The sequence below is a fragment of the Galbitalea soli genome, from assembly GCF_010686725.1.
GTDB lineage: Bacteria > Actinomycetota > Actinomycetes > Actinomycetales > Microbacteriaceae > Galbitalea > Galbitalea soli.
The window spans coordinates 345,844-807,216 of sequence record NZ_JAAGWZ010000001.1; the positions used below are offsets into that span (position 1 = coordinate 345,844).

Here is a 461,373-nt window from a genome sequence, read left to right on the forward strand (position 1 = left end):
GCCGGTGAGGGAACCGGCGGCGAGGGGGTTGTTCACGAGAGACGACACTACCAAGACGACTGCCGTCGGTCGCCTGCAGGTGATAGCTTCATGGCGAGCGGAAACACGAGAGGTGCTTAGTACGCGATGGATTTCGTCCAGCAATACGCATGGATTCTCTGGCTTGCCCTCATTCTCATCTTCGTGATCGTCGAGGTGGTCACCGTCGACTTCACCTTCCTCATGCTCGCCATCGGCAGCGTCGGCGGCCTGGTCGCGAGCCTGATCGGCGCCGCCTGGTGGGTGCAGGTGATCATCGCCGCGATCCTCGCCCTCGCCCTCATCTTCACGGTGCGGCCCCCGCTGCTGCGGGCGCTGAAACGCGGCGGTGACCACGCGAAGAGCAACGTCGAGGCGCTCCTCGGGATGCACGGCACCGTCGTCATCGCCTTCGAGGGCGCCGCGGGCACGGTCAAACTCGACAACGGCGAGACCTGGACCGCGACGCTCGGTTCCACTCCCCCGCCACCACTGAACCTCGGCGACCGTGTGACGGTCACCGCCATTCAGGGGGCGACCGCCGTGGTCGTCCCGTTCGAAAGGACCACTCCATGAGCAACATCAGCTTCGGCCAGGTGATCGGGTTCATCGTCATCGCCTTCCTGGTCATCCTGGTGCTCGTCACGCTCTTCCGCGCCATCCGGATCGTGCCGCAGGCCACCGCGGGTGTCGTGGAGCGGCTGGGCAAGTATCACAAGACCCTCAACCCGGGGTTGAATGTCCTCGCCCCGTTCGTCGACCGCATGCGCCCGCTGATCGACATGCGCGAGCAGGTCGTCTCGTTCCCGCCCCAGCCTGTCATCACCGAGGACAATCTGGTCGTTTCGATCGACACGGTCGTCTACTTCCAGGTGACGGATGCGCGCGCCGCGACCTACGAGATCCGCAACTACCTCGGGGCGGTCGAGCAGCTGACCACGACGACGCTCCGTAACGTCGTGGGCGGTCTGAACCTCGAGGAAGCGCTCACGAGCCGCGACAAGATCAACAGCCAGCTCCGCATCGTGCTCGACGAGGCCACCGGCAAGTGGGGCATCCGCGTCGGTCGCGTCGAGCTCAAGGCGATCGAGCCGCCCGTCTCGATTCAGGACTCGATGGAGAAGCAGATGCGCGCCGAGCGCGACAAGCGCGCCGCCATCCTCACCGCGGAGGGCACCAAGCAGGCGGCCATTCTGCAGGCGGAGGGTGCCCGTCAGGCGGCGATCCTCAACGCGGAAGGCGACGCCAAGGCCCAGATCCTGCGGGCCGAGGGCGAGGCGCAGGCCATCACGACCGTCTTCGGGGCCATCCACGCCGGCAACCCCGACGCCCCCCTGCTCGCGTATCAATACCTGCAGACGCTGCCGAAGATCGCCGAGGGCGAGGCCAGCAAGCTCTGGATCATCCCGTCCGAGCTGACCGAGGCGCTCTCGCACATCGGTGCCGGTTTCCTCGGCCCCAAGAACTAGTGCGTCGGCTCGTCGGTCCCCATCCGACAACCTGGTTCGAACCGACACGCCCACGCGTGCTCGCCCATCGTGGACTGACGGTCAACGCCCCGGAGAACACCCTCCTGTCGTTCCTCAATGCGCTGGCGGGCGGTGCGGAGTACCTCGAGACCGACGTTCAGGTCTCGAAGGACGGCATAGCGATCATCTGCCACGACTCGGATCTGCGTCGCGTCGCGGGTCGTCGGGAGCAGGTCAGTGCCTTGACACTCGCCGAGTTGAAGACCGTCGATTTGGGCTCCGGTCAGACCTTCTGCACGCTCGCGGAGGCGCTCGCCGCCTTCCCCGAAGCTCGATTCAACATCGATATCAAGTCGCTCGCGGCGGCGGCGCCCGCGGCGGCGGCCATTCGTGAGGCGGGCGCGACCGGCCGCGTGCTCATCACCTCGTTCAACGAGCGTCGGCGTGGCGCGGCGGTGCGGGCGCTGCCCGGGGTCGCGACCTCGGCATCCTCTCCCCGGTTCGCACTCGCCCTCACCGCCGCGAAGCTCGGCCTCTCCCCGCTCGTGCGGTTCGCACTGCGCGGGGTCGACGCGGTGCAGGTTCCGGTGGGGATCAGCCTCCTGCGCATCGCGACCCGGGGGGTCATCCGCAGAATTCAGGCGGCGGGCGTCGAGGTGCACTTCTGGACGATCAACGACGTCACCGAGATGAAGCGGCTCCTCGAACTCGGGGCGGACGGCATCGTCACCGACCGCTCCGACCTACTGCTGGAACTCATCGGCCGCTCGGCCTGAGCCGCCCTCACCCTGCCAATGCGCTGGGAGTGGTCTGTTAACCCACAGTGGCGGAACATTTCGCATTGCTAACGGGTTTATAACTTTGAATGCATTGCGAGATTAAGGAGGCCACACAATGGCAGACCGGAGTTTGCGCGGCATGAGACTCGGAACCCAGAGCTTACAGAGCGAAGAGGGTGTCGAATTTTCGCCGCGACGAAAGAGTGTTTACCGTACGCCGGACGGCAGTACCTTCGAGGTGGTGTTCTCCGCAGACGCCGAGATTCCCGAGGTCTGGGAGTCCCCGAAGAACGGCATGGAGGGCGTCCTTCTCGACAGCGACGGTGCTCCCGTCGAGAGTGAGCACGCCGAAGCCAAGGTGCCTCGTAGCCACTGGGACATGCTTCTTGAGCGCCGCACCCGTGCGGAACTGGAGGAGTTGCTTCAGGAGCGGCTCGACTACCTGCGGGCTCGCAAAGGCCAGCAGAAGATCGGCGCCTAGCGCGACGTGCGCCCCCGACGACGCCCCGTCCCCTCCCCTGCCGGAGCGGGCGGGGCGTTTCGTTTGCCCGCGACGATGGCCGCGAGCAGCCCGCCGAGTCCGAGGATGCCCACGAAGAGTTCGATCCCCGATCCCGCCACGGCGGCCGGCGTCACCGTCGTGCTGAGCGGAACCCTCGCCACCATGGTGGCCGCCGTGAATGGCGTGAGCTGCCGGATCGTGGACCCGTCGGGCGCGATGATCGCGCTCGTGCCGACCGTCGAGTCGTTAACGAGGGATCGACCCAGTTCCATCGCCCGAATGCGAGCGATCGCGAGTTGCTGCACGCTCTCGTCGGTGTGACCGAAGTCGGCGTTGTTGGTCTGCGCGATGAGGAATTGGGCCCCCGACAGCACCGACTCTCGCATGACGTTGTCGTCGCTGATATCGAAGCAGATGTCGATGCCTGCGATGACCCCGTTCACGTCGAACACGGTGTCGGTGGTACCCGGCGTGTAGTCACGGCCGATCAGGTCGATGAGTGACGGCGCGAACGGGCGCCAGAATGCGCGATCGGGAACGTACTCCCCGAACGGCACCGGGTGCTTCTTGTCGTAGAAGTCGACGGCGCCCTTGCCGGCCTCCCACAGCAGCGAGGTGTTGTAGAACTTGGAGCCGCGATGGGTGATGGTTCCGGCGATGAGGGGTGCGTTCATCCGCCTGCTCACCTCGTCGAAGACCGCCGCACCCGCGCGGGACTCCAGCGGGTCGAGATCGGAGGCGCCCTCGGGCCAGATCACCATGTCGACGCGCCGGCCGTACAACGGGATCGTTGCGGCGTACTGCGCGGCGAGCAGATCGCCCTCGTTGTGCGGCTGGAAGTAACCGGCCGGACCGTCGCCCTGGACCGCGGCGACCGTCGTGGAGCCCGACAGCACGAGCGGGAACGCGGGCACCACGACCAGCAGGGTGAGCGCGAGGAGGGGCACGGCCACGCGCGTCAGTCGCGCTGCACCGCGCGTCGGAGCACCCCCCTCCCCCGGGAGCATCGGCGCCGCGATGCCGGGGGTGCGCGCTGACGATTGCCCCGAGACGGCGAGTTCCAGGGTCAGGGCGACGACGAGCACCATGAGGAAGCTCACCCCGGAGACCCCGACCCACGCGAAGAGATGCGCCAAGGGGCTCTGCGACTGGGAGAGCGCGACCCTTCCCCACGCGAAACCCCCATACGGCCAGACGCTCGCGATGCCCTCGCGCGCGGTCCAGATGCCCGCGACGACGATGGGGAGCAGCACGAGGCGGCCCGCCCTGCCGGGCCAGGCCCGCGGCACCCACTGGTAGGCGAGGGCGATGCACATTGTGCCGAGGGCGACGAAGAGGGATTCCAGTACCGCGAGGGCCGTCATCGGTAGCGGGCCCAGGAAGAGCGAGGCCCACTCGATGTGGATGAGGTAGAAGCACACACCCGCGACGAACCCCACGAGGAGCGCGGATCGCGGCCGTCGACCGCGCATCGCAACGAGCACCATCCCGATGCCCACGAAGGTCATCGGCCACCAGCCCAGATCGGGAAAGCCGTCGTCGAGGGCGACTCCGGAGACCGCGGCGAGCAGGAGCGACGCCCACAGCGGCAGGAGCGCCCGCTCGCCGCCGAGGCGCGCGCGGGAGACCCTACGCGACACTGCTGTAGGCGACGATGCCGCGCATGATCGAGTCGAGCGAGCGCCGGGCCACGCGCCCGACCTCCGACTCCGCGACCACCGAGAGCTGGTCGAGGAGGTCCATCGTCTGCTTCGTCCAGCGCACGAAGTCGCCCGCGGCGAGATCGGCGAGACTCAGCACCGAGTCGAGGGAGGCGCCCTGCGCCCAGCGGTACATGGCGAGGGTCAGGCCGGTCGCGAGGGGCTGGGTTCCGGGCAGACGATTGTCGCGCTCGATGTCGTCGAGGCGGGCCCAGAGATCGCCCGTCGCATCGAAGGCCTCGCGGAACGGTCCGCGCGGGAGATTGCGCTCATTCGGGGCACCCTCGTCGCGCCGAGGCTCGAACACGAGCGAGGCGGCCATGGCGGCGAGTGACGGCGCGTCCAACGAGTCCCAGAGCCCCGTGCGAAGCGACTCCGCGACCAGGAGGTCTCGTTCGCCGTAGATGCGCTTGAGCAGCCGCCCGTCGGCCGCGACCGCGACCTCGCCGCCGTCGGCGACGAGGTAGCCCAGCTGGAGCAGGACATCCGTCACCCGGTCGAACACCTTCGCGACCGCGCCGGTGCGACTGCGGATCTGCGTGGTCAGCCGATCGGTGTCTTTCTTGAGCTTCCACCAGCGCTCGGCCCAGCGCGCGTGCGCCTCGCGGTCGTTGCAGCTGTGGCAGGGATGCTGCTTCATCCGCCGTCGCAGCTCGGTGAGCTGGCGCTGCCGGCGGTCCCGCTCCGCGCGCGACTGCTGCTCGGACCGCACCCCCGCCTTGCGCTCGAGGTCGGTGAGCTCCCGCCGGATACCCGAATACTCGGCGTAGTCACCCAGGTGGCAGGTCATCGCCTTCGCGTAGCCGTCGAGCGACTCCTGCTGGCTGCGGACCTTCCGCGCCAGATCGACGACCGCCCGGTCGGCCTGGAACTGGGCGAACGAGGACTCCAGGATCTCGCGGGTGCGCTCGCGACCGAACTGGTCGATGAGGTTGACCGCCATGTTGTAGGTGGGCCGGAAGCTCGAATTGAGTGGGTAGGTGCGTCGCGAGGCGAGCGAGGCGACCGCCTGCGGGTCGAGGCCGTCGGCCCACTGGATGACCGAGTGCCCTTCCACGTCGATGCCGCGTCGACCCGCGCGCCCGGTCAGCTGCGTGTACTCCCCCGGCGTGATCGGCACTCGCGCCTCACCATTGAACTTCTCGAGCTTCTCGAGCACGACGGTGCGCGCGGGCATGTTGATGCCGAGGGCGAGCGTCTCGGTGGCGAACACGAGTCGCACGAGTTTGAGCCGGAACAGCTCTTCGACGACCTCCTTGAAGGCGGGCAGCATGCCGGCGTGGTGGGCGGCGACGCCCCGCTCCAGCCCTTCGAGCCACTCCCAGTAGCCGAGCACGGCGAGATCCTCATCGCGCAGGGTGCGGCAGCGCTCCTCGACGATGGCGCGGATCTCGTCGCGCTCCTGCGCGCTCGTGAGACGAACGCCCGCGCGCAGCACCTGCCGGACGGCGGCGTCGCATCCGACGCGGCTGAAGATGAAGAAGATCGCGGGCAGCAGGTTCTTGGTCTCGAGGAGTGCCACCAGCTCGGCGCGGTCCATGCGCACCGTGTCGGGGCGACCGCCGTGCGAGTGACGCCGGCCCACGTCTTTCGCCTGTCGGGAGCTGATGCCCCGGCCGCCGTAGTGCGCCATCTGCGCGAGCTCCGGGTTGACCCGGTTGGTGGCGGCGAGCCCCGAGGAGTCGAAGAGGTCGATGAGCCGGGTTCGCATGAGCACGTGCTGCTCGAGCGGCACCGGGCGCTCCTCGGAGACGATCACGTCGGTGTCGCCGCGAACGGCCTGCAACCAGTCGCCGAACTCCTCGGCGTTGGAGACGGTGGCGCTGAGCGAGACGAGGCGCACCGACGGAGGAAGGTGGATGATCACCTCCTCCCAGACCGCGCCGCGGAACCGATCGGCGAGGTAGTGCACCTCGTCCATGATCACGTAGGCGAGGTCGGTGAGCAGCGAGGAGTCCGCGTAGAGCATGTTGCGGAGCACCTCGGTCGTCATCACGACGATGCGGGCGGTCGAGTTGATGTTGGTGTCGCCGGTGAGCAGACCGACGCTCTCCGCGCCGTACTCCGCCACGAGTTCCTGGAACTTCTGGTTGCTCAGCGCCTTCATCGGTGCCGTATAGAACACCTTGTCGCGCGTGTCCTGCATGGCGAGATAGATCGCGAACTCGGCGACGATCGTCTTGCCCGCGCCGGTGGGCGCGGCGACGAGCACGCTCCGCCCTTCCTCGATCGATCCGCACGCGGCGATCTGGAAGGAGTCGAGATCGAAGCGCTGCCGGGCGCGGAACGCCTCGAGCATGGGTTGGCGGGTGCGGGATCGGGACTGCGCGTACCGTTCGGCGGGTGAAAGCTGGGTCATCGGCGGCTCAGACCGCGATCTCGGAGCTGAACGCGGCCTGGCGGCGAGCGACCGATCTGTCGTGGAGCCACGCGACGAACGCCGCCGCGAAGTACAGGCCCACCATGGGGATGGCGAGCACGAACATCGACACGACGTCGGCGGAGGGCGTGACGAGGGCCGTGAAGAGCGTGATGACGATGACCGCGATCCGCCAGCCCTTGAGGATGGCCTTCGCGTCGAGGATGCCGATGAAATTCAGCAGGACGAGGAAGACGGGGAGCACGAACCCGACGCCGACCGCGATGACGAGCTTGGTGATGAAGTCGACGTAGTCCTTCGCATTCACGATCGAGGTGTCGGGCGCGGGAGCGAAGCTGGTGAGCAGTTGGACCATGTGCGGCATGATGAACCAGCCCGCTGCGCAGCCCAGCAGGAACAGCGGAATGGCGGAGCCGAGAAAGCCGATCGCGTAGCGCTTCTCGCGCCGCTTGAGACCCGGCACGATGAACGCCCAGACCTGGTAGAGCCAGACGGGACTGGAGAGCACGAGTCCGAGGGTGACCGCGAGTTGGATCTTGACGTCGAAGGCCTGGGTGAGCCCGTCGTAGTTGAGCGAGCTCGTGCGGTGCGCGAGTTCGCCGGCCTGAAGCAGAGGGGCGCGAAGCGCGTCCAAGACGAAGGGCACGAGGAACCAGCTGCCGATCGACAGCACGGTGATCGCGATAGCGGCGATGAAGAGTCGCTTACGGAGCTCGACGAGGTGCTCGCCGAGCGACATCCGCCCCTCCGTGTCGGCGCGTTTTCTGGTGCGGCCGGCCACGAAACCTAGGGCTTCGGTGTGGTGTCGGCCGAGGTCGTCGTCGACGCCTCACCGGTCGACTCGGCCTTGGGGGCCTCGCCGTCCTTCGGCTTCATCTCGGCCTTGAAGGCGTTCATCGACTGCCCGAGGCTCCGTGCGAGGGCGGGCAGCCGGGTGGCACCGAAGAGCAATAGGACGATGACGAGAATGATCAGAAAATGCCAACCGGTGATTCCGCCCAACATAGCGTCACATCCTTTGCCTCGGGTTCGTGCTGAGATTCGCTCGAACGGTGCCCATTTTAGCCCCATACCCGTGACGGGACACGGACCCGGGCCAGTTTCCCAGCGTGCGGTCATCCGCCTGTCGGTGCGGAGTCGTTGTATCGTGCGGCGCCGGCCGCTGCCCACTCGGCGACGGCTCGCCTCGCCTCCGGCGGCTCGATCACGACGGCGACCCCCGGCATCGCCGCGATCAGGCGCTTGAGGCCGTGATAGTGCGAGACCCGAACCGTCGTGCGGAGCCGCCCGTCGCGCTCGGAGGTCTCCGCGCCCTCGGGCACGTAGTCGGCGAGCAGCGGTGCTGCGGCCGTCGCGACCTCGATGACGACGGTGAGGTCGTCGTCGGAACCCTCGAACAGGGTATCGGGAAGCCCCACGTCGCCCGCCCGGTGCGTGATGGGCTCGGCGGTGACCACCGGTGCGGAGATGCGGTCGAGACGGAAGGTGCGCACGGCCTCGCGCAAGTGGCACCAGGCCCGCAGGTACCAGTCGGCGTCGAGCGACTCGACGCGGAGCGGATCCACCCGTCGCCTCTCGCGCTCGCCGCGGGAGTTGAGGTAGTCGAACTCGATCTGCACCCCCGCCGTGACCGAGTCGCGGATGAGCGAGAGGGTCTCATCGGTGTCGCTCGCCTCGACCGCAAGCTGGCTCGGCGCGGCCGAGGCCCCGCGCGACAGCTTGGCCATGAGAGACGCGATCGCCGCGCGGTCGGCGTGCTCGGGAAGCGCGGACAGGTACTGCAGCCCGGCGATGAGCGCGGCCGCCTCCCGGGCGGAGAACCGCGGGGAGTCGTCGATCGCGACCCGGTGGGTGAGCGAGATCTGATCGTTCTCCTCGAAGTCGTCCCAGGAGATGTCGAAGAGATCCTCGTGCTGGTACTGCGCCGTCTCCCCCGGGATTCCCGATACCCCGATGAGGCGCACCGCGTCCCTGATCTGCTCGGGTTTCATACCGAAGTGCGCGGCGACCTCGCCGACGCTGATGCGGTCGTGATCCATGAGGAACGGCACGAGAGACAAGAGGAACGTCAGTTTGTCGCCCGCCTGCAAGGGCGCCTGCCGCTCAGCCATGGTCGACCGCCACGCGGGTGAGACGGCTGCGCACGGCGTCGCGCAGCTCCGGGGGCGACACCACGAGCACCTCCGGCCCGTACCCCGCCAACTCGTCGGCGAACAGGTCGAGGTCGGAGAAGTGCAGGGTGAGCGCGCCGTCCGGCGCGGTCTCGGTGCCCCGCCGCTTGTCGAGCCGGGTGGCCGCATCCGAACCCGGTACGACCTCGACGAGAGCGGTGCGATCGCGCCAGATCTGCTCGAGTTCGGCGATGGCGGCGGTCATCGCCTCCGGGGGGAACGGCTCGTATCGCGTGTTGGTCGTCGTCACGGGGGTCACGATCCGCCGCAGCAGGAAGTTGCGGGTTCCCTTCGCGTCCTGATCGGCGGCGTGCAGCATCCATCGCCCGCGGTGCTGGATGAGAGCGATGGGGGCGACCGTTCGGGTGCGGGCGTCGTGCTCCCCCGGCTTCAGGTAGCCGAAGCGCACGATGACGTGCTTCTCGAGTGCTGCCGACAGCGGTTCGAAGGCGGCGTCCCGCACGCGCAGTCGTGGCGCATACCCGACGATCGGATCGTCGGAGGTGACGCCGAGCGAGCGCAGTTTGAGGAGGGCACGCCGCGACTCCGCCGAGAGCGAGCCCTCGCGCCACACCATCGCCGCGAGGTTGAGGAGCGTCGTCTCCTCGGGCGAGAAGGCGATGTCGGCAGGGAGTTCGTAATCTCCCCGTGGGATCCGGTAGCGCAGGTTCTGGTTGTTGCCCGACTCGCCCGGCGACTCGATCGTCTCGAGCGGCACCCCGAGCTCGCGGATGTCGTCCTTGTCGCGCTCGAACTGGCGCTCGAGGTTGGAATTGTCGCCCGACCGCGAGTAGCGCTGCCGATAGCCCTGGACGGTGGAGAGGATCTCGGCCTTGGTCAGGCCGGCGTCGGTCGCGAGGAGAGCGAGGACCAGACTGAACAGGCGCTCCTCAACGGGAACGCGCGATGCGGTGCTGGCTGGTGACACGAAAGTAGTCCTTCATGATCGAAGACACCCGGCCAGTGTCGTTGTGCGTCGGTTTATTCGATGCCCAGGATGTCGTAGACGTACACCACGGTGGCGTTCGTGGGGTAGCCGCTCGGGGCCTTACCTGAAGGATAGCCAAACTTGGGCGGGACGACCACGACCACCTGACTGCCGACCGTCTGCCCGATCAGGGCTTTCGCCGAACCGGGGTCGAGCTGGCCGCTCGCGCTGTCGGTCACGCTCTCGGCGCGCAGCGCCTGCGGAACCTTCGACGTCCAGGTCGAGGTGAAGGAGGACTTGGTCGACCAGTCGATCGCGGTCACGTGCACGAGGATCTCGTCGCCCTTCTTGACCGTCGCTCCGTCGCCCTTGCGGAGCGCCTCGTAGCGCAGCTGGGTCGGCGCGCTGCCCGAGATCGTCACGCCGGGCGTGCCATCGGGCGCGGTCACGACCGCGGGAAAACCGGACTGACCGAGTTGGAGGGCGCCGGTGGCGCGACCCGGGAACGTCTTCTGGATATCGGTCACGAGGATGAGCGTGTCGGTCGAGGTGAGCCCGGTCGACGGATCGGGCGCGGCGCCGAAGAACTGCTTCGCGGTCATGACCGTGACCGAGCGCGATCCGTCGCGCTGGCACTGCAGGTACTTGCCGACATTGCTCGTGGAGGTGACGCCGACCGTGACCTGCAGCGGGGCCTTCGCGTCGAAGTTCGTGGCGGTGAGCAGCTGCCCGGTCTTGCCGTAGTACAGGCTCGCCTGCACGTTCGCGATGGTGCCCGTGGTGAGCGGAGCGCCGTGGCCGCGGACGAGAGTCGTCGTCTCCGCCTTCGTGCTGAGCAGCGGCGTGGGAATGGTCGCAGTGGGCTTCTCGCCCAGGGCGCCGGTCACCGACACGGCGTTCGACGCGTCGCCAGCGGGAGACAGCGGGGTGCAGCTGGTCGCGGTCGGTATGGCCGTGCATCCCGCGAGGCTGACCGCGAAGGCGGCGGCGAGGATGACCGCGAGAGACTTGCGCACGTACCCAACTTTCAATCGACCCGGATTCACGGAATCACTCTAACGGGTCGGAGTTTGTCGATTCGCCGGGAGCGTAGGTCGCCGCACGAGCCGCGGCCTGGGCCTCGCGCACCGACTTCCGCAGGCTCTTCTCGCTCGAAACCCGGTCGCCGAGGGCACCCGGCGTCCACACCTCGACGTCCTCGTCGCTGTAGTCGGACTTGGACGCCCTCCGCGCCACATGCGGCAGCACGGCTCCCGGCGCGAGGCGACGCGCGGTGAGCAGGAATCCGGTGTGCGCGACCATCCGGTGGTCGGGTCGAACCGCGAGCCCCTCCACGTGCCAGGTGCGCACGATCGTCTCCGACGACTCCGGGTCGGTGAACCGACCGCTCGACCGGATGGCCTCCGCGACGCGCGACAGCTGGGTGACGGTGGCGATGTAGCAGATGATGACGCCACCGGGAGTCAGGGCATCCGCCGCCATCGGGATGCACTCCCAGGGCGCCAGCATGTCGAGCACGACGCGGTCGACCGTGCCGGCCTCCTCGCCGGCCGGCAGCGCCTCGGCGAGGTCGCCGACGGTCACCGTCCAGTTGCTGGGCCGCCCGGCGAGGAACGCCTCGACATTGGCCTGGGCGACGTCGGCGAACTCCTGCCGACGCTCGAAGGAGTGCAGGCGGCCCTCCGGTCCGATGGCACGCAGCAACCAGAGGGAGAGCGCCCCCGACCCCACGCCCGCCTCGACGACCCGCGCCCCGGGGAAGATATCGGCCATGCCGACGATCTGCGCGGCATCCTTCGGGTACACGATCGCGGCGCCGCGCGGCATCGACATGACGAAGTCGGTCAGCAGGGGCCGCAGGGCGAGGTACTCGATGCCGTTCGAGCTCGTGACCACGGAGGCATCGGGCTGCCCGATGATGAGGTCGTGGTCGAGGATGCCGCGGTGGGTGTGGAACGCGCCCCCGGCCTCGAGCGTCACGGTGTTGAGCCGCCCCTTGGGGCCGGTGAGCTGCACGCGGTCGCCCACGCGGAATGGGCCGGACTGGCGTCGGTTGGCGTCGGACATCAGTGCCTCCCGGCGGATCTGCGGTCACCGTGCAACTCGGCGAGATGCGTGACCGTGCGGCCGGCGAGGGTCGGCCAGATGGTGAGCGCGGGGTGGTCGGGAAGAACCGCGTTCAGCGGCACGCCGATCGTGGTCGCGCCGGACGCCATCGCCGCGGCGACGCCGGGGGCGGAATCCTCGATCGCGACGCAGTCGACCGCGGCGACCCCGAGAAGATCGGCGGCCCGCAGGTAGGCGGCGGGGTGCGGTTTGCTCAGAGTGACGTCGTCGCCTGCGACGATCGTGTCGAAGGCGGTGAAGTCGATGGCCTCCGCGACCGTCGTCGCGAGCGATCGGTACGACATGGTGACGAGGGCGGTGGGGACTCCCGATTCCCGCAGCTCGAGCAGGAGTTCGCGGGCGCCCGGGCGCCACGGCAGCCCCTCGGCGACGATCCGCTCCAGCACCCGAGCCGTCATCACCTCGATGATCTCGTGCGGGTGCAGCGCGACGCCCGCCTGCTGGAGGGTGCGGGCGGAGTGCTCGAGTCCGGCGCCGACGAGCCCGACCGCCTGCTCGTGGGTCCAGGTGCCGCCGTACTCCGCGACGAGTCGCGTCTCGGCATCCATCCAGTACGGCTCGGTGTCGATGATGGTGCCGTCCATGTCCCACAGGACGGCGGCGGGATGCTCAGTCACAACGGCCGATTCTATCCGGGTGTCCCCGGCGCGGGAGTGCCGCGGCGACGGTCGCGGCCTATCCTTGAAGGAACGAGCGCGGCCGGTGGAGGTCGCGCGGTACAGGAATTTTCGTGTCAGACACCCCCAGTTTCACGAGCGGTCACGTGCTCATCGTGGCCTTCGAAGGCTGGAACGACGCGGGCGAGGCCGCCAGCGGCGCCATCCGAACCCTCAAGGACGAGCTGGGCGTCTCCCCCATCGCCCAGGTCGATCCCGAGGACTACTTCGACTACCAGTTCAACCGGCCCACGGTGACGACCGACGACGACGGCGCGCGCACGATCGTCTGGCCGCACGTGACCGCCTACGGTCCGGAGCACGCCTCGGCGGGCCCGGGCGCGTCGATCTACCTGCTGACGGGCAGCGAGCCCTCCCGCGGCTGGAAGACCTTCACGCACGAGATCCTCGAGGTCATGGACGACGCCGAGATCACGAGCGTGATGTTCCTCGGCGCGATGCTCGCCGACGTGCCGCACACGCGACCGATCTCCGTCTTCGTCACGAGTGAGAACGCGGCCGTGCGCGAGAGCCTCGGCATCGAAAAGAGCAGCTACGAGGGGCCGGTCGGCATCCTGTCGGTGCTCGGCGACGCGGCGGAGAAGGCGGGGATCCCAACCCTCTCGATCTGGGCCTCCGTGCCGCACTACGTGCACAACGCCCCCTCGCCCAAGGCGACTCTCGCCATCATCGAGAAGCTCGAGGAGCTCCTCGACATCACGGTTCCGCGCGGCGACCTGCCCGCGGAGTCCGCCGCGTGGGAGAGCGGAATCGACGCGCTCGCCGGCGACGACGACGAGATGGCCGCGTACATCGAGCAACTGGAGCAGGCGCGCGACACGGTCGACTCGCCGGAGGCGAGCGGCGACGCGATCGCCGAGGAGTTCGAGCGCTATCTGCAGCGTCGCGACGGCAAGGACGGGCGCGGGCCGGCTGGCCCCGCGGGCGACGAGCCGTGGAGGCCGCCGACCGTCTGAGCGGGTGCGCCGACCGGCATGCTTCCGGGCTGAGGGCGGCGGGTGCCGCCCGTGGTCAGAGGCGGATGCCCAGCAGGGCGTCAATGGCGTCGAGGTCCCCGCGCTCGGGTGCACGGCCCGAGGCGACGGCCGAGTCGACGATCTCGAGCGCGGTGTCGGTGTGCAGGTCATCCGCCATCGCCGCGCGCATCGCCGAGGTCAGCACCGTGGGGGCGTCGGGATGCTCGGCGCCCGTCACCCGCGTCGCCCAGTGCGCCCACACCTCCAGCCGGTGCCGCGCGTGCGCCAGCAGCTCTTCGGTGTACTCCCAATCGCTGCGGTAGTGCTGCGCGAGCACGACGAGCCGGATGGCGCGGGCATCCCCGTTGTCTGCCCGCAGCTCCGACACCCGCACGAGATTGCCGAGGGACTTGCTCATCTTCTCGCCGTGGTACGCGACCATTCCGGTGTGCACGAAGGCGGAGGCGAGCGGCACGCCGGTGAGCGCCGCCGCGTGGCCCGCGCTGAACTCGTGGTGCGGGAAGATCAGATCCCCTCCCCCGCCGTTCACCGTGAGCGGCGGCGAGAGGAACTCCTCGGCGATGACGGCGCACTCGATGTGCCATCCGGGGCGACCCGGGCCGAGCGGGCTGGGCCAGCTCGGCTCTCCCGGGCGTTCGGCGCGCCAGAGCAGGGGATCGAGCGGATCGCGCTTGCCCGGTCGCTGCGGGTCACCGCCCCGCTCGGCGCTGTACCGCAGCATCGTCTCGCGGTCGTAGCGGCTCTCGGCGCCGAGCTGCCACAGTGTGCTGCTCGCCGCGGCGATGTCGAAGTAGACGTCGTTCTCGACCACGTAGGCGGCTCCCGATTCGAGCAGTCGCTCGACGGCGTCGGCGACCTGGGCGATGCGCTCGGTGACCGCGACGTAGTGGTCGGGCGGGATCACCCGCAGCGCCTCCATGTCGCGCCGGAACAGCTCGGTCTGCTCGGCGGCGAGCTCGCGCCAGTCGACCCCCGTCTCGCGGGCGCGCTGCAGGAGCGGGTCATCCACGTCGGTGCTGTTCTGCACGTACTCGACCGTGAATCCGGCGTCGCGCCAGAGCCGGACGAGCGTGTCGAAGGCGAGGTAGGTGGCCGCGTGGCCGAGGTGGGTGGTGTCGTAGGGCGTGATACCGCAGACGTAGAGGCGGGCGGTGCCGTCGGGTGTGGCGTCGACCAGACTGCCGGATGCGGTGTTCCAGACCCGGGGAACCTCACCGGCGCCGGGGAGCCGAGGAACCTCGGGCTGGTTCCATGACTTCACGCCTCCAGCCTAACCGCGTCCACGGTCGCCGGACGCCGGGCGCCGGGCGCCGGGAGCAGTGGCGCGGGAGCATCGGTGCGCAGGGCGGAGGCGTGCCGGTGCCGGGCCGAGACGGCGAGCCTGAGACTCAGGCCGCGAGGGCGCCCGTCGAGAGCGCGATGATCAGCACCACGCCGAGCAGGATTCGGTACACGACGAACGGCAGGAACGAGCGTCGAGAGATGTAGCGCATGAAGAACGCGATCACGAGGAATCCGACGACGAAGGCGACGACCGTCGCGGCCCCGATCTCGAGCGGAGTGAAGATCTCGGGCGGGCACGTCGTCGCGCCTCCCGCGCAGACGCCCTTCGCGAGCTTGTAGAGCTCATAGAAACCGCTGCCGAAGACGGCGGGCAGCGCGAGCAGGAACGAGTAGCGCGCGGCGGCGGGGCGCTCGTAGCCCATGAACAGCCCGGCGCTGATGGTGCCGCCGGAGCGGGAGACCCCCGGGATGAGCGCGAGCGCCTGGGCGAAGCCGTAGCCGACCGCCTGGGGCCAGCTGAGGTCGGCGAGGGTCTTCGTCTTCGCGCCCACCGCGTCCGCGATGCCGAGGATGATGCCGAACACGATCATCGTCACCGCCACGATCCAGAGCGAGCGGAAGGTCGTCTCGATGGCGTTTTGGAACAGCACGCCGAGGATCACGATGGGGAGGCTGCCCAGGATGATGAACCAGCCGAGCCGGACATCCGGGTCGCTCTGCGGTACCCGGCGGAACAGCGCCCGGACCCACTTGCCGATGATGGTGGTGATGTCGCGCCAGAAGTAGATGAGCACCGCGAGCTCGGTGCCGAGCTGGATGACCGCGGTGAAGGCCGCGCCCGGGTCGGACGGCAGGCGCAGCAGCTCTCCCACGATGCGGAGGTGCGCGCTCGACGAGATGGGCAGGAACTCGGTGAGGCCCTGGACGATTCCGAGAATGATGGCGTCGAGGAAGTGCACGCTGGCTCCTGTCGGGGGTCAGTAGGTGGAGAGCAGGTCGCCGAGGACCCGTCTGCCAAAGACTAATGCGTCGAGGGGCACGCGCTCGTCGACGCCGTGGAAGAGCGCCGGGAAGTCGAGATCGGCGGGCAGTCGCAGCGGAGCGAAGCCGTAGCCGGTGATGCCGAGCTCGAAGAGCGCCTTGTTGTCGGTGCCGCCGGACATGAGGTACGGCAATACGGGTGCGCCCGGATCGTGAGCCTTCAACGTTGCCACCATGGCGTCGACGAGCGCGCCCTCGAACGGCGTCTCGAGGCCGATGTCGGTGTGGACGATCTCGATCTCGATCTCCGGGCCCACGAGCGCGCGGATCTCGGCGAGCACCGCCTCCTCCTCCCCCGGCAGGGTGCGCACATCGACGAGAGCCTCGGCGCGGTCGGGGATGACGTTGTGCTTGTAGCCGGCCGTGAGCACCGTCGGGTTGCTCGTCGTGCGCAGCGTCGCCTGGATGAACCCCGCCGCGGTCCCCGTGCTCATCACGATCTCCTCCGGACCGACCACCGTCGGGTCGACGCCCAGGATGCGCGCCAGCTCGCCGACGAGCTGGGTCGTCGTGTCGGTCAGCCGCACCGGCCAGTCGCGCCGGCCGAGGAGGGCGATCGCCTCCGCGAGCTTCGTGACCGCGTTGTCGTGGATCACCCGGCTGCCGTGGGCCGCGCGCCCCCGAGCGACGAGCTTGATCCAGATGAGTGCCTTCTCCCCCGTCTGGAGCAGGTAGGCGCGCTCGCCGCCGAGGGTCACCGAGTATCCGCCGACCTCGCTGATCGCCTCGGTCGCCCCCGCGAAGAGCTGGGGATGATGGTCAACGAGGTAGTGCGAACCGAACACGCCCCCGTTCTCCTCGTCGGCGAAGTAGGCGACGATGATGTCGCGCCGCGGTTGACCGCCGTTTGCGAGCACATCGCTGAGGGCGCCGATCATCATGGCGTCCATGTCCTTCATGTCGACCGCGCCGCGCCCCCAGAGCATGCCGTCTTTGATCTCGCCGCCGAACGGATCGACGCTCCAGTTCTCGGCATCCGCGGGCACGACGTCGGTGTGCCCGTGCAGCACGAGGGCGGGCAGCGAGGAGTCGGCTCCGGGCACGCGCGCGACCACCGAGGTGCGGCCGGGCGCGGCATCGACGTAGTGGGGCGACAGCCCCAGCCGCTCGAGGTGGGCGCCCAGATACTCGGCCGCCTCGGTCTCGCCGTTCGACCGGCCCTGGCCGTAGTTGGAGGTATCGAATCGAATCAGGTCGCGTGCAATCGCGGCGGTTTCTTCGAGCATGTGACCACGCTACCCGCAACCCGCAGGGTGCCCGGCGTGGTGTCGGCGAGCAGCCGGGGCCGTGCTATTCTCGTACGTCGGCAGGTTCGAAAGAACCGGTCGGATGCGCGCGGATGGCGGAAATGGCAGACGCGCTAGCTTGAGGTGCTAGTGCCCGTATAGGGCGTGGGGGTTCAAGTCCCCCTTCGCGCACAACACGCTCCCTGGCTCGGCGAGACCGTCGGCCCGGAGCCGGAAGAAGTCCCGCACCGAACGGTGCGGGACTTCTCTCGTTTGGTCACGCCCAGCGCCGAGAGACGCCCCGCACACAATCGTGCGGGACGTCTCTCGTTCGGCGCGTAACCTTTCGCGGCCGCGTGCGATTACCGCAGTGAGGGTCCGGGGGTACGGGGCCGCCTGGCAATTCGATTTCTTGGGGGAAATATGCCGCTCATCTCTGCTTTCGTGACCGGGAAGATCGCCGTCGCCGCGTTCGCGATCGTGGCTGCTGCCACGGGCGGCACGGTCGCCGCCTACGCGGGGGTGCTTCCCGCGCCGCTGCAGCAGGTCGCGCACAGCGCGATCGGTGCGCCGTCCGTCGGCACGAGTGACGAGACGCCCCAGCCCGGTGACACGAGCTCGCCCGAGCCGAGCGACACGCCGGACCCCACCGACACGCCCGAGCCGACGGACACCGCCACCCCGGAGCCCACCGACACCGCGGTTCCCACGCCCTCGCCGACCACCGACGCCAAGGGCCCCGACGCCACCGGACCCGCCGCCTTCGGTCTGTGCACCGCCTACACGCATGGCGGGCTGCACCACCCGTCCACCGCACACGCCGCACTCGCGCTCGCCTCGGGTGGCGAGACCGGGATCGACGCCTACTGCGCTCTCGTGCTCGGCACCGTTCCCACCAGCACGCCCACCGCGGTGCCGACCGACACCCCGACCTCGACCGCGACGGTGACGGCGCCTCGCACGCACCACGTTCACCCCGCGCACCCGTCGCACCACGGCAAGGGCGGCCACAAGCACTGACTCCGGCGCGCTGGCGGCCGGCTCAGGCGGTCGCCAGCGCGGCGTGCTGTTCCGCGGTCACTGGGCCGCGGTGCGACGCGACGCGACGCGCCGCGCCGCTAGCGGGAGTGCCGGTCCAGCTGCAGCGCGACCGCCTGCGTTCGGCGCTGCAGACCGAGCTTGCTGAGCAGGCTCGACACGTAGTTCTTGACCGTCTTCTCGGCGAGCGACATCTTCTCGCCGATCTGGCGATTGGTAAGGCCCTGCGCGATGAGCGCGAGCACCTGCCGCTCGCGGAGGCTGAGGGCCGCGAGCCGCGGGTCCTCCCCCGTCTCGTCGCGCATGTTCTCGACCGCGCGCCTGCGCAGCGCCGGATCCAGGAGCGAGTGTCCCTGCGATACCCGCCGGATGGCCTCCACCAGGCCGCTGCCGCGCACGTCCTTGAGCACGTAGCCCTTCGCCCCCGCGATGACCGCCGCGTAGAGCGCCTGATCGTCGTCGTAGGCGGTCAGGATGAGAGAGTGCGTGTCGGGTGCCGCGACCTGCAGGGCACGACAGACGTCGATTCCGCTGCCGTCCGGGAGCCGCACGTCGAGCACCGCGACGTCGGGTCGGACCGCGGCGATGCGCGCGCGGGCCTGAGCGGCGGTACCGGCCTCGCCGACGATCTCGATGTCGTCCTCCGCGCCGAGCAGCTCGGCGATGCCGCGGCGGACCACCTCGTGGTCATCCACCAGAAACACCCGGATCGCACTCATACCCGCACCTCGCTGCTCTCGCTCCGATAATGCGCGACCCAACTGGCCGTCGCCACGCCGCCGTCGATCTCGAAATCGAAGCTGCCGCCGCGCTGCTCCGCGCGGGCGGCGAGATTCGCGATCCCGCTCCGCCTGCCGGATACCTCCTCGGGCGCGCCGTCGTTCGTCACGCGCACCATGACCATTCCGGCGTCGACCGACACCGACACGGAGACGACCGTCGGGTGCGAGTGGCGCGCCGCGTTGGTGAGGCTCTCGCGGATGACCGCGAGCAGGTCATCCGCCACCGCGTCGTCGATCGCGCTGTCGATGGCCCCCGAGAAGTCCAGGTGCGGCGGGCGCGGGAAGGCGTCCGCGATCTCGTTGACGACGTCGATGATTCGGTGGCGAACGGTGTCGCCGCGCTGGTTCTGTTCGCTGGAGAGCGCGAAGATCGCCGTGCGGATCTGCGAGATCGCCGCGTCGATGTTGGTGATCGAGCGGTCGACGCGCTCCATCGCCGGTCCGATGGGAAGGGTGCCGAGGGTGCTCTGCAACTCCATCCCCGTGGCGAACAGCTGCTGGATCACGTGGTCGTGGAGGTCGCGCGCGATGCGCCCGCGATCCTCGAGGAGCATCATCCGCTGGCGGTCGGCGCGCGCCTGAGCGAGTTCCATGGCGACGCTGGCCTGCTCGGCGAAATCGGCGGCGAGTTCGAGGTCGGCCCGGGAGAAGCGCGGACCGCCCGCCGACCGCACGACGAGAAGCGCCCCGAGGGCTCCCCCGCGCGCCATGAGGGGCAGCGCCATCATCGGTCCGTACTCGGCCGCGTGCTCCCCGAGCGTGGGCGGGCTGTCGGTCTCGTGCAGGAGCCGCGGCTGCCGAGCGACCATGACGCTCTCCGAGACGGAGTCGGCGGCCGCGAACGTCGTGCCCTCGAAGTGCTTCTCCCCCGCGCCCCGGGCGATGGTGACGCGCAGGCGCCCCGGCTCCGCCGCGGTCTCGACGACGAGCACCAGGTCGGCGCCGGCCAGAGCGAGGGTGCGCGTGGCGACGATCTCGAGGGCGTTGCTCTCGTCGGCGGCGAGCAGCGCCTCCGTGACCTCGGCCGAGGCGGCGGACCACGCCTGACGGCGCTTCGTCTCGGCGAACAGTCGCGCGTTGTCGATGGCGAAGCCGGCCGTCGCGGCGAGCGCGGTCACGAGCTCCTCGTCGGCGTCGCTGAACTCGCCTCGCGCGCTGTCGGTGAGGTAGAGGTTGCCGTAGACCTCCTCGCGCACGGTGATGGGAACGCCGAGGAAGCTCTGCATGGCGGGATGCTCGGCCGGAAATCCGACGGAGCGCGGGTCGCGCGTGAGGTGGGCGAGGCGGATGGGGCGCGGGTCGTCGATGACCGCACCGAGAATCCCGTGACCCTGCGGCAGATGGCCGATCGGGGCCGCCTCCTCGGCGCTGAGGCCGACGTGGATGAACTGCTCAAGCCCGCCCTGGGAGTCGATGACCCCCAGCGCGCCGAACTTCGCGTCGACGAGCTCGACCGCGGCCTCCACGATCGTGCGCAGGACGACGGGCAGGTCGAGCTGCTGAACCACGGCCTCGTTGGCGCGAAGGAGCGCGCGAAGGCGACCCTGCGTCGTGAGCACCTGCTCGGCGATGGTGACGAGATCGCCGAGAGCGCGATCCAACTCGGCCCGGGGCGGGTCCGGGAAGCTGAGCGAGGAAGCGTCGGAGGGCGTCACTGTCCGTCATTCTGTCGTTGGTCCGACCCCCAGCCTAGGGACCTATGGCCCTATGGGGCAGGGGGCCGGGGAGGGAAAGTGGGATCCGAACACGCGAGTACCCGTCCGATACTGCTGGAGGAATGAGTGACTGGTCGAATCCTCGTCGGTGCGGACGGTTCCGGTCCCTCCCGTCAGGCGGTGACGTGGGCCGGGCGGCGGGCGAGGGAGACCGGTGAGACGATCATCCTCGTGGGGGTTCAGGACGGCCGCCACCCCGACCTCCTGGCTGAACTCGAGACCGAGTCGGAGGCGCTCCGGCGCAACGCACCGACGGCTCAGGTGGAGACCCTGGTGCTCTCTGGCGACCCGATGACCCGTCTCGCGTCCGAGGCCGGGGCAGACGACATGGTCGTGATCGGCACGCACAAGACGGGCTTCATCCGCGGTCGAGTCTTCGGCTCCAGCGGGCTCCGGCTCGCGGCCCTCACGCACGCGACCGTCGTCGTGATGCCGAGCTCGAGCGGCGGGGCCAGATCCGGCATCGTCGTCGGCGTGCGCGACTCGCTCGCCAGCGTCGCGGCCCTCGACTTTGCGGGCCGCGAGGCACGCCGCACCAGCGAGATGCTCACCGTCATCGCGGTGGATGACGAAACCGCGGTCGATATCGCGCGCGACTACCTGCGGGCCGAGTTCCCCGATCTCGCGAGCTTCATCCGTCTGCTTCGCCACCACCCCGCCGAGCGTCTCGTCGAGGCGGCCGAACGGGCGTCCCTGACCGTTCTGGGCTCCACCCCGGCCGACGAGGGCCCGCGCGTGCTCGGACCGGTGGTCCACGATGTGCTCCTCAATATCACCGGCCCCACCGCGCTCGTGCGCCCGGCGCCTACACTGGGCACCCACGCGCGAGCGGGCTCCGATCGCGTGGTCGCCCACCACCTCGGTGAGGGAGGTCAGCCGTGAAGGCACTCGTCGTCTACGAATCGATGTTCGGAAACACGCGGATGATCGCCGACGACATCGCCGCGGGCCTCCGCAGCGGCTTCGAGACCGAGGTCGTGCGCGTCGGCGAGGCACCGAGCGAGGTTCCGGAGGGCACGGACCTGCTCGTGGTCGGGGCGCCCACCCACGCGATGACGATGAGCCTGCCGCGCACCCGGCGGGAGGCGGCCCGCGAGGTCGAGGACCCGGAACGGGGTCTGCAGCTGGAGCCCCTCGCGCTCGGGATCGGCGTGCGGGAGTGGATCGGCGCCCTGCCGCCGGCGACCGGCATCTACGCCGCCTTCGACACGCGGGCGACCGCACCCCGCCTGCTCACCGGACGAGCGGCGACCCGGATCGCCGCGCGCCTCGAGCAGCTCGGTCTCATCGGCTGCGTGCGGCCGGAGAGCTTTCGCGTGACCATGGAGAACGAACTCCTGGCCGGGGAGGCCGAGCGCGCCCGGGAGTGGGGCGTCGAGGTGGCGGGACTCGCCGGCGCTCGCCTGCGGTCCGGTTCGCGCGCTCGATGAGGCGGACCGGCCCCGCCGCAGCCGTCGACGCGAGTTCCGGTGGCGCGCCGTTCTGGTCGGGCCCCGAGGATGCCCTCCTCGCGACCCTCGCCACCACCCGGTCCGGCCTTGCCGAGGCCGATGTCGCCGCGGTGGCCGACCGGTTCCGTGCCGACGCCCTCGCGTCGCGGGCGCAGCTGCCCTGGTGGCGACTCCTCGTGCGCCAGTTCCTCAGCCCGATCGTTCTGATCCTGGTCGCGGCCACGATCATCTCGGGAGCGCTGGGCGACCTCGCGGATGCGGCGATCATCATCGTGATCATCCTGCTCTCGGGTCTGCTCGGCTTCACTCAGGAGCACGGGGCGGGGCGCGCGGTGCGAGCGCTCGTGCAGTCGGTCGCCGTGACGGTGACCGTGCGGCGCGCGGGGGTCGCCCGGGAGATCCCGCTCGGCGAGGTCGTGCCGGGCGACGTCATCGAGCTCTCGGCGGGCGACCTCGTTCCCGGCGACTGCCGCATCCTCGCGGCGAACGGGCTCACCGTCGACGAGGCCGCCCTCACCGGTGAGACCTTTCCGGTCGAGAAGCGGCCGGGCGAGTGCGCACCGGAAACCGCGCTCGAGGACCGCGGCAACACCGTCTTTCTGGGAACGCACGTCGTCACCGGCTCGGGACTCGCCGTCGTGGCGCGAGTGGGGCGCGCCACCGAGTACGGGCGGATCTCCGACCGGGTCGCGGCCCGGCGTCCTCCCACGGGCTTCGAACGCGGGCTCACCGCGCTCGGCCTGCTCCTGGGCCGCATCATGATCGTCCTCGTGGTGGCGATCTTCGTGGTCAATCTGCTGCTGCAGCGCCCCCTCATCGACTCCGCGCTGTTCTCCCTGGCCCTCGCCGTCGGCCTCACGCCCCAGTTGCTGCCCGCGATCGTGAGCATCAGCCTCGCCCAGGGTGCCCGGCAGATGGCGAAGCAGCGCGTGATCGTGCGGCGGCTGGACGCGATCGAGGACTTCGGCTCGATGGGCGTGCTGTGCTCCGACAAGACCGGCACGATGACCGTGGGCGCCGTCCAGCTCGCGGGCGCCCTCTCCCCCAGCGGGCGCGCGCGGGCCGACGTGCTCGAGCTGGCCAGCCTCAATGCCGGACTGCAGCTCGGAATGCGCAACCCGATCGATGCCGCGATCGTCGCCGCCCACGCACTTCCCACGGGGGTCCGCGCGCTCGCCGAGGTGCCCTACGACTTCAGTCGCCGCAGGCTCAGCATCCTGGTCGAGTCCGCCACCGCTGCCGCCGACTCGGGGACGGGCCCGGTGCTCATCACGAAGGGCGCCTTCGATTCCGTGCTCGGCTGCTGCAGCCGGGTGCGGTCGGACGGCAACGACGTCGACATCGCCCCGCACCGGGACGCACTGCACGCGAGATTCGCGGCATTCAGCGAGCAGGGCCTGCGGGTGCTCGCGATGGCGACCGGGCGATCGGCGGATGCGGCCGCCGCGACCGTCGCCGACGAGGACGACCTCGTGTTCCGGGGCTTCCTGACCTTCGCCGACCCGATCAAGCCGGGCGCCGACCGCACGATCCGGGCGCTCCAGGACGCGGGGGTGTCGGTCCGGATGCTCACGGGCGACAACCACCTCGTCGCCGCGCATGTTGCGCGCCAGGTGGGGCTCGCGACCGACGGGGCACTGACGGGAGCGGAGGTGGAGCGCCTCGATGACGCCGGGTTGAGGGGGGTCATCCCCTCGGTCGAAGTGTTCAGCGAGCTCACGCCGTCGCAGAAGGAGCGCGTGGTCGCGGCCTTCCGGGCGGCCGGCACCGTCGTGGGCTATCTGGGCGACGGGATCAACGACGCCCCGTCGATCAGCGCGGCCGACGTGGGGATCTCGGTGAGCTCGGCGGTCTCGGTCGCGAAGGAGAGCGCGGCAATCGTGCTGCTCGAGAAGGACCTCGGCGTGCTGCTCGACGGGGTTCGGCAGGGGCGCCGCACCTTCGCCAACACGATGAAGTACATCTTCATGGCGACGAGCTCGAACTTCGGCAACATGCTGAGCATGGCGATCGGCGCCGCCGTTCTGCCCTTCCTGCCGCTGCTCGCGAGCCAGATCCTGTTGCTCAACCTGCTGGGCGACCTGCCCGCGACCACGATCGCGACCGACAGCGTCGACGCGGGGCAGCTGCAGCGTCCGCAGCGCTGGAACGTTCACCTCATTCGTCGCTACATGCTCGCGTTCGGTGCGCTCAGCTCGGTGTTCGACCTCGTCACCTTCGCCGTCCTGCGTCTCGGGCTGCACGCGCACGCGGCCGAGTTCCGCAGCGCCTGGTTCCTGGGATCGGTGCTCACCGAGGTCTCGGTGATCGTCGTGCTCCGCACCCGCCGCCCGTTCTGGCGCAGCAGTCCGGCGCGCCCCCTGCTGGCGGCGGGTGCGGCCGTCATCGTCGCGGCCGTGACCCTGATCTACTCGCCGCTCGCGGACCCGTTCCAGCTGATCCCGCTTCCGGTGACGCTCGTCGCGACCATCGTGGGAATCGTGGCGGCGTATCTGGCATCCACCGAGGTGCTCAAGCACTTCTTCTGGCGCACTCCGCGTCGCCGCACCGCTCCCGGCGTGGTCTGAGGCGAGGCGTGCGCTGCGCGCTCAGCGCCGGACGGCCGGCACGATGGGGTGCGCCGCGGGAATGTGGTGCGTGCTGATCCGGCGGCGGAACACCCAGTAGGTCCAGCCCTGGTAGAGCAGCACGAGCGGGAGGCCGAACGCGGTCACGACGCTCATCACCCCGAGGGTGTACGAGCCACTCGACGCGGTGTGCACCGTGAGATCGTTCGCGTGCGACACCGTCGACGGCAAGACCACCGGGTAGACCGACGCGAAGAGGGTGAGCGCACCGAGCGCGAGGAAGATCGCGAAGCCGGCGAATGCCCGCCCCTCCCGCCCGCGACGCGAGTTCAGCCAGGCCCACACGACGGACACGACGGCGGCCGCGATGAGCAGCCAGGTCCAGCCCTTGCCGCCCTGCCACTGCACGATGAGCACCCAGGCGACGATCGGGAGCAGGGCGACCGGGGCCCAGCGCGTGGCGAAGCGCCCGGTGCGCTGCCGCACCTCCCCGTCCGTCTTGAGCGCCAGGAAGGCGCCCGCGTGCACGAGGCAGAATCCGACCACCGCGAGACCGCCGAGGATCGCGTAGCCATTCACCCAGACGAAGGGGCCGCCGACGCGGTCGCCGTTCGAGTCGATCGGCAGTCCCGTCGTCGTCAGCGCGAGCAGGGCACCGACGCAGAAGGCGACGATCACCGATCCCCAGCCGATCGCGCGATCCCAGAAGCGCGTCCACTGCTCGCTCACCCCCTTGCCGCGATACTCGATCGCGACCGCCCGGAAGATCAGTCCGATCAGGGCGAGCGTCAGCGGTACGTAGAGGGTGGAGAACAGCGAGGCGTACCAGTAGGGGAAGGCGGCGAAGGTCGCGGCACCGGCGGTGAGGAGCCAGACCTCGTTGCCGTCCCACACCGGGCCGATCGTGTTGAGCATGACGCGTCGTTCGGTGTCGCCGCGAGCGGTGAAGAGCAGGTGCATCCCGACTCCCAGATCGAATCCCTCGAGGATGAGATAGCCGATCCACAGCACGCCGATCGCGAAGAACCAAATGGTGGGCAGAACATCCATGGCGGCGGCCTCCTAGTAGGCGAACGACAGGACGTCGTCGCTGTCGCGGTCGGTGGGGGTGGTGGGAGTGTCGTCGTGCGCGGCGAGCTCCGGCATCGCCGAGACGACACCCCCGCGGATGTACCGGACCATGAGTCGCACCTCGACCACCATGAGCGCTCCGTAGACGAGGGTGAGGGCGATCAGGGAGAACAGCAGCTCGCCCGCGGTCACCCCGGGCGACACGGCGGCGGCGGTGTACATGAACACCCCGTCGATGCCGCCCGGTGTCGGGTTGGGCGCCACGACGAAGGGCTGGCGTCCCATCTCCGTGAAGATCCACCCGGCCGCGCTCGCGGCGAACGGCGCCTGGATTCCGAGGATCGCCAGTCGCATGATCCACACTGACCCCGGCACCGTTCCCTTGCGGGTCAACCAGAGGGCGACCGCGGCGGCGAAGGCGGCGAGGGCACCGAACAGGATCATGAGCCGGAAGCCCCAGTAGGTGACGGCCATGATCGGCACGTAGCGAATCGCCTCGCCGGCGCGCGAGCCGTAGATCGGGTTGTCGGGCAGCGTGGCGCCGTATTTCGCCTGGTATTCCGGTACGAGCGCGTCCACGCCCTTCACGGTGGTCGTCATGTTGCCGTTGGCGAGGAACGACAGCAGCCCCGGGATCTCGATGACGCCCACCACGTTCGAGCAGTCGGCGGAGCCCACGTCGCCGAGCGACAGCACGGAGAACGAGGTTCCGGTCTGGCAGGCGGCCTCGGCGGCGGCCATCTTCATCGGCTGCTGCTGGAACATGAGCTTGGCCTGCGCGTCGCCGGTGATCGCGACCCCGGCGAACGCCACGATGGCGACGACGGCGCCCATGCGCAGCGAGCTGAGCCAGACCCGGTGGTCGGTGCGGTCGCGACCGGGGATCTCCGGCGCCTCCCCCACGACGACGCGACCCGTCGCATCCACCGTGTCGATGCCGTCGCGGCGCCGACGCCACAGGTGGTACCACGCGATGCCGAGGAGGAACGCGCCACCCACGCAGAACGCGCCGCACAGGGTGTGCGACCAGGCATTGAGTGCGGTGTTGTTGGTCAGCACCGCCCAGATGTCGGTCATGACCGGATGCCCGTTCACGAGCTTCACACCGACCGGGTGCTGCATCCACGAGTTGGCGACGATGATGAAGAACGCGGAGACGAGCGAGCCCGCGACGGCGATCCACAGGGCGGCGAGGTGCATGCGCTTGGGGAGTCGGCTCCAGCCGAAGATCCAGAGGCCGAGGAAGGTCGACTCGAAGAAGAACGCGAGCAGTCCCTCCATCGCGAGCGGCGCTCCGAAGACGTCCCCGACGAACCGGGAGTACTCGCTCCACGCCATGCCGAACTGGAACTCCTGCACGATTCCGGTGGCGACGCCGAGGATGAAGTTGATCAGGTAGAGCTTGCCCCAGAACTTGGTCATCCGCAGGTACTGCTCGTTGCCGGTGCGCACCCAGAGGGTCTGCATGATGGCGACGACGGGACCGAGCCCGAGGGTCAGGGGAACGAGCCAGAAATGGTAGACGGTCGTGATTCCGAATTGCCAGCGGGCAATCTCCAGGGGGTCCACGCGGGGCCTTTCGTCGGTCGCTCAGGGCGAGGGGCGATCGCGGGGCTCAGCCACCCCGCTCCCCCACGCTCCCGTACCCGGCCCCACCGGGACTAGGGACCAAAGGCCCGGATCCGGCCCGAGCGCGGCGCGGGTGGGCGCAGGCGCGCTCGTGCTCCCCGGGCCATGCTCGCGTGCCCGTCACGGCGGCCCTGCGGGCCGTCAGACGAGGTCGCGCACGGGCTCCGGACCGCGACTGAACCGTCGCCCGGTCACCTCCGTGGGGTGGATGCGCACGTAGCGGTATTTCAGTGTGGGGATCCAGGGGGTGAGCGGTGCGCGGTCGGCCTCGTCGATCTCGGTCTGCGACTCCAACTCGCTCGCCGGACCCTTCGCGACCACGCTCCAGGCGACGGTGTCGGTGTATTCGTCGATCTCCAGCACCGCGCGCCCCGTGATCGCGAGCTCCAAGAGCTTCGTCCCCGGCGCCGTCCGCAGCAGGATCGAGTGACCGTCGCAGAAGTAGTTGATCGGGAACACGTCGACCTCGCCCGCGGCCGCGAGGGCCAGCCGCCCGAAACTGTGCGCGGCGAGCAGCCTCCACGCCTCATCACTGCCGAGCAACTCGACCGGGTTGGCACTGTCAGACATCGTCGTCTGCCCTTTCACTCGGGTCCCGCGTCAGGCGAGCGGGACGTGTTCGCTGGGGATGCTGTGCGGAGCCGCAGAGTGCCGCGCCGCCTCGAGCGCTCGCCTGCCCACGGGCCCGATGCCGTCCTCGCGGACGATCATGACGGGGTGATCGGCGTGCAGGGCGGCCTCGTACGCGACCGAGCCCAACAGCACCTCGGCCGCGACACTGCGGGCGCGGGAGCCGACGACGATGAGCTCGGGGTGGTCATCCGCGTGCACCAGGACGCTCTGCGCGGAGCCGCGCAGAAGCTTCGGCGTGACGGTCAGCTCCGGGAAGGCGGCCTGCACCTCAGTGACGATGGCGTGCAGCGTGCGGCGATGGACGTCTTCGATGCTCGCGATCATCTCGTCGCCGAGCGGGAAGGCCGTCTGCCAGGCGCTCGGCTCGAGCCAGCTGTGGGCGATGGTGAGCGGCTCGCCGATCGCGGTGGCCTCCTGTGCCGCGACCATCGCGGCGAGCACCGACGCCTGGGTGCCGTCGATTCCGACGACGATGCCCCGGGGGGCGGCGTCGGTGGCGAACGGCACGGCGACGACCGGGCAGGCCGACCGGGTCGCCAAGGTCCCGACGACGGTGTGGAACCCGCGCTCCGGATGGGCGCGGCGACCGAGGACGACGAGGTCGGCGCGCAGCGAGAAGTGCCGCAGCGCGACCTCCAGGGATCCGCGCTCGACGATCGCCCGGACGCGCAGATTGGGCTCGACGCGGGCGAGGCGCGCGGCCTCCTCCTCGGTGAGCTCGCAGCAGGCATCGAACTCCTCGGGCGGAACCACGCCGTCATCGTTGTTGTCGACCGCGCGCAGCAGCACGAGGGTGCGTCCCGATCGGGCCGCGTGCCGCGCCGCCCACTCGGCGGCCCGCGACGACAGCCCCGACCCGCTCCAGCCGACGACGATCTCTCCGAACATCCCCGTCATCTCAGTCCCCCATCCGGGCCCCGGGGCCCACCACCTCGGTCAGCCATTCCCAGCCTGACACCTCCGCCGCATCCTCGCCCGTGCGATAGGCGGTGGCGCGGTGTCGCGCGCGTTCGTCCTCGAAGCGCTGGCTCACCGCGCCGTATCGGCCGGCGAACCCGGCGACGTGGCGGATGGCGTCCATCGCGAGCCGATAGCGATCCAGATCGTTGAGCATGAGCATGTCGAACGGGGTCGTCGTCGTGCCGTGCTCGGTGAAGCCCCGAACGTGCAGATTGTGATGGTTGTGACGCCGGTAGGCCAGTTGGTGGATGAGCGTCGGGTAGCCGTGGAACGCGAACACGATCGGCGTATCGGTCGTGAAGATCGCGTCGAACTCGGTGTCGGGCATCCCGTGCTGGTGCTGGCTCGGGTCCTGCAGTCGCATGAGGTCGATCACGTTCACGAAGCGCACCCGCATCTCGGGCACGTTCGCCCGCAGCAGCCGCACGGCCTCCATCGCCTCCAGGGTCGGCACGTCGCCGGCGGCAGCGATGACGACGTCGGGTTCGAGACCATCGATCTCGCTGCCCGCCCAGGGCCAGATGCTGATTCCGCGGGCACCGTGCACCCGGGCCTCCTCGAGGCTCAGGAAGCTCGGCGCGGGCTGCTTGCCCGCCACGACGACGTTGATGTGGTCGCGGGTGGTGAAGCAGTGCTCCATGGTCACGAGGAGCGTGTTCGCGTCCGGCGGCAGGTACACCCGCGTCACGTCGGGGCTCTTCGTGACGACGTGACCGAGGAAGCCGGGATCCTGATGCGAGAAGCCGTTGTGATCCTGCCGCCAGACGTGGGAGCTGAGCAGATAGGTGAGCGAGGCGACCGGACGCCGCCACGGTACGCGCGCGCTCGCCTCGAGCCACTTCGCGTGCTGGTTGAACATCGAGTCCACGACCTGGATGAACGCCTCGTACGAGCTCGTGAGCCCGTGTCGGCCGGTCAGGAGGTATCCCTCGAGGAGCCCCTCGACGAGGTTCTCGCTCAGGATCTCGATGACCTTGCCCTCGCCGGCGAGGTTCTCGTCGGTGGCGAGGATCTCGCCCTCCCACTGCTTCGCCGTCACCGCGTAGACGCCGTCGAGGCGATTCGACGCGGTCTCGTCGGGCCCGAAGAGCCTGAAGTTGTCGGGGTTCGCCCGCATGACGTCGGCGAGCCAGTGCCCGAGCACCCGGGTCGCCTCCGCGGTCGCGCCGCGCCGGGTCGAGACGTCCACGGCGCGCGAGGCGGGGTCGGGCAGCAGGAGCGGGCGGATGACCGCACCCCCGTTCGCGACCGGCGAGGCGCTCATCCGCCGCTCCCCCCGCGGCCGCATCGAGGCGAGTGCCGGGCTCAGACGCCCGTCCCGGTCGAACAGTTCCTCCGGCCGGTAGCTGTGCATCCACTCCTCGAGCTGGGCTCGGTGGTCGTCGCGTTCGCGCACCTGTGCGAGCGGGACCTGGTGTGCTCGCCAGGTGTTCTCGACGGGGAGCCCGTCCACCTCGCGCGGGCCCGTCCAGCCCTTCGGCGTGCGCAGGATGATCATCGGCCAGGAGGCTCGCTCGCGCGGCCCGCCCGTGCGGGCGACGCGCTGGATGTGCTCGATGTCGTCGAGTGCGCGGTCGAGTTCGGCGGCCAGCGCGGTGTGCACGACCATGGGGTCTTCGCCGTCGAAGCCGCCGGAGACGATGCGGGGCGAGTACCCGTAGCCCTCGAAGAGCGCGAGGAGCTCGCGCTCGGGGATGCGCGCGAGCACCGCGGGGTTCGCGATCTTGTAGCCGTTGAGGTTGAGGATCGGCAGCACCGCGCCGTCGGTCTCGGGGTTGATGAACTTGCCGAGGTGCCAGCTCGCGGCGAGCGTGCCGGTCTCGGCCTCGCCGTCGCCCACGACGCAGGCGACGGTGAGCCCGGGGTTGTCGAGGGCGGCGCCGTAGGCGTGCACGAGCGAGTAGCCGAGCTCGCCTCCCTCGTGGATGGAGCCCGGCGTGTCCGGTGAGGCGTGCGAGGGGATCCCCCCTGGGAACGAGAACTGGCGGAACAGCTCGCGCAGCCCCGCCTCATCCGTGCCCACGTGGGGGAACAGCTCGGAGTAGGTGCCGTCGAGCCAGGCGTTCGCGACCACGGCGGGCCCGCCATGCCCCGGCCCGGCGATGTAGAGGAGCGCCAGCTCCGGGCGTCGCACGAGCTCGCGGTTGAGGTGCGCCCACAGCAGGTTGAGCGCGGGCGAGGTGCCCCAGTGGCCGAGCAGTCGCGGCTTGATGTCGCTCGCCGCCAGGGGGCGGGTGAGCAGCGGGTTGTCCATCAGGTAGATCTGCCCGACGGTCAGGTAGTTCGCGGCGCGCCACCAGGCGTCGACGACCTGCAGGGGGTAGCTCTCGCACCCCACGGCCTGCGCCGGTGATCCGGTCTCCAGCTCGGTCATGCCATCGCTCCGGGGCGGCTTCCGGTCGGGATGACCAGCACCGGGCAGTGCGCGTGCTCGGCGCAGGCGGAGCTCACCGACCCCAGCAGCAGTCCGGCGAATCCGCCGTGACCGCGGCTGCCGACGACGAGCAGGTCGGCCCCGGCGCTCTCGTGGATCAGCACTCCCGCCGCGGAGCCCTCGTAGGTGCGCGAGGTGAGCGTGGCGGGCACCTCTTTGCCGAACTCGTGCGCGGCCGCCTCGCGGAGCATGGTTCGCGCGTCCTCCTCCGGCGACCACTCGAGCGGTGCCCACATCGGTCCGAACTTGACCGGGTAGGTCCAGGCGGTCACGAGTTCGAGGCGGGCACCGGTCAGATCGGCGAGCCGGCGGGCGTGGCGCAGCGCGCTGAACGAGCCGGTGCTGCCGTCGATGCCGACGACGATGCGACCCGCGAGCCAGTTGGAGGTCGGGGCGACGAGTGGTGAATCGGATGCGGAGAGGGTGGACATGGTGTCAGCGTCCCGCCTGCGCGCCCGCGACGACAGGGTCCAAGGTCCCACGATGCGTGGGGTCTCCGGGCACGACCATGATCGGGCACGGCATCGCCACGAGGAGGTCGTGGCTGACCGAGCCGAGGACCAGGCTGCCGACGAGTCCGCGATGGTGGGTTCCCACCACGAGGAGACGGGCGTGGGCTGCGATGTGCCCGACGAGCGCGGCCGGGTCGCCGACCTGCAGGGTCTGGCTGACATGGAGCGTCGGATGCTCGGCTCGCGCTCGCTGCACCGCGTCCATCAGCACCTCGTGGTGGGCCGCTCGGAGTGAGTCGTAGGACTCGGGCGAGATGAACTCGCCGATGGTGACGGTCGTCGGGATCGACCAGCTGTGCACGATGTGGAGGCGGCAGCCCAGGATCTCCGCCTCCTCGGCCGCGCGGTCCACGGCGTCGGCGCTCGATTCGTCGGTGTCGAGGGCCACCACGATCTCACCGTCGACGCCGCCGTCGGCGCGCCACTCGACGGGCACGACGACCATCGCACAGCGGGTGCGCGAGGCGAGCTGCAGCGAGAGGGTCGAGTGGAAGGCGTTCGCCAGCGCGCTCGCGTGCTTCGACCCGATGACGAGGAGGTCGGCGCTCTCGGAGGCCTTGGCGAGGGCATCCTCGGGTGAGCCCTGCAGCAGCACCCGCTCGACACCCGTGCCGGGCGACGCGGTCTCGATGATGATCCGCGCGGTATCGAGGGCGCCGAGGTACGCGCGACGGTAGGGCGTCGCGTCGGCACCGACCGGGAGCCAGTCGGTCTCCTCGACGGAGACCGCGGTGATCAGCACGGGCCGGGTGACGGCGCGTTCCGCGGCCCAGCGCAGCGCAGTGTGGCTGGCGGCACCGCCGTCGGTCGCGACGATGATTCGTTCGGGCATGGCGCACTCCTCGAGTCGGACGGAGATCTCTCCTCCTCACTGTGCTCCGCCGGCGCGGCGCAGGCGAGGGTCGAAGGTCCCGGGGTCGCGGGACCTTCGGCACTGCCCCGGCGGCGGGAGACGGCGCACGGTTGGCTCATGAACACCACATCAGCGGTCGACAGCGACCGAACAGTGCAGAAACTGGTCAGCGACGAACTGCGCTGGACGGCCGAGTTGAACTCGGCGGGCGTCGGCGTGTCCGTCAATCGGGGTGCCGTCACGCTCTCGGGCGAAGTGGCGACCCTGCGCGAGCGAATCGCGGCGCGTGAAGCCGCGCTCCGCGTCAAGGGGGTGTCGACCGTCGCCGACGAGATGACGGTGGCCGCTCCTGACGAGCACCGCACCGACACCGACGTCGCGGCGGCCGTGCGCACGATCCTCCTGTGGAACACTCTCGTTCCGAAGGATGCGATCAAGGCCACCGTGCGGGCGGGCACCGTCGTGCTCACCGGTGTCGTGGACTGGGATTACCAGCGGCACGCGGCCGAGCTCGCCGTGAGCAGTCTCAACGGCGTGCGGTTCGTCGACAATCAGATCAATCTCACGCGCCACCCCTCCGCCCCCGATACCAAGGAGGCGATCCACAACGCGCTCGTGCGCAACGCGATCCTCGACTCCCGTGGGATCGACGTGAGCGTCGCCGGTAACGAGGTCACGCTCACGGGAGAGGTCTCCTCCTGGGCGGAGAAGAAGCAGGCCGGCCACGCCGCGTGGGCCGCGCCGCACGTGACCGACGTCCACAACAACCTCGTGGTGCGCCCGATCTAGGAGTCGCGTGCCCCGTCGTCGTCGACGACAGCGGCGACGGCGGCCGCGATGCGCTTGCGCAGTACGTGGTCGCCGCCGTCCACCCGGTGCACCGTCACCTGGCGCATGCTGCCGATCACCTTGATGCCGGCGGGCAGCAGGAGCGGGTCGAGCGAGCCGTAGACCACGTCGACGGGCACCGTCACCGAGGCCACGTCGACGATCGTGCTCTGCCGCTGGATGGAGTTCTCCAGCGACAGCGCGAAGGCGTGCCAGTTCGCCTCCGTCACCTCGAGGATGCCCTGCATCGGCAGCAGGCGCGCGAGCACCGTCGCGTTCCGGATCGTGAACTGCTTGTTGCTGCGCAGAAAGTCGAAGGCCCGGGTGTAGGCGCGCATCGCCGCCTGATCGATGGAGGAGGTGAGATCGCCCGCGGCGGGGTAGATCGGCGGGCTGATCATGACGAGGTGCCGCACGAGTCGCGGTGTCGTCGCGGCGAGGCGCGCTGCGACGAGTGCGCCGAGCGAGTGCCCGACGAGGATCACCGGCCCACCCAGTCGCAGGCGGCGGAGGGAGGTCGCCACCGCATCCACGTGCTCGTCGATCGTGAAGCCGGTGCTCGGCGGCGCGACCGAGAGACCGAATCCCAGCAGATCGAGGGCGATCACGCGGTGTCGCGGCTCGAGCAATGGGACGAGGTCGGAGAAGGTGTGCCACGACGAGGCGAGGCCGTGGAGCAGCACGACGACCGGGCCCTCGCCCACGTCGACGGAGCGGTGCAGCACGGGGCGCGCGGTGGTGAGCCGGAGAGCATCGGTGATCCTCGTCAGCAGTCCCGCGGTCATCCCTCTCCCCTCGTGCTCCACCATTCTCCCGCCTCGGCCGGTCGGCGCGCGGGCGCCTCGGGGCTCGGCGGGTCTTTCGCCCCTACCGCGTCCACGGGGGCGCGGGCAGCATCGGCACCATGACAGAGTACGAGGACCTCGACGAGTGGTCGCCGCAGGGCCCGGTGACGGAACTGACGGATGCGCATGCCCGCGCGCTTCTCGAGCGACACGGCTTCGGCCGGCTCGCGGTCTCGGTGAACGGCCAGCCGCAGATCTTCCCCGTCGACTATCACTTCGATGGCACGGCCATCGTCTTCCGCAGCGCCCCCGGTGAGAAGCTGCGCGACCTGGCGCTCAATCCCGTCGTCGCCTTCGAGGTGGACGACCGAACGGCGGACGGCGCGTGGAGCGTGGTCGTGGACGGCCGTGCCGACATCCTGACCGAGGCCGCCGAGGTGCAGCACGCGGAGGGGCTGCCCCTGCCGACCTGGATTCCGGTCGCGGAATACACCTTCGTGCGGATCGTCCCGACCTCGATCCGGGGCCGGCGGTTCCAGCGCTGGATGGTGCACGGCTCCCCCCAGCGCTGAGCGCGTCGGAGGGCTGTGCCCCGCGATCCCCGACGCCACGCCGATTCGGTTCGACGAGACGCTCGGCTGGCACGTCACCCTCCCGTGCAGAATGATCGAGTGACCGAAACGCGAACCGACGCCGCCCCGCCCGACTCCCCCGCGCCGGGGCGCGTACAGGAGACGCTCTATCGGCTGAGCCTCGCGCTGAAGGGCATCGACGGGCTCGTCGAGCTCGTGGTGGGCGTCATCCTCTGGTTCGATGCGGGCTTGGTGGCCCGCCTGCTCGCCCCGCTCGCGGGAACCGACGCCGACGATGGCGCCGTGCGGCAGCTCATCGCGAACTGGGCCGGTAAGGCGATCGCCTCGCTCTACCCGCACCCCTCGGTGCTCGTCATCGTGTTCCTCTTCGGGCACGGCGTGCTCAAGCTCGTGCTCGTCTACTGCCTGTTGCGCGAGTTTCACTGGGTCTACCCCTGGGCCCTCGGGGTGCTCGCGCTGTTCCTGGTCGGTCAGATCGTGTCGCTCGTCGCGGCCCCCTCGGTGGGCAGTGCGGCGCTCGCGGTGCTCGATGTCGTGATCATCGTGCTCGTCTGGCGGGAATGGCGGATCCTCCGGCGTCGCCGCGCGTAGGGTTGAGGCACCAGCAATTCGACTTTCCGGAGGATCCGTGTCCACTCCCAGCGCCGCGCCCGCACTCGTCTCGTCGACGGCGATCCGAGCGTTCGCCGCCCTCACCGGCCTCACCTCGCTCGGAATCTTCGCGCAGGCCGTGACCGCCGGCGAGTTCGTCTCGCAGGAGCACCGGGGCGGCTGGATCGCCGCCCACAACGTGATCGCCATGATCACCGTGCTGCTCGCGCTGGTCACGGCGATCTTCGCGCTCGTGGCGGTCCGGCGGGCGCGCGCCGGTCTCGCCTGGTCGGCGGTCGCCCTGCTCGTGCTCCTTGTCGCGCAGACGGGAATCGGCAGCGCGATCACCGAGGCTCACGCCGACGGGCTGATCGGCGTGCACGTTCCGCTCGCGTTCATCGTCTTCGGGCTCACCGCGTGGCTGTCGATGAAGGCGGCTCAGCTGCGACGCAGCCAGGAGCGCGCCGCCGCCTGATCCGCGCGTCAGCGCAGCAGTACGGTCAGCGGTGCAGCGGCCGAATCACCCGCCCGCATCGGCGCCAGAGACCAGTTCGCCTCGATGGTGCGCAGGAGTGAGTAGTGGCTCGCGGGAGTCGCGGATCGCGCCCCCGGCCGGGCCGCCGGGCCCGCCAACACCGTGAGCACGCGGTTGTCGCCCCCGCGGTTCTCGTCCTCGTCGAAGGTCACGACGAGCAGAGAGTGCTGCTGCGTGAAGGCGGGTGACGCGAGGATGCCCGGCACCACTCGCGCGAGCCAGCGGTCGCCCGTCCCCACCGGGCAGCTGTGCATGTCGTGGCAGAGGTCCGGGATGACATAGCTCAGCTCGGGCAGCGTGCTGGTCGAGCGGAGGGCCCCCGTGAGCGCGGAGAGCGGCAGGTCGCTCGACGCGCACTGCGATTCGATCGCGGGGTAGTAGGCGAAGGGATTGTGCTTCACCGCGTACTCCCCCGCGTTCGAGCGATCGCACGCCGAGGGCATGCCGTCTGCGAAGAGGCCCCAGCGATACCCCGCCGCGGCCAGCTCCCCCGCGATACTCGGGCCGCTGCCGTGGCACCCCGGCCCGGGCAGGCAGTCGCTCGTGATGCCGGCGGTGCTCCCGCCCGTGAGCGCGAGGTAATTGGGAAGGCTGGGATGCGCGACGGCGCGGTACCGGGTCGCGACGGCACCGGCGCGCGCGAGCGCGTTCAGGTAGGGCGCGTCAGGGTTGCCGAGCACGGTCGTCGCGGCCTTGTTCTCCTCGACGATCACGACGATGTGGTCGATATGGCTGCGGGAGGGCGCCGGTGCCGTGCGGGGCGTGGGTGTTGCGGGCGCGGATGGCGCGTGAGTGGCCGCCGCGGGCGCGGATGGTGCGGGTGCCGACGTCGGCCCCGGCGCGGCGGCACAGCCGGCGAGCAGGAGCACAGCGCTCAGGGCGAGGAGCGGCGATCGTGTGCGCATGAGCGCCTATCGTGCCGCCGGTGGCTGTGAGGAGGTGGTTGCGGCGCGTTCCATGGCCGCGCGCATGCCCGGCGTCATGCGGATCTCGCCCGACGGCGACACCGTCGCCACATCGACCGGCCAGCGCTCCGTCACCCTATCGAGCGCCGCGGGTCCGCCCGCCACGATCGTGGTGGCGAGCACGTCGGCGGTGACGATGTCGGCGGCGCGCACCGAGACCTGCCGGAAGCCCTCATCCGCCGCGCGGCGCGCGCGCCAGATGTGGTCGCCGCGCTCCGCGGAGCCGGAGGTCGCGAGCGCGGGCCGGGCGGCGTCGAGCTCGATCGCGGTGAGAAGCGCTGAGCGGTCATCCGGGTCGACGATGCCGACCACCCACGGCTGCCCGGGGGTCGCGTCGCCGTGCACGAGGATGTCGCCACCGACGTCGAGCGACCAGTCCGTGAACCCGTCCGCGAGCAGCGCCGCCGCCGCCTCGGCCATCGCGAGCGCCTTGACCACGCCCGAGAGGTCGAGCACGCCGTCCGGACGATGCGGGCTGAAGTCGCCGTCGGTGCGATCGCGCCAGTCGAGCGCGATCCGATAGCTGTCGCGGAGGTGGTCGCTCGCGTCGAGAAGGCTCAGCTCGCCCGAGGCGATGCGAGACAGCTCGCTCGCGGGGCGATACAGGCTGTAGCGGTCATCCCACGCGGTGAACAGCGCCGTGAGGCGCGCGAGCCCCGCCCCCGGCACCGGCCCGCCCGCGACCGCGAGGGACACCATCGTGCCCATCGTGGGGAAGACGTGCGTGGGCATGGGTCAGAGGCCGGCCTTGTCGATCGCCGACTGCACCGATTGCAGGTAGCCGTCGGTCGTGTAGGTGGCGCCGCCCACCGCAGCGACGTTCGCGGACTGCGCCGCGAGCACCTCCTGGCGCAGGATCGGCGCGGCGTAATTGCTGATCTCGACCGATCGGCCGCCCACATCGGTGAGCTTGAGCGCGACCACATCGGTGATCTTGCCGGCTTTGACCTTGATCTCCACCTGCACCGTGCCCCACTGGGTGTCGATGACATTGCCTGTGTAGGTCTTCGTCGTCGAGGCGGTCGAGCCTCCGGTCGAGGCGCTTCCGGTGGAGCTCGGCGAGGAGGAGGTCGTGCTGCTGGGGGTGGAGGCGGTGCCCGACCCTGTCGCGGTCGACGCGGTCGTCGACCCGGTCGAGCCCGTGCTCGTGAGGGCCTCCGCGCTGTGGGCGGCGGACGCTCCGGCCTGCCAGCCGATGACGAGGACGCTTGCGGATGCGAAGATGCTGCCGAGAACGGCGCGAGTTTTCACCAGTCGAACCTTTCCGTGTGGATTTGGTGGTCGGGAAGACCCACGGCCCGGGCTTCTGCCACGACCTGGTCGGTCCAGGCCTGCGGGCCGCAGATGTAGAGATCGGATTTGCGGATATCGGGGAAGGCGGAGCGCAGGCTGACGTCGCGCTGCGCGTCGTGAGCCGACAGCCAGGTTCGTCCCCGGCTGGGGCGCTTGCCGATGGAGGTGTAGAGGCGCGCCTGGCGCTGGGCGGCGAGGTCGTACATCTCGTCCCAGAGGTAGGTCTCGTCCTCCGAGGAGGCGCGCAGGAGGATGGTCGCTTCGCCCGGCACGAGCCGCGAGTGCTCGAGCAGCGCCCGCACCGGGGTCACCCCGATGCCGGCGGCGATGATCGCGAGTTTGGGCGAGGTGCGGGCGGCCTCGGTGAAGAGGCCGTAGGGGCCCTCGATCGTGACGCGCGTGCCGCGGGGAAGTCGACCGAGGCGCGTCGAGCCGTTGCCGAGCGCGCGCACCGTGATGCGCGCCGTGGTGTCGGTGGGCACCGAGGAGAGCGAGATCGGGTGCGAGTGCCACCAGGTCTTCGCCGTCCAGAACCGCCACACGAAGAACTGCCCGCCGTCGGAGTCCAGGTCTTTCAGCTTGCGCCCGGAGAGGTGGATGTTGGCCACGCCCGGGGCGACCGCCTCGACGCTCGTCACCCGGATACCGTGCTGGAAGCTCTTCACGATGGGCTCGATGACGCGGAAGGTGAGGATGGAGCCGAGCGCGAGCACGTAGAGCGCGATCCAGTACACCCGCTGCAGTGTGCCGTTCGCGAGCAGACCGCCGATGCTGAACTGGTGCGGCAGCGCCGTGATGACGGCCGCGTAGCTGAGCAGGTGCACGACGTACCAGAACTCGTAGCGGAACTTGCGGCGCACGACCACGAGCGAGGTCACGACGACGGCGATCAGCAGCCCGAATCCGAGGAACGCGAGGGGCATGTCCGGCATCTGCCAGAGGGCCACCGTCTCGGCGATGGGGTTGAAGCCCTGCTGGATGCCGTAGCCCACGATCAGGAGCACCACGTGGGCGAGGATGAGGTACAGCGCCGGCTTGCCGAGTGCCCGGTGGGCCGCCATCGCGCGGTCGTGCCCGACGGCCCGGTCGATGATCGGGATCCGCGCGGCGAGGATGAGCATGACGAGGATGAGATCGGTGCCGACGAGGCCGGCGAGGATGCCGAGGCTCGTGACGGCGGCGCCCAGGGTGCCGAACTGCCCCGCACCGCCGTAGCCCAGATAGAGCGCGATCGATGCGGCACCGGAGGTCCAGCCCGCGATGACCAGGAGGTCGGCGAGGCGCATCCTCCGTTTGAACTGCAGGGCGCGCTGTGATGGCGTCGGCGCCGATACCCGAAGCGGCCGGGTCGGTGTCTGAGACGTCATGCGTGCTTCCCCTCTGTCTGACCGATTGGTGAATCCAACAGGTACAGACTCTCGGGGTTGTCTATGGACGGGCCGAAAACCGCGCAGTTCTTGCGTGTGTGTCTTTACATTTTGCGCGACGGCCCGATGCGGGGAATCCGCACGGTGGCGATGGCCCCCACATCGCCGTTGTGCAGCTGCGCCGTGCCGCCCGCGGACTCGGCGATCGCGCGGACCAGGGCGAGGCCGAGCCCGCTTCCGCCGGTGCTGGCGGTGCGCGAGTCATCCGGCCGGGAGAAGCGGTCGAAGGCGACGGGCAGGAACGACGGGGGGATGCCCGGGCCGTCGTCGCTCACCTGCACCTCGATGCCCTCCGCGGTCTCCCTGATGGTCAGTTCCACCGAGCCGTCGGGCCCTACCGCGGCGATCGCGTTGCTGAGCAGGTTGTCGAGCACGCGCGCGAAGGCCTCGGGCGCGATGCTGAAGCGGTCCGCGGGGTCGAGGTCGTCGGTGTCGAAGCCGACCTCGACGGAGCGGGCGAGCCCCAGCAGTCGCGCGCGGTCGACCGAGCCCATCGCCTCGTCGACGAGGGCCGCGCTCGTGGCGGGCCGCCGCTCGGCCGGGGATCCCTCCAGCCGGGAGAGTTCGAGGAGGCCGTTCGCGAGGGCGGAAAGGCGGGCCACGGAGTCCTCCGCGCCCCGCACCTCGGCGGCGAGGGCCGCGGGGTCGTCGAAGCTGTCGTGCGCGAGTTCGAGCTGTGTGCGCAGCGCGGCGAGCGGGGTGCGCAACTCGTGTGCGGCATCCGACACCATCTGCTTCTCGCGCTCGGTCGAGGCGCGCACGCGCTCCAGGAAGGCGTTGAGAGTGGTGGCGAGGGCTGAGATCTCGTCCTCCGCCGGGCCGACCGGGAGCAACTCCTCCCCCGCGTCGCCGCTCAGCGACTCGGCCTCTTTGCGCAAGCGGCTCACCGGCCGCAGCGCGGCCGTGGCGAGCAGCCAGGAGGCGACGCCGAAGACGAGCAGCAGCACGAGCTCGCCGATCAGCAGGGAGCGATCGAGCCCGTCGACGGCGAGATCGCTCGCGGCGGCGCTGCGGGCCGCCCACAGCGTCCACTCGCCCCGGTCGTTCGTGACGGTTCGACTCACGATCACGTAGCTCGTGCCCTCGTCGGTCGTGCGGATCTTGTCGGAGTCGGCGAGACCGTGCCGGATGAGCTCGCTCAGGTCGTGCGGCATCGTGTCCACCTTGACGACGCCGCTCGGATCCTTGACGAGCAGGAGGACGCCCGCGGCCGGGGAGTCGACGCCCTCCCCCGGATTCGAGAGGATGTCCTTCGCGAAGGAGAGCAGGTCGCCGTTCGCGAGGGAGTAGTCGGCGCCCTGCAGGATCCACTGCACGTTCGCGCGCACGGCGAGCAGACCGCCCCCCGAGACGATGATCGCGACGATGAGGCTCCCGATCGTGATGCGGGCCCGGATCGACAGGCGGCGGAAGAACACCTCACTCCGCCGTGTCGTCGCTGAGGGTGTACCCGGTGCCGCGCACCGTGCCGATCGTGATCCCGCTCTCGAAGGGCTGCAGCTTCTTGCGCAGGTAGCGCACGTACTGGTCGACGATCGTGGGGTCGATGTGTCTCGTCGTGCCCCACACCTCCTCGAGGATCTCGGTGCGGGTCACCGTCTCCCCCGCGCGCGCCGCGAGCACGCGCAGCAGCGAGAACTCCTTCGTGCTGAGCGGAAGCGACTTGCCGTCGATGCTCGCGCGCACGGCGGGGACATCGAGCGAGAGGTGACCGATGCGCATGAGCTGCTTCGGAGTCGCACTGTCGCGGCGCACCAGAGCCCGGATGCGCGCGCTCAGTTCGACGAAGGCGAAGGGCTTCGTGAGGTAGTCGTCGGCCCCGGAATCGAGACCGAAGACCCGGTCATCCACCGAATCGCGGGCGGTGAGCAGCAGCACGGGGAGAAGATTGCCCTGATTGCGCAGGTGACGGCAGATCTCGAAGCCGTTCATCTCGGGCAGCATCACGTCGATCGCCGCGGCGGAGAACTCGCCCGTCGTCGCCTGGATGAGCGCCTCGACGCCGTTGTCGACGCGGGTGACCTCATAGCCCTCGTCGGTCAGACCGCGCTCCAGCAGCGCGGCCATGGCCGGGTCATCCTCGACGATCAGGACTTTGGGCATCTAGCCGACCAGGCCGCTCGTCCCGAGAAGTCGACCGATGATGAAGGTGGCCGCGAGAGCTGCCGCGCCGCCGACCACGACGCGGATGGTCGGGCGGAGCACCCCGGTACCGCCGATGCGAGCACTGAGCGCACCCGTCAGGGCGAGCGCGATGAGCACGCTCGCGAAGGTCACCGCGATCCGCACCGGGGCGGGCGGGAGGAGGATCGCGAGGAGCGGGAGGATTCCGCCGATCGTGAAGGCGAGAGCGGAGGCGCCCGCCGCGTGCCAGGGGCTCACGACGTCGTGCTCGTCGATCTTGAGCTCGACCTCGAGGTGGGCGGCGAGTGCATCCCGTTCGGTGAGCTCCTCGGCCACCTTCTGGGCGGTCTCGGCGCTGAGGCCCTTCGCCTCGTAGAGGCCGGCGAGCTCGGCGAGCTCCCCCTCGGGATCCTCGGCCAGTTCGCGGCGCTCCTTCTCGATGAGGGCGCGCTGGCTGTCGCTCTGGCTGCTGACGGAGACGTATTCCCCGAGCGCCATGGAGATCGCGCCACCGACCAGGCCCGCGAGTCCCGCGGTGAGGATGGGAGCGCCCGCGCTCGTCGCGCCCGCCACACCGACCACGATGGCCGCGACCGACACGATGCCGTCGTTCGCGCCGAGCACCCCTGCCCGGAGCCAGTTCAGGCGGCTCGCGATTCCCTCGCGGTGGGGTTCGTGTTCCTGCTGACCGGGAATGCTGACGGGACTCGACATGAGGACTAGCCAATCATCATCCGATCGCGCGTGCCAGCAAGGACAGCCGAACCTTCCTCGCGCCGCCCCGCGAGAGGCCGTCGCACACGAGTCCGCGCCGCATGCGAGACTGGCGCCATGTCGATGCTCGCCCGCCGTCTCGGAGTGGGCGATGCGGTGATGATCGGGCTCGGTTCGATGATCGGCGCCGGGCTGTTCTCCGCCTGGGCACCCGCTTCCGCTGCCGCGGGCAGCAGCCTCCTGCTCGCGCTCGCGGCGGCCGCGCTCGTCGCGTTCTGCAACGCTTCCTCCTCGGCGCAGCTCGCCGCGCAATACCCCACCTCGGGCGGCAGCTACGTCTACGGTCGGGAGCGGCTCGGGGAGTGGCCGGGATTCTTCGCGGGGTGGAGCTTCGTCATCGGCAAGACGGCGAGCTGCGCCGCGATGGCGCTGACCTTCGCCGCCTACGTCGCGCCGGCCGGGTGGGAGCGTCCTCTTGGCGTCGTCGTCGTCCTCGCCCTCGCGGCGGTCAACTACGTCGGGGTCACCCGCACCGCGCTTCTCGCCCGCGTGCTCGTCGCGATCATCCTCGTGCTGCTCGTGATCATCGTCGCGGCCGCCCTGACGGCGGGGATGCCCCGCTCCGGTGAGCTCGCCGGGGAGATCCTGGGCGGCTCGCCCCTCGGCGTGCTGCGCGCGGCGGGCCTGCTGTTCTTCGCCTTCGCCGGCTACGCCCGGGTCGCGACGATGGGCGAGGAGGTCCGCGATCCCGCCCGCTCCATCCCCCGGGCGATCTCCCTCTCGCTGGGCCTCGTGTTCGTGATCTACCTCGGCGTCGGCGTCGCGCTCCTCGGCACGCTCGGTGCCCACACGCTCGCCGCCTCGAGCGCGCCGCTGCTGGAGGCGGTGCGCGCCGGGCAGTGGGCGTGGGCCGCCCCCCTCGTGCGGATCGCGGCCGCCGTCGCAACCCTCGGAGCGCTCCTCGCGCTCATCGCGGGGGTCGGTCGAACCTCCCTCGCGATGGCTCGCGAGGGCGATCTGCCCCGCCCGCTCGCGGCCGTGCACCCGCGATACCGCGTGCCGCACCGCGCCGAGGTCACGCTCGCCCTCGTCGTGAGCGTGCTCGTGCTCACCGTCGACCTGCGCGCGGCGATCGGGTTCTCCAGCTTAGGTGTGCTTCTCTATTACCTCGTCGCCAATCTCTCGGCGCTCAGCCAGGACCGCGCGCACCGCCGGTACCCGCGAGGGATCGCCGTCACGGGCGCGATCGGCTGCCTGGTGCTCGTCGCGGCGCTGCCGCCGGCCGCGGTCTTCACCGGGCTCGGGGTGCTCGTGGTGGGGGTGCTGTACCGGCTCGTCGCGCAGCGGGTGACGCGCCGGTCATCCGCCCGGCTGTAAGGAGTTTCAGCCGTCGAGCGCCCGCCCGCTGACCTGCCACCCGGCGGGCCCCGGCAGACTGAGCGGATGACCGCTCCCCGCCAGACCGCGCCGACTCACGGGCTCCGCTCGAAGGTGCCGGCCATCACCCTGCTGTTCTGGGTGATCAAGATCGTCACCACGGGTATGGGTGAGACCAGCTCCGACTACTTCGTGAAGACCTTCGATCCGGTTCCCGTCGTGCTCCTCGCCGCCGTCGTGTTCGTCGCCTGCCTCCTCGTGCAGCTGCGCGCCGATCGCTACATCGCCTGGCGGTACTGGCTCCTCGTCACGATGGTGAGTGTGTTCGGCACGATGGTCGCCGACGTCGCGCACATCGTCGTCGGCGTGCCGTACGCCTACTCCACGGCCGCCTTCGCGGCGGTGCTCCTCGTCGTATTCGTGCTGTGGAAGCGCAGCGAGGGCACCCTCTCGATCCACAGCATCACGAGCACGCGGCGCGAGCTGTTCTACTGGGCGGTGGTCATGATCGCGTTCGCGCTCGGCACGGCGGCCGGCGACCTGACGGCGATGACCCTCGGCATGGGCTACTGGGCCTCGGCGGTGCTGTTCGGGGTGGTCATCCTCGTGCCCGGGCTGGTCTTCTGGCGGCGGCCGCGGACCGCGGTACCCGCCTTCTGGGTCGCATACATCGCGACGCGACCCTTCGGCGCCTCGATCGCCGACGGGCTCGCCGTCAGCCACACGCGGGGCGGGCTCGACCTCGGCACAGGGCCGGTGAGCCTCGTCGCGCTCGGGGTGCTGGTGGTGCTCGTGGCGATCGCGGCCCGTCGACCGGCCGAGACTCCCCTGCCGACGCTGGCCGGGCAGCAGCTCAGCTGACCGGCGTGAGGGCGGCCGCGCGGGCCTCATCGAGCACGGCGCGATAGCGGGCACCGATCGACTCGGTGGAGTAGCCCTGGGCGACCGCGGCGGCCGCCGCTGCGAAGGATGCCCGAGCCACCGGGTCGCGCAGTAACCGGTCGATCGCCGCCCCCAGGGCCGCGGCATCGCCCGACGGCACGAGTGATCCGGTGACGCCGTCGATCACCACCTCGTTGATGCCCGGCAGGTCGGCGGCGACGATCGCGGTGCCGAGCGCCGCCGCTTCGAGGAGCACGACCGGCAGGCCCTCCTGGTCGCCCGAGGCGGCGGTGATGGACGGAAGCAGGAACAGCTCGCACGACGCGATCTCGGCGAGCACCCGATGACGGCCCTGCTGGCCGGTGAAGGTGACCGGCAGCCCGGTCGCCAGTCGTTCGAGGCGCTCACGCTCCGGGCCGTCGCCCACGATCGTGAGTCGCCAATCCCGGTCGGTGACGTGCTCGCGCAGCGCCTCGAGGAGCACCGCGAAGCCCTTCTTCTCGACGAGTCGGCCCACGACGACGAGGTGGGCGGGTCCCGCCGCCTGCGGGGGCGCGCTGCGCCGTGCGGCGATCACCTCGTCGAGCGGCACCCCCATCGGGATGGTGCTCGTGCGGCGGGTGTCGACGCCCCAGGCCGCGATCATCGTGGCCATCTGGTCGTTGACCGTCGTCACGCGGGCGGCTCCGTCGAGCACCCAGCGCTTCATCCGGCGGAAGGGTGCCGAGCGGAGCGCGTAGACGTCGGCGCCGTGGAGGGTGACGAGCAGCGGGATGCGGCGACTGGCGAGCCGCGCCGAGAAGCCCTGCGGCAGGATCCAGTGCGCGTGGATCACGTCCGGGCGCAGCCGGCGGATCGCCCGCCGCACCGCGATGGCCTGTGCGAGAACCAGGAAGGGCAACTGCAGCCAGAGACTCCTCGTCTTGCGGAGGTTGTCGAGGATGGCCCCGTCGGCGAGGCGTTCCCAGCGACGCGGGAAGTAGGCGAAGCGCTCCACGTCGACCCCGGCCATCCTCTCCCGTCGCGGCGCCCCCGGCACGCGGGGCGTGAGGACGGTGACCTCGTAGTCGATCGCCTCCTGCCGCGCCAGATCCAGCACGAAGGCGGGGATTCCGTCGTCGAGTCGCGCGGGGAACGTCGAGGCGAGCACGAGCAGGCGGGGCCGCTGCGGCACGGTGGCCTCCTCTGCGCTGGTGGTCGGGCGGGACGGGCTGCGCGCCGACCTCCAGCCTGTACGGCTGTTCAGACGATCGGGCCCATCCCGGCAACCCCTCACCAGCTTCATGGCGCATCGTTATGCCGTGCACCATGACGGCGACGAGGGGGAACATCCCAAGGCTAGAGGGATGACCGCGATCCCGTCGAGGCGGAGCGGCCCGACGACCCTCCGCACACGCCTCTGGGTCGCCGCCCAGACCCTGTTCGGACTCGCGGCGCTGACCCTGCTCATCATCGCCGTCGTGCGCAACTGGAACGAGACGGCACGCGTCATCGCGGGGCTGAACGGCGCGCTGGTGGCCCTCTCAGCGGCGCTCGTTCTGCTCGGGCTCTACACGAACATGCTCTCCTGGCGCCAGGTCGTGCGCGCCCTCGGTACCCGGCTCACTCTCGCGCAGGCCGGTGGCATCTACTTCACCTCGCAGCTCGGCAAGTACCTCCCGGGCGCGGTGTGGCCGATCGTCGCCAGCACCCGGCTCGGTCTGATCGCCGGGATGGACGCGTTCCAGAGCATCGTGGCCATGTCGGTCGCGCTCCTCATGACGCTCACGGTCGCGTCGATCCTGTCGGTCAGCGGCCTCTTCCTTCTCCCGGTCGTCGCCGAGCGGTACGCGATCGTGCCCGTGATCATCATCGTCGCCGGGATCATCGCGCTCGTGCCGCCCGTCCTGGATCGGCTGATCCGTGTCGCCCTGCGCCTGCTGCGGCGCGCCTCGACGGTTCCCCGGCTCGCCCCGGTGCCCCTCGCCGCCGCGGTCGGCTGGTGCGTGCTCAGCTGGCTGCTCCTCGGCGTCTCGCTGAGCGTGCTGATCGCCGCGCACCACCCGGCGCGGGCTTCCGATGTGTTCAGCGGTCTCCCCGCCTACGCGGTCTCCTGGGTCGCCGGTTTCGTCGCCATCTTCGATCCTGCCGGCGTGGGCGTTCGCGAGGGAGTCCTCGTGCTCGTGTTGGGCGCGCACCTGGGCTCACCGGCCGTCCTCGGACTCGCGGTCGTGCAGCGCACCTTCCTGGTGCTCGGCGACGCGATCATGTTTCTGATCGGACTCCCGGGTCGGCGTCCGCGCGCGGCAGCCTGAACCAGACCTCGAGCCCGGGAGCGCGATTCTCGATTCCGATCGACCCGCCGGCGCCCGTGACGATCGCGTGCACGATGGCGAGCCCCAGGCCGCTGCCGCCCGTGTCACTGGGGCGCGAGTCATCCGGTCGGGAGAATCGATTGAAGGCGACGGGGATGAACGACTCGGGCATCCCCGGGCCGTCATCGATCACGCGCACGACGAGCTCTCCCGCCGACTGGCCGACGGTCACCTGCACGCTGCCGCGGTCGTGGGCGGCGGCGATGGCGTTGGTCACCAGATTGTCGACCGCGCTCGCGAACGCGGCCGGCGCGACGCGATACCGCGCGTTATCGTCGGCGACCGTGACGTCGAAGTCGACGGCGACGCCCCGTGGCCCGGCGAGCAGGCGCGCCCGGTCCACCCCGGCCGCGAGCTGCAGCTGCAGCTCCTCCCACGGGGCGGAGGAGTCGTCGTGCGTGGCCTCGAGCTTCGCCAGTTCGAGCAGATTCGTCGTGAGCGTTGCGAGTCGGGCGGTCGTGCGCCGGGCGGCGGCGATCTCGTCGCGCAGCTCCGCGATTCCGCGGTCGGGCGCCGAGGCGAGTTCGAGCTGGCCGCGCAGCACCGCGAGCGGGGTGCGCAATTCGTGGCTCGCATCGGAGACCATCTGCTTCTCGCGCTCCACCGTCTGACGATTGCGCTCGATGAAGGTGTTGAGCGTGGTCGCGAGCTGATCCAGTTCGTCGCCCGTCTCGCCGACCGGCAGCGCGGCGAGGGAGCCCCGGCGGCTGAGCAGCTCGGCCTCCCGTCGGAGCGCGGAGACCGGCCGGAGGGCCGCACCGGTCAGAAGCCATGCCGCCCCTGCGAAGCCGGCGACCAGCACGAGATCGCCGATCACGAGCGCGATCGTCAGTTTGCCCATCACGACCTCGCCCTCCTCCACATTGCGGGCGGTGATGACGAGCCAGGTGCCGGAGTCCGAGTGGTCGTGCTCCAATCGCGCCAGATAGCTGCGCGTGGGGGTGGAGAGGGCCTGCGGGGTGGTGGAGAGGGCGAGCAGCTCCGGCATCCTGCTGGCGAGTCCGGCGGGAAGCGTCGAGGCGACGATGCGACCCGACGGCGAGACCACCGCGATGAGCTGATCCTCGCCGATGCTGATCGCCGGGTCGGCGCCGCCGCGGTGGATCTGCGCCTCGATCGGCGCGGCGTCCGCGGCGAGAAGCTCGGCCAGAGCGGAATTGACGATCTCCTGAACCCCCACGCGGAACGCGACGACCGCTCCCGTGCAGAGCAGCAGCGCCACCAGGAGCGTCTGCAGGGTGATGCGCGCGCGGATGCTGAGGCCGCGCATCCGTCTCACGCGGTCTCGTTCAGCTGATAGCCGACGCCCCGCACGGTCACGATCTGGAACCCGACGACCGCGGGGTCGAGTTTGCGGCGGAGGAAGCTGATGTACTGCTCGACGATGTTCGGGTCGATGTGCTCGGTCGACCCCCAGACCTCCTCGAGCATGGTCGTGCGCGACACGGTCGACCCCGCCGAGCTCGCGAGGAGCCGCAACAGCGCGAACTCGCGCAGGCTCATGGTGATGACCGTCTGGCCCACCGAGGCTCGCATCTTCAGCGAGTCGAGTTGCAGTCGGCCGATCGTGTGCACGATGCGCGGCCCCGAGTTCTCGCGCCGGAAGATCGCCCGCAGTCGCGCCCCCAGCTCGGTGAAGTCGAAGGGCTTGACGAGGTAGTCGTCGGCGCCCGCGTCGAGACCGTAGACGCGATCCTCCACCGCGTCGCGCGCGGTCAACAGGATGATCGGCATCGCACTCCCCGAGTCGCGGATCCGCCTGCTCAGCTCGAAGCCCGACATGCCCGGCAGCATGACATCGACCGCCGCGGCCGCGTAGTTGTCCCGGCCCAGGGCGATGAGGGCATCGATTCCGTTGTCGGTGAGCGTGGTCTCGTAGCCCTGCTCGGTGAGCCACTGCTGCGTCAGGCGACCCATTTCGCTGTCGTCCTCGACGACGAGTATCTTCACTGTCGCTTCCCGTCCCTTTCCGTCGCCGCGCCGAACTCCTGTCAGGCGCTCGGCACGAGCGAACACTGCCGACACTAGCTGGGCGAGGGGTGAGTGACATCTATACAAATCTTCAGGCCCGATGGGCCAACCCGTTGCCTCGCCGTTACCTGGCTCACCTACGGTGGGGATAGATGAGTATCCTCCAGAACAGCCTCGTTGTCGCACCCGACCGCACCCAGCGGCTGCTCGGCAGGCGTGAGGTCGCGCTCCTCGCCTCCCTCGCCGGCGTCATCACCACGCTGCTCTGCGCTGCGGGATCGTGGATCCCCTCGCTGTGGGGTGACGAGGCGACGAGCGTCATCTCGGCCCAGCGTCCGCTCCCCTCGCTGTTCGCCATGCTCGGCCACGTCGACGCCGTACACGGCACCTATTACCTTCTGCTCCACTTCTGGGTCGACCTCTTCGGCGCCTCGCCCTTCTCCGTGCGGTTTCCGAGTGCCGTCGCTGCCGGTCTCGCCATCGCGGGCGTGGTCGTGCTGGCCAATCGCATCTCCGGGCCGCGCGTCGCCGTCTTCGCGGGCATGGTGGGCCTCGTGCTGCCCCGGGTGAACTACATGGGCGAGGAGGCGCGCGGATACGCGCTCAGCGCCGCGGTCGCGACCTGGCTGGGCTACCTGCTCGTGGTGCAGCTGCAGGAGAAGGGGCGTCACCGATGGCTGTGGCTGCTGTACGCGATCGGGGTCGCGTTCGCCGCCTACGTCTTCCTGTTCTCCTTGCTGCTGCTTGTCGCGCACGCCATCGTGGTCCTGCGCTCGCGCACCGCCGGCCTCCGGCGGGACTGGCTCCGGGCCACCATCCTCGGCCTCGTCCTGGCGCTTCCCGTGATCGTCTACGGCGTGACCGAGAGCGGACAGGTCGACTTCCTCGCCCACCGCAACGACGCCTCCTTTGTCAGCGACACCGTCTCGCCGTGGTTCGGCACCACCCAGTTCGCGATCGCCGCCTGGCTGCTCGTGCTTCTGGGGACGGTCGCGCTCATCGTGACCTACGCCTCCCGGCGGCTGTCGTTGCTCGGCGTTCCCCGATCGGTGTGGATGCGCGCCCGCAGGATCCTCGGCCGCCTCGTGACCGTCGACCGCGGTCGCGAGACCCCCTCGCTGTTGCTCTTCGCCGGATTGTGGCTGCTGGCCCCCCTCGTGATCCTGCTCGCGGTCAACGTCTTCCATGCGATCTACTCGGCGCGCTATCTGAGCTTCTCGGCCCCGGCCGCCGCGCTGCTCATCGGCTGGGTGCTCGCGCGGGTCACCCGACAGTGGGTCGCGGTCGTGCTCACCGGGATCCTCGCGCTCACGGGTCTCCTGAGCTACGTGCAGAACCGCACCCCCTACGCGAAGAACAACAGCGACTGGGCCGAGGTGTCGGCCGTGATGCAGGAGCACGCGCATCCCGGCGACACGGTGCTCTTCGACGAGGGCAGTCGTCCCTCGAGACGTCTGCGGCTCGCGATGTACACCTATCCCCAGGGCTTCGCGGGGCTCGACGACATCACGCTCGCCGCGCCCGCCGCGCAGACGACGAACTGGTACGACGCCACCTTCCCGCTCGAGCAGGTCGCGAGCGAGTTGACGACCGCGCACACGGTCTGGCTGCTCGAGTACAAGGCACAGGGCGCCGCGCCCGACACCTGGGATCGGCCGGTACTCGCCGCACACGGCTTCGTCGTGCGGGCGAGCTACGAGCAGCACTCCAGCGTCATCTACGAGTACGTGCGCGGGTAGCTCAGGCTCCGGCCGCGGTGATGATGAAGTCGGTGGCGAAGCCGGCGGTCATCCCGATCAGCAGTCCCGCGAAGAGCCGGTACTTGCGGCCCATCTTGAGCGCGACGCCGACGAGCTGCACGACGACGTACAGGATCGATCCCGCCGCCAGAGCGAGGAAGACGATCGAGGTGAGGTCGCTCACGAAGACGCTGCCGAGCAGTGTCCCGATGAGCGTCGGCGCTCCCCCGATGAGCCCGAGCACGCCGAGCTGCGCCCAGGAGGGCCGGTGCGTACCGCCCGCGAGCGGCGCGGTGATGCCGAAGCCCTCCGTCGCGTTGTGCAGCGCGAAGCCGATGACGAGGATGACCGCCAGGCTGAGCCGGCCACTCGCCGCGGACTGACCGATCGCCAGACCCTCCGAGAAGTTGTGCAGGCCGATGCCGACCGCGATCAGGAAGGCGAGCCGGTTGGCGGGGTCGTGCAGGTGCAGGAGCGAGCCGTCGTTCTGGGCGGCGGGGTTGGCCTCCTGCTTGCGCAGGGAGCGGCTCTCGATCCAGCGGTCGTAGGCGACGAGGCCGAACATCCCGACTCCGAGCGCCGCGATGAAGCCCGCCGCCTCGCCGGCGAAGGTGCCCCACGACCCGCCTCCGCCCGCGGCAGAGGTGAGCGCCGCCTCGACGGGTTCGACGGCATGGCTGATCACGTCCCACAGAAGGAAGACGAGTACGCCGATCGTGATCGCGTTGAGCGTCGCAACGAGGACGGCACTGCGTCGCATGACGCGCCCGATGGGCAGGCCGATGAAGATCGTGAAGCCCGCGATGACACCGAGCACGACGAGTTGGGCGAACGGCATAGCAGGATCTCCGTAGGGTGTAAGGCGAGCCTAACCTTATCCCACTCCCCCGCTGCTGGCTGACAGCGGGCTGAACCATCCTTCAGGGTGGACGCAGCGGCTCTGACGCAACCCCCACTTCCCGATGGTGCCCGAGGCGGCGGGCACTGTTAGCGTCGAAGGGAACCCCGATCACAAGGACTCCATGCACAGCCATCTCGCCATCCTCGGGGGCATCTTCGACCCCACCGCCCTTCTCACGGGAGCCGGACCGTACGCGCTCGTCGCGATCGCCCTCATCGTCTTCATCGAGACCGGGCTGCTCTTTCCCTTCCTCCCGGGCGACAGCCTCGTCTTCACGGCCGCGCTGCTCTCCGCATCGCTCGGGATTCCCCTCTGGCTCCTCATGGTGGTCGTGGCCGGATCCGCGATCCTCGGCGATCAGGTCGGCTACCTGATCGGGCGGCGCCTGGGTCGTCGGCTCTTCCGGCCGGAGGCGCGGGTCTTCAAGACGGCGTACCTCGAGCGCGCGAACGCCTTCTTCGACCGCTATGGCCCGAGCGCCCTCGTCCTCGCCCGGTTCGCGCCGCTCCTCCGCACCTTCGTGCCTCCCGTCGTCGGCTCCTCGACCCTTCGCTACCGGCGCTTCGTCGTGTGGAACATCGCGGGGGGAATCCTGTGGACGGTCGTGCTGAGCCTCGCCGGGTACTGGCTCGGGCGGATCCCGCTCGTCGCCAACAATGTGGAGCTGTTCGCGATCGGGATCGTGATCCTCTCGCTCATCCCCATCGTCGTCGGCTTCCTGCGACGTCGTGGTTCGGCCACCGCGCGCTGATCCCTCCCGCGTAGGGTTGCACCATGTCGTGGATCGGGATCGCCATCGCGCTCCCGTCCCTGGCACTGCTGTCCGTCGTGGCGCTCGGACTGTTCGGCACGCCGGGTCGTCTGCAACCCCTCTTCGCGATCCTGCGGGGAGCGCTTCAGCTCGCGCTGCTCTCGATCGTCCTCGGCGGTCTGATCACCGATCTGCGCTGGATCATCCTCGGACTCGTCGTCATGTTCGCCGCCGCGGTCATCGTCGCCGGCCGCCGCGTCCGGGGTGGGCGCCGCGGCCTGCTGAAGGTCGCGGCGGCGATGGCGGGCGGCTGCCTTCTCGCCGGGGGGATCGTCTTCGGCAGCGGGGCGCTCCCGGTGACCGGCCGCTATCTGCTGGCCTTCGCGGGCATCCTGATCGGCAACGCGATGACGACCGCGACCCTGACCGGCCGCGGCTTCCGGATGACCGTCCTCGACCACTGGGACGAGGTGGAGGGGTGGCTCGCCCTCGGCGCAACGCCTCGCCAGGCGACCCTGGACCTCGCGCGCCGCGCCGCGCACTCTGCGCTCGTGCCGCTCGTCGATCAGACCAAGACGACCGGTCTCGTGGTGCTGCCGGGGGCCTTCGTCGGAGCGATCTTCGGTGGCCTCTCGCCCCTTCAGGCGGGCGTCTTCCAGATTCTGGTGCTGACCGCCCTCATCGGGTCGGGGTCGGTCATCAGCACGCTGCTCCTCGTGCTCGTCGGCCCCGTGCGCCAGAAGCCCTACGACGAATACGGTGCCGCGACCGGAGCCTCGTAGTCGGCGGTGATCAGGATCGGCATGTGATCCGAGGCCCCGCGCGGAAGCGTCGACACGCCCTCGATGTGCAGCCCCATCGAGGTGGCGAAGTCGAAGTGGCCCTTGAAGAACTTGTAGTTCGTGTAGGTCATCGTGTCGCTGAGGGTGAGGTCGTAGCCCGCCTCCTGCACGTGCTCGCTCAGGTTCTCCTTGAAGAGGGGGTAGTTGTAGTCGCCCACCATGAGGGCGGGCACTCCCTCGCCGAGAGTGCGCAGCTCCTCGTGCGCGGCACGGATCTGGTTGCGGCGCAGCGAATTGAGGGCCGTGAGCGGCGCGGCATGGAAGGAGGCGACGACGAGGCCGCGGTCGGTCTCGGTGTCGATCAGGCGCGTGCCGAGCAGGCGCTCGTGCGCGGGTGAGAGCACCCGGTCGTGCAACGACTTCTTCAGTGCGAACGCCGTGGTCGAGACGGCGGTGAACCGGCTCTTGCGGTAGTACAGCGCGAGCCCGAGTCGGTTGCGCTTCGTCGAGTCGGCGAGGTGAAGATCGCCCACCTCGGCGGGCAGCTCCGAGGTGTCAGCCTCCTGGAGGCACAGCACGTCCAGGTCGTAGTCGTCGACCAGGCCCGCGATCTCCCCACTGGCGTGATTCTTGCGGAGGTTGTAGCTGATGACGCGTATCACTGCCCTGCTTAACTTGTCTCGTGTCGCTCGGTGGGGCGGCGGCCCTTCCCACGAGCATACGTTCTCGTGGCATGCCTCCCCCGCCGATCCGGCGATTGTTAATGCGACCGTAAACGGCACGCGCCTCAGGATTCCTCGGGGAGCGGGGCGCCATCGTCGTACACTGCCTTGATCGAATCGCAATCGGGAGGGGGTGCAGTCGTGGCGGAGAACACTGGAGGGCCGGTCATCCCCGCGGGGTGGTATCCCGATCCCGAGTCCGCCGATCGTCTGCGGCGCTGGGACGGCGAGCGCTGGACGAGCGACACGGCGCAGCGGGCTGCGACCCCGGCCGCGCCCTCGGCCCCGGCGGAGCCCCCGGGCCAGACACAGCCAGCGGGCCAGACAGCACCATCCGCCCCGGCGGTGCCCCCGCCGCCGGCGCCTGACGCTCCCTCCGGTGGCCACGAACCCCCCGCATCCCGCGCCGGCGGCGCACACGCAGGCTTCGTGCTCGACGATGACCTGGCCGACTGGGCCAAACTGCCCGGCATCACCCTTCCGCCCGATCTCGGTGACCTGGCGAGCGGGGGCCCGACCCGATCCGCCCGGGGGCCGGCGTTCACGCCTCCGCCGTTCACGGACCCGGAGCCCGACGACGCTCCAAGGGGACCGTCGACGCCGTTCGGGCAACAGTTCCCTCCCCCCATACGGGAAGAGCCCGCGAGGCCGGCTCCGACCCCCTCCTCGGCGCCGTTCAGCGCGACCGCTCCGCCCCCCTTCGGCTCCGCCGCGCCGCGCTCCTCCCTCTTCGGCACGCCCGCACCCCCGCCCCCGCCGGGCGCTCGGGTCCCTCCTGGCGGCGGCGATCCCCCGGTGATCGTGCAACCGGTCGAGCACTCCATCTACACCGATACCCCGCCGAGCCGACGCGCGCGCCGGCAACAGGAGTCGGCCGAGGCGACGGAGCCGCAGGCGACCGCGCGCACAGCGGAGCCGGCTGCGCCGCGCTCGGTCCCCTCTGCGCCGCGTTCGGTCCCCTCTGTGCCGGCGCCGGTTGCCCCGCCTCCCGCCGGTCCGTCCTACGCCAAACCTCCGGTCGGCATCCAGTACGCCGTCCCGCCACCCCCGGGGGTCGATTACACCGCGCCGCCGGAGGGGGTCAAACTCGCCCCGCCGAGTGCATTCATCCAGCCCGTGCGCGGTGCGCGTTACAGCGGAAGCTCGGCCTCCATGCGCCAGCAGACCGACTACACCACGGCGGCCTCCTCCGTCTCGCTCGGGGTCGAGATCGAGGCGGGCAACACCGTCGGGGTCTGGCTGATGGCCCTTCTTCCGCTCGTCGCGTTCATCGCCTTCTACGCGCCGTTCGGCGCCCTCGCGTTGCCGGTCACGCGGACGGCCGAACTCCTCGTCGCCCTCGCGATGCTCCTGCTCGGACTCGTCTGCGCGGCCGTCGATCGGCGCGGACTCTCGCGTCAGGGGCAGTCGGCGCTGCCGAGCGTCGTGTGGGCGATCCTCCCGCTGGTCTACCTGATCGTGCGGTGCGTGCGCGTCGGTCCGCGGTCGCTCGCTCCCCTCGCCGTCTGGGTGGTGCTGCAGTCCGCCTGTGTCGGGGCGCTCTTCGTGCTCCTGCGGTCGCTCTTCCCGGCGGTGCTCCGCTAGCTTCCGGCTCCGGCTAGCATCGGACCAACCATGCTGACCATCTCCGTCGTCATCCCCTCATACAACGACTCCGAGATGCTTCGGAACTGCCTCGCCGCCATCGCGCGCCAGACCCGGCCCGCCGACGAGGTCGTGGTCGTCGACAACGGCAGCACCGACGACACGACCCAGGCCGCGACGGCGTGGGGCGCGCGTGTCGTGCAGGAATCCGAGCGCGGCATCCCCGCGGCCACGGCTGCCGGATTCGACGCCGCGACGGGGCAGATCTTCGCCCGACTGGACGCCGACTCCGTCCCCCGCGCCGATTGGCTGGCCCGTATCGAGGAACACTTCATGGCCGCGGATGACCTCGCCGCCGTCACCGGACCGGGCGACTTCTACGGCGCCTCCCGACCGGTGAAATGGTTCGCCGAGCGGCTGTACATCGGCGGCTACTTCTGGTTCTTCACCTGGCGACTCGGGCACCCACCGCTGTTCGGGTCGAACTTTGCGATCAGGGCCTCCGCGTGGCTCCAGCTGCGCGAGGGCTCCCACCGCGAGGTGCGCACCCTTCACGACGACCTGGATCTCAGCTACCAGTTCGCGCCGGGCCAGCGGATCGTCTACGACCCCGCGCTGGTCGTCGGAGTGTCGGCACGCCCCTTCGCCTCTCCGGCGGGGCTCATCCGTCGGGTCTGGTGGGGGTACACCACCGCCGCGGCGAATCGCGAGGTGCGGCGTCAGCGATCCCGCGCGGCGGCGCGCGAGTAGAGCGCGAGCAGATCGCGCACGAGCTGGTGCGGTGCCGTCTCGCAGGGGCTGTGTCCCGTCGAGTAGATCGCCAGTTCTGCGCCGATCGCCTCCGCCAGCTCACGGTGAAGCTCAACCGGCCACAGGTCGTGCTGCCCCACCGCGATCAGCTTGGGCACCGGGACCCTCGCCACCTCGGCCCGCACATCGGGGACGTGCATCATGAGCCCGATCACATCCCGCACACTCGCCCTCCGGGTGTAATCGAACCGCATCCGGACGAACCGCAGTCTCATCGGAGGGACGCCGGTCGCATTCGCCCGCACGCCCGCGATCATGACCGCGGCACCGACACCCGGTCGAGCCACGCTCGTGAGCCTGCCCACCCGTTTGATCCCGCGAAACGACTGCCCCGGCTGCGGCGGCGCGGTGAGGAGTGCCAGGCTCGCGAACAACTCCGGTCGCTGCGCGATCGTGAGCCCTGCGACCGTGCCCGCGAACGAGTATCCCAGTACGTGCGCCGGGGCAATCCGTGATTCGAGGATGGCGACGAGGTCGTCGATGAAGAGTTGGTTGTCGTAGCGGCGCCGGGGCGGGCGCAGGTTCTCGGGTCCGGCGCCGGCCGACTGGTACTGGCCGGCCAGGTCGAAGGCGATGACGCGATAGCCGGCCTCGGCGAGCAGCGGCATCATGAGGAGGAAATCCTCCTTGGAGCCGGTCACGCCCGGCGCGAGAACGACGGGGTCCCCGTCCTCCGGCCCGCACTCGATCGTCGCGAGCGTGCCGCTCGGCGCCGCGAACCAGCCCCGAGTCACCCCGGGCGGCAGCACGGTCCAGTCGATGTCGGGCAGTGCGGCATCCCGCTCCTCTGGCGTCGGTGCGTCCGCGGTCACGGGACGAATCTACGCGAGTGCGTGCACGAACGACTGCAGTCGCCGGTAGACCTCCTGCGATTCCGGATAGCGGTAGTCCTGCTGCCAGGTGTGTCTGGTGTTGCGCACCGAGCGCGGGTAGCTCAGCCACTCGACCTCGACGCCGTGCTCGCGCAGGGCATCCGCGAAATTGTGGTTCGCCTCGTAGAAGAAGTCCTGCTCCGAGGTGGTGACGAGCACCGGCGGGAAATCGGGAGACACCCACTCGATCGGCGAGAGGAATCGGGCCGCCGCCGACAGCGACTGACCCTTGCCGCGATTCGGCAGCAGCATTCGCACGAAGCCGAGCCCCATAATGAACCGCGGGGCGAAGATGACCGAGAAGTCGACGGCGCTGCAGTGCTGCACCAGGCCGATCACCGTGCCGCGGTCGGTGCCGCCCAGGTGATAGTGCCGGGCGAGTTCGGGCTGGGATGCGCTCGCGGCGAGCAGCGCGGAGATCTGTCCGCCCGCGGAATCCCCGCCCAGGATGATCCGCCGCGGGTCGCCGCCGAATCGACCGATCTCGCGCGCCACCCACTCGAGGCACGCGGCGGCGTCGTGCATCATGTGCTGCATGTGGAACCGCCCGGCCAGCCGGTAGTTGACGTTGACCACCACCATTCCCGCCTGCGCCTGACTCGCGCAGTACTTCGTCAACGCGGCCTTGTCACCCGAGGTCCAGCCGCCGCCATGGAAATACACGTAGACCGGCAGCGCACCCGTTCGCTCGTGCGGCGTGATGACGTCGAGGCGGTGCGAGGGGATTCCGTCGCCGACGTAGTCGAGGTCATGGTGATAGTCGACGGACTCGATCGGTTCGGAGTTGAACCGTCGGCGCTCCCCCGGTGCGAGCTGCGCCATCAGCAGCCGCCACGCCCACACCGGCACGCGGGTCAGCGCCGACCGATCCCGGCGCGACTCCGTGCTGACCTCCCGCATCCCGCCACGGTAAGCCGCGGTCCCGAGGATTTGCTGGGCGCTGCGCTCGGCCGCCACGCCGCCCGTGCGCGCCTCCGTGTCGGAGCGAGGAGAGACACTGGTGGGCATGACGACGGCACGGTATCGGGCGAATCAGACGCAGGTGAGGGAGTTCGGAGAGGTGGTGCTGAGCGGGCTGCGAAGCACGACGTTCGGCTCGGTGCCGAAGGCCGAACTCGAGCTGCTGCTGTTCCGGGCGATGATCGATGCCGGCATTCTGAGCATGACCTCGCCGGTGTTCGACCTGGCGCGCCAGCTGGAGATCACCCCATCGCGGGTGCGGAGCCTCATCTACCGCTATCGGCTGCAGACCCAGCCCGACGACGATGCCGTGCTCGCCGAGATCGCGGGGGCACTCGGGCGAAGCCGGTTCGAGCTCACGGAGCAGCGGATCGTCTTCGGAATCGAGGATCCCTACCTCCGCGACTCACTCGGTGCCCTGCTCAAGCAGCAGGGTATCTTCGCCGACACCAGCTTCAATCCCGAGACGGTCAGCCTCGGCATCGGCGCATTCGTCGACTTCGTCTCCGCCCGCTTCGACACCGACGACCGCGTGCGGATCCTGCGCGCCCTGCACCACGACACGGGTGTCGAACCGAGTGCGTTCAAGCGCGTCCTGAAGAGCACTCTCGCGCAGCTGGGCAAGCGGGTGGTCGGCGCCGCGGCGGATGATCTCGCCAGCGCGGCCATCGACGCCGTCTGGTCCTTCACCACGAGCCTGTTCCGTGGCGACGTCGAGCAGGCCACGACGGCCGCCCGCGAGTTCGCCTGATCGTCCCCCGGATGGGTGCGCGCGCGGATGCCCGCCCCGCGCTACCGTGGGAGGACGACCATTCTGGGGGGACACAGTGTCGATGGATGTGAGCGCGCGCCCGACGCCGACGGGTTGGTACCCGGATCCGGCGGGATCCGATCGCCAGCGGTGGTGGAGCGGCGTAGCGTGGACCGATCACGTGCGGGACGTTCCGCTCGCGACGCCGGTGACCCCGCCCGCGGCGACGGGCCACAGTGTGCCGTCCGCGCCCGCGCAGTGGAGCGCCTCTGACGCGGCCGCCTCACGGGCGAGCGTCGGCTACGGCTCAGTGTCGCGCGGGCCCCTGCCCGGCGCGTCCGACTTCCCGACCCGCGGTGGCGGGAGCTTCTCCGCCACCCCGACATTCTTCGAGTTGCCGACCCGCTGGCACACGGTATCCGTGTGGCTCCTCGCGGTCTCGCCGATCGTGTTCGCGGTACTGCTCATCGGTATCGGACCGTTCGTGCTCGCGGGCCTCTTCGATATCAATGCCAGCGCGTTCGGCTATCTCGTGCCTGCCGTGCTCGGACTCGTGCTCCCCCTGCTTCTCTGCACCGCGTGGGTCATGCGCGACCGACGCCAGCTGCAGGAGTTCGGGTTCCGCCGTCTGCCGAGCCCGTTCTGGATCCTCCTCGGCCCGCTCGCCTACCTGATCGCGCGCACGGTGCACGTGATGGGGACCGTGCGACGCGGTGGCGGCCCGCTCTGGACCTATCTCGCGATCGTCGTGGGATCGACCGTCCTGACCTTCGCGCTGCGGGTTCTGGTGCTCGCGCTTCTCACCTCGGGCCACTCGGCGCTGATCTCCCGCTGACCCCCGGACGTGGGGTCATGCATTCCGCGTGTCTTACGTAGTGTGGGAGGCGAGGGGTGTAATACGCGCTGCGGGGAATTCGGCGCGACCCTCATCGGTTCGGGGGGATCGTTCATGCAGCTTTCACACGGTCGAACGCGCGCTCTTCGGGTGATGATGTCGACGGTCGCGGCTCTCGCGGTCGTGGCGGGAGCACTTGTGGTGGCGCCCGCCGCCTACGCCGGTGTCGACGACTACCCGGCGAAGTGGCGCAGCATTCCGCGCGACTCGACCTTCGACAGTTGGGGTGAGTACAACCGCGAGTGCACCTCCTGGGTGGCCTGGCGTCTGCACGGCCGCAACGGGTTCGAGATGCCGTTCCACGCCGACGCGGACCAGTGGGGCGTCAAGGCCAAGAAGCTCGGGTACATCGTCGATCGCACCCCGGCCGTGGGCGCCGTCGCGTGGTGGTCGTGGCGTCACGTCGCCTGGGTCGAGGCCGTCAACCCGGACGGCAGCATCACGATCGAGGAGTACAACCACGGCTCGACCGGCAAATACGACGAGCGCACCATCCCCGCCTCCTGGCCGACGGGGGGCTACATCCACTTCAAAGACATCGCGACCGACTTCAGCGACGGCAAATACATCAGCTACGCGGGCCGTGTCTATCGCATGGCCGGTGGTGCTCCGATCTTCGTCTCGAACTGGGCAGACTTCGGCGGCAAGAAGGTCTCCGCGGCGGCGACCCCGGCGCAGTGGCATTCCCTCCGGCTCGTGCCTGCGGACGGGACGTTCCTCACCGCGAAGCCGAGCGGCACGATCTATCGGGTCGTCGGCGGCGCGCCGGTGATGGTGAGTTCCTGGGCGGCGGTCGGAGGCTCCCAACCCTCGGTGACGGTGAGCGATCAGGACATTGCACAGGCGGGACCGGCAAGCTCCAGCAGCCCGTATAAGCACCTCCGGTACTTCCCGGCGGACGGCTCGCTCGTCACGACGGGATCGGGCGCGGACGCCCAGCTGTACCGCATCACGGGTGGTGCGGCGGATCTGGTCCCCGCTCCGCCCGCCTCCGGCGCGCAGCAGCCCGGTGTCGCGATCGACCCGGCGGCACTCCTCGCGGCGGGGACGGCGCTCTCCGGTCCCGCCAGCCACCTCAAGGGTGTGCTCGCCGGTGCCAAGCCCACGACCGCGGGCCAGCGCCTGGTGCGCTATGTGCTCACCGCGCACGCCGGCCGATGGCCCACCGGCTCGAAGGTCACCTTCCAGTGGACCCGCAACGGCGTCCCGATCACGCAGGCCCACGCCAGTCGGTACCGACTGCGGCCCGCTGATCTCAGAGCCCATGTTTCGGTGATCGTGACGGTGGCCAAGCCGGGCTTCCGGTCGACCACGCTGACGAGCTCTCAGACGGTGGCGATCCGAAAGCTGTAGCGTCGGGCGCAGCTCGCTGGCAGAGAACCGCTAGGCCGCGCGGCGCAGGGCCTCGAGCAGCGCTTCGCCGTCCGGGGTTCCGAGCCCGGTGCAGGCATCCCATCCGGGCGTGGCGTGATAGTTGCCGTTGTCGCCGGTGGTGACATCGGTGAACCCCGTCCCCAGCGCATACAGCCGGGGGTGCGCCAGGCCGAGCGGACTGCCGAGGGACTGCACCAATCGCGCGATGAGCGCGGCCCACAGCGGGGCGACGGCGCTCGTTCCGCCGTACACGGCGCGCCGTCCGTCCACCAGAACCTCATAGCCGGTCTCCGGATCGGCAACCGCCGCCACGTCGGGCACGCCGCGCCCGGTTCCGCCCGGCACCGCAACCGCTGACTGCCAGCTCGGGCGCGGGAACACATCGCTCACTCCCCCGCCCGTCGCTCCGCGTCCCGCGCCGTTGTTCCACACGGTCTCCTGCCCGCCGACGAGACGGGTCCCGCCGCAGGCGAGCACGTGCGGACTCGATGCCGGGAAGTCGGCATGATCGCGGCCGTCGCTCGCCCCATCGGAACTGCCGTTGTCACCCGCCGCCGCGGTGACCGATGCCCCGAGCGCCGCCGCGTCGGCGAAGGCGTCGTCCATGGCGGTGCGCGCCTGCGCGGTCCACTGGTCCTCGCTCTGACCCCAGCTGATACTGATCGCCGCGGGGGTGGGGGTGGCGTGGGCCGCTTCGGCGACCGCGTCGAGGAAGCCGGCGTCGGTGTTCGGGGCGAAGTACACGAGATAGTTCGCACCGGGGGCGAGCGCGCCCGCCACCTCGATGTCGAGCAGCACCTCGCCGTCGGCGCCGCTCGGGTCGGTGCCCCCGCCGTTCTGGGCCCCGTCGACCCCGACGGCGCTCACGCCCGGCCGTGCCACCCCGAGGCCCGCGAAGTAGCTGTCGAGGTCGACCTCGGCATAGCCGCCGCCGAGTTCGATGATCGCGATGGTCTGCCCCGTTCCGTCGGTCCCGGCGGGGAAGCGATAGCTCGTGCCCAGTTGCACGGGGGTGTAGCTCGTTGCGGCGGCGTGCGGGGCGGCGACCCGGAACTGTGCGCGCGACTGCGGGCGGTCATCCAGCCCCAGGACGGCGGTGATGATGCCGTCGAGATCGGCGGGGATGCTCAGCGACCCCGTGCGGTGGCGATGTTCGACCTCGGTGCCATCGGGCGCGGTGGAGGTTGCCGCCAGCAACTCGGTTCCGAATACCCGATTCACGGTGGTGACGTCGCCGCTGATCCGCACGCGGCGAGACGCGGCATCGGTGGAGAGGATCGTGAGTCCCAGCTGGTGGAGTCGGGCGACGACGGTCGCGACGTCGTCTTCGGCGGCGCCGAACCTGCTCGCGAACTCGTCCCTACTGCGCACACCGCCCTCGCTCGGCAGCGCATTCGCCCGGCGGAGCACAAGGGTCGCCTCGACGGGATGATCGGGCTCGAGCGACCGCGCAGCCGGCACGAACCCCGGCGCGGCGTCGCGCTCGCTTCCGGGGAGGGGGACGAGGACGAGGGGGGAGGTTTCTTCAGTCATACCCTCCGGTCTACTCCTCGCCGCCCACACTGGAGCGAATTCGAAGGGAATGTGGATAACGCGCGTGTAGCGTGCGACCATGAGCCTCTTCGACATCCCCCTGACCACTATCGACGGAGCGCCCGCGACGCTCGCCGACTACTCGGGGAAGGTTCTGCTGATCGTCAACGTCGCCTCCCGCTGCGGCCTCGCGCCTCAGTACGAGAAGTTGGAGGCCCTCCAGAAGCGCTATGGCGACGCCGGATTCACCGTGCTCGGTTTCCCCAGCAACCAGTTCCTGCAGGAACTCGGGTCGAGCGACGCCATCAAGGAGTACTGCTCCACCACCTGGGGAGTGACCTTCCCGATGTTCGAGAAGGTACGGGTCAACGGCAAGCACCAGCACCCGCTCTACGCCGAGCTCACGAGCCATCCCGACGCGTCGGGCAAGGCCGGACGGGTCACCTGGAACTTCGAGAAGTTCCTCGTCTCGCCCGACGGCGCGGTGCGCCGCTTCCGGCCGCAGGTGGAGCCCGACGCTCCCGAGATCATCGCCGCCATCGAGGGGTCCCTGCCCACGGTCGACGCGGTCGCGGCCGACGAGGACCGCGCCTGACACCTAGGGTGGAAGGGTGAGCAGGGAATTCAGCCACGATCGGGATGCGCAGCGCTACGTTCTCCGAATCGACGGAGAGTTGACGGCGGTCGCCGACTATCGCATCAACGGGCGCTCCATCTCGTTCACCCACACCTTCACGAATCCCGCCCGTCGCGGCAAGGGGTTCGCGGCCGAGGTGGTCGGGTTCGCCATGAACGACGTGGAAGCCACCACCACACTCCGCGTCGTGCCGATGTGCTGGTATGTGGCGAAGTGGTTCGACGCGCATCCGGAGCGCAGCGCGCTGCTCACCCGCGGGTAGTCGCTCGATGGCGTCACAGGGATTTCTGTCGAGGGGGCGGGTCAGCCTCGAGCTGCTGCGCGCCGAGGCGCACCAGGAGCGCGACACGGTCATCCATGAGCGCGTGCTCGCCGGGGAGGATCCCTGGGACTTCATGGATGAACTGCCGACGATCGACGAGCTGGTGGTCTATCTCCTCCGCGCGGACGCGATCAACGCCAACGACGGCGTGCTCCCCTCCCGCACACGCGAGTACCGGGTTCTCCGACAGATCGCGCTCGAGCATCCGCCGCTGACCCGCACCGTCTGGCGCCTGCTCGGCGAGCTCGGAATCCCCGCGCGCCCCTAGCCCGCGCTCCCGAGGCCGCGTGCCGCGCATCCCGGTGGCACACTGGGACCATGACCCCCGACGACGCCGCGCGAATCCTCGGCGTGGCACCGGGAGCGAGTCTGGAGGAGATCGAGCGCGCGTTCCGGGCCCGGGCGCGGGAGTCGCATCCCGACCTCCTGCCGGACGCGCCGCGCGAGCGGGTCGCCGCCGCCTCCGAGGCGTTCGTGCGGCTCACCGATGCGCGCGCCCTGCTGACGGGTCTGCGCGATCGCGAACCCGGGGTGCCCGTGGTGATCGTGCGCCGGCGCCCGCTCAACCGATGGGCCCTCGCCCTCTGGTGCGCGGCACTGGGGGTCGGCCTCATCGTCTCGATCCTCGGCGGGCCCGCCGAGTACTCGCTCGCGGACATCGCCCTCCGACTGGTGCCGCTCGCGATCGCCGCCGTCGGGTTCGCCGTGACGGGTCGGAGCGTGTTCCTCATCGTGCTCATCGCGACGACGGTCGTGAGCCTCGCCCTCACCCTCGTGTTCGCGACCTTCGGCTCACTGCTCGCACTGGAGGTGCTGCTCGTCCCCGTGCTCGGCCTGGCCTGGATGGGGTGGCAGACACGCCGCCGTGTCACCCGCGAAGTGGGGCGAGACGGCGCGGTTCGCCCCCACTAGCGTGTGACGTGGGGATAGGGGGTATTCCCGAATCGACGTGGCGGGAGGGGTCATGGTGGAGACGAACACACTGGTCGAACGCCTCGCCGCGGGCTGGTATCCCGACCCCGATGGTGAACTCCTCAAGCGCTGGTGGAACGGCACCGAGTGGACCTCCTACGTGCACGAGTACGACCCCCTCACCGAGCTCTTCGGCGAGATCGCCGAGCCCGGTACCCCGTGGATCGAACCGCGTCGCCTGTACACGACCGGAGAACTGCCCGCACGGCACATCGACCTGGTGGCCGCGCTTCCCGTCGCCATCGTGAGCGCGCTGACGATCGCCAACCTCGTCGCACTCGGTCTTCTGGTCACGTCGCACTGACGACGGGTCTGGCAGACTCGATCCATGATCGCTGCCGCCCGTGTCGTCTCGGTGAGCCGGGATGACCACCACGGCTTCAGCAAGCCCGCCGTGCCGCGCATCCGACTCATCGAGGGTTTCGGTGTCGAGGGCGACGTCCACGGAGGCGCCACGACTCAGCACCGATATCTGCTCGCCAAGGATCCGCAGCGGCGCAATCTCACCCAGGTCCACCTGATCGCGAGCGAGCTCTTCCCCGAGCTCCTCGACGCGGGATTCACCGTGGGTCCCGGCGACCTCGGCGAGAACGTGACGACGGCCGGTGTCGATCTCATCGCCCTGCCGCTCGGCACGCGGATCCACCTCGGTGACGACGCGATCGTCGAGGTGACGGGGATCCGCAGCCCCTGCCACCTCATCAACGAGTTTCAGCGCGGCCTCATGAAGGCCTGCCTGAGCAAAGACGAGCGCGGCCACGTCATCCGGAAGGCGGGCATCATGGCGGTCGTCGAGCGCGGCGGAGTGGTCGAGCCCGGCAGCGGGATTCGCGTCGTGCTGCCCGCCGGTGCCCCGGTGCCCCTGCCGGTGGTCTGAGCCCGTGACACGCGGCCCCGAACGGGGAGGTGCGGGAGAGCGGCCGCGCGGCTACGGTCGAGCCCGGAGGTGCCATGTCGATCGAGAAGGGTGAGCCGGGGCCCGGTCCTGCGCCCGGGTCGATTCCCGCCGGCTGGTATCCCGACCCGGCGGGCTCCCCCGCGCTCCGCTGGTGGAGCGGGGTCGCCTGGACGCGCCAGCTCTCCGACGGGGCCGAGGAGGCTGCCGCCGCGCAGTCGCAGGCCGTGACGCCGCCCGCTGCCGCGTCGGTCGCCCTGCCCGCCGCCGCGCTGCCGCCGCCCGACGCACTGCCGCCCGACGCACTGCCCGCCGAAACGCTGCCCGTTCGCGGCGGACCGGCCGCGAACGAGTGGCGCAACACCCTGCCCGAGCCGAGGCGGCGCGGATCCTACGGAATCGTCTTCACGCGCGCGGTGTGGGTGCTGGCCACCTCCCCGATCTGGGCCGTCGTGCCGCAGGCCGTCGCGCTCGTGCTGCTGGGGCCGGCGCCGCTCGTGCTGCTCGCCGTGCTCGTGCTGGACATCCTGCTCGCTCTGGCGCTGTGGCGCGTCGCGACCACCGACCGACGACGCCTCATCGCGGGTGGCCACGAGTCGACGGCCGCCCCCGCGCTCGTGCTGCTCACCCCGCTCGTCTATCTCATCGCCCGCGCGCGGCACGTCGCGCTCTGGGACGAGGGGGCCTGGTCGCCGGTCGTCTGGTTCGCGCTCGCCGTGCTGCTCTCGCCCGTGCTGACCGTCGTGGGGGTGTTCGCGGTGCTGGGGGTCCTCCCCTTCTGATCGCGGGCGCCCGCGCCGGGGCGACTAGACGAAGCGGATGCTCGACTGGAGCCGCGTGCGGATCTCGAAGAGCTCGCTGCCGCCGACCGGCGGGGTTCCCGGGAGCCCGTCGCGCATCAGCTCGGGCAGACGCGACCGCTGGACGAGGGCGATAGGGGTGCCGCGCACTCGACCGATGAGGGTGAGGCCGGCATCGGTCGCCTCGTCGGGCACCACGATGATGCCCGCATCGAAGCGCACCCGCGCCTTTCGCGCGATCGACCGCAGCCGCGCGGCGAGGGCGGCGACCGGTCGCTCCGACGCCGCGAGTCCCTCGCTCAGCAGTTCGCCCTTCCGCACGCTCACCGCAGCGCCCCAGTCCTCGGAGAGCAGCGCGAAGAGCCCCGTGGGACCGAGCACCACGTGATCCACCTTCTCCTCGGGGCCGCCGTCGGTCGCCACATCGTGCCAGACCGTGTACGCGATCCCGAGCGTCGACAGCGCGAGGGCGGTCGCCTCCTCGGCGAGGGCATCGGCGAGGATGTGCCGCAATTCGCGCGGCATCGACCGCACCGTCATCGGATCGTAGGGGTTGTCGAGGCTCACACCGCGACCCGCCCACTCCCGCGCCAACTGGAGGAAGCGCTCGCGTCGCCACCCGCCGGGATGACCGTACGCCCGCGCACTCGGCCGGGTATCCGTCCTGGCGCGCGGCGCCCGCGCCTCGAACGTCTCGTGCGCCGCCGGGACGGAGCGCCCGCCGTCATAGCTGCGTCGCGCAGCGGGCGTGCCGATCCGCTCCCAGGCGAGTTGCACGCGCGTGAACTCCCGCGCGTCCCCTCCCGTGTCGGGGTGGGTCTCCCGGGCACGTCGGCGGTACGCGCTGCGCACCTCCGCGTCGCTCGCGGTGGGCGCGATGCCGAGCACCTCGTACGGCGTCGCGGAGAGGGGGCTGTCGGTCATCCGTTCGCTTTCAGGCTGGAGGGGTGCGGCCGCTCGTGCCGAGCTCCGAGAATATCGCGGAGCACTGTGCGGGCGCCGACCGCGACCGGCTCAGGGCCTCAGAACACCGAACCGCCCTGCTGCGCCGCGACGATCACGACGCAGAGCAGTGCGACCCCGGCGATCCCGATCATGAGGGCGGCGAGGGCGGCGAGCATGCCGCGCCCCGGCCGCGCGTTGATGCGGGTGATCACCATCGCGGTGTACAGCGCGACGACGACGCAGCACCCGGCAACGGCGACCCCGGGTGGATCGAGGGCGATCATCGGCACCATGACGCCGATCGCGATCAGCGCCATGAGACCGCCCAGAATCAGCCAGCTGCGCCCGGTCGAGGTGGTCAGCGCGGGCTGGTCGCGCACGCGCGGCGAGGTGCCGATCGGTTCGTCCTTCGGCCTCTTCGCCATGACTGCCCGGCTCCCGTCACTCGGCGGCGCGCTGCGCTGCCTTCTGCTTGATCCGCACCTGCTCCTCGCGCACGGCGGCCTGGGTGGCGCGCTCGCGCACCAGCCACTCGGGCGGTGCCGCGAGCAGCGTCTTGATCTGCGTCGTGGTGAGCGGTTCGCTGACGCCCGCGCGGGCGAGCCCCGAGGTGGAGACCCCGAGCTTGCCGGCGACGACCTGGCGCGGATGCGGACCCTCGGCGCGCAACTGCACGAGCCACTCCGGCGGCGACTCGAGAAGCTCGTTCAGCTGCTCCCGCGTGATCGGCGTCGACTGGAAGGCCTCCGGGGTCTCTGCGAGCAGGACACCCAGCTTCTGTGCCGCGGTGGCGGGCTTGAGGAATTGGGGTGACTTCGCGGTGCTCATCCCGACAGCGTAGCCTGAGGCGGTGACAGATCAGTCGGCCGAGACCGCCCTCCGCGTCGGTTTCGTCCCCGGTGTGACGGTGCGCAAGTGGACGCGCGCGTGGGTCGAGCGGCACCCGCTGCTCCCCCTCGACGTCCGGCCCGTCGATCAGGCGGAGGCGCTCGCCGGGCTGCGCGAGGGGCGTCTCAGCCTCGCCTTCGTGCGGCTGCCGGTGGAACGCGACGGGCTCAGCGTGATCCGCCTCTACGGCGAGGTGCCCGTGCTCGTGTTGCCGCGGGATCACGAGTGGGGTGGGCGGTCATCCCTCACCGCGGACGAGGTGGCCGGCCTGCCCGCGGTCGCCGAGGTGGCGGCCGACGGGCGGGTGAAGGATGCGGTGGAGCTCGTCGCCGCGGGGGTCGGCTCGCTGCGGCTCCCCCACTCGCTCGCGCGACTCCACGCCCGCAAGGACGTCGTGGCCGTGCCGATCTCCGACGGGATCGAGACCGACATCGCGATCGCGTGGTCGGCCGAGGCGACGACGCCGGAGATCGAGGAGTTCGTGGGGATCGTTCGCGGGCGTACCGCGGGGAGCTCGCGCTCGACGCTCGCGGCCCCGGCCGAGGCGTCGACCGCGACACGCGGTTCGGGGGCGGGTGCCGTGCCGAAGCGGGCGCGCCCCTCGACGACTCCGCGTCCCCGCGCCCATCAGCAGCGATCGCGTCGACGCGGCAAGCACTGACCCTCCGCGGGCTCCCGGCCTGCCCCGCGCTCGTCGGCTAGCGATCCCCGTCGCGCCGGGTGGTCTCTACCGTCTGGGCGGTCTGGGCGGTCTGGGCCGTGTGGGCGGTGTGGGCGGTCTGGGCGGCGTGCGCGGCGAAGAGCAGTTCGGGCACGAGCGCGTCGATGGCGGCGCTCCACTCCTGCGGGGTGCGGCGGGATGACCGGCTCGGCGCCGCCTCCGAGAGGAAGTCGATCAGCCTCCGCAGCTCCCCCTCGTCGAGGGTCGGCTCCTCCCGCGGGTCGAGCGCGTCGAGCCAGCGGTCGCGTGCCGTCCGCCACTCGGTCGCGGTGCCCTGCGCGGACTGCGGATGCTCGGCGGCGCGCAGCATGGAGCGCACCCGGGTGGCGAGCGGGGCGGTGATTCTGGCCATGCGTCGAGGGTAGCGGGCGACACGCCGGACGATGTCGGTGGCGATTGACACTATCGAAACTATGTTCGATTATGGCTCTATGGCCCCCGCAGCAGCGACTCTCGTCGAGTCCTCGCCCGCGCGCGCTTCCGTGCGCGAGCTGCAGGCGCGCATCCGGTCGATGCAGGCCGCCACGCTCGACAGCCGTCTCGTTCCGACGCATCCGGCGATCGCCTCCTTGCTGCCCGGGGGTGGGCTCAAGCAGGGCGCCACCTACTCGGTTGCGCCCTCCGCGACCCTGCTCATGACCCTGCTCGCGGCTCCCTCTCAGGCGGGCTCCTGGTGCGCGGTGGTCGGCATGCCCGAGTTCGGGGCCGAGGCGGCGGCCGGTTTCGGCGTCGACCTGGAGCGACTCGTGCTCGTACCCGACCCGGGTGAGCAGTGGTTGGCGGTGACCGCGGCGATGGCCGATGCGATGTCGATCGTCGTCACGCGGCCCCCCAAGCGCACCTCGGACGGCAATCTCGCCCGCCTCTCCGCTCGCCTGCGGCAGCGTGGCTCCACTCTCATCGTGATGGGCTCCTGGCCGCAGAGCGAGGCGATGCTGAGCCTGAGCGACAGCGCGTGGAGCGGCATCGGTGCCGGCCACGGCCACCTGGCCGCCCGGCAGGCGACCGTGACGGTCTCGACCCGGCTGGGCGGCGCACCGCGCAGTGCGCGCGTCTGGCTGCCCGATCCCGAGCTGCGCGTCACGCGGGTGCTCCCCCCGGCGGAGTCGGCCTCTGCGACCCCTGCCGGCTCTGCGGCGTCCGCCGTCGCGACCGACTACCTGAGGGCGGTATGAGCGCCCCGGTGCTGCGCAGCATGGTGCTGTGGGTGCCCGACTGGCCCGTCATCGCGGCGGTGCGCGTCGGCAAAGCGGCGGCGGATGCCCCGCTCGCCCTCATCGACCGGGGCATCGTCTTCGCCTGCTCGGCGGCGGCACGTGCGGAGGGCGTCAAACGCGGGCTCCGCGTGCGGGAGGCGCAGGCCCGCTGCCCCGCCCTCGTCGTCCTGCCCTACGAGCAGCAGCTCGATCACCGCAGCTTCGACGCGGTGATCGAGGCGATCGAGGCGGTCATGCCCGGGGTGCAACACCTCCGCCCCGGGGTGTGCGCCGTGCGCGTGCGCGGCCCGGCCCGCTATTTCGGCGGGGAGAAGGCGGCGGGACTCGCGCTTCTCGCCGTGCTCGACGAGCTCGGCGTCGCGGGCTCGCGGGTCGGCATCGCCGACGGACCCTTCACCGCCGAGCAGGCGGCCCGGAGCGCCACGGCGGCCCGGCGGGTCAGGGTGGTGCCCGAGGGCGCATCGGCGGAGTTCCTCGGTCCCCTGCCGATCTCCCTGATCGAGTCCCCCGCCCTCGTGACCCTTCTGCGTCGACTCGGGATCACCACGCTCGCGGAGTTCGCCGCACTCCCCGCCGATGACGTGCTGGGGCGGTTCGGGGAGGGCGGCGCGCAGCTGCACGCTCTGTCGGGCGGGCTCGACAGCCGGCCGATCATCCCCCGGGTCCCCCCGGATGAGCTCGACGCGCGGGTCGGTTTCGAGCCGCCCCTCGATCGCGTCGATCAGGTGACCTTCGGGGTGCGGTCCATCGCCGACGAGTTCATCCAGGCGCTCGTCGGCCACCGGCTCGTGTGCACGGCGCTCCGGGTGGAGATCGACACCGAGCTGGGCGACTACTCCGAGCGCAGCTGGTTGCACCCGCGGTCGTTCACCGCCTCCGACGTCGTCGACCGGGTGCGCTGGCAGCTGCAGGGCAGTGCCGAGGTGGATGCGGGGCTGCGCTCCGGCGTCACCGCGGTGCGCATCGTGCCGGAGGCCGTCGACGCGATCGGCAACCACGAGGCGGGGCTCTTCGGCCGTGGGCCGGATGAGCGGGTGCATCACGCCCTCTCCCGCGTTCAGAGCATGCTGGGGCACGCCGGCGTGGTCACCGCGGTCGTCAGCGGGGGGCGCACCCTCGCCGACCGTCAGGTCACCGTGCCGTGGGGCGATCGTCCCCTCCTCACCCGGAACCCGCAGCAGCCGTGGCCCGGGCAGCTCCCCCGGCCCGCTCCCGGAACGGTCTTCCCGACCCCGCATCCCGTGCACGTGCTGGCGAGCGACGGCAGTGCGGTCGAGGTGGATTCCCGGGGCACGCTCTCTGCGGCCCCGGCCCGTTTCTCCCCCGCCGCCTCCGGCCGCGGGCTGCGCGAGATCACCGCCTGGGCGGGGCCATGGCCCGTCGCGGAGCGCTGGTGGGACGCAGACACCGCGCGCCGCTCGGACCGCTTCCAGGTGGTGGACGCCTCGGGCGTCGCCTGGCTGCTCGTGCTCGAGGCCGGCCACTGGTCGGCCGAGGCGAGGTACGACTGATGGGGCGGGACTGATGGGGTACAGCAACCCGCCGATCCCCTGGTCGGAGTTCGAGCGCGCCCTCTCCGGTGATCGTCGGCCGGGGCGGGCGCCGGTCGGTGCGGACGGGGGCGACAGCCCGGCGTGGTCGAACAAGCGGATGCCGTACGTGCCGGCGCCGATCATCCCGTCGTCGCCGTCGACGCTCGTGCCCTACGCCGAGCTTCACGCGCACTCGACCTTCAGCTTCCTCGACGGGGCGAGTTCGCCGGAGGCACTGCTGGAGGAGGCGACTCGCCTCGGGCTGACCGGGCTCGCGCTCACCGATCACGACGGCTTGTACGGCATCGTGCGCATGGCGGAGGCCGCCGAGAGCTATGACATCCACACGGTGTTCGGGGCGGAGCTGTCGCTCGGCCTGCGCGCCCCGCAGAACGGGGTGGCCGATCCGGAGGGCAGCCACCTGCTCGTTCTCGCCCGTGGTGAAGAGGGGTATCACCGACTCGCCGCGGCCCTCACCGCGGGGCAGCTCGCGGGCGAGGAGAAGGGTCGCCCGCTCTACGATCAGGGCGCGCTGGCCGACCGCGCGGGCGGCCAGTGGACGATCCTCACCGGATGCCGCAAGGGCCGGGTGCGGCAGGCGCTCGTCGCCGGGGGCACCGCGACGGGGGCGAGGGATGCCGGGCGCGAGCTCGACGCCCTCATCGAGTCCTTCGGCCGCGAGCACGTGCTCGTCGAGCTCTACGACCAGGGCACGCCCCTGGCCAGCAGTCACAACGATGTGTTGGCCGAGCTCGCCACCCGGCGCGGCCTGTCCGTGGTCGCCACCGGCAATGTCCACTACGCCACCCCCGACCAGCACCGGCTGGCGGGTGCCATCGCCGCGGTGCGGGCACGCCGCAGTCTCGATGAGCTGGACGGCTGGCTTCCCCCCTCGGCCGGCGCCCATCTGCGCAGCGGCGAGGAGATGGCGGCGCGGTTCGCCCGCTACCCCGGGGCGGTGGAGCGCACGGTAGAGATCGCCCGCGACCACGCCTTCGAACTGCGCCGGGCACGACCCGGCCTCCCCAAGCAGCGGGTTCCCGAGGGGCACACCCCGATGAGTTGGCTGCGGCACCTCGTCTGGGAGGGCGCCGCCGAACGCTACCCCTCCCTGCGCGACAGGGATCGGGCTCGCATCGAGCGTGAGCTGCAGGTGATCGAGGAGAAGGACTTTCCCGGCTACTTCCTCATCGTGTACGACATCGTGCGTTTCGCCCGCGAGCGGGGAATCCTCTGCCAGGGGCGGGGGTCCGCGGCCAACTCGGCCGTCTGCTACCTGCTCAAGATCACCGCGGTCGACGCGATCTACTACGAGTTGCCCTTCGAGCGGTTCCTCTCCAGCATGCGCGACGAGGAGCCCGACATCGATGTCGACTTCGACTCCGATCGACGGGAGGAGGTGATCCAGTACGTCTACGAGAAGTACGGCCGCCACAACGCGGCCCAGGTCGCCAACGTGATCAGCTATCGGCCCAAGAACGCCGTGCGCGACATGGCGAAGGCGCTCGGTGCGAGCCCGGGTCAGCAGGATGCGTGGTCGAAGCAGGTCGAGCGCTGGGGGGCGCTCATCTCGAGCCAGGATCACGACATCCCGGATGCGGTCGTCGACCTCGCCCACGAGGTGCTGACGTTTCCGCGTCACATGGGAATCCACTCCGGCGGCATGGTGCTCACGGACCGGCCCGTCGGCGAGGTGTGCCCGATCGAGCACGGACGGATGGACGGCCGGACCGTTCTGCAGTGGGACAAAGACGACTGCGCCTGGATGGGGCTCGTCAAGTTCGATCTGCTCGGTCTCGGCATGCTCGCCGCGCTGCAGTACTGCTTCGACCTGGTGCGCGACCACCTCGGCGAGGAGTGGACCCTCGACCGTATCCCGAAGGAGGAGGCGGGGGTCTACGACATGCTCTGCCGGGCCGACTCGGTGGGGGTCTTCCAGGTCGAGTCGCGCGCTCAGATGGGGCTGCTCCCCCGCCTGCAGCCCCGCCGCTTCTACGACCTCGTGGTCGAGATCGCGATGGTGCGCCCCGGGCCGATCCAGGGGGGTGCCGTGCATCCGTTCGTGCGTCGCAAGCTCGGCCAGGAGCCGGTCACCTACCTGCATCCCAAGCTCGAGGAGCCGCTGCGGCGAACGCTCGGCGTGCCCGTCTTCCAGGAGCAGCTCATGCAGGTCGCCATGGCGGTGGGCGGGTGCACGGGCGAGGACGCCGACCTGCTGCGCCGGGCGATGGGATCGAAGCGCGGCATCGAGCGCATCGAATCGCTCAAAACCAAGCTCTACGCGGGCATGAAGGAGAACGGGATCGAGGGCGAGGTGGCCGACGAGATCTACGCGAAGATCCAGGCCTTCGCCAATTTCGGCTTCGCCGAGAGTCACAGCCTCAGCTTCGCGCTCCTCGTCTACGCGAGCGCCTGGATGCGGCTGCACTACCCCGGCGCCTTCCTCGCGGCGCTGCTGAGGGCGCAACCCATGGGGTTCTACTCGCCGCAGACGCTGGTGGCGGATGCCCGGCGGCACGGAGTGCGCGTCCTGCGCCCGGATATCCAGCTCTCCGGCGCCACCGCGGGACTCGAGCCGATCGACCCGGCGGATCCCGTTCGGCCGAGCGGCCGCGACGCCTGCCTCGACCGCACTCAACCGGCCGTACCGCCCTTCGACCGCAGCATCCCCTTCGATTCGGATGACCACCGGCGCGATGCCGGCCTCGCCGTGCGTCTCGGCTTCGACGAAGTGGTCGGGATCGGGTCGGCGCAGGCGGCGGCGATCGTCGCCGAGCGCGAGCGGGGCGGCCTCTATCGCGACATGAACGACCTAGTGCGCCGCACCGGGCTCACGACCGCGCAGCTCGAGCTGCTCGCGGCGTCGGGTGCCTTCGATGCTTTCGGCCTCGGACGGCGGGAGGCCATGTGGAACGCGGGCAACGCGGCACAGGACCGTGCCGAGTTCCTTCCGGGGACGGTCGTGGCGGTGCAGCCGCCGCTCTTCGCGATGCCCTCGGAGCTCGACGAACTCATGAGCGACCTGTGGGCCACCGGCCTGTCGACCGACAACCACCCGGTGCGGCACCTGCGCGAGCAGCTGCGCCTGCGCGGGGTGCTCTCGGCGGAGGAGCTGCGCACCGCCGAACCCGGCCGCCGGGTGGAGGTGGGCGGCATCGTGACCCACCGTCAGCGGCCGGCGACGGCGAGCGGGATCACCTTCGTCAACCTCGAGGACGAGACCGGCTTGGTGAACGTGATCTGCGGGGTTGGGGTGTGGACCCGCTACCGCCGCATCACCCGGGATGCGAGCGCGATGATCATCCGCGGCATCCTCGAACGATCGCCGGAGGGCGTGACCAACCTGGTGGCGGATCGTTTCGAGGTGCTGTCGATGGCGCCGCAGACCCGATCCCGGGACTTCCGCTAGCGAGGCGTGATCACTCGGCGGCGGCAGCCCGCTCCTGCTGAGCGAGCAGCACGCAGGTGCACAGGCCGTCGATGCCCGCCCGCAGCTCGTCGAGCGAGGGGAAGCTCGGCGCGAGGCGGATCGTCGAATCGCGCGGGTCGTCACCGTAGGGGAACGGCGCACCCGCGGCGGTCACGAGGATCCCGGCCTCCTTCGCCAGCGCGATGGCGCGCGTCGCGACACCGTCGCCCGCATCGAGGCTGATGAAGTAGCCGCCGCGCGGCCGCGTCCACGACGCGACACCGCGCAGACGCTCCTCGAGGATCTGCAGTACTGCCTCGAACTGCGGCTCGAGCAGTGCGCGATGCTTGGCCATATGGGCGACCACCCCCGCCGCGTCGCCGAAGAAGCGCACGTGCCGCAGCTGGTTGAGCTTGTCGGGGCCGATCGTGCGAGCCGACCAGTGCTTCCGGATCCAGGCGATGTTCGCGGGGCTGCCGCCGACGAACCCCACCCCGCCGCCGGCGAAGGTGACCTTCGAGGTGGAGGCGAAGACGATGGGACGGTCGGGATGACCCGCGGCGGCCGCGAGGCCGAGCACGTCGATGACCGGGTCCGGGTCGTCGGTCAGGTGGTGCACGGCGTAGGCGTTGTCCCACATGATCCGGAAGTCGTCGGCCGCGGTGGGCATCGCGACGAGGGCCTCGACCTCCTCCACGGTGAGCGAGTAGCCGGTCGGGTTGGAGTACATCGGAACGGTCCACATGCCGCGGATGCTCGGGTCGTTCGCGACGAGCGAGCGGATGGTGTCGAGATCGAGCCCGGTGTCGGTGAACGGCACCGCGATCATCCGGATTCCCAGCGCCTCGCAGATCGCGAAGTGGCGGTCGTAGCCCGGGACAGGGCACAGGAAGCTCACCCCCTCGACATTGCGCCAGGGGCCGTCACCGTGCGGCACGCCCGTGAGCAGCGCGGCGACGAGCACCTCGTGCATGAGCGGGAGGCTCGTGGTGTCGAGGGCGAGCAGTTGATCGGTGGGAATGCCGAGGAGTTCACCCATGATCGCGCGGAGTTCGGGAAGGCCGTCGGGGCCACCATAGTTGCGCAGGTCGGTGCCCGCCGCGTCGCGGTAGTCGCCGTCACCCGGCAGGCCGAGCATGGCGTTCGAGAGGTCGAGCTGCGACGGCGATGGCTTGCCGCGGGTCAGGTCGAGGGAGAGCCCACGAGCGACGAGTTCGGCGTAGGCGGTGGTGAGGTCGGTGGAGATGTGGGTCACGTCTCAACGGTAGCGCGACTCGGCCCCGCGGGGTTCACTCCCCCTGGCGCAGGAGCTTTCGCAGGTAGTCGATCCGCGATTGCAACTGGGTGACCGTGGCCTGCGCGACGGCGGGGCCGCCGCAGATCCGGCGGAGCTCGGAATGCACGAGGCCGTGCGGTTCGCCCGAGAGCTTCGCGCGCATCCCGACCAGGCTGTTCAGCAGGGAGCGCTGCTCCTTGAGCGTGCGATACATCGGGGCGTTCTCGGGATGCTCGGCGCCGGTCGGGCGGGCGGCGCCCCGCCGCGACTGCCGAGCCTGCCGCTGCGCGAGGAGTTCGCGCACCTGATCGGGTTCGAGGATTCCCGGGAGCCCCAGGAAGTCGAGTTCCTCATCGCTGCCGACGGCGGCGGCGAATCCGAACTCCGCGCCCTCGTAGAGCACGCGATCGAAGTTCGCGTCGGATTCCAGCGCCTGCCAGGTGAACTCGTCCTGCAGGGCCTCGGACGCCTTCTCGGCGCGGTTCGCCTCGTCGAGAAGGTCGTCGTCGAGGCTCGCGTCCGCCTCCTCCGAGGTCTCACGATCGAGGGCGTGATCGCGTTCGAGCTCCATGGCGGAGGCGAGTGCTGTGAGGGCGGGCACGCTGGGAACGAAGATGGATGCGGTCTCACCGCGCCGGCGCGCCCGCACGAAGCGGCCGATCGCCTGCGCGAAGAACAGGGGCGTCGACGCGGAGGTCGCGTACACGCCCACCGCGAGCCGGGGAACATCCACGCCCTCGGAGACCATCCGCACCGCGACCATCCAGCGCGATTCGCCGCGGGAGAAGGTCTCGATGCGGTCGCTCGCCTCCTTCTCGTCGGAGAGCACGATGGTCGGCAGCTCGCCCGTGACCTCGTGCAGGATCTTCGCGTAGGCGCGCGCCGCGTAGTGGTCGGTCGCGATGACGAGCCCACCCGCATCCGGAATGGAGTGACGCACCTCGCTGAGCCGTCGGTCGGCCGCGCGCAGTACCGCGGGGATCCACTCCCCCTCTGGTGACAGTGCGGTTCGCCAGGCCTGAGCGGTCACATCCTTGGTGTCGTCTTCGCCCAGTCGGGCCTCGAACTCCTCGCCCATCTTGGTGCGCCAACGCATCTTGCCCGCGTAGGCCAGGAACAGCACGGGCCGCACGACGCCATCGGCGAGGGCGCGGCCGTAGCCGTAGTTGTAGTCGGTCTGCGAGAGACGGATGCCGCGCTCGTCGCGCACGTAGCTCACGAAGGGGATCGGCGCGGTGTCGGAGCGGAACGGCGTGCCGGTCAGCGAGAGCCGGCGGGTGGCCGGCTCGAAGGCCTCGCGGATCGCGTCGCCCCAGCTGAGGGCATCGCCACCGTGGTGCACCTCGTCGAGGATGACGAGGGTGCGTGCCGACTCGGTGAGTTGCCGGTGCAACTCCGCGCGCACCGCGACCTGCGCGTAGGTGACGACGACTCCGTGGAACCGCCGCCCGCCGAAGCCGTGGCTGTTCTTGAACTCGGGGTTGAGCCGGATGCCCGCCCGGTGCGCCGCGTCGGCCCACTGGCGCTTGAGGTGCTCGGTCGGCGCGACCACCGTGATGCGATCGACGGTGCGGCGCGCGAGGAGCTCGGCGGCGAGGCGAAGGGCGAAGGTCGTCTTGCCCGCGCCCGGGGTGGCGGCGGCGAGGAAGTCCCGCGGTTCGCGCTCGAAGTACAGATCGAGGGCTTCGGCCTGCCAGGCACGCAGCTTGCTCGCGGTGCCGCGCGCCGCGCGCTCGGGGTACGAGGGTGAGAGGTGCTCCGCCGCGAAGGTGCCCACTGTCGGGCCGGGAAGGAACGGGGTGCTCACTTGATGGAACTTTACCCGGTGGTGCCGACACTCGTCCCGGATGCCGCGCCCCCGGCGGTCACCGCCCGGCCCCCGACTCGGCGACGCCCGACTCGGCGACGCCAGGCCGCGGGTCTCGCACCGGCGGGCGCACGAGTGCGGCGGGGCGCACGAGGCCGCGGCCGAACCGGCGGGCGACCGCGTCGACCGCCTGCTCCGCGTCGCGCCAGTCCTCGTCGTCATCCCACAGTCCCGGTCCGCCCGAGCCTCCCGGCGACAACTGCTCCATGCGCACCCCCACGAGCCGGATGCGCTCGCTCCCGGTGGCGACGGCGGTGAAGAGCGCGGACACCTCGTCGTAGATCCTCCGAGCGACGTCGGTCGGCTCGGCGAGGGTCTTCGATCGGGTGATCGTGGTGAAGTCGCCGTAGCGGAGCTTGAGTACGACCGTGCGCCCCTGAAGCCCGGCCCGTCGCAACCGCACAGCGACCTGGTCGCTCATGCCCAGCAGTTCGCGTCGGATGACCACCGCATCCGTCACATCGTGCGGGAACGTCGTCTCGTGCCCGACGCTCTTCTCCTCGCTCCGGGTGGTGACGCGGCGCGGATCCCGCGCCCATGACAGCTCGTGCAGCTTGCGGCCGAGCCCGTCGCCGAGCGCTCGCGAGAGCGTGGACTCCGGAGTGTGGGCGACGTCGCCGACCGTGCGCATGCCGAGTCGGATGAGCCGTTCCTCCGTCTTCGCGCCGACGCCCCAGAGGGCGGAGATCGGGAGGGGATGCAGGAAGGCCAGCGTGTCGGCCAAGGGAATGAGGAGCAGGCCATCGGGCTTGGCCCGACCGGAGGCGAGCTTGGCGATGAACTTGGTGGCCGCGATCCCCACCGAGCACCGCAGACCCGTCTCCGCGTGCACCCGGCGCCGCAGTTCGGTGCCGATCTCCCACGGGGTGCCGAGCAGTTTGCGGGCGCCTCCCACCTCGAGGAATGCCTCGTCGATGCTGAGGGGCTCCACGAGCGGGGTGAGCTCGTGGAAGATCGTCATGACGCGCTGCGAGAAGTGCCGATAGCGGTCGAAGTGCGGTGGCAGGACGATCGCGTTCGGGCAGCGCCGCAGGGCCACCGACATGGGCATCGCAGAGTTGACGCCGAATTTGCGCGCCTCGTAGGTGGCCGCGGTGACGACCCCGCGGCCGGCTGTTCCGCCGACGATGACCGGGAGGCCGCGAAGATCCGGTCGCTCCAGAAGCTCGACCGAGGCGAAGAAGGCGTCCATGTCGACGTGCAGGATGGTCGCCGACGGGTCGTCGAGCGCCGAGTTCGTGACTTGTCGACCCGACCCGTCCTGCTTGCTCACCGCTCCAGTCTGACAGCAGCCACCGACTCCGGCGGGGCGACGACGGCCGCAGCACGCAGAGGGGCGCCGCACCGTGTGGTGCGACGCCCCTCTGGCAGCGGTCGTGCGTCTATGCGCGACGGCTGCCCCGGGTGACGAGACCGAAGATCAGCAGCACGATGATCGCGCCACCGATCGCCAGCAGCCAGGTGCGCAGGTCGAAGAATCCGCCGAGACCCACGTGGAAGAGGGCCCCTCCGATGAATCCACCGAGAAGCGCGCCGACGACGCCGAGGATGAGGGTGAGGATCCACCCGCCGCCCTGGCGGCCCGGAAGGATCGCCTTTGCGATTGCTCCCGCGATGAGTCCGAGAATGATCCAGCCGATGATGCCCATGTGTGACCTCCCAGTCGGTCAGGGTGTGCGCACCGAATTTCGGCGCCACGTCTCACACAGTGACACACGGCGGCCGGGGCCGGGGGAAACGGCCGGGGGGTTGACGCGGGCGCCCTGTCGGCGCTATCCCGCGCCCGACGGGCACCGCCCGGGCCCCTGCCCGTCGCCGCTCCACCCGCCGATCGGTGCGGCCGTTCGCGCCTGCAGTCGCCTCGCCCACGGTGGCAGACTGGAGGTTATGCCCCAGCATCCATGGTCTCGTTACGTCGCCGTGGGCGACTCCTTCACGGAGGGGATCGGCGACCCCGAGCCCCGCAGCCCGGGCGGATTCCGCGGCTGGGCCGACCGTGTCGCCGAGGTGTTGAGCACGAGCGTTCCCGACTTCGCCTACGCCAACCTCGCCATCCGCGGTCGACTGATCCAGCAGATCATCGACGAGCAGCTACAGCCCGCTCTCGCCCTGAAACCAGACTTGATCAGCATTTCTGCGGGGGGCAACAACATCATTCGACCGGGCTCGGACCCTGACCACGTCGCATCGCTCCTCGACGGCGCCGTGGGGCGCCTTCGCGCGGACGGCGCGACGGTCGTCGTGTTCACCGGGCCGGACATCGGCGCCACCCCCGTCATCGGGCGCACCCGCGGAAAGGTCGCGATCTTCAACGAGAACGTGCGCGCGCTCGCGCACCGCCACGACGCGATCGTCGCCGACATGTGGGGGCTCACCGAGTTGCGCGATCCCCGGATGTGGGCGCCGGACCGCCTGCATTTCTCACCGATCGGCCACACCACGGTCGCGCGGATGGTGCTCGAGGCGCTGGCCGTGGAGAACGAGCTCAAGCCCTTCCGGCCCGAACCGCTGCCCCGGTCATCCTGGCGTCAGGCACGGGCGGATGACCTCGGCTGGGCGCGGGAACACCTCGTGCCCTGGGTGATCCGGCGCATTCGTCACCAGTCGTCGGGAGACGCGATCACGGCGAAACGCCCCGACTATTTCATCTAGTCGGGGCGTTCTCGGTCGAGCGTCGGCGCGGTGTCAGCGTCCGAACGCGGCCGCCGCCGGGCAGTCGAAGGGATCGCGCGCGGCGAGCCCCACCCGGTTGAGGTACCGCACGACGATGCCGTACGACTCGAACAGGTTGGCCTGCGTGTAGACGATGTTGCGGCTCTCGCAGTACTCGCGCACGATCTCGCCGGCGCGCTTGAGGTGCGGGCGGGGCATGGACGGGAACAGGTGGTGCTCGATCTGGTAGTTGAGGCCGCCCATGTAGACGTTCATGCCGAATCCGCCGCGGATGTTACGGCTGGTGAGCACCTGCCGGCGGAGGAAGTCGACCTTCATGCCACCGGGGATCTGCGGCATTCCCTTGTGGTTCGGCGCGAAGGATGACCCCATGTAGACGCCGAACACCGCGAGCTGAAAACCGAGGAAGGCGAAGGCCATGCCCAGCGGGAGAACGCTGAAGACCACCGCGACATAGCCGACGTTGCGGACGGCGAGCAGCACGATCTCGAGCGCCCGCTTGTCGACCTTGCCGCGGCTGAAGACGGTCTTGAAGGCATGCAGGTGCAGATTGAGGCCTTCGAAGATGAGAACGGGGAAGAACAGCCAGCCCTGGCGGCGCGCGAGCACGCGGCCGAGGCCGCGCAGGCCACGGGCGCTCTCCTCCTGGAAGACGATGAAGTCGGGTTCGATGTCGGGGTCCTTGCCGACGGTGTTGGGGCTGGCGTGGTGCTTGGAGTGCTTCGACATCCACCACGAGTAGCTGATGCCGACGAAGAGGTCGGCGAGGATGCGCCCGGTGCTGTCGTTCGCACGGCCCGACTCCCAGATCTGTCGGTGGGAGGCCTCGTGCGCGAGGAAGGCGTACTGCGTGAACAGGAGGCCGAGCACGGCGGCGATGATCAACTCGTACCAGGTGCCCTTGAGCAGTGCGAAACCGACCCAGGCTCCCGCCATCGTGGCCGTGATGGCGGCGAAGGTGAGGGCATAGAAGAGTCGACGTCGACGCAGGAGTCCGGCATCCTTGATCGTGCTCAGGAGCGCCGCGAACTCGGACGTCGGGTTGGCCAGTCCGCGTGGTCCCGTACGGACGATGCGAATGGCGGGTGCGGCTGAAGCCGGACTGGTCACGTTACCCCTGGTGCTCGGGTTGACTTCCCAGTCCGAAGGTCTGAGCGGATGCTCGTGGATAGGCCAAGCTTAGGTCGCCAGCCTGTGATTACCCCGCTAGAACAGCTCTCCAGGATGTGAGAGTCGCCATCCGGGCCCCGGATCCTCGATCGCGCGATCCAGCACGAGCGTGACGAGGATCCGCTTCCCCTTCACCACGTAGCTCGCCGCACCCACCTTGGAGCCCTTGGCCGCGACCGACACGGGATTGAGATGGACGCTGCTGCTGACCGGTGTGTCCGACCAGACAACGACCGAGGTGGTGCGGGGGGCGACCGCATAGGCCGTTGCGCCCCAGACCGTACGGAAGCTGCCGAACCGCTGACCCGCGGCGGCGAGCACGACGGTGTGGAACCCGGCACGAACGGAGCTGATCAGCTTCTTCACCTGGGCGTCGATCGTGGGATGGTCGGGCCCGTCGAGGATGACCCCGACGAGCGTCACGACCTCGGAGCCCACCTGCAGCCGCGCGGAGAACAGCAGACTGGCTCCCGCGCTCAGGAGCGTGCCGGTCTTGATCCCATTGATGCCGCTCACACCGAGCAGTCCGTTGGTGTTGTGCATCGTGCCGATTCCCGCGACGGTGGCGCGTTTGCTGGCGACGATCGGGGTGAGGGCGGGGTTCGCGACGACCAGTTTGCCGATCGCGACCAGATCGTCGGGCGTGCTCGCGTTACCGGGGTCGAGGCCGCACGGATCGAGCATCGTGGTGTGGGTCATCCCGTGCGCCTTCAGCCACTTGTTCGCCGCCGTGAGAAACGCCTGCTCCGAGCCGAATGCCCAGTTCGCCAGCGACCAGGCGTAGTTGTTGGCCGAATCGATGAGCATGACCTGGATGACCTGCTTCTCGGTCATCGTCTCCCCCACGCTCACCGGGTCGACCTTGCCGTTCATCGCGAGATACTGCGCGGCGATCGCGACATCGGCGGCGCCGAAGGTGATGCGCGGTCCGTTGCTCGTGGCGGTGAGCGGCTTCTTGGAGAGCACGACGAGCGTCGTGATGACCTTCGAGATGGAGGCCATCGGCTGGGCGACCTTGGATCCGCTCCGCGCGAAGAGACCGGGATAGCCCACGGCGCCGATCCCGCTCGCCCCGTAGCCGGGCAGATCGAGAACGGCCGGTGCCGACGTCAGCTGCTGCTCCGAGACCGGTACCGCGTCGACCGAGGTGAGCGGCGCGAGAAGGGTCAGCGGCAGATAGAAGGCGAGCGCGAGGACGACGGCCATTCCCCCGAAGACCGTGATCCGGCGTCGGCGATAGATCTGCTTCCGGGTCAGTGGCACCCGGCAAGGATAGCCACACTCGCGTGCCTAGGCCATTTCAGGCCGCACATCCGTCAGAAACTCAGTACTGGCGGGCCACCGTGGCAATGTCTCCCGTGAGCTGAGCATCGTGATGGAACATGGGCCACTGCCCCGCGCCGAGATCGATGCCCGGGGCCGGGTCACGCAGGGCGGGGTCCTTGAGAACGAAGTGCTCGACCCATCCCTGCATCAGTCCATTAGGGCCCGTCGACTTCGATCCGGCGATCGTGACGCCGATGACCTTGTGGCCGTTGGTGGTCCGATCGAGGGTCACCGTTGCAGCGTTGCGCATCCTCAGATCGCCGATCCGCTGCACGACCTCTCCCGTGCTGCCCTTGAGGATGTAGGCGCCATGGAGGGTGGGCGCGATGATGTAGGTTTCGCTCCCCGCGCGGAACGTCGTCACAGACGACTCATTCTCCTCGCCCAGCGCGGTCGACCAGATGCGGTGACCAGTCGCGCCGTCCAGGGCGTACACGGTTCCGCGGGCGCTCATCATGACCACGTTGAGGTGGTCGCCATTCGTGCCCGGTCCGATGCCCATCGCGAGTGCGGGGCTTCCGCCCGTGTTTCCGTCCAGGCTCGCCGCCCACTGCTTGCGGCAGGAGGTGTCGATCGCGATGACCTTGTAGCGGTCGGATGCCGTCTTGTAGAAGTGGCCCGTGCCGACCACGATTCCGGTGCGCCCGGAGGCGAGGAAGCCGCCGACCGCCGGAGAGGACTGCACGACCTCGGTCGTGTTGTACTGGCAGACCAGGCCCTGGTTCTTGTAGCGCTTGCCGGCGTTACCCGTCGAACTCAGGATGCGGATGTGTCCGCCGTTCGTGTAGTGGTAGATGCCCGCGATGCCCTGGGTGGAGTCGCCGCCCTCGATGATCTCGTCACGCGAATCACCCGCGACATTCGACACCGCGGGAGTGGAGAAGTTGGTGTCGGCCTGCAGCCAGGGGAAGCCGAGCAGCGGGCGTCCGTTGGTGCCCCGGAGCGCATACTGCATCTGGCCCATCGCGCCACCGACGACGTCGACACTGTGCTGAATCGAGCCGACCGCGAGCGACGACATCACGCCGCGGTGACCGCCGCGGTTCCCCGGGAGGAGGTAGGGGCTGAGCGCCCACGCCTTCGTGCCGTTCGCGTGCAGGGCCGCGTAGGCCCCGAGGGTCGGATGCGGCGACTCCCCGGTGCCGACGAAGACCATCGCGGTCGCGCCGTGGCCGATCGAGGACGGCGTCGACATGACAGCCGCCCCGAATCGGTACGGCCACCCCGCAACTGCCGAGCCGTCGTCCGCGTGGAGCGCCCAGATGTAGCCCTTCTCGTCGCCGACCACGATGGAGGGCCGCGATCCGTTGCCGTCGAGATACGCCACGCCGGGCGAGCCGTACCAGAACGGCAGCCCGTTGTCTGCGTAATGACGCGTCCACGAGAGGGCCAGGATGTCCGTGCTCTTCACCGGATCCATCACCATCGCCGACGCCGAGGTCGCGGTGACCGCTGGAACGAGTGCGATCGCGGCGATCACGCCGGCCGCAAGAATGGTGCGCGTGCGTCGAAGCATCGACATGATATTTCCCCCGAAATAGCCCGCGCTCCCCCGCGCAGGATGCCCCAATCTTACAAGACGGTGTCAAGGGGTCGGCGGTGTCGCGTTCCACACCCGCTTGTTGCCTAGGGTGGGGGTGTGCAATGGGTGCCCTTCGAGTCGAGCGTGGCCGAGGCGGCGGGGACGGTCGACCACTGGGCGAGCGCGGCCCCCGAGATCGTGGTCACGATGGTGCACCGCTGGCGCCTCACCGCCGGAGCGGCCTACATCGGCGGTGCCTCCGCCGCCGCGCTCGCGGTCACGCGCGAGGACGGCAGTCCCGCCGTGCTCAAAGTCGGCTACCCGCACCGCGAGGCGCGCTTCGAGGCGGTCGGGCTCGAGGCGATGGCGCCGATCGCACCGCGCGTGCTCGATCAGGACCCGTGGACGTGGTCGCTCCTGCTGGAGCGGGTCGTTCCCGGCACACCGCTCAGCCGCAGCTCCGACATCGACGGCGGGCTCGAACGAGCGGGTGCGCTGCATGCCCGCGTGGTCGCGTGCGCACCGCCGCCGGGCATCCCCACGCTCGCCGGGGCGATGGACGAGTACGTGCGCGCCGCTCGTGGCCGGTGGGCCGGGCAGGTCGCGGCGCTGCGAGCCCTGGGCGTGGAGAATTCCGTCGAGGCGGCCATCGACGAGCTGACTCTGCTCGAGCGGGAGCCGGCCCCCGCGGCTCTGTTGCACGGCGACTTCAACCCCGGCAACCTGCTGGAGCACGCCGAGAGCGGCGGCCTCCTCGCCATCGACCCCAAGCCCCTGCTCGGCGACCCCGCGTACGATCTCTGGCCGCTGATCGCGCAGCTCGGGCATCCCTTCGAGTCGCACGACCCGGTTGCGACGATCCGCGCCCATCTGGAGCGCGCCTGTCGCGCGGCGGGGTGCGCGCCCGAGCGTGTGGCCCGCTGGAGCCGGGCCCGCACCGGGCTCAATGTCTCCTGGTACCTGGCCCAGGGCGACCCCGCGCAAGCGCGTCAGGCCGCGTTCGAGCTCAGCGTCTGGAACCGGCTGCTGGGCGCGTGAGCGCGTAGAGGGCGACGGCGCTCGCCGAGGCGACGTTCAGGGAGTCCACCCCGTGCAGCATCGGGATGGTCACGATCGAGTCGGCGATCCCGAGCGCGGAGCGACTGAGCCCATCGCCCTCGGTACCGAGGATGAGGGCGACACGCTCGGGCGCCGCCGCGGCGAAGTCGTCGAGGGCGACCGCTGCGTCGTCGAGGGCGAGCGCGGCGAGGTGGAACCCGAGCTCGTGCAGCTCGCGGGCCGCGTCCGGCCACTCGGGGAGCCGTGTCCACGGCACCTGCAGCACGGTGCCCATGCTGACCCGCACGCTGCGCCGATATAAGGGGTCCGCACAGCGCGGCGAGATGAGGACCGCGTCGGCGCCCAGCCCCGCGACCGAGCGGAAGATGGCGCCCACGTTCGTGTGGTCGACGATGTCTTCGAGGATGATCACGCGCCGGGCATCCCGCACCGTGTCGGCCACACTCGCCAGAGGTGGCCGGTGCATCGAGGCGAGTGCTCCACGGTGCATGTGGAATCCGGTCAGGTGCTCGAGGAGCGCCGCCTCGCCCACGTAGACGGGCAGATCGACGCCGTCGAGCACCGGCGCGAGCTCGGGAAGCCACTTCTCGAGAGTGAGGACCGAGCGCGGGCGATGCCCCGCGGCGATCGCCCGCGAGATCACTTTCGTGGATTCGGCGATGTAGAGACCGCCCGCGGGCTCTGAGACCCGGCGCAGCACGACGTCGGTGAGGCTCAGATAGTCGCGGAGGGCGGCATCTTCGGGATCGTCGACTCTCACGATGTGCACGTGGTACCCCTTACGGGAATCCTGCTCGCGCCCGATGCTGCCAGCATCCGGAAACATATCCGAAAACTCGACGCTTTATCCTTGGAGGGAAGCAGTCGGTCGAAAGGGGCAGCATGCCGGTACGCCCCGCGATCCTGCGCCCTGGCACCGCCGAGGGCTCCGACGGCAGCGACGCCGCGTACACGACGCAGGAGCTACTGGACTCCGCGCTTGAGATCCTCCGTGGCCGGCGCATCGCCGTGCTGACCGGCGCCGGCATCAGCACCGACTCCGGCATCCCTGACTACCGGGGTGAGGGTGCCCCCGTGCGGAACCCGATGACCTTCGCCCAGTTCCTCGACGACCTCGACTACCGCAAGCGATACTGGGCGGGAAGCCAACTCGGGTGGCAGCGGTTCACCGCGGCGCAGCCCAACGACGGGCACCGCGCGCTCGCCGACCTGGAGCTCGCCGGCGTGGTGAACGGCATCGTGACGCAGAACGTCGACGGTCTGCACCTGCGCGCCGGCTCGCAACGGGTCGTCGACCTCCACGGCTCGATGGACCGCGTGCGCTGTCTGCACTGCGGTCAGCTGTACTCGCGCACCGATATCGCCGCACGCATCGTGGAATTGAATGCGTGGCTGGCCGATCCGGGTACCGTGCCCCTCGGGCCGGACGGCGATGTCGAGATCGCCGACCCCTCCAGCTTCCAGCTCCCCGGCTGTTCCGTGTGTGACGGGACGCTTAAGCCGGACATCGTGTTCTTCGGGGAGTTCATTCCGAAAGAGAAGTTCATCGAGGCGAGCGCGCTGGTCCAGCAGGCGGAGGTGCTCGTGATCGCGGGCTCCTCCCTCGTCGTCAATTCCGGCATCCGCCTCCTCGATCACGCGACCCGCCGCCGCCTCCCCGTCATCATCATCAATCGCGGCATCACCAAGGGCGACGCCCGGGCGACGCTCAAGATCGACGCCGGTGCGACCGAGACGCTCGTCGCCCTGCGCGACCGACTTCTGGAGTGACGCGCCCGCCTAGGATGGGCGGATGACGTCGCTCTACCTGGTCCGCCACGGCGAGACCGATTGGAACGCGGCGCGCCGCATCCAGGGCCGCACCGACATCCCGCTCAACGACACGGGTCGCGCACAGGCGCTCGCGACGGGCAGGCTCCTCGCGACGCGCGAGTGGGACGGCATCTACGCGAGCCCGCTGTCTCGCGCCCGCGAGACCGCCGAGATCATCGCCGCACAGATCGCCCTCCCTGCGCCGGGAATCATCGACGCGATCGCGGAGCGCAACTACGGCGAGGCGGAGGGGCTCGGCTTCCACGAGGTCGACGCGATCTACGCGGGCGATGTTCCCGGCCGCGAGAGCCACGAGGAGGTCGTCGAGCGCGCCCTCCCCGCCCTCACCGAGTTGGCGGCGGCACACCCCGGTGAGGCGATCGTCGTCGTCACGCACGGCGGCGTGATCCGGGCGGTTCTCAACCACCTGACGCCCGACGTGAACCACGGTCCCATCGCCAACGGCTCCATCCACAGCGTGCGGATGACCGAGGGCGAGTTCCGGCTCGTCGAGTTCAACGACCCGCTCGACGCCCTCGCCGCGGAGACCGCCACGGGTGCGCTCGACCTCCAGAACGCGATCGAGCGGCGCGAGGACACCACCGCGCACTGAGCGTCGCGCGCCCGACCCGGCGCCCGGGCCCGTCCGCCGGGATGACCGCTCAGTCGGGTGAACCGCCCCGCCCCAGATGCACCTCGCGGAGCACGTCGAGGAGTGCCGCCGCGGAGCGGTCCCAGCTGAAGTCCGCCGCCCGCTCCACCGATAGGCGGGATCTGCGTCTCCACTCCTCCGGGTCATCCAGGCGGTGCACCGCCTCGGCGAACGATTCGGCGGAGTGCGGATCGAACAGCACGGCGGCATCGCCGCCGATTTCGCGGAAGATGTCGATGTCGCTCACGACGACCGGCGTCCCCGTCGCCATCGCTTCCACGAGCGGCAGCCCGAAGCCCTCGTTGAGGGAGGCGGAGACCAGGGCCATCGACCGCGCGAGCAACGACTCGTACTCGGCGTCGGTGACTCCGCCGTGAAAGACGAGCGAGCCTGCCGGCGCGAGGGCGGTGAGCCGCGTGCGAGCATCGTCGCTGGCTCTGCTCAGGAGGTGGAGGGTGTAGCCGGGCAGCTGATGCATCGCGCGGGCGAGCAGCTCGACGTTCTTGTACGGCATGAACGAGCCCATGTACAGGAGGTCGCGGCCGCCCGCCGCCGCGCGCGGCTCCCCCACCGCATCCACTGCGTTGCTCACGACCGTGATCGGGTGGGTGGTGAGGCGGTGCTGCTCCATGAGCGACCGCGTGGTGCGCGAGACGGTGGCATGAGCATCCGACCGCTTCAGCAGACCGCGTTGCGGCGCCCACGACAGGTGGTAGATGCGCCACGCGAGACGCACCCACCAGGGGAACTCGCGAGGAGGGGTTCGATTGCTGTAATAGATCAGGTCGTGCACCGTGGTCACCAGACCGAACCGGCGACCCCACGGTCCCATCGTCTGCATGGGCGTGTAGACCACGTCCGGGCGGAATCGGTTCACGTAGCGGGCGGCGAACGGCTCCGTGAGGGCGGCCGGATCGGGGCCCATCACCCAGGGCAGGTCCGGCAGCAGGGCGAGCTGCCGCTCGTCGGAGATGAGCATGGTGACGGGGTGCTGCTTCGCGAGGGCGGTGACGAGACCCGCGGTGAAGCGCGAGACACCGTCGTGGCGCTCGAAGCGCGTGTAGCGGCAGTCGAAGAGGATTCTCACGCCGGCGCTTCGCCCAGTCGACCGACGCCGAGGAAGTCGACGATGAACGCCGCCGCCTCGCGTGGCTTCTCATAGTGGATCAGGTGCCCGACGCCGGGAATGATGTGCAACTCCGAGGTGGGGATCGCCGTGTGGAGGGCACGCAGGGCGGGCACCGAGGTGATCGGGTCTTTGTCGGCGGCGATGAGGAGCGTGGGCATCGTGAGCGACGCGGCCACCTGTCCGACGTCCGCTGACACGGAGGCGTCGAACGCGGCGAGCACGGTGTGCAGGTCGCTGAACGCGCTGAAGTAGCGGTGGTGCTGACCGTGGATCCAACGCCGCAGCTGCCGGTCCCCCGTCTCCGCCATGATCTCGCTCATGACGCGCACGATCGCTCGTGACCCCATGAACGCTCGACCGATCCGCTCGGGCAGTTTGGTGGAGAGCCAGTAGTAGAAGACCGTGAGCCGGGTCAGCACGGCCTTGGGTCCGGTGAGGGCATTCGCCGCGATCGGATTCACCAGGATGACGCGCGGAGGGGTCATCCCCGCGGCGACGGCGTGCGCGACGACGATCGAGCCGAAGGAGTGACCGAGGATGACCGCCCCCTCGTTCGCGGTCGCCGCGACGAACGCCCGCAACCAGGCCGCGTACGCCTCGATGTCGTGGCGGCGGCCCGGCATCGGCGTCGAGTGCCCGAACCCGGGGAGGTCCGGCGCGATCACGCGGATGCCGCGCAGTTGTGCCACCACCGGCTCCAGTCCGTGGTGTTCGCCGCGGAAGCCGTGGACCACGACGATCGTGGTCGCGGCGTCGTCGGGACCGTACACCCAGTAATGCGTGTCGCTGCCGAGGACAGCCGCCGTCCGCTCCTGCACCGGGAGCTCGGCGAGTTGGTGGGCGTACGGCGAGGGGGGAACCATTTCTGAAATTCTATGCGGCTCGTGGGGCTGTAACCGCTTGCACTCCGGGCCATAGACTCGATCGGTGACCTTCACCGCGCCCATCCAGCTGCCAGGACTCGCCCTCGACCCGGAGTGGTACCGTCGCGCCGTCTTCTACGAGGTGATGGTGCGCAGCTATGTCGACAGCAACGGCGACGGCTCGGGCGATCTCAGCGGACTCATCTCGCGCCTCGACTACCTGCAGTGGCTCGGCGTCGACGCGCTCTGGCTCCCGCCGATCTACCAGTCCCCGCTGCGCGACGGCGGGTACGACGTCTCCGACTTCCGCACGATCCTGCCCGAGTTCGGAACCGTGGAGGAGTTCCGCGAGCTCGTCACGAAGGCGCACGAGCGCAATATGCGCATCGTCATCGACTATCCGCTCAACCACACCTCCGATGCTCACGAGTGGTTCCAGCAGTCGCGGTCGGATCCCGACGGCCCGTACGGCGATTACTACGTGTGGAGCGAGACCGACGAGAAGTACGAGAACATCCGCATCATCTTCGTCGACACCGAGGAGTCCAACTGGACCTTCGACCCGGTGCGCCGCCAGTTCTTCTTCCACCGATTCTTCTCCCACCAGCCCGATCTCAATTTCGAGAACGCGGCGGTGCGCGAAGAGGTCATGAACATCGTGCGGTTCTGGCTCGACATGGGGGTGGACGGCATCCGGCTCGATGCGATTCCCTATCTGTTCGAGAGCGAGGACGGCAACGGCGAGGGCGAGCCCGAGACCCACGCCTTCATCCGCGAGCTGCGGGCGCTCGTCGACCGCGACTACCCGGGGCGGGTGCTCATCGCGGAGGCCAACCAGTGGCCTCAGGAGGTCGTTTCCTTCTTCGGCACCGAGGAGGAGCCGGAGTGCCACATGGCCTTCGACTTCCCCGTGATGCCGCGTATCTACTACTCCCTGCGCGCCCAGCAGGCGGGCGAACTCATTCGCATCCTTTCGGAGTCCACCGACGTTCCACCCGGAGCCGGCTGGGGCGTCTTCCTGCGCAATCATGATGAGCTCACGCTGGAGATGGTGAGCGAGGAGTACCGGCAGGCGATGTACGGCTGGTACGCCTACGATCCCCGAATGCGGTCGAACGTGGGAATCCGCCGTCGCCTCGCTCCCCTGCTCGACAACTCGCGGGCGGAGCTCGAACTGGCCCACGCCCTCCTCTTCGCGCTGAAGGGCAGCCCGTTCCTGTATTACGGCGACGAGATCGGCATGGGCGACAATATCTGGTTGCCCGACCGCGACAGTTCTCGAACCCCCATGCAGTGGAATCCTGACCGCAATGCCGGGTTCTCGAGCGCCGATCCCGGCAAGCTGTACCTGCCCGTGGTGCAGTCGCTCGTCTACAACTACAACCTGGTCAACGTCGAGTCGCAGCTCGCTCAGTCACGGTCGCTGCTGCACTGGGTGCGCAACGTCATCCACGTGCGCAAGGCCCACCCCACCTTCGGGCTCGGCTCCCTCACGGTGCTCTCGACGAACCACGAGTCCGTGCTCGCCTTCGTGCGCGAGTACGCGGGATCCGGCACCCAGTTCGGCGACGCGGGTGAGCGCATCCTGTGCGTCTTCAGCTTCGCCCACAATCCGATCTCGGTCACGATCGAGGCCGCCGACTTCGCGGGCTCGCCCCTGTACGACCTGTTCGGCGGCGGGCAGTTCCCGAGTGTCGGCGACGACGGCCGCCTCACGCTGACCCTCGGCACCCAGAGTTTCTACTGGCTGCACATCGGCGAGACGGGCTTCTCGGCGCTGCGCTCCTGAGCGAGGGATGACCGGCCCCGGCCACGGCGCGCGACGACTGTCGCACGTGCCGGTTAGGGTGGTGCCATGACAAGCTCGTGGTTCGATCTGCTCGGCGTTTTCGACCTCGAGACGACCGGCATCGACGTGTCCACCAGTCGTATCGTGTCAGCGCACGTCGGGCTCATCGACGCGTCGGGTGCGGTCGTGGAGCGGCAGGACTGGCTGGCCGATCCGGGGGTCGAGATCCCCGAGCAGGCGTCGTCGGTGCACGGGATCACCACCGAGCGGGCGCGTGCGGAGGGCCGTTCCGCCCCCGAGGTGGTGGCCGAGATCGTGAGCGCTCTGCGAACGCTCCTGGAGCGCGGAATCGCGATCACGATCTACAACGCCCCCTACGACCTCAGCCTGCTCCGGCATGAGGCCCTGCGATATGGGATTCCTCCGCTCGATGCGCCCGCTCCCGTCATCGATCCACTCGTGCTCGACCGGGTCGTCGACAAATATCGCCGCGGCAAGCGCACCCTGGAGGTGGCGGCGGAGGTGTACGGCGTCGAGCTGACGGACGCCCACGACGCGGGCGCCGATGCGATTGCGGCGGGCCGCGTCGCGCAGGCGATGGCGCGCCGGTACCCGGCGCAACTCGCCATCGAGCCCGGGGTGCTGCACAGCCGTCAGGTGGACTGGTGCGCCGAGCAGGCGGCCGATTTCGAGGCGTACATGAGACGCACGCACAATCCGGACTTCAGCACCTCCGGGCTCTGGCCGGTGCGCTGACCGACGAGCCCGCACGCGTGCCGTTCTGGCATCAGCCGTCGAGGTCGACTCGCGTGCCGGTTCCGGCGGGTGCGTCCTCGGTCGTGAGGATGCCGTAGGCGCCGGCCGGAACGCTGGGCAGCGCCGCGACCCGCGCCGCGACGGCGACCAGATGGGCCTCCGTCGCTCCCCCGATGTAGAACACGTACTCGTCATCGAGCTCGTCACCGTCACCGACGACCTCGAGGTCGCCCTCCTCCTCGAGGTCGGTGAGATACCCCTCGACCTCGAAGATCCAGGGGAACTGATACTCGTCGACGGGCACCCCGACTCCGGGCACGAGAGGAATGTGGATCTCGATCACGGGTTCATCGGCGGCCATGGGAACTCACTCTCTCGGGGATGAAACGGCGAAGGGGCCACCGACATCGCGTCGATCGCCCCTTCGGCCGAACCTGGTGCTCTGGTGAGCCGCTGCTCTACTTGCCGAAGCCCTTGTAGCGCGAGTTGAACTTCTCCACGCGACCCGCGGAGTCGAGGATGCGCTGCTTGCCGGTGTAGAAGGGGTGCGAGGCCGAGGAAATCTCGACGTCGATCACGGGGTAGGTCTCGCCGTCGAGTTCGATGGTCTTCGAGCTGGTCGCCGTTGAGCGAGTCAGGAAGGTCTCACCGGAGGCGAGGTCGCGGAACACGATGGGCGCGTACTCGGGGTGGATGTCAGACTTCATGGCGGATCCTTGTGAATGAGTGAGGTGAGTGGATGAGACTGTGGGTGGCGCAAAAAGAGCGGCTCGAAACGATCTGAAGCGCTGGCCGACTAGTCAGCTTACCAGACGGGATGCGCGCTCTCCAATCAGGAAGCGCGAGCGGTGAAGCGACCATCCTCGTGGCGCACCTCGAGAGCGAGCCCGAAGGTGCGACCCAGGTGATCCGCCGTCAGCACCTCGGCGATGGGACCGGCCGCCTGAACGGTGCCCCCCGCGAGCAGCAGTGCGTGGGTGAATCCCGGCGGGATCTCCTCCACGTGGTGCGTCACCATCACGATGGCGGGAGCCTCGGGAGCGCTCGCGTAGCCGCCCAGCAACTGCAGCAGCTCTTCGCGAGATCCCAGATCCAGGCTCGCGGCCGGCTCGTCGAGCAGCAGGAGCTCCGGGTCGGTCATGACCGACCGGGCGATCTGCACGCGCTTCTGCTCGCCGTCGCTGAGTCCGCCGAAGCGTCGCTGGGCGAGATGCGAGAGCTTCCACTCCGCGAGCACGCGCTCGGCGCGACGGATGTCGACGTCCTCGTACTCCTCGTTCCATCGTCCCGTCACCGAGTAGGCGGCGGTGAGCACCACATTGAGCACCGTCTCGTCGGCGGGGATCCGACGCCCCATCGCTGAGGAGGCGAAACCGATTCGCGGCCGCAACTCGAACACGTCGACCGAACCGAGTGTCGCGTCGAGCAGACGCGCGGTCCCCGCGCTCGGGTGGATCATCGCGGCCGCGATCTGCAGCAGGGTGGTCTTGCCCGCGCCGTTCGGCCCCAGGATCACCCACCGTTCGGCACTGTCCACGGTCCACGACAGCGAGTCGAGGATCGTGGTGTGGTCACGAATGATGGAGACGTCGGTGAACTCGAGGACACTGGCCATGATCATCCCAGCTTAGGTCAGTCGGGGTGTCAGACCAGTGAGGCGTAGATCGACTGCGTGCGCAGCGCGATGGTGTCCCAACTGAAGTGAGTTTCGGCCCGCCGCCGCCCCGCCTCGCCCATTCGCTTCGCGGCCGCGGGATCCGCGACGACCTCGGTGAGTGCGGCGGCCAGATCGGCGACGAAGCGGTCGGGATCGACGGGTGTTCCCGTGCCGTCCGACAGCTGGTCGATCGGCACGAGCCGACCGGTCACGCCGTCCTCGACGACCTCGGGGATACCTCCCGTCGCGGTTCCGACGACGGCCGCCCCACAGGCCATCGCCTCGAGGTTCACGATGCCGAGCGGTTCGTAGATCGACGGGCAGACGAAGGTGGTGGCGGCGGTCAGGATGGCCGACAACTCCGTCTGGCTGAGCATCCGGTCGATCCACACGACCCCGGTGCGCTCAGATTGGAGCGCGGTGACGCCCGCACGAACCTCGTCGAGGATCTCCGGGGTGTCGGGGGCCCCCGCGGCGAGGACGAGCTGAACCTCCGGCGGCAGCAGGGCGGCCGCCCGCAGCAGATACGGCAGACCCTTCTGGCGGGTGATCCGGCCGACGAACACGACGGAGGGACGGTCGGGATCGATCCCGAGGGACCGCACGAGTGCGTCGTCAGCGAGCGGCTTCCAGTGCTCGAGGTCGATTCCGTTGTAGACCACCTCGACCTTCGCCTCGTCGAGGAAGGGGTACGACCGCAGGATGTCACGGCGCATGCCGTCGCTCACGGCGATGACCTTCGCTGCGCCCGCGAACGCCGTCGACTCGATCCAGCTCGAGAGGCGGTAGCCGCCGCCCAGTTGCTCCGCCTTCCAGGGGCGAAGCGGTTCGAGGCTGTGCGCCGTCACGACGTGCGGGATACCGTGCAGCAGACCCGCGACATGGCCCGCCGCGTTCGCGTACCAGGTGTGGGAGTGGACGACGTCGGCACCCTCCACGTCGCGCGCCATCTGCAGGTCGACGCCGAGGGTCGCGAGCGCGGGGTTGGCCCCCGTGAGCTCGGGCGGAACGAGGTAGGAATCGACTCCCTCCTCATCGCGTTGCTTGCCGAAGGCGCGGACGCGCACCTCCGTGTCATGGCTGCGGAGAGCTTTGACGAGTTCGGTGACGTGCACACCGGCCCCGCCGTAGATCTCCGGCGGATACTCACGGGTAATCAGATCGACTCGCATGCGATAGACGCTAGTACAGCGACTCCCCGTGTCCTACTCTGAACCCATGGCGTCAAAGAAGATATTCGGCATCGTGCTGGCTGGTGGAGAAGGAAAGCGGCTGATGCCTCTGACCGCCGACCGGGCGAAGCCCGCAGTCCCATTCGGGGGCGGTTACCGCCTCATCGACTTCGCGTTGAGCAACCTCATCAACTCGGGTCTGCGGCAGATCGTCGTCCTGACGCAGTACAAGTCCCACAGCCTCGACCGCCACGTCTCGCAGACCTGGCGGCTCGACGGGATCACGAGCTCCTACGTCGCCTCCGTTCCCGCGCAGCAGCGGCTGGGAAAGCGCTGGTTCAGCGGCTCGGCCGACGCGATCCTCCAGAGCCTCAACCTCCTGCGCGACGAGAAGCCCGACATCGTCGTCGTGGTCGGTGCCGATCACGTCTACCGCATGGACTTCGCGCAGATGATCGACGCGCACATCGCGGCGGGTGCCGGTGTCACGGTCGCGGCGATCCGCCAGCCGATCGCGCTCGCCGACCAGTTCGGGGTCATCGAACTGGATAAGAAAGACCCGACGCGCATTGCGGCGTTCCACGAGAAGCCGAAGAACGCGACCGGCCTGGCCGACTCACCCGGTGAGGTGCTCGCCTCGATGGGCAACTACATCTTCGACGCGAACATCCTGATGGATGCGGTCATCCGCGATGGCGACAACCCCGAGTCCAACCACGACATGGGCGGCGACATCGTTCCCGACTTCGTGTCGCGGGGCGAGGCGGCCGTGTACGACCTCAATCGCAACGAGGTCCCCGGCTCCACGGAGCGCGACCGCTTCTACTGGCGGGACGTGGGCACGATCGACTCCTTCTTCGATGCCCATCAGGACCTGATCTCGGCGCTGCCGATCTTCAATCTGTACAACCGCGAGTGGCCGATCTTCAGCCAGCAGCTCAACTCGCCGCCGGCGAAGTTCGTCCGTGACGCCAAGGGCAACCTCGGCACGACGATCGACTCGATCGTGTCCCTCGGCACCCTGATCTCGGGTGGGCACTTGGAGCGGAGCGTGCTCGGTTCCTGGTGCGTCGTCGAATCCGGTGCGACGGTCGTCGACTCCGTGGTGTTTGAGAGGGTTCACATCTCGCCGAACGCGACCGTGCGCAGGGCTATTCTTGACAAGGAAGTCGTGATCGCCGAAGGCGCATCCGTCGGTGTCGATCCCGAAGCCGACCGTGCGCGCGGGTTCACGGTGACCGACTCCGGCATCACGGTCGTGGGCAAGGGAGTACACGTCTCGTAGCTCGTCGTCACGGAAGGCCCACCCGCATGCCCCGATTCCTGGTGGTGCTCGACGTCGACTCGACGCTCATCGAGAACGAGGTGATCGAGCTTCTCGCCGCGGAGGCGGGGTCACTCGACCGGGTTGCTGAGATCACATTCCGTGCTATGAACGGCGAACTCGACTTCGAGCAGAGCCTTCGGGAGCGCGTCGCGACACTCGCTGGATTGCCCGAGTCGGTGTTCGAGACCGTTCGCTCCCGCGTGGTGGTCACCACCGGGGTCGCGGAGATGGTCGACGCCGTCCACGCGGCCGGCGGGCGCGTGGGTGTCGTCTCCGGCGGCTTCCACGAGATCGTCGATCCCGTGGCCGCTGGTCTCGGCCTCGACTACGTGCGGGCCAACCGCCTGGAGGTGCGCGATGGGCGGCTCACGGGCGGGCTCGTGGGGCCGATCATCCACGCGGCGGCGAAGGCGGAGACGCTCACCGAGTGGGCGCACGACTTCGGGGTGCCGCTTCGGCAGACGGTCGCGGTCGGCGACGGAGCGAACGATCTGCAGATGATGGCGATCACCGGCCTCGCCGTGGGATTCGACGCGAAGGCTCCCGTGCGCGACGAGGCGCACGTGATCCTCGACCGGCGGGACCTCAGCCAGCTGCTGCCACTGCTGGGCCTCCGCGGCTGACGCACCCATAAGGGTCTCGCGCGATCAGTGCCCCATCCCGAGGCCGCCGTCGACCGGGATGATCGCTCCAGAGATGTACCCGGCGTCGTCACCCGCGAGCCAGGTGATCACCTTGGCGACCTCGTCCGCCGTGGCGAAACGCCCGGCCGGGATCGACTTCTTGTAGTCGGCCTGCTGCTGCTCGGGGAGGGCCGCGGTCATGTCGGTCTCGATGAAACCGGGGGCGACGACGTTCGCCGTGATCCCTCGTCCGCCGAGTTCGCGCGTCACCGATCGGGCGAGGCCCACAAGGCCGCTCTTGGAGGCGGCGTAGTTGACCTGTCCGGCCGAACCATAGAGGCCGACGACGCTGGAGACGAGGATGATCCGACCGAAGCGCGCCTTGAGCATGTTCTTGGAGGCGCGCTTCACCACGCGGAAGGCCCCACTGAGATTCGTGTCGATGACGGAGGTGAAGTCCTCCTCGGTCATGCGCAGCAAGAGGGTGTCGCGGGTCATACCCGCGTTCGCCACCACGACCTCGACGGGACCGAGGGCGGCCTCCACCTCGGTGAACGCGGCGTCGAGCGAGGCCGCGTCGGTGACGTCCGCGCGCACCGTGAGGCTGCCCTCCGGTCCCTCGCCAGAGCGCGCGGTGACGGCGACCCGGTGCCCCGCCGCGAGGAATTCCCGCGCGATCGCGTAGCCGATGCCTCTGTTACCGCCGGTCACGAGAACGGTGCGCTGTGTAGTCATGGCTCACAAGCCTAATGCGCAGATTGGCGACGTAGGCTTAGCCCACCAATGAAGAAATCAGCCTCCCAATCGGTCACCTCGCTTCCGCCCTCGCCCAATGACGAGCGACGCACGCGGATGATCAAATACAGCGTCGCCATGGCAGTCCGGGTGGTGTGCGTCGTGCTCTGTTTCTTCGTGAAGGGGTGGTGGCTGCTGCTGCCGATCGCGGGGGCGGTCATCCTGCCCTACATCGCAGTGGTGCTGGCCAACACCGTGTCGTCGGCGGGGCGCGCGGTCGTCGTGCGACCGGGTGCCATCGTTCCGGTGCGCCCAACTCCCCCGACCGGTCCGACGGGCCCCATCGAGTGATCGGGTCGTTCGGCGACGGCTCGCCGCGCTGTTCCCGCGCGGGCTGCGACGAGGATGCCGTGTGGGCGGTGTGCTGGCGCAACCCGCGCATCCACGGTCCCGAGCGGGTCAAGGTGTGGCTGGCCTGCGACGACCACCGGCAGTATCTCGCCGGCTTCCTCGAATCCCGCGGGTTTCCCGTGGCGGTCACTCCGGCGGGGGCCCCCGTCGAGCGCCTGCCCGACGCCGAGGGCATGAGCCCCGGAGGACCGCAGTGAACAAGTGGAGATTCGCGCTGGAGCGCCGATGGATCGGGTATCTGGTGATGGCCGTCGTCTTCGCCATCGCCTGTGTCTTCCTGTCGCGCTGGCAGATCGGTCGCAACAACGAGACCGTCGCCCAGAATCGCCTGGTGACGAGCAACTACGCCGCTCCCCCGCGGGCGCTCACCGCACTGCTCCCCGATCCCCGGTCGTTCGATCCGGCCGACGCCTGGCGGCGTGTCAGCGTCACCGGCGAGTACCTCGACTCGCGTCAGCTGCTCGTGCGGAACCGCTCACTCGGCAGCAATCCCGGATTCGACGTCCTGGTTCCGTTGCGCACGACGGCGGGTACCGTCTTCTTCGTCGACCGGGGGTGGGTGCCGATCGGCACCAAGCAGGATGCTCCCGACGTCGTTCCCGCTCCGCCGGGCGGCCGCGTGACCGTGGTCGTTCGCCTGCAGGCCAACGAGAGCGTGCTGCCGGGCCGCACCGCGCCCGCGGGTCAGATCCCGGAGATCAACCTGCCCACCGCAGCAAGAGGCATCAGTGGCACGGTGTACACGGGCGCCTACGGCCTCTTGGTGAGCGAGTCGCCGGCGCCGGCGACACGTCCCCTCGCGGCTCCGAAGCCGGTCATCGACTCGGGGCCGTTCCTGTCCTACGCGTTCCAATGGTTGCTGTTCGCGGCGTTCGGGTTCTTCGGGTTGTGGTGGGCGCTGCGACAGGAATACCGAGTTCGCAACGCGACCGACCCCGAGGAGCGCGAGCGGGCCGCGCGACGGGAGCGCAAGGCGCGGCAGAAGGCGCCCAGCGACGCGGAGATCGAGGACTCCATCGTCGATGCCCGCTGACCGACGCTGTCGATCCGGCGTCGGGGCTATCAGTCGAGGCTGACGAGCTCCGCGTAGTCCTTGTTCCAGTGGTCCTCGACGCCATCCGGCAGAATGAGCACTCGCTCCGGGTTGAGTGCCTCGACGGCTCCCTCATCGTGGCTGACGAGTACCACCGCACCGGAGTAGCCGGCCAGTGCGCCCAGGATCTCCTCCCGGCTGGCGGGGTCCAGGTTGTTCGTGGGTTCGTCCAGCAGCAGCACGTTGGCGCCCGAGACCACGATCATCGCGAGGGCAAGCCGTGTCTTCTCGCCTCCCGACAGAACACCCGCGAGTTTGTGCGAGTCATCGCCCGTGAAGAGGAATGAGCCGAGAACCCGGCGTGCCTCCATCTCGGTGATGTGCGGTGACGAGGAGACCATGTTCTCGAGCACGGATCGTCGAACGTCGATCGTCTCGTGCTCCTGCGCGTAGTAGCCGATACGGAGCCCGTGACCGGGTTCGACAGCGCCCGTATCGGGTGCGTCCACGCCGGCGAGGATACGGAGAAGCGTCGTCTTCCCCGCGCCGTTGAAGCCCAGCACCACCACCTTCGACCCCCGGTCGATCGCGAGGTCGACGGCGGTGAAGATCTCGAGCGAACCGTAGCTCTTGCTGAGGTTGGAGGCCATCAGGGGCGTGCGGCCACAGGCGACGGGTTCCGGAAAGCGCAGCTTGGCGACGCGATCGCTCGCGCGCACGTCATCCAGGCCGGCCAACAGCTTCTCCGCTCGAGCGACCATCTGGTGGGCGGCGGCGGCCTTCGACGCCTTTGCACCGAACTTGGCCGCCTGCATCTGCAAGACGCCGGCCTTCTTCTCCGCGTTCGCGCGCTCCTTCTTGCGTCGCTCCTCGTCGGCGGCGCGCTGGCGGTGGTAGTTCTTCCAGCCCATGTTGTACTGGTCGATCGTCTGTCGATTCGCGTCAAGGTAGAAGACCTTATTGACGGTCTCCGCGACGAGCTCCTCGTCGTGGGTGATCACGATCAGGCCGCCCGAGAAGTTCTTGAGGAAGTCGCGGAGCCACACGACGGAATCGGCGTCGAGGTGGTTCGTGGGCTCGTCGAGGAGCATCGTGTCGGCGCCGCTGAAGAGGATCCGCGCGAGCTCGATCCGGCGACGCTGTCCGCCCGACAGCGTGGAGAGAGGCTGGTCCAGGATGCGATCGGGCAGGCTGAGATTGCTCGCGATGGACGCGGCTTCGGCTTCCGCCGCGTATCCGCCGAGGGCGGTGAAGCGCTCCTCGAGCGTTCCGTACCTCTTCATGGCGGCCGCGCTGACCGCGGCATCGGGACTCGCCATCTCCATGGTCGCCTGCTCCATTCCGAGCAGGAGCTGTCCGAGTCCGCGCGCGTCGAGGATGCGGGTGCGGGCGAGATCCGTCGGGTTGCCCGAGCGCGGGTCCTGCGGGAGGTACCCGATCTCACCGCTGCGATCGATCGTTCCTCCGGCGGGCAGCAATTCCCCCGCCAGGGTCTTCGTCAGCGTGGTCTTCCCCGCCCCGTTCCGACCGACGAGCCCGATCTTGTCACCACGATCGACCCGAAAGGTGACGTCGTCCATGAGGAGGCGCGCACCGACACGCAGTTCGAGGCCTTGGACAGAGAGCACAGGGAATTCCAGTTCTTGGGGCGCGGGCGAAGGAGGAAGAAGGAAGTGGGGTCAGCCGAGAAGTCTACTTTCTTTGAGCGGGGTCTCGCCCGGGCCGACTCGGAATGGCGTGCGCGCGGGCGAGCGTGCCGGGTTCGATGCCCCGGCGCCGGTAGCATGGGGCTCATGCCGAGCGATCCGGAATCCCGCGTAGCCGTCGTCGTCGAGGATGACGCCGACATCAGAAATCTCCTCCAGACCGTGCTGACTCAGGGGGGCTTCGAGGTCTACACGGCGTCGAACGGACTGGACGGGCTCGAGGCGGTGCGGCGTCATTCTCCCCTCGTCACGACGCTCGACGTGAACATGCCGGGAATGAACGGTTTCGAGGCGGCTCGGCAGATCCGTGCGATCTCCACCACCTACATCGTCATGCTGACTGCCCTGAGCGAAGAGGTCGACACCATCCAGGGCCTCGAGGCTGGCGCGGACGACTTCGTGACCAAGCCCTTCCGCCCGCGCGAGCTCCGTGCACGGATCGAGGCGATCCTGCGGCGCCCCCGTCACGTCCTTGGCACGGAGGCGGTGCCCGGCGGCGGTGTGCCGCACGCCACTCCCGTCTACCCCTCGGGCGTTCGCGCTCCCGAACTGCCGTGGAGCCACCTCCCCCCGCCGCGGCTCCCGGAGCACTGGGTCGCTCCCGGATCGGAGGCGGAGACGCACCAGGAGGCGAGCGCCCCGACGGAACCCGCGGAAGACGTCGTCGAGCCTGCCGCGATCACGGAAAGCCCCGCGACCGTCTACCCTCTCGTGGCCCCGCCGCCCTCGGGGCAGCGGCACGACGGACCGCCACCGGTTCTGCCCGACTGATCGTAGGGTTCCTGAGGAGTCAGGGACTGGATGCGCGGCCGTAACCGTCATGCTCCGCGTGGCCGCGAGCGAACGACGCCGCGACCGAGCCGGCGGTCAGATCGAGAAGCCGATGGCGCGCATCATGTCGCGCCCGTCATCCGTGATCTTCTCGGGACCCCACGGCGGCATCCAGACCCAGTTGATACGGAATGCGTCGACGATTCCGTCGAGCGCCTGCGCGGTCTGCTCCTCGATCACATCGGTGAGCGGGCAGCCCGCCGAGGTGAGCGTCATGCTGATGATCAGGGCGTTGTTCTCGTCGTCCCAGGAGAGGTCGTAGATGAGGCCGAGATCGACGACGTTGACGCCCAGCTCGGGATCCATGACGTCTTTGAGCCCCTCCTCGACCTTGTCGAAGAGAGCCGGTTCCAATGCCACTGCCACGGTGTCAGCCTACGCTCGCGTCGGCCAGGAAGCGGTCGTAGCCCTCGTTCTCGAGGCGTTCGGCGAGTTCGGGGCCACCCTCCTCCGCGACGCGTCCATCGACGAAGACGTGCACGAAGTCCGGCTTGATGTAGCGCAGGATTCGCGTGTAGTGGGTGATGAGCAGCACGCCGAGACCGGTGTTCGCCTTCGCCCGGTTGACACCCTCGGAGACGATCTTCAGCGCGTCCACATCGAGGCCGGAGTCGGTCTCATCGAGAATCGCGAACGTCGGCTTGAGGAGTTCGAGCTGGAGGATCTCGTGGCGCTTCTTCTCGCCACCAGAGAACCCCTCGTTGACGTTGCGCTCGGCGAATGTCTTGTCCATTCGCAGCGCGGCCATCGACTCGCGGATCTCCTTGACCCAGCCGCGCAGAGCGGGGGCCTCTCCGTCGAGGGCGGTTTTCGCGGTGCGCAGGAAGTTCGATACGGTGACGCCGGGGATCTCGACCGGGTACTGCATCGCGAGGAAGAGTCCGGCGCGGGCGCGTTCGTCGACCGTCATGTCGAGCACCTGAGCGCCGTCGAGTGTGATCGATCCACTCTCGACGTGGTACTTGGGATGACCGGCGATCGTGTAGGCGAGCGTCGACTTGCCCGAGCCGTTCGGCCCCATGATGGCGTGGATCGAACCCTGCTCGATCGTGAGGTCGACGCCCTTCAGTATCTGCTTGGTGCCCTGATCGGTCTCCACGCTGACGTGGAGGTCGGAGATGACGAGTGTTGACATGAGTGTGTGGACGTTCCTTGTCTCAGACCGGAATGATGTCGGTCGGGTCGATGTACACGTCGCCGTCGACGATCGTGACGCGGTAGACGGGCACCGGCTCGTAGGCCGGCAGCGAGAGTGGCTTGCCCGAGGCGAGCGAGAACTTGGAGCCGTGGGCCCAGCACTCCAGGGTGTCTCCCTCGACGAAGCCCTCCGACAATGAGATGTCGCCGTGGGTGCAGGTGTCGCCGATGGCGTGAACCGCGCCGGACGAGTCTTTCACCACGGCAATGGAGACGTCGCCGATGTCGACGCGCAACGCCTCGTCCTGACCGAGTTCGTCTTGTGCACAGATCCGCACCGCGTTGCTCATGAGTCGACTCCCTGCAGCTCGTTCTCGATCGCCAGTTTCAGGCGGTCCTGCAGGGCGCCGGCATCCACCTTCTGCACGATCTCGCTCAGGAACCCCAGAACCACGAGGCGCCGTGCCTCGCGCTCGGTGATCCCCCGCGCCTGCAGGTAGAACAGCTGCTCGTCGTCGAATCGTCCCGTCGCGCTCGCGTGGCCCGCGCCCAGGATGTCACCCGTCTCGATCTCGAGGTTCGGCACGGAGTCCGCACGGGTGCCCTCGCTCAACACGAGGTTGCGGTTCTGCTCGTAGCTGTCCGTTCCGGCGGCCTTCGGTCCGATCAGCACATCGCCGACCCAGACGGTGTGGGCGCCCTTGCCGTTCAACGCACCCTTGTAGTTGACGCGACTGCGGGTGTTGGCCGCGACGTGCTCGACGTACACCCGGTGCTCGAGATGCTGACCCGCATCGGCGAAGTAGAGGCCGAACAATTCGACGTCCGCACCGGGTGCGATCAGGTGAGCGGAGGGATTCACGCGCACGACCGACCCACCCAGCGATACCACGATGTGGCGGAGTCGGGCATCGCGACCGACGGTCGCGAAGTGACTCGCCAGATGGACCGCATCGTCGTCCCACTCCTGCACGGTGACGACGGTGAGCTGGGCACCGTCGCCGACGAGGATCTCGACGTTCTCGCTGAGCAGCGCGGCGCCGGTGTTCTGAAGCACGATGGTCGCGACGCTGTTAGGTCGCGCCTCGATGATGGTGTGGGCTGCACGTGCGGCATCACCGAAAGCGGAGCGGGTAACGGTCGCCTCGACGTGCGTCTCCGTCGACACGGTGATCGCGAGCACCGCTTCGGAACTCGACCACGCGCGCGCCGACGCCTTCTCCTCGGGGGTTCCTGCCGCGCCGACCCGGGCGTCATCGCGCCCGACCCAGGAGACCTCGACGCCCGACGCGTCGGAGGCGAGGTACTCGTAGCGCGAGCCGTCGAGAGGGCCGTCGATCAGCGGGCGCACCGACACGAGCGGAGTGAGCTTCCACTCCGACTCGAAGCCGGTCACCTCGGGGAATTCCGCCGGGTCGACGGAGGAGAAGCGCTCCGACCGGGTCTGGACGGGAACGAGAGCCCATCCTCCGTCGCTGTGTGCTTTCGCGCCGTGCTGGAGTGTGGTGTCTTCGGTCACTGGGGCCGACATCTATCCGACGCTGCCTTCCATGCTCATCTCGATGAGCTTGTTGAGTTCGAGCGCGTACTCCATGGGGAGTTCGCGGGCGATGGGCTCGATGAAGCCGCGCACGATCATGGCCATGGCCTCGTCCTCCGGCATCCCGCGCGACATCAGGTAGAAGAGCTGCTCCTCGCTCACGCGGGAGACCGTCGCCTCGTGTCCCAGCTGCACGTCATCCACTCGGATGTCGATGGCCGGGTACGTGTCGGAACGGGAGATGGTGTCGACGAGGAGGGCGTCGCAGCGCACCGTGTTCGCGGCGTGATGCGCCTTCTCATCGACGCGCACCTCCCCGCGGTAGCCGGCGCGCCCGCCGCCGCGAGCGATCGACTTCGACACGATCGATGATGTCGTGTACGGCGCCATGTGGATCATCTTGGCGCCCGCATCCTGGTGCTGGCCGGGGCCGGCGAAGGCGACGGAGAGCGTCTCACCCTTGGCGTGTTCGCCGACGAGGTAGATCGAGGGGTACTTCATCGTCACCTTGGAGCCGATGTTGCCATCGATCCACTCCATCGTGGCGCCCTCGTGCGCGATCGCTCGCTTCGTGACGAGGTTGTACACGTTGTTCGACCAGTTCTGAATCGTCGTGTACCGCACGCGGGCGTTCTTCTTCACGATGATCTCGACGACCGCCGAGTGCAGGGAGTCGCTCTTGTAGATCGGAGCCGTGCATCCCTCGATGTAGTGAACGTACGAGCCCTCGTCGGCGATGATGAGCGTGCGCTCGAACTGCCCCATGTTCTCCGTGTTGATGCGGAAGTAGGCCTGCAGCGGAATCTCGACGTGGACGCCTGGCGGCACGTAGACGAACGAGCCTCCCGACCACACCGCGGTGTTGAGGGCCGCGAACTTGTTGTCGCCTGCGGGGATGACCGTACCGAAGTACTCGTCGAAGAACTCGGGGTGCTCGCGCAGCGCCGTGTCCGTGTCCATGAAGATCACGCCCTTGGCCTCGAGCTCGGCGTTGATCGAATGGAACACGACCTCCGACTCGTACTGAGCCGCGACGCCCGCGACGAGACGCTGCCGCTCCGCCTCCGGGATCCCCAGCTTCTCGTAGGTGGTGCGGATGTCGTCCGGGAGGTCTTCCCACGACTGCGCCTGGCGTTCGGTCGAGCGAACGAAGTACTTGATGTTGTCGAAATCGATGCCGGAGAGGTCGGCGCCCCACGTGGGCATCGGCTTCTTGCGGAACAGCGCCAGGCCCTTGAGCCTGTTCTTGAGCATCGATTCGGGTTCGTTCTTGAGGTGCGAGATGTCGGTGACGACGTCCTCGTTGATGCCACGACGAGCGGAGGCGCCTGCCACGTCGGAGTCCGCCCAGCCGAACTCGTACTGGCCGAGGTTGCTGAGCTCGGGACGGTCGATCAGAACGTCAGACATGGATTACCTCTTTCTCTGCCCGTTGCAACCGGTGTGGCGGCCACGGCATTCCCACACGGCCCGGACGCGGAGGGTCGGGCGGGGGTCGTAGAACCCCCTCAGTCTACAGGTCGGGCACGGGGGCAAGCCGTGCCCGCGGGGCAAACGGTCAGGCTCGGGCGCGCGTGGATCACCCAGTCGCGCTGCCTAGGATAAGGCTCGGTGTCGCGGCCGATCGAGCCGCGCCCAGAGAGAGCGCCCCGGTGAAACCACTCCTCAGCCGCCTCGGCGAGCTGCTCCCCCACGACGTCTCGCGTTCCGTCCGCGTGCTGGCCTGGGCGTCGTTCGTCCTGCAGGTGGTGCTGATCGGCACGGGCGGGGCGGTGCGGCTCACTGCATCCGGGCTCGGCTGCCCGACGTGGCCCGAGTGCACCGATCGCTCCTTCGTCAATACCCCTGAGATGGGCATCCACGGAGTCATCGAATTCAGCAACCGCATGCTGACCTTCGTCCTCGCTGTCGTCGTCATCGCGATGTTCCTCGCGGTCGTTCGAAACCGGCGGGAACGCCGTGACCTCTTCACGCTCGCTCTCGTGCAGGGCCTCTCGATCCCGTTTCAGGCCGTCTTGGGCGGTATCACCGTGCTGACCGGGCTCAACCCCTACGTCGTCGGCGCTCACTTCGTCGTCTCGATCGCGCTCGTCGTCGTGACGGTCGTGCTCGTGTACCGGGTTCGCACAGGCCCGCGCGGCACCGACGGGTCCGTGGGCGGAGTGGTCGTCCCCCTGGCCCACCTCACGTCGTTCTTCGTCGCGGTCACGGTGATGGTTGGAATCCTCACCACCGGTGCGGGCCCGCACGCCGGCGACAACTCCAACCCCGACAAGCTCGCGCCGCGGAACGGACTCGACCCCGTGGTCCTGCAGCACGTGCACAGCTGGCCCGCCTACGTCACCTTCGGGTTGACGATCCTGCTCGTTGCGCTGCTCTGGCGGCGACACTCCGAGGACGCGGTGCGTCGCACTCGTCGTTTCGCGGGCATCCTCGTCTCGATCGAGCTGGTCCAGATCGCGGTGGGAGTGACGCAGGCGCGCACGGGACTCCCGGTCGGCCTCGTCGGCATCCACATGGTGCTCGCTGCGCTCCTCGTCGCGGCGATGACCGCGCTGATCCTGTCGCTGCGCGTGTCCCGTCCGAAGGAGTCAGGGCTGCGTGCCGCAGAGTCTGCGGCGGGAGCGGTGCCGCGCGGCTAGAACAGCGTGAGGTGGATGATCGGATCCAACCCGACGGCGATGAACAGCAGCGTCAGGTAGGTGATCGAGCTGTGGAAGACGCGCATCGGCTTCGCGTCGTCGTGGTGGCGGATCGCACGACCGTAGAGGCGGTGCGACTCGTAGACGAACCACGCTCCGGAGACCAGCGCGACCGCCACGTACAGCACCCCCATGTGCGCGATGGGCACGAGGAGCAGGGAACAGGCGATCGTCGCCCAGGCGTAGAGGATCACCTGCAGGCCGACCACCGTGCGACCTCGCACCACCGCGAGCATCGGCACGCCGACTGATTGGTAGTCGGTGCGGTACTTCATCGAGAGCGGCCAGTAGTGGGGCGGCGTCCAGAGGAAGACGATCCCGAACAGGATGACCGGCGCCCAGCTGAGGTCACCGGTGACCGCCGCCCATCCGATCAGTACCGGCATACAGCCCGCGGCGCCACCCCAGACGATGTTCTGCGGGGTGCGTCGCTTGAGCACCAGGGTGTAGACGAGAACGTAGTAAAGGATCGCGAGGAGGGAGAGCGCGGCGGCGACCCAGTTCACGAGGAGGCCGAGCCAAAGGATCGATGCTGCTCCCGTGACCCAGGCGAAGGCGAGGGCCTCCCGATCGGAGAGCTCGCCCGTCACGAGGGGCCGACCCTGGGTGCGATCCATTACACGATCGATGTCGCGGTCGATGTAGCAGTTGAACGCATTGGCGGATCCCGCGCTCAGCGATCCGCCGATCAAGGTGCCCAGAACGAGCCACAGATTCGGAATCGGGCCGTGATGACCCGGCAGGGTGCTCTGCGCGAGGATCATCACGGGTGCCGTCGTAACAAGAAGTAATTCGATCACTCGCGGCTTCGTGAGTCCGATGAACGCCTTCGTCTTGCGGACGAGTCCCGGCCTCGCCTGCGCGGGCGCGGTCGTCGTGGCGGTGTCCATGGCTCCTCGAATCGTCTGGTGCGTCTTCGATCCTATGCGATGGCGTCGGGCGGACTCGCGCACGGCCCCGCCCGGAACGAGCCCGCGCGTTCAGGGTTCTCTATACTTGACCGTGCTTGCCAACCGCGGCCATCCCATCATCCTGACTCCCCGTCCGATGCGGCTGCCGTAGGTAGTGCCGACGATGTCCTGGCGAGTACCACCACACAGTGGCATCGACGACAGGGTCGATCCCGCTCAGCACTAGAAGGGTCATCACTTCATATGTCATCTCTCCAGTGGGATCCGATCGACGCACAGGCGGTCGACACGGTTCGCGTTCTCGCGGCAGACGCAGTGGAGAAGGTGGGGAACGGGCACCCGGGCACGGCGATGAGCCTCGCGCCCGCGGCCTACCTCTTGTTCCAGAAGGTCATGCGTCGTGACCCCAGCGACAGCAGCTGGATCGGGCGCGACCGCTTCATCCTCTCGGTCGGCCACAGCTCGCTCACTCAGTACGTTCAGTTCTACCTCGGCGGTTACGGACTCGAACTCGATGACCTCAAGGCCCTCCGCACCTGGGGATCAAAGACCCCGGGTCACCCCGAGTACGGTCACACCGACGGGGTCGAGATCACCACCGGACCGCTCGGCCAGGGCCTCGCCTCGGCCGTCGGCTTCGCCTACGCCGCCCGCTTCGAGCGGGGCCTGTTCGACCCCGACGCGGCTCCGGGCACGAGCCCCTTCGACCACCACGTGTACGTCATCGCCGGCGACGGAGACCTTCAGGAGGGCGTGACCAGCGAGGCCTCGTCGCTCGCGGGGCACCAGGAGCTCGGCAACCTCGTCGTCATCTACGACTCCAACCAGATCTCGATCGAAGACGACACCAACATCGCCTTCACCGAGGATGTCCACGCGCGCTACCTCGCCTACGGCTGGGACGTGCAGGTCGTCGACTGGAAGAAGACGGGCCAGTACATCGAAGACGTCGCGGAGCTCAACACCGCGATCGAGGCAGCCAAGGGCGTCACCGACAAGCCCTCGCTGATCATCCTCAAGACCATCATCGGCTGGCCGTCGCCCAAGAAGCAGAACAGCGGCAAGATCCACGGATCGGCGCTCGGCGCCGAGGAGCTCGCGGGTCTCAAGAAGGTGCTCGGATTCGACCCGGAGAAGACCTTCGAGGTGGCTCCCGAGGTGCTCGAGCACACGCGCAAGGCCGTCGAGCGTGGACAGGCGCAGCACGCCGAGTGGCAGCTCGCGTTCGACGCCTGGGCAGAGGCCAACCCGGAGCGCAAGGCGCTGCTCGACCGCGTTCTCAGCGGCGAGCTGCCCGACGGCGTCGAGGATGCTCTGCCCGTGTTCGAGGCCGGCAAGGATGTCTCCACCCGCGCCGCCTCGGGCAAGGTGATCAACGCGATCGCGCCCCTCGTGCCCGAGCTGTGGGGCGGATCAGCCGATCTCGCCGAGTCCAACCTCACGACCATCGAGGGCGGCGGCTCCTTCGTGCCGCAGAAGTGGTCGACGCACGAGTGGACGGGCAACCCCTATGGGCGCATCCTGCACTTCGGGATCCGGGAGCACGCCATGGGCGCGATCCTGAACGGAATCGTGCTGCACGGCAACACCCGCCCCTTCGGCGGAACCTTCCTGATCTTCAGCGACTACATGCGACCCGCGGTGCGTCTCGCCGCGCTCATGAAGGCACCCGCGATCTACGTGTGGACCCACGACTCGGTCGCCCTCGGTGAGGACGGCCCGACTCATCAGCCGGTCGAGCAGCTCACCGCGCTGCGCGCCATTCCGGGCCTCGACATCGTGCGACCGGCCGACGCCAATGAGACCGCCTACGCGTGGAAGACCATCCTAGAGCGCCGTGAAGGGCCCGCGGGCATCGCGCTCAGCCGTCAGAACCTGCCCGTCTTCGAGCGGGGCGACGGCGATGCGGAAGGTGACACCTTCGCTGCGGCCTCGAACGTCAGCAAGGGCGCGTACGTGCTCGCCGAGGCACCCGGTGGTACGCCCGACGTGATCCTGATCGCGACCGGTTCGGAGGTCCAGATCGCAGTCGACGCGCGGGAGGCGCTCAAGGCCGAGGGTGTGAACGCCCGTGTCGTGTCGGCTCCGTGCCTCGAGTGGTTCGAGGAGCAGCCCGCCGAGTACCGCGAGCAGGTTCTGCCTTCGGCGGTCCGTGCGCGCGTCTCCATCGAGGCCGGCATCTCGCTCGGCTGGCGTCCCTATGTCGGCGATGCCGGCCGCAGCGTGTCCATCGAGCACTTCGGTGCCTCGGCCGACTACAAGACCCTCTACCGCGAATTCGGCATCACGACCGAGCACGCGGTGTCGGCCGCCCACGAGTCGCTCGCTGCGGCCCGGTCCTAAGCACCAAAGGAAGAGAATCTGACATGACCAACACCACCTCCCCCACTGCAGAGCTCTCCGCCGTCGGCGTCAGCATCTGGCTCGACGACCTCTCGCGCGAGCGAATCAACTCGGGCGGGCTGCAGAAGCTGATCGCCGAGCGCAACGTCGTCGGCGTCACCACGAACCCCACGATCTTCGCCGCCGCCCTCGCAAAGGGCGAGGCCTACGACGCACAGGTCTCCGAGCTCGCGAAGGCGGGCACGAACGTCTCCGACGCGGTGTTCGAGATCACGACCGACGATGTCGCGGCGGCCTCCGACATCTTCCGGCCCGTCTTCGATGCGACCGGTGGATTCGACGGGCGCGTCTCGATCGAGGTCGAGCCTGGACTCGCCCATGATGCAGCGGGCACCTTCGCCGAGGCGAAGCGGCTCTGGGCCAAGGTCGACCGTCCCAACGCGATGATCAAGATCCCGGCCACCATCGAGGGCCTCGAGGCGATCGCGGACACCATCGCGGCGGGCATCTCCGTCAACGTCACGCTCATCTTCAGCCTCGAGCGTCACCGCCAGGTCATCAACGCCTACCTCACGGGACTCGAGCGGGCGAAGGCCGCGGGCATCGACCTGTCGACCATCCACTCGGTCGCTTCCTTCTTCGTCTCGCGTGTCGACACCGAGATCGACAAGCGTCTGGACGCGATCGGCACCGATGCGGCGAAGGCGCTCAAGAGCAAGGCGGGCGTCGCGAACGCCCAGCTGGCGTATCAGCTCTTCGACGAGGAGTTCTCGAGCGAGCGCGCCAAGACGCTCCTCGATGCGGGTGCGAACAAGCAGCGACCGCTGTGGGCCTCGACCGGTGTCAAGGACCCGAGCCTCCCGGACACGCTGTACGTCACCCAGCTCGCCGTCGCGGACGTCGTGAACACGATGCCCGAGAAGACGCTCGAGGCGACCTTCGACCACGGCATCATCGAGGGCGACCAGGTCACCGGTAGCTACGCTGCGGCCGGTGCTGTCCTCGACGCCGTGGCGGAGCAGGGAATCTCCTACGCCGAGGTCACGGCCCTGCTCGAGAAGGAGGGCGTCGAGAAGTTCATCGTCTCCTGGAACGAACTGCTCGACACCGTCAGCGCCGCGCTGGAGGCGGCGAAGTGAGCGTGAAGATCGCCGTCACCGGTGCCGCGAAAGAGGCCGTCGACCGCGTCGTGCCGCAGCTCGTCGCCGATCTGGTCGCCAGCCGCATCACCGACCTCGACGAGACCCTTTGGGGGCCCGACGCGGAGTCGGAGGCGGCGAAGCGACTCGGCTGGACGCAGTCCGTGGCCATTTCGCGCCCCCTCATCCCTGAGATCACGGCGCTGCGCGACGCGCTGCACGCCGACGGTGTCAACCACATCGTGCTGGGCGGCATGGGCGGATCATCCCTCGCACCGGAGGTCATCACCCGCACCTACGGGGTCGAGCTGACCGTGCTCGATTCGACGGATCCCGGGCAGGTCCTGTCTGCCCTGCACGACCGACTCGAGACCACCGCCGTCGTCATCTCCTCGAAGTCGGGCGGAACGGTCGAGACCGACAGCCAGAAGCGCGTGTACGAGAAGGCCTTCCGGGAGGCGGGCATCGATCCCACCACGCGGATCGTCGTCGTGACCGACCCGGGCTCCCCGCTCGACGTGTCGGCCCGAGCGGACGGCTACCGCGTGTTCAACGCGGACCCCAATGTCGGCGGTCGGTTCTCTGCGCTCACGGCCTTCGGGCTCGTGCCCTCGGGGCTGGCGGGCGTCGACATCGACGCTCTCCTCCGTGAGGCGGAGGTCGAAGAACTCGCCCTCGCTCAGGACTCGCTCGACAACCCGGGCCTCGTGCTCGGTGCCGCGATCTCCGCGACCGTTCCGCTGAAGGACAAGCTCGGCATCGTGGCCGACGGCACGCACATCGTGGGATTCGCGGACTGGGCTGAGCAGCTCATCGCCGAGTCCACGGGCAAGCTCGGCAAGGGCATCCTGCCGGTCGTTCTCGGCCTGTCGGCGCCCGAGCTCACGGAGGGCCTCGCCGATGTGCAGATCATCCGACTCGTCGGTGACTGGAACGCGACACGCGACGTCGCCGAGGGCGAGATCGAGATCACCGGCACGCTCGGTGGGCAGATGATCACCTGGGAGTACGCGATTGCGGTCGCGGGACGAATCCTCGGGATCAACCCCTTCGACCAGCCGGACGTCGAGTCGGCCAAGGTTGCCACTCGGGCCCTGCTCGACGAGCGCCCCGCGCCCACCGCTCCCGCTCTCACCGCGGACGGCATCGAGGTTCGAGGGACTGCCGGCCTTCTGGACGGCGTGAGCGACCTTGCGGGCGCAGTGGATGCTCTGCTGGCGCAGCTCGGACCAGACGGCTACCTCGCCGTGCAGGCCTACGTCGACCGACTCGCGCACCCGCAGCTCGCGGAGCTTCGCGACGTGCTCGCCGCGAAGTCCGGGCGCCCGGTGACCTTCGGGTGGGGACCTCGGTTCCTTCACTCCACCGGTCAGTATCACAAGGGCGGCCCCAAGACCGGCGTCTTCCTTCAGATCACCGAGGCGGCGTCGACCGACCTCGAGATTCCCGAGCGCCCCTTCACCTTCGGAGAGCTCATCCAGTCCCAGGCTGCCGGCGACGCGAGCGTGCTCGCAGCGCTCGGACGGCCGGTGCTCACCTTCACGATGACCGACCCCGCCACCGGCGTGAACGTCATCGCGGGCGCCGTCCGCTAGCCGCACCCTCAAGCGAAGGAACTGCATGTCCCCCGTGGAGATCACTCCCACGTTCAATCCTCTGCGTCTGCCGACGGATCGTCGCCTCAACCGCATTGCCGGCCCGAGCGCGCTCATCATCTTCGGCGTCACCGGGGACCTCGCCCGTAAGAAGCTCATGCCGGCGGTCTACGACCTCGCGAACCGCGGGCTCCTCCCCCCGGGATTCGCGCTCGTGGGCTTCGCGCGCCGTGATTGGGTCGACCAGGACTTCGCCAAGGTCGTGCACGACGCGGTCGCGCAATACGCCCGCACTCCGTTCGACGAGGACGTGTGGAAGCAGCTCGCGGAGGGCATCCGCTTCGTCCAGGGCGAGTTCGACGACGACAAGGCGTTCGAGGAGCTGAAGCACACGCTCGCAGAGCTCGACAAGACGCGCGGAACGATGGGCAACCACGCGTTCTACCTGTCGATCCCGCCGAAGTCGTTCCCGCAGGTCACCGAGCAACTGCGTCGATCCGGTCTCGCCGACCAGAAGGGCGACGAGTGGCGTCGCGTGGTCATCGAGAAACCATTCGGGAGTGACCTGAAGACCGCCCGCGAACTCAATGCGGTCGTCGAGTCGGTCTTCCCGCCGGACAGCGTGTTCCGGATCGACCACTATCTCGGCAAAGAGACGGTGCAGAACATTCTGGCGCTGCGGTTCGCGAATGAGATGTACGAGCCGATCTGGAACGCCAACTATGTCGACCACGTGCAGATCACCATGGCCGAAGACATCGGAGTGGGGGGTCGCGCCGGGTATTACGACGGCATCGGCGCCGCACGCGATGTGATCCAGAACCACCTTCTGCAGCTCCTCGCTCTCACGGCGATGGAGGAGCCGGTGTCCTTCGATGCGGCCGATCTGCGCGCAGAGAAGGAAAAGGTGCTGTCGGCGGTCCGCCTCCCGAAGGATCTCGCGACCGCGACCGCCCGAGGCCAGTACTCGAGCGGCTGGCAGGGCGGCGAGAAGGTGATCGGCTTCCTCGACGAAGACGGGATGAACCCGCAGTCGTTGACCGAGACCTACGCCGCGATCAAGCTCGAGATCGGCACGCGTCGCTGGGCGGGAGTGCCCTTCTACCTTCGCGCGGGCAAACGACTGGGCCGTCGAGTCACCGAGATCGCCGTCGTGTTCAAGCGCGCACCGCAGTACCTGTTCGCCGAGAGCCAGACGGGCACCTTGGGGCAGAACGCCCTGGTCATCCGGGTCCAGCCCGACGAGGGGGTGACCCTGCGTTTCGGCTCGAAGGTTCCGGGTGCGGGCATGCAGGTGCGCGACGTGACGATGGATTTCGGCTATGGTCACGCCTTCACGGAGGCGAGCCCCGAGGCGTACGAGCGACTCATCCTCGACGTGCTGCTCGGCGATCCGCCCCTCTTCCCGCGACACGAGGAGGTCGAGCTCAGCTGGAAGATCCTCGACCCGATCGAGGAGTTCTGGGAGACCCAGGGCCAGCCCGAGCAGTACCGCCCCGGCACCTGGGGCCCCACGTCCGCCGATGATCTACTGGCCCGCGATGGCCGAACCTGGAGGCGACCATGATCGTCGATCTGCCTAACACCACGACGAGCACCATTTCGAAGACGCTCGTCAAGATTCGCGAAGAGGGCGGCGCCGTCGCGCTCGGTCGAGTCCTCACCCTGATCATCTCGACTCGCCTGGGCGAGGAAGAGGAGGCCATCGAGGCGGCGAACGACGCGTCACGTGAGCACCCGATGCGCGTCATCGTCGTCTCGACGAGCGGTGACGAGAACAACCACAACGACTCTCGTCTGGACGCTCAGATCCGCGTCGGAGGCGACGCGGGTGCGAGCGAGGTCATTGTCGTGCGTGCCTACGGCGACACCGCGAGCGACAAGGAAGGCCTGGTCACGGGGCTGTTGTTGCCCGACGCCCCCGTTGTCGCGTGGTGGCCGGGCGATGGGCCGAAGATCGCGTCCCAGTCCGCGATCGGTCGGATCGCGCAGCGGCGGATCACGGATGCCGCCGCGGCGTCGAATCCCCTCTCCGCTCTGTCCCACCTCACCGATACCTATGCACCGGGTGACACCGATTTCGCCTGGACTCGCCTCACCCTGTGGCGTGCGCAGCTCGCGGCGGTGCTCGATCAACCACCGTTCGAGTCGATCACCGGCGTCGAGGTCCACGGCGCGGCCGACTCCCCGTCGACCGTGCTCCTGGCCGCCTGGCTCCAGCTGCAGCTCGAGGTGCCCGTGGTGCTCCAGGTCACGAGTCCCTCGACGGGGTCCAGCGGAATTCAGGGCGTGCGCCTGCACCGTGCCTCGGGGGTGATCGAGTTGGAGCGATCGATTCCCAACATCGCGACCCTGACGCAACCGGGTCAGCCGACGCATGACATCTCTCTCCCGCGGCGTAATCTGCGCGACTGTCTTGCCGAGGAGTTGCGCCGCCTCGACCCCGACGACCTGTTCGGCGATGTGATCCGTCGCGGCCTCGGTCAACTCGCAAAACCTGAGGCGAAGCGGGGTGCGGGCGCCGGCGCGACTAAAGTAGCGTCATGACCGCTGATCGCCGGGTGCTCGTTCATCCTGACAAGGCTTCGTTGGCGGCCTCCATCGCCGCGCGATTTCTCACCAAGATCGTCGACATCATCGACGAGAAAGGTGAGGCGAGCGTTGTTCTGACCGGTGGCACGATGGGACAGGCGACGCTCGAGGCGATTCGCGAGTCACCTGCTCGCGACAGCGTCGACTGGAGCAAGGTGAGCTTCTGGTGGGGCGACGAGCGCTGGGTCGAGTCGTCGAGCGATGACCGCAATGACAAGCAGGCTCGCGAGGCTCTGCTCGACCACATTGCCATCGATCCGTCTCGGGTCCATCCCTTTCCCTCGACCGATTCGGGACTCGAGTTGGACGAGGCGTCCGCCGCCTACGCGGCGGAGCTCGCCGAACACGCGCCCGAGGGCGCGGCCTGGCCCGAGTTCGACATCACCTTCCTGGGCGTGGGACCGGACGGCCACATCGCGTCCCTGTTCCCCGAGCGTGGCGGCATCCGCGAGGCCGAGAAGCCGGTCATCTCGGTGCGCAACTCGCCCAAACCCCCGCCGGAGAGACTCAGTCTCACGCTTCCGGTCATCAACTCGTCGCTGCGCATCTGGCTCGTTCTCGCCGGTGCCGATAAGGCGTCCGCCCTGGGGCTCACGCTCGCCGACGCGAGCGTCAATGAGGTTCCCGCTGCGGGTGTTCGCGGGCGCCGTCGAACCCTGTTCTTCGTCGACAAGGAAGCGGCGGCGGAGGTTCCCGAGAATCTCACGACCCCGGGTCTGTTCTGGACCGGGGACGACGCGTAGCCCCATCCGCCGTCACTCCCCCGTCACGGCCCCGAGCGAAAGCCCGGTCACGAGGTGTCGGCGCACGGTGAGTCCGAGCACCATCATCGGGATCACCGTGACGAGCCCGATGGCGCACAGTTGACCCCAGTCGACTCCTGTCTGGGTGATGAGGGATCCGGCAGACATCGGCAGCGTCTGCGACGCGGGCCCGGAGAACGCGACAGCGAAGGCGTAGTCGTTCCACGAGAAGACGGTGCAGAGCACCGCGGTCGCGACGACGCCGGGCACGGCGCACGGGAGCACGACTCTGCGAAACGCCTGCAGCGGTGTGCAGCCATCCATCTGCGCGGCCTCGCGCAGCGACGCGGGCACCTCCGCGAAGAAGGCGTTCATCAGCCAGATCGCAAAGGGCAAGTTGAAGGTCAGGTAGGCGAGCATGAGGCCCGCGATGCTGTCGATGAGTCCGACGCTGCGGAAGAGCACGAAGAGCGGCACGATGACCGCCGCTATCGGGGCCATCCTCGTCGAGATGATCCAGAAGGAGAGCTGCGCTTTGGCCCGACTTCGCCAGATGGAGAGAGCGTACCCAGCCATGCAGCCCAGGACGACCGCGATCGCGGTCGAGCCGAGGGAGGCGACGACGCTGTTCCGGATGTACGGCAGGATCGAGCTATCGCCAGTGAACAGCGCCTGGAAGTTGACGAGTGTCGGCGTGAAGTCGAGAGTGGGCAGCGCGGTCAGGATCGCGCTACGGGGCTTCATCGAGGTGATGAGCATCCACACCAAGGGCACTGTCACCGCGAGCAGCGTCGCGGCGGTCAGCGCCATGAGCACAGCTCGCCCGGGCGCGGTGCGGGGGGCGAGCGGAGAATGCGCGCGACTCATCGATCCCGCTCCCTTTTGCTGAGAAGACGCACGAACAGGTTGGCGATGATCGTGGAGAACGCGATCATCGTGATGCCGATCACCGACGCTTGTCCGATGAGAGTGGTCACACCGTCGAGCGAGGTCGCCTGCACCTTCTGCTGAAGCTGCTGCGAGATCATCCACGTCGAACTCGCCGGCCCGCCGCCGGTCGTGATCTGCACGATGTCGAAGTAGCGAATGGCGTCCATCGACCGCACCAGAAGTGCGACCAACAGAATCGGTGCGATCGAGGGCAGGACCACCGAGGTGATCGTTCGGGTGAAGCCAGCGCCGTCGAGGCTTGCCGCCTCGAGAACGGAGGGGTTGATCGAGGTCAGCCCCGCGAGGATGATGAGCGCGATGAGCGGCGTCCACTCCCACGCGTCCAACGCGGCGATGGCGACCATCGAGGTCTCCCGCTGGCCCAGGAGACCGTGGTTGGGAGCGAGCAGGCCGACACTTCGGAGGAGCCAGCTGTAGAGCCCGATCGTGGGATCCAGGAGGAAGTTGCCGAGGAGCCCGACCGTGATCGGGGCGAGGAACATGGGAAGCAGCGTGATCGAGAACACGATCGTGCGGCTCCGACGAAGGGCGTTCAGGATGAGAGCGACTCCGAATCCGAGCGCCATCTCCGAGCCCACGGCGAGCACGAAGAACTCCAGGGTGCGCAGCCAGGAGGCCCAGGTGGCCGGGTCGCCGAAGACCGTCGTCCAGTTCTCCAGACCCGCCGGAGTGAGCGTCACGCCGCCCAGAAGCCTCACGTGGGAGAAGCTCATGACGATGAGGCTCACGAACGGGATGACCGAGACCGCGGCGAGTACGAGGATGGCGGGTGCGAGCATCCGCAGTTCGAAAGCTGGACGACGCCGACGCACCGTCGGGCGCACCGCTGGAGCGGGTGGGCCTTGCTGCGCGTCGGCGACGGGGATGACCGCCGTCACTTCGCGTTGATCGTGTCGAACTGCTGAGCGATCGACGCCATGGTGGCCGCGGGCGTCGCGCTTCCCGTGATCATCTTCGACAACTCGGTGAACACGGCCGTGTTGAGCTGATTCCACGTCGCGACCTTGGGGCGGAGCCCGATGAAGTCGGGCTCCCAGGCCTTGAGAACGACGTCGGTCGTCACCATGTTCGGCATCGTCGACGGCCATTTCTCCTGAGCCTTCACCTCCGGAAGCGCGTAGACCGAACGACGGGTGGGTGTCCCGCCGCCGACGGTCGACCGAAGGGTCATGAGCTGGGTCGCCGGTGCCGTCGCCCAGTTGACGAAGAGCCAGGCCGCACCGAACTCCTTCTCCTTCGCGTTGGCGTTGATGCCGATTCCGGTGCCGCCCCAGAGGTTTGCCGACCGCGCTGGACCGGTCGGCAGGAGGGAATAGCCGACCTTGCCCGGGAACTTCTCCTCTGCCGATGCGGCGTATTCATGCCAATTGGGCGCCATCGCCACCTGTCCGGCGGCGAATGCCTGGCCCAGGCCATCCCAATCCCACCCTACAGAGCCAGGGTGGGCGATGCCGAGAAGCTTCTGGTAGAAGGTGGCCGCTTTCACCGCGGCATCGTCGGTCAGAGTGCTCTTCCCGGGATCCTTCGACCCGAGCGGGCCGAGGTCGGTGCCGCCGAAGTAGTCCCCGCCATACGCCCACAGCACATTGGAGAAGTCGCACTGCAGCGAATCGTATTGCTTGGCTTGGTGTCCGGTGCCATAGGCCACATCCGATTTCGCGTTGCGATTGAACCAGTCGGCGATCTGGTAGTACTGCTCCCACGTGATCTTCTCGGAGGGCGTGGGGTCGAAGCCGAGAGCGGCGGTCATCCGCGTGTGATATTTCTCGAACAGGTCTTTCCGGTAGAACCAGATCATGGTGGGGCAGTCGTACGGCAGGGCGTACAGCTTGTCTTTGGAGAGGAACCGTCCCGCCGCATCGAGGGCGAGGAAGTCGTCGAGGCCTCCCTCCACCTTCGGATACCCGGAGGAGGAGATGAGCGGAGTGAGATCGGCCAGGCCCGCGCTGAGCGGCGACATGACCTGATAGGGATCCGCGTAGATCACGTGGTACTGAGACGAGCCGCTGGAGAGGTCGAGCTTGACCTTCTGAACGAGATCTCCGAGTTGCATCTGGCTGATGTTGACCTTGATGCCCGTCAGGTCGGTGAATGGCTTGCTGTTGGCCGCAATGGCCGCCGAGGGCGCCGTGTTCTCCGAGATGAAGTTGATCTCGGTGCCGGCGAATTGCTTCCAGCTGCCATTACCCTTCGGGATGTTGCCCGTACCAGCAGCGCTGCAACTGGCGAGGGCGAGGGAGGCGGCACCGAGACCCGCGAACTGCAGCAGCTGGCGCCGATTGAGCTGGAATTGAACGTCATTGGTCATCGCAGGTGTGTGCCTTCCATGGGGAGGTGACGACACCGCTACGACGACTCTGCCGCGGCGGTGTCGGCCCGGGAGGGGGAGCCCGGTCCGCCCACGACGTTATTCACAGAGACGTGCTCGAGAAAGGCAATAGTCAGTCGCGTTCTGATACTTTCGTGACCGACGTGCCGATCCCCCGCGACTGGAAGGATTCTGACGCTCAATGACGATCGACTTCGCCGGTTCCACCGTTGGCCCGCCCGAGAGCGCTGCCGTGCACGAAATCATCCCCTTCGACCCGGGCTGCACGGGGCGATGGCATCAGCATGACGCTCCCAGCATTTATGCGCGGTGGAATGTGCATCCCGAGTACGAGGTGCATCTCGTCCGGGGCACGGCGGGCAGCTTCGTCGTCGGCGATCACGTCGGTGAGTTCGAGACGGGACAGCTCGTGCTGGTGGGCCCCGGCGTGCCGCACGTGTGGATCGACCACTCCCCGCGCCCGACGCGGCATCGCGACACGGTCCTGCAGCTCCGACCCGAGTGGGTCGACGCCTGCGGGGAGCTCATCCCCGGTATGACCCCGCTCGCTGCGCTACGCCCCAGGGCGCAGGCGGGAATCGAATATCTCGGGGCCACAGCGCAGCGCGGGCGTCGAGCGCTTCTGCGCATCGGCACCGCGACGGGCACCGAGCGTGCTGCGCATATCTTCGCGCTGCTGGGGATCCTCGTGGAGGCACCGCCCGCCGACCAGCGTCAGTTCACGATCGACGGGGCCGATGCTGCGCGAACGGGGGACTCCCGCACGGAACTCATGACGACGATTCTCGACGACGCCCTCATGGGAGAACTCAGGCTGTCGGCAGCCGCACGTCTCGCGGAGACGTCCCCCGCGCAGCTGTCACGCTCCTTCGCGCGCGCAGCGGGCCGAACCTTCACCGACGCGGTGCGCAGCGCGAAGCTCGCGCGGGCATGCGTGCTCCTCGAGCAGACGGACCTCCCGATCGCGCGGATCGCCCTCGAAGCCGGCTACACGAACCTGTCGAACTTCAACCGGCAGTTTCGTGCGCGCATCGGGTGCACGCCCCGCGCGTACCGTGCTCAGCTGAACGAACAGGGCCCGGCGACCGCGCGGACCATCGGCGAGACCAGCGCCGCTGAGGAGTCTACTGGCTGACGCGCCCTCGACGGGTCCGCAGCTGTTCCAGCGCTTCTTCGAGAAGCTGTGCGGCCTCCTCCTCGGTGCGACGCTCCTTCACGTAGGCGAGGTGCGTCTTGTAGGGCTCGAGCTTTGCGACGGACGGCGGGTTGTTCTTGTCCCGACCGGCCGGAAGGCCCGTCGACGGCGAGTCGATGATGTCGGGGATCTCCTCTTCGGGGAGATTCGCCGCGAAGTTTCGCACCGTCTCGTTGCCGTGCTCGTCCCAGTACGACACCTGGATCCGCTCGGCGTGGTAGCCGCGGTCCTGCTCGCCCATGGGGCCGGCGCCGACCCGCGAACCACGAATTGCACTACCGCCTGAGGCCACGTCCTGCTCCTTCTGAGTTGGGGTGCTAGTTCGCCGAGAACTTGGTGATGAGACCGAGGATGATGATGCTGGCGATCCAGACAACACCCAGAATAACCGTGATCCGGTTCAGGTTGCGCTCAGCGACGCCCGAGGCACCGAGGTTGGACGTCACTCCCCCGCCGAACATGTCGGAGAGCCCACCACCGCGACCGCGATGAAGCAGAATGAGGAGCGTGAGCAGGAGGCTCGTGAGCCCGAGGATCACCTGCAGGACGACCTGGAGAATTTGCACGGAATACCTTTCGAGCGGTTCGTAACCGCTATGAAGTATAGCCGTGGTCGCAGCCGCCCCGCCTCGTTACGAGGCGAGACGGGGCGGCGACCACGAGCCGATGGCGGTCAGACGCCGACGTGCTTGCTGAATTGCGCGATACTTGCGAACTCCGCGATGTCCAGGCTGGCGCCGCCGACGAGCGCGCCGTCGACATTCGGCTCGCGCAGGAAGCCGGCGATATTGCCCGACTTCACCGATCCGCCGTAGAGGATGCGCGTCGCCTGGGCGACGTCCTCACCGAGCAACTCGGTCAGCACGGCACGCAGTTCTGCGGCGACCTGTTCGGCCTGTTGCGGCGTTGCCGCCTGTCCGGACCCGATCGCCCAGACCGGTTCATAGGCGACGACGATTTCGGTGATCGCCTCGTTGCCCGCCAGCGCGTCGCGCAACTGCTGGACGGGGACGGCACTCGGGCCGTGCTTCTCGAGGTCGTCCGCGGTCTCCCCGACGCAGAGCACGGGGACAATTCCGTGACGCATCGCCGCGGCCACCTTGGCGGCGAGGACCGCATCGGTCTCACCGTGGTACTGGCGTCGTTCCGAGTGCCCGATGATGACGTACGGCACGTCGAGCGCTTTGAGGAACGCACCCGAGATCTCGCCCGTGTAGGCGCCGCTGTCGTACTGCGAGAGATCCTGTGCGCCGAAGCCCAGTTCGAGCTTGTCGGCCGAGATGAGAGTCTGCACCGACCGCAGGTCGGTGAAGGGCGGGAAGACCGCGACCTCGGTCGTCGCGAAGTCGTGCTTCGCATCCTTCAGGCTCCAGGCGAGCTTCTGCACGAACGCGATCGCCTGGAGATGATCGAGGTTCATCTTCCAGTTCCCCGCGATGAAAGGAATGCGCCCGGTTTTCTTCACGCTTGCCATCCGAGAACCTCCAGTCCAGGGAGACGCTTGCCCTCGAGGAATTCGAGGCTCGCGCCGCCACCCGTCGAAATGTGACCGAACTGGTCATCGCGGAATCCGAGTGCGCGAACCGCCGCAGCCGAGTCTCCGCCACCGACCACGCCGAGCCCGCTCACCGTGGTGAGTGCAGCCGCGACCGCCTTGGTGCCCGCCGCGAAGGGCGCGAGTTCGAACACGCCCATCGGGCCGTTCCAGAAGACGGTCTTCGACGCGGAGATCACGGAGGCGAAGGCCGCCCCCGTTTCCGGTCCGACGTCGAGCCCGAGACCGGAGGCGCCGAAGGGCGAATCCTCGATCGCGTCCGCGGGCACGATCGCGGTCTCGGCATCAGCGCCGAACTTCGACGCCACGACGATGTCGGTGGGGAGGACGATCTTCACGCCGAGCTGCTCCGCCTGAGCGAGATAGCCCTTCACGTTCTCGACCTGGTCCTGCTCCAGCAGGCTCGCGCCCACTCGGTGACCGAGCGCCACGAGGAAGGTGAACAGCATTCCCCCGCCGACGAGCAGCGTGTCCACCTTCGGCAGCAGAGCGCCGATGACGTCGAGCTTGTCGGAGACCTTCGAGCCACCGAGAACGACGGTGTATGGATGCTCCGGGGTCCTGGTGAGGCGCTCGAGCACCCCGAGCTCCTGCTCGATGAGAAGTCCGCCCGCGCTCGGGAGGGCCGTCGCGAGTTCGAACACGCTCGCCTGCTCGCGGTGGACCACGCCGAAGCCGTCGGACACGAAGGCGTCACCGAAGCGGGCGAGTTTGGCCGCGAACGCAGCCCGGGTGGGGGCATCCTTCGCGGTCTCCGCTGAATTGAACCGGAGGTTCTCGAGCAGCGCCACTTCGCCGTCGGCGAGGCCGCTGACGGCCTCCTCGGCCGCCGTGCCGACCGTGTCGCTCGCGAAGGTCACGGGCTTGGCGAGCAACTCGCAGAGCCGCTTCGCCACGGGCGCGAGACTGTATTTCGCATCCGGTTCGCCGTCGGGACGACCGAGGTGCGAGATGACGACGACACGGGCGCCCGCCTGGATGAGCAGGTTGAGCGTGGGCAGGGACGCGCGAATCCGACCGTCGTCTGTGATCTGACCGTCCTTCAACGGAACGTTCAGATCACAGCGGACGATCACGCGCTTGCCGGCGAGGTCTCCCAGCGAGGAGATCGTGCGAAGCGACACGGTCGGGCCGTCTACAGGCGGTCGGCGACGTACTCGGTGATGTCAACGAGGCGGTTGGAGTAGCCCCACTCGTTGTCGTACCACGACGCGACCTTGACCTGGTCGCCGATCACTTTGGTGAGGCCGGCGTCGAAGATCGACGAGTGCGGGTCGCCCTGGATGTCGCTCGAGACGATCTCGTCCTCGGTGTACTTGAGGATTCCCTTCAGGGGGCCATCGGCGGCGGCCTTGTACGCCGCATTGATCTGCTCGACGGTGACCGACGCCGACGTGGTGAGCGTCAGGTCGGTGATCGAACCGGTGATCACCGGCACGCGCAAGGCGTAGCCGTCCAGCTTGCCCACGAGCTCGGGGATGACCAGTCCGAGCGCCTTCGCGGCGCCCGTGGACGTGGGGATGATGTTGGCTGCGGCCGCGCGGGCACGACGCAGGTCGCTGTGTGGACCGTCCTGCAGGTTCTGGTCGGCGGTGTAGGCGTGGACCGTGGTCATGAGGCCACGCTCGATGCCGAAGTTGTCCATGAACACCTTGGCGAGCGGGGCGAGGCAGTTCGTGGTGCAGGACGCATTGGAGATGATGTCGTGCGTCGACGGGTCGTAGGTTCCCTCGTTCACGCCGAGCACCAGGGTGGCGACGTCGTCGCCGGTCGCGGGCGCGGAGACGATGACCTTCTTCGCTCCGGCGGTGATGTGCTTGCGGGCATCCGCCGACTTCGTGAAGCGACCGGTCGACTCGATGACGACCTCGACGCCGAGCTCGCCCCAGGGCAGGAGAGACGGGTCGCGCTCGGCGAGAACCTTGATCGCCTTGCCGTTCACCACGATCGAGTCACCATCGACCTCGACGGTCGCGTCGAGACGACCGCCGACGGTGTCGTACTTGAGGAGGTGGGCGAGGGCCGCGGGGCTGTCGAGGTCGTTGACCGCGACGATCTCGAGCTCGCTGCCCTTGGCGAGGGCTGCACGGAAGTAGTTGCGACCAATCCGGCCGAAGCCGTTGATCCCGATCTTGACGCTCAAAAGTACTCCAGGTGATCTGGCGCCGGACCGGCGCACGAGTGGTGGGTTTGGAGGGGTGGCCGGGGCGACACGCCCCGGCCACGACACCGCTATGACAGTAGCAGCAGGCCGCTCGCGTTCGCGCTCGCGGCGGCGAACCGGGCCGACACGTCAGCCCAGTTGACGATGTTCCAGAACGCCTTCACGTAGTCGGCCTTCACGTTCACGTAGTCGAGGTAGAAGGCGTGCTCCCACATGTCCAGCTGCAGGATCGGCACGGTGCCCAGGGCGGTGTTGCCCTGCTGGTCGAACAACTGCTGGATGATGAGCTGCTTGCCCACCGGGTCCCAGGACAGGACAGCCCAGCCGGAGCCCTGCAGGCTCGTCGCCGCCGCCGAGAAGTGGCCGACGAAGGCGTCGAAGGAGCCGAAGAACTCGTCGATGGCCGAGGCCAGCTCGCCGGTGGGCTTGTCGCCGCCATCCGGAGACAGGTTCTTCCAGAAGATCGAGTGGTTGATGTGACCGCCGAGGTGGAACGCGAGGTCCTTCTCGAGCTTGGGAACATTCGCGAAGTCACCCGATCCGCGGGCTTCCGCCAGTTTGGCGAGCGCGGTGTTCGCCCCGGCGACGTAGACCGCGTGATGCTTGTCGTGGTGGAGCTCCATGATGCGACCGCTGATGTGCGGCTCAAGGGCCGCGTAGTCGTAAGGGAGTTCGGGAAGGGTGTACTCAGCCATCGATTTTCTCCTAGCAATCAGGCCCCGCGCAGCGCGAATTCGTCGAGACGGGGAGACGTTTCCAGTCTACTGACTCGAACCCGGCCACTCCTCGGATGCTTCCCCTGCTGGGCGACCAATCACGAGGCTGATCGCGGTGCCTACGGCACGAATCGAAGGCTGGACTCAGTCCTCGTCGATGTCCGGCGGGACGTTGGCTTCCGTTCCCGGGATGCCGAGGTCGCTGGCCCGCTTGTCGGCCATCGCCAGGAGCCGGCGGATGCGGCCGGCGACCGCGTCCTTCGTCATGGGTGGGTCGGCGTGGTGCCCCAGCTCGTCCAGGCTCGCGTCGCGGAAGTTCAAACGGAGGGCCCCGGCGTAGCGCAGGTGCTCGGGCACGTCGGCACCCAGGATCTCGAGCGCGCGCTCGACGCGGAGGCACGCCGCCACGGCGGCCTGGGCCGAGCGGCGCAGATTCGCGTCGTCGAAGTTGACCAGTCGATTCGCCGTCGCGCGCACCTCGCGACGCTGACGCATGTCCTCCCACGCCGACACGCTCGTCGTCGCGCCCATCAGGGTGAGCATCGCGCTGATCGCCTCGCCGTCGCGGATGACCACGCGATGCACACCGCGCACCTCACGCGCCTTCGTCGGAATGCGCAGGCGTCCTGCCGCGCCGACCAGCGCCATCGCCGCCTCATTGCCCGGGCACGTGATCTCGAGCGCGGCAGAGCGCCCGGGATCGGTGAGCGTGCCCCGGGCGAGGAACGCCCCGCGCCAGACGGCGGCGAGCTCCTCGCGCGAGCCCGTCGTGAGGCGGTTGGGGAGCCCGCGGATGGGCCTGCGCCGGGCATCCAACAGCCCCGTCTGGCGGGCGAGGGTCTCTCCCCCGTCGAGCACGCGAACGAGGTAGTGAGTCGCCTGACGCGATCCCGACGCGGAGACCATGGTGCCCTCGCTGCGCACGCCGTACAGCTCTGCCAGGTCTTTTCGCACACGGCGCGCCAGGGCCGCCGTGTCGAGCTCGGCCTCGACGGCGATGCGGTTCGAGATGAGGTGCAGGCCACCGGCGAACCGCAGGATGGTCGCGAGCTCCGCCGCGCGCACCGTGGTCTTCGAGACCTCGATCGCTGCGAGTTCATCCTTGACGTCGGCGGTGAGGGGCACAGGCGAATCCTTTACTGTCGAAACCTCCCCGGGGAGGCGGGTGCTACTCGCGACCGAGGTCGCGGTGCTTGATGTTGATCGCTACACCGGGCAATTGCCGCAGCAGCGTCGCGAGGGACTCGACGACGGCGACGGAACGATGTTTACCACCGGTGCAGCCAATGGCGATCGTAGCGTGTCTCTTGTTCTCGCGCTGATACCCCGCGATCGCCGGGGCGAGCGCTAGAGCGTAGTTGTCGATGAATTCGCGCGCTCCCTCGGCCGTCAAGACGTACTCCGCGACCGCGGGATCGAGGCCCGTCTTCGACTTGAGCGCCGGGATCCAGAAGGGATTGGGGAGGAAGCGCATGTCGGCGACCATATCGGCGTCGGCGGGGAGACCGTACTTGAACCCGAAGCTCATCAGGGTGACCTGGACACCGGGCGCGTCGACCTCGGCGAAACGCTGCGCGATGACCGTGGCCAGCTGGTGGATGTTCAGCTCGGAGGTATCGATGACGATGTCGCTGCTCTCGCGCAGCTCCGCGGTGAGACGGCGCTCTGCCGCGATACCGTCGAGGATCGTGCCGTCCTCCTGCAGCGGGTGGGGTCGTCGCACCTGCTCGAACCGCCGCACCAGGGTCGCGTCCGTCGCATCGAGGAAGACGACACGGATGGTCGCGTCGTCGCGGAGCGTCTTGATCGCCTCCTGCACGTCGGCGTACACCTTGCCGCCGCGCACATCGACGACCGCGGCGATGCGCGGAAAGGCATCGCCGGCGTGTTCGCCGAGGTCGACGAGGGGTCGCAGCATCTGCGGTGGGAGGTTGTCGACCACGTACCAGCCCAGGTCTTCGAGGGCGTTGCCGACGGTCGATCGACCCGCGCCCGACATGCCCGTGATGATGAGCAGTGCCGGGCGTTCGTTCTCCGCGGTCATTGTGCCTCAGGCCTTCGATCGTCGCGTGACTTCGTGAGCACAGTTTACCGAGGCGGGGGCGTGACCGGTGGCCGGTCATCCCGCAACGGGGGCGTGGTCACTCGCGGAGTCGACGGTGGATCTGGGCCGCGAGCGTGGGACCGATGCCCCTGACCTCCGCAATGGCCTCCACCTCGGCCGCGCGCAGCCGCGTGACCGATCCGAAGTGTCGCAGCAGCTCGCGCACTCTCGTCGGGCCGAGTCCGGGGATCTCGGCGAGCGACGAGGTGATGTCTTTCGACCGCCGCTGCCGCTGGTAGGTGATGGCGAATCGGTGCGCTTCGTCGCGGATGCGCTGGATCATGAACAGCGCGTCGCTGTTGCGAGGCAGGATGACGGGGTAGTCGCTGTCCGGCAGCCACAGCTCCTCGAGCCGCTTGGCGATGCCGCAGAGCGCGATGCCCGTCACGCCCGAGTCGTCGAGGGCGCGCTTCGCGGCGGCCACCTGGGGTTGGCCCCCATCGACGATGAGGAGGTTGGGGCGGTAGGCGAAACGACGCCGGGGCGGGGCGACGGCCGAATCGTCCGCCGCGTCCGCGCCGAGATCGGCGGTCTCGAGCTGGCTCGCCGCCGCGTCCGCGTCTCGCGCGTCGTCGGCATCGAGATGGGCGAGCCGGCGCATCAGCGTCTGGTAGATCGACTCGGTGTCGTCGGTGGAGTCGGGGATGCTGAAGCGGCGGTACTGGTCTTTGCGCGGCAGGCCGTCCTCGAAGACCACCATGGAGGCCACGATGTTCGTGCCGCCGAGGTGGGAGGCGTCGTAACACTCCATCCGCAGGGGTGCATCGGGCATTCCGAGGGCCTCCTGCAGGTCGGCGAGTGCCTGCGAGCGGGCGACGAAGTCCCCGCTCCGCCGGGTCTTGTACAGCACGAGCGCGTTCTTGGCGTTCGTCGCGACAGTGAGGGCGAGCGTGGCCTTCTCCCCGCGCTGTGCGGTCTTCAGAGAGACCTTCTTGCCACGCACCCCGGCGAGCCATCTCTCCAGCTCGGCGGAGTCCTCGGGGAGGACGGGCACCACGATCTCGCGCGGCGGCACCAGGTCATCCTCGTACGCGTTGTGGACGACGGTCTCGACCAGTTCGCCGAGTTCGAGGTCGAGTTCCATGTCGACGACCCAGCTGCGCACACCGCGGATCCGCCCGCCGCGCACGATGAACTGCTGCACCGCGGCGGCGAGTTCGTCGTGCGCGATGCCGAAGAAGTCGGTGTCGACGTCGTCGGCCAGCATCACCGCGTTCTTCGACAGGGCGGTCTCCATCGCCGCGAGCTGATCCCGATAGCGGGCGGCGGACTCGAAGTCGAGTTCCGCGGATGCGGCCCGCATCTTCTTCGTGAGCTCGCCCACGAACCGCGAGTCGTTGCCGGCCATGAAGGAGGCGAAGTCGAGCGCGATCGCCTTGTGATCCTCCTTGCTGATGCGCCCCACGCACGGCGCGGCGCACTTGCCGATGTCTCCCAACAGACACGGCCTGCCCGTCTGCTCGGCGCGCGCGTAGGTGGCGTCGGTGCAACTGCGCATGGGGAAGGGCTTGAGCAACTGGTCTACGGTCTCGCGGATCGCCCACACCTTCGTGTACGGCCCGAAATAGCGGGCGCCGGCGAGCTTGCGGTTGCGCGTGACGAGCACGCGTGGGACGGCGTCCTGGAGGGTGATCGCGAGGTACGGATAGGACTTGTCGTCTTTGAACTGCACGTTGAAGGGCGGGTCGAACTCCTTGATCCAGGTGAACTCCAGCTGCAGCGCCTCGAACTCGTTGGAGACGACCGTCCACTCGACCGAGGCGGCGCTCAGCACCATCCGCCGCGTGCGCTCGTGCAGGCTCCTCAGCGGCTGGAAGTAGTTGCTCAGGCGGGCACGGAGATTCTTCGCCTTGCCGACGTAGAGCACCCGCTGCGAGGAATCGCGAAAGCGGTACACCCCCGGTGAGGTGGGGATCTCCCCCGCCTTCGGACGCCAGCTGACGGTCTCGGCCACGGTGCGCTACTTCGTCGACGCGAGGATCTCGCGAAGGAACAACCCGGTGTGGCTCTTCTTGACGCGGGCGATGTCTTCTGGCGTGCCCGTTCCGAGCACCTGTCCACCGCCCGCACCGCCCTCGGGGCCGAGGTCGATGATCCAGTCGGCGCTCTTGATGACGTCGAGGTTGTGCTCGATGACGATGACGGTGTTGCCCTTGTCGACGAGACCGTTCAGAACGAGGAGCAGCTTGCGAACATCCTCGAAGTGGAGTCCCGTGGTGGGTTCGTCGAGAACGTAGACGCTGCGCCCCGTGGATCGTCGCTGCAACTCGGTCGCCAGCTTCACGCGCTGGGCCTCGCCGCCGGAGAGCGTGGTCGCGCTCTGCCCCAGGCGCACATAGCCCAGACCGACTTCGACCAGGGTCTTCAGGTAGCGATGGATGGCCGTGATCGCCTCGAAGAATTCGGCGGCCTCGGCGATCGGCATGTCGAGCACCTCGGCGATGTTCTTGCCCTTGTAGTGCACCCCGAGGGTGTCGCGGTTGTAGCGCGCTCCCCCGCACACCTCGCAGGCGACGTACACGTCGGGCAGGAAGTTCATCTCGATCTTGATCGTGCCATCGCCGGAGCAGTTCTCGCAGCGGCCGCCCTTGACGTTGAAGCTGAACCGGCCGGGCAGGTAGCCGCGCGCCTTTGCCTCGGCGGTCTCGGAGAAGAGCGTGCGGATGCGGTCGAACACGCCCGTGTAGGTGGCCGGGTTCGATCGCGGTGTGCGACCGATGGGCGCCTGATCGACGTGAACGACCTTGTCGAGCTGGTCGAGGCCCGTGACGCGAGTGTGGCGCCCCGGGATCTGGCGCGCCCCATTCAGCTCGTTGGCGAGCACCTTGTACAGGATGTCGTTGATGAGGGACGACTTTCCCGACCCGCTGACACCGGTGACCGCGGTGAATACGCCCAGCGGGAAGCTCACGTCGACGTTACGAAGATTGTTCGCGCGGGCGCCCTCGACCGTGATCTCGCGAGCGGGGTCGATCGCGCGGCGCGCCTTGGGTGCCTCGATGACCATACGGCCCGACAGGTAGTCGCCCGTGAGCGAGTCGGTGTTGGCCAGCAGGTCGGCGTACGAACCGGAGTGAACGACCTCGCCGCCGAGGACGCCGGCACCGGGGCCGATGTCGACGACCCAGTCGGCCGTGCGGATCGTGTCTTCGTCGTGCTCGACGACGATGAGCGTGTTGCCGAGGTTCTTGAGCTTGACGAGGGTCTCGATGAGCCGACGGTTGTCGCGCTGATGGAGGCCGATGCTGGGCTCGTCGAGAACGTACAGAACGCCGGTGAGGCCCGAGCCGATCTGGGTCGCGAGTCGGATGCGTTGTGCCTCGCCGCCGCTCAGAGTCGCCGCAGCACGAGCGAGATCGAGGTAGGAGAGGCCGACCTCGATGAGGAACTCGAGGCGCAGCCGGATCTCGCGCAGTACCTGCGCGGCGATTCGCGCCTCGCGCGGCGTGAGCTCGAGGGCATCCATGAATTCGTGTGAGCGCTGCAGGCTCATTTCGCAGACGTCGGAGATGCTCAGCTCGTTGACGGTCACCGCGAGCACTTCGGGCTTGAGGCGCTTGCCCGCGCAGACCGGGCAGGGGGTCTCGCGCAGGTAACTCGCGAATCGCTGCCGGGTCCAGTCGGAGTCAGCCTCGAGGTTCTTGCGTTCGATATAGGGAATGACGCCCTCGAACCCGGTGGAATACTTCATCTCGCGGCCGTAGCGGTTGCGCCACTTCACCGTGACCTCGAAGTTGTTGCCGTTCAAGATGGCGCCCTGGACCTGCTCGGGCAGCTCGCCCCAGGGGGTGTCGAGGTCGAAATCGAGATCGCGGGCCAGACCCTCGAGAAGGCGTTCGAAGTAGTTGAAGACGCCCTTGCCGGAGTTGGCCCACGGCAGGATCGCGCCCTCGCGGATGGTCACGCTCGCGTCGGCGATCAGGAGATCGGCATCCACGGTCATCCGCGTGCCGAGTCCAGAGCACTCCGGGCATGCTCCGAACGGAGCGTTGAAGGAGAAAGTGCGGGGCTCGATCTCGGTGAGTTGGAGAGGATGCCCGTTGGGACAGGACAGCTTCTCGGAGAAGTTGCGCCACGCCCGGTCACCCGTCTCATCGACGAAATTCACCGAGACGAGACCGTCGGTCAAGCGGAGCGCCGTCTCGAGTGAATCGGTGAGTCGGGTGAGGATGTCGTCGGCGGCGACGAGCCGGTCGACGACGACGGAGATGTCGTGCTTGTACTGCTTCTTGAGGGTGGGGGGCTCGTTGAGCTGAATCTGTTCGCCGTCCACGATGGCGCGGGAGTAGCCGCTCGCGGCAAGCTCGCGGAAGAGGTCGACGAACTCCCCCTTCTTCTGGGAGATCACAGGGCTGACGATCTGATAGCGGGTTCCCGCCTCCAGCGTCATGAGCTGGTCGGCGATCTGCTGGACGGTCTGGCGCTCGATCTTCTCGCCGCACACGGGGCAGTGCGGCACGCCGATTCGGGCCCACAGCAGCCGCATGTAGTCGTAGATCTCGGTGATGGTACCGACGGTGGAGCGAGGGTTGCGGTTGGTCGACTTCTGGTCGATCGAGACGGCGGGGCTCAGACCCTCGATGAAATCGACGTCGGGTCGGTCGACCTGGCCGAGGAACTGGCGCGCATAGGCCGAGAGCGACTCCACGTACCGCCTCTGCCCCTCGGCGAAGATGGTGTCGAACGCGAGGGATGACTTTCCCGAACCGGAGAGCCCCGTGAACACGACGAGCGAGTCGCGCGGAATTTCGAGGTCGATGTCTTTCAGATTATGGACGCGCGCGCCCCGGACACTGAGCTTCGAAGAGCCCTCTACTCGTGAAATAGCCACTCTCTACATTCTATGGAAGCCACCGACATCGACTTGACCGGGGGACGTCCCTGCTCAGCGCAGGTGCCCGGCAGACTCCATCTGGCGCAGCTCCTTCTTGAGCTCCGACACCTCGTCGCGGAGCCTGGCCGCCAACTCGAACTTGAGCTCGGCCGCAGCAGCGAGCATCTGCGCGTTGAGGTCGGCGATGATCTCTTCCAGCGAATTGCCACCGGCGGCGGCGAGACCTTCGCGACGGAGGTTGGGTGTCGGCGCCCGCTTCTTGCCCTGCTTCCCGGCGAGGAGCTCCGCCGTGTCGGCTCCCTCGCGCATGAGGATGTCGGTGATGTCGGCGATCCTCTTGCGCAGCGGCTGCGGATCCACTCCGCGTTCGAGGTTGTACGCCACCTGCTTCTCGCGGCGGCGGTTCGTCTCCTCGATGGCCTGCTTCATGGAGTCGGTGAGCACATCGGCGTACATGTGAACCTCGCCCGACACGTTGCGCGCGGCGCGACCGATGGTCTGGATGAGCGAGGTCGACGACCGCAGGAACCCCTCCTTGTCGGCGTCGAGGATTGCGACGAGCGACACCTCGGGGAGGTCGAGCCCCTCACGAAGCAGGTTGATTCCGACGAGCACGTCGTAGACCCCGGCGCGCAGTTCGGTGAGCAACTCGACCCGCCGGAGGGTGTCGACATCGGAGTGCAGGTAGCGCACGCGCACCCCCGCCTCGCTGAGGAAGCCGGTCAGTTCCTCCGCCATCTTCTTCGTGAGCGTGGTCACCAGGATCCGCTCGTCGCGCGCGACGCGCAGCCGGATCTGCTCGAGGAGGTCATCGATCTGCCCCTTGGAGGGCTTGACGACGATCTCGGGATCGATGAGGCCCGTGGGGCGGATGATCTGCTCGACCACGGAGTCGGTGATCCCCATCTCGTATCGCCCGGGCGTCGCCGAAAGGTAGACCTTCTGCCCCACCCGCTGCAGGAACTCCTCCCACTTGAGTGGTCGGTTGTCGAGCGCGCTCGGGAGTCGGAATCCGTGTTCTACAAGGGTGCGCTTGCGTGACGCATCGCCCTCGTACATCGCCCCGATCTGCGGGACCGTGACGTGGGACTCGTCGATGACGACGAGGAAGTCGTCGGGGAAGTAGTCGAGGAGGCAGTTCGGCGCCTCCCCCGGTGCGCGGCCGTCGATGTGCCGCGAATAGTTCTCGATCCCGCTGCAGAAGCCGATCTGCTCCATCATCTCGATGTCGAAGGTCGTGCGCATCCGGAGCCGCTGCGCCTCGAGCAGTTTTCCCTGGCGCTCGAGCTCGGCCAGGCGTTCCGCGAGCTCCTGCTTGATGGTCACGATCGCGCGCTTCATCGTGTCGGGGCTGGCGGCGTAGTGCGTCGCCGGGAAGACGGACACCGCCTCCATTCTCTGCAGAACCTCGCCGGTGAGCGGGTGCAGCGCGTAGATCGCCTCGATCTCGTCGCCGAAGAGCTCGATGCGGATGGCGTGCTCCTCGTAGACCGGGATGATCTCGATCGTGTCGCCGCGCACGCGGAACTTGCCCCGGGAGAAGTCGACGTCATTGCGCTGGTACTGCATGGCCACGAACTTGCGGATGAGCGTGTCGCGACCCACACGTTCGCCGACCTGAAGCGCGACCATCGCATCCAGGTACTCCTCCGCAGCCCCGAGACCGTAGATGCAGGAGACCGTGGAGACGACGACCACATCGCGGCGCGAGAGGAGCGAATTAGTCGTCGAGTGACGCAAGCGCTCCACCTCGGCGTTGATCGAGGAGTCCTTCTCGATGAAGGTGTCGGTCTGCGGAACGTAGGCCTCGGGCTGGTAGTAGTCGTAGTAGCTGACGAAATACTCGACCGCGTTGTTGGGCATCAGCTCCCGGAACTCGTTGGCGAGCTGCGCGGCCAGTGTCTTGTTGTGGGCGAGGACCAGGGTGGGCCGCTGCACCTGCTCGATGAGCCAGGCGGTCGTCGCCGACTTGCCGGTGCCCGTCGCACCCAGCAGCACGACGTCGGTCTCCCCGGCATTGATGCGGCCCGCGAGCTCGGCGATCGCCTGCGGCTGGTCGCCGCTCGGCACATACTCGCTCACGACCTCGAAGGGGTGGACGGCACGGGTGGGCTGCATGACTCCAGCCTACGCAGCGCCCCCGACATCGGCGGGGCCGTTCGCTCTGAGAGAGATCGGCGGCCTACGCGGCGGGCGCGATCTCCTGCCACAGCGCGTCGACCTGGCGGAGCGTCTCGTCGAGCGAGCCTCCGGCGTCGATCACGTCGTCGGCCAGGGCCAGGCGGGCCGCATCATCCGCCTGGGCCGATACCCGTCGTCGGGCCTCGTCCTCGCTCATTCCCCGCAGCTCCACCATGCGCTGAATGCGGGTCTCCACGGGTGCGTCGACGACGACCACGTGGTCGAAGCGCAGCGGCCGGTCCGCCGACGCCTCGGCGAGGAGCGGAACGTCGTAGACGACGACGGCGTGCGGATCGGCTGCCTCGGCCCGATCGAACAGCTCGCGCGCACGCCGCCAGATCGCCGGATGGGTGATCGCGCCGAGATCGGCGAGTGCCCGCGGGTCGGCGAAGACGATCGCTCCGAGCGCAGCCCGGTCGAGCCGCCCGTCGGCGCCGATCACGGGGTCACCGAATCGGTGCGCGATCTCTCTGAGTGCGGGCTGGCCCGGCTCGACGACCTCGCGGGCGAGCACATCCGCATCGACGACCACTGCGCCGAGCTGGCGGAACCGCTCGCTCACCGTGGACTTGCCCGAGGCGATCCCTCCCGTGAGGGCGATGAGCTTCATGCGCCCATGCTAACGGCGAGAGTGCGCCCCGGATGCACGGCTGACGGCGCACGCGCAGGACCGCATGCGCAGGTGCCCGGACGCACGGATGGCCGGCCACCCGAGGGTGACCGGCCATCCGGTGAGCTGAACGAGATCAGCTGTTGGACGACAGCTTCTCGCGCAGTGCGGCGAGCGACTCGTCGTCGGCAAGCGTTCCGGTGCTGCCCGAGTCGCTCGAGAAGGAGGACGCTCCCGCCGGGACGCCGGAGGAGATGGTGTCTTCCTCGGCAGCGGCCGCCGCGACCTGCTTCTTGTGAGCCTCCCAGCGAGCCTGGGCGGCAGCGTAGTCCTGCTCCCACTTCTCGCGCTGGGTCTCGAAGCCCTCGCGCCACTCGTTGGTCTCCGGGTCGAAGCCCTCCGGGTACTTGTAGTTGCCCTGCTCGTCGTACTCGGTGAGCATGCCGTACAGCGCCGGGTCGAACTCGGTGCCCTCGGGGTCGACACCCTCGTTGGCCTGCTTGAGGCTCAGCGAGATGCGGCGACGCTCGAGGTCGATGTCGATGACCTTGACGAACACCTCGTCGCCGACCGAAACGACCTGCTCCGCGAGTTCCACGTGCTTGCCCGACAGCTCCGAGATGTGAACCAGGCCCTCGATGCCCTCGGCGACGCGAACGAACGCACCGAAGGGAACGAGCTTCGTGACCTTGCCCGGTGCGACCTGCCCGATCGCGTGAGTGCGAGCGAACACCTGCCACGGGTCCTCCTGCGTCGCCTTGAGCGACAGCGACACGCGCTCGCGCTCGAGGTCGACCTCGAGGATCTCGACGGTGACCTCCTGGCCCACCTCGACGACCTCGCTGGCGTGCTCGATGTGCTTCCAGCTGAGTTCGGAGACGTGCACGAGACCGTCGACGCCGCCCAGGTCGACGAACGCACCGAAGTTGACGATCGACGACACGACGCCCTTGCGGACCTGGCCCTTGGAGAGGTTGTTGAGGAAGGTCGTGCGGGATTCGCTCTGCGTCTGCTCGAGCAGCGCGCGGCGGGACAGCACGACGTTGTTGCGGTTCTTGTCGAGTTCGAGGATCTTGGCCTCGATCTCCTGGCCGAGGTACGGCGTCAGGTCGCGGACCCGGCGGAGCTCGATGAGCGAGGCCGGGAGGAATCCGCGAAGTCCGATGTCGACGATGAGACCGCCCTTGACGACCTCGATGACCGAACCGGTCACCACGCCGTCGGCGTCCTTGATCTTCTCGACATCGCCCCACGCGCGCTCGTACTGCGCGCGCTTCTTGGAGAGGATGAGGCGGCCTTCTTTGTCTTCCTTCTGGAGGACCAGCGCCTCGACGCTGTCGCCGACCTGAACGACCTCGCTCGGGTCGACATCGTGCTTGATGGAGAGTTCGCGGGAGGGGATCACGCCCTCGGTCTTGTAACCGACGTCGAGGAGAACCTCGTCACGATCGATTTTGACAACGGTGCCTTCGATGAGGTCACCGTCGTTGAAGAACTTCAGAGTCTTTTCGACCGCGGCGAGAAAGTCTTCAGCAGATCCGATGTCGTTGATGGCGACCTGCTTGGGTGCCTTGGCGGTCGTTACGAGTGTCATGTAGTTAGTGCTCCAGTAGGGACATAGTTCAGGCCTGAGACGAGGATGCTTCTGTGGATTCGCCAAAGGCAGGCGGATAGGAATCGCGATTGCGACATTCCAGTCTATCGAGATCGATGAGGTAATGCCAGTTCAGAGGGACCGGATGCCCGCCGCGCACGAGCGCCGAGCATCCGGTCCCCCACCCCACCGCTCAGCGGAGCAGTGCGGTCTTCAGAGTGTCGAGTCCGACTCCCCCGAGGTCGAGCGCCCTCTTGTGGAACGCCTTCGGGTCAAACGCGGCTCCCTCGCGGGCGCGGTACTCGTCGCGAATCTGCTCCCAGATGCGCTGCCCGACCTTGTACGACGGGGCCTGGCCCGGCCAGCCGAGGTAGCGGTGCACCTCGAACCGGACGAACTCCGCGTTCATGTTCACGTTGCGCCCCATGAAGTCGAAGGCGTACTCGCCCGTCCAGGGTCCCTGGCCGTCCGGGCGCTGCTTCTCGAGGTGCACCCCGATGTCGAGGACGACGCGCGCGGCGCGCATGCGCTGCCCGTCGAGCATGCCGAGTCGATCGGCCGGATCGTCGAGGTAGCCCAGCTCTTCCATCAGGCGTTCGGCGTACAGCGCCCAGCCCTCAGCGTGGCCGGAGGTGCCGGCGAGCAGGCGGCGATAGCTGTTCAGGGTGTCGCGGTTGTACACTGCCTGCCCGATCTGGAGGTGATGGCCGGGAACGCCCTCGTGGTAGACGGTCGTGAGCTCACGCCAGGTGTCGAACTCGGTGACGCCCTCGGGCACCGACCACCACATCCGACCCGGGCGGGAGAAATCGTCGGTGGGGCCCGTGTAGTAGATGATCCCGGTCTGGTTGGGCGCGATCATGCACTCCAATCGCTTCACCGGATCGGGAATATCGAAGTGCGAGGCCGAGAGCTCGGCGATCGCGCGGTCGCTCGTCTCCTGCATCCACTCGCGCAGCGCGTCCGTGCCGTGGAGCTTGCGGCTGGCATCCGTCGCCAGGAACTCGATGGCCTCCTCGACCGACGCACCCGGCTTGATCTCGTGAGCGATGGACGTCTGCTCGTCGACCATGCGCTGCAACTCCTCGAGACCCCACTCATAGGTCTCGTCGAGGTCGATGGTGGCGCCCAGGAACGAGCGGGACGCGAGCTCGTAGATCTCGCGCCCCACCGCATCCTTCTCGCCGGCGACAGGGAGCAGTTCGCGCTCGAAGAAGTCGGCGAGAGAGCCGTAGGCTGCTGCCGCGACCTCGGCGCCGGTCTCGAGGTCTTTGCTGAGCCCGACGCTCACGCCCTCGGCACCGCCGACGAGTGTGCCGAACAGGCCCGCGGGATTGGCGGTGGTCTGCGACTGGGCGATGACCTCGCGCACCTGGCGGGCCGCCGGGACGATCCCCCGCGCGATTCCCTCGCGAAGCGTGGCGATGTAGCCGTCGATCGCCCCGGGAATGCCGTTCAGTCGCGACGAGACGTCGGACCAGTCCTTCTCGGTGCTGGTCGGCATGATGTCGAAGATCTCACGGATGCTCTGCACGGGTGAGGCGATGACGTTGACGTCGCGCAGCTGAAGCCCCAGTTCCGACTTCTGCAGCTCGAGAGTGAGTGTGTCGAGGAGGTCGGTCTTGGTGACCCGATCCACCTCGTCGATCGGTGTCGCGGACTCCAGCTCGGCGATGACCGACCTCGTGGCGGCCACCAGGGCCTCGTGGCCCTCCGGCGAGAAGTCCTCCCAGTCCCCCGTGCGCCCGTTGTCGAGGCCGATGTAGGTCGCGAGGGTGGGGGCGAGGTCAGCGAGGGTCGTCACCCACTTCTCGGCGATCGCATCGATCGGCGTAGTGGCCCGGGTGGAAGTCGACTGGTTCTCTACTGTCATGATTTTCAGCCTATGTCAGCCGTCGGGCGCGGGGCACCCCTTGCGCTCTGATCACCCCGCGAGGAGTGACCGCACCTCGCTCGGCGTTGCTGCCGACAGCAGGGCCTCGGCCCTCCCGCCGTCGAGAAGTGCGGCGGCGAGCTGGCTGAGGAGCGCGATGTAGCGCCGGCCGCGCGCCGCGATCCCGATCACGACGGAGACGGACTCGCCGCCCCAGTCGACGGGGTGCGCGAGCCGCACGAAGGCGAGTCCCTCGGCGAGGACCTCATCCTTCGCGCCGAGGGTGCCGTGCGGCATTGCGATGCCGTGGCCGACATAGGTGGAGACGGCGCGTTCGCGGTCGAGCATCTCGGCGATGTAGCTCGCCTCCACGGAACCGCGTGCGACGAGCATCCCCCCGACGTGACGGATCACGCCATTACGATCATCGAAGTCGAGGTCGAATGCGATGCCGGCGTCGGGAAGAAGGCGTCCCAGTTCGTCGAGTGTCGGAGCCATGCCAGAAAGATACCTCGCGTCGATGGGGTGGACCGTTCGGTCGCGGGGATCAGTGCGCAGCCTGGTCCCAGTTCTCCCCCGTGCCCACCTGCACGTCGAGCGGAACGCGCAGATCGGCCGCGTGCCCCATTCGGTCGCGCACGATCGCGGTCAGCGTCTCCAACTCGCCCGGGGCGACCTCGAACACGAGCTCGTCGTGCACCTGCAGCAGCATGCGCGACTCGAGGCCGTTCGCGGCGAGATCGTCGGCCACTCCCAGCATCGCGATCTTGAGGATGTCGGCGGCCGAGCCCTGAATCGGAGCGTTGAGCGCGGCCCGCTCCGCATTCTCCCGGAGGACGCGGTTGTTCGAGGTCAGGTCGCCGAAGGGCCGACGGCGACCGAAAATCGTCTCGGTGTATCCGTCGGTGCGCGCCTGTTCGACGACGTTGCGCAGGTACTCCCGCACGGCACCGAAGCGAGTGAAGTAGTCGGTCATCAGCTGCTTGGCTTCGCCCGTTTCGATGCGCAAATGCTTGCTGAGCCCGAAGGCGCTCAGCCCGTAGGCGAGGCCGTAGGACATCGCCTTGACCTTGGTGCGCATGAGCGGAGTGACCTCGGCCGGGGGCACCCCGAAGATACGGGAGCCGACGAAACGGTGCAGATCTTCGCCCTCGTTGAAGGCGAGGATGAGCCCCTCGTCGCCCGAGAGGTGGGCCATGATCCGCATCTCGATCTGCGAGTAGTCGGCGGTCAGCAGCGTCTCGAACTGCTGGCCACGGCGAAACGCCGAGCGGATCTCCCGACCGATCGCGGTCTTCACGGGAATGTTCTGCAGGTTCGGGTCGTTCGACGAGATGCGGCCCGTGCTGGTGCCCGTCTGGTCGTAGGTGGTGTGGATTCGACCGTCACCGCCGATACCGCGCTCGAGCGTCTCGATGATCTGCTTCAGCTTGCTCGCGTCACGGTGCTGCAGGAGAAGGTCGAGGAAGGGATGAGGAGCCTGCTCCTGAAGGTCGGCGAGGGAGGCCGCATCCGTGGAGAAGCCGGTCTTGTTCGCCCTCGTCTTGGGCATGCCGAGTTCCTCGAACAGGACCTGTTGCAGTTGCTTGGGCGAGCCGAGGTTCACCTCGTGGCCGATCTCGGCGTAGGACCGCGCGGCAAGGTCGGCCGCGGAGGCGGTCAGGCTGGCGTTCAGCCCCGCAAGGATCTCTGCGCTGACGGTGACGCCCGCCGTCTCCATGCCCGCGAGCACGGGGACGAGCGGCAGCTCGATGTCGGTGAGCACGCGCAGCGAACCTGCATCGAGCTTCTCCGCGAGATAGTGCGCCACCCGCACCGTGTACCAGGCCTCTGTCGCCGGGCTCACCGCCTCGGTGTCGGGCACGAGCTGGTTCGCGTCGGGTTGCGGAAGGGTCTCGCCGAGGTAGGAGTACACCTGTCCGGCCAGATCCTCGGGCTTGCCGCCGGGCTTCAGCAGCCACGCCGCGAGCCGGGTGTCGAAGGCGATCCCCCGAAGCGCGAGACCCGCGGCAGCGAGCAGCTTGAGGTCACGTTTGGAGTCGTGGAAGTACTTAGGGGAATCCCCCGCCAGCCAGGCCTCCAAGGCGGTGTAGTCCGGGCGGCCGGCAGCCCACGGCACGAATGCGCTCTCGGTCGCGGAGGCGATGCCGATTCCCGTCAATTCGCCCGAGATCAGCTCGAGACGCACCCCGAGCGGCGCCGTGCCCCGGGCACTGGCAGTGTCGAGCCACTTGGCGAGCTCCTCATCCACCATCGTGCGAACCACGGGGATCACCGACCCCGAGCCGAGCGCCTCAGCCGGCAGCGCGCCGTCGTCGCCGCTCTCCGCGGCCGCGATCTTGAGCACCCGTTCCTGCAGCGTGCGGAACTGCAGCTTGTCGAACACCTCGCGCACGCGGGCGCTGTTGATCGGCTTGCGTTCGAGGTCTGCGGGACCGACCGGCAGCGGGACATCGGTGAGCAGGTGATTGAGCTTGCGATTTCGAACCGCGCGATCGCTCTGCTCGCGCAGCTTCTCGCCGACGACGCCGGTGATCTCATCCGCGTGCTCGAGCACCCCCGCGAGACTGCCGTACTGGGTGATCCACTTCACGGCGGTCTTCTCGCCCACCTTGTCGATCCCGATCAGGTTGTCGCTGGTCTCGCCCACCAATGCGGCGATGTCGGGATACTGGTGCGGCTCGATTCCGTATCGTTCGAAGACGGTATCGCGGTCGTAGCGCTTGAGTTCTGACACACCCCGCGCGTTCGGATACAGCAGTGTCACGTTGTCGTCGATCATCTGGATCGCGTCGCGGTCTCCCGAGACCACGAAGACCTTGAAGCCCTCCTGCGACCCGCGATGAGCGAGGGTCGCGAGGATGTCGTCGGCCTCGTAGTCCTCTTTCGAGAGGGTCGGGATGCTCATCGCCGCGAGCGCCTCCTCGAGCAGCGGGATCTGGCCGATGAACTCTGGCGGGGTCTCCCCTCGCGTGCCCTTGTACTCCGGGTACTCGCGCGTGCGGAACGAATACCGCGAGATGTCGAAGGCGACCGCGAGATGGGTCGGCTTCTCCTTCGAGAGCAGGTTGATCAGCATCGAGATGAAGCCGTGGATCGCGTTCGTGTGCTGGCCTTCGCGGTTCACGAAGCTGTCCACGGGAAGCGCGTAGAACGCCCGGAACGCGAGGGAATGGCCGTCGATGACCATGAGGGTAGGCTTTTCGTCGTCCGTCACGAGTGCCAGCCTAGTAGGGGCCACTGACGCTCCCACCCTGTCGAAAGAAGCCGATGACGACCTTCCCCGCCGATCTGGATCCCGAGCTTCACGAGCGCCTGATCACCACCGGCGGTGGTGCGCTCGCCCGCAAGATGGGCATCGAATTCCTTGAGCTCTCGGCCGAGCACTCGGTGGCGCGGATGCCCGTCGAGGGCAACACGCAGGTCATCGGGCTGCTCCACGGGGGTGCGCACGTCGTGCTCGCGGAGTCCCTCGGCTCGGTCTCCTCGGCGATCCACGCGGGACCGGGGCGCTACGCGGTGGGGATCGAGATCAACGCGACCCACAGCCGCTCGATCACCGAGGGATGGGTGATCGCGGAGTGCACGGCGCTGGTGCTCGGCCGAACGCTGGCGACCCATGAGATCGTGATGCGCGACGAGGAGGGGCGCCGGCTTTCCACCGTGCGCATGACCAACATGCTGAGGGACGCGCGCTGAACCGTCGCGGCGCTGAACCGTCGAAGCGCTGAGCTATCAGCGACCGACGTGCGGCTCTCGGCTGCCGGACGCTACTTCTTGGCGCTGAGCTGCTCGATGATCGCCTGAGCGACGTCGTGCATCGTGAGCCGGCGATCCATCGACGCCTTCTGAATCCAGCGGAACGCCTCCGGCTCGGTCAGGCCCATCTTCTCGTTGAGGAGGCCCTTCGCCCGGTCGACGAGCTTGCGCGTCTCGAAGCGCTCCACGAGGTCGGCCACCTCGGCCTCGAGCGTGATGATCTGCGAGTAACGGCTCAGAGCGATCTCGATCGCCGGGAGCAGGTCGTTGGGCGTGAAAGGCTTCACAACGTAGGCGAGTGCGCCCGCCTCGCTGGCCCGCTCGACGAGCTCCTTCTGGCTGAAGGCGGTCAGTAGCACGACCGGGGCGATGTGGTTCTTGGTGAGTCGCTCCGCCGCCGAGATGCCGTCCAGCTGGGGCATCTTGACGTCCATGATGACGAGGTCGGGTCGCAGCTCGGTGGCGAGGGCGACCGCTGTCTCGCCGTCCCCCGCCTCGCCCACGACCTCGAAGCCGTTGTCGCGGAGGGTCTCGACGATGTCGAGACGAATCAGCGACTCATCCTCGGCGACGACGACGCGTCGCGGTGCTGCGGGGGACGTTCCTTGCTCACTCACGATCCAACCCTACGGTATGAGGCCAGACGGTGGTGCGCAGTCCGTCTCGAAGTGCCCATCCCGGGACTTGAACCCGGACGCCCGAAGGCGCCGCATTTTGAGTGCGGTGCGTCTGCCGATTCCGCCAGATGGGCTGGCCGGGGCGTCGCGGCCCCACAGGAATGCTAGCCGAGTCGACGGTGCTGTCGTCACACGGTCTCGAGCGATCTCCCTCGACGCGGCTCTCTACGGCGCGGCCCGGTGACCCGCGGGATGCCCGCTCCTATGCTCGGATCGTGTCCGCTCTGCCTCGCCGTCGCGCCTCCGCCGCGATCGCTCCGGCCGCCCTGCTCCTGGTGGTCCTCCTCAGTGGGTGCAGCACGTCCGAGATCGACTGGCCGGGTCCGAGCGGCGCCACCGGCGGGGATCAGGGCGGATCGGCCGCGCCGTCGCCGACCGTCACCGGAGCACCGGGCTCCGCGCTCGCGCTGCTTGCAACCCTCCCGGTGAAGGGGCGCGCGCCGAAGACGGGCTACGACCGGGTGGGCGACTTCGGCCAGGCGTGGCTCGATGTCGACCATAACGGCTGCGACACGCGCAACGACATCCTGGGACGCGACCTGACTCGCATCGTGCGCCAGGGCACGTGCCGCGTGCTGCGCGGCGACCGGCTCGACCCGTACACGGGGAAGGTCATCCACTTCGTTCGCGGCAACGCGACGTCGACCCTCGTGCAGATCGACCACGTCGTGCCGCTCTCGAATGCGTGGCAGACGGGAGCCCAGGCGATCGGGATGTCCGCACGCGAGCATCTCGCCAACGACCCGCTCAACCTGCTCGCCGTCGACGGCGCCACCAATGAGCAGAAGAGCGACAGCGACGCCGCGAGCTGGCTGCCACCCCGCCGCAGCTTCTGGTGCAGCTACGTCGCACGACAGATCTCGGTGAAGGCGAAGTACCGACTCTGGGTGACGACCGCGGAACGTGACGCGATGCGACGCGTGCTCGCCACCTGTCCCACTCAGCCCGGTTATCGCTGATGGCCCCGCCGATCCGGATTTCTCCGGGGGCGGGGCCATCGCGACGACGGGATCAGTCGTGGTGGGCGAGGGCCGTTTCGCTCGTCGCCGTTCCCACGACGTGCACGCGCAGGTCGTTGGTCGTGCCCGAGATCCCGGGAGGGGATCCGGAGATCACGACGACCTTGTCGCCCTTCTCGGCGAGACCCTCGGAGAGCAGGATGTCGTCGACCTGGTGGTACATGGCGTCGGTGTGCGTGACACGGGGAACGACGAAGCTCTCGATGCCCCAGAAGAGCGCCATGCGGCGCCGAATGGCGGGGTCGGGAGTGAAGGCCTTCATCGGGATCCGGTAGCGCAGTCGCGACATGCGGCGTGCGGCGTCGCCCGACTCGGTGAAGACGCAGACGTACTTCGCCTCGACGAAGTCGGCGACCTCGACCGCCGCCAGCGTGATCGCGCCCCCCTGCGTGCGCGGCTTGGTTCCGAGCGGGGGGATCCGCTCCAGTCCGTGGTCTTCGGTCGACGAGACGATGCGCGCCATCGTCTGCACCGTGATGACGGGGTAGTCGCCCACGCTCGTCTCGCCGCTCAGCATGACCGCGTCGGCGCCGTCGAGTACCGCGTTGGCGACGTCCGACGTCTCCGCCCGCGTGGGCACAGGGCTCGAGATCATCGATTCGAGCATCTGTGTCGCGACGATGACCGGCTTGGCCATGCGGCGAGCGAGTTCGATGGCGCGCTTCTGCACGATCGGCACCGCCTCGAGCGGAAGTTCGACGCCGAGGTCTCCGCGCGCGACCATGATCGAGTCGAAGGCGTCGATGATCGCCTCGAGGTTGTCGACCGCCTGCGGCTTCTCGATCTTGGCGATCACGGGAACCTTGCGACCCTCCTCCGCCATGATCTCGTGCACGCGCGTGATGTCGTCGGCGTTGCGAACGAAGGACAGCGCGATCAGGTCCGCACCGAGCCGGAGGCCCCAGCGGAGGTCGGCCTCGTCCTTCTCCGACAGCGCGGGAACGTTGACGGCCACCCCGGGCAGGTTGATGCCCTTGTTGTTCGACACGGGTCCGGCGACGACGACCTCCGTCGTGACGACCGTGCCGTCGGTTCCGAGCACCTTGACCTTGACCTTGCCGTCATCGATGAGGAGGAAGTCACCGGGCGAGACGTCCTGCGGCAGCCCCTTGAAGGTCGTCCCGGAGAGCTCCTTGGTGCCGAGAACCTCCTCGGTCGTGATCTTGAAGATGTCGCCCACGGCGAGCTCGTACGGTCCGCCCTCGAACTTGCCGAGTCGGATCTTCGGGCCCTGGAGGTCGACCAGGACGGCGACAGCGCGGCCGGAATCGTCCGCTGCCTTACGCACGTTGCGGTAGACGGCCTCGTGCACGTCGTAGGAGCCGTGGCTCAGGTTCATGCGGGCGACATCGACTCCTGCATCGATGATGGCCCTGATGTTTTCATAGCTCGACGTGGCGGGGCCAAGTGTCGCGACGATCTTCGCTCGTCTCATTGCGTCCTTCTGTGTGGTGGTGGTGGATCGGGACAAATCAGATGGAGATGGCGCGGTCGGTGGGCTTCACCGGGAACGGAAGTTCCGTCTCCCCCTCGAGGAAGCGGTCGACCGCCGACGCTGCCGCGCGGCCCTCGGCGATCGCCCAGACGATGAGCGACTGCCCGCGGCCGGCGTCGCCGGCGACGAACACACCGGATTCGCTGGTCTCGTAGTTGTCGGCGCGCGCCACGTTACCCCGTGAATCGAAGGGGATGGCGAGCTGCGTGTCGAGGGTGTCCGTCTCGGGCCCGGTGAATCCGAGCGCGAGGAGGACGAGGTCGGCGGGGATGTCACGCTCGGTACCGGCCTTCGGCACCCGGCGCCCGTCGAGATACTCCGTCTCGGCGACGCGGATTCCGCGGACCTCTCCCACCTCGTTGGAGAGGAACTCGACGGTGGAGGCGAGGTAGACGCGCTCCCCGCCCTCCTCGTGGGCGCTGGAGACCTCGAACAGAGTCGGCGCCATCGGCCACGGCTGGTGTTCGGGACGCTCGGTGGGCGGCTGGATGCCGATCGCCAGATTGGTGACCGACAGGGCTCCCTGCCGGTGAGCGGTGCCGATGCAGTCGGCGCCGGTGTCGCCGCCGCCGAGCACGACGACGTGCTTGCCCTCGGCGGTGATCTGCTCGGCGACGCTGTCGCCCGCACCCGCCTTGTTCTGCTGCACGAGGTATTCCATCGCGAAATGGACTCCGAGCAGGTCGCGTCCGGGAACGGCGAGGTCGCGCGGCTTCATCGCGCCGGTGGCGATGATCACGGCGTCGTAGCGCGACTTGAGGTCGGCCCAGGAGATGTCGACGCCGATCTCGACACCCGCACGGAATCGCGTGCCCTCGGCCTGCATCTGGGCGAGACGCGTCTCGAGGTGCTTCTTCTCCATCTTGAAGTCCGGGATGCCGTAGCGCAGCAGGCCGCCGATGCGGTCATCGCGTTCGTACACCGCGACCGTGTGACCCGCGCGCGTCAACTGCTGCGCTGCGGCGAGACCCGCGGGCCCCGATCCGACGACCGCGACCGTCTTGCCCGTCAGCCGCTCGGGCGGGTGCGGAGTGACCCAGCCGTTCGCGAAGGCCTGATCGATGATCGAGACCTCCACCTGCTTGATCGTCACCGGGTCCTGGTTGATTCCCAGAACGCAGGAGGACTCGCAGGGCGCGGGGCACAGCCGACCCGTGAACTCCGGGAAGTTGTTGGTCGCGTGCAGACGCTCGATCGCGGCACGACCCTCGTCGCGCCAGGTGAGGTCGTTCCACTCCGGAATGAGATTTCCCAACGGACAGCCCTGGTGACAGAACGGGATGCCGCAGTCCATGCACCGACCCGCCTGACGTCGAAGCGTCGCGGAATCGCCCTGCTCGTAGACCTCTTTCCAGTCCATGAGCCTGAGGGCGACCGGGCGCCGCTTCGGGGTCTCGCGAACCGGGACCTTGAGGAATCCCTTCGGGTCAGCCACCGGTCACCTCCAGGATTCGTCCCCAGACGACGTCGCTGTCGGGGTCGAGCCCCTCGTCGATCGCGGCCTGGCGGGTTTCGAGAACCGCGGCGTAGTCGCGCGGCACAACTTTGACGAAACGGGCCACCGTCTCGTCGAGGGAGTCGAGCATGCGAGCGGCGAGCGCGGAATCCGTCTCGTCGAGGTGCCGACGCAGCAGGTCACTGAGGATCTCGACGTCGCCGCTCCCGAGGGCCTCGAGGCGAAGCTCGCCTCCCTCGAGGGATTCCCGGTTGACGCGCTCGGGTTTGAGGTCGTACACATAGGCGGTCCCGCCTGACATGCCCGCTCCGAGGTTGTGGCCCGTCGCACCCAGGATGACCGCGAGTCCGCCCGTCATGTACTCGAGAGCGTGATCGCCCACACCCTCCACGACCGCCGTCGCTCCCGAGTTGCGGACGAGGAAGCGCTGTCCCACGGTGCCGCGGATGAACATGCTGCCGCTCGTCGCGCCGTAGCCAATCACGTTGCCCGCGATCACGTTCTCCTCGGCCGCGAAGGCCGACGCCGGATTGGGGCGAACGATGATCTCGCCGCCACACAAGCCCTTGCCGACGTAGTCGTTGCTGTCGCCGATGAGACGGAGCGTGATACCACCCGGCATGAAGGCGCCGAGGGATTGGCCGGCGGAGCCGTGCAGGGTCACGTCGATCGAACCGCTCGGCAGGCCGTGCTCGCCGTGGCGGATCGTGACCTCGTGGCCGAGCATCGTGCCGACGGCGCGCTCGGTGTTCCGGATGGGAAGGTCGATCGTCACCCGCGTGCCCGGGTTGTCGAGAGCGTCCTGGGACTGACGGATCAGTTCGACGTCGAAATGCTTCTCGAGCTCGTGGTTCTGCTCGCGTCGGTTGCTGCGCGGCTCGTGCTCGCCGAAGCTCGGCCCGACGAGAATCGGGGCCAGGTCGAGGCCCGACGCCTTCCAGTGCTCGACGGCGCGGTCGACGTCGAGCAGCTCGTGGTGCCCGATCGCCTCTTCGAGGGTTCGGAAGCCGAGCGCGGCGAGGTACTCGCGCACCTCCTGCGCCAGGAACTCCATGAAGTTGACGACGAACTCCGGCTTGCCGGTGAAGCGCTCTCGCAGCACGGGGTTCTGCGTCGCGACACCGACGGGGCAGGTGTCGAGGTGGCACACGCGCATGAGGATGCAACCGGACACGACGAGCGGCGCCGTGGCGAAGCCGAACTCCTCGCCGCCGAGGAGGGCGGCGATGATGACATCGCGGCCCGTCTTCATCTGACCGTCGACCTGCACGACGACGCGATCGCGCATCCCGTTGAGCATGAGGGTCTGCTGGGTCTCGGCGAGGCCGATCTCCCACGGCGTGCCCGCGTGCTTGAGGGAGTTGAGGGGGCTGGCGCCCGTGCCGCCGTCGTGCCCCGAGACGAGCACGACGTCGGCAAGCGCCTTCGTGACGCCCGCCGCGACCGCCCCGATGCCGGACTGGCTCACCAGCTTGACGTGCACCCGTGCGGAGGGGTTGGCGCGCTTCACATCGAAGATGAGTTGCTTGAGGTCTTCGATCGAGTAGATGTCGTGGTGCGGCGGCGGCGAGATGAGGCCGACACCGGGGGTGCCGTTGCGGGTGCGGGCGATCCACGGATAGACCTTGCCCGACGGCAACTGACCACCCTCGCCGGGCTTCGCGCCCTGTGCCATCTTCAACTGGATGTCGGTCGCGTTGGTGAGGTAGAGGCTCGTGACCCCGAACCGCCCGGAGGCGACCTGCTTGATCGCGCTGCGCCGGCTCGGGTCGAGCAGGCGGTCGACATCTTCGCCGCCCTCACCGGTGTTCGACTTGCCGCCGATGCTGTTCATGGCGATCGCCAGCGTCTCGTGGGCCTCCTTGGAGATGGAGCCGTAGCTCATCGCCCCCGTCGAGAACCGTCGCACGATCGCGGAGACCGGCTCGACCTCGTCGATCGGAACCGGCTTGCGGTGCGTCGTGCGGAACTTGAACAGCCCACGCAGAGTCATGAGGTTCTCGGCCTGCTCGTCGACGAGCTTCGTGTACTCACGGAAGATGTCGTAGCGGCGGGCACGCGTCGAGTGCTGCAGCTTGAACACGGTCTCGGGGTTGAACAGGTGCGGCGGACCCTCGCGGCGCCACTGGTACTCGCCGCCGATGCCGAGGCGCTCGTGCGCGCTGACCGCGCCGTCCTCGGGATACGCGGCGGAGTGGCGCGCCGCGCTCTCCTCGGCGATCACCTCCATGCCCACGCCGCCCAGAAGGCTGGTCGTGCCCGTGAAGTACTGATCGACGAACTCCTGCGAAAGGCCGACCGCCTCGAAGGCCTGGGCCCCCGCGTACGAGCCCACGACAGAGATGCCCATCTTGGACATGATCTTGAGAACGCCCTTGCCGAGCGCCTTGATGAGGTTCTTGACCGCCTTCTCGGAGGTGATGCCCTCGATCATGCCGCTGCGGACGAGCTCTTCCGCAGTCTCCATCGCGAGGTACGGGTTGATCGCCGAGGCGCCGTAGCCGATGAGGAGTGCCACATGGTGGACCTCGCGCACATCGCCCGCCTCGACGACGATGCCGACCTTCATCCGGGTCTCGTTGCGGATGAGGTGGTGGTGCACCGTCGCCAGCATGAGCAGCGACGGGATGGGCGCGTAGTCCTTGTTCGAGTCGCGGTCGGAGAGCACGATGAACTGCGCACCGTTCTCGATCGCCTCGTCGACCTCCTGGCACATCTTCGCCAGGCGCTTCTCCATCGCCTTCGGTCCCTTGTCGACCCGGTAGAGCCCGCGAATCGTCGTCGTGAGATGGCTGCCGGGGGTCGGATCGATGTGCTGGATCTTCGCCAACTCGTCGTTGTCGATCACCGGGAAGTCGAGGATGACCTGCCGCGCGTGCTCGGGGGTCGCGGTGAGGAGGTTGCGCTCCGGTCCCAGCCCGAGGCTCATCGACGTCACGACCTCTTCGCGGATCGAGTCGAGCGGCGGGTTGGTGACCTGGGCGAACTGCTGCGAGAAGTAGTCGAACAGCAGCCGGGGTCGGTCGGAGAGCACCGCGATGGGGGTGTCGGAGCCCATCGCACCGAGCGGCTCCACACCGTTCTTCGCCATCGGGGTGAGCAGGATGCGCACCTCCTCTTCGGTGTAGCCGAAGGTGCGCTGGCGTCGGGTGACCGAGGCGGGCGTGTGCACGATGTGCTCCCGCTCGGGCAGGTTCTTGAGGTTGATACGGCCCGCCTCGAGCCACTCGCCCCACGGCTTCTCGGCGGCGAGCGTCGCCTTGATCTCGTCGTCGTCGATCAGGCGGCCCTCGGCCGTGTCGACGAGGAACATCTTGCCGGGCTGCAGGCGACCCTTGCGGACGACCCGCTCCGGCGCGATGTCGAGGACGCCGATCTCCGACGCGAGCACGACGAGGTCGTCGTCGGTCACGAGGTAGCGTCCCGGGCGCAGCCCGTTGCGGTCGAGAGTGGCGCCCACGAGCGAGCCGTCGGTGAAGACGAGCGCCGCCGGACCGTCCCACGGCTCCATAAGCATCGAGTGGTACTCGTAGAAGGCGCGACGCTCGGGGTCGATGTCGGGCTGGTTCTCCCAGGCCTCCGGCACCATCATCATGATCGCGTGCGGCAGCGAGCGTCCGGTGAGCGACAGCAGCTCCACGACCTCGTCGAAGGAGGCGGAGTCGCTCGCGCCCGGCGTGACGATGGGCAGAACAGGACGGATGTCGCCGAGCAGCTCGGATTCGAGCTGGGACTGGCGGGCGCGCATCCAGTTGCGGTTGCCCTGCACGGTGTTGATCTCGCCATTGTGGGCGATCATGCGGAAGGGCTGGGCCAAGGGCCAGGACGGGAAGGTGTTCGTGGAGTACCGCGAGTGCACGAGCGCGAGCTTCGAGGTGAATCGCGCGTCGCTCAGATCGGGATAGAACGGCTCCAGCTGAAGGGTCGTGACCATTCCCTTGTAGACCAGAGTTCGGCTCGAGAGCGAGGGGAAATAGGCACCCAGCTCCCGCTCGGCGCGCTTGCGCAGGCGGAACGTCTGCCGGTCGAGGGAGATTCCCGCGTGGTGCACGCCGGCGCCGTCGGTGAGTGTCGACGCGACGAACAGCTGCTCGAACTCGGGCATGGCCGCCCGCGCGAGGGTGCCGATCTGCTCGGGGTCGACGGGCACATCCCGCCAACCGATGACGCGCAGGTTCTCCTGGCGCGCGATCTCCTCGATCGCCGCCTTCAGGCTCGCGCGCTCCTCAGCGGCTGTCGGCAGGAAGGCCATCCCGACCGCGTACTCCCCCGCGGCGGGAAGCTCGAATGGCGCAACCGCGCGGAGGAAGTCGTCGGGGATCTGGGTGATGATGCCGGCGCCGTCACCGGTTCCCGCATCGGAGCCGATCGCTCCGCGGTGCTCGAGGTGACGAAGCGCCTCGAGAGCCAGCTCGATGATGTCGTGCCCGGCGACTCCGCGAAGGGTCGCCACCATCGCGAGGCCGCAGGCATCGCGTTCGTTCCGCGGGTTGTAGAGACCCTGCGCGGTGGGGATCGAGCTGAAGCTCGAGAAGGGTGGCGTGAGAGCCATGTAGTACCGTCCTCACGATGACGCTAGTACGTAATAGGGACGTCAGCGGCCCAACTGAAAGTGGATGCCCCTGGCTTCTAGGCTAGGACGGTTTCGCCTAACCGCTTGTGGCGGCTGTTTCGGGAGAGTGCGCGGCCCCATCGCCGCCGTCTTCGGATTCCGAATAGGTCTCGTCAGAGTCTAGCGCAGAAGGGTTCGACGACCACTCACGGCCCGGACGGTAGACGCTCGGCTCGAGCCCCGGGTGGCGACGGGGCTGCGCGAGCGAGAGCAGGATGCCCACCACGACCAGCGCGATCGCGGCCCAGACATTCACCCGCAGCCCGAGCACGGTCATGGTCGGATCGATGCGGATGGACTCGAACCAGATCCGGCCAGCACCGTAGGCGACGAGGTACAGCGCGAACAGGCGCCCCCACCGCAGGCGGAACTGGCGCTCGATGAGCAGGAGCACGACGACCGCGATGAGGTTCCAGATCATCTCGTAGAGGAAGACCGGCTGGAAGAGGGTGCTGTCGGCGAGCCCGATCGGCACGGCGTCATTGGGCCGGTTGATCGCGAGGCCCCACGGCAGCTCGGTGGGGAGCCCGAAGTAGTCCTGCCTGAACCAGTCGCCGAGACGACCGATCACCTGTCCGATGAGCAGGCCGGGAACGACCGCGTCGGCGAAGCTCCAGAACCGCAGTCCCGAGAGCCGCGACACGATGAGCGCGCCGATCGCCCCGCCCAGGAGCGCGCCGAAGATCGACAGGCCGCCCTCCCAGATGTAGAGCACCGAGGCGAGGTTCTTGCCGGCCGCGAAGTAGTCGTCGGGATGCGTCGCCACGTGCCAGACGCGCGCGCCGATGAGTCCGGCGACGCCCGTACCGAGCAGGAAGTCCATGGTCAGCCACGGCTCGGCGCCGCGCCTGGTCAGGCGGCCGTTCGTGACGAGGACCGCCACCAGAATTGCAACGAGGATGCAGAGCACGTCGCTGCGCAGGTTCAGCACGAGGGAGGGCGCCGCGCCCGCCCACTGGAACCACTTGCCCAGCGGAACGACGATGACCGACCAATCAGCCGACGGGCTGGGAATGCTGAGCGCAGCGAACACCTGATCGAGCACCTTTCAGTGGGGGAACCAGCTAAGACTACTTGCCCGTCGCGAGCCGCGCGGCCGCCGCAGCGACCGCCGGGACACCGCCATCCGCGAGGGCTTTCACGAGCTGCGAGCCGACGATGGCGCCGTCTGCGTACCCGATGACCTCGCGCACCTGCTCGGGCGTGGAGATCCCGATCCCGACGCAGGTGCTCACGGCACCCGCCGTCCGCAGGCGAGCGACGAGTCCGCGCGCCGCGGCATCCACGTCAGCGCGCGCGCCCGTGATCCCCATCGTCGACACGGCGTAGACGAAGCCGCGACTCTTCTCGACGGCGGATTCCAGCCGCGCTGCGGTCGACGACGGCGCCGCGAGAAAGACGCGGTCGAGACCGGTGCGGTCGGAGGCGGCGAGCCACAGCCCCGCCTCGTCCGGGATGAGATCGGGAGTGATGAGTCCCGCTCCCCCGGCCGCGACCAGTTCGTCGGCGAAGCGGTCGACACCGAACTGCAGCACCGGGTTCCAGTAGGTCATCATGAGCACCGGCGCATCCACCCGGGAGGTGATCGCCGCGAGCGCCTCGAAGGCCTGACGCAGCTTGAAGCCACGGGCCAGCGCCTCCTGGGTGGCCGCCTGGATGACCGGCCCGTCCATGACAGGGTCGGAGTACGGGATCCCCAGCTCGATGACGTCGACGCCGTTCTCCACGAGGGCGACGGCGGCCTCGACGCTCGTGGCGAGATCGGGGAATCCGACCGGCAGATAGCCGACCAGGGCACCGGAGCCGGCCGCCTTGCGCGCCGCGATGACGTCGGCGACCCGGCTCATCGCTCCACTCCGAGCTCGGTGCTGCCGAGCGGGTCGGCGGGCGCGCGATCCTCGGCGGCGAGGGCGTCCGCGTCGAGGATGTCGAAGTACTTGCCCGCGGTCTCCATGTCTTTGTCGCCGCGCCCCGACAGATTGACGAGGATGACCGCCTCCGGCCCGAGCTCCCGCCCCAGCTTCAGCGTTCCGGCCAGGGCGTGCGCCGACTCGATCGCCGGAATGATCCCCTCGGTCCGGCTGAGCAGCCGCAGTGCCTGCATGGCCTCGTCGTCGGTGATGGGCAGGTAGCTGGCGCGCCCGATGTCGGATAACCAGGCGTGTTCCGGGCCCACCCCGGGGTAGTCGAGGCCCGCCGAGATGGAGTGCGACTCCACCGTCTGGCCGTCCTCGTCCTGCAGCAGGTAGCTTCGCGCCCCGTGCAGCACTCCGGGTCGGCCACGCGTGATGGTGGCCGCGTGTCGCTCGGTGAGGTGGCCCTCCCCCGCCGCTTCGTAGCCGTACAGGGCGACCGAGGGATCGTCGAGGAACGCGTGGAAGATGCCCATGGCGTTGCTGCCGCCGCCCACGCAGGCGGTCACCGCGTCCGGCAGGCGGCCGGTCAGCGCGAGCACCTGCTCGCGGGCCTCCTCGCCGATGATCTTGTGGAAGTCGCGCACCATGACCGGGAAGGGGTGCGGGCCCGCGACGGTGCCGAGGAGGTAGTGCGTCGTCTCGACGTTGGCCACCCAGTCCCGGAGGGCCTCGTTGATCGCGTCCTTCAGGGTGCGGGAGCCGGTGGTGACCGGGATGACCGTCGCCCCGAGCAGGCGCATCCGGGCGACGTTGAGCGCCTGGCGCTCCGTATCGACCTGCCCCATGTAGACCACGCAGTCCATGCCGAACAGGGCCGCCGCCGTTGCGGTCGCGACGCCGTGCTGACCGGCGCCGGTCTCCGCGATGAGCCGCTTCTTGCCGAGCCGGCGGGCCACGAGCGCCTGACCGAGCACGTTGTTGATCTTGTGCGATCCGGTGTGGTTGAGGTCTTCGCGCTTGAGGATCACGCGGGCGCCGCCGGCGTGCTCGGCGAATCGTGGCACCTCGGTGATGATCGAGGGGCGACCCGTGTACGTGGCGTGCAGCTGAGCGAGCTCCGCGGTGAAGGAGGGGTCGACTCGCGCGGCCTGATACGCCGCATCCAGCTCGTCGAGCGCCTCGATGAGCGACTCGGGCACGAACCTGCCTCCGTACTCGCCGAAGTAGGGGCCGATCTCATCTCTCAGTGCCATCAGACGCTCCGGAATTCTGTGATCGCGGCGACGGGGTCGCCATGGGTGACGAGCGCCTCGCCGACGAGCACCACGTCCGCGCCGGCGCGGCGGTAGTGTGCGACGTCGGCCGGAGACAGCACGGCTGATTCCGCGATGCGGACGATGCCCTCGGGGATGCCCGGCGCAAGACGCCCGAACAGCTCGGGGTCGAGCTCGAAGGTGGTCAGATTCCGCGCGTTGACGCCGACGAGGGCGGGGCCGAGGTCGAGCGCCCGCTGCACCTCGTCGGCGGAGTGGGTCTCGACCAGAGCGGTCATCCCCAGCTCGCCGATGAGGGCGTGGAGTTCGCGAAGGAGGGGCTGGTCGAGAGCGGCCACGATGAGGAGCACGAGGTCGGCGCCTGCCGCGCGGGCCTCGAACACCTGATACGGCTCGGCGATGAAGTCCTTGCGCAGGACGGGGATCGCAACGCGCGCGCGAACGGCCTCGAGGTCGTCGAGCGAGCCCCCAAATCGACGACCCTCGGTGAGGACGCTGATCGCGCTCGCCCCACCCTCCTCATACCGCGCGGCGAGGCCGGCGGGGTCGGGGATCGCGGCGAGCGTGCCGCGCGAGGGACTCGACCGCTTCACCTCGGCGATGATCTTGACGCGATCGTCGGGCGCGAGGGCCGCGACGGCGTCGAGCGCGGCGGGACGGGCGAGCGCGGCCGCCTCCACCTCGGCGAGGCTTCGAACATGGCGACGAGCCGCGGCGTCTTCGAGCGCCCCGGCTACCAGATCCGAGAGCACGTCAGGAGTGAGCGCGAGGCTTGTACTTGTCGCCGCCGACGCCGTAGCCCATGCTGGCCATGACCTTGCCGACGATCGCGCCCACGACGAGGAGAGCGGCGGAGGCCCAGACGACGATGGGCAGGTCGAACCAGAAGGCGAGCGTGCCGATCGCGAACGCGACGAGCATGATGATGACCGCCGTCCACGCGGCGGGCGAGTGTCCGTGACCGGGGTCGGAACCTTCTGACACGATTCTCCTAAGTGGTTCGAGGGGCTTTCAGTCTATCGGCTCGCGCTCGGCCGTCGGATCGTCGCCCTCGCTCAGCGCGTCCCAGTCGATGACGGCATCGCGGGGGCCCGCCTCCGGCGCGAGACGCACCGCCTGGTAGCGTCGCGAGGCGCTGGGCCAGCGACGGAAGGTGGCGAGAAGCACGAGGCCGACGGCCACGGAGAGACCGCCGAGGATGATCGCCGTGACGCCCCACGGCGCCTGCGACACCGACTGCACGAGGTGCCGGATCGAGGCCACTCCGGCGACGCCCGTCGCGTGGGAGATCACGCTCTCCGAACCCGCCACGGGATCGCCGACGGAGATCGACGAGGTCAGTACCACCAGCCCGCCCAGGGCGATCTGCAGCACCCCGAGGATCACGCGGAAGACGGGGCCGGCGATGGCGAGGGCCCCGGCGAGCGCGAGGCCGGAGAGCGAGAGCGCAGCGAGAGCCGGCGCCGCGACCGAGCCCTGCACCGTGAGCGACGCGGCCTGGAGGTGGATGGTCCACCAGCTCTGCGTCGTGGTCAGGAGCGTGAGCGCCGCGAGTGCGGCGATCGCGACGATGGTCGTGAGACGCAGTCGCTTCGCGGTCATCAGCGCACCCGGCGCATCGCGTTGGCGATGGCCACCGCGCGCAGGGGGGCAGCCGCCTTGTTCTTCGACTCGACGTGCTCGGTCTCGGGATCCGAGTCCGCGACGAGCCCCGCCCCGGCCTGCACGCGGGCGAGGCCGCCGACGATCGTCGCCGTACGGATCGCGATCGCGAGGTCGGCGTCGCCGGCGAAATCGAAGTACCCGACGACACCGCCGTACACGCCGCGCTGGGCGGGCTCCAGTTCGTCGATGATCTCGAGCGCCCGCGGCTTGGGCGCACCGCTCAGGGTGCCCGCGGGGAAGGTGGCGCGGAACACCTCGATCGAGTTGGCCTGCGGGCGCAGATCCCCCTCCACCGTGGAGACGAGGTGCATGATGTGGCTGAATCGCTCGACCTGCATGAACTCAGTGACTTCGACGGTTCCCGGGGTGCAGACCTTGAGCAGGTCGTTCCGCGCGAGGTCGACGAGCATCAGATGCTCGGATCGCTCCTTCTCATCGGCGAGAAGTTCGACGCCGAGGGCGACATCCGCTTCGGGCGTCGCTCCGCGCGGCCGCGATCCCGCGATCGGATGCATCGTGACGCGTCCGCGCTCCACTTTGACGAGCGCCTCCGGCGATGAGCCGACGATCGAGTACGACTCCCCCTCGGCGTCCACGAGCGTGAGCAGGTACATGTAGGGAGAGGGGTTGAGCGTGCGCAGCACCCGGTAGACGTCGATCGGGTCGGCCGTGATCGCGTGGTCGAAGCGCTGCGAGATGACGACCTGGAACACGTCCCCGTCGCGGATGAACTCCTTCGAGCGCTCCACCGCGGCGCGAAAGTCGTCCGGCGAGACACGCGGAATGGGCTCGGCGTCCACGGTGAGGTCGACCTCCGCGAGCCACGCCTCGGCGGGGCGTGCCACCGTCGCCTGCATCGAATCCAGCCTGGCCTGGGCATCCCGCCAGAGCTCCTCGGCGCTGTCGGCGCCGTCGTTGAGCGCGGCCGCGATGAGAAGCACCGTGCCGGAGCGGTGATCGAGCACGACGAGCTCCGCGACGAACCCGAGCGCCTGGCCCGGCACGTGGAAGTCCGCGGGCGGCGCATCGGGGAGCCGCTCGATCTGACGGATCGCCTCCCAGCCGATGAAGCCGACCAGGCCTCCCGTGAGTGGTGGATGGCCGCCCACCCGCGGGGTCGCCCAGCGCTGGTAGAGGTGCGTGATGGCGTCGAGAGGGCCGGCGGGATGATCATCCCCCAGTGCGCGCGCCTCGCTCAGGCCGTAGTCCAGCCACGCCGCACCGTCGCCCACCTGGGTCAGCACCCCGAACGATCGCACGCCCACGAAGGAGTAGCGCGACCAGATGCCGCCCTGCTCGGCGGACTCGAGCAGGAAGGTGCCGGGTCGGCCGCCGCCGAACTTGCGGTAGACGCCGACGGGCGTCTCACCGTCGGCGAAGATCTCGCGGATGACGGGCACGACGCGGTGCCCCGCCGCCAGGCGCGAGAGGAAGTCGTCACGAGTGGTACTAGTCATCGCTGTGTCCGATCACGGGGTCGAGCGGGTCGACGTCGAAGCAGGCGTGCGCACCCGTGTGGCAGGCGGGCCCGTGCTGCTCGACGGTCACGAGGAGGGCGTCGGCGTCGCAGTCGAGGGCGGCGGCGCGGACGTACTGCCGGTTGCCACTCGTGTCCCCCTTGCGCCAGTACTCCTGACGGCTGCGCGACCAGAAGGTCACGCGTCCCTCGGTGAGCGTGCGGCGCAGCGCCTCGGCGTTCATGTAGCCGAGCATGAGCACGTCCTTCGTGCCCTCCTGCTGAATGATCGCCGGCAGGAGGCCGTCGCCCGCGAACGTCACGCGGTCGATGACGGCCTGGGCCTCATCCGTGGTCATCCCGTTCATCGGACCGTCACTCCCGCCTCGGCCAGCGCGCGCTTCACGTCGCCGACCGTCAATTCTCCGTTGTGGAACACCGAGGCCGCGAGCACCGCGTCGGCGCCCGCCGCGATCGCCGGGGCGAAGTCCTGCACCCGACCCGCTCCCCCGCTCGCGATCACCGGCACGCGGCTGATCTCCCGCATCGCCCCGATGAGCTCGAGGTCGAACCCCGATTTGGTGCCGTCCGCATCGATCGAGTTGACCAGGAGCTCACCCGCGCCGCGCTCGATCGCCTCGCGGGCCCAGGCGAGAGCGTCGAGACTGGTCTCGGTTCGCCCGCCGTGGGTGGTGACGACGAAGCCGGAGGGCGCGGCGTCGCTGCGCTTCACGTCGAGACTCAGAACGAGAGCCTGCGCGCCGAACCGGTCGGCGATCTCGCCGAGGAGGGCGGGGCGGGCGATCGCCGCGCTGTTGACGCCGACCTTGTCGGCGCCGTGCGCCTGCAGTCGGGCCACGTCGTCGGCGGAGCGCACACCCCCGCCGACCGTGAGCGGGATGAAGACCTGCTCCGCCGTCGCGGCCACCACCTCGTACATCGTGGCGCGCTCGTCGACGGTCGCGGTCACGTCGAGGAAGGTGATCTCGTCGGCACCCTGCTCGAAGTATCGGCGAGCGAGCTCCACGGGGTCGCCCGCGTCGCGCAGGTTGAGGAAGTTGACACCCTTCACCACGCGGCCGGCGGCCACGTCGAGACAGGGGATCACGCGGGTCGCGACGCTCACGTGATCAGATCCGTGCGGCGTGGATCGCGCTGACGAGGATCGCCCGCGCACCGATCTCGTAGAGCTGGTCCATCACGTGATTGGTCTCGGTGCGCGGCACCATCGCCCGCACGGCGACCCACTCTGGGTCGTGCAGCGGAGAGATCGTCGGGGACTCGATACCCGGGGTCACCGCGGTCGCCGCGTCGAGCAGGCGGATCGGCACGTCGTAGTCGACGAGAACGTACTGCCGCGCGACGAGCACGCCCTGCAGGCGCCGCTGCAGCGTGTGGATGCCCGGCAGATCGTCGCGCGCGCTGATCAGCACGGCGGACGACTCCAGGATGACGGGCCCGAAGATCTCCAGACCCTGCGCGCGCAGGGTCGACCCGGTGCTGACCACGTCGGCCACCGCATCCGCCACCCCGAGCTTGACGGCCGACTCGACGGCACCGTCGAGCGCCACGAGGCGGGCGGTGACGCCGTTGCCGGCGAGGAATCCGCCCACGAGACCGGGGTAGCTCGTCGCCACCCGCACGCCCTCGAGGGCCTCGAGCGAGTCGAAGGCACCCGCGGGGCCGGCGAAGCGGAAGGTCGACTCGCCGAAGTCGAGGCTCGCGATCTCGCGCGCCTCGGAACCGGAGTCGAGGAGCAGGTCGCGGCCGGTGATGCCGACATCGAGGGCACCCGAGCCGACGTAGGTCGCGATGTCGCGCGGGCGCAGATAGAAGAACTCGACGTCGTTGCGGGGATCGGCGACATTGAGCGCCCGGGGATCACGACGACCGGAGTACCCGGCCTCGAACAGCATCTCCGCGGCGGTCTCGCTGAGGGAGCCCTTGTTGGGCACCGCGACTTTCAACATGGGTGGGACGTCTTTTCGGTCGAAGGGGTGAGGGGACGAGCGCGCTACAGATGTCGCCAGACATCCGAGGGGGTCAGACCCTTGGCCACCATCAGCACCTGCAGGTGATAGATCAGCTGCGAGATCTCCTCCGCCGTCTCGGCGTCGGACTGGTACTCGGCCGCCATCCACACCTCGGCGGCCTCTTCGACGATCTTCTTGCCGATCGCGTGTACACCGGCATCCAGTTCGGCGACCGTGCCGGAGCCCGCGGGGCGCGTCACGGCCTTCTCGCTGAGTTCAGCGAAGAGGTCGTCGAAGGTTTTCACGGAAAGCAACGCTACCGGATGCGCCGGGGCGGTGGCGCCCGGGAGCATCCGGCAGCGAGCGGGTCGTGACGCCTACTTCACGCCGAGGAGGTCGATGACGAAGACGAGGGTGCGGCCCGAGAGCCGGTGGCCGCCGCCGGTCGGGCCGTAGGCGAGGTGCGGGGGCGTGATGAGCTGACGACGACCGCCGACCTTCATGCCGGGGATGCCCTCCTGCCAGCCCTTGATGAGGCCCTGCAGCGGGAAGGCGATCGACTGCCCGCGGCTCCAGCTGGAGTCGAACTCCTCGCCGGACTCGAAGTCGACGCCGAGGTAGTGCACGTCAACGGTCGCGCCGGGAGTCGCCTCGGCACCGGTGCCCTCCTCGATGTCGATGATGACGAGTTCGGTGGGCTCGGGGCCCTCGTAGAAGTCGATCTCTGGCTTGGTCTTGGGTGAATCAGTCATGCGACCATCCAAGCAGATCGCGCCGGGACCGCGCGCCCGCGGGCATTTGTGGTGGCCCGTGCTGGGCGGCGTCAGTGGCGGTGCGCGCCGGCGAGCTCTCGCAGGGTGGAGATCGCGAGACTCGGCGACTGGGCACCGAAGACGCTCGACCCCGCCACGAAAGTGTCGGCCCCCGCCTCCGCCGCGATCTGGATCGTCGTGGCGTTGATGCCGCCGTCGACCTGCAGCCAGACGTCGAGACCGAGCCGGGAGACGGAGTCCCGCAGCGCGTGAAGCTTGGGCATCGTCTCGGGCATGAACGACTGCCCGCCGAACCCGGGCTCTACCGTCATGACGAGCACCTGGTCGAACTCCGGGAGCAGCTCGAGGAAGGGCTCGACCGCGGTGCCGGGCTTGAGGGCGATCCCCGCACGCGAACCGATCTCCCGCAGCCGTCGCGCGAGGGCGACCGCGTCCCGGGCGGCTTCCGCGTGGAAGGTCACAGAGAACGCCCCGGTCTCGGCGTAGCCGGGCGCCCAACGGTCCGGGTCGTCGATCATGAGGTGCACGTCGAGCGGCTTCGGCGTGACCTCCTGCAGTCTCGCCACCATCGGCAGGCCGAAGGTGAGGTTGGGCACGAAGTGGTTGTCCATCACGTCGACGTGGATGAGGTCGGCATCGCTCACTCGCGCGAGCTCCGACTGGAAGTTGGCGAAGTCGGCCGAGAGGATGCTGGGGTTGATACGCGCGGTCATGCGGGCTCTCTTCTGGAGTCAGTCGCTTGTCGTGAACAACTGGATGAACATGGCGTCGGTGCCGTGCCGATGCGGCCACAACTGCACGTGGTTCGTCGCCGGCAGGTCGAGGTCGCGGACCGCCACCGACTGCACGACGGAGGCGGACTCGATGGGGACAAGTCGCCCACCGGTGCGGCGCGTCGCGGTCTGCACGGCGACACGGGTCTCGCCGAGGTGGGGCGAGCAGGTCACATAGGCGAGAAGGCCGCCCGGAGCGAGGGCTTCGGCCGCCGCCACGAGGAGCCGCAACTGCAGTTCCGCGAGGTCGGCCACGTCGCGGGGTCGCTTGCGCCAGCGTGCCTCGGGCCGGCGACGCAGCGCGCCGAGGCCGGTGCACGGTGCGTCGAGCAGGATCCGGTCGAACTCCCGCGGATGGGTGTCGCCCACGGTCGTACCGTCGAGGACCCAGACCTCGGGCGCGGGATCGAACACCGAGAGGGCCGAGCGCACGAGACCCGCGCGAGCGGGGACCACCTCGGCAGCGGTCAGCGTGGCTCCCCCGACCGCGGCCTCGGCCGCCAGAAGCGCCGCCTTGCCGCCGGGACCGGCGCAGAGGTCCAGCCACTTCTCCCCCGGAGTCACCGTCCTGGCCCGGCTGAGCGCGAGGGCGGCGAGCTGCGAGCCCTCGTCTTGCACGCGGGCCGCTCCACGGCGTACGGCGGGGACCGCGAGCGGGTCTCCCCCCTCGAGGATCCCGCCCACCGGGGACACCGCGGCGGGATGGACATCGAGCTCCTCGACGGTCGCCAGTCCGGGAAGCGCGACGAGGCTCACCTGCGGAGCGACGTTGTCGGCCGCGAGCAGCTCCTCCAGCTCGTCGGCGCGGTCGTCGGCGGCGAGCGCCTGCCGGAAGGCGCGGATGACCCAGGCGGGGTGCGAATAGAGTGCCGCGAGCCGGTCATCCTCGTCGGTCGCCGTGGCGAGCACGCGGTCGAGCCACTCGGACGCGGGGGTGCGCGTGATGGTGCGGAGAACCCCGTTCACGAAGCCCGTGGCCGAGTTCGAGCCCACGGTCTTGGCGAGCGACACCGCTTCGTCCACCGCGGCGTGGTCGGCCACGCGGAGCGACAGGAGCTGGTGGCAGGCCAGACGGAGCACATCGAGGATGGGCGGGTCGATCTTGTCGGTGGAGCGCCCCGCGGCCAGCGCGATCACCCGGTCGTAGTACCCGCGCAGGCGCAGGGTGCCGTAGCAGAGCTCGGTCGCGAAGGCCGCGTCCGCATCCGACAGTCGCGCGCGCTGCAGCGCCGTCGGGAGCAGGAGGTTGGCATAGGCGTCGTCGGCGCGCACGGCCATGATGACGTCGAGCGCGATCCGTCGGGCGGGCTGGATGCTCGCCGCCCGCCGCGCTCCGGGTCCGGCGCTCACGCCCGGACCCCCGCGTCCGCGGTCGCCACTGCGCTTGTCGCCGGTCGACCCCGCCACCAGTCAGCCGCGGCCATCGCGGTGCGACCCGCGGGGTGCACCCGCACGAGCTCGACGGGAGTCGTCGCGGTTCCGACGAGCAGCGCTCGACCGACCAGCTGGAACCGACCGGGTGGGAGGGCCGCCGCGTCGCGCGCGATCGTCGCCTCGAGCACCTTGACACGGGTGCCGTCGAGGAAAGTCGACGCGCCCGGCTCCGGGGTGACGCCGCGGATGAGGGCGTAGACGGTTTCGGCGGGCGCGGTCCAGTCGATGACACCGTCGGCCACGGTCAGCTTCGGCGCGAGCGTCACGTCGCCTCGCTGAGGCTCGGCCCGCGCGGTGCCCTCCGCGAGCGCGTCGACCACGCGGGCGAGGAGTTCGGCGCCGGCGCCGGCGAGGGAGTCGAGCAGGTGCCCGGCCGTCTCGTGCGCGCCGATCGGCTGCGTCAATTGCCCGAACACGTCCCCCGCGTCGAGCTCGTCGACCAGCTGGAACACGCTCGCACCGCTGAGCTCATCCCCCGCGATGATCGCGCGCTGCACGGGCGCCGCCCCGCGCCAGCGCGGCAGCACGGAGAAGTGCAGATTGATCCAGCCGAGACGCAGCGCGGAGAGCAGCGGCTCGCGGACGAGTCCGCCGTAGGCGACGATCACGCCCAGATCGGCGTTCAGCGCGGTGATCGCCTCGGTCGCCTCCGCATCGAGGCGATCGGCGTGGATGATCGGCAGCCCGAGCTCCGCCGCGGCGGCGCCCACGGCCGTCGGGGTGAGCACGCCGCGGCGCCCGACCGGCGAGTCCTCACGAGTGACCACGGCCGCGATGCGGTGCGGTCCGCTCGCCAGTCGTCGGAGGCTGGGCACGGCGGCGGCGGGACTGCCGGCGAACACCAGCGTGAGGGGGGTCATCCGTCAATTCTCTCAGGCGGTCGGGCGGCGTCACGCATCGAGGAAGGGCTCGATGTCGTCGAACCGCACGCGCAGGGTGGGGCCGAGGGGCGGCCTCGGGCCTTTGACGGCGGCCGCCTTGCGCCGGGAGGTCGCACTCCGGACGACCTCCGCCCGCAGCGCCGAGGCGTAGGCGGCACCGTTGTTGTAGTCGAAGCGGATGATCGTTCGCACCGACCCCGGCCCGAGGTCGACCGGCCCCAGCACATCGACCGGGTCGGGGGCGACCGCGGCGACCGCCCGGGTGACCGACTCGAGGGTGCCGGTGAGCGTGGCGACCCGCACCGCAGGGGGGAACCGCAGGGCCCGCCGATCGTTCAGCTCCGCGCGGACGAAGTCCGATTGCCGCCAGGTCGCGAGGGCGGAGGCGATCGGTCCGCCCACCCCCACGAGAATGGTCGGTGCGCCCCGGGCGGCCAGGGCGATCGCGTTCGACCACCAGCGCAGGCAGTCTTCGGCCACCCGGAGGCTCTCGCGCGCGATCATCCGCTCGCCGTCGAGGAGCAGCACGGCGCGATAGCCGCCGGCGGCGATGGGCTCCGCGCCGCGGGTCGCGATGACGAGGGCGGGCGCGTCGTCCACGGCGAGGAGGGGTCGCTCCCCGTCGGCCACGAGAACGCGAACGCCGGGGAAGGCCCGACCGAGATCCTCGGCCGTGCGCGTGGCGCCCGCGCCGACGAGCCGCTGCCGGGTTCCCTCGCAGTTCTGGCAGCGCCAGCCCACCGCGAGTGCCCCGCACCAGGTGCACGCGGGCGGTGCACTCGACGACTTCTGCGCGAGGGGACCCTCGCAGTTGCGACAGCGCGCCGACTGGCCGCAGTCGGCGCAGGCGAGGCGGGGTGCGTAGCCCGGCCGGGCCACTTGCACGAGCACGGGACCGCTCTCGAGCGCGCTGCGCGCGGCCTGCCAGGCGCTCGACGGGATGCGGGCCTGCGCGGCGAGACGGTCCGTCGCCGGCTGCTGCGCGGTGGGGATCACCTTCGGGAGGACGGCCGGTGCGGGGGTGACGGCGGTCATCCAGCCGATCTCGACGAGTCGTTCGACCTCGGTGCTGCGCGAGTGACCTATCACGATGAGCGCGCAGGACTGCAACTCCTGTCGGAGCAGTGCGGCATCGCGGGAGTGAACGTAGGGCGCGAGCGGTTCGGTGTGCAGCGGATCCCCGTCGTCCCAGATGAGGATCAGTCCCAGGCGCGCCGCGGGCGCGTAGACGACCGAGCGATTGCCGATGATGACGACCGGCTCCGACTCGAGGCAGCGCAGGAACGCTCGATAGCGGTCGGGGTTGGACTGCCGGGCGTCGAGCCGCACGACGGCCTCCGGCGGGAGGACATCGGCGAGGGCGGCGGCGAGTTGCTCCTGGTCGCGGTAGTCGGGCACCGCCAGGATGGCGGACTGACCCGATGCGAGCGCGGCGACCGCGCACGCCGCCGCCGTGGTCGCCCAGCGACCCACCCAGTCGCCCGATCGCGTGCGGGTGACGAGCGGCACCGCGTCGAGCGCGAGGCGTGCGCCGCCGGCGATCGCGCTCTCGACGCGGCCGACCGGGTAATCGGCGATCGGAGCGACGAGGGCGGGCCGCGCAACGGCGTCGGCGGGAGGCCGCGGCCCCGCCGCCAGCAGTGCCTTCTCGACGCGCGCTTGGCGCCCGGGCACGGCCAGTCGCACGATGTCGCTCGCGGCACCGGCGGCCCGATCGGCCGCCCGTCGTGCCAGCTGGTAGACCTCGGGAGCGAGCACGGGCACCGGCGAGGTGACGGCATCGATGTCGCTCAGGGCTCCGGCGAATTCACCGTGCTCGACGAGCTCGACGACGAAGCCGTCCGCGATGCGACCGGCCGACCGCAGCGGCACCCGCACGCGCACCCCGACCCGCACCTCGGCCGCGAGGGCATCGGGCACCCGGTAGTCGAACAGCCGATCGAGTTGCGGCAGGGGCGAGTCCACGAGCACCCGGGCGATGGATGCCGTGGTCATCGTCAGAGGCGGGCCGCGTCGCGCAGCGCGTCGACCCGGTCGAGCTTCTCCCAGGTGAAGTCGGGCAGTTCGCGCCCGAAGTGACCGTAGGTCGCGGTGGCGGCGTAGATCGGTCGCAGCAGGTCGAGTTCGCGGATGATCGACGCGGGTCGCAGGTCGAACACCCGTCTGATCGCCTCGATGATCGTCTCGTCGTCCACGTGGCCGGTGCCGAAGCTCTCGACGTAGAGCCCCACCGGCGAGGCCTTGCCGATCGCGTACGCGACCTGCACCTCGAGGCGGTCGGCCAGCCCCGCGGCGACCGCGTTCTTCGCGACCCAGCGCATGGCGTAGGCGGCCGAACGGTCGACCTTCGACGGGTCCTTGCCGCTGAAGGCGCCACCGCCGTGGCGAGCCGCGCCGCCGTAGGTGTCAACGATGATCTTGCGGCCGGTGAGACCCGCGTCGCCCTGTGGTCCGCCGATGTGGAAGACGCCCGTGGGATTGATGAGCACGCGGGTCGTCGAGGAGTCGAGATCGACGGTCTCGAGCACGGGAGCGATGACGAGTCGTTCGATCTCGGCGCGCAGGGCATCCGTCGAGATCGCGGGCGAGTGCTGGGTGGAGACAACGACGGTCTCGATGCTGCGGGGTACCGCGCCCTCGTACCCGATCGTCACCTGCGTCTTGCCGTCGGGACGCAGGAAGTCGACCTCGCCCGACTTGCGCACGTGCGCGAGCCGCTCCGACATGCGGTGCGCGAGCCAGATTGGGATGGGCATGTACTCCGGGGTCTCGGTCGTCGCATAGCCGAACATGATGCCCTGGTCGCCCGCCCCCTGGAGATCGTCGACATCGTGGCTCGACTCCTCCCGCGTCTCGAAAGCGGCGTCCACACCCTGTGCGATGTCGGGCGACTGACCGCCGATCGAGACGGAGACGCCGCAGGATCGGCCGTCGAACCAGACGTCGGAGGAGTTGTAGCCGATGTCGGAGATTCGCTTGCGGACGATCGCCGGAATGTCGACGTAGCCGCTCGTCGTCACCTCGCCCGCGACGTGCACGAGCCCCGTGGTGACGAGGGTCTCGACGGCGACGCGCGCCGTGCGATCCTCCGCAATGAGGGCGTCGAGGATGCTGTCGCTGATCTGGTCGCAGATCTTATCGGGGTGGCCCTCGGTCACCGACTCGGAGGTGAAGAGGCGCAGGTGTGTGCTCACTCGAGAACTCCCAGGGGTGAAGGGCCGACCGCGGTTTCAGACCAGCACGTCGAGAATACGATCCGCCACCGTCAACTTCGTTCCGGAGGCCTCGCCCACTATATCGCCGCCCCTGCCGAGCAGGATGACCGCGTTGCCCTCCGTGGCGAAACCTGTGGACCACCCGACGCTGTTGACGACCAGGAAGTCGCAGCCCTTGCGCTCGAGCTTCGCTCGGCCCTGGGCGAGAAGCGCGTCGCGGTCGGTTTCGGTCTCCGCGGCGAAGCCCACGACCACCTGCCCCGCGGGCCGCGCCGACGCGAGGGTCGCGAGGATATCGGGGTTGCGCACGAGGGTGAGCTCGAGCCGGTCGCCCTGGGTCTCCTTCTTGATCTTCGAGTCGGCGACCCGCTCCGGGCGGTAGTCGGCGACGGCGGCGGCCATGATGACGATGTCGGCGTCGCGCGCCGCGGTCTCGGTGGCGGCGGCCAGTTCGAGCGTCGTCCCGACCGGGATGACCGTGACGTGCGCCGGAGCGTCCACCTCGAGGTTCGCGCCGATCAGCGTGACCTCCGCCCCGCGGGTCGCCGCAGCGAGCGCGAGCGCGATCCCCTGCTTGCCGCTCGAGCGATTGCCGATGAACCGGACCGGGTCGAGCGGCTCACGCGTGCCGCCCGCCGTCACGACGATGCGCCGCCCCGCGAGGTCGCGGACCGGTTCGACGAGCGCGAGCGCCGCGGCGACGATCTCATCCGGTTCGGACATGCGCCCCGCGCCCGAGTCGGCGCCCGTGAGCGGGCCGACCGCCGGGCCGACGAGGTGGATGCCGCGGGCCCGCAGCGTGGCCACGTTGTGGACTGTCGCGGGATTGCGCCACATCTCGGTGTGCATGGCCGGCGCGACCACCAGGGGCGCCGTGCTCGCGAGAATCGTGTTGCCCAGCAGGTCGGGTGCGAATCCACCCGCGAGCTGCGCGATGAAGTTCGCCGTCGCGGGGGCGACGACGATCAGGTCGGCGGCCTGACCGATCGCGACGTGGCGAACCTCGGCGACCCCGTCGTACAGGTCGGTGTGCACCGGGTTTCGGCTGATCGCCTCGAGCGTCGGCTTTCCGACGAAGCGGAGCGCGGCATCCGTCGCCACCACCTGCACCGAGTGCCCGGCCAGGACGAAGCCCCGGACGACACCGACCGCCTTGTACGCGGCGATGCCCCCGGTGATCCCGACGACGATGTTCACGTGGGGCGCGGCGCGACTCGAGCGGCCCGGAGGGCGGTGCTCAGTCCTCGGAGAGCGAGGTCAGTACGAGGCGGTCGTCGTTGATCTCGCGGAGCGCGACCGAGAGCGGCTTGTCGTCGATCGTGGAGTCGACGAGCGGTCCGACGTTGTCGAAGAGGCTGCCCTCGTGCAGATCGGCGTAGTAGTCGTTGATCTGGCGGGCGCGCTTGGACGCGAAGATGACGAGCGCGTACTTCGAGTCGACCTTCGACAACAGCTCGTCGATGGGCGGGTCGATGATTCCGGTCTGTTTGTCGGCCATGGGGTGACTCCTTGTGTCGTGTGTCGAAAACCGTGGGATGGGCGCGCGAGCGACCCGTGATGTGCGCACGCGAATGGGCGCACGGAAGGCTATGACGTCAATTCTACGACTTCCCTGGCCGCGACAGCGACGTCGGTGTTCACGACACGGTGATCGAACTCGTCCTGAGCGGCCAGTTCGACCTTCGCGGTCTCGAGCCGTCGGGCCTGTTCCTCGGGCGATTCGGTGCCCCTCCCGATGAGACGACGCACCAGTTCCTCCCACGTCGGGGGCAGCAGGAACACGAGTTTCGCCTCGGGCATCGCCTCGCGAACCTGGCGGGCGCCCTGCAGATCGATCTCCAGGAGCACCCTCTTGCCCGCGGTGAGGGCGGCGTCGATCGGCGGTCTCGGAGTGCCGTAGCGATAGGAGTTGTGGACCGTGGCCCACTCGAGCAACTCGCCCTCCGCGATCATGCGGTCGAACTCGTCGTCGCTGACGAAGAAGTAGTGCACGCCGTCGATCTCACCGGGGCGGGGCGCGCGCGTCGTCGCGGACACGCTCAGATGGATCTCGGGGTAGTGCTCGCGGATATACGCCGAGACCGTGCCCTTGCCGACCGCGGTCGGTCCGGCGAGCACCACGAGCGTCGACGTCGTCTCCCCACCCTCGCGCGCGGTCAGCCAGTCGCGGAGCGCCGTGCGCTGCCGCACCCCCAGGCCTCCGGTGCGCTTCGAGTCCGCGATGCCGAGTGCTCCCATGATGCGCGCAACCCGCGTGGGGCCGAGTCCCGGGATGCTGCCGAGCAGCTCCCGCACGCGCAGACCGGCCTCGGGCGAGTCCGGCTCGGCCCACGCCGTCTCCGCGACCTCGCGGGCCGAGCGGTTGCGCGTCGCGATGGACTGCTTGACCGCGGCGCGCGCACGGCGTGCGGCGACGGCGGCGCGGGAGGCCGCGGCTCGGTCGACCTGCGGCGGGGCGGGGCGGGGACTCACGCGGCGTACGCCTCGCGCACGGCGGACGCCTGGGCGGTGACCTCGGCGGCGATTCCATCCGGACCCGCGTCGAGGATCGCGCGCGAGGAACTGACGATGACGCGCTCCGACGCCGCTCCGAATAGGCGGTGCAGGTCATCCAACCGGGCGCCCTGATGGCCGAAGCCCGGTGCCAGGATGGGGGTCGCCGAGAGGTCGGACGGCAGGATTCCGTGCTCGGCCAGATCGACGGTGGCGCCGATCACGACACCGAAAGAGCCGATGGGGGCGCTGTTCAGTCGATTCACCTCAGTCACGATACCGGCTGCAACCGTGCGACCCGCATTCGGACCCCGCGCGATGACGGCGGTCTGCACCTCGCGGGACTCCGGATTCGAGGTGGCGCCGAGCACGAAGAGACCCTTGCCGTGGTGCGTCGCGATGCGGACCGGCGCCTCCAGCGAGCCGACGCCCTGATAGGCGCTGATCGTCATCGCGTCGGACTCGAGGCTCGACCCGGGGGTCAACCACGCCTCCGCGTAGCCCTCCACACTCGTTCCGAGATCGCCGCGCTTGACGTCGGCGATCACGAGGAGGCCCGCCGCGCGAGCCGCGCCCAGCACCCGCTCGAGAGCGCCGAAACCCGCCGCTCCGTGCCGCTCGAAGAACGCGACCTGAGGCTTGACGATCCCCGCGCGGCCGGCGGTCGCATCCACCACCCGCAGGCCGAACTCACGGAGCCCCTCCGCGGAGTCGGCGAGGCCCCAGCTGTGCAGCAGATAGGGATGGGGATCGATGCCGACGCACAGGTGGCCCGAGGCTGCGAAGGTCGAGCCGAGGCGGTCACCGAAGCTCGGGCCTCCGGCTGGAGCGGGGTCAGCGGGCATGGGCGAGCCTCTCCGCGCGGTCGATCGCGTAGTCCTGCAGGCTTCGCACCTCGAAGCCCTCCCGAATCGCCTCGAAGGAGGCGACGGCGGCCGCGAGCTGGGCGATGGTCGTGAACAGCGGCTTGTCGGCCGCGACCGTCGCGGTGCGGATCTCGAAGCCGTCCGCCCGGGCGCTGCGACCGCTCGGGGTGTTGATCACCACATCGACGAAGCCGGCGTTGATGAGCTCGACGATGTTCATGTTCTCGGGCGCGGGGACCCGGTCGGGGTCGCCCTCCGCCTGACCCTGGAAGTACTTGCGCACGACCCGGGCGTCGATGCCGTTCCGGCTGAGGATCTCGGCCGTGCCCTCGGTCGCGAGGATCTCGAAGCCGAGCTGCTGCAGCCGCAGCACCGGCAGGATCACCGCGCGCTTGTCGCGGTCGGCGACCGAGACGAACACCGCGCCGCTCGAGGGCAGCCCCCCATAGGCCGCCTCCTGGCTCTTAGCGAAGGCGCGCGGGAAGTTGCGGTCGATTCCCATCACCTCGCCGGTCGAGCGCATCTCCGGGCCGAGCACCGAGTCGACGACCGCGCCCTCCCGGGTGCGGAAGCGCTTGAACGGCAGCACGGCCTCCTTGACGGCGACGGGGGCGTCGAGCGGCACGACCGAGCCATCCTGCTCCGGCAGCAGACCGCTCCCCCGCAACTCGGCGATCGTGCGCCCGATCATCAGGAGCGACGCGGCCTTGGCGAGCGGAATGCCGAGCGCTTTCGACACGAACGGCACGGTGCGGGAGGCGCGCGGGTTGGCTTCGAGCACATAGAGCACGCCCTGGCCGATCGCGAACTGCACGTTGAGGAGTCCGCGGACTCCGATGCCCTCGGCGATCGCGAGCGTGGCCTCGCGCACGCGGTTGATCACGTCGCGGCCCAGGGTCACCGGCGGGAGCGTGCACGCGGAGTCGCCGGAGTGCACACCGGCCTCCTCGATGTGCTCCATGATGCCGCCGATGTAGAGCTCGTGACCGTCGAAGAGGGCGTCGACGTCGATCTCGATCGCGTCATCGAGGAAGCGGTCGACGAGGAGCGGAGACGCGGGACCGATGATCGCCTGGTCCTTCACCCGATCGAAGTAGTCCACGAGCGACTCGGTGTCGTAGACGATCTCCATGCCGCGACCTCCGAGCACGTGCGACGGTCGCACGAGCACGGGGTACCCGATGCTCTCGGCGATCGTGACGGCGTCGTCTACGCCCGTCGCGGTGCCGTTGCGCGGGGCCAGCAGGTGGGCGGCATCGAGGATGCGCGAGAACCGCCCGCGCTCCTCGGCGAGGTCGATCGCCTCCGGTGACGTGCCCAGAATCGGAACCCCCGCATCCTTGAGACCCTGCGCGAGACCGAGCGCGGTCTGGCCGCCGAGTTGCACGACGACGCCGACGAGTTCGCCGCTGAGGCTCTCCGCGTGGATGATCTCCAGCACGTCCTCAAGCGTGAGGGGTTCGAAGTACAGGCGATCGCTCGTGTCGTAGTCGGTCGAGACCGTCTCGGGGTTGCAGTTGATCATGATCGTCTCGTAGCCCGCGGCGGACAGGGCGAAGGAGGCGTGCACACAGCTGTAGTCGAACTCGATGCCCTGGCCGATCCGGTTCGGTCCCGACCCCAGGATCACGACCTTGCGCCGGTCGCTCGGCACCACCTCGGTCTCCAGGTCGTAGCTCGAGTAGTGGTAGGGGGTGAGGGCCGGGAACTCGCCGGCGCAGGTGTCGACGGTCTTGTAGACGGGACGCACGCCCAGCGCCCAGCGCGCCGCGCGCACCTGCGCCTCGTCGAGCTGACGCAACTGGCCGATCTGGGCGTCGCTGAACCCGTGCTCCTTCGCGAGCCGGAAGAGCGCCTCATCGAGCGGCCGGAGCGTCGCGATCTCGGCGGCGACCTCGTTGATGAGGACGATCTGGTCGATGAACCAGGGGTCGATGCCGGTGGCGTCGAAGACCTCCGCGATCGTCGCGCCCGCCCGGAGTGCCTGCTGGACGGTGACGATGCGGCCGTCGGTGGGCACGCTCGCGAGCTGGAGCAGGGCATCCTTGTCGCCGGGCTCGCCCGCCCAGTGGAAGCTGCTGCCCCGCTTCTCGAGCGAGCGGAGGGCCTTCTGCAGCGCCGTCGAGTAGTTGCGGCCGATGGCCATGGCCTCCCCCACCGACTTCATGGTGGTGGTGAGGCGGGTGTCGGCGGCCGGGAACTTCTCGAAGGCGAACCGCGGCACCTTCACGACGACGTAGTCGAGGGTCGGCTCGAAGGAGGCGGGCGTCACCTTCGTGATGTCGTTCGGGATCTCATCGAGGCGGTACCCGATGGCGAGCTTCGCGGCAATCTTCGCGATCGGGAATCCGGTCGCCTTCGACGCGAGGGCGCTCGACCGCGACACGCGCGGGTTCATCTCGATCACGATGACGCGGCCGGTGCGGGGATCGACGGCGAACTGGATGTTGCAGCCTCCCGTGTCGACGCCGACCGCGCGGATGATCTCGATCCCGATGTCGCGCAGGTTCTGGTACTCGCGGTCGGTGAGCGTGAGCGCGGGGGCGACGGTGATCGAGTCTCCCGTGTGCACGCCGACCGGGTCGACGTTCTCGATCGAGCAGACGACGACCGTGTTGTCGGAGGTGTCGCGCATGAGCTCGAGCTCGTACTCCTTCCAGCCGAGGATGGACTCCTCGAGGAGCACCTCGGTGGTGGGGCTCTGGTGCAGGCCGTCGCCGACCATGCGGATGAGCTCCTCGCGGTCGTACGCGAAGCCGGAGCCGAGGCCGCCCATCGTGAAGGAGGGCCGGATGACCAGCGGGTAGCCCAGATCGTCGGCGAAGCCGAGCGCCTCCTCGACCGTGTGGGCGATGTGGCTGCGTGCGACGTCGGCGCCCGCGTCGAGAACTAGCTGCTTGAAGATCTGGCGGTCCTCGCCCTTGTTGATGGCCTCGAAGTTGGCGCCGATCAGCTCGACGTCGTACTTCTCCAGGATGCCGTGCTGGTGGAGCTGGATCGCGGCGTTGAGCGCGGTCTGACCACCCAGCGTCGGCAGGATCGCGTCCGGCTTCTCCTTCGCGATGATCGACTCGATGACCTGCCAGGTGATCGGCTCGATGTAGGTCGCATCGGCGAAGTCGGGGTCGGTCATGATCGTCGCGGGGTTCGAGTTGACGAGGATGACCCGCACCCCCTCCTCGCGGAGCACCCGGCAGGCCTGCGTTCCCGAGTAATCGAACTCGGCCGCTTGGCCGATGACGATGGGCCCCGATCCGATGACGAGGACTGAATTGATGTCGGCGCGCTTCGGCACTAGTTGTTCTCCTTTGCGGCGCGGGTGCTCTCGAGCACGAGGTCGCGGAATCGGTCGAAGAGGTAATTGCTGTCGTGAGGTCCGGCGGCGGCCTCGGGGTGGTACTGCACGGAGAAGGCGGGAATGTCGAGCGCCCGCAGGCCCTCCACCACGTTGTCGTTCAGGTTGACGTGGCTCACCTCGACCCGGCCGAATCCGGCAGGCGACTCGACGACCTCTCCGATGGGGGCGTCGACCGCGAAGCCGTGGTTGTGGCTCGTGATCTCGGTGCGGCCCGTCGCGACATCGATCACCGGTTGGTTGATGCCCCGGTGGCCGAAGGGCAGCTTGTAGGTGCCGAAGCCGAGGGCGCGACCCAGCAGCTGGTTGCCGAAGCAGATTCCGAAGAACGGCAGGCCCTCGCGCAGGACCGCCTGCAGCAGAGCCACATGGCGATCGGACGCGCCCGGATCGCCGGGTCCGTTCGAGAAGAAGACCGCGTCCGGCGACATCGCGAGCAGTTCCTCCGCGGTGATCGTCTGCGGCACGACGTGCACGTCGAGACCGCGGGCGGCGAGGTAGCGCAGCGTCGAGGTCTTGACTCCGAGGTCGAGAACGGCGACCGAACCGATTCGCTCCCCCTCGGCCGCGAGCGTGTAGCCGGTGGCCGTCGAGACCGTGCCGGAGAGGTTCTGCCCCAGCATCGACGCGGAACCCTGCACCAGACCCAGCTGCTCCTCCGGGGAGAGCGCGGCCTCCGCTCCGGAGAAGATGCCGGCGCGCATGACGCCCGCGTCGCGCAGTCGGCGGGTCACGGCGCGGGTGTCGATGCCGCTGATGCCCACGATTCCGTCGCGCGTGAGCTGGGCATCCAGCGAATCGGTCGCCCGGTAGTTCGACACGACGCGGGAGGGATCGCGCACCACGTAGCCCGACACCCAGATCTGCGAGGACTCAGGGTCCTCCTCGTTCACCCCGGTGTTGCCGATGTGCGGGGCCGTCATCACGACGATCTGCCCCGCGTAGCTGGGGTCGGTGAGGGTCTCCTGGTAGCCGGTCATGCCGGTGGCGAAGACGGCTTCGCCGAAGGTCCGCCCGCGCGCCCCGTAGGCGGCGCCGGTGTACCGGGTTCCATCTTCGAGCACGAGAACTGCTGGGTCGAGCGCCACTAGGCCTTCTTTCCTGAACTGGTGGGGATGATCGACTCGAGGGCCGCGAGCAGGGGCTCGGGCTCATCGAGCCGGAAGTAGCTGTCGACGGCGGTGCCCCCGACCGACCAGCCCAGGAGCACGAGACCGCCGGTCTCGACGACGCGGTCGATGGTGTACTGCGCCCGGGTGACGTCGCGGATATCCGAGACCGGGATGAACGCGGGGGCGGTGCCGCGGAGCGCGAGCACCACGCCGGCGTCCGTCACGTCGATCGTCGCGCGCGAGCGGAACCCCAGACCGGGCACCGCGACGCGGTCGAGCGGTCGCCCGTCGAAGGTCGTCGACACGTAGAGGCCGGTGAAGCGCCCGACCAGCGTCCCGACGGCGGCGGGCACGGCGAGCGGCCGACCGAGGTACGCCTGGCGGCGCCGACGCCGCATCCAGCCCACGACCATCGCGACGACGAGGAGCACGAACAGCGCCATCACGAGCGCGAGGAGCACGCCCCTATCCACGGTGCACCCGCGCGTTCTGCGCGACGGTGGCGGCGTCGACGAGCTCGCCGTCCAGCACGGTCGCGTAGCCGTCGTGGACCGTCGCGACGACGCGCCCCGGCAGCGTGCGCCCGAGGTAGGGCGAATTGACGCCCTTGCCGTGCAGCTGCCCCACCGCGAACTCCCGGCGTGCAGACGGGTCGACCAGGGTGAACTGCGCGGGCGCCCCGACCGCGAAGGGGTCGCTATAGCCGGCGAGGCGACCGATCCGCGCGGGGGTCGTCGACAGCACCCGGGCGACGTCGGCCCAGCCGATCAGCCCGGAGTCGACCATCGCGAGCTGTACGACGCTCAGCGCGGACTCGAGGCCCACCATGCCGAAGGACGCCTCGTCCCAGGCGCACTCCTTCGACTCCATCGGGTGCGGCGCGTGATCCGTCGCGACGATGTCGATCGTGCCGTCCGCGAGCGCGGTGCGGAGCGCCTGCACGTCCTCGTCCCGTCGCAGCGGCGGATTCACCTTGAACCGCGGGTCATAGCTGCGGGCGAGCTCCTCGGTGAGCAGCAGGTGGTGCGGGGTGACCTCGGCGGTGACCGCGATCCCTCGCGCCTTCGCCCATCGGATGACCTCGACCGAACCGGCCGTCGACAGGTGGCAGATGTGCAGACGGGCCCCGACGTGGTGGGCGAGCAGCACATCCCGGGCGATGATCGCCTCCTCCGCGACCGCGGGCCAGCCGCGCAGACCGAGCTCACCCGAGAGGGCGCCCTCGTTCATCTGCGCGCCCTCCGTGAGCCGGGGCTCCTGCGCGTGCTGCGCGATCACACCGTCGAAGGTCTTCACGTATTCGAGGGCGCGACGCATGAGCAGGGCATCCGCGACGCACTTTCCGTCGTCGGAGAAGACCGTGACGCCCGCCCGGGAGCCGGCCATCGCCCCGATCTCGCTCAACTGGGTTCCGGCGAGCCCCATCGTGACGGCGCCGATCGGCCTCACCGTGACGTAGCCATGCTGCTCGCCGAGCGAGTGCACCTGCTCGACGACCCCGGCGGTGTCGGCCACGGGCGAGGTGTTCGCCATCGCATGCACCGCGGTGAACCCGCCGATCGCGGCGGCGCGCGACCCGGTCAGGACCGTCTCACTCTGCTCGAATCCGGGCTCGCGGAGGTGCGTGTGCAGATCGACGAGGCCGGGAAGGGCCTGGAGTCCATCGCCGTCGACCGTGGTGGCCCCGGCGCGGCTCAGCCGGGCTCCGAGTTCGGTGATGGTGCCGTGCTCGACGAGGATGTCGGTGTGCGACCCGTCGGGCAGCGTGGCTGCGGTGATGAGGAGCGTCGTCGGGCTCACTGGTCGGCCTCCCGTTCGCCGGAGAGTAAGAGGTAGAGCACGGCCATCCTTATCGAGACACCATTGGCGACCTGTTCGAGCACGGTGGACCGCGGTGAATCGGCGGCGCGGGCGGAGATCTCCAGGCCGCGGTTCATGGGCCCGGGGTGCATCACCATGGTATCGGCGCGAAGCCGGTCGAGCCGCTCGTCGTCGAGGCCCCACTCGCGCGCGTACTCCCGGGCATTGGGGAAGAACGCCGCCGACATCCGTTCGGCCTGGATGCGCAGCATCATGACCACGTCGGGGCTCTGGTCGAGGGCCGCATCGAAGCTGTACCCGTACGTCACCGGCCAGGTGCTGAGGTCGCTCGGCAGCAGGGTCGCTGGGGCCACCAGGGTGACGGACGCCCCCAGGGCCTCCAGGAGCCAGACGTTCGAGCGGGCCACGCGACTGTGCAGGATGTCGCCGACGATGGTCACCCGCAGGCCGTCGAGGTCGCGCCCACGCGAGGCGACGCCGTGCAGACGCTTGCGCATCGTGTACGCGTCGAGAAGGGCCTGGGTGGGGTGCTCATGGGTTCCGTCACCGGCGTTGAGGATCGCGGCGTCGATCCACCCGCTCTGCGCGAGCACGTGAGCGGCGCCCGAGGCAGAGTGCCGGATGACCACCGCATCCGCCCCCATGGCGGCGAGTGTCTGCGCCGTGTCCTTGAGGCTCTCCCCCTTCGATACGCTCGACCCCTTGGCGCTGAAGGTCACCAGATCGGCACTGAGCCGCTTGGCCGCGAGCTCGAAGGAGGTCCGGGTGCGCGTGGAGTCCTCGAAGAAGAGGTTGATGACGGTCTTGCCCCGCAACGTCGGGAGCTTCTTGACCTCGCGGGTCGCGACGTCGGCCATGTCCTCGGCCACGTCGAGGATCCCGACGGCCGTCGCCCGATCGATGCCCTTGGTGCTCAGCAGATGCCTCATGACTCGATGCTCACCTCTTCGATTCCGTCGATCTCGCGCAGGCGAACGTTGATGCGCTCCTCGGCGGAGGTCGGCAGGTTCTTACCGACGAAGTCCGCTCGGATCGGGAGCTCGCGGTGGCCGCGGTCGACGAGAACCGCGAGCCTGACCGCCCGGGGCCGCCCGTGGTCGCCGAGGGCGTCCAGCGCGGCGCGAATCGTCCGGCCGGAGTAGAGCACGTCGTCGACGAGAACCACCGTCTTGCCGTCGATTCCGGAGGCGGGCAGTTGCGTCGGCGATGGCGCACGGGTGGGCTGGGCGCCGAGGTCGTCGCGGTACATCGTCACATCGAGGGATCCCACGCTCGCGAGGGATTCGCCCACGGCCGGGTCGATGCTCTCGAGGATGCGGCCGAGGCGCTGAGCGAGAATGACGCCGCGAGTGGGAATACCCAGCAGCACGAGATCGGAACCGCCGCGGTTGGACTCGAGGATCTCGTGCGAGATCCGGGTCAACGCCCGCGTGATGTCAGCCGACTGCAGAACTGTGCGCACAGTCATTCTGACCTCCTTCCCCGCCTCTCGGGACGGAACTTAAAGGATGTCTGGTGACTCGACTGTAGCATCCCGCGGCCCGGCCCACTGAAGCTCCGGCCGCGGCCGCGTCGAGTGTCTCGGCGTGCGTCGGGTGTCTACGCGCGGGTCTGGGCGACCCGCGCGAGCAGTCCGTTGACGAAGCTCGCCGAGTCCTCGGTGCTCAGAACGGTCGCGGACTCGACCGCCTCCGAGATGGCGACGGCGTCCGGCACCTCGTCGTTGAAGAGCAGCTCCCAGATGCCGATGCGGATGATCGCGCGGTCGACGGCGGGCATGCGGTCGATGGTCCAGCCCTGAGCGTAGGTCTCGATCAGTTCGTCGATCTCATCGCCGTGCGTGGCGACGCCCTCGACGATCTGCTTCGCGTAGGCCCAAGAACCCGACCGCTTCGGATCGGCGAAGTGTCGGTTCTCCTCCGCCAGCAGCGAGGCGTTGATCGACTCCCCACGGACATCGGCCCCGTACAGCACGTCGAGGGCGCGCTTTCGCGCCTTGGTTCTCGCGCTCACTAGTCGTTGACGCGGCCGAGGTAGCTGCCGTCGCGCGTGTCGACCTTGACGCGGGTGCCCTGCTCGAGGAAGAGCGGCACCTGGATCTGATACCCGGTCTCGACGGTCGCCGGCTTCGTTCCGCCGGTGGAGCGGTCGCCCTGGAGCCCCGGCTCGGTGTAGGTGATCTCGAGCACGACGGAGGCGGGAAGTTCGACGTAGAGCGGATCGCCGTTGTGCAGAGCGAGCGTCACCATCTGGTTCTCCAGCATGAAGTTCGCGGCATCGCCGACCTGCGCCTCGGAGAGCGTGATCTGGTCGTAGTCGGCGGTGTTCATGAAGACGAAGCCGTCGCCGTCCTTGTAGAGGTACTGGTAGTCGCTGCGATCCACGGTCTCGGTCTCGATCTTCGCGCCCGCGTTGAAGGTGCGGTCGACGACCTTGCCGCTCATCACGTTCTTCATCTTGGTGCGCACGAACGCGCCGCCCTTGCCGGGCTTGACGTGTTGGAAATCGATGACGGTCCACAGCTGGCCGTCCATGTTGAGAACGACGCCGTTCCGGATATCGCTGGTCGAAGCCATGCTGAATTCACTTCCGATTGGGGATGGGGAGGTCGTGGGTGCGCGCACGCGACGGGCGCGACCCTCAAGTGTACCGGAGCTATGCGGTGCGCAGCCCGATCGCGTGGAGGGCGAGGAGGTACGAGTCGAAGCCGAAACCCGCGATGACACCGGTGGCGACGGCCGAGATGACACTCGTGTGCCGGAACTCCTCCCGCGCATGCGGGTTCGAGATGTGCACCTCGATCACGGTGCCGCCGGCCTTCGTGACGAGGGCCACGGCGTCGCGCAGAGCGTAGGAGTAGTGCGTGAACGCGGCGGGGTTGAGGATGACCGGCGCCCCCGAGTCCGCCGCACCGTGCAACCAGCTCATGAGCGTCGCCTCGTCGTCGGTCTGCCGTAGCTCGACCGTCCATCCCGCGGGGGCGGCCGCGCTCAGCACGCGGTCGAGCTCCGCGAGGTCCCCGCTTCCGTAGACGTCGGGTTCGCGGCTGCCGAGTCGGCCCAGATTGGGCCCGTTGAGCACGAGGACGGTGGTCATGACTCCCGATCCTATCGGTGGCGACGGGACGGGCCCGGTCAGACCCCGATCTCCTGGTAGGCGGCGAAGAGGAGGGATTCGTCCGGAGCGGTGAGGACCGCGGGCTTCGCGATGTCGTCGAGCACGATGAAGCGCAGGTGGCCGGCACGGGCCTTCTTGTCGCGCTGCATGGTGGCGAGCAGGGTCTGCCAGCGACCCACCGGATACGTCGTCGGAAGCGTGAGCGATTCGAGGATCCGACGGTGCCGGTCGACGGCCTCGTCGCTCAGCGATCCGGTGAGGCGCGAGAGTTCCGCCGCGAAGACCATGCCGACCGCCACGGCGGCCCCGTGCCGCCAGTTGTATCGCTCGGCGTGTTCGATCGCGTGGCCGAGGGTGTGCCCGTAATTCAGGAACTCGCGGCCGCCCGCCTCGCGGAAGTCATCGCTGACGACGCGAGCCTTCATCGCGATGGCGAGCTCGACGAGCCGCCGGAACTCGGGGGTCGTCGGATCGGTCGCGCGCGCGACGTCGGCCTCGTAGATGTCGAGGATCTCAGGGACCGCGATGAACCCGGCCTTCACGATCTCCGCGGATCCCGCGAGGATCTCGTTGGCACCCAGGGTGGACAGCAGGTCGAGGTCGACGAGCACCGCGGAGGGGGCCCAGAACGCACCGACGAGGTTCTTGCCCTCGGCGGTGTTGATGCCCGTCTTGCCGCCGACCGCGGCATCGACCATTCCCAGCACCGTCGTCGGGATCTGAACGACGGGAACGCCCCGCAACCAGGTCGCGGCGACGAAGCCCGCCAGGTCGGTCGTCGCGCCGCCGCCCAGCCCCACCACGACATCGGTGCGCGTGAAGTCGGTCTGGCCCATGATCTGCCAGCAGAACGCCGCAACCTCGACCCGCTTGGCGGCCTCCGCGTCGGGAACCTCGGCCAACAGCACCTCGTATCGCCCGAGCAGCGCCTCCCGCACCTCGTTCGCCTTCGCGCCGAGCGTCGGAGCGTGGATGATCAGCACCTTCGTCGCCTTCGGGCCGATCCGGTCGGCGAGCTCGCCGATCACCCCGTTGCCGACGAGGATGTCGTAGGGCGAGTCGCCCGTGACGCTGATCACGGTCGTGTCAGTCATGCGTGATGTCTCCCTCGGCCCACGTCGCGATGTCGCGGGCGATGTCGTCGAGTGGTCGGTCGGAGGTGTCCCAGCTGGCATCGGCGAGGCGCTCATAGATGGGTCGGCGCGCGTCGACGAGAGCGCGCCAGGCGTCGAGCCCGCCCGCGAGCAGCGGCCGCTTGGTACCGCCGATCCGGGGCGCCACGGCCTCGGGACTCACCGTGATGAGCGCGACACGATGGGCGGCGAGGTCGCGTTGGGTGTCCTTATCGAGGATCGCTCCCCCGCCGAGGGCGACCACCGCGCGCTCGGCGAGCGCGGCACGCACGGCCGAGCGTTCCAGCGCCCGGAAGTGCGGTTCGCCGTGCTCGGCGAAGAGCGCGGCGATGGGGCCGTGCTCCGCGACGACGAGCTTGTCGGTGTCGAGGAACGGGAGTTCGAGGAGGCGGGCCACACGCTTGCCCAGGCGGGTCTTGCCCGAGCCGGGCGGACCGATGAGGACGAGGTTCACGGCGCAGGGACTACTGCGCGTCAGCGACGACGTCGCTGCCGGTGGCGAGACGGGCCGGGATGGCGTCGAGGTAGGCCCGCAGGTTGCGACGCGTCTCCCCGACCGAATCCCCGCCGAACTTCTCGAGCATCGAGTTCGCGAGCACCAGCGCGACCATCGCCTCCGCGACCACTCCCGCGGCGGGAACCGCGCAGACGTCGGATCGCTGGTGGTGGGCCTCCGCGGCGGCACCGGTCGCGATGTCGACGGTGCGAAGCGCGTGCGGCACGGTCGCGATGGGTTTCATCCCCGCGCGGACGCGCAGAACCGTGCCCGTGCTCATGCCGCCCTCGGTTCCCCCTGCCTTGTCGCTGAGGCGGGAGATGACACTTCCGTCGGTGACGAGTTCGTCGTGAGCCTGCGAACCGCGGCGCGTCGTGGTGAGGAAGCCGTCGCCGACCTCGACGCCCTTGATCGCCTGGATGCCCATGAGGGCGCCCGCGAGTTGAGAGTCGAGGCGACGGTCCCAGTGCACGTAGGATCCGAGCCCCGGCGGCACTCCGTAGGCGAGCACCTCGACGACTCCGCCGAGCGTGTCGCCGTCCTCGTGCGCGGCATCGACCTCGGCGACCATGGCGGCGCTCGTCACCGCGTCGAAGCAGCGCAGCGGATCCGCGTCGAGCGCGTCGACGTCGTCCGGGTGCGGTACCGCGCTGCCCTCCCGCACGCGCACGGCGCCGATGGACAGCGTGTGACTCACGAGCCTGACGCCGAGCTCGGCGAGGAAGGCCCGTGCGACGGCACCGAGCGCGACACGCGCCGCGGTCTCGCGGGCGCTCGCTCGCTCGAGCACGTTGCGCGCCTCCTCGAAGTCGTACTTCTGCATGCCCACGAGATCGGCGTGACCGGGGCGAGGCCGCGTGAGGGCGGCTCCCCTGCCCTTCGGCAGGCTCTCGAGGTCGACCGGTTCGGCGCTCATCACGTCCACCCAGCGCGGCCACTCGGTGTTGCCGATGCGGATCGCCACGGGGCTCCCCATGCTCGCGCCGAAGCGCACGCCTCCCGACAGAGTGAGGGCATCCTCCTCGAATTTCATGCGCGCGCCCCGGCCGTAGCCGAGCTTGCGCCGCGCGAGGTCGGCACGGATTCCGTCGAGACTGATCGGCACGCCGGCCGGGAGCCCCTCGAGAATGGCCACCAGTTCGGGGCCGTGCGACTCACCTGCGGTCAACCATCGAAGCATAGGAACAATCCTCCCACAGGGGTCACGGCGCGACGGCCGCGCGCATCGCGGCGAGCACCGTCGACTCACCCTCGAGCTCCCGATCGGGATCGCCGTTCACGAAGATGCGCAACTGCGCGAGGGCCTGATGAACGAGCATGTCGAGCCCGCGGATGACCGTGCCCCCCGCGTCGCGCCACGAGACCGCGAGCGCGCTCGGCCACGGCTCGTAGGCCACATCGAACAGCACGGCCGAGGCGCGGACCGCCCGCGAGAACGCGACCGGGAGGGGTACCCCGCCGGGGAGAGTGCTGATCACGGCGTCGGGCACCGCGAGGACGCGGCTCTGCTCGGTCCAGTCCCGCACCGTGACCGCGACGCCGAGCTGCTCGCCGACCTGGATGAGGTCTTCGGCGCGTGCGGGGGTGCGCACCGAGACGACCGCGCGGGATGCACCGAGCCCCGCGACCGCGGCGAGAGCCGAGGCGGCCGTCGCGCCCCCACCGATGAGGTGAACGGTGCCGAGCGAGGTGACCCCCGCATCCCGGAAGGCCTGGTCGATGCCGCGCACGTCGGTGTTGTAGCCACGCCGGGTGCGTTCCGCGCCGGTGCCCGCCAACAGCACCGTGTTCGCCCCGCCGGTGAGCCGTGCGATCGGATCCGCCCAGTCGAGGAGCGGGAGCACGTCTCGCTTCAAGGGCATGGTGAGAGACAACCCCCGCCACTCCTCGCCGAGCGCGTCGAGAAAGGCCGGGAGCGCCGGTCCGACGAGATCGATCGCGTCGTAGCTCCAGTCGAGTCCGAGCACGCCGTAGGCGGCGCGGTGCAGGGCCGGTGACTTGGAGTGACCGATCGGTGAGCCGAGCACCGCGCAGCGCACGCGACCGGGGCGGGGTGTCGTCGTCACTTGTCGTAGTTAGGGTGGGCGCGCAGCCACGCCTGCCACTGGAGCACGGCGGCGTTGTGCTGCGCGAGGGTGGTGGAGAAGACCGTCTGCCCGGTGTAGCCGTTGACCAGGACGAAGTACAACCAGGGACCGGCCGCCGGGTGCAGTGCGGCCGCGATGGCCGCGTCTCCGGGCGCCGCGATCGGTCCGATCGGCAGGCCGACGTGAACGTAGGTGTTGTACTTGTTGGCCGCGTCCGCCCGCTGAGCGTCGGTCGTGCTGATCCTGCTGCTGCCGGCCCCGTAGCTCACCGTGGCATCGGACTGCAGCAGCATGCCCTTGTCGAGGCGGTTCTGGAAGACGCGCGCGACCTTGTAGAAGTCCTTGGTGCTGCCGCCCTCCTTCTGGATGATCGAGGCCAGCGTCAGCACGTGCAGTCGGTTCGAGGCCGCGACTCCCGCGGCGTCGAGCGACTGGTTCATCCGGTCGACGAGCCGCTGCAGGATCTGCCGGGCCGAGAGGCCGGGATCGAACTCGTAGGTCGCGGGGAACAGGAATCCCTCGAGGCTCGGCGCCGACTTCGGCACTCCCAGCGCGGTGTAGTTCTTCGCCGCCGCCTGGAAGTCGCTGAGCGGCACGCCCGTTCCGCTCGAGAGCCGAGCGAGCATCTGCTTCAGGGTGTAGCCCTCGGGGAGGACGACCTTCGAGATCACCCTGTTCTTCGGATCGGTGAGCACGGCGAGAGCCGCCTTCGCGCTCATCTGCTTCTGCAGCTTGTAGGTCCCCGGCTCGAAGGTCGCCGGGGTCTTCAACAACAGCTGGTAGAAGGCGTCGTAGCTCTTGGTGACGCCCGCCTTGTAGAGGCTCGTCGCGATGTCGCTGCCCACCTGACCGCTCACGATCGTGATCGAGGCGGGCTGGCCGTCGCCCGTGCCCGTGTAGTCGTTCGGACCACCCCAGCCCATCACCTTGATGATCTGCGTGGAGTACTGCGACCAGACGTAGCCGCCGCCCCCGGCGAGGAGGGCGAGCACGACGAGGACGGCGACGAGCGCGCCCCAGCGGCGCCGGCGGCGCGGCGGCGGGGGCGGGGAGCCGTTCATCCGCTCCCGTTCGGCCTCCTCGAAGCGCCGGCGATCGCGACGGGACAGGTGCTGCAGATCGGGTGCCGGTTCGAGTCGTCGGGCGGCGGCGGGTGCCTCGTGGCCGGGAGGAGTGGGCGACGTCGCTCCGGTGGGCGTGGTGCCCTGATCCGGGCCGAAGAGGTCTTCCCAGCTGGGCTCGTCAGGCAGCACGTCGGCCCTTCGTAGTCGGGGAGAGTCGGGCCGCACTGCGTCGTGCCGTCACGCTTCAGGACCCTCCGGATGATCGGTCTCGACGGCGACGCCCGGCGGGGTTCCCGCGGAGCGCTCGAGGTCGAGCGCGTGCTGCACGATTATAACGGCGGCGACCTGGTCGATCACCGAGCGCGACTGCTTGGACGAGCGGCCGGACGACCGCAGCGCCGCCTGAGCCGACACCGTCGTGAGGCGTTCATCGACGAGGCGCACGGGAACGGCGGCGCGGGCGGCGACCCGCGCCGCGAAGCCGGTCGCGTCGTCGGTCGACGCGGTGCGCGCCCCGGAGAGCGCGAGCGGCAGCCCGACGATGATCTCGATCGCCTCGAGTTCCGCCGCGATCGCCAGCACCCGGTCGACGTCGCCATCGCCGCGCCGAACCGTCTCGACCGGAGTCGCGAGCAGACCGTGAGCATCACTGCGTGCAACGCCGATGCGGACGGTACCGACATCGACGCCGATGCGGACTCCGGTTCGCACGCCGGCTACGCCTGAACGCTCTGGCGGATCGCCTCGAGCGCGGCCGGAATGGCGGAGACGTCGGCGCCGCCGCCCTGGGCGAGGTCGTCCTTGCCGCCGCCGCCCCCGCCGAGAACTCCGGCGGCCAGGCGCGCGAGGGCGCCCGCCTTCTGACCTGCGGCACGTGCGGCGTCGTTCGTCGCGACGATGACGGCGGGCTTGCCGGCGACGGACGCGGCGAGGGCGACCACGGCGGCGGCACTCCCGAGGCGCTCACGCACGCTCGTCGCGAGCGAGCGCAGGTCATCCGTCGAGGCCAGTTCGCCAAGGTGTTCGGCGACGAGCTGCACCGCGCCGAGCTGCACGGCGGAGGCTGCGATGGCAGGCACGCGCGCCGAACGCTCGCTCGCCTCGAAGGCGGCGATCCGCTTCTCGGCGGCCTTGAGGCTCGCGACGAGCTCGGAGACGCGTTCGGGCAGCTGTTCCCGCGGGGTCTTCAGCGAGGAGGTCAGGGTGGAGACGATCGCGCGCTCGGCCGCGAGATCCTTGAAGGCGTCGATGCCGACGAGCGACTCGATCCGCCGGTTGCTCGACCCGACCGACGACTCGCTGATGAGGTTGATGAGTCCGACCTCGGATGACCGACGCACGTGCGTGCCCGCGCAGAGTTCGCGCGACCACGGTCCGCCGATGTCGACGACGCGCACCTCGTTGCCGTACTTCTCGCCGAACAGGGCCATCGCGCCGAGCGCCTTCGCCTCCTCGAGCGGCAGGATTCGGGTCGTCACCTCGAGGTTGTCACGCACCGCGTTGTTGGCGATGTCCTCGATCTCACTCCGGGTCGCGGGCGACAGCGGCTGGTTCCAGTTGAAGTCGAGCCGCATGTAGCCCGCCTTGTTGTAGGAGCCGGACTGGTGTGCCTCGGAGCCGAGGGTCTGGCGCAGTGCCGCGTGGATGAGGTGCGTCGCCGAGTGCGCCTGAGCGGCCGCGTGGCGCCAGACCGGGTCGACGATCGACGTCGCCGCATCGCCGACCCCGACCTCGCCGGATCGCACCTGAACACGGTGGGAGATGAGGCCCTTGACCGGCTTCTGCACGTCGAGCACCTCGAGATCGAACCCGGCGCCCACGATCGCGCCCGCGTCGGCCTCCTGCCCGCCCGACTCCGCGTAGAGAGCCGTCTCGGCCAGGATCACCTCCGCGATGTCGCCGACGACGGCGCGGTCGACCGACTCGCCCCCGACGATGATGCCCAGGATGGTGCTCTCGGTCGTGAGCAGCTCGTAGCCGGTGAACACCGTCTCACCGAGCGCGCGGAAGTCGCTGTAGACCGAGAGATCGGCGAGGGCGGTCTTCTTCGCCTTCGCATCGGCCTTCGCCTTGGAGCGCTGCTCGGCCATGAGCGCATCGAACGCCGCGCGGTCGACCGACAGGCCGGCCTCCTCAGCGACCTCGAGCGTGAGGTCGATCGGGAACCCGAAAGTGTCGTGCAACAGGAACGCCGTGTCGCCGGGCAGCTGAGTGGCGCCCTGCTTCGCGGTCTTGTCGACGGCGAGGTCGAGGATGCTCGTCCCCGCCGCGAGCGTGCGCAGGAAGGTCTCCTCCTCCCCCAGTGCGAGCCGTGAGATGCGGTCCCAGTTCTGCTCCACCTCCGGGTAGGCGGACTTCATCGCGTCTCGCGAGGCGGGGAACAGCTCCGCGAACGTCGGCTCCTCAACTCCGAGCAGTCGCATCGCCCGAACCGAGCGCCGCAGCAGCCGGCGCAGGATGTAACCGCGACCCTCGTTGCTCGGGCTCACGCCGTCCGACATGAGCATGAGCGAGGAGCGCACGTGGTCGGCGATGACGCGCATGCGCACGTCGTCGTCGTGCACGGCACCGTAGCGGCGCCCGGAGAGCTCGGCCGCGCGGTCGAGGACGGGCCGCACCTGGTCGATCTCGTACATGTTCTCGACCCCCTGGGTGAGGAACGCGACGCGCTCCATGCCCATGCCGGTGTCGATGTTCTTCTTCGGCAGCTCGCCGAGGATCTCGAAGTCCTTGCCGGAGCCCTCGCCGCGGAGGTACTGCATGAACACGAGGTTCCAGATCTCCACGTAGCGGTCGTCGTCGGTGGCCGGTCCCCCGTCACGACCGTAGGCGGGTCCGCGGTCGAAGAAGATCTCGCTGCAGGGACCGGCGGGGCCGGGCTGACCGGTCGACCAGTAGTTCGTGTCCTTGTCGAGACGCTGGATGCGCTCGTCGGGCAGACCGGCCGTCTTCTTCCAGAAGCCGATCGCCTCGTCGTCGTCCTTGTAGACGGTCACCCAGAGGTCGTGCGGCTCGAAGCCGAGTCCACCATCGGACTGCGACGTGGTGAGCAGCTCCCAGGCGTACTCGATCGCCTGCTCTTTGAAGTAGTCCCCGAAGGAGAAGTTGCCATTCATCTGGAAGAAGGTGCCGTGCCGCGGCGTCTTGCCCACCTCCTCGATGTCGAGGGTGCGGATGCACTTCTGCACGCTCGTCGCGCGCGGGAACGGCGGCGGCACGAGGCCGGTCAGGTACGGCACGAAGGGGACCATGCCGGCGACGGTGAACAGCAGCGTCGGGTCGTCGCTCACGAGCGAGGCGGAGGGCACCACGGTGTGGCCCCGCTCGCCGAAGAAGGTGAGCCAGCGGTTCTGAATGTCTGCGGTCTGCATGGGGTCCTGTGGTCTGAGGGCAGGGTGCTGCCCCGCGGTGATGAAGGGAGAGGTCTACTTCGCGCGCTTGGCGAGGTCGGCGATGGCGCTCTCGGCCTCGGCGACCGCACCGCGCAGCTCCGCCTCCCGAGACTTGTAGCCGTCGAGAAGGGCCGCACCGAACTGACGCGCCTTGCTGTCCACACCCTCGAAGAATCGTGAGCCCTCGGGCGTCTTCGCGACCTGATGGGCGATGGCGAATCCGGCTCCGATGCCGATGACGAACCACAGGAACTTCTTCATGAGGCGTCTCCTCTTCGATCGTGGGTGGATGCCCTCAAGCTTAGTTGGGCACGCCTGCGGCTCGCGCGGCGGGGCGTGGGCCGTCGGCGGCGTGCAGCCGGCCCGCGAGCGCCTCGCGCCCGGTCATCCGGCCCTTAACGCAGGGAATGCGGGCCGACCGAAGTCGACCCGCATTCCCTTGAGGTGCGACTAGCGCGCCGCGTAGTACTCGACGACGAGCTGCACTTCACAGGTCACGGGGACCTCGGCACGCTTCGGACGGCGCACGAGGCGGGCCTGGAGCTTGTCGAGCTCGACCTCGAGGTAGGCCGGCGTCTTGGGGAGCACGTCGACGTGACCGCCGGCGGCGGCGACCTGGAACGGCTCGGTGCCCTCGCTGCGCGCCTTGACGTGGATGAGCTGGCCCGGCTTCACGCGGAAGGAGGGGCGGTCGACGGTCTGGCCGTCGACGAGGATGTGACGGTGCACGACCATCTGACGCGCCTGCGCCGTGGTGCGGGCGAAGCCGGCACGGAGCACGAGGGCATCGAGACGCATCTCGAGCAGCTCGACCAGGTTCTCACCGGTCAGGCCCGCGGCGCGACGCGCCTCCTGGAACGCGATCTTCAGCTGCGCCTCGCGGATGCCGTACTGGGCGCGGAGACGCTGCTTCTCGCGCAGACGGACGGCGTAGTCGCTGTCGGCCTTGCGCTTGGTGCGCCCGTGCTCGCCGGGAGCGTAGGGGCGCTTCTCGAGGTACTTGACCGCCTTCGGCGTGAGGGCGATGCCCAGCGCACGGGAGAGGCGGGTCTTGCTGCGGGTGCGTGACTTGGTAGACACTTCAGGCCCTGTCTTTCTGGATTCGTGTCTTTCGACGTGTGGAGTGTGAACCCGGGCGACACGCTGCGCCGCGCGGGCACGAGGTCAACGGCCACGCGGAGGTCGTCCGGTGAAAGTGGAGGGATTCGCCGCGGAACCCGGTCGGCTAAAGACCCGTGGTTCCTTCTTCTCGTCCGGGGCAGCAGCCATGCGCGATGGACGAGCGTTAGGCAGCGACAAGACTAGCACGCGCCCGGACCGGCCCGCTATTTGCCGCGGATGATCTTCCGCAGCTTCTCCCAGCGGGCGCGCACATCCCGCTCGTTGCCGTGCTCGGTGGGCTGGTAGTACGACACGCCGCGGAGCTCGTCCGGCAGGTACTGCTGTTCGACCACGCCCAGCTCGGAGTCGTGCGAGTACCGGTAGCCCTTGCCGTGGCCGAGTCGCTTCGCCCCCGGGTAGTGCGCGTCACGCAGGTGGGTGGGGACGCGCCCGATCCGCCCGGCGCGCACATCGGCGATCGCCGCGTCCAGTGCCAGGTACGACGCGTTCGACTTCGGGGCGGTCGCGAGGTACACCACGGCCTCCGCGAGCGGGATCCGGCCCTCGGGCATGCCCACGTACTGCACGGCGTCCGCCGCGGCGACCGCGATCAGGAGCGCTTGCGGGTCGGCCATTCCGATGTCTTCGGCGGCGCTGATCATGACGCGCCGCGAGATGAAACGCGGGTCTTCGCCCGCTTCGATCATCCGTGCGAGGTAGTGCAGGGCCGCGTCGACGTCCGATCCACGCACCGACTTGATGAACGCGCTGATGACGTCGTAGTGCTCATCGCCCTGCCGGTCGTAGCGGAGGAGTGCCCGATCGACGGCGGTCGCCACGATGTCGTCGGTGATGAGCGGGCGCCGATCCTCTTCATCCTGCTCGTCGTCCGCGGGCTGTGAGGCGTCGCCGGAGGTCACGGGCGCGGCGGTGGCCGACGCGGAGAGCGCCGCCGCTTCGAGCGCGGTGAGGGCGCGCCGCGCATCCCCCGACGACAGGCGGATGAGCGCGGACCGCGCCTCGTCACTGAGGCGCACTCGACCCCCGAGTCCCCGCGGATCGCTCACCGCCCGATCGATGACGACACCGAGGTCGTCGTCGCTCAGCTGCTCGAGCGTCAGGAGCAGCGACCGGGAGAGAAGCGGTGAGATGACCGAGAACGACGGATTCTCGGTGGTGGCCGCGATGAGGATCACCCAGCCGTTCTCGACCCCCGGCAACAGCGCATCCTGCTGGGCCTTCGAGAAGCGATGGATCTCGTCGAGGAACAGCACGGTCGTCGTTCCGTACAGGTCGCGGTTGGAGAGCGCCTGCTCCATGACCTGCCGCACGTCGCGCACGCCCGCGTTGACGGCGGAGAGCTCGACGAAGTTGCGGCCGGAACTGTGGGCGATCGCCTGAGCCAGAGTCGTCTTGCCGGTACCGGGCGGACCCCACAGGATGACCGATACCGAGGCCTGCTCCCCCGAGGCATCGCTCGCGAGACTGACCAGTGGCGAACCGGGGCCGAGGAGATGCCGCTGCCCCGCGACCTCGTCGAGGCTCGTCGGCCTCATCCGCACCGCGAGCGGCGCCTGTCCGCCGCGCAGTCCTTGGCGGGTGTCCATAGCCGCAATGCTAACCGGGGGCGCCGACAGCGTGCTGCGGGCGGCGTGGTGGGACGGTTTGGATCGCCCTCCGCGCGCCCCGTAAAGTTCAGGGGGGCATCCCCGCGACACACACCGGAGGACACGTGGCACCGAGCAAGAACCAGGAGCGCGAAGCGCGCGAGGCACGCGAGCGCCTGCGCAAGTACAACGCGCGCCAGGGCGTTCACGCGCACCAGGTGGCTCGTCGGCGACGGGACAACATTCTGGGCCTTGCTGGCCTGCTCGTGGTCGCCGCCCTCGCTACCGGTACCCAGCTGTACTACTTCACGGCCGGCCCTGGCATGCCGAAGCCGGCGCCATCCTCCTCCCCCTCGCCCACCGCGACGCCGACCCCGTAGAACTCTCGACCTCCACGGCGCGTGCAATAGGCTGGATGCCGGTCGGAGAGTGTCGGCCATCTCGCGGGCCGGTACCGGCCTCCCGCACATCACAGGCAAGGTGAAGCAACGTGGCAACAGACGATCAGGCTCCCTGGGGGCGTGTCGACGAGACGGGCACCGTCTTCGTTCGCGACGCAACCGGCGAACGGGCCGTCGGCCAGTATCCCGACGGCACCCCCGAGGAGGCGCTCGCCTACTTCGAACGCAAATTCACGGAGCTTGCCGGCCAAGTGACGCTGCTCGAGCAGCGCGCCAAGCGCGGTGCACCCGCAGCCGACATCGCGAAGACCGTGCAGTCGCTCATGACGACCGTCGCCACGGCGAACGCGGTGGGCAACCTCGCCGCCTTGACGACCCGCCTCGAGGCCCTCGGCGGCACGGTGACCGAACTGACCGAGAAGCAGAGCGAAGAGGCCAAGGCCGCGGTCGCGTCGGCGCTCGCCGAGCGGGAGGCGCTCGTCGTCGAGGCCGAGAAGCTCGCGGCGGCCGATCCGGCGAAGGCCCAGTGGAAGCAGGTGGGCGCGGCCATCGACGACATCTTCGCCCGCTGGCAGAAGCACCAGCAGGACGGACCGCGGCTGCCGAAGACCGAGAGCAACGAGCTCTGGAAGCGGTTCCGTGCCGCGCGAGCGACGATCGACCAGCACCGCAAGGCCTTCTTCGCCGAGCTCGACAACTCGCACAAAGACGCCCGGGCCCGCAAGCAGGAGCTCGTCGGCAAGGCCGAGGCCCTCGTCGCGAAGGGCGCGGACGCGATTCCCGCCTATCGCGCGCTCCTCGATGACTGGAAGCTCTCCGGGCGCGCCGGCAAGAAGCTCGACGACGCGCTCTGGGCGAAGTTCAAGGCGGCGGGCGACGCGATCTACGCCGCGAAGTCCGAGGTCGATGCCCGCGAGAACGTGGAGTTCGAGGGAAACCTCGAGGCCAAGCTCGCGCTGCTCGCCGAGGCCGAGCCACTGCTCACCGAGACCGACCGTACCCGGGCGAAGGAGACCCTGCTGGGGATCCAGCGGCGCTGGGACGCCATCGGCAAGGTTCCGCGCGACAAGGTCAAGACCGTCGAGGATCGCCTGCGTCGCGTCGAGGCGGCCGTCAAGAAGCTCGACGAGGAGCACTGGCAGCGCAACAACCCCGAGAAGCAGGCGCGCTCCCAGGGGCTCGCGAGCCAGTTGCACGACGCGATCGAGCGTCTGGAACGGGAGCTCGCCGAGGCGCAGGCCACGGGCGACGCGAAGAAGGTCAAGGATGCCCAGGAGGCGCTCGACGCCCGGAAGATCTGGCTCGACGCTCTTCGCTGACGCTCACGGCAGGCTCTCCTCCGCTGCGACGAGCTCGTGGAACTTCTCCACAGTCCGCGGTCTCGCACGCCCGCGCTAACGGCACGGCGACGAGACTCGTCGTCATGGCCCGTCTATCGCCCCTGCTGAGCACCCGGGAATTTCCCGTGGCCGAACTCGCCGCCCTCCGGCTGGACGGAGAGGGTTACCCGGTCGACGAGTGCGTCGCCCCCCTCGACGAGGTGCCGAGCGCGCACCAGCGCGCACTCGCTCTCACCGGGCATCTGCCCGCTCGATCGATCGCGGAGCTCGACACCGCGGCGTGGGTCTGGGGCGCCCTCCCGGATCCCCCGCCCGTGCACACCGTCTGCCTGGACATCGAGGCTCGGGCCCGCATCGCGCCGTCGCATCGCCTCCGCGTTCGCGAGGTGGTGCTCGATACGGCGGACGTGTGCCGAGTGGGCCTCCTCGCCCTCACCAGTCCGCTCCGCACCGCGGTCGACCTCGCGCGCATTCGAACCTGCTGGGATCGATCCGACCACGAAATGCTGCGAGCCCTCATGAGCATCGGGCGATTCGACGCCGAAGAGTTCGCGGCGATGCTCACTCGCCGACGCAACCTCCCGCGAAAGCGCGAGGCTCTCCAGCGGCTCGCTCTGGTCGGTTCCGCCGACGGTACCGCGGGCCGCTCAGCCCTGACTGACCCGGTAGACGTCGTACACGGCATCGATGCGGCGCACCGCGTTGAGAACCCGGTCGAGGTGCGTCGTGTCGCCCATCTCGAACACGAAGCGGCTGAGCGCCAGTCGATCGCGTGACGTCGACACGGTCGCCGACAGGATGTTGACGTGATTCTCGCTGAGGACCCGCGTGACGTCCGACAACAGACCGGAGCGGTCGAGCGCCTCCACCTGAATCTGCACGAGGAACACGCTCTTCGAGGAGGGAGCCCACTCCACATCGATCATGCGCTCCGGCTCGCTCAGCAACGACTGCACGTTGTGGCAATCGGCGCGATGCACCGACACACCCGCCCCCCTGGTGACGAACCCGACGATCGCATCACCGGGAACCGGAGTGCAGCACTTGGCGAGCTTCACCAGGATGTCCGGGGCACCCCGCACGAGCACTCCCGAATCGCTGTGCCGGATCTCGCGCGACCGCTGGCTGGGAGCGAAGACGAATTCGGTGTCCTCCGCCTCGGCCTCCGACTGGAGTGAGGCGACGACTTTCTCGATCACCGACTGTGTCGAGACGTGGCCCTCGCCGACGGCGGCGTAGAGCGCGGAGACGTCCTCGTAGCGCATCTGGGCCGCCACCTCGGCGAAGGAGTCCTGGCTCATCAGCTTCTGCAGGGGAAGGTTCTGCTTGCGCATGGCGCGCGCGATCGCATCCTTGCCCTGCTCGATCGCCTCTTCGCGTCGCTCGGTCTTGAACCACTGACGGATCTTGTTCCGCGCCCGGGGGCTTTTGACGAAACTGAGCCAGTCCTGGCTCGGGGCCGCGTCGGGGTTCTTCGACGTGAACACCTCGACCGAGTCACCGCTGACCAGCTCGCTCTCGAGGGGCACGAGCCGGCCGTTGACCTTGGCGCCCATCGTTCGGTGCCCGACCTCGGTGTGCACCGCGTAGGCGAAGTCGACGGGCGTCGCGCCCGCGGGCAGCCCGATGACCTTGCCCTGCGGAGTGAAGACGTAGACCTCCTTCGCGCCGATCTCGAAGCGCAGCGAGTCGAGGAACTCGCTCGGGTCGCTCGTCTCCGCCTGCCAGTCGGAGATGTGCGCGAGCCACGCCATCTCCGCGTCCTTCTGGGGCGCCGCGGTGTCGTTCTTTCCGCCGTTGACGCGCTCTTTGTACTTCCAGTGCGCGGCGACGCCGAACTCCGCACGGCGGTGCATCTCGGGGGTGCGGATCTGGATCTCGACGGCGCGACCCTGAGGACCGATCACCGTCGTGTGCAGCGACTGGTAGAGGTTGAACTTGGGGGTCGCGATGTAGTCCTTGAATCGCCCCGGGATCGGTGTCCAGCGGGCGTGGATCGAGCCGAGCACGGCGTAGCAGTCGCGCACCGAGTTGACCAGAACGCGAATGCCGACGAGGTCGTAGATCTCGTCGAAGTCGCGACCGCGCACGATCATCTTCTGATAGATCGAGTAGTACTGCTTCGGCCGACCGACCACGGTCCCCTTGATCTTTGCCGATTTGAGGTCGTCGGTGACCGCCTCGATCACCTGCTGCACGAACTCCTCGCGCTGCGGTGTGCGTTGCTTCACGAGGCTTTCGATCTCGACGTACAGCTTCGGATACAGCACCGAGAAGCTGAGGTCTTCCAACTCCCACTTGATGGTCTGGATGCCCAGCCGGTGTGCGAGCGGTGCGTAGATCTCGAGCGTCTCCTGCGCCTTGCGCGTCGCGGATGCTTCCTCGACGAAACCCCAGGTGCGCGCGTTGTGCAGCCGGTCCGCGAGTTTGATCACGAGGACGCGGATGTCCTTGGACATCGCGACCACCATCTTGCGCACGGTCTCGGCCTGAGCGCTGTCGCCGTACTTCAGCTTGTCGAGCTTGGTGACCCCGTCGACGAGCATCGCGACTTCGTCGCCGAAGTCGCGGCGCAGCATGTCGAGGGTGTAGTCGGTGTCCTCGACCGTGTCATGCAGGAGGGCGGCCGCGAGGGTCTTCGTTCCGATTCCGAGGTCGGCGAGGATCTGGGCGACAGCGACCGGGTGCGTGATGTAAGGCTCGCCGCTCTTGCGCTTCTGACCCGCGTGCGCCTTCTCCGCCACGGCATACGCACGCTCGATGAGCGCAATGTCTGCCTTGGGATGGTGCAGGCGCACGGTCTTGATCAGTGTGTCGACGGCGCCGGACGGCTGCGCACGAGAAAAGATGCGCGGAATCAGCGCCCGCCGCGAGGGCGTCGATGTGTCCGCGCTCATCTCGCCTCCTCTATCAGCCAATTGTAGGCGCGCACACGCCAGCTCGCCGTGGCGTGGTCAGAGGCACAGGAGGGCAAGACCGCCTACCGCACCGCGCCGGAGGTCGTGCGGGCGACAGTGGTCTTCGTCGTGTGCGTCTTGATGTCTTTCTCGCCCTCTCGCAGCTTGGAGTAGAGCGGGGCCGCGATGAAGATCGTCGAGTACGTGCCGGCCAGAATTCCGACGAAGAGGGCGAGCGAGATGTCGCGGAGGGTGCCCGCTCCCAGCAGCAGTGCGCCGATGAAGAGGATCGCTCCGACCGGCAGCAGCGCGACGACCGAGGTGTTGATCGAGCGCACGAGCGTCTGATTGACCGCCAGATTGACGGTTTCGGCGAAGGTGCGGACCGAGCCGACGTCTTCGCTCGTGTTCTCGCGGATCTTGTCGAAGACGACGACGGTGTCGTACAGCGAGTAACCGAGGATCGTCAGGAAGCCGATGACCGCGGCCGGTGTGACCTCGAACCCGAGGATGGCGTATACCCCCGCGGTGATCACGAGGTCGTGGATGAGCGCAACGAGCGCCGCCACCGACATCTTCCAGGTGCGGAAGTAGAGGGCCATCACGAGCGCCGCGAGGACGAGGAACACCACGAGAGCGCGAACCGCCTGGCCGGTGATGTCCGCGCCCCAGCTCGCGCCGATGAAGGACGAGGTGATGCTCTTCTCCGGGTTGGCGACGTGATAGGCCTTCGCGAGGGCAGCCGTGACCTGGTCCGTCTGGGCTGTCGTGAGTTGTGGCGTCTGCACCCGGACCGAGTTGCCGCCGACGATCGCGACGGTGGGCGTCGAGTTCGGCACGACACTGTTGTAGGCCTGAGTGCCCGGCACGGTGCTCGGATTGGATCCGACGTTCGAGACGGTGAACTCCGACCCGCCGCGGAACTCGATGCCGAAGTTGAAGCCCTTGACCAGCGGAACGATGATCGCGATCGCCACGAACACGAAGGCGATCGTGAACCAGATCTTCCGACGACCGACGATGTTGAACGACCGTGCGCCGGTGTACAGGTCGTTACCGAACTTGGAGAAGCTCGCCATCAGGAGTCCTTTCCTGCTGCGCGTTTCGCCTCGGCGTCTGCCGCCTTGCGCTCCGCGATGGTCTGTCGACGCTGGGCTTCACGCGAAGCGCCCGCCGTCTTGCCGGTTGCGACGGCGGGGCTACGGAACTGGGCACGGCCGCGATAGACCGCACCGAGTGCGTTCGGGTCGAGCCCCGAGAAGCGGTGACCCTCTGAGAAGAAGCGCGTGCGTGCGATGAGTTGCATCACGGGGTGGGTGAAGAGCGAGACGACGATGACGTCGATGATCGTGGTGAGTCCGAGCGTGAGCGCGAATCCGCGAACGTTTCCGACCGCGAGGAGGAACAGCACCAGAGCAGCGAGGAAGTTGACCGTGTCCGACGCCAGCACGGTTCGAATGGCGCGCTTCCACCCCGCCTCGACCGCCGACTCGAGGGCGCGCCCGTCGCGCAATTCGTCACGGATCCGCTCGAAGTAGACGATGAACGAGTCCGCGGTGATGCCGATCGCGACGATCAGGCCGGCGACACCCGCGAGGGAGAGTCGGTAGCCCTGCTGCCACGACAGGTAGGTCACGAAGAGGTAGGTGATGATCGCGGCGATGACGAGGGACCCCACGGTCACGATCGCGAGCACTCGATACTGCAGCAGTGAGTACAGCACGACCAGGATGAGCCCGATGAGACCGGCCAGCAGCCCGCTCAGAAGTGACGAGGTGCCGAGGGTGGCCGAGATCTGATCGACGCTCTGCGTGGTGAAGTTGATCGGGAGTGCGCCGAACTTGAGCTGGTCGGCGAGAGTCTTCGACGACTGCTGGGTGAAGGATCCCGTGATCTGCGGCGCCTTGGTCACGCCCTGGACGACCGGGGCCGTGATGACCCGCCCATCGAGGACGACAGCGAACTGATTGCGCGGACTCTCGAGGCCGATGAGCCGGGTCGACACCGCCTCGAACTTGGTACCGCCGTTGCCGCTGAAGGTGATGTTGACGGCCCACTGCCCGGTGGTCGCGCCCTGGCTGGTGACGACCTGCGAGCTCGAGGCGTTGGTGATGTCGGTGCCCGACACCTCCACCGGGCCGAGGATGTACTTGTAGACACCGTCGGCGTCACAGGCGATCAGCGGCTGGTTGTCTGGGGCCAGGTTCGCGTTGGCCGCCGCCGTGCTCTTGCAGTCGTAGGTGGCGAACTGCTGCTGGAGCGCGGGCGTGACGTAGGCGAGGTCGCTGGCGTTCGTCGGCTTCGTCGACGGCGTGGACTGCGGCGCGGGAGTCGCGCTGGGGCTCGCACTCGGGCTCGCGGAGTTCGACGTGCTCGAGCTCGCCGCATCCGTCACGAGAACGGCGCGGAAGGTGAGCTTGGCCGCCTTCGTGATGCGGGATTTCGTCTGCTCGTCGAGAGTTCCCGGGATCGACACGACGACCTGCTCGTTGCCGTTGCTGCCCTGCGTGTTGATCTCGGACTCGCTCACACCTGCCGCGTCGATGCGCTCACGGATGATCGCCACAGCCTGCGTCAACTGATCCGAGGTGACCTGCTGACCGCTGGCGAGCTCCGGCTGGAGGATGATCTGGGTGCCGCCCTCGAGGTCGAGCGCGAGCTTCGGGACGAGTTCGTCCTTCTGGAAGATCGCACCGTAGGCATTGAGGCCGACGAGAGCGACGATGATGACAGCGAGCCACGCCAGGGAGCGCCATGCCTTCTTGGCCGGAGTGGTTCTTGCCACCAGGGAAACTCAGCTTTCTGTCGGCGCACCGTCGCCATCGGGCGGACGGACGAGGAAGTCGGCGGGCTTACGCCGGCCGCAGACCAGATTAGTGGTTAGTCGGTCGACTTCTTGGTGGCGCGACGCGCCGGCTTCTCGGTGTCGGTCGTCGTGCGCTCACCGAACTGGGGCTCGTCCTGCGCCTCCAGCTGCTTCGCCGAATCGGCCTCGCGCTCCGCGGCCTCGCGGTTGGCGCGCTCCATGGCCTCCTCGACCGAACGCGGAGCGTCCGAGTCGATCTCGTCCGGCGTCACGACCTTGGAGAGGGTCTGACGGTGCACCTTGACGATCGTGCCGGGCGTCACCTCGACCTCGGCGACATTGGTGACCTCGTCCACGGAGACGAGGGTGCCGAAGAGACCGAAGTTGGTCATGATCTCGGCGCCGGGCACCATTTGCTTCTTCTGCTCCTCGAGCATGGCCTTGCGCTTGCGGCTGTTACGGAACATCACGAACACCAGCCCCACTGCGACGACGATGAGGATGATGTTGAAAACGGTGTTCTGGTCCATGGAAACCTTCCGGGGAGTCTTGGGGGCCGGGTCAGTCTAGAGGGACTGCCACAGGGGCCACCTGTGAATTATAGGTCACCCCTGCGCGGCCACCCGGACCGGGCTCAGCCGAGCTCGCTGTCGAAGAGGGTCTCGGCGCCCGCGCGGGCGATGCCGAAGTGCTCCCAGGCGCGCTTCGTCGCGACGCGACCGCGCGGCGTGCGGATGAGGAGACCGATCCGCACGAGGAACGGCTCGACGACCGACTCGATCGTCTCCGCCTCCTCGCCCACCGAGACCGCGAGGGTGCTGAGCCCGACCGGCCCGCCGTCGAATCGGTTCAGGATGATCTCCATCACCGCACGGTCGAGCCGGTCCAGGCCCAGCGCGTCCACGTCATAGAGCTCGAGTGCCGCGTGCACCGCGTCGAGGCCGGAGACCCGGTCGTGCACGAGCGAGTAGTCCCGAACTCGCCGCAGCAGGCGGTTCGCGATGCGCGGCGTGCCCCGGCAGCGCCCCGCGATCTCGGCGAGCGCTCGGCCGTCGATGTCGAGACCCAGCAGGAGCGAAGCACGATGCAGCACCTGCTCCAATTCCGACTCGTCATAGAACTCGAGGTGCGCCGTGAAACCGAAACGGTCTCGCAGGGGGTTCGGCAGCAGCCCGGATCGGGTCGTCGCTCCCACGAGGGTGAACGGAGCGAGGTCGAGCGGGATCGACGTCGCTCCCGCCCCCTTCCCGACCATGATGTCGATGCGGAAGTCCTCCATCGCGAGGTACAGCATCTCTTCGGCCGAACGCGCCATGCGATGGATCTCGTCGATGAAGAGCACCTCGCCCGGCGTCAACGACGACAGCAGTGCGGCGAGATCTCCGGCGTGCTGGATGGCCGGTCCGCTGGACATGCGCAACGGTCGATCGCTCTCGTGGGCGACGATCATCGCGAGGGTCGTCTTGCCGAGACCGGGCGGCCCCGCGAGCAGGATGTGGTCGGGCGTGCGGTTCTGGATCGCAGCCGCGCGCAGGAGCAACTGCAACTGTCCCCGCACCTTGCTCTGGCCCACGAACTCGCCGAGCGATCTCGGGCGCAGCGCACCCTCGAAGGCGAGTTCCGCCTCCGATTCGGGCAAGGGCCGGAGCACCGGTTCACCGGCGAACGACACGTCCTCGCTCATTCGCGACCAGCTCCCCCCGCGGCCGGCTGCGGCTGCGCGGGTCCGAGCCGGGTGAGCGCGAGGCGCAGGAGTGCGGGGACGGCACCGCGCTCGGCCTCGGTCGCACCGGCGACGGCCTCCTCGACGGCTGCAACCGCGGCGCGTTCGTTCCAGCCCAGGCCGACAAGGGCGGCGAGGACGCTGTCGCTCACCGAGCCCGTCGCCGCGGCGGTTCGGCCCACCGCGGGAGCGATGGCGAGCTTCCCGGCCAGCGACAGGATGATCAGCTTCGCCGTCTTCGGCCCGATGCCGCTGACCTTCCGGAACGCTCCGTCGTCGTCCGTCGCGATCGCCTGCGCGATCTGGCCGGGGTTCATCGCGGCGAGCACACCCATCGCGGACTTCGGGCCGACCCCCGTCACGCCCCGCAGCGCGTCGAACACCGTGAGCTCGTCGGCGTCGGTGAAGCCGAAGAGACTCAGGTCGTCTTCGCGCACGATGAGGGCCGTCCGCAGGCGCGCTTCCGCTCCGACCCGCAGTGCGAGCGCATGCTGCGGGGTGATCTGCACGGAGAGCCCCACTCCCCCGACCTCGATGACCGCGGTCGTTCCCGCGACGGCCAACACGGTGCCGCGCAGAGAAGAGATCATGGAGCCAGCCTACGAGGGGCCACCGACTTCTCGGCCTCGCGCCACGCCCGCTGCGCGGGGGTGAGCACCGTCTCCGGTGAGGCATCGGGCCGCGATGTCGAGGAGGCGGGAGGGCCGGTGCGCCACGCGTGGCAGAGGGCGAGCGCCAGGGCGTCGGAGGCGTCCGCGGGCGTGGGCGGAGCATCCAATCCCAGAACCCGCTGCACCATCGCGGCGACCTGTCGCTTGTCGGCGGCGCCGTATCCGGTCACCGCCGCCTTCACCTCGCTCGGGGTGTGCAGCCCGACGGGGAGTCCGCGCGCCGCGGCCGCGTGCATGGCGACGCCGCTGGCCTGCGCGGTGCCCATCACGGTGCGCACATTGTGCTGTGCGAAGACCCGCTCGAGGGCGACCGCCCGCGGTTCGAACTCGTCGAGAAGAGCCGCGATCCCCGTGCCGATGGCGAGCAAGCGCTCCTCGAGAGCGAGCTCGGGCGGGGTGCGGATGACGCTCACGTGCACGAGACGCGCCGACCGGTTCGGCTGCACGTCGACGATGCCGACACCGCACCGGGTCAGTCCGGGGTCGATCCCGAGCACCCGGAGCGCCACCGACTACTCCTCGTCGTCGAGCGCGGCCTGGACCTCAGCGGGGACGTCGAAATTGCCGTACACATTCTGCACGTCGTCGTTGTCTTCGAGGGCGTCGATGAGCTTGAACACCTTGCGCGCCGTCTCGAGATCCACTTCCACGCTCACGCCGGGCACGAACTCGACGTCGGCGGACTCGTAGTCGATCCCCGCCTCCTGCAACGCGCTGCGCGCGGCGACCAGGTCGTGCGGCTCGGTGATGATCTCGAAACCGGGGCCGCGGTCGTTGACCTCCTCGGCACCGGCCTCGAGCACGGCCGCGAGGACCGCGTCCTCGTCGACGCCGTCGGACTTCTCGACGCTGATGACGCCCTTGCGGCTGAAGTTGTAGGCGACGCTGCCCGGGTCGCCCATCGTCCCGCCGTTGCGGGTCATGATCGTGCGCACATCGGCGGCGGCGCGGTTGCGGTTGTCGGTGAGGCACTCGATCAGCAGGGCGACGCCGCCCGCGGCATACCCCTCGTACATGATCGTCTGGTAGTCGACGGCCTCGCCGAGCTGACCGGAGCCGCGCTTGATCGCGCGGTCGATGTTCTCATTGGGAACGGAGGTCTTCTTCGCCTTCTGCACCGCGTCGACGAGGGTCGGGTTGCCCGACAGGTCGGCACCGCCGATCTTCGCGGCGACCTCGATGTTCTTGATGAGCTTGGCGAACGACTTGGCACGGCGCTGGTCTTTGACCGCCTTCTGGTGCTTGGTGGTCGCCCATTTGGAGTGGCCTGACATGAATCTCCTCTAACACGCGCACCGTCACGGCGCTCATTCATTGTAGCCAGCTACTGCGCGGCGACCCGGTCGAGGAAGTACTCGTGGAAGCGGTAGTCCCCGGTGATCTCGGGGTGGAAGGAGGTTCCGAGCAGTGAGCCCTGTTCGACCGCGACGATGCGCGCGTCGTCCAACTGGGCGAGAACACGGACCCCGGCACCGACCGCCTCCACCACGGGGGCGCGGATGAACACCGCGTGCAGGGGCGGATCACCCAGCACCGGCATCTCGAGGTCGACCTCGAAGGACGCGCTCTGGGAGCCGAAGGCGTTGCGTCGCACCTCGATGTCGAGACCGCCGAGAGTCTGCTGGCCCTCGATGCCGTCGCTGATGCGGTCGGCGAGCATGATGAGCCCCGCGCAGGTTCCCCAGACCGGCAGCCCGCGCGCGATAGCGGCCTTCAAGGGCTCGGCCAGCCCGAACGTCCTGCTCAGTTTGTCGATCACGGTCGACTCGCCGCCCGGGATGATCAGCCCGCCGACCTCGGCGAGCTCCTCCGGCCGGCGCACGCCGACGGCTTCAGCGCCGAGTGCCCGAAGGACCTCGATGTGCTCGCGGAAGTCGCCCTGCAGGGCGAGAACCCCGACGGGTCGCGTGGTCACCGGTCGCGGGTCACCAACCGCGCTCGGCGAGACGGTGCGGCGCGGCCAGGTCGGCCACGTTGATGCCGACCATCGCCTCGCCCAGACCGCGCGAGGCATCCGCGATCACCTTCGCGTCATCGAAGAAGGTCGTAGCCTTCACGATCGCCGCGGCGCGCTGGGCCGGGTTGCCGGACTTGAAGATTCCGGAGCCGACGAACACGCCGTCCGCACCGAGCTGCATCATGAGAGCGGCGTCGGCGGGGGTCGCGACTCCGCCCGCGGTGAACAGCACGACGGGAAGCTTGCCGGTCGCCGCGATCTCGGCGACGAGCTCGTACGGCGCCTGCAGCTCCTTGGCGGCGACGTAGAGCTCGTCGCTGGACTTGGCGGTCAGGGCCGCGATCTCGCTCTTGATCGTGCGGATGTGCTTGGTCGCCTCCGAGACGTCGCCGGTGCCGGCCTCGCCCTTGGAGCGGATCATCGCCGCGCCCTCGTTGATGCGGCGGAGCGCCTCACCGAGGTTGGTGGCCCCGCACACGAAGGGGATCGTGAACTTCCACTTGTCGATGTGGTTGACGTAGTCGGCCGGGCTCAGCACCTCGGACTCGTCGATGTAGTCGACACCGAGCGCCTCCAGCACCTGCGCCTCGACGAAGTGACCGATACGCGCCTTCGCCATCACCGGGATGGACACGGCGGCACGGATGCCGTCGATCAGGTCGGGATCGCTCATGCGAGCCACGCCGCCCTGAGCGCGGATGTCGGCGGGAACGCGTTCGAGCGCCATGACGGCGACCGCACCCGCGTCCTCGGCGATCTTCGCCTGGTCGGCGGTGACGACGTCCATGATGACGCCGCCCTTCAGCATCTCGGCAAGCCCGCGCTTGACGCGGCTCGAACCGGTCGTGCCGGCGGTGGTCTCGGTGGTTGTGTCGCTCATGATTCCCAATTCTAGCTGCGTTACGACGCGGGCCAGGCGGCCGCGATCTCGTCCCTGACCTCGCCGAGGAGACGCGGGAGCGCCTTCGTTCCGGCGATGATCGGGAAGAAGTTGGAGTCCTGCGCCCAGCGCGGGACGATGTGCTGGTGGAGGTGCTCGGCGATCCCCGCGCCGGCGATCCGGCCCTGGTTCATTCCGATGTTGACGCCGTCATTGCGAGAGGTCTCGGCGAGCACCCTCATGGCGGTCTGCGTCAGACTAGCGATCTCGTGCACCTCGTCGTCGCTCGCCTCGTCATACGTCGCAACGTGGCGGTAGGGGCAGACGAGCAGATGGCCGCTGTTGTACGGGAAGAGATTGAGCAGCACGTAGGCGTGCGTGCCGCGCGCGACGATCAGGGCCTCGTCATCCGACAGCGCCGGTGCGACGCAGAACGGGCAGGCGTCCGAGCCGGAGTCGCCGTTCTGCCGGATGTAGACCATCCGGTGCGGGGTCCACAGTCGCTGGAAGGCATCCGGCACCGCGGCGAAGCCATCCGACGGCTCCGCGTCGTACTCGCGGCCGTCGATGTCGCGGATCATCAGACCTGCGCCTTGGTGGCGATCGCGGTGGTGATGCGTTCGATCGCCTCCGTGATGGGGATCCCGTTCTCCTGGCTGCCGTCGCGGAAGCGGAAGCTGACGGAGCCGTTCGCACGGTCCTCCTCGCCGGCGATGAGCTGGAAGGGCACCCTGTCTTTCGTGTGCGTGCGGATCTTCTTCGCCATGCGGTCGCTCGACGCATCGAGTTCTGCGCGAACGCCGCGACGACGCAGCTCGGCGATCACGTCGGCGAGGTAGTCCTCGTAGGCCTCGGCGACCGGGATGCCCACCACCTGCACGGGCGAGAGCCAGACCGGGAAGGCGCCGGCGTAGTGTTCGAGCAGGATCGCGAAGAAGCGCTCGATCGACCCGAGCAGAGCGCGGTGGATCATGACCGGTTGCTGCCGGGAGCCGTCGGCTGCCGTGTACTCGAGCTCGAAGAGCTCCGGCTGATTGAAGTCGAGCTGAACCGTCGACAGCTGCCAGGTGCGACCGATCGCGTCGCGTGCCTGCACCGAGATCTTCGGACCGTAGAACGCCGCGCCCCCGGGGTCGGCGACCAGCTCGAGACCGGACTCGGTCGCCACCTGCCGCAGCGTCTCGGTCGCGGCCTCCCACTGGGCGTCGGTTCCCACCGACTTCTCGGGATCGCGCGTCGACAGCTCCAGATAGAAGTCGGAGAGCCCGTACCCGCGCAGGGTCTCGAAGACGAACTCGAGCTGGCTCGCGATCTCGGCCTTCACCTGGTCTTCGGTCACATAGATGTGCGCGTCGTCCTGAGTGAGCCCGCGCACGCGGGTCAGGCCCGACAGCGTGCCGCTCTTCTCGTAGCGGTAGACCGTGCCGAACTCGGCGAGCCGCAGGGGCAGCTCGCGGTAGCTGCGGCCCCGCGCACGGAAGATCAGGTTGTGCATGGGGCAGTTCATGGGCTTGAGGTAGTAGTCCTGCCCCTGGCGCGTGACGTGGCCGTCGGCGTCGACCTCGGCGTCGAGATGCATCGGCGGGAACATGCCCTCCCGGTACCAGTTCAGGTGCTGGCTGATCTCGTAGAGGTGTCCCTTGGTGATGTGGGGCGTGTTGACGAGGTCGTAGCCGTGCGCAAGCAGTCGCTCGCGCATGTAGTTCTCGATCTCCGCCCGGATGATCCCGCCCTTCGGGTGGAACACGGCGAGACCGGAGCCGATCTCGTCGGGGAAGGAGAAGAGATCGAGTTCGGAGCCGAGGCGGCGGTGGTCGCGGCGGAGCGCCTCGGCCTGGCGTTCCTGATACGCGCGCAGGTCATCCTTGCTCGCCCAGGCGGTGCCGTAGATGCGCTGCAGTTGCTTGTTCTTCTCCGAGCCGCGCCAGTAGGCGGCGGCGTTGCGCAGAAGCGCGGAGCCGTTGCCGATCATCCGCGTGTTCGGCAGGTGCGGGCCGCGGCAGAGGTCCTTCCAGATCACTTCGCCCGTGCGGGGGTCGGTGTTGTCGTAGATCGTGAGCTCGGCACCGCCGACCTCGACGGACTCGTTGTCATCGGTGCTGCCCGCGCCCTCACCGACGTGTCCCTTCAACCCGATCAGTTCGAGTTTGTAGGGTTCGGAGGCGAGTTCGCTGCGTGCCTCATCCTCGGTCACGACGCGTCGCACGAAGCGCTGCCCCTGCCGGATGATGCGATCCATCGCCTTCTCGATCGCCTTCAGGTCATCCGGGGTGAAGGGCTCGGCGACGTCGAAGTCGTAGTAGAAGCCGTCGGTGATCGGTGGGCCGATGCCGAGCTTCGCCTCGGGGTTGATGGATTGCACGGCCTGCGCCATCACGTGCGCGGTGGAGTGCCGGAGGATGCTGAGCCCGTCCGGCGAGTCGATCGTGACCGGTTCGACCGAATCACCGTCGGTGACCGTCGCCGCGAGGTCCCTCAGCTCACCGTTGACGCGCATCGCGACAACAGATCGGTCGGTGAACAACTCAAAGCCGGTCGACGGGGCACTCATTCTCACGAGTTTAGTCGCGAGCCACGCGTCGCCGTTTCACGCCGAACACCGCCGATCGTGGCAGTGCGGCCGGGGCCACGGCGCTACCTCCGCGCCGGATCGTGGGAGCCACGGCAGCGCTCAGGCGCATCGCGGAGACGGAGTCCACGACCATCGGCGACCCCGAGGTCGTGGGGTTCGCGAGGCTGTTGCAGCCGCACTCGCCGTCGGGGAACGCCCCGCCGATGGCGACATCGAGGATGATGAACCAGCCGTGATCGACGGCGGCGCTCCACACCGCGGTGCCCACCTGCGACTCGTTGATCGTCTTCACGACCACGCCGTCCCTCAGGAACCGCAGCTGCTCCGCCGAGGTGTCGCGCCGATCGATGACCACGCCGTAGCTGTGGAAACCGGTACGACATCCCGAACAGGGAATCAGTCCGCTGCCGAGACCGGTGGGCTCATTGCACGGCGGTCGCTGCCAGGCGCCGCAGTGCAGGGTCGCGGCGGTCGCGTCGCGTCCGTTGACGCTCTCCATCATGTCGAGTTCGCCACCGGCGGGCCAGTTGGTGCCGCCGATCGGGCGGGAGTCGGCTCCGAGCGCCCAGAAGGCGGGCCAATAGCCGCTCGCGTCCGCCGGGTCGGGCAGCATGATGGACGCGCTCAGATACAGCTCTCCGCCCGCGGGAGCGCTCAGGTCCGTGCGCGCGGTCTCGATCCTTCCCGAGGTCCACTCCCCCGATGAGTCGCGAACGGGAGTGATGAGGAGATGGCCCTGGCCGTCGTGGCGCACGTTCGCCGTCGAATCGCTCGCGTACTCGACCTCCCCGTTGCCCCAGAGAGCGGGACCATTGCTGTAGCCGTGGCCGATGTCGTAGATCCAGTCCGCGCTCAGGCGGCTGCCTGCCGCGAGGCTGAAGTCGTCGCGGAACAGCGTCGACCACTGCGCTCCCGGGGAGGCGACCGTCGCTCCCGCGGGCGGAGCCGGCGAACAGGAGGCGGCTGTGACGACGAGCGCCGCCGTGATCGCCGCGAGAAGCGCGGCCCTGCGGCCGCGCGTGCTGATGTGTGTGGCCGCCCCCGCGGCATGACGAATCACCGTGAATCACTCCCCCGAGCGCGCGACCCGACACCCCCCGGAGTCGAAAGTGGTCGACGCACCCCGACGGTAATCCGCGCCGAGCCGACGTCACAAGAGGGGACGCCGCCGGATGGCCAACTGGGGCGTCATCAGCACAAACTGGGGCGCGGTGCCGCACAACAAAAAACCCCTCGCGAGGAGGGGAATCTTGTGGTGGGCGGTACTGGGATCGAACCAGCGACCTCTTCCGTGTCAGGGAAGCGCGCTACCGCTGCGCCAACCGCCCGGGGTGAGTGACTCTGTACTGCGTGTCGAGCTACCGACAATCGTGCCCAACTGGGGACGCGATGTCGAGGTGGCGACGGGATTCGAACCCGTGTGGACGGCTTTGCAGGCCGCTGCCTCGCCTCTCGGCCACGCCACCATGGTGGGCTCTCACCCGCCTACGCCCTTCACAGAAGGGAGTCTCGGCGTGAGACTTCACTCGAGCGGATGACGAGATTCGAACTCGCGACCCTCACCTTGGCAAGGTGATGCGCTACCACTGCGCCACATCCGCATGCCCACATTTCTGTGTGCCTTGAAACCATAGCTGATGTTTCCAGAGAGAGCCAATTCGTGACGGCGGGTCGTAAAGCTGTGGCAGGATATTCGAGTCAGGGCGATTGGCGCAGTTGGTAGCGCGCTTCCTTCACACGGAAGAGGTCATCGGTTCGAGTCCGGTATCGCCCACGTATTATTTGGTTCGCCGCCGCCCCTGCGGCGAACGACTGCGCTCCTTGCCCGCTGGAGAGCGGGCAGTAGCGGTTTGGTTCGCCGCCGCTCCTGCGGCGAACGATTGCGCTCCTTGCCCGCTGGAAAGCGGGCAGTCGCGGGTTTGGTTCGCCGCCGCCCCTGCGGCGAACGACTGCGCTTCTCGCCCGTCGGATGACGGGCGCTCGCGGGTTCGGTTCGCCGCCGCCCCTGCGGCGAACGACTGCGCTTCTCGCCCGTCGGATGACGGGCGCTCGCGGGTTCGGTTCGCCGCGGCCCCTGCGGCGAACGGGCGCGCTTGCCGCCGTCTGGTGCGGCCGCAATCCCCCGTTGGGTGTCGGCGCGGCGAGTCTCCAGTGAACTCTCGATGAACTCTGCGCGGGCGACGCGACAGACCGTTCCACGGGGCACGGTCGCGGCGTAGCGTCACGCTGTGCAGCTCGTCCCCCACACGAAAGAGAGCAGTTCATGACGCACCACTCCGGTCGCCGCGCCCTCGCGCGCCGTCCCCTGCGGATGATCGCCGCGGGCTTCACGGCCCTCGCCGCCGTCGCCCTCAGCGTCGGCACCGCATCCGCCACCGCCGTCGCCTCCCCCGGCCTCCCCGCCGCGTCAGCCGCGCACAGCAGGACGGCCACTCCGATCAAGCACCTCGTCGTGATCTTCGGCGAGAACGTCTCCTTCGACCACTACTTCGGCACCTACCCGGTGGCGGCGAACACCGACGGCACCGCGTTCACGGCGGCCCGGACGACTCCGATCCCGAACAACTACCTCAGCCACCCCAGCCTGCTGACCGCCAATCCGAATCTCGCGAACCCGGCCCGGCTGGGCGCGAGCCAGGCGGTGACGTGCGACCAGGATCACAACTACGTCGACGAGCAGAAGGCGTTCGACGGCGGCCTGATGGACCAGTTCGTGCAGCACACGAACGTCGAGAACTGCGCCGGGTCGAGCGCCGCCGGCCCGATCGTCACCACGCCGGGACTCGTCATGGACTACTACGACGGCAACACGGTGACGGGCCTGTGGAACTATGCCCAGCACTACGCGATGAGTGACAACAGCTACGGCACGACGTTCGGTCCGTCCACCCCGGGCGCGCTCAACCTCGTCTCCGGCCAGACCCACGGCGGCATCGCGCTGAACCCCTCGACCGGCGCGTACCAGGCGAGCAGCTACGCCATCCAGTCGCCCGACCCGGTGACGCACATCGGCACGGTGACGGCCGACCCCGACCCGTTCTACGACGACTGCTCGAACAGCGACCACAACCCCGCCAAGAACGCCAATTCCACCGTCGCGATGACGGGAACCAACATCGGCGACCTGCTGAACGCGAAGCACGTGACCTGGGGTTGGTTCCAGGGCGGGTTCACCCCGAGCACGCCCGCGACGGCGACCACCCTCGCGAAGTGCGGCGGCACGACGCACAGCAACATCGCCGGAGTGACCTCGGTCGACTATTCGCCGCACCACTCCCCGTTCCAGTACTACGCGTCGACCTCGAACCCGCACCACCTGCCGCCGAGCTCGATGGGGATGATCGGCCGCACCGATCAGGCCAACCACCAGTACGACCTCTCGAGCTTCAGCGCCGCCCTGTCGGCAGACAATCTGCCCTCGGTATCGTTCCTCAAGGCCGCCGAGTACCAGGACGGCCACGCCGGCTACTCCGACCCGATCGATGAGCAGCACTTCCTCGTCTCGACCATCAACGCGATCGAATCGTCACCGGAGTGGTCCAGCACCGCGATCGTGCTCGCCTACGACGACTCGGATGGGTGGTACGACCACGTTGCGTCGGTCATCCGCCACGGTTCGGCAGACACGAACGTCAACCAGGCCACCGACCCCGCCCTCGCCACGAGCGACCAGCCGCTGTGCCTCGACGGGCCGCGGGCCAGTGCCGGATACGAGGACCGCTGCGGTCCCGGCCCGCGACTGCCCTTCCTCGTGATCTCGCCCTACACGCGGCCGAACACGATCAGCCACACCCCCATCGAACAGGCCTCCATCACCCGGTTCATCGAGAACAACTGGGGCACGGGCCGCATCGGCGATCAGTCGTTCGACGCCCGGGCGGGCTCACTCTCGTCGCTGTTCGACTTCGGTCACCCGCAGCGACGCACCCTCCTGCTCAATCCGGACGGCTCGGTTCAGCAGTCGGGTTCCTCGCGCTGAGGATCGATCCGAACCGCGTGGTGACGCCCGCGGAGTAGAGCACGGAATCGGGTGCCCGGCCGACCCGGCCGGGCACCCCTGCTTTCTCCAGGAGGGTGTCATCAATGGAGACGAGCTCGGCGGACTGCAGCCGCCAGCTCTCGTGGGTATTGCGAAGCAGGATCGTGCGGCCGAAGCGCGTCTCGAACAGCGCCCAGCGCGCCGTGAGGAAGCGCGAGAGCTCGGTGTCGACGATCTCGTGGCCTGGCCGCACCACGAAGTCGGTGCGCGCGGAGCGGTCGCCGTGCCGGCGCGAGCGGTAGCGCAGGCCGGCGGGCTCGGCGTCGAGAGCCGTCGCCGACCACTCGTAGGGAAGCGAGAACAGGGCGCGTGCGCCCAGGACGGCCAGCAGCCGCGACGCCTCGAGCGATGCGAAGACGACACCTCGTCGTCCCCATCGATCTACTCCGTACAGCCTCACGTTGATCTCCGCGAAGCTGCCGAAGAACGGCACGGGTGGACTGCCCAGAACGGTTGCGCGATCGAGCCAGAAACCGATGAGCCCGACCCAGCTCGACCCGTCGAACTCGTCCGGCGTGATCCCCGCCGGCAGGAGCGGCGCGACCGCCGCCGGATCGACCCGCCAGTGGACGAAGCTCACCCGCGACCAGCGCTGGCTCGCACTCGTGCGCCCCGGCACGGGCGGTGCCGTCGGGAGGATCGGCTCGATCACGACGCCGCCCGCTCGCGCACCCGGGCCGCCTCGCGACGCGCCGCCCCACGAACGGCGAGCCAGAGGACGATCGACACTCCGCCCGACCAGACGACCGTGGTTAGGAGTCCCAGGAACTGCACCCTGATCAGGTCGGTCTGCCCGTTGTAGATGAACCCGAAATCGGTGCCGAAGAGGCCCACCATGAGCAGCCCGATCACCGCGGCCATCAGGTGCGCCGCCACGATGAACCAGGCGTGGCGACCCGTGCGCTCGTAGCGACGGAAGAAGAAGAGCGCCGAGGCGAAGCCGGCCGCCGCACCCGTGACTCCGGCCCAGAGCGCCGTGAACGATGCGGCCCCCGCCGAAATCGCGACGAGACCGCTGACCAGTCCGGCGACCGCCGTCGTCGCTGTCGTCGTTGCGCTGCGGATCCGCTGCACGACGAGCCACGCGATCGAGCCGAAGACGGGCGCGACGATCGCATTGAGCACGATACGCGGCGTCACGACCGAGTCCACGCCGAGTTCGAGGCCAGCGAGGCAGAGGATTCCGCACACCCAGATGACAAGACCGGAGAGGAGCAGCAGCCAGGAGTGGGGGCGGGCGTGGGATCGGTCATCCACCGACCACCCCCGGGCCACGGTCAGCACCACGATGGCGCCCGCGCCGACGGCCGCGTGCACCGGGAGCGCGCCGCCCAGGTCGAGCGGACCGTCTGCCGGGCCGAGCCCGACGGCGGCGGGGAACAGCACCACGACGGCGATGGGCACGAACACCACGAGCGTCCAGGCGAGTGAGAACAGCAGAGCCGGCAGGACGCGCGCGGTCGTGTCGCGCACGGTCAGACTCGCCAGAAACCCGCTCAGAGCGGCGAGGGAGGCGGTGGGGAGCTGAAGCGGGGCTCCGGCGACCTCCGGGATGAACGCGCTCACGACGAGCCAGAGCGCGAAGGCCGAGAGGGCGATGGATGCCGTGAGCAAAGCGGATGACCGCGCTCCGGTGTGATCGAGGAACTCGCGGTAAAGGCTCGACAGGGCGGGGATGAGTGCGAGGATCGCGAGCGTGCAGGCGATCGTCAGCGTCGGATGCGGCACCCGGGTTCCCCTCCCACTTCCCTCACGATCCCAGCCTACGTCGGCACGCAGAAACGGGGTGCCGCCGCAGCGACACCCCGTTCCAGGATTCTCGATCAGTCGACGAGCGCGTAGCCCTCTTCGCCGTGAACGACGGTGTCGACACCGGCGACCTCGTCCTCGTTCGTGATGCGGAAGCCCATGGTCTTCTGGATGACCCAGCCGATCGCGTAGGCAAGCACGAAGGAGTAGATGAGGACTCCGAAGGCACCGAGCGCCTGAGCGCCCAGCTGGTAGAAGCTGCCGCTGTCGATGAGGCCGATGCCCGAACCGAAGATGCCGATGTACAGCGTGCCCACGAGGCCGCCGACGAGGTGGATGCCCACCACGTCGAGCGAGTCGTCGAAGCCGAGCTTGAACTTCAGGTCGATCGCGAAGGCGCAGACGACGCCGACGAGGATACCGAGGACGATGGCCCAACCCGGCGTGAGGATGTTACAGGCCGGGGTGATGGCGACGAGGCCGGCCACCGCACCGGAAGCCGCACCGATCGAGGTGGGCTTGCCGTCCTTGAACTTCTCGACGACGAGCCAGCCGAGGATACCGGCGGCGGGAGCGACCATCGTGTTGATCCAGGCGAGAGCGGAGATGCCATCGGCAGCGCCCTCCGAGCCGGCGTTGAAGCCGAACCAGCCGAACCACAGCAGCGCGGCACCGAGGAGGGTGAGCGGCACGTTGTGAGGCTTGGTCATGCCCTTCGCGAAGCCGACGCGCTTGCCGAGGACGAGCGCGAGGGCGAGACCCGCAGCACCGGCGTTGATGTGAACGGCGGTTCCACCGGCGAAGTCGTTGACGCCGAGGCCGAACACCGACCAGCCACCGTCGGAGTAGCCGTGCGGGCCCTTGCCGATGGTGAAGTTGAACACCCAGCTGGCGACCGGGAAGTAGACGAGGGTCGCCCACACACCGGCGAACACCATCCACGGGCCGAACTTGGCGCGGTCAGCGATCGCACCAGAGATCAGCGCGACCGTGATGATCGCGAACGTCGCCTGGAAGCCGGCGAAGGCGAGGCCGTGGATGTCGGTCGTCATGTTGCCGACCGCGGTGCCGCCGCTGAAGGAGATCTCCTTGTGGAGGAGGAAGTCTGCGAACGGGTTCGCGAGAACGTGAGGGATCAGCCAGTCCGAACCCGAGCTGAAGGACATCGAGTAGCCGTAGATGACCCACAGCACTCCGACGAGTCCCATCGCTCCGAAGCTCATCATCATCATGCTGATAACGCTCTTCGCCTTGACCATGCCGCCGTAGAAGAACGCGACGCCCGGGGTCATCAGCAAGACGAGTGCGGCTGCCACCATCAACCAGAGCGAATTCAGGTTGTTGGTGATGGCATCCGTGGTAGCCGAAAGCTCGACCATAGTGATTGGTTACCTCTCTCTAGGGGAAGCACCGTCGGCTGAGCAGATGAGATCGTGGATCAAAGCCTCGGGTACGCCCCCTATCTTGGGGCCCGCAGATTTCGCCGGGCATGTTGCCGTGTTTCGGGTGCGTTACGCGGGCCCCGGTCATGTAAACATCGTGTTTCAGGAGGCCGCGCATCCTCTTCCAGTCCTCGCCCCCCGCTTGACGCGCCCACCGCCCCGATCCGGCCGCGAGTAAGGATGACCGGCGCTCGCTCGTAGAGTGGAGTCACCATGCACATCCTCCGCTCCGAACGCGTGGCCGCGCTCCTCCTGATCACGGCGGCGGCCCTGGGGATCCTGCTGGCCAACACCCCGCTCGGTCCCGGCCTCGTCGCACTCAAAAGCGCGCACCCCGGATGGCCGGTCTTCGATCTGTCGCTCGGCCACTGGGTCACCGACGGACTGCTCGCGATCTTCTTCTTCCTCGCCGCGATCGAGTTGAAGCACGAGCTCACCCACGGCGAACTCGACTCGCCGCGCAAGGCGTTGGTTCCGGCGGTGGCCGCCGTCGGCGGAGTTGTCACCCCGGCTGTCGTCTACCTTGCAGTCGTACAGGGAGGTTCGCTCGCGAGCGGCTGGCCCATCCCGACCGCCACCGACATCGCGTTCGCGCTCGGCGTGCTCGCCCTCGTGGGGCGACGGATGCCGAGTCGCGTCCGCGCCCTCCTCCTCGCCCTCGCGGTGATCGACGACCTGATCGCTATCGTCATCATCGCCGTCTTCTTCACGGCCGGGCTCGCCCTCGTGCCGCTCCTCGCGGCGATCCCGGTCGTGGCACTGTTCGGCTGGCTGTCGACGCGGGCGGGGCGCGGCAGGCCGCTCGTGACGGTCGCGCTGATCATCCTCGGCGTCGCGGCGTGGGCGCTCGTCGCGCTGTCGGGCATCCATCCCACGATCGCGGGTGTCGCACTGGGCCTGGCGATGGCGGGCCGCCCGGCCCACGCCACGCGTCACGCTCTCGAACCGGTGTCGAACGGCGTGATCCTGCCGATCTTCGCGTTCGTCGCGGCTCTCGTCATCATTCCGAGCGGCGGCACGAGCGTGTTCGGCCGCCTGTTCTGGGCCATCGCGATCGCGCTTCCGCTCGGAAAACTGGTCGGGATCGTCGGCGGCGCCGTTCTGGCGCAGCGCCTGGGTCGCGTCAGGAACGGTGTGGCGCTCGGCGATCTGGTCGCCGTCGCCGGGCTCGGCGGAATCGGCTTCACGGTGTCGCTCCTCATGAACGAGCTCGCCTGGAAGGGCGACGGGGCCGAGGTCACCGAGGGCACGGTCGCGGTACTCGTCGCCTCGGTGGTCGCTGCGGTGATCGGCGGCGCGCTCACGATCTGGCGCGGACGCCGGAGCTCGCGGTCCTGACCTCGCCCCGCGGGCGGAATTCGTCTACTCGGGTGCGCCGGAGGTCAGCGCGATCAGCCTCGACACCGCGCGCAGGTACTTCTTGCGGTACCCGCCGGCGAGCATCTCGTGCGGGAAGACGGAATCCAGAGCGGTGCCCGTGGCGAAGATGCGGATCTGCGCGTCGTAAAGGCGGTCGACGAAGGCGACGAAGCGCAGGGCATCCGTCTGGTTCGAGAAGGAATGCACGTCGCGGAAGCCCACCGCATCGAGGTCTTCGACCAGACGCACGTACCGGGACGGATGCACGGAGGCGAGCAGACCCAGGATCGCGTCGAAGGTGTCGACCGTGACCGTGCCGGCCTGCCGCGCGATCGCGGCCTCGAACGCCGGGTCATCCAGCACCACGGCGTGCCCCTCGATGTCGCGCCGACGATAGTCGAGGCCATCGATCCGGACCGTGGTGAACTTCGCCGCCAGCGCGTCGATCTCGCGCAGGAAGTCCTGCGCGGCGAACCTCCCCTCCCCCAGTGCGTTGGGCGGCGTGTTCGAGGTGGCGGCGAGCCGGGTGCCCGAGGCGACCAGATCGGAGAGAAGGCGCGACATGAGTCGGGTGTCGCCCGGATCATCGAGCTCGAACTCGTCGATGCACAGCAGTGACGCGCCCTTCAGCAGCTCGACGGTCTGCGCGTAGCCCAGCAGCCCGACGAGCGCGGTGTACTCGATGAAGGTGCCGAAGTACTTGCGACCGGGGGCCGCGTGCCAGAGCGCCGCGAGCAGGTGGGTCTTGCCGACGCCGAAGCCGCCGTCGAGGTAGACCCCGGGAAGCGCCGCCGGCGCCTTCCGGCGCGAGAACAGGCTGCCTCTGGTGGCGGTGAATCCGGTCTCGAAATTGCGGATCGCCGCGACCGCGGCGCCCTGGGACGGGTAGTCGCGATCGGGCCGGTAGGAATCGAGGGTGGCGGTTTCGAACTGCCGCGGCGGCACGAGGTGCCGCACGATCTCCTCCCCGCTCAGCGTCGGGGTGCGGTCGGCGAGCGCGCCCGGCGCGGCGGCGGAAGCGGTGGTCACGGTACGGCCTCGCTTTGTGTCGTTCTCTTACGGGCGCCCCCTGCGCGTGCGGGCGCAAGCTCGTAGATTCGAGGGAGCAGGTCAGGCTCACAGCCTAGACCGAAGGAAATCATCCCGATGTCCGACCAGCACCCGCGTCACGACCTGGAGGCAGCACCATGACCGTTGAGACCGACTCCGACCCCCGCTTCGCGGCGTTCGCCCACCCCGAGCGTCTGGTCTCGACGGAGTGGCTCGCTTCCCACCTCGGCACGCCCGGACTCGTCGTCGTCGAATCCGACGAGGATGTCCTGCTCTACGAGACCGGCCACATCCCCGGTGCCGTCAAGATCGACTGGCACACCGACCTCAACGACCCGGTTCAGCGCGACTACATCGACGGCGCCCAGTTCGCCGCGCTGCTCGGCCGCAAGGGGATCGGCCGCGACACCACGGTCGTGATCTACGGCGACAAGAACAACTGGTGGGCCGCCTACGCGCTCTGGGTATTCAGCCTGTTCGGGCACGAGGATGTGCGGCTGCTCGATGGGGGCCGCGCCAAGTGGGAGGCGGAGGGCCGCGCGTACACGACCGATCGCGAGGAGGCGACGCCCGTCGACTACCCCGTCGTGGAGCGCAACGATGCTCCCATCCGCGCGTTCAAGGACGACGTGCTCGCCCACCTGGGCAACCCGCTGATCGATGTCCGCTCCCCCGAGGAGTACACCGGTGAGCGCACGAGCGCTCCCGCCTACCCCGAGGAGGGCGCCCTCCGGGCCGGCCACATCCCCAGCGCGCAGAACGTGCCGTGGGCGAAGGCTGTGGCGGAGGACGGCGGCTTCAAGCCTCTCGACGAACTCAACGCGATCTACCGCGACGGCGCCGGCCTGAGCGACGGTGATAGCGTCGTTGCCTACTGCCGGATCGGTGAGCGCTCGAGCCACACCTGGTTCGTGCTCACCCATCTTCTCGGCTTCGAAGGGGTTCGCAACTATGACGGATCATGGACGGAATGGGGCAGCGCCGTGCGCGTCCCCATCGTCAAGGGTGCAGAGCCCGGTGTGGTCCCCGCGCGCTGACGTGGGACGGTGCCGCGCGTGACCGCGCTTCCCGACGCCCTCGCCGAGATCCGGGCGGACTTCCACGAGCTGGAACTGCCTGACCGGCTGCAGCTTCTGCTGGAGTTCGCGAACGAGCTGCCCGAGATGCCGGAGCGGTACCGCGATCACCCCGACCTTCTGGAGCGGGTGGAGGAGTGCCAGTCTCCCGTCTTCATCTTTGTCGAGGTCGACGACGAGTCGATCGTTCACCTCTACGCGACGGCACCCCGAGAAGCGCCGACGACCCGCGGCTTCGCCTCCATCCTCGTGCAGGGTCTCGCCGGGCTCTCGGTCGACGAGGTGCTCGCCCTCCCCGACGACTTCCCCAGCGACCTCGGGCTGACCGAAGCGGTGAGTCCCCTGCGGATCCGGGGAATGACGGGGATGCTCGCCCGCACCAAGCACCAGGTGCGAAGCAAGACGGCCGCGTGATCCTCACCCGGGTGTTCCCCGGCCCGCCCGACCCGATCGAGCTCTCCTGGGATGACTCGCGAAGCCGGCTCGCCGAGCTCTACCGCCCACCCCGCGCCGACTGGCTCCGACTCAACCTCGTCGCGAGCGTGAGCGGAAGCGCCACCGGCAGCGATGGCACGAGCGAGTCGATCACCGTCGGTGCCGACCGGGTGCTCCTGGGGGTGATCCGCGGTCTCGCGGACGCCGTCGTCGTCGGGGCCTCGAGCGTACGCGCAGAGGGGTACTTCGTGCCGCGCGCCGCCGCGCTCGCCGTCGTCACGCGCACGGGTGAGCTGAGCGGGCATCGAATCACGAGCGGGGGCCCGCGTGGCCCGCTCCTGATCCTGTGCCCGGCGGCCGCGGCCGAGCGCGCGCGCACCACGGTGGGCGTGGCGGAGGCGCAGATCATCCCCGTGCCCGACGCCGACGGATGGCTCGCCGCCGCGGACATCGTCGGGGCGCTACGGGCGAACGGCTACGCCTCCCTCGTCAGCGAGGGCGGCCCGCAGCTCGCGCGACACCTGCTGCTGGGAGGAGTCGTGGACGAACTGTGCCTGTCGACCAGCCCCACGCTGAACGGCGCCGGCGTGCCCATTTTCGGCGGCACCGAGTTCGACGCGCTCCCGCTGGCGCTCGCCCAGCTCATGGTGGACGACGCGAGCGGGGTCTACGCGCGCTGGCGGCTCACAGCCGGCTGAGCCAACTGCCGATCGCGGCGTTCCAGCGCTCGGAGTCGTAGTTCCAGAGTTTCGTGTGGCGTGCCACGGTCCACTCCTCGTAGCTCACGATGTCGGGGCGGGCAGCGGCGAGGGCGCGCGACGCGTCCGCGGGCACGAAACCGTCGTCGATGCTGTGCAGGAGCAGCACCGGGATCTCGAGCTCCGAGGCCCGCGTGACGAAGTCCAGGCGGGCGAGATCGATCGGCTCGGCCTGGCCGGTGAGAGGGGCGCTCCACGACTGCGTGATCAGCTCCTCGGCAACCCTGCCGACCGGCCGTGGGATCCGCAGGAAGGAGGCCTGGTAGGCGAGCGTCGCGCCCCAGTCGACGACGGGCGACTCGAGGATGAGGCCGCGGATGACCGACCGCCGCTCCGACCGCGTGGCGGCCTGCAACACCGTCGCCCCGCCCATCGACCAGCCCATGAGCACGACCTCCGTCGCCCCGTGCTCCACCGCGTAGCCGATCGCCGCGTCGACGTCCCGCCACTCGGTGTCTCCGAGTCCGTAGCGACCGTCGAGGCTCCGCGGGGCGTCGCCGTCGTTGCGGTAGGAGATGAGCAGCGAGTGATACCCGCAGCGCCTCGCCACCTCGACCGCGCGCAGTCCTTCAGCGCGCTTGACCCCTCGGCCATGAACCGCGATGAGCCAACGGCCGCTGTCGCTCGCCGCCGGCACCGACCACGCCGGTGCGTCGCCGAGCTCCGTCGGAATGGCGACCTCCTCGAAGGGAACCCCGAGCTCCGCCGGCGACAGATAGACCCATCCCGCGAGGTAGCCGCGCTCGGATCCGGCCAGGTCGCCGAAGTCGACACCGATCAACTCCCGGGTCACCGTCGCGGGGGTCTGGTCGATGATCGGGCCGAGCTTCGCATGGCCGGAGCCGCGCGCGAACCAGAAGCTGTAGGTGCCGGGCAGTCGGGAGTCCGGGGTCGAGGCGAGGGTGATGGTCGTCTCGGTGACACCGATGATCCGGATATCCTCGACCCGGCGCTTGCTCGGGGTCACGACCCGGCGCGCGACGGCGACGGAGAACGCGGCGGCGGCGACGGTGCCGACGAGCGCGACCGCGCCGAGGGTGAGTGCCGAGGCGACGAGCAGCCGCGCCGTCGAGATCGTCGAGCGCGCCATTCATCCCCCCTCGTGTCGGTGATGCACGGGTGCCGTGAACGGCGAGCCTCGGGCGCATCGGTACCAAACCAGCCTAACCTTCACTCGTGCCCGAGACACCGAAGAGAGCGGCAGCGCCGCAGGCGTTCGAGGCGGCCACGGCTTCGATGACGGCTGCACAGACGCGCCCCGAGCTCACGATCACCGAGATCCCCGCGCCCGGCAACCTGGCGCCCTATTCGCTCGCTCTCGCCGCCGATGTCACGCCTGCCGTGCACGGCGTCGACTCTCCCCTCGGCACCGGGCGCTTCGTGCTCCTGCACGACCCCGCCGCCCCGGAGGCCTGGGGCGGGGTGTTCCGGGTGGTGTGCTTCGCGCAGGCCCCCCTCGAGACCGACATCGGGGTCGATCCATTCGTGGCGGACGTCGCCTGGTCGTGGCTCGTCGATGCGCTGGATGACCGAGGAGCGAAGTACATCGCCGCGTCCGGCACGGCGACGAAGATCCTCTCCACCGGCTTCGGCGAGCTGGCCGAACAGGGGGATGGCGCGCTGTTGGAATTGCGCGCATCCTGGACACCAACCGACGACGAGCTGGGCCCACATGTGGAAGGCTGGAGTGAGTTGTTGTGCATGCTGGCCGGGCTGCCCCCGGTGATCGAAGGAGTCAGTCTGTTGTCGTCGCACCGAGCAGGGCGTGAGTAGCGCAGAATCGGCGCCCACCCCACCGGCCGTCCAGGCGCCACACGAGACCGTTGGCGTGATCGACACCCGTGAGGAATACCTCGCTGCCGTCGCCGCCATCGCGGGGGGCCACGGGCCGATCGCGATCGATGCGGAGCGGGCATCCGGCTTCCGCTACTCGCAGCGCGCCTATCTCATTCAGATCTATCGGCGCGGCGCGGGCACCTTCCTCTTCGACCCGCCGGCGATCGGCGATTTCTCGGAGCTCGACGACGCGATCAAGGCGGAGGAGTGGATCCTGCACGCGGCGAGCCAGGATCTCACGTGCCTGCGTGAGGTGGGGCTCAATCCCACCCGTCTCTTCGACACAGAACTGGGTGCCCGTCTCGCCGGACTCCCCCGCGTCGGACTCGGCACCGTCGTCGAGGAATTGCTGGGCGTGCACCTCGCGAAGGAGTTCTCGGCGGCCGACTGGTCGACGAGACCGCTGCCTCAGGCCTGGCTCGTCTACGCCGCGCTCGACGTGGAACTGCTCGTCGACCTGCGCGAGGCGATGGGCCGGCTTCTGGAGGAGGCGGGCAAGACGGAGATCGCCGCGCAGGAGTTCGAATCCGTGCTCGCTCGCGACTTCAAGCCCGTTCGCGATCAGCCGTGGCGACGCCTGAGCGGTGTGCACTCGATCAAGGGCACCCGCAACCTCGCCGTCGCGCGGGAGCTGTGGCAGGCCCGCGACGATTACGCCCGCGAGTCCGACACCGCGCCCGGGCGACTGGTCCCCGACTCCGCGCTCGTCGCGGCGGCGCGGGTGCTCCCCGCGAGCAAGCGCGAGCTGGTCGCCATGAAGGAGTTCACCGGCCGTGCCAGCCGGTCGCAGATCGACCGATGGTGGGATGCGATCCAGGCCGGCCTCGCCACCACCGACATCCCCGTGCTCAGGCCCGGCGGCGAGACCATTCCCCCGCCCCGCGCCTGGCCCGACAAGAACCCCGCGGCCGACCGTCGTCTCAAGGCGTCGCGATCGGCGGTGACCGCGGTGGCGGACGCACTGAGCGTGCCGGTCGAGAACCTGTTGACCCCGGAGCTGCTGCGGCGGCTCTGCTGGACGCCGCCCGAAACGATCGACCTCGCAAGCATCGAAAGCGCCCTCGTCGAGATGGGTGCCCGGCCCTGGCAGGTTGACGCTACTGCACAGGTGATCACGACGGCCTTTGTCGAAGCCAGCCAAATCGCGCAGGAGCCTTCCGAGCCCGATTCGTAGGAACAGTCAAAGGATTTTGAGCCCCGGATGCGGTGCTTAGGATCGACAACGAACGAGAGACTGTGGGAGGCAAAGTGGCCGAGAGAGCTGAGATCGTCTTCGTCGACGGGGTTCGTACCCCGTTCGGACGAGCCGGTGAGAAGGGGATGTACTGGAACACCCGGGCCGACGATCTGGTGGTGAAGGCCATGATCGGACTCCTGGAGCGCAACCCCAGCATCCCGCGTGATCGCATCGACGACGTCGCCATCGCCGCCACGACGCAGAGCGGCGATCAGGGTCTCACGCTCGGCCGTACCGCCGCGATCCTCGCGGGTCTCCCGCTGTCGGTACCCGGATACGCCATCGACCGGATGTGCGCGGGTGCGATGACCTCGGTCACCACCATCGCGGGCGCGATCGCCTTCGGGGCGTACGACATCGGGATCGCCGGCGGCGTGGAGCACATGGGCCGCCACCCGATGGGATTCGGTGCCGACCCCAATCCCCGGTTCCTGTCGGAGAAGCTCGTGAGCGCGGACGCCCTCAACATGGGCAACACCGCCGAGCGTATCCACGACCGGTTCCCCCAGCTCACCAAGGAACGCGCCGACCGCTTCGCGATGGGCAGCCAGCAGAAGGCGTGGGCGGCCTACGAGAACGGCAAGATCCAGCCGGATCTGGTGCCCGTCGCGATCCGCAGCGAATCCGGTTGGGGCCTCGCGACCCGTGACGAGGCGCTGCGCCCCGAGACCACTCTCGAGGGTCTGGCAGGGTTGAAGACACCGTTCCGCCCGCACGGCCGGGTCACCGCCGGCAACGCATCCGGCCTCAATGACGGTGCCACCGCGAGCATCATCGCGAGCGCCGACGCCGCCAAGGAGTTCGGCCTCTCGCCCAAGATGCGGATGGTGAGCTTCGCCTTCGCGGGCGTCGAGCCCGAGATCATGGGGATCGGCCCGGTGCCCTCCACCGAGAAGGCCCTGCGCAAGGCAGGACTCACGATCGACGACATCGGACTGTTCGAGTTGAACGAGGCGTTCGCCGTCCAGGTGCTGTCCCTCCTCGACCATTTCGGGATCGACGACGACGACCCCCGCGTCAATCTCTGGGGCGGTGCCATCGCGTTCGGTCATCCCCTCGCCTCATCGGGCGTGCGATTGATGATCCAACTCGCCCGGCAGTTCGAAGAGCATCCTGAGGTGCGCTACGGGCTCACCGCCATGTGCATCGGGCTCGGACAGGGCGGATCCGTCATCTGGGAGAACCCGCACTACACGGGCAAGCGCAGCAAGGGGAAGAAGTGATGACCGATCGCTACGACGGCCTCCGGGCACTCGCCGACGACGAGGTCATCACCCACTCGTTCGTCAGGGATGTTCCGCTCTCCGCGGGGCGCACCCTCGCGCTCATCACCCTCGACAACGGGCGCGACCACACGCGGCCCTCGACGCTCGGTCCGCTGACCCTGCTCGAGCTCGGCGACGTACTCGACGCACAGAAGGAGCGGGCATCGCGCGGTGAGATCGCCGCGGTCGCGATCACCGGCAAGCCGTTCATCCTCGCTGCGGGTGCCGACCTGTCGAAGGTCAGCGATATCCCCAGCAGGACGGTCGCGAAGCAGATGGCGCAGCTCGGTCACGAGGTGCTCGGCAAGCAGGCCGAGCTCGGCGTTCCGTCCTTCGTCTTCATCAACGGTCTCGCCCTCGGCGGTGGCGTGGAGATCGGTCTCAACGCCGACTACCGCACGATCGACCGCTCCATCGCCGCGCTCGCCCTCCCCGAGGTCTTCCTCGGGATCATCCCGGGATGGGGTGGCGCCTGGCTCCTGCCCAACCTCATCGGCATCGAGAACGCCCTCAAGGTGATCGTCGAGAATCCCCTCAAGAACAACCGCACGCTCAAAGGTCAGGAGGCGTTCGATCTGGGTATCGCCGACGCGATCTTCGATCCCGCGAACTTCCTGGAGGACTCCATCCGCTGGGCCGACGGGGTGGTCTCGGGCACGATCACCGTGAAGCGCCCGAACGCGCCGGGGCGGCTCGAACGCGCGGTCAAGTGGGATGTGGCGATCGGCATCGCGACGAAGATGCTCCAGAACCGCATCGGCACGGTCGCGAAATCTCCCTATGTGGCACTCGATCTGCTCAAGGCGGCGAAGAACACGGATCGGAAGACCGGGTTCGCCGCCGAGGACGAGGCGCTCGCGGATCTCATCTCCGGTGACCAGTTCAAGGCGAGCATCTACGCCTTCAACCTGGTCCAGAAGCGGGCGAAGCGCCCCGCGGGCGCACCCGATCGAGCGATCGCGAAGCCCGTCACGAAGGTGGGCGTCATCGGAGCCGGGCTCATGGCGAGCCAGTTCGCGCTCCTGTTCGTGAGGCGCCTGCGGGTGCCCGTCGTGATCACCGACCTCGATCAGTCCCGTGTCGACAAGGGTGTCGCCTCCATCCACCGCGAGATCGAGCAGTTGCGCGCCAAGGGGCGCATCTCCGGCGATGAGGCGAACCGGCTGACCGCCCTCGTCACGGGAACCACCGACAGGGCGCACTTCGCCGACTGCGACTGGGTCATCGAGGCGGTGTTCGAAGAGTTGGAGGTCAAGCAGGAGGTCTTCGCGCAGATCGAGAAGTACCTGTCGCCCACCGCGGTTCTCGCCACGAACACCTCATCGCTCTCCGTCGAGCAGATCGGCGCGAAACTCGAGCACCCGGAGCGGCTCGTCGGCTTCCACTTCTTCAACCCCGTGGCGGTCATGCCGCTCATCGAGGTCGTTCGCACGCCGCTGACCGACGATGCGACGCTCTCGACCGCGATGGTCACCGCGGCCGCACTCCGCAAGAACGCGGTGATCACGAAGGACACCCCGGGGTTCGTGGTGAACCGCATCCTCGCCAAAGTGCTCGGCGAGGCGATGCACGCCGTCGACACCGGAACGCCGTTCGCGGTGGTCGACGGCTCGGTGCAGCCCTTCGGGCTCCCCATGACGCCGTTCGAACTGCTCGAGCTCGTCGGGCTCAAGGTGGGCGCCCACGTGCTGGACACCCACCACGCCGCCTTCCCCGATCGGTTCTTCGACAGCCCCAATCTCCACGCACTCGCCGAGCTCGGTCACATCTTCGAGCGCGACAGCAAAGGCGCGATCAAGGGCTACGACAAGAAGGCGGTGGCGATCGTGTCCGGGGGCACCACGCCCATGACGGGCGAGCAGTTGCGACTCCGCATCGAGGACGGGCTTGCCGACGAGGTGAAGCGGATGCTCGACGACGGCGTCGTGGAGGCCGCCGAAGACATCGACCTCTGCCTCATTCTCGGCGCGGGGTATCCGTTCCAGATGGGCGGGCTGACTCCCTACCTCGACCGGGTCGGGGCGTCGGAGCGTGCCTTCGGCGGCACCTTCCACACGCCGCTGATCCGGGGTGTCGAGTAACTCAGCGGCCGATACCGCTCATATCGGGGTACCGGTCACCGACCGGTGCCTCCAGCGCGTCGAGAGCGCCGAGCTGCTCAGGGGTGAGCGTCACGGAATCCGCCGCGACGTTCTCCTCGAGTCGCTCGACGCGCTTGGTGCCCGGGATGGGCGCGATGTCGTCGCCCTGGGCCAGGAGCCAGGCGAGCGCGACCTGTGCGGCCGTCACTCCCGCGTCGGCCGCCACCCGGTCGACCACCTCGACGATTCGGATGTTCGTCGCGAGGTTCTCGCCGGCGAACCGGGGATTCGCCCGCCGGAAGTCGCTCTCGTCGAGCGCGTCGAGCGTGCGGATCGTGCCGGTGAGGAACCCGCGGCCGAGGGGCGAGTAGGGCACGAAGCCGATGCCGAGCTCGCGCAGGAGCGGCAGGATCTCCCCCTCCGGATCGCGCGTCCACAGCGAGTACTCCGACTGGAGCGCCGTCACCGGATGAACGGCGTGCGCCCGACGGATCGTCTCCGCCCCGGCCTCCGACAGGCCGTAGCGCCTGATCTTGCCCTCCTGGATGAGGTCGGAGAGGGCGCCCACCGTGTCCTCGATCGGAACCGAGGGATCCATGCGGTGCTGGTAGTAGAGATCGATGTGGTCGGTCTCGAGGCGCTGCAGCGACCCCTCGACGGAGAACCGCACGTTGGCCGGGCTGCCGTCGAGCATCCGCTCACCCGTGTCGTGATTGATCGTGCCGAACTTCGTCGCGATCACCACGGCGTCGCGTCGCCCCCGCAAGGCCCGCGCGAGGAGCTTCTCGTTCTCATAGGGGCCGTACATCTCGGCCGTGTCGAAGAAGGTGACGCCGAGGTCGATGGCGCGGTGGATCGTCGCGATCGAGGCGGTGTCGTCGCGCCCCGCGCCGGTGTAGAAGGCCGACATTCCCATGCAGCCGAGGCCGAGGCGGGAGACCCGGAGGTCCGGTCCCAGTGTGATTGTCTTCATCATGAAACGGGGTTTCCTTTACTGTAAGCGGCGATCTTGTAGTCGATTGCGGCGAGGCTGGTGCGAACCTCGTCGAGGGTGGCCAGCACCGTCTGGCGATGCGCTGTCAGCAGTGCCAGACGCTCCTGGGTGGTGTCGTCTCCTCGCCGGACGAGAGCGACGTACTCACGGATCCGGGCGATCGGCATGGCCGTCGAGCGGAGTCTGCTGAGAAAGACGACCCAGGTGATGTCTGCCTCGGAGTAGCGACGATGGGTCGATGACGACCGATCCACCGGCCCGAGCATGAGACCTTCCCGTTCGTAGTAGCGCAGAGTGTGGACCGTGAGGGAGGTTCTCTCGGCCGCCTCGGAGATGGAGAGGCCGGCGGCCTCGAGGAGTGACATGACCTCAGGCTAAAACCTAGAGTGCGCTCGAAGTCAAATGCGGGGCCTTGTACATTTATTGAACATGTTCAATAATCATGGAATGACCCGGTTCAGTGAGGGAGTCGTCGAATGGGCAAGAGCGAACTGACTCGACAGAAGATCACGGAGACCGCGCTCGCGTCGTTCCGAGAACGGGGATACGAGCAGACCACACTCCGGCTCATCGCCGGCGAGGCGGGAATCTCCGTCGGGAACGCGTACTACTACTTTCCGACCAAGAACCACCTCGTACAAGAACTGTACCTCCGTGTGCAGACCGAGCACCGACAGAATGTGGCGGCCGCGCTCCGCTCGACCACCGATTTCGCCTCGCGGCTCGAGATCGCGCTTCTCGCGGGGCTGGACGCCCTGGCCCCCTACCACGACTCGGCGCCGGGCTTCCTGCAGGCCGCGATCTCACCGACCTCCGCGGTCAACCCCTTCGGCCCCGATTCCGCGGCGCCCCGCGAGATGGCGATCGCGCTGTTCCGCGACGTCGTGGACGGATCGAGCAACACGATCCCGGCCGCGCTGCGCGAACAGCTGCCGGAACTGCTCTGGATGGCGTTCATGGGGCTCGCGCTGTACTGGGTGTACGACGCCTCCCCCGATCAACGTCGAAGCAGGCGCCTCGCGAGCCGGGCATCCCGGCTGCTCGGCTCCCTGATCCCGCTCACGCGCCTGCCGTTCGTGAAGGGGCCGCTCGCCGAGCTGCTCGATATGGTGCGCGAGGCGCGGCTCTAGCGCTCCTCGGAGTCGAGCGGCGCCTCGATCGTGCGCCCCGAGTCCTCCGGCAGCGGACGCGCCACCGGGATTCGGCTGCCCAGCACTTGAGCGATCAAGTCACGGGCGATCTTCTGCGGGGTGAGATCGACCAGGTCGAGGATCTCCGCCCGCGAACCATGCGGCAGGAACTCGTCGGGGAGCCCGAGCTCGGTGACCGCCGTGTCGACGCCCGCGGAGCGCAGGTCCTGGCGGATCCGTGTTCCGATTCCGCCGACGCGAACGCCGTCCTCGATGGAGACGAGGATCCGGTGCTCACGCGCGAACTCGATGATACTGGCGGGAACCGGCACGACCCATCGCGGATCGACGACGGTCGCGCCGATCCCCTGCGCGGCGAGTCGCTCGGCGACCTGGAGACCCAGCCCCGCCATCGGACCCACCGTCACGATCAGAACGTCCTTGTGGGCCGCTTCCCGAAGGACATCGACTCCGTCGCCGGTTCGTCTGACGGCATCGAACTCGGTGCCCGCCTCGCCCTTCGAGAAGCGGATGACCGTCGGCGCATCCTCGATCCCCACCGCCTCTCGCAGTTCCTCGCGCAGTCGGGTCGCGTCCCGGGGCGCCGCGAGTCGGATATTCGGCACCACCTGGAGAATCGCGAGGTCCCACATGCCGTGGTGGCTGGGGCCGTCCGGTCCGGTGACGCCGGCGCGGTCGAGCACGAAGGTGACGCCGGCGCGGTGCAACGCCACGTCCATGAGCACCTGATCGAAGGCCCGGTTGATGAAGGTCGCGTAGAGGGCGACGACCGGGTGCAGCCCACCGAACGCGAGCCCGGCGGCGGAGGTGACCGCGTGCTGCTCCGCGATGCCCACGTCGAACACCCGTGCGGGGTACTTCTCGGCGAAGCGGTGCAGTCCAGTGGGCCTCAGCATCGCGGCCGTGATCCCCACGATCCGGGGGTCTTCGTCGGCGATGTGGACGATCTCGTCGGCGAACACCGAGGTCCACGACGGCCGACTCGCCACCTCAACGGGCTCCCCCGTCTCGGGATCGATCTGTCCGACAGCATGGAACTGGTCGGCGACGTCGTGGAGGGCGGGCTCGTAGCCGCGGCCCTTCTGGGTGATCGCGTGCACGATGACGGGGGCGCCGTAGTGCTTCGCCTGCTCCAGCGCCTCTTTCATCGCGGGGATGTCGTGCCCGTCGACCGGACCGATGTACTTGATGTCGAGGTTGGAGTAGAGCGCCTCGTTGTTGGTGAAGCGAGAGAGGAATCCGTGCAGGCCGCCGCGCACGCCGCGGTAGAACGCCCGCGCCGGGGCACCCAGGTGGCTGAAGAGGTTTCGGCTCGACAGATGCAGATTGCGGTAGGTCCGTCGGGTGCGGACCGTGTTCAGGAAGCGCGCCATGCCCCCGATCGTGGGCGCGTACGAGCGACCGTTGTCGTTGACGACGATGACGAGACGGCGGGAGTTGTCATCGGAGATGTTATTCAACGCCTCCCAGGTCATGCCACCTGTGAGGGCGCCGTCGCCGACGACCGCGACCACGTGGCGGTCATCCTGTCCCGTCATCGTGAAGGCGCGGGAGATCCCGTCGGCCCAACTCAGCGAGCTCGAGGCGTGCGAGCTCTCGACGATGTCGTGCTCGGACTCCGAGCGCTGCGGATACCCGGCGAGACCTCCGCGCTGACGAAGCCGACTGAAGTCCTGGCGCCCCGTGAGCAGCTTGTGGACGTAACTCTGATGCCCGGTGTCGAACACGATCGCGTCGCGGGGCGAATCGAACACCGCGTGGATGGCGACCGTCAATTCGACGACGCCCAGGTTGGGCCCCAGATGGCCGCCCGTCTTCGATACCTCGCGCACGAGGAATTCGCGAATCTCGGCCGACAGCTCAGCCAGCTGGGAATCGGTCAGCGCGTCCAGGTCGCGTGGACCCCTGATGGTCTCGAGCAGGCTCACACTCAGACTCTATCCGAGCAATCCGAGTGTGAGCCGCAGGAGATTTCGCGACCGGTCAGACCAGGCTGCGCAGCACGTACTGGAGGATGCCGCCGTTCCGGTAGTAGTCGGCCTCACCGGGGGTGTCGATCCGGAGCACGGCGTCGAATTCGACGGTCGCCTTGCCCGCGGGCGACGCGTCGCTCGGCTCGGCCACCACGTGCAGCGTCTTGGGGGTGCGTCCCTCGTTGAGCTCTTCCACTCCGGAGATGGAGATGATCTCCGTCCCGTCCAGTCCCAGGGATGCCCAGCTCTCGCCTGCGGGGAACTGCAGCGGCAGCACGCCCATGCCGATGAGGTTCGATCGGTGGATGCGCTCGAAGCTCTCCGAGATGACCGCCTTGACGCCGAGCAGGCTCGTGCCCTTCGCCGCCCAGTCGCGCGACGACCCGGAGCCGTACTCCTTGCCCCCCAGGATCACGAGCGGGATGCCCGCGGCCTGGTAGTGCTGGCTCGCGTCGTAGATGAACGACTGGGGTCCGCCCTCCTGCGTGAAGTCGCGGGTGTAGCCGCCCTCGACCCCGTCCAGGAGCTGATTCTTCAGGCGGATGTTCGCGAAGGTTCCGCGAATCATCACCTCGTGGTTTCCCCGCCGCGAGCCGTAGGAGTTGTAGTCCTTGCGGTCGACCCCGTGCTCGTCGAGGTACTTGCCCGCCGGGCTGTCCGCCTTGATGGAGCCCGCCGGGCTGATGTGGTCGGTGGTCACCGAATCGCCGAGCTTCGCGAGCACACGCGCCCCGGAGAAACTCGTCACCGGCGTGGTCTGGAGCGTCATGCCGTCGAAGTACGGCGGCTTGCGCACGTACGTCGATTCCGCGCTCCACTCGAAGGTCGCACCCGTCGGTGTCGGGAGCGAACGCCACCGCTCGTCACCGTCGAACACGCCGGCATACTCGTGCGTGAACATCCCGGTATCGATGGAGGAGTCGATCGTCGCCTGCACCTCGGCCGCGTCGGGCCAGATGTCCTTGAGGTAGACCGGGTTGCCGTCGGAGCCCGTGCCGAGGGGGTCGTGGTCGAAGTCGAAGTTCATCGACCCCGCGAGGGCGTAGGCGATCACCAGGGGCGGCGAGGCGAGGTAGTTCATCTTCACGTCCGGGTTGATCCGGCCTTCGAAGTTGCGGTTGCCGGAGAGGACCGCGGTCACCGCGAGGTCGTTCTGGTTGACCGCGGCCGAGATCTCGTCGATGAGGGGACCGGAGTTGCCGATGCACGTCGTGCACCCGTAGCCGACGGTGTAGAAGCCGAGGTCTTCGAGGTATCCGGTGAGCCCGGCCTTCTCGTAGTAGTCGGTCACGACCTTCGACCCCGGTGCCAGCGTCGTCTTCACCCAGGGCTTGGACTTGAGGCCCTTCTGGCTGGCATTGCGGGCCAGAAGTCCGGCCGCGAGCATGACGGAGGGGTTCGAGGTGTTGGTGCAGGAGGTGATCGCCGCGATGGCGACGGCCCCGTGGTCGAGGACGAACTCCTCGCCACTGCCCAGCACGACCTCGGTCGGGTGCGATGCGGTGCGCGGCGCGTGAGCGGCGTGACGGAGCGAGCGCTGATGGGCGGACTGTTCATCCTGCGCGGTGAATCCGACCGGATCAGAGGCCGGGAAGGTGCCCTCCACCGCGTCGTCGACCGCGGAGGAGTCCGAGTCGGAGGCGTACGATTCGAGATCCTTCTCGAACTGGGACTTCGCGTTCGAGAGCTCGACGCGGTCCTGCGGCCGCTTCGGCCCGGCGATCGACGGCACCACGGTCGCGAGGTCGAGCTCGAGGTACTCGCTGTAGACCGGCTCGGTCTCGGGGTCGTGCCAGAGGGTCTGCAGTTTGGAGTACTGCTCGACGAGGGCGACCTGCTCCTCGCTGCGGCCGGTGAGGCGCAGGTAGTCGAGGGTGACGTCGTCGATGGGGAACATCGCGGCCGTCGACCCGAATTCCGGGCTCATGTTGCCGATCGTGGCGCGGTTCGCGAGCGGCACCGAAGCGACGCCCGGCCCATAGAACTCGACGAACTTGCCGACCACGCCGTGCTTGCGCAGCATCTGGGTGATGGTCAGCACGACGTCCGTCGCGGTGACTCCGGTCGGGATGGCTCCCGAGAGCTTGAAGCCGACGACCTTCGGGATCAGCATCGAGACCGGCTGCCCGAGCATGGCCGCCTCCGCCTCGATTCCGCCGACGCCCCAGCCGAGTACGCCAAGGCCGTTGACCATGGTCGTGTGCGAGTCGGTGCCCACGCAGGTGTCGGGGTAGGCCTGAAGCACGCCGCCGACGGTGCGCGTGTAGGTGACACGGGCCAGATACTCGATGTTGACCTGGTGCACGATGCCGGTGCCCGGCGGGACGACCTTGAAGTCCTCGAACGCCGTCTGGCCCCATCGGAGGAACTGGTACCGCTCGCCATTGCGCTCGTACTCGATCTCCACGTTTCGCTCGAGCGCGTTCTCGGTGCCGAAGAGATCGGCGATGACGGAGTGGTCGATGACGAGCTCGGCGGGCGCGAGCGGGTTGATCTTGGTCGGGTCTCCCCCTAGTTCGGCGACCGCCTCGCGCATCGTGGCGAGGTCGACGATGCAGGGCACACCGGTGAAGTCCTGCATCACGACGCGGGCCGGAGTGAACTGGATCTCCGTGTCGGGCTCCGCGGTCGGCACCCATGAGCCCAGCGCCTCGATCTGGCTCTTGGTGACGTTGGCACCGTCCTCGGTGCGCAGCAGGTTCTCGAGCAGCACCTTCAGGCTGAAGGGAAGCTTCTCGTACCCGGGTACCTTGTCGACGCGGAACACCTCGTAGTCGGTCGAACCGACTGTCAGGCTGTCTTTCGCGCCGAAACTGTCCACTGCCGCCATTGCCGTCTCCCTTGCTGACCTGACTCAATACTCCCGACCACGCGGGCGGTCGGCTAGCAAGGCAAGCCTAAGCCTCAGCCAGGTTTTCGGCGCCTCGTCCCCGTCGACTGTCAACGGAGAAAGTATCTTGATATCAAGATAAAGCTAGCATCATTCCGACGGTGCGGCCGCATCCGGCGACGCCGCCTCGTCGGGTACGCCGCTCTGCTCGCGCGGGGCGTACACCGCGCGCACGAGCAGCCAGGTCACCCACAGCGAACCCACGTAGAGCGGGATGCCGGTGAGCAGCTTCGTCGCCGCCAGCGCCTCGACGTTGCGCGCCAGATACAGCGGCACCTCGAGGCCCACCCGGATGACGCTGGGCACGACCCACACCCAGGTCGCGAGGGTCAGGGCGCGCCGCTTCGCCGGGTCGCTGCGCCAGGCGAAACCCTCCCCGGTCAGGATCCCGACGAAGACTCCCACCAGGGGCCAGCGAGCGACGATGCTGCCCACGAAGATCACGAGCACGACCGAATTGATCAGGATGCCCGGCAGGAAGTTGTTCTCCGCCTTGCCCGTCACGAGCGCGAGCACCGCGGTGAGCGCGATGCCCACCGCCCCGGCGATCGCCTGCGTCATCGGAGAGCGAGTCCCCGCACGGGCGACCACGAAGAGGAGGGCGAGCCCGACCGGGATGAGCACCGAGATCAGAAGGTCATGCGTCAGCGTGTAGAGCACGAGGAATCCGAAGCCGGGGAGGACCGACTCCACCAGTCCCCGAATGCCGCCCAGGGCGCCGAGAAGAGCTCCCGCGGTCGGGGTCTCGCCCGGTGTCAGGCGCGCGATCCCGCTCGTGCGGGCAGCGGCGGCCAGGGCATCCGAGAGCGATGGAATCGAAGACTCGTCGGAGTTGCGCTCGTCGTTGGGCTGCTCAGCCATGGTTCACCCGTCGGACGCGACCGGCATGTGGAGCGGGATGAGGTCGCGCGGGGGCATCGGCGTACCCCCGCGCACGACGACGACACTGCGGAACAGGTCCTCGATCTGCGCAGCGGCGGCCGGGTCGACCGTGCCGTCGCCCGAGATGACCCCGCGAAGGAACCAGCGCGGTCCATCGACGCCCACGAATCGCACGAGCCGCGAGGGCTGACCGGCTCCCGCGGGGATCTCGGCGAGAACCTCCGGTCCGAACGGGCCCTCCGCGGTGCGGGTGGTTCCCCCCTGCTTGTGGATCTGGTCGACGATCTGCCGCCGGATCTCGGTCCACAGACCGCTCGACCGTGGCGCCGCGAACGGCTGCACCTGCAGCGTGGAGCCGGCGTAGTCCATTCCGACCGCGACGACGCGGTTCGTGCCCTCCTCCACTTCCAAGCGCAGCTGGAGCTCCGGCCTCGGCACGATCTTCACGCCGCCGAGATCGACGTAGGGTCGGACGGCGTTCGCCTCGCTCTCGTCGAGGGGTCCCGCCGTCGCGCGATCAGCCGGAGCCGACTTCGGCTCCTCGGCCGGCTCGGTCTGCCCCGCGTCGCTGCGGGCGATGTCGCTGTCGGTCACGTCGTGATCTCCTCATGAGTGCTCGCTGATGCAGTGGATGATGTCGCCCGCTCGGCCTCGGCGGCGTAGCCGGTCGAACCGAAGCCCGCGGCTCCGCGATGGCTGCCCGGGAGGCGCTCGACCGGGATGAATCGCACCCTCGTCACCGCTTGGACGATGAGCTGCGCGATCCGGTCACCGACCGCGATCGCGTACGGCTCGGTCGCGTCGGTGTTCAAGAGGGTGACCCGGATCTCGCCGCGATAGCCCGCGTCGACCGTTCCGGGGCTGTTCACGATCGTGATGCCGTGCTTGGCGGCGAGCCCGCTGCGGGGAACCACGAACCCGGCGTAGCCGTCCGGGAGGGCGATGGCGACCCCGGTTCCCACGGTCGCGCGCTCCCCCGGACCGATCACGAGGGATTCCGCGGAGTGCAGATCGGCGCCGGCATCCCCGGGGTGCGAGTAGGTGGGAATCTGCCCGGAGGAGATGAGAACCTCGATCGCTTCAGCCACGTGTCGAGGGTAGTGCAGAAGTCTGATCGAATAGAGACATGTCGATTTACCGCGAGCGGCTGTTGCCGGGGCCCTGGGTGTTCATCATGATTCTCCTGCTGATCCCGGCGAGCCTGCTCGTGTTCCTGCCCATCAACCAGACCGCCGGCGTCGTCGTCGCCGCGGTGCTCTACCTCGGTGCGGCGGGATTCCTCGTGCTCGCCTCCCCCAGCATCGCGATCACCGCGGACGAGTTCGTGGCGGGTCGCGCGCGACTGCCGCTCACGAACGTCGGCGAGGTGACCGCGTACCGCGGCGCGGCGGCAACGAAAGAGCGCGGGCCCCAATTGGATGCCCGCGCCTGGCTCGTGATCCGCGGCTGGATCAAACCCGTGGTGAAAGTCGTCGTGAAGGACGAGTCGGATCCGACGCCCTACTGGCTGATCTCGACCCGCGACCCCGAGGCGATCGTGCGCGCGGTCGAGGCCGCCAGAACTCGCGCCTGACCGCGACCGCTTCCGCCGTTCGACCCTACGCGGCGCACTCCGCGCAGATCGGCCCGAGCTTCTCCTCGTGATCGAGCTGCGAGCGATGCTTCACGAGGAAGCAGCTCACGCAGGTGAACTCGTCGGCCTGCGGGGGCAGCACGACCACGTCGAGATCGAGATCGGACAGATCCTGCCCCGCGAGCTCGAAACTGCCCGGGTTGTCGGCGTCGTCGACGTCGACCTGACCCGACATCTTGTCCGGGACGCGCTCCTTCAGGGCCTCGATGCTCTCGGAGTCATCGTCGGTCTTGCGGGGTGCGTCGTAATCGGTTGCCATGCCCATCCACTTCTTTTGCGAATTGTTTATATCGAAATCGGCGCGCACAGTTTGCATGAATACGAGGTCAATAGCAAACCCCGGTCACGACCCCCTGAGCGCGCCGACGATGTAACTCGCGGCACGCCCGCGCTATTCCCGTGGATAGGCCTATTCGCGTGGCACGCTTAGGCAGGAACAGCGACAGCCGGAGGGCTTTTCATGCAGGACCTACGTGTCATCGGAGTAGAGAACGGCGGACTTCTCGTCGCCGCGGAAGACGGCACCCGATTCAGGATCGCCATCGACGAAGTGCTGCAGTCACGGCTGCGGCAGGTCGCTCCCGACCCCGGCGTCGGTCGGAAGGTCGCGCCGAAGGAGATCCAGGCGCAGATCCGCGGCGGAATGTCGGCCGAAGAGGTCGCATCCGCGACCGGTGTCTCGCTCGACTACGTGCAGAAGTTCGAGGGCCCCGTGCTGGCCGAGCGCCAGTACGTCATCGATTCGGCGCTCGCGGTCCCCGTGCACACGGCCCTCGAGGTGGATCCACTCGTCGGTGGGTCGACGTTCGGGGCGGTCATCCGCGACCGTCTCGCCGACCTCGGCGCGACCGGCGAGCGGTGGGCGAGCTGGAAGGACGACTCGGGCTGGACGGTGAAGCTGGCCTTCACCGCGTCGCAGATCGATCACGATGCGCGTTGGCGGTTCGACCCGCGCAAGCAGGCGCTCGATCCCGCCAACGGCGAGGCCATCACGCTGTCTCAGCAAGGCGAGGCGACGGGTGCGCTCATCCCGCGTCTGCGCGCGGTCGGGCCGGATGAACGGACCCCTGATCAGAGCAGGTTCGACAGCGGCGCCTTCGACCTCATCGATGCCGACGCGCCGGATCCCCGGACCCGCCTCGACGCCGTTCCGCGCGCCGCTCAGGCACCTCGCGACGACGCGTCCGAACCCAACAACCAGACCGCCGACCTGCTGGAGGCGCTGCGACGTCGACGGGGCGAGCGGGAGTCGGCCAACTTCGACTCTGACGTGACCGGCGTCCCGTCGCCGCAGCACCCCTCGACGGGCGGGATCCGCCTCGTCGACATTCCGCTCGATCTCGACGCCGACCGCACCGACAGCGCGGCGCAGACCGCACCACAACCCAGCCTCCCCGGCGCGCAGCAGAAGTCCGGCCGCAAGGGCCGTCAGGCGATGCCGAGTTGGGACGAGATCGTGTTCGGGGCCCGCTCCGACGACGACCTGGCCTGACACTCAGCTCGCGAAGGCCCCGAACCGCAGCAGGGGCACGCGCGCCTCCTCGGTCGACCACGAGCCGTGTTGGCCGACCATCGATCGACCCCTCTGCGCCAGTGGGCTCTCGTCGTAATACGCGACCGCCTTGCGGGCGGCAACGATCACGTCACCGATGCGCGGCAGCACCGCGGGGTCGACGGAGCCGAACCACCCCGCGTCGATCGCCTCCGCGCGCGTGGCCACCCAGGCGCGGGAGCTCTCGGAGTCTCGCCAGCGCTGCACCAGCGCGTCGCGGTCCGCCGCGGAGAGGGTCTGCTCGACGTGGAGCTGAAGGCAGCGCGGCTCGCCCGCGATGAACCTCACGCCGTCGAGCAGATCGGACCCCGCCTCGATGATCAGGTGGCCCGACGCCGGAACGTCGACCACGCCGTGGTCGGCGGTGACCAGCACTCCTGCGTCGCGCGGAACTCCGGCCACGAGGGTTCGGAGCGCCCCGTCGAATTCCTCGAGCCGCGTCGTCCACTGCGGCGATTGCCACCCGCTCGCGTGGGCGGCGACATCGAGTTCAGGAACGTACAGATACAGGATGCCGTCGCCGGGTGAGGCGAGCCAGTCCAGTGCGGCGCTCACTCGATCGGCGATCCGCGCGCCCGCGACGTAGTCCGCACCCCGCAGGACGGCGGTAGTGAACCCCGAGTCCCGATAGCGCTCGGGACCGATCGCCGTCGCTCGCAGACCCGCCGCGCGCGCCCGCTCGAACACGGTCGCCTCACGCTGCCAGGTGAGGGGGTCGAGCCGGTCATCCCACCCCGTCAGCTGATTGACGACGCGATCGTTGTCGGCGTCGAGCACGGAGTAGCCGACCAGTCCGTGCTGCCCGGGTGGCGTGCCCGTCGTCAGCGTCGCGAGTGCGGCGGCCGTCGTCGTGGGGAACCCGGACTGAATCGAGGCTCCCCCCGCGGCCAGTGCGGCACCCAGCGTGCGGGCGTGGCCGAGACGGGCCTTGAGCGCGGCGGTGCCCAGCCCGTCGACCAGCACGACGACGCCTTTCGAGGCGGTCGGGAGCGCGAGCCGATTGGGCTCCCCCGTGACCGCGGAGAGCAAACCCGGCAACACGTCGGCAAGGCTCGGCCGGTCTGCGAGGGGCGCCGGTAGCATGGGGGCAATCTTATGGCTACTCCCGAAAATCCTCCCGCCGAGTTCCAGGGCGAGCGCATCGAGGACGTCGATGTCTCCGCCGAAATGCAGGGCTCATTCCTCGAATACGCGTACTCGGTCATCTACTCGCGTGCCCTGCCTGACGCGCGCGACGGCCTGAAGCCCGTCCAGCGGCGAATCCTGTTCCAGATGACCGAGATGGGCTTGCGCCCCGACCGCGGGCACGTCAAGTCGGCCCGCGTGGTCGGCGACGTCATGGGCAAGCTGCACCCCCACGGCGACGCCTCGATCTACGACGCGATGGTGCGACTCACGCAGGACTTCGTCATGCGGGTTCCCCTCATCGACGGGCACGGCAACTTCGGTTCGCTGGACGACGGCCCCGCTGCGCCGCGCTACACCGAGGCACGGCTGCAGGCCGCCGCACTCGCGATGACCGACGGTCTCGATGAGGATGTCGTGGACTTCGTGCCCAACTACGACAATCAGCTGACACAGCCCGAGGTGCTCCCGGCCGCCTTCCCCAACCTGCTCGTCAACGGCGCCAGCGGAATCGCTGTCGGCATGGCGACGAACATGGCGCCGCACAACCTGATCGAGGTCATCGGTGCGGCACGCCACCTCCTGGAGCACCCGGACGCGACGCTCGACGAACTCATGGAGTTCGTGCCCGGGCCGGATCTGCCGACCGGAGGTACGATCATCGGCCTCGCCGGCATCCGGGATGCCTACGCCACGGGCCGAGGCGCGTTCAAGACGCGAGCCAAGGTGACCGTCGAGAACATCTCGGCGCGGAAGTCCGGGTTGGTCGTCACCGAGCTGCCTTACCTCGTCGGCCCCGAGAAGGTCATCGAGAAGATCAAAGACGGAGTCGGCTCCAAGAAGCTGAGCGGCATCTCCGACGTGACCGACCTGACCGACCGGAAGCACGGCTTGCGTCTCGTGATCGGGATCAAGACCGGATTCAGCCCCGAGGCCGTACTCGAACAGCTCTATCGACTGACGCCGCTCGAGGACAGCTTCAACATCAACAACGTCGCCCTCGTAGACGGCGGACCGCGCACCCTCGGGCTCAAGGAGCTCCTTCAGGTCTACGTCGACCACCGCCTCCAGGTGGTGTCCCGTCGGAGCGCGTTCCGGCTCGCCCGCAAGCGCGAACGGTTGCATCTCGTCGAGGGGCTGCTCATCGCGATCCTCGACATCGATGAGGTCATTCAGGTCATCCGCACGAGCGATGACAGCGAACAGGCGCGAACCCGACTGATCGAGGTCTTCGACCTCAGTCAGGTGCAGGCGGAGTACATCCTCGAACTGCGGCTGCGACGCCTCACCCGATTCAGCCGTATCGAGCTCGAAGCGGAGCGTGATCAGCTGCATCGCGAGATCGAGGAACTCGAGGAGATCCTCGCCAGCCCGGCCCGCCTGCGCGCTCTGGTCTCGGACGAACTCGAGGATGCTGCGGAACGCTTTGGCACGCCGCGCCGCACCCTGCTCACGGAGGCCCGTCCGTCGGTCGCAACGGCCTCGCGGTCCTCCCGCACGGCACCCGTTCTCGAGATCGCGGACACGCCGTGCCGGGTGTATCTGTCGACGACGGGGCGCGCCGTTCGCGTCGACCTGGGCGAGGGCGACGCCGAGTCCTCCGTCGCCCGTCGCCGAAGCAAGCACGACGCGATACGTGCGTCGCTCGTGACCACGAGCCGCACCGAGATCGGAGCGGTCACCAACCGTGGGCGGCTCATCCGCTTCACGGCCGTCGACCTCCCATCGGTGCCCAGCAGTTCGCTGCAGCTCGCCGCGGGGACGCGCATCAGCGACTACCTCGCGCTGGCAGACAAGAAGGAACGCGTGCTGGGACTCGTCTCGCTCGACTCCGACGCCGCGGTCGCGCTCGGCACCGCGCAGGGCGTCGTCAAGCGCGTCGCACCCGGTGGCTACCCCGCGAAGCCCGAGGTGGAGATCATTTCGCTTAAGCCAGGCGATGAGGTCGTGGGCGTCGCGCAGACGAGCGACGAGGCCGAACTCGTGTTCATCTCCTCCGACACCCAGCTGCTGCACTTCTCGGCCGCGGCGGTGCGCCCCCAGGGTCTCAGCGCGAGCGGAATGGCGGGCATCAACCTCTCCGCTTCCGCTCGCGTGCTGTTCTTCGGTGCCGTGGCGGCGGGCGACGACGCGGTCGTGGTCACCGTATCGGGCCGATCAGATGCGCTCCCGGGAACGGACCCCGGGCGGGCCAAGGTGTCCTCCTTCGACGAGTTCCCTGGCAAGGGCCGCGCCACCGGCGGCGTGCGATCGCACAGCCTGCTCAAGGGCGAGGATGCCCTGCTCCTGGCCTGGGCCGGAACGGATCCCGCGGCCGCGGTCGCCGCGGACGGCGCGCCCCGCACCCTGCCGTCACGGGGCGCCAAACGCGACGCCTCCGGCACCCCGCTCGATGCGGTGATCGGATCGATCGGCGAGACGCTGCGCTGACGGCGTCAGACGTCGATGCGGGAGCGATTCAGCCCGTCGCCCGCGATGATGAATTCCTTGCGCGGGGCGACGTCGTTGCCCATGAGCAGTTCGAACACGCGCGCCGCGTCTTCCGCGTCTGAGACCCGCACTCGTCGAAGCGTGCGGTAGCGGCGATCCATCGTCGTCGACGCCAGCTGGTCGGCATCCATCTCGCCCAGCCCCTTGTAGCGCTGGATCGGATCCTGATACCGCTTGCCCTGCTTCTTCAAGCCGGCAAGCACACCGGTAAGCTCCGCCTCGGAATAGGTGTAGATGGTCTCGTTCGGCTTCGATCCCGGATTCATGACGACGACGCGGTGCAGCGGAGGCACCGCCGCGAACACCCGCCCCGCCTCGATCATCGGTCGCATGTACCGGAAGAACAGCGTGAGCAGCAGGGTACGGATGTGCGCACCGTCGACATCGGCATCACTCATCATGATGACCTTGCCGTAGCGCGCCTGATCGAGGTCGAAGCTTCGCCCGGAGCCGGCGCCGATCACCTGGATGATCGACGCGCACTCCGCGTTCGACAGCATGTCGGACACGGACGCCTTCTGAACATTGAGGATCTTGCCGCGGATGGGAAGGAGCGCCTGGTACTCGCTGTCCCGAGCCAGCTTCGCGGTGCCGAGAGCGGAGTCTCCCTCCACGATCATCAATTCGCTGTTCAGCACGTCGTTCGAGCGGCAGTCCACCAGCTTCGCCGGGAGCGAGGAGCTCTCGAGCGCGTTCTTCCGCCGCTGCGTCTCCTTGTGCGCCCTCGCGGAGATGCGTGATTTCATCTCCGCCACGATCTTGTCGAGCAGCAGGGCCGACTGCGCCTTGTCGTCGCGCTTGCTGGACGAGAAGCGCTCGCTCATCGCTGTCGAGACGACATTCGCGACGATCGTCCGCACCGCCGGCGTACCGAGGATCTCCTTGGTCTGCCCCTCGAATTGCGGTTCGGGGAGTCGCACGGTGAGAACCGCCGTGAGACCCGCCAGGATGTCGTCCTTCTCGAGCTTGTCGGTGCCCACCTTGAGGCGGCGCGCGTTCTGCTCCACCTGGGAACGCAGGAACTTCATCATCCCCTGCTCGAAGCCCGTCTGGTGGGTACCGCCCTTGGGCGTCGCGATGATATTCACGAAACTCTTGAACACGGTGTCGTAGCCGGTACCCCAGCGCAGTGCGATGTCGACCTCGCAACTGCGGGTGAGCTCGGTCGGAACCATCGCTCCCGTCTCCTGCAGCACCGGCACCGTCTCGGTGAACGTGCCCGACCCCTTGATGCGCCACGTATCGGTGAGCGCTTGATCGGGAGACAGGAAGTCGACGAACTCGCCGATCCCGCCCTCGTACTTGAAGAGCTGTGTCACCGGCTCGGGACCCCGCCGATCGGAGATCTCGATGCCGAGTCCCGACACCAGGAAGGCCGTCTGGCGGGCGCGCGCCATGAGTTCCTCCGTCTGGAAGTCGGCGCCCTTCGTGAAGATCTGGCGATCCGCCCAGTAGCGGATGCGCGTGCCGGTCACCCCTCGGGCGACCTTGCCCACGACGCGCAGCTCGCTCCCCGACACGAACGGAGAGAACGGCGCGTCGGGCGTCGGATGCGCGGGATCCACGTCGGCGAAGGTTCCGGGCTCGCCGCGATGGAAGGACATCGCGTACGTCTTTCCGTCGCGGTCGACCTGCACGTCCAGCCGCTCGGAGAGCGCGTTCACCACCGAGGCGCCCACGCCGTGCAAGCCACCGGACGCGGCATAGGAACCAGAGCCGAATTTTCCGCCCGCGTGAAGTTTGGTGAAGACGACCTCGACGCCAGTCAAGCCGGTCTTCGGCTCGATGTCGACCGGAATCCCGCGGGCGCGGTCGTGGACCTCCACCGACTCGTCCGGGTGGAGAATGACGTCGATCAGGTCACCGTGGCCGCCGAGGGCCTCGTCGACGGAATTGTCGATGATCTCCCAGAGACAGTGCATGAGTCCACGCGCGTCCGTCGAGCCGATGTACATGCCCGGCCGCTTGCGAACGGCCTCGAGACCCTCCAGCACGGAGAGGTGGCGGGCGGAGTAGTCGGAACTCGGCACGAGAACTCCCAGGGGTCGAATGCGGTCACCCGCGCGGACACAGCGTTCTCAGACTAATGACTGCCACCGGCCCTCCCCGTCACCGACACCCGCCCGGATTGGGGGGTACGCGTACAGCGAAATGAAGGGCAAAAGACCCACGCGTGTAACACGGTCATGGTTGTATTGCGGGAAGGGAAATTGTTGATCTAGCCCGAAGGAGCAGCCCAATGTCTCAGACCGCAACCGAGAACGTCACCGAGCTCGACTCCGTCTACGAACTGACCGCGCTCGACCGCTGCGACAGCTGCGGCGCTCAGGCCTACGTGCGCGTCACCATGGCAACCGGCGAACTGTACTTCTGCGCGCACCACGGTGCGGAGTTCAAGGAGAAGCTGTCGGCCACCGCGCTGGAGTGGCACGACGAGTCGGCCCGCCTCCTCACCGAGAAGGCCTGACCCCCTCCGTCACCACAAGGATTGTCAGGCGACGTCCGTCGCCGAGAGCCCGAGCCGCGTCGCAATCACACTGCGCGCGGCTCGCGCTGTTTCATCCACGAGTTCCGCGGGAGCAGTGCGTGCGGTGTATCCGGCACCGAGAACCTGGCTCAACAGATCGTCGGCAAGGGCGGGATTCTTGGCGAGCACCGGGCCGTGGAGGTGGGTGGCGATGACGGTGTCGTCGACGAGGCCCTCGGCGCGGTCATCCGAGCCGTTGCCGCGGCCGTAGACCACCCGGCCCAGGGGCACCGAGCCCGCGGGGAGCACGACGTCGCGAAGGTGGTTCTCGAAGCCGACCAATCGCCCGAACGGGGAGTCGACGACGAGGTCGTCGGTGACCCGCCCGCTCCCGGCGACCGCGCGCCCCGGGAGCAGCGCGAGTCCCTCGAGAGTCTGACCGTCGAGGTGGATGGTCTGGCCGAGCAACTCCCAGCCCGTGCCGATCGCGAGGATTCGCGTTCCCGCGTCCCGCCATCGGCGAAGCGTGGTGGCCGCGGGCCGAAGAGCGTCCAGGAGGGCCGGGAGTACCGGGTCGGTCGCCGACCCCACGACGACGACGTCCGGCCGACCCTTGGGAACGGGGTCACCCAGTCTCCAGTCGACACGCTGCGCGGAGAATCCGGCCCAGCGTGCGCGCGCTGTCAGGACGAGCGCGTTCTCGGCGTCTCCGTTGACATTGGTCTGCTCTGCGAAAACGGTGAGAACGGTGAGATCGGCGGTCATACGAGTCCCAGATGTGCGCGAGTCCGGCGCATCGAGTCTGCCGTGAAGATCACGGTCTTGATCCCGGTGCGGGGGGCAGGGAGAGCGAGGAAGGTGTCGATGGCGTGCGCGAGGTCGTGGTCGACGGCTCCCACCTCCACGCCCCGATAGCGCAGCTGAAGGGCGAGCTCGTCGGCCTTCGACCCGCTCACCACGGCGACCCGACCGAGCGAGGAGCTGTCGACGGGCCAGAAGTAGGAGGGATCCCGCACGTCTGACCCCATTGCGAAGAAGAGCTGGTCGAGACCCTTCTCGAGGCTGTCCACGTTGAGCTGATAGCTCGCGGGATTCTGGACCAGCACGAATTCGACCTGCTGATCGCGCACGGTCACGATCTCGCCGCGGCCGAAGACCGGGGCGACGGCACTGATTGACGTGGTGGCCCGCTCGGCATCGAAGTCAGCACCGAGTACGGCGCGGGCGCCCGCCAGGGCCGCGGCGGCATCGACCGCGTAGTGCGTGCCACGGGCGGGCAAGGTGATCGGATGCTCGCCCCCGGCGATACTGAGTCGCGCCGACCGGCCATCGACCTCGGTCACGACCGTGCCGTCCCGCTGGGCGAGGCGCGTCGCCGCGGTCTGCGCGTATCCGAGGCCGCGGGGATTCGCCGCGAGCACGCCCTGGCTCACTCCGTACGGGGCGATGACGGTACCCGGCGCGCGGTGCGCGGCCAGCTCGAGCAGCATCGCGTCATCGGCGTTGATGACGAGCGAGCCCGTGGCGCGAGAGGCGATCGTGCCGAGCATGCCCGCCACCTTCTCGGAGTCGTGAAAGCGATCGATCTGGTCGGTCATGACGTTGGTGAGGACGACGACGCGCGGAGCCAATTGCGGCGCGATGAGCGCGCCGTGGCCCTCGTCCATCTCCAGCACGGCGATGTCTGCGAGGATCCGGCCCCGCAGATCGACGCGTTCGAGCAGAGCGCTCGTCAATCCCTGACTGATATTCGCGGTCGAGGGATTGGTGAACACGCGAAGCCCGTGCGCCTCGAGCACGGCGACCAGCATCTTCGTCGTCGTGGACTTGCCGCTCGACCCCGACACGATTACGAGGCCCTGCGGAAAGCCGGCGAGCGTCGCGCTCAGGAACCGGGGCGCGAGTCGATTGACGACCAGCCCGGGCACCGCGGATCCGCCGCCGCGCTTACGCAGACGGGCCGCGACTCGGACCAGCCGTCCGATGAGGATGGCGGGGGCGAACGCCACGTCCTACTCGAGGTAGTCGCGGAGCGACTGCGACCGGGACGGGTGACGGAGCTTCGCCATCGTCTTCGACTCGATCTGACGGATGCGCTCGCGCGTCACCCCGAAGGTGTCACCGATCTGGTCGAGTGTCTTCGGCATACCGTCACCCAGCCCGAAGCGCATGCGGATAACGCCCGCTTCGCGCTCGGACAGTGAATCGAGCAGAGACTCGAGCTGCTTCTGCAGCATCGTGAACCCCACCGCATCGGCCGGGACAACAGCCTCGGTGTCCTCGATGAGGTCACCGAACTCGCTGTCGCCGTCTTCGCCGAGCGGCGTGTGCAGCGAGATCGGCTCACGACCGTACTTCTGAACCTCGATGACCTTCTCAGGCGTCATGTCGAGCTCACGGCTCAACTCCTCCGGGGTGGGCTCGCGGCCCAGGTCCTGAAGCATCTGGCGCTGGACGCGGGCGAGCTTGTTGATGACCTCGACCATGTGGACCGGAATGCGGATGGTGCGCGCCTGGTCGGCCATCGCACGCGTGATCGCCTGCCGGATCCACCAGGTCGCGTAGGTGGAGAACTTGAATCCCTTGGTGTAGTCGAACTTCTCGACGGCACGAATGAGGCCGAGGTTGCCCTCCTGGATTAGGTCGAGGAACTGCATGCCGCGGCCGGTGTAACGCTTCGCGAGCGAGACCACGAGGCGGAGGTTCGCGCCGAGCAGATGACTCTTGGCGCGCTGGCCATCCTTCGCGACCCAGAGCAGCTCGCGACCGAGGGACGACTTGCGTTCGGCCTCCGACATCTGCGAGAGCTTGTCCTCGGCGAAGAGTCCCGCCTCGATGCGCATGGCGAGCTCGACCTCTTCGGCGGCGTTGAGGAGAGCGACCTTGCCGATCTGCTTGAGGTAGTCCTTGACCGGGTCGGCGGTGGCGCCGGTGATGGCGCTCGAGTAGACCGGCACCTCGTCGTCGTCGTCCACGAGGGAGAGAACGAGCGCGCCGGAGGGGAGCTCCTCCTCGAGCTTCGGCTTCGCATCCTCGTCGTCGTCATCGACGACCGTGTCGTCGACGACCACGTCTTTGACGGCGTCGTCATCGACCACGTCGACCTCAACGTCAACGTCGACGACGACCGCCTCGACGTCGTCGTCCAGTTCCTCGTCGACCTCGTCGACCTCGTCATCGGTGGCCGCGCCACGCTTGGCGCGCGTCGGTGCCTTGGCAGCGGGCGCCTTGGCGGCAGGTGCCTTGGCGGCGGGCGCCTTGGCGGCGGGCTTCGCAGCGCGCGCCTTCGGGGCAGCGGGGGCGGTGGGGTCGACGCTGACCTCATCCGATTCGAGGGTTGCAGTCTTGGTCCGGGTAGCCATGAGTGACACCTTTCCGGTTTGTTTCGTGCGGGTTACCTGCACGCGGGCACAACTAAGACCCTTGTCAAGTCGGGGGGCCCGACACGATGAACGCGTCAGAGGCCGGAACGACGGGACCGGGTCTCAGACTTAATTATTGCACGCTTCCTCGACAAGTCTTGCCAAAGTGCGTCGTGGTGGGCTATTAGGCCGCCACGTCACTCGCGGCGCCTGCGCCAGGCTCTGGAGAGTGCAACCCACAGGGGGGCGACGTCTATTCCCTCCTGCTCGTGCAGACGGCGTCTGGTCTGGCGGCGGGAAATGATCACGAAGACCACGCCCACGCCCACGACGAGGTATTGCACGAGGAAGGCGACCCGAAACCCGGTGAGCGTGTAGAGCTGACCGGAGCCGGCACCGCCACTCGCCCGACTGACCAGGTCGAGCACGATCCCGATGAGGAACATCATGATGAACGACGCGAGAAAGCCGCCGACGTTCACGATGCCGTTCGCCGAGCCGAGGCTGCGCAAGGGGTTGAAGGTTCGCGCGAAGTCGAAGCCGATGAGCGATCCCGGACCACCGATGGCGATGACGACGATCAGGAGAATCACCGCCCACAATGGTGGATGCCCGGGCCAGGCGAGCACGACCGCCCAGGCCAGCCCCATCGCGACGACGATGCCGAGCACGAGACTGCTCCGGCGCATCGGATGACGCGCCGTCAGGACACCGAGGATCGGGCCCGCGATCACCGCCGTGACGACCATGAGAGTGAGCAGCAGGGACGCGTTCTGCGGTCCGTATCCCAGGGCGACCGACAGGAACGGAAATCCCCACAGCAGGGCGAAGACGTTGCCCGACGACTGGGTCACGAAGTGCGACCAGAAGCCGAGTCGCGTGCCCGGCCTGGCCAGGGCATCCAGGAGACCGCGGAGCGGCGAGGCCGACCCATGCACGACGGGCACGGAAGAAGTGATGGGCGAGGTGCCATTGCGGACGAAGGCGGCCACACCGAGAAACGCGAGGGCCGAGAGCGAGGCCGCGCTGAGGAACGTCGGGGTCCACCCCGCCGCGTGGAGCAGCAGCGAGAGCGGCACCGCCGACAGGATCTGGCCGGTCTGGCCCAGCGTGCCGAGCCACTGCGAGACGATCGGCAGCGTTCTGCCCGAGAACCAGTTGGCGATGAGCCGGAGGATGGAGATGAACGTCATCGCGTCGCCCGCGCCGACGAGCATCCTGCCCGCGATCGCGACGCCGATCGTGGGCGAGAGCGCCAGGGTGGTCTGCCCCACCATCATGAGGGCGGCACCCACGAGGATGAGCAGGCGGGGCCCGGTGCGGTCCAGCAGGATGCCCACCGGCACTTGAAGACCGGCGTACACGATCAACTGCACGACCGCGAGCGTGGACAGCACCGCGGCGGAGATCTCGAACCGGTCCGTCGCCGCGACGCCCGCGACCCCGAGAGAGGACCGCTGCAGGACCGCCACGATGTAGGCGAAGACCGCGAACCCGAAGACGAGCCAGGATCGTCGAGAGTTCACGCTGCCAGTCTACCGACGGGCCGTCGCTTCTCGGCGGCTCGTGCGGCGGGGCGCGCGCGCCTCGCCGCCGATCAGATCGACGGTGTGTCGTCGTCGCGCCGCATCGCCAGGAAGTTCTGCAGCTCGGCGGCGATCGCGTCGGCGGTCGGCAATTCGCCGTCCTCGTCGGTCAGCGGCGAGCGCAGAGGATTGTCGAGCATGTAGCTGTCGTGGCGCTCCTCGAGCGTGCTGACGAGTTTCGCGAGCTCCGGGTTGTTCTGCACCTGGTCATCGATCTTGACGAGGAACTCGCGTCCCGACTCGCGCAGCGCGTCGGTCGGGAAGATCAGGCCCGTCGCTGCACTCACGCTCTCCAGCGCGGCGACCGCGGCGAGCGGGAACTCGGTGTCTCCCAGGTAGTGCGGGATCAACAGCACGAATCCCGCCGTGGGGTGATCGAGCTGCTGCAGCCGGTATTCGACGAGGTGGAGCGCGTTGGCCGGCGCCTGGGTCTGCGGCTTCCACACCGACAGCGTCTCGGTGAGCTCCGAGCGATTGCCGCTCACCGTCACGCCGATCGGCCGCGTGTGCGGGACCGGCATCGGGATGGCATGCACCCAGGTCGTCGACTTCACGTCGAAACGGGCGACGAGATCGAGGATCGCCGCGGTGAATCGCTCCCATTTGAAGTCCGGTTCGTAGCCGGTGAGGAGCAGGAACGGCTGACCCACTTCATCCTGCGCGAGCGACAGCGCGAGCTGAGACGGGGTGAAGTCGGCCAGGTGGTCGCGATCGAAGTAGATGATCGGGCGTCGCGCCCGGTAGTCGAGCAGTTCGTCGTTGTCGAAGCGCGCGACGATGTGGTGATCGAGCGAATCGATGAGGTAGTCGTTGAACTGCGACACGGCCGACCCCGCGTCGGCGAAACCGGTCAGGCCGGCGACGAGGGGCAACCCGCGGGGCACCTCATCAGGGTCGACAAGCAGGTCGTAGAGACCATCGGGATCGCGCATGCCACAACTCTAATCGGCGGTGCCGCGGCACTTCCGGCCGGGGCGCGCTGTGGCGTCATGCCCTCAGCGAACACGGCGGCGAGGGCCGCTCCGGGGGCTCGGTAGCATGGCGGGATGACCGTCCCCGCCCTCCACGTCCTGTCCGACTCCCCCGCCGCAGCCATCGGCGACGTGCTCGTGGTCGGAGTTGTGAAGACCGACTCCGGACCACGCCTCCTCGGCGAGACCGCCGCGCTTCCGGGCATCCCGGACGATCTCACAGCAATCGGATTCGGCGGCGGCGTCGACGAGCTGCGGCGGATCCCCTCGGCCGACGGGGTCGCCTCGTCGAGCATCGCACTCATCGGGGTGGGGACCGACGTGACGCCGACGAGCCTGCGCTACGCGGCCGGATCAGCGCTGCGGCAGCTCCGCGGCGTCGACCGCGTCACCGTCGCCCTCCCCGCCGACGACGACGACGCCCTGCTCGCCGTGCTCGAGGGCGCCGCCATGGGCGCCTACCTCTACACGGCCTACCGATCCGCGCCCGACGAGGGCGCGCGTGCTCCCCGCGACGTCGCCGTGCTGTCCGCGGTGACGGAGTACCACTCCATCGTCGCCCGTGCCGCTCTCGTCGCCGGAGCCGTGGCGACGGTCAAGAACCTCGTCAACACTCCACCCTCCGACCTGTTCCCCGAGACCCTCACGACCGAGGCGCTGCGGCTCGCCGAGGATGCCCCGGTGGAGGTCGAGGTGCTGCGCGAGGAGGAGTTGGCCGCCAGTGGATTCGGCGGGATCCTCGGGGTCGGGCTGGGCTCAAGTCGCGGACCCAGGCTGGTCAAAGTGACCTACTCCCCCGTCGAGGCGAGCAAGCACCTCGCGCTCGTCGGCAAGGGAATCACCTTCGACTCCGGCGGACTCTCGTTGAAGCCTCCCGTGTCGATGGTCGGCATGAAGTACGACATGACGGGAGCCGCGACCGTTCTCGCCGTCACTCTCGCGGCCGCGCGGCTGGGCCTCAACGTCAAGATCACCGCCTGGTTGTGCCTCGCCGAGAACCTGCCCTCGGGCACCGCGATGCGGCCCAACGACGTATTGCGGATTCGCGGCGGCAAGACCGTCGAGGTGCTGAACACGGATGCCGAGGGCCGCCTGGTCCTGGCCGACGGCCTCGTCGCCGCGAGCGAGGAACTCCCCGACGCGATCGTCGACGTCGCGACGCTGACCGGCGCGCAGCGCGTGGCGCTCGGTGACCGCGTGTCCGCCGTCATCGGGGACGCCGCACTCTCACAGACGCTCGTCGAACTCGCGGATGCCGCGGGCGAGAGCTTCTGGGCAATGCCCATGCCCGCCGAACTGCGCGCGATGCTCAACTCGGACGTCGCCGACATCGCGAACGTGAAGCCCGGAAACACCGCCGCAGGGATGCTCGTCGCGGGTGTCTTCCTGCGAGAGTTCGTGGGGAATGCTGCCGACGGTAACCGTATTCCCTGGGCACACCTCGACATCGCCGGCCCCTCCGACAACGGCGGCGGCGGGTACGGCTTCACCGCTAAGGGGCCGACCGGCGTCACGGTCCGGGCGCTCCTGTCACTGGCCGAGTATTTTTCTGTCGCGTAGTAGGGTTTTGGAGGCGGGCGAGACCCGCCCACACGGCCGCTGACATATCGTGCCAGCCGGCCTTCGCACGAATCCTGAAGCACGAGGGAGTTGCTGGGTGTCGGAACAGAACTTTGACATTGTGGTTCTCGGTGCAGGCAGTGGTGGCTACGCCGCTGCGCTGCGCGCGAGTGAGCTCGGCCTGTCGGTCGGATTGATCGAGAAGGGCAAGCTGGGCGGCACCTGCCTCCACGTCGGCTGCATTCCCACCAAGGCACTGCTCCACTCCGCCGAGGTCGCAGACGTCGCGCGTGAGTCCGCCAAGTACGGTGTGACCACCACCTTCGGCGGAATCGACATCTCCGCCGTGACGGCCTACCGCGAGGGAATCGTCGCGAGCAAGTGGAAGGGCCTCCAGGGCCTCATCAAGGCGCGCGGCATCACCGTCATCGAGGGCGAGGGTCGACTCGTCTCGCCCACCACCGTGCAGGTCGGCGACGACACGATCGTCGGCAAGAACGTCGTCCTCGCGACCGGTTCCTACTCTCGGTCACTCCCAGGACTCGAGATCGGTGGTCGCGTGATCACCTCGGAGCAGGCGCTCCAGCTCGACTTCGTTCCGCAGAAGGTCGCGGTTCTCGGCGGCGGCGTCATCGGCGTCGAATTCTCGAGCGTGTGGAAGTCCTGGGGCGCGGACGTCACCATCATCGAGGCGCTGCCGCACCTGGTACCCAACGAGGACGAGTCCGTCTCGAAGCAGTTCGAGCGCGCGTTCCGCAAGCGCGGCATCAACTTCACCACGGGGGTCCGCTTCCAGTCGGTCGTGCAGAACGAGAACGGCGTTGTCGTGACCCTCGAGAACGGTGCCACGGTCGAAGCGGAGCTGCTCCTCGTCGCCGTGGGCCGCGGCCCGTCGACGGCGGGTCTCGGCTTCGAGGAGGTCGGCGTGACGATGGATCGCGGATACGTCCTCACCGACGAGCGCCTGCGGACCAACATCCCCGGAGTCTTCGCTGTCGGCGACATCGTGCCCGGTCTGCAGCTCGCGCACCGCGGGTTCCAGCAGGGCATCTTCGTCGCGGAGGAGATCGCCGGCCTGAACCCGGTCGTCATCGAAGACGTCAACATCCCCAAGGTCACCTACAGCGACCCGGAGGTCGCGTCGGTCGGACTCTCCGAGGCGAAGGCCGCCGAGAAGTACGGTGCCGACAAGATCACGGCCTACGACTACAACCTCGCGGGCAACGGCAAGAGCCACATCATCGGCACCTCGGGCTCGATCAAGGTCGTCCGCGTGAACGACGGTCCGGTCGTCGGCGTGCACATGATCGGCGCCCGCGTCGGCGAGCTGATCGGCGAGGCACAGCTCGCGGTGAACTGGGAGGCGTACCCCGAGGACATCGCGCCGCTGGTCCACGCGCACCCGACGCAGAACGAGGCGCTCGGCGAGGCGTTCCTCGCGCTCGCGGGCAAGCCCCTGCACGCGATCTAGACCGTCGCGCATCCACCGGAACTAAGCTACACACTGCAGCATTTGTAAATAAGGAGCATCACTGATGAGCGAATCCGTCAACCTCCCGGCACTCGGCGAGAGTGTCACCGAGGGCACGGTAACCCGCTGGTTGAAGAGCGTCGGCGACCGTGTGGAGGTAGACGAGCCGCTGCTCGAGGTATCGACGGACAAGGTCGACACCGAGATCCCTTCGCCTGTCGCCGGAATCATCGAGGCGATTCTCGTCGCCGAGGACGAGACCGTCGAAGTGGGCACTCCTCTCGTAACCATCGGTGATGGATCGGGCGGTGCGGAATCCGCTCCGGCAGAACCCGCGGCGACGCCCGCCAATGAGACCGCCGCCCAGCCGGTGGAGGTCGTCCCCTCCACGGAGGCGCCCGCACCGGAGGTCGCGGCTCCTGCGGCACCCGCTGCGCCCGCGCCCGACTTCGCTGCTGCCCCCGCCCCCACGACGCCGCCCGTGACCGGTGCCCCGCCCGCACCCGTCGAGGCCGCTCCCGTCGAAGCCGTTCCTGCCGCCGCAGCGCTGGTCGACGCGGCACCTGCTGAGGCGGCGTACCAGCCTGAGGTGGCGCCCGCTCCCGCCGTAGCGGAGGCCGCTCCGACGCCCGCTCCGGCGCCGGTCGTGGCAGCTGCTCCCGCTGCTCCCGTCACGGCTGAGGCTGCCGCTTCCGAGAGCGCCTCGACCGCGAACGCGGGCTACGTGACTCCCATCGTGCGCAAGCTCGCCAATGACAAGGGAATCGACCTCGGTTCGGTCACCGGCACCGGCGTTGGCGGACGCATCCGCAAGCAGGACGTGCTGGATGTCGCCGAGCAGGCGGCCGCTCCCGCAGCAGTGGCTCCGGCGGCCGCGCCCGCGCCCGCCGCTCCCGCCGCCGTCGAGGTCTCGCCCCTGCGAGGCACCACCGTGCCCATGACCCGCCTGCGCAAGGTCGTCGCCGAGCGCGCCGTCGTCTCCATGCAGTCCTCGGCTCAGCTGACCTCGGTTGTGGAGGTCGACGTGACAAAGGTCGCGGCCCTGCGCGACGCCGTGAAGGCCGCCTTTGTCGAGAAGACGGGTGTGAAGCTCTCCTTCCTGCCCTTCTTCGCCCTCGCCGCCGCCGAAGCGTTGAAGGCGTACCCGATCATCAACGCCACGATCGAGGGCGACTCGATCGTCTACCCCGACCACGAGAACATGAGCATCGCGGTCGACACCGAGCGCGGGCTGCTCACCCCGGTGGTGCGGAACGCGAGCGACCTCGACATCGCGGGCCTCGCCACTCAGATCGCAGATCTGGCCACCCGCACGCGCGACAACAAGCTCAAGCCGGACGAGCTGGCGGGCGGCACCTTCACGCTGACCAACACCGGGTCGCGCGGCGCTCTCTTCGACACGCCGGTGGTGTTCCTCCCCCAGGTCGCCATCCTGGGAACGGGCATCGTCACCAAGAAGCCCGTCGTGGTCACCGCGGACGGCGTGGATGCGATCGCGATCCGCCAGACGGTCTACCTCGCACTCTCCTACGACCACCGGATCGTCGACGGCGCGGATGCCGCTCGATTCCTGGTCGCCGTGAAGAACCGCCTCGAGGCGGGAGCCTTCGAGGGAGACCTCGGCATCTGACCGCCCCCGTGCGGAGTGCCGCGCGGGGCGGCCTCGCGTGGGCTCAGCGCTTCCCCGTGGTGGAGTCCACTCGCGGCAGGAAGAGATCGCGAATACGCCAACCGGCCTCGCTCCTCACGATGAGGACCGACGCGGGTCCCGTATTCGAGGCACCAACCAGCGAGATCAGGGCTGCCCCGCCCAACGACTGCACGCGTCCTACCGCGGACTCAGCGAGGCTATCCCGTTTCTCGGCGCCGCTCCCCGGGGCGTTCGTTCGCGACTCTCCGAGTAGCGCGAGGTCATGATCGAGGCCGGACGAGCCCGGTTCGTCGACCACACGCAGGCAACGGGCATCCGAGCGTTCGAGGCAGGCCCGCCGCGCGCGAAGGAGCGCGGTGGCCGCTGCGCCCGGGGCGACGGTTCCGCGGATGGGACGAGGCAGCGCCGCCGTCGGTCGTGCCGCGGGCGTGACCGACGATTCCGGATGCGGCGAGACCGCATGGGGCGGAGCACCCAGGGCACGTGCGTCGAGCCCCGGCACGAGGGCGACCGCGAGAGCCAGTGCGGCGATCACGAGACCGAGGGTCACCCAGAGCGACCTCCGCACACCGCGTAGCGCGGGCAGCGCGCGGTCGCGCACGGTTCGAGCTGGCCCATCGCCGGCGAGTTGCCGGAGGAGCCGACCGCCGGACGCGCCGACCCCGGCTGCTCTCGACGCGCCGCCACGGTGCGCCCGCCCCGTGCGCTCCGAATCCCGGAGGTCGCGTCGCCGCGGTAGCGGAGACCCGAACCCCGCGGGGCCCGGCCCCGGCGGCGCCGTCACCGCGGAACCACGTAACGCGGCGGGCGACGCCAGCTCGGCTCCGGCCGATCGACCGGCCTGGGACGGCGCGCGTGCCGAGCGATCCGCAGGGGGCTCCACTGCGGCACGCGGGGGCTCGAGCGGCAGCGGAGCCGCCCAGCCGAACAGTCGCTCTTCGAGTTCCGCCGCGAATCCGTCGAGCCGCGGTGCTGTGCTGATCCAGCGGCGGAGTGGCACGGTTCCGGCCGCTTCCCCGGGCGGAAGATGGTCGAGGACGGTGCGACAGAGGGCAGCCAGACGTTCTCGATCGAGGATCACTCCCGGCTGGGCATCCCGGATCGCCACGGGAGCCTGGGCGGCGAAGGTGGAGGCATGCCCGAAGCCCAGGACAACGGGCTCTCCGGAGGACCCGAGGTGCACCGTGGAGACCGAGAGCGCGGTGTGAGCGACCCCCGCGGCGTGCATCCGGTCGATGAGGGTCGCGAGGGGGGCGAGGAGCGTCACCGCCTCGCCGGGGCGAAGCTGCCCGCGGCGTTCGAGGAACGACCCGACGCTGCCCTGTGGTGCTCGCTCGAGGATGGCGAGGGGGCGCCCCGAGTGCTCGGTCACGTCGAGGAGACGGCAGGCATAGGGTCCGTCCGCACGGGCGAGCGCCTCGAGCTCGACGGCGATGCTCAGCTGCGGAGTCGACGGGTGGAAGAGCTTGATGACGACGGCCTGGCGCGCCTGATCCGGGTCAGCTGCGGGAACACCGAGGATGATGTCGGCCCGGCTGCCGACCGCGAGACGCCGGACGAGACGGAACCCCGCGAGCTGGCTCGGGAGCGGTGATGATGACTCCCCCGGGTCGAGTCGGTCGTCGTCGAGCAGAGTGGGGAGCGCGCGCACGGTCATGCGTGGCAGTCTCGACCGTCGCCCTCCGCTCGCCCGGCCTTCACGATCGAGCTGTGGAGGGGCGTCCCGACGCCGACGCTGGGGAGGAGAACGACCTAGACTGATCAGGTGGTCGACATCGTCGTCACGGGGCTAAGCGCCAACTCCGTGCCGTATCTCGACGCCCTGGCACTTCAGCGTGCAACTCACGCTGACGTCGTCGCGGGGCGGGCGCCTGACACTGTCCTTCTCCTCGAGCACCCCTCGGTCTACACCGCGGGCAAACGCACCGAGGCCCACGAGCGACCGCGCGACGGTACGCCCGTCATCGACGTCGATCGCGGCGGCAAGATCACCTGGCATGGCCCGGGCCAGCTCGTCGGGTATCCGATCCTGCGATTGCCCGATCCGATCGACGTCGTCGCCTATGTTCGACGGCTGGAAGGCATTCTCATCGCCGTGCTCGCCGAGCTGGGCATCGAGGCCGACCGAGTCGCGGGCCGCTCCGGTGTGTGGATGCGCGGCACCGACAAGATCGCCGCGATCGGCATTCGCGTCGCAGAGGGCGTGACCATGCACGGCTTCTCGCTCAACTGCTCCAACTCCTTCGAGGCGTACGAGACCATCGTCGCGTGCGGTCTCGCCGATGCGGGCGTCACCAGCATCTCGCGAGAGCTCGGACGCACCGTGACACCGGAGGACATCATCCCTCTCATCTCTGAACAACTCGCCTACGCACTGGGAGTACCCGCATGACCCACCCCATCGACGGGCGCAAGCTCCTCCGTCTCGAAGTCCGCAACGCGTCGACTCCGATCGAACGCAAGCCGGACTGGATCAAGACCAAGGCGAAGATGGGTCCGGAGTACCGGCAGCTGCAGGAGCTCGTGAAGGGCGAGGGACTCCACACCGTGTGCCAGGAGGCCGGGTGCCCGAACATCTTCGAGTGCTGGGAAGACCGCGAGGCGACCTTCCTCATCGGTGGTTCGCAGTGCACGCGCCGGTGCGACTTCTGTCAGATCGACACCGGGAAGCCCGCAGACTACGACACCGACGAGCCGCGACGGGTCGCGGAGTCCGTCACCGCGATGAACCTTCGCTACGCCACCGTCACCGGTGTGGCGCGGGACGACCTCCCCGACGAGGGGGCGTGGCTGCACGCGGAGACCGTGCGGCAGATCCACCAGCAGAACCCGGGCACCGGAGTCGAGATCCTCGCCACCGACTTCTCGGGCAATCCCGAGCTGCTCGCGGAGGTCTTCTCCTCGCGGCCGGAAGTCTTCGCGCACAATGTGGAGACGGTGCCGCGTATCTTCAAGCGAATCCGCCCCGCCTTCCGCTACGAGCGCTCGCTCGACGTGCTCACGCAGGCGCGCGCGGCGGGACTGATCACCAAGTCGAACCTGATCCTGGGGATGGGCGAGACGCGCGAGGAGGTGTCACAGGCGCTTCGCGACCTGCACGATGCCGGTACCGACATCATCACGGTGACCCAGTACCTGCGTCCCACGCCGCGCCACCTGCCCGTCGATCGGTGGGTCAAGCCGGAGGAGTTCGTCGAGATCAAGGATGAGGCCGAAGAGATCGGGTTCCTCGGCGTCCTGGCCGGGCCGCTCGTGCGGTCGAGCTACCGCGCCGGACGCCTGTGGGCGAAGTCGATGATGTCGAAGGGGCGCGAGATCCCCGTCGAGCTGCAGCACCTGGCGAACGCGGAACTGGGGTTCGCACAGGCCGTATCCTAGACACCATGGCACGCGAGACCTCCACCACCAAGGCGCCCAAGAAGCCGAACCGCTTCCGACAGATGTGGGACGTCTTCCAGATGACCCGCAAGTACGACAAGCGGGCGATCTGGTACCTGCTCGTCGCGTTCGTGGTGCCGGTCATCCTCGGAATCGTTCTCGCGTTCGTGCTCGCGGCGACCAACGTCCTGGGATTCGTGCTCTACGTGATCCTCGGTGTCGTCTCCGGTCTGCTCGCCTCACTCGTGGTGCTCGGTCGTCGGGCGGAACGGGCGGCGTACTCGCAGATCGAGGGGCAGCCGGGTGCCGTGGGCGCGGTGTTGAAGAACAGCATCCGAGGAAGCTGGCAGACGAGCGAGATGCCGGTCAATGTGAGTCCGCGCACGCAGGATGCGGTGTATCGCGCGGTGGGTCGCGGAGGCGTCGTGCTGATCGGCGAGGGTCCGCGCTCGCGCACGCAGAAGATGCTCGATGAGGAGCGGCGCACGGTCGCGCGCATCCTGCCCAACGTCCCGGTGACGTTCCTCTACGTCGGCCCCGATTCGGATGCCGTGCCGCTCTACAAGCTGGCGGGTCGCATGCGCCGCATCAAGGGGTCGCTCAACAAGTCCGAGGTCTTCGCGGTGAGCAATCGCCTCGCCTCGCTCGCGAAGTCGCCCGTCGGTATCCCCAAGGGCATGGACCCGAACCGTGCACGAGCGCCTCGGCCGCGCTAGCGCACACGCCCGCTGAGCATTCGCGAGAGCGCGCGGGTCACCGCGTCAACGCCCGACGAGCACCGCGTCAACGCCGGACGAGCACCGTGCCGGCCCAGAGGTCGTGGACGCCGCGCTGGTCACGGTTCCAGATCACCGCGGGGATGACCACCGCGAGCAGGAGCGTGCGCACGATCGGTCGCCACACGCCGAGGTATCCGCCCGCGACCGGAACAAGCCGGAGCCCGACGAGCAGGTGGCCGACGCTGCCGCCGAGGGTCACGAGGAAGATGATCTGCTCCACGACGAAGACGCCGAGGGTCGCGAGACCGTGCGGGTCGGGCCGGAAGAACGCGAATCCGATCAGGGAGCAGAGCGCCCAGTCGATTGCGAGCGCTGCCACGCGTCGACCGAGCCTGGCGACCGAGCGGGGTCCGCTCGCCGGGAGCCCCAGCCGCCGCCCGGGCCACTCGACGGCGATCGGAGCGGGAGAGGACACCCCTCGATTCTAGGCGTGGCCTGGACCGCGACCCCGCTGTAACATGTCGGAAACAATACGGTCACCCTTGCGAAACCCCCTCACCGTACCCTCAGCATCAGACTGCATCTGCAGTCGCTCGGTACCAAGCTCATTGGAGTCCTCCACATGTTCAGCGATTCTTCCGAGGTGCTCAAGTACATCAAGGACAACGACGTCAAGTTCCTTGATATCCGCTTCACCGACCTTCCCGGTGTGCAGCAGCACTTCAACATCCCCGCCTCCACCGTCGACGAGGAGTTCTTCTCGGTCGGCCAGCTCTTCGACGGCTCGTCGATTCGCGGTTTCGCGAACATCCACGAGTCCGACATGCAGCTCATCCCGGACGTGACGACGGCCTACCTCGATCCGTTCCGCACGGAGAAGACGCTGATCATGGTCTTCGACATCTACAACCCGCGCAACGGGGAGATCTACCACCGCGACCCCCGCCAGGTCGCCAAGAAGGCGGAGAAGTACCTCGCGTCGACCGGAATCGCCGACACCGCGTACTTCGCCCCCGAGGCCGAGTTCTACATCTTCGATGACGTGCGCTACGAGGTGAAGCAGAACGGCAGCTTCTACTCCGTGGACTCCGACGAGGGCGCCTGGAACACCGGTCGGGTCGAGGAGGGCGGCAACCTCGCCAACAAGACCCCCTACAAGGGCGGTTACTTCCCGGTCAGCCCGGTCGACAAGCAGGCCGACCTTCGCGACGACATCAGCCTCAAGCTGATCGACGCGGGCCTCATCCTCGAGCGCGCGCACCACGAGGTGGGCACCGGTGGCCAGGCCGAGATCAACTACCGCTTCGACACGATGGTTCACGCGGCCGACGACATCCTCAAGTTCAAGTACATCGTCAAGAACACCGCGCTCGAGTGGGGCAAGGCGGCGACGTTCATGCCGAAGCCGCTGTTCGGCGACAACGGCTCGGGCATGCACACCCACCAGTCGCTGTGGAACGACGGCAAGCCGCTGTTCTACGACGAGAGCGGCTACGGCGGCCTCTCCGACATTGCGCGCTGGTACATCGGCGGCCTCCTCAAGCACGCGCCCGCCGTGCTCGCGTTCACCAACCCGACGCTCAACTCCTACCGCCGGCTCATCCCCGGCTTCGAGGCACCCGTCAACCTGGTGTACTCGGCCGGCAACCGTTCGGCCTCGATCCGTATCCCGATCACGGGCACGAACCCGAAGGCGAAGCGCATCGAGTTCCGCGCGCCCGACGCCTCCGGCAACCCGTACCTCGCCTTCGCCGCGCAGCTGATGGCGGGCCTCGATGGCATCAAGAACAAGATCGAGCCGCACGAGCCCGTCGACAAGGACCTCTACGAGCTTCCGCCCGAGGAGGCGAAGAACATCCCGCAGGTTCCCGGCTCGCTCGCCGAGGCGCTTGACGCGCTCGAGGCCGACCACGAGTTCCTGACCGCCGGTGGAGTGTTCACGACCGACCTGATCGAGACCTGGATCGCGTACAAGCGCGAGAAGGAGATCATCCCGGCCGCGCAGCGCCCGCACCCGTTCGAGTACGAGCTGTACTTCTCGGTCTGATCCGCGTCGCACCACGACGAGAGGGCCCGCATCCGATTCGGATGCGGGCCCTCTCCCGTTGCGGCGCTCGCGGTGCCGGCTCTCCCGCGGTGCCGGCCCACCCCCGGCGCCGGCCCACCCGTGCTCCTGGTTCCTCCGAATCAGGCGGGCACGAACACGGGCCGGCCGGCCGTCGGCTGAGCCGATCGGCCGAGCGAGCGCACCGTCCATCCCGCCTGCTCCCACGCCGCCCGGTCGATGCAGTTTCGGGCGTCGATGACCGACGCCCCCTGCGCCAGGCCGAGCAGGCGCACCGGGTCGGCCGACACGAACTCCGGCCACTCGGTGAGCACGAGGACGACGTCGGCATTCGTGACGGCCTCATCCGTCGAATCCGCGTAGCCCAGCGTCGGGAAGATCTTCTTGGCGGTCGTGCCGGCCTCGGGGTCGAACACGATCACCTGCGCCCCGCGCAGGTGGAGGGCCGCCGCGACGTTCAGTGCGGGCGAGTCGCGCACATCGTCGGTGTCGGGCTTGAACGCGGCGCCCAGGATGCCGATGCGCCGGTTCAGAACGGATCCCCCGAGCGCCTCGAGCGTGAGGTCAATCACCCGCTGGCGCTGCGCCATGTTGATCTCGTCGACCTGCTGCATGAGCGAGACGGCGGAGTGCGCTCCCAGCTCTCCCGAGCGATGCATGAGGGCGCGGATGTCCTTCGGCAGGCAGCCGCCCCCGAAGCCGAGCCCGGCGTTCAGGAACTGACGGCCGATGCGGATGTCGTGACCGAGCGCATCCGCCAGGACGGTGACGTTCGCTCCCGCGGCCTCGCAGACCTCGGCGATCGCATTGATGAACGAGATCTTCGTGGCGAGGAACGCGTTCGCGCTCACCTTCACGAGTTCAGCGGTGGGCAGATCGCACACGATCACCGGGGTCCCGGTGGCGATCGGCACCGCGTAGACCTCCCGCATGATGGCCTCCGACGCGGCGGAGGTGCCGCCGATAACGATTCGGTCCGGCGTCAGGGTGTCGGCAACCGCTTTGCCCTCGCGCAGGAACTCCGGGTTCCAGATCAGTTCGGCGTGGATGCCCGACGGCAGATTGCTCTGAACCGCGACCCTGAGGCGCCCCGCCGTTCCCACCGGCACGGTCGACTTGCCGACGATGAGCCCGTCATGGGTGAGATTGCGCACGACCTCGACGGTCGCCGCCTCGACGTAGGAGGTGTTGGCCGCATTGCTGCCGCGCTGCTGCGGCGTACCGACGCAGATGAAGTGCACATCGCTGAGCGCGGTCGCCTCCGCCAGGTCGGTCGTGAAGCGGAGTCGGCCCGTCGACACGTGCTTGCGCAGCAGCTCGGGCAGTCCCGGTTCGAAGAACGGTACCTCGCCGATGGCCAGCGCCGCGACCTTGGCCGGGTCCGTGTCGACCCCGATCACCTCGAAGCCCATCTCCGCCATGGCGGCGGCGTGGGTCGCCCCCAGGTACCCGGTGCCGATCACGCTGATGCGCGGTGCCGGCGTGTCAGTGTTCTTTGCCATGCTCATCTCCTTTGCCTTCACGAAAAATGCCGGTCATGATGTGGGTTTCAGGGCGAAGCCGTTCCCTGCGAGGTGGATGCCCGCGACGAAGGAGGCGAGCGTGTCGCTCCGGGAGTCGATGCGCCAGTCGTTCGTGGTGCGCTGCCCCTCGACGTAGGTGGTGACGGCCATGTTGAACCAGGCGAAGCCGATGATGTCGGAGTTCGCGGGATCGGCGAGACCGTTGAACAGGCTCGTGATCCAGGTCGCCTTGTGGCCGCCTGTCTCCGACGCGCCGATCTCTGAGAGGAAGATCGGCTTCGAGGTGAGGGCGCGAAGCTCGTCGAGGCTCTTCTGGAAGGTGTATCGGAACGAGAAGTCGTTGTCGGGCTTGTAGGCGGGGCGCAGGTACCCGGAGAGCCCGACCCAGTCCACGTAGGCGTCGCCGGGGTACAGCGACTTCAGGTAGTCGAGGCTCTGGTGCGCGCTCGGCAGATTGTTCACGATGTTGGGTGACCAGATCCAGAACACGTACTTGTTGGCGCCCTCGGCCTGGAAGATGTCGTGCACGTGCTTCCACACCTGCACGTACTGACCCGCGCTGTTGCCGTTGATCGAGTTGCCGTGTCCGTCGTCCTCGACCCAGGGGTACCAGACCCCGTTCATCTCGTGGTCGAAGCGAATCCCCATCGGGAGTCCGTTCGCCACGATCGCTTTCGCGTAGCTCCGCAGGTAGCTGTCGTAGTTTCCAGCGAGGATGTCCGAGAGCTGGTAATCCGGTGCGGTCACCTCGTCGTTCCCCGCCTTGATCGGCCGGGACTCCCAGGTGAGGATCGGCAGGGTGCCGCGCTTCCACGCCCGCTGCACGGCATCCGCGCGGAACGTCTGGTCCCACCCGCCGAAGTATCCGACGACGTTGGGCTGTTCCCCGATCGCCGATGCCGTGGCGTCGTAGGTGGCCCAGTTGAAGGGCGCCTGCTCCGTGTACATGCCGAAGTAGCGACTGCTCGGGCGGGTGAGCGCCGCGAGGGTCGGCGCGGTGATCGGCGCGGGCGGGGGTGTCGTGTGCGTCGGCTTCGGGGTGGTGCGCGTCGGAGTCAATGACCCTCGCGCCGCAGCCGCAGCCGCTGCACTCGCCCGCGCGGCCGCCGCGGCGGTCGTCTGAGCCTCGAGCGCGCTCAATTTACTGGTGGCGGCCATGGCCTTGGCGGTCATCGCCGCGAGCTGCTCCTTGTTGGACGCGGCGCCGGCCTCGGTGACCGTCAGTTTCGCCTCGAGGGCGGCGATCTGGTTCTTCAGCCGGATCGTCTCCGCGTCGCTGTGACGAGCGGCGAGGGAGCTCCGCAGCTGAGCGATGGCGGAGGCGGCCGTGCCGGGGATGCTCGGCGAGGTCCACACGAGAATTCCGACGGTGACGAGGGCAATCACGAGTGCCGATGCCGCAGCGGCGGTCAGGCGGGAGTGGCGGCGCGTGCGCGTCCACCAGTGAGCGGATGACTTAGACAATGAACATCGCCTCCAGAGCGAAGATCGCGATTCCGATCAGGTAGGGGAAGGCGGCCTTGGGGTTGAGGCGGCGCCGGGGAGCACGACTTGGAGCGACGGCGACCGCCGCCCTCGCCTGCACGGGAGCGGCCACCAGGAGCGCGCCCTCGGAGCGGTCACCGGGCGCCTCGAAGCGCAGAGAGTGCTCCCCCACGGATGAGCCGCCCGCGGCCTGCGCGAGCTCGAGTTCGTTCTGCGCACCACCCGCGTAGGCCCCGGCCCGGGTACCCCAGCCGCTCGCGTGTCCCATGCGGAAGAACCCGATCAGCCGGATCGGCATGAGGAACGCGGTCGACACGATGATGAAGAGCGGCAGTCGGAAGAAGTCGCTGGGCTTCTCGGCGAGGTGGCGCATCTGGCGGATGCCCATGCTCAGCACCGAGGAGAGGACCATGAGACCGATGACCCACAACAGTCCGGTCTGCACGCCGTACTCCTTGAGGATTCCCTCGTAGAAGTTGTAGCCCTGGTGAGTGAGCGAGCGGTAGACCCAGCCCGCCGCGACGCCGGCCAGCAGGAACGGGAGAAGGATGTCCATCACGAAGAACAGCGCGAGCAGCGGCGCGTGGCCGAGCATCCACGGCAGCATGCGCAGCGTGTTGTACTGGCTTCCGCGCGCCCACCGGAGTTGCTGCTTGTAGAGCTTCTTGATCTGCAGCGGGGCATCCGTGTAGACGAGGCTCGTGTGCTGGTAGACCGTGCGGTAGCCCTCCTTGAGGGTCAGGTTGGTGAGCGTGCGGTCATCCGACACTTCGAGGAAGACGCCCATGAACTTCTCGGTCATGAACTTCTCCATGACCCGCATGAGGATGCTGCGGCGGAAGGCGATCGTGCGACCCGGCAGGCAGCCAACCTGGCCGACGACGCTCTGCATGGGCATCGAGTAGAGCGCGCGGGAGTTCTCGAGCCAGTCCGCCCAGCGGGTGATCCAGCTGCGGGTGGGTTCGAGGATGCGCTGGCGGGTCGTCACTCCCCCGACCCGCTCGTCGGCGAACGGGCGCACCAGTTCGGAGAGGGTGTTCTCGGTCCAGACGGTGTCGGAGTCGACCAGCACCGTGATGTCGCCGTTGGAGAGCTCGGTGCCGATCATGACGGCGTTGCGCTTGCCGGGGATCGGCGTGTGGACCCAGCGCACGAGGGGTGCGAACTCGTCGGAGATGCGCTCCAGCACCGGGTTCGGCTTGCCGTTGATGACGACGATGATCTCGCCGGGACGCTGCTCCACCATTCGGGCCAGCACGTCACGGAACAGGTCCTCCGGCTCATCGACCACGGGGACGACGACGCTCGTCGTGCCCGTGTACTCGCCGGTGTAGGGACGGTACCGTCGCGAGACGACGACCTTGATGATCCAGAGGGCCCAGATGATGGCCGAGTACACCGCGAACATGTAGATCTGCGGGTGGCCCTCGGCCAGGTGGCGGATCTGGAGAATGAAAATGAACACGTCGTTCCCTTCGCGGATGGTGGAGATGACTTCCGCGGCACTGGGGAACTCGTATGTTGCGTCGGGTTGCTTGAATACTGCCGGGGCACGGCGAGCGGTGCAATTGCCCCCTTTCGGGGGGCTTCGCGGGACCCGAGGGTGCCGGTCGGGCGTTCTGCCGACCGGAGGACGGCCCCGCGGGGATGCCCCGCCGAGCTCGTCGTGGCGGCACCGCGCCACTGCCAGCCGACTCAGGAAAAACGCAGATCATCGCCGGATTTGCTGTAGCCGTGTACAGGACTGCGCAGGGCATCCACGGTAACGCGTACTCCTGTGCCGGGACGGGACGCGCCCCCAGAGCGGGGTACGCTCGTGCCCCATTTCGGGGTACACAATTTGATCGAAAAAAAGATTGCTCAGCCGCGCGAAACGGTCCCTCCGGGCGCGTCGCTCGGCGTGCAGCGCGCAGTGTTCCTCGCACCGCGGGGTCGTCGCGCCGCGCGCGCGGCACCGCGGAGACGCCCGCCAGGCGGTCAGGCCGTCGTGGGTCGGGGGATCGCAGACACCCCGTAGAAGCGGCGCTCGAACACCTGGCGGGCGAGTCGTGTCGTCCTCAGGTAGTCCTCCTCGAGCGCGCCCGCTGACCCGGGTGGGTACTCCATGAGGCGCGCGACGCCCTCGAGCGCCTGACGCTCTGTCGGCAGCACGTCGGCGGTCTTCGCCGTCCAGAGCGTCATCGCCGAGCGGGCCCGCGACGCGATGATCCACGCATCGTGCAGCTTCTTGGCGTCCGCAGCGGGAATGAGCCCGGCGGCCTCGGCAACGGCGAGGGCGTCGAGCGTCGAGGTCGTACGAAGGCCCGGGATGCTCGCCGCGTGCTGCAGTTGCAGCAGCTGCACGAACCACTCGACGTCGCTCAGTGATCCTCGGCCGAGTTTGAGATGCCGCGAGGGATCAGCGCCCTGCGGCAGACGCTCCGACTCGACCCGCGCCTTGATGCGTTTGACCTCGCGCACGCCCTGTTCCGCAATCGTCGCGGGGTACCGCACCTCGTCGGCGAGGTGCTCGAAGTCGCGCAACAGACCCTCGTCGCCCACGACGCCGCGCGCGCGCAGCAGGGCCTGGGCCTCCCAGGTCAGCGACCATCGCCGGTAGTAGGCGCGGTAGCTGTCCAGGGACCGCACGACCGCGCCGTTCTTCCCCTCCGGCCGCAGCCCGATGTCGAGGTCGAGCGGCAGGCGGAGGTCTTCGGTCAGCCGACTGAGCGAGGCGACGATCTGCTCGGAGCGCGATTGCGCCTCTTCGCCCGTGGCTGTCGTCGCGCGATAGACGTAGACGACGTCCGCGTCCGAGCCGAAGCCGAGCTCCCCTCCGCCGTAGCGACCCATCGCGATGATGCCGAACTCGAGACCATCATCCTCACTGTGCACGAGCGAGAGCACGCCGGTGAGGATCGCCGTGGTGATGTCGCTGAGGGCGCGGCCGAGCTCCTCCACGGAGATGAACCCGAGGATGCCCGCGATGGCGACCCGCAGCACCTCGCGTCGGCGGGCGGTGCGGAGGGCGAGGGCCGCCGCATCCACGTCATCCCGGTGCCGCGACACCGTCGCGCGCGTCTCGTCGAGCAGCTGGGCGAGCGGCCGCGGCCGCAGCTCGTCTTCGTTCTCGAGCCATGCCGCGCCCTCCGGGATGCGCTCGAGGAGGGTGCCGACGAACTTCGAGCCGGAGAGCACGCTGGTCAGCCGCTGCGCGGCTCCCGAGGAGTCGCGCAGCATGCGCAGGAACCAGTAGGCCTCGCCGAGGTCGTCGCTGAGTCTGCGGAACGCCAGAAGTCCGTGGTCGGGGTCCGCCCCGTCGGCGAACCACCCCAGCATGACCGGAAGCAGGGTGCGCTGGATCGTGGCGCGGCGCGACACTCCGCCCGTGAGCGCGGCGATGTGATGGAGGGCGCCCTTCGGGTCGCGGAAACCGATGGCCGCGAGACGCGCCTCGGCCTGCGTGCTGGTGAGGCTGAGTTCGTCGCCGGGCAACGCCGCGACGGCGCTGAGCAATGGCCGGTAGAACAGCCGCTCGTGGAGATTGCGCACCGCGTGCTTGGTGCGCTGCCACGACGCGGAGAGCTCGGCGGCCGTCGCGTAGAGACCCGTGGAGCGAGCCAGAACGCGCACCGCCTCGGCATCGCGCGGCATGAGGTGCGTTCGAGAGAGACGGCTGAGCTGCAGCCGGTGCTCGAGCAGGCGCAGAAAGCGGTAGTCGCCCGCGAACTCGGCCGATTCGACCCGGCCGATGTATCCCTGTGCCGCGAGCGACACGAGGGCGGGGAGCGTGGCCTGCTGGCGCACCTCGGGATCGGTCTGCCCGTGCACGAGCTGGAGCAACTGGATGGTGAACTCGATGTCGCGAAGACCGCCGGGACCGAGCTTGAGCTGGATGTCGCGCTCGTCTGCGGGGATGTTCTCGGTGACGCGCTCGCGCATCCGCTGCACCGACTCGACGAAGTTCTCGCGGGAGGCGCTCGTCCAGACCATCGGCGCGAGCGCCGCGACGTAGCGCTCCCCCAGCTCGAGATCGCCCGCGAGCGGCCGGGCCTTGAGAAGAGCCTGGAACTCCCAGCTCTTGGCCCAGCGCTCGTAGTACGCGACGTGCGACTCGAGGCTGCGCACGAGTGCGCCGTCTTTGCCCTCAGGCCGCAGATTCGCGTCGACCTCCCAGAGCGCCGGCTCGATGGCGAGCTCCTGGATGCCCCGTGCCGTCTGCATCGCGAGCTTGGTGGCGATATCGACCGCGCGACCCGTTTCGAGCCCGCCGGTCGCCTCCGCGACGAAGATCACGTCGACGTCGCTCACGTAGTTCAGCTCGCGCGCGCCGGCCTTGCCCATTCCGATGATCGCGAGCCGGGTGCGCTCCACGTCCGCGGCGGGGAAGCGCACCTCGCGGCGGGCGACCTCCAGCGAGGCGTCCAGCGCCGCGCCGGCGAGGTCGGCCAACACCATCGTGACGTCGGAGACGGCCGCGAGCGGATCCGGATGGGCGAGATCCCACGCCGCCAGCGCGGCGACTCGGCGCCGGTACCGCACGCGGAGTGCCGTATAGGCCGCGTCGCCGCTGAGGCCGGCGACGGAGGAGACCAGATCATCGCGCAGTTCGTCGCGACTCGGGATGCCCGTGATGGGCGCCTCGAGGCAGGCCAGCTCCTCGGGGTGCCGATGGAAGAACTCGGCCAGACCGCGCGAGGCGCCGAGCACCCGGATGAGACGCGCCGCCGCGTCGCCCGCGCCGAGCAGGCGCGCGACCTCGGCCGGGGCGTGCTCGTCGAGGCGGAGAAGCAGGTCGAGTGCCTGATCGGGATCGGCCGCGGCCGCGAAGTGCGGCACGACCTCTTCCGGGAACCGCTCGAGGGCGTCGCGCGAGGCGCTCAACTCGGTGAAACCGAGCCGGGCCAGTTCAGTCAGCGTTGTCTGAAGGCGAGGCATGGTGCGGTCGACGGATCCCTGTTCGATCACAGGATCTCGAGGTTGCTCTCCAACTCGTAGGGCGTGACCTGGGCGCGGTACTCGCGCCAGTCGCGGCGCTTGTTGAGCAGCACGTAGTTGAACACCTGTTCGCCCAGGGTCTCCGCCACAAGCTCGGAGTCCTCCATGAGCGACAGCGCGTGGTCGAGGCTGGCGGGAAGCTGGTTGTAGCCGAGGGCCCGGCGCTCGGCGTCGGTCAGGGTCCAGACGTTGTCCTCCGCCTCGGGCGGAAGCTCGTACTCCTCCTCGATGCCCTTGAGCCCCGCGGCGAGCAGCAACGAGTAGGCGAGGTAGGGGTTCGCGGCGGAGTCGATGGCCCGGTACTCCACTCGCGAGCTCTGCCCCTTGTTGGGCTTGTAGAGAGGAACGCGCACGAGCGCGGAGCGGTTGTTGTGACCCCAGGTCACGAAGCTCGGCGCTTCGTCGCCGCCCCACAGCCGCTTGTAGCTGTTGACGAACTGGTTGGTCACCGCGGTGATCTCGGGCGCGTGGCGCAGGAGCCCCGCGACGAACTGGCGGCCGATCTTGGAGAGCTGGTACTGGTTGCCGCCGTCGAAGAAGGCATTGACGTCGCCCTCGAAGAGCGACATGTGCGTGTGCATGCCCGAACCGGGATGACCGGACAGCGGCTTCGGCATGAAGGTGGCGTAGACGCCCTGCTCGATCGCCACCTCCTTGATGACCGTGCGAAAGGTCATGATGTTGTCGGCGGTCGTGAGCGCGTCGGCGTAGCGGAGGTCGATCTCGTTCTGACCGGGACCCGCCTCGTGGTGGCTGAACTCGACCGAGATGCCCAGGTCTTCGAGCATCCGCACCGAGCGCCGACGGAAGTCGTGGGCGGTGCCCCCGGGCACGTTGTCGAAGTACCCAGCGGAATCGACGGGCTCCGGCGCTCCGTTCTTCACCTTGCTCGACTTGAGGAGGTAGAACTCGATCTCGGGGTGCGTGTAGAAGGTGAAACCGCGGTCGGCGGCCTTCGCGAGCGTGCGCTTGAGCACGTTGCGGGGATCGGCCACCGCGGGCTGGCCGTCAGGCGTCATGATGTCGCAGAACATGCGGGCGGTCGGATCGATCTCGCCCCGCCACGGAAGGATCTGGAAGGTGGTCGGATCCGGGTGCGCGAGAACGTCGGCCTCGTAGGAGCGGGTGAGTCCCTCGATCGCGGAGCCGTCGAAGCCGAGACCCTCGTTGAAGGCGCCCTCCACCTCGGCCGGAGCGATCGCGACCGACTTGAGCGTGCCCACGACGTCGGTGAACCAGAGCCGCACGAACTTGATGCCGCGCTCTTCGATGGTGCGAAGAACGAAGTCGCGCTGCTTATCCACGGAGGCTCCCTGCGATGGTGAAACGGGTACTGCGATGGCGGAAACGGTGCTGAATCCGAGCCGTTTCGCTCGCGCTATTAGGCTAGTGGCTATGCCCCGACTTCGCTTGGCACTCGCCCAGACGAACCCCGTGGTGGGCGACCTCGCGGGGAATTCGACCCAGATCATGGAGGCCGCGAGGCGCGCGTGGGAGTCCGGAGCCGACATCGTCGCGGTCGGCGAGATGGCCCTGAGCGGCTACCCGATCGAGGACCTCGCCGCTCGTCCGAGCTTCCTGCGGGCGAGCCGTGCGGCGGTCGAGGCACTCGCCACGCGGCTGGAGGCGGAGGGGCTCGGTGAGCTCGTCGTCGTGGTCGGTCATCCGGACGGGCCCTTCGAGCCGCGGCTGCTCGGCTCCAGCAACGCGCCCACCGCGATCGCGCAGAACCGCGCGAGCGTGCTGCAGCACGGGCGGGTGCGGGCGCAGTACTCGAAGCACCACCTGCCGAACTACTCCGTGTTCGACGAGTACCGCATCTTCATCCCCGGCGACGAACTGCTCGTGCTGCGGATCAAAGGCGTCGACGTCGCCCTCGTCATCTGCGAAGACCTCTGGCGCGACGGCGGCCCGGTCAACCGGGTCGTGAAGGCGGACGCGGGCCTGCTGCTCGTCATCAACGCGTCGCCGTTCGAGCGCGACAAAGACGAGGTGCGCCTCCCGCTCGTCACCCGACGCGCCGTCGAGAACAGCGCGATCGTGGCCTACGTCAACATCGTGGGCGGCCAAGACGACCTCATCTTCGACGGCGACAGCGTCATCGTCGACGGCTCGGGTTCGATCCTGGCGCGCGCCCCGCAGTGGCAACCCCACCTTCTCGTCGCCGACCTCGATGTCGCCGCCGCGACCCTCGACGAGCTGCCCGAGCACGTGACGCGGGTGACCCTCGACGATCCCGCACCGACCACGCCGCCGATCGGGCTCGACATCGCGACGCTGCCAGATGACCGACAGCAGCTCTGGGACGCGCTCGTTCTGGGCCTGCGCGACTACGTCGGCAAGAACGGCTTCCCCTCGGTCGTGCTCGGTGTCTCGGGCGGGATCGACTCCGCGGTCTGCGCCGCGATTGCCGCGGACGCGATCGGTGCCGACCGCGTGTACGGGGTGAGCATGCCGTCCCGGTGGAGCTCGGAGCACTCGCGCGGCGATGCCGACGTGCTCGCCGAGAACATCGGCTTCCACTACTCGGTGGAACCTATCGCCGAGCTCGTGCAGCCGGTCGAGGATCAACTGGCGCTGAGCGGGCTGGCGGCCGAGAATCTGCAGGCGCGCATCCGGGGCATCATCCTCATGGCGAAGTCGAACATGGACGGCCACCTCGTGCTCACCACGGGAAACAAGAGCGAGCTCTCGGTCGGCTACTCGACCATCTACGGCGACTCCGCGGGCGGATTCGCTCCCATCAAAGACGTGCCGAAGCTGCTCGTGTGGGAGCTCGCCCGCTGGCGCAATGAGGCGGCCGTCGCGCGCGGCGAGGTGCCGCCGATCCCCCGCAACTCCATCGAGAAGCCGCCGAGCGCGGAGCTGCGCCCCGACCAGACCGACCAGGACACCCTTCCGCCCTACGAGGTGCTCGACGCGATCCTCGACGCCTACGTGAGTCGCAACCTGGGCCAGGAGGATGTCGTCGCGCTCGGATTCGACCCCGACACCGTCGACTTCGTGACGCAGCTCGTGGACCGCTCGGAGTGGAAGCGACGCCAGGGGGCGATCGGCCCCAAGATCAGCGGGATGGCCTTCGGCCGCGACCGCCGACTCCCGATCACCTACCGTCCCACCGTCTGACGCCGCCCGGAGCCGACGCGGCGCCTGCGGATAGACTCGGCACCATGCCAGAGACGCCCGCGGCGAGCGCGCCGAAGAAGGTTCGCACCCGACACTTCCAGACCGCGAAGGAGTCGGGGATCAAGATCACCGGCCTCACGAGCTACGACATGCTGACGGCCTCCATCTTCGACGAGGCGGGCATCGACTTCCTCCTCGTGGGGGACTCCGCCGCCAACAACGTGCTCGGCTACGACACGACCCTGCCGGTGACTATCGACGACCTCATTCCACTCGCCCGCGCGGTCGCCGGGGCGGTCAAGCGGGCATTCGTCGTCGCCGATATGCCCTTCGGCTCCTATGAGACCGGGCCCGACGAGGCGCTGCACACGGCCTTCCGCTTCATGAAGGAGACGGGTGCCCACGCCGTGAAGCTCGAGGGCGGGGTGCGCTCGGCGGAGCAGATCCGCCGGATCGTCTCGGCCGGGATTCCGGTCATGGCGCACATCGGCTTCACCCCGCAGAGCGAACACGGCCTGGGCGGGCACGTCATCCAGGGTCGCGGCGACCAGGTCACGCAGTTGCTCGCGGACGCGCACGCGGTCGAGGACGCCGGTGCCTTCGCGGTCGTGCTGGAGATGGTGCCGGCCGATGCCGCGCGCCAGGTGACCCAGGCGCTGCGCATCCCCACGATCAGCGTCGGCGCTGGGCCGCATACCGACGGCCAGCTTCTCGTCTGGACCGATTGGGCCGGCTTCACCGCGGGCCGGATCCCGAAGTTCGTCAAGCAGTACGCGAACCTCCGGCAGACCCTCACCGACGCGGTGCTCGCGTATCGCGCCGACGTCGACTCGGGCGCCTACCCCGGCGCGGAACACTCCTACGACGACTGAGACGGGCGGCGGCGATGCGAATCGCGCGGATGCCGGCCGATCGCGCGGGCGCTCAGCGCTCTTTCGCGTCGTCCTCGGCCCATTTGCGGGCACGCTCCGCGATGATCTCGGGCGCGCGCGCCGCCTCCTCGCGACTCGCGAAGGGGCCATCGAGGTCGGAGGCGAGCGACTGCTTGCCCTCTTCGACCTGGCCGGTCTTGTTGTTGTAATACCAGTCGGTCACCGTGGCTCCTTCGCGTGCGAATAAAATCGATCCTATGCCTCGGGATTCCAGCGGTCACCTCGTCCCCGGGACGCTCTCCCCCGCCCGTCCGGTGCCGGCCTCGATTCCCCGGCCCGAGTACGTCGGCAAACCGGGTCCGCGGGAGTTCACGGGCAGCGATGTATACACGCCCGAGGCGATCGAGCGCATCCGTCGGGCCGGACGCATCGCCGCCCGCGCCGTGGAGGCCGTCGGCGCGGCGATCCGCCCGGGGGTCACGACCGACGAGCTCGACGCGATCGCTCACGAGTTCCTCGTCGACCACGGCGCCTACCCGTCGACTCTGGGCTATCGGGGGTTCCCGAAGTCGTGCTGCACCTCGATCAACGAGGTCATCTGCCACGGGATCCCCGACGACACGGTCATCGAGGACGGCGACATCGTCAACATCGACATCACCGCCTTCGTGGACGGTGTGCACGGCGACCTCAACGCCACCTTCGTGGCGGGCACCGCGAGCGAGGCGGCCACCGCCCTCGTCGAGCGCACGCGCGAGGCGCTGAACCGCGGAATAAAGGCGGTCGCGCCCGGGCGCGAGATCAACGTGATCGGCCGCGCCATCGAGTCGTACGCGAAGCGCTTCGGCTACGGAGTGGTGCGCGACTTCACCGGCCACGGAGTCGGCGAGGCCTTCCACTCCGGACTCGTGGTGCCGCACTACGACGCCGCTCCGCGGTTCGACACCGTGATGGAGGTCGGCATGGTCTTCACGATCGAGCCCATGCTGACCCTCGGCGGCTACGACTGGGACATCTGGCCCGACGACTGGACGGTCACCACCCGAGACAAGAGTCTCACCGCGCAGTTCGAACACACCCTCGTCGTCACCGAGGGCGGCGCCGAGATCCTCACTCTTCCCTGACCCCGTCCCGCCCACCCACCCGCACGAAGGACTCGCATGACCAAGGCAGTAGGAATCGACATCGGCGGCACCGGGATCAAGGGCGCGGTCATCGACACCGCCACGGGCGCCCTGCTGACCGACCGCATCAAGCTGGACACTCCGAAGGGCGGCGAGCCCGACGACATCGTGAAGGTCGTCGTGTCGATCATCGAGACCCTCGCCGTCGACGCGGAGGTGCCGGTCGGAGTGTGCTTCCCCGCGGTCATCATCAAGGGGCACACCATGTCGGCCGCCAACGTGTCGAAGAAGTGGATCGGACTCGACGCCGAGAAGCTGTTCGAGAAGGCGCTCGGTCGCGACATCAGGTTCATCAACGACGCGGACGCCGCGGGCGTCGCCGAGGTGCGCTACGGCGCCGCCAAGGATGTGCCGGGGGTGGTGATTCTCACCACACTGGGCACCGGCATCGGCAGCGCGCTCATCTACAACGGCGTCCTCGTGCCGAACACCGAGCTCGGCCACCTCGAGGTCGACGGGAAGGACGCGGAATCGCGCGCCTCCTACTCGGCGAAGGAGAGGGACGACCTCAGCTTCAAGGAGTGGGCGAAGCGCCTCCAGCGCTACTACGACACGGTCGAGGCGCTGTTCTCGCCGGACCTCATCATCGTGGGCGGGGGGATCTCGAAGTCGTACGAGGAATTCCTCCCCCTCCTCGAGCTCCGCGCGCCGATCGTGCCGGCCGCACTGCGCAACAATGCCGGCATCCTCGGTGCCGCCGCGCTCGCGGCCGAGCACCGCGGCGCGACGGGGCACGCCGCCGTCGCCGACTGAGCGCGCCGCCGCCCCGCGTTAGGGTTCGCGCTCGCGGCGTTAGGGATCCGTTAGGAACGGCACCCGGGGCATCCCCCGGGTCTTGACTCTGTTCGTGGCCATGCCACCCGTGCCCGCGATCGCGGCCACGGCGGTCGTTCCAGATGGAGTCCTTCCGTGCTCGATATCGTCTACCTCTGCGCGATCCTGGCCCTCGCGGCCGGCATCGCCGTCATCGCACGGGGGGTCGAGCGACTGTGACGGCGATCACCCTGCTCGCCATCGCGCTCGGAGTCGCCGCGATCGGCTACCTCGTGGTCGCGCTGATCTTTCCGGAGCGGTTCTGATGGGCGCGCAACTCTGGCTGTTCGCGGCGCAGCTCGGCACGGTCATCCTCGTGCTCGCGGTCGCCTACCGTCCGCTGGGCGACTACATGGCCTTCGCCTATGCGTCGCCGCGGCACCTCCGGGTCGAGCGAGGCTTCTACCGGCTCATCGGCGTCGATCCCTCGTCTGAGCAGAGCTGGCCCGCCTACGTGCGCGCCGTGCTCGCCTTCTCCACCGCGGGCATCGTGCTGCTCTACGCGCTGCAACGCGTTCAGGAGCTCCTGCCCTGGTCGCTCGGCCTCGGCCCGGTGAATGAGGCGCTCGCCTTCAACACCGCGGTCTCCTTCGTCACCAACACCAACTGGCAGTCCTACTCGCCCGAGGCGACCCTGGGCTTCACCGTGCAGTTCGCCGGCCTCGCGGTGCAGAACTTTCTCTCGGCGGCGGTGGGGATTGCGGTCGCGGTCGCGCTCGTCCGGGCCTTCGCCGCCCGGCACTCCTCCACCATCGGCAACTTCTGGGTGGATGTGACGCGCGGCACCCTGCGGATCCTGCTGCCGCTCGCCGCGATCGCCGCGGTGCTGCTGGTCGCCGGCGGCGTGGTGCAGAATCTCGACGGATTCCACACCGTGACGACGCTCAGTGGTGCCACCCAGGAGATCCCCGGAGGTCCGGTGGCGTCGCAGGAGGCCATCAAGATCGTCGGCACGAACGGCGGCGGCTACTTCAACGCCAACTCCGCGCACCCCTTCGAGAACCCGCTGCCCTGGACGAGCATGCTGCAGATCATCCTCATGCTCGTGATCCCCTTCGCACTGCCCCGCACCTTCGGACGACTGGTGAACGACAACCGCCAGGGCTACGCGATCGCGGCGGTCATGGCGACCTTCTTCGTCGTGTCGTCGACCGTGATGACCCTCCTCGAACTGGGTGGCTCCGGAAGCGCTCCACGACTCGCGGGCGCCGCCTTGGAGGGCAAGGAACTCCGCTTCGGCATCGTGGGCTCCACTCTGTACGGGACGAGCTCGACGCTCACCTCCACGGGCGCGGTCAACTCGATGCACGACAGCTACACGGCTCTCGGCGGAGGCATGGCCATGATCAACATGATGCTGGGCGAGGTCGCCCCCGGCGGCGTGGGCTCCGGTCTGTACGGGATGCTCGTCATCGCGGTGATCGCCGTGTTCATCGCCGGCCTCATGGTGGGTCGGACCCCCGAATATCTCGGCAAGAAGATCCGCGCCCGGGAGATGACACTCGCGAGCCTGTACATCCTCACGACCCCGGCGCTCGTCCTCGCGGGCACCGCGCTCAGCTTCGCGATCCCCGGCGTGCAGGCCGACGTGACGGGAACCTCCATCGCCAACCCGGGACTGCATGGCTTCAGCGAGGTGCTCTACGCGTTCACCTCGGCGGCGAACAACAACGGCTCCGCCTTTGCGGGGCTCACGGCGAACACGCCGTGGCTCAACACCGCCCTGGGAGTCGCGATGATGCTGGGCCGATTCCTGCCCATCGTCTTCGTGCTCGCGCTCGCCGGCTCGCTCGCCCAACAGGACCCGGTGCCCGTGACCGCCGGCACCCTTCCGACCCACCGCGTCCAGTTCGGAGGCCTCCTGATCGGGACCGTCGTGCTCGTCTCGGCACTCACCTACTTCCCCGCGCTCGCGCTCGGGCCTCTGGCAGAAGGACTGCTTCACTCATGACCTCCCCGCTCATCACCGCGCTGCCGACCGCCGCGCGCAAACTCGACCCGCGGCTCATGTGGCGGAATCCCGTCATGTTCATCGTCGAGATCGGCGCCGCGCTGACGACGGTGATCGCGATCACCGAGCCCCTCCTGGGCGCCCCCGCCGGCGCCGGCCGGCCTCTCGCTCCCAGCTTCACCATCGGCATCGCGGCGTGGCTGTGGATCACCGTCGTCTTCGCGAACCTCGCCGAGGCGGTCGCCGAGGGCCGCGGGAAAGCCCAGGCCGCAAGCCTGCGGGCCACTCGTACGAGCACTCCCGCGACCCGCGTCATCGACTACGACGAGACCGCGGATGCGACCGCCGAGCGTGCTCGCGTGGTCGAGGTCTCCTCGGCCGACCTCACCCTCGGCGACGTCGTGATCGTCGTCGCCGGGCAGGTGATTCCAGGCGACGGCGACGTCGTCTCCGGAATCGCGTCGGTGGACGAGTCCGCGATCACGGGCGAGTCGGCGCCGGTGATCCGCGAGTTCGGTGGGGACCGCAGCGCGGTGACCGGAGGCACCCGTGTGCTCAGCGACCGGATCGTCGTGCGGATCACGAGCAAGCCCGGCGAGACCTTCGTCGACCGCATGATCCGGCTCGTGGAGGGCGCGGCACGGCAGAAGACGCCGAACGAGATCGCGCTCAACATCCTGCTCGCGAGCCTCAGCATCGTCTTCGTGATCGTCGTGCTCACCATCAACCCGATGGCCGGCTACGCGGGCCGCGAGGTGAGCATTCCCGTTCTCATCGCCCTGCTCGTGTGCCTGATCCCCACCACGATCGGCGCCCTGCTCAGCGCCATCGGCATCGCGGGCATGGATCGGCTCGTGCAGCGCAACGTGCTCGCGATGTCGGGCCGGGCCGTCGAGGCCGCCGGGGATGTCACCACCCTCCTCCTCGACAAGACCGGCACGATCACCTACGGCAACCGTCGAGCGACCGCCTTCCTGCCCGTCGGCGACGCGGAAGACACCGAACTCGCCCGGGTCGCCCGGCTCGCCTCGCTCGCCGATCCGACCCCGGAGGGCAGCTCGATCGTGACGCTCGCCGAGGAGCAGGGCCAGCACGAACCGCCCGCTCGCGGCGCGATCGTGGTCCCGTTCACCGCGCAGACCCGGATGAGCGGCGTCGACCTCGCGGACGGAACGCAGCTGCGCAAGGGGGCGGCCTCCATGGTGTCCGCGTGGGTCGCCGAGACCGGCGGAATCGCACCCGAGCAGAGCCGCCACCTCGACGAGATCGTCACCCGGGTGTCGGAGGCGGGCGGCACGCCGCTCGTCGTCGCGGTGCGCGACGCGGGGGGCGATGCGCGGGTGCTGGGGGTCATCCAGCTGAAGGACGTCGTGAAGGACGGACTCGTCGAGCGGTTCGCCGAACTGCGCGCGATGGGTATCCGCACCGTCATGATCACGGGCGACAACCCGCTGACCGCCCGGGCCATCGCGGCGGAGGCCGGCGTGGACGACTTCCTTGCTGAGGCGACGCCCGAGGACAAGCTCGCCCTCATCCGTGCCGAGCAGTCGGGCGGCAACCTCGTCGCCATGACCGGTGACGGCACCAACGACGCCCCCGCGCTCGCCCAGGCGGACGTCGGGGTGGCGATGAACACGGGAACCTCCGCCGCCAAGGAGGCGGGGAACATGGTGGACCTGGACTCCGACCCGACCAAGTTGATCGACATCGTGCGGATCGGCAAGCAGCTGCTCATCACCCGGGGAGCGCTCACCACCTTCTCGATCGCCAACGACGTCGCGAAGTACTTCGCCATCATCCCGGCCATGTTCGCGGCCGCCTTCCCCGGGCTCGCCGTGCTCAACGTGATGGCCCTGCACTCCTCCGCGTCGGCGATCCTGTCGGCGATCATCTTCAACGCGCTCGTGATCGTCGCGCTCATCCCGCTCGCCCTCCGCGGTGTGCGCTACCGACCCGTGTCGGCGAGCCGGATCCTCAGCCGCAACCTCCTCATCTACGGCCTCGGCGGCATCATCGCGCCGTTCATCGGCATCAAGCTGATCGACCTCATCGTCAGCCTCATCCCCGGCTTCTGAGAAAGAAGAACACAGAATGTCTGCACGCAGGGGCTCCGCCCGCCAGGCCTGGGTCGCACTCCGCGCCCTCCTCCTCATGACGGTCGCCCTCGGAATCGTCTTCCCGCTCGCGATCACCGCGATCGCTCAGCTCGCCTTTCCCGCACAGGCGAACGGCTCGCTCGTGCGCTCGGACGGCCGCGTCGTCGGCTCCGCCCTCATCGAACAGTCGTTCACGACGGCGAAGGGGGTGGCGCTGCCGCAGTGGTTCCAGTCCCGGCCCTCCGCGGCCGGCGCCGGGTACGACGGGCGGGCCTCCGGCGGCTCCAACGCCGGCCCGGAGAGCCACAGCCTGCTGACCGCGATCGCCGCGCGGCGGGCGGCGATCGAGAAGTCCGACGGGGTGACGGCCGACCGCATTCCCGCCGACGCCCTCACCGCCTCCGCCTCCGGCCTCGACCCCGACATCAGCCCCGCCTACGCCCTGCTGCAGGTGCCGCGGGTCGCCGCCGCCCGCGGCCTCAGCGAGTCCGCCGTGCGAGCGCTGGTCGAGTCTAGGATTCAAGGGCGCGAGCTCGGCTACCTGGGCGAGCCGGTGGTCAACGTGCTCGAGCTCAACATCGCGCTGGCCGCGCTGAAGTAGAAGGCCTAAGAGGACGGTCGAATGGGCAGGGGTCGCCTTCGGGTCATGCTCGGCGCCGCACCGGGCGTGGGCAAGACCTTCGCGATGCTGGAAGAGGGACACCGCCTGGCCGCGGCCGGCAAGGATGTCGTGGTCGCGGTGGTCGAGACCCACGGCAGGGTCGGCACCGGGGCGCAGCTCGACGGGTTGACGGTCATCCCCCGACGGCGCGTGAATCACCTGGGCGTCGCGCTCGAGGAGATGGACCTGGATGCCGTGCTCGCCCGACGGCCCGACGTCGCGCTCGTCGACGAGTTGGCGCACAGCAACGCGCCCGGATCGCGGAACGACAAGCGCTGGCGCGACGTCGACGAGCTGCTGGATGCGGGCATCGACGTGCTCTCGACCGTCAATATCCAGCACATCGAGTCCCTCAACGACGTTGTGCTGCAGATCACCGGGGTACCGCAGCGCGAGACCATCCCCGACGCCGCGCTGCGGGCGGCCGATCAGATCGAGCTCGTCGACCTCGCACCGCAGGCGCTGCGCGACCGCCTCGCCGAGGGCGTCGTCTACCCGCCCGCCCGGGTCGACGCGGCGCTCAGCAACTACTTCCGCCTCGGCAATCTGACCGCGCTGCGCGAACTCGCACTTCTCTGGCTGGCCGACGAGGTCGACGTCGCCCTGCAGGCCTACCGGAGCGAGAAGGGCATCGCGGCGCCGTGGGAGGCGCGCGAGCGGATCGTCGTCGCGCTCACCGGCGGCCCCGAGGGCGAGACGCTGCTGCGCCGCGGGGCACGCATCGCGGCCCGAACGAGCGGCGGCCAACTGTTCGCGGTGCACGTGTCGAGCGCGGATGGCCTCGCCGAGAGCGATCCCGCGGCCCTGCAGGCGCAGCGCTCACTCGTCGAGACCCTGGGCGGCAGCTATCACCACGTCGTGGCCGAGCAGATCCCCGTCGCGCTCGTCGATTTCGCGCGCGGGGTGAACGCGACGCAGCTCGTGATCGGTGTCAGCAGACGAACCCGGCTCGAGTCGATCCTCGGCGGCGCGGGCATCGGCGCGAGCGTGATCCGACTCGCGGCCGACATCGACGTGCACATCGTCTCGCACTCCCAGGCCGGCAAGCGACGGCTGCCCGCCATCGGGGGCGCGCTCTCCCTTCGCCGCCGCGTTCTCGGCCTCGTGCTCACGATCGCGGGGCTCCCGCTCCTCACGCTGCTGCTCGCCGCCGTGCGCAGCCCTCAGGCAGTGCCCGCCGATGTGCTCAGCTACCAGCTCTTCATCGTCGTCATCGCCGTGGTCGGCGGCATCTGGCCGGCGCTGTTCGCGGCCGTCGCGGCGGGCTTCTGCCTCGACTTCTTCTTCGTGCCGCCGCTCTACGCGATCCGCATCTCACAACCGAGCCACTTCCTCGCGCTCGTCATCTTCCTCGTGGTCGCCGCGATCGTGAGCGTCGTCGTCGATCAGGCTGCGCGGCGCTCGCGCGCGGCGACCCGATCCGCCGCGGAGGCGGAGGTGCTCGCCACGGTCGCGAGCGGCGTGATCAGCGGCTCGGATGCGATCGAGGCCCTCGTCACCCGACTGCGCGAGGCGTTCGGCATGCAGCGGGTCGAGCTCGTCGACGACGGGCAGCTGGTGTTCGCCGCCGACGAGGACGACGCTCCCGCGGATGCCGGGGTGGGCGTCACCGAGCTGCCCGTGGGCGAGGGGGCGCGCATCATCCTCACCGGCAAACCGCTCGCCGCCTCGGATCGACGCATCCTCGCGGCATTCATCGCCCAGCTCGAATCGGCGCTCGACCGTCGCCGACTCGCGAGCGAGGCGGCCGAGATGCGGCCACTCGCGGCGGCCGACCGATTGCGCAGCGCCCTGCTGGCCGCGGTCGGGCACGACCTGCGACGCCCGCTCGCGGCCGCCACCGCGGCCGTCACCTCGCTGCGCTCGCGCCAGATCGAACTCAGCCCGAGCGACCGCGAAGAGCTGCTGGAGACCGCCGACGACAGTCTTCGCGCGCTCTCGGGACTCGTCACTGATCTGCTCGACGTCAGTCGCCTGCAGGCGGGCGTGATCGGTGTCACGCTCGAACCCGTGCACCTCGATGACGTGGTCGGCGACGCGCTCGAGGAGCTGCGACTCGCGCCCGGTGCGGTGGCGCTCGAACTCGGCGACACCCGCCCCGCGGTCGCCGACGCGACCCTCCTGCTCCGCGTTCTCGTGAACCTCCTCGCGAACGCCATTCGCTTCGCACCGGCCGGCACGGCACCCATCATCTCGACGAGCGAATTCGCGGGCCGGGTGCAGCTCCGGGTGATCGACGCCGGGCCGGGCATCCCTGCCGACCGCCGGGAGGAGGTGTTCCTGCCGTTCCAGAGGCTCGGCGACACCGACAACACCGCGGGCGTGGGTCTCGGGCTCGCGCTCTCGAAGGGTTTCGTGGAGGGAATGGGCGGCACACTGGAGACCGAGGACACGCCGGGCGGCGGCCTCACCATGGTCGTGGAGTTGGAGGCTGCCCCGTGAGGATCCTGATCGCCGACGACGACCCGCAGATCCTGCGCGCCCTGCGCATCACCCTCGGCGCGCGCGGCTACGAGGTGATCACCGCGACCGACGGGCGCGCCGCCCTCGACGCGGCGATCTCGGGGCATCCGGATCTCATCGTGCTCGATCTCGGGATGCCCGGCCTCACCGGCATCGAGGTGATCGAGGCCGTCCGGGGCTGGAGCCAGGTCCCCATCCTGGTCGTCTCGGGGCGCACCGAATCATTCGACAAGGTGGACGCGCTCGACGCGGGAGCCGACGACTACGTCACCAAGCCCTTCGCCGCCGATGAACTGCTGGCGCGGATCCGCGCCCTGTCACGCCGAACCCCGGCCGCCACCGACGAGCCCACCGTGCGCTTCGGCGAGGTGACCGTCGACCTGTCGGCGCGCGTCGTGACCCGGGGTTCCGACAGCGTGCGGCTCACCCCCACCGAGTGGCGACTGCTCGAGGTGCTGCTGCGCGGTCGCGGCCGCCTGATCACGCGCGAGACCCTGCTGCGGGAGGTCTGGGGGCCGCAGTACACGAGCGACACGGGATACCTGCGGCTCTACCTCGCACAGTTGCGCAAGAAGCTCGAGCCCGAGCCCTCGACGCCACGGTACTTTCTGACCGAACCGGGAATGGGCTACCGCTTCCGCGGAGACCCGGAGGACTGATCGAGGAGGGGGCAAACGGGCCGACCGTACGCCGGGTTCTGTCCCGGCATCGGGGGTCTCCCCCCTCCGCCATCGACGGCCATCTCTCTACGATGTGCGTTACCGCACACCTCTAGCGGTCTACCCGGGAACTGGGCGAGCAGCCCGTGGCGTTCCCTGTCTGACCTTGCTCCGGACGAGGTTTACCCAGCGAGCCCGATCACTCGGGCCCCTGGTGGTCTCTTACACCACCGTTTCACCCTTACCGCCGGCACGGTCATCCGAGGATGATCCCGCCGGTGGCGGTCTGCTCTCTGTTGCACTTTCTCGCGGATTGCTCCGGGTGGGTGTTACCCACCGTCCTGCTCTGTGGAGCCCGGACGTTCCTCGGTGACCGGCCATGTCCCCAGGGGATGCGCCGGCCAACGCGACCGTCTCATCGACCCGTTTGCTAAGAGAACGATACCGTCCGGCGCTCGTGCCCGTCGTGACCGCGGACGAAGGAGAGCTTCTTGTCCATCACCTCATTGGCGATGCGGTCGGCGCGCGAGTTCTCGGCGCGGGGCATCCACTCGAAACTGACCGGGGTTCCCGTCAGCAGGCGACGCGCCTCGGCGGCGAGGTCGGCCATGGCCGGGTGCTTGATCTTCCAGCGACCGCTCATCTGCTCGACGACGAGCTTGGAGTCCATCCGCACGTGAAGATTCGCGTTCGGATCGATCTCGAGGGCCTTGCGGATCCCGGAGATCATGCCGGTGTACTCGGCGACATTGTTCGACGCGATGCCGACATAGGTGCCGATCTCCGCCAGCACCTCGCCGGTCGCGGCATCGATCACGATGGAACCACCTCCCGCGATTCCGGGGTTGCCACGCGAGCCGCCGTCCGCCTCGACGATGAGCTCACGCGCCATCAGAGTCCCGACTCGTTCGTACGCACCAGGATCGCACTCGAATCGGGGCAGAGGATCACCTCGTCGGGGGCCGCCGCTCGAATCTTGACGAGCTCGTTCTCGTGCAGCTTCACGCCGCTCGCGCTGGAGACCCCGTGCTGCAGGAGCGAGGCCCCGAGTCCGTAGCGCTCGCGCTGCTTCTCGTAGAGTGCCAACAAGTCGGCGGGAATCTGCGCCGCGATCGCGTCACGGTTCGCCCGCGCGTTCGCGGTTTCCGCGTCGAGAGTCTTCAGGGCGGCGTCGCGCTCGCCCTCGAGGTCGGCCATCTTGCCCTGCACGACCCCGACCGCGTCGGCGGCACGGCCGACGACAGCACCCTGCTCCTCGACCTTCTCCATCACCGTGAGCTCGATCTCCTCGAGATCGGACTGGCGCTTGTGCAGCGCGGCGAGCTCCTGTTCGAGCGCGGCGACGTCCTTCGTGGACGACGACGCCTGGAGTCGCGTCGAGTCGCGGCTGATGCGAGCCTCCACCACGGCGACGTCGGATTCGATCCGCGACAGCTCGAGCTTCGCATCCTCGAGCACGCCCTTCTGCTCGGCGAGGGTGACGAGCAACTCGGAGAGCTGCACCGCTCCCTGCTGGAGCAGAGCGTGCTCGGGAAGCTGCTTCGCGCGGTGCGCGAGCTGCTGAAGCTTGGTGTCGAGGGCCTGCAGGTCGAGCAGTAGCGCCTGGTCGGCCGGGCTGGCTGTCAAAGCCATGAGGTTCTCCCCTGTGATTGTGGTGGCGAGCAGCTAGTGGACAACGACGAAATCCCACGGATCCGTGCGGAGATCGCTGACCGTCACCGTGACCCCGTCGAGGCGGGCACGCAGCTCGGCCGCTGCAACATCCAACCACAGCCACTCGCTTGCCCAGTGTGAGATATCGATGAGGGCCGCACCCCCCGCGACACGCGCGTTCTCGCGGAATTCCGATGCCGGATGATGCCTCAGGTCTGAGGTGATGTAGACGTCGGCCTCCCGGACCCCTCGCTCGCCGAGCAGCGAGTCGCCGGCGCCACCGCACACCGCGACGGTGCGAACGGGCTGCTCGTACTCGCCGGAGACCCGGACTCCCCCGGCCGTGGGCGGCAGGAGTTCGGCGAGGGCTCGCGCGAGACGACCGAGCGTGGTCGGCGTGGGCAGTGTGCCCACCCGGCCGATGCCGCGAGCGGGGTCGGTCTGGGGCACGAGCGGGCGGGCATCCCGAATGCCGAGGGCCTCCGCGAGAGTCGCGGACGTTCCCGTCTCGACGACGTCAGCGTTGGTGTGGGCCGCCAGGAGTGCGCAGCCGCCGCGGATCAGCCGGCCGAGCACCGCGCCCTTGTAGCGGTCTTCGGCGACGGTGGTGACGCCGCGCAGCAGAAGCGGATGATGCACGAGCAGCAGTCCGGCACCCGCGGCGACGGCCTCGTCGGCCACCTCCACGGTGGCGTCGACGGCGAGGTGGATGCTGGTGACGGGCTCACTCGGATCACCGGCCAGAAGTCCGGGGGCGTCCCAGCCCTCCGCGCCCTCGAGCGGCCACAGCTCGTTCGCCACCGCGGTGATCTGGGCAACGGTGTACGACACCCGACCAGTCTATTCCGCCGGGTCGACCGCGGATTCCTGGCGGCGCACCGCCGCGATTCCGCCGAACAGGGGCCAGAGGATGCCCAGCCCGAGCGCCACGAACACGCCGATGTCGCTCCCCACCAGGGTGCTGTGCGCCGTGAGCCCGAGCGGTCCGAAGAAGAACCCCTCCCACTGCAGCGCCGGGAGGTCGGCGCGGAGGAAGCCGAGGCCGAGGATCGAGGCGACGATGAAGCCGATGAGGTTGCCCCAGCGCACGTCGGGGTACCGCCCGCCCCGGCGCAGAAGCGCGGCCGAGTCATAGGGCCGGCGCCGCGAGAGCAGATCGGTGGCGACGATCCCGCACCAGGCGGCGACCGGCACGGCCGCGGTCGTCGCGACATCGCGCAGGAGCACGGAGGCGTCGCCGGTGGCGAGAGTGATTCCCACCGCGGCGACCAGCACGATGATCCCGCTCAGCAGCACGGCGAGTGAGCGCATCATGCGCAGCCCAGCGGCCTGCATGGCGAGGCCCGCGGAATAGAGCGAGACGGCGGCGCCCGAGAACAGGCTCAGGGCCGTCGCGACGAGCAGGGGAAGCGGGTACCAGGCGGGGAGCAGTTGGCCGATCGCGGTGAGCGGACTCACGCTGACCCCGCTCGCGAACCGCTCGCTGGAGGCGGCGAGGAGCGCGCCGTAGCCGATCAGCACCGCGGCCGGCAGTGCCGCTCCGATCGTGGGCCACAGACTCGTCGCCGCGCTGCCGCCCGCCGAGCGCTGATAGCGGGCGAGGTCGCCGCCGCTGTGCGCCCACGCGACTCCGACGAGGCTGAAGACGAGCACGGCACCCGTGACGACGAGCATCCAGGGACCGTCGCGCACCCCCAGGGCCGCCCCCAGATCGACGGAGCGCCAGGTGAGCGCGATGAACCCGGCGATCATCACCGCCGAGAACGCGGTCACGATGAGCTGAATGCGGGCAATGAGCGCGTAGCCGAAGTAGGCGATCACGATCACGAGGATGAACGCCACCCCGATCGCGCCGAGGGCGATCTGCACGTCGGCGAAACCCTCGGTGACGCCAGTCACCGACAGGATGCTCGCCGTGGAGGTGCCGATGAGCCACAGCAGGGTCGCCGACCAGCCGATGCGGCTGAAGAGGGCGACGAGCGCGGGCAGCGTGTTGCCGATCATGCCGAAGGATGCCCGCGAGACGATCATCGTGGGCTGCCCGCTGCGCCGCCCGGCGAGCGCGGTGACCGCCAGCGGAATAGCCGAGAGGGCGAGACCGGCGACCGTCGCCACGAGCGTCTGCCGCAGGCTCATGCCGAGCCCGAGCAGCAGCGCGCCCAGCACGACGCCGACCAGGGAGGAGTTGGCCGCGAACCAGAGCCAGAACAGTCGCGCGGCTCTGCCGATCCGCTGTTCGACGGGGGTGGGCTCGAGCCCGGTCGACTCCACGATGCTCACCACGGGGGCGACGAGGGCGAGGGGCGCGATCGGTTCCCGCGGGACGACGCTGGACTCGTCGGACTCGTCGGACTCGTCGGTTTCATCGAACTCGCCCGGAACGGCGCCCTCGTTCGCCTCCAGAGGTGCGGCGCGCTCCGCGTCGATCAAGGGCTCGTGCTCGTGCTCCTGTTCGTGCACCTCGTCGGGATTCGCGGCGGGAATCGGTTCGGTGCCCGCCTCCGGCGCCGTCGCGGCCGTCGCGCTCGGTGGCGTGAGGTCGCCGAAGGGAAGGAACTCCCCGGTCGCCGCGTCGATCGTGGGACCGACGAAATCGTGGGCACCCCCGTCCCGAGGGAAGTGGTAGACCGGGGCCGTGATCGGCGCCTCGGGCTCCCCCTCATCGAGGTCGACCGCGGGAAGATCATCGAGCGGGGCGAACGCGGCCTGCTCGGGATCGAGCGGCGGGGGTGCGAAGTTGAGGAACGCGGGATCCTCGGCGGGCTGGTCGACGGGCACCGACTGCTGCGGCTCGGACTCGGGCTCCGGCTGCGGGCCGGGCTCCGGTTCCGGCTGCTCGAGGGGCTCGTCGCTCGCGGCAGGCCGTGGCATGAACATCGCCCACTCCGCCGGCACGACGGGTTCAGGCGCAGCGATCGGTTCGGGGGCGGCGACTGGCTCTGGCGCTGCGGCGGGCTGCGCCTCTTCCGTGGGCTCCGGCTCAGCCACGGGCTCCGGCTCAGCCACGGGCTCCGGCTGGGCCATGGGCTCCGGCTGGGCCGTGGGCTCCGGCGCTGCGGCGGGCTCCGGCGCTGCCACGGGCTCCGGCTCGGCGGGCGGCGCCGCGGGGGCGTGGGTGGGCTGGGCACTGTAGAACGGTGGAGCGGGACGACCGGGCAGGGTCACGGCCGGGCCGACCGGCGGAGCGCTCGGCACCGACTGCGCCGCGCGGGCGGCCGCCGCCTCTGCCGGTCGGATCACCCGGATCGGTCCCGACATGGCCTTCGCGAGTTCGGCGGCCAGCGCGTCGGCGATGGCGTCGTCGCTGAATTCGCCGCCCGCCGTCGTCGGCGCGAGCGCGGATGCGGGAGGGGTGTAACTCGATCGACGCGGACCTGGCGGAGCGGACTGCTCATCAGGACCGACGTTCCCCCGAGACTCGTCGTCAGTCATGCGCAAATTCTATGGGTGTCGCTCGACTTCCGGAGCGGGCGGAGCCGAGATGAGTACCCCCACTCCGAGCCCGATGAGCGCGATGCCCGTCCAGCCGGCGGCCGTCAAGCGCTCGCCCACCACGACGACGGCGAGAACCGTCGCGACGATCGGTTCGAGGAGCGTGATGGTCGTGACGACGGTGCTCCGCAGGGAGCGGATCCCGACCCCGAACAGCAGGTAGGCCAGCAGCATCGGACCGATGGCCAGGTACGCCGCGAGCGCGATGGTGCGGTCATCCGCCAGAATCGGCCCCCCGGTCGCCAGCAGGATCGGCAGCAGGATGACCGCCCCCACGCCGAAGGTGCCGCCCATCGCCGCGCGTCCCCCATGCCCGAGCGCCGTCACACGACCCGCGCTGTAGGTGTACAGCGCGTAGGCGGCGCCGGCGGCCAGCGCGAGGAGGAGCCCGACGGCGACCTCCTGCCCGGGCGCGCCGGTGGCTCGAGGGCTCGCGCGGCCGGCGACGCCGAGGACGACGACTCCCGCGACCGCGACACCGGTGGCGGCGAGCCAGCGGGGGCCGGGACGCCGCCCGCCGAGAATCCATTCGAGGAGCGCCGCGAAGGCGGGGCCGGAGCCGAGCGCGACGACGTTGCCGATCGCGATACCGGCGAGGTGCATCCCCGTGTAGAACGCGAGCGGGTACACGACCACGCCGACCGCGCCGAGGAGTACCCAGCGGCGGGCGGCCCGGTCGCGCAGCGCCCGCATCGACACCCGCGCGGACGCGCCGAAGAGCAGTGCGCCACCCACGGCCATCGTGCTCGCACCGATCGCGACGGGGCTCACGCCCGTCATCCGACTCGCGGCCGTGCCCGTCGTTCCCCACAGCACGGAGGCGAGGATGAGGGCGAGCACGGCGCGGTTCACCGGCCCATCCTCTCAGGAGCGCGCGACGGGGTCGCCCACGAGCGGGAGGCCGCGCCGCTCGGAAGCGCGACGGGGTTGACGTCGATACATTTCCGATATATCGTTACTACATCGCCAATCGATCGATCGGCGACCACCGTCTCTCATCAGACCATCCCGAAAGGACGAATCGCATGTTCAGCGAATTCAGTCATCAGCACCCCCATCACCACCACCCCGGCGGCCCCGACTCGCGCGAGTTCGGCCGCGGTCGCGCGGGCGGCCCCGGTCGCGGCTTCGGCCACGGAATGCCCGGCGCCTTCGGTCCCGGCTTCGGCGGCTTCGGTCCGCGCGGTTTCATGCCCCCGGGGCCCGGCCGCAAGCGTCGCGGCGACATCCGCCTCGCGATCCTCTCCCTGCTCATCGACGCCCCCAGCAATGGCTACGGGCTCATCAAGGCGATCGGAGAGCGCTCCGGCGGCACCTGGACCCCCAGCCCGGGCTCCGTCTACCCCACCCTCCAGCAGCTCGTCGACGAGGAGCTCATCGAGCCGATCGGCGAGGGCAAGCGCACCGACTTCCAGCTCACCGAGCAGGGTCGAGCCTGGGTCGCCCAGCACTCCGATGAGCTCGCCCGAATCTGGGAGGGCTCGGCGGAACGCGCCGAAGCCGACGCAGGACTCCACGAGAGCGTCGCCGGGCTCATGGGCGTGGTTCACCAGTTCCGCTTCGCGGCGACGGATGACCAGCGCAGCAAGGCCATCGCCGAGCTCGACCGCACCCGCCGCGCCCTCTACGCCATCCTCGCCGAGTAGCGTTGGCGGCGTGTCCCCCCACGACCGCGCGACCGCCGAGCCAGACCCCGACGCGACCCGACTGGTCGTGACGAGGCTGCGCGCGGCGGGTTGCGTGTTCGCGGAGGACGAGGCGCGCATCCTGCTCGAGTCCGCCAACGACCGGGACGCGCTCGAGGCGCTGCTCCGTCGCCGCGAGTCGGGAGAACCGCTCGAGCGCATCGTGGGCTGGGCCGAGTTCGCGGGCCTGCGCGTCGGAATCACCGCCGGAGTGTTCGTGCCGCGGCGCCGGACGGAGTACCTCGTCCGACGGACCCTCACCGAGTTGAGGCACCGCGGAGTGGACTCCCCGGTCATCGTGGACCTCTGCTGCGGCTCGGGAGCGGTCGGGCTGGCCCTCGGCACGGCGCTCCCCCGGGCCCGCATCATCGCGGCCGACCTCGACCCCGTCGCCGTCGCGTGCGCCCGGCTCAACCTCGCTGCCGTCGGCGGGGCGACGTATTGCGGCGACCTCTACGCGGCGCTCCCCGACGAGCTGCGCGGGCGGGTCGACACGCTCGCCGTCAACGCGCCCTATGTGCCCAGCGACGAGGTGCGGTTGATGCCGCCCGAAGCCCGCGACTACGAACCGCTCGCGACCCTGGACGGCGGGGAGGACGGGCTCGCCCTGCACGCGCGCGTCGCGGCCGGTGCCGCCGAGTGGCTCGCGCCGGGAGGCAGCCTGCTGATCGAGACGAGCGAGCGGCAGGCCGAGGGTACCGCCGCGCTCGTGGCGGCGGGCGGGCTGGCGGCGGTCATCCATCGATCGCGGCGGCGTTCGGCCACCGTGGTCTCGGGGCGCCTCGCGCGGTCGTGAAATCTGGTTAACTCGCAGGAGCCGAGTCACCAGCCCCGCCCCGCAGGGCGGCTCCCCCTGAGGCGGACGATGTTCTACTGGATCATGAAGTACCTGATCGCGGGCCCACTCCTGCGGGTGCTGTTCCGTCCGCGGGTGATCGGCGAGTCGAACATTCCGCGCACCGGTCCGGTGATCGTGGCGAGCAATCATCTCTCCTTCATCGATTCGGTGATCCTCCCCCTCAACATGCGGCGGCGCATCTACTTCCTCGCCGCGAGCAACTACTTCAGCGGCCGGAGCCCCGGTGCCTGGGTGCTGAAGCGGTTCCTGCTCGCGACGGGGATGATCCCGCTCGACCGCTCGGGCGGGAAGGCCTCCGAGGCCTCGCTCCGGGCCGGACTCGCTGTCCTGCAGAAGGGAAACGTCCTCGGCATCTACCCGGAGGGCTCGCGCAGCCCCGACGGGCGCATGCATCGCGGACGCACGGGCATCGCCCGGATGGTGCTCGAATCCGGCGCCGTCGTCGTGCCGGTCGCGATGTCGGAGACCGACCGGGTCATGCCCGTCGGCGGCAAGGGCATCCGATTCCTCAGCGTCGGGCTGACCTTCGGCGAGCCGCTGAACTTCGACTCGTATCGCCTCGGCGAGGCCGACCACGAGACGCTGCGGGTCATCACCGACCAGATCATGGAGGCGATCCGCGCGCTGAGCGGACAGGAGTACGTCGACGCCTACTCCAGCTCGCGCAAGGCCGCCCGCGAGGAGTGATGCCCGGTCAGGCCGGGTACGCGAAGGCCATGATCTGCTCGAGCCGCTCGCGGCGCAGCAGGGGCGACACCCTCGCGGCGGGCGGGGTGTCATGCGCCACCGCCGTGATTCCGGCGACGAAGTCCTCCGCGGCGGGCGTCTCCGGCGGCACGCGCAGGTACCAGACGAATCCACGGGGTCGGGGCGGGATGCCCGCGTCGGCCAGATAGCGATCGACCCGGCCGTCACCGGGCTCAGGCTCGGGCGCGGCTTCCGTCGCGACGCGACCCACGTTCTCGGGACCGGCGGTCCAGGCGATCAGCGCGTCGAACTCGGACTCCCCGAGCGCGACCCACCCCTTCGTGTCGACAAGATTCGGAATCGCATCCCAGCTGCTCACGCCCACATCCTTCGGTCGCCGCGTCTGCCGAATCTAGTCGCCGAAGGCCGCCCGGGTCAATGAGCAATCATCATGCGTTCACGAAGAATTCACCCGGCGACACGGGAGAGGGTGGGCCCTACCGGGCTCGAACCGATGACATCCACGGTGTAAACGTGGCGCTCTACCAACTGAGCTAAAGGCCCATCGCCCCGCGGGGCAATGCCCGCCAATACTACGGCATCGCCCGGGCATACACTTCTGACCATGCGCGCCGAAGCTCCCCCCGGAACCCGGACCGAGCACCGCTGGCCCGTGGTCACCGCGACCGTGTTCGCCCTCGTTCTCTACGTGCTCCTGCCGGACACGCTGCAGCCGATCCCGCGCTGGGTGATTCCGACGCTGGGCATCGCGGCGATCCTGCCGCTCGTCGTGCTGAATCCGCGCCGGCTCGACCGCGAGACGGAGTGGTCGCGCTGGTTGTCGATCGTCTTCTCGGTGCTGCTGACGCTCGCGAATCAGGCGTACGTGGTGGCTCTCGTCATCGCGCTCGTGGCGGGGAACATCCCCGGCCCGACGGTGCTGCTCACCGCTCTCCAGGTCTGGGTCACGAGCGTGATCGCCTTCGCGCTGGTGTACTGGGAGATGGATCGCGGCGGAGCGGTGGCGCGGCGGATCGAGGGTTACCGCGATGACGCCACGCAGGACTTCCGGTTCCCGCAGCAGGACAACGGCATCCCGACGAACGCCTGGGAGCCGGCCTTCGTGGACTACGCCTACTTCGCCCTCTCCAACATGATGGCCTTCAGCCCGACCGACGTGATGCCGCTCACCCACCGGGCGAAACTCGTGATGGGGTATCAGGCGCTCACGGGCTTCATCCTGCTCGCGCTTGTGATCTCCCGCGCGGTGAACATCCTGCACTAGCGCCCCGCTCGCCGTCCGCCGGGCACCCCGCGGCCGCGGGTGACTGCGCGCCGGCCCGCCATACCCCCAGTTCGCGGGCAAAAGCTGGCGAAGCGCCCCTCGGCGGGCGTACTGTGGCCCCACAGGCGCGGGGGCGTCGAGATTCGGGGGGAATCGTGAGCAACGTCACCATCTCACGCACGGTCGCGGACTTCGCTGTCTCGCCGTCGCCCGAACTCACCGCGGGTCAGGCCCGCGTTCGCGGCTGGGGCATCGCCATCGCCGCGTCACTCGGGCTGTGGGGCGCGGTCATCGCCGGAATCATCGCCGCGGTTCACGCGCTCTCCTGAGCCGGCACGCGCCGCGATCGCCTGAGTCGGCACGCGCCGGGGCGCTGGCCCGCCACGTCACTACCGCACTGGGCAGCTCACCGCGCCCGCGGTTAATCAGCGCGCGGTCAGACCCGGGCGGGCAGAACCGTGTCGAGCGCGAGCCGGTACTCCTCGAGGGATCGCGGCTGTCCCGGAGCGGTGATGAAGCTCGCGCGGATGATCCCCTTGGTGTCGATCACGAAGGTCGCCCGGTTGGCGAAGCCCTTTTCCTCGAGGAACACCCCGTACTCCTTGGCGACCGCGCCGTGCGGCCAGAAATCCGCGAGCAGCGTGAAGTCGTAGCCCTCCTGCTCGGCGAAGGCACGCAGTGTCGCCTTCGAGTCGACCGAGATGCCGATGAGTTCGATGCCGTTCTGCTGGAACATGGCGAGGTTGTCGCGGAGCGTGCACAGCTCTGAGGTGCACGTGCTCGAGAACGCGAGCGGGAAGAAGACGAGCGCGACCGGCTTGCGGCCGCAGTAGTCCTTGAGGCGGATGTGCTCGCCGAACTGGTTCGGAAGCTCGAAATCGGGTGCCTGGGTGTCATTCTCCAGAGCCATGACGGAAATCCTTTCGTACCGGACTCCACGGCCCGGCCAACACGAAGGTCCATGGTACGCCTGCGCCCCCGCGTGCGCACGGACGCGCATGGAGGAGGATTCCGACACCTAGTATTGATTCGGCTAGTCGATACCCACCAAGGTTGTGACCCGACCCGGTGGCTGGACTAGAACCGACTATCTCAACCAGGAAGAGGTCAAGGGTGACGGTTAACGATCAAGACCCGTATTCGGTGAATCACACCGATCAGGATCCTGACGAGACGGCCGAGTGGAACGAATCCCTCGACGCCGTCGTCGAGGCCCAGGGCCACGAGCGCGGCCGAGAGATCATGCTCAGCCTGCTCAAGCACTCCAAAGACCTGCACCTCGGCGTGCCGATGGTCCCCACCACGGACTACATCAACACGATCGCCCCCGAGAACGAGCCCGCCTTCCCCGGCAACGAGGAGATCGAGCGCCGCTACCGGGCATGGATCCGCTGGAACGCGGCGATCACCGTCCACCGCGCCCAGCGCCCCGGAATCGGTGTCGGCGGCCACATCTCCACCTACGCCTCCTCCGCCGCCCTCTACGAGGTGGGCCACAACCACTTCTTCCGCGGCCAGGATCACCCGAGCGGAGGCGACCAGGTCTTCTACCAGGGCCACGCCTCCCCCGGCATGTACGCGCGGGCCTTCCTCGAGGGCCGGCTCGGCACTGAGCAGCTCGACGGCTTCCGCCAGGAGAAGTCCCACGCCGCCGGCGGGCTGTCCTCCTACCCGCACCCGCGGCTCATGCCGCACTTCTGGCAGTTCCCGACCGTCTCCATGGGTCTCGGTCCCATCAACGCGATCTATCAGGCGCAGCAGAACAAGTACCTGACCAACCGCGGCATCAAGGATGTCGGCGACTCGCACGTGTGGGCCTTCCTCGGCGACGGCGAGATGGACGAGGTCGAGAGCCGTGGCGCCCTGCAGCTCGCCGCCAACGACGGCCTCGACAACCTGACCTTCGTGATCAACTGCAATCTGCAGCGCCTCGATGGCCCGGTGCGCGGCAATGGCAAGATCATCCAGGAACTGGAGAGCTTCTTCCGCGGCGCCGGCTGGAACGTCATCAAGGTCATCTGGGGCCGCGAGTGGGATGACCTGCTCGCCAAGGACACCGAGGGAGCCCTCCGCGACCTCATGAACCGCACCCCCGACGGCGACTACCAGACCTACAAGGGTGAGAGCGGCGCGTATATCCGCGAGAACTTCTTCGGCCGCGACCCCCGCGTCGCCGAGATGGTCAAGGACTACACCGACGACCAGCTCTGGCAGCTCAAGCGCGGTGGTCACGACTACCGCAAGGTCTACGCGGCGTTCAAGGCCGCGACCGAGCACAAGGGGCAGCCCACCGTCATCCTCGCGAAGACGGTCAAGGGCTACGGCCTCGGCCCGAGCTTCGAGGCGCGCAACGCGACGCACCAGATGAAGAAGCTCACGCTGCCCGACCTCAAGCAGTTCCGCGACGCGATGCACATCCCGATCACGGATGCGCAGCTCGAAGAGAACCCCTATCTGCCGCCGTACTACCACCCCGGTGAGGGCGACGAGGCGATCCAGTACCTGCACGAGCGCCGCCGCGCGCTCGGCGGGTACGTGCCCGAGCGCCGCAGCAAGTACACGCAGATCACGCTGCCCGAGGAATCGGCCTATGCGATCGCGAAAAAGGGGTCGGGCAAGCAGGAGATCGCCACGACGATGGCCTTCGCCCGACTGCTCAAAGATCTGCTCAAGGCGCCGAACTTCGGCAATCGCGTCGTTCCGATCATCCCGGATGAGGCGCGCACCTTCGGAATGGACGCGTACTTCCCCACCTCGAAGATCTACAACCCCAACGGCCAGCACTACACCTCCGTCGACCGCGAGCTTCTGCTCGCCTACAAGGAGAGCCCGCAGGGCGCGATCGTGCACGTGGGCATCAACGAGGCCGGCGGTTTCGCCGCGTTCACGGGCATCGGAACGTCGTATTCGACGCACGGCGAGCCGCTCATCCCGGTCTACGTGTTCTACTCGATGTTCGGATTCCAGCGCACCGGCGACGCGATGTGGGCGGCGGGCGACCAGATGGCGCGTGGCTTCATCGTCGGCGCGACCGCGGGTCGCACCACGCTCACGGGCGAGGGCCTCCAGCACGCCGACGGCCACTCGATCCTGCTCGCCTCCACCAACCCGGCTGTCGTCGCCTACGACGCCGCGTACGGCTACGAACTCGGTCAGATCGTGAAGGCCGGTCTGGAGCGCATGTACGGCGGCCAGCATCCCGATCCCAACGTGATGTACTACCTCACCGTCTACAACGAGCCGATCGCCCAGCCTGCCGAACCCGAGAACCTGGATGTCGACGGGCTGCTGCGGGGCATCTACCTGCTCGCGCCGAGCGCGCAGCAGGGTCCGAAGGCGCAGCTGCTCGCGTCGGGAGTGGCGGTTCCGTGGGCCCTCGAAGCCCAGGAGCTGCTCGCGCGCGACTGGGGCGTCTCCGCCGACGTCTGGTCGGTCACCTCGTGGACCGAGCTGCGTCGCGACGGTCTCGCCGCCGAGGAGTTCAACTTCCTCAACCCCTACAGCGAGCCGCAGGTGCCCTATGTCACCCGCAAGCTCGCGGGCGCGGCGGGCCCCTTCGTCGCGGTCACCGACTACATGCACGCGGTGCCGGACCAGATCCGGCAGTTCGTGCCCGGCGACTACGCGACACTCGGCGCCGACGACTTCGGATTCTCCGACACCCGTGCCGCGGCACGGCGGTACTTCAAGATCGATGGGCCCTCGCTCGTCGTCCGCACGCTGCAGGCCTTGGCGAAGCGCGGGGAGATCGACCGCCTCGTCGTCGGTGCGGCCATCGAGAAGTACCGACTGCACGACGTCGCGGCCGGCACCACCGGATCCGCGGGGGGCGAGAGCTAGCCTCCCGTGGCGCCCAAGACGAAGGAGCAGACGCTCGCGTGGCTGCGCACCATCTCCGGTGAGCTGTCGACCGCGACGCTGAAACGACTCGAGGACACGCTGCCCTGGTATGGCGACATGCCGCCGGGGCGGCGGTCCGCGGTCGGACTCGTGGCGCAGGCGGGCATCACCTCCTTCATCAGCTGGTTCGACGACCCCACCTCCACACCCTGGATCGCGGCCGATGTCTTCGGCGCCGCGCCGCGCGAGCTGCTGCGCTCGGTGAGCCTGCAGCAGACCCTGCAGCTGATCCGCATCACGGTGGAGGTGGTCGAGCAGCGCGTCAAAGACGGCGACGACATCCTGCGCGAGGCGATCCTCCTCTACTCGCGCGAGATCGCCTTCGCCGCCGCGGACGTCTACGCGCGCGCCGCCGAAGCCCGTGGCCTGTGGGATGCCCGGCTCGAGGCACTCGTCGTCGACTCCATCCTCAGCGGCGAGTACGACAACGAACTGCCGAGTCGCATCGCCGCCCTCGGCTGGAACGGCCACGGGGAGGTCTGCGTGCTCGTCGGCACCACGCCGCGGGTCCTCGACGTGGACCAGTTGCGCCGCACCGCCCGCCACCTCGACGCCGACGTGCTCATCGGGGTGCAGGGCAACCGATTGGTGCTCGTGATCGGTCGGGCGGAGCCCGCCCCGGCCGAGGGCGACGACGCGAAGCCGCCGTTGCCGTTCCTCGAGATCGCGAAGCAACTGGAGCCCGGTTTCGGCCCGGGTCACCTCGTACTCGGCCACGAGGTGGCGACGCTCGTGGATGCCTCCAAGAGCGCGCGCGCCGCCCTGGCCGGCTTCGCGGTCGCGCGATCGTGGCGGAACGCTCCGCGCCCCACTCTCGCCGACGATCTGCTGCCGGAGCGAGCCTTCGCGGGCGATCCACTGGCCCGGTCGACGCTCATCAACCGCATCTACAAGCCGCTCCAGTCCCACTCGACCGAGCTTCTCAGCACCCTGTGGTGCTACCTCGACAACGGGCGCTCGCTCGAGGCGACGGCGCGGGAGCTGTTCGTGCACCCGAACACGGTGCGCTACCGGCTCAAGCGGATCAGCGAGGTCATCGGCTGGGACGCGACGGGGGCGCGCGAGGCACTCATCCTGCAGGCGGCCCTCATCGTCGGCTCGATCGCCGACCCCGATCCGGCGCGCCGCCGCTGACGGGTGCGCCCGGGCGCTAGCTGCAGTGCGGATCCGCAGCGGGCAGCGCGCCGTGTAAGAGATAGTCGTCGACGGCGCCGTCCACACAGTCGTTCCCCTTGGCGTAGGCGGTGTGCCCGTCGCCGTCGAAGGTCACGAGGTGCGCGCTCCGCAGTTGCCTGCTGAGTGCGACGGCGTCCTCGTAGGGTGTCGCGGGATCGCGGGTCGTCCCCACGACGAGGATGGGGCCGGCGGTCGGCGCGTGGATCGGCGTGGGGAAGAAGCTCGGTCCGTAGGGCCAGTAGGCGCAGTCGGCGTCGCCGTAGGCCTCGTAGATGCCGAGAACGGGCGCATCGTGCACGAATTGCTCTGCGGCCTGGCGCATCTCGATCACGTTGAACTCCGACCCGTACTCGAGGCAGTCCACCGCGTGACCGGCGACCGTGGACTGATCCTCGTACCGCCCTGATTCGTCCCGATCGTTGTAGTCGTCGGCGAGGCTGAAGGCGGCATCGGCCCGTCCGCGTGCGGCCGCCCGGAGGGCATCGTTGAGGTCGGGCCAGGTGTCGGTCGTGTACAAGGCACCGGTGATGGCGACCGCGAGCGTCGCATCTCCGAGGAGGCGGCCGTCACTCGCCCGCAGGGGATGCGCCGCAACCCGGCCCAGGAGGGCCTTGATCTCGCCCATGCCCTGGTCGACCGTGCCGTGGACGGCGCAGCGCCGCCCGTCGGTCGCGATCCGGCGCGAGTGAGTGCAGGCCGAGACGAAGGAGCGCAGCGCGTTCTCGAAGCCGACCGCCTGGCTCGTGTCGGGGTGCGCGGGCCTGGCCGCGACATCCGGTGTCTGCCCCGACCCCAGGCTCTGGGTGTCGACCATGTCTTCGTCGCCCTCGAAGGGCGAGAGACCCGCCGGAGTGTCGTCAGAAGAACCGCTCCACGGATCCTCGGCGCCGTCGAAGACGAACCTGCCGACGCGCGTGGGGAAGAGCCCCGCATAGAGCGTGCCGAGATAGCTGCCGTAGGAGTAGCCGAGGTAGTTGAGGCGCGACTCCCCGAGCGCGGCGCGGATCACGTCCATGTCGCGTGCGACGCTGATCGAGTCGACCTCGGCCAGGAGGTGTCCCGTGTTCTCCGCGCAGGATTCCGAATAGGCTCTCGCCCGCGCGATGTCGGCAGCGATCCAGCGGTCGGAGCCGATCGGCCCCGGCAGGATCCCGTACAGGTAGCGATCCATGCCGGCCGAGTCGTAGCAGGTCACGGGTGTCGAGGCTCCCACACCCCGCGGGTCGAAGCCGATGACGTCGAAGTGCCGCGCGATCGTGCTGTCGACGGCGTCGAGGACGGAATCCTCGATCATCGCGGTGCCGGAACCGCCCGGCCCACCGGGGTCGACGAGCAGCGAACCCGTGCGCGTTCCGCTCGCCGGATGCTTCACGAGGGCGACGTCGATCCGCGGCCCGCTCGGCCGGAACCAGTCGAGCGGCTCGCTCACCGTCGTGCACAGGAGTCCACTGTCGCAGTGATTCCAGTGCAGCTTCTGCGTGTAGAAGGGCTGGGTCTCAGCAGAGATGGCGGAGGCGGGTGCCGCCTCGAAGGAGCCGGCCGCGTCGCCCACGACCTTCGACAGCACGGTCGAGGTCGAGACGACGGCGACGACGACGCCGATCGTGATGAGGGTGCTCCGCCGGATGCGGGGTCGCCGGGGCGGGGGCGGCGGCCACTCGTTGTCCATTCCTCGAATCTACGGGCTGTGGCGGCTCGTCACACCCCGCCCGATCGGGGTACATCGACGCCCGCCGGGGCCCGTTCGTACGCGAAATGCACAACGAATCGGCAAATGTTTGGACGGATGTGACAGCGAAGCACCCCGGGAAGTTGGCAGACTGGTGCAGTGATCGTTGTCGTTGCGCCCGGGCAGGGCTCCCAAACCCCCGGGTTCCTCGAACCCTGGCTGGCCGAATCCCGTTTTCGTGAGCACCTCGGGGAGATCTCCGAGACGGTCGGCATCGACCTCGTCGCCCACGGCACCACGAGTGACGCGGACACCATCCGCGACACCGCCGTGGCGCAGCCGCTCATTGTTGCGGCGGGGCTCCTCGCCCTGCAGGGGCTCGACCTCGACACGCATCGACACCTGGTCGGCGGCATCGCCGGACACTCGGTCGGCGAGGTCACCGCGGCCGCCGGCGCGGGAATCCTCAGCGAGGAGGACGCCCTCATCCTCGTCCGCGAGCGGAGCCGTGCCATGGCGCAGGCCGCCGCGCTGGAGGCGACCGGCATGAGCGCGGTCCTCGGCGGTGACGAGGATGCCCTGCTCGCCCGCCTCGTCGAACTCGGGCTCGAACCCGCCAACTTCAACGGCGGCGGCCAGATCGTCGTCGCCGGTGCGCTCGACGCGCTCGCCGCGCTGCAGGCCGACCCGGTCCCCGGCACCCGGGTGATCCCGCTCCAGGTGGCCGGCGCCTTCCACACCCGATACATGGCGCCCGCGGTGGACCACCTGCGCACCGTGGCCGCGACGATCGCGACGCGCGAGCCGAGCATCCCGATCTGGACCAATCGCGACGGCAGCGCGGTCGCCGATGGTCGTGAGTTCCTCGACCTTCTCGTGGGCCAGGTCTCTTCGCCCGTGCGGTGGGACCGGACAATGGCCGCGATGGCCGACAGCGGCGTCAGCGGCATCATCGAGCTCGCGCCCGCGGGCGCGCTCGTCGGCCTCGCCAAGCGCGCGTTGAAGGGCGTACCGTCGGTCGCAGTGAAGACCCCCGACGACCTCGCCGCCGCGCACGACCTCATGAACGGTAAGTAATGGCCCACCCCACCCTCAAGCAGTCCAGCGGTGCGCAGTTCACGCGCATCTACAGTTACGGAGCAGCGCGCGGCGACCTCGTCGTTCCCAACGAGGAGCTGATCGAGCCCATCAACTCGAGTGACGAGTGGATCCGCCAGCGCACCGGCATCGTCACGCGCACCCGCGCCTCCGCGGGTCTCAGCGCCGTGGACCTCGCCACCGAGGCGGCGACCGAGGCGGTCTCGAAATCCGGTCTGGCGCCCGAGCAGATCGACCTCGTCATCGTCGCGACCATCAGCAATATGCAGCAGACGCCGTCGATGGCGGCGGTCGTCGCCGATCGCGTGGGCGCCAACCCCGCCGCCGCCTACGACGAGAACGCCGCGTGCGCGGGCTTCAGCTACGGGGTCACCCAGGCCGACGCCCTCATCCGCGCCGGAGCGGCCCACTACGCGCTCGTCATCGGCGCCGAGAAGCTCTCCGACATCGTCGACCCCACCGACCGCACCATCTCCTTCCTGCTCGGCGACGGCGCCGGCGCCGTGGTCATCGGGCCGAGCGACACGCCCGGCATCGCGCCCGCCGTCTGGGGCTCCGACGGCTCCAAGGCCGGCGCGGTCGGCATGAACGCGACCCTCACGGAGTACCGCGACGGCGCTGGCGAGGTGCCCTGGCCCACGCTCCGGCAGGAGGGGCAGACCGTCTTCCGCTGGGCGGTCTGGGACATGGCGAAGGTCGCGCAGCGCGCGCTGGACGCGGCCGGCATCACGAGCGATGATCTCGCGGCGTTCATCCCCCACCAGGCGAATATGCGCATCATCGACGAGTTCGCGAAGCAGCTGAAGCTGCCCGCGCACGTCGTGATCGGGCGCGACATCGAGACCACCGGCAACACCTCCGCCGCGTCGATCCCCCTCGCCACCCACCGGCTGCTCGCGGAGCATCCCGAACTGAGCGGCGGGCTCGCCCTGCAGATCGGCTTCGGCGCGGGGCTCGTGTTCGGCGCCCAGGTCGTCGTACTCCCCTAATAAGCTATTCAACGGTCATACGACACCCCCAAGGAGATAAACAATGGCATTGTCCACCGAAGAAGTTCTCGCAGGTCTTGCTGAGCTGATCAACGATGAGACCGGCATCGCAACCGACACGGTCGAGCTGGACAAGTCCTTCACCGACGACCTCGACATCGACTCCATCTCGATGATGACGATCGTCGTGAACGCCGAAGAGAAGTTCGACGTGAAGATCCCCGACGAAGAGGTCAAGAACCTCAAGACCGTGGGTGACGCCGTCAGCTTCATCACCGCGGCGCAGGGCTAGATTCCAGCACCCACGGCTGGTCGGTCCGGGCAGTTCACCTGACCGACCCGCCCGTGAGTGCGCCCGCGGCACCACGCAACACCCACAGAGAGAACGTTCTATGACCAAGAAAATCGTTGTCACCGGGATCGGCGCCACCTCCCCGCTCGGCGGCACCGCCCACGACTCCTGGAAGGCCCTGCTCGCCGGCGAGTCGGGAATCTCCACGCTCCATCAGGACTGGGTCGCCGCACTCGACCTCCCGGTGACTTTCGCCGGGCAGGCGAAGGTGCGCGCCGAGGAGGTCCTCGAGCGAGTCGAGTACAAGCGCCTCGACCCCTCCAGCCAGTTCGCCCTGATCTCGGCTCGCGAAGCGTGGGCGGACGCGGGCTCGCCCGACGTCGATCCCGCCCGTGTCGGTGTCGACTACTCGACGGGGATCGGCGGCCTGTGGACTCTTCTCGACGCGTGGGACACCCTCAAGGAGAAGGGTCCCCGACGCGTGCTGCCGATGACGATCCCGATGCTCATGCCGAACGCCGCGGCGGCCGCGATCAGCATGTCGATCCCCTCGCGCGCGTTCGCCCGCACCGACGTCTCGGCCTGCGCCTCGAGCACCGAGGCGATCTCCAACGCCTACGACCACCTCCAGCAGGGGCTCGCGGACGTCGTGATCGCGGGCGGCACCGAGGCGGTCATCCACCCCCTGCCCATCGCCGCCTTCGCCGCGATGCAGGCGCTCTCGAAGCGGAACGACGATCCGGCGACCGCCTCACGCCCCTTCGACGTGACGCGCGACGGCTTCGTGCTCGGCGAAGGTGCGGGCACGATCGTGCTCGAGACCGAGGAGCACGCACTGGCGCGCGGAGCCCGCATCTACGCGGAACTCGCCGGCGGTGCGGTCACGAGCGACTCGTACCACATCACCGCTCCCGACCCCGAGGGGAACGCGGCGGCGCGCGCCATGAAGGCCGCGATCGCTCAGGCGGGTGCCGAGCCGAGCGATGTCGTGCACGTCAACGCGCACGCGACGAGCACGCCCGTGGGCGACGTGGCGGAGTACCGCTCGCTGCTGCGCGTGTTCGGTGACCACCTGCCGAACATCGCGGTCTCTGCGACCAAGGCCGCGACGGGCCACCTCCTCGGTGGGACCGGCGCGCTCGAGGCGATCTTCACGATCCTCGCGCTCCACGAGCGAACCGCGCCGCCGACGATCAACGTGACCGAGCAGGATCCCGAGATCGTGCTCGACGTCGTCACCTCGCCGCGGTCCCTCGGCGACGGCCCGCTGCTCGCGCTCAGCAACTCCTTCGGCTTCGGCGGCCACAACGCGGTCGCCGCCTTCCGCAGCTACCACTGAGCCGCCGCACCGCTCGACCACGAGCCCGGCCACCCCGCACGAAAAGGGTGGCCGGGCTCGTCGTTTGGGGGGGGATGTGACGAGCCCGACCACCGCGCGGCACCTAGCCGGTTCAGTGGGATCGGGGGGGGGTTACCCGACCTTGTGCAGCCAGACGACCTGGCTGGCGTCGCTCGCGTGCCGGAACGCCTCCAGCTCGTCGTCCCAGGCCTGCCCGAGGGCGAGGCGGAGTTCACGATGCAGTTCGAGCGCGTTGGAGCCCGCGACCTCCATGGCGTAGCGGACGCGGTCCTCCGGGACCACGACGTTGCCGACCGTGTCGGTCTGGGCGAAGAAGATGCCGAGGTCGGGAGTGTGCATCCAGCGACCGCCGTCGGTGCCGAGCCCGGCGTCCTCGGTGACCTCGTAGCGCAGGTGCTCCCAGCCGCGGAGGGCGGACGCCAGACGAGCGCCGGTGCCCTGCGGGCCCTCCCAGTAGAACTCGGCGCGCTGGGCGCCCTTCAACACCGGCTGGTCATCCCAGGCGAAGTTGACCGCCCTTTCGAGAGCGCGACCAGCAGCCCATTCGATGTGTGGGCATAGCGCGCGCGGCGCAGAGTGAACGTACAGCACTCCGCGAGCAGTTGGTGCAGACACGTTTTTCTCCATTCGGTTAGGTGCGACTTCCCCATCGACCTGACGAATGGAACAAACGTGCTTCGTTTGAATTATGGCTGATGATGCGAGGGAATCACAAGGGTGTGATTATGCGGATTCTCGCCGTTGCCTAGACTCTCTGGGGAGCATCATCACGATCACGAGGGAGCCGGATGAGGATCGCCATCGTCAGCGACTTCTTCCTCGACTACATCGGGGGCGCTCAGACCTCGATCCAGGAGCAGCGACAGGCCCTCGAAGACGAGGGGCACACGGTGTTCCTCGTCTCCAGCGCCCGCCTCCCCCGCGGCCGCCGGATCCGCCTCCGCGAGCGGACGCTCGAGATCAAACCGGCCTGGGTAGTGCCGGGCGTCATCCTGCCCGTCGTCGGTGCGCGTCGCGCCCTCGTCGCCTACCTCGCCGAGTACCTGGCGCGGGAACGCGTCGACGTGGTGCACCTGCAGACCGAGTTCGGCCTCGCGCACGCGATGACCCGTGCCGCCCGCACCCTCGGGATCCCCGTCGTTCACACCGTGCACACCTTCTACTGGCAGACCGAGGGCTGGTGGCAGGGACTCATCGCACCCCTGCTGCGACTGGGACTCGAGAACGTGACCGAGACCCGCTTCAGCCGACTCGAGTTCACGCCCCGGGCGACCGACAACCTGCTCCGCAACCTCACCCTGACGATGGCGCGAGAGGCCGACGCGCTCGTCTCCCCCTCCGATCATCAGGCGCGGGACCTCGCCGCCGCGGGCGTCACCGCGCCGATCACCGTCATCCCGAACCCGGTCGCGCGGTCGCCGCGACCCGCCACCCTTCTCGGCGAGGAGCAGCTCTCTCCGCCCCGCCTGCTCTGGGTGGCGAGGTGCGAGCCGGAGAAGCGTCCACTGGTGTTCGTGGAGGCGGCCCTGGAGGCACGTGAGCGCAGCGGCGGCGCCTTCGAGGTCGACTTCGTGGGCGATGGCGCACTGCTCGCTCAGGCGCGACGACTCGTGCACGGGCAGCCCTGGTTCCGCTTTCACGGGGTGCTCGATCATCCGGCCGTCATCGACCTGATGGATGCCTCGGCGCTCGTGGTGCTCACCTCCTTCGGCTTCGACAACCAGCCCATGACGATCGCCGAGGCGATCAGCCGCCGGCGCGGGGTGCTGTACTGCGACCCGCAGCTGGGCGAGGGGCTCGCCCACGCCGGTCACCTCTCCGCGACGCCGGACGCGCACGGACTGGCCGACGCCATCGTCGAGCTGGTCGGCGACCCCGGCGCGCTGCGGCGACTCTCCTCGGGCGCCGTCGACGACGCCGCCACCTTCGCGCCGCGGGTCTACGTCGATCACATCACCGCGGCGTACGCCGCCGCGCGTGCGCGTCTGGCCGAGCCGGCCCCGCGGAGCTGAAGGGTGTCGGTCAGACACGTCATCCTGGCGATCCTCGCCGAGGCGCCCCGCTACGGGAATCAGCTGCGCGCCGACGTCGACGAGCGCACCGGGCACGCGACCCCGGTCAACGTCGGCCAGATCTACAACACGCTCGACCGCTTGGAGCGCGATCGCCTGGTCGAGAAGCTCGCCCCGGACGGCGACGGACAGTCGAACTACCGCATCACCGCGGCGGGGCGCGCGGAATTCGAGCGCTGGCGCGACGAACCCGGGATGCCGGACGCGGGCGAGCGCGATGAGTTCGCCGAAAAGGTGGTGGTGCTCCTCTCCCTCCCCGGGTCCGACCCGCACGCGGTCATCGATCGCGCACGTGGGGCCGCCCTGGAGAGACGTGCCGCTCTCGAGACGGAGGCGCCGCGCGACGCGATGCGGCGGCGAATGCGGGATGCCGCGATCGAGCTCAGCGAGGCACGGCTGCGGTGGCTCGAGGCGCTGGCCGCCGAGCTCGCGGCGGAGTCCGCGGCGGTCCCGCTGTCGACCGCGGTGCCCCGGCGCGGACGCCCCCGCAAGGCCGTCACTTAGCCGAGCCGTAGTCGTCGACGATCGCGACGGTGAGGGGGAACTCGATCGGGAGGCCGCCGAACAGCAGGCGTCCGGCCTCCGCCGCGGCCTCGACCACCTCAGCGGCCACCGCATCGGCGAGCTCGGCCGGCGCGTGCACGACGACCTCGTCGTGCAGGAAGAAGACGAGGTGCGGTTGCTCGGTGATCCACTTAGGCGTGCCCAGCCGCGCGAGGCGCCCGCGAAGGCTGCCCATCCAGCACAGCGCCCACTCGGCCGCGGTGCCCTGCACGATGAAGTTGCGGGTGAATCGGCCCCACCCGCGCGCCTGACCGCGGGCGCGGGACTGCGACGCCTCGCTCGACGCCTCGCCATAGGCCTCCGCCTGCGCCAGTCGCCAGTCCTCCCCCGGCCTGGGCGAGGAACGCCCCAGACGGGTCGAGACCACCTCGCCGCGCTCGCCGCGCCGGGCCGCCGACTCCACGAGGGCGATCGCGCGCGGATACGCTTTCGCCAACTGCGGCATCAGCCGCCCGCCCTCGCCCTGGGTGGCACCGTACATCGCGCCCAGAAGGGCGACCTTCGCGTGCTCGCGCGTGTCGATCGCCCCCGACGCGACGATCCCCGCGTAGAGATCGCCCGCCGACCCGGCCTCGATCATGTCCCGGTCGCCCGCCATGGCCGCGAGGATGCGCGGCTCCAGCTGAGCGGCATCGGCGACGATGAGCTTCCACCCCGGATCGGCGACGACCGCGCGTCGGATCTGCTTCGGCAGTTGCAGCGCACCGCCCCCGCTCGTCGCCCAGCGGCCGGTGACCACCCCGCCGACCACGTAGTCCGGACGGAATCTGCCGTCGTGCACCCACGTCTCCAGCCAGTGCCAACCGTTCGCGCTGGCCAGCCGGGACAGCTTCTTGTACTCGAGCAGCGGTGCGATCACCGGGTGGGGGATCTTGCGCAGATCCCACGACCGGGTGGAGGGGGCGAGAACTCCGCCCCGGGCCAGACCCTTGAGCAGCTCGGCGGGTGAGTCGGGGTTCAGATCGGGCACGTCGATCAGTCGGCGCATCTCGTCGAGCAGGGACTGCAGGCGGGCCGGGCGCTCGTCGGCGACGGGACGCGGGCCGAGGAGGTGGTCGAGCAGCTCGCGGTGGACATCCGCCCGCCAGGGCAGCCCGGCGTACTGCATCTCGGCCGCGATCAGCGACCCCGCCGACTCCGCCGCGAGCAGCCGGGCGATTCGGCCGGGCTCCGCAGAGCCCGCGACCGCGAGCCGCTGCAGTGACCACTCCGCGACCGGATCGACGTCGGCCTCGGACGGCCGGGCGTTGCGCGAGTCGTCGAGCTCGAAGAGCGCGCCATCGGCGGCCCGCACCGGGGGCGGCGGCGCGTCCCAGTATCCGGCGGGCAGGGTGGCGAGCGCCGACCCCGTCGTCAGCTCGGATGACCGCAGAATCGCGTGCGACAGGCGCAGGTCGACACAGCGCTCCACCCGCACCAGCGCCGCCAGGAGCGCCGGATACCACCGGTCGGTGTCGCTCCAGACCCAGCGCACCGGCTGCTCCGCCTGCCGTCGGGCTACCTCCGCGGGAAACTCCGCGCGCGGGATCGTGGAGAAGGGCGGCGCCTCCGCGAGGTCGGGCGCACCGGAGACGGGGGTGAGCCTCACCCCGTCCGGGTGCTCCGCGACGACGACATCCACCCCCTCAGTCTGCCCGAGGCCGGCGACACCGCCGGGCCGGTTCAGTCGAAGGGCCTGGCCGAGTCCATGAGTCGCGAGCGGATCAGGAAGCGCACGCCCTCGGGCGCCTCGACCGAGAATCCGCTCCCCCGTCCCTTCACCACGTCGACCGTGAGGTGCGTGTGGCTCCAGTACTCGAACTGCTCGGCCGACATCCAGAAGTCGATGGGCTGCGGCGCGCCGGGCGTGCCGATCTCGAAGGTGCCGAGCCGCACATCCCGGTCGGAGGTGATGAAGTCGCCCTGGGGGTAGCACATGGGCGAACTGCCGTCGCAGCACCCGCCGGACTGGTGGAACATGAGCGGGCCGTACTGCGCCCACAGCTGTCGCAGCAGCTCCACGGAGACGTCGGCGAGCGCGACGCGCGACTGGGTCTCCCCCGCGATGGTGACGGTGGAATCGAGCATGAGTGCCTCCGTTGCTCAGGGTACGGCGGCCGGGTCTCCCTGGCAGGATCCCGGCCGCCGAGTCGGTCGGGTGTCGCGACCGGCTTACCACGGCCGCGACACCCGGATCGGTCGGTTTAGAAGAAACCGAGCTTGTTCTCGGAGTAGGAGACGAGAAGGTTCTTCGTCTGCTGGTAGTGATCGAGGGCGAGTCGGTTGTTCTCGCGCCCGATCCCCGAGCTCTTGTAACCTCCGAACGCCGCCCCGGCGGGGTAGGCGTGGTAGTTGTTGACCCAGACGCGCCCGGCCTGAATGTCGCGACCGGCCCGGTAGGCCACGTTGCCGTTGCGCGACCAGACGCCCGCGCCCAGACCGTAGAGGGTGTCGTTGGCGATCGAGATCCCGTCGTCGTAGTCGTCGAAGCTCGTCACCGCGACGACCGGCCCGAAGATCTCCTCCTGGAAGAGTCGCATCTTGTTGTGGCCCTCGAAGATGGTCGGGGTGACGTAGTAGCCGTCGGTGAGGTCACCGCCCAGGTCGTTGCGCTCGCCGCCGAGGAGCAGCTTCGCCCCCTCCTTCGTGCCGATGTCGATGTAGCTCAGGATCTTCTCGAGCTGGTCGTTGGAGGCCTGCGCCCCCACCTGGGTGTCGGTGTCGAGCGGGTTGCCCTGCACCGCCCTCTTCGTGCGTTCGATCGCGTCGCCGAGGAACTGGTCGTAGATCGGCTTCTGGATGAGCGCGCGCGAGGGGCAGGTGCAGACCTCGCCCTGGTTGAAGGCGAAGAGAGTGAATCCCTCCTGAGCCTTGTCGTAGAAGGCGTCCTGGCGGTCGGCCACGTCGGCGAAGAACAGGTTGGGGCTCTTCCCGCCGAGCTCCACCGTCGAGGGGATGATGTTCGCACTCGCGTACTGCAGGATGAGGCGACCGGTGGTGGTCTCGCCGGTGAACGCGATCTTGCGGATGCGCGGGCTGGAGGCGAGCGGCTTGCCCGCCTCCACGCCGAAGCCGTTCACGATGTTCACGACGCCCGGAGGCAGGATGTCGCCGATGAGCTCGATGAGAACGAGGATCGAGACGGGGGTCTGCTCGGCCGGCTTGAGGACGATGGCGTTGCCCGCCGCGAGCGCGGGCGCCAGCTTCCACACCGCCATCAGGATGGGGAAGTTCCAGGGGATGATCTGCCCCACGACCCCGAGCGGCTCGTGGTAGTGGTAGGCGGTCATGTCGCCGTCCATCTCGGCGAAGGACCCCTCCTGCGCCCGGATCGCGGAGGCGAAGTAGCGGAAGTGATCGGCGGCGAGCGGCAGGTCGGCGTTGAGCGGCTCACGAATCGGCTTTCCGTTGTCCCAGGTCTCGGCCACCGCGAGCAGTTCGAGGTTGGCCTCGATCACGTCGGCGATGCGCATGAGCACGGCGGCGCGCTCCGTCGTGGAGGTCTTGCCCCAGGCCGGTGCGGCCTTGTGCGCGGCGTCGAGCGCGGCCTCGATGTCGTCGGCGGTTCCGCGGGCGACCTCGGCGAACGGCTTGCCGTTGACCGGGGAGATGTCTTCGAAATACTGCCCCTTCACCGGGGCGACCCACTCGCCCCCGATCCAGTGCTCGTAGCGGGGCTTGAACGTGACTTTGGCGTCCGGGGTGCCCGGAGCGGCGTAGACGGTCATCTGTGTCCTTTGACGTCGTTGTCGTGGAGGTCCTGGTCAGGGCCACGATCGCGACGCTACGCGCGGGACGGTTGCGCGCAGGTTGCAAAGAGTTGCACGGGCTACCGCCGCGAGAGTTCACCCTGGATGCGCTCGATGCGCGAGACGACGGCGGCGCGCTTGGGCGAGCGCTGGGGAAGACGCCGCAGCGATTCCATCCACACCTCGAGGTCGTAGGCGGCGTCGTCGGTGCGCGCGTAGGCGAGGAGGACATCCACGCCGGCGTCGGCCAGCACGGACTCGCGCAGCACCGAGGCGACCTCCGCGCGGATGGCGAGGATGCCCGGCGCCTCCGATCGCGGGAGAACCTGGCCCGCATACGCCGTCAGGGCCACCCGGTGCGCCCCGCGCTCGAGGAAGGCGAGCACGCGGTGGGCGTCGAGTTCGAGCGATCGCGTGAGGCGATAGGGCCGGGACTCCGGAACGAGTTCGGGGCACGCCCCCTCCAGTACCCGCCGCAGGCGCACCATCTCCGCGCGAAGCGTGGCCACCGAGCCGTCGCGGTCGTAGACGAGCTCGGCGAGCGCCTCCGCCGACAGCCCGCCGCGGTGCCAGGCGAGGAGGGTGAGGATCTCGGCGTGCCGGGTGGAGAGTTCGATGACGCGTCCGCTCACCTCGAGCCGGCCATCCTCGCGCCCCAGGATGCTCAGGAGGGGTGGCCCCTCGACCACCCGCGCGGGCGCGCGACGGGGCGCGCGCACCGGGTGGATGTCGTCGAGCCGTCGGATGCGCAGCTCCGCCTCCACGGCGGCGACCGCCGCCTCGAGCAGGGGCATGGTCGCCGGTGAGACCGCGTCGCTGCCACCCGTTATGTCGATGACGCCGAGCAGCCCGCCCGAGGACGGGTCGTGCACGGGCACCGCGGTGCAGCTCCAGGGGTGCACGATGCGGTTGAAGTGCTCGGCCTGCTGAATCTGGATGCCGTGGTCGAGCGCGAGCGCGGTCCCCGGCGCACTCGTTCCGACCGCCGCCTCCGACCAGTCGGCCCCCTCGACGAAGAGCATGCCCTCGGCCTTCGAGCGCAGCGCGCGGTCGCCGTCGATCCAGAGCAGGCGACCGGACTGGTCGCCGACCGCGACGATGAGGCCCGTCTCGAAGGTGTGCTGGATCAGCAGGCGGTGGATGGTCGGCAGCACGAGCGAGAGCGGGTGCTGGTTGCGGTACTCGCGAAGCTCGTCATCGGAGAGGTCGAGCCCGGGCAGAATCGTGTCGGGGTCGAGGCTTCGAGCGAGCGAGCGCTTCCACGACTCTTCGACCAGGCGGCGCACTCCCGCGCTGGACATGCGCTCGCCCACGATCTGCTCGTGCGCGCGTTCGATCGCGGCGGGATCGAGGACGGGAGTGACACTCCACGGACTCGTCACGGCTGCTCCGATCATCCCCCGATCGACGGCGATGCGGGGTTCAGCCCACCCTAACGCGCGAAGCCGGGCACCGGCTCAATGCAGGAGGGAGCCGTCCTTCTTCAGCACGTTCTTCTCCCCCGCCTCGATCTTCACCGCGAAGCGATTCTGCTTCGGCGGCAGGGGGCAGTTGAAGTTGTAGCTGAAGGCGCAGGGCGGGAGCACCGCCCGGTTGAAGTCGAGGGTGATGGTGCCGTCCGCGTTGGGCGCGAGGAACAGGAATCGGCCCACGCTGTAGGTCTCGTCGCCGTTGGTGGCGTCGGCGAACACCAGCTGAAGCGCGCGGCCCGCCTTGAACGCGGCGAGGTCGTAGTCGACGCCGTCCTTCGTGAAGGTGATGTCGCCGGGAACCACCTCGTCGCGGGTGGCGCCGTTGTCTTTGAGGTGCTCGAAGCCGACCGCCTTCCCACCGGGGATCTCGGTCCACTGCGCCTGGATGACCCAGTCCGGGTTGTAGTCGTAGGCGTCGATGGAGCCGAACTCCTGAATCGCCTCGGACTGCGAGTCCCAGACGCGGAGGGCGTAGTTGCCCTGCTCGCTCGCGATCACGAAGCCGGAGACCGTCTCGCTGAAGCTGATCTCGCTCGGGGAGGGGTCGTCCTTGCCGCGAACGACGACCTCGCCGTCGACGAGCTCGCCGTCGACCGTGATGCCGTCCGCGGCGACCGCCTTCAGCAGGAGACCCGACTGGCCGGCGGGCAGCGGCGCCCAGGTTCCGGGCACGCCCCAGATGGTCTGCTCGGAGTCGATCCACTGGGTGTTCACGAGCGCCAGACTGCCCTTGGGCTGCACCACCGAGAGCTCACGGCGTTCGTGGAACGTCGCGTACTGCTGCTCGGGGGTCGGCGTGGGGGCGGTCGCGGTGTCGGTCATGTCTTCCATCCTTGTCGAGATCCCCCATCTTCGCGGAGGCCACTGACAGCAACGAGCAGGGACACGAATTTATTGCCTGCGATGACGCCCGTTCACAGATTCTCGCGAAGGATGGCGGTGTCGCTCCCGCTCGGCGTCACCTCGACGCTGCGGATCTCCGCCGCAGCGATCGCGGTCGTCGCCACCAGCCCGTCCGCGGGAGCGCCCGTCGAGGTCCAGCTCGCGACGGTCACGCGCCTCCCCGACCGGTCGACCACCACGAGGTCGTACGACTGCGGCCCCCCGTAGGCAGCGCGCGTGCCCGCGGCGCGATATCGACAGGACCACTCCAGCCGCGTCCCCCAGGCCGTCGGCACGACGCGGAGGTCCGCCGTCATCACCGGGGTGCCGACCACCGACATCGCCACCGCGGCGGGGGCGGCGGGGGCGAGCGCCACCACCGCACCGGCCGTCGCCCCTCCGACGAGGGCGACCGCGGCGATCGCCCCGATCACGCGCGCTCGCGTGCGTCGCCGCACCGCCCGGGCGAGGTGGCGCAACGAGGGCGCCGAATCGCCGAGCTGCGGCTCCCCGAGGTGGCGGACCGTGCCCAGCACCGTCTGCTCGCCCGCGGAGGCGGCATCCGAGCCGATCGCGAGCGCGTCGGCCGCGGGAAGGCGGCCGAGGATGCCGGGCAGCCCCGCCAGTTCGGCCACCGCGGCGGCGCACAGTGCGCAGGTTTCGAGGTGCCGTTCATAGCTCAGCCGATCCGCGGGCGCGAGCGCCCCGAGCACGTAGGCGGCGTCCCAGTCGCGGAACCCCTCATGGTCATCGGTCACAGTGTCACCCCCCGCTCCTGCAGTGCGAGCCGCAGGGCACGCAGCGCGTAGTGCAGCCGTGACTTCACCGTGCCCTCCGGAACCCCCTCGCTCCGCGCGATCTCGGCGACCGTCGCCGCGCCGTAGTAGGCGGCGACCACCACGCGGCGGTGCTCGGGCGACAGCGCGGCCAGGGCGTCCTCGATCAACCAGGCGTCCAGAATCTGATCGGTGCGATCGGGCACGCCCGGATCGGGCAGGACCTCGGTCGTGAACTCGCGGGCGTGCCGCGCGCTCCTCCGGTCGTCGATGACGAGGTTGCGGGCGACCGTGAACAGCCAGGCCCGCGCGCTCGAGTCGTCCAGTTCGAGGATGGCCGGCTTCCGCCAGGCGCGCAGAAGGGTCTCCTGTACCACGTCCTCCGTGAGCTGCCGGTCGCCGGTCAGGCGCAGGACGAACCGCGTGAGGGCGGCGGAATGCGTGTCGTTGAGGGCTCGGAGCAGGCCGGCCTGGTCATCCCGCATCGCTCACCTCCACCCTTGTCAACGGGCGACGACGCCCGTCGGTTCAATTGTCGACCGCGATGCGTCTAGCTGAGCCCCGGGAGCGTGATGCTCGTGCCGTGCCGGCCGCAGCTCGTCGCGACCGCGACCAGCTGGCGGAAGAACGGCACCGAGTGCGCGCTGTCGACCGAGCGGGTGTAGCTGGTCGCGAGAGACGCGGCCCTCTCGATGGCGGCCCGCACCTCGCCGTCGGCACCGCGCGCGGCGTCGGTGAGCTGCGCGGGAATCGCCTGCAGTGCCCGTGCCATGTCGGCATCACTCGCGGTGCCCGCCCTGCGGTCGCCGACGACCGTCTCGAGGGCGAGGTAGCTCGCCGCGACGGAGCGGCACGCGGTCGCGGTGGCGGCGTCCGACCGGGCGCTGTTCACGCGGATGACCACCAGCACGACGAGCGCGACTACGAGCACCGCGATCAGCACGATGAGCCGCCCGCGAACGCGACGGGGCCGCCCCTGAATCGGCTCTGCTGTCACGCGAGGATCTCCTGTCGCCCGTCGGGCCCTGCACACTCGGACGCCGGGCACAACCCGTGTCGGTCTGATAGCGAAAGCGTAGCGTGGACGACATGAGCACCCTGCCGAACGAGGAGTGCCCGGAGTGCGGGGGTGTCCTCGACGCGCCGCACGAGGATGCCGCCTACTACTGGTGCCCCGGGTGCGACAAGGGCTGGCTTCACCTCTGACGGGACTTTAGACCCTGTGTGGTGCGCATCGCGCGCTCTACCGTGTGCTTACGTCCCCGTATCCGGGAGCCCACCCGCCGGTACCAGACCCGGCCTGGGCCCAGCTCCCTGCGGTGGCAAGAGGTGGCCGGGCTCGGTGCGGAGATCGGCCCGGTCACCTCGCACTCCGCGCCGCCCATGCGGCGCCTCCCGTGCCCCCGCCCACGGCACACTTCGCCCGCGGCACGCCTCGCTCGCGGCACGCCTGTCTCGCTCAGGCGACGTAGGCCGCGAGGTGCTGACCGGTGAGGGTGACCGGGTTCGCGACGAGCGCGGCCGGAGTGCCCTCGAACACCACCCGTCCGCCGTCGTGGCCCGCCCCCGGCCCGAGGTCGATGATCCAGTCGGCGTGGGCCATCACCGCCTGGTGGTGCTCGATGACGATCACCGACTTTCCGGAGTCGACGAGGCGGTCGAGCAGCCCGAGCAGCGCGCGCACGTCGGCCAGGTGGAGTCCCGTGGTCGGCTCGTCGAGAACGTAGACCCCGCCCTTCTCGGCGAGGTGGGTCGCCAGTTTGAGGCGCTGGCGTTCCCCGCCGCTGAGCGAGGTGAGCGGTTGGCCGATGGTGAGGTAGCCGAGCCCCACGTCGGCGAGCCGGCTGAGGATGGCGTGCGCCGCGGGCACCCGACCCGCATCCGAGGCGAAGAACTGCTCCGCCGCCTCGACCGACATGCCGAGCACCTCGCTGATGTCGCGTCCGCCCAGCCGGTACTCGAGCACCGCGGCCTGGAAGCCCTTGCCCTCGCACTCCTCGCACACCGTGGTCACGCCCGCCATCACGCCCAGATCGGTGAAGATCAGGCCGGCGCCGTTGCACACCGGGCAGGCGCCCTCCGAGTTCGCGCTGAACAGCGCCGCCTTCACGCCGTTGGCCTTCGCGAAGGCGGTGCGGATCGGATCGAGCAGCCCGGTGTAGGTGGCCGGGTTGCTGCGCCGCGATCCCCGGATCGCGCCCTGGTCGACCGTCACGACACCGTCGCGCCCCGACACGGAACCCCTGATCAACGAGCTCTTTCCGGATCCCGCCACGCCCGTCACGACGACGAGCACGCCGAGCGGGATGTCCACGTCGACGCCGCGGAGGTTGTGGTCGCGCGCGTCGCGGACGGGGAGCGAGCCGGTGGGCACCCGCACAGCGGGCTTCACGCCGGCGCGGTCATCCAGATGTCGACCGGTGAGGGTGTCGCTCGCGCGCAGCCCCGCCACCGTGCCCTCGAACATGACCTGGCCGCCCGCGGAGCCCGCCCTGGGCCCCAGATCGACGACGTGGTCGGCGATCGCGATCGTCTCCGGCTTGTGCTCCACCACGAGCACCGTGTTGCCCTTGTCGCGCAGGCGCAGGAGCAGCTCGTTCATGCTCTCGATGTCGTGCGGGTGGAGCCCGACCGTGGGCTCGTCGAACACGTAGGTGACGTCGGTGAGCGAGGAGCCCAGGTGGCGGATCATCTTGGTGCGCTGCGCCTCCCCGCCCGAAAGGCTGCCGGCGGATCGATCGAGCGAGAGGTACCCGAGGCCGATCCGCACGAAGGAGTCGAGGAGCGCCCCGAGGCCGAGCAGCAGGGGCCCCACAGTGGGCTCGTGCAGCCCGCGCACCCACTCGGCGAGATCGCTGATCTGCATCGCGCAGGCGTCCGCGATGCTGACCCCGCCGATGGTGGATGACCGCGCCGCCGCACTCAACCGCGTGCCGCCGCACTCCGGGCAGCTCGTGAACGTGACCGCCCGCTCCACGAAGGCGCGGATATGCGGCTGCAGCGCCTCGACGTCCTTGGAGAGCATCGACTTCTGGATCTTGGGAACGAGCCCCTCGTACGTCAGGTTGATGCCGTTGATCCTGACCTTGGTCGGCTCTTTGTGCAGGAACTCCCGCAGCTCCGGCTCGCTGAACTCCCGGATCGGCTTCGCGGGGTCGACGAACCCCGACTCCGTGAAGATCCGCACCGCCCAGCCGTCGGGCGTGTACCCCGGAATGGTGAGCGCACCCTCCGCGAGCGACTTGCTGTCGTCGTAGAGCTGGGTGAGGTCGATGTCGGTGACGCTGCCCATGCCGTCGCAGCGCGGGCACATGCCGCCCGTGATGCTGAAGCTGCGCCGCTCCTTCACCGTCGCGCCTCCCCGCTCCGTGGTGACCGCGCCCGAACCCGAGATCGAGGCGACGTTGAAGGAGTAGGCCTGCGGGGAGCCGATGTGCGGCGAGGCGATCCGGCTGAAGAGGCTGCGCAGCATCGCGTTCGCGTCGGTCGCGGTGCCGACGGTCGACCGGGAGTTCGCCCCCATGCGCTCCTGGTCGACGATGATGGCCGTGGTCAGGCCGTCGAGGAGGTCGACGTCGGGGCGATCGAGGGTCGGCATGAAACCCTGCACGAAGGCGCTGTAGGTCTCGTTGATCATCCGCTGCGACTCGGCGGCGATGGTGCCGAAGACCAGGGAGCTCTTGCCCGACCCGGAGACGCCGGTGAAGACGGTGAGGCGCCGCTTGGGGATCTCGACGCTGACATCGCGCAGATTGTTGACGCGGGCGCCCTGCACGCGGATGAGATCGTGGCGATCGGCGGGATGCCCGGCCGCGGCGGAATCAGGGGCGATGCTCATGCTGCCCCAGTGTAGGAGCCGCCGCAGACATCAGCCCAGTCGGGCCGCGCGCTTCAGCACGTCGTGGACCACGTCGAGATCGTCGAGGCAGCTCTCCGCGTCGAACACGGGCCGGAACTCGCGCCCGATCGTCGACCCCAGCGTGAACGTCTGCGCCTCGCCGTCGCCGTGCTCGCCGACGGGAACGGTGATCGTGTCGCTGTCGCCGACCGCGCGCAGAGCGGAGTCGTACTCGATGAGCGCATCGCACATGCGGTTGCTCATCACCGCGGACTTCTGCCCGAACCTCACCGCCATCACCCCTCCACCGTCCTTGGATGCCCGGCGGCTGTCAACCCTCGGGCCCAGGGTTGCGCGCGGCGGCGGGACGTGCATGGGGTGCCTGCGGCGGCGGGTGGCGCTGACCAGTAGGGCGGACGGGACTTGAACCCGTGACCGACGGATTATGAGTCCGCTGCTCTAACCAGCTGAGCTACCGCCCCGTGCGCCGTCGGGCGCACCCGGCGACAGCATCAACACGATACAGGGCGCCGGCGAGCGCAAGCCATTGCGCCGCGCACCGGCGACCCCCACTGTTGGAGGGTGAACTCCTCCGCCGCGCCCCAGGGCCGCTCCCCCGTCCGCATCGTCGTCATGGCCGCCGTCGGGGTGATCGTGGGCTTCGTCGTCGCGCTCCTCGGCGTGGCGCAGTACGCGCCGATCGCCGGGTGGCTTGCCGCCGCGGCCACCTATCTGTTGTGGGTGTGGCCGCGCATCGGTCCGATGGGCCCGGAGGAGACGAGCGCCCACGCGACGCGCGAGGACCCGCGGGTGGGCACGACCGACGTGCTCCTGCTGCTGGGGAGCGTCGCCAGCATCGTGGCCGTCGTGGTGCTGCTCGCGCAGGCGAAGAACGCGACCGGCATCGCGAAGGACCTCGTACCGCTGCTCGCGGTGTTCAGCATCGCGGCGTCCTGGTTCCTGGTGCACACGCTCTTCACGCTCCGCTACGCGCGCCTGTACTACACCGATGGTGCGGGCGGCGTCGACTTCAAGCAGAAGGCGGGCCCGCGCTACGCGGACTTCGCCTATCTCGCCTTCACACTCGGAATGACCTTCCAGGTCTCCGACACCGACCTTCAGAACACCCGCATCCGCGCGACCGCGCTGCGTCACGCCCTGCTCTCGTACCTCTTCGGCTCGGTGATCCTCGCGGCGACCGTCAACCTCATCGCGGGTCTCGCCAACTGACGGCAGGATGGTCGCATGACCGAGTTTCGAAAGTCCGACCGCCGCTACGAGATCGTCGAGGAGGGCGCGGTGATCGGCGCGAGCTACTTCCGCGACGCCGGTGAACGCCGGGTGTTCACCCACACCGAGATCGACGCGGAGTGGGGCGGCCGCGGCCTCGCCACCCAGCTCGTGCGGTACGCCCTCGACGACACGCGCGTCGCGGGGATGCGGGTGGTCGCGCAGTGCCCCATGGTCGCGGCCTTCATCACGAAGAACCCCGACTACGCCGATCTGCTCGATCGACCCGCGGGCGTCGACGGCTGAGCGGATGACCGGCGCCGGCCCGCCGCCCGCTCAGGAGCGCTCGGCCGCCGCCAGTGACCCCGCGCGCCGGTTGCGCACTCGTGCCGCCAGCCGCTCGCGCCAGACCGAGCGGGTGCGCAGCGGTTCCTCGATGAGCGGCTCGGTCACCTGCTCGCCGCGGTACAGCGCCTCGAAGGTGGCGAGGGTGCGCTGGATGTCGTGCGCCTGCACGATGGAGAGGCTCTCACGCTTGAACTTCTGCAGTTCATCCTCGGGCATCGTCAGCACGTCGGTGAGTCGGGCGGCCATCTCGTCGACGTTGCCGGGTTCGAACAGGTAGCCGTTCTCGCCGTCGTGCACGAGGTGCGGGAGGGCCATCGCGTTCGCGCCCACGACGGGCAGGGCGGAGGCGAGCGCCTCCATCGTCGCGATGCTCTGCAGCTCGGCGATGGAGGGCATCGCGAAGACGGTCGCGCGGGTGAGCGCGTTGCGCAGGTACTCGTCGCTCACGTAGCCGGCGAAGGTGACCCGGTCGGCGACGCCGAGGGTCTGCGCCAGGTGCTTGAGCTGGTGCTCGATCTCGCCGCCGCCGACGATCTCGAGTCGCGCGCGCAGGCTCGGGTCGAGTCGCGCGAACGCCTTGATGAGCACATCGATCTGCTTCTCGCCGGTCACCCGCCCCACGAACACGATGAGGTTCTCGGTGCGGGGCTCGAAGCTGGGCGTGTACTTGTGCGCGTCGATGCCGCAGGAGATCGCGATGACGCCGCGGAGGTTCGTGTTCTGCTCGAGGTAGTCGGCGGCCCGCCTGGTCGGCGTCGTCATCGCCTGCGCGCGGCCGTAGATCTTCTCGGCCGAGGCCCAGTACGCCTTGACGGCCGCCTCCTGGAATCGCTCCGGGATGGGCGAGTGCTCGAGGAGATTCTCGGGCATCACGTGATTGGTGGCGATGAGCCGGATGCCCCGCTTGAGGGCCTGCTCCGACAGGCCGCGCCCCACCACGATGTTGGACTGGAAGTGAACGACGTCGGGCTTCACCTCGTCGAGGATCCGCGCGCTGTTCTTCTGGATCCGCCACGGCAGCGCGAACCGCAGCCAGGGGTGCGGGTACCAGCGGGCGGAGAACAGGCGGTGAACGGTGAGCTCTTCGCCGGCGTGCACCTCGCGGTAGGTGCCCCAGCCGCGGTAGCTGCCCGCGGGGGCGACGATGTGCACGGTGTGGCCCCGCCGCGCGAGGCCCGCTGCGAGACTCGCCGAGAAGGTGGCGGAGCCGTTGATCTCGGGGGCGAAGGTGTCGGCACCGATGACCACGGTGAGCGGGGGCTTGGGGTCGGGGCCGGTGGAGATCTCGAGATCAGACGTACTCTCGGGGACATCTGTCACAGTGTGGGGGTTCCCTTGCATGTATCGCGCCGGGTCGGAGCCAGCGGCCGCGTGATCCAGTGGAAAGCTACGTCCACGGTACCCTACGCGCGAAGCTGGGGATGGTGTTTGGAGAGCTGGAACACGCCGTAGATGGCGATCCCGCCGGCGATCACGAAAGCGAAGGCCGCCCAGAGCGGCGCCGTCGCGGCTTCCCCCAGGACGACGATTCCGATGGTCACGCCGACCAGCGGGTCGATCACGGTGAGGCCGGCCACGACGAGGTCGGGCGGCCCCGAGGAGTAGGCGGTCTGCACGAAGTAGGAGCCGAGAACCGCGGCGAGGATGAGCCCCAGCACGCACAGCACCGTGAGAATGTCGCTCGCGGTCAGGTGGAAGCCACCGAGAAGCAGCGTCTTCACGCGGTCGATCACGACCTTCGCGAGCGTCGCGACGAAACCGAAGAGCACACCGGCCGCGATGATGAAGAACAGCATCGAGAACCGCGTGCGGAAGAGCACGAACAGCGTGACGATGGCGGCGACCACGACGACGAGGATGACCAGCACGGCGATCAGCTGAGTCTCATGCACCGGCTGCGAGGTCGTGGTCACCGCCGCGACACCCACGAACAGCCCCACCCCGCCCACGCAGAACGCGATCGCGCGGATGGAGGCGTGGTCGAGCTTCGTGCGGCTCACGCGGGCGTTCACGATCGAGGTGATGACGAGCGCGACCGCGCCGAGCGGCTGCACCACCGTCAGCGGCGCGAGATAGAGGCTGAACAACTGGAGCACCACGGCCAGACCGAGCATGAGCGTGCCGAGCACCCAGGACGGGCGGCGCACGAGCAGGAGGAGCTGCCGGACGCTGAGCCCTGAGCCGCCGTCGGTGAGCGTCGAGGCATCGACTTTGGCGACGCCGCGGTGCTGGAACTGCGCGCCGAGCGCGAGGAAGATCGAGCCGATGAGCGCCACCGGGATGCCGAGTGCCTGCAACGGCGTCAAAGAGGTCAATGAGTCGAGTGGCACTCGATGAATCTACCCGGTGGCCACCGGATACCCTGAGTGAATGGCCGTACTTCCCATTCTCATCACCGGAGATCCGGTGCTGCACACCCCCGCCGCCCCGGTGGGCGAGATCGACGACGCGATCCGCGCGCTGGTCGCCGACATGGTCGAGACGATGGAGGCCGCACCCGGCGTGGGACTCGCCGCACCGCAGGTCGGGGTGCCGCTTCGCGTGTTCGTCTATGAGTGGACCGACGACGAGGGGACGACCTGGAAGGGCACGGCGATCAACCCCACCCTGTGGCTCTCCCCCATCCCGGCGGGGGCCGCCGACGAGGAGACCGAGTCGGAGGGCTGCCTCTCCATCCCCGGCGAGCGATTCCCGCTCCGACGCGCGGAGGGCGCGATCCTGCAGGCGACCGAGCTCGACGGCACGCGATTCGAGCTCGAGGCGCACGGCTGGCTGGCCCGGATCTTCCAGCACGAGTACGACCACCTCGACGGAGTGCTCTATGCCGACCGACTGGAGCACGCCCACGCCCGCACCGTGTCGAAGGCGATCCGGAAAGCGGGATGGGGCGTGCCGGGCGCGAGTTGGCTGCCCGGGGTCGACGACCTGGAGGGCTGAGGGGGTCGCGGGCGAGGGCCCGGGTCAGGTCATCCAGCCGGCCAGCGGCAGAAGCGCGGCGCACAGGGCGGCGGCGATGATGACGAGCACGAACGGCACCCGCAGCGCGAACAGCACCCCCGCGAGGATGACCGCGGGCACCCGCGCGTCGACCACGATCTCCGTGCCGCGCGCGAGCGACTGCACCGCGACCAGTCCGGCGAGCAGCGCGACGGTGAGCAAAGACGAGATCCGGGCCGGCGTCGGCCGTTCCACGAGCCTCGGCGGCACGAGGTAGCCCACGACCTTGAGGCCGAGCACGCAGACCGAGGCGAGCAGGATGATCGTCCACACGCTCACGCGGCATCACCCCCGCGCGCTCCGAACAGGTTGGTGGCGCCCACCACGACCGCGACGAGCGCCGCGACGAGGATCGGCACCCCCGCGGGGAGCGAGGGAGTGAGCACCGCTGCGATGACGGCGGCCGCCGCCGCCACGATGATCGGCTGGCGTCGCCGGAGACGGGGCCAGAGGAGTCCGACGAAGGCGGCGGCCGCGGCGGCGTCGAGTCCGTACTGCCGCACATCGCCGAGCAGGTTGCCGATGAGCGCGCCGACGAGGGTCGCGATGTTCCAGCCCACGAACAAGAGGATTCCCGTGTACCAGAAGCCGGCCCGCTGAGCGGCGGGGGTCGACTGCGCGGTGGCGACGGCCGTCGATTCGTCGATCGTGAAGTGCGCCGCGGCGAGCCGGCGCGCGAGCGGCCCGCCGATGATCGGCGACATGCGGATGGCGTAGAGACCGTTCCGCAGCCCGAGCAGAGCAGCGCCCGCGATCGCCGCGACACCGGCCGAGGCGCCGCCCGTCGCGAGAACCCCGATGAGGGCGAACTGCGAGCCACCCGAGAACATGAGGAGGCTCAGCACACTGGTCTGCCAGACGCTGAGACCCGAGGCGACGGCGAGCGCACCGAAGGAGACGCCGTAGAGCGAGACGGCGACCGCGACCGCGAGGCCGGATCGGAACGCGACGCGCGTCTCGACCGAGCGGGGACGCAGCGGCACTCAGCGCCCCAGGTTCACGCCGTGGATGCCGTTGTGGTACCGCAGCGCGGGGAACACGACGGCCACCGAGAACCCGACGCCGGGCACCGAGTGGGCGTGGAAGACCCCGCCGAAGAGGGCGGCGCGCTCGCGCATCGCGGTGATCCCGGTGCCGCTCACCACCTCGGTGAGCGCATCCATGTCGTCGTCGATGCTGTAGCCGCGGCGCTGGGACTCGCTGTTCGGATCGAGCCCCGCGCGGCGGTCCCGGGCGCGCACGCCGTCGTCGTCGACTTTCACCTGCAGGCCGTCGGCCGTCCAGGTGAAGGCCACCCGCACCTCGGTGCCGTCGCCGCCGTGCTTGAGGGCGTTCGAGAGGGCCTCCTGCAGGATCCGGTACACCACGACCTCGGCGCCCTGCCGCAGTTCGAAGGGCTCACCGACCTCATCGAACTCGATGATGAGTCCCGCGTCGCGCATCACCTTGAACAGGTCGCGGGTCGAGCCCAGACGGGGCTGGGGCGATACCTCGGCCTCGCCCTCCCGCACGACCGTCATGACCCGGCGGAGGTCGGCGAGGGTGGAGCGCGCGGACTCGCCGATGGTCGTCACGGAGCGGAAGGCGGCGCCCGGGTCCCGCTCCCCCGCGAAGCGAGCGCCGTCGGCCTGACTCACGATCACGGAGACGTGATGCACGGCGACCTCGTGCAGTTCGCGGATGATCCGCAGCCGCGCCGTCTGCTCATCGAGTGCGAGTCGGAGCTCCAGCATCTCGCGCTGGGCCGCGATCCGATCGCGGCGCTCCGACCGCAGCCGGAGACGACCGCGAAGCCAGAGCCCCGCGAACAGGAGCGCGAGGATGACGAGGACCGCGGCGATGCCGAGCGCCGCCGCGGGGGGCAGAGTGGTCACGAAAGGTCTCCCTCTGGGCGCTGCCGCACCCAGAGGAAGACTATCGCGCTACTTCGCGGGGAACTGCGGACCGTTGTTCGCGCGCAGCACCTCGAGGCGTGCCCGGTACTCCTTCTCATCGATGTCACCCTGCGCGAAACGCTCGGCGAGCGTCGTCTCGGCTGCACGGGACGGGCTGCCCCATCCACCGTGACCGAAGGGTCCGCCGCTGTGGCTCATGGCTGCCCAGCGCGCCCAGCGACGACGTCGACCGGCGATCGCGAACACGATGAGGCCCACGATCACCACGAACCAGAACACGTGGCCGAGGATGAACAGCGGGAGAAGACCGAACCCGAGGGCGCCGTGGGCCAGTGGCCCCATGGCGGCTGGGACGACGGCGAGGGATGTGAACACGGTTGATTCCTTCTGTCTGGGGCTCCGGCGGAACCCGATGACACCAGCATCCGCCGCGCGCGCGGCGCACGAATCTGCTGCGCGGAGGAACCTCCGTACTCCCGCGGGACTACTGCCACCCGGGCTTGACCAGCCCGGTCTCGTAGGCGATCACCACGAGCTGCACCCGGTCGCGTGCGCCGAGCTTCGCCATCATGCGGCTCACGTGGGTCTTCGCTGTCAGCGGGCTGAGGTACAGGCGCGCCCCGATCTCCTCGTTGGTCAGGCCCTGCCCGACCAGCCCGAGCACCTCGCGCTCCCGCTCGGTCAGCACCTGGAGCTGGCGGGTGTCGGCACCGGCCTTCCAGTCGACGGCGACGCGCTCGAGCAGGCGCTTGGTGACGCTCGGGCTGAGCAGGGCATCCCCGCCCGCCACCACGCGCACGGCACGGATGAGTTCGACGGGCTCGGTGTCTTTCACGAGGAAGCCGCTCGCGCCGGCGCGGATGGCGTGGCCCACGTACTCGTCCAACTCGAAGGTCGTCACGATCACGATGTGCGTCCCGGTCAGTCGCGGGTCGGCCACGATCTGCTCGGTCGCCCAGAGGCCGTCCCCGTCGGGCATGCGGATGTCCATCAGCACCACATCGGGCGACTCAGCCCGCGCGAGCGCCACGATCTCGACTCCGGTGCCGGCCTCCCCCACGATCTCGATATCGCGCTCCGCCTCCAGCAGGCTGCGGAAGCCGGCGCGGATGAGGCCCTGATCGTCGGCGATCGCGACGCGGATCACGGGGCGCCCACGCGCGTGCGCACCGGGATCCGCGCCTGGACCCGGAAGCCACCGTGCGGCGAGGGACCCGCCTCGAGAGTGCCCCCCAGCAGCTCCGCCCGCTCCCGCATGCCGAGCAGGCCACGACCCTCGGTGTCTGCGCGGTAGCTCGAGACCCCGTCGTCGGTGATGGTGACCGAGTAGAACTCGTCGCTGACATCGAACTCGACGCGGGCCCGGGACGCCCGGGCGTGCCGAACCACGTTGGTCAGCGACTCCTGCACGATCCGGTAGAGCGCGAGCTGCGTCGCCTGGGGCAGCCCGTCGGGCGCCGACCCGAGCGCCACATCGATACCCTGATCGCGCACGGAGTCGGCGAGGGCGGGCAGGCGGGCGAGATCGGGTTCCGGCACGAGCGGAGCATCAGCGTCCCGGCCCGAGCGGAGCACGCCCAGCACCGACCGCACCTCGTCGAGCGCGGTCTTGCTCGTCTCCTTGATGTTCGCGAGCGCGTCGCGCGCCTTGTCGGGGTCGCCGTCCATCAGGTGCAGGCCGACACCGGCTTGAACGTTGATCTGGCTGAGCGAGTGCGCGAGAACGTCGTGGAGCTCGCGCGCGATGCGCACCCGCTCCGCCTGCACCTCGGTCTGCTGGCGCTCCGCGCGTGCGCGCGCCAGCTGACGGAATCGCTCCCGCCGTGACCGGGTCGACTCGCCGATGCCGATGACGATCAGGATGCCCAGGGTCGTCGCCGCGATCCGCGGTGCGTTCCAGTGCGCCCCCGTCGCGATCGCGATCGAGAGCGTGATCACCCACCCCGTGGCGATCGAGATCCAGGCCCAGGGTCGCGCTCCGCGAACGATCGCCCCGACGATCGCGAACGCGAGGGAGATGTAGGGCGGCGAATTGTCGAAATTCCCCACGAAGATCGAGGCGCAGGCCGCCGCGGTGACGACCGCGACGACGGGACCCGGCCAGCGGCGCGCGCCGATCAGGGCGATCGGTCCCACGAGCGCGAGCGCGAGGGCGAGCCAGAAGGTACTGCCGGTGTGATCGAGCGGCACGAGCTCGCGCCGGGCGACGATGAAGAACACCGCGGGCACCTGCACGACGAGTGAGACCACGACCGGGATCCAGAGCCGCGCCCTCGGCGACCCTCCGCCCGGCGGCCGCCCGAAGGCGTGGGCGTGCGCGAACCAGGCCTCGTCGTGTCGCCAGTCGCGGTCGCGCATGCGTCGATGCTACGCGGAGCGGGATCACCCGGCATCCACTGCGCGGACCCGCCGGCGCTACTCCCGCGGGAGTAGGAGACGTACCGCCGGAGACGAGGAAACCCCCGGTCGTGGAGGACCGGGGGTTCAGCTCCCCGACTTGGACTCGAACCAAGAACCTATCGGTTAACAGCCGATTGCTCTGCCAATTGAGCTATCGAGGATCGCGGTGAAGCGTAGCTACTTTACCAAAGGTTGCGGCGCCACCAAATCGGCGCGCTCCCCAGGCTCAGCCGAGCAGGAGATAGGTGGGCGACGGCACCGCGATCGAACCGTGGAAGACGGGAACGCCGTCGACGCCGATCGCGAAGCTCGACACCGAGTTCGACAACTGATTCGCGACCAGCAGCTCGTCGCCGTCGACGACGAGGTGGCGTGGCCACCCGCCGCCGCAGTCCACGAAGGTCAGGGGCCGCAGCGAGCGCCCGTCCTCCTCCACCCGCAGGACCGCGATCCGGTTCGAGCCGCGCAGGCCGGTGTAGGCGTGTCGGCCGTCGGCGCTGAGCGCGAGGGCCGCAGCGTGGTCGCCCTCCGTGGCACCCGGAATCGGCACCGGTGCCGAGACGACGAATCCCTCGGGACCGCGCGTGATGACGAGGATCTGCAGACTCAGCTCGCCGAGCACCCAGATGGCGCCCGAGGGGTGCAGGAGGAGATCGCGCGGACCGGTTCCCGGCGGCAACTCGATCGCACCCGTGCGGGTGAGACCGTTCTCGTCGACGAGATGCAGGTGGATGCGGTCGGCGCCCAGATCGGTGGTCAGCACGAGAGTGTCCGAGACCTGCAGCACGTCGTGGGCGTGCGGGCCGTCCTGCACCGAGTGCGGGCCCGTGCCCGTCGCGCGAAGCGACTGCGAGGTGCGCCCGAGGGTGCCGTCCGGTGCAATGGGATGCACGTCGACGACGCCATCCCCGTAGCAGGCGGCGACGAGCAGCCGCCCGTGCGCCACGACCCCCAGGCTGCACGGTGAGGTGCCGGCCGCATCCTGCAGGCCGAGGAAGCGGAGCTCCTCGCCGTCGACGCGGAAGGCGGAGATCGTCGGCCCACCCTCTCCCGCGGCGTAGATGACGTCACCCGAGCGGCGAAGGAACGAGGGCGAGTCGGAGCCGGCGGCGATCCCCCGGTTCTGCAGTGCGCCGTCGGCGTCGCGGGCCAGTCGGGTGATCCCCGTCGACGAGCCGCCCATGTCGTCGGTGTACGCGCCGACCCACACGGTATTAGATGGCACTGAGTTCCTCCGCTGTCTTGAGATCGCGAATCACGCGGGCGAGTCCCTCCACGTAGGAGTGACTGGGCGAATCCAGCACCTCGTCGACCGGGCCCAGTGCCACGATAATGCCCCTGTGCATCACCGCCACACGCGAGCTCACGCGGCGCACCTCGCTGATCGTGTGGCTGACAATGAGGGCGGAGAACTCGCGCTGCTCGTGGAGCTCGCGAACGATGTCGAGGATCACCGCCCGACCGTTCACATCCACGCCCGAGGTGGGGTCGTCGGCGACCAGCAGCGTCGGTTCGAGGATGAGCGCCCGCGCGATCGCGACGCGCTGGCGCTGTCCGCGACTCAGCTCGTGCGGGAACCGGTTCATCGTCGTCAGCGGCAGATGCACGGCGTCCACGAGGGTTGCGACCGCGATGGCGGCGTCACGCTGATCGAAGTCGGGATCCCGGGCGAAGATGGGCGCGGCGATGTTCTCGCCGATCATGAGGCGGGGGTCGAGGGCGGCGCCCGCATCCTGGGGCACGTACCCGATGTGCAGACCGAGTCGTTCGCGCTTGCGGGAGCCCAGGGAGCGCATCGATCGGCCGAGCACGGTCAGCGATCCACCGACGATGGAGGGGCCGTGCGCGGTGCCGGCGAGTCCGGCGACAGCCTGGGCGAGTGAACTCTTGCCCGATCCGGTCTCCCCGATCACCGCGAGGATCTCGCCCACCGGAATCTGGAAGGTCGCTCCGTCCACGGCCACGTGCTCCGACTCGGCGCGCCGCGACTCCCACTTGAGCGAGAGGTCATCGGCCACGACGGCGAACGGGGTCTTCGTCACTCGTTCGTCCTTTCCTGCGCGCGCACAGCGCCGATTGGCGATCGTCGGGGGGCTTTAAGGTGTAGCACAGAGCGGTCGGATCCCGTGGAGACCGGGCCGCCGGTGGTGAGGCCGAGGGGCGATCACTCCTTCCGCAGCAGCCGACGTTCCGCCTCGACGCTCACCAGTTCCCGCTGCAGGATGGCGTACCGCTCCGGCTCGCTCACCGCGTCGGTGCGCTGCAGCGCCCCGAGTAGTTCGGCCTTCGCCCGCAGCAGATCACGATCGATGAGGTCGCTCGCGAGCGAGGAGCAGTACTCCGCGATCTTGTCGGCCCGCGCCGGGATCGGCGCAACCGCGAGCTGCTGCACGAGAGTCACGAACGACGAGGGCACCTGCCGGGTCACCTCGGCCACCCACTCGGCGGTGCCGAAGGCATCGAGACTCGACGCGATCGCATCGCGGATGACCGCCAGCGTGTGATTCGTGAACTCCACCCGCGCAGCCCGCGACACGAGCTCGCGACCGACCTCCGCCGGGTACTGGAGGATCGCCATGACGGCATCGCGCTCGAGTCTCGTCGTGGGGTCGGTGGGCAACTCGGTGAGCGAGATGTCGGCCGAGCGATCGGGAGCGTCCGCCTCCGGCGTCGGCGCCGGGGTCGCGTGTGCCGCACCGCTGCGGGCGGCGTTGACCGCGCGCCCGACCTCCGACGGATCCATGCCGAGCCAACCCGCGAGGTTGCGCGTGTACCCGATGCTCAGCGACTGATCCCGGATGCCCGCTACGACGGGCGCGGCCGAGCGCAGGGCGGCGACGCGGCCCTCGACGGTGTCGAGATTGTAGCCGTCGAGCGTGCGCCGGATCATGAACTCGAACATGGGTTTGCGGGTCTTCACCAGTCGGCGCACCGCTTCGTCCCCGCGACCCAGACGCAGGTCGCAGGGGTCGAGCCCGTCGGGCGCGACCGCGACGAAGGTCTGCGCGGCGAACCGCTGCTCCTCGCTGAATGCCCTGCTCGCGGCCTTCTGCCCGGCCTCGTCGGGGTCGAAGGTGAAGATCACCTCGCCGGTGCCGGTGGTATCGGAGTTGTCGACGTCGCCGATGACGCGGCGGACGATCTTGATGTGGTCCACGCCGAAGGCGGTGCCACAGGTCGCGACGGCCGTCGTGACCCCAGCGAGATGGCACGCCATGACGTCGGTATAGCCCTCGACGACGACGACCTGACGGCCGCGGGAGATGTCGCGCTTCGCGAGGTCGAGCCCGTAGAGCACCTGGCTCTTGTGGTACACGGGCGTCTCGGGAGTGTTGAGGTACTTGGGACCTTTGTCGTCGTCGAGCAGGCGCCGGGCCCCGAACCCCAGGGTCTGTCCGGTGATGTCGCGGATGGGCCAGACGAGCCGGCCACGGAAGCGGTCGTAGACGTCGCCCCGATCACCGCGACCGAGAAGGCCGGCCGTGACGAGCTCGTCCTCCGTGAAACCCAGCGATCGAAGATGGCGCCCCGCGGCGCCGCCCCGCGGGGCGAAGCCGATGCCGAAGCGCTCGGCGGCGGACTGGTCGAAGCCCCGCTCGCCCAGGAACGCACGACCGGGCGCCGCATCCGGTGTCGTCAGTTGCGCGATGAAGAACTCCTCGGCCGCCTTGTTGGCGGCCAGCAGCCGTGCGCGGTTTCCGTGATCGGTGGCCTGCCCGCCGTCTTCGTAGTGCAGTTCGTAACCCAGGCGAGCGGCCATCCGCTCCACGGCCTCCGAGAAGGAGCAGTGATCCATCTTCTGCAGGAAGGTGAAGACGTCGCCCCCCTCCCCGCAGCCGAAGCAGTGGTAGAAACCCACCTGCGGCCGCACGTGGAAGCTGGGGCTGCGCTCCTCGTGGAACGGGCACAGACCCTTCATCGAGCCGACGCCCGCGCCCTTCAGCGTGACGTAATCGCCCACGATGTCGGCGATGTTGGTGCGCGACCTCACCTCATCGATATCGCTTCGTTTGATGAGGCCCGCCACCCGTCGATTCTAAGGTCGCGGCCGGGCTCGGCGCCGACGCGGTCGTCAGCCCTGTGCGATCAACCGGTCATGCCACGCCATCGCGGACTGGTCGGTGAGGCTCGCCACCTGATCGACCACCACACGGCGCCGGGCCGCGTCGCTCTGCGCGGCACGCCAGTCCTCGGCGAAACCGAGATCGAGTTCGTGCGGAGCCGTCTCGAGCAGGTGATCCGCGAGTTCCACGAGCAGTTCGCGCTGGCGCGCGTAGATCGGTTTGCGGGCGTTCGTCGACATGACGTTCGCCGCGACGATCCCCTTGAGCACCGCGATCTCGGCCTGGATCTCCCTCGGCACCACGACATCCGCCCCGAACCGGATCAGCGACGACCCGGGGTGGCTGGCGCGCGTCGCCTGCACCGCGGCAGCGGCGAAACGCCCGATCAACTGGCTGGTCAGGTTCTTGAGGCGCCCAAGAGACCGGCGACTGCCATCCCACTCGTCGATCCACACGTCGAGGCTGTCCAGGCGGTCGAAGGCCTGGATGAGTTCGTCGTGGTCGATCTCCCCGCCGATCCAGACGAACATGGAGTCCACGAGCTCGTCGTGGTCGGCGCGCGCGCCGAGCGCGCTGACGTCGATGTAGTCGCCCACGATCGCATCCTCGAAATCGTGCACGGAGTACGCGATATCGTCGCTCAGATCCATCACCTGCGCCTCGATGCAGCGGCGTCGCTCGGGAGCCCCGGCCCGCAGCCACTCGAACGCCGGCGTGTCGTCGTCGTAGAAGCCGAACTTGCTGCGCCCGCTCGGGTCGGGGATGCCCTGCGCCTCGGGCCACGGGTATTTGCAGCTCGCGTCGAGGCTCGCCCGCGTGAGATTGAGCCCGAAACTCCGGCCGTCCGCGTCGAACACCTTCGGTTCGAGCCGGGTCAGCAGGCGCAGCGTCTGCGCGTTGCCCTCGAAACCGCCGATGTCGTGCGCCCACTCGCTCAGCGCGCGCTCACCATTGTGACCGAACGGCGGATGCCCGAGGTCGTGGGCGAGGCACGCGGTGTCCACCACATCGGGGTCGAGGCCGAGGCTCTCCGCCAGTTCGCGCCCGACCTGAGCCACCTCGAGCGAGTGCGTCAGCCGGTTGCGCGCGAAATCGATCCCCGTGGTGGGGCTGAGCACCTGGGTCTTCGCGGCGAGCCGCCGCAGGGCGCTCGAGTGCAGAAGGCGGGCACGGTCTCGCGCGAAGTCGCTGCGTCTGCTCGAGTGCTCCTCCGGCAGCCAGCGCTCGGCGTCCTGCGCCGAGTACTCAGCCGCCACTGGTGCTCAGTTCGGCCTCGGTGAGTTCGGCGCGGTGCGTCTCCTGCAGCTCACGGCTCTCGAGCCAGCGCTCGGGGAGGGCGGGCGATTTGGGCGAACCGGCGCGGCCGCGCTGTCCCTCGGCGTCGGCCCCGGGGTACGGCTGCTCGTGGTCGAGTTGATCCAGCAGCTCGCCCAGCTGAGCGAGGTCCTTCACGGTAGCGAGGCTCGCGCGCAACTCGCCGCCCACCGCGTAGCCCTTGAAGTACCAGGCGACGTGTTTGCGGATATCGCGGCAGGCCCGGTCTTCGTCTCCGTCGAAGAACTCCGTCAGCAGCTCGGCGTGACGGCGGAACGCGACCGCGACCTCACCGAGGCCGGGCTCGGCTTTGCGGGTCTCGCCCGAGAAGGCGGCGCTGAGGTCGCCGAAGAGCCAGGGGCGGCCGAGGCATCCCCGACCCACGACGACGCCGTCGCACCCCGTCTCCGCGACCATGCGTAGCGCGTCGTCGGCCGACCAGATGTCACCGTTGCCGAGGATCGGAACGTCGGTCACGGTGTTCTTGAGGGTCGCGATCGCCGACCAGTCGGCCGTGCCCGAGTAGAACTCGGCCGCGGTGCGGGCGTGCAGCGCGATGCTGGCGACCCCGGCTCCCTGCGCGACACGGCCCGCCTCCAGATAGGTGAGGTGATCGGAATCGATGCCCTTGCGCATCTTCACCGTGAGCGGGATCGACCCCGCTGCCTTCACAGCGCCCTCGACGATGTCGCGGAACAACCCGATCTTCCAGGGCAGCGCGGCTCCCCCGCCCTTGCGCGTGACCTTGGGAACGGGGCAGCCGAAGTTGAGGTCGATGTGGTCGGCCCGATCCTCGGCGACGAGCATGGTGACGGCCTCGGCCACGGTTTTCGGGTCGACACCGTACAACTGGATCGACCGAGTGGTCTCCGACTCGTGGTGCCTGATCAACCGCATGCTCTCGGGCGTTCGCTCGACGAGCGCGCGGCTGGTGATCATCTCGCTGACGTAGAGACCCGCTCCGTATTCGCGACAGAGGCGACGAAACGCCGTGTTCGTGATCCCTGCCATGGGCGCGAGGACGACGGGGACAGCAAGCTCTATCCCGCCGATTGTGAGCGGCGCGCTAACGCGACGTGTGGCGGACCCACTGTGCGCCACGGGTGCCGAGAGAATAGTCATCACACCGATTCTCCCAGAAAGCGAGAGAGACCATGGCCGAAGCCGCGCCTCTGGACGTCGTGCGGTTCGTCGACCTGGAGGTCGAGCGCAAGTCGGCCTGGGGCCCGGGGATGCACGCGAGTCGACAATTGACGGTCAACGATCAGTTACTCAGCGTCGCGCTCAGCGAGCGAACCGGGCGCGCTGTGGAGCAGTCGACACCGATCGTGCAGGGCCGTGCCGGCGCCGTCGACCCGCAGGCGTACCTGGTCTCGCTGCTCGGAGGCCCCAAGCCCGATCCCCTGGGAGCCGGTCGGATCGCGATCGGCTACTGCGACGCCTGCCTCGACGCGAGCTGCGGCGTGGTGCTCGGCGCCACGCTCGGAATCGACGACATCTCGGTGAGCTGGAGTCGCCTCGGCTTCGAGCAGGAGCAGCCGGGCCCCGCCCCGAAGCTCACCCCGTTCTGGAAGAAGGCGCCGCCGGTCGTCGAGGTCCCGCCGGATCACGTGTGGTGGGTCGCGCAGCCCTTCGATCCCGAGGTGTCCTTCCGCTTCGAGCGCTCACAGTATCTCCAGGCGGTTCAGGCCGAGCGACGTCGACTGGGCACACCCTCGTGAGCGGCGTCGATCGGGTCGCCGACGACGCGCGGGCGCGGGGACTCGAGATCGAGATCGTCGAGCGCGGCCCGGCGGGCAGTCTCGCGGAGGCCGCGGCGTCCCTGGGGCTGTCACCGGCGGGGATCGTCAAGACGCTCGTGGTCAAGCGCCACGACGGCGACTTCCTCTTCGCCCTCGTCCCCGGCGACCGTCAGATCTCCTGGCCCAAACTGCGCGCGCTCGTCGGCGTCAATCGGCTCCGTATGCCGGATGCCGAGGTCGCCTTCGAAGCGACCGGATACGAACGCGGCACGATCACCCCACTCGGCAGCACGACGGCATGGCCGGTGTACGCCGACGAGAGGATGATCGGCCGGCGCATCGCGCTCGGCGCGGGGGCCCACGGCCGCAGCGCCTTCGTCGACGCCGACGCGCTCATCGCCAGCTTCGGTGCGACCGTCGCCGATCTGACCGATCCCGCCTGAGAGCAGCGACCGGAAGGGCCCGAGCGCAGCGACCCGAAGTGCCTGAGCGCAGCGACCCGAAGGATCAGACGCGATCCGAGTCGACCAGTCGGTTGATCACGGCCTGTTCGTGATGCGCGGGGATCACGCACACGTCGCCCACGCAGGACTCGGCATCCGCGTCACCGAGCATCGCGAACGCGGGCGCCGTCGGCAACGCCGCGACCGACGGGCTCACCGACGCTGACGACTCGGTCATGCCACCGACTCCCTCTCGCTCGCAACCTGTGCCAGAACGTTAGCGAAGGTCTGCGCATCCTGCGCCCCCGACACCCCGTAGCGGCCATCAACGACGAAGAACGGGACGCCCTGGATGCCGTACGCCGCCGCCTGCGCGACATCCTGCTTGACGTCGGCGAGGTAGCGCTCCTCGCTCAGCACGCGAACCACCTCGGCCCGGTCGAGACCGACCTCGGCGGCGAGGTCGGCGAGGTCCTCGATGCGCCCCACGTGACCGCCCTCGATGAAATAGGCGCGCAGCAGCCTCTCTTTCATCTCCAGCTGCAGGCCCTTCGACTTGGCGTGGTGGAGGAGTTCGTGGGCTTTGATCGTGTTGGTCTGGTGCACGTGGTCGTAGTCGTAGTCGAGACCGACGCTCGCCGCGATTCCCACGACGCGCTCGAGCATGAGATCGACCTGCTCGAGCGGCAGGCCCTTGCGGGCGCTCAGGTACTCTCTCGGCGTGCCGTCGAAATCGACGGGGGTGTCGGGCGCGAGTTCGAAGGAGTGGTACTCCACTTCGACGTCACCGCCGTACGCGGCCACGCCGGCCTCGAACTTTCGCTTTCCGATGTAGCACCAGGGGCATTGAACGTCGGACCAGATGTCGACCTTGATGGGATCACTCACGTGCACCCCAACCACGGCCCCGCCCCGGAGTATTCCCGTGCGCCTGGGTCACCCTCGCGCAGGACGCGACTCGCCTCCGGGCACGGTTCGCCCCATGGCACAGCTCGCCTCACGGCTCGGGTCGTCCGCCACGGCACGGTTCGTCTCAGGGCGCGACGCGGCCATTCGCATCGAAGGCCGCCGAGGTGAGCGGCATCAGCTCCCGCCAGGCGGTCTCCATCTTCTCCGCCACCATCTCGATCTCGCGCTGCGGGAACGACGGGAAGTGCGTGCCCTCCCGCTTGGTGCGCAGGCTCAGGAAGTTCATGAGCGATCGCGCGTTCATCGTCACGTACATGGACGAGTAGATCGTGAGGGGGAGGACGATTCGCGCCACCTCACGCGCGACGCCCGCGTCGAGCATCCGCTGGTAGGACTCGAACGCGTGCTCGCAGACGGATCGAACCTCGGCCGAGACCAGTTCGCTCTGCTCGGGCGTGCCCGGAAGGAAGTCGTAGGCACCGGCCTTGCCCACCTGCACGAGGTTGCGGTCGGGCCCGGGCACGTAGAACACCGCACCGAGCTCGCGGTACCGCCCGCTCTCTTCGTTGTAGGAGGCGATGCGGTGACGCATGAACTCGCGGAACACGAAGATGGGCGCCTGCACGTAGAAGGTCATCGAGTTGTGCTCGAAGGGCGAGCCGTGGCGGTCGCGCATGAGGTAGTTGATGAGGCCCTTGCTGCGCGAGGTGTCGAGCGTGGCGTCCTGCGCCGATTCGAGGGTCTGCTCCCCCTGCGTCGACACCCGGGCCGCGAAGAGGACATCGGCGTCGGAGGCACTGGAACGGACGAGCTCGACGGTGACGTCGGAGCGGAACTGGATGTCGTGAGTCACGGCTTAAACCTAGCGGCGGCCGGCGACATCGGCCGTTCGTAACATCCGGTCACACTCGGCAGCCCGGCGACGGGCGGGATTAGCGTTGAGCATATGAATCCTCTGGTGGTCGCCGCGGTGCTCGTGGGCCTCGTCGCGCTCGCCACCGGACTCGGTCTCGTCTGGCAGCGGGGCTCCGGTCGCGTTCGCGAGGCGGACGCCACGCGGGTCACGCTCCCCGAGCTGCCGGAGGACGGCCAGGTCACACTGCTCCAGTTCTCCACCGAGTTCTGCTCCACCTGCGGCCCCACGCGCCGGGTCCTCGGCGACCTGGCCGGCCAGCTGGAGGGCGTGCGCCACGTCGACGTCGACCTCACGCACCGCCCCGAGCTCGCGGCTCGCTTCAACATCCTGCAGACGCCCACGACACTCATCCTCGACGGTGCCGGTGTCATCCGCGGTCGGATCGGCGGGGCGCCGCGGCGCGACGACGTCCGCACGGCCGTCGAGGGCCTCCTGGTCGCCTGACCTCTCCGCCGCGCATGAAAGGCACGCATCGTGAGCACTGACCGTCCCACCGTCGATCCCCGGGGTCCCCGCTTCGGCGCCGGCATCACCGCGGTGCTGCTGCTCGTCGTGATCGGTCTGTTCCTCTCCGGGCTCGGTGCGGCGGCATTCGTTCTGTTCGTCGTGATCACGGCGGTCTTCGCCTGGGGCACGATCGCGGGCATCCAGCGCCATCCCTACGGCCTGCTGTTCAAGCGCGTCATCCGTCCGCGTCTCGCGCCGCCCACTGAACTGGAGGATGCGACGCCGCCGACCTTCGCCCAGGGAGTCGGACTCTTCGTGACGCTCGTGGGCGTCATCCTCTTCCTCCTGGGTGTGACGCTCGCGCTCCCGATCGCCGCCGGATTCGCCTTCATCGCGGCCTTCCTCAACTCGGTCTTCGGCTACTGCCTCGGCTGCCAGATCTACCTGCTGCTCGTTCGTGCGGGCATCCTCGGCCGAGGCACTGCCGCACGGGCCTGAGCCCGCATAGGCTGGAGGCTCCCCACAAGGAGGTCTCAATGGCTCTCACGAGCGAAGCAACGACGCTGTGGTTCGGCGACCTGATGAGCGGATCGGGCACCACCTCACTGGATTCATCCGATGCGGCCGAATTCCCCGTCTCCTGGCAGGCACGATCGGTCGGGGAGGTCGGCAAGACCAACCCCGAAGAACTCCTCGGTGCGGCTCACTCCGCGTGCTACTCGATGGCGTTCGCAGCGGCACTCGCCGGGAACGGCACGCCTCCGGAATCTCTCCAGGTCACCGCCGCGGTGACCTTCGTGCCCGGTGAGGGCATCACCGGCAGCCACCTGCTGGTGAGCGCGAAGGTGCCCGGCATCACGGAGGAGGCCTTCGAAGCACTCGCGGAGGGCGCCAAGGCGAACTGCCCGGTGTCGAAGGCGCTCGCCGGGGTGACCATCACGCTCGAAGCCAGTCTCGCCTAGTGGCGCGCCCGGAACGCCCCGCGGTGCCCCGCGCCCTGAGGGACGACACGCCGCTGACGGTTCTCATCTCGGGTGCCTCCGGGTTCATCGGGCGAGAACTCGTTCGTCAGCTCGAGGAGGCGGGAGACGCCGTCCTCACGCTCGTGCGGTCTCAGCCCCGCAACGAGCGCGAGTTCCACTGGTCGCCCGCCGCGCACATGATGGACTACGGCGTTCTCGACGGAGTGGACGCGGTCGTCAATCTGTCCGGCGCGTCGACGGGGCGGCTGCCCTGGACGAAGTCCTATCAGCGCGAGATCCTGACCTCGCGCATCACTGCCACCGAGACGCTCACGCAGGCGATGGGCATGTCCCGCACCCCACCGGCGGTGCTCCTCAACGGCTCCGCCGTCGGCTTCTACGGCGACCGCCCGGCAGAACGGTTGACCGAGGAGTCGGCCCGCGGCTCGGGGTTCTTCCCCGACGTCGTCGAGGAGTGGGAGCGCGCGGCACACCTCGCACCCGCGAAGACCCGGGTCGTCACGCTTCGCACGGGCGTCGTCGTGGGCCGGGGCGGCGCCTTCACTCCGCTGATCCCGCTGACCCGGGTCGGGCTGGGCACGCGCTTCGGCACGGGCGGGCAGCACTGGCCGTGGATCAGCCTGTATGACGAGGCAGCGGCGATCCGCCATCTGCTGCGCAGCCGCCTGAGCGGCCCGGTCAATCTGGTCGGTCCGACCCCGGCGACCTCCGACCGCATCACCAAAGCATTGGCGCGCGCGCTCCATCGCTGGTATCCGTTCGCGATTCCCGATGGTCTCATCAGCGGACTCCTGGGCGAAGCCGGTCGCGACCTGCTCCTCGCCAGTCAGAAGGTGCTGCCGGTGCGGCTGCTCGACGACGGGTTCCGCTTCCGCGACACCACCGTCGAACAGGCCATCGAACGGATGATCGTCGGCGCCTGAATCACCGCACCGGCTCAGCCCCGCGCGGCCGCCTCGCGCTCGATCCGGATCGCCCGTCGGGTCGCCCACCGCGCGCGCCGGCGATCCCCGCAGGCGTCGTAGGCGAGAGCGAGCCGGTACCAGCTCGTCCAGTCGTCGGGGTTCGCCTCGACCTCCGCCTGGAACACGGGAAACTCGGCGTCGGCCGCGGCGCGATCCGGGCGACCGCTGGGGCGGTGCGGCAGGGTGTCGACGGGGAGTCGGTCGAGTTCGATCATCCGTCGCAGGAGACGCTGCGCGCGCGTGCCGAATCGGAGTTCTGCAACGAGCGCCCACGCCCCCACGAGAGGCAGCACGAGCAACGCGGCTCCCTCGACCTTGGCGATGACGCTGTCGGTGCCCAGCAGCAGGATCGAGTACTGCACCGTCACGACGAGGTACAGCGCCAGCAGCACCGCCATGACGAGCGCGGCGGTACGGTTCCTCACTCGGCGGCGTTTCCGCTGAGGTCGATCAGCGCGTCGAGGCCCACGGTGACCCCGACTGCGCCCGGGGTGGCGCGCAACGCGGCGAGAATGCCCCGCTCATAGGAGTCGGGCGAGAGGGTCTCGTGCGTGATGGTGAGGAGCTCCCCCAACGCGCCGAAGTGCACGTCCTGGCGTGCCACGACGCCCTGCATGCGGAGGGAGTGGATCGGCACGCTCGCCACCTGCTGTCCGCGCGCGCGCTGGTCGGCGTGCGGTGCGATCACCGGGCCCTGGTGCGAGCGCGCACGCCCGATGAGCTCGGCCGTGCGGACGGCGGTGCCGGACGGCGAATCCACTTTGGAGGCATGGTGAGCCTCGATAATTTCGATCGAGTCGTAGAAGCGGGCCGCCATCGTCGCGAACGAGGTGGCGAGCACCGACCCGATCGAGAAGTTCGGGACGACGATCACCCCGGCGCCCTCGTGCTCGGCGACGCGTCGCTCCAGCCAGGCGAGCCGCTCCGCAGACCATCCGGAGGTGCCGACGAGCACCTTGATGCCGTGCTCGATCGCGAACTCGACCACGGACTGACTGACCGCGGGAACGGTGAGATCGATCACCACGTCGGCGCCGATCATCTCGGAGAGCTCGCTGCGGGAATTGAGTCCGGCGAAGAGTGACAGGTCATCCGTCGCGTCGATGATCCGGATGACCTGCTGGCCCATGCGGCCGGTTGCGCCGACGACGGCGACCTGTGTTGTCATGTCGACCAATCTACCAATGAGGGTCATGGCCGCCCCTCGACCTAAGCTGGGCGGCATGGTCGGTTTCCGGGAGTCCGCCGTCGACGACGCTGCGGCGCACGCCCTGCTCAGCGAGTACTTCGAGAGTCGTGCCGCCGGCTTCCCGCCGCAGCAGGGTCACTACCGGGCGACCTTCCCCAGCCCACGCGACTTCGTGCCCCCGAGCGGCGTGTTCCTGATCGTTGAGGACGTCGATCTGGCCGGAGAGCCGGCGGACGTCGGCTGCGGCGGGGTTCGCCGCATCGCCGACGGCGAGTCCGGTCGCACGCGGTTCGAGATCAAGCACCTGTATCTGCAGCCGCACCTCCGCGGCCGGGGATTCGGCCGACGCACGCTCGCCGAGCTCGAGGCGCGCGCCATCGCGCTGGGCGCTCAGGAGCTCGTCCTCGACACGAACGCGGCGCTGGAGGCCGCGGGCGCGCTCTACCGATCGATGGGATACGAGCACATCGACCCGTACAACAGCAACCCGAACGCCACCGACTGGTACGGCAAGGTCGTCAGTACGGCTGGGTGACCGGCAGCCCCGTCCGCAACTCGGCCGGGAGGTGTCCCAGATCGTTGTGGGTGATGAGCACCGGCGGCTTCGCGGATCGCACGCGGATGATCGTGAGCCCGCAGTTCGCCTGGTTGACGCCCATCCAGCGCCACGGTGCCGCCCCGAACGTCTCGCGCACGAACCACCCGATCACGAAGTTGTGCGTGATGAGGAGGTCATGTCGATCCTCGTGGGTCGGGGTCATCCACTCGGCGACGGCGTCGGTCATCTGCGCCTCGCCCGCCTCGATCTGCTCCGGCGTGACTCCACCGAAGAACTGCTCGAAGCTGTGCGGCATGTCGGGCGTCGGGCCGCTCGGAATACAGTCCATGAGCAGTGCGCTCGGCTCCGACTCCAGCGCCGGCATCCGTTCGGTCATGATGCGCGCCGTGTCTTCGGCCCGCGTGAGCGGCGAGTGCCAGGCGCCCGTGAAAGGCACGCCGCCGAGGCGCTCCGCGATGGCTCGCGCTTGCCTCTTTCCGCGCTCCGACAGCGGACCGTCGGGAAGGCCGTACTCGGCGTCCTGCTGTTCGCCGTGGCGGATCAGATAGAGGTAGTGGCTCATGCTCTGGATCTTCCTGGTGGTGTCAGGGGGTGGGGCTCAGCGCGAGCCCACTGAAGAGTGCCGCATCGACGGCGCCGACGGCGGCGACGGAGAGGGGCCGATGCACGAGTTCGTCGGCGAGCTCACGCACCGCGTCTGCCGTGACCAGTGCGATGCGCCGCAACGACTCGTCGAGGTCGACGAATTCGCCGAGAGTGATCTCGCTGCGGCCGAGGCGCGACATCCGCGTGTCGGAGTCCTCGAGCGCGAGCGCCGACGCCCCGCTCAGTTGGCCGGCCGCGCGTCGCATCTCCTCCTCCGTCACACCCTGCTCGGCGATGCGCCGGAACTCGCTCAGCATGAGGTCGGCCACCTGGGTCGCCTTGCTGGGCGAGCATCCGGCATAGACGCCGAACAGCCCCGCGTCGCTGTAGCTCGGCGAGAAGGAGTACACCGAGTAGGCGAGCCCGCGCTTCTCGCGGATCTCCTGGAACAGCCGACTCGACATGCCGCCGCCGAAGATGGAGTTGAAGACGGTGAGCGTCGCGCGGCGCGGGTCGGTGGCCGCGAGGCCGGCCACTCCCATGAGGATGTTCGCCTGTTCGATCGGGCGCTCGACGATCGCGAGCGGGGTGCCGCGCTCGATGAGTCCGGCCGACGCGTCACGGCGGATGACCGGCGCGGCGGGCGCCTCGAGGTTCCAGCCTGCCCGCACGAGCGCGGCGCTCACGCCGGCGACGAGCTCGTCGTGGTCGACCGCGCCCGCGACCGTCACCACGAGATCCTGCGGACGGTAGTTCGCCCGATAGTGCTTCCAGACGGCATCCCGGCTGACCGCGGAGATGGTCTCGGGGCTGCCGCCGATCGGCCGTCCCAGGGGGTGGTCGCCGAGAACGGCCTCGAAGAATCGCTCGCTCGTCACATCGGCAGGGTCGTCATCGGCCATCGCCAGTTCTTCCAGGATGACCCCGCGCTCGTTCTCGAACTCGCTCGGGTCGAGCAGCGACGAGGTGAACATGTCAGCGAGCACCTCGACGGCCATCGGCAGGTCGCGGTCCTGGATCTTGGCGTAGTAGCAGGTGTACTCCTTCGCCGTCAGAGCATTGTGCTCGCCGCCGACGGAGTCGAAGCTCACCGCGATGTCGAGAGCGCTCCGCGACGCGGTGCCCTTGAACAGCAGATGCTCGAGGAAGTGGGTCGATCCGTAGGTGCCCGGGAGTTCATCCCGCGAGCCGACGGCGACCCAGTAGCCGATGGTGGCGCTGCGGGCGCCGGGAACCTGTTCGCTGAGCACGCGCACGCCGCTGGGCAGAACGGTTCGACGGATGAGCGAATCGCCGGATGCCGTGAACCTGAGTTCTGCGAGATCGAGAGGAAGAGGCACGGCACCGTTGGTCACCGCACGAGCCTACGTCATGGATGTCGGCATCAACCGGAGATATGCACAACCGAGGCAGTGGCGAAGGCGTTTCACTTATCCCTCGAATTGGGGGGACAAAATAGCGGACAAACAGACGAGTCTGTCTGTCCTCATATGCTACAGTTGGGTCATCGGCCGGAGATTCGGCCGACCACAACTCAATAGCTTCGCCACCCGAAGGCGAACACCGCGCTCGAGGCTCCCCCGGCCACGAGCACACCGCTCGCGGCTCCCCCCCGGTCACGAGCATCCCGGCAGGAGCCCGAAACCCCTGCCGAACCAGCCCGAGTCCCCCGGCTCGGGTTCAGCACACCAACGGCTTGAGGACACCTAGCCGCAATGCCCGTAAGGAGCCGCGCTGTGACGGTCGTAGTAAATGACGTCGATCTTGAACCGACCGCACAGCGTGCCCCGGGCGCCAAACAGCGAATTCTCGAGACCGCCGATCGCCTGTTCTACGGCGACGGCATCCGCTCGGTCGGCATCGACCGACTCATCAGCGAATCGAGCGTCACGAAGGCCACCTTCTACAAGCACTACGGCTCGAAGGACCGCCTCATCCTTCTGTACATCGAGGGCCGGCACACGGCCGAGGTCGCTGACCTCGAGGCGATCCTGGCGGCGCACCCCGCGCCCGAGGCCGCCCTTCGCGCGATCGTTGCCGCGATCGTGGCCGATATCGCGACGCCGGGGTTCCGCGGTTGCGCCTTCCTCAACGCGGCGACCGAATTCGCCGACGCCCGGCACCCGGTTCGCTCGGTCGTCTTGCGCCACCGCGAGTGGTACACCGGGTTCCTGGCCGACCTCCTTCAGGACCTCGGCCACCGGATGCCCGGCGACGCCGCCGACGAGTTCATGCTCGCGCGCGACGGCGCGATGACGGGCGGATACGCCGGCGATCCCATTGCGGCCTCCGCCGCCCTGCAGCGCGTGACCGACGCCGTCATCGCAACGGCCCAGCTCGCGCACTAGGAACGTGCAGCGCTCCTAACGTGCTGCGCTCCTAACGAGCAGCGCTCTTAGCGCGCAGAGACGCGATCGAGTTCGGTCGCCTGCTGTCGTGTCAGCTGGATGGATGCCGCCGCCGTGAGCGACTCCACCTGTTCGGGCCTGCTGGCTGACACGACAGGAGCGACGACGAGGGGCTTGGACAGGAGCCAGGCGAGCGCGATGGTGGCCACACTCGTGTTGTGCGCGGCGGCGACCTGGTCGAGTGCGGCGAGCACCCGCAGCCCGTGCCGGTTGAGATAGGGATAGGCGTCGCGCGCCCGTGCTCCTCGCATGAGGTCGAGCCGCGACCGGTACTTGCCGGTCAGGAAGCCTCCCGCGAGCGCGAACCGGGGCATGACCGCGAGATTCTGCCGCAGGGCGACCGCCGCGAGGCCCTCCTCGTACTCGCTGCGGTGCACGAGGTTGTAGTGATTCTGCAGAGCGACCATCTGTGCGACGTCGAGCTGGGCCGAGGCGATCCGGGCCTCGATCAGCCGATTACCCGTGTGGTTCGCGGCGCCGAAGTAGCGCACCTTGCCCGCCCTGATGAGCTCGTCGACCGCGAGAAGCGTCTCCTCGAAGGGAACGCTGTCGTCGTCGACGTGCAGGTACAGCAGATCGATGTGCCCCGTGTCCAGACGCTCGAGAGAGGCCTCAACCGCGCGAGTGATCGCGCGGGCGGTGAGACCGGGGTTGTTCGCGCTCTTGCCCACCTTGGTCGCGATCACCATGGCATCGCGGTTTCGATGGCTGCGCATCCAGCGACCGATCATGTGCTCGCTGCGACCGGCGGCGTAGGAATCCGCCGTGTCGATGAAGTTACCGCCGGCGCCGATGTACTCGTCGAGGATGCCGATCGTCGACTCGCTGTCGGCGGTCCAGCCGAAGACATTGCCGCTCATCGCGATCGGGAAGACCCGTAGGTCGGACGACCCGATGCGACGACGCCGGGGCGCGACGAACGCTGAGGTCGTCGCGGCGTCCAACAACTGGGTCATGATGTTGAGGATAAGCCCGCACCGTGGGGCGACACGCCCGGCGCGTCAAATCGTTACCGTGCTGCGATACCCCACTTTCGGGGGGACCCAAGGGAGAAATAAAGGCGGAAGCAAGGGCGGACTCGAGGGGTACGCAAAAGGGCCCGATCCGCGAGGATCGGGCCCTTCCGTCTTACCCGGGCGCCTGGCGAGAGGCCCCGGGCAGATCTACTGCGCTCAGCCCTCGGCGGGTGCCTCAGGACCGTCGCTCGCCGCAGCCGAACCGTCGGTATCGGCCGACTCGGCATCGTCGAGCACGGGTGCGAGCGAGAGCTTGCCGCGGTCGTCGATCTTGGTGATCTCGACCTGGATCTTCTGGCCGACGCCGAGCACGTCCTCGACGTTCTCGACGCGCTTGCCACCGGCCAGCTTGCGGACCTCACTGATGTGCAGGAGCCCGTCCTTGCCGGGAGTCAGCGAGACGAAGGCACCGAAGGTCGCGATCTTGACGACCGTGCCCAGGAAGCGTTCGCCCACCTCGGGGTTGAGCGGGTTCGCGATGGCGTTGACCGCCGCGCGAGCCGCCTCCGCCGACGGACCGTCGACGGCGCCGATGTACACGGTGCCGTCATCCTCGATCGAGATGTCCGCTCCGGTGTCGTCCTGGATCTGGTTGATCGTCTTGCCCTTCGGGCCGATGAGCTCACCGATCTTGTCGACGGGAATCTGCACGCTGATGACGCGAGGCGCGGTCGGCGCCATCTCGTCGGGCGCGTCGATCGCGGCGTTGATCACGGCGAGGATCGTCGTGCGCGCTTCCTTGGCCTGCTTGAGCGCGCCATCCAGCACCGAGGAGGGGAGACCGGCGAGCTTGGTGTCCAGCTGGATCGCCGTCACGTACTCGGAGGTGCCCGCGACCTTGAAGTCCATGTCGCCGAGGGCGTCCTCGGCTCCCAGGATGTCGGTCAGGGCCGCGTAGCGCGTCACGCCATCGACCTCATCCGAGATGAGGCCCATGGCGATGCCGGCGACCGGAGCGCGCAGCGGCACACCGGCGTTGAGCAGCGACAGGGTCGAGGCGCAGACCGAGCCCATCGACGTCGAGCCGTTGGAGCCGAGAGCCTCGGACACCTGGCGGATCGCGTAGGGGAACTCCTCGCGGGGCGGCAGCACCGGCACGAGCGCGCGCTCGGCGAGGAAGCCGTGCCCGATCTCGCGACGCTTGGGGCTGCCCACGCGGCCGGTCTCACCGGTGGAGTAGGGCGGGAAGTTGTAGTGGTGCAGGTACCGCTTCTTGGTGATCGGCGACAGCGAATCGATCTGCTGTTCCATCTTGAGCATGTTCAGCGTCGTGACGCCCAGGATCTGGGTCTCGCCGCGCTGGAAGATGGCCGAGCCGTGCACGCGCGGAATGACCTGGACCTCGGCGTCGAGCGCACGGATGTCGGTCAGGCCGCGGCCATCGATTCGGATGCCCTCGGTCAGCACGCGGGCGCGCATGACCTTCTTGCTCACGGACTTGTACGCGGCCGACACCTCGCCCAGCGCCGATGCGGGGAGGCGCTCCGCCTCCACCTCGCCGGCGATGTGGCCCTTGACGCGGTCCTTCAGGGCGTCGTCAGCGTTCTGACGCTCGATCTTGTCGGCGATCTGGTACACGCCCTTGAGCTCGTCGTAGGCGAGTCCGGCCACCGCGTCGTAGGTGCCCTGGGTGTACGGCGGGAACAGCGGGTACTCGGCGATCGGCTTCGCCGACTGCGCGGCCAGCTCCTGCTGCGCCTTGATGAGCGCCTTGAGGAACGGCTTCGAGGCTTCGAGGCCCTGCGCGACGACGGTCTCGTCGGGCTTGGTCGCACCCGCCTTGATGAGGTCCCAGCTGCCCTCGGTGGCCTCAGCCTCAACCATCATGATCGCGACGTCCTCGTTGCCGGAGGCATCGGTCACGAGACGGCCCGCGACGGTGAGGTCGAAGACGGCCTCCTCGAGCTGGCTGAACTTCGGGAAGGCGACCCACTGGCTGCCGATGAGCGCGAGGCGCACGCCGGCGACCGGGCCGTAGAACGGCAGACCCGAGATCTGGGTGGATGCGCTGGCCGCGTTGATCGCGAGCGCGTCGTAGAACTCGTCGGGCGCGATGCTCAGCACCGTGATGACGATCTGGACCTCGTTGCGTAGACCCTCGACGAAGGTCGGCCGCAGCGGCCGGTCGATGAGACGGCAGACCAGGATCGCCTCCGTGGACGGACGACCCTCCCGGCGGAAGAACGAGCCGGGGATCTTGCCGGCAGCGTAGGAGCGCTCCTCGACATCGACGGTGAGCGGGAAGAAGTCGAAGCCGTCACGCGGCTGCTTGCCCGCGGACGTCGCCGACAGGATCATCGTGTCTTCGTCGAGATACGCGGCGACGGCACCCTGTGCCTGCTGCGCGAGGCGACCGGTCTCGAATCGGACCGTTCGCGTGCCGTAGGCGCCATTGTCGATGACAGCCTCGGCGAATTTGATTTCTGGACCCTCCATATGGGGGTTTTCTCCTTTGTTTTACGTCGCTCCCCCGTGTGGGGCGCGACTCTTCTCAGGAGCAGGAGCGGGTTCGATGACACGGGCGCGATGCTGATCGGCGGGTGTGTACGCGCGCGGCTGACTCGGAGGACGAGGTCCTCCGGAGTGGGGCGCATGTCTGGCCAACAGTAGAAAGTCTCCGAAGAATCTGGACGATTTCGGAAATTCACCACCGGTGACCAGCGTCTTGCCAGCCTGCTCCGCCCTCCAGACTACAGGGCGGCGCCGAAAGCGCCTAGTGACGGCGCGCCGCGCCGCTCAGAAGCCCGGGGCGCGGGACGGGCACGCGGAGTGAATGGACGCTCCGCGCGGGGTGTGAACGTCGAGCGCGAGCGTGACGTATGCGTCCACGACCCGACCGGATTGCGCCGCGCGAAGAAACTCCGCCCGGGCGACGAGCGGCGGGACGGCGACGCCGTGCGCGCGCAGGCAGGGCACGAAATCGTGACTGAGATAGGCGTACTGATAGAGCCACTGCTGACGGGTGTGCAACTCCTCGACGTCAGCGGCGAGGGGGAACTGCAGCGAGCAGGCCTCGATGATGTCGTGCTGCACGAGTGCCGTGGAGGCGTCCGAGGTGCGCGCGATCCACGATCCGGCGTAGCCGGGGGTCACACCGGGTATACCCGTCTCGGCGATGCACGCGGTCATCACCGAGCGCCACTGGCGACTCGAGATGATCCGGTGGAACTGCACGCCGAGCCGCGCGTACTCGTGCTCACTCGCAGACTGCGAGTACAGCCGCGAGACCAGGGGCAGCAGCTGCGACCGCGTCATGACGGGTGCGCGGGCGGGCGGGGGCGGAATGGAGCCGAGGATGATCGCGCTCACCGCCACCGCGCCCGCGACGACGGTCACGAGCGGGGAGAGTCGATGCACTCCCCCAGTCTCGCACCGCGGCCGTGCACGGAGATGGCCCGCCGACTAGGTTCGGCGGGCCGTCCTTTCCCGGGGGATCTCAGGCCGCGGGCCCGGCGACGAGCGTCACGGTCGCGGTGTGAGCCGCCCCCTTCGCGTCCGTCCAGGCGATGGTCACCCGATCGCCGACGTGGTGAGCCGCGATCGCGCTGCTGAGCGCGCTCTGCGTGGAGACCGCGGTCCCATCCACCGCGGTGATCGTGCTGCCGGCGGTGATTCCCGCGCGGGCGGCCGGCATGCCGGCGAAGACGCTGCTGACGGGCACTCCCGCGACGGTCGATGTCGCTGTGGTCGCGATCTCGACTCCCAGGAAGGCCGGGTATCCGATGCGAACCGTGCTCGAGGCGGTGCCCGACTCGATCTGGTCGGCGATCCGGAGCGCCTTGTCGATGTTGATCGCGTATCCCGTGACGGCGGAGCTCCCCGAGGACGCGGCCGTGATGATGCCGATCACGTCGCCCGACGAGTCCCGCAGCGGACCACCGGAGTCACCGGAGACGACGTCGGAGCTCACCTCGATGAGTCCGGACAGGCTCTCGCCGGTCTCCGAGAAGTCACTCTGCACGGTGAGGCTCTGGTTGACGGCCTCGACCGTGCCCTTCGCGGTGACCAGATCCCCGGTCCCCTCGGCGTTGCCCACCGAATACACCGCTGCCCCCGCCTTCACCGACGACGACGCGTCGAAGGTCACCGGGGTCAGTCCTGACGCACCGGACAGCTTCAGCACCGCGACGTCATCCGTCGCATCCGTGCCGACGACGGTCGCCCGGTAGCTCTTTCCCGTCGACTCGACGGTGACCGTGATTCTCGTGGCCTGCTGCACGACGTGGTTGTTGGTGAGGATGAGCCCGTTGGACGACATGATCATGCCGGTGCCGGCGGCCCGCTCCTGGCTGTCGTAGTTGAGTACGGTGTCGATCGTCACGACCCCGACCTTCTCCGCCGCGGTGGAGGCCGTCGCGGCGGAGACGGAGGCACCCGTCCCGGAGCTCGACGAACCGCCCGATATTCCGCCGCCGAACGCCGCTCCGCCGCGACCGCTGAAGCCGTTGCCGTTGGGATCACTGAACGAGCCGTAGCCCGACCCGCGCTGCGTGCCGACCCCGCCGCTCGTGGACTGCGACGACGTCGTGCTCGCGGCGGGTTCCGTCAGCACCGCGATGGCGGCGGTACCGAGACCGCCGATGCAGACGACGGAGGCCGTCGCCACGACGATCGCGAGAACGGGCCCGCGTCGACTCTTGCGTGCGATCGGAATCCCGGCATCGCTCCCGTCCTCGGGTGTCGGCGCGGCGCTGAAGGCGGGCGCGGCGGTCGGCGCGTCGTCGGTCGGCTGCGGCTCGTTGTCCTGATTCATGGCGAGTTCCTCACGGTGGTGATTCTGGCGTTGGTGCCACTCTCGAACCCCAAGCTGGGGGAACTCTATGACCAGACGAAGACTCTGCTGCCGGTCATCCGTGAGCCCGCTCTGGACTATCCGGCCGGGTTGAATCCGGCGGGGAGGGCGAAGGGGTCGAGCACTCGGGATGACCGCCCCGACTCCGCCACAGAGGCCGCCAGCTCCCCCGCCGCCCGCTCGACTCGCTCGGTGAGCCCCGACGCACCCGGCGCGGACCCCGCGCCCCAGTCGCTCGACGCCGCGTAGACGGCGGTGGGCATCACCACGGCGTGCAGATAGGCGAACAGCGGTCGGATCGCGTAGTCGAGCGCGAGCGAGTGCCGTTCGGTGCCACCCGTCGCCGCGATCAGTACCGGCAGGTCCGTCAGCGCGGTCGGGTCGATCACATCGATGAACGACTTGAAGAGTCCGCTGTAGCTCGTGGTGAAGATGGGCGTCACCGCGATCAGCCCATCGGAGGCCGCGATGGAGTCGATCGCCCGCTCCAGAGCCGGACTCGGGAACCCCGTCAGGAGGTTGTTGGTCACGTCGTGGGCGAGCTCACGCACATCGATGACCTCCACCGAGGTCTCGACACCCGTCTCGGCGAGGCGCCCGACGACGGCAGCCGACAGGCGATCGGCCAGCAGCCGCGTCGATGACGGCTGGCTGAGTCCCGCGGTCAGGACGGCGAGGGTGCGCTGCGTCATGAGAGCACCTCCTCGCGGGCCTCGGCCGCGCGGGCCGCGGCCAGGAGGGACGCGTGCGTCGGGCCGTCGGGCACGTGCTCGGGGCGGTTCGTGGCGAACTCCTTCCGGAGCACGGGAACCACCTCCTCGCCGAGAATGTCGAGCTGCTCGAGCACGGTCTTGAGCGGGAGCCCGGCGTGGTCCATGAGGAACAGCTGGCGCTGATAGTCGCCGAAGTGCTCGCGCATCGAGGCGTAGCGGTCGATCACCTGCTGCGGGCTGCCCACGGTCAGCGGGGTCTGCTCGGTGAAGTCCTCCAGTGAGGGGCCGTGGCCGTAGACCGGAGCGTTGTCGAAGTAGGGGCGGAACTCGTCGATCGCATCCTGCGAGTTGCGGCGCATGAAGGCCTGCCCGCCGAGACCCACGATCGCCTGATCGGCCGTACCGTGCCCGTAGTGCTCGAAGCGCTGCCGGTAGTAGCCGATGAGCCTCATGTAATGCTCCTTCGGCCAGAAGATGTTGTTGGCGAAGAAGCCGTCTCCGTAATAGGCCGCCTGTTCGGCGATCTCGGGCGAGCGGATGCTGCCGTGCCAGACGAAGGGCGGCACGCCGTCGAGCGGACGCGGCGTGGATTGGAAACCCTGCAGCGGAGTGCGGTACTTACCCTGCCAGTCGACGTAGTCCTCGCGCCACAGGCGGTGCAGCAGAGCGTAGTTCTCGATGGCCAGCGGGATGCCGTCGCGGATGTCCTTCCCGAACCAGGGGTACACCGGGCCGGTGTTGCCGCGCCCCATCATCACGTCGGTGCGCCCGTTCGAGAGGTGCTGGAGCATCGCGAAGTCCTCCGCGATCTTCACGGGGTCGTTGGTGGTGATCAGGGTGGTGCTGGTCGAGAGCAGGATGCGGTCGGTCTGCGCCGCGATGTAGGCGAGGGTCGTCGTCGGGCTCGAGGAGAAGAAGGGCGGGTTGTGATGCTCCCCCAGCGCGAAGACATCCAGACCGACCTCCTCCGCCTTCTTCGCGATCGCGACGGTCGCCATGATGCGCTCGTGCTCGGTCGGGGTCTGGTGGGTCGTCGGGTCGGTGGTGATATCGCTGACCGTGAAGATACCGAATTGCATCTCGTGCTCCTGGTGAGTGCTCGGACTTTCAATGCGTTTGCATGAATATGGACGTCAACGCGGCCACCTCGGGATCTATTCCCGAGGGATGGCGGCGGCATCGCTGCGGTGCTAGCGTCGTCAGCGAGGGAACCCGAACCCTCAGAAAAGGGACCACACCCATGGTTCGAACCACTGATCCGCGCGCCCGAGCGCGGAAGATGGCCGCGCTCGCCGCCCACGCCGCGAGCGCCGCCACCCAGACCATCGTCGCCGTCATGCCTGCGGCGCCCCCTCGAGATCAGCGCGCTCGAGATCCGCGCGTGACCGCGCGACACTGACGTCGCCGCGGCCGCTAGTCTCGCGACCTCTTGGGCAGGGTGCGGTTCAGAAGCACCACGATCACGATCGCGACGAACACGAGGATCGCCGCTTTCACCGCGAAGGCGAGCGCCTGCAGTACGAAGGTCAACAGCAGGAGCACCGCGATCAGGACGACGATCGACCAGATGAAAGTGGTGCGGGTGCGGCGGTTCATCGCCCTAGTCTGCCATGGCGGACGGGGCGGTCCCGCTCGCCGGCCGGGTCTCAGCGCGTGAGACCCATCAACAGGGTCAGTCGCAGTCCGCGCTTCGTCGCCGTCACTTCAGCGGGGATGCGCGGCGGCTTGCCCTCGCCTTCGAGCCGTGCCATCGCCTCGATGACCGCCGGCTCGAGCCCGCGGGGAACCCAGCCGACGACGCCCGACATGCGGCTGTCGGCGAAGATGCGCACCGGCATCGCCGCGTCCGTGCGCTCTTCCTCGATCGTGCGGGGCGCGATGAACGACGTCACCTCGGTGCCGGGGGTGAACTTCGCGAGTTCGTCCTGGTGCGGGTCACTCCCGGCGAGCACGATCGTGATCCGGGCGTTGTTGGGGACGAGGCTGAATCGGTAGTCATCGAGACTGCCCTTACCCGAATCCGCTTTGGGATACTCCCCTGCGGTGTCACCGCGGCCGAACAGCTTCATCGCCCGATCATCCTTCACTCCCCGTGGCCTCCCAGTCTACCGAGGCGGGGCGGTGCGGCACCCTGCGGGCGGCGCCGCGAGGGTGATCGCTCCTCAGTGCGGAGTGGCCACGTGCTGACGTGCCCGGGCCTGACGCCGCTCGGCGCGCTCGCGCCGCCGAGCCGCCCGGGCCTCGATGAGCACCCGTTCCTGCTCGCGCCGGAGCGGGTTGAGGAAGAGCGAGATCATGCGGATCCCGAATCCGAGCACGGCGACCGGGATCGACAGCACGAGGAACAACTCGATGGTCCCCGACATCGAGTCGGGCGCGAACACCATCATCTCCGTTCCCTCCATCGCCATCATTCCGTTCCGCCAGGCCAGGTAGCCGAGGCCGGCGATGACGGCGCTGAGGACGAGCGCGAACAGCAGGAGGCGCGGACCGCGGTGGCGGATTGCGTAGACGATGCCGTCGAGGACGACCGACAGAGAGAGCGGCAGCATGATTCCGAGCAGGATGAACGCGCCCAGAAAACCCCCTGGTGCAGTGATCGCGTCGATGATGTCCTCCGCTTCCCCCCGGTAAGAGCACTCGGGGGAAAACTATCAACGAGCTGTAAAGAACACGCTCCCCAGTTGGGGGGTCACTGCGACGGTGGTCGCGGCGAAACCGCTACTCGCCCGGTGCGAACCAGGGCGGAAAGACCGCGAGCTTCGGCGAGTGGGCGGCGCCCGCGAGGATCTCACGGACGCGGGTCCGCGCCTTGTCGTGCGCGACGCCCACGAGCGTGATGAGCTCGAATGCCACCGAGCCGTGCACGAGCAGCTCGGCATCGAGCAGCCGCTCCTGCTCCGGGTCAGCGCGCAGGGTGCGCAGCATCCGCTCCGACTCCTCGCGGGTGACCGCGAATCGGGTGGTGGTAGCGGCGGCGTCGCCGTCGGCCACGGCGACCGAGGGAGTCGCCGACCAGACGGCGTCGACCGTGGTGACCAGCAGCACGAACTCGGAAGGGTGGTAGGCGGTCGCGGCGGCGCTCAGGCGCGCACTGGGGCGACGGGCGCGCAGGTCATCCCAGACATTCGCCGTCGGCGACAGAAAGAACGGCACGAATTCGGCGACCGGCACGTCGGCGGTGACGACCGCGTCACGGCGGCCCTCACGCGTGGATGGCGACGAGATGTCGACGGCGGGCGCGAAATCCCACCCGGCCGACTGCGGGGCGAAGATGCTGCCCGAGCGGAGAATGCCCGCGAGGTTGTCGATGTGCGTCAGGTGGAAGGCGCGCTGCGACGACACATCGTCGCGGAACGGTGCGGCCAGCGAGGTGGCGGGACCGGCACCGGTGGTGCTACGGCGAGCCGACGGGGTGCGCGGCGCGGCGCGGACTCGAGCCGGAGCCACCGTGGCAGCCGGCGCCGCAGCCGGATAGCAGGAGGCGCACAACCGACCGGTGAGACCGTGGATACATTCGTCGTCCAAGAAACCAGGCCTCCGTGCGTTGCGGGTGTGCGCACCGCCACCGTGGTGACGGCACGACTCAACGTTACGGGGTTCTCGCACGGCCCGCCCCCACTCGCACGGAAGAGCTCCTCAGCATTGGGCCCATCGAGCCCCGGCGATGCACGCTCCGGGGCGCACCACCGCACGGAAAAGGGCCGCCACCCGTGGGTGACGGCCCTTCGTCAAGTTCGACGCGATCTCGATTCGCCGCTGGGTGGAAACCTAGCGGCGGAGGCCGAGACGCTCGATCAGCGAGCGGTAACGCTCGATGTCGATGTCCTGCAGGTAGCCCAGCAGGCGTCGACGCTGACCGACGAGCAGAAGCAGGCCACGACGTGAGTGGTGGTCGTGCTTGTGCTCCTTGAGGTGCTCGGTCAGGTCTTTGATGCGACGCGTCAGCATCGCGACCTGGACCTCGGGGGATCCCGTGTCACCTGGGTGGGTAGCGTACTCGTCGATGATCGCCTTCTTGACATCGGCTTCAAGAGCCATAGAAGTGATCCCCTTTCTCCTCGTTGCGCGGTGCCCGTGGGCGGGATGCCCGGGCTCTCTTTATCCGCGGCCGTTAGACGGCAACCTTGAGATTCTAGCAGAGTGTGACCTCCCGGCCGCGAGACCGTAGAGTCGAGAGGTACATCCAGTCTGGAGGAATGCGGATGCCCGGCTCGCTCATCGCGGACATCGTCGTCCTCGTCCTGCTCATCGGATACCTGGTGAACGGCATCCGCAACGGACTGGTCCGCAGTCTCGCCGGTATCCTCGGCGTCGCTGCCGGCGGTCTTGCCGCCGTGCTCCTCATCCCGTTCGTCGCCGCCTGGGTACCCGACCCGAACCTCCGCACGATCGCGACGCTGGCGGCGGTGGTCGCGCTCGTCGTCATCGGTCACTCTCTGGGTGCGTTCCTGGGCGGCCTGCTCTACCGCCGGGTGCGACGGACCGCTCTCCGCGTGCCCGACCGGGCCCTGGGGGGAATCCTCACCACGATCGTGGCAGCACTGGTGGTCTCCATGATCGCCTCGAGCATCGTGTCGTTGGGCATCCCGTTCGTCTCCCAGGCGGTCGCCTCGTCGACGATCGTGCGAACGATCAACGCACTGACTCCCGACCCGGTGCAGGCGTTTCTCGCGAAGATCCGCTCCTCCACCGTGGACACGAGCCTGCCGCGGATCGCCGAGGCGTTCGGGGCGCACCCCCGCCAGGAGGACATCCCGAGTGTCAACACCGGGACGGCCGCTCTCGTCGCCGCATCGCGATCGGTGGTGAAGATCACCGGCAACGCCTACGCCTGCGGCCAGAGCCAGTCCGGCTCCGGATTCGTCGTCAGTCACGACCGCGTCGTGACGAATGCCCACGTGGTGGCCGGCGTGGCTCAACCGCTCGTCGAGGTGCGCGGCCAGGGGGCGGTGCAGGGCACGATCGTGTACTTCGACCCGGTCGGCGACATCGCGGTGATCGCGGTGAAGGACCTGCCCGCCCCCGCCCTCCGCCTGGGTGCCAGCCTGGCCGAGGGCGACAAGGCGGTGGCCGACGGCTACCCCTTCGGCGGCCCCTTCGTCACGCTGCCCGCCGGGGTCGCGACGGTGGGAACGATCAGCGTGCCGGACATCTACGGAACCTCCTCCCATCCGCGCGAGGTCTACTCCCTCGCCGCCGACATCGAGGAGGGAGACTCGGGCGGCCCCCTGCTGCACACCGATGGGAGCGTGGGCGGGCTCGTCTTCGCCAAGAGCGCGACCACGAAGAACGTGGGGTACGCGATCACGATGAAGTCGCTGGAGCCGGTCGCGAAGTCCGCGCCCACGCTCACCGCCGCCGTCTCCTCCGGCCGCTGCACCAAGGGCTGAGGCGGAATCGATCCGCGCGCAGACTCCCCTCACTCAGACTTCCCTGACTCAGACTTCCCTGAGGGACTCCTCGAGGAAGCTCAGGGTTCGCGTCCAGGCATCCGCCGCCACGGCGGGACGGTACATCACGCGGTTCGTGTCGTTGAAGAAAGCGTGGCCCGCATCGGGATAGACCTGCGCGGTGAACCGCACGCCAGCGTCGTGGAGCCGCTTCGTGACCTCGGGCAGGGACTGCATGAGCCGCTCATCCTCTTCGCCGTAGAAGGCGAGGACCGGAACCCGGATCGACTCGACGGCGGCGCCCTCGGGGGGCGAACCGTAGTACGGCACCGCGACTTTCACCCGTGCGTCGGCGGCGGCGAGCGCGAAGCTGTAGCTGCCGCCGAAGCAGTAGCCGAGCACCCCGATGCGGCCGTCCACGCCGGGAGCCACGGCGAGCACATCGACGGCGGCGCGGAGGGCACCGATTGCCCACGCTGCGTAGTCGGGTGAGGCGGTCGGGGCGAGTGCGGCGCGCAGGCGCGGCTGCGCGAGGGCACGGTCCTCCTCGCTCGCCGAGAACATCAGGTGGTTCAGTTCGAGCCCCACGTCGGGGTCGACCCCGGCCCAGCTGAGGATGTCCGGTGCGATCGCGAGGTATCCCTGCGCGGCGTACCGATCCGCGATTCCCCGGATGTGCTCGACGAGCCCCCAGATCTCGTGGATCACCACGATTCCGCCACGCACCTCCCCCACCGGCTCGGCGACGTACGCCGAAAAAGTGTCGCCCGCGTAACTCAGTTCGATCATGCCCATGTGGTGGCCTCCGGATCCGATCCTGTCACACGGCGCCGGCGGCCCGGGCGCGACGAAGGCGGCGCGCCTTGCCCGCCGTCAACACGAGAGCCACGAGCACACCGATGGTCGATCCCGAGGAGTTCGCGATGATGTCGCGGATGTCGGAGACGCGCCCCGGAATCCACAACTGCGCGGTCTCGATCGCAATCGTGAGGAGAACCCCCATGAGCACCGCGAGCCACCACTTGCCACGCCCGAACAGCAGCACGAAAAAGACGCCGATCGGCAGGAACATGAGGATGTTCGAGGTGAACTCGATGCCCGAGTAGGTGACCCAGGCGGTCTGCGCGTGGCCGCGCAGGAGGTGCAGCACCGCCAGCACGAGGGAGTCGTGGGGATGCACCCGCTGCGGCCCCAGCGTCATCCACGCGACGAGCCCGAGGTAGGCGAGCGTCACGAGGGCGAGCACGGGGTGGCGGCGGAACATCCCCCTATCTTGGCCCGGCCCAGCCGGACGTTGGCTGCACGTCAGCCGAGGAGAAGTCTGACGACGATCACAGCAACCGAGGCCCAGACGGCCAGGCAGACCCCGACGAAGGCGAGCGACGCCCAGAGCAGGCGACGCCGCGTGGCGATGGTGACCTCGGAGCGGAACTCCGCGAAGTCGCGGTGGAGTTGCTCGGTGTCCTGCGTCGCCACCGAGGGCGTGCGCCACGAACTGGGACGATCGGCCACGTCGGAGACCGAGGCGACCTGCTCCCCGGAGAGCACCCGGTCGGCCTTGAGAAGCCAGCGCACCAGTTGACGCGAGGTGAGCACGGTGACGCCGTCCGGCTGCTCGCGCACCTGGAACTTCGTGGGATTCACCATCACGAGCACGGGGTGAACCTCCACGGGATGACCGGCCGCGGCGCTGAGCAGCGCGGCCGCGCTCCTCGCCTCGGCACGAGCCGTGTCGATGTGCTCCTCCCGCACGCCGGCCACCGTCATGGTGTTGCCGCCGACCCACACCTCCTCACCCGGGTGATTCTTGGTGAGGATGGTGAACACGCCCGCTGGACCGATGACGAGGTGATCGATCTCGTAGCCCTCATCCGGGCGGGCCCCGTAGGCGGGAACGGCGTGCAGCACGTCCCACTCGGGTCCGAGGTGATCGAGGGCGTCGCCGACGAGCAACTCGCCGAGGGCGCCGCGGTACCGCACCCGATTCTCACCACTGATGGGAGATCGTCCGAATAGGCGCTGCACTCGTGTGCGCGGTGTCGCCTGTCGCTGAGTCGAGACGAAGTCGCTCATGACCGATTGACCGGGAACGCGGGCGCGCAGTGCGTGTCCGTCCGACATCTCTTCCCTCGCGTGCGTCTCGGGCTGGGCAAAAAGATGAGGGCCGGCGCCCCCGCACCGGCCCTCGTTAGCGATCTATCGCTATCTGCTAGGTCCTCCCCCAAGGACTTCGTAGTAACAGTGTGCGGGAGCCCGCAGAACCGTGCTACCCCCAGAGATGGGCAAACCCTTTCGGGGGCATCCCCGCCGCTGACACTGCGCGTGGGGGCTTGCGTCACGGGCCGACCGGGTGGATGCTGTTTCCAGACCAACTCGTCGCCCGGGAGACTTGCAGGCACTGCCGCAGCACCGGGCGATGAGTTTTTCCTCCCCCGTCAACCGGCCAGCGGTTCCCTGCTGCTTTCCGCGTCGAGCGCCAGCGCTCGAGTGCCGACGATCCGCAGTCGCTGGGTCGGGCGGGTCATCGCGACGTACAGGGCTCCGACGCCGCGGGTGGACGATTCCAGGATGTCGTGAGGATTGACGACGACGACCGCGTCGAACTCGAGTCCCTTGGCCTCCTGCGGGGTGAGGACGGCGATGGGCAGGCTCAGTCCGCGGGCGCCCCGCCCCACGGTCGCCCCGAATCGTTCCCGCAGGGCCAGGTACTGCGCCTGGACGAGCGACGGGGGCGCGATCACCGCGAGGGTGCCGCGTGAGTCGAGCTCCCTGTCCTCGTCGACGACGTCGATGACGGCATCGCCGAGCTCATCCGGGGCGACGACGAACTGCTCCACCGGCCACTCGCTCGCGCGCACGGCCCTCGAGCGCGAGACGTGCAGGCCGTGCCCGATCGCCACCTCCTCGGCCGCCTGGGTGATCTGGGACGGCGTGCGGTAGTTGACGGTCAGCTCCTCCAGCCGGAACGCGTCGGTGAGCGAACGGAGCGCTTCCGTCCAGTTGGGCGCCGCGGCGGCCGCGCTCGCTTGGGCGACGTCGCCGACGATCGTGAAGGAGCGCAGGGGGCAGCGCCTGCGGAGAAGTCGCCACTGCATCGGCGACAGCTCCTGCGCCTCGTCCACGACCACGTGGCCGTAGCTCCAGTTGCGGTCGGCCGCGGCGCGTTCCGCCGTCGTGCCCCGCGCCGCCGTCTCGCCGAATCCCGCGGCGAGTTCCTCCGCGTCGACGAGACCCTCGACACCCATGTTGCGGATGGCCGCCTCGGCGTTCTCGACATCGCGCTTGAACTGCCGCTTGCGCTCGCGACGCTCCGTGTCGTTCGCCTGATCGAACTCCCCCAGCAGCTCGGCCGCCTCGTCGAGGAGGGGGATATCCGACACGGTGAACGGCTGATCCCGATCGCGTCGCAGCAGCGCCCGCTCGGCCGGCGACCAGCGGGGCGTCAACGAGGCGAACCACTGCGGGCGGGCGAAGAGGTCCTGGATGAACTTCTCGGGCGTCAGCGGCATCCAGGCAGTATTCAGCGCGACCCGCACGTCGTACGACGCACGCAGATCCTCCAGCAACCAGCCCATATCCGAATCGTCGATCGTGTTGCCGTGCGATCGCAGCTGGTCGGCCAGGGTGGCGGCGAGCGCGCGCAGGACCGCCTTCTGGAACTGCTGCCGCGCGATGTTGTGCGGCTTGCGCGTGCGCTGGGCCGCCGCCATCGCCGTGGCCACGACGTGCGGTTCCAGGGTGAGCTTCTCCCCGTTCACGTCCATCACCTGCGGCTCGGCGGGCACCCGCTGGCGTGACTTCACCCCGCGCGCGATGAGCTCCGCCATGCGCGCGTGGCCCTTGAGCGCGGCGACCTCGGGTGCATCTTCGAGGGTGGTGTCGACCCCCGGGTACAGCTGGCCGACGCTCGAGAGCACAACTCCCGTCTCGCCGAGCGAGGGGAGCACGGCCTCGATGTACTGCAGGAACGACGGGGAGGGGCCGACGATCAGGACCCCTGAGGAGCGAAGCCGCTCGCGGTGCGAGTACAGCAGGTAGGCGGCGCGATGAAGCGCCACCGCTGTCTTGCCCGTTCCCGGCCCGCCCTGCACCACGAGCACCCCCGCGAGGTCGGAGCGGATGATCCGGTCCTGTTCGCCCTGGATGGTAGCGACGATGTCGGTCATGCGCCCGGTGCGCTCGGCGGTCAGGGCGGCGAGGAGCGCCCCCTCCCCCTGCAGCTCGGTCGTGTCGCCGTCGAGGAGGGCGCGGTCGAAGACCTCGTCCTCGATCCGGATGACCTCACGCCCCTGGCTCGTCAGGTGCCGACGCGCGCGCGTCCCCAGCGGCGTCACCGCGGTGGCGCGATAGAACGCGCTGGCCTGCGGAACGCGCCAGTCCAGCAGGATCGACTGCTGATCGGCGTCGCGGAGTCCGATTCGACCGATGTAGCGCTTCGCGCCGTCGTCGAGTTCGATGCGGCCGAAGGCGAGCCGTTCATCCACCTCGCCCAGTTGGGCGATCCGATCCTCGTACAGGCGGGCGAAGGCGTCGCGCTCGGTTCGCGCCTGATGGGTGCCGCCCGCGCTGCCCCGCTGCACGGCCTCGAGCTGGGCGCGGGTCTCGTCGCGCAGAGCGTCCAGGCGCGCGTACAGTGTCGAAACGTAGTCGCGCTCACGCGCGAGTTCAGGCGAAACCACTCGTCAAACAACCCCTCGAATCCGGCCATCCAGTCTAGTGGAGTGCGTCGCTGCGAGAATGAGGGTGACCACCGACGCAGGGACCCATGACCACGACACCTCCGAGTCCGGCCGCACGGCGCCGGCTCTTCGCCGATCTGTCCCCGCTGACCGAGTCGAAGCCGGCCGGGCGGTTGATGATCGGCTGGGCCATCTCGAACATCGGCAGCCAGATGACGGTCGTGGCGATCGGTCTGCAGATCTACGAGCTCACACACTCCACCTTCGCCGTCTCGCTCGTGGGCGGCTTCACGCTGCTGCCGTTGATCGTGTTCGGGATCTATGGCGGGATGCTCGCGGACGCCTTCGATCGACGCGTCGTGCTCATCGGCTCCGCACTCATCGCCTGGGCGTCCACCATCACGATCGCCGCCCTCGCCTGGCTGCACGTCGACGTCGTCTGGCCGCTCTACGTGCTTAGCGTGCTGACCGGCACCGCCGCGACCGTGAGCGGCACCGTCCGCGGGGCGATCCTGCCGCGGCTGCTGCCGGCGCGACTGCTGCCGGCGGCCGCCGCGATCAACGGCATCGGCATGGGCACGGCGCTGACTGTCGGACCCGCGCTCGCCGGTATTCTCGTGGCCGCGGTCGGCTTTCCGCTGACTTACACCGTCGACGTCGTGCTGTTCCTCGCCGCCCTGTTCGGGATCGTGACGCTGCCGAGCGTGCGACCCGAGGGGCACTCGCCGCACGGCTGGGCCTCCATCGCCTCCGGAATCGACTTCCTGCGGACCGCACCGAACGTGCGCATGTCATTCATCGTCGACATCATCGCGATGACCTTCGGCCGACCGTATGCCATCTTCCCCGCGGCCGGCGCGATCCTCATCGGTGGCGGAGCCGTCACGGTCGGCGTGCTCACCGCGGCGGGTGCGGTGGGCGCGCTGCTCAGCGGGATCGTCAGCGGCCGCCTCGTGCACGTGCGTCGCCAGGGCCTCGCGGTCGGCTGGGCGATCGCGGTCTACGGTGCGAGCATCCTGGCCCTCGGAGTCATCTTCGCGGTGATGGCGACCGGGGCCCTCGGGCATCCGACGGCCGACTGGGCCGGGACCAACCTCGTCGCCCTGTCGCTCGCGAGCGCCTGCATGGCGATCTCCGGCGCGTCCGACAATGTCTCGTCGATCTTCCGCCAGACCATCCTCCAGGTCGCCGCCCCCGACGGCATGCGCGGCAGACTGCAGGGAATCTTCTCGGTCGTCGTGACCGGGGGGCCACGCCTCGGCGACCTCTACGTGGGGTTCGGGGTCGCGCTCACGGCCGTGTGGTTCCCTCCGGTGCTCGGTGGGGCCCTCATCATCGCGCTCATGGCGGTGCTCCTGAGGGTCGCGCCCTCGTTCCGCCGCTACGACGCGCTGGCACCGACCCCCTAGCGGTCGGGAGTCACTGCGGCTGCTGCTCGCGGAGAATCTGGAGAGCACGGGCGACCCGGTCGCCGAGTCCCGCGACGCCCTTTCGCGAACTGCGATCAAGCGCACCGAGGATCGTCAGGATATCGACGCGCTGGCGCGCGTAGACGCGAGCCCAGGCCTTGTTCGAGCTGAGCGCGAGTCGCACGCCCAGCGCACCGAACATGGCGCTCACGACCGGCGCGAAGACCGACAGCGCGACGTAGCCGGCGTAGCGGCTGCTGGGGTCGGCCGCAGCCGCCACAGACGCGATGGCGATGAGCGCCAGACCGATCACGACGGGGACGACCCGGACCACGCCCGCCCTCGTGAGCAGCACGCGCCGCGGGCGAACCCGGTCGCGATAGCGCGCGTCCACCTCGCTCAGCCGCGCACGGAACGCCGCGACCTGCAGATCGGTGAGGCGGTCGCCCTCCAGCTCGCGGAGCTCGCGGCGCAGGGCCGAGTAGGAGTGCCGGTCGGTCACGGCGACCGCGGCGAGGGCGAGACCGCCGGCGGCGACCACCATGACGGCGATCCCGAGCACGAGCAGGCTGCCGAGCCCGGTCGTCCCGAAGCCGAAGATGAGCAGGGACGCGCGGTCCACTCCCACCCCGATGGCGAGCGCGAGCACCACGACGAGGGGAACGACCCAGAAGATCTGATTGACCCGCTCGCGGCCGATGCGACCGGGCACGTCACGGTCGCGGGCGGTGCGGGAGTCGATGAAGAGCGTGGCGACGTCGCCGAGCTGGGCGAGCAGCGCGAGCATCCACACCGCGGTGACGACGGCAGCGGCGATCCAGACGGCAGACATCCAGCGACCCTACCCGACGAGGTCGGCGACCCCGGTGGCGACCGTGAGGGCCGCCAGCTGCACGAGGAGCCCGCGCAGCTCGGGACGGAAAGCCGCGGTGACCCGGCTCGCCATGGCGGGATCGACGGCCGCGGGCGCGGTGGCGATCGCACGCCCCCAGTCGATCAGCAGACGCTCGGTCTCGGTGACCTCGATGCGCGAGAGGTCGATCGTCTCGGAGCCCAGACGGGTGCGGATGCGCGCGGCCGCCGAGCGGGCATCCATGGTCTCACTGATGGCGTAGACGAAGAGGGCGAGGGCGCGATCGCCGACGTAGGGCGCGACCCGGCCCGCGACCGACTCCCACTCCGGGAAGGGACTGAACGGTTCGATCGACTCACCGGGCATGCCTGTCATGCGGCCAGTTTATGCCGCGAGCGACACGTCCCCGGGGATCAGCACGACGGGACCCGCGAGTCGACGCTCCGACAGCTCGGACTGCACGCGCGCGGCCTCCGCGAGCGGCAGCACGGGAGCCTCGATGTCGTCGAAGGCGCCCGCCCGCATCGCCTGGAAGACGTCGGCCGCCGCGAGCTGGACGAGTCCGTGGCCGAAGCGCCAGCGTCGCGCCGTGGCGTAGTCGGCCGTGGAGACGACGATGTCACGGGCGCGGCGCTCGTCTGAGACGACCTCCGCACCGAGGTGGCGCACCCAGGCCTCGACGAAGGCCGAGATGCCGGCCTCGTCGCGCTCGACGTGCACGCGGTTGCCCCGGCCGATCGAGTGCAGTTGCTTGACGATCGTGCGCGCCACGAGTCCCGCCGGCAGCAGTGCCGCTGCATCGTCGAAGGAGATGTCCTTGGGGATCCCGATCAGGTCGCGCTCACTCGCGATCCGCGGGAAGCCCGCCCGGCTGCCCGGGATGCGCACCGCGACCCGGTCGCCCTGGGCGAACCCGACCGCGCCCTTGCCGACCGCGTCGACCGTGCCGACGGATTGGACGCCGAGAGCGCTCACGCCGATTGCGCCCATGCGCAGGCGCACCTCGCTCTCACCCGGGCGAGGAAGGGCACGGCGGAGCGTGCGCAGCGACGGGGTGCGGACCGGCTTGTCGTTCGTCTGGATGCTCATGTTCTGTACCACTGAGACAGAAAACCGAGCGAGCCGCCGGAGTATTCCCACAAGCGGCGTCAGAACACCTTGCCAGGGTTCAAGATGCCGTGCGGGTCGAACACGCCCTTGATCTGCCGCTGCAATTCGAGCTGCTCCTCCCCCAGTTCGTCGCCCAGCCAGCGCTTCTTGAGGAGCCCAACCCCGTGCTCGCCCGTGAGCGTGCCTCCGAGTCGCAGGCAGGCGAGGAACAGCTCGTCGGCGGCCGCCCAGACCTCGGGCGGCACCTCTGAGCCCTCGAAGATGAAGTTGGGGTGGAGGTTGCCGTCGCCGGCGTGAGCGACCGTCGGGATGGTCATCCCGTACCGTCGTTCGATCTCGCCGATCGCCTGGAACATGGCCGGAAGCTGACTGCGCGGTACCGCCACGTCTTCGATCAGCACCGTGCCGCGCGCGCTCATCGCGGGATGGAAGGAACGCCGGATCGCGAACAGGCGCTCGGCGATCTCCGGGTCGGAGGAGAGCTCGGCATCGCCCCCGAGCGAACGGATGATCGCCACCGCGGCATCGGCCTCGGCGGCCGCCGCCGCTCCGTCCATCTGCACGAGCAGGTAGGAGCCGCGATCGCCGAGATCCTGCCCCAGGTAGTCGCCGATGCCCCTGAGTGCGGACTGCCCGATGAGCTCCATCGCCGCCGGCCGCAGGCGGGAGGCCGTGATGACGGCGGAGGCTCGGGCCGCCTGCTCGACGGTGTCGAAGTAGGCGCCGATGGTCGAGGCGGCGCCGCTCGGCAGCGCCCTCAGCTTCAGGGTCGCCTCGACGATGACACCGAGGGTGCCCTCGGAGCCGATCATGAGCGCGGTGAGGTCCAGGCCGGTGACGCCCTTGACGGTGCGATGGCCGAGGGTGAGGAGCCGTCCGTCGGCGCGCACGACCTTCAGGCCGAGCACCGACTCGCGGGTCACGCCGTACTTCGCGCAGAGGAGCCCGCCCGCGTTGGTGGCGATGTTGCCGCCGATCGTGGAGATCGCCTTGCTGGCCGGATCGGGTGCGAACCACAGGCCGCGGGGCGCGAGCACCCGGTTGAGGTCGTCATTGATGATCCCCGGCTCGACGACCGCGAGCTCGTCGTCGGCGTTCACCTCGAGGATCCGGTTCATCTCCAGCGTGGACAGCACGATCTCACCGCGACCGGCGATGGCCCCGCCGGCGAGACCGGTGCCCGCGCCGCGCGGCACGACGGGAATGCGGTGCTCGTTCGCGATGCGGAGCGTGGTCTGAACGTCGGCGATGCTGCGCGCCGAGACGAACGCCGCCGGAGGCCCGTCGGAGACCTGACCCGACCGGTCCGTGCGCGCCGACTCGAGCAGCTCGGGTGCCGCGGACACCCGGTCGCCGAGCGCATCGCGCAACTGGACCTCGATGCTGCTGACGACGTTGCTCACGATCCGATCCTAGCGACCGAGCCGTGTCCGATTTCCGCTAGTCATCCGGACGCCGTCGTGCGACGGTTGAGAGGTGACCGCCGAAACCGACACCCAGTTCGCCGAGCGGTTCCGCGCCCTTGCGTCACGGGACACCCGCTTCGACGGGCAGTTCATCGCGGGCGTGCACTCGACGGGCATCTACTGTCGGCCCAGTTGCCCCGCCATGACCCCGAATCCCGCCAATGTGCGCTTCTATCGCACCGCCGCGGCCGCCCACGAGGCCGGACTCCGCGCGTGCAAGCGCTGCCAGCCCGACGCGGTGCCGGGGAGCCCGGACTGGAACCTGCGCGACGACCTCGCCGCCCGCGCGATGCGACTCATCGAGGACGGCGTCGTCGAACGGGACGGTGTGACCGGCCTCGCGAAGCGGCTCGGCTACACGCCGCGCCACCTCACGCGCGTGCTCGTCGCGGAGCTCGGCGCCGGCCCGCTCGCCCTCGCCCGCGCCCGGCGCGCCCAGACCGCCCGCACCCTGCTCGTCGCCACCTCGCTCTCCATCGCCGAGGTGGCCTTCGCGGCCGGTTTCTCGAGCATCCGACAGTTCAACGACACCGTGCTCGCGGTGTACGAAACGACCCCGACGGCATTGCGCGCGCGATTCGGCCGCCGGCAGCCCGACCGCACGGTGCCCGGCGAGGCCATCAGCCTCAGTCTCCGGCTTCCGGCGCGAGCCCCCTTCGACGGCGCGGGTCTGCTCGCCTTCTTCGCCGATCACGCGGTCGAAGGGCTGGAGACTGCATCGAGCGGCGTCTTCGAGCGTCGGATGCGCCTGCCGGGTGGCCCCGCGACGGTCTCGCTCGCGCTCGACGGTGCCACGGCGGTGCTCTGCACGGCGCGCCTGAGCACGGTCGCCGACGTCGGCACCCTGGTCGCCCGAGTTCGCCGGCTGTTCGACCTCGACGCGGACTCCGTTGCGATCGACGCCGTGCTGGCGGCCGACCCCGCCCTGGCCCCGCTGGTCGCCTCGCGGCCCGGGATCCGGATCCCGGGGTCGCTCGACGCGGAAGAGACGCTGTTCCGAACCCTCCTCGGTCAACAGGTGTCGGTCGCCGCCGCCCGCAGCACGATCGCACGCCTGTGCAGGGAGCTCGGCGACGATGGCGCCTTCCCCTCCGCGGCGGCGCTCGCGGAGCATGGCGCGACGGTCCTCCGAGGCCCTGCCGCCCGAGTCGCCTCGATCGTCACCGTCGCGGAGGCGATCGCAGACGACCGACTGCGTCTCGATCTCGGAACGCCGGTCCCCGAGTTCCTGGACGCTCTGACCCGGTATCCCGGAATCGGCCCGTGGACCGCCGGGTATCTGGCGATGAGAGTGCTGGGGTCGCCGGACATCCTGGTTCCCGGCGACCTCGTCGTGCAGCGGAACGCCGCCGCGCTCGGCCTTGCCTCCCGACCGCGCGAACTGGAACGACTGTCGGTGCGGTGGGCGCCGTGGCGCAGCTACGCGACCCTGCACCTGTGGCGGCGCGCGACGCCGTCCTGAGACGCGCGCCCCTTCGGACGGGCGCCCGCGCGGCGCGGGAGGTGCCTGTGAGCTGCCGCAGAGCATTACGCAAGCCCTCCCCGGTGTCGGCGAGCCCGAATAGGCTGACGGCATGAAACCCAAGCAGCTTCTCGTCATCGGCCTTCTCGTCGGCTACGTCCTCGGCGCCCGCGCGGGGCGGGAGCGATACGAGCAGCTCGCGCGCGGTGCTCGCCGCCTGTGGGAGAACCCGCGGGTGACGCGCGTGCGCGAGGAGGCGATCGTGTACGCGCGCGAACAGGGGCCCGTGCTGCTCTCCAAAGCGGAGTCGGCTGCCAAGGCCACGCCGGCACTCATCGCGGATGCGGCGGGCAAGACCGCGGGAATCGCCAAGGACGCCGCGGGCAAGACCGCCGACCTAGCGAGGGATGCGGCGGGCAAGACCGCCGGAATCGCGCGTGACGCCGCCGAGAAGACCGCCGGCATCGCGAAGGATGCGGCAGGCAAGACCGCGGAGCTCGCGAAGGACGCCGCGGGCCGCACCACCGGACTCGCAAGGGGCGCCGTCGAGAAGACCACGGGACTCGCGAAAGACGCCGTGGAGAAGACCACGGGCGCCGCCCGCGACATCGCCGACCGCACCGTCAGCTCCGCCACCGACGCGGCCGGGAGGGTCGCCGAGACGCGCGACCGCGCCCTCGCCGAGCTGGGCAACATCGACGAGGACGACACGGTCTAGCGCGAGGCGCGCCGGGCCGCTCACTCCCGGTCGGACTCCTCGGGCCGGTCGGTCACGATCGCGATCGAGTCGGTCACCGCCGCGATGCCGCTCAAGCGCTCGGGCGACAGGACGCGCTCCACATCCTCCTGACTCATCAGGCCGGCCTCCACCACGAGTTCGGCGATCGAGGCGTTGGTCGTGAGCGCGGTGTGCGCGAGCGTGGCAGACGCCGCATAGCCGATGTACGGCGTCAGTGCCGTGACCACCCCCACGCTCGAACCGACCTGCTGGGAGAGGCGCAGGGTGTTGGCGGTGATGCCGTCAACGCAGTTGACCCGGAGGGTGCGGCAGGCGTTGGTCATCCAGGCCAGTGACTGCAGGATGCTGTGCGCGATGACCGGCTCGAAGGCGTTCAGCTGCAACTGGCCCGCCTCCGCCGCGGCGGTCACGGTCGCATCCGCGCCGATCACCGAGAAGGCGACCTGATTCACCACCTCGGGGATGACCGGGTTCACCTTGCCGGGCATGATGCTCGACCCCGCCTGCCGCGGCGGCAGGTTGATCTCCCCGAAGCCCGCCTGCGGCCCGCTCGAGATGAGGCGCAGGTCGTTGCAGATCTTCGACAGCTTGACGGCCGCGCGCTTGAGCGTTCCCGACAGCGTCATGAAGATGCCCGCGTCGGCGGTCGCTTCGATGAGGTCGGGCGCGGTCTCCATGTCGATGCCGGTCAGTTCGACGAGGTGCAGCCGCACCGCCTCCGCGTAGCGCGGATCCGCCGTGATCCCCGTACCGATCGCGGTCGCACCGAGGTTGATCTCGTTGAGCCAGGGCACCACCTCGCTCAACCGGTCGAAGTCCTCGCGCAGCGTCGTCGCGAAACCGTTGAACTCCTGCCCCAGCGTCATGGGCACCGCGTCCTGCAGCTGGGTGCGCCCGACCTTGAGGATGCCGCGGAACTCCCTGCCCTTGGCGGCGAAGGAGTCGGCGAGGAGCCGGTGCTCGGCCAGGAGGCGAAGCAGCGAGAACACCATCGCGAGCTTGATGGCCGTCGGATACACGTCATTGGTGCTCTGGCTGCGGTTGACGTCGTCGATCGGGTGCAGCTCGGAGTAGTCGCCCCGCGGATGCCCCATCAGCTCGAGACCGCGATTGGCGATGACCTCGTTCGTGTTCATGTTCGTCGACGTGCCGGCACCGCCCTGAATGACCCCGACCACGAACTGGTCGTGGAGGCGTCCCGCGACGATCTCCTCGCAGACGCGGTCGATGATCTCCGCCTTCTCCGCACTGAGCACACCGATGTCGCGATTCGCGCGGGCGGCGGCCTGCTTCACGCGGGCGAGCGCGGCGATCAGGTCCGGGTAGTTGAAGATGGCCCGGCGGGTGATCGGGAAGTTGTCGAGGGCGCGCGCGGTGTGGATTCCCCAGTACACCTCAGCCGGTACCTCGAGACTGCCGAGCGAGTCGGTCTCGGTGCGGGTTCGCGGCGCGGAGGCCACCTCCTCCGATCCGATCGAGGGGCCGTTGGTGGTCACGGGGTTCTCATCACCCTCTATCCGCTGCTCGTCGATGAGGGATCCGTCGGCGAATCCGGTGGACGTCATTGCTTGTGGCGACGTGGTCATTGATCAATCTCCTTCGACTGTCGACAGCGATCCTAACGCCCGCTCCCGCCGTTCTCAGCGGTGGAAGAAGGGAATGACGAGGTAGACGCCGTACAGGATGAGCGCCGCGCACAACGCGAAACAGACCACGCCGAGGGGTCGCAGGCGCCGGGTGTCCGGCCCCGCGAAGCGGAGCCCGAGAGCGAACAGGATGACCGTGCCGCACCCCGCGAGAATGGAGGCGACGAGCACGATGAGGAAGTTTCCCCACTCGATCGTCATGCCGCTCCCCTCTCCTTCTTGCTGGTCTTACGGCGCTTCGGCCGGACGAACTGGGTCGGCTCGATCGTGAGCGATCGGGCGGAGACGTTCGAGCGACGGGAGATCAGGAAGATGGCGACGATGACGACGGTGGCGACCACGGCATCCGTGATGACGCCGGCCGCGCCGAGAAGGGCGGCCCACGCCGCGATCGCCCCGACCACCGCGGCCGCGGGAATCGTGATGACCCACCCGATCGCGATGCGGCCGGCGGTGCGCCAGCGAACCGACGCGCCCTTCCTGCCGATGCCGGTTCCGATGACGGAGCCCGACGCGACCTGTGTCGTCGACAGGGCGAAACCGAGATGGCTCGACGCGAGGATCGTCGCGCTCGTCGCCGCCTCGGCCGCGAATCCCTGGCCGGGTTCGATCTCGGTGAGTCCGCGGCCGAGGGTGCGGATGATGCGCCAGCCTCCCGAGTAGGTGCCGAGCGCGATCGCGAGCGCGCAGACGAGGATGACCCAGAACTGCGGTCCCGTTCCCGCACCCTGGAAGCCGCCGGCGATGAGCGCGAGCGTGATCACGCCCATGGTCTTCTGCGCGTCGTTGGTGCCGTGGGCCAGCGACACGAGCGAGGACGTGAACACCTGCCCGTAGCGGAACCCCTCGCGCTGTCGCTTCTTCACGAGCCGATACGCGATGCGGGTGGCGAGGAAGGAGACGAGACCAGCGGTGATCGGGGCGAGGACGGCGGGGATCACGAACTTGGAGAGCAGATTGCCGATGTTGATGGCACCGAACCCCGCGCCGACGATCGCCGCGCCCACGAGGCCGCCGACGAGGGCGTGGCTGGAGCTGGACGGCAGGCCGAGCACCCAGGTCACGAGATTCCACAGGACCGCGCCGATGAGGCCCGCGAAGATGAGCGTCGGGGTGATCTGTACGCCGTTGGACCCCTCGTTGATGAGTCCCCCGGAGATCGTCGTGGCGACCGCGGTGGAGAGAAAGGCCCCGACGAGGTTGAGGATCGCGGCGATCGCGACAGCGGTGCGCGGCCTCAGGGCCCCCGTCGCGATCGGCGTGGCCATCGCGTTGGCGGTGTCGTGGAATCCGTTGGTGAAGTCGAAAAAGAGAGCCAGTGCAATGACCAGCGCGACCATGAGCGAGATGTCCACCGCGGACGAGTCTTACAGCCGAGTGAACCGGGTGCAACTCGGGCATAAACGAAAGCGAACAACGGCGCCCGCGCGCCTTCCCTGAGGCTCCCTCGCACTTCTAGAATGTGGCGCGACCGCTGGGATCCACCGGCCCGCGTTTTGGGGGCGGCTCGAGACTATTACTCACCACGATCCATCCATAGAGTTCATATAACCCGCACAGATGTAGATTCCGGGGGGAATACGACGTGAATGACGACAACGGCTTCGGGGTACCGGCGGGATGGTACCCGGACCCGCTCGGCCTGCCGCAGATGCGCTGGTGGGACAACCATGGGTGGACCGAGCACACCACGGAGGCCCGCGCGCCCATCGTGATCCAGGAGGCCAAGCTCGCCTGGGCCGACGACGAACTGCAAGGCGACGAGCTTCCGACGCGGCGCGAGCGCCGCGAGCGCGAGCGCGACTTCGCGTCCGATCTTCGCGGCGCGGGCCACGGCACGCCGACCGCTGAAGCGCTGCTTCAACTCGAGCCGCCGTCCTGGGACGCCCTGCCCGCCGACGAGCCCGCGCCCGACGTCATTCCGATGCCCGAGTTCACCGCACCCGCGACGAGCGCGGAGCCCCAGAGCGTGGAACCCGAGCAGGTCATCCCCGCCGCCGCGCGCGTTGCGGAGCCGGCAGCGACGGCAGCGCCCGTGGCGACCGCCGCCCCGGTGCGTGGAGCCAGCTCGAACACCGGTGGCGCCTGGATCATGGCGCTCATCCCGATTCTGCAGCTCGTCGCGACGCTGCTCATCGTCACCGCGGCCGGTGCCGGTGGAACGAGCGTCGGCGTCATCGCGAGCATCTGGATCGCGCCCTACTTCATCGCGATTCCGCTCGCCATCTCCGACCGTCGCACGCTCAAGGCCAAGGGCTTCGAGAAGCCGGCCTCCTGGGCCTGGGTTCTGCTCTCGATTCCGGTCTACCTGGTCGCCCGCGCGATCCGCATCGTGGTCAAGGCGGGCAACGGATTCGCGCCGGTGCTCGTGTGGGGCGCTCTCGTGCTGCTCCAGCTCGGCTCACTCGTCGCCGTTCCCGGTCTCGTCATCTCGGCTCTGCCCCAGGTCTTCTCCGCCGAGGCCGCCCAGTCGATCGAGCACGACGCCTCGGTGTTCGGCCCCATCGTCAGCGTGAAGTGCCCGACCCCGCCGGCGACGGTGATGGGTCAGGAGTTCACCTGCACGCTCGTGAAGATCGGTTCGGGCCAGTCCTACAAGGTGACGGCCAGCCTCCAGCGCCAGAACGGATGGATCGCCTGGGTGGTCAGCGACTGGGGCGTCTACAACGTCAGCCAGTAGCACGGTTAGCCTCCCGCTGGTTTGCGTGTTTGGGTAGTAAGTTCCTTTCCGAGGGACCCTGACTCCTCACCACGCCGCGTGCCGCACGGCCCGCGGACCGCAGACAACCTCAAAGGCGGTGCGTCCTTTTGCCAGACACTCCTGCTTCTGCAGTCCCCGCCGGTTGGTACGCGGATCCGCAGAACCCCGCTCAGCTGCGTTGGTGGAGCGGCGAAGGGTGGACGGACCACGTCGCCCCGGTGACTCCCCCGGACGCCGTCGCGACCGGAGCAGCGGACGAAACCGCGACCGAGTCGCCGTCGCTCGCCGCGGACGCTCCGGATTCCGTGCCCGAGACCGCTGGAGAACCGGTGGCCGAGTCCGTGCCCGAGGCTGTCACTGCGACGTCGATCGAGTCCGCACCCGAGGCTGCCGCAGGGTCTGCCGGTCAGGATGAGTCTGTCACCGCGGCCGACGCTGCGCCGGAGATCGCCCCGGAGTCCGCCGCTGATGCCAGCGCGGAGCAGCTTCCCGAGCCCGCTCCGGTCTCGTTCTTCGGACTCCTGCCGGACTCCGCGCAGACCCGTGCGGACGCCGAGCCGCTGACGCCGTCGGACCCCGCGGAACCCATTGCGGCCGCACCCCTTGATCCCGGGGCGCTGCCGTCGCGCCGATCGCTGCGCGCTGCCGCGGCCGCCGCTGCCGCGGGCACTGGCCCCGCCCCCGCGGCCGTCACGGTTCCGGCGCCGGAACAGACCGCGCCCGTCGTGGAGCCCGCCGTCGCCCTGGAGCCCGCCGTCGTCGAGCCCCCCGTCGCCGTCGAGCCTGCCGCTGCGCCGAGTGAGCCCGTCGTGCCCGCCGAGGAGCTGACCGCGCCCGCCGCGGAATCGACGCCGCCCGCCGAACCCGTGGTTCCGATCGCCGACCCCTCCGCCTTCGCCACGCCGGGCGCGCCGGCGCCTCAGGCTCCCCTCGCAGAACCGATCAACGACGGCGGATTCGCCGCGGTGCAGAGCCTCATGGCAGCCGAGGCCGCCTCCCCGCACCCGACGTTCACCGATGTGCCGCCGCCGTCGTTCGGTGTCTCGGTGCCTCCCGCCGAGCCGAGCCCGTACCCCGCGGGCGACCCGCTGGCGAGTGTGCCCTCGGTTCCCGCGCCGCCCGCTGCGCAGGACTGGGGCATCGCGCCGAGCGAGACTCGGTCACGCAGTCAGGAGGCATCGCGCCCGAGCGCCGCGACCGCGAGCGCCTGGATCATCGCGATCAGCCCGCTGTTGGCGGCCGGAGCCGTCGGCTATCTGCTCGCGACCACCGGCATCGACTTCCTGTCCGGGCTCCCGCAGGCGGCGGCCGCGATCCCGTACATCCTCGTGCTGATTCTCGCGCTCGTCGATCGTCGACAGCTTGAAGCGCGTGGTTTCGAGAATCCCGCGGCCTGGACCTGGTCGGTGCTGACGGCCCCGATCTACCTGCTCATGCGCAACTCCTCGCTGCGCAGCAACGGTGTCAGCTCGGTCGGCCCACTCGTCGGGTGGTTCGTCGCCGTGATCGTCTCGTTCGTCGGAATAGTCGGCTACGGCCTGCTGACCGGCAAGGCGCTCATCCCCGGCTTCCCGGGCTGACGCGGACCACGGGCCGGGGCGGCGACCCAAACTCGCGAAAATTACCCCAGATCCGAAAGACCTACCCCCGTGGGTCGATCGGTGAGCAATCGCTGAGCCGCCGCACCCGAGTATCCCCCTGTGGTGCTGAAACGAATCTAGCGGGCGAGTCAAACACCCCGCTGTCCCCAAAGCGGGTCGCCCCCGATCGGGGGGCTTTTCCCCCCGCGAACGCCGCCGCGGCGTACGCTCGAAACGTGACTCCCGACTCGCCCCCGACCGACTCCACGTCGCCCCCCGTGCGACTGCCCCATGAGCTGGGCGAGTGGGTCGCGCAGCAGCGCTGGTACGGCGGCAAGGGCTCCGAGCCGGTCCTCGAGCGCATCGGCGGGTGGCAGGCGGGCGATGACGAGGTGGTGATCTCGACCCACTACCTTCTAGATCACTCGGACGGCGGATCCACGCTGTACCAGGTTCCGCTCACCGAGCGCGCGCACCCTCTGGGCACCCTCGCCCCGATCGCCGTGGTCGAGGGCCGGTACCTCTACGACGCGCCCCACGACCCGGCCTACGCGGCCACGATCCTCGACCTGATCCTGCACGAGCGACCAGCGGGGCACGCGCGCGGTCATCGCCAACCGGGCGCCGGCCATGTCACGGTCGCCAGCAGCGCGGTGCTGACCGGGGAGCAGTCCAACACCTCGATCATCTGCCGCGTCGACGACGGCGCACCCGTCATCATGAAGGTGTTTCGCGCGCTGCACCACGGTGGCAATCCCGACGTGGTGCTGCAGTCCGCGATCGCGGCGACCGGGTCGACGCTGGTACCGAGGTCGATCGGGTACGTCTCCGGTGAATGGCCCGCGCCATCACTTCCGGGCGGACTCGCCCGCGGCCACCTCCTCTTCGCCCAGGAGTTCCTGCCGGGTGCGGAGGATGCGTGGCGCATCGCACTTCGCGCGGCGCACCGGCTGATCGATTTCTCGGCCGAGGCTCACGCCCTCGGCCGAGCCACCGCGGAGGTGCACGCCACGCTCGCCACCGCCCTGCCGACGCGCGAGGCCCAGCGCGCGGACATCGATTCCATTCTGGAGAGCATGCGCGCCCGCCTGAATGGTGCGTGCCACGAGGTGCCCGCACTGCGCGAGCTGCACGACGAGATCGATACCGTCTTCGAGGCGGCCCGTGAGGCGGAATGGCCACGGTTGCAGCGCATCCACGGCGACTACCACCTGGGACAGGTGCTCTCGATCCCCGGCGATTCCTTCGTACTCGTGGACTTCGAGGGGGAACCGCTGCGGCCCATGGCCGAGCGATCCGAACCCGATGTGACGCTGAGAGACGTCGCCGGGATGCTGCGTTCCTTCGACTACGCGGCCGGCTCGGTGCTGCTCGAGACCGCGGGTGCGGTCACCGCGCACGACTGGGCGTCCGCCGCCCGGCACGCCTTCGTCGACGGGTACATCGAGGCATCCGGTCGCGATATCCGGCAGAATCGGGCGCTGCTCGATGCCTTCGAAATCGACAAGGCGCTCTATGAGGTGGTGTACGAGGCCCGCAACCGTCCCTCGTGGATCGATATCCCCACCGCAGCCATTCGACGACTGGCCGAGCGGAGTGGGCGGTAGCGTACTAGTTGTCCTACCGCAAGGGTTTGACCAGCCCTCGCGCGGCCGATCTACTTGCTGCATGACCGGGATCGCTGAACGCGCCACGACGACCACCTCCCTCACCGCCCGCCAGCTCACCGCCCTGCGCGTTCACCTGGTGTCGGACCGCGAGCGGACCGACGGGGTGATCACCCAGCTGATCGGCGAGATGGACGCCTTCGTCTCGGCCCGCCGCGATACCTCGACCGATGACGAGCACGACCCGGAGGGTCCGACCCTGGCGTTCGAGCGCTCTCAGTCCGAGGCGATGCTTTCGCAGGCCCGCCAGCACCTCCGTGACATCGACGGCGCCCTGCTGCGGATGGATGAGGGACGCTACGGCCGCTGCACCTCGTGCACCGGGGAGATCGCTCTCGGTCGCCTGCAGGCACGACCGCAGTCGCCGCTGTGCATCTCCTGCGCCGGTCGGCTTCGCTGAACGACCCCCGCCCGCCGCGCGCGGCGTGGCGCAGACCCGCCGGCGCAGCCCGACGGGGGGTGCGGATCCGGCCCGATCCGGTGAGGAGTTAGGCGCTGCGCCGCGTGGCGGACAGCTAACGTTTACCTCGCGGTGGTCGACTGTGGTGTGTAAGGTAACTAGGCCGAATCCCTACCGCACACGAATCGAAGAACCGTGACCCTCCGCATCGCCGAGTACCCTCGGCCGGACCACTTCCTGCTTCATCTCAGCGACACTCACCTGCTGGGTGGTGACCGCGAGCTCTACGATTCCGTCGACAGCGCCCAGCACCTGCGCGAGCTCTTCGACGAGCTGGAGCGCTCGGAGGGCCGACCGGAGGCGATCGTCGTGACCGGCGATCTCGCCGACAAGGGCGAAGCCGAGGCGTATCGCACACTGCGCAGCATCGTGGAGCCCGCCGCCGCGCGCCTCGGTGCTCGGGTGATCTGGGTCATGGGCAATCACGACGATCGTCGCGCCTTCCGCGCCACCCTGTTCGGTGAGATCCCCACGGCGAATCCGGTGGATCGCGTCTACGATCTGGGCGGACTTCGCCTCATCACCCTCGACACGACGGTTCCTGGCCACCACTACGGCGAGATCACCGGCGCGCAGCTCGACTGGCTCGCCGAAGAGCTGTCGGTTCGCGCTCCGCACGGCACCATCCTGGCGATGCATCACCCGCCGCTTCCCAGCGTGCTCGATCTCGCCACCCTCGTCGAATTGCGCGACCAGGGCGCCCTCGCCGAGGTCGTCGAGGGCAGCGATGTGCGCACGATACTGGCGGGCCACCTGCATTACTCCTCGACCGGACTGTTCGCCGGCATCCCGGTGTCGGTCGCATCGGCCACGTGCTACACCCAGGACCTCACCGTTCCCGTGGGCGGCACGAGGCCGCAGGATGGCGCACGCGCGTTCAACCTCGTGCACGTCTATGCGGACACGGTGCTGCACTCGGTCGTTCCGGTCGGCGACTACGCCACCCTGGACTACGTGGACGCGGCCGAGACACGGCGTCGACTCGCCGAGGCAGGGGTGGTCATCCCCGCACGGGTCAGCGCGCCGGTGGCACCCGAACCGCCTATGACGATGCCGATTCCCGTTCTGCACTGACCGCGTCGCTGCCCGACTCGTCAATCGACTCCTGGGTTTCCCACGGCGCCGGAATCGGGAAGTAGCGGTTGAGGAACTCGAGCACCGCCCTCTGTCGCGTCTCGACCGAGATCTCGGGCTTGCTGCCGTCGTTGAGGCAGAAGAAGTCCTCGGAGCGCCGCCGCAGCAGCCGCGCCATCTGGTCGATGGATGCCGCCAGCGTGGTCTCGACGTACTTGACCCGGGCATTGGTCTGAACGACGGCGCGACCGGTCATGAGCGCGTAGTAGTGGTAGAGCGAGTTGGTCACCGAGATGTCGGTCGCCGAGCGGAAAGGGCTCGCCGCGGTGCGATCGAACTCAGCGGCGAACTCCTTCTCCATCTCGAGGAGCACGCTCTTCCGCAGGGGCGTGGGCGCGTGCTCGAGGTGCCGCGTGGTGACCCGCCCGAAGCGCGAACGCAGCAGGGCGCGATTGACCCGTGCGGCGTTCTCGAACCCGCTCCGCGCCGGGTTGTTCTCCCCCAGGCCGATCCGGGTCTGCGCCTCGATGAACTTGGTCACCCCGCCCGGTGAGAAGAACATGTCAGGGTTCACGGGCCTCGCGAAGAACATGTCGTCGTTGGAATACAGGAAGTGCTCGCTCAGCCCGTCGATGTGCTGCAGCTGAGCCTCGATCGCGTGCGAATTGTGCGTCGGGAGGTTGGCGGGATCGCGGAAGAAGGCGCTGCTCGGCACGATCGTGACGTCGGGGTGCTCGTCGAGCCAGTCGGGGGTGGGCGAGTCGGTCACGATGTAGATGTGGCGGATCCACGGGGCGTAGAGATAGACGCTCCGCAGGGCGTACTTCAACTCGTCGAGTTGACGGTAGCGGGCCTCGGAGTCGTCGCCGTCCCCGACGACGTAGCTCTTCATACGCTGGGCGCGAGCACGCTGGAACTCGGCCGACGAACCGTCCACCCAGGAGAACACGATGTCGATGTCGAAGGTGATGTCGCCGGCGAGCGGCTCGAACATGCCCGCGAGCGTCGGCCACTCGCGACCATACAACTCGGTCGTCGCCTCGATCGCCTCCTCGCGGGGCATCCACTGGCGCATCATCGCGTTCGGCGCGGGCGCGACGATCTCGTCGGCACCGAACTCCCACAGCTCCAGTCGGACCCCGAGGGACGAGCCGTAGCGCAGACGCCCGGACGCATCGACGCGCGGGCGATACAGCGTCACGATGCGCGGCGCTCCCGCCGCGGCCAGCGCCCCCTCGGCCACCAGCACCGTCCCGCCCTTCGCCGACTTGGCGTAGAAGGGCTCCGCCGCGAAAGCGCTCACGAGAGCCGCGGTCACCGCGTCACGCTCGGCCGCGTCGACGGCGAGGATGTGACGGCCCGCGTCGTCATGGACCAGGAGGAATTCGATCCCGGCGGAGCGCAACGCGTCTGCGACGGCGAGGAAGTCCTCCTGCGCGGCCCGCTGCGGAGTGACTCCGTGGTGCACGAGCGTGAAGCGACCCTTGCGCAGGACCACGTCATCGCGTTCCGCGACCCGTCGGCCGGGCGGGGTGTCGAGGAGACGGAGCCGTCGCGCCACCGAGTCAGCCGTCATGCAACCGCCTCGGCGAGAAGGCTCACGAGAGCCTCGAGCTGCACGCTCGACTCGGCCACCACCTCGTCGTCGGAGCCGTCGAGGGCACGGGCGGCGAGCCCGGCCTTCGAGTCGATGAGTTCGGCGATCTTGGAGTCGATCGTCTGCGCCGCGATGATCCGCCAGGCCGTGACCGGCAGTTCCTGGCCGATGCGGTGCACGCGATCGATGGCCTGCGTCTGCTCCGCGCTCGTCCAGCTCAGTTCGGCGAGCACGACGTTCGATGCGGCCTGCAGGTTGAGGCCGACTCCGGCCGCGGTGAGCGAGGCGACGACGACCTGCACCTCGGGGTCGGTCGCGAAGGCATCGATGGCGGACTGCCGCGCCCTCGCGGTCTGATCGCCTCGGATCGAGACATAGCCGACACCCGCCTTGGCGAAGTGGGCCTCGGCCTGATCCATCACGTCGATGTGCTTGGCGAAGAACACGACCTTGCCCACGTTCCGCGCCAGTTGAGCCGTGTAGTCCGCGGCGAGCGTGGCTTTCGCCTGACCGATCTTGCGCACCATCGTGAAGACGTTCTCGCCGGTCTTCGCCGACTTCGACTCTTCGAGTTCCTCGTGCGCGACCGCGCGGATGAGCCGATCCCGGTCGTACTCGGTGAACTCCTCCTCCGACTTCCGGAGCGCGAGGCGCCGGCGGTAGCGCTCCACGAGACGGGCCGTGAGGGCGGCCTCGGCTTCGCGAATCGAACGCCCCAGGTCGTCATCGAGCTCGACCGGGATGTCGGCAACGCGTCGCGCCGGGATATCCGCCGCGACATCCACCTTCTTGCGCCGGACGATCCCCATGTCGATGACCGCCTTGCGGGCCTCGGCGAAGAATCCGAAGTCGGCGGGCGTGAGGCCCGTGTCCTCCAGCTTGTCCATGAGCGGAGCGAGCGGCTTCTTGTCGTCGATCCAGCCGAGGAACTGCCAGATCGCACGGAAGTCGTCGATCTGGTTGATCAGCGGGGTTCCGGTCAGCGCGATGAACAGGGCCTTCGGGCTCGTCGCGCGGATGCTGCGACTCAGCGCGAGCACGTGCTTCGAGCGCTGCGAACTCAGGTTCTTGATGAAGTGCGCCTCGTCGACGACCATGCCCTTGAAGCCGAATCGGCTCAGCCAGCCCACGTGGCGGTCGAGCACCTCGTAGTTGACGATCACCACGTCGCTGAACGCGTCCACGTCGTTGCCGTCGCCGTGCACCACCGTCGCGGTGCGCTGCGGCGTCCACAGCGCCACCTCGCGCGCCCAGTTCGTCTTGACCACGTTGGGTACGACGACGAGAAGCGGGTAGGAGTGCGACACCGAGGCGGCGAGGAGCGCCTGCGCCGTCTTGCCGAGTCCCGGCTCGTCGGCGAGCAGGAAGGTGCGGTGGCCGTGCCGCACTTCTTCGACGAAGCGCGCCTGGTGCCGCATGAGCTCCAGTTTGCCCGGCGTGCCGAGTCCGACCGCCTCGGGCAGCTCCATGCTGGCCGCTCCCCCGCCGGCGCCGTACTCGAACGCCCGGAACAGCGGTTCGATGAGCTCCCAGTTGGCCAAGCGATTGACGCGTGCGGGTTTCGCCTGCACGGCGCTGAAATCCGGAGCGAGGAAGGGGTTCGACATCTGCATCTGCCGCACCGACTGCGGCACGACCTGCTTCTGCGCGACGGTGTCGACCGGCTTCGGGTCGGTGGTGATGATGAGCTCATCGGGCGAGAGCTCGACTCCCGCGGCGAGGAGCAGATCACGCCGCAGCGCCTTCGCCGCGGCGGTCACGGGCGCTTCGTCACCGAGCAGCGAGATGAGGCTGGTGTCGCGTGCCGCGGTCTTCGCGAGGATACCTGCGAGACCATCGAGCCTCTTCTGCTCGTTGGCGCGCTCCGATTCGCTCAGGGTCGCATCCGTCTTGACGCGCGCGCGCTCCTCGCGCAGCAGCAGCGCCGCGACCTGGAACCGGGCGCGATTGCTCGGCTTCAGCGGTCCCTTCTGCACGGCCGCCTCGACCTCCCGCGCCGCGCGGGCGAGAACGGGGATGACCCCCTGATCGTCGGCGCCGCGCGCGCGCCGTCGCTGCTGCGCTCCGCCACGCGCGTTCCCGTTGGTACGGGAGCGCGCCTGTCGTTGGCCGGACTGTGCCTGACCAGAAGCCAATGCTCCTCCTTGTGCCACCGCGATCCAGCGGGGCGTTGCTGAAGTGGAGAGAACCCCGCTGGGCCAGATGCCCGGGAGAACGGCGCCTTCTCAGAAATCCAGACCCACTCACGATGCGAGTGGTGGTCCCGGTCTGCGCTAGCCCCATTCTACCCGCACGGCACGGGAAATCGCGATCAGCGGCGCTTCTGAGCCCCCGGCGCGCCCGAACGGCGGTTGCGGTCCTCCGGGTTCGGCACCTTGATCAGGATGCCCGCGACGATGAACACGATCGCCCCGAGGTACTGCAGGATGAGCCAGAGCTTGTCCGCGTGCAGGGTGATCGGCAGCACCGGATTCCAGAGCACGGCGATGGCGCCGAGCGGCAGCAGCCACCACCACTGCCGGGCCTGCCAGGCGTACACGCACACGATGAGAGCGAGAATGGCCGCCGGGAACTCGATCCACACGAAGGCGCTCGTGTTCAGCAGAGCGAGCCCGGCGAGAAGCACGATCGCGCCGAGGATTCCCGGCGCGAGGGCGGTGCGGCGGAACTGCCGGGTGGGGTAGGAACTCATCGAGCCAAGGCTATCGCGCCCCCGCACACGTGCCGGGCGCGCCGGCCGTCACTCCGCGTCGCGGATGATGGAGATCGGTCGCGACATGGGTGGAGCGTCGTGCAGGCGCTCGAACGCGGGGCGCAGCTCCGCGAGCCACGCCTGGTACCCGGCTTCGGTCAGGTGCAGGCGGTCGTTCGTGTACTCGGGGCTGAGCTCGCCGTCGTCCATGGCGAGCGCCGGCCACAGATCGAGGTAGCCCGCGTGCACGTTCTGCGCGTACTGCCGGAGGTGGCGGTTGGCGTCGCGGATGTCGTTCGCGTACTCGCGCCCGCGCGGCATGATCGACTGGACGAGCGTGCGGCACCCCGGCACCTGCTGTCGGACCATCGCCAGGAAGTACTCGATCGAACGGACGACGTACTCCACGGAGCGGTTCTGGCCGAAGTCGTTCGCACCGATGAGGATCGCCAAGGTGTTCGGCTGGAGCTCGACGATCGCGCCGAGACGGTCGTTCAGCCGGTCGGTCGTGTCGCCCGGCGCGGCCTGGACGTGCACCTCGAACTCGGGGAACCACTCCTGCCACCGACCACCGTGGGTGATGCTGTCCCCCACGAACACGATCGTCTCGCGGTCATCGTCGTCCCGGTCATCAGTCATCGGTCCACCTCGCCTCTCGTCCATCATGCGCCCGTCGGTGCCGCGACTTCCACCGCTTCATCCGTGGCCTTGCTCGTGATACGGCTGGCCATGCCCGCGAAGATGATCCCATGGAACGGGAGGATCGCGAACCAGTAGAGGCGGCCACCGAGACCCTTGGGGAAGAAGACGGCACGCTGGCGATAGAGGGAGCCACCGGCCGGATCCGGTGAGGCGGTCAGCTCCAGCCAGGCGAGGCCGGGCAGCTTCATCTCCGCGCGGAGGCGCAGGAAGCGACCGCGGTCGATCCTCTCGACCCGCCAGAAGTCGAGCGCATCCCCCACCGCCAGTCGCTTGGCATCGCGTCGGCCGCGGCGGAGTCCCACCCCGCCGACAAGCTTGTCCATCCAGCCTCGCGCCGCCCAGGCGATGGGCAGCGAGTACCAGCCGTTCTCGCCGCCGATGCCCTCGATGATGCTCCAGAGCTGGGCGACGTCGGCATCGGAATGCTGCTCGCGCTCATCCAGATAGACGGTGTGACCCGACCAGTCGGGGTCGCTCGGAAGCGGGTCGCTGGGGGCGCCCTCCACCGAGGCGTTCTGCCAGCTCGTCTCGACCTCGCCCGCGCGCATCTTGCCGAGGGCGAGCCGGACCGCCGTGCGATAGCCGGTGAGACCGCCCTCCGGTGCCGGGATGTACTGCTCGATGTCGTTCTCGCTGATCACGCAGTCGTATTGGAGGGAGGCGATGATGGGCACGGCGAGCGAGCGCGGAATCGGCGTGACCAGGTTGACCCACTGCGAGGCCAGCCAGGGTGTGAGCACGGGCAACGACGCGATCGGGCGCTGCGGGAGCCCCGCCTCCACCGCGTAGCCGTTCATCATCTGCCCGTAGCGGAGCACGTCGGGACCGCCGATGTCGAAGGTGCGGTTCACCTGCGCCGGCAGCTCGGCCGCTTTCACCAGGTAGTAGAGCACGTCGCGCACCGCGATGGGCTGGATGAAGTTGCGCACCCACTTGGGTGCCGGCATGTAGGGCAGCACCTCGGTGAGGTGGCGGATCATCTCGAACGACGCCGAGCCGGAGCCGATGACGGTGCCCGCCTGGAGGGCGGCGGTCGGAACGCCCGACTGCATGAGGATGCGACCGACCGCCTCCCTGCTGCGAAGATGCGGACTCAGTCGATTGCTGCGGGGGTGCAGGCCGCCCAGGTAGACGATTCGGGACACGCCGGCGCGCACCGCCGCCTCGGCGACGACATGAGCGGCGGTCGACTCCGTCTTCTCGAAATCCCCGCCGCTCGCCATCGCGTGCACGAGGTAGTAGACCACGTCGATGTCGCTGACGGCCGCGCGCACCGACACGGGATCGGTGAGGTCACCGAGCACGACGTCGACGCGATCCGACCAGGGAACGCCCGACAGCCGGCGTGGATCTCGAGCGAGCACGCGAACCTCGTGGCCCGCCTCGAGCAATCGCGGCACGAGCCGCCCGCCGATGTATCCCGTTGCACCCGTGACGAGTATCCGCATGCGCCCACCCTAGGCACACCGTCTGTGAATCCGTTCAGGTGGCGATGCCGACGGTGCTACAGGAGCGACTTGGTGTGCCAGACCGTCTTGGTCTCGGTGAAGGCGAGGATGCGCTCGAGCGACGGCCCCGGGATCCCGGTCACCGGCGGCAGCACCCGCATGAGCGTCTCGGCCGCGGCGATCTGCAGATCGACCCACTCCAGCCGCTCCGCTCCTGCCAGATCGAGGGCGTTCACGTCGGCGTGGCTCGCGAGCCAGGGCGCGAGTTCGGCCGGCGAACCGGTGAGAACATTGACCACTCCGCCCGGTACATCGCTCGTCGCGAGCACCTCGGCGAGCGTGATCGCCGACAGGGGCGCCCGCTCGTTGGCGACGACCACGACGGTATTGCCGGCGACCAGAGCCGGAGCGACGACGCTCACGAGACCGAGGAGGCCACCGGCATCCTGGGGCGCCACGATCGCGACGACGCCGGTCGGCTCGGGCACCGAGATGTTGAAATACGGGCCGCTGACCGCATTGGCGTTGCCCGCCACCTGCACGTACTTGTCGGCCCAGCCCGCGTACCACACCCAGACGTCGACCGCGGCGTCGACCTGCGCTCCGGCGGCGGCGGTCGAGATCCCCTCGGAGCGGGAGAGCTCGTCCACGAACTGGGCGCGACGACCGTCGAGGAGCTCGGCGATGCGATACAGCACCTGGCCGCGGTTGTACCCCGTGGCGGCCGACCAGCGGCCGACGGCCGCGCGTGCCGCGACGACTGCGTCACGGGCATCCTTTCGACTGGCGAGAGCGGCATTCGCCAGGAAGGCGCCCGACGGACTCACGACCTCGTAGCTGCGACCGCTCTCGCTGCGCGGGAACGCGCCGCCGATGTAGAGCTTGTAGGTCTTGGGAACGGTGAGGCGGGTCATTTCTTGAGCTGCTTTCTCGCGGTGGGAGCCGCGACGCGCGCGGGCTCGAGCGGGGCGGACGCGAGGTAGGCGGCGAGACCGTGTCGCCCGCCCTCGCGGCCGTAGCCGGACTCCTTGTACCCGCCGAACGGGGAGGCCGGATCGAAACGATTGAAGGTGTTGGCCCAGATCACGCCGGCACGGAGCGAGTCGGCGACCGCGAGGATGCGCGACCCCTTGTCGCTCCAGATGCCGGCCGAGAGCCCGTAGGGCGTGTTGTTGGCCTTGGCGATCGCCTCCGCCGGGGTGCGGAAGGTGAGCACCGAGAGCACCGGACCGAAGATCTCTTCGCGCGCGATCGTCGAACTCGTCGTGACGCCCGTGAAGATCGTGGGCGCGAACCAGAACCCGGCCTCGGGAATCGCGCACGGTGCCGTCCACCGCTCGGCCCCCTCCGCCTCGCCCACGTCGCTGAGCCGGCGGATTCGCTCGAGCTGCTCGCGCGAGTTGATCGCACCGATGTCGGTGTTCTTGTCGAGCGGGTCGCCGAGTCGCAGCGTAGAGAGGCGGGCCTTCAGCCGGTCGACGACCTCGTCGTGGATGTTCTCCTGCACCAGCAGGCGCGAGCCCGCGCAGCAGACATGCCCCTGGTTGAAGAAGATGCCGTTCACGATCCCCTCGATCGCCTGGTCGAGCGGCGCGTCATCGAAGACGATGTTCGCCGCCTTCCCGCCGAGCTCGAGGGTGAGCTTCTTGCCCGTTCCCGCCGTCGAGCGGGCGATCGCGCGACCGACGGCCGTCGATCCCGTGAACGCCACCTTGTCGACGTCGGTGTGATTCACGAGCGCCGCGCCCGTATCGCCCGCGCCCGTGACGATGTTCACCACTCCCGCGGGAAGCTCCGCCTGCTGCAGGATCTCCGCGAAAATCAGCGCGGACAGCGGCGTCGTCTCCGCGGGCTTGATCACGACCGTGTTCCCCGCGGCGAGCGCGGGGGCGATCTTCCAGGCGAGCATGAGGAGCGGGAAGTTCCACGGGATGACCTGCGCAGCCACCCCGAGCGCCCGCGGGTTCGCGCCGAGCCCGGCGTAGTCCAGCTTGTCGGCCCAGCCGGCGTAGTAGAAGAACCAGGCGGCGACGAGGGGCACGTCCACATCGCGGGACTCCTTGATCGGCTTCCCGTTGTCGAGGCTTTCCGCGACGGCGAGTTCCCGCGCGCGCTCCTGCACGAGCCGCGCGATGCGGAACAGGTACTTGCCGCGGTCTGCGCCGGACATCCGCGACCAGCTGCGCTCGTAGGCGCGACGCGCCGCGGCGACGGCGAGGTCGACGTCATGCGCGTTCGCGTTCGCGACCTGAGCGATGTGCTTCTCGGTCGCGGGTGAGATCGTCGCGAACGGGGTGCCGTGCCCCTCGGTGAACTCCCCGTCGATGAAGAGGCCGTAGGAGTCGCGGAGGTGGAGGATCGAGGTCGACTCGGGCGCGGGAGCGTAGTCGAGGAAGCGGTCGGGTGCGGTCATGGTCAGTCCACCGTTACGTAGTCGGGGCCGCTGTAGTGGCCGGTCGTCAGCTTCTGCCGCTGGAGCAGCACGTCATTGAGCAGGCTCGACGCGCCGAAGCGGAAGAGCGACGGCGTGAGCCACTCCTCCCCCGCGGTCTCGGCGACGGTGACGAGGTACTTGATCGCGTCTTTCGAGGTGCGGATCCCGCCCGCCGGCTTCACGCCGATGCGCTCCCCGGTGAGGCGATACCAGTCGCGCACCACCTCCAGCATCAGGAGGGTGACCGGCAGCGTGGCGGCGGGGGCGACCTTGCCGGTCGAGGTCTTGATGAAGTCGCCGCCCGCGAGGATCGCGAGCCAGGATGCCCGGCGCACGTTGTCGTAGGTGTTCAGCTCCCCGGTCTCGAGGATCACCTTCAGGTGCGCGTAGCTGCCGTCCGCGCGGCGGCACGCCTCCTTGACCGCGACGATCTGGTCGAACACGAGCCCGACCCGACCCGAGAGGAACGCGCCGCGGTCGATCACCATGTCGATCTCGTCGGCCCCCGCGGCGACCGCCTCACGCGTGTCGGCGAGCTTGACGGCGAGCGACGCTCGGCCACTGGGGAACGCGGTCGCGACCGCGGCGACGTTCACCCCGTCGTCGCGGCCGGCCGAGTGCGCGGCGCCCAGAGCGCGGACGGCGTCAGGGACCATGTCGCCGTACACGCACACGGCCGCGACCCGGGGTGTCGTCGGGTCCGTGGCGTCGGGCGTGAGGGCCTTCGCGACGAGCGAGCGCACCTTGCCGGGGGTGTCGGCGCCCTCGAGGGTCGTGAGGTCGATCATCCGGATGATCGTGTCGAGTGCCCACGCCTTGGAGCTGGTCTTGATCGAGCGTGTGCCGAGCCCGGCGGCGCGAGCCTCGAGGCCCACGGCGTCGACGCCGGGCAGTCCCTCGAGGTGCAGGCGCAGGCTCTTCTCGGTGAGGTCTCCGCCGATGGTCTGGATGGCGCGTTCGGCCGGAGCGAGCACGGTCGGCGCGTCGGCGGTCGTTACTGATGCGGTGGGCGCGGTGGCGCTGGTCACGAGTACTCCCTGGTTGTGCACGGCGTCGGGGCGGGGTGTGCTCGCCCGCGACCAAACGAGCCTATGCCCATTGGCTCAGCGGCGTGGCTGTGCACGCGCCTCGTCTCGGAACGCGCGCCAGATCCCGCCCCACTCCGCCTCCCAGTTCGCCCAGCTCACGGGCCGGCCACGCAGCAGCTCCGCGAGCGCCTCCAGGTTGGTGCGCCACCAGGCGACGGTCGTCGCGCTCAGTCGGGGTTCGAGCTCGACCTCGAGCGTCAGGTCGAGCCGGGTGCGTCGGGGTTCCGCCGGGGCGAGGGCGGGCAGCGCGGTGAGGCCGAAGCGGAGCACCCCGATGCCATCGGTCCGGATGACCAGCACCCCCGGCGCGTCCAGCCGCTCGATCTCCCCCACCGTGTGGCGCACCGCCGAGTCGCCGTACCAGTCCAGCACGTAGTCACCGCCGACACGCGCGTCGATCCGTGCTCGGGCGAGCCAGCCCTCGACGAGGGTCTCGTCGGTGAGCGCATCCCAGACGATGGACCGTGGGAACGGGTATTCGCGACTGAATCGCAGCTCCTCCAGGGGCACAGGGCCAGTGTAGGCCGACGCCCCCGCGCGGGGGCGAGAGGGGGCGCGCGGCTCCACTACTCTGGGTGGCATGAGTCTCGCCCTGGCCGTCGATTTCGGTGGCACGAAAGTTGAAGCAGCCCTCGTCGACGACGCCGGCGTCGTCCTTCCCGGGTCGCGATTCCGTTCGCCCACCGGCCCGACCGCGAGCTCAGAGGCACTCGCCGCGGCGGTCGACGAGGTCGTGACCGCGGCACTCGCCGCCCGCCCGGACGGTGTGGAACTTCTCGGCGCCGGCATCGGCAGCGCGGGGCCGATCAACGTGGCCGCTGGTCGCATCAGCCCGCTCAACGTCGCCGCGTGGCGCGAGTATCCCCTGCTCGACCAGGTGCGGTCGCACCTGCCCGGACTCCCCGCCGTCTTGCGCATGGATGGTCTGTGCATCACGCTCGCCGAGCACTGGGTCGGCGCCGCGCAGGGCGAGTCGAACGTCATGGGCATGATCGTCTCCACCGGCGTGGGCGGCGGCCTCATTCTGAACGGGCTCACGGTGCCCGGTCCCACCGGTAACGCGGGGCACATCGGGCACGTCGAGGTCGGCGGCTTCGACGTGCGCTGCAAGTGCGGCGGCATCGGCTGCGTGGAGGCCGTCGCCTCCGGACCGCGGACGGTGGAGTGGGCGCAGCAGCAGGGTTTCGCCGGGACCACCGGCGAAGACATCGCCACCGCCTACGCGGCGGGTGACCCGATCGCGATCGCCGCGGTGCGGCGCGCGGGGCGGGCGATCGGCCAGGCGATCGGCTCGACGACCGCGGTCGACGACCTCGACGTCGTCGCGATCGGAGGCGGGTTCTCGCACGTCACGCCGGACCTGTTCACGATCATCCGCGAGACCATCCAGGAGCGCGCGGCGTTCCCGTTCGTCGCCAAGGTGCGCGTGGTGCCGTCGGGCCTCTCGGGCGACGGTCCGCTCATCGGCGCGGCAGCGCTCATCCACCAGCCGGAACTGCTGGGCTGACGCCCGCGAGCTCGTCCTCCACGAAGCGGGGGCGCGCCACCAGGATCGCGGGCACCACGCCGAGAGCGCTCAGCACCAGGAGCACGACGAGCGGCGTGATCCACTCCCCCGTCGCCTGGTGCAGCGCTCCGACGAGGAACGGACCGAGCGCCGCGATCAGGTAACCGATCGACTGCACGAAGCCGCTGAGGGCGACGGAACCGGCGTGGGTGCGCGTGCGGGCGTTGATGAGCACGAGGGCGAGCGGGAAGAGCAGCGGACCGAGGCCGCCCAGCACCACCCACAGCACGATGCCCCGCGTGGGCAGCAGGATGAGTCCCAAGTGACCCACGACGAGCAGTGCGACCCCGGTGAAGACGAGTGGCGCGACCGAGCGCATCCGCTCGGCCAGGATCGGCACCACGAGCGCGGCGGGGAACCCCATGATCGCGAACAGGGCGAGCAGACTGCCCGCGACGGCCGGCGAGACCTGCGAGCGCTCCACGAGGATGCTCGGCAGCCAGGCGAACAGCGCGTAGGCGTTGAGCCCCGCGAGCGCGAACACCCCCGCGATCCCCCAGGCGACACTGGACCGCCACACGCGCAGGCCGGCGTGCTCGACGGAGCTCGCGGCGGCATCGCCCTGCGCCCCGCGAGAGCGGCGCACGACCAGAGCGGCCCACGGCAGTGCCGCGGGAATGACCAGCACGAGCCACACGAGGAGCGAGACGCGCCAGCCCGCGGCGTCGCTCACGGGCGCGGCCGCGAGTGCCGGGAGCGCGGTGCTGACCGACATCAGGGTCGTGTAGAGAGTGGTCACGAGCCCGATCCGGTCGGGGAAGTAGCGCTTGACGAGGGGCGGCAGCAGGATGTTCGTCACCCCGACGCCCGCGAAGATCACGCCGGTGCCGGCCACCAGCACCGCCGCGTCGGTCGCGAGCACGCGCGCCGCATCGCCCGCGATCATCGCGAGCACCGACACGAGGAGTCCGCGCTCCAGCCCGAGACGCCGCGCGACCCAGGGCCCGACCACCCCGCTCAGCGAGAAGATCACGGGCGGCGCCGAGCCGATGACCCCGACGAGGAGCGCCCCGAGCGGCACGTCGGCCGAGATCTGCGTGACGATCGGCGAGATCGCGGCGACCGCGGTCCGCAGGTTCAGCGCGACGAGCAGGATCCCCAGGAGAGCCGCGGTGCGGCCTGCCCACAGGGGCGCGGGGCTGGGAGATTCCGCGGCCGGGGCGGATCGGTCGGCGGGCACGGTCCCATCCTAGGCAGGGCTACAGTGAAGGGATCGCCATGGACCTCTCCGACTACCTTCCGCTCAGCCGCCGTCCGGCCGGCGACGAGGCGACGGTGTCGAGCAACTGGGCGCGACCGCTCGGCGAGCTGCTGCTGCAGATCGCCGACAGCGTCGACGCGGCGGGCGACACGGTTCGCGAGATCCGCACCGACGCCCCCGGCTCGCCGACCGTCGAGGCGGTCGCCCGCGCGCTCCTCGTCGAGATCGACCGCGGCCCGTGGTGGCGCCGACGCACTGCCCCGGGGAGCGCGCCCGCAGATGTTGCGGACGAGTCGGGTGCGCGGCTGGCGGAGGCGCTGCGGGACCGTGCGACGACGCGGCTGAGTGGTCATCCGCGCACCGCCGTGGGCCTGCTCGGACGCACGCTCGTCGACGGCTGGGAGATCGCGGCGGCCCTCCACACGCCGATCGAGGTAGGTCCCGCGGTCACGGGTGCGGTGGCGCTCGCCCGCTCGCTCGCCGGACCGTTCGAGGTGCGCGCGGTGGCACGGGCGCGCACCCTCGTCGCGAGCGATCACGGCTGGCGGATCGGGCACGGTCAGGAGCTCGTGGGCACCGCGGAGGCGATCATCCTGTTCCTGTACGGGCGTCGCGCGGCCGACTGACGACGCCCTCGCGAGGGCGCTTCTCAGCGCGCGGGCGTCAGCCCCAGCAGCGCGCGCACGCGGGCGACGTCATCGCGCATCTGCGCGATCAGGGCGTCGAGCGAGTCGAACTTCGTCATCGAGCGCACGAAGTCGACGAAGGAGACCTCGATGTCTCGGTCGTACAGGTCGAGCGTCACGTCGAGGAGGTGCGCCTCCACCTGCTTCTGCGGCACCCCGTCGAAGGTGGGGTTGTTGCCGATCGACACCGCGGCCGCGTACCGGACGCCATCGATCGTGGCCCAGGCGGCGTACACGCCGTCGGCGGGGATGAAGCCCTCGATCGCGGGCGAGAGATTGGCGGTGGGATAGCCGAGCTCGCGGCCCCGCTTCTGCCCGTGCACGACGACCGAGCGAACCGTCGGCAGACGCCCGAGCAGGGTGGATGCGGCCGCGACGTCACCCGCGGCGAGCAGCTCGCGGATCCACGTCGACGACGCCCGCCGCTCGCCGCCGACCGTCACGTCATCGATCGTCTCGACCCGGAAACCGCTGGCATCGCCCCACTCTCGGAGACGATCCACGGTGCCCGCCCCCTTCGCGCCGAAGCGGAAGTCCGAGCCGACGAACACGATCCGCGCGCCGAGCGCCGAGACGAGCACGTCCTGCACGAACCGCTCGGGCGGCTGCTCGCTGAAGTGCCGGTCGAAGGCGAGCATGAGTGTTGCATCCACCCCCAGCTCGCCGATGAGCTCGACCTTCTGGCGGTTGCTGATGAGCGCTTCGGGGCACTTCTCCGGCGCGAGCACCTCGAGCGGGTTACGGTCGAAGGTGACGATGACGGATGCGAGGCCCTCCCGGCGGGCGGTGCGGGCGAGATCGGCGATCACCGCGCGGTGCCCCGCGTGCACGCCGTCGAACTTGCCGATCGTCACCGCGCTCGGCCCGAAACCGGCCGGCACGGCGGCGAGGCCGTCAAAGAACCGCATCGCCTACGCGTCACTCCGTCCGGGCGCCCGACGGCGCAGCCACAGCATGCCCAGCACCGGGAGAACGAGCGGAATGAGGAGGTAACCGATCCCGTAGTACGACCACACCGAGTTGTGCGCGAAGAGATCGGGTCGCACGAGCGAGAGGGTGCCCACGATGAGAACCCCCGCGAGCTCGAAACTGATCGTCACCCAGGCCACGCGGTACCAGAAGGTGCCCGGCAGGATGAGCGCCACCGTCGCCAGGATGTACACGACGCTGGAGACGGCGGAGAGCGTGATCGCGAGCGGCGCCGAGCTGTACTCGGTGATGATCTGGAACACCGAGCGCGAGGTGGCCCCGATCGCCAGGATCGCGTAGACGGTGATGAGGACGCGCCCGACGCCGACCGCGCGGGACGACTTCGGGGAGGACGGGGTCGTGGACATCGCTCCTAACCCTAGGCGATCTGCACGGTCCAGATGATGTGCATGCGATAGGCCATCACGGCGATCGCGAGCGACGCCACCCCGAGGATCACCGTGCTCCACCGGTCCCGCTGCAGCAGCGCCCAGACCACGGCGATCGGCGGGATCAGCAGGGCCGCCACGAGGTAGATGTAGAACTCCAGCAGGCTGCCCGTCGGGTGGTTGCCCACGAAGGGCGCGACGATGGTGATGACGAGCTGCGCGATGAGCAGGAGTTCGACGGCGAGGGTCGCTCCCACGGACAGGTCGCCGGGCATCCGCCCCGCCAGCCCCAGCGCGACGCAGAGCAGACCGGCGAGCAGCGCCGCACCCACCTCCACCCAGGTGAACCACTCGATCACGACACCACCTCGTCGCTCGGAAAGTTGACGAGCACGCGGGCGGTCCCCTGGCTCGTCGTCACGAGTCCCACGAGCCGCCCGTCGGGCGCGAGCGTCGCGATGGGTGCGTCGGAGTCGGCGAGCGCCGTGTCGAGGGCGGCCGGCCGGATGCGCTTACCCTGCGTGAGGGCGACCACCTCCGCGGCATCCACCCGCACGCTCGGGAAGAGGCGCGTCGCGACCTCGGCCGGAGTCAGCAGCCCGGCCAGCAGGCACTCATCGAGCCCTCCCGCGTCGGAGACCGTGAACGGCCCGACCCGCGTGCGGCGCAGCGCCGTCAGGTGCCCGCCCACGCCGAGCGCGGCGCCCAGATCGCGGGCGAGGGCGCGGATGTACGTGCCCGAGCTGCACTCGACGACGACGTCGAGCTCCAGCCCGTCCGCGCGCCGGGTCGCCATCACGTCGAAGCGCGACACCGTCACTCGGCGCGCCGGGAGCGCGACCTCCTCGCCCTCCCGCACCAGATCGTAAGCGCGACGACCGGCCACCTTGATCGCGCTCACCGAGCTGGGAACCTGCTCGATCCCGCCCGTGAGAGCCTCGATCGCGGTGCGGATCGACTCCTCGCTCACCGCCACGGTGTCGGCCGGCGAGCCGAGGGGTTCGCCCTCGACGTCATCGGTCGTGGTCGCCTGCCCCAGCCGGATCGTCGCCTCGTAGCGCTTGTCGAGGCCGACCAGATAGGTGAGCAGTCGGGTCGCGCTGTCGATACCGAGCACGAGCAGACCGGTGGCCAGGGGGTCGAGGGTGCCGGCGTGGCCGACCTTGCGCGTGCCGGCCAGACGGCGGACCCGCGAGACGACGTCGTGGCTGGTCATCCCGGTCGGTTTGTCGACGAGCAGGATCCCGCTCGTCATGCGCGCCTCGGGAGGTGGGGGAACTGCATGACTCACAGGGTATCCGGCTCGAGTGTGCGCTGCCGTCGCGCACGCGCGCTCCCGTAGGATCGCCCCATGCGTATAGGCGTCATCGGTGCGGGCGCGGTCGGCGGCGCCCTCGCCGCCCTGCTCGACCGAGCCGGTCATGACGTGGAGGTCGCCGCACGCGGCGACACGCTCACCGCGATCCGCACACGGGGCCTGCGACTGTCGGGCGCCTGGGGCGACCATGTCGCGCGGTTGGACAGCGGCGGTGTGCTCTCCCGGGGTGCCGAATTCGCCATCGTCGCCACCAAGGCTCAGGATTCGGCGGACGCCATCCGGGCCAACGCGGCGCTCCTGCGCGGAATCCCCGTGCTCGTCGTGCAGAACGGCCTCACCAGCCTGAGCGAGAGCGCGCCGCTCCTGCCCCGCTCGGACGTGGTCGGCGGCCTCGCACTCTTCGCGGCGTCGCTCACGGCACCGGGCGAGGTGACGATCACGACCGGTGGCTCGCTGTACGTGGGCGGCGGTGAGCACGACACGCCGGCGCGGTTCGTGGTCGGGGTGCTGGCGCCGGTCATCCCCACCACCCTCGTCGCCGACTTCGAGGGCGCGCAGTGGACGAAACTCGTGATCAACCAGATCAACGCGCTCCCCGCGATCACAGGGCTCTCGGCGCAGACGGTGATCGCGACTCCCGCCCTGCGCCGAATCCTTGTGCACAGCATGCGGGAGGCGGTGCGCACCGGTCGTGCCGCCGGCGCTCGCTTCGCGGAGGTGCAGGGCCTCACCCGTCGCCGGCTGCGCGCCTTCACGGCGCTGCCCGACTGGGCGGCGCAGTTCCTCCCGCTCGCGATGGCCCGCTCGATGGGCGTGACGCCGAACCCGGGATCCACCCTGCAGAGCATTCGGCGCGGTGTCGCCACCGAGATCGATCACCTCAACGGGGCGGTCGTGGCCACCGCGGAGCGCCTCGGACGGCAGGCGCCGGTCAACCGCTCGCTCGTCGAGCTCGTGCACGAGGTGGAGCGATCGCACCGCTTCCTCACGCCCGACGAGGTCGTTGCTCGGATTCCGCTCGACTGAGGGGGCACCGGCCGTGCGGTCAGCAGGAGTCGGCGAAGACGCGGCGCGGATGCTCGGGGTCGCCGTTGTCGACGATCGCGGTCGCGCGCGTGCGCGGGCTCGACTCCCGGAGGTAGAGCTCCATTCCGCCCAGGTGGCGCTCGATGAGCCCCGCTTCGGCGCCGCGCTGGGCGCTCCGCTCCAGGGCCACCTCGGGATCGACGTCCAGCCAGATCGAGTAGTTCCAGATGCCGCGCAGCTCGGGACGCAGCAGGAAGGGGCCGTCGACGAGGAGGAGCGCGTCATCCGGCCCGCTCAACCACTTCGGTTCGACCGCCGCATCGCGCGTGACGTCGAAGGCCGCAGGCACGAAGGAGCCGATCCGCCCGATACGGAACGGTTCGATGAGCACCCTGCGGAACGTCGCGTAATCGTACGAATCGAGGTAGAAGCCCTCGGCCGAGTCGCGTCCCCGCCGGTAGCGTTCGGCGCGGGGGCGGTGGAAGCCGTCGATGGAGGCGCGGAACGCCTCGTGGCCGCGGCGGCGCAGCTCCTCGGCGAGTTCGTCCGCGAACGGCGCCCCTCCCGCCCCCTCACGGCCGTCGACGGCGACGACCACGCGCCCACGACCGTAGTTGTGCAGGATCTCGTCGGCGAGCGCGCCGATCACGTCGCGCTTGAGGGGCGTCCACCGGGCCATGCGGCCCAGTTTAGGTTGGGTAGATGGATCTGAGTGCCCGGGTGAACGCGTGGTTCCTGGCGAACCAGCGCGTGCTGCCGTGGCGGGCCGACGACTTCCCGGCCTGGGGCATCCTGGTGAGCGAGATCATGCTGCAGCAGACCCCGGTCGCCCGGGTGATCCCGCGGCTCGCCGAGTGGCTGGAGCGCTGGCCCACTCCCGCGGCACTCGCCGCATCTCCCGCGGGCGACGCGGTGCGCGCGTGGGAGCGCCTCGGCTATCCCCGCCGCGCCCTGAACCTCCACGCTGCGGCGGTCGCGATCACCGAGCGCCACAGCGGGGTGGTCCCCGCCGAGGTGGATGACCTCCTCGCCCTCCCCGGAATCGGCGACTACACCGCCCGAGCGGTCGCCGCTTTCGCCTACGGTCGTCGCCATCCCGTCGTCGACACGAACGTGCGGCGGGTCATCGCGCGTGCTGTGGCGGGCCAGGCGGAGCCCGGCCCGCCACGCACCCGGGCCGACCTCGCGGCGATGGAGGAGTTGCTTCCCGCGGACGAGCAGGAGGCCCGCACCTTCAACGCCGGCATGATGGAACTCGGCGCCGTCGTGTGCACGGCCCGGGTCGCACACTGCGAGCAGTGCCCGATCGCGGGGTCGTGCGCGTGGCGGTCGGCCGGGTATCCGCCCTATTCGGGAGAGCGGCGGGCGGTGCAGAAGCGCTACGAGGGCTCGGATCGCCAGGTGCGGGGACTCATCCTCGGCCTGCTGCGCGAGCGGCACGGGAGCTCCCCCGCGGCCGATGTCGCGGCGGTGTGGCCCGACCCCGTGCAGCGCGGACGCGCCCTGGGTGGGCTCATCATGGACGGGCTCGTCGTCGGAGACCCGAGCTCGGGCTACCGGCTGCCGTGAGGCTCCGCCGGTCTAGCGACCGGCGGGTACCGATTCGTCATCGAGGTCGTCGTCGTCGTCGTCGTCCAGATCGAGATCGTCGTCCTCGTCGTCGATCACGCGAGGCTTGACGTAGGGGTCCTCGTCGCCGGCGTAGGTCGCCGTGCTGGCGAGAGCGGAGACCTCGGTGTCGCGGCTGCGCGCCTCGGCGAGCAGCGAGTCGATGAGGGCGGCGTTCTCGGGGATGCCGTCGGCGATGAACTCGAGCGACGGTGTCAGCCGCGCCGTGATGTTCTTGCCCACTTCGCTGCGCAGCATTCCCGTCGCCGACTTGAGCGCTGCCGCGGTATCGCGACGCTCCTCGTCGGTGCCGTAGACCGTGTAGAAGATGGAGGCGTGCTGGAGGTCGCCCGTCACGCGAACGTCGGTGATCGTCACGAATCCGAGGCGCGGGTCCTTGATCCCGCGCTCCAGACGCTTCGCGACGATGACCTTGATGCGGTCGGCCATCTTCGCCGCCCGTGCTGCGTCGGCCATAACACTCACTCTCCCTCGCCCGCCGTCGTGGTCGATCTCGACGGGCGTCCCGATGATTCAGTCAGCACTGTGTGGGCGGGGTCCCGGCCCGCGCGCGCTGCGGCGCACCGGGACCCCGTCGGCCGGGGTCAGACCCGCGGCTTCTCCTTCATCTCGATCGTCTCGATCTCGTCGCCGATCTGGATGTCGTTGAACTTGCCGAGACCGATACCGGCCTCGAAGTCCGTGCGCACCTCGGTGACGTCATCCTTGAACCGACGGAGCGACTCGATGGCGAGGTTGTCGCCGACGACGACGCCATCGCGGATGACCCGCGCCTTGGCGTTCCTCGTGATCGTTCCGGAGCGCACGATGACACCCGCGATGTTGCCGAACTTGGAGGAGCGGAAGATCTCGCGGATCTCGGCGACGCCCGACTGGACCTCTTCGAACTCGGGCTTGAGCATGCCCTTGAGCGAGTTCTCGATGTCTTCGAGGGCCGAGTAGATGACCGAGTAGAACCGCACGTCGACACCCTCACGAGCCGCGCGCTCGCGCGCCTTCGTGTCGGGGCGGACGTTGAACCCGATGATGATCGCGTTGTCGACCGTCGCCAGGTTGACGTCGCTCTCGGTGACGGCACCCACACCGCGGTGGATGATCCGCAGCGCGACCGACTCGTCGACCTCGATCTTGAGGAGCGACTCCTCCAGCGCCTCCACGGCACCGGAGACGTCTCCCTTGATGATGAGGTTGAGCGCGTCGACCTTGCCCTCTTCGAGAGCGCGGGTGAAGTCCTCGAGGCTGATGCGCTTGCGGGCACGGGCCAGCTGCGCGTTGCGCTCCACGGCTTCGCGCTTCTCGGCGATCTGGCGGGCGGTGCGGTCATCCTCGATGACGAGGAAGGTGTCACCGGCTCGCGGAACCGTCGAGAGACCCTGCACCTGCACGGGGCGTGCCGGCTGCGCCTCGGTGACGGGGTCGCCGTTCTCGTCCGACATGGCGCGAACCTTGCCGTACGCGGTGCCCGCGACGATGGAGTCTCCGACCCGGAGCGTTCCCGACTGGATGAGCACGGTCGCGACCGCGCCGCGCCCCTTGTCGAGGCGGGCCTCGATGGCGACACCGCGTGCATCCTTGTTGGGGTTGGCGCGGAGGTCGAGGCCCGCGTCGGCGGTGAGCAGCACCGCGTCGAGGAGCTTGTCGATGCCCACGTTGCCGAGCGCCGACACGTCGACGAACATGGTGTCTCCACCGTATTCTTCGGCGACGAGACCGAATTCGGTGAGCTGCTGACGCACCTTCGCCGGGTTCGCCCCGTCCTTGTCGATCTTGTTGACGGCGACCACGATCGGCACACCGGCGGCCTGGGCGTGGTTGAGCGCCTCGACCGTCTGCGGCATGATGCCGTCGTCGGCGGCCACCACGAGGATGGCGATGTCGGTGACCTGCGCACCTCGAGCACGCATGGCGGTGAACGCCTCGTGACCCGGGGTGTCGATGAAGGTGATGGCGCGCTCGTGGCCCTCGTGCTCGGTCCAGACCTGGTAGGCACCGATGTGCTGGGTGATTCCACCCGCCTCACCGGCGACGACGTTGGCCTTGCGGATCGCGTCGAGGAGCTTCGTCTTACCGTGGTCGACGTGGCCCATGACGGTCACGACGGGCGGACGGATCTCGAGGTCGGACTCGTCCTCATCGGCCAGCTCCTGGTCGAGGTCGATGTCGAAGCCGCTGAGCAGCTCGCGATCCTCGTCCTCGGGCGAGACCATCTGAATCTGGAAGCCGAGCTCGGCACCGAGCACCTCGAAGGTCGCCTCGTCGAGCGACTCGGTCGCCGTGGCCATCTCACCGAGGTGGAACAGCACGGTCACGAGGTTACCGGGGCTCGCGTCGATCTTGTCGGCGAAGTCGGTGATCGAGGCGCCGCGGCGCAGTCGGACGACGGTCTTGCCGTCGCCGCGCGGAACGCTGACGCCACCCAGCGAGGGGGCCTCGCGCAGCTCGAACTCGGCGCGCTTCGTGCGCTTCGACTTGCGAGCCTTGCTCTTGCCGCCACCGCGACCGAAGGCGCCGGCCGTGCCGCCACCGGGGCCACGACCGCGACCGCCGGCACCGCCGCCCGCGGGGCGCGGAGCACCGAAACCGGGAGTGGCTCCGGGGGCGCCACCGGGACGCTGGAAGCCTCCACCCGCCGGACGGCCGGGGCCGCCGGGGCGCTGCTGGAAGGGTGCGCCGCCCGCACCCGCGGGGCGCTGGCCGAAGCCGCCGGGACGGTTGCCCTGACCGGCGCCGCCCGGACGTGGAGCGCCGGGACGAGGGGCGGAGGGACGGGGAATCGACCCCGGTGTCGGGGCGCCCGGGCGCTGCATGCCCTGGTTGCTCGCGAAGGGGTTGTTACCCGGTCGCGGGGCGCCGGGGCGCTGCATGCCCTGGTTGCTCGCGAAGGGGTTGTTACCCGGTCGCGGCGTGCCGGGGCGCGGGATGCTGGACGGCCGCGGAGCGGCGACGTCCGCCGATGCGGCGGGCTTCTCGACGGGGGCAGCGGCAGCCGCCTCGGCCTGAGCCTGACGCTCGGCGACGGTGAGGGGCGCGGGCGCGACCTCGACGTGCTCCGCCGCGGCGGAGGCGGCGGGTGCCGGAGCCGGGGCGGGCGCGGCCGGAGCCGGCGCCTTCGCCGCGGGACGCGGAGCCGGGGACGGCGCCTTCGCCGCCGGAGCCGGGGAGGACTTCACCCCGGCCGCCTCGAGCGCCGCCTTCAGGCGTCGCGCGACAGGCGGTTCGATGCTTGAGGAAGGTCCCTTGACGTATTCGCCCATTTCCTTGAGCTTGTCGAGGGCAACCTTGCTGTCGATGCCGAGCTCGGCAGCGACTTCGTGTACGCGTGGTTTGGCAGCCACTTCTCTCCTGTTCGGGTCTGCACCCGGACAGGGGCAGACCATTAGTTACGGACGGGTCTCATTTCGAGCCGCTCATTAGTTGTCCATAGGTCAATCAGCCTGTTCGTCACGGGACACGAGGTGTGCCCCTGCTGGTGTGCGATCACGCACGGTGTATTCGATCCGGCCAGCGCTCCAGCTGGGTGGTGTCGAGCGCGACCGCGACCCGAAGCGCCCGGCCCAGGGCCTTGCGCGAGATCGACTTGTCGACGCACTCGCTCGTGGGATGGACCCACGCACCACGGCCGGGAAGTGTCGCGGAAGGATCCGGGAGCACCACACCATCACGAGCCACGACCCTCAGCAGGGAGGAGCGTTCGGCGCGCGAACGGCAGCCGAGGCAGGTTCGTACGGGATTCATTGTACCCCCACCCGGAGCCCGGCGGCTGAGCGCCGCGAAATCCGCGAGCCGCGCGGCCCGGCGCTCACGCGCCCGCCCGTACTGCGCGCGGCCCGACATCCATCAGGACTCGAGGATCGAGTCCGGCTGAATGACCCCACATCCGTCCAGCCGGCCCGGCGCTCACGCGCCCGCCCGTACTGCGCGCGGCCCGACATCCATCAGGACTCGAGGATCGAGTCCGGCTGGATGTCGATCCGCGCGCCCGTCAGCTTGGCGGCGAGGCGGGCGTTCTGCCCCTCCTTGCCGATCGCGAGGGAGAGCTGGTAGTCGGGAACGAGCGCGCGCACGGCCTTGAGCGACTCGTCGATGACGAACGCGCTCGTCACCTTCGCGGGCGACAGGGCATTGGCCACGAAGGTCGCGAGGTCGGTGGAGTAGTCGACGATGTCGATCTTCTCGTTGTTGAGCTCTGCGGTCACGGCCCGCACCCGCTGGCCGAGTTCGCCGATGCAGGCGCCCTTCGCGTTGATGCCGGGCTGGGTCGCGCGCACGGCGATCTTGGTGCGGTGGCCGGCCTCGCGGGCCAGAGACGTGATCTCGACGACACCGCTCGCGATCTCGGGCACCTCGAGCGCGAACAGCTTGCGCACGAGGGAGGGGTGGGTGCGACTCACTGTGATCTGCGGCCCCTTGAGGCCCTTGCTCACGCTCGTCACGTACACACGGATGCGGCGACCGTGCGCGTAGTCCTCGCCGGGGACCTGCTCCTCGGGCGGGAGGATGGCCTCGACCGTGCCGAGGTCGACGTGGATCATCCTCGGGTTGGGGCCCTGCTGGATGACGCCGGCGACGATGTCGCCCTCACGACCGCGGAACTCGCCCAGCACGTGGTCGTCGGCGATGTCGCGGAGACGCTGGTTGATGACCTGCTTCGCGGCGAACGCGGCGATGCGCCCGAAATCGCTGGGGCTGTCGACGGCTTCGCCGATCAGGTTGCCGTCTTCGTCACGCTCCTCGACGAACACCGTGACATGCCCGCTCTTGCGGTCGAGCTCCACACGAGACTTCGGCGCGGGTGGCTCCCCCGGCTTGTGCTCGGACTGATCGGTGTGCTTGAGGTAGGCGGTGTGAATCGCCTGCTCGATGATCTGGACGAGTTCGTCGAACGGGATCTCACGCTCGCGCTCCATGAGGCGCAGCACGCTCAGGTCGATGTCCACTGAGGGCCTCCACTATTCAAGTCTGGTCGACGGCGGCATCCCCGGTACGGTTCGCCGTCCCGTCTACGGTACCAGTCGACCGGCGGTCTCGCGTGGCCGCACTCTCGCGGAAACCACGATCCCGAGCGCCGCGACGAGCACCGACGCCGCGAACACGAGGGCGAAGGCGAGGAGCGTGTCGGCGGGTCGTACGGCGTCGAACACGATGCCGACGGTGGCCAGCACAACGCCCGGGCCGATCGCATCGGCGATCGCGAGCGCCGAACTCGTGAAACCCTGTTCCTCCGGCGCCGAGTAGCCCAGGGCGAGCACGGCGAGTCGGGGCCAGCAGGCGCCCATCCCGGCACCGCCGATCGTCCAGCCCGCGATCGCGACCCAGGGCGGGAGCCCGAGCGCCACGGTGAGCAGTCCCGTCGCGAGCGACACCAGAACCGCGAGAGCACCCCACCGGATGCCCGCCCGCGGGTCGCTCGATGCCCCGCGGCGCCCCTGCCACAGCGAGGTCAGCCCCCAGGCGACCCCCGCGCCGGTGAGGGAGAGTCCCGCGAGGGCGGGCGACAGGCCATCCCGCACCGTGAAGAGGTAGGGCAAGTAGATCTCGCCGCCGAAATAGGCGCCCGAGACCGCGGCCCGGGTGAGGACCACGCTGGGGAGCCCCCGCCGGGACCGCAGGGTGCCCGGTGGGATGAGCGGTCGCACCGCGATCGCCACGAGCACGATCGCGACGAGGGCGACCGCGGGCGTGGCGAGTCCGCCCACCTGGCTGGAGAGGCTGAGGGCCAGCACCGCGATCGCGAGCACGACCGACCACGCGATGCGCGCCGGCTGCCAGCCCGCGTCGGAGTCACTGCGACGGATTCCACGGGTAGCGGGCACGATCATCCCAGTTGCGGCGACGACGAGCGCGAGCACCCCGAAGAACACCCAGCGCCAGCCCACGGCCGAGGCGACCGCACCCGCGATCGCCGGGCCCACGAGCGCGGGGAGGATCCACATCGCGGCGAAGCCCCCGAACATCCGGGGACGCAGCTCCTCGGGGTAGGCGCGGGCGACCACGACGTAGAGCGTGACCGTCACCGCCCCGCCCGCCATGCCGTAGAGCAGGCGGCCGACCACGAGCCAGGCCATCGTCGGCGCGGCGCCGGCGACCGCGATGCCGAGGAGGAACAGCACCGCCGCGGAGATGAGCGGCGTGCGCGGCCCCGTGCGGTCCGACCACGCGCCCGCGACCACCATGCCGACCACGCCGAGCGCGAGCGGGCCGGCGAAGGCGACCGCGTACAGCTCCGCCCCGTTCAGTTCCCGGCTGATCGTGGGCATCACGGTGGTCACCGCGAGGTTCTCGAAGGCGGCGAGGAAGCACAGCGCGAACGCGCCCAGCGTCACCAGCCGGTGCTCGCGATCGAGGATGCGCGCCGCGGCGGTCGCCCCCGCCGCCACTACAGCGCGGCCAGGCGCGCCGGCAGCTCCTGGATCGCGACCGCGGTCTTCTCCCCGCTGCGACGGTCCCACAACTCGACCCGGCCCTCCGCGGCGTCGCGGCCGACCACGACCACGAGCGGAACACCGAGGAGCTCGGCGTCGCCGAACTTGACGCCCGGTGACACCTTCGGCCGGTCGTCGAAGAGAACGTCGTTTCCCGCCGCTTCGAGCTGGGCGACCACGTCCTCCGCGATCGCGTAGACCGAGTCGTCGCGACCCGCGGCCACAACGTGCACGTCGAAGGGGCTCACATTGCGCGGCCAGATGAGTCCGCGCTCGTCGTTGTTGGACTCCGCGATCACGGCCATGATGCGCGTGACGCCGATGCCGTAGGAGCCCATCGTGACGGTGACGAGCTTGCCGTTCTCATCGAGCACCTTGAGTCCGAGGGCCTCGGCGTACTTGCGCCCGAGCTGGAAGACGTGGCCGATCTCCATGCCGCGTGCGAGCTCGACGGGCCCCGAACCATCCGGAGCGGGGTCGCCCTCCAGCACCTCGGCCACCTCGACCGTTCCGTCGGCCACGAAGTCGCGGCCCGCGACGAGCCCGAAGACGTGCCGCCCCTCCTCGTTCGCGCCGGTGATCCACTCGGTGCCGCTCCCGATCCGCGGGTCGACGACATAGCGGATACCCGTGCTCGAGCTCTCGCCCAGCACCGCTCCCGCTGCCGACCACGGCCCGATGTACCCCTTCACGAGCCCGGGATGGCGGGCGAAGTCGGCCTCGGTCGCGGCCTCGACCGAGGCCGGCGCGAAGGCGACCTCGGCGCGCTTCATGTCGACGCCGCGGTCCCCCGGGATGCCGACGATGACGAGCTCGCGGCGACCGTCGAGGTGAGTGAGCGCGAGGACGATGTTCTTGAGCGTGTCGCCGGCGACCCAGGGACGGGCATCCGGCCGCGGGTGCGCGTCGTTCGCCACCTGCACGAGCGAGGCGATCGTGGGCGTGTCGGGAGTGTCGTGCACGGTGGCGGGCGCGAGACCGTCGACGGGCAGCGGTTCGGGCGCGAGCGTCGTGAACGCCTCGACGTTGGCGGCGTAGCCACCGGCCGACCGCACGAAGGTGTCTTCGCCGACCGCAGTCGGGTGCAGGAACTCCTCGCTGCGCGACCCGCCCATGGCCCCGGCGTCGGCCTTGACGATCGCGTAGTCGAGCCCGAGGCGACGGAAGATGCGCTCGTAGGCGTCACGCTGGCTCATGTAGCTCACGTCGAGCCCCGCGTCGGTGTAGTCGAAGGAGTACGCGTCCTTCATCGAGAACTCCCGACCGCGCAGCAGACCCGCGCGGGGCCGCGCTTCGTCGCGGTACTTGTCTTGAATCTGATAGATCGTGAGGGGAAGATCCTTGTACGAGGAGTAGAGATCCTTCACGAGAAGCGTGAAGACCTCCTCGTGCGTGGGGGCGAGAAGGTAGTCGGCCTCCTTGCGGTCCTTGAGCCGGAAGATCCCGTCGCCGTACTCCTCCCAGCGACCCGTCGTCTCGTAGGGTTCCCGCGGCAGCAGCGCGGGGAAGTGCACCTCTTGCGCGCCCGCGGCCGCCATCTCCTCGCGGATGATCGCCTCGATGCGTCGACGCACCCGCAGGCCGAGCGGCAACCACGCGAAGATGCCCGGAGCCTGCCGACGGATGTAGCCGGCGCGCACCAGAAGGCGGTGGCTGGCGACCTCGGCGTCGACCGGGTCCTCCCGAAGAGTGCGGACGAAGAGATGGGTGAGGCGAGTAGGCACGCGCTCAATCCTAGCGAGGGCAGCGGAAAGCCCCGGGGAGAGACCTCCCCCCGGGGCTCCTGGGATTTGCAGACTGTTCGGGCCGCTAAATCACTCTTCACGCTACGCGGCGCGGCCGGGATGCGGTGCCCCCACAGCAGGGGGTAGCGCGGGTGCGCGATGTGTGCGAGCGAGCGGCGGGGTCAGACCGTGACGACCTGCGGGCTGCCGATCTCCCCGGGCGGCATCTCGGCCGCGAGGCGGTTCGCCTCCTCGATGAGCGTGGCGACGATCTCCGACTCGGGCACGGTCTTGATGACCTCGCCCTTGACGAAGATCTGGCCCTTGCCGTTGCCGCTCGCGACCCCGAGGTCGGCCTCGCGCGCCTCGCCGGGGCCGTTGACGACGCAGCCCATGACGGCGACGCGCAGGGGCACGGTCATGCCCTCGAGACCATCGGTGACGTCGTTCGCGAGCTTGTAGACGTCGACCTGCGCGCGCCCGCAGCTCGGGCAGGAGACGATCTCGAGCTTGCGCTCGCGCAGATTGAGCGACTGCAGGATCTGCAGACCGACCTTCACCTCCTGCGCGGGCGGAGCGGAGAGGGAGACGCGGATCGTGTCGCCGATGCCCTCCGCGAGCAGGATGCCGAAGGCCGTCGCCGACTTGATCGTGCCCTGGAACTCCGGCCCGGCCTCGGTGACACCGAGGTGCAGGGGCCAGTCGCCGCGCTCCGCGAGCAGACGGTAGGCCTTCACCATGACGATCGGGTCGTTGTGCTTGACGGAAATCTTGAAGTCGTGGAAATCGTGCTCCTCGAAGAGGCTCGCCTCCCAGACGGCGCTCTCGACGAGGGCCTCCGGAGTCGCCTTGCCGTACTTCTGCAGGATGCTCGGCTCGAGCGACCCCGCATTGACGCCGATGCGGATCGACACGCCGGCCGCCTTCGCCGCGGCCGCGATCTTGCCGACCTGGTCGTCGAACTTGCGGATGTTGCCGGGGTTCACGCGCACCGCCGCGCAGCCCGCGTCGATCGCCGCGAAGACGTAGTTCGGCTGGAAGTGGATGTCGGCGATGACCGGAATCTGGCTCTTCTTGGCGATGATCGGGAGGGTCTCGGCGTCGTCGCGGCTGGGGACCGCCACGCGCACGATGTCGCAGCCGGAGGCGGTCAGCTCGGCGATCTGCTGGAGGGTCGCGTTGATGTTGGTCGTCGGCGTGGTGCACATCGACTGGACGCTGATCGGCGCGTCGCCGCCGACCAGCACCTTGCCCACCTTGATCTGGCGGGACTTGCGACGGGGGGCGAGAACTTCGGGAACTTTGGGCATTCCGAGATTGATGGCAGGCACGGTCTCACTCTACTTCTGCGAGCCGGCGCACGCCCGAGTGCAGGATTTTCCCAGCGGCGTGCCGCTCAGCCGAGGGTGATCGGCTTCACGATGTCGGCGTAGGCGAGCAGAACGCTCAACCCGCCGAGCAGAATCACCACCGCGAAGGTGAGGGGCACGAGCTTCGCCGTGTCCACCGGCCCCGGGTCCTTGCGGCGGAAGAGGCGCGCGAAGGCGCGCCGGATGCCCTCCCACAGCGCGCCGGCGACGTGGCCGCCATCGAGCGGCAGGAGCGGCACGAGGTTGAAGACGAGCAGGGCGACGTTGACCGAGGCGACGAGTCCGACGAGACTCGCGAAGCGCGAGGAGAGCGTGGCCGTGTCGGTCGCGGCGATCTCGCCCGCGATGCGCCCGACGCCGATCAGGCCGATCGGCCCGTTCGGATCGCGGGCGCCGGAACCGAAGGCGGCATTCACCACGCCGACGACGCGCTGTGGAAGATTCACGATGACGCCGGCGACTCTCGCCGTGTTGTCCCAGACGGCAGGCAGCACCGCGGTCGCGGGCTGCTGCACGTACACCGTCGTGGGCGAGATTCCCACGAAACCGACGGTGGTCGTGACCGGGTCTCCGGCGGCGTCTTTGATGATCACGCCATCGGAGTCGTACTTGTAGACGGAGTTGGGGCGCGGCGTCAGCGACACCGTGCGCTCCGCGCCGTCTCGACGGATGACGACGCTCAACGTCGTGCCCGAGGAGGCCCGAATGATCGCGGTGCCCTGCGCCCAGCTCGTGACGGGCGTTCCGTCGATGCTCACGAGGGTGTCACCGGCGCGCAGGCCGGCGGCCGCGGCGGGCGACGGGGCGTCCGACGCCGAGCAACTCGTCGGAGTGTCGCCGGACACGCTCGAGGCGGGGATCACGCACTTCTGCACGCTCGCGAGGGTCGTGCTCGCCTGAGCCGCCCCGAACCCCATCAGGAGCACCGCGTACAGCACCACCGCGATCAGGAGGTTCATGAACGGGCCGCCGAGCATGATGATGATGCGCTTGTAGATCGGAAGCGTGTAGAAGACGCGATCCTCGTGCCCGGTCTCGATGGTGCTGTCGGAACTCCGGCGCGCATCCTGCACCAGCGTCTGGAAGAACCCGGTGCCCGCGGTCGGCGCCGTTTCGCCGTCCTTCGCGGGAGGGTACATGCCGGCCATCGAGATGTAGCCGCCGAGCGGCAGCGCCTTGAGCCCGTACTCGGTTTCGCCGATCCGCCGCGAGAAAATGGTCGGTCCGAAGCCGATCATGTACTGGGACACGCGCACCTTGAAGAGCTTGGCGGGAACGAGGTGCCCGATCTCGTGCAGCGCGATGGAGAGCGCGAGGCCGATGACGACCACGACGATGCCCACGATGTACAGCACGATGTCCACGCGGTCAGGATAACCGGGGCACCCTTTGAACGGCCTGAATCGGTGCGGCCCCACTCCGCGTGCCACGTCGGCCGCGAGCCCGAGGCCTAGCATGGAAGAACCATGGACACCGAGAACGGCACCGGCGCGGACGCACCACTGATCGGCCGCCGACTCGTCGACCGCTACCTGGTCGAGGCCCTCGTGGCCCACGGCGGGATGGCCTCCGTGTACCGGGCGCGCGACGAGTCGCTCGGCCGGACGGTGGCGCTCAAGGTCTTCGTCGGCAGCGACGAACACGACGTCCGCCGTCAGCGCGACGAGGTGCTCGTGCTCGCGAGCCTCAACCATCCGGCGCTCGTCACCCTCTTCGACGCGACCGTCGATCCCGACTTCGGCCATCGCCCCGCCGCGATCATCGTCATGGAGTTCGTCGACGGCACCGACCTCGGTGCGGCGATCGCCAACGGACCCATCGCCCCCGCGACCGTCGCCGAGATCGGTCGTGACATCGCGGATGCCCTGCGCTACGTGCACGCGACGGGGATCGTGCACCGCGACATCAAGCCGGGCAACATCCTGCTGCCGACCCGGATCCCCGGTGCACCCCAGCGGGCGAAGCTCGCCGACTTCGGCATCGCCCGCACCTTCGACCGCACCGCGATCACTCAGGACGGCACGGTCATCGGCACCGCGGGCTACCTCAGCCCGGAACAGGCCCTCGGTGAGGCCGCCACCGCGGCCAGCGACATCTATGCGCTGGGACTCTCGCTGCTGGAGGCGCTGACCGGAACGCGCGCGTTCCCGGGGACGGGCGCCGAGTCACTAGCCGCCCGGATCAGCACCGACCCGGTCATCCCCGAGTCCGTTCCGCCCGCGTGGGGCGACGCGCTCGCCGGGATGACCGCCCGCACGCCCGCCGCGCGCCCCGACGCCGGGCGGGTCGTCGAATTGCTCGCGGACGTCCAGCGGGGCGACGCGGCGGCCGCCTCGCTTCTCGCCGCGGGCACGACCGAGGTGCTGCCGGCGGCGGCACCCCTCGAGGAACCGGCGGCGGCACCTCCCGCGGAACCGGCACCGACCGAGGCCATGCTCCCGCCGACGCGGGTCCTCCCGGTGGCGGGAGAGCTCCCGACCGCGGCGACCCGGGTACTCCCCGCGGAGGGCGCCTCGACCGAACCCATCGGCGCGAGCGAATCCCGCCCGCGGCGGCGCAAGGGTGTCGTCGGCGCGATCCTCGCTCTCGCCGTCGTGCTCGTGGCCGTCGCCGCGATCGCGGGGGGAATCGCCGGTACCACCGCGACGACGCCCGGGGGCGGCCTCTCCCCCACGCCGGGGAGCACGGCCGGCGCGACCACCAGCGTCACCCCGACACCCGTCGCCACTCCGACGCCCACGGCGACACCGAAGCCGCCCGCCCCGAAGCCGGGAAAGGGCCACGGAAAGCATCACAGCAAGCCGTGACCGCGGTCAGCGGCGGGCGATGAGTTCGTCGGCCTCGCGCCGCGCCCAGCTCTCCGCGGCGAGCACGGCGGGCAGGCTCATGCCGTCGGGCTCATGCCGGTCGACCACTCGCACGATGATGTCGAGAATGTCGAGGAAGCCGATGCGACCGGCGTGGAAGGCGAGCACGGACTGCTCGTTCGCCGCGTTGAAGACCGCGGGATAGGTCTCGCCCGCGCGTCCCACGGCCTTCGCGAGATCGACCGCCGGAAACGCCTCGCTGTCGAGCGGCGCGAACTCCCACGAGCTCGCCGTCGTCCAGTCGAGCGGCACCCCGACGCCCGGCACGCGGTTCGGCCAGTCCAGACCGAGCGAGATGGGCAGGCGCATGTCGGGCGGGGAGGCCTGCGCGATCGTCGAGCCGTCGATGAACTCGACCATCGAGTGCACGATCGACTGCGGATGCACGGTCACGGCGATGCGGTCGTAGTCGACGCCGAACAGTAGGTGCGCCTCGATGACCTCGAGACCCTTGTTCACGAGGGTGGCCGAGTTCGTCGTGACCACCAGCCCCATGTCCCAGGTGGGGTGAGCGAGCGCCTCGCGCGGAGTGACGTTCTGCAGGCTGTCACGCGTGCGTCCGCGGAAGGGACCACCCGAGGCGGTGAGCACGAGTCGCGCGACCTCCCCCGCGGCGCCGCTCCGCAGCGCCTGCGCGATCGCGCTGTGCTCGGAGTCGACCGGGATGATCTGCCCGGGCTTCGCCGCCGTGGTCACGAGTTCGCCGCCCACGATGAGGCTCTCCTTGTTGGCGAGGGCCAGCGAGGCGCCGCTGCCGAGAGCGGCGAGCGTCGGGCCGAGGCCGACCGACCCCGTGATGCCGTTGAGCACGACGTCGGCATGGGCATCCCGCACCAACTGGGCCGCCTCATCGGCACCCAGAGCCGTGTTCTGCACCCCGAACTCGGCCGCCTGGGCGGCGAGCAACTCGCGATTGCTCCCGGCCGACAGCCCCACCACCTCGAAGCGGTCACGATTGGCCCCGATCACGTCGAGTGCCTGCGTACCGATGGAACCGGTCGATCCGAGAATGACAACCTTGCGCACGAGAGCCAACCTACCGGGGATGCGGTCCGCGGGCGCTTACGCTGGCTGTCATGAGCTATTCGGTTTCCCAAGAACGCAAGATCGTCACCGAGCTTCCGGGCCCGCGCTCGGTGGAGCTGCAGAAGCGGCGCGAGAAGAGCGTCTCCCGCGGTGCCGGCACGCTCGCCAACATCTACATGGATCACGGCGCGGGCGCGATCCTCGTCGACGTCGACGGCAACCAGCTGATCGACCTGGGGTGCGGCATCGGTGTGACCACGATCGGGCACGCGCATCCCGAGGTTGCGGCGGCCGCCGCGGCACAGGCCGCGAAGCTGACCCACACGCTCTTCACCGTCACCCCGTACGAGAACTACGTGCGCGTCGCGGAGAAGCTCGCCGAGATCACGCCCGGCGACTTCGAGAAGCACTCGATCCTCGTCAACTCCGGCGCGGAAGCGGTCGAGAACGCCGTCAAGATCGCGCGCAAGTTCACGGGTCGGCGCGCGATCGTCGCGCTCGACCACGCGTTCCACGGCCGCACCAACCTCACGATGACGATGACCTACCGGCCCTGGCCGGAACGCGCCGGCATGGGGCCGTTCCCGGGCGAGATCTACAGCGTGCCGACGAGCTACCCGTACCGCGACGGGCTCAGCGGCGCGGAGGCGGCGGCGAAGACCATCGACTACATCACGACGCACATCGGAGCGAGCGAGATCGCCGCCTTCTTCGTCGAGCCGATCCAGGGCGACGGGGGAATCGTGATCCCCGCACCGGGCTACTTCGCGGCGATCAAGAGCTTCTGCGAGGAGAACGGGATCCTCTTCGTCGCCGACGAGATCCAGGCGGGTATCGCTCGCACCGGCGCCTGGTACTCGATCGAGCACCACGGTGTCGTGCCCGACCTCATCACGACCGCGAAGGGAATCGCCGGCGGCTTCCCGCTCGCCGCGGTCACCGGTCGCGCCGAGGTCATGGACTCGGTGCAGCCCGGCGGAATCGGCGGCACCTTCGGCGGCAACCCGGTCTCCACCGCGGCCGCCCTCGCCGTCTTCGAGATCATCGAGCGCGACGGGCTCCTGGCGGAGGCGCAGCGTGTGGAACGGCAGCTGCGGGCGCGGATCGGCGACTGGACCGAGCGCTACGACGTCGTCGGCGAGGTGCGCGGCAAGGGTGCGATGTTCGGCGTCGAGCTGGTCAAGCCGGGCACGACCGACCCCAACCCCGAGGCACTGAGCTCGGTGCTGCGGTACGCGACCACGCACGGCGTCATCCCGCTCGACGCCGGCAGCTGGGACTCGGTTCTCCGCATCATGCCCTCGGTCGTCATCAGCGAGGAACTCATCGACGACGCCGCCTCGGTGCTCGAAGCGGCGCTCGCGCGGCTGTGAGTCGCGGCGCCCGCGCACGCGAGAAGGCCCGCTCCACGGAATCGTGGGGCGGGCCTTCTCGCGTGTGGGGGCAGGGTCAGCTGATCCCGAGGATGTCGATGATGAAGACCAGGTCATCCGTGCCCTTGATCCCCGCGGCGGCGCTGCCGGCGGTGCCGTAGCCCAGCTTCGGCGGGATGATCACGAGAACCTGCGACCCGATGGTCTGGCCCTCGATCGCCTGCTTGAAGCCCTGCACGACCTGGCCGGTGTTGAACGTCGCCGTCTGGCCCGCGGCCCAGGTGTCGTTGCCCGCGACGATCTTCTTGGTGCGCCAGAGGTAGAGCTGGTAGTTGACCACGACGTTGGCGTCGGCGCCGACCTTGTCGCCCTTGCCCTTGATCAACACCTCCTCCTTGAAGGCGCCGGGTTGCGCGGTGTTCGGGATGGTGACCGTCGGCACGCCGGTGGCGTTCAGCTTCACGGTGGGGAACCCCGCGACGGGAGTCTGCGCGTCGCCCGTCGCGCGGGTGAGCGGCGTGGGCGCCATCTTGACGACGTCCGCCACGAGCACGATCGACTCGCTCGCGCCGACGCCCAGCTGCGTCGAACCCGTCGTGCCGAAGGCATCGGACGGCGCGATCACGCCGACCACACGGGAGCCGATCGTCGAGCACTGGAGCGTCTTCACGAGGCCGGGCAGGAACTTGGTGGCGTCCATCTGGATCGCGTACGCCTTGCCGTTGAAGCCCGTGGTCGAGAGCTCCTTGCCCGTCTTCGCGCTGTAGAGAGCGATGTCGACATCGACGTTGGTGCCCGCCTTGGCGACCGCACCCGAGCCCTGAGTGATCACCGTGCGCTGCGTGGTCTTCGCCGAGACCGGCGCCTTGATGACCACGGTCGGCTCCGCGCCGAACTTGCCCGACACCTTCACCGCGTCGGAGAGGCTGCCCGAGGCGGTCGGCGTGCACCCGTCGATCGTCTTCGCCGAGTTCGTCGACGTCGAGGACGGCGCAGAGCACGCGGCGAGTGACGCCACCACGGCGGCGGCGAGCAGGAGAGACAGGGATTTGCGCACGGAGTACCTTCCAGCGATCAGAGAAAATCAGCCTCCAGTCTGCCGCATGCGGCTGGGCGCTTTCTGCCAGGGGGATCCGGTGAGTCGGCTATGAGACGATCGTGACCGGTTCGTGACCGACCGGGAAGTTGACCGACGCGGCGATGAAGCACTTCGCGCTCGCCTCGGCGTGGAGGGAGGCGGCGAGCCGGTCATCCGTTCCCGCGATGGTGACCACGGGCCGGAGGGTGACGCTCGTGAAATGGCCGCCGCCGTCGGGGGTCTGCACCATCGTGCCCTCGGCCTCGTCGCGGTAGGCCGTCACGATGACGCCGTTGGTGGCGGCGACGTGCAGGTAGCTGAGCATGTGGCACTCGCTGAGTGCCGCGAGGAGGAGCTCCTCGGGGTTCCAACGGTCGGGATCGCCGCGGAAGGGGCGGTCGGCGGAGCCCTCGATCGGCGGCTTGCCGGGGACCGTGGCGACCGTGTTGCGACCGTAGGCGCGATAGTCCGAGGTGCCGGTACCGCGGTTGCCCAGCCACTCCAGCGTGACCCCGTAGTGGTGCTCGAGCTTCATCGGTTTCTCCTCATCTCACGAGACTAAACTGACGACCATCATGACCGACACGCTCGCTCCCACCAGTACCCCCGCCGTCACCCAGGAGCGCCGTATCGTCACGGCGATTCCCGGCCCCAAGTCGCAGGAGCTCCACGAGCGTCGCCTCGCCGCGGTCCCCGTCGGCGTCTCCTCCGCCCTCCCCGTCTACATCGAGGCCGCGCACGGCGCGATCGTGCGCGACGTCGACGGCAACCAGTTCATCGACCTGGGCGCGGGCATCGGAGTGACCACCATCGGGCACACCGACGACGCGGTCGTCGAGGCGGCGCGGGAGCAGCTCGGCAGCGTCATCCACACCCTGTTCACTATCACGCCCTACGAGGAGTACGTGCGCGTGGCGGAACTGCTCGCCGAGCACACCCCCGGCACCCACGCGAAGAAGACCGTGCTCGTGAACTCGGGCGCGGAGGCCGTCGAGAACGGCGTCAAGATCGCGCGCAAGTACACCGGGCGCAACGGGGTCGCGGTGCTCGAGCACGCGTACCACGGTCGCACCAACCTCACCATGGCCATGACCTTCAAGGCGATGCCCTACTCGCTCGGCTTCGGGCCGTTCGCCGGCGACATCCACCGCGCTCCGAACTCCTACCCCTTCCGCGACGGCCTCAGCGGTGTCGAGGCCGCGAAGCGCACCACCGACTACCTGGAGAAGACGGTCGGGGCGACCGATCTGGCCTGCCTCGTCGTCGAGCCGATCCAGGGTGAAGGCGGGTTCCAGGTTCCCGCGGACGGGTACCTGCCGGCGCTCCAGGAGTGGTGCACCGCCAACGGCATCGTGTTCATCGCCGACGAGATCCAGAGCGGCATGGCCCGCACCGGCGCCTACTTCGCGAGCGAGCACTTCGGCGTGGTGCCCGACATGGTACTGAGCGCCAAGGGCATCGCGGGAGGCCTGCCGCTCGCGGGCGTGACCGGCCGCGCCGAGATCATGGACGCCTCGCACCCGGGCGGTCTGGGCGGCACCTTCGGCGGCAACCCCGTCGCCGCCGCCGCCGCGATCGCGGTCTTCGACCGCATCGAGAAGGACGACCTGCTCGCCGAGGGCCGCCGCATCGAGGGTGTTCTCAAGACCGGCCTGCTCGAGCTCCAGCAGAAGTACGACGTCATCGGCGACGTTCGCGGAATCGGCGCGATGATCGCGATCGAACTCGTCGAGCCCGGCACGAAGAACCCCAACTCCGCCGCCGTGCAGAAGATCGCCTCCTACGCCGGTCAGCACGCCGTGATCCTGCTCACCGCGGGCACCTACGGCAACGTGCTGCGGTTCCTGCCGAGCCTGGCCATCAGCGACGCGCTGCTGCGGGAGGCGCTCGCCGTGATCGACGAGGCGCTCGCCACGCTGTGACGAGCGAGGAAGGGGCCGACCGCTCGCTGACCGCGGCCGGCTGCGTCGAACTGGCGCAACTGGAGAGATCCGAGCTGATCGAGTCGCGACACCTCGGTGCGGCGGTCGTCGTCGATGCCGATGGCGCGCTCGTCACCGCTCTCGGCGACCCCGCCGCGCTCGTCTACCCGCGGTCGACCCTCAAGCCGGTGCAGGCGACGGCGGTGCTGCGGGCCGGCCTCCCGCTCGACGGAGAAGAGCTCGTACTCGCCTCGGCGAGCCACGCGGGCAGCCCCCAGCACCTCGCGGTCGTGCGACGGATCCTTGCGAGTGCGGGCCTCGACGAGACCGCGCTGCAGTGCCCCGCCGACTGGCCCCTCGGCCGCGAATACCGGGACGAGCTGGTCCGGGCGGGCCTCGGGCCCTCGCGTCTGCACATGAACTGTTCGGGGAAGCACGCGGCGTTCCTCGCGGTCTGCGCCTGGCGCGGCTGGGACGTGGCGGGGTACCTGGAGGGCGGTCATCCGCTGCAGCAGCTGGTGCGCGAGACCATCCAAGACTTCACCGGCGAGCCCGTCCTGCACAGCGGGGTCGATGGATGCGGTGCGCCCGTCCACGCCGTGAGCCTGGTCGGCCTCGCCCGTGCCACCGGCCGCGTCACCGGCGCGGCCGAAGGCCCCCAGGCGCGGGTCGCGGCAGCGATTCGCCGCCACCCCTGGGGCATCGACGGGCACGGGCGCGCCAACACCGTCGTCATTCAGGAGCTGGGACTGATCGCGAAGCTGGGCGCCGAGGGCGTCATGGTGATGGGCGCACCCGACGGGCGGGCCGTCGCGGTGAAGGTGCTCGACGGCAGCCTGCGCGCCGCGACGATCGTGGCGCTCGAGCTTCTCGTTCGGGTCGGTGCGGTCGATCGCGATCGGGCCGCCGGCGTGGCCGCCCAGACCACCGAGCGCGTGCTCGGCGGTGGGCACCCGGTCGGTCGACTCTCCGTCGCCTTCTGAGCCACGACGCCGTCACAGCCGGATCGCCGTCCGGAGCGCCACGCCGCGGCTTCCGCGGTCAGCCGAACAGGCTGACGACCGCCTCCCGGAACGCGACGGTGTGGCGCTCCACATCGGCCGCCGTCGTCGCGGGGCTCATCAGGGCCATGTTGTGGAACGGCGTGATGAGGATCCCGCGGTTGAGGGCGTGCAGATGCAGGTACTGCTGCAGCTCGAAATCATCGGCCTCGGCCGCCTCGCGACCATCGTGCGGCGGTGTCGGGCGGAAGCTGTACTCGGCTCGCGCACCGAGCTGCGTGACCTGCCACGGCACGTCGAACTCGTCGAGAGCGGCCTGCACGCCGACCGTCCACTCGGTGCAGCGGTCGATCATCCCGGTGAAAGCCTCGGCCGTGAGCACCTCGCTCAGGGTCGCACGAATCCCGGCGAGCGACACCGCGTTGCCGGCGAGTGTTCCGCCGACGCCCCCGACGTCGATGTCTTCGAGTTCGAGCGAGTCCCGCACGGCCGCCGCGAACGCTGCGGTCATGCCGTATGCGCCCGCGGGCACTCCCCCGCCGATGGACTTGCCGACGACGACCGCGTCCGGGCGAAGGCCGTCGCGCGCGATCATCCCGCCCGGGCCGGCCGACAGGGTGTGGGTCTCGTCGATGATGAGCAGGGTGCCCGTGCGATCGCAGAGCTCCCGCACCGCGGCGTGCCAGCCGGGGTCCGGCAGCACGATCCCGATGTTGGTGAGCGCGGGCTCGATCAGAACGGCCGCGACCTCCAGTGTGGCGAGTGCCGCCTCCATCGCGGGCAGGTCGTTGAACGGCACGACCGCCGTGGTGAGGGACGGGGGCACCGGTGCACCGATGTTCCCTCGGCGCTCCACGACGGCGCCGTCGGCGTCGAGCGTCGCGTAGGCCTCGTCGACCGTGCCGTGATAGCAGTGGTCGATGACGAGGATCTTCGGACGGCCGGTGACCTGCCGCGCGTAGCGGATGAGCGCGCGGTTCGCATCCGTCGCCGAGAGCGCGAACTGCCAGCTCGGCACGCCGAATCGGTCGCTCAGCAGTTCGGCGGCGACCGCCGCGTCGCGGGTGGGCAGCATCATCGTGGCACCGGCAGCGAGGCGTTCCGAGATCGCGGCCACGGATGCCGCGGGCGCATGCCCGCACATCGCGCCGGTGTCACCGAGGCAGAGATCCACGTGGTCGATGCCGTCCGCGCAGCGGAAGTGCGCGCCCGCGGCACGCTCGACGAACACCGGCCACGGCCCCGGCCACTTCGCCATCCAGAGCATCGGGACGCCGTCAGGCATGTGGACGAGCCCCTCCCGCCACAGTCGCTCCGACGCGGGACGGGCGGCACGATACACGTCGAGCTCCGCCTCCCACGCCTCGCGCAGGCGCGCACGATCGCTGTAGTAACCGGGACCGGTCATGACGGGATCACTGCACCTTTGCAAGTCGCTTCGCGCGGGACTGCGTCACGATCTGGCTGATCACGACGATGGCGATCGCGATCAGGAACACGGCCGAGGCGATGACGTTCGCCTGGGCCGGGATTCCGCGCGTCGCCGAGATGTAGATGTAGGTCGGGAAGGTCTGCACCGTGCCCGCATTGAAGTAGGTGATGATGAAGTCGTCGAAGCTCAGGCTGAACGACAGCAGCGCCGCCGCGAGGATTCCGGGGAGCAGCAACGGGAAGGTCACCCGCATGAACACCTGCGAGGGCGATCCGTAGAGGTCGCGCCCGGCCTCCTCGAGCGCCGGATCCAGACTGGCGACGCGCGCCTTCACCGTGACGACCACGAAGCTGAGACAGAACATCGAGTGGGCGATGATGATCGTCCCGATCCCCTTCGGCACACCGGCGCTGAGGAACTGCGCGGCGAGACCGGCACCCATGACCACCTCCGGGGTGGCCATCGGCAGGAAGATGAGCAGGCTCGTGACCGCCCGGAAGCGGAAGCGGTACCGCACCAGGGCGATCGCGATCATGGTGCCCAGGGTCGTCGCGATCACCGTCGCGGTCACCCCGATCAGGATGCTCGTGCCGAACGCCGCGCAGACGTCCTGCTGGTCGCACACGTTCGTCCAGTTGCTGAACGTGAAGCCGTTCCACGAGATGTTCGACTTCAGCGACTTGTTGAAGGAGAAGACGATCGTGTAGACGATCGGGATCAGCAGGAACACGAGCGCCAGCACGCTGTAGGTGGGGAGGAGCCAGTTGCCGAGCCCGCGGCTCCGGCGCGGCGCGGGACGCGGGGCCGTTGCGGCGCGCGCGGTCGACGCGGAGGCGGCGGAGCCGAGCGGAGAGGCGGCGGGGGTCGAGGCGCTCACAGGAGGTCATCCGTTCCCGCGCGACGCACGTAACTGCCGACGATGATGAGGATCACGAGCATGAGCACGATCGAGAGCGCGGCCGCGGCCGGGTAGTTCAGTTGCACCAGGAAGTTGCTCTGGATCACGTTGCCGATCATGGACGAACTCGCGCCACCCAGGAACTCCTGGCTCGCATTGACGTAGTCGCCCGCCGCCGGGATGAAGGTGAGCAGCGTGCCCGAGACGATACCGGGAAGCGAGAGCGGAATGGTGACCCGCCAGAACGTGGAGGCTGGGGTGCCATACAGGTCGCTGCTGGCCTCGAGGTAGCGGATATCGAGGCGCTCCAGCGTCGTGTAGAGCGGGAGGCACATGAAGGGGATGAAGTTGTAGGTGAGACCGAAGACGACCGCGACCGGCGTGCCCGTGATATGCGTCTGCGGCCCGAGCAGCGAGAGCGCCTTGAGGCTCGTGACGATGGGGCCCTCGTCGGCGAGGATCGTCTTCCAGGCCAGCGTGCGCAGCAGGAAGCTGATGAAGAACGGCGCGATGACGAGGATGAGCATGAAGCTCTGCAGCAGCGGCCACTTCCGCACTTTCACGCCGATGAAGTACGCGAGCGGGTAGCTGAACAGCAGCGCGAACACCGTGGCGAGCAGCGCGTACAGGAACGACCGGAAGATCTGGGTGCTGTACGTGCCCACCGAGTCCACGTAGTTCTGCCAGTTGAACGCGTACTGGAAGGTGCCGGAGCCGTCCGGCGCGGGCGCCTCGAGCGAGGTGATGACGAGCGAGACCAGCGGCACGATGAAGAACAGCACCAGATAGAGGATGCCCGGCAGCAGAAGCACGAGCGCGATCTTGCTCTGCCGACGCGGTGCCGGCTCGGCCTGGGTGGGGGCCCCGGCGAATGCGGTCATCGCCATGGGTCAGTCTCCGGCCTGTGCCGCGGCGTGCGCCGTCGCGATCTGCGCGGTCGCCAGATCGGCGGTCGCGAGGTCGGCGTCCTCGGGAACAGGGCTGTCGCTCAGACCGAATCCGTGATCGACGGTCCAGCTCATCCAGACCTGCGCGCCGACGTTGACGACCGGGCCGAACACCATGTTCTGGGCGAACACGATCATGGGACCGATGTGCGGCACCTCGACCACGTACTGGGTGCTCACGCCGCTGAAGGACACGTCGACGACGCGTCCGGGTCCGATCACGTTGACCCCCGTGGTGGGAGCCGGCGCCTCGGTGAGCAGCGAGAGCTTCTCGGGCCGGACACCGATCGTGATCGTGCCGTCGTGCACCTGCGCGCGGCTCTTCGGCACGACGATCTGGGCGCCCGCGACGGTGACCGTGATGCTCTCGGAGTTGCTCGCGGTCACGGGGCCGGTGAAGAGGTTCGACTGCCCGAGGAAGTTGGCCACGAACGCCGTCTTCGGCAGCTCGTAGAGCTCCTCCGGCGCGCCCATCTGCTCGATCTGGCCCTTGTTCATCACCGCGACGGTGTCGGCCATGGTCATGGCCTCCTCCTGGTCGTGGGTGACATGCACGAAGGTGAGGCCGACCTCGTTCTGGATGTTCTTGAGCTCCAGCTGCATCTGGCGTCGGAGCTTCAGATCGAGCGCCCCGAGGGGCTCGTCGAGCAGAAGCAGCGCCGGGCGGTTCACGACGGCGCGCGCGAGGGCGACGCGCTGCTGCTGCCCACCGGAGAGCTGCTGGGGCTTGCGGGCGGCGAGGTGATCGAGCTCGACCAGACGGAGGGCCTCGTGGGCCTTCGCGATCGGGTCGGTGATGCGGCGTCGACGGAGCCCGAAGGCGACGTTCTCGAGCACCGTCATGTGCGGGAAGAGCGCGTAGCTCTGGAACACGGTGTTGACCGGCCGCTGGAACGGCTTCGTCGACGTGACGTCCTTGCCGCCGATGAGAATCTGACCCGAGGTGGGTTCCTCGAGACCGGCGACGAGGCGCAGCGTCGTCGTCTTGCCGCAGCCGGAGGGGCCGAGCAGGGCGAAGAACGAGCCCGCCGAGATCGTGAGGTTGAGATTCTCGATGGCCGTGAAGCCGGGGAATCGCTTGTGGATGCCGACGAGTTCGAGGTCGGCGCCGGACTCCGCGAAGATGCCGCCGGCCATCAGGCGCCGAGACCTACCGCTTCGAACGCACTGTTGTAGCGGGTGTTCTCGGCGTTCGTGAGGGTGCGGAAGAGCTTGACCTGGGAGAAGGTGTCGGCGTTGGGGAAGATGAGTTGGTCATCCACCAGGCTCGGGTCGATCTTCTTCATCGCCTCCTGCGCTCCCTCGACCGGCGTGATGTAGTTCACGTAGGCGGCGACGGTCGCCGCGACCTCGGGCTCGTAGTAGTAGTTGATGAGCGTCTCGGCGTTCGTCTTCTTCTTCGAGCCGATCGGGATCAGGTAGTTGTCGCTCCACAGGGTGCCACCCGTCTCGGGAATGACGAAGCCGAACTTGTCGGAGCCGATGTCGGCGTTGATCCCCTCCACATCGCCCGACCAGACGATCGCGGCGAGCGTGTCCTCGTTCTTGAGGTCGTCGGCGTAGGAGTTTCCCTTGATGTTGCGGATCTGACCGCTGTCGACCTGCTTCTTGAACTCCGCGATCGCCGCGTTGAACTCCTTGTCGCCCCACGACTTGCTCGAGATGTCGACGCCCTGCTCGAGCATGATGAGCCCGATGGTGTCGCGCATCTCGGACAGCACGCCGATGCGCCCCTTGAGGGCCGGATCCCACAGATCGGAGACCTGCTTGATGCCCTTGGGAAGCTTCTCCTTGTTCCAGCACAGGCCGGCGAAACCGCTCTGCCACGGGACGGAGTAGTTGCGACCCGGGTCGAAGTCGGGGTTCTGCAGGCGGGGAGCGAGGTTGGAGAGGTTCGGGATCTTCGCGTGGTCGAGCTTCTGCGTGTAGCCGAGGTTGATCCAGCGGCTCACCATCCAGTCGGTGAGGCAGACGGTGTCGGCACCGATGTCCTGCCCGAGCGCGAGCTGGTCCTTCACCTTGGCGTAGTAGCTGTTGTTGTCGTCCACGGCGATGTCGTACTTCACCTGGATACCCGTCTCCTTCTCGAAGGCGAGGAGGGTCGGGTACTGCTTCTGGTCGTTCTGGTCGAGGTACAGGGCCCAGTTGGCCCACGTCATCGTCTTGTCGGTCGCGGAGATGTCCTTCGCGGGCTGGAGCTTCTTGGCGCCGCCGATCGGGGCGCAGGCGGCGAGCGCAAGGGCCGCGGCACTCGCGGCGGCGCCACCGAGCATCGTGCGTCGCGTGACCTGCGAGGCTCGAATCTGCTGGACCAACTGGCGGATCATCGGATCTTCGGGCAGGGATCTCATGGGGGCCTCTCCTTCGCGGGCAGCAACCGGCAGGTACGCGCGCCGTTTGCGCGTGGCTCGATCCTGTCACAGCACGAGCGTCGGCGTCAGTAGGGAAAGAGCAAATCACCCACTTTGTAACAAGAATTTCACGAAATCAGCACGGATCAGGGCGAATTTGATGCGGATTCGTTGGTTCACGCAACTGATCGCACTGGGCTGTTCCGCGTCGCCGGTCATCGAAGGCGCGCCCGGGCGAGTCGGCCGGACGGGAGCAGCACCCACAGGGGGCGGGTCGCGGCGGGCCACGGCGGCGGGAGCTCGCGCACGCGGGTGAGCATCCGGATGTCGGCGTGGGAGCAGCCGTCGAACACGACTGTGGACTCCCCCGCCCGATACGCGCTCGCCCACCCACCGAACCACTCGTCCGCGGTGTTCACCGGGGGTGCCTCCACCGCGGTGTCGGCGAGCACGGCGGCGATGAGCTCTCTCGTCTGCGGCGGTCGGGCCGAGACGACGAGGAGCTTCGGCGTGGTCGCGATCACCACGTCTGACACGTCGAGCGCCGCCTCCCGCGATGTGACCGGCAGAGCCCGATCGTCAATGAGGGCGAGCTGCACCCGGGCGCCCTGCCACTCCCCGCGTCCCGGCGGAGCGTCAGCGAGGTGGAGCGCGGCGGTGCCCCCGGCGAGGACGTAGTCGCTGCGCCCGGGCATCCGCAACAGCAGGCGCGTGCCCGCGACGCTGCCGACCCCGTGGGCATCGGACGGGATTCGCTGCATCGTCGCCACCGTGACGATCCCGCGGGACGGACCCTCGCGCAGCACCCGGATCAGGCGGTCGACCAGCTCGCCGCGGTACTCGATCGGGCAGGCCGCGATGGCGGCGTCGACATCGTCGGCGAGCAGCAGGGTCGACCGCTCGGGAGACCCCGGAGATGTCTCCGCGACGTCAGCCGAGCTCTCCGGAACACGCACGGGGTCGTCATCCAACGCCCACGTCACCGCATCCCACAGCGTGGAGTAGTCGGCGCCCACCCTGACGACGCGCACCCCCGGGGATCCCGCAGCCACCGCGGCGAGCAGCTCGGATTTGCCGGAACCGTGCGCGCCCAGCACCAACAGCGGCCCCATGCCGCTCGGGTCGTAGCAGGCGGTGCGCTGGGTCTGCTCCTCCGGCAGGTCGAGGAGTCCGATCGGGATTCCGGGCCTCGACGGCGGGGGAAGATCGCCCAGCGCGATCCGCGCCGGCAGCGGAGGGCACCATGGCCTGCGGGGCGGCGGTGCCGCGGACGCCGGAACTCTCGCCGCCGCGATGTCGGTGTCGGCAGACAAACCGAACTGAACGAGGGCCATCTCGCCCCCGATGACCCCCACGACGCCGAGTCCCTTCCGGCTCGGCCGGATCTCGGCGGCGTGGGTGTCGCCGATCACGGCGACGCTGTCGGCGGCGCTCGCCACGCGCAGGCACACCCGCAGCGGGGCGTTCGCGAACACCGCCTCCCGGATCACCCCCGCCGGACGCTGCGTGCACAGAATGAGATGGATGCCCAGCGATCGGCCGCGGGCGGCGATGTCGGAGAACAGCGCGTGCAGCTCCGGATCAGCGGCAGCGAGCGCCGCGTACTCATCGACGACGACCACGAGTCGCGGAAATGGCAGCCCGCCCGCTGCCTGATCGAGGGATCGGAGGCCGTGGGCGGCGAGCTCCGCCTCGCGATGCCGGAGTTCTGCGCCCAGGCTCGCGAGCGCGCGACGACACTCCTCCGCGTCGAGATCGGTGATCACGCCCACGCAGTGCGGGAGATCGCGGATCGCGTCGAACGTGGCGCCTCCCTTGAAGTCGACGCCGAGGAAGGTCACCTGCTGTGGACTCCGACCGCGCAGCATCGCCAGGATCCAGGTGATGAGGAACTCGCTCTTGCCGCTGCCCGTCGTGCCGCCCACGATCGCGTGCGGTCCATCGGAGACGAGGTCGACGACCGTCGGCCCCGAGGCGCTCACACCGACCACCGCGGCGAGGTCGGTCTCCGAACCGACGGAATCCGCGAGCGCGGCGAGCGCGGCGAAGCCCACCGCCGGAGGCAGCGCATCGACACCGTGCCGAACGGACTCGATCTGCGCGCGCTGCGCGAGAAGTTGGGCCGCTGCCCGGCTCTCCTCCTCGCCGAGCAACTGAAGCCGTAGCGGGAGCGGAGCGACCATCTCCCCCGCAGGGACGTCGCCATCGTGGCGCAGCACGGTGGCGTCGCCGCCCGCGCTGCAGGCCACAACCGTGCGGACGGTTCTGCTCACGACGGCGTCGGGCGGTACCGTCGTCACGACGACCTCACTGCCGTCGTGCCGGAATCGCACCTCGTGCGTCGTGCCCCGCGAGGGCGAGTGCGGCAGGTGCAGGGCCCACTCCCAGCCGTGCCGGGGCAGCTCGATGCTCCACGACGCGGGCGACAGTGCGATCGCGAGCTGGACGACCACCGCCCGCGCCACCGCCACCGCCGCGATGCCATCGCCCACGACCGCGATCCCCCCGCGCGCGTCGACGCTGAACGGCGCACCCTGCAGCACCGCGGCGTGTTCGACGAGACGCTGCAACTCGGCCGCGACGGGCGCTGCCTCACGGGACGAGAGGGACGCGCTCGCGTAGTCGAGTGCGCTCCGCGCGGCGGCCGTGCCGAGCCGCACCGGTAGCGGTCGTGCCGCGTCACCCGTCCACCGTTCGGGATCGTGCCCCACCCGCCGCAGGAGCTCGCGCACGGTCGGTTCCGCTCGCTCCCGCCCCCGACGCTCGTCATCGTGTGCCTCGTCGATGGCGCGCTCGACCTCAGCGCATTCGGCGCGGAATCGCTCGTGCTCCCGCCGTCGCTGGGAGCGGCCGCGCAGCCGATCGTCACCGACGCTCGCGACGGCCAGGAGGGGCCCCAGCGCGGCGAACGCGAGGGTGAACACGGACCGCGTCAGCATCCAGAGCGCGATCGCCACGACGACGGGTGCGACCGTCGCCAGGATCGGGAAGCCGCGCGGCGGTGAGGTGGCGGGCGGTACCGGGTGGTCGAGTCGGACGGGACGGGCGGGCACGTCACCATTGCAGCCCGGGGCGGGAGGTCATCCGGCTGGTTCACGGCTCCCTGTGGAGAACTACCGCACCCAGTCGGCTGGGGAGGAGCCGTCAGCTGATGATGAAGAACTGCTCGGCGATGTCGACGCGGGTTCCGCGCACGATCCGATAGCGCCGACCGGCCGCGAGACGCCGTGGTGCCGCACCCGGCTCACGCAACACCGAACCGTTGCCCGAGTACCGGTCGCTCACCCAGAACGATCCGGCCTCCTGGCCGAACTCGAGGTGGGTCTTCGAGACGGACTTGCCGGGGTCGCGGATCACGACGAGGTGATCGTAGTACTCGCCCGGCTGCGGAGTCGGGTTGCGGCCGATGAGTCCCGAGCCGAACACGCTGATGCTCTCACCGGTGCTGAACTGCAGGATGAACCGCTCCCCCTGCTCCCGGCGCGGCACGATCAGCGTCTGTTCGATGTCTCCGACCGGCCCGGTACCGCCATCGCTGTGCTCGAGACGCGGTGCCGTGTGGCCGACCGGTTCGTCGACGACCGGCGGCGCGAAGGCCGACGGCGCAGGGGCGGCGGCGAACGGGGAGACGAGAGAGTCGAGCGGCGGAAGCGGGTCGCGGTGCTCCGGCACGTCGACCGGCGTCGGGGCGCCCGGTTCGTCCTCGCCCCAGCGCAGCACGGCGGGCTTCGCCCCGGCGATCAACTGGGAGTTCGGCCGCGGCAGCGGGTCGATGGCGCGGGTGTCACCGGGCGACGGCGGAGAGGACAGCGGGAAAGGGGCCGAGTCGCCCAGCACGGACGGCGGCTTCAGCGCGGGGGGCGCGATCGGCGCGCCCTCCGGCGGGTGCGGCATCACCGCGGGCGCGGCCACCGCGGGCCGGGGTGGCGACGGCACCTCGAGCACTGGCGGCGACGGCACAGAGGGAGCGGGCGATGAGGGAACCGAGCGCGAGAGCGCGGGGGGCGCATCCGCCGTCTCGTCGCTGCCGGCCTGGATCGAGATGGTCCGAGCGCTCACGGCACGGCCGCACTCCCCGCAGAACATGGCCCCCTCGGGCAGGGCCGTGCCGCAGACCTCGCAGTTCACGACGGGCGCCTCCTCGATGTGCTCATGGTTTTTGTCACTATAACTTCCTGAGCGACCGCAGCGAGACGCGCGCACGGAAGCGCTGCCAACGGGAGCGCCCACGGTCGAGCGACGCGCTGAGCTCGCGAACGGATGACCACACCAACGCCACCTCGTCATCCCCCGGTTCCCCCGGCGCGAAGACCGCGCGGTCGGCCACCGTTGCGAGCACGGCGGTACGGGTGCCTCCGACGGCCTGTGCGACCTCGGTGCGCGTCGCGGCGGCCGGCGGCTGGATTCCGTGGTCGAGCACCCGATCCTCGAACTCCTGCCAACCGCCGCTGATCCGCTGCACCGCGGTGCCGCGGAGCCGACGCCGGCGCCGACGGGTGAGCTTGGCCACGATGATGGCGAGGAACGGCGACGCGATGACGAGGAGTCCTACGAGCACCCAGCCCGAGATCTGCGCGATGAGCAGCACGAGGGCCAGCACCGGGTCGTCCTGCGGCGGATTCTGCTGCTGGGTGTCGGGGGCGGGAGCCGAGTCGAGCGGGTTGGTGTCGGTCGTGACCGGGGGCACCACGCTCTGCGGTCGCGCCACGGTGTTCGGGTCCTTCGGCGGCTCGGGTGGGATCGGGCGCACCGGCGGGTTGGGGTCGATCGTGACCCAGCCGTACTGCGCCGTGTCGACCTCGATCCAGGCCGAGATATCGCGTCCGCGGAGCTGGATCGTGCCGCTCCCCGCGGACTCCGGCACGAAGCCCATGACGACCCGGGAGGGGAAGCCCAGCTCGCGCGCCATCAGGGCGGCGGCGACGGAGTACTGCTCGGCGTCGCCGATCATCCGCTGATCGGTCAGCAGTTCGTTGATGCGGTCGACGCCGTGGCCGGAGCGACTCGCCGGCTGGGCCGGGTCGACGCCGTGGCTGATGTAGCCGTTCTTGCGCAGGCCGGCGATGGCGGCGACGAGCTTGTTGCCCTGGCCGTCGATGCCGTCGGTGTAGGAGGAGAGCACGCTCCCGAGCTCCGCGGGGACGGCCCCCAACGCCGGGACGGTGGCCGTGCCGGGATCGGCGGACGCGAGCTGGGCGTCGGAGGGTTGAGCGGGCTCCAGCGCGGTGAGATCGTAGCTGTCGCCCGTCGCGAGGCCGCCCACGACGGCGGCCGTGCCCGTGGTCCCGTTGTAGAAGAACGAGTCGCGGAGTCCCGCGGAGGCGCCCTCGAAGGTGACGTTCTCCAGGTCGCCGACGGTGGGCATCCACACGCCGCTGTACGCCTGCACCTGCACGTGGACGGACACCCGCTTGCCGGTCACCCCGGCCTGGTCGAAGAGGTAGGGCACGCGCGTGAACGACCCGCTCGAACCGTCGACGGCCGCGCTGCCCACCGAGTAGACGATGCCGTCGTAGCTGTCGAGGGTGGCGATGCGCACGCGCGCCCCGCTCGGCAGGCCCTGCGCGGTGAGCATCACGGAGTCGACATCGGGTTGCTGCCAGTAGCTCCGGAAGCCGCTCAGCGGGGAGACGTAGTCGCGTGGTTCGAAGGGCTGTTCCACGCTCGTGCGAACGACGTCTCGCGCACCCGCCGGCGGCAGGAGGCGGGAGGCGCCGACCGCGGTGACGCCCGCGAGCAGCAGGATCACGCCGGCCCCGGCGACCGTGCGCACGGCGACGAACCGCGTGTCGGACCGCGCCTCGATCCGCGTGATGTTCGAGTCGCGAAGCTGGGTGGCCAAGGCCCGGATGGCGCGCCGACGCCGGTACACCCGGTGCCAGATGATCGCGAAGAGCGTCGCCGCGAAGAGCCCCAGCGAGAGTGCCACCGGCCAGGTGGCGGTGGTGGGACCGAAGGCGATCGCGGCGATGAACAGCACAACCGGCCCGAGGACGGCCAGCTCGCCGAAGCGGGCGCGGAGCGCGGTGGAGAGCGACACGACCGTCAGCACGAGGATGAGCGCGAAGAACGGCACGAGCAGTGCCTCGTACTGGCCCACGGGAAGGGTGATGGTGACGAGCTGCTTCCAGCCCAGCGCGACGCCGGTGGCGAGATCGCGAAGGCCGTCCAGGGACGGGATCACGCCGTTCACCGCCTTCGCGGGCACGGCGACCGGCACCCCGAGCACCACGAACGCGACGATGGTCGCCAGCGCGACGACCGGGGCCGTCCAGCGATAGATCGCCCCGAACACGGCGACGAGCGATCCCGACAGCACCGCCGCCACCACCATGATGACGAGACCCGTGCTGCGATAGATGGGCCACAGCGCGGTCGCCGCGATCGCCATCGCGAGCCAGAGCAGCAGCGTGTTGGCCGCGATGAACCCCGGTCCCGGACGACGCATCAGGCCGCCGCCGATCGGGCGAGCGACTTCTGCAGGTCTTCGAGATAGCCGATGGTGAGGATGCTCAGCCCTGCCACCCGACGGAATCCCGGGATGCTCTCCGGGTCGCACACCACCGCGACGACCTCGACCCCGACGGGGAACTTGGTGGACGCCGATCTCAGCTCGGACGCCGTGACGCCCGAACCGCACACGAGGAAGGCGACGGAGATCCCGGCGACCTGCTCCCCCGCGACGCGCGCGACGTCGGCGATCGCGAGGGCAGTGGGGGCGCTCTCCACGACCGCGAGGTCGTCGAGGAGCCTCGCGCGGGTGACCGTCGAGAGCGGCCGAACCGCGAGCAGCTTGCGCTTGGCGAACTCGGGCGTCGTCTCGCTCACGAGCACCGACACGGTTCGCGCGTCGCGGATCGCGCGGATGCCCAGCGAGCCCGCGACGCTGACCGCGAGTTCGAACTCCTCGTCGTTCGCGTAGTCCCCGGTCGCGAGGCTGAGGGCGACGACGAGGTGACTGCGCCGGGTCTCCTCGAACTGGCGCACCATGTAGCGGCCGGTCTTGGCGGAGGACCGCCAGTGGATGTAGCGCCGTTCATCCCCCGGCTGGTACTCGCGCAGCGCATGGAACGACACGTCGCTGTTGGTCAGGTCGCGCGTGGGATTGCCCTCGAGGTCGTGCACGAACCCCGTGCTCGTCGAGGGGATCGCGATGGTCTTCGGGTGCACGAAGAGCGAGCGCTCCTCCGTCCACACGAGTTCGCGGCGCACGAGCCCGATGGGGTCGGCGCGGATGGTGCGCACCGGCCCGACCGGCACGATGCCGCGACGGGCGGTCGGGATGGCGAACTCGTGGATGAACACCGCCTCCTTGCGCAGGTTGGGCAGCACGACCTCGGCGAGCCCCGCGCCGATCGGGATCTCGATGGTGGAGCCGAGCACGCGCCGCGAGCGCGGGTTGACGACCGTGACCTGCCCCGACGCACCCTCGCCAACGACGACGCGGGAGTGCGGCACACGCAGCTCGATCGTGATCGGGCTCCGACCCACGAGGTAGATCGCCGCCACCACGGCGATGACGAGCCCCGCCCAGGCGACGAGCACGAGTTCCATCCAGCCGAGACCGTATCCCGCCACGAAGGCGGCGGGGACGACCACGATCATCGCCCAGCCCAACGGAGTGAGCACATTGGAGATCCTGCCCGCGACGCGAGCGAGCGCCCGCCCGGCGACGCCCGACAGCCGCACGACCTCGACGACGAGGTCGGCGACGGGGCCGGTGCGCGTTCCGACGATCCGGGTGCGCGCGTTCGTGAGGCCCTGCGTCTCGGTCGAGAGGGTGGATTCCGATCGGGCCGCCCCGCGCGCGCTCGTGCGCGAGGCGGTGCGTGACGCCGCTCTCGTCGAGGTGCGGCCGGATGCCCGTCCCCGTCGGCCGCGCGCGGTGCTCTCGCGGTTCGTCACACGGCTTGCCGATCGCTCGGCGGCGCGGTCTCGATGAGGAGCTGGCCGATGACGCTCGATCCCGTCACCCCGTCGAACTCCGCCTCCGGATCGAGCAGCAGGCGGTGGGCGAGCACGGGCTCGGCCAGGATCTTGATGTCGTCGGGGATCACGTAGTGACGCCCGTTCGCCGCCGCGAGGGTCTTCGCCGTTCGGATGAGCGCGAGAGCGCCGCGCACGCTGACGCCGAGCCGCACCTCCACGGCGGACCGCGTCGCGTCGATGAGCCGGGAGACGTAGTCGTTGATCGAGGGGTCGACGTGCACCGTGCGCGCCTGTTCGGAGAGTGCGATGACCTCTGCGGCGCTCACCACCGGCGGCACGACGGTCTCGTGCGCCTTCACGGCGGATCCCTCGAGAATGCGCAGCGTCGAGGTGTGATCGGGGTAGCCGATCGAGGCCTTCATGAGGAAGCGGTCGAGCTGCGCCTCGGGCAGACGGTAGGTGCCCGCCTGCTCGATGGGGTTCTGGGTCGCGATCACCATGAACGGTCGGGCGACCTCGTGCGAGATCCCGTCGACCGTCACCCGGGTCTCCTCCATCACCTCCAGCAGAGCGGCCTGCGTCTTGGGGCTGGCTCGGTTGATCTCGTCGGCCAGCACGATGTTCGCGAAGATCGGGCCGGCGTGAAACTCGAACTCGTTGCTGCGCTGGTCGAAGATGCTCACGCCGGTGATGTCGCCCGGGAGCAGATCGGGCGTGAACTGCACGCGGCTGCTCGTGCCGCGCACGCTCTGCGCCATCGCGCGCGCCAGCGAGGTCTTGCCCGTTCCCGGGAAGTCCTCGAGGAGGAGGTGGCCCTCGCTCAGCAGGGCGGTGAATCCGAGCCGGATCACGAAGGTCTTGCCCAGCAGCACCTGGTCGACGTTCGCGACGAGACGGTTGAACGTCTCCGAGAACGCAGCGGCCTGCTCCGGTGTCATCGTCATGGGTTCCTTCAGTTCTGCGGGTTCTGCCAGTCGTAGTTGCGCGTGTACGAGCGGCCGTTCGAGGTGATGGTCACCGAGATGTTGGGGAAGTCCGTTCCTCCCGTGCCGATCTCGGTCACATCGCAACTGCCAATCTGCGTCATCGGCTGGTCACCGTCACCGCAGTTGTAGGTGACCGAATCGTATCCGGCGCCGGCGGGTGCCGAGGTCCAACTCCACGTTGCGGTGATCGGCGCGCCGGGGTTGCCGGGGTCCGGCGGGTTCTGCGTGAAGCTCAGATCACCGAGGTGACTGTTGTCGACGGGTACCCCCACCTCGAAGTACGCCGACCAGTCGCGACTGCACAGGGTGGGCGCGCCCGGGTAGGTGGTGCAGGCCTTCACGCGCACCTGCACGTCGACGCCGTACTGCGAATTGTCGCTCGTCGTGAGGAACGCGGATGATCCGATCGGCAGTTGTCCGTAGGTGCTGCCGTCGACCCCGTCGCCGTTCAGCTGGTACAGGAACTGGTCCGGCGTCGTCTGATTGGAGTTGGGGATGTTCAGGCTGCGGAGCACGAAGTCCCAGGTGTTGTCGCCGCTGTCCTGCGGCCGACTGCTCGTTCGGATGTCGGAGACCGTGCCGGGGCGGGCGTACGGCGTCGCGGTGACGACGGCGCTCGCCGAGCATCCCATGCCGTTGAAGGCGAACACCACGAAGTTGTACTGCTGGGCCGAGTCGAGGCCGGAGAAGCCCGTCTGCGTCGCCGTGCCCACCTCCTTGACCGTGGCGTCGTTCGCGGTGACCGTCGCGGATGCCGCGGGCAGTGCCGAGCCGACGAGCGCGCAGCTCGGGGCGGTCGACCCGGTCGGCCAGACCGCCGCGAAGTAGTCGCTGATGCCGCGGCCGTTGTCGGTGAAGGCGCCGTCCCAACTCAGCGTCGCGGTCGTACCGTCATCGGTGCTCGCTGCTGCGTTCGGGCTCGCGGCCTTGATCGGCGGACCGGCCGGATGCCCGGTGCCGGTCGCCCGCGTCCAGTTCGCGAGGTCGGCGGGGGCGGCGTTCCGGGCGCTCACCGAGTAGGCGACGCTCGACCCGTTGGCGATGCCGGGATCCTGCACGGTCGCGCTGTACGCGGTGCCCACGGCATCACCCGGAGAGACGGGGATGTCCTGGGAGGCCGCACCGTCCACGTTCACGACGTAGTGGGTGATCGGTGAGCCGGCGTCGGAGCCCGCGGGCTTGGTCCAGGTGATCCGGATGCCGTGGTCGAGCGGCGAGGAGGCGAGGTCTGCGGGGGGCGGCGGCACGACATCCGACCACGCCGATCCCGCGAGCGAGGCCGGGTCGGAGGTCCCGATCGCGTTGGTCGCCGTCACGGCGAGGCGCACGGCATTCGCGGGGCCGTTGCCCGGGGTGGCCACCTGACACTGCGCCCCGCTGCACTGGGTGGTGGAGATCGGAGCGCCGGTCGTCGCGTTCGTCTCGATGACGGCGTATCCGGTGATCGGTGAGTTGTTGAAGGCCCCGCTGTTCCAGGCGATCGTGAGCCGGCCGTCGCCGAAGTCGGTGACGCGCACCGCGCTGACGGGGTCGGGGCGGTCCTGGACGGAGATCGTGACCGAGCCCCACACGTAGCGGGCGGGATCGCCGGTCGCGTCCGCGACCTCGTACTGCAGCGTCGTGTCCACCGGCTGGGCGGCGGCGCTCACGGCGACGGTCAGGCGGCTGTTGTCGGCGCTCGGCGTCACGGTGACCCCGGGCGGCAGGCTCGCGCCGTCGATGCCACGAATGGCGATCACACGCAGCGGCTCCCCGGGGAACGGGTTGGTCGCGGCGTCGTTGGCGAGAACGTCGACGGTGGTGGAGGCACCCCGGCGCGCGATCGCGGTGTCCGGTGCGGGGGCGGCGAGCGGTCGGGTGGACCCCACGACGGCGAGCGTCAGCCGACCGGCGGTGCCGGCGGAGAGTTTGTCGCGCACGGCGATGGTCGCGGTCGAGACCGTGCCCTTCACCGCGCTGTCGTTGGCGCGGATGGTCAGCTTCTGGCCGCTGAGCTGGGTGGTGAATCCGACCGGCAGTGGCGCGAGCACCGCGTAGCTCAGCTCGGCGAGGTCGTTGAGGTAGGGGTAATTGGTGAGCTTCACGAGGTCGATCGTGACCTGCTGCCCGGGCTCGAACTCGAGCGAGGCGCCCTCGAAGGTGGGGGGCTGGTTGTCGCGGGGCAGCACGGTGATCGGGAGCACGAGCACCGACTTCCGCCCGTTCGGATCGGTGGCGGACTGGCCGTCGGTCACCTCGAACGAGATCGAGGCCTGTCCGAAGTACCGCGGGGCCGAGGTGAAGGCGAGGGTGCTCGGCCCGACCACCAGATCGTCGCCGTTCGCGTGCGTCGCCCGCACGGTGCTCGTGTCGGTGAGCCGCACCTGCTTCCCGCCGACCGCGATCACGTACTGGTTCAGGTCGATGATGAGGCGGGCCTCGCTCTTCACCGTCAGCGCGGGGGCGTTTCGATTGATCTGCGGCAGGGCGTCGTCGGTGCCCGGCACCCAGATGAAGGCGTAGCTGAAGACGTTCGGGTCCTTGGGGTGCGTCACCTTGAAGGGGATGATCTGGCTGTGGGCCGTGACCTTCACCTCCACGCGCTTGGTCGGGAGCACCTGGGCGACGTCACCGAAGCCCGGGTAGATGGAGAGTCCGAGATCGCGCGACGACCCGTCCGCGAAGAAGACGTTCGCGAGCACGTCCACCGTCACGCTCGTGCGATCGAGGATGTCGGAGAGCGTCAGCACCGTGTCGCTCGCGACCGGGAAGGCGAGCGGCGCATTCGGGTCGACGGTGACGCGCACGAAGTTCGAGCTCGTGCCGCCCGTGTCGTTGGCGATCGTGTAGAGCACCGCGTAGTCGCCGGGCGCGGTGGGTGGGGCGATGGCGACGATGTTGCCCTTGATGACCGCGCGGGTCACCTTGTCGGTGGGCGCCACCGAGACGATGTGGAGGGGTCGGCCATCCGGATCGGAGTCGTTGGCGAGCACCTGGACCGACACCGTGACGCCGGGGCGCACGGTGACCGAGTCGACGCGGGCGACGGGGTTTCGCGTGCCGTCGAGCTTGGGACTGATGCCCACCCGCACGGTGCCGGTCGCCCGTGCCCCGAGCGCGTCGATGACGGTGTACTCGAAGCTGTCGGTTCCCGCCGAATAATCACCGGCCTTGTAGGTGATGGAGTCGGAGCCCACCGAGGTGACCGAACCCTTCTCCGGGTTCGTCTCCTGCCCGAGCAACTGGACGGTGTCGCCGTCGGGGTCGATGCCCTGCAATGGAATGGGGATCGTCACCGTGGCACCGGCGAGCGCCCGCGCGACCACGGTCTGCGGCACGGGCGGGTTGTTGGTGTTGAGATCGACCTCGCGCACGGCGATGTGCACCTGAGCCCGCGCCGATTGGCCGTCAGGCCCCTGAATCTCATAGACGGCGGTGTAGTTGCCCGGCTGCTGGGGCGCGAGGTACCGCAACACCCGACCGGAGGCGAAGAGCAGGCCCGCACCGCGGGGCAGGTTCTGGGGCAGGGTCGGCACGAGCGTGAGCGGGAGGCCGTCCGGGTCGACGTCGTTCGCGAGCACCGGGATGTCGATGGCGGCGCCCACGCGCACCGTGATGCTGTCGTCGTTGGCCACCGGCGGCTGCAAGACCGCCGGATTCGGAATCTGGATGACCGTGATCGTGCCCTGCGCGTCCGCGAGCCCGTTGCTGATCCGGTAGCCGAAGCGCACGGGGGCTTTCAGAGGCGCGGTGAGACTCACCCGCACCACGCGCTGGTCGAGCACCTCCGCGTTCACCCCCGCGTCCGCCGCGAGGCCCTCGATACCGGTGACGAGCAGCACTCCCCCCGCAGGATCGATGTCGGAGTCCGCGACATCGATACGACCGGTCTGCAACGCGGCGACGAACATCGTCTTCGGGATGGTGATCGGCTTCGTGTTGGGGTCCGGGGGCGCGATGACGTCGACGCGCACGACGCCCGTCACCGACTGAGTGCCGTCGGTCACCACGTAGTCGATGTAGTGGGTCGTCAGCTGGGTGCTCGTGAACTCGAAGGTGCCGGCCTCGTAGCTGGGGCGGATCGTCACCCCGGCCTTCGCGGGCACCGAGTTGAGCCGGAGCTGACCGGTTCCCCCGCGCACGTGCGCCAGCGGGCTGATGGTGATGTTTTGCCCGGCACTCGCCACCACGATGAAGGGGTCGGCGATGATCGGCACCCTGCCCGCAGCGCGCACCGTGACCGCGAGACTCCCGGTGCCGACGGCGCTGCCGTCGGTGACCGAGAGCGCGACGGTCTTCACGCCCTGCCGGGTGCCGCCGTCGCTGAAGCTGAGTTGCCCACCGGGCTGGAAGGTGACGCTGTCGGGGTCGGCGGTCGAGGCGTTCGAGAGGTAGAAGGGGTCCCCGTCCGGGTCGATCCAGTCGCCCAGCACACTCGTGGTGACGCGACCCCCCGCCGCGACGAGCGACTTCGTGGTTCGCACCTGCCGTGGCGCCGAGTTCTCGGAGGGAGTGCGGATCGCGACCGTGACCTGCGCCGAGGCGGTCCCACCCCTGCCGTCGCTGATCGTGTACCGGAACGACACCGAGCCGCTCGCCGTCGGCGCGAGGGTGATCTGCAGGCCCTGGTTCTGGTTAATGACGTCGAGGTGCCCGACCTTCGCGCTGATGTCCGACACCGAGGTGATGGCGAGCACGTCGCCGTTCGGGTCATAGTCGTTGAGCAGCACGGGAAGGGGGCTCGTGCGGCCGGGGCGGGCGCCGAGCTGGTCATCCACCGCCACCGGCGGCAGCTGCTGCTTCTCGACGACGGGAGGGGTGTCCTCCTGCTGCTGGTTCTGCTGCTGCTGTTGCTGCTTGGGAACGATCAGCTCGGCCCAGTTGTCGATGACCTGCGCCGAGTCCTGAACCGCCCAGGTGACCCCGGAGCGCGCATCGCTGAGCACCACACGGGCGCCGTTCGCCGAGAAGGAGAGCCGGGCATCCCCGGGAATCGAGGCGAGCGCAAGGGTGACGCCCGCGCTCGTGTCGGCCGCGCACCGACGCCAGGCCTGACCTCCCGCCCACGCCGCATAGGCACAGCCCCCGCGCACGAGGGGTGCGGCCGGGGCGCCGGACTGGCCCACGGTGCGCGAGGTGGGCGACGACCCGTCGAAGGGAACCGAGATGAGTCCCGCGGTACCCGCGATGAGCACGCTCGAGCCGGTGGAGCTCGCCCGCTGCAGCACGGGCCCGGTGCCCGCCGGTCCCCCGGAGATGTCGAGGGACTGACCCTTCGTGTAGACGCGTCCGGCGCGGGCGTCCAGGAGCGCCCACTGGCCGGCAACGGAGGTGATCGTGATGGGATCGTCGGTGGAGATCGTGACCGGATCGCTCGAGAGCACCGCGGTGGAGACAGCGGGGTCGACTCGGAGCACCTGCTTCGTCGCGGGGGCGTAGGCGAACAGCATCCCCGCGTCGTCGACGCTCACATCCGCGCCCGGCCCGAGGCTCAGCGCCGCGGGCGACTGGGCGTCGAAGGTGGCGACGTCGCTGAGCGGGCTCACCCAGACCTGACCGGTGGACTTCGCCACGATCACCACGTTCTCACCGGAGAGGAACACCTCGGGTGCGCCGGGCGGCAGCGGCACCGAATCGCGCACGGTCGAGGTGGCCGGGTCGATGATGTCGAGCTTGCTGTTGGAGTTGTCGACGAGCAGCACGGTCGCGCCGTTCTGGGCGACGCTGAGGTCGCCACCCGCCGCCGAGACCACCGAGTTGAGGGAGTGGATCGTGGTGTTCGCGCGCCCCACCGACTGCAGGGAGTCGTTGACCACCCAGACGGAGGAGTCGTTGAGGTCGAGCTGCTGCGCCGTGTACCCCGTCGACACCACGGCGACGGCCGCGATGACGGCGGCAATAACGGAACCGCTCGTCGCGGTGGCGACGAGCGATCGATGCGAACTGAACCACTGCCTGATCATGCGCGGGGGTCAGCTCCCGACATCCACGCACTTTTGCCCGCTGGGCGTGCCCGTCTTGCCGTCGCGCACCACCGTGACGACGATGCAGACGCGGTCACCCGCCGAGGCATCGACAGAGAACTGCGCGATGCGCTGGTTGCTGGTCTGGCCATCGCTCGTCGTGATCTCGTAGGAGTCGCGGTCGCCGATGCCGGGGTCGGACCAGCTGAAGGTGACGGCGCGCACTCCCCCGCCGGACACCTTGGCGGTGATGTCGGAGACGGTCGGGATGCCCTGGTCGCCGGCCTTGATGAGCACGAAGGTGGCGGTCGCGGCGAGGCCGATCGCGAGCACGACCACCGCGAGGAGCACCCAGGTCAGCGTGCGCATGCCGGAGCCGCCCGCCGGCCGGGAGGTCGAACTGCGCTGCGCCGACGCCGAGTCGCGGATGACCGTCCCCACGCCCGCGTACTCCCCGCCCGCGCGCCGGCGCCTCCGGCGCTTGTTGGTCGTCTGCGCACTGATCGCGCCGGTCACTCCGCGGATCCGCGTCTTGTCCTCGAGATCGGCGACGGTGGCGAGCGCCCAGTCGTCCATCGCGACCTCGATCGGGGTCTGGGCGAGACCCAGCTCGGTCTCGACCGCCTGCAGCGAGCGGACGAGCTCGAGGACGCTCGCGGGGCGGTTCTTCGGCGACCGCGACATCGCCTGCGCGAGAACGCGCTCGAGACTCGCCGGAACGTCGGCGCGCCCGATCGGCTGCGGCTTGGCCCGGTTGATGCGGGTCATGAGATCGGACGACTTGTTGGAGTCGCCGGGCACCTCGAAGGGCGAGCGCCCGGCGAGCAGCGAGTACACGGTCGCGGCGAACGACCACACCTCGGACTCGATCGACCCGGGGGTCTCGTCCATGAGCACCTCGGGGGCCGACCAGGGGATGGACATCCCGACCATCTCCTGCTCTCGCGACTCGGCGATCGACGCCGCGATCCCGAAGTCGGCGAGCACCGGGTGCCCGTAGGCGGTGAGAAGGATGTTGCTCGGCTTGATGTCGCGATGGAGCACCCCGGCGCGGTGGGCCGTCTCGATCGCGCTTCCGATCTTGACCGCGATGCGCAGAACCTCCTCGACGGGGATCCGCTCGGCGCGATACCGGTGGCTGAGCGCGGAGGAGCAGAGCTCCATCACGAGGTAGGGCCGGCCATCCGCCGAGACGCTCGCCTGATAGACCGTGAGGATGGCGGGGTGCGAGCTGAGCTGGGCCATGAGGTTGGCCTCGGCCTGGAACATCTGCCGCACCTGGTCGTTGACGACCTCGCTCAGCATCACCTTGACCGCGACCTGCCGTCGGGGCATGTTCTGCTCGTAGAGGAACACGTCGGCGAAACCGCCGGAACCGAGCACGTGAATGTGCGAGAAACCGGGAAGGACGGGAGGTTGCGAAGGAAGGCGACGCGCCACGAATACCCCCTCGCCGTCAGACGGATTTCCCCATTGTAGGCAGGTGATCGTGCCCTTAGACCGAGGTTCCCCCCGAACGGGGGGCCGTGGAATGCAGCTCGAATTCGCTCGGCGCATCGACCACGTCGAGCACGATCGTGGTGATGTTGTCGCGCCCTCCTGCCGCGAGCGCGGCGTCCACGAGCGCGTGCGAGGTCTCGGTCGCCGAGAGGCCCGCCGCCATGTGCAGACGGATGCGCTCGTCACCGAGTTCCTTGGTCAGCCCGTCGGAGCAGATGAGGAGCCGGAACCCGGGACGCAGCGGCAGCATCCAGTAGTCGGCGGTCGGCGGCATGTTGAACCCTACGGCCCGCGTGATGACGTTGCTGTCGGGATGGTGCTCGGCCTGTTCCCGGCTGATCAGGCCCTGTTCCACCATCTCCTGCACCACCGAGTGATCGACCGTCACCTGGCGCAATTCGTTGCGCTCGAACTGGTAGACCCTGCTGTCGCCGATGTTGAACACCGCGAAGTACGGCTCCCCGGCCTGCAGGGTGAGCACCGCCCCGGTGACGGTCGTTCCGACGCCGAGCTGGCGCTCGTCGCCCACCTGGTCGATGTCGTCCGTCGCCTTCTCGAGCGCGCGGTCGATCGACTCGGTGGTCGCGAACCCTTGCGAGATCACCTCCGCGAGCCGGGTGACGACGGCCGCACTCGCGAGATCGCCCGCGGAGTGACCGCCCATGCCGTCGGCGACCGCGAACACCGGCGACTGCGCGATGTAGCTGTCCTCGTTGGCGGCACGCCGGTGGCCGGTATCGGTCGCCGCCGCCCAGGTGAGCCGGATGATCGCATCGGAGCGTCCCGGCATGGCGAGTTCGTACCCGGCGGCACTCCCACCGATTTCGGTCACGAGGAGCCTTCCTGGATGTGGGCGGGCGGTTCACCGGGTGCACGGAGCTGCAGCGGCAGGATCTCGATCACGTTACCGTCTCCGATGTCGACCAGGGTGCCGGGTGTGACCACGACCGACTCGCCCTGGCGCAGTTTGTGCGGCGCGACGCCCGGCGGGAACACGGTCGAGCCGTTGGTCGACCGCATGTCGGTGATGACGACGGATGATCCGAGCTGCCGCAACTCCACGTGCGTGCTCGACACCTCATGTCCGGGCGAGGGCACACGCACGAGTCGCGGCATCTGCCCGTGCACGATGCGAGGGCTGCTCGGCCGACGACCAACGTAGGAGACCGCGTCGAGCCACACCACGGTGCGACCGATCCGGTAGCGGAAGAAGGGCCGGGCCTGCTCCTCCTGCACAGGGATGGGCGCCGTGTCGGCCTGCTCGATGAGCTGCGCGGGCTCGCGTCCCGGCACCACCGTGTCGTCGAGGTCGCCGTCCGCCGGAAGAATCGGCGCCACCATCGGCCGCCGCGGGGCGGTGACGGTGTCGTCGAAGTCAGGGTCCACCTGCCGATTATCGCCTGTTCCGCGACGAATCGTCAGCCGATGTAGCTCATCACGTGTTTGATTCGCGTGTAGTCGTCGAAGCCGTAGGCCGAGAGGTCCTTGCCGTAGCCGGAGTGCTTGAAGCCGCCGTGCGGCATCTCGGCCACGAGCGGGATGTGCGTGTTGATCCACACGCAGCCGAAGTCCAGGTGCTTGGCGAAGCGCATCGCGCGGGAGTGGTCCTTCGTCCAGACGCTCGAGGCGAGTCCGTACTGCACGCCGTTCGCCCACTCAAGCGCCTGCGCCTCGTCGCGGAACTTCTGCACCGTGATGACCGGCCCGAAGATCTCGTTCTGGATGGCGTCGTCGTCCTGCTGGAGGCCGGAGACGATGGTCGCCTCGTAGAAGTACCCCGTGCTGCCCTGGCGGTGGCCGCCGAGCTCGATGTTCGCGTGCGAGGGCAGGGCATCCACGATGCCGGAGACGCGCTCCAGCTGGTTGGCGTTGTTGACCGGGCCGAACAGGATGTCATCGCGGTCGGGGGTGCCCGTCTGCGCGTTCTCGCGCGCCCAGGCCACCATCGCGGCGACGAACTCGTCGTGGATCGCCTCGTGCACGATGACCCGGGTCGCCGCGGTGCAGTCCTGACCCGCGTTGAAGTAGCCGGCGATGCCGATGCCCTCCACGGCCGCCTCGATGTTCGCGTCGTCGAACACGATCACCGGGGCCTTGCCGCCCAGTTCGAGGTGAACGCGCTTGAGGTCGTTGGCCGCCGAACGCGCGACCTCCATGCCCGCGCGCACCGATCCCGTGATCGAGACCATCTGCGGGATCCGGTGCTCGATCATCGCGGCGCCGGTGGTCCGGTCGCCCGTGATGACGTTGAGCACGCCCTTCGGCAGGAACTCCGCGGCCACCTCAGCCAGCAGCAGGGTGGAGGACGGCGTCGTGTCGCTGGGCTTCAGCACCGTGGTGTTGCCCGCGGCGATGGCCGGCGCGAACTTCCACACCGCCATGTTGAGCGGGTAGTTCCACGGGGTGACCTGACCGATCACACCGATCGGTTCGCGGCGGATGAACGAGGTGTGGTCCTTCATGTACTCGCCGGCCGACTTGCCATCGAGGTTGCGTGCGGCGCCCGCGAAGAAGCGGATCTGGTCCACCGAGAGCAGGATCTCGTCGGCGACGAGGCTCGCCCGCGGCTTGCCCGTGTCCTGCGACTCCAGGTCGGCGAACTCCTCGGCGCGCGCCTCCATCGCGTCGGCGATGCGGAAGAGCGCGAGCTGGCGCTCGGCCGGGGTGGACTCGCCCCAGCCCTCGAACGCGTCCGCGGCGGCGCGGAAGGCGGTGTCCACGTCCGCCGCCGAGGAGACGGGCGAGGAGGCGTAGCTCGACTCGGTCGCCGGGTCGATGACGTCGAAGCTGGAGTCGGCGTTCGCGTCGACATATTCGCCATTGATGAAGTTCCGAAGGATGCGTTCGCTCATGCGACGATCCTAGCCATTGGATGCGCGGCCTTCTAGGCTTTAGACCACTGATTTCGATGGTCAAATGGCAACTCACGTTCGGATTCCCTTGTGGCCAACCTGATCGACTGACAGAATCGAACCATGAGTGCGGCAGGACGAAGCCCCGGCGCGAAGCCGATCCAGCTCGACGACGTCTCCAAGGCGATCATCGAGCAACTCCAGAGCGATGGCCGACGCTCCTACGCCGAGATCGGCAAGGCGGTGGGTCTCAGCGAGGCCGCGGTGCGCCAGCGCGTGCAGAAGCTCACCGACTCGGGCGTGATGCAGGTCGTCGCCGTCACCGACCCCATGCAATTGGGCTTCTACCGGCAGGCAATGATCGGCGTCCGCGTGACCGGCGACACCACCTCTGTGGCCGCGGCCCTGGGAATGATCCCGGCGGTGGACTACGTCGTGCTCACCGCGGGCAGCTTCGACATCCTCGCCGAGGTCGTCTGCGAGAACGACGAAGACCTGATCGACCTGCTCAACAAGAACATCCGCGCCATACCGGGCGTCGCCTCCACCGAGACGTTCGTCTACCTGAAACTCGAGAAGCAGTTCTACAACTGGGGAACACGATGACTACAACCGAACAGCCCGTCACCACCTTCGCGGGCGAGACCGAGATGCAGCAGAAGGCGAAAGACCACCTCTGGATGCACTTCGCTCGCCAGTCCGTGATGGAGGACGGTGCCGGCGTGCCCATCATCACCAAGGGCGAGGGGCACCACATCTGGGACTCGAAGGGCAAGAAGTACTTCGACGGCCTCTCCGGCCTCTTCGTCGTGAACGCCGGTCACGGGCGCCGCCGCCTCGCCCAGGTCGCGGCCAAGCAGGCCGAGGAACTCGCCTTCTTCCCGCTCTGGTCGTACGCGCATCCCTCCGCGATCGAGCTCGCCGATCGCCTCGCCTCCTACGCCCCGGGCGACCTCAACCGGGTGTTCTTCTCCACCGGCGGCGGCGAGGCGGTCGAGACCGCCTTCAAGCTCGCCAAGTACTACTGGAAGCTTCAGGGCCGTCCCACCAAGCACAAGGTCATCTCGCGGGCCGTCGCCTATCACGGCACCCCGCAGGGCGCCCTCGCGATCACCGGCATCCCCGCGATGAAGGAGATGTTCGAACCGGTCACCCCCGGTGGCTTCCGGGTGCCGAACACCAACTACTACCGCGCCGAGGAGATGGGGTTCACCGGCACCGAGGAGCAGTTCGGCGTCTGGGCCGCGAACCGGATCGAGGAGATGATCCAGTTCGAGGGTCCCGAGACCGTCGCGGCCGTGTTCCTCGAGCCCGTGCAGAACAGCGGTGGCTGCTTCCCGCCGCCCCCCGGCTACTTCCAGCGCGTGCGCGAGATCTGCGACAAGTACGACGTGCTGCTGGTCTCCGACGAAGTCATCTGCGCCTTCGGTCGCATCGGCCACATGTTCGCCTGCGACGCCTACGGCTACGTGCCCGACATGATCACCTGCGCGAAGGGCATGACGAGCGGGTACTCCCCCATCGGCGCGACGATCGTGAGCGACCGTCTCTACGAGCCGTTCAAGCACGGGCAGACCTCGTTCTACCACGGCTACACCTTCGGCGGTCATCCGGTCTCGTCGGCGGTCGCGCTCGCGAACCTCGACATCTTCGAGGAGGAGGGTCTGAACGAGAACGTGCGAACCAACTCGCCGATCTTCCGCCAGACGCTCGAGAAGCTGCTCGACCTGCCGATCGTCGGCGACGTGCGCGGCGACGGCTACTTCTTCGGCATCGAGCTCGTGAAAGACAAGGCGACGAAGGAGACCTTCGATGACGCCGAGTCCGAGCGACTGCTCCGCGGATTCCTCTCCAAGGGACTGTTCGACGCGGGACTCTACTGCCGCGCCGACGACCGGGGCGACCCCGTCGTGCAGCTCGCGCCCCCGCTGACCATCGGCCCCGCCGAGTTCGACGAGATCGAGGGAATCCTTCGCAGCGTCCTGACCGAGGCCTGGTCACGCCTCTGAGCGACCGGGACTCACGAGGATGACCGTCGCGACCGACTACCGCGCCCTCTCGTTCTGGCATGCCACCGTCGCTGATGACCTGACGCCGCGGCCCGCCCTCCCGGGTGAGCTCTCAGTCGATGTGGCGATCATCGGCGCCGGACTCACCGGACTCTGGACCGCGTACTCCCTGCAAGAACGCGATCCCACCCTGCGGATCGCTCTGCTGGAGAAGGAGATCGCGGGTTTCGGCGCCTCGGGGCGCAACGGCGGCTGGTGCAGCGCCCTCTTCCCCCGCTCGACGGCGTCGCTGGAACGCTCACACGGACGGGACGCCGCGCTCGCGATGCGACGCGCGATGATCGACACCGTCGACGAGGTGGGCCGTGTGGTTCTGGCCCAGGGCATCGAGTGCGACTTCGCGAAGGGCGGCACCGTCGCCTTCGCCCGCACCGAGGTGCAGCGACGCGCGGCCGACGACGACGTTCGGGAGGCCGAGCGCTACGGGGTCGACACGCTCGTGCGCCGTGACGACGGAACGTGGGATCCCAACTGCGCCCGACTGCACCCCGCGAAACTCGTGCGCGGGCTTGCGCGCGTGGTCGAGGCCCGGGGAGCGACCATCTACGAGCAGACGGCGGTGACGGGCTGGGCCGCGGGCCGGGTCGAGACACAGCGGGGCTCGGTGCGGGCGGGGGCGGTCATCCTCGCGACCGAGGGCTACGGCGCGAGCCTCGCGCAGACCCGGCGGGATGTCCTGCCGCTGTACTCCCTCATGATCGCGACCGAGCCGCTCAGCGACGCCGTCTGGGAGTCGATCGGCATCGAGCACGGCCAGACCTTCACCGACTACCGGCACCTCCTCATCTACGGCCAGCGCACGGCCGACAACCGCTTCGCCTTCGGCGGCCGCGGGGCGCGCTACCACTGGGGCAGCGCGATCCGGCCGGAGTACGACCGATCCGAACGCGTCTTCGCGCACCTGAAGACGGCGCTCGACGAACTGTTCCCGCAGGCCCGCTCGGCCGCAGTCACCCATCGCTGGGGCGGGCCGCTCGGCGTGCCCCGGGACTGGCACGCGCACGTTTCCTTCGATCCCGACACGCGCATCGGGCGCGCGGGCGGATACGTGGGCGACGGGCTGTCGACGACCAATCTGGCGGGACGAACGCTCGCCGATCTCGTGACGGGGGCCGAGACACCGCTCACCGCGCTCCCCTGGGTGGGGCATCGATCTCCGCGCTGGGAGCCGGAGCCGTTGCGCTTCCTGGGCTCGAACGCGGGCCTCCTCGCGATGGAGGCCGCGGATGCCGAGGAGCGGCTCACCCGCCGCGCCTCGGTCACGGCGCGCGTGATGGGGCCGCTCACCGGTCACTGACCCGCGTGGAGACGACCCGTGCGGGTCCCTCGCGACCCGCCCAGATGAACGGTGGATTAATTTTGGTGACATGTCACCAAAATCGGGAATAGAACCCGAATGGATGCACTTGCATGGTGTTATGACAGCGACAACCACTCACCCCCAGTACGCCGTCGGCACCTGGAAGCTCGACCCCACCCACTCGGAGATCACCTTCTCGGTGCGCCACCTGGCGATCAGCAAGGTGCGCGGCTCGTTCCGCACCTTCGACGTGACCGTCGAGACCACCGCCGAGGGCCAGGTCACCGTCGAGGCGACCGTCGACATCGCCTCGGTCGACACCAACCAGAAGGATCGCGACAACCACCTCCGCACGAGCGACTTCTTCCTCGTCGAGGAGTACCCCACGATGACGTTCCGCGGATCCGACATCGCCATCGACGGCGACGACTTCACCCTCGCGGGTGAGCTCACCCTCCGCGGTGTGACGAAGCCCGTCACCCTGCGCGGCGAGTTCGGCGGCATCGTCACCGACGGCTACGGCCAGACGAAGGCCGGCGTGACCGCGAGCACGAAGATCAACCGCAAGGACTTCGGCGTCAACTGGAACGCGGCCCTCGAGGGCGGTGGATTCACCCTCGGCGACGACGTGACCGTGAACGTCGAGATCCAGCTCGTCCTGCAGTAATCCCCCTGACCGACATGGCCCCCGCTGCGTGCAGCGGGGGCCATCGATCGTTTTGGGCGGTCGTGCGTGACGAACCGCCACGGAGGCGTGTTGCGGCGGTCGCGTGCCCGGTCAGCCCTCGACGGGCGCCGCGAACTGCGCCTCGTACAGACGCGCGTACGCCCCGCCCGCGGCGAGGAGCTGGTCGTGGTCGCCCTGTTCGACGATCGAGCCGTGCTCCATCACGAGGATCAGATCCGCGTCACGAATGGTGGAGAGCCGGTGCGCGATCACGAAGCTCGTGCGGTTCTGCCGGAGGGCGCGCATGGCGCGCTGCACGAGCACCTCGGTGCGCGTGTCCACCGAGCTCGTCGCCTCGTCGAGGATGAGCACGTTCGGTCGCGCGATGAAGGCACGGGCGATCGTGATCAGTTGCTTCTCCCCCGCTGACAGGTTCGACGCCTCGTCGTCGAGCACCGTGTCGTAGCCATCGGGAAGGGCGTGCACGAAGCGATCGACGTAGCTCGCGGTGGCAGCCTCGAGGATGTCGGCCTCCGACGCTCCGGTGCGACCGTAGGCGATGTTGTCGCGAATCGTGCCTCCGAACAGCCAGGTGTCCTGCAGCACCATCCCCATCCGGGACCGCAGCTCCGCCCGCGGCAGCCGCGCGATGTCGACGCCATCGAGCGTGATGCGACCGGCGTCCACCTCGTAGAAGCGCATCATCAGGTTCACCAGGGTCGTCTTACCCGCGCCCGTCGGTCCCACGATGGCGATGGTCTGCCCCGGCTCGGCGACCAGCGACAGCGTCTCGATGAGCGGGGTCTCCGCGTCGTAGCGGAACGAGACGTTCTCGAAGGCGAGGCGACCCGGGAGTGGCGTGCCCGGGGCGGCGACCGCTCCGGTCTCGGCATTGACGTCGGCATCGGCATTGGTGTCGGCACTGGCGTCGGCGGACGGGCTGACGGGTGCGGGCACCTCCTCCCGGTCATCCGGCGACTGCTCCGTCGCGTCGAGCAGTTCGAACACTCGCTCGGCGCTCGCGACCCCCGACTGCAGGAGGTTCGCCATCGAGCCGAGCTGGCTGAGCGGCTGCGTGAACTGGCGCGAGTACTGGATGAAGGCCTGCACGTCGCCGATTCCCATCGACCCGGACGCGACCATGAGGCCGCCGACGACGGCGATCGCGACGTAGACGAGGTTGCCCACGAACATCATGGACGGCATGATGATGCCGCTCACGAACTGGGCGCCGAAGCTCGCGCGATACAGTTCGTCGTTCTTGTCGGCGAAGCGGGCCGCGACCTCCTTCTGGCGCCCGAACACCTTGACGAGCGCGTGGCCGGTGAAGGCCTCCTCGATCTGACCGTTCAACGCGCCGGTGTGCGACCACTGGGCGACGAAGAGCTTCTGCGACCGCTTCGCGATGACCGCCGTGATGAGCAGGGTGAGCGGAATGGTCACGAGGGCGATCACCGCGAGGAGGGGCGAGATGACGAACATCATGACCAGAACGCCGACCACCGTGAGCAGCGAGGTCACCAGCTGACTCATCGTCTGCTGGAGGGTCTGCGAGATGTTGTCGATGTCGTTGGTGACCCGGCTCAGCAGCTCCCCCCGCGGGGTGCGATCGAAGTAGCTGAGCGGCAGGCGATTGAGCTTCGCCTCGACGTCGCGGCGCATGCGATAGACGGTGCGCTGCGTCACCCCGTTCAACACGTAGCCCTGCAGCCACATGAAGACGGCGGAGAACACGTAGAGCGCGAGGGTGATGAGCAGCACGCTGCTGAGCGCGGCGAAGTCGATGCCATGGCCGGGGTGCAGCTGCATGCCGCTCAGCAGATCGGCGAGCTGGTTCTTGCCCGCGGCGCGGAGCCCCGCGATGACCTCTGCTTGCGTGGCGCCCGCCGGGAGCGACTTCGAGACGAAGCCGTCGAAGACCAGGTTCGTGGCCTGACCGAGGAGCTTCGGGCCGATCACGCTGAGAACCACGCTCACGACCCCCAGCAGGATGACCGCGACGACGGCGACACGCTCCGGTCGCAGTCTGCCGAGGAGACGCCGGGCCGACGGCCCGAAGTTCAGCGACTTCTCGACCGGCATGCCCATTCCGCCGAAGGGGCCACCACCACCACCGGGGCCGCGGCGCGGCATGGGCGGACGGACCGGGGCGCGATTGCTGTCACTCATGCCGCCTCCTCCGCGCGGAGCTGGCTATCGACGATCTCAGCGTAGGTGTCGTTCGACGCCAGCAGCTCGGCGTGGGTGCCACGGCCCACGATCTCGCCGTGCTCGAGCACCAGGATCTGGTCGGCCTCCACGATCGTGGAGACGCGCTGGGCCACGACGATGATCGTGGCGCCGCGAACCGACCGGAACAGCGCCTGCCGGAGCCGGGCATCCGTCGCCGTGTCGAGGGCCGAGAACGAGTCGTCGAACACGTAGATCTCCGGCTTGCGCACGAGGGCACGGGCGATCGCGAGTCGCTGGCGCTGACCGCCTGACACGTTGGTGCCGCCCTGGGCGATTGGCGCCTCGAGCCGCTCGGGCATCTCGGCGACGAACTCCCGCGCCTGGGCGATGTCGAGGGCCTCCCAGAGATCGTCGTCGCTCGCGTCGGGGTTGCCGTAGCGGAGGTTGGACGCGACCGTTCCGGAAAACAGATAAGGCTTCTGGGGCACCAGGCCGATTCGGCTCCACAGGAGTTCCGGGTCGAGGCGCCGGACGTCTTCGCCGTCGACGAGAGTCGCGCCGCCGGTCACGTCGAACAATCGCGGGATGAGGCTCACGAGGGTCGTCTTGCCCGAGCCGGTGGAGCCGATGATCGCGGTCGTCGTACCGGGCCTGGCCGTGAAGTCGATGCCGCGCAACACCGGCGCGTCCGCACCGGGATACGTGAAGGTGACGTCGCGGAAGGCGAGTTCGCCGTGCTCGTGCAGGCGAGAGACCGGAGCGGGATCGATGACCACGCTCGATTCGGTGTCGAGCACCTCCGCGATGCGGTCGGAGGAGACCGACGCACGGGGAATGAGGATCGCCATGAAGGTCGCCATCATGACCGCCATGAGGATCTGGATCAGATATTGCAGGAACGCCGTGAGGGCACCGATCTTGATCGAGCCGTCCTCCACCCGAGCGGCGCCGAACCAGATCACCGCGACGCTCGAGACGTTGAGGATGAGCATGACGACCGGGAAGACCAGCGCGAAGAGCCGCCCCGCGCGCACCGCGGTCTGGGTGAGGTCGGCGTTGGCCGACTCGAACCTCTCCACCTCGACGGTCTCCCGCACGAAGGCGCGCACGACGCGGATGCCCGTCAACTGCTCGCGCAGCACGCGGTTGACCGCATCGATCCGTGTCTGCATCGACCGGAACAGGGGCACCATGCGCGTGATGATGAGGCCGATCGAGACGAGCAGCACCGGAACCGCGACGACCATGATCCACGACAGCCCCACGTCCTGCTGCAGAGCCATGATCACTCCGCCGATGGCGAGGATCGGCGCGGAGACCAGCAGGGTGCAGGTCATGAGCACGAGCATCTGCACCTGCTGCACGTCGTTCGTCGTGCGGGTGATCAGCGAGGGAGCACCGAACGACGACACCTCGCGCTCGGAGAAGACGCCCACGCGGTCGAAGATGGCCGCGCGAAGGTCGCGCCCGACGCGCATGGCAGCCTTCGCCCCGAAGTAGACCGCGACGATGGCCGCCACGACCTGCGCGAGCGTGATGGCGAGCATGAGGACTCCCACTCGCACGATGTAGCCCGTGTCGCCCTGCGCGACGCCGTTGTTGATGATGTCGGCGTTGAGGCTGGGCAGGTACAGCGAGGCGATGGACTGGGCCAGCTGGAAGACGATGACGCCCGTCAGCAGGCGCCAGTGCGGGCGCAGGAATTTACCGAGGATTCTCAGAAGCACCCCTGAAGCCTAGGGCGAGCCACAGACAGCGGGGAATACTCGAATGAGAGTATTCGCCGACAGCGGATCAGCGGGGGAAGAATGCCGAGATGGCCGCGAGATCGGTGGGGGTCGGCGACCAGCGGCCCGCGGATCGCGCGTTCGTGACCACCTGCTCCGGCTTCGTCGCCCCGGCGATCACGCTCGACACCCCCGGCTGCGCCAGCAACCACTCGAGGGTCGCCTCCAGCATGCTGACGCCGCGCTCGTCGCAGAACGCCTGATAGCGCGCCATCGCGTCCCAGGGCACGCCGTCGAGGGCTTCGGGGCGGATGACCGTGAGCCGGCCATCCGCCGGCCTCGACTCCCGCGTGTACTTGCCCGTGAACAGCCCATTGAACAGCGGGAAGAAGGGCAGGAACCCGAGCCCGTAGGCGTTCGCGGCGGGGAGCACGTCGTCCTCGACGTGGCGCACGAGCAGGCTGTACTCGTTCTGGGCGGAGATGAAGTGCGGGTGCCCGGCGGACTCGGCCCGCCATTCCGCGTCGGCGATCTGCCATCCGGTGAGGTTGGAGTGCCCGATGTACCGCACCTTGCCCTGCTGCACGAGCTCGTCAAGTGCCGCGAGAGTCTCGTCCATCGGCGTGATGCCATCCGGGTGATGCAACTGGTAGAGATCGATCCAGTCGGTGCGCAATCGACGCAGGCTCGCCTCCACCGCGATGCGAATGTATCGCCGAGAGGCGCGGGCGCCCCAGTCCGGGCCGTTCGCGCCGCCCATGTCCATGCCGAATTTGGTCGCGAGGACGACCTCGTCCCGCCGTCCGCGGAGGGCGTTGCCCATCAGGCTCTCGCTGAGCCCGCGCTGGCCGCCATAGATGTCCGCCGTGTCGAACAGCGTGATGCCGGCGTCGATCGCCGCGTGCACGACCGCGTCGGTGCCGGCCTGCGTCTCGGTCGCGGTCTTCGGCCGACCGAAATTGTTGCATCCCAGCCCGACGGCAGAGACCATGAGACCCGAGCGTCCGAGCGGGCGGTAGTGCATGTCAGCCATGGCACCATCCTGCCCCACTCCTCCCCAGGCCGGGGCGGTCCACAGGCCCGATCCCGTGTCCGATTCCCGCCAGTGGAGGTCGGTGGCGGCGGCTACAGTCGGTTCATGGTCACGTCCCCCTCCCCCGTCGCGCTCCTCCGCCTCGACTCACCGATCGGCCGCATCGAGGTCACCGGCGACGGCTCATCGCTCACCTCGCTCTCGATCGCCCGCGCCGGCGTCCTCCCCCACGATCACCTGGATGACCGGCCCGACGACATCCTCCGCGAGGCCGCGCGCCAGCTCGCGGACTACTTCCGCGGCGCGCGCCAGCGCTTCGAGCTCCCGATCGACGCCCGCGGCACCGCCTTTCAGCGCGCGGTGTGGGCGCGGCTCGACGAACTCGAGTGGGGCGAGATCACGAGCTACGGCGAGCTGGGTCAGGCGACGGGGCGCCCCACGGCGGGCCGCGCCGTCGGCGGTGCAGTCGGCGCCAATCCGGTCCCCATCATCGTTCCCTGCCATCGCGTGCTGGCGACCGGTCGGCGCATCACCGGGTACAGCGGCGGAGACGGCATTCCGACGAAGGCCTGGCTGCTGGCCCACGAGGGAATCGAGTTCGCGGCGTGACCGCGAGCCCCGCGCCCGATCTCGTGGTAGGCGACGACGGACTCGCCCGGTGCCGCTGGGTCGGCAGCGATCCGGAGTATCGCCGCTATCACGACGAAGAGTGGGGCCGCGCGCTGCACGGCGACCGGCCGCTCTTCGAGAAGCTCAGCCTCGAGGGCTTCCAGGCCGGGCTCTCCTGGATCACGATCCTTCGCCGACGGCCCGGCTTCCGCGAAGCGTTCGATGACTTCGACCCCGCGGTGATCGCCGGCTACGACGACGCGCGGGTCGAGGCTCTGATGAGCGACGAGCGGATCATCCGGAATCGGGCCAAGATCCTGGCCACGATCTCCAATGCGCGCATCATGCTCGAGCTCACCGACGGCGCGCCGGGCGCGCTCGACGAACTCCTGTGGTCGTTCGCGCCTTCGGCCCGGACCGCCCGACCCGCGGCGATGTCGGAGCTGGCCGCCATCACCCCCGAGTCGGAGGCGATGAGTGCCGCCCTGCGGAGGCGCGGGTTCCGCTTCGTGGGGCCTACGACCATGTACGCGCTCATGCAATCGAGCGGGATGGTCGATGATCACCTGGTCGGGTGCTGGCGGGTCGCCTAGGCACCGGGAGTGCGAGGAACGCTGCCGAAGCCCGCCCGCGGCGGCGGAAAGCCGGCCGCGGTGATGAGCGACGGCTCGTAGACGTTCTCGCGACCCGCGAGGAGCAGGCACCACAGCCATGGGAGGAAGATTCCCAGGACCACCCACCCGCTCGGCTTGCGGAACGCGATTCCCGTGCGGTACATCCCCATCGCCAACAGCACGAACGGCACGATGTTCGCGTACGGCACGAGCGACAGGAGCGACCACGCGCCCGCCTGACCGCCGACTTCCAGCCACTTCCACGTCGAGTAGATCGGAACCCAGCCGGCCCACGGCGCCACCCCGACCTTGCGGAAGAAGAGCATGAGCGAGATGGAGGTGAGCACGTAGGCACCCAGCAGGATGACCAGGTAGCCGGCGATCAGGATGATATTGATGAGCGCGTTGAGTCCGGAGTACGGATCAGAATTCATGTCCACACTCTAGGGGGCGGGAGCGCCACGTCAGACGACCAGGTGCACCTCGCCCTCGGGGCCGCGCGCGAGCTCGATCCCCGATTCGGCAGCCCACTCGACGAGCTCCTCCACGGTGCCGAAGTTACGGCCGGCGACAGCGAGCGCGCGAACCAGCTCGCCCTTCGCCGTCTTGTTGAAGTGGTTCAACGCCCGCCGGGCACCCGAGTCGTCCACGGTGAGCACGCGCGTGAACACGCTGTGGGCACGCGCCGGTGCCGGGCCGAGCTCCACGTAGCCCTCCGAGCGGAGATCGAGGATCACGCCTCCCTCGCCCGCGAGCACGCGCCCGATCGGCTCCCGCCACAGCGCCCTCAGCGCCACCCCGTCGAGTCGGCTGTCGTGCGAGAGGCGGTACGCCGGAATCTCGTCTCCGGCTCGGGTCAACCCGAACAAGGCCGAGTGGATCACGACGTGCTGAAACAACCAGGCGCGGGCCGCCTCGGGCAGGGTCGCGGAATCGAGCGCGTCGTAGAGCACGCCCGTGTACCGGTCGATCGCGGGCATGAGGGGCGACGACGTCACCTGCCGGTTGCGTTCGACCTCGGCCCGCTGAGTCGGCCCCAGTCGCAGGGCGGCCATCGCACGACTCACGCTGCTCGAGGTGCGTCGTAGCCCGGCGAGAGCGGCACGCCTCGCCCGCGTCAGCTCGGGAAACGACAGCTCGTCGAGTGACAGCGTCGTGCCGTCGTGGCCGCCATCCCGCTTCGTCTCCGACGGCGGCAGGATGACCAGCATCACCTCTCCCGGTGACGCCGGTGCCGACGCGCCCGCCAGGCGGGCGTCGGGCCGGTCACCCGCGTCAGGCCAGTTGGGCGTTGCGCGCGACGACGGTGACGCGGTCGTGCTCGACCGAGAGGAAACCGTCGTCGGCGGTCGCCGTGACAGTCGTGCCCTCGGGCGTCAGCACCCGCACCTCACCCGCGGCGAGCACCGCGAGAATCGGCTCGTGTCCCGCGAGAATACCGATCTCGCCCTCGGTGGTGCGGGCGACGACCTGTCGGGCCGCCCCCGTCCACACCTCGGCGTCGGCGGAGACGACGCTCACCGTGAGTTCGGCCATGATCAGCCGTTCTCCTTCTGGATGCGGGCCCACGCCTCTTCGACATCGCTGATCGCGCCGACGTTGAAGAACGCCTGCTCGGCCACGTGGTCGAAGTCGCCGCGAGCGATCGCGTCGAACGACTCGATGGTGTCCTTCAGCGGAACGGTCGAGCCCTCGACGCCCGTGAACTTCTTCGCCATGTAGGTGTTCTGCGAGAGGAACTGCTGGATGCGGCGCGCCCGCGAGACGGTGACGCGGTCCTCCTCGGAGAGTTCGTCGACACCGAGGATCGCGATGATCTCCTGGAGCTCCTTGTTCTTCTGCAGGATCGCCTTGGTCGCCGTCGCGACCCGGTAGTGGTCGGCACCCAGGTAGCGCGGGTCGAGGATCCGGCTCGTGGAGGTGAGCGGGTCGACAGCGGGGTACAGGCCCTTCGACGCGATCTCGCGGCTCAGCTCGGTCGTCGCGTCGAGGTGCGCGAAGGTCGTCGCCGGGGCGGGGTCGGTGTAGTCGTCGGCCGGGACGTAGATCGCCTGCAGCGAGGTGATCGAGTGTCCACGGGTCGAGGTGATGCGCTCCTGGAGCACGCCCATCTCGTCGGCGAGGTTGGGCTGGTAACCCACGGCGGAGGGCATACGACCCAGCAGGGTCGACACCTCGGATCCCGCCTGGGTGAACCGGAAGATGTTGTCGATGAAGAGCAGAACGTCCTGGTTCTGCACGTCGCGGAAGTACTCGGCCATGGTGAGGGCCGACAGCGCGACGCGGAGACGCGTTCCCGGCGGCTCGTCCATCTGGCCGAACACGAGGGCGGTCTTGTCGAAGACACCCGCCTCCTCCATCTCGTGGATGAGGTCGTTGCCCTCGCGGGTGCGCTCACCGACGCCCGCGAACACCGACACACCACCGTGATCCTGCGCGACGCGCTGGATCATCTCCTGGATGAGAACGGTCTTGCCGACACCGGCGCCGCCGAAGAGGCCGATCTTGCCACCCTGCACGTAGGGGGTGAGCAAGTCGATGACCTTGATTCCGGTCTCGAAGAGCTCCGTCTTCGATTCCAGCTGGTCGAAGGCCGGGGGCTTGCGGTGGATGGGCCAGCGCTCGGTGATCTCGAAGGACTCGCCATTGATCGTGCCGTCGGGGTCGGCGTTGAGCACCTCGCCGATGACGTTGAACACCTTGCCCTTGGTGACGTCTCCGACGGGGACGGAGATCGGCTCGCCGGTGTCGCGCACCTCCTGGCCGCGGACCAGACCATCGGTCGGCTTGAGCGCGATGGCGCGCACGACGTCGTCGCCGAGGTGCTGCGCGACCTCGAGCGTGATCTCCGTGCCCACCCCGTCCAGCGTGATGGTGGTCTTGAGCGCGTTGTACATCTTGGGGATCGAGTCGTGCGGGAACTCGATGTCGACGACGGGGCCGGTGACACGCGCGATGCGGCCGACGCTGACGACGCCCGACGCCGGAGCGGCGCCCTTCTTCTTCGATGCGGGGGCTGTAGTAGTCATGGCTTCCCTTTTCTGTTCTTACTACTTCGCCGAGCTGAGGGCGTCTGCGCCGCCCACGATCTCGGAAATCTGCTGGGTGATCTCGGACTGGCGCGCGTTGTTGGCCAGCCGGGTGTAGTCGGTGATGAGCTTGTCGGCGTTGTCGCTCGCCGACTTCATCGCGCGCTGGCGGGCGGCGTGCTCGGAGGCCGCGGACTGCAGCATCGCGTTGAAGATACGGCTTTCGATGTAGACCGGGAGCAGGGCATCCAGAACGTCGGCGGCCTCGGGCTCGAACTCGTACAGCGGCAGTGCCTCGTCGGGAGCCGGCTTCTCGTCGCCCTCGACGACCTCGAGGGGCAGGAGACGGACCACTTCGGGCACCTGGGTGACCACGCTCACGAAGCGGTTGTAGACGATGTGGATCTCATTCACACCGCCCTCTTCCTCGGGCTGCACGAACTTCTCGACGAGGGTTCGGCCGATCTCCTGCGCGGTCGCGAACTCGGGACGATCGGTGCCGCCCGTCCAGATCTTCTCGGCCGCGCGGCGACGGAAGGCGAAGTACGCGGCGGCCTTGCGACCCACGACGTAGTACACGACCTGCTTGCCCTCGGCGGTGAGCCGGGCCACGAGTTCGCCCGACTCCCGCACGATGTTGGTGCTGAACGCGCCCGCGAGCCCTCGGTCGGAGGTGAAGAGCACGACAGCCGCGCGCGTCACCTTCTCGGGCTCGGTCGTCAGGATGTGATCGACGTTCGAGTAGGTCGCGACAGCGGAGACCGCGCGCGTGACCGCCCGCGAGTAGGGGCCGGAGGCGGCCACCCGCTGCTGCGCCTTCTGGATGCGCGAGGCAGAGATGAGCTCCATGGCCCGAGTGATCTTCTTGGTCGTCTGGGCAGACTTGATCTTCTGCCGGTAGACCCGAAGTTGCGCTCCCATGTCTTACTTTCTTCTTCGTCGGTGATCGGTCGGGAGGCGCGTCAGCGCTTCTGCTTGACGATCTGCTCCTGCGTGATGTCCTCGGGCTCGATCTCCTTGAACTGCTCCGTGCCGGCGAGGGACTTGCCCTCACCCGTCTGGAACTCGAGCTTGAACGCGTCGACCGACTTCTCGAGCGCGGCGACGGTGTCGTCGTCGAGCACGTTGGTGTCGCGCAGCGTGGTGAGGATCGCGGTGTTGCGGCCGAGGTAGTCGAGCAGTTCGCGCTCGAAGCGCAGGACATCCTCGACGGGAACCTCATCGAGCTTGCCGTTGGTGCCCGCCCAGATCGAGACGACCTGCTCCTCGACCGGGTACGGGGAGTACTGCGGCTGACGGAGAAGCTCTGTCAGGCGCGCACCGCGGGCGAGCTGGCGACGGCTGGTCTGGTCGAGGTCGGAGGCGAACAGCGCGAAGGCCTCGAGCGAGCGGTACTGCGCGAGCTCGAGCTTGAGCGTTCCGGAGACCTTCTTGATCGACTTCACCTGGGCGTCGCCACCGACACGGGAGACCGAGATTCCGACGTCGACCGCGGGACGCTGGTTGGCGTTGAAGAGATCGGACTGAAGGAAGATCTGGCCGTCGGTGATCGAGATCACGTTCGTGGGAATGTACGCCGAGACGTCGTTGGCCTTGGTCTCGATGATCGGGAGGCCCGTCATCGAGCCGGCGCCCAGTTCGTCGGACAGCTTCGCGCAGCGCTCCAGGAGGCGGGAGTGCAGGTAGAAGACGTCGCCGGGGTAGGCCTCGCGGCCCGGCGGGCGACGCAGCAGTAGCGACACGGCGCGGTACGCCTCGGCCTGCTTGGAGAGGTCGTCGAACACGATGAGGACGTGCTTGCCGCCGTACATCCAGTGCTGGCCGATGGCCGAGCCGGTGTAGGGGGCGAGGTACTTGAAGCCCGCGGGGTCGGAGGCCGGTGACGCGACGATCGTCGTGTACTCCATCGCGCCGGCGTCCTCGAGCGCACCCTTGATGCCCGCGATCGTGGAGCCCTTCTGGCCGATCGCGACGTAGATGCAGCGCACCTGCTTGTTGACGTCGCCCGACTCCCAGTTGGCCTTCTGGTTGATGATCGTGTCGAGCGCGATCGCGGTCTTGCCGGTCTGGCGGTCACCGATGATCAGCTGGCGCTGGCCGCGCCCGATCGGGATCATCGCGTCGATCGCCTTGATACCCGTCTGCATCGGCTCGTGGACCGACTTGCGCTGCATGACGCCGGGAGCCTGAAGCTCGAGCGCGCGGCGACCCTCGGAGGCGATCTCACCGAGACCGTCGATCGGGTTGCCCAGCGGGTCGACCACACGGCCGAGGTAGGCATCGCCGACGGGAACGGAGAGCACCTCGCCGGTGCGGGTGACCTCCTGGCCCTCCTCGATACCGGTGAACTCGCCGAGCACGACGACGCCGATCTCGTTCTCCTCGAGGTTCTGGGCGAGGCCCAGAGTGCCGTCTTCGAAGCGCACGAGCTCGTTCGCCATCACACCGGGAAGACCCTCGACGTGCGCGATGCCGTCCGCGGCGTTGGTGACGTGACCGACCTCGGTCTTCGCCGCCTTGCCGGGCTCGTAGGCCTTGACGAAATCTTTCAGCGCATCGCGGATCTCGTCCGGGCTGATGGTGATGTCTGCCATTAGTGTTCCTTACTCCTGAAGTGTTCGAGCGCGCTATCGGGCGAGCTGAAGTCTGAGGTCGTTGAGCCTGGTCGCGACGCTGCCGTCGATGACGTCGTCGCCGACCTGCACGCGGATGCCGCCGAGAATCGCGGGGTCGACGACCTGATTGACCTTGAGCTCGCGGCCGTACTGCGCCGACAATCCCTTGACGAGGCGAGTGAGCTGGGTGGCCGGGATGGGCTTCGCGGCGGTGATGGTGGCGATGGCCAGACCGGCCTGGTCGGCGACGGTCGAGGTCGCGTAGCGGATGAGTTCTCCGATGCGGCGCTCCCCGGGCTGCTGCACGAGCGCTCGGAGGATCGCAATGGTCTGCACGCTCGCCTTGCCGCTCAGCAAGCGCTCGACGAGCGCGACCTTCGACTCGGTGGAGCCGAGCTTGCTGCTCACGGCGAGCTCGAGTTCGGCATCCGACCGCACCGCCGCGGCGAAGGCGAACAGCTCGCCCTCGATCGAGACGGAGGAGGGCGCGGACTCCGCGATCGCACGGATGCCCAGCTCTTCGACCGCCGCGACGAGATCCGCATCACTCGACCAGCGGGCGTCGGCGATCGCACCGAGCACCGCCCGCGCGCGATCCGTGAACCCGCCGAACAGCGCGTCCACAATGCCGCGCTTGTCGGACTTCTCGGCGGAGTCGTCGGCCAGCGCCGCGCGGAGCGGCGCCGAACCTCCGATGGTCACCGCGGCCTGGAGCAGCTGCTCCCCCGTGGCGAGATCGGCTGCACCCGCGACCGCGTTCAACGCCGCGATCGCGTCGGCGAGTGCTTCTCTCGTTGCGGAACCCATGAATTACGCCTTCGCCGCGCTCGAGGCGCTTTCGGATGCTTCGAGGTCGGCGATGAAGCGGTCGACGATGGCGGAAGCCCTCTTGTCGTCGCTCAGGCTCTCGCCGATCACGCCCGACGCGAGGTCGATCGCGAGCGAGCCGACCTCCGCGCGAAGCGAGACGAGTGCCGCCTGGCGCTCCGCCTCGATCGTCGCCTGGGCGTTCGCGGTGATGCGCGCCGCCTCGGCAGACGCCTGCTCCTTGAGCTCGTTCAGGATCTTCGTGCCGTCGACACGGGCCTGCTCGCGAATGCGGCCGGCCTCGGCACGGGCCTCGGCGAGCTGCTTGGTGTACTCCTCGAGCACGGCAGCGGCCTCGGCCTGAGCGTTCTCAGCTCGCTTGATTCCGCCTTCGATGACTTCGGCACGCTCATCCAGCATCGTCTTGACGCGCGGCAGAACCAGGCGCCAGAAGAGGAACAGGAGAACGATGAAGGACACCGCGCCCCAGACCAGGTCTGGGGTATTGGGGAGAAGCGGGTTGATGGGCTTCTCCGCGGCTGCGATCAGCACGGGAGTCATGAGCCTCTGCCTAGTTCGTGAAGATGTAGTAGGTAGCGATACCGATGAGCGCGAGCGCCTCGGTGAAGGCGATACCGATGTACATGAGGGTCGTCAGACGGCCCTGAAGCTCGGGCTGGCGAGCGACGGACTCGATCGTCTTGCCGACGACGATGCCGACGCCGATGGCCGGGCCGATTGCTGCGAGGCCGTAACCGACGGTCGCGATGTTTCCGTTGATCGCGGCGACGATGGATGTTGCGTCCACGTTGTGTTTCCTTCCATTGGGCGACCCTGGCGATTACCAGCGCCGTTGAATTGTGTCAGAGGTTTAGTGCTCGTCGGCCAGCGCGAGCTGGAGGTAGACCGCGGTGAGCAGGGTGAAGACGTAGGCCTGAAGAACGGCCACCAGGATCTCGAAGAGGGTGAAGGCGAAGCCCACCGCGTAGGTGGCGACACCGATCACGCCGAAGAGATTGCCGATCTCGAAGAAGAAGAAGGTCGTCGCGCCGTAGAACAGCACGAGCAGCAGGTGCCCCACGATCATGTTCATGGTGAGTCGGAGGATGAGCGTCACGGGCCGGAGCACGAAGGTCGAGAAGAACTCGATCGGCGTCACGATGATGTAGAACGGCCACGGCACGCCCGGCGGGAAGAGCGCGTTCTTGAGGAACGCCCCCGGGTGCTTCTTGAGACCCGCGTAGATGAAGGTCACGTACGAGACGAGCGCGAGGATGATCGGGATACCGATCAGCGAGGTGCCCGCGATGTTGAGCGGGCTGATCACGCCGGTGATGTTCATGCCGAGGACGAGGAAGAAGATGGTCGTGAGCAGGGGCAGGAAGCGACGCCCCTCCTTCTTGCCGAGAAGGTCTTCCGCGACGTTCACCCGCACGACATCGAGGCCGAGCTCCACGACGCTCTGGAACCGACCGGGGATCAGCTTCATGCGACGCGAGCCGAGCCAGAAGAACAGGAAGAGCGCGATGACCACGATGACGCGGATGATCATGATCCGGTTCATCTCGAAGGGCGTGCCGATGAACAGAACGGGCGCTGGATAGAACTCGTCGATTGATGGCCCATGGAACTGCGCACCGCCACCGCCGTCGGTGGCGAAGGGCACTATCTGGGCGATGGCGTGATGTAGCAGCGCTATCTCCGAAAATCGGGGCGTGCGAGCACGCGGCGATGAAAATTGGGGGTGAAACCGGTCCCTAGCCTATCAACAGAATCGGCCGCGTTCGAATCCCTATTTATTAGCTGTCGCTGCGCTCCGGCGTCACCGCTGAGCGTGGCTCATCGATGTAGGGCTGACGCGTGCGGGCCACCACGATCACGTCGACGAGGAGGCTTCCGACGACCGCGGCGAGGATGCAGAAGAACAGCACGTGCGGCTGCACCCAGGGTGCGCGGCCGGTCAGGAACACGAGGGCCAGGAACATGACGAACTTGAGCACCCAGCCGCCCAGCACGATCGCGAAGAAGGCCGGGCTGAACGCCTCGTAGCGGCGCGACCGCGTCGCGAGCAGGATGCTGCCCGAGGTGATCCCCAGAAACACCGCCGCCATCGCGGTCCCCACGAGCGCGCTCAGCACGCCGTTTCCGCCCGCGACGAGTCCCCCGATGACGCCACCGACCACCGCGATCGCGAGGGCCAGGAGGGCGCCGTAGATGAGTGACCGCTTCAGGACGATGGTTGCGCTGTTCACGAGGCGGCGCCTTCCTTGGGGGTGAGGGTGGTGGGATCGGCGCCGGCGAGGGGACGGGCATCCGCCGCAGCCGCGTCGAGCGGATCGAGCCGGGCGATCGCGGGATCGGAGGCGCCGGCCGCAACGGCAGGAGCGGACTGGGCGGCCGCCTCCTCGCGCTTGCGCCTGCTGAGGGGCGCGAGCGTGAAGACCGTCGTCACGACCAGACCGGTCACGATGATGGCGAGCCCCCAGTACCAGGGCACGAACAGGAACATGAGCACGCCGACCGAGGCGACGGCCGTCCAGGCGTAGAAGATCAGGACGGCGTGCAGGTGCGAGTGCCCCATGTCGAGCAGGCGGTGGTGCAGGTGCTTGCGGTCGGCGGAGAACGGCGACTTGCCCGCGCGGAGTCGACGGAACACCGCGAGCCCGAAGTCGAGCAGCGGAATCACGAGGATCGCGACCGGGAGCAGGATCGGGATGAACGCGGGCAGCAGGTCACCGTGACCGAAGGTGCCGTTCTCGACCGAGATGGGGTCGATCTGACCGGTGACCGCGATCGCGGTCGCGGCCATCAGCAGGCCGACGAGGAGGGCACCGGCGTCACCCATGAACATCTTCGCGGGGTGGAAATTGACCGGCAGGAATCCGAGACAGGCGCCGATGAGCACCGCGGTCAGGAGCGACGCGAGGTTGAAGTAATCGATGTTGTTGGCGGCCTGCTGCAGGTAACTGAAGATGAAGAACACGCCATTGGCGATGATCGCGACGCCCGCCACGAGGCCGTCGAGACCATCGACGAAGTTGACCGCGTTCATCACCAGCACGACAGCGAAGATCGTGAGGATCAGCGAGGTGAGCGGTGAGATCAGGATGATCCCGCCGATGGGCAGACTCGTGATCTGGATGCCGCCGAACGCGAGCACTCCGGCCGCGATGATCTGCCCCGCCAGTTTGGTCACCCAGTCGAGGTCCCAGATGTCGTCGACCACCCCCATCACGACGATGATGAACGCTGCGGCGACGACCGCGAGGATGTTCTCCGGCGAGGAGAACACGGGTTTCAGCTGCGGGATGAACGATGCGACGCCCAGACCGACGAGAACGCCGAAGAACATCGCCACGCCACCCAGTCGCGGTGTCGGCCGGGTGTGAACGTCACGCGAGCGGATCTTGGGATACAGGCGGTAGCGATGGCTGAGCCTCAGGATGAGCACCGAGAGCGCCCAGGTGACGGCCGCGGCGACGACGGTGGTCAGGACATAGAAGATTATTCGCATCGATCGGCCCCGACGATGCCGTGGATCGCCTCGTCGCTGATCACGCCGTGACGAACGATCCGCAGCTTGCCGCCGGGCTGGTCGAGCGCGGTCGCGTCGACGATGGTCGAACCGGGATCGGGCGCGCCCGCATGGCTCTCCCCCACCCTGCCCCCGTCGAGGTACACCTCCACGGAGTCGCCGAGAGCGTCGTGCGCCTCGGTTGCGGTGGCGGCGGCCGGCTGACCCGTCAGGTTGGCGCTCGACACGGCCAGTGGTCCCGTCTCGGACAGCAGCTCGAGGGCGAACTCATTCGCGGGCATGCGCAGGGCGACCGTGCCGCGGGTCTCGCCGAGGTCCCAGACGAGTGAGGTCCGTGCCTTCAGGATGACCGTGAGGCCGCCGGGCCAGAACACGTCGACGAGCGCCCGCACCTCGTCGGGGACCGACTCGGCAAGGGCATCCAGAGTGGGGATCCCGGGAATCAGCACGGGCGGGGGCGACTGGCGCCCTCGGCCCTTCGCGTCGAGGAGCCGCTGGACGGCGTCGGGCGAGAACGCGTCGGCCGCGATCCCGTACACGGTGTCGGTCGGGATGACGACCAGTTCTCCCCTGCCGATCGCCCCACGGGCGAGCCGCATACCGGTGAGCAACTCGGCATTCACCGAGCAATCGTAGAGAGAGGCCATGACTGGACCATCGTAGCCGCCGGGCGCCCAGCGAGCCTGCGATACCGTTGACACACCGTGGATCTCTACCTCTTCGACTTCGACAAGACCCTCTACGCCTACGACTCCCGTAAACGCCTCCCCGCACAGAGCAGGCTGAGCGGAGTGAGCCAGTACCACCTGGCGAAGAGCTGGTGGGTGCCGGGGTACGAGGTTCGCGCGGAACTCGGGGAGTGGCCGAGCGCGCAGGAGTATCTCGACGAATTCGCGCGCGTCACCGGAGCCCGGCTGACCCTCGACCAGTGGTGCGAGGCGCGTCACGCGGCGAGCACGCCCAACCCGGGCGTCGTGGCGGCCCTCCGGCGTGCGTCCACCCTGGGCACGGTCGGACTCTTCTCCAACAATCCGCCGACGTTCTCGGCGACGCTCAGCCGAATGGCTCCCGATGTCGCGGCGATTCTGGGCCCCAACGTGCTGGTCAGCTGGCAGCTCGGCATCCGGAAGCCCGATCCCGCCGCTTTTCTCGCCGCTGTCGCGCACTACGGCGGCACCCCCGAGCGCACCTTCTTCGTCGACGACTCCGCCGCCAACGTCGCGGGGGCCAGGTCCGCCGGGCTGACCGCCTTCCAGTACCGGGGCGCGGATGACCTTCCCGCGCTCGACGCGGCGATCGACGAGTTCGCGGCGCGGGGTCGCGCATGACCCTCCTGTTCATCTTCGACATGGACGACGTGCTCTACCGCTACGACTGGCGCCGTCGCATGGCGGGGATGACCGACCACCTGGGTCTCCCCTTCGAAACGCTGCGCGAGCTCTGGTGGAACCACGACGGCGAGGGCGCCGCGGAGGCCGGTCGCTGGGCCACGGGCGAGGAGTACCTCGCCGCATTCCGCGCCCGCATCGGCGGCGACATCGACCGAGAGGACTGGTTGCGCATCCGGGGCGAGGCGATGACCCCTGATACCGCCGCCATCGCGGCGGCGGCTCGCGCATCCCAGCTGGGTCGGGTCACGCTGCTCACCAACAATGGGCCGCTCGTCGGCGAGAATCTGGCCACCCTCGCGCCGGCGCTCGTTCCGATCTTCGGCGAGCACCTGCGGGCGTCCAGCCACTACGGAGCGAGGAAGCCCGACCGGGTGGTATACGAGCGAGTGCTCGAGCGCTACGCGGTGGAGGCGCGCGATGCGTTCTTCGCCGACGACATGCCCATCAACGTCACGGGTGCGGCCGAACTCGGCATCACGGCTCACCACTTCACCGGCGCCGCCGGGCTCCTCGCCGCGGTCGAGGCCTTCGCGGCTGCGCGCGGCTGACGCGGGCGCGGTCCTTCCCCCGCGAGTTGGCACTTTTCGTGCAACAAGTCGCGCTCAGCGGCCAGAAACGACAAGACCGCGCGCCCTTGGAGAGTTGTAGCACGAATTCGTCCCACGAAACGAGGGTGCTGACAGGGAGCAATTCTGATGATTGCCGCCGCGGCCGTGGGAGCAATGATGACGAAGGTGACGGTCGCGTGCGTGCCGAAGCACAGAGCTCGTGGCCGAACAGAGCCCTTCTCGCACGACCAGAAGGATCGCGGCAGAAGGTAGCCCCACTAACGGGGGGCTCAGTTCCAATCTGAGAATGCGCTCAGCGATCCGGGTTCAACAGAGCCCGTGGGATCTGTATTCAATCGCGAAAGGGTGAGGCTACCCAACCACGCTCGATGAGCGCGCGGCGGAGGCGGCCGATGGTCGAGGCCATGTCGTCGCCCAGGTGGGCCCGGTCGACTCGGATCACTCGCCAGCCGAGATGCGCGAGGTCGTCGTAGCGATCGAGATCGCGGTGCTGCTGGCGGGCATCCGTGAAATGGTGACTGCCGTCATACTCGATCGCCACGCGATAGTGCGGATATGCCATATCGAGGATCGCGAGGAGCTGACCCGCTCGATCGCGCACCGACACGTTGACTTCGGGCTCAGGCATGCCCCACGAAAGGAGTTCGAGGCGAAGCAAGGACTCGCGGGGCGAATCGGTTCCTGCCCGCACGAGCCGGAGGGCCTCCGCCAGACGCCGGGTACCGCGACGACCGGTATCGATGCGAACGACCCTCTCCAGTTCAGCCATCGAGCTGACAGGGTTCTGTCGTCGAACCAGGGCATCTCCCACGACGACGAGCTCGGCCAACGAGAAGTCGCCGGCGACTTCCCGCCACGCGACAGCCGGCGGGGAGACGCGCACCGACGTCGAGTCGGCAAGATGCGCGATCCGGTACTGGTGGCCACATACGTCGCGAGCACGCGGAGCGCGCGCGGGATACACCACTCCGACGTGAACGATCGACTCGCCCTCGAAACGCAGTGGCACCGGCAGACCGTGCACGGCGAGTGCGGAGATGTGACTGAAGAACTGGTTCTCCCGGAGGCGCGGCAGGAAGTCCAGGGCTGCGTTGAGCAGTACGGCTCGGTTGTCGCGCGCGCGTTGTGCCGCGACGGAGATCCGAACACCAGTGAAGGGAGAACGGAGGTCGGTCGATCGGAGGCGACCCGCCGTCAATCCGCGCTCATGCGCGTCCTTCACAGAAAATGACCGTCGGCTGAGATCGGCGGGCAAGGGAGCGAGTTCTGTCACGCATACAGAGTGCGACATTCGGAAAGGGCATCCCCGCGGAGCGCTGAAGGTGTGGAAAACACGCGTGGGTGATAACGCTGTGGAGGGCCTCATCGGCGGGCTTGCCACGCCTGCACCCTCTCTTTGTGGGACAAAAGCGTGCAAGGTGTTGGGGCGTGCACCACGAGTTGTCGATTTTCGGCGATGCGCCCACGAAGTGGGACAAAAAGTGCCAAGTCGGGGAGGGGATGGTAGGGCGAGGCGGGGAGGACGGGGCAGGCAGGGCAGTGCAGGCCGGGCGAGGCGGGGAGGGCGGGCCGGCAGGCGCCGCCCGCTCAGCGGAGCGCCGTTGTCGCGCGGTCGCGCCCGAGCAGGTCGGGGTGAGTGGCGATCGCGCGCCACCCGTCGGCGGCCAACAGCGACGCGATCGCGGCGCCCTGTAGTTCGCCGTGCTCGAGCACGAGCGTGCCGCCGGGCCGGAGCAGACGCTGAGCGGTCACGGAGACCTGCCGCACGACGTCGAGCCCGTCGGGGCCGCCGTAGAGGGCGTGCCCGGGATCGAAGAGCCGCACCTCGGGGTCACGCGGCACCGCGTCGTCGGGGATGTACGGCGGGTTGGAGATCACGACATCGACGGTCGCGTTCAACTCGGGCAGGGCATCCGCAAGATCGGTGAAGACGATTCTTGCGTTCTCGGCACGCACTCGCACCCGGTTCTCCCTCGCCCACACGAACGCTCTCGGTGAGTTCTCGACGGCGTACACGGTGGCGCGGCCGACCTCGGTCGCCATCGCGAGTGCGATCGCGCCACTGCCCGTGCCGAGGTCGACGGCGATGGGATTCGAGGTCGGCACCGCGTGCAGGGCATCGATGGCGAACTGGGCGACCTGCTCCGTCTCGGGCCTCGGCACGAAGACTCCCGGCCCGACCGCGAGCTCCATCGAACGGAATGGCGCCAGCCCGGTGATGTGCTGGAGCGGCTCGCGCGCGGCGCGGCGCTCGATCGCCTCGGTGACCGGCACAAGTTCGTCCGCGGGAATCTGCTGACCCGTGATGGCTCGCGCCTGCACCTCTCCCCTGCTGAGACCGAGCACGTGGCCGATCAGCAGCTCGGCGTCGACCTCGGGAGTCGGCACTCCCGCCCTCGCGAGGAGGGCGACGGCGTGCTCGCGGAAGGCGGCGATCGTGATCGGGTTCATGACAGGGGAAGGCGGGGTGACCCTACTCGTCGGATCCGATCTCGGCGAGGCGGGCCTCTTCATCGGCACGGATGCACGACTCGATGACGGGTTCGAGAGCGCCGTTCATGACGGCGTCGAGGTTGTACGCCTTGTACCCCGTGCGGTGATCGGCGATGCGATTCTCGGGGAAGTTGTAGGTACGAATGCGCTCAGAGCGATCCATCGTGCGGATCTGGCTCTTGCGCGCCGCGGAGGACACCGCGTCGGCCTCCTCTTGGTACCGGGCCAGGATGCGCGCCCGCAGCACCCGCATCCCCGCTTCGCGGTTCTGAAGCTGGCTCTTCTCGTTCTGCATCGCGACCACGATTCCGGTGGGGAGGTGGGTGATGCGCACGGCGGAGTCGGTCGTGTTGACGGACTGCCCGCCCGGGCCGCTCGACCGGTACACGTCGATCTTGAGGTCGTTCTGGTTGATCTCGACCTCCTCCGGCTCATCCGCCTCGGGGAAGACGAGCACGCCGGTCGTCGAGGTGTGGATGCGCCCCTGCGACTCCGTCGCCGGGACCCGCTGCACGCGGTGCACGCCACCCTCGTACTTCAGGTGCGCCCAGACTCCCTGCGAAGGGTCGGTCACGTTGGCTTTGAATGCGACCTGCACGTCTTTGTAGCCCCCGAGATCACTCTCGGTGCGGTCGAGCAGCTCGTACTTCCAGCCCTTCGACTCGGCGTAGTGCATGTACATACGCAGGAGGTCCGCGGCGAAGAGGGCGCTCTCGGCGCCGCCTTCGCCTCCCTTGATCTCCATTATCACGTCACGTCCGTCGTCGGGATCGCGCGGGATCAACAGCCGGCGCAGGCGCTCCTGCTCCTCGGCGAGGTGCGCCTCGAGGGAGGGCACCTCCTCGGCGAACATCTCGTCCTCACGGGCGAGTTCGCGCGCGGCATCCAGATCGTCGCCGGCCTTCTGCCAGTCGGCGTAGGCGGCGGCGATGCGGCTGAGTTCGGCATAGCGCCGGTTGATCTTCTTGGCCCTGGCGGCGTCCGCGTGAACGGCGGGATCAGACAGTTGCTTCTGAAGATCCTCGTGCTCGGCCAGCAGCGTGGCTACTGACTCGAACATTCAGTCCTCTTTGTGCGCGTGGCCGTTGCCGCCGGTCGGCGCCGGGAGCGACTTCTGGATCTGCATGAGGAACTCGACGTTCGACGAGGTCTCCTTCAGCTTGCCGAGAACGATCTCGAGGGCCTGCTGCTGCTCAAGCCCGGCGAGAGCCCGGCGAAGCTTCCAGGTGACCTTGACCTCGTCGGCGCCCATGAGCATCTCCTCGCGGCGCGTGCCCGAGGCGTTCACGTCGACCGCCGGGAAGATCCGCTTGTCGGCGAGCGCACGCGACAGGCGCAGCTCCATGTTGCCGGTGCCCTTGAACTCCTCGAAGATGACCTCGTCCATCTTGGATCCGGTCTCGACGAGCGCAGTCGCGAGGATGGTCAGCGAGCCGCCGTCCTCGATGTTGCGGGCCGCGCCGAAGAAGCGCTTCGGCGGGTACAGCGCCGACGAGTCGACCCCACCCGAGAGGATGCGGCCGGACGCCGGCGCGGTGATGTTGTAGGCGCGACCGAGGCGGGTGATCGAGTCGAGGAGCACAACGACGTCGTGACCGAGTTCGACGAGTCGCTTCGCGCGCTCGATAGCGAGCTCGGCGACCGTCGTGTGGTCTTCGGCCGGACGGTCGAAGGTCGAGGCGATGACCTCGCCCTTGACCGTGCGCTGCATGTCGGTGACCTCTTCGGGCCGCTCGTCGACGAGCACCACCATGAGGTGGACCTCAGGGTTGTTCTTCGCGATCGCGTTGGCGATCGCCTGCAGAACCAGCGTCTTGCCCGCCTTGGGCGGAGACACGATGAGCCCGCGCTGGCCCTTCCCGATCGGCGACACGAGGTCGATGATGCGAGTGGACAGCTTCTGCGGCT

General features: G+C 69.1%; 428 protein-coding genes, 9 tRNA genes, 1 other RNA gene and 3 pseudogenes (2 of these 441 cut by a window edge). 143 read left to right on the forward strand and 298 right to left on the reverse strand.

Translation table 11 applies throughout. From position 1 onward, the window contains the following. A protein-coding gene (locus tag G3T37_RS01585) for an SDR family oxidoreductase (protein WP_163471726.1) crosses the window boundary here: on the reverse strand, positions 1-36 show its start. Its footprint begins 726 nt before the window's first position; 36 of the gene's 762 nt are visible here — the first part of the coding sequence; it begins with the start codon at positions 34-36; its stop codon lies beyond the left edge, outside the window. 90 nt (positions 37-126) lie between these two features. Between G3T37_RS01585 and G3T37_RS01590 the strand changes: the two genes are divergently transcribed. The 4 genes from G3T37_RS01590 (at position 127) to G3T37_RS01605 (ending at position 2,747) form a co-directional block, all read left to right on the forward strand. Beyond that, positions 127-594: an NfeD family protein gene (locus G3T37_RS01590; RefSeq protein ID WP_163471727.1), complete on the forward strand. Its 468-nt coding sequence runs from the start codon at positions 127-129 to the stop codon at positions 592-594. After that, positions 591-1,487: an SPFH domain-containing protein gene (locus G3T37_RS01595; protein WP_163471728.1), complete on the forward strand. Its 897-nt coding sequence runs from the start codon at positions 591-593 to the stop codon at positions 1,485-1,487. The genes G3T37_RS01590 and G3T37_RS01595 overlap by 4 nt, the downstream gene beginning before the upstream one ends. A gap of 56 nt (positions 1,488-1,543) precedes the next feature. Next, positions 1,544-2,263, forward strand: a complete 720-nt coding sequence (locus G3T37_RS01600) for a glycerophosphodiester phosphodiesterase family protein (protein ID WP_338401146.1) — start codon at positions 1,544-1,546, stop codon at positions 2,261-2,263. 118 nt (positions 2,264-2,381) lie between these two features. Beyond that, positions 2,382-2,747 (forward strand): RNA polymerase-binding protein RbpA, encoded by a 366-nt coding sequence (locus tag G3T37_RS01605; protein ID WP_163471730.1) that lies wholly within the window; start codon positions 2,382-2,384, stop codon positions 2,745-2,747. On the opposite strand, the gene lnt is transcribed toward G3T37_RS01605, so the two are convergent. The 9 genes from lnt to G3T37_RS01650 all read right to left on the reverse strand — a co-directional run bounded on the left by lnt (position 2,744) and on the right by G3T37_RS01650 (position 12,691). Continuing rightward, on the reverse strand, positions 2,744-4,408 hold the full coding sequence (gene lnt, locus G3T37_RS01610) for an apolipoprotein N-acyltransferase (protein WP_163471731.1): 1,665 nt from the start codon (positions 4,406-4,408) through the stop codon (positions 2,744-2,746). The genes G3T37_RS01605 and lnt overlap by 4 nt on opposite strands. Further along, positions 4,398-6,827 carry a DEAD/DEAH box helicase gene (locus G3T37_RS01615; protein WP_163471732.1) on the reverse strand — a complete coding sequence of 810 codons (2,430 nt, stop codon included), beginning with the start codon at positions 6,825-6,827 and terminating at the stop codon, positions 4,398-4,400. The genes lnt and G3T37_RS01615 overlap by 11 nt, the downstream gene beginning before the upstream one ends. 7 nt (positions 6,828-6,834) lie before the next feature. Next, positions 6,835-7,629, reverse strand: coding sequence for a twin-arginine translocase subunit TatC (gene tatC, locus G3T37_RS01620; RefSeq protein WP_338401147.1), 795 nt, complete (start codon positions 7,627-7,629; stop codon positions 6,835-6,837). A 5-nt stretch (positions 7,630-7,634) separates the two neighbouring features. Beyond that, complete coding sequence (gene tatA / locus G3T37_RS01625; protein WP_163471733.1) at positions 7,635-7,853, reverse strand: twin-arginine translocase TatA/TatE family subunit; 219 nt, start codon at positions 7,851-7,853, stop codon at positions 7,635-7,637. Positions 7,854-7,963: 110 nt separating this feature from the next. After that, the gene (locus G3T37_RS01630) at positions 7,964-8,959 is read right to left on the reverse strand and encodes a helix-turn-helix transcriptional regulator (RefSeq protein ID WP_163471734.1); all 996 of its coding nucleotides are present in this window, start codon (positions 8,957-8,959) and stop codon (positions 7,964-7,966) included. After that, positions 8,952-9,947 carry a WYL domain-containing protein gene (locus G3T37_RS01635; protein WP_163471735.1) on the reverse strand — a complete coding sequence of 332 codons (996 nt, stop codon included), beginning with the start codon at positions 9,945-9,947 and terminating at the stop codon, positions 8,952-8,954. The genes G3T37_RS01630 and G3T37_RS01635 overlap by 8 nt, the downstream gene beginning before the upstream one ends. A gap of 53 nt (positions 9,948-10,000) precedes the next feature. Further along, positions 10,001-10,963: an FKBP-type peptidyl-prolyl cis-trans isomerase gene (locus G3T37_RS15240; protein ID WP_163471736.1), complete on the reverse strand. Its 963-nt coding sequence runs from the start codon at positions 10,961-10,963 to the stop codon at positions 10,001-10,003. 34 nt (positions 10,964-10,997) lie between these two features. Next, positions 10,998-12,014, reverse strand: coding sequence for a tRNA (adenine-N1)-methyltransferase (locus G3T37_RS01645; RefSeq protein WP_163471737.1), 1,017 nt, complete (start codon positions 12,012-12,014; stop codon positions 10,998-11,000). Beyond that, entirely contained in the window at positions 12,014-12,691 is a 678-nt protein-coding gene (locus G3T37_RS01650; protein ID WP_338401148.1) for an HAD family hydrolase, read from the reverse strand. Before G3T37_RS01650 ends, G3T37_RS01645 begins: the two co-directional genes overlap by 1 nt. 113 nt (positions 12,692-12,804) lie before the next feature. Here G3T37_RS01650 and G3T37_RS01655 point away from each other — a divergent pair, with 113 nt between their 5' ends. Then, a complete protein-coding gene (locus tag G3T37_RS01655; protein WP_163471738.1) occupies positions 12,805-13,707 on the forward strand; it encodes a PAC2 family protein in 903 nt (300 codons plus the stop codon). Positions 13,708-13,762: 55 nt separating this feature from the next. Here the strand turns inward: G3T37_RS01655 and mshC are convergent, their stop codons facing one another. The 3 genes from mshC to G3T37_RS01670 all read right to left on the reverse strand — a co-directional run bounded on the left by mshC (position 13,763) and on the right by G3T37_RS01670 (position 17,279). Then, positions 13,763-14,989 (reverse strand): cysteine--1-D-myo-inosityl 2-amino-2-deoxy-alpha-D-glucopyranoside ligase, encoded by a 1,227-nt coding sequence (gene mshC, locus G3T37_RS01660; protein WP_163471739.1) that lies wholly within the window; start codon positions 14,987-14,989, stop codon positions 13,763-13,765. A gap of 127 nt (positions 14,990-15,116) precedes the next feature. Further along, on the reverse strand, positions 15,117-15,971 hold the full coding sequence (locus tag G3T37_RS01665) for an undecaprenyl-diphosphate phosphatase (RefSeq protein WP_163471740.1): 855 nt from the start codon (positions 15,969-15,971) through the stop codon (positions 15,117-15,119). 18 nt (positions 15,972-15,989) lie between these two features. Then, positions 15,990-17,279: a M20/M25/M40 family metallo-hydrolase gene (locus G3T37_RS01670; RefSeq protein WP_163471741.1), complete on the reverse strand. Its 1,290-nt coding sequence runs from the start codon at positions 17,277-17,279 to the stop codon at positions 15,990-15,992. Between the two features lie 107 nt (positions 17,280-17,386). Here G3T37_RS01670 and G3T37_RS01675 point away from each other — a divergent pair. Together G3T37_RS01675 and G3T37_RS01680 are read left to right on the forward strand one after the other, a co-directional pair. Next, a tRNA-Leu gene (locus G3T37_RS01675) sits at positions 17,387-17,471 on the forward strand. A 252-nt stretch (positions 17,472-17,723) separates the two neighbouring features. Continuing rightward, a complete protein-coding gene (locus tag G3T37_RS01680; RefSeq protein WP_163471742.1) occupies positions 17,724-18,299 on the forward strand; it encodes a RodZ family helix-turn-helix domain-containing protein in 576 nt (191 codons plus the stop codon). A 98-nt stretch (positions 18,300-18,397) separates the two neighbouring features. On the opposite strand, the gene G3T37_RS01685 is transcribed toward G3T37_RS01680, so the two are convergent. Beyond that, positions 18,398-19,036, reverse strand: coding sequence for a response regulator (locus G3T37_RS01685; protein WP_163471743.1), 639 nt, complete (start codon positions 19,034-19,036; stop codon positions 18,398-18,400). Then, on the reverse strand, positions 19,033-20,754 hold the full coding sequence (locus G3T37_RS01690; RefSeq protein WP_163471744.1) for a GAF domain-containing protein: 1,722 nt from the start codon (positions 20,752-20,754) through the stop codon (positions 19,033-19,035). Before G3T37_RS01690 ends, G3T37_RS01685 begins: the two co-directional genes overlap by 4 nt. 126 nt (positions 20,755-20,880) lie before the next feature. Here G3T37_RS01690 and G3T37_RS01695 point away from each other — a divergent pair, with 126 nt between their 5' ends. The 3 genes from G3T37_RS01695 to mgtA are packed head-to-tail and all read left to right on the forward strand — an operon-like array spanning position 20,881 to position 24,832. Continuing rightward, positions 20,881-21,696: a universal stress protein gene (locus G3T37_RS01695; RefSeq protein ID WP_163471745.1), complete on the forward strand. Its 816-nt coding sequence runs from the start codon at positions 20,881-20,883 to the stop codon at positions 21,694-21,696. Further along, positions 21,693-22,244, forward strand: coding sequence for a flavodoxin domain-containing protein (locus G3T37_RS01700; RefSeq protein ID WP_163471746.1), 552 nt, complete (start codon positions 21,693-21,695; stop codon positions 22,242-22,244). Before G3T37_RS01695 ends, G3T37_RS01700 begins: the two co-directional genes overlap by 4 nt. Then, positions 22,241-24,832, forward strand: a complete 2,592-nt coding sequence (gene mgtA / locus G3T37_RS01705; RefSeq protein ID WP_163471747.1) for a magnesium-translocating P-type ATPase — start codon at positions 22,241-22,243, stop codon at positions 24,830-24,832. Before G3T37_RS01700 ends, mgtA begins: the two co-directional genes overlap by 4 nt. A gap of 21 nt (positions 24,833-24,853) precedes the next feature. On the opposite strand, the gene cydB is transcribed toward mgtA, so the two are convergent. From cydB to G3T37_RS01740, 7 genes are all read right to left on the reverse strand, one after another. Continuing rightward, positions 24,854-25,882, reverse strand: coding sequence for a cytochrome d ubiquinol oxidase subunit II (gene cydB / locus G3T37_RS01710; RefSeq protein ID WP_163471748.1), 1,029 nt, complete (start codon positions 25,880-25,882; stop codon positions 24,854-24,856). A 12-nt stretch (positions 25,883-25,894) separates the two neighbouring features. Next, on the reverse strand, positions 25,895-27,472 hold the full coding sequence (locus tag G3T37_RS01715; protein WP_163471749.1) for a cytochrome ubiquinol oxidase subunit I: 1,578 nt from the start codon (positions 27,470-27,472) through the stop codon (positions 25,895-25,897). Positions 27,473-27,673: 201 nt separating this feature from the next. Then, a complete protein-coding gene (locus G3T37_RS01720; RefSeq protein ID WP_163471750.1) occupies positions 27,674-28,102 on the reverse strand; it encodes a pyridoxamine 5'-phosphate oxidase family protein in 429 nt (142 codons plus the stop codon). 30 nt (positions 28,103-28,132) lie between these two features. Next, positions 28,133-29,062 (reverse strand): universal stress protein, encoded by a 930-nt coding sequence (locus G3T37_RS01725; protein WP_163471751.1) that lies wholly within the window; start codon positions 29,060-29,062, stop codon positions 28,133-28,135. 1 nt (position 29,063) lies between these two features. Beyond that, positions 29,064-31,499: a phosphoketolase family protein gene (locus G3T37_RS01730; protein WP_163471752.1), complete on the reverse strand. Its 2,436-nt coding sequence runs from the start codon at positions 31,497-31,499 to the stop codon at positions 29,064-29,066. Beyond that, entirely contained in the window at positions 31,496-31,990 is a 495-nt protein-coding gene (locus G3T37_RS01735; protein WP_163471753.1) for a universal stress protein, read from the reverse strand. The genes G3T37_RS01730 and G3T37_RS01735 overlap by 4 nt, the downstream gene beginning before the upstream one ends. Positions 31,991-31,994: 4 nt before the next feature. Beyond that, positions 31,995-32,903, reverse strand: coding sequence for a universal stress protein (locus tag G3T37_RS01740; protein ID WP_163471754.1), 909 nt, complete (start codon positions 32,901-32,903; stop codon positions 31,995-31,997). Positions 32,904-33,041: 138 nt separating this feature from the next. Between G3T37_RS01740 and G3T37_RS01745 the strand changes: the two genes are divergently transcribed. Continuing rightward, positions 33,042-33,713 carry a BON domain-containing protein gene (locus G3T37_RS01745; RefSeq protein ID WP_163471755.1) on the forward strand — a complete coding sequence of 224 codons (672 nt, stop codon included), beginning with the start codon at positions 33,042-33,044 and terminating at the stop codon, positions 33,711-33,713. On the opposite strand, the gene G3T37_RS01750 is transcribed toward G3T37_RS01745, so the two are convergent. Beyond that, positions 33,710-34,537: an alpha/beta fold hydrolase gene (locus G3T37_RS01750; protein WP_163471756.1), complete on the reverse strand. Its 828-nt coding sequence runs from the start codon at positions 34,535-34,537 to the stop codon at positions 33,710-33,712. The genes G3T37_RS01745 and G3T37_RS01750 overlap by 4 nt on opposite strands. 119 nt (positions 34,538-34,656) lie before the next feature. Here G3T37_RS01750 and G3T37_RS01755 point away from each other — a divergent pair, with 119 nt between their 5' ends. The 3 genes from G3T37_RS01755 to G3T37_RS01765 all read left to right on the forward strand — a co-directional run bounded on the left by G3T37_RS01755 (position 34,657) and on the right by G3T37_RS01765 (position 36,196). Continuing rightward, entirely contained in the window at positions 34,657-35,109 is a 453-nt protein-coding gene (locus G3T37_RS01755; RefSeq protein ID WP_163471757.1) for a pyridoxamine 5'-phosphate oxidase family protein, read from the forward strand. A 99-nt stretch (positions 35,110-35,208) separates the two neighbouring features. Then, positions 35,209-35,721: a DUF2127 domain-containing protein gene (locus G3T37_RS01760; RefSeq protein ID WP_163471758.1), complete on the forward strand. Its 513-nt coding sequence runs from the start codon at positions 35,209-35,211 to the stop codon at positions 35,719-35,721. Positions 35,722-35,758: 37 nt separating this feature from the next. Continuing rightward, the gene (locus tag G3T37_RS01765; RefSeq protein ID WP_163471759.1) at positions 35,759-36,196 is read left to right on the forward strand and encodes a hypothetical protein; all 438 of its coding nucleotides are present in this window, start codon (positions 35,759-35,761) and stop codon (positions 36,194-36,196) included. Positions 36,197-36,204: 8 nt separating this feature from the next. Here G3T37_RS01765 and G3T37_RS01770 read toward each other — a convergent pair whose 3' ends face one another. The 7 genes from G3T37_RS01770 to G3T37_RS01800 form a co-directional block, all read right to left on the reverse strand. Beyond that, on the reverse strand, positions 36,205-37,161 hold the full coding sequence (locus tag G3T37_RS01770; protein WP_163471760.1) for an alkaline phosphatase family protein: 957 nt from the start codon (positions 37,159-37,161) through the stop codon (positions 36,205-36,207). 6 nt (positions 37,162-37,167) lie between these two features. Continuing rightward, on the reverse strand, positions 37,168-37,953 hold the full coding sequence (locus G3T37_RS01775; protein ID WP_241732061.1) for an FAD:protein FMN transferase: 786 nt from the start codon (positions 37,951-37,953) through the stop codon (positions 37,168-37,170). 3 nt (positions 37,954-37,956) lie between these two features. Further along, positions 37,957-38,472 (reverse strand): FMN-binding protein, encoded by a 516-nt coding sequence (locus tag G3T37_RS01780; RefSeq protein ID WP_163471761.1) that lies wholly within the window; start codon positions 38,470-38,472, stop codon positions 37,957-37,959. After that, the gene (locus tag G3T37_RS01785) at positions 38,469-39,881 is read right to left on the reverse strand and encodes a ferredoxin reductase family protein (RefSeq protein ID WP_163471762.1); all 1,413 of its coding nucleotides are present in this window, start codon (positions 39,879-39,881) and stop codon (positions 38,469-38,471) included. The genes G3T37_RS01780 and G3T37_RS01785 overlap by 4 nt, the downstream gene beginning before the upstream one ends. A gap of 104 nt (positions 39,882-39,985) precedes the next feature. Continuing rightward, the gene (locus G3T37_RS01790) at positions 39,986-41,359 is read right to left on the reverse strand and encodes an ATP-binding protein (protein ID WP_163471763.1); all 1,374 of its coding nucleotides are present in this window, start codon (positions 41,357-41,359) and stop codon (positions 39,986-39,988) included. Position 41,360: 1 nt separating this feature from the next. Further along, positions 41,361-42,044 (reverse strand): response regulator transcription factor, encoded by a 684-nt coding sequence (locus tag G3T37_RS01795; protein ID WP_163471764.1) that lies wholly within the window; start codon positions 42,042-42,044, stop codon positions 41,361-41,363. Further along, complete coding sequence (locus tag G3T37_RS01800; RefSeq protein WP_163471765.1) at positions 42,045-42,779, reverse strand: VIT1/CCC1 transporter family protein; 735 nt, start codon at positions 42,777-42,779, stop codon at positions 42,045-42,047. 117 nt (positions 42,780-42,896) lie between these two features. Here G3T37_RS01800 and G3T37_RS01805 point away from each other — a divergent pair, with 117 nt between their 5' ends. Further along, the gene (locus G3T37_RS01805; protein WP_163471766.1) at positions 42,897-44,156 is read left to right on the forward strand and encodes an APC family permease; all 1,260 of its coding nucleotides are present in this window, start codon (positions 42,897-42,899) and stop codon (positions 44,154-44,156) included. A 66-nt stretch (positions 44,157-44,222) separates the two neighbouring features. Then, positions 44,223-45,017 carry a COG4705 family protein gene (locus G3T37_RS01810; protein ID WP_163471767.1) on the forward strand — a complete coding sequence of 265 codons (795 nt, stop codon included), beginning with the start codon at positions 44,223-44,225 and terminating at the stop codon, positions 45,015-45,017. On the opposite strand, the gene G3T37_RS01815 is transcribed toward G3T37_RS01810, so the two are convergent. Beyond that, complete coding sequence (locus G3T37_RS01815; RefSeq protein ID WP_163471768.1) at positions 45,010-46,212, reverse strand: glycosyltransferase; 1,203 nt, start codon at positions 46,210-46,212, stop codon at positions 45,010-45,012. The two genes, G3T37_RS01810 and G3T37_RS01815, sit on opposite strands and share 8 nt — an antisense overlap. 172 nt (positions 46,213-46,384) lie before the next feature. Between G3T37_RS01815 and G3T37_RS01820 the strand changes: the two genes are divergently transcribed. After that, positions 46,385-47,332: a lysylphosphatidylglycerol synthase domain-containing protein gene (locus G3T37_RS01820; RefSeq protein WP_163471769.1), complete on the forward strand. Its 948-nt coding sequence runs from the start codon at positions 46,385-46,387 to the stop codon at positions 47,330-47,332. Here G3T37_RS01820 and G3T37_RS01825 read toward each other — a convergent pair. Next, complete coding sequence (locus G3T37_RS01825) at positions 47,283-48,662, reverse strand: sensor histidine kinase (RefSeq protein ID WP_241732167.1); 1,380 nt, start codon at positions 48,660-48,662, stop codon at positions 47,283-47,285. The genes G3T37_RS01820 and G3T37_RS01825 overlap by 50 nt on opposite strands. A 5-nt stretch (positions 48,663-48,667) precedes the next feature. Then, positions 48,668-49,342, reverse strand: coding sequence for a response regulator (locus G3T37_RS01830; RefSeq protein ID WP_163471771.1), 675 nt, complete (start codon positions 49,340-49,342; stop codon positions 48,668-48,670). Positions 49,343-49,515: 173 nt separating this feature from the next. Between G3T37_RS01830 and G3T37_RS01835 the strand changes: the two genes are divergently transcribed. Beyond that, entirely contained in the window at positions 49,516-51,102 is a 1,587-nt protein-coding gene (locus tag G3T37_RS01835; RefSeq protein WP_163471772.1) for a glycosyltransferase family 39 protein, read from the forward strand. 1 nt (position 51,103) lies between these two features. Here the strand turns inward: G3T37_RS01835 and G3T37_RS01840 are convergent, their stop codons facing one another. Next, the gene (locus G3T37_RS01840; RefSeq protein ID WP_163471773.1) at positions 51,104-51,940 is read right to left on the reverse strand and encodes a ZIP family metal transporter; all 837 of its coding nucleotides are present in this window, start codon (positions 51,938-51,940) and stop codon (positions 51,104-51,106) included. Between the two features lie 184 nt (positions 51,941-52,124). Here G3T37_RS01840 and G3T37_RS01845 point away from each other — a divergent pair, with 184 nt between their 5' ends. Both G3T37_RS01845 and G3T37_RS01850 read left to right on the forward strand, forming a co-directional pair. Next, the gene (locus G3T37_RS01845; protein ID WP_163471774.1) at positions 52,125-52,754 is read left to right on the forward strand and encodes a VTT domain-containing protein; all 630 of its coding nucleotides are present in this window, start codon (positions 52,125-52,127) and stop codon (positions 52,752-52,754) included. Positions 52,755-52,777: 23 nt separating this feature from the next. After that, the gene (locus G3T37_RS01850; RefSeq protein WP_163471775.1) at positions 52,778-53,536 is read left to right on the forward strand and encodes an ABC transporter permease; all 759 of its coding nucleotides are present in this window, start codon (positions 52,778-52,780) and stop codon (positions 53,534-53,536) included. On the opposite strand, the gene G3T37_RS01855 is transcribed toward G3T37_RS01850, so the two are convergent. Next, positions 53,500-54,195 carry an endonuclease/exonuclease/phosphatase family protein gene (locus G3T37_RS01855; RefSeq protein ID WP_163472547.1) on the reverse strand — a complete coding sequence of 232 codons (696 nt, stop codon included), beginning with the start codon at positions 54,193-54,195 and terminating at the stop codon, positions 53,500-53,502. The genes G3T37_RS01850 and G3T37_RS01855 overlap by 37 nt on opposite strands. A gap of 204 nt (positions 54,196-54,399) precedes the next feature. Here G3T37_RS01855 and G3T37_RS14725 point away from each other — a divergent pair. From G3T37_RS14725 to G3T37_RS01865, 3 genes and pseudogenes are all read left to right on the forward strand, one after another. Beyond that, positions 54,400-54,519: pseudogene (locus tag G3T37_RS14725) on the forward strand (DUF2510 domain-containing protein); the annotation flags it as partial. 891 nt (positions 54,520-55,410) lie between these two features. Then, positions 55,411-55,842, forward strand: coding sequence for a hypothetical protein (locus G3T37_RS14730; protein ID WP_241732263.1), 432 nt, complete (start codon positions 55,411-55,413; stop codon positions 55,840-55,842). Between the two features lie 30 nt (positions 55,843-55,872). Beyond that, complete coding sequence (locus G3T37_RS01865; RefSeq protein ID WP_163471777.1) at positions 55,873-56,592, forward strand: glycosyltransferase family A protein; 720 nt, start codon at positions 55,873-55,875, stop codon at positions 56,590-56,592. Here G3T37_RS01865 and G3T37_RS01870 read toward each other — a convergent pair. Beyond that, positions 56,562-57,464, reverse strand: a complete 903-nt coding sequence (locus G3T37_RS01870) for an alpha/beta fold hydrolase (RefSeq protein ID WP_163471778.1) — start codon at positions 57,462-57,464, stop codon at positions 56,562-56,564. The two genes, G3T37_RS01865 and G3T37_RS01870, sit on opposite strands and share 31 nt — an antisense overlap. Before the next feature lie 9 nt (positions 57,465-57,473). Further along, positions 57,474-58,532, reverse strand: a complete 1,059-nt coding sequence (locus G3T37_RS01875; RefSeq protein ID WP_241732064.1) for an alpha/beta hydrolase — start codon at positions 58,530-58,532, stop codon at positions 57,474-57,476. Between G3T37_RS01875 and G3T37_RS01880 the strand changes: the two genes are divergently transcribed. The 3 genes from G3T37_RS01880 (at position 58,531) to G3T37_RS01890 (ending at position 61,483) form a co-directional block, all read left to right on the forward strand. Continuing rightward, positions 58,531-59,235 (forward strand): hypothetical protein, encoded by a 705-nt coding sequence (locus G3T37_RS01880; RefSeq protein WP_163471779.1) that lies wholly within the window; start codon positions 58,531-58,533, stop codon positions 59,233-59,235. The genes G3T37_RS01875 and G3T37_RS01880 overlap by 2 nt on opposite strands. A gap of 82 nt (positions 59,236-59,317) precedes the next feature. Next, positions 59,318-60,070, forward strand: a complete 753-nt coding sequence (locus tag G3T37_RS01885; RefSeq protein WP_163471780.1) for a DUF2510 domain-containing protein — start codon at positions 59,318-59,320, stop codon at positions 60,068-60,070. A 114-nt stretch (positions 60,071-60,184) separates the two neighbouring features. Next, the gene (locus G3T37_RS01890; protein WP_163471781.1) at positions 60,185-61,483 is read left to right on the forward strand and encodes a CHAP domain-containing protein; all 1,299 of its coding nucleotides are present in this window, start codon (positions 60,185-60,187) and stop codon (positions 61,481-61,483) included. 30 nt (positions 61,484-61,513) lie between these two features. Here G3T37_RS01890 and G3T37_RS01895 read toward each other — a convergent pair whose 3' ends face one another. Next, positions 61,514-63,037: a S53 family peptidase gene (locus tag G3T37_RS01895; protein ID WP_163471782.1), complete on the reverse strand. Its 1,524-nt coding sequence runs from the start codon at positions 63,035-63,037 to the stop codon at positions 61,514-61,516. 79 nt (positions 63,038-63,116) lie between these two features. Here G3T37_RS01895 and G3T37_RS01900 point away from each other — a divergent pair, with 79 nt between their 5' ends. The 7 genes from G3T37_RS01900 to G3T37_RS14620 all read left to right on the forward strand — a co-directional run bounded on the left by G3T37_RS01900 (position 63,117) and on the right by G3T37_RS14620 (position 66,645). Beyond that, on the forward strand, positions 63,117-63,632 hold the full coding sequence (locus G3T37_RS01900; RefSeq protein ID WP_163471783.1) for a glutathione peroxidase: 516 nt from the start codon (positions 63,117-63,119) through the stop codon (positions 63,630-63,632). A 16-nt stretch (positions 63,633-63,648) separates the two neighbouring features. Next, positions 63,649-63,936 carry an N-acetyltransferase gene (locus G3T37_RS01905; RefSeq protein ID WP_163471784.1) on the forward strand — a complete coding sequence of 96 codons (288 nt, stop codon included), beginning with the start codon at positions 63,649-63,651 and terminating at the stop codon, positions 63,934-63,936. A gap of 7 nt (positions 63,937-63,943) precedes the next feature. After that, positions 63,944-64,264, forward strand: coding sequence for a tryptophan synthase subunit alpha (locus G3T37_RS01910; protein WP_163471785.1), 321 nt, complete (start codon positions 63,944-63,946; stop codon positions 64,262-64,264). Between the two features lie 50 nt (positions 64,265-64,314). Then, on the forward strand, positions 64,315-64,908 hold the full coding sequence (locus G3T37_RS01915; RefSeq protein ID WP_163471786.1) for a J domain-containing protein: 594 nt from the start codon (positions 64,315-64,317) through the stop codon (positions 64,906-64,908). Positions 64,909-64,960: 52 nt separating this feature from the next. Continuing rightward, the gene (locus G3T37_RS01920) at positions 64,961-65,272 is read left to right on the forward strand and encodes a DUF2510 domain-containing protein (RefSeq protein WP_163471787.1); all 312 of its coding nucleotides are present in this window, start codon (positions 64,961-64,963) and stop codon (positions 65,270-65,272) included. 24 nt (positions 65,273-65,296) lie between these two features. Beyond that, positions 65,297-65,845 (forward strand): MOSC domain-containing protein, encoded by a 549-nt coding sequence (locus G3T37_RS01925; protein ID WP_163471788.1) that lies wholly within the window; start codon positions 65,297-65,299, stop codon positions 65,843-65,845. Between the two features lie 74 nt (positions 65,846-65,919). Further along, complete coding sequence (locus G3T37_RS14620; protein WP_163471789.1) at positions 65,920-66,645, forward strand: DUF2510 domain-containing protein; 726 nt, start codon at positions 65,920-65,922, stop codon at positions 66,643-66,645. A gap of 24 nt (positions 66,646-66,669) precedes the next feature. Here G3T37_RS14620 and G3T37_RS01935 read toward each other — a convergent pair whose 3' ends face one another. The 3 genes from G3T37_RS01935 to G3T37_RS01945 all read right to left on the reverse strand — a co-directional run bounded on the left by G3T37_RS01935 (position 66,670) and on the right by G3T37_RS01945 (position 68,436). Then, positions 66,670-67,587: a J domain-containing protein gene (locus G3T37_RS01935; RefSeq protein WP_163471790.1), complete on the reverse strand. Its 918-nt coding sequence runs from the start codon at positions 67,585-67,587 to the stop codon at positions 66,670-66,672. A 98-nt stretch (positions 67,588-67,685) separates the two neighbouring features. Beyond that, complete coding sequence (locus tag G3T37_RS01940) at positions 67,686-68,033, reverse strand: hypothetical protein (protein ID WP_163471791.1); 348 nt, start codon at positions 68,031-68,033, stop codon at positions 67,686-67,688. Between the two features lie 16 nt (positions 68,034-68,049). Continuing rightward, positions 68,050-68,436, reverse strand: a complete 387-nt coding sequence (locus G3T37_RS01945) for a DUF5997 family protein (protein ID WP_163471792.1) — start codon at positions 68,434-68,436, stop codon at positions 68,050-68,052. Positions 68,437-68,458: 22 nt separating this feature from the next. Between G3T37_RS01945 and G3T37_RS01950 the strand changes: the two genes are divergently transcribed. Beyond that, a complete protein-coding gene (locus tag G3T37_RS01950) occupies positions 68,459-69,157 on the forward strand; it encodes a LysR substrate-binding domain-containing protein (RefSeq protein WP_163471793.1) in 699 nt (232 codons plus the stop codon). A 37-nt stretch (positions 69,158-69,194) separates the two neighbouring features. Here G3T37_RS01950 and G3T37_RS01955 read toward each other — a convergent pair whose 3' ends face one another. Beyond that, on the reverse strand, positions 69,195-69,569 hold the full coding sequence (locus G3T37_RS01955; RefSeq protein WP_163471794.1) for a hypothetical protein: 375 nt from the start codon (positions 69,567-69,569) through the stop codon (positions 69,195-69,197). A 79-nt stretch (positions 69,570-69,648) separates the two neighbouring features. Here G3T37_RS01955 and G3T37_RS01960 point away from each other — a divergent pair, with 79 nt between their 5' ends. Genes G3T37_RS01960 through G3T37_RS01970 form a run of 3 tightly spaced genes read left to right on the forward strand, consistent with a single transcriptional unit; the run spans position 69,649 to position 75,375 of the window. Continuing rightward, entirely contained in the window at positions 69,649-70,392 is a 744-nt protein-coding gene (locus G3T37_RS01960) for a hypothetical protein (RefSeq protein WP_179465128.1), read from the forward strand. After that, entirely contained in the window at positions 70,389-71,945 is a 1,557-nt protein-coding gene (locus G3T37_RS01965) for a DNA polymerase Y family protein (protein WP_163471795.1), read from the forward strand. Before G3T37_RS01960 ends, G3T37_RS01965 begins: the two co-directional genes overlap by 4 nt. A 13-nt stretch (positions 71,946-71,958) precedes the next feature. Continuing rightward, on the forward strand, positions 71,959-75,375 hold the full coding sequence (locus tag G3T37_RS01970; protein ID WP_163471796.1) for an error-prone DNA polymerase: 3,417 nt from the start codon (positions 71,959-71,961) through the stop codon (positions 75,373-75,375). A gap of 10 nt (positions 75,376-75,385) precedes the next feature. Here G3T37_RS01970 and G3T37_RS01975 read toward each other — a convergent pair whose 3' ends face one another. From G3T37_RS01975 to G3T37_RS01990, 4 genes are all read right to left on the reverse strand, one after another. Beyond that, positions 75,386-76,630 (reverse strand): aspartate aminotransferase type Ic, encoded by a 1,245-nt coding sequence (locus G3T37_RS01975; RefSeq protein ID WP_163471797.1) that lies wholly within the window; start codon positions 76,628-76,630, stop codon positions 75,386-75,388. Positions 76,631-76,664: 34 nt separating this feature from the next. Beyond that, positions 76,665-78,458 (reverse strand): DEAD/DEAH box helicase family protein, encoded by a 1,794-nt coding sequence (locus tag G3T37_RS01980; RefSeq protein ID WP_174247709.1) that lies wholly within the window; start codon positions 78,456-78,458, stop codon positions 76,665-76,667. 58 nt (positions 78,459-78,516) lie between these two features. Continuing rightward, positions 78,517-79,791 (reverse strand): DNA polymerase IV, encoded by a 1,275-nt coding sequence (locus G3T37_RS01985; protein ID WP_163471799.1) that lies wholly within the window; start codon positions 79,789-79,791, stop codon positions 78,517-78,519. A 109-nt stretch (positions 79,792-79,900) separates the two neighbouring features. Further along, positions 79,901-80,167, reverse strand: a complete 267-nt coding sequence (locus tag G3T37_RS01990) for a GlsB/YeaQ/YmgE family stress response membrane protein (RefSeq protein WP_163471800.1) — start codon at positions 80,165-80,167, stop codon at positions 79,901-79,903. Positions 80,168-80,405: 238 nt separating this feature from the next. Here G3T37_RS01990 and G3T37_RS01995 point away from each other — a divergent pair, with 238 nt between their 5' ends. Next, on the forward strand, positions 80,406-81,170 hold the full coding sequence (locus tag G3T37_RS01995) for an SGNH/GDSL hydrolase family protein (protein ID WP_163471801.1): 765 nt from the start codon (positions 80,406-80,408) through the stop codon (positions 81,168-81,170). A gap of 33 nt (positions 81,171-81,203) precedes the next feature. Here the strand turns inward: G3T37_RS01995 and G3T37_RS02000 are convergent, their stop codons facing one another. From G3T37_RS02000 to G3T37_RS02010, 3 genes are all read right to left on the reverse strand, one after another. Then, positions 81,204-82,301: a fatty acid desaturase gene (locus tag G3T37_RS02000; RefSeq protein ID WP_174247716.1), complete on the reverse strand. Its 1,098-nt coding sequence runs from the start codon at positions 82,299-82,301 to the stop codon at positions 81,204-81,206. A 96-nt stretch (positions 82,302-82,397) separates the two neighbouring features. Then, positions 82,398-83,624 (reverse strand): D-alanyl-D-alanine carboxypeptidase, encoded by a 1,227-nt coding sequence (locus G3T37_RS02005; RefSeq protein WP_163471802.1) that lies wholly within the window; start codon positions 83,622-83,624, stop codon positions 82,398-82,400. Between the two features lie 61 nt (positions 83,625-83,685). Next, positions 83,686-85,209, reverse strand: coding sequence for an outer membrane protein assembly factor BamB family protein (locus G3T37_RS02010; RefSeq protein ID WP_163471803.1), 1,524 nt, complete (start codon positions 85,207-85,209; stop codon positions 83,686-83,688). Between the two features lie 117 nt (positions 85,210-85,326). On the opposite strand from G3T37_RS02010, the gene G3T37_RS02015 reads away from it, so the two are divergent. Continuing rightward, on the forward strand, positions 85,327-86,247 hold the full coding sequence (locus tag G3T37_RS02015) for an aminoglycoside phosphotransferase family protein (RefSeq protein WP_163471804.1): 921 nt from the start codon (positions 85,327-85,329) through the stop codon (positions 86,245-86,247). Here G3T37_RS02015 and G3T37_RS02020 read toward each other — a convergent pair. After that, a complete protein-coding gene (locus G3T37_RS02020) occupies positions 86,216-87,037 on the reverse strand; it encodes a TrmH family RNA methyltransferase (RefSeq protein ID WP_163472550.1) in 822 nt (273 codons plus the stop codon). The two genes, G3T37_RS02015 and G3T37_RS02020, sit on opposite strands and share 32 nt — an antisense overlap. A 113-nt stretch (positions 87,038-87,150) precedes the next feature. On the opposite strand from G3T37_RS02020, the gene G3T37_RS02025 reads away from it, so the two are divergent. Together G3T37_RS02025 and G3T37_RS02030 are read left to right on the forward strand one after the other, a co-directional pair. Further along, positions 87,151-88,038, forward strand: a complete 888-nt coding sequence (locus G3T37_RS02025; protein ID WP_163471805.1) for a Sir2 family NAD-dependent protein deacetylase — start codon at positions 87,151-87,153, stop codon at positions 88,036-88,038. 22 nt (positions 88,039-88,060) lie between these two features. Next, positions 88,061-88,693 carry a histidine phosphatase family protein gene (locus tag G3T37_RS02030; protein WP_163471806.1) on the forward strand — a complete coding sequence of 211 codons (633 nt, stop codon included), beginning with the start codon at positions 88,061-88,063 and terminating at the stop codon, positions 88,691-88,693. A 49-nt stretch (positions 88,694-88,742) separates the two neighbouring features. Here the strand turns inward: G3T37_RS02030 and G3T37_RS02035 are convergent, their stop codons facing one another. Beyond that, complete coding sequence (locus G3T37_RS02035; protein WP_163471807.1) at positions 88,743-89,819, reverse strand: glycosyltransferase; 1,077 nt, start codon at positions 89,817-89,819, stop codon at positions 88,743-88,745. After that, positions 89,816-90,724 carry an alpha/beta fold hydrolase gene (locus tag G3T37_RS02040; protein ID WP_163471808.1) on the reverse strand — a complete coding sequence of 303 codons (909 nt, stop codon included), beginning with the start codon at positions 90,722-90,724 and terminating at the stop codon, positions 89,816-89,818. The genes G3T37_RS02035 and G3T37_RS02040 overlap by 4 nt, the downstream gene beginning before the upstream one ends. 64 nt (positions 90,725-90,788) lie before the next feature. Between G3T37_RS02040 and treS the strand changes: the two genes are divergently transcribed. Then, entirely contained in the window at positions 90,789-92,513 is a 1,725-nt protein-coding gene (gene treS / locus G3T37_RS02045) for a maltose alpha-D-glucosyltransferase (protein WP_163471809.1), read from the forward strand. Between the two features lie 66 nt (positions 92,514-92,579). Then, positions 92,580-93,269 carry an exonuclease domain-containing protein gene (locus G3T37_RS02050; protein WP_163471810.1) on the forward strand — a complete coding sequence of 230 codons (690 nt, stop codon included), beginning with the start codon at positions 92,580-92,582 and terminating at the stop codon, positions 93,267-93,269. Between the two features lie 31 nt (positions 93,270-93,300). Here the strand turns inward: G3T37_RS02050 and G3T37_RS02055 are convergent, their stop codons facing one another. The 4 genes from G3T37_RS02055 to glgA all read right to left on the reverse strand — a co-directional run bounded on the left by G3T37_RS02055 (position 93,301) and on the right by glgA (position 96,098). Then, positions 93,301-93,630 carry a hypothetical protein gene (locus G3T37_RS02055; RefSeq protein WP_163471811.1) on the reverse strand — a complete coding sequence of 110 codons (330 nt, stop codon included), beginning with the start codon at positions 93,628-93,630 and terminating at the stop codon, positions 93,301-93,303. Positions 93,631-93,727: 97 nt separating this feature from the next. Then, positions 93,728-93,976 carry a type B 50S ribosomal protein L31 gene (locus G3T37_RS02060; protein ID WP_163471812.1) on the reverse strand — a complete coding sequence of 83 codons (249 nt, stop codon included), beginning with the start codon at positions 93,974-93,976 and terminating at the stop codon, positions 93,728-93,730. 125 nt (positions 93,977-94,101) lie between these two features. Beyond that, entirely contained in the window at positions 94,102-94,884 is a 783-nt protein-coding gene (locus G3T37_RS02065; protein ID WP_163471813.1) for an ABC transporter ATP-binding protein, read from the reverse strand. Positions 94,885-94,913: 29 nt separating this feature from the next. After that, complete coding sequence (gene glgA, locus G3T37_RS02070) at positions 94,914-96,098, reverse strand: glycogen synthase (RefSeq protein ID WP_163471814.1); 1,185 nt, start codon at positions 96,096-96,098, stop codon at positions 94,914-94,916. A gap of 46 nt (positions 96,099-96,144) precedes the next feature. On the opposite strand from glgA, the gene G3T37_RS02075 reads away from it, so the two are divergent. Further along, positions 96,145-97,383 carry a glucose-1-phosphate adenylyltransferase gene (locus G3T37_RS02075; RefSeq protein WP_163471815.1) on the forward strand — a complete coding sequence of 413 codons (1,239 nt, stop codon included), beginning with the start codon at positions 96,145-96,147 and terminating at the stop codon, positions 97,381-97,383. Positions 97,384-97,409: 26 nt separating this feature from the next. Continuing rightward, complete coding sequence (gene serB, locus G3T37_RS02080; protein WP_163471816.1) at positions 97,410-98,048, forward strand: phosphoserine phosphatase SerB; 639 nt, start codon at positions 97,410-97,412, stop codon at positions 98,046-98,048. A gap of 24 nt (positions 98,049-98,072) precedes the next feature. On the opposite strand, the gene fabG is transcribed toward serB, so the two are convergent. Beyond that, on the reverse strand, positions 98,073-98,783 hold the full coding sequence (gene fabG / locus G3T37_RS02085) for a 3-oxoacyl-ACP reductase FabG (protein WP_163471817.1): 711 nt from the start codon (positions 98,781-98,783) through the stop codon (positions 98,073-98,075). Between the two features lie 48 nt (positions 98,784-98,831). Between fabG and G3T37_RS02090 the strand changes: the two genes are divergently transcribed. From G3T37_RS02090 to G3T37_RS02100, 3 genes are read left to right on the forward strand one after another with little or no spacing between them, the layout of a single operon-like run. Further along, positions 98,832-99,134 carry a DUF3099 domain-containing protein gene (locus G3T37_RS02090; protein ID WP_163471818.1) on the forward strand — a complete coding sequence of 101 codons (303 nt, stop codon included), beginning with the start codon at positions 98,832-98,834 and terminating at the stop codon, positions 99,132-99,134. Then, positions 99,131-99,391 (forward strand): hypothetical protein, encoded by a 261-nt coding sequence (locus G3T37_RS02095; RefSeq protein WP_163471819.1) that lies wholly within the window; start codon positions 99,131-99,133, stop codon positions 99,389-99,391. The genes G3T37_RS02090 and G3T37_RS02095 overlap by 4 nt, the downstream gene beginning before the upstream one ends. Then, the gene (locus G3T37_RS02100) at positions 99,388-100,227 is read left to right on the forward strand and encodes an SURF1 family cytochrome oxidase biogenesis protein (protein ID WP_163471820.1); all 840 of its coding nucleotides are present in this window, start codon (positions 99,388-99,390) and stop codon (positions 100,225-100,227) included. Before G3T37_RS02095 ends, G3T37_RS02100 begins: the two co-directional genes overlap by 4 nt. 29 nt (positions 100,228-100,256) lie before the next feature. Here G3T37_RS02100 and G3T37_RS02105 read toward each other — a convergent pair whose 3' ends face one another. Further along, positions 100,257-101,855, reverse strand: a complete 1,599-nt coding sequence (locus G3T37_RS02105) for an ATP-binding cassette domain-containing protein (protein ID WP_163471821.1) — start codon at positions 101,853-101,855, stop codon at positions 100,257-100,259. A gap of 165 nt (positions 101,856-102,020) precedes the next feature. Between G3T37_RS02105 and G3T37_RS15245 the strand changes: the two genes are divergently transcribed. Beyond that, positions 102,021-102,704 (forward strand): response regulator, encoded by a 684-nt coding sequence (locus G3T37_RS15245; RefSeq protein ID WP_163471822.1) that lies wholly within the window; start codon positions 102,021-102,023, stop codon positions 102,702-102,704. A 96-nt stretch (positions 102,705-102,800) separates the two neighbouring features. On the opposite strand, the gene G3T37_RS02115 is transcribed toward G3T37_RS15245, so the two are convergent. The 5 genes from G3T37_RS02115 to sufB are packed head-to-tail and all read right to left on the reverse strand — an operon-like array spanning position 102,801 to position 106,851. Then, complete coding sequence (locus tag G3T37_RS02115; RefSeq protein WP_163471823.1) at positions 102,801-103,130, reverse strand: iron-sulfur cluster assembly protein; 330 nt, start codon at positions 103,128-103,130, stop codon at positions 102,801-102,803. Between the two features lie 4 nt (positions 103,131-103,134). Beyond that, entirely contained in the window at positions 103,135-103,899 is a 765-nt protein-coding gene (sufC, locus tag G3T37_RS02120; RefSeq protein WP_163471824.1) for a Fe-S cluster assembly ATPase SufC, read from the reverse strand. A gap of 22 nt (positions 103,900-103,921) precedes the next feature. After that, positions 103,922-104,251, reverse strand: a complete 330-nt coding sequence (locus tag G3T37_RS02125) for a non-heme iron oxygenase ferredoxin subunit (protein WP_163471825.1) — start codon at positions 104,249-104,251, stop codon at positions 103,922-103,924. Continuing rightward, entirely contained in the window at positions 104,248-105,432 is a 1,185-nt protein-coding gene (gene sufD / locus G3T37_RS02130; RefSeq protein ID WP_163471826.1) for a Fe-S cluster assembly protein SufD, read from the reverse strand. The genes G3T37_RS02125 and sufD overlap by 4 nt, the downstream gene beginning before the upstream one ends. Beyond that, a complete protein-coding gene (gene sufB, locus G3T37_RS02135) occupies positions 105,433-106,851 on the reverse strand; it encodes a Fe-S cluster assembly protein SufB (RefSeq protein WP_163471827.1) in 1,419 nt (472 codons plus the stop codon). A gap of 242 nt (positions 106,852-107,093) precedes the next feature. Here sufB and G3T37_RS02140 point away from each other — a divergent pair, with 242 nt between their 5' ends. Continuing rightward, entirely contained in the window at positions 107,094-108,083 is a 990-nt protein-coding gene (locus G3T37_RS02140) for a COX15/CtaA family protein (protein WP_163471828.1), read from the forward strand. Here the strand turns inward: G3T37_RS02140 and G3T37_RS02145 are convergent. Beyond that, a complete protein-coding gene (locus G3T37_RS02145; RefSeq protein WP_163471829.1) occupies positions 108,080-109,033 on the reverse strand; it encodes a heme o synthase in 954 nt (317 codons plus the stop codon). The two genes, G3T37_RS02140 and G3T37_RS02145, sit on opposite strands and share 4 nt — an antisense overlap. Positions 109,034-109,297: 264 nt before the next feature. Here G3T37_RS02145 and tkt point away from each other — a divergent pair, with 264 nt between their 5' ends. From tkt to pgl, 6 genes are read left to right on the forward strand one after another with little or no spacing between them, the layout of a single operon-like run. Beyond that, positions 109,298-111,397, forward strand: coding sequence for a transketolase (tkt, locus tag G3T37_RS02150; protein WP_163471830.1), 2,100 nt, complete (start codon positions 109,298-109,300; stop codon positions 111,395-111,397). Positions 111,398-111,420: 23 nt separating this feature from the next. Next, a complete protein-coding gene (tal, locus tag G3T37_RS02155) occupies positions 111,421-112,536 on the forward strand; it encodes a transaldolase (RefSeq protein ID WP_163471831.1) in 1,116 nt (371 codons plus the stop codon). Next, positions 112,533-114,131 (forward strand): glucose-6-phosphate isomerase, encoded by a 1,599-nt coding sequence (locus tag G3T37_RS02160; protein WP_163471832.1) that lies wholly within the window; start codon positions 112,533-112,535, stop codon positions 114,129-114,131. The genes tal and G3T37_RS02160 overlap by 4 nt, the downstream gene beginning before the upstream one ends. 25 nt (positions 114,132-114,156) lie before the next feature. Further along, entirely contained in the window at positions 114,157-115,698 is a 1,542-nt protein-coding gene (gene zwf / locus G3T37_RS02165; RefSeq protein WP_163471833.1) for a glucose-6-phosphate dehydrogenase, read from the forward strand. Beyond that, complete coding sequence (locus G3T37_RS02170; RefSeq protein WP_163471834.1) at positions 115,695-116,678, forward strand: glucose-6-phosphate dehydrogenase assembly protein OpcA; 984 nt, start codon at positions 115,695-115,697, stop codon at positions 116,676-116,678. Before zwf ends, G3T37_RS02170 begins: the two co-directional genes overlap by 4 nt. Further along, positions 116,675-117,466, forward strand: coding sequence for a 6-phosphogluconolactonase (gene pgl, locus G3T37_RS02175; protein WP_163471835.1), 792 nt, complete (start codon positions 116,675-116,677; stop codon positions 117,464-117,466). Before G3T37_RS02170 ends, pgl begins: the two co-directional genes overlap by 4 nt. 12 nt (positions 117,467-117,478) lie before the next feature. Here pgl and G3T37_RS02180 read toward each other — a convergent pair whose 3' ends face one another. From G3T37_RS02180 to G3T37_RS02190, 3 genes are all read right to left on the reverse strand, one after another. Then, positions 117,479-118,333, reverse strand: coding sequence for a carbohydrate ABC transporter permease (locus G3T37_RS02180; RefSeq protein ID WP_174247717.1), 855 nt, complete (start codon positions 118,331-118,333; stop codon positions 117,479-117,481). Further along, positions 118,330-119,196, reverse strand: coding sequence for a carbohydrate ABC transporter permease (locus tag G3T37_RS02185; RefSeq protein ID WP_163471836.1), 867 nt, complete (start codon positions 119,194-119,196; stop codon positions 118,330-118,332). The genes G3T37_RS02180 and G3T37_RS02185 overlap by 4 nt, the downstream gene beginning before the upstream one ends. A gap of 95 nt (positions 119,197-119,291) precedes the next feature. Beyond that, positions 119,292-120,725: an extracellular solute-binding protein gene (locus tag G3T37_RS02190; RefSeq protein WP_163471837.1), complete on the reverse strand. Its 1,434-nt coding sequence runs from the start codon at positions 120,723-120,725 to the stop codon at positions 119,292-119,294. Positions 120,726-120,927: 202 nt separating this feature from the next. Here G3T37_RS02190 and G3T37_RS02195 point away from each other — a divergent pair, with 202 nt between their 5' ends. Next, on the forward strand, positions 120,928-121,881 hold the full coding sequence (locus tag G3T37_RS02195) for an AraC family transcriptional regulator (RefSeq protein WP_163471838.1): 954 nt from the start codon (positions 120,928-120,930) through the stop codon (positions 121,879-121,881). Here the strand turns inward: G3T37_RS02195 and G3T37_RS02200 are convergent. From G3T37_RS02200 to polA, 16 genes are all read right to left on the reverse strand, one after another. After that, positions 121,871-122,233 (reverse strand): RNA polymerase-binding protein RbpA, encoded by a 363-nt coding sequence (locus G3T37_RS02200; RefSeq protein ID WP_163471839.1) that lies wholly within the window; start codon positions 122,231-122,233, stop codon positions 121,871-121,873. The genes G3T37_RS02195 and G3T37_RS02200 overlap by 11 nt on opposite strands. Positions 122,234-122,258: 25 nt before the next feature. Further along, positions 122,259-122,507, reverse strand: a complete 249-nt coding sequence (gene secG / locus G3T37_RS02205; protein WP_163471840.1) for a preprotein translocase subunit SecG — start codon at positions 122,505-122,507, stop codon at positions 122,259-122,261. Between the two features lie 107 nt (positions 122,508-122,614). Next, the gene (gene tpiA / locus G3T37_RS02210; RefSeq protein ID WP_163471841.1) at positions 122,615-123,415 is read right to left on the reverse strand and encodes a triose-phosphate isomerase; all 801 of its coding nucleotides are present in this window, start codon (positions 123,413-123,415) and stop codon (positions 122,615-122,617) included. Next, complete coding sequence (locus tag G3T37_RS02215) at positions 123,403-124,620, reverse strand: phosphoglycerate kinase (protein WP_163471842.1); 1,218 nt, start codon at positions 124,618-124,620, stop codon at positions 123,403-123,405. Before G3T37_RS02215 ends, tpiA begins: the two co-directional genes overlap by 13 nt. Positions 124,621-124,631: 11 nt before the next feature. Continuing rightward, positions 124,632-125,639, reverse strand: a complete 1,008-nt coding sequence (gap, locus tag G3T37_RS02220; RefSeq protein WP_163471843.1) for a type I glyceraldehyde-3-phosphate dehydrogenase — start codon at positions 125,637-125,639, stop codon at positions 124,632-124,634. Positions 125,640-125,728: 89 nt separating this feature from the next. Then, positions 125,729-126,355, reverse strand: a complete 627-nt coding sequence (locus tag G3T37_RS02225; RefSeq protein ID WP_163471844.1) for a superoxide dismutase — start codon at positions 126,353-126,355, stop codon at positions 125,729-125,731. Positions 126,356-126,520: 165 nt separating this feature from the next. Further along, on the reverse strand, positions 126,521-127,501 hold the full coding sequence (gene whiA / locus G3T37_RS02230; protein ID WP_163471845.1) for a DNA-binding protein WhiA: 981 nt from the start codon (positions 127,499-127,501) through the stop codon (positions 126,521-126,523). Between the two features lie 43 nt (positions 127,502-127,544). Then, complete coding sequence (rapZ, locus tag G3T37_RS02235) at positions 127,545-128,420, reverse strand: RNase adapter RapZ (RefSeq protein WP_163471846.1); 876 nt, start codon at positions 128,418-128,420, stop codon at positions 127,545-127,547. A gap of 97 nt (positions 128,421-128,517) precedes the next feature. Next, on the reverse strand, positions 128,518-130,434 hold the full coding sequence (gene uvrC / locus G3T37_RS02240) for an excinuclease ABC subunit UvrC (RefSeq protein WP_163471847.1): 1,917 nt from the start codon (positions 130,432-130,434) through the stop codon (positions 128,518-128,520). 6 nt (positions 130,435-130,440) lie between these two features. Further along, complete coding sequence (uvrA, locus tag G3T37_RS02245) at positions 130,441-133,311, reverse strand: excinuclease ABC subunit UvrA (protein WP_163471848.1); 2,871 nt, start codon at positions 133,309-133,311, stop codon at positions 130,441-130,443. A gap of 54 nt (positions 133,312-133,365) precedes the next feature. Next, on the reverse strand, positions 133,366-135,432 hold the full coding sequence (gene uvrB, locus G3T37_RS02250; RefSeq protein WP_163471849.1) for an excinuclease ABC subunit UvrB: 2,067 nt from the start codon (positions 135,430-135,432) through the stop codon (positions 133,366-133,368). 64 nt (positions 135,433-135,496) lie between these two features. After that, positions 135,497-136,105 carry a dephospho-CoA kinase gene (gene coaE, locus G3T37_RS02255; protein ID WP_163471850.1) on the reverse strand — a complete coding sequence of 203 codons (609 nt, stop codon included), beginning with the start codon at positions 136,103-136,105 and terminating at the stop codon, positions 135,497-135,499. Between the two features lie 136 nt (positions 136,106-136,241). After that, positions 136,242-137,699 carry a 30S ribosomal protein S1 gene (gene rpsA / locus G3T37_RS02260; RefSeq protein ID WP_163471851.1) on the reverse strand — a complete coding sequence of 486 codons (1,458 nt, stop codon included), beginning with the start codon at positions 137,697-137,699 and terminating at the stop codon, positions 136,242-136,244. 193 nt (positions 137,700-137,892) lie between these two features. Continuing rightward, entirely contained in the window at positions 137,893-139,572 is a 1,680-nt protein-coding gene (locus G3T37_RS02265) for a DUF885 domain-containing protein (protein ID WP_163471852.1), read from the reverse strand. 51 nt (positions 139,573-139,623) lie between these two features. Continuing rightward, positions 139,624-140,070 carry a PTS mannitol transporter subunit IIA gene (locus G3T37_RS02270; protein WP_163471853.1) on the reverse strand — a complete coding sequence of 149 codons (447 nt, stop codon included), beginning with the start codon at positions 140,068-140,070 and terminating at the stop codon, positions 139,624-139,626. A 49-nt stretch (positions 140,071-140,119) separates the two neighbouring features. Then, the gene (polA, locus tag G3T37_RS02275; RefSeq protein WP_163471854.1) at positions 140,120-142,789 is read right to left on the reverse strand and encodes a DNA polymerase I; all 2,670 of its coding nucleotides are present in this window, start codon (positions 142,787-142,789) and stop codon (positions 140,120-140,122) included. Between the two features lie 53 nt (positions 142,790-142,842). Between polA and G3T37_RS02280 the strand changes: the two genes are divergently transcribed. Beyond that, positions 142,843-143,271: a PaaI family thioesterase gene (locus G3T37_RS02280; protein WP_163471855.1), complete on the forward strand. Its 429-nt coding sequence runs from the start codon at positions 142,843-142,845 to the stop codon at positions 143,269-143,271. Positions 143,272-143,342: 71 nt separating this feature from the next. Here the strand turns inward: G3T37_RS02280 and G3T37_RS02285 are convergent, their stop codons facing one another. Together G3T37_RS02285 and G3T37_RS02290 are read right to left on the reverse strand one after the other, a co-directional pair. After that, positions 143,343-143,948: a response regulator gene (locus tag G3T37_RS02285; protein WP_163471856.1), complete on the reverse strand. Its 606-nt coding sequence runs from the start codon at positions 143,946-143,948 to the stop codon at positions 143,343-143,345. Between the two features lie 52 nt (positions 143,949-144,000). Then, positions 144,001-144,082: transfer RNA gene (locus tag G3T37_RS02290), tRNA-Leu, on the reverse strand. 141 nt (positions 144,083-144,223) lie between these two features. Here G3T37_RS02290 and G3T37_RS02295 point away from each other — a divergent pair. After that, the gene (locus G3T37_RS02295) at positions 144,224-144,967 is read left to right on the forward strand and encodes an HNH endonuclease family protein (RefSeq protein WP_338401149.1); all 744 of its coding nucleotides are present in this window, start codon (positions 144,224-144,226) and stop codon (positions 144,965-144,967) included. A 52-nt stretch (positions 144,968-145,019) separates the two neighbouring features. Here G3T37_RS02295 and pyk read toward each other — a convergent pair whose 3' ends face one another. From pyk to G3T37_RS02510, 43 genes are all read right to left on the reverse strand, one after another. Then, entirely contained in the window at positions 145,020-146,462 is a 1,443-nt protein-coding gene (gene pyk, locus G3T37_RS02300) for a pyruvate kinase (RefSeq protein ID WP_163471857.1), read from the reverse strand. A gap of 37 nt (positions 146,463-146,499) precedes the next feature. After that, complete coding sequence (locus tag G3T37_RS02305) at positions 146,500-147,957, reverse strand: glutamate synthase small subunit (RefSeq protein WP_163471858.1); 1,458 nt, start codon at positions 147,955-147,957, stop codon at positions 146,500-146,502. Beyond that, on the reverse strand, positions 147,950-152,530 hold the full coding sequence (gene gltB / locus G3T37_RS02310; RefSeq protein ID WP_163471859.1) for a glutamate synthase large subunit: 4,581 nt from the start codon (positions 152,528-152,530) through the stop codon (positions 147,950-147,952). The genes G3T37_RS02305 and gltB overlap by 8 nt, the downstream gene beginning before the upstream one ends. Before the next feature lie 97 nt (positions 152,531-152,627). Next, on the reverse strand, positions 152,628-153,623 hold the full coding sequence (gene lgt, locus G3T37_RS02315) for a prolipoprotein diacylglyceryl transferase (RefSeq protein WP_338401150.1): 996 nt from the start codon (positions 153,621-153,623) through the stop codon (positions 152,628-152,630). 37 nt (positions 153,624-153,660) lie between these two features. After that, positions 153,661-154,437, reverse strand: a complete 777-nt coding sequence (trpA, locus tag G3T37_RS02320; RefSeq protein WP_163471860.1) for a tryptophan synthase subunit alpha — start codon at positions 154,435-154,437, stop codon at positions 153,661-153,663. After that, entirely contained in the window at positions 154,434-155,699 is a 1,266-nt protein-coding gene (gene trpB, locus G3T37_RS02325; RefSeq protein WP_163471861.1) for a tryptophan synthase subunit beta, read from the reverse strand. The genes trpA and trpB overlap by 4 nt, the downstream gene beginning before the upstream one ends. Beyond that, positions 155,699-156,472: an indole-3-glycerol phosphate synthase TrpC gene (gene trpC, locus G3T37_RS02330; RefSeq protein ID WP_163471862.1), complete on the reverse strand. Its 774-nt coding sequence runs from the start codon at positions 156,470-156,472 to the stop codon at positions 155,699-155,701. Before trpC ends, trpB begins: the two co-directional genes overlap by 1 nt. 1 nt (position 156,473) lies before the next feature. Further along, entirely contained in the window at positions 156,474-156,704 is a 231-nt protein-coding gene (locus G3T37_RS02335; RefSeq protein ID WP_163471863.1) for a DUF6704 family protein, read from the reverse strand. Between the two features lie 27 nt (positions 156,705-156,731). Continuing rightward, positions 156,732-157,322, reverse strand: a complete 591-nt coding sequence (locus G3T37_RS02340) for a Trp biosynthesis-associated membrane protein (protein WP_163471864.1) — start codon at positions 157,320-157,322, stop codon at positions 156,732-156,734. Then, a complete protein-coding gene (locus G3T37_RS02345; RefSeq protein WP_163471865.1) occupies positions 157,322-158,842 on the reverse strand; it encodes an anthranilate synthase component I in 1,521 nt (506 codons plus the stop codon). The genes G3T37_RS02340 and G3T37_RS02345 overlap by 1 nt, the downstream gene beginning before the upstream one ends. After that, the gene (gene hisI, locus G3T37_RS02350; RefSeq protein ID WP_174247718.1) at positions 158,835-159,209 is read right to left on the reverse strand and encodes a phosphoribosyl-AMP cyclohydrolase; all 375 of its coding nucleotides are present in this window, start codon (positions 159,207-159,209) and stop codon (positions 158,835-158,837) included. Before hisI ends, G3T37_RS02345 begins: the two co-directional genes overlap by 8 nt. After that, positions 159,206-159,967 carry an imidazole glycerol phosphate synthase subunit HisF gene (hisF, locus tag G3T37_RS02355; protein WP_163471867.1) on the reverse strand — a complete coding sequence of 254 codons (762 nt, stop codon included), beginning with the start codon at positions 159,965-159,967 and terminating at the stop codon, positions 159,206-159,208. The genes hisI and hisF overlap by 4 nt, the downstream gene beginning before the upstream one ends. A 4-nt stretch (positions 159,968-159,971) precedes the next feature. Further along, a complete protein-coding gene (gene hisG / locus G3T37_RS02360; RefSeq protein WP_163471868.1) occupies positions 159,972-160,811 on the reverse strand; it encodes an ATP phosphoribosyltransferase in 840 nt (279 codons plus the stop codon). 44 nt (positions 160,812-160,855) lie between these two features. Beyond that, positions 160,856-161,119 (reverse strand): phosphoribosyl-ATP diphosphatase, encoded by a 264-nt coding sequence (locus tag G3T37_RS02365; RefSeq protein WP_163471869.1) that lies wholly within the window; start codon positions 161,117-161,119, stop codon positions 160,856-160,858. Between the two features lie 72 nt (positions 161,120-161,191). After that, positions 161,192-161,566, reverse strand: coding sequence for an FKBP-type peptidyl-prolyl cis-trans isomerase (locus G3T37_RS02370; protein ID WP_163471870.1), 375 nt, complete (start codon positions 161,564-161,566; stop codon positions 161,192-161,194). Between the two features lie 71 nt (positions 161,567-161,637). Next, complete coding sequence (rpe, locus tag G3T37_RS02375; protein WP_163471871.1) at positions 161,638-162,300, reverse strand: ribulose-phosphate 3-epimerase; 663 nt, start codon at positions 162,298-162,300, stop codon at positions 161,638-161,640. Between the two features lie 18 nt (positions 162,301-162,318). Then, on the reverse strand, positions 162,319-163,710 hold the full coding sequence (locus G3T37_RS02380; protein WP_338401151.1) for an RsmB/NOP family class I SAM-dependent RNA methyltransferase: 1,392 nt from the start codon (positions 163,708-163,710) through the stop codon (positions 162,319-162,321). Then, complete coding sequence (gene fmt / locus G3T37_RS02385) at positions 163,707-164,654, reverse strand: methionyl-tRNA formyltransferase (protein ID WP_163471872.1); 948 nt, start codon at positions 164,652-164,654, stop codon at positions 163,707-163,709. Before fmt ends, G3T37_RS02380 begins: the two co-directional genes overlap by 4 nt. Positions 164,655-164,684: 30 nt before the next feature. Continuing rightward, on the reverse strand, positions 164,685-166,670 hold the full coding sequence (locus tag G3T37_RS02390; protein WP_163471873.1) for a primosomal protein N' family DNA-binding protein: 1,986 nt from the start codon (positions 166,668-166,670) through the stop codon (positions 164,685-164,687). 2 nt (positions 166,671-166,672) lie between these two features. Then, positions 166,673-167,869 (reverse strand): methionine adenosyltransferase, encoded by a 1,197-nt coding sequence (gene metK, locus G3T37_RS02395; protein WP_163471874.1) that lies wholly within the window; start codon positions 167,867-167,869, stop codon positions 166,673-166,675. A gap of 36 nt (positions 167,870-167,905) precedes the next feature. Further along, a complete protein-coding gene (gene coaBC / locus G3T37_RS02400) occupies positions 167,906-169,087 on the reverse strand; it encodes a bifunctional phosphopantothenoylcysteine decarboxylase/phosphopantothenate--cysteine ligase CoaBC (protein WP_163471875.1) in 1,182 nt (393 codons plus the stop codon). A gap of 40 nt (positions 169,088-169,127) precedes the next feature. Next, the gene (rpoZ, locus tag G3T37_RS02405; RefSeq protein WP_163471876.1) at positions 169,128-169,388 is read right to left on the reverse strand and encodes a DNA-directed RNA polymerase subunit omega; all 261 of its coding nucleotides are present in this window, start codon (positions 169,386-169,388) and stop codon (positions 169,128-169,130) included. 89 nt (positions 169,389-169,477) lie between these two features. Continuing rightward, positions 169,478-170,362, reverse strand: coding sequence for a guanylate kinase (gene gmk / locus G3T37_RS02410; protein ID WP_163471877.1), 885 nt, complete (start codon positions 170,360-170,362; stop codon positions 169,478-169,480). Further along, positions 170,359-171,228: an orotidine-5'-phosphate decarboxylase gene (gene pyrF, locus G3T37_RS02415; RefSeq protein ID WP_163471878.1), complete on the reverse strand. Its 870-nt coding sequence runs from the start codon at positions 171,226-171,228 to the stop codon at positions 170,359-170,361. Before pyrF ends, gmk begins: the two co-directional genes overlap by 4 nt. Next, a complete protein-coding gene (gene carB, locus G3T37_RS02420; RefSeq protein ID WP_163471879.1) occupies positions 171,218-174,544 on the reverse strand; it encodes a carbamoyl-phosphate synthase large subunit in 3,327 nt (1,108 codons plus the stop codon). Before carB ends, pyrF begins: the two co-directional genes overlap by 11 nt. After that, on the reverse strand, positions 174,544-175,692 hold the full coding sequence (gene carA / locus G3T37_RS02425; protein ID WP_163471880.1) for a glutamine-hydrolyzing carbamoyl-phosphate synthase small subunit: 1,149 nt from the start codon (positions 175,690-175,692) through the stop codon (positions 174,544-174,546). The genes carB and carA overlap by 1 nt, the downstream gene beginning before the upstream one ends. Beyond that, complete coding sequence (locus G3T37_RS02430) at positions 175,692-176,177, reverse strand: PH-like domain-containing protein (RefSeq protein ID WP_163471881.1); 486 nt, start codon at positions 176,175-176,177, stop codon at positions 175,692-175,694. Before G3T37_RS02430 ends, carA begins: the two co-directional genes overlap by 1 nt. 4 nt (positions 176,178-176,181) lie before the next feature. Then, the gene (locus tag G3T37_RS02435) at positions 176,182-177,516 is read right to left on the reverse strand and encodes a dihydroorotase (RefSeq protein ID WP_163471882.1); all 1,335 of its coding nucleotides are present in this window, start codon (positions 177,514-177,516) and stop codon (positions 176,182-176,184) included. Beyond that, the gene (locus G3T37_RS02440) at positions 177,513-178,466 is read right to left on the reverse strand and encodes an aspartate carbamoyltransferase catalytic subunit (RefSeq protein WP_163471883.1); all 954 of its coding nucleotides are present in this window, start codon (positions 178,464-178,466) and stop codon (positions 177,513-177,515) included. Before G3T37_RS02440 ends, G3T37_RS02435 begins: the two co-directional genes overlap by 4 nt. Continuing rightward, positions 178,463-179,005 (reverse strand): bifunctional pyr operon transcriptional regulator/uracil phosphoribosyltransferase PyrR, encoded by a 543-nt coding sequence (gene pyrR, locus G3T37_RS02445; RefSeq protein ID WP_163471884.1) that lies wholly within the window; start codon positions 179,003-179,005, stop codon positions 178,463-178,465. The genes G3T37_RS02440 and pyrR overlap by 4 nt, the downstream gene beginning before the upstream one ends. Before the next feature lie 131 nt (positions 179,006-179,136). Continuing rightward, positions 179,137-179,550, reverse strand: a complete 414-nt coding sequence (gene nusB, locus G3T37_RS02450; protein WP_163471885.1) for a transcription antitermination factor NusB — start codon at positions 179,548-179,550, stop codon at positions 179,137-179,139. Beyond that, positions 179,550-180,113 carry an elongation factor P gene (efp, locus tag G3T37_RS02455; protein WP_163471886.1) on the reverse strand — a complete coding sequence of 188 codons (564 nt, stop codon included), beginning with the start codon at positions 180,111-180,113 and terminating at the stop codon, positions 179,550-179,552. The genes nusB and efp overlap by 1 nt, the downstream gene beginning before the upstream one ends. A 79-nt stretch (positions 180,114-180,192) precedes the next feature. Then, positions 180,193-180,633: a type II 3-dehydroquinate dehydratase gene (locus G3T37_RS02460; RefSeq protein ID WP_163471887.1), complete on the reverse strand. Its 441-nt coding sequence runs from the start codon at positions 180,631-180,633 to the stop codon at positions 180,193-180,195. Positions 180,634-180,671: 38 nt separating this feature from the next. Next, positions 180,672-181,748: a 3-dehydroquinate synthase gene (gene aroB, locus G3T37_RS02465; protein ID WP_163471888.1), complete on the reverse strand. Its 1,077-nt coding sequence runs from the start codon at positions 181,746-181,748 to the stop codon at positions 180,672-180,674. Next, the gene (locus G3T37_RS02470) at positions 181,741-182,241 is read right to left on the reverse strand and encodes a shikimate kinase (RefSeq protein ID WP_163471889.1); all 501 of its coding nucleotides are present in this window, start codon (positions 182,239-182,241) and stop codon (positions 181,741-181,743) included. Before G3T37_RS02470 ends, aroB begins: the two co-directional genes overlap by 8 nt. Positions 182,242-182,251: 10 nt before the next feature. After that, positions 182,252-183,463, reverse strand: a complete 1,212-nt coding sequence (gene aroC / locus G3T37_RS02475) for a chorismate synthase (protein WP_163471890.1) — start codon at positions 183,461-183,463, stop codon at positions 182,252-182,254. Positions 183,464-183,485: 22 nt separating this feature from the next. Further along, positions 183,486-184,349, reverse strand: a complete 864-nt coding sequence (locus tag G3T37_RS02480) for a shikimate dehydrogenase (protein WP_163471891.1) — start codon at positions 184,347-184,349, stop codon at positions 183,486-183,488. Further along, positions 184,346-185,623: an endolytic transglycosylase MltG gene (mltG, locus tag G3T37_RS02485; protein ID WP_163471892.1), complete on the reverse strand. Its 1,278-nt coding sequence runs from the start codon at positions 185,621-185,623 to the stop codon at positions 184,346-184,348. Before mltG ends, G3T37_RS02480 begins: the two co-directional genes overlap by 4 nt. A 48-nt stretch (positions 185,624-185,671) precedes the next feature. After that, positions 185,672-186,145 carry a Holliday junction resolvase RuvX gene (ruvX, locus tag G3T37_RS02490; RefSeq protein ID WP_163471893.1) on the reverse strand — a complete coding sequence of 158 codons (474 nt, stop codon included), beginning with the start codon at positions 186,143-186,145 and terminating at the stop codon, positions 185,672-185,674. 5 nt (positions 186,146-186,150) lie between these two features. Next, positions 186,151-188,805, reverse strand: coding sequence for an alanine--tRNA ligase (alaS, locus tag G3T37_RS02495; protein ID WP_163471894.1), 2,655 nt, complete (start codon positions 188,803-188,805; stop codon positions 186,151-186,153). Between the two features lie 54 nt (positions 188,806-188,859). After that, positions 188,860-189,087 (reverse strand): hypothetical protein, encoded by a 228-nt coding sequence (locus G3T37_RS02500; protein ID WP_163471895.1) that lies wholly within the window; start codon positions 189,085-189,087, stop codon positions 188,860-188,862. Between the two features lie 189 nt (positions 189,088-189,276). Beyond that, entirely contained in the window at positions 189,277-189,906 is a 630-nt protein-coding gene (gene rpsD / locus G3T37_RS02505) for a 30S ribosomal protein S4 (protein ID WP_163471896.1), read from the reverse strand. A gap of 245 nt (positions 189,907-190,151) precedes the next feature. Continuing rightward, the gene (locus G3T37_RS02510) at positions 190,152-191,534 is read right to left on the reverse strand and encodes a replication-associated recombination protein A (RefSeq protein ID WP_163471897.1); all 1,383 of its coding nucleotides are present in this window, start codon (positions 191,532-191,534) and stop codon (positions 190,152-190,154) included. Between the two features lie 125 nt (positions 191,535-191,659). Between G3T37_RS02510 and G3T37_RS02515 the strand changes: the two genes are divergently transcribed. The 3 genes and pseudogenes from G3T37_RS02515 to G3T37_RS14740 all read left to right on the forward strand — a co-directional run. After that, entirely contained in the window at positions 191,660-191,914 is a 255-nt protein-coding gene (locus tag G3T37_RS02515; protein WP_163471898.1) for a dioxygenase, read from the forward strand. A 110-nt stretch (positions 191,915-192,024) separates the two neighbouring features. Then, a complete protein-coding gene (locus G3T37_RS02520; protein WP_163471899.1) occupies positions 192,025-193,254 on the forward strand; it encodes a DUF349 domain-containing protein in 1,230 nt (409 codons plus the stop codon). Between the two features lie 104 nt (positions 193,255-193,358). Beyond that, positions 193,359-193,736: pseudogene (locus G3T37_RS14740) on the forward strand (type IV toxin-antitoxin system AbiEi family antitoxin); the annotation flags it as partial. A 186-nt stretch (positions 193,737-193,922) separates the two neighbouring features. On the opposite strand, the gene G3T37_RS02530 reads toward G3T37_RS14740, so the two are convergent. The 16 genes from G3T37_RS02530 to G3T37_RS02605 all read right to left on the reverse strand — a co-directional run bounded on the left by G3T37_RS02530 (position 193,923) and on the right by G3T37_RS02605 (position 208,382). After that, complete coding sequence (locus G3T37_RS02530; RefSeq protein ID WP_163471901.1) at positions 193,923-196,172, reverse strand: RelA/SpoT family protein; 2,250 nt, start codon at positions 196,170-196,172, stop codon at positions 193,923-193,925. An 83-nt stretch (positions 196,173-196,255) separates the two neighbouring features. Beyond that, the gene (gene secF, locus G3T37_RS02535) at positions 196,256-197,251 is read right to left on the reverse strand and encodes a protein translocase subunit SecF (protein ID WP_163471902.1); all 996 of its coding nucleotides are present in this window, start codon (positions 197,249-197,251) and stop codon (positions 196,256-196,258) included. Beyond that, positions 197,251-198,957, reverse strand: coding sequence for a protein translocase subunit SecD (gene secD / locus G3T37_RS02540; RefSeq protein ID WP_163471903.1), 1,707 nt, complete (start codon positions 198,955-198,957; stop codon positions 197,251-197,253). Before secD ends, secF begins: the two co-directional genes overlap by 1 nt. Positions 198,958-199,052: 95 nt before the next feature. Next, positions 199,053-199,508 carry a preprotein translocase subunit YajC gene (locus G3T37_RS02545; protein WP_163471904.1) on the reverse strand — a complete coding sequence of 152 codons (456 nt, stop codon included), beginning with the start codon at positions 199,506-199,508 and terminating at the stop codon, positions 199,053-199,055. A gap of 104 nt (positions 199,509-199,612) precedes the next feature. Next, complete coding sequence (ruvB, locus tag G3T37_RS02550; protein WP_163471905.1) at positions 199,613-200,662, reverse strand: Holliday junction branch migration DNA helicase RuvB; 1,050 nt, start codon at positions 200,660-200,662, stop codon at positions 199,613-199,615. Next, the gene (ruvA, locus tag G3T37_RS02555) at positions 200,659-201,291 is read right to left on the reverse strand and encodes a Holliday junction branch migration protein RuvA (protein WP_163471906.1); all 633 of its coding nucleotides are present in this window, start codon (positions 201,289-201,291) and stop codon (positions 200,659-200,661) included. Before ruvA ends, ruvB begins: the two co-directional genes overlap by 4 nt. Next, positions 201,288-201,881: a crossover junction endodeoxyribonuclease RuvC gene (gene ruvC, locus G3T37_RS02560; RefSeq protein WP_163471907.1), complete on the reverse strand. Its 594-nt coding sequence runs from the start codon at positions 201,879-201,881 to the stop codon at positions 201,288-201,290. Before ruvC ends, ruvA begins: the two co-directional genes overlap by 4 nt. 3 nt (positions 201,882-201,884) lie before the next feature. Continuing rightward, positions 201,885-202,646 (reverse strand): YebC/PmpR family DNA-binding transcriptional regulator, encoded by a 762-nt coding sequence (locus G3T37_RS02565; RefSeq protein ID WP_163471908.1) that lies wholly within the window; start codon positions 202,644-202,646, stop codon positions 201,885-201,887. A gap of 50 nt (positions 202,647-202,696) precedes the next feature. Continuing rightward, entirely contained in the window at positions 202,697-203,287 is a 591-nt protein-coding gene (gene pdxT, locus G3T37_RS02570; protein WP_338401152.1) for a pyridoxal 5'-phosphate synthase glutaminase subunit PdxT, read from the reverse strand. 10 nt (positions 203,288-203,297) lie between these two features. After that, entirely contained in the window at positions 203,298-204,209 is a 912-nt protein-coding gene (pdxS, locus tag G3T37_RS02575; RefSeq protein WP_163471910.1) for a pyridoxal 5'-phosphate synthase lyase subunit PdxS, read from the reverse strand. A 20-nt stretch (positions 204,210-204,229) separates the two neighbouring features. Further along, entirely contained in the window at positions 204,230-204,790 is a 561-nt protein-coding gene (locus tag G3T37_RS02580) for an HIT family protein (RefSeq protein WP_174247719.1), read from the reverse strand. Beyond that, complete coding sequence (gene thrS, locus G3T37_RS02585; RefSeq protein ID WP_163471911.1) at positions 204,790-206,760, reverse strand: threonine--tRNA ligase; 1,971 nt, start codon at positions 206,758-206,760, stop codon at positions 204,790-204,792. Before thrS ends, G3T37_RS02580 begins: the two co-directional genes overlap by 1 nt. A gap of 10 nt (positions 206,761-206,770) precedes the next feature. Then, a complete protein-coding gene (locus G3T37_RS02590; RefSeq protein WP_163471912.1) occupies positions 206,771-207,841 on the reverse strand; it encodes a glycoside hydrolase family 16 protein in 1,071 nt (356 codons plus the stop codon). Between the two features lie 193 nt (positions 207,842-208,034). Beyond that, a tRNA-Val gene (locus tag G3T37_RS02595) sits at positions 208,035-208,109 on the reverse strand. Positions 208,110-208,176: 67 nt separating this feature from the next. Continuing rightward, positions 208,177-208,247 (reverse strand) — tRNA-Cys (locus G3T37_RS02600). Positions 208,248-208,310: 63 nt separating this feature from the next. Next, positions 208,311-208,382: transfer RNA gene (locus G3T37_RS02605), tRNA-Gly, on the reverse strand. 100 nt (positions 208,383-208,482) lie between these two features. Here G3T37_RS02605 and G3T37_RS02610 point away from each other — a divergent pair. Beyond that, positions 208,483-208,555 (forward strand) — tRNA-Val (locus tag G3T37_RS02610). Positions 208,556-209,044: 489 nt separating this feature from the next. After that, positions 209,045-210,760, forward strand: coding sequence for a phospholipase C (locus G3T37_RS02615; protein ID WP_241732066.1), 1,716 nt, complete (start codon positions 209,045-209,047; stop codon positions 210,758-210,760). Here the strand turns inward: G3T37_RS02615 and G3T37_RS02620 are convergent. The 3 genes from G3T37_RS02620 to G3T37_RS02630 form a co-directional block, all read right to left on the reverse strand. Further along, positions 210,717-211,472: a DUF2071 domain-containing protein gene (locus G3T37_RS02620; RefSeq protein ID WP_163471913.1), complete on the reverse strand. Its 756-nt coding sequence runs from the start codon at positions 211,470-211,472 to the stop codon at positions 210,717-210,719. The genes G3T37_RS02615 and G3T37_RS02620 overlap by 44 nt on opposite strands. Next, the gene (locus tag G3T37_RS02625; protein ID WP_163471914.1) at positions 211,469-212,548 is read right to left on the reverse strand and encodes an ammonium transporter; all 1,080 of its coding nucleotides are present in this window, start codon (positions 212,546-212,548) and stop codon (positions 211,469-211,471) included. Before G3T37_RS02625 ends, G3T37_RS02620 begins: the two co-directional genes overlap by 4 nt. A 95-nt stretch (positions 212,549-212,643) precedes the next feature. Beyond that, complete coding sequence (locus tag G3T37_RS02630; RefSeq protein WP_163472557.1) at positions 212,644-213,888, reverse strand: ammonium transporter; 1,245 nt, start codon at positions 213,886-213,888, stop codon at positions 212,644-212,646. Positions 213,889-214,224: 336 nt separating this feature from the next. Between G3T37_RS02630 and G3T37_RS02635 the strand changes: the two genes are divergently transcribed. Then, the gene (locus G3T37_RS02635; protein ID WP_163471915.1) at positions 214,225-215,349 is read left to right on the forward strand and encodes a Na+/H+ antiporter NhaA; all 1,125 of its coding nucleotides are present in this window, start codon (positions 214,225-214,227) and stop codon (positions 215,347-215,349) included. Between the two features lie 24 nt (positions 215,350-215,373). On the opposite strand, the gene zapE is transcribed toward G3T37_RS02635, so the two are convergent. Then, a complete protein-coding gene (zapE, locus tag G3T37_RS02640) occupies positions 215,374-216,399 on the reverse strand; it encodes a cell division protein ZapE (protein ID WP_163471916.1) in 1,026 nt (341 codons plus the stop codon). 158 nt (positions 216,400-216,557) lie between these two features. Here zapE and G3T37_RS02645 point away from each other — a divergent pair, with 158 nt between their 5' ends. Genes G3T37_RS02645 through G3T37_RS02655 form a run of 3 tightly spaced genes read left to right on the forward strand, consistent with a single transcriptional unit; the run spans position 216,558 to position 218,629 of the window. Then, complete coding sequence (locus G3T37_RS02645) at positions 216,558-217,457, forward strand: sulfurtransferase (protein ID WP_163471917.1); 900 nt, start codon at positions 216,558-216,560, stop codon at positions 217,455-217,457. Between the two features lie 9 nt (positions 217,458-217,466). Continuing rightward, entirely contained in the window at positions 217,467-217,910 is a 444-nt protein-coding gene (locus G3T37_RS02650; protein ID WP_422110964.1) for a SufE family protein, read from the forward strand. Beyond that, on the forward strand, positions 217,907-218,629 hold the full coding sequence (locus G3T37_RS02655; RefSeq protein ID WP_163471919.1) for a dihydrofolate reductase family protein: 723 nt from the start codon (positions 217,907-217,909) through the stop codon (positions 218,627-218,629). The genes G3T37_RS02650 and G3T37_RS02655 overlap by 4 nt, the downstream gene beginning before the upstream one ends. Here G3T37_RS02655 and G3T37_RS02660 read toward each other — a convergent pair. Further along, positions 218,616-219,779, reverse strand: a complete 1,164-nt coding sequence (locus tag G3T37_RS02660) for an alpha/beta hydrolase family protein (RefSeq protein ID WP_163471920.1) — start codon at positions 219,777-219,779, stop codon at positions 218,616-218,618. The two genes, G3T37_RS02655 and G3T37_RS02660, sit on opposite strands and share 14 nt — an antisense overlap. An 86-nt stretch (positions 219,780-219,865) precedes the next feature. On the opposite strand from G3T37_RS02660, the gene G3T37_RS02665 reads away from it, so the two are divergent. The 4 genes from G3T37_RS02665 (at position 219,866) to G3T37_RS02680 (ending at position 225,108) form a co-directional block, all read left to right on the forward strand. Next, on the forward strand, positions 219,866-220,462 hold the full coding sequence (locus G3T37_RS02665) for a DUF3000 domain-containing protein (protein ID WP_338401153.1): 597 nt from the start codon (positions 219,866-219,868) through the stop codon (positions 220,460-220,462). 55 nt (positions 220,463-220,517) lie between these two features. After that, positions 220,518-221,699 carry a ribonuclease D gene (locus tag G3T37_RS02670; RefSeq protein ID WP_338401154.1) on the forward strand — a complete coding sequence of 394 codons (1,182 nt, stop codon included), beginning with the start codon at positions 220,518-220,520 and terminating at the stop codon, positions 221,697-221,699. A 74-nt stretch (positions 221,700-221,773) separates the two neighbouring features. Further along, on the forward strand, positions 221,774-222,985 hold the full coding sequence (locus G3T37_RS02675; RefSeq protein WP_163471923.1) for an acetyl-CoA C-acyltransferase: 1,212 nt from the start codon (positions 221,774-221,776) through the stop codon (positions 222,983-222,985). Continuing rightward, positions 222,985-225,108, forward strand: a complete 2,124-nt coding sequence (locus G3T37_RS02680) for a 3-hydroxyacyl-CoA dehydrogenase NAD-binding domain-containing protein (protein ID WP_163471924.1) — start codon at positions 222,985-222,987, stop codon at positions 225,106-225,108. The genes G3T37_RS02675 and G3T37_RS02680 overlap by 1 nt, the downstream gene beginning before the upstream one ends. Before the next feature lies 1 nt (position 225,109). On the opposite strand, the gene G3T37_RS02685 is transcribed toward G3T37_RS02680, so the two are convergent. Then, complete coding sequence (locus G3T37_RS02685; RefSeq protein ID WP_163472558.1) at positions 225,110-226,081, reverse strand: aldo/keto reductase; 972 nt, start codon at positions 226,079-226,081, stop codon at positions 225,110-225,112. Then, a complete protein-coding gene (locus G3T37_RS02690; RefSeq protein ID WP_163471925.1) occupies positions 226,081-226,467 on the reverse strand; it encodes a MerR family transcriptional regulator in 387 nt (128 codons plus the stop codon). The genes G3T37_RS02685 and G3T37_RS02690 overlap by 1 nt, the downstream gene beginning before the upstream one ends. Before the next feature lie 111 nt (positions 226,468-226,578). Between G3T37_RS02690 and G3T37_RS02695 the strand changes: the two genes are divergently transcribed. Continuing rightward, positions 226,579-227,232: a TetR/AcrR family transcriptional regulator gene (locus G3T37_RS02695; RefSeq protein ID WP_163471926.1), complete on the forward strand. Its 654-nt coding sequence runs from the start codon at positions 226,579-226,581 to the stop codon at positions 227,230-227,232. Here G3T37_RS02695 and dxs read toward each other — a convergent pair. From dxs to dut, 5 genes are all read right to left on the reverse strand, one after another. Next, positions 227,229-229,181 carry a 1-deoxy-D-xylulose-5-phosphate synthase gene (gene dxs / locus G3T37_RS02700; protein ID WP_163471927.1) on the reverse strand — a complete coding sequence of 651 codons (1,953 nt, stop codon included), beginning with the start codon at positions 229,179-229,181 and terminating at the stop codon, positions 227,229-227,231. The two genes, G3T37_RS02695 and dxs, sit on opposite strands and share 4 nt — an antisense overlap. Positions 229,182-229,236: 55 nt before the next feature. Then, on the reverse strand, positions 229,237-232,056 hold the full coding sequence (gene acnA, locus G3T37_RS02705; protein WP_163471928.1) for an aconitate hydratase AcnA: 2,820 nt from the start codon (positions 232,054-232,056) through the stop codon (positions 229,237-229,239). Between the two features lie 150 nt (positions 232,057-232,206). Then, complete coding sequence (locus G3T37_RS02710; protein WP_163471929.1) at positions 232,207-232,977, reverse strand: DUF3159 domain-containing protein; 771 nt, start codon at positions 232,975-232,977, stop codon at positions 232,207-232,209. A gap of 3 nt (positions 232,978-232,980) precedes the next feature. Next, positions 232,981-233,592, reverse strand: a complete 612-nt coding sequence (locus tag G3T37_RS02715; protein ID WP_163471930.1) for a DUF3710 domain-containing protein — start codon at positions 233,590-233,592, stop codon at positions 232,981-232,983. After that, positions 233,589-234,086: a dUTP diphosphatase gene (gene dut, locus G3T37_RS02720; protein ID WP_163471931.1), complete on the reverse strand. Its 498-nt coding sequence runs from the start codon at positions 234,084-234,086 to the stop codon at positions 233,589-233,591. Before dut ends, G3T37_RS02715 begins: the two co-directional genes overlap by 4 nt. 38 nt (positions 234,087-234,124) lie before the next feature. Between dut and G3T37_RS02725 the strand changes: the two genes are divergently transcribed. After that, positions 234,125-234,571, forward strand: a complete 447-nt coding sequence (locus G3T37_RS02725) for a DUF3093 domain-containing protein (RefSeq protein WP_163471932.1) — start codon at positions 234,125-234,127, stop codon at positions 234,569-234,571. A gap of 25 nt (positions 234,572-234,596) precedes the next feature. Here the strand turns inward: G3T37_RS02725 and G3T37_RS02730 are convergent, their stop codons facing one another. Next, a complete protein-coding gene (locus G3T37_RS02730; protein WP_163471933.1) occupies positions 234,597-234,890 on the reverse strand; it encodes a DUF4193 domain-containing protein in 294 nt (97 codons plus the stop codon). 201 nt (positions 234,891-235,091) lie between these two features. Here G3T37_RS02730 and sepH point away from each other — a divergent pair, with 201 nt between their 5' ends. After that, positions 235,092-236,123 carry a septation protein SepH gene (gene sepH / locus G3T37_RS02735; RefSeq protein WP_163471934.1) on the forward strand — a complete coding sequence of 344 codons (1,032 nt, stop codon included), beginning with the start codon at positions 235,092-235,094 and terminating at the stop codon, positions 236,121-236,123. 3 nt (positions 236,124-236,126) lie between these two features. Here sepH and G3T37_RS02740 read toward each other — a convergent pair whose 3' ends face one another. Beyond that, positions 236,127-237,224 (reverse strand): alkaline phosphatase family protein, encoded by a 1,098-nt coding sequence (locus G3T37_RS02740; protein ID WP_338401155.1) that lies wholly within the window; start codon positions 237,222-237,224, stop codon positions 236,127-236,129. Between the two features lie 54 nt (positions 237,225-237,278). On the opposite strand from G3T37_RS02740, the gene G3T37_RS02745 reads away from it, so the two are divergent. Further along, positions 237,279-239,738, forward strand: a complete 2,460-nt coding sequence (locus G3T37_RS02745) for a DNA gyrase/topoisomerase IV subunit A (RefSeq protein ID WP_163471936.1) — start codon at positions 237,279-237,281, stop codon at positions 239,736-239,738. Positions 239,739-239,743: 5 nt separating this feature from the next. On the opposite strand, the gene G3T37_RS02750 is transcribed toward G3T37_RS02745, so the two are convergent. Further along, on the reverse strand, positions 239,744-241,828 hold the full coding sequence (locus G3T37_RS02750) for a toprim domain-containing protein (protein ID WP_163471937.1): 2,085 nt from the start codon (positions 241,826-241,828) through the stop codon (positions 239,744-239,746). A 209-nt stretch (positions 241,829-242,037) separates the two neighbouring features. Here G3T37_RS02750 and G3T37_RS02755 point away from each other — a divergent pair, with 209 nt between their 5' ends. Further along, positions 242,038-242,265, forward strand: a complete 228-nt coding sequence (locus G3T37_RS02755) for a DUF7455 domain-containing protein (protein ID WP_163471938.1) — start codon at positions 242,038-242,040, stop codon at positions 242,263-242,265. Between the two features lie 24 nt (positions 242,266-242,289). On the opposite strand, the gene G3T37_RS02760 is transcribed toward G3T37_RS02755, so the two are convergent. The 5 genes from G3T37_RS02760 to G3T37_RS02780 all read right to left on the reverse strand — a co-directional run bounded on the left by G3T37_RS02760 (position 242,290) and on the right by G3T37_RS02780 (position 248,145). Next, on the reverse strand, positions 242,290-243,030 hold the full coding sequence (locus G3T37_RS02760) for a type 1 glutamine amidotransferase (protein ID WP_163471939.1): 741 nt from the start codon (positions 243,028-243,030) through the stop codon (positions 242,290-242,292). Further along, entirely contained in the window at positions 243,027-244,274 is a 1,248-nt protein-coding gene (locus G3T37_RS02765) for a MurT ligase domain-containing protein (protein WP_163471940.1), read from the reverse strand. Before G3T37_RS02765 ends, G3T37_RS02760 begins: the two co-directional genes overlap by 4 nt. A 3-nt stretch (positions 244,275-244,277) precedes the next feature. Then, on the reverse strand, positions 244,278-245,627 hold the full coding sequence (locus G3T37_RS02770) for an RNA polymerase sigma factor (protein ID WP_163471941.1): 1,350 nt from the start codon (positions 245,625-245,627) through the stop codon (positions 244,278-244,280). A 197-nt stretch (positions 245,628-245,824) separates the two neighbouring features. After that, entirely contained in the window at positions 245,825-247,153 is a 1,329-nt protein-coding gene (locus tag G3T37_RS02775; RefSeq protein WP_163471942.1) for an MFS transporter, read from the reverse strand. 71 nt (positions 247,154-247,224) lie between these two features. Beyond that, complete coding sequence (locus tag G3T37_RS02780; protein WP_163471943.1) at positions 247,225-248,145, reverse strand: proteasome assembly chaperone family protein; 921 nt, start codon at positions 248,143-248,145, stop codon at positions 247,225-247,227. A 114-nt stretch (positions 248,146-248,259) separates the two neighbouring features. Between G3T37_RS02780 and G3T37_RS02785 the strand changes: the two genes are divergently transcribed. From G3T37_RS02785 to sucB, 3 genes are all read left to right on the forward strand, one after another. Further along, positions 248,260-249,744: a leucyl aminopeptidase gene (locus G3T37_RS02785; protein WP_163471944.1), complete on the forward strand. Its 1,485-nt coding sequence runs from the start codon at positions 248,260-248,262 to the stop codon at positions 249,742-249,744. A gap of 97 nt (positions 249,745-249,841) precedes the next feature. Then, positions 249,842-251,215: a dihydrolipoyl dehydrogenase gene (lpdA, locus tag G3T37_RS02790; protein WP_163471945.1), complete on the forward strand. Its 1,374-nt coding sequence runs from the start codon at positions 249,842-249,844 to the stop codon at positions 251,213-251,215. Between the two features lie 64 nt (positions 251,216-251,279). Then, positions 251,280-252,845, forward strand: coding sequence for a 2-oxoglutarate dehydrogenase, E2 component, dihydrolipoamide succinyltransferase (sucB, locus tag G3T37_RS02795; protein ID WP_163471946.1), 1,566 nt, complete (start codon positions 251,280-251,282; stop codon positions 252,843-252,845). Positions 252,846-252,888: 43 nt separating this feature from the next. Here sucB and G3T37_RS02800 read toward each other — a convergent pair whose 3' ends face one another. Continuing rightward, positions 252,889-254,523: a serine/threonine-protein kinase gene (locus G3T37_RS02800; protein WP_163471947.1), complete on the reverse strand. Its 1,635-nt coding sequence runs from the start codon at positions 254,521-254,523 to the stop codon at positions 252,889-252,891. Between the two features lie 108 nt (positions 254,524-254,631). Here G3T37_RS02800 and lipB point away from each other — a divergent pair, with 108 nt between their 5' ends. The 3 genes from lipB to G3T37_RS02815 are packed head-to-tail and all read left to right on the forward strand — an operon-like array spanning position 254,632 to position 256,960. Further along, entirely contained in the window at positions 254,632-255,258 is a 627-nt protein-coding gene (lipB, locus tag G3T37_RS02805; protein WP_163471948.1) for a lipoyl(octanoyl) transferase LipB, read from the forward strand. Beyond that, complete coding sequence (gene lipA / locus G3T37_RS02810; protein WP_163471949.1) at positions 255,255-256,244, forward strand: lipoyl synthase; 990 nt, start codon at positions 255,255-255,257, stop codon at positions 256,242-256,244. The genes lipB and lipA overlap by 4 nt, the downstream gene beginning before the upstream one ends. 5 nt (positions 256,245-256,249) lie before the next feature. After that, on the forward strand, positions 256,250-256,960 hold the full coding sequence (locus G3T37_RS02815; protein WP_163471950.1) for a DUF4191 domain-containing protein: 711 nt from the start codon (positions 256,250-256,252) through the stop codon (positions 256,958-256,960). 67 nt (positions 256,961-257,027) lie between these two features. Here G3T37_RS02815 and G3T37_RS02820 read toward each other — a convergent pair whose 3' ends face one another. Then, positions 257,028-257,438, reverse strand: coding sequence for an RDD family protein (locus G3T37_RS02820; RefSeq protein ID WP_163471951.1), 411 nt, complete (start codon positions 257,436-257,438; stop codon positions 257,028-257,030). Between the two features lie 147 nt (positions 257,439-257,585). On the opposite strand from G3T37_RS02820, the gene glnA reads away from it, so the two are divergent. Next, positions 257,586-259,010 (forward strand): type I glutamate--ammonia ligase, encoded by a 1,425-nt coding sequence (glnA, locus tag G3T37_RS02825; protein ID WP_163471952.1) that lies wholly within the window; start codon positions 257,586-257,588, stop codon positions 259,008-259,010. A 140-nt stretch (positions 259,011-259,150) separates the two neighbouring features. Here the strand turns inward: glnA and G3T37_RS02830 are convergent, their stop codons facing one another. The 5 genes from G3T37_RS02830 to G3T37_RS02850 form a co-directional block, all read right to left on the reverse strand. Next, positions 259,151-260,530 (reverse strand): UDP-glucose dehydrogenase family protein, encoded by a 1,380-nt coding sequence (locus G3T37_RS02830; RefSeq protein ID WP_206673783.1) that lies wholly within the window; start codon positions 260,528-260,530, stop codon positions 259,151-259,153. A gap of 33 nt (positions 260,531-260,563) precedes the next feature. Next, the gene (locus tag G3T37_RS02835; RefSeq protein WP_163471954.1) at positions 260,564-262,015 is read right to left on the reverse strand and encodes a glycoside hydrolase family 26 protein; all 1,452 of its coding nucleotides are present in this window, start codon (positions 262,013-262,015) and stop codon (positions 260,564-260,566) included. Continuing rightward, complete coding sequence (locus G3T37_RS02840) at positions 262,008-263,501, reverse strand: glycosyltransferase (protein WP_163471955.1); 1,494 nt, start codon at positions 263,499-263,501, stop codon at positions 262,008-262,010. The genes G3T37_RS02835 and G3T37_RS02840 overlap by 8 nt, the downstream gene beginning before the upstream one ends. Positions 263,502-264,013: 512 nt before the next feature. Then, positions 264,014-266,953 (reverse strand): bifunctional [glutamine synthetase] adenylyltransferase/[glutamine synthetase]-adenylyl-L-tyrosine phosphorylase, encoded by a 2,940-nt coding sequence (locus G3T37_RS02845; protein WP_163471956.1) that lies wholly within the window; start codon positions 266,951-266,953, stop codon positions 264,014-264,016. A gap of 26 nt (positions 266,954-266,979) precedes the next feature. Further along, positions 266,980-268,317 carry a glutamine synthetase beta-grasp domain-containing protein gene (locus G3T37_RS02850; protein WP_163471957.1) on the reverse strand — a complete coding sequence of 446 codons (1,338 nt, stop codon included), beginning with the start codon at positions 268,315-268,317 and terminating at the stop codon, positions 266,980-266,982. A 91-nt stretch (positions 268,318-268,408) separates the two neighbouring features. Here G3T37_RS02850 and G3T37_RS02855 point away from each other — a divergent pair, with 91 nt between their 5' ends. After that, the gene (locus G3T37_RS02855; protein ID WP_163471958.1) at positions 268,409-270,139 is read left to right on the forward strand and encodes an NAD+ synthase; all 1,731 of its coding nucleotides are present in this window, start codon (positions 268,409-268,411) and stop codon (positions 270,137-270,139) included. A 44-nt stretch (positions 270,140-270,183) separates the two neighbouring features. Then, complete coding sequence (panB, locus tag G3T37_RS02860) at positions 270,184-271,011, forward strand: 3-methyl-2-oxobutanoate hydroxymethyltransferase (RefSeq protein ID WP_163471959.1); 828 nt, start codon at positions 270,184-270,186, stop codon at positions 271,009-271,011. A 52-nt stretch (positions 271,012-271,063) separates the two neighbouring features. Here panB and G3T37_RS02865 read toward each other — a convergent pair whose 3' ends face one another. After that, positions 271,064-271,234: a methionine aminopeptidase gene (locus tag G3T37_RS02865; protein ID WP_163471960.1), complete on the reverse strand. Its 171-nt coding sequence runs from the start codon at positions 271,232-271,234 to the stop codon at positions 271,064-271,066. A gap of 34 nt (positions 271,235-271,268) precedes the next feature. On the opposite strand from G3T37_RS02865, the gene map reads away from it, so the two are divergent. The 8 genes and pseudogenes from map (at position 271,269) to G3T37_RS02905 (ending at position 280,838) form a co-directional block, all read left to right on the forward strand. Continuing rightward, a complete protein-coding gene (gene map / locus G3T37_RS02870; RefSeq protein ID WP_163471961.1) occupies positions 271,269-272,135 on the forward strand; it encodes a type I methionyl aminopeptidase in 867 nt (288 codons plus the stop codon). A gap of 36 nt (positions 272,136-272,171) precedes the next feature. Further along, on the forward strand, positions 272,172-272,948 hold the full coding sequence (gene ppgK, locus G3T37_RS02875; protein ID WP_163471962.1) for a polyphosphate--glucose phosphotransferase: 777 nt from the start codon (positions 272,172-272,174) through the stop codon (positions 272,946-272,948). Between the two features lie 236 nt (positions 272,949-273,184). Then, on the forward strand, positions 273,185-273,274 hold the full coding sequence (locus tag G3T37_RS15250) for a potassium-transporting ATPase subunit F (RefSeq protein ID WP_163471963.1): 90 nt from the start codon (positions 273,185-273,187) through the stop codon (positions 273,272-273,274). After that, positions 273,274-274,959 (forward strand): potassium-transporting ATPase subunit KdpA, encoded by a 1,686-nt coding sequence (gene kdpA / locus G3T37_RS02885; protein ID WP_163471964.1) that lies wholly within the window; start codon positions 273,274-273,276, stop codon positions 274,957-274,959. Before G3T37_RS15250 ends, kdpA begins: the two co-directional genes overlap by 1 nt. Before the next feature lie 8 nt (positions 274,960-274,967). Continuing rightward, positions 274,968-277,034: pseudogene (kdpB, locus tag G3T37_RS02890) on the forward strand (potassium-transporting ATPase subunit KdpB); the annotation flags it as partial. Positions 277,035-277,050: 16 nt separating this feature from the next. Continuing rightward, a complete protein-coding gene (kdpC, locus tag G3T37_RS02895; RefSeq protein WP_163471966.1) occupies positions 277,051-277,656 on the forward strand; it encodes a potassium-transporting ATPase subunit KdpC in 606 nt (201 codons plus the stop codon). A 21-nt stretch (positions 277,657-277,677) separates the two neighbouring features. After that, positions 277,678-280,158 carry a DUF4118 domain-containing protein gene (locus tag G3T37_RS02900; protein ID WP_163471967.1) on the forward strand — a complete coding sequence of 827 codons (2,481 nt, stop codon included), beginning with the start codon at positions 277,678-277,680 and terminating at the stop codon, positions 280,156-280,158. Beyond that, the gene (locus G3T37_RS02905; protein ID WP_163471968.1) at positions 280,155-280,838 is read left to right on the forward strand and encodes a response regulator; all 684 of its coding nucleotides are present in this window, start codon (positions 280,155-280,157) and stop codon (positions 280,836-280,838) included. The genes G3T37_RS02900 and G3T37_RS02905 overlap by 4 nt, the downstream gene beginning before the upstream one ends. Positions 280,839-280,850: 12 nt before the next feature. Here G3T37_RS02905 and rnpB read toward each other — a convergent pair. The 6 genes from rnpB to G3T37_RS02935 form a co-directional block, all read right to left on the reverse strand. Beyond that, an RNA gene (gene rnpB / locus G3T37_RS02910) (RNase P RNA component class A) lies at positions 280,851-281,264 on the reverse strand. Positions 281,265-281,268: 4 nt separating this feature from the next. Next, positions 281,269-281,730 (reverse strand): reverse transcriptase-like protein, encoded by a 462-nt coding sequence (locus tag G3T37_RS02915; RefSeq protein ID WP_163471969.1) that lies wholly within the window; start codon positions 281,728-281,730, stop codon positions 281,269-281,271. Further along, positions 281,730-282,470 (reverse strand): zinc ribbon domain-containing protein, encoded by a 741-nt coding sequence (locus G3T37_RS02920; protein ID WP_174247720.1) that lies wholly within the window; start codon positions 282,468-282,470, stop codon positions 281,730-281,732. The genes G3T37_RS02915 and G3T37_RS02920 overlap by 1 nt, the downstream gene beginning before the upstream one ends. Positions 282,471-282,503: 33 nt before the next feature. Beyond that, positions 282,504-283,322, reverse strand: coding sequence for a Nif3-like dinuclear metal center hexameric protein (locus G3T37_RS02925; RefSeq protein WP_163471970.1), 819 nt, complete (start codon positions 283,320-283,322; stop codon positions 282,504-282,506). A 9-nt stretch (positions 283,323-283,331) separates the two neighbouring features. Further along, complete coding sequence (locus tag G3T37_RS02930; RefSeq protein ID WP_163471971.1) at positions 283,332-285,923, reverse strand: purine-cytosine permease family protein; 2,592 nt, start codon at positions 285,921-285,923, stop codon at positions 283,332-283,334. A gap of 9 nt (positions 285,924-285,932) precedes the next feature. Continuing rightward, positions 285,933-286,835, reverse strand: coding sequence for an EamA family transporter (locus tag G3T37_RS02935; RefSeq protein WP_163471972.1), 903 nt, complete (start codon positions 286,833-286,835; stop codon positions 285,933-285,935). Between the two features lie 173 nt (positions 286,836-287,008). Here G3T37_RS02935 and G3T37_RS02940 point away from each other — a divergent pair, with 173 nt between their 5' ends. The 3 genes from G3T37_RS02940 to G3T37_RS02950 all read left to right on the forward strand — a co-directional run bounded on the left by G3T37_RS02940 (position 287,009) and on the right by G3T37_RS02950 (position 289,214). Continuing rightward, a complete protein-coding gene (locus tag G3T37_RS02940) occupies positions 287,009-287,629 on the forward strand; it encodes a PadR family transcriptional regulator (RefSeq protein WP_163471973.1) in 621 nt (206 codons plus the stop codon). Positions 287,630-287,639: 10 nt separating this feature from the next. Further along, complete coding sequence (locus G3T37_RS02945; RefSeq protein ID WP_338401156.1) at positions 287,640-288,464, forward strand: putative protein N(5)-glutamine methyltransferase; 825 nt, start codon at positions 287,640-287,642, stop codon at positions 288,462-288,464. Positions 288,465-288,533: 69 nt separating this feature from the next. Beyond that, complete coding sequence (locus tag G3T37_RS02950) at positions 288,534-289,214, forward strand: lysophospholipid acyltransferase family protein (protein ID WP_163471975.1); 681 nt, start codon at positions 288,534-288,536, stop codon at positions 289,212-289,214. 7 nt (positions 289,215-289,221) lie between these two features. Here G3T37_RS02950 and G3T37_RS02955 read toward each other — a convergent pair whose 3' ends face one another. Continuing rightward, entirely contained in the window at positions 289,222-289,593 is a 372-nt protein-coding gene (locus G3T37_RS02955) for a DUF5956 family protein (RefSeq protein WP_163471976.1), read from the reverse strand. 112 nt (positions 289,594-289,705) lie between these two features. Then, positions 289,706-289,778: transfer RNA gene (locus G3T37_RS02960), tRNA-Val, on the reverse strand. Between the two features lie 61 nt (positions 289,779-289,839). Between G3T37_RS02960 and G3T37_RS02965 the strand changes: the two genes are divergently transcribed. Beyond that, complete coding sequence (locus G3T37_RS02965) at positions 289,840-290,499, forward strand: DUF1345 domain-containing protein (protein WP_163471977.1); 660 nt, start codon at positions 289,840-289,842, stop codon at positions 290,497-290,499. A gap of 155 nt (positions 290,500-290,654) precedes the next feature. Next, on the forward strand, positions 290,655-290,828 hold the full coding sequence (locus G3T37_RS02970; protein ID WP_163471978.1) for a hypothetical protein: 174 nt from the start codon (positions 290,655-290,657) through the stop codon (positions 290,826-290,828). 107 nt (positions 290,829-290,935) lie between these two features. Here the strand turns inward: G3T37_RS02970 and G3T37_RS02975 are convergent, their stop codons facing one another. Then, entirely contained in the window at positions 290,936-291,409 is a 474-nt protein-coding gene (locus tag G3T37_RS02975; protein WP_163471979.1) for a peroxiredoxin, read from the reverse strand. A 203-nt stretch (positions 291,410-291,612) separates the two neighbouring features. Here G3T37_RS02975 and aceE point away from each other — a divergent pair, with 203 nt between their 5' ends. Together aceE and G3T37_RS02985 are read left to right on the forward strand one after the other, a co-directional pair. Then, a complete protein-coding gene (gene aceE, locus G3T37_RS02980; protein WP_163471980.1) occupies positions 291,613-294,339 on the forward strand; it encodes a pyruvate dehydrogenase (acetyl-transferring), homodimeric type in 2,727 nt (908 codons plus the stop codon). A 6-nt stretch (positions 294,340-294,345) separates the two neighbouring features. Next, positions 294,346-295,533 carry a helix-turn-helix domain-containing protein gene (locus G3T37_RS02985; protein ID WP_163471981.1) on the forward strand — a complete coding sequence of 396 codons (1,188 nt, stop codon included), beginning with the start codon at positions 294,346-294,348 and terminating at the stop codon, positions 295,531-295,533. Positions 295,534-295,549: 16 nt separating this feature from the next. Here the strand turns inward: G3T37_RS02985 and G3T37_RS02990 are convergent, their stop codons facing one another. After that, positions 295,550-297,244 carry an alpha/beta hydrolase gene (locus G3T37_RS02990; protein WP_163471982.1) on the reverse strand — a complete coding sequence of 565 codons (1,695 nt, stop codon included), beginning with the start codon at positions 297,242-297,244 and terminating at the stop codon, positions 295,550-295,552. 159 nt (positions 297,245-297,403) lie between these two features. On the opposite strand from G3T37_RS02990, the gene G3T37_RS02995 reads away from it, so the two are divergent. The 4 genes from G3T37_RS02995 to G3T37_RS03010 all read left to right on the forward strand — a co-directional run bounded on the left by G3T37_RS02995 (position 297,404) and on the right by G3T37_RS03010 (position 300,962). Next, the gene (locus G3T37_RS02995) at positions 297,404-298,321 is read left to right on the forward strand and encodes an acyltransferase domain-containing protein (RefSeq protein WP_163471983.1); all 918 of its coding nucleotides are present in this window, start codon (positions 297,404-297,406) and stop codon (positions 298,319-298,321) included. Further along, on the forward strand, positions 298,321-299,331 hold the full coding sequence (locus G3T37_RS03000; RefSeq protein ID WP_163471984.1) for a beta-ketoacyl-ACP synthase III: 1,011 nt from the start codon (positions 298,321-298,323) through the stop codon (positions 299,329-299,331). The genes G3T37_RS02995 and G3T37_RS03000 overlap by 1 nt, the downstream gene beginning before the upstream one ends. A 43-nt stretch (positions 299,332-299,374) precedes the next feature. Beyond that, the gene (locus G3T37_RS03005; protein WP_130981006.1) at positions 299,375-299,623 is read left to right on the forward strand and encodes an acyl carrier protein; all 249 of its coding nucleotides are present in this window, start codon (positions 299,375-299,377) and stop codon (positions 299,621-299,623) included. Positions 299,624-299,723: 100 nt separating this feature from the next. Next, positions 299,724-300,962, forward strand: coding sequence for a beta-ketoacyl-[acyl-carrier-protein] synthase family protein (locus G3T37_RS03010; protein ID WP_163471985.1), 1,239 nt, complete (start codon positions 299,724-299,726; stop codon positions 300,960-300,962). A gap of 132 nt (positions 300,963-301,094) precedes the next feature. Here G3T37_RS03010 and G3T37_RS03015 read toward each other — a convergent pair whose 3' ends face one another. Then, positions 301,095-301,598 (reverse strand): DUF3145 domain-containing protein, encoded by a 504-nt coding sequence (locus tag G3T37_RS03015; protein WP_338401157.1) that lies wholly within the window; start codon positions 301,596-301,598, stop codon positions 301,095-301,097. A 173-nt stretch (positions 301,599-301,771) separates the two neighbouring features. Between G3T37_RS03015 and G3T37_RS03020 the strand changes: the two genes are divergently transcribed. Together G3T37_RS03020 and G3T37_RS03025 are read left to right on the forward strand one after the other, a co-directional pair. Further along, positions 301,772-302,995, forward strand: a complete 1,224-nt coding sequence (locus tag G3T37_RS03020; protein ID WP_163471987.1) for a glycosyltransferase family 4 protein — start codon at positions 301,772-301,774, stop codon at positions 302,993-302,995. Between the two features lie 3 nt (positions 302,996-302,998). Continuing rightward, positions 302,999-303,559, forward strand: a complete 561-nt coding sequence (locus G3T37_RS03025; RefSeq protein ID WP_163471988.1) for a helix-turn-helix transcriptional regulator — start codon at positions 302,999-303,001, stop codon at positions 303,557-303,559. On the opposite strand, the gene G3T37_RS03030 is transcribed toward G3T37_RS03025, so the two are convergent. The 11 genes from G3T37_RS03030 to G3T37_RS03080 form a co-directional block, all read right to left on the reverse strand. Then, positions 303,552-305,240: a bifunctional 3'-5' exonuclease/DNA polymerase gene (locus tag G3T37_RS03030; RefSeq protein WP_163471989.1), complete on the reverse strand. Its 1,689-nt coding sequence runs from the start codon at positions 305,238-305,240 to the stop codon at positions 303,552-303,554. The genes G3T37_RS03025 and G3T37_RS03030 overlap by 8 nt on opposite strands. A 41-nt stretch (positions 305,241-305,281) precedes the next feature. Continuing rightward, positions 305,282-305,686, reverse strand: a complete 405-nt coding sequence (locus G3T37_RS03035; protein WP_163471990.1) for a DUF779 domain-containing protein — start codon at positions 305,684-305,686, stop codon at positions 305,282-305,284. 116 nt (positions 305,687-305,802) lie between these two features. Then, positions 305,803-307,326, reverse strand: coding sequence for an acetaldehyde dehydrogenase ExaC (exaC, locus tag G3T37_RS03040; RefSeq protein WP_163471991.1), 1,524 nt, complete (start codon positions 307,324-307,326; stop codon positions 305,803-305,805). Positions 307,327-307,427: 101 nt separating this feature from the next. Further along, positions 307,428-308,744, reverse strand: coding sequence for a GAF domain-containing protein (locus tag G3T37_RS03045; protein WP_163471992.1), 1,317 nt, complete (start codon positions 308,742-308,744; stop codon positions 307,428-307,430). A gap of 60 nt (positions 308,745-308,804) precedes the next feature. After that, a complete protein-coding gene (locus G3T37_RS03050; protein WP_163471993.1) occupies positions 308,805-309,641 on the reverse strand; it encodes a DUF1684 domain-containing protein in 837 nt (278 codons plus the stop codon). Positions 309,642-309,733: 92 nt separating this feature from the next. After that, positions 309,734-310,459, reverse strand: coding sequence for an anti-sigma factor family protein (locus G3T37_RS03055; protein WP_163471994.1), 726 nt, complete (start codon positions 310,457-310,459; stop codon positions 309,734-309,736). Next, a complete protein-coding gene (locus tag G3T37_RS03060) occupies positions 310,456-310,962 on the reverse strand; it encodes a sigma-70 family RNA polymerase sigma factor (RefSeq protein WP_163471995.1) in 507 nt (168 codons plus the stop codon). Before G3T37_RS03060 ends, G3T37_RS03055 begins: the two co-directional genes overlap by 4 nt. Positions 310,963-311,027: 65 nt before the next feature. Then, positions 311,028-311,474, reverse strand: a complete 447-nt coding sequence (locus G3T37_RS03065) for a hypothetical protein (RefSeq protein WP_163471996.1) — start codon at positions 311,472-311,474, stop codon at positions 311,028-311,030. A gap of 462 nt (positions 311,475-311,936) precedes the next feature. Next, entirely contained in the window at positions 311,937-314,315 is a 2,379-nt protein-coding gene (locus tag G3T37_RS03070) for an ATP-binding cassette domain-containing protein (RefSeq protein ID WP_163471997.1), read from the reverse strand. A gap of 30 nt (positions 314,316-314,345) precedes the next feature. Further along, positions 314,346-314,612 (reverse strand): hypothetical protein, encoded by a 267-nt coding sequence (locus tag G3T37_RS03075; protein ID WP_163471998.1) that lies wholly within the window; start codon positions 314,610-314,612, stop codon positions 314,346-314,348. A gap of 111 nt (positions 314,613-314,723) precedes the next feature. Continuing rightward, positions 314,724-314,797 (reverse strand) — tRNA-Ile (locus G3T37_RS03080). Positions 314,798-314,897: 100 nt separating this feature from the next. Here G3T37_RS03080 and G3T37_RS03085 point away from each other — a divergent pair. Then, the gene (locus tag G3T37_RS03085) at positions 314,898-315,545 is read left to right on the forward strand and encodes a DUF1345 domain-containing protein (RefSeq protein WP_338401158.1); all 648 of its coding nucleotides are present in this window, start codon (positions 314,898-314,900) and stop codon (positions 315,543-315,545) included. Positions 315,546-315,560: 15 nt separating this feature from the next. Then, entirely contained in the window at positions 315,561-315,851 is a 291-nt protein-coding gene (locus tag G3T37_RS03090) for a GNAT family N-acetyltransferase (RefSeq protein WP_163471999.1), read from the forward strand. A 30-nt stretch (positions 315,852-315,881) separates the two neighbouring features. On the opposite strand, the gene G3T37_RS03095 is transcribed toward G3T37_RS03090, so the two are convergent. Beyond that, complete coding sequence (locus G3T37_RS03095; RefSeq protein WP_338401159.1) at positions 315,882-317,213, reverse strand: glycosyltransferase; 1,332 nt, start codon at positions 317,211-317,213, stop codon at positions 315,882-315,884. Between the two features lie 83 nt (positions 317,214-317,296). Beyond that, positions 317,297-318,223 carry a multidrug DMT transporter permease gene (locus G3T37_RS03100; RefSeq protein ID WP_338401160.1) on the reverse strand — a complete coding sequence of 309 codons (927 nt, stop codon included), beginning with the start codon at positions 318,221-318,223 and terminating at the stop codon, positions 317,297-317,299. 40 nt (positions 318,224-318,263) lie between these two features. Here G3T37_RS03100 and def point away from each other — a divergent pair, with 40 nt between their 5' ends. Further along, a complete protein-coding gene (def, locus tag G3T37_RS03105; protein WP_163472001.1) occupies positions 318,264-318,830 on the forward strand; it encodes a peptide deformylase in 567 nt (188 codons plus the stop codon). 24 nt (positions 318,831-318,854) lie between these two features. Here def and G3T37_RS03110 read toward each other — a convergent pair whose 3' ends face one another. From G3T37_RS03110 to dusB, 12 genes are all read right to left on the reverse strand, one after another. Continuing rightward, complete coding sequence (locus tag G3T37_RS03110) at positions 318,855-319,169, reverse strand: AzlD domain-containing protein (protein ID WP_163472002.1); 315 nt, start codon at positions 319,167-319,169, stop codon at positions 318,855-318,857. After that, positions 319,166-319,873, reverse strand: a complete 708-nt coding sequence (locus tag G3T37_RS03115) for an AzlC family ABC transporter permease (RefSeq protein ID WP_338401161.1) — start codon at positions 319,871-319,873, stop codon at positions 319,166-319,168. Before G3T37_RS03115 ends, G3T37_RS03110 begins: the two co-directional genes overlap by 4 nt. Beyond that, positions 319,874-320,764, reverse strand: a complete 891-nt coding sequence (locus G3T37_RS03120) for a sensor histidine kinase (protein WP_338401162.1) — start codon at positions 320,762-320,764, stop codon at positions 319,874-319,876. It abuts the gene before it with no gap. Between the two features lie 48 nt (positions 320,765-320,812). After that, entirely contained in the window at positions 320,813-321,160 is a 348-nt protein-coding gene (locus tag G3T37_RS03125) for an SHOCT domain-containing protein (RefSeq protein WP_163472003.1), read from the reverse strand. A 109-nt stretch (positions 321,161-321,269) separates the two neighbouring features. Beyond that, complete coding sequence (locus tag G3T37_RS03130) at positions 321,270-321,932, reverse strand: response regulator (protein ID WP_163472004.1); 663 nt, start codon at positions 321,930-321,932, stop codon at positions 321,270-321,272. Continuing rightward, complete coding sequence (locus tag G3T37_RS03135) at positions 321,929-323,143, reverse strand: sensor histidine kinase (protein WP_163472005.1); 1,215 nt, start codon at positions 323,141-323,143, stop codon at positions 321,929-321,931. Before G3T37_RS03135 ends, G3T37_RS03130 begins: the two co-directional genes overlap by 4 nt. 130 nt (positions 323,144-323,273) lie before the next feature. Next, a tRNA-Asn gene (locus tag G3T37_RS03140) sits at positions 323,274-323,346 on the reverse strand. Between the two features lie 65 nt (positions 323,347-323,411). Beyond that, positions 323,412-324,410 carry a beta-propeller fold lactonase family protein gene (locus G3T37_RS03145; protein WP_163472006.1) on the reverse strand — a complete coding sequence of 333 codons (999 nt, stop codon included), beginning with the start codon at positions 324,408-324,410 and terminating at the stop codon, positions 323,412-323,414. Next, positions 324,400-325,227, reverse strand: coding sequence for an ATP-binding cassette domain-containing protein (locus tag G3T37_RS03150; protein WP_163472007.1), 828 nt, complete (start codon positions 325,225-325,227; stop codon positions 324,400-324,402). The genes G3T37_RS03145 and G3T37_RS03150 overlap by 11 nt, the downstream gene beginning before the upstream one ends. A 122-nt stretch (positions 325,228-325,349) precedes the next feature. Continuing rightward, complete coding sequence (gene dnaG, locus G3T37_RS03155) at positions 325,350-327,212, reverse strand: DNA primase (protein ID WP_163472008.1); 1,863 nt, start codon at positions 327,210-327,212, stop codon at positions 325,350-325,352. Between the two features lie 45 nt (positions 327,213-327,257). Continuing rightward, positions 327,258-328,505, reverse strand: a complete 1,248-nt coding sequence (locus G3T37_RS03160) for a deoxyguanosinetriphosphate triphosphohydrolase (RefSeq protein WP_163472009.1) — start codon at positions 328,503-328,505, stop codon at positions 327,258-327,260. Further along, entirely contained in the window at positions 328,495-329,685 is a 1,191-nt protein-coding gene (dusB, locus tag G3T37_RS03165; protein WP_163472010.1) for a tRNA dihydrouridine synthase DusB, read from the reverse strand. The genes G3T37_RS03160 and dusB overlap by 11 nt, the downstream gene beginning before the upstream one ends. Positions 329,686-329,717: 32 nt before the next feature. Between dusB and G3T37_RS14750 the strand changes: the two genes are divergently transcribed. Beyond that, positions 329,718-330,284 carry a hypothetical protein gene (locus G3T37_RS14750; protein WP_241732072.1) on the forward strand — a complete coding sequence of 189 codons (567 nt, stop codon included), beginning with the start codon at positions 329,718-329,720 and terminating at the stop codon, positions 330,282-330,284. Further along, the gene (locus G3T37_RS14755) at positions 330,281-330,748 is read left to right on the forward strand and encodes an aminoacyl-tRNA deacylase (RefSeq protein ID WP_338401163.1); all 468 of its coding nucleotides are present in this window, start codon (positions 330,281-330,283) and stop codon (positions 330,746-330,748) included. Before G3T37_RS14750 ends, G3T37_RS14755 begins: the two co-directional genes overlap by 4 nt. A 64-nt stretch (positions 330,749-330,812) precedes the next feature. Here G3T37_RS14755 and G3T37_RS03175 read toward each other — a convergent pair whose 3' ends face one another. From G3T37_RS03175 to thyX, 3 genes are all read right to left on the reverse strand, one after another. Then, positions 330,813-330,986 (reverse strand): hypothetical protein, encoded by a 174-nt coding sequence (locus G3T37_RS03175; protein ID WP_163472011.1) that lies wholly within the window; start codon positions 330,984-330,986, stop codon positions 330,813-330,815. Then, positions 330,983-331,636, reverse strand: a complete 654-nt coding sequence (locus G3T37_RS03180) for a DsbA family protein (protein WP_163472012.1) — start codon at positions 331,634-331,636, stop codon at positions 330,983-330,985. Before G3T37_RS03180 ends, G3T37_RS03175 begins: the two co-directional genes overlap by 4 nt. Positions 331,637-331,781: 145 nt before the next feature. Then, complete coding sequence (gene thyX, locus G3T37_RS03185; protein ID WP_163472013.1) at positions 331,782-332,510, reverse strand: FAD-dependent thymidylate synthase; 729 nt, start codon at positions 332,508-332,510, stop codon at positions 331,782-331,784. 93 nt (positions 332,511-332,603) lie between these two features. Here thyX and G3T37_RS03190 point away from each other — a divergent pair, with 93 nt between their 5' ends. From G3T37_RS03190 to G3T37_RS03205, 4 genes are read left to right on the forward strand one after another with little or no spacing between them, the layout of a single operon-like run. Then, on the forward strand, positions 332,604-333,017 hold the full coding sequence (locus G3T37_RS03190) for a TlpA family protein disulfide reductase (RefSeq protein ID WP_163472014.1): 414 nt from the start codon (positions 332,604-332,606) through the stop codon (positions 333,015-333,017). Positions 333,018-333,047: 30 nt separating this feature from the next. Continuing rightward, positions 333,048-333,518, forward strand: coding sequence for a DUF4395 family protein (locus tag G3T37_RS03195; RefSeq protein ID WP_163472015.1), 471 nt, complete (start codon positions 333,048-333,050; stop codon positions 333,516-333,518). A gap of 38 nt (positions 333,519-333,556) precedes the next feature. Next, on the forward strand, positions 333,557-333,982 hold the full coding sequence (locus G3T37_RS03200; RefSeq protein ID WP_163472016.1) for an OsmC family peroxiredoxin: 426 nt from the start codon (positions 333,557-333,559) through the stop codon (positions 333,980-333,982). Continuing rightward, positions 333,982-334,926: a TIGR01777 family oxidoreductase gene (locus G3T37_RS03205; RefSeq protein WP_338401164.1), complete on the forward strand. Its 945-nt coding sequence runs from the start codon at positions 333,982-333,984 to the stop codon at positions 334,924-334,926. Before G3T37_RS03200 ends, G3T37_RS03205 begins: the two co-directional genes overlap by 1 nt. A 14-nt stretch (positions 334,927-334,940) precedes the next feature. Here G3T37_RS03205 and G3T37_RS03210 read toward each other — a convergent pair whose 3' ends face one another. Both G3T37_RS03210 and dapB read right to left on the reverse strand, forming a co-directional pair. Then, positions 334,941-335,393: a hypothetical protein gene (locus G3T37_RS03210; protein ID WP_422110965.1), complete on the reverse strand. Its 453-nt coding sequence runs from the start codon at positions 335,391-335,393 to the stop codon at positions 334,941-334,943. Continuing rightward, positions 335,390-336,136, reverse strand: a complete 747-nt coding sequence (gene dapB, locus G3T37_RS03215; RefSeq protein WP_163472017.1) for a 4-hydroxy-tetrahydrodipicolinate reductase — start codon at positions 336,134-336,136, stop codon at positions 335,390-335,392. The genes G3T37_RS03210 and dapB overlap by 4 nt, the downstream gene beginning before the upstream one ends. Positions 336,137-336,191: 55 nt before the next feature. On the opposite strand from dapB, the gene G3T37_RS03220 reads away from it, so the two are divergent. After that, entirely contained in the window at positions 336,192-336,692 is a 501-nt protein-coding gene (locus G3T37_RS03220; RefSeq protein ID WP_163472018.1) for a GNAT family N-acetyltransferase, read from the forward strand. Here G3T37_RS03220 and G3T37_RS03225 read toward each other — a convergent pair. Together G3T37_RS03225 and G3T37_RS03230 are read right to left on the reverse strand one after the other, a co-directional pair. Next, positions 336,676-337,278, reverse strand: a complete 603-nt coding sequence (locus G3T37_RS03225) for a histidine phosphatase family protein (protein ID WP_163472019.1) — start codon at positions 337,276-337,278, stop codon at positions 336,676-336,678. The genes G3T37_RS03220 and G3T37_RS03225 overlap by 17 nt on opposite strands. 22 nt (positions 337,279-337,300) lie before the next feature. Then, entirely contained in the window at positions 337,301-338,656 is a 1,356-nt protein-coding gene (locus tag G3T37_RS03230) for an insulinase family protein (protein WP_163472020.1), read from the reverse strand. A gap of 381 nt (positions 338,657-339,037) precedes the next feature. Here G3T37_RS03230 and G3T37_RS03235 point away from each other — a divergent pair, with 381 nt between their 5' ends. Then, positions 339,038-339,649, forward strand: coding sequence for a TetR/AcrR family transcriptional regulator (locus G3T37_RS03235; RefSeq protein WP_338401165.1), 612 nt, complete (start codon positions 339,038-339,040; stop codon positions 339,647-339,649). Between the two features lie 47 nt (positions 339,650-339,696). Here G3T37_RS03235 and G3T37_RS03240 read toward each other — a convergent pair whose 3' ends face one another. From G3T37_RS03240 to rpsO, 11 genes are all read right to left on the reverse strand, one after another. Further along, positions 339,697-340,665: an aldo/keto reductase gene (locus tag G3T37_RS03240; RefSeq protein ID WP_163472022.1), complete on the reverse strand. Its 969-nt coding sequence runs from the start codon at positions 340,663-340,665 to the stop codon at positions 339,697-339,699. 216 nt (positions 340,666-340,881) lie between these two features. After that, complete coding sequence (locus G3T37_RS03245; RefSeq protein WP_163472023.1) at positions 340,882-343,161, reverse strand: polyribonucleotide nucleotidyltransferase; 2,280 nt, start codon at positions 343,159-343,161, stop codon at positions 340,882-340,884. A gap of 300 nt (positions 343,162-343,461) precedes the next feature. Continuing rightward, entirely contained in the window at positions 343,462-344,082 is a 621-nt protein-coding gene (locus G3T37_RS03250; RefSeq protein WP_163472024.1) for a hypothetical protein, read from the reverse strand. Positions 344,083-344,161: 79 nt separating this feature from the next. Then, positions 344,162-345,478 carry a S1C family serine protease gene (locus G3T37_RS03255; RefSeq protein WP_163472025.1) on the reverse strand — a complete coding sequence of 439 codons (1,317 nt, stop codon included), beginning with the start codon at positions 345,476-345,478 and terminating at the stop codon, positions 344,162-344,164. Positions 345,479-345,594: 116 nt separating this feature from the next. Then, positions 345,595-346,209 (reverse strand): FMN reductase, encoded by a 615-nt coding sequence (locus G3T37_RS03260; RefSeq protein WP_163472026.1) that lies wholly within the window; start codon positions 346,207-346,209, stop codon positions 345,595-345,597. Beyond that, on the reverse strand, positions 346,206-347,309 hold the full coding sequence (locus tag G3T37_RS03265; RefSeq protein WP_163472027.1) for an LLM class flavin-dependent oxidoreductase: 1,104 nt from the start codon (positions 347,307-347,309) through the stop codon (positions 346,206-346,208). The genes G3T37_RS03260 and G3T37_RS03265 overlap by 4 nt, the downstream gene beginning before the upstream one ends. Before the next feature lie 334 nt (positions 347,310-347,643). After that, on the reverse strand, positions 347,644-347,826 hold the full coding sequence (locus tag G3T37_RS03270) for a hypothetical protein (protein WP_163472028.1): 183 nt from the start codon (positions 347,824-347,826) through the stop codon (positions 347,644-347,646). Between the two features lie 50 nt (positions 347,827-347,876). Further along, a complete protein-coding gene (locus G3T37_RS03275) occupies positions 347,877-348,299 on the reverse strand; it encodes a hypothetical protein (RefSeq protein WP_163472029.1) in 423 nt (140 codons plus the stop codon). A gap of 93 nt (positions 348,300-348,392) precedes the next feature. Further along, positions 348,393-348,782 carry a hypothetical protein gene (locus G3T37_RS03280; RefSeq protein WP_163472030.1) on the reverse strand — a complete coding sequence of 130 codons (390 nt, stop codon included), beginning with the start codon at positions 348,780-348,782 and terminating at the stop codon, positions 348,393-348,395. Between the two features lie 169 nt (positions 348,783-348,951). Continuing rightward, positions 348,952-349,680 (reverse strand): DarT ssDNA thymidine ADP-ribosyltransferase family protein, encoded by a 729-nt coding sequence (locus tag G3T37_RS03285; RefSeq protein ID WP_163472031.1) that lies wholly within the window; start codon positions 349,678-349,680, stop codon positions 348,952-348,954. A gap of 321 nt (positions 349,681-350,001) precedes the next feature. Then, positions 350,002-350,271 carry a 30S ribosomal protein S15 gene (rpsO, locus tag G3T37_RS03290; protein ID WP_152584157.1) on the reverse strand — a complete coding sequence of 90 codons (270 nt, stop codon included), beginning with the start codon at positions 350,269-350,271 and terminating at the stop codon, positions 350,002-350,004. 164 nt (positions 350,272-350,435) lie between these two features. On the opposite strand from rpsO, the gene G3T37_RS03295 reads away from it, so the two are divergent. Beyond that, a complete protein-coding gene (locus G3T37_RS03295; protein ID WP_163472032.1) occupies positions 350,436-351,623 on the forward strand; it encodes a MarP family serine protease in 1,188 nt (395 codons plus the stop codon). A gap of 48 nt (positions 351,624-351,671) precedes the next feature. Here the strand turns inward: G3T37_RS03295 and G3T37_RS03300 are convergent, their stop codons facing one another. The 4 genes from G3T37_RS03300 to G3T37_RS03315 all read right to left on the reverse strand — a co-directional run bounded on the left by G3T37_RS03300 (position 351,672) and on the right by G3T37_RS03315 (position 356,302). Continuing rightward, positions 351,672-352,418: a dienelactone hydrolase family protein gene (locus G3T37_RS03300; protein WP_163472033.1), complete on the reverse strand. Its 747-nt coding sequence runs from the start codon at positions 352,416-352,418 to the stop codon at positions 351,672-351,674. A 25-nt stretch (positions 352,419-352,443) separates the two neighbouring features. Continuing rightward, positions 352,444-352,887, reverse strand: coding sequence for a VanZ family protein (locus G3T37_RS03305; protein WP_163472034.1), 444 nt, complete (start codon positions 352,885-352,887; stop codon positions 352,444-352,446). Between the two features lie 41 nt (positions 352,888-352,928). Next, the gene (locus G3T37_RS03310) at positions 352,929-353,744 is read right to left on the reverse strand and encodes a nuclease-related domain-containing protein (RefSeq protein ID WP_163472035.1); all 816 of its coding nucleotides are present in this window, start codon (positions 353,742-353,744) and stop codon (positions 352,929-352,931) included. Positions 353,745-354,058: 314 nt separating this feature from the next. After that, positions 354,059-356,302, reverse strand: coding sequence for a UvrD-helicase domain-containing protein (locus tag G3T37_RS03315; protein WP_163472036.1), 2,244 nt, complete (start codon positions 356,300-356,302; stop codon positions 354,059-354,061). Between the two features lie 86 nt (positions 356,303-356,388). Here G3T37_RS03315 and G3T37_RS03320 point away from each other — a divergent pair, with 86 nt between their 5' ends. After that, positions 356,389-357,711 carry an MFS transporter gene (locus G3T37_RS03320; protein ID WP_163472037.1) on the forward strand — a complete coding sequence of 441 codons (1,323 nt, stop codon included), beginning with the start codon at positions 356,389-356,391 and terminating at the stop codon, positions 357,709-357,711. Between the two features lie 10 nt (positions 357,712-357,721). Here G3T37_RS03320 and G3T37_RS03325 read toward each other — a convergent pair whose 3' ends face one another. The 4 genes from G3T37_RS03325 to G3T37_RS03340 are packed head-to-tail and all read right to left on the reverse strand — an operon-like array spanning position 357,722 to position 361,077. Continuing rightward, positions 357,722-358,543, reverse strand: a complete 822-nt coding sequence (locus tag G3T37_RS03325) for a hypothetical protein (RefSeq protein WP_163472038.1) — start codon at positions 358,541-358,543, stop codon at positions 357,722-357,724. 9 nt (positions 358,544-358,552) lie between these two features. After that, entirely contained in the window at positions 358,553-358,939 is a 387-nt protein-coding gene (locus G3T37_RS03330) for a hypothetical protein (RefSeq protein WP_163472039.1), read from the reverse strand. A gap of 9 nt (positions 358,940-358,948) precedes the next feature. Then, complete coding sequence (locus tag G3T37_RS03335) at positions 358,949-359,653, reverse strand: MDR/zinc-dependent alcohol dehydrogenase-like family protein (RefSeq protein ID WP_163472040.1); 705 nt, start codon at positions 359,651-359,653, stop codon at positions 358,949-358,951. 59 nt (positions 359,654-359,712) lie between these two features. Beyond that, complete coding sequence (locus G3T37_RS03340) at positions 359,713-361,077, reverse strand: FAD-linked oxidase C-terminal domain-containing protein (protein WP_174247721.1); 1,365 nt, start codon at positions 361,075-361,077, stop codon at positions 359,713-359,715. Between the two features lie 73 nt (positions 361,078-361,150). On the opposite strand from G3T37_RS03340, the gene G3T37_RS03345 reads away from it, so the two are divergent. Further along, positions 361,151-362,602 (forward strand): AlkA N-terminal domain-containing protein, encoded by a 1,452-nt coding sequence (locus G3T37_RS03345; protein ID WP_163472041.1) that lies wholly within the window; start codon positions 361,151-361,153, stop codon positions 362,600-362,602. Positions 362,603-362,714: 112 nt separating this feature from the next. Beyond that, entirely contained in the window at positions 362,715-363,320 is a 606-nt protein-coding gene (locus G3T37_RS03350) for a hypothetical protein (RefSeq protein WP_163472042.1), read from the forward strand. A gap of 20 nt (positions 363,321-363,340) precedes the next feature. Here G3T37_RS03350 and G3T37_RS03355 read toward each other — a convergent pair whose 3' ends face one another. The 3 genes from G3T37_RS03355 to G3T37_RS03365 are packed head-to-tail and all read right to left on the reverse strand — an operon-like array spanning position 363,341 to position 366,342. Further along, positions 363,341-364,927, reverse strand: coding sequence for an aspartate ammonia-lyase (locus tag G3T37_RS03355; protein WP_241732074.1), 1,587 nt, complete (start codon positions 364,925-364,927; stop codon positions 363,341-363,343). A gap of 54 nt (positions 364,928-364,981) precedes the next feature. Next, positions 364,982-365,188, reverse strand: coding sequence for a hypothetical protein (locus tag G3T37_RS03360; protein ID WP_163472043.1), 207 nt, complete (start codon positions 365,186-365,188; stop codon positions 364,982-364,984). Next, positions 365,185-366,342, reverse strand: coding sequence for an inorganic phosphate transporter (locus G3T37_RS03365; protein ID WP_163472044.1), 1,158 nt, complete (start codon positions 366,340-366,342; stop codon positions 365,185-365,187). The genes G3T37_RS03360 and G3T37_RS03365 overlap by 4 nt, the downstream gene beginning before the upstream one ends. A gap of 230 nt (positions 366,343-366,572) precedes the next feature. On the opposite strand from G3T37_RS03365, the gene G3T37_RS14625 reads away from it, so the two are divergent. The 5 genes from G3T37_RS14625 (at position 366,573) to G3T37_RS03390 (ending at position 372,469) form a co-directional block, all read left to right on the forward strand. Then, positions 366,573-367,667: a DUF2510 domain-containing protein gene (locus G3T37_RS14625; protein ID WP_338401166.1), complete on the forward strand. Its 1,095-nt coding sequence runs from the start codon at positions 366,573-366,575 to the stop codon at positions 367,665-367,667. A 128-nt stretch (positions 367,668-367,795) separates the two neighbouring features. Continuing rightward, on the forward strand, positions 367,796-369,268 hold the full coding sequence (locus tag G3T37_RS03375) for a DUF2510 domain-containing protein (RefSeq protein ID WP_163472045.1): 1,473 nt from the start codon (positions 367,796-367,798) through the stop codon (positions 369,266-369,268). 236 nt (positions 369,269-369,504) lie between these two features. Beyond that, positions 369,505-370,875, forward strand: coding sequence for a maltokinase N-terminal cap-like domain-containing protein (locus G3T37_RS03380; protein ID WP_338401167.1), 1,371 nt, complete (start codon positions 369,505-369,507; stop codon positions 370,873-370,875). A 61-nt stretch (positions 370,876-370,936) separates the two neighbouring features. Next, a complete protein-coding gene (locus G3T37_RS03385) occupies positions 370,937-371,335 on the forward strand; it encodes a TraR/DksA family transcriptional regulator (protein ID WP_163472046.1) in 399 nt (132 codons plus the stop codon). Positions 371,336-371,530: 195 nt separating this feature from the next. Further along, positions 371,531-372,469 (forward strand): metallophosphoesterase, encoded by a 939-nt coding sequence (locus G3T37_RS03390; RefSeq protein ID WP_163472047.1) that lies wholly within the window; start codon positions 371,531-371,533, stop codon positions 372,467-372,469. On the opposite strand, the gene G3T37_RS03395 is transcribed toward G3T37_RS03390, so the two are convergent. The 9 genes from G3T37_RS03395 to G3T37_RS03435 form a co-directional block, all read right to left on the reverse strand. Next, entirely contained in the window at positions 372,438-374,045 is a 1,608-nt protein-coding gene (locus G3T37_RS03395; protein WP_163472048.1) for a stealth family protein, read from the reverse strand. The two genes, G3T37_RS03390 and G3T37_RS03395, sit on opposite strands and share 32 nt — an antisense overlap. Further along, positions 374,042-376,201 (reverse strand): DEAD/DEAH box helicase, encoded by a 2,160-nt coding sequence (locus G3T37_RS03400; RefSeq protein WP_163472049.1) that lies wholly within the window; start codon positions 376,199-376,201, stop codon positions 374,042-374,044. The genes G3T37_RS03395 and G3T37_RS03400 overlap by 4 nt, the downstream gene beginning before the upstream one ends. A 176-nt stretch (positions 376,202-376,377) precedes the next feature. Further along, positions 376,378-376,758, reverse strand: a complete 381-nt coding sequence (locus G3T37_RS03405; protein WP_163472050.1) for a DUF6804 family protein — start codon at positions 376,756-376,758, stop codon at positions 376,378-376,380. 48 nt (positions 376,759-376,806) lie between these two features. Continuing rightward, entirely contained in the window at positions 376,807-377,397 is a 591-nt protein-coding gene (locus tag G3T37_RS03410; protein ID WP_163472051.1) for a GDSL-type esterase/lipase family protein, read from the reverse strand. A gap of 23 nt (positions 377,398-377,420) precedes the next feature. Continuing rightward, a complete protein-coding gene (locus tag G3T37_RS03415; RefSeq protein ID WP_163472052.1) occupies positions 377,421-378,908 on the reverse strand; it encodes an SDR family oxidoreductase in 1,488 nt (495 codons plus the stop codon). Positions 378,909-378,964: 56 nt separating this feature from the next. Beyond that, positions 378,965-379,822 (reverse strand): aldehyde dehydrogenase family protein, encoded by an 858-nt coding sequence (locus G3T37_RS03420; RefSeq protein ID WP_163472053.1) that lies wholly within the window; start codon positions 379,820-379,822, stop codon positions 378,965-378,967. After that, positions 379,819-381,321 carry an aldehyde dehydrogenase family protein gene (locus tag G3T37_RS03425; RefSeq protein WP_163472054.1) on the reverse strand — a complete coding sequence of 501 codons (1,503 nt, stop codon included), beginning with the start codon at positions 381,319-381,321 and terminating at the stop codon, positions 379,819-379,821. Before G3T37_RS03425 ends, G3T37_RS03420 begins: the two co-directional genes overlap by 4 nt. Before the next feature lie 2 nt (positions 381,322-381,323). Then, positions 381,324-382,316, reverse strand: a complete 993-nt coding sequence (gene deoC, locus G3T37_RS03430) for a deoxyribose-phosphate aldolase (protein WP_163472570.1) — start codon at positions 382,314-382,316, stop codon at positions 381,324-381,326. A gap of 129 nt (positions 382,317-382,445) precedes the next feature. Next, complete coding sequence (locus G3T37_RS03435) at positions 382,446-382,940, reverse strand: SRPBCC domain-containing protein (protein WP_163472055.1); 495 nt, start codon at positions 382,938-382,940, stop codon at positions 382,446-382,448. Positions 382,941-383,010: 70 nt separating this feature from the next. Between G3T37_RS03435 and G3T37_RS03440 the strand changes: the two genes are divergently transcribed. Beyond that, positions 383,011-383,937 (forward strand): ROK family protein, encoded by a 927-nt coding sequence (locus G3T37_RS03440; protein WP_163472056.1) that lies wholly within the window; start codon positions 383,011-383,013, stop codon positions 383,935-383,937. Here G3T37_RS03440 and G3T37_RS03445 read toward each other — a convergent pair. Then, positions 383,909-385,177, reverse strand: coding sequence for an MFS transporter (locus G3T37_RS03445; RefSeq protein ID WP_163472057.1), 1,269 nt, complete (start codon positions 385,175-385,177; stop codon positions 383,909-383,911). The genes G3T37_RS03440 and G3T37_RS03445 overlap by 29 nt on opposite strands. A gap of 38 nt (positions 385,178-385,215) precedes the next feature. Here G3T37_RS03445 and G3T37_RS03450 point away from each other — a divergent pair, with 38 nt between their 5' ends. Beyond that, a complete protein-coding gene (locus tag G3T37_RS03450) occupies positions 385,216-385,824 on the forward strand; it encodes a hypothetical protein (protein WP_163472058.1) in 609 nt (202 codons plus the stop codon). A 23-nt stretch (positions 385,825-385,847) separates the two neighbouring features. On the opposite strand, the gene G3T37_RS03455 is transcribed toward G3T37_RS03450, so the two are convergent. From G3T37_RS03455 to truB, 4 genes are read right to left on the reverse strand one after another with little or no spacing between them, the layout of a single operon-like run. Next, positions 385,848-386,792 (reverse strand): bifunctional riboflavin kinase/FAD synthetase, encoded by a 945-nt coding sequence (locus G3T37_RS03455; RefSeq protein ID WP_163472059.1) that lies wholly within the window; start codon positions 386,790-386,792, stop codon positions 385,848-385,850. A gap of 3 nt (positions 386,793-386,795) precedes the next feature. Then, positions 386,796-387,221, reverse strand: coding sequence for a hypothetical protein (locus G3T37_RS03460; protein ID WP_163472060.1), 426 nt, complete (start codon positions 387,219-387,221; stop codon positions 386,796-386,798). Positions 387,222-387,232: 11 nt separating this feature from the next. Continuing rightward, on the reverse strand, positions 387,233-387,601 hold the full coding sequence (locus tag G3T37_RS03465; protein WP_163472061.1) for a hypothetical protein: 369 nt from the start codon (positions 387,599-387,601) through the stop codon (positions 387,233-387,235). Beyond that, on the reverse strand, positions 387,598-388,497 hold the full coding sequence (gene truB / locus G3T37_RS03470; RefSeq protein WP_163472062.1) for a tRNA pseudouridine(55) synthase TruB: 900 nt from the start codon (positions 388,495-388,497) through the stop codon (positions 387,598-387,600). Before truB ends, G3T37_RS03465 begins: the two co-directional genes overlap by 4 nt. Positions 388,498-388,593: 96 nt before the next feature. On the opposite strand from truB, the gene G3T37_RS03475 reads away from it, so the two are divergent. Beyond that, entirely contained in the window at positions 388,594-389,586 is a 993-nt protein-coding gene (locus tag G3T37_RS03475; RefSeq protein ID WP_163472063.1) for a ketopantoate reductase family protein, read from the forward strand. 19 nt (positions 389,587-389,605) lie between these two features. On the opposite strand, the gene G3T37_RS03480 is transcribed toward G3T37_RS03475, so the two are convergent. Continuing rightward, positions 389,606-390,265, reverse strand: coding sequence for a nucleoside/nucleotide kinase family protein (locus tag G3T37_RS03480; protein ID WP_163472064.1), 660 nt, complete (start codon positions 390,263-390,265; stop codon positions 389,606-389,608). Positions 390,266-390,288: 23 nt separating this feature from the next. Between G3T37_RS03480 and G3T37_RS03485 the strand changes: the two genes are divergently transcribed. Continuing rightward, positions 390,289-391,155: an A/G-specific adenine glycosylase gene (locus G3T37_RS03485; RefSeq protein ID WP_163472065.1), complete on the forward strand. Its 867-nt coding sequence runs from the start codon at positions 390,289-390,291 to the stop codon at positions 391,153-391,155. 12 nt (positions 391,156-391,167) lie between these two features. Here the strand turns inward: G3T37_RS03485 and rbfA are convergent, their stop codons facing one another. The 8 genes from rbfA to G3T37_RS03525 form a co-directional block, all read right to left on the reverse strand. Further along, complete coding sequence (rbfA, locus tag G3T37_RS03490; RefSeq protein WP_163472066.1) at positions 391,168-391,671, reverse strand: 30S ribosome-binding factor RbfA; 504 nt, start codon at positions 391,669-391,671, stop codon at positions 391,168-391,170. A gap of 128 nt (positions 391,672-391,799) precedes the next feature. After that, a complete protein-coding gene (gene infB, locus G3T37_RS03495; RefSeq protein WP_422110966.1) occupies positions 391,800-394,550 on the reverse strand; it encodes a translation initiation factor IF-2 in 2,751 nt (916 codons plus the stop codon). 142 nt (positions 394,551-394,692) lie between these two features. Next, complete coding sequence (locus tag G3T37_RS03500) at positions 394,693-394,950, reverse strand: YlxR family protein (RefSeq protein WP_163472068.1); 258 nt, start codon at positions 394,948-394,950, stop codon at positions 394,693-394,695. 200 nt (positions 394,951-395,150) lie between these two features. Beyond that, on the reverse strand, positions 395,151-396,152 hold the full coding sequence (gene nusA, locus G3T37_RS03505; RefSeq protein ID WP_163472069.1) for a transcription termination factor NusA: 1,002 nt from the start codon (positions 396,150-396,152) through the stop codon (positions 395,151-395,153). A 63-nt stretch (positions 396,153-396,215) separates the two neighbouring features. Continuing rightward, complete coding sequence (locus G3T37_RS03510; protein WP_163472070.1) at positions 396,216-397,592, reverse strand: MFS transporter; 1,377 nt, start codon at positions 397,590-397,592, stop codon at positions 396,216-396,218. Continuing rightward, the gene (locus G3T37_RS03515; RefSeq protein ID WP_163472071.1) at positions 397,592-399,361 is read right to left on the reverse strand and encodes a proline--tRNA ligase; all 1,770 of its coding nucleotides are present in this window, start codon (positions 399,359-399,361) and stop codon (positions 397,592-397,594) included. The genes G3T37_RS03510 and G3T37_RS03515 overlap by 1 nt, the downstream gene beginning before the upstream one ends. 182 nt (positions 399,362-399,543) lie before the next feature. Continuing rightward, a complete protein-coding gene (ispG, locus tag G3T37_RS03520; RefSeq protein WP_174247722.1) occupies positions 399,544-400,692 on the reverse strand; it encodes a flavodoxin-dependent (E)-4-hydroxy-3-methylbut-2-enyl-diphosphate synthase in 1,149 nt (382 codons plus the stop codon). A gap of 65 nt (positions 400,693-400,757) precedes the next feature. After that, positions 400,758-402,089 (reverse strand): site-2 protease family protein, encoded by a 1,332-nt coding sequence (locus G3T37_RS03525; RefSeq protein WP_163472572.1) that lies wholly within the window; start codon positions 402,087-402,089, stop codon positions 400,758-400,760. Positions 402,090-402,197: 108 nt separating this feature from the next. Here G3T37_RS03525 and G3T37_RS03530 point away from each other — a divergent pair, with 108 nt between their 5' ends. Next, entirely contained in the window at positions 402,198-403,538 is a 1,341-nt protein-coding gene (locus G3T37_RS03530; RefSeq protein ID WP_163472072.1) for a serine/threonine-protein kinase, read from the forward strand. Positions 403,539-403,544: 6 nt separating this feature from the next. On the opposite strand, the gene G3T37_RS03535 is transcribed toward G3T37_RS03530, so the two are convergent. Beyond that, complete coding sequence (locus G3T37_RS03535; protein WP_163472073.1) at positions 403,545-404,624, reverse strand: 1-deoxy-D-xylulose-5-phosphate reductoisomerase; 1,080 nt, start codon at positions 404,622-404,624, stop codon at positions 403,545-403,547. A 50-nt stretch (positions 404,625-404,674) separates the two neighbouring features. Between G3T37_RS03535 and G3T37_RS03540 the strand changes: the two genes are divergently transcribed. Further along, positions 404,675-405,997, forward strand: coding sequence for an aminotransferase class III-fold pyridoxal phosphate-dependent enzyme (locus G3T37_RS03540; protein ID WP_163472074.1), 1,323 nt, complete (start codon positions 404,675-404,677; stop codon positions 405,995-405,997). Positions 405,998-406,073: 76 nt separating this feature from the next. Here the strand turns inward: G3T37_RS03540 and G3T37_RS15255 are convergent, their stop codons facing one another. Beyond that, positions 406,074-407,054 carry an FKBP-type peptidyl-prolyl cis-trans isomerase gene (locus G3T37_RS15255; RefSeq protein ID WP_163472075.1) on the reverse strand — a complete coding sequence of 327 codons (981 nt, stop codon included), beginning with the start codon at positions 407,052-407,054 and terminating at the stop codon, positions 406,074-406,076. Between the two features lie 88 nt (positions 407,055-407,142). Next, positions 407,143-407,610 carry an OsmC family protein gene (locus tag G3T37_RS03550; protein WP_163472076.1) on the reverse strand — a complete coding sequence of 156 codons (468 nt, stop codon included), beginning with the start codon at positions 407,608-407,610 and terminating at the stop codon, positions 407,143-407,145. 40 nt (positions 407,611-407,650) lie between these two features. On the opposite strand from G3T37_RS03550, the gene gabT reads away from it, so the two are divergent. Continuing rightward, positions 407,651-408,997 (forward strand): 4-aminobutyrate--2-oxoglutarate transaminase, encoded by a 1,347-nt coding sequence (gene gabT, locus G3T37_RS03555; protein WP_163472077.1) that lies wholly within the window; start codon positions 407,651-407,653, stop codon positions 408,995-408,997. Next, positions 408,994-409,980, forward strand: a complete 987-nt coding sequence (locus tag G3T37_RS03560) for an asparaginase (protein WP_163472078.1) — start codon at positions 408,994-408,996, stop codon at positions 409,978-409,980. The genes gabT and G3T37_RS03560 overlap by 4 nt, the downstream gene beginning before the upstream one ends. Before the next feature lie 58 nt (positions 409,981-410,038). Here the strand turns inward: G3T37_RS03560 and G3T37_RS03565 are convergent, their stop codons facing one another. The 15 genes from G3T37_RS03565 to G3T37_RS03635 form a co-directional block, all read right to left on the reverse strand. Beyond that, a complete protein-coding gene (locus G3T37_RS03565; RefSeq protein ID WP_163472079.1) occupies positions 410,039-411,406 on the reverse strand; it encodes a transaminase in 1,368 nt (455 codons plus the stop codon). A gap of 7 nt (positions 411,407-411,413) precedes the next feature. Then, positions 411,414-412,307, reverse strand: coding sequence for an ABC transporter permease (locus tag G3T37_RS03570; RefSeq protein WP_422110967.1), 894 nt, complete (start codon positions 412,305-412,307; stop codon positions 411,414-411,416). After that, a complete protein-coding gene (locus tag G3T37_RS03575; protein WP_163472080.1) occupies positions 412,304-413,215 on the reverse strand; it encodes an ABC transporter permease in 912 nt (303 codons plus the stop codon). Before G3T37_RS03575 ends, G3T37_RS03570 begins: the two co-directional genes overlap by 4 nt. Positions 413,216-413,218: 3 nt before the next feature. Next, a complete protein-coding gene (locus tag G3T37_RS03580) occupies positions 413,219-414,412 on the reverse strand; it encodes an ABC transporter ATP-binding protein (RefSeq protein WP_163472081.1) in 1,194 nt (397 codons plus the stop codon). Continuing rightward, complete coding sequence (locus G3T37_RS03585) at positions 414,412-415,626, reverse strand: ABC transporter substrate-binding protein (RefSeq protein WP_163472082.1); 1,215 nt, start codon at positions 415,624-415,626, stop codon at positions 414,412-414,414. Before G3T37_RS03585 ends, G3T37_RS03580 begins: the two co-directional genes overlap by 1 nt. A 215-nt stretch (positions 415,627-415,841) precedes the next feature. Continuing rightward, a complete protein-coding gene (locus tag G3T37_RS03590) occupies positions 415,842-418,679 on the reverse strand; it encodes an FtsK/SpoIIIE domain-containing protein (protein WP_163472083.1) in 2,838 nt (945 codons plus the stop codon). A 91-nt stretch (positions 418,680-418,770) separates the two neighbouring features. After that, positions 418,771-419,754 carry a zinc ribbon domain-containing protein gene (locus tag G3T37_RS03595; RefSeq protein ID WP_163472084.1) on the reverse strand — a complete coding sequence of 328 codons (984 nt, stop codon included), beginning with the start codon at positions 419,752-419,754 and terminating at the stop codon, positions 418,771-418,773. Between the two features lie 37 nt (positions 419,755-419,791). Continuing rightward, positions 419,792-422,074 (reverse strand): transglutaminase family protein, encoded by a 2,283-nt coding sequence (locus G3T37_RS03600; RefSeq protein WP_163472085.1) that lies wholly within the window; start codon positions 422,072-422,074, stop codon positions 419,792-419,794. Next, entirely contained in the window at positions 422,074-423,531 is a 1,458-nt protein-coding gene (locus tag G3T37_RS03605) for a DUF58 domain-containing protein (protein WP_174247724.1), read from the reverse strand. The genes G3T37_RS03600 and G3T37_RS03605 overlap by 1 nt, the downstream gene beginning before the upstream one ends. After that, entirely contained in the window at positions 423,528-424,499 is a 972-nt protein-coding gene (locus tag G3T37_RS03610; RefSeq protein WP_163472086.1) for an AAA family ATPase, read from the reverse strand. Before G3T37_RS03610 ends, G3T37_RS03605 begins: the two co-directional genes overlap by 4 nt. Before the next feature lie 8 nt (positions 424,500-424,507). After that, complete coding sequence (locus tag G3T37_RS03615; RefSeq protein WP_163472087.1) at positions 424,508-430,483, reverse strand: Ig-like domain-containing protein; 5,976 nt, start codon at positions 430,481-430,483, stop codon at positions 424,508-424,510. Positions 430,484-430,492: 9 nt separating this feature from the next. Further along, entirely contained in the window at positions 430,493-431,866 is a 1,374-nt protein-coding gene (locus G3T37_RS03620) for a serine/threonine-protein kinase (protein ID WP_338401168.1), read from the reverse strand. A gap of 112 nt (positions 431,867-431,978) precedes the next feature. Further along, positions 431,979-432,815, reverse strand: a complete 837-nt coding sequence (locus G3T37_RS03625; protein WP_163472089.1) for a protein phosphatase 2C domain-containing protein — start codon at positions 432,813-432,815, stop codon at positions 431,979-431,981. After that, complete coding sequence (locus G3T37_RS03630) at positions 432,812-433,369, reverse strand: FHA domain-containing protein (protein WP_338401169.1); 558 nt, start codon at positions 433,367-433,369, stop codon at positions 432,812-432,814. Before G3T37_RS03630 ends, G3T37_RS03625 begins: the two co-directional genes overlap by 4 nt. A gap of 32 nt (positions 433,370-433,401) precedes the next feature. After that, positions 433,402-434,835, reverse strand: coding sequence for a gamma-aminobutyraldehyde dehydrogenase (locus G3T37_RS03635; protein WP_163472090.1), 1,434 nt, complete (start codon positions 434,833-434,835; stop codon positions 433,402-433,404). A 123-nt stretch (positions 434,836-434,958) separates the two neighbouring features. Here G3T37_RS03635 and G3T37_RS03640 point away from each other — a divergent pair, with 123 nt between their 5' ends. From G3T37_RS03640 to G3T37_RS03655, 4 genes are all read left to right on the forward strand, one after another. Next, the gene (locus tag G3T37_RS03640; protein ID WP_163472091.1) at positions 434,959-435,441 is read left to right on the forward strand and encodes an Lrp/AsnC family transcriptional regulator; all 483 of its coding nucleotides are present in this window, start codon (positions 434,959-434,961) and stop codon (positions 435,439-435,441) included. After that, a complete protein-coding gene (locus G3T37_RS03645; RefSeq protein WP_163472092.1) occupies positions 435,438-436,844 on the forward strand; it encodes an aspartate aminotransferase family protein in 1,407 nt (468 codons plus the stop codon). The genes G3T37_RS03640 and G3T37_RS03645 overlap by 4 nt, the downstream gene beginning before the upstream one ends. A gap of 19 nt (positions 436,845-436,863) precedes the next feature. Beyond that, positions 436,864-438,201, forward strand: coding sequence for an NAD(P)/FAD-dependent oxidoreductase (locus G3T37_RS03650; protein ID WP_163472093.1), 1,338 nt, complete (start codon positions 436,864-436,866; stop codon positions 438,199-438,201). 121 nt (positions 438,202-438,322) lie between these two features. Next, positions 438,323-438,871, forward strand: coding sequence for a YceI family protein (locus G3T37_RS03655; protein ID WP_163472094.1), 549 nt, complete (start codon positions 438,323-438,325; stop codon positions 438,869-438,871). Between the two features lie 111 nt (positions 438,872-438,982). Here the strand turns inward: G3T37_RS03655 and G3T37_RS03660 are convergent, their stop codons facing one another. The 3 genes from G3T37_RS03660 to G3T37_RS03670 form a co-directional block, all read right to left on the reverse strand. Continuing rightward, complete coding sequence (locus G3T37_RS03660) at positions 438,983-441,040, reverse strand: ABC transporter ATP-binding protein (protein WP_163472095.1); 2,058 nt, start codon at positions 441,038-441,040, stop codon at positions 438,983-438,985. Further along, complete coding sequence (locus G3T37_RS03665) at positions 441,037-442,770, reverse strand: ABC transporter transmembrane domain-containing protein (protein ID WP_163472096.1); 1,734 nt, start codon at positions 442,768-442,770, stop codon at positions 441,037-441,039. The genes G3T37_RS03660 and G3T37_RS03665 overlap by 4 nt, the downstream gene beginning before the upstream one ends. 67 nt (positions 442,771-442,837) lie before the next feature. After that, entirely contained in the window at positions 442,838-443,803 is a 966-nt protein-coding gene (locus tag G3T37_RS03670; RefSeq protein ID WP_163472097.1) for an aldo/keto reductase, read from the reverse strand. Between the two features lie 105 nt (positions 443,804-443,908). On the opposite strand from G3T37_RS03670, the gene G3T37_RS03675 reads away from it, so the two are divergent. After that, a complete protein-coding gene (locus tag G3T37_RS03675) occupies positions 443,909-444,412 on the forward strand; it encodes a methylated-DNA--[protein]-cysteine S-methyltransferase (RefSeq protein ID WP_163472098.1) in 504 nt (167 codons plus the stop codon). Then, positions 444,409-445,005 (forward strand): DNA-3-methyladenine glycosylase I, encoded by a 597-nt coding sequence (locus G3T37_RS03680; protein WP_338401170.1) that lies wholly within the window; start codon positions 444,409-444,411, stop codon positions 445,003-445,005. Before G3T37_RS03675 ends, G3T37_RS03680 begins: the two co-directional genes overlap by 4 nt. Here G3T37_RS03680 and G3T37_RS03685 read toward each other — a convergent pair. From G3T37_RS03685 to G3T37_RS03745, 13 genes are all read right to left on the reverse strand, one after another. After that, the gene (locus G3T37_RS03685) at positions 445,002-445,460 is read right to left on the reverse strand and encodes a DUF5684 domain-containing protein (protein ID WP_163472099.1); all 459 of its coding nucleotides are present in this window, start codon (positions 445,458-445,460) and stop codon (positions 445,002-445,004) included. The two genes, G3T37_RS03680 and G3T37_RS03685, sit on opposite strands and share 4 nt — an antisense overlap. A gap of 30 nt (positions 445,461-445,490) precedes the next feature. Then, entirely contained in the window at positions 445,491-446,237 is a 747-nt protein-coding gene (locus tag G3T37_RS03690; RefSeq protein WP_163472100.1) for a YaaA family protein, read from the reverse strand. Between the two features lie 64 nt (positions 446,238-446,301). Further along, complete coding sequence (locus G3T37_RS03695) at positions 446,302-446,562, reverse strand: F0F1 ATP synthase subunit epsilon (RefSeq protein ID WP_163472101.1); 261 nt, start codon at positions 446,560-446,562, stop codon at positions 446,302-446,304. Positions 446,563-446,564: 2 nt separating this feature from the next. Beyond that, complete coding sequence (gene atpD, locus G3T37_RS03700; RefSeq protein WP_194241319.1) at positions 446,565-448,055, reverse strand: F0F1 ATP synthase subunit beta; 1,491 nt, start codon at positions 448,053-448,055, stop codon at positions 446,565-446,567. 21 nt (positions 448,056-448,076) lie between these two features. Beyond that, positions 448,077-448,976, reverse strand: coding sequence for a F0F1 ATP synthase subunit gamma (locus G3T37_RS03705; protein WP_163472102.1), 900 nt, complete (start codon positions 448,974-448,976; stop codon positions 448,077-448,079). 41 nt (positions 448,977-449,017) lie between these two features. Then, on the reverse strand, positions 449,018-450,649 hold the full coding sequence (gene atpA, locus G3T37_RS03710; RefSeq protein WP_163472103.1) for a F0F1 ATP synthase subunit alpha: 1,632 nt from the start codon (positions 450,647-450,649) through the stop codon (positions 449,018-449,020). Positions 450,650-450,682: 33 nt separating this feature from the next. Then, the gene (locus tag G3T37_RS03715) at positions 450,683-451,477 is read right to left on the reverse strand and encodes a F0F1 ATP synthase subunit delta (protein ID WP_163472104.1); all 795 of its coding nucleotides are present in this window, start codon (positions 451,475-451,477) and stop codon (positions 450,683-450,685) included. A 3-nt stretch (positions 451,478-451,480) separates the two neighbouring features. Next, complete coding sequence (locus G3T37_RS03720) at positions 451,481-452,038, reverse strand: F0F1 ATP synthase subunit B (protein ID WP_163472105.1); 558 nt, start codon at positions 452,036-452,038, stop codon at positions 451,481-451,483. A 10-nt stretch (positions 452,039-452,048) separates the two neighbouring features. After that, positions 452,049-452,285, reverse strand: a complete 237-nt coding sequence (atpE, locus tag G3T37_RS03725; RefSeq protein WP_163472106.1) for an ATP synthase F0 subunit C — start codon at positions 452,283-452,285, stop codon at positions 452,049-452,051. A gap of 63 nt (positions 452,286-452,348) precedes the next feature. Beyond that, complete coding sequence (atpB, locus tag G3T37_RS03730; protein ID WP_338401171.1) at positions 452,349-453,143, reverse strand: F0F1 ATP synthase subunit A; 795 nt, start codon at positions 453,141-453,143, stop codon at positions 452,349-452,351. Positions 453,144-453,276: 133 nt separating this feature from the next. Further along, entirely contained in the window at positions 453,277-453,729 is a 453-nt protein-coding gene (locus G3T37_RS03735) for a Cg1360 family ATP-synthase-associated protein (RefSeq protein WP_163472107.1), read from the reverse strand. Continuing rightward, positions 453,726-454,991 carry an MraY family glycosyltransferase gene (locus tag G3T37_RS03740; RefSeq protein WP_163472108.1) on the reverse strand — a complete coding sequence of 422 codons (1,266 nt, stop codon included), beginning with the start codon at positions 454,989-454,991 and terminating at the stop codon, positions 453,726-453,728. The genes G3T37_RS03735 and G3T37_RS03740 overlap by 4 nt, the downstream gene beginning before the upstream one ends. Further along, a complete protein-coding gene (locus tag G3T37_RS03745) occupies positions 454,982-455,659 on the reverse strand; it encodes an L-threonylcarbamoyladenylate synthase (RefSeq protein ID WP_163472109.1) in 678 nt (225 codons plus the stop codon). Before G3T37_RS03745 ends, G3T37_RS03740 begins: the two co-directional genes overlap by 10 nt. 57 nt (positions 455,660-455,716) lie before the next feature. Between G3T37_RS03745 and G3T37_RS03750 the strand changes: the two genes are divergently transcribed. Beyond that, the gene (locus tag G3T37_RS03750; RefSeq protein WP_163472110.1) at positions 455,717-456,340 is read left to right on the forward strand and encodes an HAD-IA family hydrolase; all 624 of its coding nucleotides are present in this window, start codon (positions 455,717-455,719) and stop codon (positions 456,338-456,340) included. Next, on the forward strand, positions 456,337-456,951 hold the full coding sequence (locus tag G3T37_RS03755) for an HAD family hydrolase (protein WP_163472111.1): 615 nt from the start codon (positions 456,337-456,339) through the stop codon (positions 456,949-456,951). Before G3T37_RS03750 ends, G3T37_RS03755 begins: the two co-directional genes overlap by 4 nt. 352 nt (positions 456,952-457,303) lie before the next feature. On the opposite strand, the gene G3T37_RS15260 is transcribed toward G3T37_RS03755, so the two are convergent. The 4 genes from G3T37_RS15260 to rho all read right to left on the reverse strand — a co-directional run. Next, positions 457,304-458,245, reverse strand: a complete 942-nt coding sequence (locus G3T37_RS15260) for a DUF559 domain-containing protein (protein ID WP_163472112.1) — start codon at positions 458,243-458,245, stop codon at positions 457,304-457,306. 314 nt (positions 458,246-458,559) lie between these two features. Then, on the reverse strand, positions 458,560-459,423 hold the full coding sequence (prmC, locus tag G3T37_RS03765; RefSeq protein WP_163472113.1) for a peptide chain release factor N(5)-glutamine methyltransferase: 864 nt from the start codon (positions 459,421-459,423) through the stop codon (positions 458,560-458,562). Positions 459,424-459,445: 22 nt separating this feature from the next. Next, entirely contained in the window at positions 459,446-460,525 is a 1,080-nt protein-coding gene (gene prfA / locus G3T37_RS03770; protein ID WP_163472114.1) for a peptide chain release factor 1, read from the reverse strand. Next, positions 460,526-461,373: the 3' end of a transcription termination factor Rho gene (gene rho / locus G3T37_RS03775; RefSeq protein WP_194241320.1), read on the reverse strand. Its footprint extends 1,291 nt past the window's final position; only the last 848 of its 2,139 coding nucleotides appear in the window; its start codon lies off the right edge, out of view; its stop codon occupies positions 460,526-460,528.

Coding starts and splice junctions, on each gene's coding strand:
- G3T37_RS02745 (WP_163471936.1), top strand. CDS start 237,279: ATGGCTACTCCCGAAAATCCTCCCGCCGAGTTCCAGGGCGAGCGCATC.
- ruvA (WP_163471906.1), bottom strand. CDS start 201,291: ATGATCTCTTCTCTGCGCGGCACCGTGTTGGCCGTCGCGGGAACGACC.
- G3T37_RS15245 (WP_163471822.1), top strand. CDS start 102,021: ATGCCGAGCGATCCGGAATCCCGCGTAGCCGTCGTCGTCGAGGATGAC.
- G3T37_RS02845 (WP_163471956.1), bottom strand. CDS start 266,953: ATGCCTCGCCTTCAGACAACGCTGACTGAACTGGCCCGGCTCGGTTTC.
- G3T37_RS03455 (WP_163472059.1), bottom strand. CDS start 386,792: ATGCGGTTCTTTGACGGCCTCGCCGCCGTGCCGGCCGGTTTCGGGCCG.
- gltB (WP_163471859.1), bottom strand. CDS start 152,530: ATGGCTCTCACGCCACCCTTCTCGAGCTTCAGCTCGATCCCCACCGCG.
- thrS (WP_163471911.1), bottom strand. CDS start 206,760: ATGAGTGCCCCGTCGACCGGCTTTGAGTTGTTCACCGACCGATCTGTT.
- G3T37_RS02730 (WP_163471933.1), bottom strand. CDS start 234,890: ATGGCAACCGATTACGACGCACCCCGCAAGACCGACGATGACTCCGAG.
- G3T37_RS03450 (WP_163472058.1), top strand. CDS start 385,216: ATGGACCTCTCCGACTACCTTCCGCTCAGCCGCCGTCCGGCCGGCGAC.
- G3T37_RS03440 (WP_163472056.1), top strand. CDS start 383,011: ATGAGTCTCGCCCTGGCCGTCGATTTCGGTGGCACGAAAGTTGAAGCA.
- G3T37_RS03715 (WP_163472104.1), bottom strand. CDS start 451,477: ATGGGTTCCGCAACGAGAGAAGCACTCGCCGACGCGATCGCGGCGTTG.
- G3T37_RS01745 (WP_163471755.1), top strand. CDS start 33,042: ATGAACACCACATCAGCGGTCGACAGCGACCGAACAGTGCAGAAACTG.
- G3T37_RS02025 (WP_163471805.1), top strand. CDS start 87,151: ATGCCGGTACGCCCCGCGATCCTGCGCCCTGGCACCGCCGAGGGCTCC.
- G3T37_RS01810 (WP_163471767.1), top strand. CDS start 44,223: ATGACCGCTCCCCGCCAGACCGCGCCGACTCACGGGCTCCGCTCGAAG.
- alaS (WP_163471894.1), bottom strand. CDS start 188,805: ATGCAGACCGCAGACATTCAGAACCGCTGGCTCACCTTCTTCGGCGAG.
- G3T37_RS03265 (WP_163472027.1), bottom strand. CDS start 347,309: ATGCAATTCGGTATCTTCACGGTCAGCGATATCACCACCGACCCGACG.
- G3T37_RS01750 (WP_163471756.1), bottom strand. CDS start 34,537: ATGACCGCGGGACTGCTGACGAGGATCACCGATGCTCTCCGGCTCACC.
- G3T37_RS03300 (WP_163472033.1), bottom strand. CDS start 352,418: ATGGGCATGATCGAACTGAGTTACGCGGGCGACACTTTTTCGGCGTAC.
- G3T37_RS03485 (WP_163472065.1), top strand. CDS start 390,289: ATGGATCTGAGTGCCCGGGTGAACGCGTGGTTCCTGGCGAACCAGCGC.
- G3T37_RS01720 (WP_163471750.1), bottom strand. CDS start 28,102: ATGTCTGACAGTGCCAACCCGGTCGAGTTGCTCGGCAGTGATGAGGCG.
- G3T37_RS02040 (WP_163471808.1), bottom strand. CDS start 90,724: ATGGTTCCCCCCTCGCCGTACGCCCACCAACTCGCCGAGCTCCCGGTG.
- gabT (WP_163472077.1), top strand. CDS start 407,651: ATGACCGACACGCTCGCTCCCACCAGTACCCCCGCCGTCACCCAGGAG.
- tpiA (WP_163471841.1), bottom strand. CDS start 123,415: ATGGCAAGCGTGAAGAAAACCGGGCGCATTCCTTTCATCGCGGGGAAC.
- exaC (WP_163471991.1), bottom strand. CDS start 307,326: ATGACCGTCTACGCCGCTCCGGGCACCCCGGACGCCAAAGTCACGTTC.
- sufD (WP_163471826.1), bottom strand. CDS start 105,432: ATGTCGGCCCCAGTGACCGAAGACACCACACTCCAGCACGGCGCGAAA.
- G3T37_RS02830 (WP_206673783.1), bottom strand. CDS start 260,530: ATGGCAAAGAACACTGACACGCCGGCACCGCGCATCAGCGTGATCGGC.
- G3T37_RS02940 (WP_163471973.1), top strand. CDS start 287,009: ATGTTCAGCGAATTCAGTCATCAGCACCCCCATCACCACCACCCCGGC.
- kdpA (WP_163471964.1), top strand. CDS start 273,274: ATGGGCGCGCAACTCTGGCTGTTCGCGGCGCAGCTCGGCACGGTCATC.
- G3T37_RS02645 (WP_163471917.1), top strand. CDS start 216,558: ATGACCGTTGAGACCGACTCCGACCCCCGCTTCGCGGCGTTCGCCCAC.
- G3T37_RS03350 (WP_163472042.1), top strand. CDS start 362,715: ATGAAACCCAAGCAGCTTCTCGTCATCGGCCTTCTCGTCGGCTACGTC.
- G3T37_RS03240 (WP_163472022.1), bottom strand. CDS start 340,665: ATGACCCAGTTGTTGGACGCCGCGACGACCTCAGCGTTCGTCGCGCCC.
- G3T37_RS02725 (WP_163471932.1), top strand. CDS start 234,125: ATGTCGATTTACCGCGAGCGGCTGTTGCCGGGGCCCTGGGTGTTCATC.
- G3T37_RS02500 (WP_163471895.1), bottom strand. CDS start 189,087: ATGAAGAAGTTCCTGTGGTTCGTCATCGGCATCGGAGCCGGATTCGCC.
- G3T37_RS02965 (WP_163471977.1), top strand. CDS start 289,840: ATGCGCGCCGAAGCTCCCCCCGGAACCCGGACCGAGCACCGCTGGCCC.
- G3T37_RS03090 (WP_163471999.1), top strand. CDS start 315,561: ATGACCGAGTTTCGAAAGTCCGACCGCCGCTACGAGATCGTCGAGGAG.
- G3T37_RS02630 (WP_163472557.1), bottom strand. CDS start 213,888: ATGGTGGCAGCCGCACTCGTCTTGCTGATGACCCCGGGCGTCGCGTTC.
- G3T37_RS03705 (WP_163472102.1), bottom strand. CDS start 448,976: ATGGGAGCGCAACTTCGGGTCTACCGGCAGAAGATCAAGTCTGCCCAG.
- G3T37_RS03500 (WP_163472068.1), bottom strand. CDS start 394,950: ATGAATCCCGTACGAACCTGCCTCGGCTGCCGTTCGCGCGCCGAACGC.
- G3T37_RS03260 (WP_163472026.1), bottom strand. CDS start 346,209: ATGACGCAGCGCACCCTCGCCGTCCTGACCGCGGGACTCAGCCAGCCG.
- G3T37_RS03745 (WP_163472109.1), bottom strand. CDS start 455,659: ATGGCCTCTCTCTACGATTGCTCGGTGAATGCCGAGTTGCTCACCGGT.
- G3T37_RS03540 (WP_163472074.1), top strand. CDS start 404,675: ATGAGCTATTCGGTTTCCCAAGAACGCAAGATCGTCACCGAGCTTCCG.
- G3T37_RS03480 (WP_163472064.1), bottom strand. CDS start 390,265: ATGGCCCGGTGGACGCCCCTCAAGCGCGACGTGATCGGCGCGCTCGCC.
- map (WP_163471961.1), top strand. CDS start 271,269: ATGCCTCGGGATTCCAGCGGTCACCTCGTCCCCGGGACGCTCTCCCCC.
- hisG (WP_163471868.1), bottom strand. CDS start 160,811: ATGTTGAAAGTCGCGGTGCCCAACAAGGGCTCCCTCAGCGAGACCGCC.
- rpe (WP_163471871.1), bottom strand. CDS start 162,300: ATGACCGCGCGTATCAACCCCAGCATCCTCTCGGCCGACTTCGCCAAC.
- G3T37_RS02770 (WP_163471941.1), bottom strand. CDS start 245,627: ATGGCTACCCGGACCAAGACTGCAACCCTCGAATCGGATGAGGTCAGC.
- G3T37_RS03010 (WP_163471985.1), top strand. CDS start 299,724: ATGACCAAGAAAATCGTTGTCACCGGGATCGGCGCCACCTCCCCGCTC.
- G3T37_RS03635 (WP_163472090.1), bottom strand. CDS start 434,835: ATGAGCGAACGCATCCTTCGGAACTTCATCAATGGCGAATATGTCGAC.
- G3T37_RS03550 (WP_163472076.1), bottom strand. CDS start 407,610: ATGAAGCTCGAGCACCACTACGGGGTCACGCTGGAGTGGCTGGGCAAC.
- G3T37_RS01590 (WP_163471727.1), top strand. CDS start 127: ATGGATTTCGTCCAGCAATACGCATGGATTCTCTGGCTTGCCCTCATT.
- G3T37_RS02690 (WP_163471925.1), bottom strand. CDS start 226,467: ATGTCACTCCTCGAGGCCGCCGGCCTCTCCATCTCCGAGGCGGCCGAG.
- G3T37_RS01970 (WP_163471796.1), top strand. CDS start 71,959: ATGGGGTACAGCAACCCGCCGATCCCCTGGTCGGAGTTCGAGCGCGCC.
- G3T37_RS02075 (WP_163471815.1), top strand. CDS start 96,145: ATGGCGTCAAAGAAGATATTCGGCATCGTGCTGGCTGGTGGAGAAGGA.
- cydB (WP_163471748.1), bottom strand. CDS start 25,882: ATGGATGTTCTGCCCACCATTTGGTTCTTCGCGATCGGCGTGCTGTGG.
- G3T37_RS02010 (WP_163471803.1), bottom strand. CDS start 85,209: ATGTCGATGCTTCGACGCACGCGCACCATTCTTGCGGCCGGCGTGATC.
- G3T37_RS01825 (WP_241732167.1), bottom strand. CDS start 48,662: ATGCGCGGCCTCAGCATCCGCGCGCGCATCACCCTGCAGACGCTCCTG.
- G3T37_RS03580 (WP_163472081.1), bottom strand. CDS start 414,412: ATGGCCGGCGGCATCTTCGCGGAGTCCGGCGCCGACCTCGAACTCGTC.
- G3T37_RS02270 (WP_163471853.1), bottom strand. CDS start 140,070: ATGGCTCCGACACTCGACGAACTGGGACGCCTTCTTCCCGACGCCGGC.
- G3T37_RS01670 (WP_163471741.1), bottom strand. CDS start 17,279: ATGCTCGAAGAAACCGCCGCGATTGCACGCGACCTGATTCGATTCGAT.
- G3T37_RS02125 (WP_163471825.1), bottom strand. CDS start 104,251: ATGAGCAACGCGGTGCGGATCTGTGCACAAGACGAACTCGGTCAGGAC.
- panB (WP_163471959.1), top strand. CDS start 270,184: ATGCCAGAGACGCCCGCGGCGAGCGCGCCGAAGAAGGTTCGCACCCGA.
- G3T37_RS03415 (WP_163472052.1), bottom strand. CDS start 378,908: ATGCGGATACTCGTCACGGGTGCAACGGGATACATCGGCGGGCGGCTC.
- G3T37_RS03305 (WP_163472034.1), bottom strand. CDS start 352,887: ATGTTCCGCCGCCACCCCGTGCTCGCCCTCGTGACGCTCGCCTACCTC.
- G3T37_RS02530 (WP_163471901.1), bottom strand. CDS start 196,172: ATGAGCGCGGACACATCGACGCCCTCGCGGCGGGCGCTGATTCCGCGC.
- G3T37_RS03460 (WP_163472060.1), bottom strand. CDS start 387,221: ATGTCCACGACCCCGTCCTCCCCGAAGTCGTCCCGCGCGGTCGGCGTC.
- fabG (WP_163471817.1), bottom strand. CDS start 98,783: ATGACTACACAGCGCACCGTTCTCGTGACCGGCGGTAACAGAGGCATC.
- G3T37_RS03420 (WP_163472053.1), bottom strand. CDS start 379,822: ATGACCCGCCTCACCGTTCCCAAGACCTACAAGCTCTACATCGGCGGC.
- G3T37_RS03755 (WP_163472111.1), top strand. CDS start 456,337: ATGACCCTCCTGTTCATCTTCGACATGGACGACGTGCTCTACCGCTAC.
- G3T37_RS02990 (WP_163471982.1), bottom strand. CDS start 297,244: ATGGACAACGAGTGGCCGCCGCCCCCGCCCCGGCGACCCCGCATCCGG.
- G3T37_RS03280 (WP_163472030.1), bottom strand. CDS start 348,782: ATGCTGCCGCTCTCTCTGTCGGTCGTCCTCGACGGCATCGTCTACGCA.
- G3T37_RS03320 (WP_163472037.1), top strand. CDS start 356,389: ATGACCACGACACCTCCGAGTCCGGCCGCACGGCGCCGGCTCTTCGCC.
- G3T37_RS02195 (WP_163471838.1), top strand. CDS start 120,928: ATGACGATCGACTTCGCCGGTTCCACCGTTGGCCCGCCCGAGAGCGCT.
- G3T37_RS03585 (WP_163472082.1), bottom strand. CDS start 415,626: ATGAGATCCCTGCCCGAAGATCCGATGATCCGCCAGTTGGTCCAGCAG.
- G3T37_RS03135 (WP_163472005.1), bottom strand. CDS start 323,143: ATGCGCGACCGCGACTGGCGACACGACGAGGCCTGGTTCGCGCACGCC.
- G3T37_RS02760 (WP_163471939.1), bottom strand. CDS start 243,030: ATGACCGCCGATCTCACCGTTCTCACCGTTTTCGCAGAGCAGACCAAT.
- G3T37_RS02510 (WP_163471897.1), bottom strand. CDS start 191,534: ATGGACACCCGCCAAGGACTGCGCGGCGGACAGGCGCCGCTCGCGGTG.
- G3T37_RS01935 (WP_163471790.1), bottom strand. CDS start 67,587: ATGACCGACAGCCCCCTCTCCGCGACGCCGTACGAGGTGCTCGGCATC.
- G3T37_RS02755 (WP_163471938.1), top strand. CDS start 242,038: ATGTCTCAGACCGCAACCGAGAACGTCACCGAGCTCGACTCCGTCTAC.
- aroC (WP_163471890.1), bottom strand. CDS start 183,463: ATGCTTCGATGGTTGACCGCAGGTGAGTCGCACGGCCCCGAACTGGTG.
- G3T37_RS03740 (WP_163472108.1), bottom strand. CDS start 454,991: ATGCGAATAATCTTCTATGTCCTGACCACCGTCGTCGCCGCGGCCGTC.
- G3T37_RS02440 (WP_163471883.1), bottom strand. CDS start 178,466: ATGAGGCATCTGCTGAGCACCAAGGGCATCGATCGGGCGACGGCCGTC.
- G3T37_RS01925 (WP_163471788.1), top strand. CDS start 65,297: ATGATCGCTGCCGCCCGTGTCGTCTCGGTGAGCCGGGATGACCACCAC.
- G3T37_RS02615 (WP_241732066.1), top strand. CDS start 209,045: ATGACGCACCACTCCGGTCGCCGCGCCCTCGCGCGCCGTCCCCTGCGG.
- sucB (WP_163471946.1), top strand. CDS start 251,280: ATGAGCGAATCCGTCAACCTCCCGGCACTCGGCGAGAGTGTCACCGAG.
- uvrB (WP_163471849.1), bottom strand. CDS start 135,432: ATGCAGCCCACCCGTGCCGTCCACCCCTTCGAGGTCGTGAGCGAGTAT.
- G3T37_RS03640 (WP_163472091.1), top strand. CDS start 434,959: ATGAGTGCGGCAGGACGAAGCCCCGGCGCGAAGCCGATCCAGCTCGAC.
- zwf (WP_163471833.1), top strand. CDS start 114,157: ATGTCCCCCGTGGAGATCACTCCCACGTTCAATCCTCTGCGTCTGCCG.
- G3T37_RS03360 (WP_163472043.1), bottom strand. CDS start 365,188: ATGACGATCGAGTGGGGAAACTTCCTCATCGTGCTCGTCGCCTCCATT.
- G3T37_RS02680 (WP_163471924.1), top strand. CDS start 222,985: ATGACCGATCGCTACGACGGCCTCCGGGCACTCGCCGACGACGAGGTC.
- trpA (WP_163471860.1), bottom strand. CDS start 154,437: ATGAGCCGGGTCGCCGACGTCATCGCGGCGCGCAAGGCGGCCGGCTCC.
- G3T37_RS03670 (WP_163472097.1), bottom strand. CDS start 443,803: ATGGCTGACATGCACTACCGCCCGCTCGGACGCTCGGGTCTCATGGTC.
- G3T37_RS01910 (WP_163471785.1), top strand. CDS start 63,944: ATGGCGTCACAGGGATTTCTGTCGAGGGGGCGGGTCAGCCTCGAGCTG.
- fmt (WP_163471872.1), bottom strand. CDS start 164,654: ATGACCCCCCTCACGCTGGTGTTCGCCGGCAGTCCCGCCGCCGCCGTG.
- G3T37_RS02090 (WP_163471818.1), top strand. CDS start 98,832: ATGAAGAAATCAGCCTCCCAATCGGTCACCTCGCTTCCGCCCTCGCCC.
- G3T37_RS02145 (WP_163471829.1), bottom strand. CDS start 109,033: ATGGACACCGCCACGACGACCGCGCCCGCGCAGGCGAGGCCGGGACTC.
- G3T37_RS03295 (WP_163472032.1), top strand. CDS start 350,436: ATGCCCGGCTCGCTCATCGCGGACATCGTCGTCCTCGTCCTGCTCATC.
- efp (WP_163471886.1), bottom strand. CDS start 180,113: ATGGCTTCGACCAGCGATATCCGGAACGGCGTCGTTCTCAACATGGAC.
- G3T37_RS02695 (WP_163471926.1), top strand. CDS start 226,579: ATGGGCAAGAGCGAACTGACTCGACAGAAGATCACGGAGACCGCGCTC.
- G3T37_RS03275 (WP_163472029.1), bottom strand. CDS start 348,299: ATGAAGCTGTTCGGCCGCGGTGACACCGCAGGGGAGTATCCCAAAGCG.
- G3T37_RS02950 (WP_163471975.1), top strand. CDS start 288,534: ATGTTCTACTGGATCATGAAGTACCTGATCGCGGGCCCACTCCTGCGG.
- G3T37_RS02370 (WP_163471870.1), bottom strand. CDS start 161,566: ATGACTGATTCACCCAAGACCAAGCCAGAGATCGACTTCTACGAGGGC.
- dapB (WP_163472017.1), bottom strand. CDS start 336,136: ATGACAACACAGGTCGCCGTCGTCGGCGCAACCGGCCGCATGGGCCAG.
- G3T37_RS03310 (WP_163472035.1), bottom strand. CDS start 353,744: ATGTCGGACGGACACGCACTGCGCGCCCGCGTTCCCGGTCAATCGGTC.
- G3T37_RS01685 (WP_163471743.1), bottom strand. CDS start 19,036: ATGAGTGCGATCCGGGTGTTTCTGGTGGATGACCACGAGGTGGTCCGC.
- G3T37_RS02900 (WP_163471967.1), top strand. CDS start 277,678: ATGGGCAGGGGTCGCCTTCGGGTCATGCTCGGCGCCGCACCGGGCGTG.
- G3T37_RS03175 (WP_163472011.1), bottom strand. CDS start 330,986: ATGACCGAGTCGTCAGCGTCGGTGAGCCCGTCGGTCGCGGCGTTGCCG.
- G3T37_RS02050 (WP_163471810.1), top strand. CDS start 92,580: ATGACAAGCTCGTGGTTCGATCTGCTCGGCGTTTTCGACCTCGAGACG.
- G3T37_RS01755 (WP_163471757.1), top strand. CDS start 34,657: ATGACAGAGTACGAGGACCTCGACGAGTGGTCGCCGCAGGGCCCGGTG.
- G3T37_RS02565 (WP_163471908.1), bottom strand. CDS start 202,646: ATGTCAGGCCACTCCAAATGGGCGACCACCAAGCACCAGAAGGCGGTC.
- rpoZ (WP_163471876.1), bottom strand. CDS start 169,388: ATGGCCGACAAACAGACCGGAATCATCGACCCGCCCATCGACGAGCTG.
- G3T37_RS01990 (WP_163471800.1), bottom strand. CDS start 80,167: ATGGGCATCATCGGCTGGATCATTCTCGGACTCATCGCGGGAGCAATC.
- G3T37_RS02460 (WP_163471887.1), bottom strand. CDS start 180,633: ATGACCACCGTCCTCGTGCTCAACGGGCCCAATCTGGGCCGACTCGGC.
- G3T37_RS03405 (WP_163472050.1), bottom strand. CDS start 376,758: ATGAGTTCCTACCCCACCCGGCAGTTCCGCCGCACCGCCCTCGCGCCG.
- G3T37_RS02800 (WP_163471947.1), bottom strand. CDS start 254,523: ATGACCGTGCGCGCGCTCCCCACTCTGCTCGACGACGACCGACTCGAC.
- G3T37_RS01615 (WP_163471732.1), bottom strand. CDS start 6,827: ATGACCCAGCTTTCACCCGCCGAACGGTACGCGCAGTCCCGATCCCGC.
- G3T37_RS03600 (WP_163472085.1), bottom strand. CDS start 422,074: ATGCGTCGTCCGGGACCGGGGTTCATCGCGGCCAACACGCTGCTGCTC.
- G3T37_RS02055 (WP_163471811.1), bottom strand. CDS start 93,630: ATGGCCGCCGATGAACCCGTGATCGAGATCCACATTCCTCTCGTGCCC.
- serB (WP_163471816.1), top strand. CDS start 97,410: ATGCCCCGATTCCTGGTGGTGCTCGACGTCGACTCGACGCTCATCGAG.
- G3T37_RS03225 (WP_163472019.1), bottom strand. CDS start 337,278: ATGAGCCACTACCTCTATCTGATCCGCCACGGCGAACAGCAGGACGCC.
- acnA (WP_163471928.1), bottom strand. CDS start 232,056: ATGGCGGCAGTGGACAGTTTCGGCGCGAAAGACAGCCTGACAGTCGGT.
- G3T37_RS03610 (WP_163472086.1), bottom strand. CDS start 424,499: ATGACGATGACACCGGAGCAGGCCGCTGCGTTCTCGGAGACGTTCAAC.
- G3T37_RS01895 (WP_163471782.1), bottom strand. CDS start 63,037: ATGACTGAAGAAACCTCCCCCCTCGTCCTCGTCCCCCTCCCCGGAAGC.
- G3T37_RS03070 (WP_163471997.1), bottom strand. CDS start 314,315: ATGAGCATCGCCCCTGATTCCGCCGCGGCCGGGCATCCCGCCGATCGC.
- G3T37_RS03020 (WP_163471987.1), top strand. CDS start 301,772: ATGAGGATCGCCATCGTCAGCGACTTCTTCCTCGACTACATCGGGGGC.
- G3T37_RS01605 (WP_163471730.1), top strand. CDS start 2,382: ATGGCAGACCGGAGTTTGCGCGGCATGAGACTCGGAACCCAGAGCTTA.
- glnA (WP_163471952.1), top strand. CDS start 257,586: ATGTTCAGCGATTCTTCCGAGGTGCTCAAGTACATCAAGGACAACGAC.
- trpB (WP_163471861.1), bottom strand. CDS start 155,699: ATGGCACTGAGAGATGAGATCGGCCCCTACTTCGGCGAGTACGGAGGC.
- G3T37_RS01945 (WP_163471792.1), bottom strand. CDS start 68,436: ATGAGCACCGCGAAGTCACCCCAATTCCTCAAGCCCGCCACCGCGGCA.
- pyrF (WP_163471878.1), bottom strand. CDS start 171,228: ATGCCCGCTGACCCCGCTCCAGCCGGAGGCCCGAGCTTCGGTGACCGC.
- G3T37_RS01770 (WP_163471760.1), bottom strand. CDS start 37,161: ATGCGCACACGATCGCCGCTCCTCGCCCTGAGCGCTGTGCTCCTGCTC.
- G3T37_RS03330 (WP_163472039.1), bottom strand. CDS start 358,939: ATGACAGGCATGCCCGGTGAGTCGATCGAACCGTTCAGTCCCTTCCCG.
- rbfA (WP_163472066.1), bottom strand. CDS start 391,671: ATGGCCGACGCAGCACGGGCGGCGAAGATGGCCGACCGCATCAAGGTC.
- G3T37_RS01785 (WP_163471762.1), bottom strand. CDS start 39,881: ATGACGTCTCAGACACCGACCCGGCCGCTTCGGGTATCGGCGCCGACG.
- secF (WP_163471902.1), bottom strand. CDS start 197,251: ATGGCGAGCTTCTCCAAGTTCGGTAACGACCTGTACACCGGCGCACGG.
- G3T37_RS02390 (WP_163471873.1), bottom strand. CDS start 166,670: ATGACCACGGCATCCATCGCCCGGGTGCTCGTGGACTCGCCCCTGCCG.
- G3T37_RS01900 (WP_163471783.1), top strand. CDS start 63,117: ATGAGCCTCTTCGACATCCCCCTGACCACTATCGACGGAGCGCCCGCG.
- G3T37_RS02975 (WP_163471979.1), bottom strand. CDS start 291,409: ATGGCTCTGGAGAATGACACCCAGGCACCCGATTTCGAGCTTCCGAAC.
- G3T37_RS01960 (WP_179465128.1), top strand. CDS start 69,649: ATGGCCCCCGCAGCAGCGACTCTCGTCGAGTCCTCGCCCGCGCGCGCT.
- tatA (WP_163471733.1), bottom strand. CDS start 7,853: ATGTTGGGCGGAATCACCGGTTGGCATTTTCTGATCATTCTCGTCATC.
- G3T37_RS02660 (WP_163471920.1), bottom strand. CDS start 219,779: ATGGCGCGCTCGACGATCTCGACGGCGCGGCTGCTCGTCGCCTCGGCA.
- def (WP_163472001.1), top strand. CDS start 318,264: ATGGCCGTACTTCCCATTCTCATCACCGGAGATCCGGTGCTGCACACC.
- G3T37_RS03695 (WP_163472101.1), bottom strand. CDS start 446,562: ATGGCCGAACTCACGGTGAGCGTCGTCTCCGCCGACGCCGAGGTGTGG.
- ruvB (WP_163471905.1), bottom strand. CDS start 200,662: ATGAGCGAGGACGTGTCGTTCGCCGGTGAACCGGTGCTCCGGCCCTTG.
- G3T37_RS02920 (WP_174247720.1), bottom strand. CDS start 282,470: ATGGCTTTGACAGCCAGCCCGGCCGACCAGGCGCTACTGCTCGACCTG.
- G3T37_RS02180 (WP_174247717.1), bottom strand. CDS start 118,333: ATGAGTCGCGCGCATTCTCCGCTCGCCCCCCGCACCGCGCCCGGGCGA.
- G3T37_RS01880 (WP_163471779.1), top strand. CDS start 58,531: ATGACGACGGCACGGTATCGGGCGAATCAGACGCAGGTGAGGGAGTTC.
- tal (WP_163471831.1), top strand. CDS start 111,421: ATGACCAACACCACCTCCCCCACTGCAGAGCTCTCCGCCGTCGGCGTC.
- G3T37_RS01800 (WP_163471765.1), bottom strand. CDS start 42,779: ATGTCGAGTCCCGTCAGCATTCCCGGTCAGCAGGAACACGAACCCCAC.
- G3T37_RS03575 (WP_163472080.1), bottom strand. CDS start 413,215: ATGGCGATGACCGCATTCGCCGGGGCCCCCACCCAGGCCGAGCCGGCA.
- G3T37_RS03395 (WP_163472048.1), bottom strand. CDS start 374,045: ATGACGGCTGACTCGGTGGCGCGACGGCTCCGTCTCCTCGACACCCCG.
- G3T37_RS02930 (WP_163471971.1), bottom strand. CDS start 285,923: ATGACTGACGACGAGTCTCGGGGGAACGTCGGTCCTGATGAGCAGTCC.
- G3T37_RS01730 (WP_163471752.1), bottom strand. CDS start 31,499: ATGACCGAGCTGGAGACCGGATCACCGGCGCAGGCCGTGGGGTGCGAG.
- G3T37_RS02635 (WP_163471915.1), top strand. CDS start 214,225: ATGCACATCCTCCGCTCCGAACGCGTGGCCGCGCTCCTCCTGATCACG.
- G3T37_RS02580 (WP_174247719.1), bottom strand. CDS start 204,790: ATGATCCGCGACATCGACGGCCGCGAGTACGACGCGGAGCCGTCGGAT.
- G3T37_RS01955 (WP_163471794.1), bottom strand. CDS start 69,569: ATGGCCAGAATCACCGCCCCGCTCGCCACCCGGGTGCGCTCCATGCTG.
- G3T37_RS03005 (WP_130981006.1), top strand. CDS start 299,375: ATGGCATTGTCCACCGAAGAAGTTCTCGCAGGTCTTGCTGAGCTGATC.
- G3T37_RS03270 (WP_163472028.1), bottom strand. CDS start 347,826: ATGAACCGCCGCACCCGCACCACTTTCATCTGGTCGATCGTCGTCCTG.
- G3T37_RS03565 (WP_163472079.1), bottom strand. CDS start 411,406: ATGACCGGTCCCGGTTACTACAGCGATCGTGCGCGCCTGCGCGAGGCG.
- G3T37_RS01915 (WP_163471786.1), top strand. CDS start 64,315: ATGACCCCCGACGACGCCGCGCGAATCCTCGGCGTGGCACCGGGAGCG.
- G3T37_RS02030 (WP_163471806.1), top strand. CDS start 88,061: ATGACGTCGCTCTACCTGGTCCGCCACGGCGAGACCGATTGGAACGCG.
- G3T37_RS03060 (WP_163471995.1), bottom strand. CDS start 310,962: ATGCGGGATGACCAGGCCGGCCTGCTCCGAGCCCTCAACGACACGCAT.
- G3T37_RS03050 (WP_163471993.1), bottom strand. CDS start 309,641: ATGACCGACACCGCGACCGCCCCCACGCCGACCCCCGAGCAGCAGTAC.
- G3T37_RS02855 (WP_163471958.1), top strand. CDS start 268,409: ATGCCCCGACTTCGCTTGGCACTCGCCCAGACGAACCCCGTGGTGGGC.
- G3T37_RS02545 (WP_163471904.1), bottom strand. CDS start 199,508: ATGGACCAGAACACCGTTTTCAACATCATCCTCATCGTCGTCGCAGTG.
- G3T37_RS02225 (WP_163471844.1), bottom strand. CDS start 126,355: ATGGCTGAGTACACCCTTCCCGAACTCCCTTACGACTACGCGGCCCTT.
- G3T37_RS01775 (WP_241732061.1), bottom strand. CDS start 37,953: ATGCCCACGCACGTCTTCCCCACGATGGGCACGATGGTGTCCCTCGCG.
- G3T37_RS01940 (WP_163471791.1), bottom strand. CDS start 68,033: ATGGCGAAGAGGCCGAAGGACGAACCGATCGGCACCTCGCCGCGCGTG.
- G3T37_RS14750 (WP_241732072.1), top strand. CDS start 329,718: ATGGCCGAAGCCGCGCCTCTGGACGTCGTGCGGTTCGTCGACCTGGAG.
- G3T37_RS02815 (WP_163471950.1), top strand. CDS start 256,250: ATGGCACGCGAGACCTCCACCACCAAGGCGCCCAAGAAGCCGAACCGC.
- G3T37_RS01995 (WP_163471801.1), top strand. CDS start 80,406: ATGCCCCAGCATCCATGGTCTCGTTACGTCGCCGTGGGCGACTCCTTC.
- G3T37_RS02780 (WP_163471943.1), bottom strand. CDS start 248,145: ATGCGCGATCCCGATGGTCTCTACGACCTGCTTGTCGACCCTGATGAG.
- pyrR (WP_163471884.1), bottom strand. CDS start 179,005: ATGACTGTGCGCACAGTTCTGCAGTCGGCTGACATCACGCGGGCGTTG.
- G3T37_RS01795 (WP_163471764.1), bottom strand. CDS start 42,044: ATGCCCAAAGTCCTGATCGTCGAGGATGACCCGGCCATGGCCGCGCTG.
- prfA (WP_163472114.1), bottom strand. CDS start 460,525: ATGTTCGAGTCAGTAGCCACGCTGCTGGCCGAGCACGAGGATCTTCAG.
- pyk (WP_163471857.1), bottom strand. CDS start 146,462: ATGAGACGAGCGAAGATCGTCGCGACACTTGGCCCCGCCACGTCGAGC.
- G3T37_RS03655 (WP_163472094.1), top strand. CDS start 438,323: ATGACAGCGACAACCACTCACCCCCAGTACGCCGTCGGCACCTGGAAG.
- pdxS (WP_163471910.1), bottom strand. CDS start 204,209: ATGAGCGACACAACCACCGAGACCACCGCCGGCACGACCGGTTCGAGC.
- G3T37_RS01805 (WP_163471766.1), top strand. CDS start 42,897: ATGTCGATGCTCGCCCGCCGTCTCGGAGTGGGCGATGCGGTGATGATC.
- G3T37_RS02340 (WP_163471864.1), bottom strand. CDS start 157,322: ATGACCGCGAAGCGACTGCGTCTCACGACCATCGTCGCGATCGCCGCA.
- G3T37_RS02060 (WP_163471812.1), bottom strand. CDS start 93,976: ATGAAGTCTGACATCCACCCCGAGTACGCGCCCATCGTGTTCCGCGAC.
- atpA (WP_163472103.1), bottom strand. CDS start 450,649: ATGGCAGACATCACCATCAGCCCGGACGAGATCCGCGATGCGCTGAAA.
- coaE (WP_163471850.1), bottom strand. CDS start 136,105: ATGAAGCTCATCGCCCTCACGGGAGGGATCGCCTCGGGCAAGTCCACG.
- G3T37_RS14620 (WP_163471789.1), top strand. CDS start 65,920: ATGTCGATCGAGAAGGGTGAGCCGGGGCCCGGTCCTGCGCCCGGGTCG.
- G3T37_RS01595 (WP_163471728.1), top strand. CDS start 591: ATGAGCAACATCAGCTTCGGCCAGGTGATCGGGTTCATCGTCATCGCC.
- G3T37_RS01840 (WP_163471773.1), bottom strand. CDS start 51,940: ATGCCGTTCGCCCAACTCGTCGTGCTCGGTGTCATCGCGGGCTTCACG.
- G3T37_RS02685 (WP_163472558.1), bottom strand. CDS start 226,081: ATGAAGACAATCACACTGGGACCGGACCTCCGGGTCTCCCGCCTCGGC.
- G3T37_RS03200 (WP_163472016.1), top strand. CDS start 333,557: ATGGCTCTCACGAGCGAAGCAACGACGCTGTGGTTCGGCGACCTGATG.
- G3T37_RS03615 (WP_163472087.1), bottom strand. CDS start 430,483: ATGATCAGGCAGTGGTTCAGTTCGCATCGATCGCTCGTCGCCACCGCG.
- G3T37_RS01630 (WP_163471734.1), bottom strand. CDS start 8,959: ATGGCTGAGCGGCAGGCGCCCTTGCAGGCGGGCGACAAACTGACGTTC.
- pgl (WP_163471835.1), top strand. CDS start 116,675: ATGACCGCTGATCGCCGGGTGCTCGTTCATCCTGACAAGGCTTCGTTG.
- G3T37_RS03035 (WP_163471990.1), bottom strand. CDS start 305,686: ATGCTCGATTCCACCGTCACCATCGCGGGGGAGACCCAGTCGCGCGTC.
- aroB (WP_163471888.1), bottom strand. CDS start 181,748: ATGACTGACACGACCGTGATCAGCGTCACGGGCGACTCGCCCTACGAC.
- dusB (WP_163472010.1), bottom strand. CDS start 329,685: ATGACTATTCTCTCGGCACCCGTGGCGCACAGTGGGTCCGCCACACGT.
- G3T37_RS03645 (WP_163472092.1), top strand. CDS start 435,438: ATGACTACAACCGAACAGCCCGTCACCACCTTCGCGGGCGAGACCGAG.
- G3T37_RS01850 (WP_163471775.1), top strand. CDS start 52,778: ATGTCGTGGATCGGGATCGCCATCGCGCTCCCGTCCCTGGCACTGCTG.
- G3T37_RS03220 (WP_163472018.1), top strand. CDS start 336,192: ATGGTCGGTTTCCGGGAGTCCGCCGTCGACGACGCTGCGGCGCACGCC.
- G3T37_RS03650 (WP_163472093.1), top strand. CDS start 436,864: ATGACCGTCGCGACCGACTACCGCGCCCTCTCGTTCTGGCATGCCACC.
- hisI (WP_174247718.1), bottom strand. CDS start 159,209: ATGAACGGGATGACCACGGATGAGGCCCAGGCCGTCATCGACCGCGTG.
- atpD (WP_194241319.1), bottom strand. CDS start 448,055: ATGACTACTACAGCCCCCGCATCGAAGAAGAAGGGCGCCGCTCCGGCG.
- G3T37_RS03685 (WP_163472099.1), bottom strand. CDS start 445,460: ATGAATTCTGATCCGTACTCCGGACTCAACGCGCTCATCAATATCATC.
- G3T37_RS01725 (WP_163471751.1), bottom strand. CDS start 29,062: ATGACGGGGATGTTCGGAGAGATCGTCGTCGGCTGGAGCGGGTCGGGG.
- G3T37_RS03190 (WP_163472014.1), top strand. CDS start 332,604: ATGAATCCTCTGGTGGTCGCCGCGGTGCTCGTGGGCCTCGTCGCGCTC.
- sufC (WP_163471824.1), bottom strand. CDS start 103,899: ATGTCAACACTCGTCATCTCCGACCTCCACGTCAGCGTGGAGACCGAT.
- G3T37_RS02190 (WP_163471837.1), bottom strand. CDS start 120,725: ATGACCAATGACGTTCAATTCCAGCTCAATCGGCGCCAGCTGCTGCAG.
- truB (WP_163472062.1), bottom strand. CDS start 388,497: ATGACGAGCGGGATCCTGCTCGTCGACAAACCGACCGGGATGACCAGC.
- G3T37_RS02280 (WP_163471855.1), top strand. CDS start 142,843: ATGACGACCTTCCCCGCCGATCTGGATCCCGAGCTTCACGAGCGCCTG.
- G3T37_RS01920 (WP_163471787.1), top strand. CDS start 64,961: ATGGTGGAGACGAACACACTGGTCGAACGCCTCGCCGCGGGCTGGTAT.
- G3T37_RS03675 (WP_163472098.1), top strand. CDS start 443,909: ATGGTCACGTCCCCCTCCCCCGTCGCGCTCCTCCGCCTCGACTCACCG.
- G3T37_RS01820 (WP_163471769.1), top strand. CDS start 46,385: ATGACCGCGATCCCGTCGAGGCGGAGCGGCCCGACGACCCTCCGCACA.
- G3T37_RS03690 (WP_163472100.1), bottom strand. CDS start 446,237: ATGCTGGTCATCCTGCCGCCGTCGGAGACGAAGCGGGATGGCGGCCAC.
- G3T37_RS01845 (WP_163471774.1), top strand. CDS start 52,125: ATGCACAGCCATCTCGCCATCCTCGGGGGCATCTTCGACCCCACCGCC.
- G3T37_RS03385 (WP_163472046.1), top strand. CDS start 370,937: ATGACCGGGATCGCTGAACGCGCCACGACGACCACCTCCCTCACCGCC.
- G3T37_RS03720 (WP_163472105.1), bottom strand. CDS start 452,038: ATGACTCCCGTGCTGATCGCAGCCGCGGAGAAGCCCATCAACCCGCTT.
- prmC (WP_163472113.1), bottom strand. CDS start 459,423: ATGAACCCGATCACGATCGCCGCCTTCCGCGAGCACGCCGTCGCCCTC.
- G3T37_RS01965 (WP_163471795.1), top strand. CDS start 70,389: ATGAGCGCCCCGGTGCTGCGCAGCATGGTGCTGTGGGTGCCCGACTGG.
- G3T37_RS02710 (WP_163471929.1), bottom strand. CDS start 232,977: ATGGCTGAGCAGCCCAACGACGAGCGCAACTCCGACGAGTCTTCGATT.
- G3T37_RS02185 (WP_163471836.1), bottom strand. CDS start 119,196: ATGCTCGCACCCGCCATCCTCGTACTCGCCGCGGTCTCGGTCATCCCG.
- G3T37_RS01875 (WP_241732064.1), bottom strand. CDS start 58,532: ATGCCCACCAGTGTCTCTCCTCGCTCCGACACGGAGGCGCGCACGGGC.
- rapZ (WP_163471846.1), bottom strand. CDS start 128,420: ATGACCGCGGAGAACGAACGCCCGGCACTGCTCATCATCACGGGCATG.
- G3T37_RS02915 (WP_163471969.1), bottom strand. CDS start 281,730: ATGGCGCGTGAGCTCATCGTCGAGGCGGACGGCGGCTCGCGTGGCAAC.
- G3T37_RS03425 (WP_163472054.1), bottom strand. CDS start 381,321: ATGACCGCACCCGACCGCTTCCTCGACTACGCTCCCGCGCCCGAGTCG.
- G3T37_RS03245 (WP_163472023.1), bottom strand. CDS start 343,161: ATGGAGGGTCCAGAAATCAAATTCGCCGAGGCTGTCATCGACAATGGC.
- G3T37_RS01735 (WP_163471753.1), bottom strand. CDS start 31,990: ATGTCCACCCTCTCCGCATCCGATTCACCACTCGTCGCCCCGACCTCC.
- G3T37_RS01865 (WP_163471777.1), top strand. CDS start 55,873: ATGCTGACCATCTCCGTCGTCATCCCCTCATACAACGACTCCGAGATG.
- G3T37_RS03410 (WP_163472051.1), bottom strand. CDS start 377,397: ATGACTGATGACCGGGACGACGATGACCGCGAGACGATCGTGTTCGTG.
- sepH (WP_163471934.1), top strand. CDS start 235,092: ATGCAGGACCTACGTGTCATCGGAGTAGAGAACGGCGGACTTCTCGTC.
- G3T37_RS14730 (WP_241732263.1), top strand. CDS start 55,411: ATGCGCCAGCAGACCGACTACACCACGGCGGCCTCCTCCGTCTCGCTC.
- G3T37_RS01740 (WP_163471754.1), bottom strand. CDS start 32,903: ATGCCCGAACGAATCATCGTCGCGACCGACGGCGGTGCCGCCAGCCAC.
- G3T37_RS01835 (WP_163471772.1), top strand. CDS start 49,516: ATGAGTATCCTCCAGAACAGCCTCGTTGTCGCACCCGACCGCACCCAG.
- G3T37_RS03000 (WP_163471984.1), top strand. CDS start 298,321: ATGGCCCACCCCACCCTCAAGCAGTCCAGCGGTGCGCAGTTCACGCGC.
- tkt (WP_163471830.1), top strand. CDS start 109,298: ATGTCATCTCTCCAGTGGGATCCGATCGACGCACAGGCGGTCGACACG.
- G3T37_RS02065 (WP_163471813.1), bottom strand. CDS start 94,884: ATGGCCAGTGTCCTCGAGTTCACCGACGTCTCCATCATTCGTGACCAC.
- G3T37_RS03325 (WP_163472038.1), bottom strand. CDS start 358,543: ATGTCTGCCGTCTGGATCGCCGCTGCCGTCGTCACCGCGGTGTGGATG.
- lipA (WP_163471949.1), top strand. CDS start 255,255: ATGACCCACCCCATCGACGGGCGCAAGCTCCTCCGTCTCGAAGTCCGC.
- G3T37_RS03660 (WP_163472095.1), bottom strand. CDS start 441,040: ATGAGTGACAGCAATCGCGCCCCGGTCCGTCCGCCCATGCCGCGCCGC.
- rpsO (WP_152584157.1), bottom strand. CDS start 350,271: ATGGCTCTTGAAGCCGATGTCAAGAAGGCGATCATCGACGAGTACGCT.
- G3T37_RS03355 (WP_241732074.1), bottom strand. CDS start 364,927: ATGACCACGTCGCCACAAGCAATGACGTCCACCGGATTCGCCGACGGA.
- G3T37_RS03045 (WP_163471992.1), bottom strand. CDS start 308,744: ATGATCGGAGCAGCCGTGACGAGTCCGTGGAGTGTCACTCCCGTCCTC.
- G3T37_RS01885 (WP_163471780.1), top strand. CDS start 59,318: ATGGATGTGAGCGCGCGCCCGACGCCGACGGGTTGGTACCCGGATCCG.
- ppgK (WP_163471962.1), top strand. CDS start 272,172: ATGACCAAGGCAGTAGGAATCGACATCGGCGGCACCGGGATCAAGGGC.
- G3T37_RS02170 (WP_163471834.1), top strand. CDS start 115,695: ATGATCGTCGATCTGCCTAACACCACGACGAGCACCATTTCGAAGACG.
- G3T37_RS01645 (WP_163471737.1), bottom strand. CDS start 12,014: ATGTCCGACGCCAACCGACGCCAGTCCGGCCCATTCCGCGTGGGCGAC.
- G3T37_RS02345 (WP_163471865.1), bottom strand. CDS start 158,842: ATGACTAGTACCACTCGTGACGACTTCCTCTCGCGCCTGGCGGCGGGG.
- G3T37_RS03530 (WP_163472072.1), top strand. CDS start 402,198: ATGGACACCGAGAACGGCACCGGCGCGGACGCACCACTGATCGGCCGC.
- G3T37_RS03075 (WP_163471998.1), bottom strand. CDS start 314,612: ATGGCGGTGAGGTTCGGGCAGAAGTCCGCGGTGATGAGCAACCGCATG.
- G3T37_RS02265 (WP_163471852.1), bottom strand. CDS start 139,572: ATGACAGTAGAGAACCAGTCGACTTCCACCCGGGCCACTACGCCGATC.
- kdpC (WP_163471966.1), top strand. CDS start 277,051: ATGTCTGCACGCAGGGGCTCCGCCCGCCAGGCCTGGGTCGCACTCCGC.
- G3T37_RS01890 (WP_163471781.1), top strand. CDS start 60,185: ATGCAGCTTTCACACGGTCGAACGCGCGCTCTTCGGGTGATGATGTCG.
- sufB (WP_163471827.1), bottom strand. CDS start 106,851: ATGTCTGACGTTCTGATCGACCGTCCCGAGCTCAGCAACCTCGGCCAG.
- G3T37_RS02785 (WP_163471944.1), top strand. CDS start 248,260: ATGACCGTCCCCGCCCTCCACGTCCTGTCCGACTCCCCCGCCGCAGCC.
- G3T37_RS03475 (WP_163472063.1), top strand. CDS start 388,594: ATGCGTATAGGCGTCATCGGTGCGGGCGCGGTCGGCGGCGCCCTCGCC.
- glgA (WP_163471814.1), bottom strand. CDS start 96,098: ATGCGAGTCGATCTGATTACCCGTGAGTATCCGCCGGAGATCTACGGC.
- rpsA (WP_163471851.1), bottom strand. CDS start 137,699: ATGACACTCGTAACGACCGCCAAGGCACCCAAGCAGGTCGCCATCAAC.
- G3T37_RS03335 (WP_163472040.1), bottom strand. CDS start 359,653: ATGAGCATCCAGACGAACGACAAGCCGGTCCGCACCCCGTCGCTGCGC.
- G3T37_RS03255 (WP_163472025.1), bottom strand. CDS start 345,478: ATGAATCAGGACAACGAGCCGCAGCCGACCGACGACGCGCCGACCGCC.
- mgtA (WP_163471747.1), top strand. CDS start 22,241: ATGAGGCGGACCGGCCCCGCCGCAGCCGTCGACGCGAGTTCCGGTGGC.